Source organism: Gracilibacillus sp. JCM 18966, from assembly GCF_055392695.1.
Genome location: NZ_AP043883.1, coordinates 1,038,086 through 1,499,458 on the forward strand (window position 1 = coordinate 1,038,086; position 461,373 = coordinate 1,499,458).

Below are 461,373 nucleotides of genomic sequence, written 5' to 3' on the forward strand. Positions count from 1 at the left end.
TTAATTGAAGAAATCCAAAGCAAAATGAAGTAATGAAATATTAACCCGAACTGATACAGTTCGGGTTATTTTGTACTTCTGGATTTTTTATAAATGCTTATCTTGTTCTAATCTGTATGATAAGCCTGGTATACTTCACGCTTTGGAATCTTTCTCTCCTTTGCGACAACCTTAATCGCTTCTTTGCTTGAAATATCTTCAATAGCAGCTATTCTTTCTACATGTTCTTTGAGTGTGAGTGGATCCCACCAGTTCTCTTCCTCTGTCCAGATTTTACCTTCTAGGACAATACAGCATTCGCCTTTAAAGGTACGATCCTCCGCCCATTTGGCAACATCACTTAATGCACCACGAGTGAATTCTTCAAACTTTTTGGTTAATTCTCTTGCGATGCTAATTTGTCGATCTCCTAAGCTTTCTAATAAATCACTTAACGTATCTGATAGTCGATATGGCGATTCATATAAAATAATCGTCGAATCCTGCTTCTTTAACCGCTCTAAAGCATCATCTCGGTCCTTTTTTTTCCGTGGTAAAAAACCATAAAAATAAAATTGCTCTGTCGGCAGGCCTGAACCAACTAATGCACATAATGCTGCACTTGCCCCAGGTAATACAATCACCGGAACATCTTCTTCGATTACCGATTTCACGATATCATAGCCCGGATCAGATATTCCAGGCATTCCAGCATCGCTCACTAAGGCTAATTTCTCTCCATCTGCTAATTTAGCTAAGATCGCTTCTCGTCTTTCCAGCTTATTGTGCTCATGATAGCTTAAGAACGGCTTTTTTATTTCAAAATGATGCAGTAATTTCCCTGTATTCCGCGTATCCTCTGCCAAAATTAAATCTGCTTCTTTCAAAATTCTCAGTGCTCTTAGCGTGATATCCTCTAGATTGCCAATCGGGGTTGGCACAATATACAAGACACCGTTATCGTATGGCTTTGAAAAGCTTTTTTGAATCTTCATCCTCTTCACCTATCTTTTGATTTGCTTCATGAATCAAAGCTAATTTTCTTTGCTTAGGTAACTTCTTTATCTGTGCCTCAAGCTGCATGGCTTCTGATTTTGTTTGACATTTTTGCTTGTAAACGAGGGTAAAAGGCGCTCTTCCTCTTGTATATTTGGCTCCCTTACCTTCCATATGCTTTTTCAGGCGCTTAGCAACATTTGTTGTATAGCCTGTATATAGAGTTTGATCCTTACACCTCAATATGTATACATAATGCTGACTATTGCTTGCCATATAAGATCCCCTCTAACTCTTCTGAATATTGATCATTGTCGTAAAACGCAAACAAAGGTGGTAGCATTTTAAGATCTGGCTTGCCATCTCGAATGCCTTCGATGAGGACGATATTCGCCTCTTTATCCTTTTTCGGATAGACCAATCGCATTCGCTTTGGTTCTATCTTGTATTGTCTGAAAAGGGTTAGTATATCCATTAATCGTGCAGGACGATGCACCATCGCTACCTTACCTCCTGATTTCGCAAGACGACTACAGGCTTTTACTACATCCTCTAGCGTACAATAGATCTCGTGACGTGCTATCGTTAAATAATGATTTTCGTTCTGGTGTGCTTTATTTTTCGTTTGAAAATATGGTGGGTTGACGGTAACGACATCAAACTTGTTGTTACCGAAGCGGGTAGGCATGTCCTTAAGATCACCGTGGATCATACTAATTTGATCCTCCAGCTTATTTAATCGGACATTTCGTTCTGCCATGTCATAGAGTCTAGCTTGGATCTCTACACCCGTAATGGGAACGTTCGTTTTTCGCGATAACAATAGAGGAATAACAGCATTCCCACTACATAAATCGAGAATCTTCCCTTTTTTTAAAGGTATTTTTGCAAAATCTGCTAATAATACTGCATCTAATGAAAAGGCAAAAGCACTTTGGCTTTGAATGATCTTCATTGTTTCATCTGCCAATAAATTGTCGAGTCTTTCATCTTCTTTTAACTGCAACTTGTTCATCACCTTGTCTTTACATAATAAGTTATAAAAGTCCTCACTGTATAAAAAGACTGACATGTAAAACGCCAGTCTTTGTGAATAGAGTCAATTATTTCGTTTTATTTAAAAACAATAAACAGAACAAGCAATCCCCATCCTGTCTTGGGCTACCGAAATGGACATTACAGATATGAAAACCTTCCTCATATAATCGTGCTAGGTTATCATATCCTTCTCCAATGGCTAAGTCACCTTCTTCGTTCCCTTCACTCTCTTCTTTCTTCTCTTGTTTCTCCTCCATCCGATTACGTAGATGGTGATTTTCCATCTCTAATCGATGATTTTCTTCGAGGATATCTCGTAACTGCTGTTTTAAATCACCCAGCTGTTGATACAATTGTCCGATCTGTTCCTCCATATCTGAAACCTGTTCAAATAATTCTTTTTTTTTCAAGTGTTTTCACCCCATCATTCTGCAGCCTGGGTCTTTATAACGCCTTCTTCCATTAATTCATCTAGTGTGTACTCAACGACTCTTTCCTTTTCAGGGATTTCTATTTGGATCAATCTTTCTAGAATATTCAAACCAACGACTTTACCATTGCCATAAGAAGTTTTAATACTTTCCCCTAAATCTGGTAGCTCACGCTTTGCTGTTTCATAATCATCATTTTCATATTTTAAACAACACATCAAGCGACCACATAGACCAGATATTTTCGAAGGATTTAAGGAGAGGTTCTGATCCTTTGCCATTTTTATCGATACTGGCTCAAAGTCTCCTAAAAAGGTTGAGCAACAAAGCATACGACCACATGGGCCAATTCCTCCAAGTAATTTAGCTTCATCTCTTACCCCTATTTGGCGTAATTCAATCCTTGTTTTAAAGACAGAAGCTAAATCCTTTACTAGATTACGAAAATCTACCCTACCATCTGCAGTAAAGTAAAAAATAACTTTATTCCGATCAAAAGTATATTCCACATCGACCAAGTTCATTTCTAAATCATGTTCTTTAATTTTTACCTGGCATGTCTCATATGCTTCTTGAGCGACTTCCTTATTTTCTAGAACGAGTACTTTATCTTTCTCATTCGCCATACGAATCACTTTTTTCAGTGGTAGTACGACATCTTCCTCGTCTACCTCTTTATTCGCTACGACTACCTTACCAAACTCTATGCCACGAACGGTTTCTACTATCACATAGTCCTCGTTCGTAAACTTAACCTCATCAGGGTCAAAATAATATATTTTACCCGCTTTCTTAAAGCGGACACCAATAACTTCTATCACTAAAGTTCACCTCTGTATTTGAAGTGTTAATTGCTCCATGACTAATTGTGGATGGACGTTTTGTTCAAGCTTTCTCTTCGCTTCCATAATAGCTTGGAGGTTCTCTGTTACATTTTTTATTGACCAGAACATGCTAGAAGCCTCGATTTTCTCCATTTGATGAACGAATACGATCTTTGAATGCTCCTCAAGATGATATTGAAGCAAATCTCTAAAAAATACTAGCAATAAATCTAGCCCTTCTTGTAACTGATTCCTCTCTTTAAAATGCGGCATCCATTGAGTGTGCAAAAATACTGGCACTTCGTCTTTGTTGTGCTGAAGCATTTCAATTAATTGTACCACTAACTTTCGCGCCTGTGCAAACCAAGTATCCTTACTTTTTTCGATAGCATCCTCCACATTTTGTGTAAAGATCGTCATTAGCTTAGCAGAGGCCGCCGATAACCCTTCTTTTAGTAATTGTTCTTCTAATTGCTTGGGGTTAAGAGGGTGTAGAGACATGATTTGGCACCGAGACCGAATAGTGGAGAGGACTGCTTGACTATTTTCTGTTAACAGGATAGCGGTTGTCTTTTGACTAGGCTCCTCTAAAAACTTCAATAATCGGTTAGCAGCATTGTCTGTCATTTTATCGGCATCAACAATTATATATACTTTTGTATTTGATTCTAATCCAGTATAAGTGAATTCCTTTTGTAGATGTAGAATTTGGTCTTTTTTAATACTCGCACCATCTGGTTTAACAATATGCAAGTCAGGATGATTGCCACTTTCAATACGTCGACAATCTCTACACGTTTGGCAAGGCTCTTCTCCGTTCTTATGCTGACAAAAAATACTTTTAGCAAACATATGAGCGAGTGCATATTTCCCTGCTCCTTTATCCCCTTGAAATAAATAGGCATGAGAGATTCGACCCTTTGCAATACTATTCATCATCATTTTACTAATAATTGGCTGTCGTTTTTTTATATCTAACCATGAACTTACCATATATTGGCCTACCTTCTATTTTTAACCTTTTATATTAAATCCATTGTGTAAAGAAAAAAGGATTGATTAGTATTTGAAGCTAATCTATCCTCCCCCTCTTGGTTATCATATTACGTATATAAGTTAATGAGTAATCCTTTGATCTCACCAATTACATCTAAGATTTCAATTGAGTTTTTTTCTTGATCCAATACCGCTTCCGATAATTCGACTAGTTTCTCATCGATCTCTTTGACGATCGTTAATCTTCTGTTATCGCCATCCATTAAGAAGCTGTGCGATTTCTTTAATCCAAGACCAAAGTTAACCGCCTCTTTGACAAAGCGTTTTACCATCCTTTTATAGGCAGCTAAATCCTTAAATGAACGAAATCGAGCAATCCTTTCTCCTTGCGCTGTCAATTCGGACATTAATTTTTGCAATTCTGCTTGCTTTAATTGGGTAGATTCAGCCTTCACTAAAGAATCAAATCGCTGGTTATTCACCCTTTTTTGTTGCTCATTTTTGTTCATTGATTCCAGCTGTGTTCTCATTTCTTGGCTAATTTTCATCCTAATCCTACCTTTAGTTTAAAATTGATGAAACTCATCAACAGGTACAACAAAAACTGTTGCTCCTCCCACCTCTACGTTAATAGGGCGTGGAATATAAGAGTCGGCACTACCTCCCATTGGAGATACAGGAGAAACCATTTGCTCTCTTTGGCTACAATTATCCTTGATAATAGCTAAACCTTCTTCAACATACTTATCCTCACAGCCCACCATTAAAGTTGTGTTACCTTCCTTTAAGAATCCGCCTGTGGAAGAAAGCTTCGTTGTCTTAAAATGCTTTTCATTCAACGCATCTATTAATCGGTTACTATCCTTATCTTGAACTACAGCCAAAATTAATTTCATCCTTACCGCCTCCTTTATGATATTTTATTAAGGGAGAAAGCCTTCTAACACTTTATATGCTGCATTTTCTACATTTATTATATCAGAATTTGCATCGATCTTCTTGATCCGTTGTGGAAATTTTTCAATTAATTGTTGATAGGCATCATAGACCTGTTGGTGAAAGGATAAGGCCTCTACATCTAATCGATTTTTTTCTCTATCTTTATTATGATCAATTCTCGCTAAACCATCCCTAGGAGAAATATCAAAAAACAAGGTCAGATCTGGCATCCTACCATCAATCGCAAATTGATTGATTTGATACACTTCTTCCATACCAAGACCTCGCCCTACACCTTGATAGGCTAAACTACTATCAATAAAACGATCGCATAAGACAATTTGATTTTTTTCTAATGCAGGAATAACCACTTCTACTAAATGCTGTCTTCTCGCTGCAGCATATAACAATGCTTCTGTTCTTGCATCCATCATCGTATGGGACCGATCTAGAATAATCCCTCGGATTTTTTCGGCAATGGGAATGCCACCTGGCTCTCTTGTGGTGACCACTTGATAATTCTCTTTTTCTAAGCGTTGGGCCAGTCTATTTAGCACGGTCGTTTTACCAGCACCTTCGCCTCCTTCAAAAGTTATAAATAATCCTGACAACATTCATTCTCCTTCAGATTGGTCTTTCTTTTCCTTCTCGAAAACATACAATCCATCTAATACGTTAGATGGTTGGAATAAGATATGGTTTGCCTGGAGTGTATGGATTTGCTGCACATGTTCGTCTGTAATATATTCCCCTTTCACCAATAATGGAATTCCAGGGGGATACGGGACAATAGCTTCAGCAGCTATGTAACCAATTGTATTCTCAAGCTTTACCCACTTACTATCTCTTTCTTTCATCTCTTGATAGGAAAGTGCCAATTCGTTCGTTCTATATGGAATAAAACGATTGTTTGTTTCTATTCTATCATGATTTGTTAACAATTTTAATCGATCTTTTATTTTTTTGATCGTATTCTTTAGCGATCTTACCGGTATAGTTGGTTCTAGCCCAAAGATAAATAAGATATCTTGTTCTGTTACGAGCTCTGGGATGAGCCCTTCCGATTGACATATTTCTGCCACCATCGCTGGTGTTAGGGATGGATTTATTTTCCACACACATTTTAATGGATCATCCATTTCCTCTTGTTCTTCTAGTCGCCAGAAATCATTTGTTGCAAAAATTTCACGGGCTTCGTCCATATAACGCATTAATTGGTAAAATTGCTCCCTTTTATAATTTGCTAAGTAATGTCTCGCTAAATCTAAGCTAATCATAATTAAATAAGATGGACTGCTAGATTGCAACATTTGTAAATAATATTGAAGTCGGTGAACATCTACTCGCTCTGTTTTATTTACATGTAAAAAAGCCCCCATCGTTAAAGCGGGGGTCATTTTATGGGCAGATTGGACAACTATATCAGCACCTAACGATACTGCTGATGGGGAAGATAGATATGGGATAGAAAAATGGCAGCCATGTGCTTCATCAATTAAAACGACCATATTTCTTTGATGTGCTTTTTCTATCATTTGTTTTAGTTCAAAGGTTTTTCCAAAATAATCTGGATAAGTTAATATGAGTGCTTTTGCCTCTGGATAAAGCTCGCTAGCGTTTTCTAATGTTTTAATAGATGGATGATCATAACGTTCTGTATCATGATCAAATTCAGGAGCAAGAAATACTGGTCGGACACCAGCAAGCTCTAATCCATGTAAAATAGATTTATGACAATTTCGCTGTACAAGTACCATATCGCCCGATTGACAAGTAGCCATTATCATCGCTAGATTTCCAACTGTACTACCATTTACAAGGAAAAATGTTTCCATAGCACCAAACCAATTCGCTGCTAATTGTTGTGCATCCTTTATCATTCCTTCAGGTGCATGGAGATCATCCAAGCCTGGTAATTCTGTTAGGTCAAATCTTAAAACTTCTTTAAAATGTTCGTATCCGATTTCATTAAAAATTCTTCCATTTTTATGACCTGGTACGTGTAAAGAATATGGTTGTTTTTTTGCAAGCTCAAGTACTTGATCATATATTGGAGTTTTTCTTTGGTTGATTTCCATTGCTTTTATCCTCACTATTGAATCATTGAAGTAGTTTGATTGATTGCCTTCAACTTTTTGACAAAATAGTCGTAATGACTATCCGAAGGGTTTGTAGCGACAATCTCTTTCTCACATTCGTGACAAATAAACATATGATATAAATAGATTCCATCTTTCTTTGATTGATCACATACTCCGCAGTGTGTGCTGAATGTTTTTTCCTTCATTTTTTACACCTCCACTACTATTGTGACCAATCTATGAAAATATATTCCTACTTTATAGAAAAAATTTTTTCACGTGAAACAATTATAAAGGTGCTTTAAATACATAACTTACCTTATCATAATTCATCTTTTCTTCATAGAATCGATGGGCGTCCTCTCGTTGCAATCCTGAGGAAAGTGCGATACTTTCATAATCATTATCTTTTGCCCATTGATGAAGATAAGAAAGTAATTGCTTTCCATAACCTAGTGATCGATGATTATAATCTGTAACTAGATCACAAACCCAAATAAATTTACCATAATAGAGAGTGATCATCGGTTGAAACCCAATCACAGCTATTATTTCGTTCTCTACTATTAATGCAACCATTTTATAATTTTCTTTTTCTTGCGCCTCTTTTACTAATGCTAGATACTCTTGCTCTTTCAAATGTGATCTTAATTGCTTGATCACCTTATAGGCAGTTTTTATTTCATCTTCTGTATGTAACTCGTTTATCATAACTCCTTGCACGATTCAACTTCCCCCTTTTTAAGGATACTATAACATGGACAAAATTCAATGCCTCCTCCATATACAAAAAACCTCTTAGTTTTAATGTTAAAACTAAGAGGCTTTTCCGTTGCCTGGCAGCGTCCTACTCTTGCAGGGGCGTGAGCCCCAACTACCATGGGCGCTGGAGAGCTTAACTACTGTGTTCGGTATGGGAACAGGTGTGACCTCTCCGCTATCGCCACCAGACTTGGTGGATATAAGCTAATCCTTATTAAGATGGGAGAAACTATACCATCAAAACTAGATAAGAAGTAGACAAACCATTGGTTTTTCATCCAAAGAACGTATAGATAAGTCCTCGATCGATTAGTATTCGTCAGCTCCACATGTCACCATGCTTCCACCTCGAACCTATCTACCTCATCGTCTCTGAGGGATCTTACTCACTTAAAGTGTGGGGAAGTCTCATCTTGAGGGGGGCTTCATGCTTAGATGCTTTCAGCACTTATCCCTTCCACACGTAGCTACCCAGCGATGCTCCTGGCGGAACAACTGGTGCACCAGCGGTGTGTCCATCCCGGTCCTCTCGTACTAAGGACAGCTCCTCTCAAACTTCCAGGCGCCCACGACGGATAGGGACCGAACTGTCTCACGACGTTCTGAACCCAGCTCGCGTACCGCTTTAATGGGCGAACAGCCCAACCCTTGGGACCGACTACAGCCCCAGGATGCGATGAGCCGACATCGAGGTGCCAAACCTCCCCGTCGATGTGGACTCTTGGGGGAGATAAGCCTGTTATCCCCGGGGTAGCTTTTATCCGTTGAGCGACGGCCCTTCCATTCGGTACCGCCGGATCACTAAGCCCGACTTTCGTCCCTGCTCGACTTGTAGGTCTCGCAGTCAAGCTCCCTTCTGCCTTTACACTCTTCGAATGATTTCCAACCATTCTGAGGGAACCTTTGGGCGCCTCCGTTACTCTTTAGGAGGCGACCGCCCCAGTCAAACTGCCCACCTGACACTGTCTCCGAACCGGATCACGGTTCTGGGTTAGAAGGTTCATACAGCCAGGGTGGTATCCCACCGGCGCCTCCACGTAAGCTAGCGCTCACGTTTCCAAGGCTCCCACCTATCCTGTACAAGCTGTACAAACATTCCATATCAGGCTACAGTAAAGCTCCACGGGGTCTTTCCGTCCTGTCGCGGGTAATGCGCATCTTCACGCATAGTATAATTTCACCGGGTCTCTCGTTGAGACAGTGCCCAAGTCGTTGCACCTTTCGTGCGGGTCGGAACTTACCCGACAAGGAATTTCGCTACCTTAGGACCGTTATAGTTACGGCCGCCGTTTACTGGGGCTTCAGTTCAACGCTTCGCTTACGCTAACGCATCCCCTTAACCTTCCAGCACCGGGCAGGTGTCAGCCCCTATACTTCGCCTTTCGGCTTCGCAGAGACCTGTGTTTTTGCTAAACAGTCGCTTGGGCCTTTTCACTGCGGCTTACTCGTAAGTAAGCACCCCTTCTCCCGAAGTTACGGGGTCATTTTGCCGAGTTCCTTAACGAGAGTTCTCCCGATCACCTTAGGATTCTCTCCTCGCCTACCTGTGTCGGTTTGCGGTACGGGCACCCTTTTCCTTGCTAGAGGCTTTTCTTGGCAGTGTGAAATCCGGAACTTCGGTACTCATTTTCCCTCCCGATCACAGCTTGTGATTGCCAGACGGATTTGCCTATCTGACTCACTCACTGCTTCGACGCACACGTCCAGTCGTGCGCTTTCCTTATCCTACTGCGTCCCCCCATCACTCAAACGGAATTGGGTGGTACAGGAATATCCACCTGTTGTCCATCGCCTACGCCTTTCGGCCTCGGCTTAGGCCCCGACTAACCCTGAGCGGACGAGCCTTCCTCAGGAAACCTTAGGCATTCGGTGTAGAAGATTCTCACTTCTATTTCGCTACTCATACCGGCATTCTCACTTCTAAGCGCTCCACCAGTCCTCACGGTCTGACTTCCCTGCACTTAGAACGCTCTCCTACCATTGTTCGTAGAACAATCCGTAGCTTCGGTGATACGTTTAGCCCCGGTACATTTTCGGCGCAGCGTCACTCGACCAGTGAGCTATTACGCACTCTTTAAATGATGGCTGCTTCTAAGCCAACATCCTGGTTGTCTAAGCAACGCCACATCCTTTTCCACTTAACGTATACTTGGGGACCTTAGCTGACGGTCTGGGCTGTTTCCCTTTCGACTATGAACCTTATCACCCATAGTCTGACTCCCAAGGTAATATGATTGGCATTCGGAGTTTGACTGAATTCGGTAACCCGGTGAGGGCCCCTAGTCCAATCAGTGCTCTACCTCCAACATACATCCCTTGAGGCTAGCCCTAAAGCTATTTCGGAGAGAACCAGCTATCTCCGTGTTCGATTGGCATTTCACCCCTACCCACACCTCATCCCCGCACTTTTCAACGTACGTGGGTTCGGGCCTCCAGTCAGTGTTACCTGACCTTCACCCTGGACATGGGTAGATCACACGGTTTCGGGTCTACGACCCCCTACTATCTCGCCCTATTCAGACTCGCTTTCGCTGCGGCTCCGTGTCTTCCACTTAACCTTGCAGGAGATCGTAACTCGCCGGTCCATTCTACAAAAGGTACGCCGTCACCCATAAAAGGGCTTCGACTACTTGTAGGCACACAGTTTCAGGTTCTCTTTCACTCCCCTCCCGGGGTGCTTTTCACCTTTCCCTCACGGTACTGGTTCACTATCGGTCACTAGGGAGTATTTAGCCTTGGGAGATGGTCCTCCCGGATTCCGACGGAATTTCACGTGTTCCGCCGTACTCAGGATCCACTCTGGAGGAAACACGCTTTCGACTACAGGGCTGTTACCCGCTGTGGCTGACCTTTCCAGATCGATTCGTCTAACGTATTTCTTGGTAACTCCGTATAGAGTGTCCTACAACCCCAAAAAGCAAGCTTTTTGGTTTGGGCTAATTCCGTTTCGCTCGCCGCTACTCGGGAAATCGCGTTTGCTTTCTCTTCCTCCGGGTAATGAGATGTTTCAGTTCCCCGGGTCTGCCTCCTCTATCCTATGGATTCAGATAGAGGTTCTACTCCATGACGAGTAGAGGGTTTCCCCATTCGGAAATTCTCGGATCAATGCTTACGTACAGCTCCCCGAGACATATCGGTGTTTGTCCCGTCCTTCTTCGGCTCCTAGTGCCAAGGCATCCACCGTGCGCCCTTTTTCACTTAACTATACTCATGCTTCAGATGAAAAAGTCGTTGGTTTTTATTTGATGTCTTGTCATCAGTTTCGTGTTGGCTTCTTTTGGTGCCTTCACGTCCTGATTTCTTCTTATCTAGTTTTCAAGGTACAGCTTCCACACGAGGTGGTAACTTCTGTATTCGTCACAAGACGTGACGGGTTTTGACAGAAGATCCTCTGAGCATCAATCGCTCAAAACTGAACCAAACAACCAAGTACAATCTATGATGATCTACGCTAATAGATCATTTCCTATTGTGTCTAGCTCCAGCACCCAGCGACTAGCACAACTTCCCTCACCTCCGTACGATAAGTCAACATCAAGTCGCTAAGCTCCTTGTGTTTCCTTTATCTCCTTCGGTAAGATTGATCGATTAAAACCACCACTTTGCGTGGTAACATCGATCCACCCATGTTGCATGGGCGCAGTTTGTACGTCGCTAACCGGGTGCTTCCGCCTTTCACTTTATCCTTAGAAAGGAGGTGATCCAGCCGCACCTTCCGATACGGCTACCTTGTTACGACTTCACCCCAATCATTGGCCCCACCTTCGGCGGCTGGCTCCAAAGGTTACCCCACCGACTTCGGGTGTTGCCAACTCTCGTGGTGTGACGGGCGGTGTGTACAAGGCCCGGGAACGTATTCACCGCGGCATGCTGATCCGCGATTACTAGCGATTCCGGCTTCATGTAGGCGAGTTGCAGCCTACAATCCGAACTGAGAATGGTTTTATGGGATTGGCTTCACCTCACGGCTTCGCTGCCCTTTGTACCATCCATTGTAGCACGTGTGTAGCCCAGGTCATAAGGGGCATGATGATTTGACGTCATCCCCACCTTCCTCCGGTTTGTCACCGGCAGTCACCTTAGAGTGCCCAACTCAATGCTGGCAACTAAGATCAAGGGTTGCGCTCGTTGCGGGACTTAACCCAACATCTCACGACACGAGCTGACGACAACCATGCACCACCTGTCATTCGGTCCCCGAAGGGAACTCCCTATCTCTAGGGACATCCGAAGATGTCAAGACCTGGTAAGGTTCTTCGCGTTGCTTCGAATTAAACCACATGCTCCACCGCTTGTGCGGGCCCCCGTCAATTCTTTTGAGTTTCAGCCTTGCGGCCGTACTCCCCAGGCGGAGTGCTTAATGCGTTAACTGCAGCACTAAGGGGCGGAAACCCCCTAACACCTAGCACTCATCGTTTACGGCGTGGACTACCAGGGTATCTAATCCTGTTCGCTCCCCACGCTTTCGCACCTCAGCGTCAGTTACAGACCAGAGAGCCGCCTTCGCCACTGGTGTTCCTCCACATCTCTACGCATTTCACCGCTACACGTGGAATTCCGCTCTCCTCTTCTGTACTCAAGTTCCCCAGTTTCCAATGACCGCTTGCGGTTGAGCCGCAAGATTTCACATCAGACTTAAGAAACCGCCTACGCGCGCTTTACGCCCAATAATTCCGGACAACGCTTGCCCCCTACGTATTACCGCGGCTGCTGGCACGTAGTTAGCCGGGGCTTCCTCGATAGGTACCGTCAAGGTACCGCCCTATTCGAACGGTACTTGTTCTTCCCTAACAACAGAACTTTACGATCCGAAAACCTTCTTCGTTCACGCGGCGTTGCTCCGTCAGACTTTCGTCCATTGCGGAAGATTCCCTACTGCTGCCTCCCGTAGGAGTCTGGGCCGTGTCTCAGTCCCAGTGTGGCCGATCACCCTCTCAGGTCGGCTATGCATCGTTGCCTTGGTGAGCCGTTACCTCACCAACTAGCTAATGCACCGCGGGCCCATCTGTAAGTGGTAGCTTGCGCCACCTTTCCACTTCGGTTCCTATGAACCAAAGTACTATCCGGTATTAGCCCCGGTTTCCCGGAGTTATCCCAGTCTTACAGGCAGGTTGCCCACGTGTTACTCACCCGTCCGCCGCTCGTTCCACTCACGTCCTCCCGAAGGATTCCGTCAGCTTCCCGCGCTCGACTTGCATGTATTAGGCACGCCGCCAGCGTTCGTCCTGAGCCAAGATCAAACTCTCCATAAAATAGATGCACCGAAGTGCTTGTGTTGATCAAGCTCGCTTAAAGCTAGCATGTTCTTACTTTTTTGTACTGGTTGTTTTGTTCAGTTTTCAATGATCAATTTCAATATCGCTTTTTTAGGCGACCAAATTAGTATATCATCCTCCAAAACTAAAGTCAATAGTTTTTTTAAAAAATATTTTAGAGGCTGCCTCTCAAAAGCTGCTTGATTATAGTAACACATAGATAACTTAAAAAGCAATAGTTTTTGCTATCCAATTTTTACCTAAGTTTGATTGAGCTTCATTAAGTGTTTTTTAAGATTCACTTACTTCATCATTTTCCCCTAAGAGCATAAATAGAAAAAATGGCTCCATCACCTGAAGGAATGATAGGAACCATTTCTTGCTTAACACTTTATTTAATACTAAGGAAGAATAAAAATGTGGATTGCTGTTAATGAAGCGATACCTGGCACACCCAATAAACCTGCTACAACTGCTGTAAAGATATTAATAGGTATATGAAGACCAAGGGAAGCACCGAATAGATTAAAGAAGAACAAGAACAACACACCGATGGTCACTTTTACGACACCTTGTCCTAAAACGCGCGAAAATTTCAGTGGAATCCCTTTGGTCAACAACAAAACAATTAAAATTAGCAGACCTGCAATAACCCAAATATTCATACAACCTGTCCCCTTTTGTCCATATGATTATGTTTCTATCTATATGAAACAAAAGCGTAAAATAGAATAGAGAATGTAATTATTTCTCTTCTAGTCTAATCACCTGCAGAAACCTTTCGATATTTAGCTTCTTTAAGCAGATAGAAGTATTTTGCCTTTGCTAACGCCAAATCAAATCTTCCCTGCTCTGTCGGCTCTATACTTCGTTCCATAATACTCTCGAGGTTTTTCCAATCCTTTTTCAATTGATAAATATTGGTTAATAATTGTTGGTTCATCGCTGCTTTTTTTATTTTTTTATGTGCCGCCATCTTCTTCACCTCTATTATACTTCTCGTCTTCCTTCTAGGGCTTTTGATAAGGTTACTTCATCTGCATATTCCAAATCGCCACCCATTGGCAATCCATGAGCAATTCTAGTCGTCTTTATTCCAGAAGGTTTAACAAGTCTGGAGATATACATCGCTGTTGCTTCTCCTTCGATATTTGGGTTTGTAGCCAAGATTAATTCCTCTACCTCTTCGTCCTTCAAACGATTAATTAAAGAAGGAACATTGATATCTTCCGGGCCGATACCATCCATCGGAGAAATTGCACCATGTAGTACATGGTATTTGCCATTAAATTCACGCATCTTCTCCATCGCAATCACATCCTTTGGATCTTGTACAACACAGATTAAAGATTTATCTCTTGATTCATCTTGACAGATTGCGCAAGGATCTTGGTCCGTTATATGCCCGCAAATACTACAATGTGTTAACTCTCTTTTGGCGTTCGCTAACGCCTTGGCGAAATCTAACACATCATCTTCTTTCATATTTAATACGAAGAAAGCCAGGCGGACGGCCGTCTTTGGACCGATTCCTGGCAATTTTGTAAAACTATCAATTAACTTAGAAATTGGTTCTGGATAATACATGACAGTCCCTCCTAGAACATGCCTCCAGGTAAATTTAATCCTTTTGTAAATTTGCCCATCGTGTCATTCGTTTTGTCATCAACTTCTTTTAGCACTTCATTTGTTGCAGCTAAGATTAAATCTTGAAGCATTTCGATATCATCCGGATCTACTACCTCTTCTTTTATTTCAATGTCAGTCAGCTCTTTTTTTCCATTTGCCACAACCTTAACCATTCCACCACCAGCTGTTGCTTCAAAGGTCATTTCTTGTAGCTCTTCTTGTGCCTTCATCATATCCTTTTGCATTTTTTGCATTTGTTTCATCATTTTGTTCATGTTTCCTCCACCACGCATGGAAATCCCTCCTAATTATTGTCTATTATCTTTTTCATCACTAACCATTAGCAGAAATGAAGTTACTACTACTAATGGAAGTCTTTCTTATTCACGAATTTCTAACAAATCCTCACCAACTAGCTTCCGTGCCTTTTCGATCATAGGATCTTCCGGTTCTGGTTGACTCTCATCATCATGAGTAGAACCACCTTGATCCTTTTGTTTCCTAACATATTCCTCTCGTAATGTTAGCCAGTTTTCTTCAGGTATTGGTACAAATGTCATATCAGTACCGATTACTTCCGATAGTACTAATTCTATCGTTTGTTTATGCTCTAGCGCAAGTGAACAGTGTATTTCATAACGAAATGCTAAAATAACGGCATTATCAGAAGCTGCGCTTGGCTTACTATTTTGAATGGTAGCATGGGCTGGTGCACTTTTTTGTTTTAGAGAGTCCATAAAGCTTGGCCAGCCAGCCTTTGTTTTCTTTAGCATATCTTTAGACGCTTCAGCTAGGATGTTTCGAATTCGATCATACGGTATACTATATGATTTGCGACCTGCTGGAGCGCTTTTCTTCGTTGGTTGAGTTGTTTCTTGTTGTTGATGTACTTGTTTAGGTAATTCTTTTAATTTATTTTCTAGTTCATTTATTTTCTGTACCAGTTTATCATATTCTAAGGCTTCTTGCTTTCCTTCTTGTACTGGTTGCTCACAAATTTTTAAAATGGATATTTCAATAAATACCTTCGGGCTATTGGTCCACTTGATTTCCTGCTGGCATTGGTTCAATTCTTTAATGGCAAGTTGAATCCAGTCCGCACTGATCTTTTCCGATAAGGCGTTAAATGCTTCATCAACAATTGCACGTTCCAAAACATTTTCCAAGGAAGGAGATGTCTGATATAACAAAAGGTCTCGCAAATAATAAATGAGGTCAAAGACGAATCTACCCGGGTCCTTTCCTTCCTGTATCAGTTGATCTATTTCAAGCAAAGCTTTTTGCACATTCTTTTCATACATTGTCGTAACTATGGAGGTTAGCTTCTGCTGGGAGACAGAGCCTGTAACAGCTAGAACATCCTCCATCACCACTTGACCATCACTATAGGAAATAGCTTGATCTAATAAACTTAGCGCATCTCGCATCCCACCTTCCGCGGAAAGTGCGACAGCTTCTAGAGCCTCTTGCGCTACATCGATCTTTTCCCTTTCCATGATGTCCTGCATCCGTTTAACCATTGCAGACTGAGAGATTCGTTTAAAGTCAAAACGCTGACATCGTGAAATGATGGTTAATGGAATCTTGTGTGGTTCAGTGGTAGCTAGTATGAAAATAACATGCTTCGGTGGCTCTTCTAATGTTTTTAATAATGCATTAAAAGCCCCAATAGATAGCATATGTACTTCATCAATAATATACACTTTATAAGAAACAGCACTCGGGGCATATTTGACCTTATCACGGATATCTCGAATTTGCTCCACACCGTTATTAGATGCTGCATCAATCTCCACAACATCAGCAATAGAGCCATCCTGAATACCTTGACAAGAGGCACATTCGTTACAAGGTTCTAGAGCTGGTCCGTTCTCACAATTCACTGCTTTAGCAAAAATTTTGGCAGCACTTGTTTTACCAGTACCTCGAGGACCAGAAAACAAATATGCATGGGTAAACTTATCCTGCATGATCGCATTTTGCAACGTACGTGTAATATGAACTTGTCCCACTACATCTTCAAAATTCTTTGGGCGCCATACGCGATACAGTGCTTGATATCCCATTATCCATGATCCCCTTCTATGTTTAATAACTCTTTATATTGTAGCAAAAACTGCGGATAAAAACGAGTATGTATGATTAAATAGACTCAAGTCCTTTTTGCAATTCTGCTCTCCATAAGGTAAATAGAAAGCCTCTTGTCGAGTAAACAAGAGGCTGCATATATACATTCATTAACGCCGTGCACCAAGCTTCGATGGCATTACCCTAAGCGTTACTTAAGTTGATAGCTCGACCCAGGCTTCCCTGCGGCACACAGGAAGGTTCGCTTAATGCTGCTTCCTTCCGGACCTGACATGGTTCACGAGTTCCTGTTGCGCAGGACCCGAGCGTCAGCACTACTCCCTTAAGGCAGACCTTAAAATAATGACACCTCAGCAAGGTATTCAGTCTCGCTATAGCGGATTGCGAGTACAGGGCACCGCTACCTCCCCACCTAGCACGGCAAATTTGCTAATATTTTTAATTGCGCTAGTAAAGCGCATTTATTAGTATAACTTGTTCTATAAAAAAATGCAATGGTTATCCATTGTTAGTATTTTCCTCGCTAGCCAGTTTTGTCTGTTTCTTTTCCTTTTTCTTCTGTCTAAGCTGTTTAAAAAAGGTGGTTAAAAGTTCGCTTGATTCAGCCTCCAGCACACCTGCTGCCACTTCAACTTGATGGTTAAAGCGATCATCCTGCAATAAATTCACTATTGAACCAGCACATCCTGCCTTTGAATCTCTTGCACCATATACTACTCGCGGAATACGAGCTTGCAATATTGCGCCTGCACACATCGGGCAAGGCTCTAATGTCACATATAAGGTGCATTTCTCTAGTCTCCAGCTGCCAACTATCTCATTGGCTTTATCTATTACAAGCATCTCTGCATGGGAGCTTGTGGTTTGTAATTTTTCTCTTAAGTTAAATGCAGCTGCGATTACTTCATCCTCGTATACGAGAACAGCACCAATCGGAACCTCTCCTAGAACCGCTGCCTTTTGAGCCTCCTCTAATGCCCGTTCCATAAAAAATTGATCCTTCATCCAACCCCACACTTTAATAAATGATTACTATTACTATGCAGGAAAATGAGACAAACTGCAAGTATGCATCATTTTTAACAAAAAAGGGTATGTTTGATTATAGAATGCTTAGAGATGAGGTGAATAAATGAAGGATTCAGCTGTATTAATAATCGATTTAATTAATGATTTTCATTTTTCAGAGGGCGACCTCCTTTTAAATGAAACAAAGAGAATCCTGCCTAACATTAAGAGGCTAAAGCAATATGCTAAAAAACATAGCCTTCCTATTATATATGTCAATGACCATTATGATACGTGGGAAACAGATTATAAAAAAATTGCCGATAAATGTAAAAGCGAAACAAACCAGGACATTATTGCAGAGGGGCTCCCATCAAAGGAAGATTATTTCCTAATTAAACCAAAATTATCTGGATTTTTCCGTACCACCTTACCATCCTTACTCGAGCAACTAGGGATTAAACACTTAATCATTGCTGGAATTGCCGGAAATATATGTGTCCTTTTCACCGCAAATGATGCTCATATGCGTGGATACACTTTGCATGTTCCGGAAAACTGCATTGCGTCCAATACACGAATTCATAATGAAGAAGCCATCAGACTTATGGTCAAAGTAATGAAAGCCAAAACAGATCCAATCTAGTGTTCTATTTCTCCTTTCCTATCATATCGTAAAATGAGAAACCATTCGCGAAGAAACAACGATATTTCTTGAGGAGAGGAGAGCTTTCTGTGCAAATATATGTTGTAAAACAGGGTGACACCTTGAATTCCATAGCCAACCAATTTGGTATAACCTATCAATTAATCGCTTCCGCCAATGAGCTAGATCCACAGCAATCACTAGTCGTTGGTCAGGCACTCGTTATTCCGATATTTGGTCGATTTTATACCGTTCAATCTGGTGATAGCCTATATACTATTGGTCAACGATTCGGTATTTCTGCTGCTGAATTGGCTCGGTTAAATCAATTGAATCTATATCAACCTCTTACACCTGGAACTACCATCTATATACCAGAATCCCCAAAAACAGAAATTGAAGTAAATGCATATATCGAACCAACTGGCGAAACCGTTTCGGAAACACTAGAAGCAGCAGCAAGAAAGCATAGTCGAAATTTAACCTATCTCGCGCCATTTTCTTACCGTGTGACACGGGAGGGAAATCTCATCCCACCACCATTAAACCAGTTTGCTGCTATTGCTAATGAGAACCAAGCTTTACTCATGCTTGCCATCACAAATTTAGAAGAGGGAGCCTTTAGTGCAGAGCTTGGGAGAATTATTGTGACAGATCAACAGGTACAAAATCAATTGCTCGATCAAATTATTCAAACAGCACAACAGGTAGGGTATGGAGATATTCATTTTGATTTTGAATTTTTACCACCAGAAAATCGTGAGGATTACAATAACTTCTTAAGAAAGGCTACGGAGCGATTACATGCTGAAGGTTTACTTGTTTCCACAGCACTTGCGCCAAAAACAAGCGCAACGCAAGAAGGAGCCTGGTATGAGGCTCATGACTATAGGGCACACGGCGAAATTGTCGATTTTGTTGTTCTAATGACCTATGAATGGGGTTACAGTGGTGGACCTCCGATGGCAGTATCACCGATCGGACCCGTTACAGATGTAGTAAACTATGCCCTCACCGAAATGCCAGCATCCAAAATTTTATTAGGACAAAATTTATATGGTTATGATTGGACATTGCCATTCGAGCCTGGGGGAGAATTAGCCAAGGCAGTTAGTCCTCAAGAAGCCATTGCATTAGCCCGAGATAATAATCAAGCCATTTTATACGATCAAGAAGCACAGGCACCTTATTTTTTCTATCAGGATCCACAAGGGAATCGCCATGAGGTATGGTTTGAGGATGCTAGATCGATACAAGCAAAATTCGACTTAATAAAAGAAAAGAATCTGAGAGGAATCAGCTATTGGAAGCTAGGCTTAGCTTTCCCACAAAATTGGTTATTACTAGAAGATCAATTTCAAATAAAAAAGAATATGTGATATCCATCCGTGGGGAGTTTTTAATTCTCCACGGATATTTTTTTAAAAGAACAGCCCAAAAACAACTAATCCATATCCATTAACAAACGTAATTCATCGCTATTCTCCACTAAATCCTCTAGAGTATATTTATCTAACACAAGGAAAAATGCCGCCATTGCTTCTGATACGACATGTCGGAGCTGACATACTGGTGTGATGACACAATGATCCGTACCACTATCAAAGCAATCTAATAAATAAAAATCATTCTCCATCAAGCGAATGACCGCTCCAATATTAATCTCTTTTGGATCCATTGCTAGTATAATTCCTCCATTACGTCCTCTAGTTGTTTCAATATACCCATTCACACTTAATTGATGGACGACCTTGCGAATATGCTCGGTAGAGATGAAGAAAGTATCGGCTATCTCATTGATACTCGCCTTTTCTCCTCTTTTAGAAGCTGTATATATGAGCACACGTAGTGCATAATCGGTATATTTTTTAAGCCGCATAATAAGCCCTCTTTTTCATTTTAATCACCATTAAGTCTACACACAATCTGCTAGCAATGACAAGAAATTGCTACAATGCTGTAACAGAATTGTCATACTTCGGGCCTAATAGTGGTTGGAATACCTCTTAAAACATTATACAATTAAACATGTATAGAAAATACATGTTTTAAGAGGAGTGTTTCGATGGGCACGTCAGTGAGTGAAAAATTAGACCAAAAAACAATCGAAATCGTAAAATCTACGGTTCCTGTATTAGAGGAGCATGGGCAAGCGATCACTTCAGAGTTTTACAAATTATTATTTACTAATCATCCGGAATTAAAAAACATATTTAACCAAACCAATCAAAAAAGAGGAAGACAACCACAAGCTCTAGCCAATGCTGTCTATGCTGCTGCAGCAAATATTGATCAACTAGAAAATATACTACCAGTAGTTATTCAAGTCGGTCACAAACATCGAAGCCTAAATATTCAACCAGAGCATTATCCGATTGTTGGGGAAAATTTATTAAAAGCGATGAAGGCTATTTTAGGAGATGCTGCTACAGATGAAATTCTAGAAGCTTGGGCAAAAGCTTATCAAGTAATCGCTGATGTCTTTATTGATGTGGAAAAAGGGATGTATCAAGAAACAGCAGAGCAAAAAGGTGGCTGGACTGGTTATCGCGATTTCACTGTCTATAAAAAAGAAAAAGAAAGTGATGTTATTACTTCTTTTTACTTAAAACCAATGGATGGTGGGGCATTGCCAAGCTTTGAAGCTGGTCAATATTTAACCGTAAAAGTAAAGGTGCCTGGTATTCCTTATACTTGCCAACGCCAATATAGCCTTTCTTGTAAACCAAATGAAGAATATTTTCGAATTAGTGTGAAAAAGGAACCTGCTATTTCGGAAAATCCAGCTGGTGTAGTATCCAACTTTCTACATGATCATATAGAGGAAGGCCATACAATAGCAGTTAGTGCACCAGCAGGCGATTTTGTTTTAGATAATGAGAGGAAGCCACTTGTCCTCATTAGTGGTGGTGTAGGATTGACTCCATTAACTAGTATGCTAGAGACCGTTGTGGAAACACAGCCAGAAAGAGAGGTTTACTTTATCCATGCTGCGCAAAATGAAAAAGTACATGGCCTAAAATCAGCAGTTCAAAGTATTGCAGATCAACACGATAATGTGAATACTTTCACAGTTTATGAGAATCCATTTGATCCTGCATTATGTGATAAAACGGGGTATATTGATCTCGATTGGCTTCGATCTATTATCCCGACTAAAGATGCTTCCTTCTATTTCTGTGGACCTGAGCCTTTTATGAAAGCAATTTATCAGGCATTACAAAAATGGGGAGTAAACGAGGGTCATCTTAACTTTGAATTCTTTGGACCAAAAGGGGACTTAGCAAGCTAAGGATGACAAAAATCCGGAGCTTATCTTCATTTAGATAAGCTCCGGATATTTTTTATTCTTCTAATGTAGACGTATCTCCTGTCGGAAGTCCAAGCTCCCATGACTTAAGAAGTCGGCGCATAATCTTTCCACTTCTTGTTTTCGGTATACTATCTTTTATTTCAATTTCACGAGGAGCAGCATGTGCACTTAACCCTGTTTTGACAAATAGACGAATATCCTCTAACAATTCATCACTTGCTTCATAGCCAGGATTTAGTGTAATAAAAGCTTTTATGATTTCTCCACGCTCAGGGTCTGGCTTTCCAATAACCCCTGCTTCTGAAACCGCTTGGTGCTCAATTAATTTACTCTCCACCTCAAATGGTCCTACACGTTCTCCAGATGTATTAATCACATCATCTAAACGACCCTGGAACCAGAAATAACCATCCTCATCCATATACGCACTATCTCCCGATACATACCAGTCATTAATAAAATAGCTTTCATATTTCCCAGGATTGTTCCAAATAGCACGCATCATAGATGGCCAGCCTTTTTTAATTGCAAGGTTCCCCATTTGATTTGGAGGTAGCTCATTTCCCTCATTATCAACAATTGCTGCATCTACACCTGGAATTGGTTTCCCCATAGAGCCTGGGCGAATTTCCATACAAGGTAAATTAACGATTAACATAGCACCTGTCTCTGTCATCCACCAAGTGTCATGAATTCGTAAACCAAGTACGCGCTCACCCCATGTTATGACCTCTGGATTAAGCGGCTCCCCTACACTCATAATATGGCGTAAATGAGAGAAATCATATTGCTTCACCAACTCATCACCAGCACTGACAAATTTTCGTAAGGCAGTTGGAGCGGTATACCATATCGTAACCTTGTATTTTTCTAGCGTCTCATACCACGATTCTGGTGTGAAGCGGCCACCACGAATAACATTGGTAACCCCATTTAACCATGGAGCAAAAATTCCGTAGCTTGTTCCCGTTACCCAGCCTGGGTCAGCAGTACACCAATATATGTCATCCTCTTTTAGATCAATAACCCATTTACCTGTTGCATAGTGTTGAATCATCGCATGGTGAACATGGTAAACGCCTTTCGGCTTTCCTGTCGAGCCTGATGTATAATGAATCAGCATCCCATCTTCTAAATCAACCCATTCAATATCGAAGGAATCAGAGGCATTATCGATCTCTTTTTCAAAATCAATGAATTTATCCCCATCGACATCTTGATCTGCATGGAACAATAGAACCTTTTCCAACTGCGGCAGCTCCTCTACAGGAACACGATCTAATAGCTCAGGAGTTGTTATGAGCATTCTCGCTTCACTATCCTCTAAACGATCTCGAACCGCTTGCTCCATAAATGCCTCAAACAATGGCCCTGCAATCGCTGCGACCTTAAGAATACCGAAAAAGCTTGCATAAAATTCAGGGCTTCTCGGCATAAAGAGAAATACACGATCGCCTTTTTCTATTTGATGTTTCTTTAAAACATTTGCTACTTGATTACTTTTTTTGCTTAGTTGTTCAAAGGTGATAGATTCTTCTCGACCCGGAGCAGAATATTGTAAGGCAATTTTATCTTTTTTCGTTGGATCTTCCGCATGCTTATCAATAGCTTCATAAGCTGCATTGACTTTCCCTGTTTTATACCAGCTGAATTCTTTCTTGATTTCCTCCCAATCGAAATCTTTTCTACTTGTTTCATAATTCTTCAAATTGTAGTTTCCTTGTCTTGCTGGAATCTTCGTCATATCCATCCCTATCACTCCTTAACATTGTAAACGTTTGCAAAAATATTTCAAGTAAAGAACCTATAATCTATTGTATCGAAATCTTCTCAGAAAGCAAGGGGGGTAAATCCCATTTATTTCAATTTAATAGGATCCCCCCATGAAGCAAAACGTTATATAAGTGATGTTAGAAAAACTTGACTTATCTCGAAGTAGTAGCGAAAGCCTTAGTTTTACTTATACTTTGTACATTTCAAAATTTTCACTACGTCGAGTTTCTTCATGCAAAAATTTTATAATCTCTTAATGTATAAAAAAACTGTTAATTTTTAATATTGATAAAGCATTGCCACGATTTGAAATCCAGATCCGATCGTCCAGAATAGTACATTGTCTCCTCTTTTGATTCGGCCAGACTTTATTCCTTCATATAAAGCAATAAAAGGACTACTCGTTCCTGTATAGGCATAAGTATCGCCTACATAGATTATTTTTTCTTGATCGATTTGATAATGATCTTGAATTTTAAGAATATTAGATAAGGCAAATTGTGAAAAACAGCATGCATCAATATCCTTTATCGATAACCCATTTCTCGCTAATAATTGATCAATCATTTTATAGGTCGGTGGTAAAGCAACATTTCCATCAAAAGGAAGCCAATTAATTGCTTGTACATCACTTTTACCTTTAACGGCTTTGGTTAATCCATGTGCTGGGTAATTAATCTTGTCCTTAAAGACAGAGTCTGTATGATAGCTAGCATCAATAAATCCTGTATTCTCATCGGTCTTCTCCAAAATGACGGCACATGCTGCATCACCGTAATTAGCATAAGTAATTTCTTGTTCGGGATTAGCAATTAAAGAATTATAATCAGAGCCTACGATGAGTGCTGTATGTATATGTGGATTTGCGAGCATATATCTTGAAGCCTGCTCCACAGCCACTGTCATCCCTGCACAGTTTGCATTAGAATCCTTTATGATGGTATCATGATCTGCTTGAATCTCTGCATGGACATACATTGCATTTATCGGAAAGGTCGTTTCAGGAACCTGTGTAGAGAATTCAATATAATCTAGATCCTTCCCTGTCATTCCTGCTCTTTCTAAGACACGCTTTGTTGCTTCTAGAGCCATCGTAAGACCATTTTCCTCCACCTTGTCGATAACATATCTTTTCTCTCTTCCCATAACTTCAAGAAAATGCTGTATATCTCTACCCTTTTTCTGGAAATGGTTTATATAAAAGTCATTTTCAATGACATGATTCGGATGATAAATATCAATTGCCTTGATTTTAATGTTTGGCACCATTAACTCCCCCCTTCTGATATAAGAAAAGTGCATACTACAAATACAGGGACCTTAACGATCCCTGTTTTTAAGCCTCTTCTATCTCAGCATTTCTTAGTCCAGCACTTTTAGCAACTCGAAGAAGTTGTAATTTTAAAGTTGGTTTTTTTTCTGTCACAAACACTACTTTGTGGAACCCTGAATTTTTATAAAGCTGAAAAGAGTGTTCGAGTAATGGCACCATTTCCTGTGTAATAACATTCATGTTCGTACAATCTACCTTCAGTGTGTAATCACTCGCTTCTACAGAACCTACTTTTGATTCATAATCTCTATGGAAATTTTTCGTTTGTTCTTCCGTAAACGTTCCTTCCACTTTCATGTTGATTGTTTTTGATTCCTTTTTTACCTCAATGATGTAGCTTCCTGTCAATGTTGACAATTTGTCCTCTTCCTTTCTATGATAATAGACTTATAAAAGTGTCCATTTTTTATATTAATAGGATAATAATCCTATAACATTTTAAATGATAAGGAAGAGAAGTAGGACTGTCAACTTATTCGCGACAAAGTTAACAAAAATTTAAAGATTATAACTTTAGCTTCATGCCTTCGTGTGTTGCGGAGAAACCTAGTCTTTGATAGAATTGTAGCGCTTCTGGCCGTTGTTTATCTGTTGTCAATTGTACTAAATGACACCCCCGTACTTTTGCCCTATCTATAGCATATTGAATTAACTTTGTGCCTATCCCTAACCCACGCACAGATGCTGATACTCTTACACCTTCAATCGTTGCTCGCCATCCTCCTTGATGCGTCAAATATGGAGTAAAGGTGATTTGTTCGACCCCTATCACCTCATTGTCTCTGCAAGCTACAATTAGCTCATTATTCTGATCGGCAGAAATAGCCATAAAAGCATGCAGATAACACTCGGGTAATGGTAGTTCATAACGTTCTCTTTTGGAGCCTAATCGATCATCTGCCAGCATTGCAACAATTTTATCGAGATCCTGTTTTGTTGCCTCTCTTAACCTTACTTCCGTCATTAAAAGCACCTCCTCCTTTTATAATAATGGAAAACACAAAAAGCTTTTACTATATTGCTTTTCTATTCCAAAATACATTCATTTTGACGATTACCATTTATAATAGATGGTAAGAGGTGATATCAAAATGAGTAGAAAAATTACGGATGAACAATGGAAGGCAATTATTGAGAATAATAAAGAATATGATGATCAATTCTTTTATGCTGTCAAAACAACGAAAGTATTTTGCAGACCTTCCTGTAAATCTCGTGTTCCGAACTACATTAATGTCACGATTTTTGATCGAGCGGAAGATGCATTACAAGCTGGCTACAGACCTTGCAAACGATGTAAACCAGGTGGATATCACCTACCTGATGAAGAATGGGTATGGCAGATAGAGACTTTTATAAAAGAAAATTATACTATTCATTTAACTTTAAGGGTAATTGCAGAAGGTTGCCACGGAAGCCCGTTTCACCTACATCGAGTTTTTAAAAATAGAAAAGGGATGACTCCAATCGAATATTTACAACGAAAGAGAATCGAGAAAGCGATGAAATATTTGTTAGAAACAAACTGGTCTATTCGTAGAATTGGGGAATTAATCGGACTTCCTAATCCTTCTCATTTCGCAACATTATTTAAAAAATATACGAAGCAAACACCAAGAGAATTTCGAAAAAGAAAGAGGAGCGAGGTGTTGATCGATGAACATTTATTATGGAATGATAAGGCATGAAGGTTGGTATTTTTATATTGGTGCAACGAACAAGGGGTTATGTTTTGTTGGTTCACAGGATAAAGGATTCACTGAGCTAGAAAATTGGTATAAGAAAAATAGACCGAATACAAAACTTATCAAAAACGAGCCCTTCGTTCAATCCTATGGTCGTCAATTAGTAGAATATTTAAATGGAAGTCGCCAAAAAATGGATTTTCCATTAGACTTAAAAGGGACGGATTTTCAAACTACTGTCTGGACGGAGCTTGGGACCATCCCGTTTGGAGAAACCAAATCCTATACAGATATTGCAATTCGTATTGGAAAACCGAAGTCTGTTCGTGCTGTAGGTAGAGCGGTTGGATTAAACCCCCTTCTAATCGTCATTCCTTGTCACCGTGTCCTTGCAAAAAATGGACAACTTACTGGGTACCGTGGTGGTCTAATGATGAAAAAAAGATTGCTCGAATTGGAAAAATGAAAAAAGTTTACGCTAGGGGAGAATCTATATGGAACAAGACTATCTACTACTTTATAAAACATTATTTGATCATTATGGTCCACAAAACTGGTGGCCAGCAGACACCTCTCTTGAAATGATGATTGGTGCGATACTTGTTCAAAATACAAACTGGCGAAATGTCGAAAAAGCACTCATAAAGCTAAGGCCATATTTGGGTGCTGAAGCTCTCGATCGATTACAAGAGGAAGAGCTTGCACAGCTGATCAAACCAAGCGGATTTTTCAATATAAAGGCGAAACGAATAAAGTCATTCATTCAATGGTGGAAGCAATACAATTTTTCCTTAAATAGAGTTAAAAAGCTGGAAAAGGAAACCTTAAGAAAAGAACTACTAAATGTTCACGGTATAGGTAGGGAAACTGCGGATGTGATGCTACTTTATGCCCTAGATAAGGCTGTATTTGTTGTGGATGCATATGCTAGAAGGATCTTTTACCGAATCGGATACGATATGCCTAACTCCTATGACCATTTTAGGCTGGAGGTAGAACAGACTTTTCCTGAGAAACTAGATGTCTTTAATGAATTTCACGCACTACTAGTCGAGCATGCTAAGCAATACTGTCGAACAAGACCACTATGTAATAAATGTCCTTTATCTTCTATTTGTAAGAAACGAGTGGAGTGAGATTAAACGACTAGTACGAAGAAGTCCGCAATTAGGAAGAAATCTATCAATCATAACTATAGTAGAATGAAGGCAAATACGTTGAAGGGAGAATTTGCATGAATTCAAATAAAGTAATAATAGCTGGGTGGTATACAGTAGAAGCAAAGAAGCGAGATGAAGTGGTGGAATCTTTTGAAGATTTAATAAAAAGAGCTCGACAAGCTCCAGGCTGTCTCGACTTGGCGATTACTGCTGATCCAATTGATCCTACACGGATCAACAACTTTGAATTTTGGGAATCTGAGGGAGACTTAGAAGCATGGCGATCTGTTGCAAATCCACCAAAAAAGATATCGCCTATTATTGAAATAGAAATGCAAAAGCATGAAATTAAACAATCCGGACCACCGTTTAATTAATAAACAAATGACGGCCCTAGCAGGATTCGAACCTGCGACGCATCGTTTAGGAAACGAACGCTCTATCCCCTGAGCTATAGGGCCATTATCTATCATTCAAAAAAACTAACATTGTTATTATATCTAGAAATAGAAGGAGAAAGCAAGGCATAAACAAGCCTTGCTTGTTCCTTTATTTCTCAAATAAGCTACGCAATTCCTTTGATTTATCTGTAGCTTGTTCAAGGCAATACATTACTGCTTTTTGGAAGTCATGGGAGGCTAATGCCTTGAGACCAGCTTCTGTTGTTCCACCTGGACTCGTTATTTTTTCACGAAGAGTCTTCGGTGAGTCACTTGAGGTAGCTAGCATCTGTGCAACACCCTTTAACGTTTGTGTCATAAGCTGTTTGGCCACCTCTTTATCAAGCCCTTTTTCTATAACAAATTGCTCCATTGCTTCTACCATATAATAATAGAAGGCTGGTCCACTTCCTGCAAGGGCAGTAAAGGCATCCATCTCTTCTTCGTTTATTACAGTAGTTGTTCCAATCGCATGAATCAAGGTTCTAACAAGCTCTATTTGTTCCTCGTTCACATTGTTACCACTCGCTATAGTCGTAGCAGATTGCCCGATCATAGCAGAAGTATTTGGCATTACACGAATCACAGGATTATTGGTCCCGATCTGCTTTTCCATATAGCCCGTAGAAATACCAGCTAATAAGGAGACAATTATCTTATCTTCTGTTAAAAATTCACGTATTTCTGCAGTGGCTACTTTCACATCCTTTGGCTTCATTGCAAGGACAATAATCGTCCCTTGCTCTATCGCTGCTTGTTTATTTTGGGTTGTCTGAATCTTATATTTGTGCTCTAGTTCTTGTAATCGGTCCTTATTAGAATGATTAGTTGCGATTATTTGCCTAGAAGGGACAATTTCTTTGGCAGTCATTCCTGCAATTATCGCTTCTGCCATTGATCCCGCTCCTAGAAAGGTAATGGTTTCCTTCATCATGGTTCACCCTTTTTCCTATGTATATGACACTCATTATAAGCGAAAATAGTGATCGACAACAATCATTTAACTTAGAGAAAATCTCTATAAACGTATAAAAGAATCGTTACAATAACGATTCTTTTACTATATAATCTCCAATTTTGTGTTCAATTAATGGCGGAGGAGGAGGGATTCGAACCCCCGCGGGCCGTGAAGCCCCTGTCGGTTTTCAAGACCGATCCCTTCAGCCAGACTTGGGTACTCCTCCATATTTTGCTGACGACAAGTTATAATATAACATAATCAAAATAATGAGTCAATAGTGAAATTCGTCTACCTCCATTTTTGATGGAGGTAGACGAACATGCTTACTTGATTACTGTTTTCCCACCCATATATGAAACTAAAACCTCTGGAATAAGAACACTGCCGTCCTCTTGCTGATAATTCTCTATGATCGCAGCAACTGTACGTCCAAGTGCTAATCCAGAGCCATTTAATGTATGGACAAATTCTGGCTTGCTTTTTTCATCACGACGGAAGCGAATACCAGCACGTCGAGCTTGAAATGCCTCAAAATTAGAACAAGAAGAGATCTCGCGATAGGTATCATTACTAGGCATCCAAACCTCGATGTCATACTTTTTCGCTGCTGTAAAGCCTAAATCAGCGGTACACATGCTCATTACTCGATATGGGAGCTTGAGCAATTGTAATACCTTCTCCGCATGGCCAGTTAGCTCCTCTAACACCTGATAAGAATCTTCTGGCTTGACGAATTGTACAAGCTCTACCTTGTTAAATTGATGCTGACGAATAAGTCCTCTTGTATCTCTCCCAGCAGATCCAGCCTCAGAACGGAAGCTTCCACTGAAGGCTGTAAATTTTTGTGGTAAATCCTCTTCACTCAAAATATCATCACGGTAATAGTTCGTTACAGGCACCTCGGCAGTTGGAACGAGAAAATAGTCCCAGCCCTCAATTTTAAAGGCATCCTCTTCAAACTTAGGTAGCTGACCTGTACCTGTCATACTTGTACGATTCACCATGTATGGTGGGAGCATTTCTTGATAGCCATGCTCATCTGCATGTAGATCCATCATAAAGTTCATTAAGGCCCTTTCGAGTCTTGCGCCTAAGCCTTTATAAAAAACAAATCTACTTCCAGTTACCTTGGCTGCTTTTTCAAAATCTAAAATGCCTAAATCAGTCGCAATGTCCCAATGGGCTTTTTCATCAAATTCGAAGCTTGGAGCCTCTCCCCATGTGCGAACCTCCACATTATTATCTTCTGTTTCACCGATTGGCGTAGATTCATGTGGAATATTCGGAATGGATAGCATTATTCCCTCGAGCTCTTCCTCCACTTGCTTTAATTCTTGATCAATGGATTTAATTCTATCGCCAACCTCACGCATTTCTACAATTTTATCATCTGCATCCTTTTTTTCTTTTTTCAATAAAGAAATCTGTTTAGATACTTCATTTCGCTTTGCTTTCAGCTGTTCCGTTTCGGCAATTAGATCTCTTCTTTTTTGGTCCAAATCACCAAAGCGGTCAAGATCAGTTAAATCTTCACCACGATGGGCTAGCTTTTGTTTTACTTCCTCATAATGATTACGTAACATTTTTCTATCTAACATAGTTATTACCTCCTAAAATTAGTGTAGAGTCTCTTAACAGTAGGGAAAAAAAAACCTACTGAAAACCACTCTTTATCTATACAAAAAACTCCCATCCCTATAGTAAAAAAATAGGGACGAGAGTTTACCCGCGATACCACCCTGATTGGAGAAAAATAGCTTCTCCCAGCTTGATTAAGAAAATAACGGCTTCCTAACCGGATATATCTACTATAGCTTCAATATATCGCTCCAGGATGGATTCTCCCTTTTCTATTACTAGTTCACACCAGCCACTAGCTCTCTTTTAAATAGAAATAAGGATACTATTTCCTATCAACACTTTTTATTAATTGGCAATAGCTGTTTTTGCCTCTTTTACCATCTCGATAAAATAGCCTGTAAGACGATGATCATCCGTCAATTCTGGATGAAAAGCACTACATAGTAGATGACCTTGCTGTGCTGCTACCACCTTACCATCATAGGTTGCTAAGACGTTCACATTTGGTCCAACCTCTACAACATAAGGTGCTCGAATAAATACTGCTTCAAAGTCTTCAGCTACACCTTTGATTTCTAATTCTGCTTCAAACGATTCCTTTTGTCGACCAAAGGCATTTCTTTCTACCTTCATATCCATTAAGCATAGATGGGCATTTTCCTGGCCTACGATTTCCTTCGACAATAGAATTAACCCTGCACATGTTCCAAAAATTGGCTTACCTTGTTGTGCAAAATTCATTAATGGTTCAAGGAAATCATATTTATCGATTAAACGTCTCATCGTCGTACTTTCTCCACCAGGTAAAATTAAGCCATCTATCTCAGCTAATTGTTCCTTTTGTTTAATGACCATACCTTCAGCACCAGATGCTTCAATCGAACGAATATGCTCTCTAATCGCCCCTTGTAGGCCTAAAACACCTATTTTTAGCATTTTTCTATCTCCTCACTTATTACCAACCACGATCTTGCATACGTTGTTCAGGAGCAATTGTACTAATTTCCAAACCTTTCATTGCTGTACCAATACCTTTGGATACTTTTGCAATTAATTCATAATCTTCATAATGAGTGGTTGCTTCCACAATTGCTCTAGCAAAGTTAGCAGGATTGTCTGATTTAAAAATACCTGAACCAACGAAGACACCATCTGCGCCTAATTGCATCATTAATGCAGCATCAGCCGGTGTTGCAATGCCACCTGCTGCAAAGTTTACAACAGGAAGACGACCATTTTCTTTAATATCTAATAGTACTTCATATGGTGCACCTAGTTCCTTCGCATATGTCATGACTTCGTCATTGGACATATGCACTAATTGACGAACCTGTGCATTTACTTCACGCATATGACGTACAGCTTCAACGATATTACCAGTTCCTGGCTCACCCTTTGTACGAAGCATGGCAGTACCTTCTCCAATACGACGAGCAGCCTCGCCTAAATTACGACAACCACATACAAATGGAACGGTATATTCCTTTTTATTTAAGTGGAAAACTTCGTCAGCCGGTGTTAATACTTCACTTTCATCAATATAGTCAACACTCATCGATTCTAACACACGAGCCTCTACGATATGGCCAATACGCGCCTTTGCCATAACAGGTATAGTAACAGCATTCATTACCTCTTCTACAATTGTTGGGTCTGCCATACGTGCTACTCCGCCAGCAGCTCGAATATCAGACGGTACTCGCTCTAATGCCATTACCGCAACAGCACCAGCTTCTTCTGCGATCTTCGCTTGCTCTGCATTGACAACGTCCATAATAACGCCGCCTTTTTGCATTTCTGCCATACCTCTTTTTACTCTATCTGTTCCTACTTTAGACATGATTGTTTCCCCCTAATAAGATTTGCCTATCCTTAAATTTCATCCATACGAATCAGTTTATACTTCTTTTATTATATAACAAAAATTTAACAAATGCCAAGTGCTTAAGTTGGGATACTTTAACTAAAGAGACCTTTTACAAAATCGACAATAGTTGAAAAGATATTTCCAAAGAAGTCACCGATCGCCTCTAATGTGAGCATGAACCAATTAGACTTCTCTACTGCTTTTGAAGCGACCAAATCTACTGTTTGTTCATTATCTCCTTGTAGATAAGCATTTTCCCCTTCTCCCTTATATTGGAGAACTACTTCACCAAGCTTTTCTCCTTTTTTGATAGGGGCAGTCAACGAACCATCTTTATTTAATTTCTTTTCATCTAATTGATAAGTAACCTCATATAGGTCTTCTTCGCCTTTTTTAATCATAGAGGTAATACTATCTTTTGCCTCTACCTCTACTTGATCTTCCTTCCCTTTTTCAACAGGAATAACCGATTCTCCCTCGATTTGATAGCCTTTAGGGAATAGCTCTACTTGATCGAATTGAGAGAAACCATATTCCATTAATTTTTTCGTTTCAGCGAATCGTTCCCCTTTACTGCTTGTCTTCATCACAACCGTAATGACGCGACGGTCACCTTGCTGAGCTGTTCCTGTAAAGCAATATCCTGCCTCTGTGGTATACCCCGTTTTAAGACCGTCTACCCCTTCATAACCATATTGCGTAAAGTTATTATCCTCCCATGGTAACATCCAATTGAGGTTTTGCAATGGTCTTCCATCTAATTCAGAGCGCATTTTACTAGAGAATCCCAATGCTTCTGGATAGTCATTGATGAGATGATAAGCTAGCTTTGCTGCCGAACGAGCTGACAATAAATTATCGGCATCAGGCTTTGTTCCTTCTGGATAATTTTCTCCTAAGTCGGCATTGGATAGTCCAGTGGAATTAACAAATTGATATTCCGGAAGTCCCATTTCCTCCGCTTTTGCGTTCATCATTTTTACAAATTCCGATTCTGACCCTGCAATTAATTCTGCTAGGGCGATCGTTGTAGCATTATCGGATATAATTGACATTCCTTCATACAGTTGGCGAACGGTATATTGCTTATCTTGAATGAGTCCGATTCCAGAAAAAGTTGGGTTTGCTGATATACTATATGGATAATCACTAATCTGTGTAGTTGTCTCCCAAGTAATCTCTCCATTATTAATCGCTTCTAATACTAAGTATTCTGTCATCATTTTCGTCATACTTGCAGGAGGTAACATTTGATCTGCATTTTTTTCATACAGTATTTTTCCTGTATTGGCATCAACGACGATGGCAGACTCTGCATTTACTTCCACGGTTCCAGCTGCTTGCGTTTCAAAAGGTTTTATAGCAAATGTAGCCATTGCTATGGTTACAATCATTAATAGTATACTAATTTTTTTTGACAAATTTCTCACTATTTCTACCTCCAACAATTTTTTGCACGAAAACATTTTACCACAACTCGTACAAATAGAAAATAACGCTATATAATCATTCTTGAAATAGACACAATCAAAAACAAAAAAAACCTGTTTCCTTAGCAATATGAAACAGGTGTTAATCGTCGGTAAGACCCCTCTAATGGAAGTCTCACTTAAGATTAGTTTTTTTATAGCAATGAGGAACTAGGATATGGAATAATTTGGTGATTCCTTTGTTATTTGTACATCATGTGGATGACTTTCACGAAGTCCTGCACCTGTCATACGAATAAACCTTGCATCTTTCCGCAATGCTTCTAAATTCTCCGCACCACAATATCCCATTCCAGAGCGTAAACCACCTAATAATTGATGCACTGTATCCGCTAAAGGACCTTTATAAGCTACCCGTCCCTCAATTCCTTCAGGCACTAGTTTTTTAGTATCATCAGATTCTTGGAAATAGCGATCTTTCGAGCCTGATTTCATGGAGGTAATAGAACCCATTCCACGGTATACTTTGTACCTACGTCCTTGATAAATTTCCGTTTCTCCAGGACTTTCAGATACACCAGCAAATAGACTACCTAGCATAACGGCATGTGCACCTGCGGCAATAGCCTTTGCTATATCTCCAGAATACTTAATTCCACCGTCTGCAATGACTGGGACATTATATTTAGCCGCTTCTGTTGCACAATCATTAACAGCTGTAATTTGAGGTACTCCTACACCTGCCACTACGCGAGTCGTACAAATAGAACCAGGACCAATTCCAACTTTAATAATGTTCGCACCTGCTTCGATTAATGCTCTTGTTGCTTCAGCTGTAGCAACATTACCTGCAATGATATCTAACTCTGGATATTTCTCACGAATCACCTTTACCTGATCAATAACCCCTTTGGAATGCCCGTGCGCTGTATCTACGACGATCACATCCACACCAGCTTCCACAAGCTTTTCGATTCGTAACATGGAGTCACCCGTTACCCCAACAGCTGCACCAGCCAATAATCTACCTTGCTTATCCTTTGCAGAGTGTGGGAATTCAATCACTTTCTCAATATCTTTAATCGTAATAAGCCCTTTTAAGACTTTATTTTCGTCTACTAATGGTAATTTTTCGATTTTATGCTTTTGTAGAATTTTACTTGCTTCCTCTAAGGTTGTCCCAACTGGAGCTGTCACTAAGTTCTGACTTGTCATTACATCTGCAATTTTAATTGAATAGTCCTCTATAAATCGGAGATCACGATTCGTTAAAATACCAACCAATACTTGATCTTTTTCATTATTTACAATAGGCACACCAGAAATCCGGAATTTAGCCATTAAATGCTCTGCATCAAATACTTGATGCTCTGGTAGTAAGAAAAATGGATTGGTAATCACACCACTTTCAGAGCGCTTAACTCGATCTACCTTTTCGGCTTGCTCCTCAATCGACATGTTTTTATGAATAATACCTATTCCGCCTTGTCTTGCCATCGAAATTGCCATTTTTGCTTCTGTTACAGTATCCATCCCTGCACTGATAAATGGAATATTCAATGTAATGTTATCCGATAGCTTTGTTTGAACAGATACCTCTCTTGGTAGAACATTAGACTCTGCTGGCATTAGCAATACGTCATCAAACGTTAGACCTTCTTTAACAAATTTGTCTTCTCTCACAGATAGACCTCCTTCTTTTAATTGGGAATTCTATTAGAAAAACTCGCATTCGCTCGTCTTTTAGCGAATGCCTAGTTTTTCTTATACTTAGTACCTTAAAATCTCTGCTACATCGAATTTCTACTGCGTAGAGATTTTTATACTTTCTTAACGTATAAAACGAGGAAAAATCAGTTTTCCCTTTGATAGAAACTAGTGAAAACTAACGGTAATTGAGGGTTTTCTTCCTAAACTATTGTTATTTACAATACGACATGTTCATACGTTTTTCAAGCCTTTTTTCGGGTGAATAATCACCATAAAATTTAAAACACAACAAAATCAATGATGTAAGAGTTTACATGTTTGAATAAAAAAATAGAGCTGATCATAAAATCAACTCCTAACTCTTCCTTGTCTCTATTTTAATATCTTTTCAATAAATAACGTTGGTTTGTCTTTTAATGAAATGATTTTTGCATCCTCTACAAGTTGAACCACTGGTCTAACAGGTGTGTCTCTTTTGATCGATACAATGAGAGCTTCCTTCCCATTGGATAATAAGACCCTTGTTCCAATGGAATAGTAAAAAAAAGAATCTACGAATACTTGTAAAATAGTCGCATCCAATTTATGCTGCGAAAGCTTTAGCATTTCCTCCACCACTTTGAATGGTGACTGCTTCCTTCGGTATAACCGTTCCGATGTCATCGCATGATACGTATCAGTTATCGCAATTATTTTAGCATATAGATGAATTTCATCACCCTTGACACCTAATGGATAACCACTTCCATCCCCCCGCTCATGATGCTGTATGATTCCAAGCTTCACATCCTCACTTAATGAAGTTATATGCTCCACTAAACGATAGGAGAGTGTCGGATGATGCTTCACCTCATCGTATTCTTCTACAGTTAGCTTATCTTCTCGATGAAGAAAAGCTGGATTCAATTTGGCCATTCCACAATCTGCTAGTAAACCGGCAAGTCCGACTTTGTCCCATTCTTCTTTATATCCTAATTTTTTGGCTAAATAGGCTGAAATTAGTGCGATAGATATACCATGATGATAGAAATAATCTTTCTTTGAAGCATATTCATACAATAAAAAGAGATCCAAGGTTATTTTATCTACAAGCTCAAACAATGGTGTCATAAGTGTAGTTAATTCCTGTATATTAATCGACACACCAGTTTGCCAATTCGTAAAAAATTGCTTATAATGCTTCACTGCTTTCAGGTACAGTCTTTCAAAAGCCATTTCTTCTCTCTTTTTTTCTAATTGCTTTTCCCCTATCTTCTCTGGTTGAAAATCTAATCCTGTCACTAACTTGCTTGAGACTTCCACAGTAGAGATTCCAAAGTTTTTTAGTAACTTTATGTGATGTTCCTCAATGACTGTGTTACTTTCAATAATCGGATGATCGGATTTACCAATTACCGGCTCTAATACTATACATCCTGGGACTAACTGCTTTGGATGCACCTGCAATCGGATCACAACCCTTATCTTAATTTTCTTCTTGCACTTCTCCTTCTTCTTCGGAATCTTCCTCAGGGTCAATCTTTGCAACAGTTGCTACTTTTTCTTCTTCCTGTAAACGAATTAATCGAACCCCTTGTGTATTTCTTCCAGTTGTAGAGATACCCTCGACCTGCATTCTGATTAAAACACCAGAAACCGTCATAATCATAATATCTTCTTCGCCTGTGACTGTTTTAACGGCAATTACCTCTCCTGTTTTATCTGTAACATTACAGGTAAAAATTCCTTTACCGCCTCGGTTTGTTCTACGATAATCCTCTACAGGTGTACGTTTTCCATAACCATTTTCGGTTACATTTAGGACATAGTAGCCATCCTCAATAATTTCCATGGATACTACCTCATCATCATTTCGTAGAGAAATACCTTTCACACCTGCTGCGGTTCGCCCCATAGATCTTATTTGTTCTTCCTCAAAGCGAATAACATAACCATTTCTCGTACCGATTAAAATATCCTTCGTTCCATCTGTTAATCGAACCGAAATTAATTCATCATCATCCCTTAAATTTAAGGCAATTAAGCCACCTCTTCTAATATTAGAAAATTGTGTTAAAGAGGTTCTTTTGGATATACCGTGTTTTGTCGTAAAGAAGAGATACCAATCTTCATGGTATTCTGATACCGTAATCACTGCATTAATCCATTCACCTTGTTCAATTTCTAATAAATTAATAATCGGAATTCCTTTTGCTGTTCGATTAAATTCTGGGATTTCGTAGCCTTTTGCTCGATAGACCTTCCCTTTATTAGAGAAAAATAGCACAGTGTCATGAGTAGAGCATGATACTAGATGCTCGACAAAGTCATCTTCATTTGTGCCCATCCCTTGGATACCTCGTCCACCTCTTCGTTGTGCTCGATAGGTTGATGCTGGGAGACGTTTAATATAGCCACGATGGGTCAAGGTAATGACAATATTCTCTTCAGGAATTAAATCTTCATCCTCAATTAAATCAATGCCACCACTGACAATTTCGGTTTTTCTCTCATCATTATAGCGTTCTTTAATTTCGATTAATTCCTCACGAATGATTTCTAAAATCTTTTCTTCATTGGCCAAAATAGCCTTCAATTCTTCAATTAATGCTTTAATCTCTTGATATTCTTCTTCGATCTTTTCTCGTTCTAAACCAGTTAGACGTTGCAAACGCATATCTAAAATAGCCTGAGCTTGTTTTTCAGAAAGCTTAAATTCATTCATTAAGCCTTCTCGAGCTATTTCTGTCGTTTGAGATTGGCGAATTAACGCAATGATCGCATCAATATGATCAAGTGCAATACGTAACCCTTCTAAAATGTGGGCTCTTGCTTCCGCTTTGTTTAATTCATATTGTGTTCTTCTTGTGATGACTTCTTTTTGGTGTTCTAAATAATATTGTAAGCATTGCTTTAAGTTCAACACCTTTGGTTGTCCATCCACAAGTGCTAGCATATTAATACCAAAGGATGTTTGTAATGATGTTTGTTTAAAGAGATTGTTTAATACCACATTCGGATTGGCATCACGTCTTAATTCAATCACAATTCGCATCCCTGTTCGATCCGATTCATCGCGTAAATCAGTTATTCCCTCAATGCGCTTATCTCTTGCTAAGTCGGCAATCTTCTCAATTAGTTTCGCTTTATTCACCTGATAAGGAATTTCTGTCACAAGGATTCTAGCTTTCCCATTCGCTTGTTCCTCTATTTCCGTTTTGGCTCGAAGCGTGATCGCACCTTTTCCTGTTTCATAAGCTCTTCTAATTCCGCTTCTCCCTAGAATTTGCCCTGCTGTTGGAAAATCTGGCCCATGAATATATTCTTCCATTAATTCAGAAATAGTGATTTCAGGATTCTTACTGATGGCAAGAATAGCATCAATCGTTTCTCCTAGTTGATGTGGTGGGATATTCGTTGCCATCCCAACTGCAATACCTGATGCACCATTCACTAATAAATTCGGAAATTTAGCAGGTAACACCTTTGGTTCTTTTTCTGAGCCATCATAGTTATCCATATAATCAATCGTATTTTTATTAATATCTCGAAGCATTTCCATCGATATCTTGGACATACGTGCTTCTGTATAACGCATCGCCGCTGGAGGGTCACCATCTACCGATCCAAAGTTCCCGTGACCATCCACTAACATATAGCGAAAGCTAAAATCCTGTGCCATTCTAACCATCGCATCATATACAGCAGAGTCCCCATGTGGGTGATATTTACCTATAACATCTCCAACAATACGAGCAGATTTTTTATAAGCTTTATCTGCATGCATACCTTGGTCATTTAGTGCATATAATATTCTACGATGGACTGGCTTTAACCCATCTCTTACATCAGGAAGTGCACGGGACACAATAACACTCATCGCATAATCTAAAAAAGATGTCCGCATTTCTTGTCCAATATTTATTTCTTGTACTTGTGGACGTATATTATCCACCATAAATCATTACCTCCTATTCATTGCAGGAACAAAAGCATAGAAGCGCTAGGCTAACTCTTCTTCTCATTCCTTAGCGCTCAGAGTTGGATATGATCACCACCATCCAACATCTCGTTATTGCTAAACCTTAAATATCTAGATTTTTGACATATACGGCATTATCTTGAATAAAATTACGCCGCGGCTCTACCTTATCACCCATTAACATATCAAAAATTTGATCGGCATCCATTGCATCCACTAGATTGACTTGAAGTAATGTCCTTGTGTCTGGATCCATCGTTGTATCCCAAAGCTGTTCTGCATTCATTTCTCCAAGACCTTTATAGCGCTGGATTCCTGGCTTCGGTTGTCCTGGTAATTCCTGCAATAATTGATCCAACTCCCTGTCACTATATGTGTAATGAACCGCCTTTCCTTGTTTTACCTGATAGAGTGGTGGCTGTGCAATATAAACATAGCCATGCTCAATTAATGGTCGCATAAAACGAAAGAAAAAGGTTAACAATAGTGTACGAATGTGAGCACCATCAACGTCAGCATCTGTCATAATGATAATTTTATGGTAACGAGCCTTCGTGATATCAAATTCCTCACCAATACCTGTCCCTAATGCAGTAATAATGGTACGAATTTCATTATTGGATAATATTTTATCTAGTCTAGCTTTTTCCACATTGAGTACTTTCCCTCGTAATGGGAGAATTGCTTGGAAGTGTCTATCTCTTCCTTGTTTAGCTGAACCACCTGCCGAATCCCCCTCTACGATATAAAGCTCACTGATCGAAGCATCTCTAGAAGAACAATCCGCTAATTTACCTGGAAGATTAGAAACCTCTAATGCCCCTTTTCTTCTAGTCAATTCTCTTGCTTTCTTCGCAGCAATTCTAGCTCGTGAGGCCATCAGACCTTTATCTACTATTATTCTCGCGGTATTCGGATTTTCAAATAGAAACTTACTAAACAGTTCACTAAATGAAGCATCTGTAATGGTCCTTGCTTCACTATTACCTAATTTAGTCTTTGTTTGACCTTCAAACTGTGGATCAGGATGCTTAATCGATATAATGGCCGTTAAACCTTCTCTCACATCGTCTCCAGACAAGTTCGGGTCATTTTCCTTAAACAAATTATTCTTTCTTGCATAGTCATTAATCACACGTGTTAAACCTGTTTTAAACCCAGATTCATGGGTACCACCCTCATGTGTGTTAATATTATTCGCGAAAGAATAGATGTTACTAGCAAATCCTTCATTGTATTGTAAAGCAACTTCTACTTGAATGTTGTCTTCTTCTTTTTCTGCATAGAATGGTTCATGTAATACTTCTTTTGAACGATTCAAATGCTCGACATATGATTTAATTCCACCTTCATAATGGAATGTTTCCGTTTCTTTATCTTCTTCTCGATTATCTTTAATCGAAATAGTTAACCCTTTATTTAAGAAGGCTAATTCTCTTAAACGAGTGGCTAGTATATCATACTGATAAACCGTTGTTTCCGTAAAAATCTCTGGATCTGGCTTAAACCTAGTGCGTGTCCCTGTTATATCTGTATCGCCAATAACGTGAAGATCTTCTTTTGGTTTCCCTTGGCTAAAGCTTATATAATGGATTTTTCCATCCCGATGCACATATACCTCTAGCTCCGTCGAAAGTGCGTTCACAACAGAAGCACCTACCCCGTGCAAACCACCAGAGACCTTGTAGCCTCCACCACCGAATTTACCACCTGCGTGTAGTACGGTCATAATGGTTTCTACCGCTGGACGACCTGTCTTCTCATGCAAGCTTACAGGAATCCCACGACCATTATCGACAACCGTAATACTATTATCTTTCTCAATAAAAACCTCGATATGATCACAGTAGCCTGCAAGTGCTTCGTCTATACTATTATCTACAATTTCCCATACTAGATGGTGAAGACCTCTTTCATTCGTAGAACCAATATACATACCAGGTCTTTTTCTAACTGCCTCTAGCCCTTCTAATACTTGGATCTGATCGGCATCATATACTTGTTGTCCTGTACTTTTTTCTTCCATTGTCATATCCATCACCCACATTCCTCTAATTAATAATGGAAAAATATTTCTTATCCTCACGATCAGTGGGAATGAAGAACACCCACTGATGAAAATCTCACTTTATGATTCTTCGTAGTTTTCTGAATAATCTTCTAGTTTGCTAATGGTAGAGATCATACTCGCTCTCTTTTTTAGTGTTAAAACAGAGAGTGGACTGTAATAAACTTTATTTGTTGTAATAACAATCGCTTTCGTTAGATCTTCCTCTGTTGCAATAATTTCTTTTTCCCTTCTCAACTCTTGTAGCATTTCCTCATTGATGGTAGATGAAGTGACTAAGCTATAATCTATAATGGCAATAACATCTTTAGATTGAATAACATGGTCGTCTCCAATATGAATAAACATTTTATCCCCACTTTTATCTCGTTATATTTCCATCATGAACCTTGAATATTTCCGCTTTTTTCAATGTTTGGTGATCAATGCCATCCACACTCGTCGTGGAGACAAACGTCTGAACCTTCCCTTCAATCGTATCTAATAAATGGGACTGGCGGTAATCATCTAATTCACTTAACACATCATCTAATAATAATATGGGATAATCACCAATTTCTTGATGGATCAATTCAATTTCTGCAAGTTTTAACGAAAGGGCTGTTGTTCTTTGCTGACCTTGTGAACCAAAGGTTTGTACATTTTTACCATTGACGAAAAACGCTAAATCATCGCGGTGCGGCCCTATTAAGGTTGTCCCACGTTCGATTTCTTTGGATTCCATTTTTTCGAACGTGCTCCGGTAATGCTGTAAAATTTCTTCCTTTTGGTCGGAATTCGCTAAATCAATGGTGGCCTGGTATCGAATATCTAAATGTTCAAGGTTACGACTGATTCCACTATGTATATCAGCAGCCCAATTTCTTAAACGTTCAAGGAAATGGATTCGTTTTTCGATAATTATTCCTGCATGTTCGATCAGTTGGTCTGTCAATACATGTAGCATCGTAATGTCTACCTTTTGCTTTTTTTGCAATTGTTTTAATAAATGATTTCTTTGTTTTAAAATTTTGATATATTGCCCAAGATGATATATATAAACAGGCTGAATTTGCCCGATTTCCATATCAATAAAACGCCTTCGTATTTGTGGACTTCCTTTTACTAAATTCAAGTCTTCCGGTGCAAACATGACAATATTTAAAGCCCCAATATAATCACTAAGACGTTTCTGTTCCAGATGATTTAATTTTGCTTTTTTCCCTTTGTTCGTAATCGAAATCTCTAACGGAAATTGGCGGTTTCGTTTATAAACACTACCCTCTATTTTAGCATAATTTTGCTCCCATTGGATTAATTCTTTATCTTTTGTTGTACGATGAGATTTCGAAAATCCTAACACATAGATAGCTTCCATCAAATTAGTTTTACCTTGAGCATTTTCTCCTATAAAAACATTAACTTTATCATCAAATTCTATCGTTAATTTGGGATAATTACGATAATTTAATAATTGAAGTGATTGAATATACATACGAGTTTCCTTTCTAAAGAAACATGCTAGAAAAGCGGACGCCGTCCTTTCAAACAATAGCAAATGGACTGAAAAACGGAGATTATATACTTTATTTACACAGCGAAAATGATGGCACTAGTTTTCCTCTGCTGCAACAATAAAGGTTCCAATATCCTCAACATAAACCGTATCTCCAGGATATAATTTCCTACCTCGTCTGTTTTCTAATTCGTCATTCACATAGACTCCAGTTTCTTGAAGGAACACCTTCACCATTCCACCAGAATCTAAAATATTGGCAAGCTTTAAAAATTGCCCTAGCTGAATGTATTCTGTAGAGATTCCGATTTTTTCTTCCATCTTTCATTCACCTTCTTTTCCTACAATAGATAGCTCGAAACGATTCTACTATCGTTTTGTTAACTTGAATTGAATCTACCGTTAACTATTATAGCCCTTCTATCTATATTACTAAACATTTGGCTGTAAGAAAAGGAAACACTAATAAGTGGGGCATTTCATAGACATTTTTCCACAGGGTTATCGTTAAGGTTATCTATTTACTAAAGAAAGGTAATTATTTTTTTATCGTGTACAGCTGTCCAAAAAAGAAAAAGGAACAATTTAAACATTGTTCCCTTAAATCTCTTTAAAAGGTTCTTACAGGTAAAATAAGCTGGAGGATATGGTCATTATCCACAGGCTTTAGGATAAATGGCCTCATCGCACCAGTAAATTCAATTTTTATTTGATCTGTTTCCATGATCTTCAGGGCATCAATCATATATTTCGAACTAAATGAAATTTTTAAGTCTTCCCCTTCGATCGTATTTACCGTTAGATCTTCTTCTACATTTCCTATTTCCGGTGAATTACTAGATATTTCTATCGTGTTATTTTCTTTTGTTTGAAGACGAATCACATTATTTTGATTTTCTCTTGCTAACAAGGATGCACGATCGACAGTTTGTAAGAGTTGCTTTGTATTAGTATGAATTATTGTTTTACTTTCTTCTGGAATTAATCTAGACGTTTCTGGATATTTTCCATCAAGTAATCTTGATAAAAAGTATAGATTTTCCGTTTGGAAAGCTATTTGGTTATCAGAAATACTAATCGTGATTTTTTCCTCTGTATCCTCTAGTATTTTGCTTAGTTCATTTAAGCTTTTCCCTGGAATCACCACCTGATTAGAAGGAAAAGTATCGATGGGAGATTCCAACGGGATATTACTTGCAGCTAAACGATGAGAATCCGTAGCAATAAACTTTAACAAATCCTCTTCTGCACGTAAGTTCACTCCAGTTAAAATCGGTCTAGTCTCAGAAGTGGAGACAGCAAACACGGTTTGTTTAATCATATTCTTCAATAGGTTGATCGGTAATTCAAAGCTAGAATCTGTCTGTAATTGAGAAATTTGTGGATATTCCTCAGCGTCTTGTCCATTCAAATGAAATTCTGCACTACCTGAATGGATGGTTACTTGTAAATGATCATCCGTCTCAATTTGAACGGTATCCTGTGGTAATTTCCGAATAATCTCTGGAAAATACTTAGCATGAACGACGATTTCTCCTTGTTCAATTTCGTCAATAAATTGAATTCCTTCTTCTTCCATTGGTATGTAAGATTCTATCGTTATATCAGAATCACTACCTGTTAATTTTAATCCATTTTGTGTTGCTTGAATTTTCAAGCCAGACAAAATAGGAATAGCTGTCTTGGAAGAAATGGCTTTGGTTACATGTTGTATGCTTTCCAATAATTTGGCTTGATTAATAATTACTTTCATTCTTAATCCTCCTTGAGGAAGTGTATTATATATTATTAATAATAAAATATAGTAATAATAGTAATAGGGGCTGTGAATATGTGGATAACTACCGTTTTCCGAAATGAAATGAGTTATCCAGATGTGAATAAGTTGTTTATAGTTGTGCATCACTTATCCACAGAGTTCACAATGATAGATTTTAAATAGATTTAAGCTGTTCTTTAATCTCGTCTATTTCTTTACTCAATAAGGAGTCTGTTGCAATCATTTTTGATATTTTTTCATGTGCGTGAATCACGGTAGTATGATCTCTACCACCGAATTCTTCCCCTATTTTAGGTAAAGAAAAGTCAGTTAGCTCTCTTGATAGATACATAGCTATTTGTCTTGGAAAAGCTATGGATTTTGTTCTTTTCTTGGCAGCAAATTCTTCTAATTTCACTTGATATCTCTTACCTACAGCTTCTTGAATATGATGGATCGTAATCACTTTCGGTTTCGATGCAGGAATGATATCCTTCAGTGCCTCTGCTGCTAAGGATGCATCTATATCTTGATTGATCAAGGACGAATATGCGACAACACGAATAAGTGCACCTTCTAGTTCGCGAATATTCGTATCAATTTGATTGGCAATATAAAGCATAACTTCGTTTGGAATATCAAGTCCATCTGCTTTGGCTTTTTTTCTTAGTATAGCAATTCTTGTTTCAAGATCGGGTGGGGTAATATCTGTAATAAGTCCCCATTCAAAGCGTGATCTTAAACGGTCTTCCAGTGTCGGAATTTCCTTTGGCGGACGGTCACTTGAAATAATAATCTGTTTGTTTTCTTCATGTAGAGTATTAAAAGTATGGAAAAATTCTTCCTGTGTTTGTTCTTTTCCAGCTAGAAACTGAATATCATCTATTAGAAGCACGTCGACGTTTCGATATTTATTACGAAAATTGACGGCCTTATTATCTCGAATAGAATTAATAAATTCATTCGTAAATTTCTCGGATGATAGATAGACCACCTTTGCAGATGGATTATGATCGAGAACATAATGTCCAATTGCATGCATGAGGTGTGTTTTTCCTAAACCAACGCCTCCATAGATGAAGAGTGGATTATATGCTTTTGCTGGCGCCTCAGCAACGGCTAAAGATGCAGCATGAGCGAACCGATTACCAGAGCCAATAACAAATGTTTCAAAGGTATATTTATCATTGAGCATTGATTTTGGCGAAGTATGATTTCCCTGGGAAGAGATGATCGCCTTCTTTTTCGTTTGAGTTTCTTCTGCATTTAATATTTCTGCAGATTCTGGAATGATAAATTTAACAGATAGATCAGCACCTGTAAGCTCATAAAGCACTTCTTTTACAATTTTCGTATATTTAGATTCCAACCAATCACGAGTGAACTCATTTGGTGCCGATATAATAACAGTATCTTCTTGGATTTGGTCAATTAATGTGTTTTTAAGCCAGGTGTCATAGCTAGGCTTACTCACTTTTTCCTTAATCATTTCTAGCGTATTCTGCCAAAGATCCTCTATATTCTCCATTTGGAACCTCCTTTCCTTCATTTAAGAATAAGTTGTGGATAATATTATGCCGATAAAAAAGCGGAAAACTTTGAAATTCAGTTTTCCACATGTATGTGTATAATGTAATATACAATATGTGAATTATTGTCCACATTTTATCCACAGTTTGTGGATAAGGAAGGAATCTTATTTAGATATTAACAGTATAAAACAAATATATATTATCAAAAAAGGGCAATAATTGCAATGTTTTATTGTAGGTTATCCACAAGTTAGACAATTTGTGAGTATTTTCTTTCCCCAGGGTATAAACTTGTGAATATTTTGTCGACAAAAGTGGGAAGAAGTAGAAAAACGTAAAAATGTTATCCACAACCGGGTGTTATAGTACAAGAATAACAGAAGTTTGTTGTATAACAGATTGCGAGGAGAAAAAGGAAACAAAATATTGACTAGGTTTCTATTTATCAGTATAATGATTAGGACTGTCTATTCGGTTATGATTTTTAGTTTCCTCAGGGAGGTGCATATAGAATGAAACGTACATTTCAACCAAATAATCGTAAACGCAAAAAGGTCCATGGATTCCGTGCACGTATGAGCACGAAAAATGGACGTAGAGTACTTGCTCGTCGTCGCAAGAAAGGTAGAAAAGTATTATCTGCATAGGCCACTGACATTTCAGTGGTCTTTTCTACTATAAGGAAGTAATGTTATGCTAAGAATAATAAAAATGTGATGAGCAAGTGGAATCTGATCTGTTTGTTAGATATGATGGAGGCGCAAGTTGTTATGAGGAAAGCTTTTCGAATAAAAAAAAATATCGAATTTCAAGATGTTTTTAAAAAAGGCGCTTCTTTTGCGAATCGACAATTAGTGATATATTTTTTACATAAAAACGATCAAAGGCATTACCGAATAGGATTATCGGTAAGTAAGAAGATAGGTAATGCAGTAGTTCGTAACAAGGTGAAAAGATATTTAAGACAAGCTTTTTTAGAATTAGATGAGGAGATTAAATCGTCCTATGATATTATTATCATTGCGAGGAAGCCTGTGAAGGATCTGGACTATCATCAGGTAAAAAAGAGTGTCCAGCATCTTCTTTATAAAACGAAGCTTTTAAAAAATGCTCGAGCTAATTAATAAGTTTTTATGAAACCTTGCTAAAATTTTAGCAGTATATAATAATAACATGATAAAATACTTTTTAGGATATGTTATGAGTTTAAGGAGGAGAAAGATGCGTAAAAAGCTCCTAGTATTAGTAGGCCTAATAGGCTTAGTACTATTCTTATCAGGTTGTGCAGAGATCGATCAAGAGATTACAGCGGAAAGTGATGGAATTTGGAACAAGTATTTTGTTTATCCATTATCATGGGTAATTGTGAAGGTTGCCGAGTTTTTCCATGCAGACTATGGATACGGTTTATCAATTGTCATTGTTACACTCATTATTCGTTTAATTTTATTACCTTTAAATATTAAACAATTGAAAAGCTCAAAGGCAATGCAACAAATTCAACCAGAATTACAAAAAATTCGTGAAAAATATAGTTCTAAAGATCAGCAAACACAGCAAAAATTGCAACAAGAAACGATGGAATTATTCCAGAAGAACGGAGTAAATCCACTAGCAGGTTGTTTACCAATTATTGTTCAAATGCCGATATTAATCGCCTTTTATCATGCAATTGTGCGAACAGGTGCATTAGATGGTCACCATTTCTTATGGTTCCAGCTCGACCAACCAGATCCATATTACATCTTGCCAGTATTAACGGCTGGATTTACCTTTTTACAGCAAAAGCTAATGATGGCTGGAACGACAACACAACAAAATTCAATGATGCCACAAATGACAATGATGCTTTATATCATGCCATTTATGATCGGGATATTTGCTATCTTTTTTGCATCTGCATTGGCACTTTATTGGGTAGTAGGTAATATCTTTATGGTATTACAAACATTACTAATTAAAAATCCAATGATGAGAAATAATGATGATGCATCCACAGGAGGAACGAAAAAGTGAGACAAGTAACTGCTACTGGACAAACGGTTGATGAAGCGATCCAATCAGCATTAAAGCAGTTAAACATCACAGAGGATCAAGCGAGCATCGAAATAATTGATGAGGGTAAAAAAGGATTACTCGGTTTATTCGGATCAAAGCCTGCGATTGTTAAGGTTGTGATACAGAAGGATCCAGTTGAGAAATTGGAGCAATATATTCAAAATATTTTGGCAGAGTTTGACGAAGGATTAGACGTAGAAATAACGGTTGCTGATAATGTCATTAACTGTGAATTAAGTGGGGAGAAAATTGCCGTATTGATTGGAAAAAGGGGACAAACCTTAAATGCCATTCAATATTTGTCGCAATTAGCGATTCATCAGTATGCGGATAAATACTATACTGTCATTGTGGATGCAGAAGGTTATCGTAGCCGCAGAAAAGAAACGTTAATCCAACTTGCTAATCGCTTAGCAGATCGCGCCATCGAAACAAGCAAACATGTGAAGATTGAACCAATGCCGTCTTTTGAAAGAAAAATTATCCATACAGCCTTACAAAACAACGCTAAAATTACAACAGATTCAGACGGAGTCGAACCCAATCGTTACGTAGTAATCAAACCGGTAAAGTGAGACTTCCATCCGTGAGGGGACTTTCTCACGGATGGTTAGCGAAACTTATCAGGATGCTTATCGTCCGTTGGCCTGCATGTAGCTTCAATGATCTTCTTAAATCTCCAAGTGGAGGTCTTACGGACGGTTGGCGCTGTGGTAAAGTGAGACTTCCATCCGTGATGGGCTTTCTCACGGATGATCAGGATGTAAAAATAAATAAGTGATGAAAACCCCGATGTGAGAAAACATCGGGGTTTTGTCATGAAGGAAGTCATAATCTTTATTGGAATATTTTTTAAAGATTGTCAAAACGTAAAGTTATACACATGTGGATAATTTGATTGATAAGATTTTTAGGATAAATAATGTGGATATCTTTTCAAGAGGGAATGGTTTGTGGTATTCTAATAAGTTAGTGGAGTGGAAATAATATTCGTTTGATATAGATGAAAAACAGAAACTAGGAGGTGAAATAATGGAGCAAGATACGATAACCGCCATATCGACACCTTTAGGAGAAGGAGCCATTGCCATAGTTCGATTAAGTGGAGATCATGCAATTACCATAGCTAATAAGATTTTTCAAGGTCAGGATTTAGTAGAAGTGAGCTCCCATACCATTCATTATGGAAAAATAATAGATCCGATAAAAGAAGAGATAATAGAAGAAGTAATGATTAGTGTGATGCGAGCACCAAAAACTTTTACGAAAGAAGATGTAGTGGAAATTAACTGCCATGGTGGAATTGCATCGGTTAACCGTCTGCTCGAGCTTGTTCTCGCAAATGGTGCACGGTTAGCGGAGCCAGGAGAATTTACGAAACGAGCTTTCCTAAATGGCCGTATTGATCTATCACAAGCTGAGGCTGTGATGGATTTAATTCGAGCTAAAACGGACAAGGCAATGAATGTAGCATTGAAGCAATTAGATGGGAAGCTGTCTACCTTAGTGAATCAATTGAGACAAAAATTAATTGAGACAGTTGCCCATGTAGAAGTAAATATTGATTACCCAGAGTACGATGATGTCGAAGAAATGTCGAATCATATGCTACGAGAAAAAACAGAGGAAGTATACCGAGAAGTCGAGCAGCTACTAAGCATGGCAAAGCAAGGAAAAATATTAAGAGAAGGAATTGCAACAGCAATTATTGGACGTCCAAATGTGGGGAAGTCCTCTTTACTCAATGCTTTAGTACAAGAAACAAAGGCGATTGTAACGGATATTCCTGGAACGACAAGAGATGTTATTGAGGAATATGTCAATATTAGAGGAATTCCGCTCCGATTAGTAGATACGGCAGGAATCCGAGAAACCGAGGATATTGTCGAAAAAATTGGAGTAGAACGCTCTCGACAAGCATTAAAGCAAGCAGACCTTATTCTGTTGGTTCTGAATAATGGAGAAGAATTAACCGAAGAGGACAGAAAGCTATTTGAAGCAATTAAGGATCTGGAATATATCGTGATCGTTAATAAAACGGATTTACCTACAAAGCTTGACAGACAAGAGGTGGAGCAATTAGCAGGTAAACAAAAGGTGATTACGACTGCCTTAATAGAAGATAAAGGTATTGATGCATTAGAGGCAGCAATTTCTGATACCTTCTTTGAAGGGGAATTAGATTCTGGAGATTTATCTTATGTTTCAAATGTCCGTCATATCCAACTTTTACAACAAACATTAAAGGCGCTAGATGATGCAAAAGACGCGATTGATGCCAATATGCCAATCGATCTAGTCCAAATAGATGTTACTCGAGCTTGGGAATTGCTTGGGGAAATAGTAGGAGATACGGTGCAGGATAGCCTAATAGATCAACTGTTCTCACAGTTTTGTTTAGGGAAATAATAAATAGAAGGGGGATCAGCGATGGCAACATATGAAGCTGGTCAATATGATGTAATTGTAATAGGGGCTGGACATGCTGGAGTAGAAGCAGCACATGCAGCAGCCAAACGCGGTGCTAGTACGTTAATGCTAACAATGAATTTAGATATGATTGCTTTTATGCCTTGTAATCCATCTATTGGAGGACCGGCAAAAGGAATTGTAGTAAGAGAAATCGATGCATTAGGTGGATTAATGGGAAAGGTAATTGACAAAACCTATATTCAAATGCGTATGCTGAATACAGGGAAAGGTCCTGCAGTTCGTGCCTTACGTGCTCAAGCAGACAAACCCTTATACATTCAAGAAATGAAAAAAACATTAGAACAAGAGCCAAATCTTACCTTAAGGCAAGGTATGGTTGAGAAGCTAATTGTAGAGGATGGCAAATGTCAGGGTGTCATTACAGAAACGAAGGCCATTTATCGCGCGAATTCCGTGATTATTACGACAGGAACCTTTATGCGTGGCCGTGTCATTATCGGGGATATCTCTTATGAGAGTGGACCAAATAATCAGCGGGCAAGTGTCAAACTAGCCGAAAACCTAGAGGAATTGGGCTTTGAGCTTGTTCGTTTTAAGACAGGGACACCACCAAGAGTTGTCAACCATTCGATTGATTATAGTAAAACAGAAATTCAACCAGGTGATGAACATCCGGAGCATTTCTCCTATGAAACAACGAAAGCAATCGTCGATCAAATTCCTTGTTGGTTAACCTATACAAATCAAAAAACACATGAAATCATCAACGATAATTTAGGTTTATCCGCCATGTATTCCGGAATGATTAAAGGTACAGGACCACGCTATTGTCCATCAATCGAGGATAAAATTGTGCGTTTCCATGATAAACCAAGACACCAAATTTTCTTAGAACCAGAAGGAAGGAATACAGAAGAGGTATATGTACAAGGACTTTCCACCTCACTACCAGAATATGTTCAAAAAGAAATATTACAAAGCATACCTGGTCTCGAAGAAGCGGAAATTATGCGTGCAGGTTACGCGATTGAATATGATGCAGTTGTACCAACCCAATTATGGCCAACCTTAGAAGTGAAAAATATTGTTGGTTTATTTACAGCAGGCCAAATCAATGGGACGTCAGGATATGAGGAAGCGGCTGGTCAAGGAATTATGGCAGGAATTAATGCTGCAGCTAAGGCGTTAGACAAGGATACGTTAATTCTGGATCGCTCCCAGGCTTATATTGGTGTGTTAATCGATGACCTTGTAACAAAGGGAACAAATGAGCCATATCGACTATTAACATCACGCGCGGAATACCGATTACTACTAAGACATGATAATGCAGATTTGCGTTTAACTGAAATAGGGTATAAGCTAGGATTAATTACGGAGGAACGTTATCAAAAATTCGAAGAGAAAAAACAGCTAATTCAAGAAGAAAAAGAACGATTACAAAGCATTCGACTAAAACCAACGGAGGAACTTCAAACCATTATGGAAGAAATAGGTGGTACAAGGCTAAAGGATGGTATATTAGCTTATGACCTATTAAAAAGACCAGAAGTTACCTATGAGGTTATCGAAAAAGTCTGTCCATCTGAGAAGGATATGGCAGGAGATGTGAAAGAACAGGTCGAAATTCAAATTAAATATCATGGATATATTGCTAAATCCAATCAACAAGTAGATCGTATGAAGAAAATGGAGAATAAGCTTATACCTGAAAATATTAATTATGATGCTATAAGTGGTATTGCTACGGAAGCAAGAGAAAAACTTAAAAAGGTTCAACCATTATCGGTTGCTCAAGCCTCTCGTATTTCAGGTGTTAACCCAGCAGATATATCCATCCTGCTCGTCTATATTGAACAAGGGAATGTCGCCAAGGTATCTAATGAATAAAATTAGTAAAAGGAGTCTAGGTCAATGGATATGAGTCAATTTTATGAACAGCTTAAAAGTAATGGAGTAGAGCTATCTGACCATCAGATAGCTCAATTCAACCAATACTACCAAATATTAGTTGAGTGGAATAAAAAAATGAATTTAACCGCGATTACAGAAAAGGAAGAAGTATTTGTCAAACATTTCTATGATTCCATTACGGCAGCCTTTTATTTTGATTTTAATCAGGAGGTTCATATTTGTGATGTAGGGGCAGGTGCTGGTTTTCCGAGCATTCCATTGAAAATCTGTTTTCCAGAAATGAAAGTGACCATTGTAGACTCCTTGCAAAAGAGAATAGGATTTTTAAATCATTTGGCAGCAAATTTAGGATTATCGGGTGTTTCCTTTTATCATGATCGTGCGGAATTATTCGGTAGAAACGAACAATTCCGACATCATTTTGATATAGTTATTGCAAGGGCTGTAGCGAGGATGTCAGTATTGAGTGAGCTGTGCTTACCGTTAGCACGTACAAACGGCATTTTTATAGCAATGAAAGGCTCAAATGCAGGGCAAGAATTAAAGGATGCGGATTCAGCTATTGAGCTTTTAGGTGGTAAAGTAGAAAGAATGGAGACGTTTGATTTACCAGATGACAATGGGGAACGAAACCTTATTTTTATCCAGAAAAAAAGAAAAACACCAAAAAAATACCCACGCAAACCTGGTGTACCGAATAAATCACCAATAGAATAAAAATAAATAAAATTGATTTTACTACCTTCTTTTAATTTTTTTATGATAAAATATAAGGGGAGATTATGTACGAATTGTTTCACGTGAAACATAAAGGAAGAAATAGCTACGTAGACTTGCTTGTATAAGAAGAAAGCAAGTTTTTCTCCTTTTCTATCATTATCCAATATGGAATTATTATATATTATATTTTTATATCATTCGCTTTAGTAAATAAAGGTGGTGTTTGTCTATGTTACACCCATTTGGCAAATTGTTTGGTTTAGGTGATAAAGTAGAAGATGAAGAGGAAGAATTAGAGCTAGACCCAGTAGAAACTACTAAACTACAAGACGAAGTAGTATTTATGGAAACTTCAAAGATTATAGCTAACCAGTACCAGCCTAGGTCTATTTTTAATGAAGAAAAAATACAAGAATTAGCTCAAACCTTACAAACACATGGGATGATTCAGCCTATAGTTGTCCGCCCATCAGATGAAGAGGGAATTCATGAAATAATTGCTGGTGAAAGAAGATGGCGAGCAGCTAAAAGTCTTGATTGGGAAAAGGTACCTGTCATCATTCGAGAAATGACAGATAAAGAAACAGCTTCTGTCGCTTTAATTGAAAATCTCCAAAGAGAAGAATTAACGGTGATTGAAGAAGCAAGGGCCTACGAGAAATTAATAGAGATGCATCAGCTTACGCAAGAGGCGCTAGCTCAAAGATTAGGTAAAAGTCAATCAACGATAGCCAATAAGATGAGACTTTTAAAATTGCCGGAAGAAGTACATCAAGCAATATTAAATAAGCAAATAACCGAAAGACATGCTAGGGCACTTATAGCTATAAAAGATGAAGAGATTCAACTAAAGGTTTTACAACAAATTGTGGAAAAGGAATGGAATGTAAAGCAAGCTGAATCTTACATACAGCGACTCATGCAGGATAAAGAGCCTCCAAAAAAACCAAGACTGAAAGGTATTAATAAAGACATGAGGATTGCGATGAATACGATTAGACAATCCTTGAATATGGTAAGTGATACAGGAATCGACCTTGAAACAGATGAACAGGATCTCGATGACTATTACCAAATAACGATAAAGATTCCAAAAAAGAAATAATAAACATTCCCATCTTTTCTAGGAAAGATGGGTTATTTTTTTGTTTATACTTAACAGAATTTCGTGAAAATACGAGCCTATTCTAATTCTCAAGAAGTATTTTGACGAATTTTTTGTTTTTTGATCAAAAAAAAGAGAGTAGTAGTGTTATAATAGAGTAGCATGAAAAATTTTTTGAAGGAAAGGCGTAATAGGTAGGTGACGTCATGGGAAAAGTAATCGCGGTTGCAAACCAAAAGGGTGGAGTAGGAAAAACTACTTCCTCTGTTAATTTGAGTGCTTGTTTGGCTCATTTAGACCATAAAATACTTATTGTTGATATCGATCCACAAGGGAATTCTACTAGTGGTCTAGGAATAAATAAAGCTGATGTGGACACATGTGTGTATAATGTATTGGTAGAGGACATGGAGGTTTCTGATGTTCTTGTTAGCACAAATGTTCCAAACTTAGATATAATTCCTGCTACTATTCAACTGGCTGGTGCAGAAATTGAACTAGTTTCCACGATATCCCGCGAGATTCGATTAAAAAAAGCGATTGATAGTGTGAAAGAGGAATACGATTATGTCATCATCGACTGCCCTCCATCATTAGGATTATTAACGATAAATGCATTAACAGCAGCAGATTCTGTTCTAATCCCTGTTCAATGTGAGTATTATGCACTAGAAGGATTAAGTCAGTTGTTGAATACAATCCGTTTAGTACAAAAACACCTAAATAATCAACTAATGATTGAAGGGGTATTATTAACGATGCTAGATGCTAGAACGAACCTAGGTATTCAGGTAATAGAAGAAGTTAAAAAATATTTTCAAAGTAAAGTATATCAGGCTGTTGTCCCTCGGAATGTGCGGTTAGGAGAGGCTCCAAGTCATGGGCAACCAATCATTTCTTATGACCCTAAATCCAAAGGGGCAGAGGTTTATCTTGAGTTAGCAAAGGAAGTGATTGCAAATGGCTAAAGGCCTAGGTAAAGGAATCAATGCATTTTTTCCAGACTTAGAGATAAATGAGCAGGACGAAAAGATTGAAGAAATTTTGCTTTCAAAATGCCGACCGAACCCATATCAGCCAAGAAAAGTATTTGAAGCAGATGCTATTGAGGAATTAAAGGAATCGATCCTTTTACACGGGATCCTCCAACCATTAATCGTTCGTAAAAGCATTAAGGGTTATGAAATTGTAGTTGGAGAAAGGCGTTATCGAGCAGCAAAAGAAGCAAATTTAGAGACAATTCCTGCTATCGTCAAGGATCTTTCTGATGAACAAATGATGGAATTGGCACTACTTGAAAATATACAGCGGGAAGATCTAACTCCTATTGAAGAAGCTAATGCTTATGACCGACTAATTAATGAGCTTGGAATCACTCAAGAAACACTAGCACAACGATTAGGCAAAAGTAGATCCCATATTGCGAATCTCATTCGCTTACTTAGTTTACCAGATGAGATTATTGCCAAGATTAATAATGGTGCCATTTCAATGGGACATGGTAGGGCATTGTTAGGACTTAAGGACAAAGAAAAGCTTATTCCATTAGTGAATAAGATAACGACAGAAAAGCTAAATGTAAGACAAGTAGAATCGTTGATTCAAAGCATTAATGAAAAGAAAAAAGAGAAGAATGAAAAAAAGGTAAAAAAAGATATTTTCTTACAGGAAAGAGAAAATCATCTAAAAGATTATTTTGGCACCAATGTCAAAATAAATAAAGGAAAGAAAAAAGGAAAAATCGAAATTGAGTTTTATTCAGAGGATGACTTAAATCGTATCCTTGAGAAAATGGAAAAATAGCATAAGAAAAAAACAAGAAGTCTGATCATCACCGATTAGACTTCTTCTTCATTTAAAATATAAAACAAGCCTCATAGCTGACCCATTATCTGCATACTTTTAATATAGTATGTCAGTATTATGGAGGAAAGCTATGTGGAGATCAGGCCTTAAGTGGATGTTTTTAATTATTGGCACGATGGTAGGGGCAGGTTATGCTTCAGGGAGAGAATTATGGCAATTTTTTGGGCATGAAAGTGGACTTGCTATTCTCTTGTTTGTTGTATTTTTTACATTTTCTGTTTTTATTACGATGAAGATCAGCTACATCCATCAAACCACAGACTACTTATCCGTGTTGGAATTATTATTAGGTAGAAAAGTAGCAAAATATTATGATATACTCATTTTCTTTTATTTGATGTCCACGACCGTTGTGATGATAGCAGGGAGTGGGGCAACCTTTGAGGCGGTCAAGATTTATTCATGGGTAGGCATCGTATTTATATCCATCATTATTGTTTTAGTATTTATGAAAGGAATCAATGGAGCTGTTGTCCTCAATTCTTTTATTCTTCCATTATTAATTGTCGGATTGTTATCTATTCTGATCAAATATAATATAGATGAAGGCTTAAGCTATCTAATAGATTGGAAACATCAAAAAAATTGGTATACGGCGTTTACTTTTACAGCCTTAAATATCTTATCGATTATTGCGGTAATAAGTGCAGTCGGTGAGAAAATAAAGTCAACCGGTGAGATAATCATTGCAAGTGTAGGTAGTGGGCTTGTGCTTGGAATTATTTCTTATATTTATAACAATAGTTTAATTCAAATCTCAGAGGTTATCATTTTGTATGAGATTCCCTTGTTTGCGATTTTGAAAAACTACCCAACATATACTTATGTGATCATGTCGATACTATTATGGTTTGCCATTTTTACAACTGCAATTTCAAGTGTTTTAGGAATTGTCACGAGGATTAGGAAGGTCATTCCTATTGCTTTATGGAAGCTAGCTATCATTACGCTTATCATTTTAATCCCTCTAACAAAGGTTGGTTTTTCTAATTTAATTGCATGGCTTTATCCGCTATATGGTTTACTAAATTTATACTTACTTTTAGCCATTTTTCTTTATCCATTTACGAAGAAAAGTTAATATATAGTATAATAAAGAAAGATATTGCAAAAAAGTAGGTGAAAAGAAATGGAACGGAAGGAATTTCATTTGAATGACATCGTAGAGATGAAAAAACCACATCCATGTGGAGAAAATCGCTGGAAGGTGATTCGAATGGGGATGGATATTCGAATTAAGTGTGAGGGATGTGGACATAGTGTCATGATTCCTAGAAGAAGGTTTGAACAAAAATTAAAAAAAATATTAGAGCACGCATCAGAATAAAATTGTTCCACGTGAAACAATTTATTATTTTCATATTAGTTGTATACTGAAGAACAATTTTTTTACTGAAAAGAAAGTAAGGATTTTCATGCTTAAACAATTGCAATTTGGCTTTTTAATAACTTGTCAAGTATAAAAAGTATTACTATAATTGGTATGACTGAAACGTTCAATTGGACGATATCCTTAAGGAGTGGAATGAATGGCTTTAACAGCAGGAATTGTTGGTTTGCCTAATGTAGGTAAATCAACCTTGTTTAATGCAATAACACAAGCTGGCGCAGAGTCGGCAAATTACCCGTTTTGTACGATAGATCCAAATGTAGGGATCGTAGAGGTTCCAGATACTAGGCTTCAAAAACTTACAGAATTAGTGAAACCGAAAAAGACCGTACCAACGGCATTTGAATTTACTGATATCGCAGGAATTGTGAAAGGGGCGAGTAAAGGAGAAGGCTTAGGAAATCAATTCCTCTCCCATATTCGCCAAGTGGATGCGATTTGCCATGTGGTACGTTGCTTTCAGGATGAAAATATTACACATGTATCTGGGAAAGTCGACCCTATTTCGGATATAGAAACAATCAATTTAGAACTCATTTTAGCAGATTTAGAAACTGTAACAAAACGCATCTCTCGAGTAGAAAAAATGGCGAAACAGAAAGATAAGGAAGCAATGGCTGAATTTGAGGTTTTAGCTAAATTAAGGGATGCATTTGAAGAAGAAAAACCAGCTCGAGCGGTTTCTTTTACAGAAGAGCAGGAGAAGCTTGTGAAAGGCCTACATTTACTAACAAGTAAATCTGTTTTATATGTAGCCAATGTAGGGGAGGACGAGCTACTCGATGCGGATAGCAATGAAAATGTACAAACAGTAAAAGAATTTGCCAAATCAGATCAAGCAGAAGTAATCGTTGTAAGTGCAAAGGTGGAATCCGAAATAGCGGAACTCGACGGTGAGGAAAAGGCAGAGTTTTTAGAAGAGCTCGGTATTCCTGAGTCTGGATTAGATCAGCTGATTAAAGCAACTTACCAATTACTTGGTTTAGCGACCTATTTTACTGCTGGTGAGCAAGAAGTGCGTGCTTGGACATTTAAAAAGGGAATCAAAGCACCACAGGCAGCAGGAATTATCCATACCGATTTTGAAAAAGGCTTTATCCGTGCAGAGACCGTATCCTATGATGATTTAATGGAAGCTGGATCGATGCAAGTAGCTAAAGAAAAAGGGAAAGTGCGATTAGAAGGAAAGGAATACTTGGTGAAAGACGGAGATGTTATGCATTTCCGCTTTAACGTATAGTCTGTATCACCTGTTTGACATCTTTATTCATACGCTCAAAATCCAAAATGGACAAGCCTTTTGAAATAAATTTGCAATGAGAAGGCTAATTTGGTATAATATCGTATTGTGAGTAATGAGAGTTGTTACTCCTTGCTCTATGATAATCATAGAGCCGCTAAGACCAAAAGGAGGTGTAAACGGATGAATAAATATGAAATTATGTACATCATCCGCCCAGATGTAGAGGAGGAAGCAAAAACTGCTTTAATTGAGCGTTTCAATGGATTCCTTACAAGTAATGGTGCGGAGATCGAGAAAGTTGAAGAAGTAGGTAAGAAACGTCTTGCTTACGAAATCAATGACTACCGTGATGGATACTATGTAATTATTAACCTTAAAGGTGATGAAACAGCAATTAACGAATTCAATCGTCAAGCGAATTTCTCTGATGACATTCTTCGTTATATGGCAATTCGTGAAGACGATCAATAATAAGGAGTGGTTCTGATGTTAAATCGTGTCGTTCTTGTCGGCAGGTTAACGAAAGATCCAGACTTGCGTTATACACCAAGTGGAGTTGCAGTAGCTAACTTTACGATAGCAGTAAACCGTCCATTCTCTAATCAACAAGGTCAAAGAGAAGCAGACTTTATTAATTGTGTTGTTTGGAGAAGACCAGCAGAGAACCTTGCGAACTTCATGAGCAAAGGTAGTCTTATCGGAGTAGATGGACGATTACAAACCCGTAGCTATGATGACCCAGATGGAAAACGTGTTTTCATTACAGAGGTCGTAGCAGACTCTGTTCAGTTTTTAGAGTCTAAGGGTGGTTCCTCAGGTGGACAATCTGGAGGATCACAAAGCTATAATAATCAAAATCAGAACCAAGCAAGTCAAGCCAATCAATTTAACCAAAACAATTCAAATAATCAAGGAAATAAAAATGATAATCCATTTGAAAATAGTGGAGAACCAATTGATATTTCCGACGATGATTTACCTTTCTAATTCATAGCAAGAAGGAGGTTATGTATAATGGCAGCTCGTCGTGGACGCGCTAAGCGTCGTAAAGTGTGTTATTTCACAGCGAACGGTATTACACACATTGACTATAAAGATGTTGAGTTATTAAGACGTTTCGTTTCTGAACGTGGAAAAATTCTTCCTCGTCGTGTAACAGGAACTTCTGCAAAATATCAACGTAAATTGACTAGAGCAATTAAGCGTGCTCGTCAAATGGCTTTATTGCCATATGTAAGTGAATAAATAGGTTGAAGGCACTATAGGATAATTCCTATGGTGCTTTTTTCATACTGCATTAACCGTATGTAAGATCTTACCGAGCAAAGTCTTACTTTACATACTAATGACACATGCTATTATTAGCTCCTTTTAAACGATTGTAAACTTATTTCAGATCATATAATGTTCGGTTTTGGAGGCCTAATTAATAGAAAAATACAGTTTTATTATCTAGTTGAGAGCAAAAACACGAATTATATCAAGGAAATCAGTTGGAAACACCTTGACAATTAGCCTATTTCTGCTATGATAAAGAAAAGTTTTTTATAGAAGATGAGAACTTGCAATCTAGTATTTATATCGCGACAGAAGTGATATAATATTTATAGAATAAGATAAAAGTGAAAAGCTTCACGTTCATTTGGCTAACATGGAGTAATTCTATTATTTGGAGGGACAATCATGGCATTTAAAGTTTTAATTAGTGATCCATTAAGTGAAGATGGTATTCAACCATTAAGAGAAGCAGACAATATCGAGGTAGATGTACAAACAAGCCTTTCAGCAGATGAGTTGGCTGACAAAATTGGTGAATATGATGCTTTACTTGTTAGAAGTCAAACAAAGGTTACGAGAGATATTATTAGCCAAGCAACAAACTTAAAAATTATTGGTCGCGCAGGTGTTGGTGTAGACAACATTGACCTAAGTGCTGCAACAGAATACGGGATTATTGTCGTGAATGCACCAGATGGAAATACAAATTCTGCAGCAGAGCACACAGTGGCAATGCTTATGTCATTAGCAAGAAAAATTCCTCAAGCATTTTTAGCATTGAAAAATGGGAAATGGGATCGAAAAACACATGTCGGCGTGGAACTAAAAGGGAAGACTCTTGGCGTTATTGGAATGGGACGTATCGGAGCTGAGGTGGCAGCACGTGCTAAAGGTCAGCGCATGAATGTTATTGCATATGATCCTTTTTTAACAAAGGAAAGAGCGGATAAATTAGGCGTAGATTTCGGATCGGTAGAGGATGTTATTAAAGTAGCAGATTTTGTTACCGTACATACACCATTGATTAAAGATACAAAGCATTTGCTGAACAAAGCGGCATTTGCCAAAATGAAAGACGGTGTTCGAATCATTAACTGTGCTCGTGGTGGAATTATAGATGAAGAAGCACTATATGATGCCATTAAGTCTGGTAAAGTTGCAGGAGCAGCCTTAGACGTTTTCGAAGAAGAACCGGCAACGGATCATCGTTTATTGGAATTGCCAGAGGTTATTGCAACACCACATTTAGGTGCCAGTACAGTAGAGGCACAAGAAAATGTTGCCATTGATGTTAGCCATGATGTTGTACGTTATTTAACAGAGGGCGTTGCACGCAATCCTGTAAACCTACCATCTGTCCCTAAAGAAGTGATGAATAAGATCGAACCATATTTCCACTTATCAGAGAAATTAGGAACCTTCTTAACTTATTTTACAACTGGAGTTATTGAAGAAATTAATATTTCCTATTCTGGAGATTTGACAGAAATCGAAGTAGCACCATTAACACGTAATACGATAAAAGGTTTATTAAAGCGTCACATGGGGGACCACGTCAATGATGTGAATGCTTCTTATTTAGCAGAGAAGCGAGGCATTCAAGTGAATGAAAACAAATCCTCTACTCCGAAAGGCTTTACTAACTTACTACGTGTGGAAGTGAAAACAAAAGAAGTGACACGATCTATTGCAGGTACTTTATTAAACGGTCTAGGACCAAGAATTGTACAGGTAGATGCATATAGTGTGGACGTTGTTCCTGAGGGGAATTTAGTTGTCATTAAGCATAATGATAAGCCTGGTGTTATCGGAAAAGTGGGAAGTATGTTTGCAGAGAAAAATATTAATATCGCAGCAATGCAAGTAGGCCGTTCGGACATTGGCGGAGAAGCTATTATGATTCTAACTGTAGACAAATATTTAGAGGAAGAAGAGATAGAAGCATTAAAGCAAATCGATGAAATCGAAAAATTAACTGCAATGGAACTGTAATTCAAGTGATGTGAAGATATCGAGTGAATAATCAAGCTATTAAGCAGGATAACCAAGATAAACCTTGATATCATCAAAATGATAGAGATTTTCCCAATATAATCGCATAAAACAATCAAAGCTCTCCTGCATTAGGAGAGCTTTTTTCCATTATTGCAGTAATTCCAATAATTCTTCTAAGTGCTTGATCTCGTAGGTTGGCTTTACTTCATTGTATTGTTTGTTTTCGCGGTTGATCCAAACACTTTTGATACCTGTACGGTTGGCACCTAATATATCTGTCATCAAATTATCTCCAACCATGATGGCATGCTCCTTCTCTACATTTGCTACTTCTAGCACATGTTCAAATATGGAAGGATCTGGTTTTCCTTTACCGAAATCTCCAGAGATAATGATATGGTCAAAATAGTTCTTTAATTCTGGGGTGATCGTTAATTTGGTATTTTGTAAATCGGGAGAGCCGTTCGTTAACATAATTAATTGATAGTGCCCTTTTAGCTTGTTCAATACCGTAAAGGTTTCTTCGTAAACAAATGGGTTCTTTTTTCGGTTAATTGGGAATTGCTCGGCCAAATGTTCACCAAATTCTTCATCCTCTATGCCTACTTGCTTCAGTCCATTAATCCAAGCATCTCTTCGGTAGTTAGGTACGATTTCGGCCATTTTTTTAAAATATGTATGATCATCAAGGAAATTACCCCAGAGTCCTTCAAAAGGATTAATTCCAATCATTTGAGTGAATTCATAGGTTTCATAGCTTTGATATAGCTTACGGGCCTCTTCGCGAACTGCATCCTCTACTTTGAGAGCATCTACTCCATATTTTTCAGTTGCTAATAGGCAAGTATCTTCAAACGCTTGTTTCACACTTTTTTTATCCCATAGCAACGTATCATCCAGATCAAATATTATCGTTTTTATCATTTTATTCCTCCTCCTCACTTTTAATTAATCATACCATAATCATAATCATTAGGTGATAGGTGAATCTAGATGGTAAAATAGAAGCTAACAATCACTTCTCGTTTAGTGTAAAATGTATAATAGTTTAGCTTCCATAAGGGGGATGAAGATTGAAAAACAACAAAATAGACAAAAAATACTTCCTTTATATAAGTATTTACTTGTTGCTATATATGGTAACGATATTCTTACCATTTACAGAGATATTTACAATCATGCTAATGCCCATACCGATTATCTTACTCATGCTTCATGGTGAGCGTGTGTTATTTTATGTGACCGTGATGGTGCTGTTCTTTCTGTCTTTTATCATTTATCCGGCAGTTTCGATTCCGATTACCTTTCTTGCATTAATAAGCGGAATAATGATCGGTTTTTCGATTCAAAAAAAGCAGCATCCATATGAAACCTGGTTAAAAGGGACGGCTGGATATTTGTTCGGACTTGTTGGAGCCTATGCGTTTATCGAAATAGTGCTACAATATTCTATAGCAGATTCCTATAAGGAAATGATGAATGAGTCTTTAAATAGAACGAGAGAATTGTTTGAAACGGTTGGAATGATTCAGCTTTCTATCGAGGATTTTGAATTAATTCGTGAACAAATGCTAGGAGTTCTTCAGCTCATTCCTTTTATATTAGTCGTTATTTCTATGGTTTTGGCCCTTATTACACAATGGCTCACCTATAAATGGCTAAATCGCACAGCAGAAAAAAAATATGCTTTCCCAGCATTTCGAAATTTTCAGTTACCGAAGCTGATTTTGTGGATATATTTTATTACCTTAATGCTGTCATTAATGGGAGGGAATAATGATGCCACACTATTTTATGATATCATTATGAATGTATCTAATTTGGCAGGAACCCTCTTGATCTTACAAGGATTATCCTTTATCTTTTACTATAGCTATGTCAAAGTAAAGTCAACAGCTTTACCGATCGTTAGCATACTCGTCCTTGTATTTTTTCCTTTTATAGGTTTTTATTTCGTTCGAATCTTAGGTATAATTGATTTAGGATTTGATTTAAAAAAGAGGATTACGAAGTAGGATTTGTCACTTGGTTAGGAGCTGACAGCTATGCCAAAATTATGGAAGAAGCCGACGATGGGAAGACATATTATTGGAATATACCTTCTCTCGTTTATATTATTAGTATTTATTTTTTATTTTCAGTGGGTCATTGGCTTAATAATGACTGTTTTTTTTAGTCTCTCTCTTTATTATAGTATCCGAAGAGAAGAAAAATTACTCGATCAAACGGAGGCTTATATATCGACTTTGTCCTATCGTGTCAAAAAGGTCGGGGAAGAAGCGTTATTGGAAATGCCTATTGGGATTGTTCTGTACGATGAGGAATATCAAATCGACTGGGCGAACCCTTTTATGAATCAATTTACAGAAGAGGAAACAATGGTAGGAGAACCTCTCTCCTTGTTATCTGATAGTATTGTTTCCCAATTGCGAGAGGGAAAGGAATCCTTCTGGCTAAAATTTGATCAATTTGAGTATCAGGTGTATAACAAAAAAGAAGAACGTCTCCTCTACTTCTTTGATCGAACACGAGAAATAGAAATTCAAGCATTATACGAGCAGGAAAAGACGGTTCTTGGCATTATCTTTTTGGATAATTATGAGGAAATAACGCAGAACATGGATGACACGGCGAAGAGTCAAATTAATTCACAGGTAACCTCTCTTTTGAATAATTGGTCAAAGGAAAGAGGGATTTATTTAAAGCGAACCTCACAGGAACGATTTTTAGCTGTTTTTAATCAAGATATTCTCACACAGCTAGAAAAAGAAAAATTTGAAATATTAGATGAAGTTCGTGAATTAATTACTGACAAAAATGTTCCATTAACGTTAAGTATCGGTATTGGTCTCGGAAGTGAATTGCTGCCAGACTTAGGAAAGCTGACACAATCCAGTCTTGATCTAGCATTAGGACGTGGAGGAGACCAAGTAGTTATTAAAGATGATGAGTCTGGGAAGGTTCGTTTTTATGGTGGAAAGACAAATCCAATGGAAAAACGAACGAGAGTAAGGGCAAGGGTTATATCTCATGCATTAAAGGAACTGGTAAAGGGCAGCGACCAAGTGCTCATTATGGGGCACAAGGCACCAGATATGGACTCTATTGGGGCAGCCATCGGTGTACTGAAAATTGCACAGGCCAATGATGTTGAGGGCTTTATTGTGTTAGATGAAAATGATATCGATACAGGTGTCCAGCGTTTAGTGGATGAAATTAGAGAAAGCGATGAACTTTGGTCCCATTTTATTGATCCAGATGGGGCATTAGATATTGTGACAAAGGATACGTTAGTCGTTGTAGTGGATACACATAAGCCATCCTTGATGCTAGAGGAAAAGCTTGTCCATAAAACCGAGCATGTGGTCTTAATCGATCATCACCGACGTGGAGAGGAATTTGTGGAAGATCCAACACTTGTTTATATGGAGCCATATGCTTCCTCAACTGCTGAGCTCGTCACAGAATTGTTAGAGTATCAACCGAGCAAATTAACGCTAAATATGTTAGAATCAACTGCATTACTAGCAGGAATTATTGTCGATACGAAGAGCTTCACACTTCGAACGGGATCGAGAACCTTTGATGCTGCCTCGTATTTGCGCTCAAGAGGTGCAGATACCGTGTTAGTGCAGAAGTTTTTAAAGGAAGATCTCGATATATATGTGAAGCGGAGTCGTTTAATTGAAAACACCAAGGTATATCGCCATAATATTGCGATTTCAGTAGGTAATTCGAGAGAAACCTATGGACCTGTTGTGATTGCTCAAGCGGCGGATACGTTATTAACAATGACAGGGATTGAGGCCTCGTTTGTGATATCAGAGCGTAAGGATGGACGCATTGGAATTAGTGCAAGGTCGCTCGGTGAGGTCAATGTTCAAGTTATCATGGAAAGAATGAATGGTGGGGGCCATTTAACGAATGCTGCCACCCAATTGGATGATATCTCTGTCATTGATGCCTATGAATGGCTAAAGGATATAATCGATGAGTATTATGATGAGGAAGGTGAAGAGGAATGAAAGTAATTTTTACAAAAGACGTGAAAGGTAAAGGGAAAAAAGGCGATGTAAAAAATGTCTCTGATGGCTATGCCCGCAATTTCCTTTTTAAAAATAACTATGCTGTAGAGGCAACTCAGGCGAATATGAGTGCATTAAAGGCACAAAAAAATAAAGCAAAAAAGCAGGAGCAAGAAGAGATAGAACAAGCAAAGCAGCTTAAAGAAACACTAGAAAATCTGGAAGTAAAGCTAACAGCCAAGTCTGGTGATGGTGGTCGTTTATTTGGCTCCATTACAAGTAAGCAAATAGCGGAGGAACTGAAAAAATCCCATAATATTAAAATGGACAAGCGTAAGATTGAGTTAGATCAACCAATCCGTTCATTAGGATATACCGAAGTTCCAGTAAAACTACATCAAGAGGTTTCTGGTACCATTCGAGTACACGTTGTGGAAGCATAAACAAATGCTTCCACATTCTTGCTAAAGGGGGGGCAATTTATGAGTGAAGCATTACAGGGCAGAACGCCACCACATAATATAGAAGCAGAGCAAGCGGTGCTTGGTGCAATTTTCTTAGAGCCTGATGCGATCTCCAGTGCCTCTGAAATATTAATACCAGAGGACTTCTATCGCTCTAGTCATCAACAAATTTACCGAGTAATGATGAGCTTAGCAGATAAAGGAGAACCAATTGATCTTGTTACGGTTACAACGAGCCTATCGAATAGTAAGCTGTTGGATGATATTGGCGGGGTCTCTTATTTAAGTGATCTGGCGAATGCGGTGCCGACTGCTGCTAATATTTCACACTATTGTCGTATTGTTGAGGAAAAATCAATTCTAAGGAGATTAATCCGCACAGCGACAGATATTGTGACAGATAGCTTTTCTAAGGAAGATGAAGTGGAGGAAGTGTTAAACGAATCGGAAAAGAGAATATTAGAAGTCTCGAACCGAAAGAATGCCTCTGCTTTTAAAAATATTAAAGATGTCCTCATAGAGGTTTATGATAGTATAGACGAACTACACAAATCAACGGGAGAGGTTACTGGAATTGCTTCAGGGTTCCGTGACCTAGATCGAATCACTTCAGGCTTTCAACGCAATGATTTAATTATTGTTGCAGCCCGTCCATCAGTGGGGAAAACAGCCTTTGCCTTGAACATTGCACAAAATGTCGCGATTAAAACCAATGAAAATGTAGCCATTTTTAGTTTAGAGATGGGGGCAGAACAGTTAGTTTCTCGTATGCTGTGTGCCGAGGGGAATATCGATGCCCAAAGACTAAGAACCGGCGCATTACAGGAAGAGGATTGGCGCAAGCTCTCTCTTGCAATGGGTAGTCTATCAAATGCGGGTGTTTTCATAGACGATACACCAGGGATTAGAGTGAGTGAAATCAGATCAAAGTGTCGTAGATTAAAGCAAGAGCATGGACTCGGTATGATCTTGATCGATTATTTGCAATTGATTCAAGGGAGTGCGAATTCTAAGGAAAATAGACAGCAAGAGGTATCGGAAATATCGCGTTCCTTAAAGGGCTTGGCTAGGGAGTTAAATGTTCCCCTTATCGCCTTGTCACAGCTATCACGTGGTGTGGAGCAGAGACAGGATAAACGCCCGATGATGTCCGACTTACGAGAGTCGGGAAGTATTGAGCAGGATGCCGATATTGTTGGTTTCTTATATCGTGATGATTACTATGATCAGGAATCGGAGAAGCAGAATATTATTGAAATTATTATTGCAAAGCAGCGTAACGGTCCTGTTGGTACGGTCGAACTAGCCTTTGTTAAAGAATATAATAAGTTTGTAGATTTAGATCACCGCTATGGGGATGATGATATCCCACCAGGATAAGGAGGAGAAAAACAGTTCCATTTCGTAACTAGAATGGAGCTGTTTTTTTATAATGCCAATTAACGAACATTCTATAAAACTATTATTAAAATGTTCGTGAATCAGATTGACATCCACTTTTTCGCTTGGTAAAATGGGTAACGTGTTAATAAAACGTTAAGGCGGGGGTGCCGTATATGTCTTCAGTAGTCGTAGTGGGAACACAATGGGGAGACGAAGGTAAAGGAAAGATCACAGATTTTCTTTCACAAAACGCAGAGGTTGTTGCACGTTATCAAGGTGGAAATAATGCAGGTCATACGATAAAATTCGATGGTATTACGTATAAACTACACTTAATTCCGTCTGGGATTTTTTTTCATGATAAAATTTGTGTATTAGGAAATGGTATGGTTATTGACCCGAAGGCATTAGTAGAAGAGTTGGCTTATCTCCATGATAAAGGGGTGAGCACGGATAATTTACGTATTAGTAATCGTGCCCATGTTATTCTTCCTTATCATTTAAAGCTGGATGGCCTTCAAGAAGACGAAAAGGGTGCAAATAAAATAGGAACCACTCGTAAGGGTATTGGGCCTGCTTATATGGATAAAGCAGCACGTGTTGGAATCCGTATTGCTGATTTATTAGACAAAGACGCCTTCCGAGAAAAGCTTGAGATAAATTTAAAAGAAAAAAATCGTTTGTTTGAAAAAGTATATGAAACCGACTTAATGAAAATAGAAGATATATTAGAGGAATATTATGAATATGGACAACAGTTCAAAAAATATGTTGCCGATACATCTGTTGTGTTAAATGATGCATTAGATGATGGCCGTCGTGTACTATTTGAAGGTGCACAAGGTGTTATGCTCGATATTGACCAAGGTACTTATCCATTTGTTACCTCCTCTAATCCAATTGCGGGTGGAGTGACGATAGGTTCAGGGGTTGGCCCTTCAAAGATCGACCATGTGGTAGGTGTATCCAAAGCTTATACGACTCGTGTTGGAGATGGTCCATTCCCTACGGAGCTTGAGGACGAGATTGGGGATCAAATTCGCGAGGTGGGAAATGAATATGGTACGACAACTGGAAGAGCCCGTCGTGTTGGTTGGTTTGATAGTGTTGTAGTAAGGCATGCAAGACGTGTTAGTGGGATTACAGACCTTTCCCTTAATTCGATTGATGTTTTAACAGGAATCGAAACATTAAAGATTTGTACTGCATATAAATATAAAGGGGAAATCATGGAGGAATTCCCTGCTAGCCTGAAAATGCTAGCAGACTGTGAACCTGTTTATGAAGAGCTACCAGGCTGGACAGAGGATATTACGGGTGTCAAAAGCTTGCATGAGCTACCAGAGAATGCTCGTCATTATTTAGAGAGAGTATCTCAGCTTACAGGAATTCCGTTATCTGTGTTTTCTGTAGGACCAGATCGTTCACAAACTAATGTTGTCCGAAGTGTCTATAGCTAGAAGTGAAAATGACCAATTGGCTGACAGAACCCGAATGTTATCGGAAATGATAATATTCGGGTTTTATTATTAATGGCTATGAAAACCCCTGGCTATGCCAGGGGTTCCAGAAAGCTTTAAGCGAGGGATAAAAAATGCCTCACTTCATGGTAAGATTGAATTGGTTTCCCGACCACAAAATCTCACCAAAGAAGGAGGCGTGTCCAATGAAGGACAAGAATAGTTTAGCACATACCACATGGAATTGTAAGTACCATATTGTATTCGCTCCAAAGTATAGAAGACAAATCATTTATGGAAAATATAAAAGGAGCATCGGTCAAATCATCCGAGACTTATGTGAACGGAAAGGGGTTACCATACACGAAGCCAATGCATGCCGAGACCACATACACATGTTAGTAAGTATCCCGCCAAAGCTAAGTGTTTCCCAATTTATGGGCTATTTAAAAGGAAAAAGTAGTCTCATGATATTTGATCGTCATGCCAATTTAAAATATAAATATGGAAATCGGAAATTTTGGTGCAGAGGTTTCTATGTAGATACAGTGGGCAGAAACAGGAAGCAAATACAAGAATACATTAGAAATCAGCTCAAAGAAGACTATATGGCGGATCAATTAACTTTATTCGAAGAGTTTGATCCATTTACAGGCCAAAAAAATAAAAAGAAATAAGAGATTCTTAAAGAATCAGTGAGTAAATGTGGTGCAAGAGGGAGACCCATTCGGTAGGCCTTTAAGGCCGAGGCCGGTAACAAAGGCTTTTAGCCGCAGAGCAAACCACCAGTTCACACTGGTGGTTTTGATTTTTTTTCTCCCTTCTAATAGAAAAGAACTAAATTTGGCGAATTTTGTTAGTTAATTCTTCCTATTTTGCAGAAAAAATGAAGGTTTATGTAAATAAATGGATTTTATTATACAGTTATGTTACATCTCGATGTAAGCCCTTTTCACAATCTGATGATCTATGTTAGATTATTAGAGGTGGTTCCTTCGAATTAAAGATAAAGAAAAGAACCATGATAGGGAAATAGGAGGACTATTATCATGCGAGAAAGCAAGATTAGTAAGTATAAAAAGGTTGTGAAGCTTGCAACTATTGCGGGTGTAATAGCCATGTGTTTATCTGCTCAAACGGTTTTTGCCGACGAGAAGGAGCTTTCTACGATCTATCACGTATATGTAGACGGCGAGCACATAGGGGTAGTAGATAACCAAGAAGATGTGCAGCAATATATAGAGAAAAAAATAGAAAAGGTAAAAAAGGAAAGCAAGCAGCCTGATTATACATACACGATCGAAGGAGATATTACTTATATCCCTGAAACAGTGTTTGAAACCCAAACAAGTGAAGCGGAAGTTTTTGATTATATAGAGAAAGAATTAGCTGTACAAGTAGAGGCACAGTCCTTAACGATTGATGATAAGCTTGTTGGCTATTTTGCAGGCGAAGAAGCGGTGAAGGATGTCCTTCAGGCCTACAAAGAAAAATTTGTCAGTAAAGATGTTTTAGAACAGTTAGAATCGAAAAAGGAAGCATCGAAAGATCTAGCAGTTGGAGATAATCGTATTGTCGATGTGGAATTATCAGAGGATATTACCACCTCTGAGGAGGAAGTACAGGCAAGTGAGGTTCTAACAGTGGAGGAAGGTGTCACCTTACTTGAAAAAGGGACACTAGAAAATAAAAAATATGAGGTTCAAGAAGGGGATGTGCTTGGATCGATAGCAGCGAAGCATGACCTGGAGTTAGATACATTATTAGCTTTAAATGAAGGTTTAACCGAGGATTCTACGATCAAGGTTGGCGATGTTCTTCAAGTTACAGAACAGAAGCCTTTTGTGAAAGTGATTGTTACAGAAGAGAAGAAAGTCGAAGAAACGATTGAGTATGAAACAGTAACTGAAGAATCAGAGAAGATGTATAAAGGCGACGAAGAAGTGAAGCAAGAAGGAAAAGATGGATCCAAGGAAGTTCACTATAAGGTGCAAAAAGTGAACGGACAAACAGTCAGCACAGACGTCGTTGAAGAAAATATTACAGAAGAAGCAACCGATAAAATTATTGTTAAGGGTACGAAGGTGGTACCATCTAGAGGATCTGGAGACCTTGCTTGGCCAGCTGTTGGAGGATATATCTCAAGCTATGTCGGTCAAAGGTGGGGTGCATTCCATAAAGGGATAGACATTGCGGGTCCAAGCAATCGGACGATTAAAGCTGCCGATAACGGTACTGTCGTATCAGCTGGCTGGGATGACGGAGGCTATGGTAATAAAATCGTCATCAACCATAACAATGGGTATCGTACAGTTTATGCACATTTAGCTTCTATCAGCGTAAAAGCAGGACAAACAGTAGAAAAAGGAAGCAAAATTGGTGTAATGGGAACAACAGGTGATTCCACGGGGATCCATTTACACTTTGAAGTATACAAAAACGGATCTTTAGTCAAGAGCCCTGAAGATTTATTATAATAACTAACCCTTGTTCGCGTAACTCTACGGAACAAGGGTTTTTCAATAGCTTGCCGATTAAAAACAGTGAAGAAAAGACATTTTTGCTTTTTTACGTTAAAATAGGTAACTAGGAGAAGTTTAATCCTTATGATTTTTGATGATGGGAAATTAACGACCATCCCTATGTAAAAGGATAACATGAGACACTCAGCAATAGAGATTTTCCGCTGTGATAAAATATATAAAGAAAAAGGACGTGCTTTTATGAGTCAGAAAATTTTAGTAGTAGATGATGAAAAGCCGATTGCCGATATACTGAAGTTCAACTTAGAAAAAGAAGGATATGACGTCATTTGTGCCTATGATGGTGATCAAGCGATTGAGTATGCGTTGAAGGAAGATCCTGATTTGATCTTGCTCGATATTATGCTACCCAAAAAAGACGGAAACGAGGTCTGCCGTGAGGTAAGAAAAACGCATAGTATGCCGATTATTATGTTAACAGCAAAGGATGCAGAAATTGATAAGGTGCTTGGATTAGAGCTAGGGGCCGATGATTATGTCACAAAGCCATTTAGCAATCGTGAATTGATCGCAAGGGTAAAAGCGAATTTACGAAGAATCAACCAAGAACCTGCGAATCAAAAACGCGATACCAATGATATTGAAATTGGATCCCTTGTCATTCACCCAGATGCATATACCGTAACAAGAGATGGGGAGTACATTGAATTAACCCATCGTGAATTTGAATTGCTACATTATTTAGCTCGTCATATCGGACAGGTCATGACGAGAGAGCATCTTTTAGAGACGGTTTGGGGATATGATTATTACGGTGATGTCCGTACGGTAGACGTAACGGTACGCCGATTAAGGGAAAAAATCGAGGACAACCCGAGTAACCCATTATGGATTGTGACACGTAGGGGTGTGGGCTATTATTTACGAAATCCTGAACAGGAGTAATGTTCTATGAAAAGAGTGGGCTTTTTCCAATCGATTCGTTTAAAAATAATTATCATTTTAAGCTTGTTTCTATTGCTTGCTGTTCAACTGATTGGAGCATATTTTCTTGATAAATTGGAAACGAATTTAAACACCAACTTTGAAGCGAACTTAGATGATCGCCTTACGGTTTTGAAAACAAATTTAGAGGAGGCATTTCAGGAAAAAAGGCCAGAAAATGGGGAAGAGCCGACCCTTCAAGAGGACGTTAGTGATATTATTGATCGCTATTCAAGGGATATTTTTACCGATCTCCAAGTAATAGATTCCCAATATCGTGTCATTGGGGCGAACTCAGACTTAGAGAGAATCGGAAAAAGAGTGACTGGTAATATTGCGATAAATGGTGCATTAAAGTTTGCGGAAGAGGAGAAGGAGAAATTCCGATACAGTAATGATCGTATGATTGCAAAAACGGTACCGATTATGGATAATGCCACTAATACACCAGTTGGGGCGGTAAGAGTCGAGGCCTCTATTGAAGATGTTTATGATCAGCTAGAGGAAATTAGCAAAATCTTTTTGAGTGGAACCATTCTTACGGTTGTTGTTTCGATTATTTTAGGGATTCTTGTAGCACGAACAATAACAAAGCCTATAACTGAAATGCGTAAGCAAGCAATGGTCATTGCCAAAGGCGACTTTTCCAAAAAGGTAAATGTTTATGGGGTTGATGAGATTGGCCAGCTTGCAACGACCTTCAATGATATGACTGATAGGTTGAAGCTTGCGAATCAGACGACAGAAGAAGAACGGAGAAAATTGAGTTCTGTTTTATCCAATATGTCAGAAGGTGTGATCGCAACAGATGAAAAAGGAAGAATTGTCTTAATGAACGACCCTGCTATTAACCTGATTGATACATCCTTTAGTGAGGCAAAGGGAAAACCTATTGCCGATGTCCTTCAAATCGAAGAAAAGGTATTGGATATTAAAGAACTAGAGGAAACGAACTCGCTAACGATTGACTTCAGTGATGATGACCAATTATTTTTGATTCGAGCTAGTTTTTCTGTGGTGCAGGATGAAGAGGAGAACTTTAATGGCTTAATCACGGTGATAAGTGATGTAACCGAACAGGAAAAGGTAGAACGGGAAAGAAGGGAATTCGTATCGAATGTTTCCCATGAATTAAGAACACCATTAACGACAATGCGTAGTTATATAGAAGCTTTAACAGATGGGGCATGGAAAGACAAAGAAATCGCACCACAATTTTTGGAAGTGACCCAAAATGAGACAGATCGGATGATTCGTCTCGTGAATGATTTGCTCCAATTATCGAAGATGGATCATAAAGAAGGGGCGATGAATAAGCAAAAGGTCGAACTTGTCTCATTTGTCGAAAATATTTTAGATCGCTTTGATATGAATAAGACAGATGTAATCGGGATTGAAAGAAAGCTTCCAAAAGAACAGATCAAAACAAGAATTGATCAGGACAAGATCACTCAAGTAATTGATAATATTATGTCGAATGCGATTAAATACTCACCTGAGGGTGGTAAAATCACCTTTCAGCTCGCAAAAGAGCAAAATAGAGTGAAATTCAGTATTAAAGACCAAGGCTTGGGAATTGCCCGGGAAAAGGTAGACAAAATATTTGATCGTTTTTACCGTGTAGATAAAGCAAGGTCCCGTGAATTAGGAGGGACTGGATTAGGTTTGGCGATTTCCAAGGAAATAATTGAAGCACATCATGGTCATATTTGGGCGACAAGTAAGGAAGGACAAGGTACGACAATATACTTCACGCTACCGCTAAAGAATCGAAAGCGGGGTAATCAAAAATGAAATTCGAAGCGATTAAATCAATCCTACTAACTTTTCTCATTGCTTTAAGCTTATTGCTTACTTTTGCGATATGGAATTATGAAGGGGAATATGAAGAATCAGCGAATGACCGATCAACAGATGCACAGCTAGAAGGCTCGGAAGCAACAAAACAATCGTTGATTAAGCCTTCTCAAATAGTGTTCCATTGGGATCAAGAACATTTAGGCTTCCATCAGAAAACGGATGAGTTAGAAATCTTCCAAGCACTATCTGATTGGTTTTTATATGATTTTACTATGCTAGAAGAAGGAATTGGGGTAGACACAGAAAAAGAAAGGATAGAGATTGTTTTTCCGACGCCACTGCCATCCCAATATATTCCTGATTTATTTACAACAAATGAAACTATTCGCATTGATAATCAATTTAAACGGATTATTCTATACTTAGATGAAAATAGGACGACAAATCAGATTATTTTTGATAATAGTGATCCTAATGGAATTGATATTACAGCTCAGGTTCAAAACATTTCGCAGGTCATCCAATACGTTACCGATTTGCAAGCAGAGAAGGAATTCGACACTCTTGTCCCAGTAGAATTAAGTGAACAAACCGTATATCTTCCAACAGAACAAACGATTAAAGGTCGAAAATTCAGATATACCGAGATTCAAGCAGATACGAATTCTTTTAAAAGTATTTTCTTCCCGAACCCTTTCAGTGTACGGAGCTCTAGGAATGCAGAAGGTGGGACCGTTTATTCAGATGGAACGAGAGAAATGATCGTCAAAGGCTATCATGTAGAGTTTACCAACTTCTCGGTAACAGACGATCAAGCTCAGAATAACCAAAATGAATTAAATACAGTACAGGATCCAGCCGATTTACTGATCACAAGGTCGATCGATCATATTAATGCACATAAAGGCTGGCTAGTGGATGAGAGCATTCAATACCATTTATACGATGTAAATGCAGCCTATCAATTTGTGGAATATCGAATGATGTATGAAAATTTCCCAGTCTTTTCTAACAATGGACTTTCCAGTATGTCAGTAGTTTTGCAGAACAATACGATTTATCAGTATAATCGACCATTGATGAAGCTCACCTATCCTTATGATCGGGCAGAAACCGATTTAATGAGTGCGAAGGATTTAATCCAGTACTTAAAGGATAGTAATGATTTTTCACTGGAAGAAGTTTATGATATACAGCTTGGCTATCGAATAGAACAGCAAGCAGGTACGCAATTTTTTGACCTAATTCCATCATGGTGTATCGAAACAAGTACAGGCATGCAGTTTATTTCTAATAATGTTCAAAAGAATCAAGGAGGGAATTCGAATGCAATGGGGTCAAATTAAAACACTGTTTATCCTATGCTTTCTCATACTTGATATCTTTTTACTTCGACAATATATCGATAATCAACAGGAAGAGCTTTCTTACAACACAGAGGAAACTACACAGGAAGATTACCTTGCGACGAATTTAAAGGGACTAGATAATATTCCAGAAGAGCCGACTAAAGCGGCAACATTAAATGCAAAGAGTAAAGAATTCACCGAGGAAGAGATCAGTGAAATCGATAAGCTGCCAAATCAGAAATCCGTGATTATTGACGATACGATGATCGTTTCTCATTTTGATTCACCTGAGGCATTTGATTTAGATACTACAAAAGAGAGTATCAAAGAAAACATTTGGAATGATGAGCAATATAACTTAGAGGATTATGTTGTAGATGAGCAGACGAATACGTATATCTTTTTTCAAGAGTTGGACGATCCGATTTACTATAATCTAAGCGGAGTGTTGATGATCAAAGTTAATGAAAATGGCGAAATGACCCATTATGTCCAAACCATTCTAGAAAAAACGGAGGAGCAGCCGGTAGAGGAATTAATCATGCCACTTACAGTAATCACAAAATTATTTAATAATGGCAATATTAGCCCTGGCTCGGAAATTACAGAAGTGGATTTAGGTTATCATAACTTACTTCCATTACCTAATGGCGAACAAGTACTACTGCCTACATGGGAAATTGAGGTAGATGATAACACCTATTTTTATATTAATGCAGTAGAAGGTCACAACTCGAATAGGGAAGCACATGACTTTGTGATGGAAATGAAGAATTTGATTGGGGAATCTGTCGGAACCTCAGCTATTCAACCATTGGAGGAAGATTGGGGACAAACAGAAATCAACCATTTCATCAATCAAGTATTAGCAGAATTAATGTCAACAAGAGAAGTGGAGGAAGAGGACGATGCACTTTAGTGTATTAGCATCCGGTAGTACGGGGAATGCTTTTTATATCGGAACAGAAAAGGAAAAAATCCTAGTAGATGCTGGATTAAGTGGGAAAGAGCTAACAAGGCTATTTCATCAAATCCAAGTTGATCCAGCAGAGCTCTCGAGAATTCTTGTCACCCATGAACATAGTGATCATATAAAAGGCCTCGGAATTTTTGCTCGTAAGCATCGCCTTCCGATATATGCGAACGAAAAAACATGGAAGGCAATGGATCAAGCCATTGGAAAAATTGATCTAGATCAAAAATTTATTTTTAAAATGGAAGAAACGAAGAGCTTTGGTGACATAGATGTTGAATCATTTGCTGTGTCACATGATGCGGCTGAGCCAATGTTTTATACCTTTCATCATAACGGAAAGAAGGTTGCCCTTGTCACGGATCTGGGTTATGTGTCGGAAAGAATAAAGAAAACAGTAGAAGGAGCAGATGCCTTAATCTTTGAAGCTAACCATGATGTGGAGATGCTTCGGATGGGGCGCTATCCATGGAGTGTTAAGCGAAGAATTCTTGGAGATACTGGCCATGTTTCCAATGAAGATTGTGCCTTAGCATTAAGAGATATCATAGATGATCAAACAAAACGTATTTATTTAGCCCATTTAAGTAAAGATAATAATATGAAAGACTTAGCTCGTATGTCTGTGGAACATGGTTTATCCGAATACGGTTTCTCTGTAGGTGAAAGAATCACGCTTCATGATACAGATCCGAAAGAACCAACAGCATTATACGAGGTGGTTTAATTAACGAGTAGAGGATGATCCTAAATGGGTTATTATGATGGTCATGATATTTCGCGGAGAAAAAGTAGCAAGAGAAGTAGCTTTTGGATGCCATTTATCGTGGGATTAGTACTTGGAGCTTTTTTGTTTGCCTTAGTTTTACCAATGCTAGTAGAAAGAAATTGGTTACCGTATGAAATCGTGATAGGTGGAAAGCTAGATCAATCGAATGGTCAAACAGATGGAACGGTAGAACAAACGCCTCAGACATTGAAAAATGTGAAGGTAGATATCTCCACACGTGTAACTGAGATTGTCGCAGAGGTTTCTCCTGCTGTTGTTGGGGTGGTAAATATCCAACAACAAGCGAACTTTTGGGATCAGGATCAGTCAAATGGAGAACAAGGCACAGGCTCTGGTGTTATTTACAAGATTGATGGAGATACTGCCTATATTATTACCAATCATCACGTCATTCAAGGTGCTGATCAAGTAGAGATAATTTTGTCAGACGAACAGAAGGTAAATGCAACACTAGTCGGTAGTGACTTATTCACAGATTTAGCTGTGATCAAAATGGATGCAAGCAAGGTAGAAAAGACGATCCCTATTGGACAATCCCAGGATGTACATGTTGGAGAACCAGCGATTGCAATTGGCAATCCGTTAGGTCTTTACTTATCTGGTTCCGTCACCCAAGGGGTCATAAGTGGAAAACAGCGAGCGATTCCACAGGATTTTGACGGAGATGGAAGAGCAGATTGGCAGGCAGAGGTTATCCAAACAGATGCTGCCATCAATCCAGGTAATAGCGGTGGTGCCCTGATTAATTCCGAAGGACAGTTAATTGGTATTAACTCGATGAAGATAGCAGAATCGGCGGTAGAAGGCATCGGCTTTGCCTTACCGATCGATGATGTGTTGCCAATCGTCAAGGAACTCGAAGAAAATGGAAAAATTACGAGAGCCTTCTTAGGCGTAGAAGCCTATTCGCTAAATGATATTGCCCAAGTAGAGTGGGAGAGAAGTCTCAACCTACCAGAAGAGGTAACAGGTGGCTTATATATCCGCAGTGTAGAACCAATGTCACCAGCTGATAAAGGCGGATTAAAGCCTTATGATGTGATTACCGCAATGGATGGAGAGCCAATGGCAGATATCGTCGATTTGCGCAAGCATCTATATTCGGAAAAATCTGTAGGAGATACCGTTAAGATCACCTTTTACCGAGATGGAGAGAAACAAAATACAGAGGTAGAATTAACCACATTATCCTATTAACAATCAAATATATCCACAGTTATACAAGAATTATCCACAATTTGTGGATGAAACAAAAAGATATGTGTATATATCGTATAGGAATTTATGTTCTATACGATATATACCTTTTTTTATTAATGTTGTTGAAAACCCCTTGCTATGCGAGGGGTTCCGGAAAGCTTTCAGCGTGGGCCAAAAAAGCCTCACTTCATGGTAAGATAAAGTTGGTTTCCCGACCACTAAATCTCACCAAAGAAGGAGGCGAGTCCTATGAAGGACAAGAATAGTTTAGCACACACAACATGGAATTGTAAGTATCATATAGTGTTTGCACCAAAGTACAGAAGGCAAATAATATACGGAAAATACAAAAAAAGCATAGGTCAAATCATACGCGATTTATGTGAACGAAAAGGTGTGATCATACATGAAGCAAATGCTTGTCCGGATCACATCCATATGTTAGTAAGTATCCCACCGAAATTAAGTGTATCTCAATTTATGGGGTATTTAAAAGGGAAGAGCAGCTTGATGATATTTGATCGACATGCCAATTTAAAATATAAATATGGAAATAGAAAATCTTTATGCCGAGGATTCTATGTCGATACAGTGGGACGAAATAGAAAGCAAATACAAGAATACATTAGAAATCAGCTAAAAGAAGATTACATGTCGGATCAATTAACTATATTCGAAGAATTTGATCCGTTTATAGGACAAAAAAATAAGAAGAAGTAGGAGATTCTTTAGAATCAGTGAGTGAATGTGGTGCAAAAGGAGAAACCGTTCGGTGGGCCTTTTAGGCCGAGGCCGGTAATAGAGGCTTCCAGCCGCAGAGCAAACCACCAGTTCACACTGGTGGTTTTGATTATTGTGAGTATGTGGATAAATCTGTGCATAACTTGTTAGAATTCTTATTAACATGTGGATAACTGCGTTTTGCTCGGTGAAATTGTGGAAAATTAGAGCTGAAAGCTGGTGTTAACGACATAATTGTTGAGCTTTGCCAGTGCGTGTTGGGATTTTGGTAAGGATGTTGATTGAAATGTTTGACATGAAGAAGGTAAAGGTCGTTTTGTTAGATGGATGAAGGAAAGAGTGGTGTTTATAGAAGTGGTAAAGTTTATTTTGCAAGGGGAATGAATGAAAGTGATGTTTATAAAAGTGATAAAGGTCGTTTTACAAGAGGAATAGAAGGAAAGTGGTGTTTATAAAGAAGATAAAGGCCGTTTTACAAGAGGAATAGAAGGAAAGTGGTGTTTATAAAGAAGATAAAGGCCGTTTTGCAAGAGGAATGGAAGGAAAGTGGTGTTTATAAAGAAGATAAAGGCCGTTTTGCAAGAGGAATGGAAGAAAAGTGGTGTTTATAAAGAAGATAAAGGCCGTTTTGCAAGAGGAATGGAAGAAAAGTGGTGTTTATAAAGGAGATAAAGGTCATTTTGCTAGTGACGTGAATTTAAAGTGATGTTTATAACAGCAATAAAGTTTATTTTTACAGTGGGGTGGATTCAAAATGATTGTGAATATTAACGATTTCTCCATTTCTATTCCAAAATTCATGGAATTGTTGTAAACTATACTAAATCAAAAAGCGATGAAGAGAAGAGTATATGTGCTTAAGCATGTCAGAGAACTCCTTTTGCTGAGATGGAGGATGTAGAGGCACATGGAACCAAGCCTTGGAGCTGCATTTAGGATTATCTTGATGAGAAATGATGATGTGCCGGGTTCTCCCGTTATAGAGATAGAGTATATTCTACACAATTTTTAGCAGACGTACTCGAAAAGGTTATTGTGGCAACACAATAACAAACTGGGGTGGCACCGCGAACTTCTAAAATCAGAGAGTCTCGTCCTCAAGTCTAATAACTTGGGGGTGGGATTCTTTTTTTATCAATGCAAATAACGGATTTTAGGAGTGAAGCTGATGAAGTGGAAAAATCCTTTATTACTTCTGTTTGGAATTGGCGTATCCAATTTAGGTGCTTGGATTTATTTAATTGCGCTTAACCTGATTATTTTGGATAGGACAGGATCACCATTTGCCGTATCTGTTCATTATATCCTTATACCGATCGCCACTTTGTGTACTAATTTTTGGTCGGGAAGCTTTATCGATAGGTTAAATAAAAGGAATTTAATGATTTTCTTAGATTTTATTAGAGCATTCTTGATATATTTACTTCCATATATGGATTCACTCGTTCTCATTTATTTATGGGTTTTTATAATCAATTTGGCGAGTTCAATTTTTGAGCCGACATCGACGGTTTATATGACGAAGCTTATACCTAAGACAGATCGCCAAAGATTTAATGCGCTTAGAAATTTCATTCATTCAACGGGCTTTATACTAGGACCTTCCATTGCAGGTGTTTTGTTTATTCTAGGATCTCCTTATCTTGCTATTCAGTTGAATTCTCTAGCATTAGGTATATCAGCTGTCATCATTTTTTTACTCCCCAAATTGGAATTAAGAGGGAAAACGGTTGAAAAAGTAAGCTTGAGAGTCATTAGAAATGATTGGAGAGAACTCGTTATTTTTAGCAAATCAAACAGACATACGACATTCGTTTATGTTCTCTTTAGTGGATTTATCGTATTTATGACCGTATTAGACTCTCTAGAAGCTGCATTTGCAACAAAAGTACTTTCTTTATCCGAGAGTGCTTATGGGTTTCTTGTAAGTGTTGCAGGAATAGGAGTTATAGTAGGCTCATTAACTAATGCTTTATTCACTAGTCGGCTAAAAATTAATATCCTTATTGGATTTGGAGCCATCTTCACACCAGTTGGATATTTGATCTTTGCATTCTCCCAAAATTTTATTTGGGCATCTATAGGGTTTTTTACATTAACATTTGCTTTATCATTCGCAAATACGGGTTTCATAACTTTTTATCAAAATAATGTACCAACAGAAATTATGGGCAGACTTTCAAGTGCACTTAGCGTATTAGAGGCATTGCTCATCATTATATTTACAGGAATAGTTGGTATTTTTTCCGAATTACATGGAATTCGCTTCATCTATATCATAGGTTCCTTTGCTTTTATGGCCTTAGGACTTTTTATGAATTTGGTCGTTTTGGGTAAATCGAAAAAAGCTTTTTATCAAGAATATAGTGAAAGGGAGCATCGATAAAGCCAAATTCCAAGTTTTCATGCAGTAAGGGATACACTAATTTGCAATTGTTGGCATTAGATAGTATCTTTTTTATAGATGTGGAAAGGAGAATCGAAGAAATGTATCAAGAACCAATATTTTTACAGCCTATATTTCAAGAACGAATTTGGGGTGGCCAAAAGCTAAACACAGAGTTTTCCTATACAATTCCTTATGAAAAAACAGGAGAGGCATGGGTGATATCTGCCCATCCAAACGGACCAAGTAAAATAACAAATGGTCCACTAAAAAATCAAACATTATTAGAAGCATGGAAAAATCATGGTGAATTATTTCGTAAACCAGCTGACAGTGAGGAAGAGTATCCTTTACTCATCAAAATATTGGATGCAAATGACAATCTTTCTGTTCAAGTACACCCAGATGATCAATATGCTCGTGAGGTGGCGAATGAAGCGTATGGTAAAACAGAATGCTGGTATGTGCTAAGTGCAGAACCAGATGCCGAGTTAATTATTGGCCATCATGCGCAAACACGTGAGGAATTAGAAAAGCTGATTGATGAGGGTCAATGGGACAAGCTATTACGCAAGGTAAAGGTAAAAGCAGGAGATTTTGTCTATGTTCCAAGTGGTACGATTCATGCAATCGGAAAAGGAATTGTTATTTTAGAAACACAGCAAAGTTCTGATATTACTTATCGTGTGTATGATTATGACCGTACAGATGCACAAGGAAATACACGAGAACTACATCTAAAAGAAGCTAAGGATGTGACGACTGTTCCACATGAAACACCACGACTTAACCAGAGTGATGAAATAGACCAAGGCCTAACTAGCAAAAAATTGGTCGAAGAAAAATATTTTACCGTTTATCACTGGGGCTTAGATGGTAAGGTGGCCAAAACGATGGACCAAGATTTCCTCCAGGTAAGTGTCATCGAAGGAGAAGCGAAGCTAACCGTTCATCAACAACAATTTGATGTAAAAAAAGGAGATCATTTTATTATTCCGGCAACTATTTCTGCTTATCAGCTAGATGGTGCTGCTGAAATGATCGTTTCCCATACGTAAGATTATCCTCAAGGACTATGCTCCTTGAGGATTTTTATTATAATGCCTAGCTTGACTAACAGCTATCACTGTCCTAAACTGTCATGTAAATAATATAGAAAGGAAGTGGAACATGATCATAAAGGAGCGGAAAGAACCTGATGGGTTACGCGTATATTCATATTTGGATAGGCGGGCACCTTTGTCAGAAAAAGAAAAGCAATATTATAGAAGCATGCAAAAAGGCTTTGAGGGGGAAAAACATTTTGATTCCTTAATGAAACAGCTAACCTCTGAGCATTATATGTTGAATGATTTACTGTTAAAGCACCCAAATAATCATTTTCAAATCGATTCCCTCATGATTCAGGCAAACGAAATTTGCATCTATGAAATAAAAAATTACCAAGGTGATTTTTATTATGACAATAACCATACATTAATGTACCGCAGTCCCCAAACAGAAGTTAGTAATCCCCTTATTCCACTACAAAAAAGCGAGTCCTACTGAGACAATTTCTCCAAGCGCATCATTATCATATCCCCATTCATGGCTTCGTTGTTTTTGTCCACCCAGAATTCACCTTATATCAAGCCCCACTAGATAAGCTGCTTATTTTTCCTACTCAAATTAATCGGTACATTAAACGGATAAATCAAAACTCTGCTAAATTATCAAAACAACATGATCAAATCTCTGAACTTCTCCAATCCAAGCATATCAAAACATCCCCGATAACAAACATACCAAATTATGATTTTGCACAGTTCAACAAAGGAATCCCATGCATTACATGTGATTTACTTTCCCTTCGTGTCCAAGGATATAAATGTATATGTCAAAAATGTGGCACAATGGAATCTATAGAAAATGCTGTGATGCGCAGTGTAGCAGAATTCAGGCTGCTTTTTCCCTCAGGAAAGATTACAACGAAAACCATTCATGAATGGTGTGGAATGATACCATCTAAAAAAAGAATTCAAAGATTGCTAGCAAAACACTTTATCAAAGAAGGTAATAACAAGGGAGCTTATTTTAAATGATGTGTGGGAAAGGTGATTTATTTTTTGTATATTGGACAGTGTGACAGAGATTTGCACTCAAGATGGTCGATATCAGGATATATTAGACAGTGTGACAGAGATTTGCACTCAAGATGATCGATTAGACAGTGTGATAGAGATTTTCGTTCAAGATGGTCGATATCTGGCCAATCTGGATCAAATAATCTTTTTCAAACCAAATGCTAGCTAGCATCGTCTAAAATAGAGAAAGGGGGTTAGCTAGATGAATGAGCTTGAGCAAATAACGATCATAGATGACGTGATGGAGGATAAAGAACAACTCATCACGCAATTAATGGATGAATATAGTGATGGGATCCTGTATCTCGTTTATACATATGTAAAAAACCGTACGATTGCGGAAGATTTAACACAGGAGATTTTTTTGAAATGCTATGAAAAATTGGATCAATTTCATCACCAAGCTTCACTTAAAACCTGGTTATATCGGATAGCTAGTAATCACTGTAAAGATTACCTTAGAAGCTGGCATTACCGAAAAGTCAGTCTCACGGAAAAAATTTGGGACTATATTCCTTCTAAATCAAAAGAGGTGGAGGAGGAAGTGATTGCTAAACATCAAGGAGATAATCTATCTCAGGCAGTTATGTCTTTGCCGATTAAATATCGAGAAATCGTGTTTCTCCATTTTTATGAAGAGCTTTCATTCACAGAGATCAGCAAGGTTACTACTGTCAATATTAATACGATAAAAACAAGAATGAAGCGAGCAAAGGAAATACTAAAGGAAAAGATGAAAGAGGAGGTTTAACTGATGACTGGCCCACTATTTAATTTAAAGAAAGCAATGAAAAAAAACGTTTTTCAAGACTTTTCTTTTTCGGAAGAGCGGAAAAATGCGGTAAAAGAAACGATAAGACGAAAACATTCTCAGCAGCAGCTTCATGTATGGCAGGAAAAGACTATCATTGCCGTATTAGAATTGCTGCAACTTCAGTCCAAGCACGGTTATGATATTTCCACACAACTTTTTCAGAAGCAGGAATTTAGTTTTCAAGGAGAAGAAGGACAGTTGTATACACTATTACATCTTCTCGAAAGTAAGAAAATGATCACTTCTGAATGGATAAATGAAAGAAAATACTATACCCTAGCATCAAAAGGGAAAAAGTGCGTAACAGGCTATTACAAAAAGAGCTCGAAGTCCTTCTTAGAGCTAAAACAGTTGATGGAGGAATGTGCTTATGAGTTCAAGTCTTATTAAAGAATTTTTAAGTAAAGTGACCTCCAAAGTGAAAGCAAAGGAAGCTCATAATTTGATTGAGAAAGAGCTAGTGGATCACCTTCAAGAGTTGAGTCTATCCTATCAACAAAAGCAATTGTCTAAAGAGGATGCTGAGAAGAAGGCGATTCAAGAAATGGGAAATCCGTATACCTTAGGAGAGAGTTTAAATAAAGTTCATCAACCTAAAATGGATTGGTTCCTGATTGTTCTATTTTTAGCTATTGCAGCAATCGGTTTTGTCCCTTTAATCTATGGAGAACCGAGAATAATAAACGCTACTTCGTCTTTTGTGATAAAGCAATTAATAGGGTATCTTATATCCATAACGGTAATAATTGGAATTATCAAGCTTGATTATCGAAAACTAAAAAATGGGTGGACGTTTTTCTATGGAATTGGCTTGATGCTTCAGTTGTGCACGGTTTTGTTTGGGGTTACAGTTAACGGTTCTAAGAGCTGGCTTGCCATTTTTGGGGTAGGTGTTGATATGACACTTGTCACTTTATTTTTCTATTTTCTCGCTTGGGCAGGAATATTCAGCAAAATGCATGTATTTAATAGTTGGTTAAAACAAGGGGTTTTAGTTATATTATTTTGGCTCCCGATCTCCATCTATTTAATTTTTCCAAGTTATATGGTGATGTTACTTTATTTTCTTTGTCTAGCCGTAATGTTTGCATTTTCTAATGTTCATAGAAAACTTGCAATCAAATTAGTGGCAGTGAATCTAATAGCAAGTCTCTGTTTTATTAGTATCATGCTTGTGAGCTCTCAGGGATATTTTATGGATAGATTGTTGGGTTTTCTACATCCGAATAGTGATCCCTATGGAGAGGGATACATGTATCTTTTATTGAAGGATGCCTTTTTACAAGCTGGTTGGTTTGGTCATGGATTGGAACAAGAATTAACCCTCCATACCATCGTGAACACACATACAGACTTTGCCTTCCCATACCTTGTCTCTACCCTTGGCTGGGCATTTGGTATAGCACTTTGTACGGTACTCTTAGCATTTATATCAAGACTCTCTATAAATGCCTTTAAAACAAAAGATCGATATGGAAGATTGCTAGTGATAGGAGGTGCAACGCTATTTACCGTACCAACCATTTACAATATCCTAATGGGAGTAGGAATAGTACCAATTATCGGTATATCGATCCCATTCATAAGTTATGGTGTAAGCATCATTGTGGTGTACACGGTGATCCTTGGACTTATTTTGAGTGTTTATCGTAGAAAGGATATGGTAGTGGAAACATGGTGAATGAAGAAAACCTGTATCTTGAGCTATAAGGTACAGGTTCTTCTATTATACCACTTTCTGAGCTGATTTATATGAGCTTGATGATAGCGGTTGTGATCAGCCATATGCCAAAGCCCCCAGCGGATGGTTGCTTGTTTTTCGTTTTTATGACCAAAGAAGACGATTTTTTCTAGATCATGATCGGTCAATTCTGTACAAGTATCTTCTAGCATGTTTAAAACCGTTTCATATCTAGACATAAGCGTATGGATAGATTTCCCCTCAATCATCGGAAGCTTATTATTCGCATCGATCATTGGTCCGTATTCCTCTTTTAAGGATAGCGGAAGTGGTTGATCCTTTATCCGATAAACCCAATTTAAATCAACATATGTGAGGTGCTTGATTAACTGAGCCGTACTATTATCTTTGTTATTCGGTCCTTTATAATCTACTTCTTCTTGACTCATGCCTTCTGTAATAGATTGAAGGCGTTCGATATTTTCCTTCACTGCAGAAAATAATATTCCTACAATAGGAGACATGCTTGCTTCCCCTTTTAAATCATAGATCATCTCATTTCCCCTCCTAAAAATTACCGAAAATCATAGCTTTCATCCTGAACCTTTAGCTTTACTTGTTCTGTCTCTTTCGTTAAATTACTTAAAAGAATCGTATCGCAATCAAGCCAATCAATCTCGAAATCATTTCCGCTTGGACCAATCCAGAATACTTTTATAGAATAATCATTCAAAAGAGACTTAGATTCACTGACTACTTGTTTATCCGTTACATCGATGTTCTCCAAATGGAATGGTCCCCAATGAAAGACCGAATAAAAAAGATAATCACTAAGATTAAGATCTTAACAGAAAAAATTAGTAGTCGCTTATTTAGAGTTAACATATAATCAACTCCCCTATCTCTTCTTCTAAAATAATAATACCATATTTATACAAATAAAGAGATAAGCGTTAATACCTATTCATATTGTAAATTGTTTGTAAAGAAATGATGGTCTTTATTCCTATTACCCATGACCTTAGGTAAAATACTATTGTACAGGAAGAAGGGGGAAGGACAATGGGCTTCGAACAGTTATCCATGAGAGCAAGAATCTTTATTAGTTTCGGTCTATTTTTACTATTATTTGTTGGTTTTGGAGTATGGAATTATACCCAATTCCACACGATTGCGACGAATACAGAGGAAATAGATGAGAGACATTTCCCCGCAATGCTTACCTCCACAGACACCTTCAAAAAAATGTATCAAATACATAATCAATTGCAGGAAATATCCCAACCAGCGATGAGTGTGACAACAAAGAATTTACAGAAAGAAATAGAAGCAATGGTAGCAGATTTAAACAACAGCATTCAAAGTATGGAAGATTATGTAGGTAAGGTCAATCATCAAGAAATGACAAGCCTGTTTGAGGAATACAAAAAGGTTTTAGCACAATATCAAGAGGCAGGAAATCACGTTATGACAGCAGCCTTAGACAAAAACTGGGACGTATCACAGGATGAAATGTATAAAAGTATTGCCTTTTTTGATCAGGCTAGTAATCGTATAGAGGCAATGCAGGAATGGATGGAACAGCATATAGCAAAGCAAACAAATGCGACGGTAGCACAAAGTGAGAATGCGATGAAGTCCAGTGTGGTGGTGGGTATTATCGCAGTTGCTTTTGCTTGCTTATTAAGTATTTTAGTACAGCGTTATATTCGTAAGCCAACCCAGCTGATTTCTAACTATGTTGATCAAATAGCAGCAGGCGACTTATCCTTACCACCATTACGGACAAAAGTGCATGATGAGGTGGGAAGGCTTACTTCTGGTATTAATCAGATGAAAAATACGATTCAATCCATTTTTCTAGAGATTAAACACCATAATGAACAAACGACAGAATCAGCGAGTCAGCTAACCTCTCAAATGAATCGAGCCATAGAGGACATGGAGAATGTCTCTAATGCAATTCATGACATGGCCCATCAATCTCAAGAACAGCAAGAGGAAATATATCATTCTTCCAATTATCTAGAAACCGTGAAGCGGGAAGTTCATACCGTAAGTGAGTATGCGATGAATTTAAAGCTCTTAGGTCAGGATGCGAAGGAACGAACAGGTACTGGATTAGAAGATATGAAGAGTTTGGCAGAAAAAACAGATCTGATGGAGGAAAGTGTTTATTCATCTGCTTCGCAAATAGAAAAGCTTGATCATCAAATGGACCAAATCGATCAAGTGGTGCAAACGATCCAAATGATTGCTAGTCAAACGAATCTATTAGCATTAAATGCACAGGTAGAAGCGGCGCGGGCTGGAGAGTATGGCAAGGGTTTTGGTGTGGTAGCAGACGAGGTTAGACAGTTAGCAGATCAATCGAAATTAGCAACCGATCAAATTCATGCGATTATTGTAGAGATTACACAGCAAAAGGATGTCGTCATGGAAGAGATGAATGCAACAAAGCGCCATACGGAGGAAAACAGATCCAATATCGAGCGATCACAGGCACATTTTCATTTCATTGATGAAATGACAGGGAAGGTGGCAGAACAAAATGTTACTATTGTCGATCTTATGGAAACCGTTAATCATCGAGTAAGTGAGGTCATGCAATTTTTTACAAAAGTAACCTCCACTGCAAACCTTCAAGCAACGCATGCGCAAACCGTTGCAGCTATTTCAGAGGAAATGCATGCAGTAGTCGAAGAGGTGAATGATGGATTACGAATGGTTGCAAATTCGAGTAAAGCCTTGCATGAGCAAATCAGTCAATATCGGTTAACAGAATGATTCAGAGCAGGTGTCTGCTCTGAATCTTCTTCATTTCTATCTGTCCTTTACCTTGATGTTTGCTTTTTTATAAACGTCATAAATAGCAATAACCGTATAGACTATCGAAATAGTAACTAATCCCCAAGTCATACTGGCTTCGATTTTGCTTGAGGTCGTATCAAATAATTCACCCGTTTTTTGTAGGAACTCGGTTGTAAAGAGATTCGATCGTGTGATTATCACAACGAAAACAACGGTGGTTGCCAATTCATATAGTGACTGCAAGGAGGCAAGTCTGTAGGTCCATTGTTTTTTCATATATTTATAGACAGTTAACGCTACTTCTCCGATGATTAATAATACTACCCATGGCCAAAAGGAAAGAAGTATGTCTTGGTCAAACGCTGGTGAAACAAGCCTGAGCCCATTATCGCCATTCTCATATACGCCAATTAATCGATCGGCATAAAAATAAATGGCTGCCCAAATAACTGTCCATATTAAACCAAAATGGAACTCATAATTTTTAATCCGCTTCTCTTTAGGTAGATATGTGACCATTTTTAAATCATCAGGCGTCCATGGCTTGAAGTTCATAGAAATAGGTGACCTATTGTTTTCCTTATCTGCCCGTTCCACAATGGCAAAGGTGACCGTTATCCAAAAAAATGTATGAATGGCAACAGTAAGCATATGCCAAATACCCTCCCCAATAATTTCTAGGATGGTCTCGAGAACCGCTCCACCTTCCACAGGATTCAATACCTTTACTGCTACTACTGTGATAAGGGAAAGAATAATGGAAATAGGCAATATCAGCTTTAGAAAGCTAGTATACACATCAAAATATTTTGGCCCAATTAAATGCATCGGCTTTTCACTATATTTACTTGCTAAAATAGCGGGATTCCCTAGTGATAGAAGGGCTTCTTTCACATCTTCCTCGTCATAATCCTCTGGTAACATATCATAGATCGTGGATTCAAGCTCTAAACCAATATCCTCTCGACTTTTCTCTGGCAAACGTCTTGTCACTTCTTGAATGTACAGGTTAATCATCTTCATTATTCCTCTTCCCCTTCATTTAAGACATCATAAAGCTTCTTCGTACTAGTTATCCATTCGGCCTTTAATCGATGGAAAACTTCTACCCCATATTCGCTTAATTCATAATACTTCCGCGGTCTTGTATCTGTGGTATCCCAGCTACTGGTAACGAGCTTTTGCTTTTCTAGTCTTCTGAGCAAAGGGTACAAGGTATTTTGCTCGATCGTTACACCAAGCTCTTCTAGCAATTGCACGAGTGAATAGCCATATTGGGGCGTTCTGAGCTGACTTAAAACCGCGAGTGTTAGGTTTCCTCTTCTCAATTCTGTCAATAAGGAACGAATTAATGGATCCATGTTTTTGCCTCTTTTCCATACTGTATGACACACATTATTTTTTATACTGTTTATCATACACTATTGTGTGATGACAAGTCAATAAGAAAAGTCACTAATTTTTAAGCAAAAAAAATAGACAAATAGAAGAAATCTCGCTAATCTTAAATTATTTAATATATAAGATGGAAAGGAAGATGGTTATGATTTATGTCGCACTTCTTCGCGGAATTAATGTCGGTGGTAAAAACAAAATCGACATGAAGCTATTGAAACAAACATTTGAACGGGTTGGAATGAACGATGTGGTGACATATATTAATACAGGCAATATTATTTTTTCGTACAAGGAAATAGCAAAAGCCGATCTATCACAGATCTTAGAAGAAGCTATTCAGCAGGATTTCGGGTTGGAGATTAAAGTAGTCATTCAAAGTTTTAATGAAGTCAAAAAAATCGTCGATGCGATTCCTAGCACATGGAAAAATGACAAAGAAATGAAAAGTGATGTCTTATTTTTATGGGAGGAAGTCGATGAGGAAGCAGTGCTGGAGAAATTAATCATGAAGCCAGATGTAGACACCGTGAAATATGTCCCTGGTGCGATTCTATGGTCGGTTGCTAAGAAAAATGTTACCAGAAGTGGTATGGGAAGAATGATTGGAACCAAGTTATACAAACAAGTTACAGTAAGAAATGTCAACACTACTCGTAAGATATATGAAATCATGCAAGCCCAGATACAAGCCTCCTAATTGAATTACCTTCCTTTATCCTTTAGAATTTTACCTAAGGAAACTTTTTGGGAAGAATAAAAACACCTTACATGTCAGAAGGAGATAGAACATGCTTGATTTTTTCCTGGATCTTCACCCGGTAGTACAAGCGTTAATCGCCACATCATTTACATGGGGAATGACAGCACTTGGAGCTGCCCTCGTCTTTGCTACGAAAACATTAAATCAAAAGCTGTTGGATAGCATGTTAGGCTTCGCTGGTGGTGTGATGATCGCTGCGAGCTTTTGGTCTTTACTCTCTCCAGCGTTAGATATGGCTGAAGGGGATGGATTGCCTGCTTGGATACCGGCAGCAGTAGGTTTTTTACTTGGAGGATTATTTCTATGGGGAGTCGATAAGATTCTCCCACACCTTCATCCTAATTCCTCGATTGAAGAAGCAGAGGGGATCCAACCAAGTAAAAAAAGACGAAGCACGCTATTAGTCCTTGCTATTACGCTACACAACATACCTGAAGGGCTTGCTGTTGGTGTCGCGTTTGGAGCCGTTGCTGCAGAGTTCCCCTCATCCTCGTTGGCAGGAGCGATCGCTTTAGGAATTGGTATAGGTATTCAAAATTTCCCAGAAGGAGTCGCAGTCTCCATGCCACTTCGACGAGATGGAATGTCGCGAATGAAAAGCTTTATGTACGGACAGTTCTCAGGGATGGTGGAGCCTATTTCTGCTGTTATAGGGGTATTAGCTGTTACCTTAATCGAACCACTTTTACCATATGCCCTAAGCTTTGCTGCAGGGGCGATGATTTTTGTTGTAGCAGAAGAAGTTATTCCAGGCTCACAGGAGGAAGGCAATAAGGATTTAGCATCGATGACCTTAATGATAGGTTTTACTGTCATGATGATATTAGATGTCGCGCTTGGGTGAGGTTAAATAAAAAAGTTCAATGATGGTTCGACCATCATTGAACTTTTTTCTACTGTTTTTCTAGTGGCTTCGCACGGTAAACAAAGAGCGCCAAAATGAATGAAACTAGTGCAATACCGAAAGCGATAAAATAGACAAGCTCGACACCACTAACCAATGCTTGATTGATTGTCGTAGGGTCATTTGGTGTAGTCGCATTATCTAAGATGGCATTTTGACGAGCACTCATTATGCTGACAAATACCGATACACCAATCGCTCCCGCAACAGGCTGTAAGGTTGTCATGATCGCTGTTCCGTGAGGATATAGCTTTTTAGGCAATTGATTTAATCCATTTGTTTCTGCAGGCATCATAATCGCAGATACCGATAGCATTAATAATAGATAACTGACAACGACTAGCCAAACTGGTGTCTCCATATCTAATCTGCTCATGATAAACATGGTGCTACTTAACACGATGGTCGCAGGAATCATCATCACCTTTGGACCAAACTTATCAAACAAGGAGCCCATCACGGGTGACATAAGACCACTTAATATACTCCCAGGTAATAAAACTAACCCAGCCGTAGATGGGGATAATGCCAAAGGTCCTTGCATAAATAGTGGTAAAATAATTTCCGAAGCAAACATTGCCATGATAATAATTAAGAACATAATGACAGCATGTGTATACATCGGATATTTAAAGACCTTCAAGTCCATGATTGGTTCATCTAGCTTGAACTGTCTTATCGCAAAGATGATTATTGCGACAATTCCCACAATTATAGGAATATAGGCATTCGGTGTAAGAAATCCTAATTCCCCGTGACCTGCTGAACTAAACCCATACACAATCCCACCAAAACCAATGGTAGAGAAAATTAAGGATACCATATCTACCTTAGGCTTCGTCACTTCTGACACATTGACTAAATATCTGTAGGCAAAGAAAAAGGAAAACACAGCAAAAGGAATCACTGTAATGAATAAATACCGCCATCCTAAATGCTCCACGATAACACCTGAAAGGGTTGGCCCGATAGCTGGTGCAAACATAAAGACAAGTCCAACAAGCCCCATCACCTTTCCTCGACGTTCAGGTGGAAATACTAATAAAAACACATTAAAGATGATCGGAATTAATAGTCCTGTTCCAATCGCTTGAATTAATCGTCCAACAAGTAAAATCGAGAAGCTAGGTGCAATCGCACAAATACTCGTACCGATTGTAAAGATTGTCATCGTTCCTAAAAACAATTGCCTCGTAGAGAACCATTGTAATAGGACAGCAGAGACTGGTGTAACAATCCCCATCACGAGCATAAAACCTGTAGCCATCCATTGTACGGTTGTATACGTAATACTAAACTGATCCATTAATGTCGTCAGGGCTATATTTAACAATGTTTCATTTAATATCGCAAAGAATGCTCCAATAATGAGAGAAATCATGATTGGCATCACTTTCACATTTGGATCATCTGCTAAAAACTCATATTTTTTAGATTGATTTTCTGTCATAACTAAACTCCTTTTTAAAGAAAATAAAAAACAAGCTATGGCTCATAGCTTGCGTCCGTAACGAATCTGCGCCATATCTGTAACGAATATGATGCATTATCCCCAATTGTTCGTAAAAAAACAAAAAGAGGAAGATCTAGCTCCCCCTCTTCTATGTGGTATATAGTTTTTATGAAAACAGGCAGACCGATCCCGAATACCCCGCAAGCTAGCGGAGCCTTTACATTATTCAGTTAATAATGCAACATAAATTTCGGAATCTAATAAGATCATTTTCATAAAAACCTCCGTTCCCTAATATAAGGAATATAATAACATAATTTAGCTTTTATAGTAAAGAAAAATTTTTATTATATTTTCAAAGTGATGAATGTAGGACGAGGTTAGAATTTTATTAAATGACAAAGTAGAACAATGCTGCTAGCTTGTCATTCGGTAAAGATAGCAAGATTCTCCAGTGTGGATCTTAAACCTATGTCGTGATCCTCCTTTCTTATCCCTTCCGGTACGTTCTCACAAATGATAGTAACCTTTGTACCTTCAGAAATATCTTCAAAAAGCCATTTCTGAATCATTTCACCAGAGAATGCAGGGTCATCAGAATTAAATTCTACGGATTGCACAATTCGCTTATTTGGAACCAGTTCCAGAAACTTCCCTTGGGCTACATCTGTGTTTTCCGTAGTCTTACCAGGTGCCGATGGATCCATTTCATATGTAAGGGTCAATTGATAGGTTCCACCTTCGCGTGGGTTAAACGTATCAATATGCCCTGACATTCCTTTTGGTGGAAGCCATGAAATGAATGCTTCTGGATTCACGAATGCCTGAAAGATCGTTTGCGGTGATGCTTTAATCACTCTTGAGGCAGAATCTGTTCTCCTAATACTTGAATCATTTGCCATGATAATATCCTCCCTGTTGACGTTCTTTTCATTTAAAGCTTATCATATAGGATTGCTAGAAATTTCTTTTCGATTGCTTTCATAAGCACTAATATTTAGACTAACAGTTATAAAGATTCAAAGTATAATATTTCTAACAAATATACTCTCCAAATTTCAAACCTGTTATACTTATGATCATCAACAAGAATAATAGAAAAAGAAGGTGTCCAGATGAATCGAATCATGGTTATTGGAATTTCCCCAGGTGTAGGGAAGTCAACCTTTGCACGAAGGTTAGGAAATATACTGAATCTAAAAGTCTATCATCTAGACGCTTACTATTGGAAACCAAATTGGATCGAAGCCCCATATGAAGAATTTGCTAATGCCCAAAAGGAAATAGTGAAGAAAAGCCAATGGATTATCGAAGGAAATTATAATAAGACCTTTGATATACGCGCCGAGCATGCTGAGGCGATCATCTATTTAGAACTTCCTCTACGCGTTTGCCTGTATCGAGTCGTCAAGCGATGGCTAACGAACATCGGAAAAAACCGACCAGATATGGGAGATGGCTGTACGGAGAAATTGGATTGGCCATTCATCAAGTTTATCTGCACCACGTACTATCCTCGTAAGAAAAAAATGCATCAACGATTTCAAGATTTCCAAAGAATTGCCCCTGAAAAAGAAATAATTATCCTGAATACAAAAAAAGACATGAAACAGTATTTGGAAGAGATAAACTAACAAAAATAATAAAGTATATACAAGAACAATTATTGGAAGTGGTAAACAGTTAACCTTTATTGCGTTAACGGGGATTTTAGTGTAAGAAGGAGTCGAATTATCAATTTGGAAATCGGCTTTATTTATGTCTTGAAAACTTTAACAGACTATAACAGTTCTACTTGGTGTCATATCTCTAACAAGGGATTAGAACTTATTGTGTTAAAGGGCAGTTATATGTAGTATCTTTCTAAAAACAATCTTAATTTGTTGGGAGGGAAGGAAAGTGAATGCAAGATTGAATGAATTAAAAATAAGTGACGATAAATCACTTTTAAACATTGATACGATTTACGTTTTTATGCAACGTAGTTATTGGGCAAATAGGAGACCCAAAGATAAAATCAAAAAATCTATTGAAAACTCCTTATGTTATGGGGTTTATGATGGTGATAAACAAGTGGGTTTTGCTCGTATTGTTACCGATTGGGCGACAATGCTCTATTTATGTGATGTATATATAGATGAAGATTACAGAGGACAAGGGATAGGAAAGAAATTGATTGAAGAAATAGTAAGTTCTAAAGGCTTAAGGAATTTATTTGGTTATTTGGGTACCAAAGATGCACATTCACTTTACGAACAATATGATTTTATTCGGGAACAGGAAAAAGTAATGACTCGGATGCCTGACTTTTTAAGAAATAAATAAGGGCATTGTTGTTCAACAAACGGGTAGGTGTGACAAGTTCTGTAATAAGCGATCTTAGCGTGAAATACAGGGGATTCACTAGATGAATTCTAACTTTACAAGGGAGAATAGGAATGACGGAACCATGTTTCCAGAAACTATTCCATCAATACTCCTGCGTGCGTTATAAATAACAGGTTATAGGGTTCGAAGCACAGGTAGATTCGGTTGAATGAAAGCTAAAGCCATCTTTACAGAAGGGTATGCTGACAGATAGACCGCATGGCTGAAAAACTAGATATGGTGAGAATAGTTCTAATAGCGAAAAGAACTGACGAACTCCCGAAGGTACGGGTCTAAAGTTAGAACATAGAGGAAACCTATGGCTCTTCATACTAAGAGGTGAGTGATGTAGAGTAAAAATCTACCCTATGAAATACATTATACTGAACAACGGCAGTATCAAGCTCAGAGGCTCAGAGGAAGCACCTACCTCTAGAATGGATAGCTACTTTGTAAGGTACTTGGGAAGTAAGAAACATCGATACATGGACTGTTATCCTAGATGGTTACTATAAGGCAAAAGCTGAAATGTATTTATTCTTGCGAAGGTAGGGGCATGACCGAAGAAACTTCTGTAATGGAAGTGGAGGAATAGCCCCAAGTCTAGTAATATAGAATGATTATTTTCCTAACGTGAATTGCACCGGTCGGGTAAGAATGTGGGGACATTATCTAAGAGAGGATGGTGCCACAGTGCAAACGCTAAGATATTGGGATTACTACGATACGATATGACAGATGCTAAACAAGTTGAACACATATCGTAAAAAATGCGGTTTAAATACAATCATGTGATTTCAATTCTAGTTAAGTAACAAGGAACTTATAATCTAGTACATATTATTAGATGGCACGCGGAATGATGGGAAACTATCACGTTCCGTGTTGGGGAGGGGAAAAGCTGGAGATAATTTCAAACGCTTACCTATTGCTACCTTTGTGAAAGAAGGATTCGTTTTCCAAATTAAAAAATCGACTAAATCTCCCGTTACTTTAAGTACACTTATTCACAATTGTGGTTTTTAAAGTTTTAGAGCATCAATAATCAGAGAAGGAAAAATGAGGTTTTCACCTTGATTTCTTGGGTCATATTTCTTAGAACGAAAAATTACACCGTCAGCTCCATCCCATTGATTTTGATAGAATTTTCCTTCTTCATCACAATACTCTAGTAATTTAACTTCATATCCAGCAGTTTTAAACATTTTCGTCAACGTCTTATAATTAAGAACAATTTTGTGAGTAGCTGCTGCGTGTTCTTTTGGACCAGGCCCTCCTACTTGTATTATACTTTGATAAGTTTCATCTGGAAAATACCCATCAGGTACTGCACAGCGAATATATCCAGAATGTTTTAAGTACTTATAACACATTCTGGCAGCCTTAACACCTTCTTCGTATGTGAGGTGCTCCCAGACGTGTTCAGCCAAAATTGCTTTAATAGAATTTTCATTGAACTTGCTTTGCCACATATTTTCATCTAATAAGTTTAATTCATTTTCCTGTGTATGTATCCATCCAGGATTGTTGACGTATTCCCCTGCTCCGATGACCACTCTAAAGTCTGATCCAATTTTATTCAATTTTTGCTCATCCTTTCAGTAACAGTCCTATTTAAAACAGTTATCTTTAATTTTCTTGTTGTATTCCCATGCCCCGTTATATAATAATTTCTACAAAAATAGCGTTAATCCTTCCTGAATTAACGCACTCGTTAACACAATAATAAAACTACTTATTTTAAGACCTTCCAATCTTCATAAGTTTAAGGTTATGACACTTCGACAAAAAGCCTATATATTAAATTTTAATCTTAAAAACCCTATCTAAACTTCTAAACAGTTGGGAGTAAAAGGGACGTTTTCCATCTATATAACAATATGTGGAATAGAAACCTTCAACTTGATTATTTTATTGATGGTGTCGAATACAATCAAACTATTGGTTCAACCGATGGTCACGTAAAGATGGTTCGAGTGGAATATTGAATAGAAAAATTCTAACTCAGCAGCAATCGTGAGCTTTAAGGAATAACGAAAAAGCTTAAACTTTCTGTAAATTTACGGAGAAGTTTGGCTTTTTAGTATTGTAAATTCGCATTTTCTTGACGGTACCCCATTATCACATGAATTAGTGGCTGCGCTTATACTAAAATCCAAGTTGTATAGACGCAACCAATACTAGTAAAAAATTTTTACTTCATTTTTCAACTCCCTAAATATTATAAAATCCAAAATAATATACCATATATTAAATTTTGTACAAACTATTAACTTTTTATAATTTCTATCAATATGTTGGTGCTTTATGTTCCGAATAGCCTTCAGGAGTGGAAGTAGAGAATTTCGTATTATCAATCTCTTGATTTATTTGAATATCATCTGTTACAAGATATTCAACCACGTCCTCCTCTTGATTGTAAATTTCATACTTTAGCAATATACCAGTTTGTCGATCTACCCAGAATCTGAATGTTGATCCTTTCTTTTTTAAGGAGCTATATTCATTTAATTTTCCTTTTATGATAACGACTTGACGATTCAGAAAATTTGTAGCTTGTTCTTCAATATCCCATTTTTCAGGGTCTTCTAAAAAATTAGTTGCTATCTCATATGGATAAATAGATCCTGATGCGCTTCCTGCATACGGATGATTCCTATACATATAAGTTGGTTCTCCATTCTCCGTTTGACCATAAACCTGATCTAAAGTAATCGGACCATTATCTTTAACAGAAGACGCATTGGTTAATAGATACTCTTTTGAGTTGTGCATTAGTTCTAAGATTTCTTTACCATTAAAAATGGTTGTTTTTCTATCATGTATTTCATTTGCAGAAGCTGAAACGGAAGAATCCGTTGTAACATATGAACCAATTTGTCCCTCTAGGAGACTAATCATATATTCTACTTTTTCTTCTCCAAACGATCCTTTTGTTCTATACGAACCTTTCACTGTATTAAACTTATCTACTGTGTTTAACAAAAGGAGATGAACCTCTTCTTTCGTTAGATTTTCTATTTTTTGATCATCTTTAGTTTCATTGATTATTTCAGTATCTTGGTCTAACGTTGGACTCGGGTTCGAATCAGCATTGAATGAGCGATCATTTAACAGGTAATTATTCGTAATCGTTCCGGATACAATAAATAAAACTGCTACTACTAATACACTCAACATTTTGGGTACAATACTTGGGAGACGTTTACTTTTGTCTTTCTTTTTTATCTGATGCATAACATTTTGCTTCTGTTGATTTTCAAACTTGATTCCTCTCAATTCTTTTGAAATCATTTCTTTTCTTAGATTCTTTAAATGCTTATCCATCTACTCATGTTCACCTCTTTCTAACCTTTCTCTGAGAATGTCTCTTGCTTTCCTCATTCTTGTTTTGATGGTGTTCTCTTTCAAATTAAGTATTTCTTTCATCTCTTTTATTTTTAGTTCTTCAAAATAATATAATATAATGACTTCTCGATATTTAGTTGGTAGAGAATAGACACAATCAATAAGAGGACTAGATACATTTTTTTCGAAATATAGTGACTCTGTTGAGGAGACTTTTTCTCGATTTAGTATTTGCTGCATACTAGTTGGAAGTATGCGCCTAAAATAAGAACTTTTTAAATAATCTTTACAACAATTGATGGTTATTCTATAAAGCCAGCTTTTTATGGAAGAATCATTTTTAAATGTATCTATTTTTTGATAACATTTTAAAAATGCGTTTTGGGCTAGATCTTCTGCAGTGGATTTATCTCTTACATAACTATAAGCCAACCAGATAATCTCCTGCCCATATTCATTCATTAAGTCATTCAGCCAAATTTCCGCATTTGTTCGAGTCATATTTTTATGATTCAATTCAATAAGAGATGTTTGATTAGAATAGTCGTTGGGCATAGCTTAACTCCTTTCTTCAAACATTAGACGTTATAAAAAATTATTTGGTTTTATTTTTTAATGCTTCGTTCTCTTTTTAATGCATTATTGAATTATGGTAAAGAGATTTATAATAGGTTAAGTAGTAAAATACTATACCCTATAGTCCTTAATATCAATAGATATGATAATACAAGAGATGAAACCTTTCCCCTTCCAAAACGTAAACCATATAAAGAAAAAGAAGGGAGCTTTCTCATGAAACGTTTAGGAAAAATATCTCTAGCATTATTAGCAGTTATAGTTATCGTTGCCTGTTCCAATAAGAAAGGCTCTAATGGAGAAGAAGATAGCCCTTCCCAATCTTTTCCACCAGAAGACCTACCCGAAAAGTTTCTAGCAGGTGAATTTGAAGCGATTTACCATCAAACGAGTAAGGCCTTTCAAGAATCGGTGTCATTGAAAGAGTTCAAAAAGCTCGGTAAAGATTTTACTAAAGGAGTCAATAACTTTGAGTCTGTTTCTACCATGCCTGTTCAAGCCTTTACAGAATATCAATGGATAAGTGATGCAGGAGACAAGGGGATTCGCAGTTATTTTGCCGAGGACTACACGATCGAAGGCTTGCAGGTATTACCGATTCATTCCTATGAGAGTGATGAGGTGTATACGAAAAATACGTATCAGATGCCAATGGCCGGTGAGTGGTTTACCTTCTGGGGTGGTACGAATGAGCTTGTCAACTATCATTATGCAGTGGAAAGCCAAAGATATGCCTATGATTTAGTGATAGTGGAGAATAATTCTACTTTTGAAGGGGATCCAACAAAAAATGAAAGCTACTATGCTTTTGGAGAAGACGTCCTTGCCCCTTATGATGGAATAGTAGTATCTGCAGAAAATGAGATAGAGGACAACACCCCAACCGTTGATACCAATGAAAAAGAACCACTTGGGAATCATGTCATCTTGAAGCATGAGCATCAGGAATATAGTGTGATCGCCCATATTCAGAAAGGATCCTTAAAGGTAAAAGAAGGGGATCAGGTTAAAGCAGGTGACTTGTTAGGTTCTGTTGGCAATTCAGGTAATTCTAGTGAGCCACATATTCATTTTCATGTAGCGGACGGAGAAAATTGGCTTGAAGCAACTTCTATCCGAATCAAGTTAAAGGATGGGATAGAGCCTGTTCGTGGAGAAAAAGTGACAGGGTTTTGATGGAATGTTATACGAGAAGACGATCCATCGGTAACAATGGGTCGTTTTTTTCCTTTCTTCAAAAGTGCTCAAAATCTGGGATATTATGTTATTATAGATGAAATAAAATGAAGAGCATCTAGTATTCTTTCGTTCTAGCAGGAGGAATGGAAATGTTGTACACAATAGGCAGATTTATCATGAAATTATTTATTAATATATTGGGTGGAGGGATACGGGTTATTAATAGAGATAGAATACCTGAGGATCTCGATAGTTATGTAGTGGTTTGTACACATCGAACGTGGATGGATGTGATTGCATTAGGGGTCGCAATGAAGCCCACTCCTCTACACTATATGGCGAAAAAGGAGCTTTTCGGTACGAAGCTTACTCATTGGCTTTTCCAATCACTACATGCCTTTCCAGTAGATCGAGCAAACCCTGGACCGAGCTCACTAAAAATTCCCCAAAGGTTATTAAAGGAAGGAAAAGTTGTGGGGATTTTTCCAGGTGGCACTAGGTCTAGTGAAAACAGTGGGTTGAAACGAGGGGCGTATGTGATTGCAAAACGAGCAGGAGTCCCCATTGTTCCAGCCGTTTATCAAGGGCCGATCACATTAAAAAACCTATTCAAAAGGCAAAAAATTTATGTCAATTTTGGAGAACCAATTGATTTAGGTGAATATAGCTCAAAAGACAGTGAAAGAGTTTTGCAGAATATTCAGGAAGCGTTTTTTGCATTAGATAAAGAATTAGATTAGTAAGGTATAAGAAAGGAGAGGAAGATTTGAATCAATTACTGCTAATTATCGACGCACAGCAGGAATTAATGGATGGGAATGAGACAGAAAGTGGGGTATTTCATAAAAGTCAACTAATTAAAGCAATCAACCTAGTTATCGAAAAAGCGAGGAAAGCTGATGTTCCAATTGTTTTTGTAAGGGATTTAGACGTGGCGGAAGGAAAAGACCTGCGGTAATATGTCAAGATACAAAATAAAAAAGATTTAGATATCAAGGTGCAATTTTGTTAAAAAAGGCAATAGGAAACTAGACCATTAATCAAATGTAAATTAATGGTAATTACACAAGGGTTGTAGAAGCTACTTTCTAAGCTTCATGTTTCACGCTCCCTTGTGGCGTGTAGATTTGATGGTTGCGTAGTAGCGCATCCACCAAACGCACTAATTTTCTAGCGGTTAAGACGAGTGCTCTTTTATGTTGGTGTTTCGGTACTTCACGGTATTTCTTCTCGTAATAAGCTTGGTATTCAGGTACATGCCTTCTCACCGAGTTGGCGGCTTCAACAAGGTAATAACGCAAATACTGATTCCCGTTACGAGATAAGGAAGTATCATCTGCCGTAAACCTGCCTGATTGGTGTTTTCGCCAGTATAGTCCTGCATATTTGGCTATTTTGGCCTCTGCTTCAAATCGTTCAATCTGACCGATTTCTGCGATGATACCAGCAGCGAATACAGGTCCAATTCCGGGTGTGGATTGCAGGGTATTGGGTAAGCCAGCCATGATTTTAGTGATCGCTTTATCGATTTGCTTGATTTGTGCCTTCATGGTGCGAATCAGCTCAATAATAGTGCCCAAGATGAGATCAATCGAGTCTTCCACTACCTTATCCAAACGATAGGAAGAACGTACTGCTTTTTGAATGGACTTGGCCACTTTTTCAGGGTCGTGAAAACCATTTTTACCTTTGGTTTGGAGGTAATCAGCTAGGTCTTCGATCGACATCTGAGCGAGTTCTTCCAGGCTATATTTTTCAAAGAATAAGTCCATCATAGCTTGTCCAAACACGGAAGATTCGACGTTTTCTTGAAACGTATTACACTTATAACTCAAGTGTTGAAGAAAATGTTGCTTTTCTTTGGTCATCTGATGTACGAGTTGGTAGCGAGAGCGTGTCAACTGTTGTAGGGCAACGTATTGACTCTCTTTGACCACCGACATCGATAAACGACCAAATCGTAAATAATCGGCAATCACAAATGCATCAATCTCGTCGGTCTTGTCCATGTCTGGATAACTCTTTTTGAAGTTGGCAATCTGTTTTGGATTCATCACAAATACTTGTGCACCAAGCTTACGGAGCTCTTCATCCTGATGAAAAAACATCGCTGGATGAAAACTGTACACGGAAGTGGATTCTAAGCCAATCTTTAATACTTCCACAGATTGTCCATCCATGGTACGAAAAATAGCTTCACGTAAAGCAGTAGCACCAGGTAAATCATTCGACACGGTGAAGGAAGATAACTTTACACCTTCACTATCTAACAAACAAACCTTGATATCAAAAGAACTAACATCTAATCCGACAAATAATCGCATGGGGAATTCCCCTCCTTTCTAAATTAGAATCATTGGAACCTATCTTGGACGCCTCGGGATATCCCTAGTGTGAACGCCGATCAACAACCTCGTGTATCAGTACTATCTCTGTATCGAAAGCCGCCTTGGAGCTACTACCATCCAAGTTCGAGGGACAGAGTGCACAGCCTGCGAGTAGGAAGGTCTGCACGTACACTGGGAAACAGTCTTTAAATGTGGTTAGCCACAGGAGATGACAGAATTGTCCCAAATGATCCTTAAGACCATTATCTAGGAACATCACAAGACGTCCAAGTGTTTTTTGAAATTTATTGCAGGTCAAATGAGGAAAATAGTGAGTCCAACAGATGGGCTTAAATATAATATACGAGGAGATGGCTTCGAGATTCATAAAGAAATAAAGGTACCAGATCATGCGGAATTATTTGATAAAGAAGCTACTAATTCCTTTCACGGAACAGGATTGTTGGAGCATTTAAGATCCCAAGAAACCAAACACATTGTCATCATGGGCTGTGAAACACAACATTGTATCGATAGCGCAGTTCGGACGGCAACGATTAGTGGCTTAGATGTCACCTTAGTCGCGGATGGCCATTCGACAAGAGATACGGAAACCTTAACTTCCGAACAAATTATTCGTCACCATAATGAAACATTGCATGGTCATTATAATGTCGAACACTTTTCCGTTGTCCGCAATTCAAGGGAAGATCTATTTCAGCCGACACATGACAACTATAGATAATCCAAGGAGATAAAAATGAAAACAGCAATAAAAGTAGTGATCGGTCTCAGTTTTTTACTATATGCATTTGTAATGATCATGCTATTATTTTTTGACTATAGGGGGACGATGGGAAATGGTCTTTCCTTTTTCGAATATGTTAAGAGTTCCTCTAATTTTGTCCCATTTGACACTATTAGGACCTATTTGCAGGTAATGCTGAATGGAAGTATGAATCGAGATATCCCGATAAAAAATCTTGCTGGGAATATTATTCTTTTTATTCCAATTGGTATTTATCTACCATTTTTTATGGGGAGGGCGAGAAAATTAGGTGCAGCATTACTTTTCATGATGTTGATCTTGCTCCTGATTGAATCTATCCAACTAGTTACAAGAAGAGGCGTCTTTGATATAGATGATTTTATTTTAAATATGTCTGGTGCTCTCATTGGATTCGCTATTTGGAGAATTAAGATTGTGCAAAAGTGGCTTACATAATGAACCGACGATATGAAAGAGAGAATATCGGATACTTTTTGTTGTTTTGGGAAGCCTTGTTGCTATCCGCATTTTTGGATTTCGTTATGACTCTTGGACGGTTTTCGGTTTAATCCTAATTGGTATGTTGTTTCTTTCATGGATACGCCCTTTAGCTTATATTGTTAGTATAGCTTTTTCTACAGGGTGGTCTATTATAGGTGTTGTCATTGGAATGGGATTTTTACAATCATCCTTATTTGCTGTGATATTTGCTACTATTGCTATTCTAATTGCTATAAGACTACATTTTGAAGTATATCGAATCGCTTAACAAATAGTGTTAAAATCCTTTCGAAAATATCTATTAAACGCTTATGGATGTTATAATAGAGATAAGTGCATAAGGCTTTTATGGGTGGTGGCTCATTCCCTTTTAAAGAGAAAGGGGGTGAGTGTATGACGGTATTCGAAACCATTTTCTTGATGATTTCTTTCGCATCACTAATCGTAGCTATACTGTCATTTCATCAAAAAAAATAACCACCCTATCGCCTAGCAAACGTTTAGGGTGATTATTTTTCATCTAACAATGTGAGTTGCCCCCTTAAAGGGCTATTGCACTAAACAACCGTCTGGTGTACCACCACCAGATGGTTTTATTATTATATGACCTTCTATTTATATTATACCCGATTTTCAGTATCTAAACAATAACTGCTATGATCTTTAATGACAGAATGGGAAGAAGAGATCGAGAATAGTGAGGAGGAGAGGTTAATACGATCCTGCGAAAGTCTTACCTATATCAACTTACACAATGCATATCATATTGGACAAATCGTACATATTCGTAAGGATGGGCAGTTTTGGGATAAGGGGCAAGGCGTAGATTATACTATATGATTTTTAGCGTTGGACAAAAATTGAAAAACTTGACAATCGAATAAGAAACATTGAATAATGAGTACGGTTACATCAATAAGAAAAAGGAGGTGGCAACGTGCGTGTAACAGCAAAAATGATTGCTGAAGAGCTAGGTTTATCGATTGCTACGGTAGACCGTGTGCTCAATAATCGAAAAGGGGTAAGTATTAAAACAGTAGAAAAAGTAAAATCGAAAGCACAGGAATTGGGCTATAAGCCGAATAGAGCAGCGAAGTTTTTAGCTACACAAAAAGTAACGAATATTGCCTTTATTTTACCTGTATTTCCGAATTATTTCTGGGATCTTCTAGATCATGAAATTAAAGAAGGGGCAGCCCTTTATTCAGAGTTTGGCTTAAGGGTAGAAGTGCTCCGCGTACATACTGTCCCAGAGAATCAACAAGTAGAATATGTCCAAAAGATTGTTAATATAGGAGAGTATGACGCTATAGTCATCGCTGCTCATGACTCGAAACCTTTAGAAACTATTATTGAACAAGCGATGAAGAAGAATATCGCTGTTTTCACTATTAACACAGACGTTCCAAATAGCAAAAGAATTGCCTATGTAGGTAGTGATTATTATGATGCCGGTTTTTTGGCAGGGGAATTAATTCACCTGTTTGAAAAACAATCACAAGAAATTATTATCATAAGGGAACAAGAAGACACCTTCCAGATGGTGAATAAGGAAAAAGGCTTTAAGGATTATTTCTGCAAAACAAATAAGGATGTCCAAATAAGGGAGATCAAATACGATACCATTGCCTATATAAAAGAAGGGATGGTCGAGCAGCTCATAAAAGACCATAGTGAACTCCTACAAAAGGCAGATGCCGTCTATATTGCTGGAGGTCTATTGGATAAATTCACCCATTATATGGAAAAATGGGACAACCGACCGATTTTAATTGGACATGATATGAACGAATCAATTTACCATGCATTCGAGCAAGATTTGATCACGGCTTCTATTTGTCAGGATCCAGTCGCACAATCTGCCTTTACGTTAAAAAAATTGACGCAATACTTTCTAGATGAAGACAATAACCCAATCGAATCCTATATTGTCAAGCCTGAAATCGTCACAAAAGCGAATGCGAAGTATTATATGAATAGAGCAAAATAAATACTTCTTACAAAAAAATGAGGTACGTATCTCAAAAAATGATTGACGTACCTCAAAAAATGGTTTATGATACAAAATAGTTAGAGAATAAAGTCTTTATATTTTTTTCAAGTAAAATGAGGTACGCACCTCAGGTTGTTATTTGAAAATGGGCATGTCATTCAAAAGTTAAACGAGGAGGATAAGGAATGAAAATTAAATTAAGCTTGCTCTCAATTATTTTATTAGGATTACTTGTTGCTTGTGGTTCAAATGAAAGCGGTGACAAATCCGGGTCAGGAGATAAAACAGTCATAGATGTGTTTAATATCAAGGTAGAAACGACAGACCAATTAAACAACTTAGTGGAATTATATGAAGAGGAAAATGAAAACGTAGACATTAATGTGACAACAGTAGGTGGTGGACAAGATGCCGCTTCCGCACTCCAGGCAAAATTCTCATCAGGCGAAGAACCGGCCATCTTTTTACTAGGTGGGTTATCTGATGTCGAAAAATATCAAGATTATCTATTAGATGTATCAGACATGGAAAGTGCAAAAACAGCCATTGAAGGGACATTAGACGGTGGGTCTATGGACGGGACACCTTATGGTATTCCTTTAAATATTGAAGGATATGGCTGGATGTACAATAAAGACATTTTTGAACGAGCTGGGGTAGATCCTGCTTCGATTGATAGCTATGAAGCGTTTAAAGAAGCGGTAGAAAAAATAGATGAACAAAAAGAGGATCTAGGTATAGAAGCTGTGTTTGGATTTAGTGCAAAAGAAGACTGGGTAGTAAGTCAATATTCTAGTCATTTTACCGCACCAGAATTTAATAATAACGTCAAAGAGGCATTCGAGGCAGATCAGCTAAACTTTGAGTATGGTGACCGAATGAAGGAGTATACCGATTTATTTAACAAATACAACTATCAACCAATCTTATCACTAGATTACAGTACTTCTGTAGAAGAATTATTTGCGAATGATCAGGTAGCAATTATTCACCAAGGTAACTGGATTGTTCCTTCATTAAACAGTTTAGATGAAAGCTTTGTCCAAGAGAAATTAGGTATTCTTCCTCTATTTGTTGGACCAGAAAACGAAGGAAAAATCGTTGCAGGCCCTTCCTGGTATTGGGGGATTAATAAAAAGAAAGACGATGCTGTTGTAGAAGAATCGAAGAAATTTTTAGATTGGATGTATACCTCTGAAAAAGGTAAAGAGCTAATTGTAGAAAATTTTAAATATATTCCTTCCCACGAAGGATATGATCCTGAATCGATATCTGATCCTGTGTCAAAGGAAGTATATGAGTACTTGTTAAATGATAAGTCAAGAATCTGGACAAATAATCAGTACCCAGATGGCTTCTTCTCAGAGGCTTTATTCCCAGAATTCCAGAAATATTTAGACGGTCAAAACAGCTGGGAAGAGTTTGAAGAGAAAGTCGGAGAATCTTTTACGAAGATGCGATAACATTCCCAAGGTTGGTGGAGCAATGACATTCTTTGCTCCACCATACATCTAGAATAAAGGAGTGGGAAAATGAATTTTAAAAGCCGCACATATTGGCTGTTTTTGCTACCGACATTACTAGCTCTATTAATCGTTTTAATCATTCCTTTCTTTCAAGGCGTCTACTACTCATTTACCGAATATAATGGGTTCCAGGTATCTGCTTTTGTTGGATTGGACAATTATATTAAATTATTCACAGACGATCAATTTCTCTATAGCTTAAAATTTACTGCAGGTTTTTCGATTGCCTCTGTTATTGGGATCAATGTGATTGGCTTAGCCTTTGCTTTGTTAGTGACACAAAAATTAGGGAAGGTCAGCACATTGTTCCGTACCGTTTTCTTTATGCCAAACCTCATTGGCGGCATTATTCTCGGTTTTATTTGGCAGTTTGTCTTTTTAAAAGCCTTTTCAGGAATTGCAGACGTTACAGGTATTGAGTTTTTTAAAGGCTGGCTATCTAATACAGAAACGGGTTTTTGGGGATTAGTCATCCTGTTTGTATGGCAGATGAGTGGTTATATTATGGTCATTTATATTTCCTTTTTGAACAATGTACCAAAGGAACTGTTAGAAGCGGCTACCATTGATGGCGCGAACAAATGGCAAAGCTTCTGGAAGGTTAAATTTCCACTTATTATACCAGCGTTTACCGTCAGTTTATTTCTAACATTATCCAATGCCTTTAAAGTGTATGATCAGAATATGGCATTAACAGGTGGAGGGCCATTCGGATCAACGGAAATGGCGACAATGAATATTTACGACACTGCCTTTAAAGTGCAAGATATGGGATATGCGCAATCAAAGGCGATTATTTTTCTCATTATTATTACATTGATTTCTGTTATTCAACTCTATTTAACTCGTAAAAAGGAGACAGAGCTATGAGAACTAAAGAACGCACACATAAGTATACGATGATGTTTATCGGTGCCATTGTCTCTTTGTTGTGGATCTATCCCTTTTATTTAGTATTTGTCAATTCAATTAAAACAAAGTCGGGTATTTTTAAAGGAACATTAGGTCTTCCAACCGAACCAACATTAGAAAATTATCCCGTCGCATTGGGTGAGCTAGATTTTCTATTAACGTTTTTCAATTCAGTGGTAGTGACAGGTGTTAGTATTCTGATTATTGTGCTTTTTACTTCTATGGCTGCATATGCCTTATCTCGTAAGCCTGGTAAATCTAGTACAGCTATCTACTTTTTGTTTGCTATCTGTATGCTTATCCCATTCCAGTCGATTATGATTCCATTAGTTTCCTTATTCGGGGCTGTGGAGATGTTGAATCGAACGGGTCTAGCGATTATGTATTTAGGGTTAGGCTCAAGCATGGCGGTATTTCTTTATGTAGGTGCAATGAAAAGTATCCCGAAAGCCTTAGATGAAGCGGCAATCATCGATGGATGTAATAGATTTCAAGTGTACTGGCATATCATCTTCCCTATGCTGAAATCGACAACGGTTACGGTTATTGTGCTGAATGCGATCTGGTTTTGGAATGACTATTTACTTCCTTCCCTTGTGATTAATAAAGAGGGAATGTACACGATTCCATTGAAGACCTTTTACTTCTTTGGGGAGTACTCTACTCAATGGCACTTAGCCTTAGCGGCATTAGTTATTGCCATGATTCCAATCATTATTTTATATATGTTTCTACAACGCTATATCATTGATGGTATTTCAGATGGGGCAGTTAAATAAAAAATATAGGAGGCAATCAGATGAAATTTACAAATGGTAATTGGTTAGTTAGAGAAGGATATCAAATACATTTTCCTCGAATCGTGCATGAAGTAGAGGAGCGCGATGGGGCCGTCACCTTATATGCACCGTGTAAATATTTAAATCACCGTGGGGATACACTAGATGGTCCATTACTGACGATTAAAATCTCTGCCCCAGTAGATGACGTGATTCGCGTGCAGACATGGCATTTTAAAGGAGGAAAAGCAAGATATCCTCAATTCGGAGTGCTAGACCAAATGAAGGAGATTGAACTAGAGGAAAAAGAGGATGCCGTTCATTTTACGAGTGGAGGCTTACAGCTTTCTATTACGAAAAAGGACTTTTCCTTGTCATTTAAAAATGCAGCAGGTAATCTAACAGATGCCGATGGAAAAGGGCTTGCATGGATCGAAGGACCAGAGGATAAGACTTATATGAGAGGACAGCTTCGCTTAGGAGTTGGTGAGCATCTTTATGGTTTAGGCGAACGCTTTACTCCGTTTGTGAAAAATGGGCAAAGTGTCGATATTTGGAACAAAGACGGTGGTACTAGCTCGGAGCAATCGTATAAAAATATTCCGTTTTACTTAAGCAGCAAGGGATATGGGATTTTTGTCAATCACCCGGAGGAGGTTAACTTTGAATTAGGGTCAGAAACTGTTTCTCGCTCTCAGTTTAGTGTGGAGGGAGAATACTTAGACTATTATTTTATTAATGGGCCAACACCAAAGGAAGTAGTTAGTCGCTACACAGAGCTCACTGGTAAGCCAGCATTACCTCCAGCATGGAGCTTTGGTTTATGGTTGTCGACTTCTTTCACAACAGACTATAATGAAGAAACGGTGAATCACTTTGTTGATGGGATGGCAGAGCGAGGTATTCCGCTAAGTGTGTTCCATTTTGACTGCTTCTGGATGAAGGAATTTGAATGGAGTAACTTTATTTGGGATCGTCGTAATTTCCCAGATCCAGAAGGGATGCTGAAGCGTTTAAAAGACAAAGGGTTAAAAATTTGTGTATGGATTAACCCATATATTGCGCAAAAATCACCACTGTTTGATGAAGGTGCAGAGAAAGGCTATTTATTGAAAAAACCGAATGGAGATGTGTGGCAATGGGATCTATGGCAGGCTGGAATGGGAATTGTCGATTTTACCAACCCTGACGCGTGTGCCTGGTTCCAAGAAAAACTAAAAGCATTGCTGGATATGGGAGTGGACTCCTTCAAGACGGACTTTGGCGAGCGTATTCCAACGGATGTTGTCTATTATGATGGTTCCGATCCACAAAAAATGCATAACTATTATGCGTATCAATACAATGATGTCGTCTTTGATTTATTAAAACGAGAAAAAGGGGAAGAAGAGGCGATTGTTTTCGCACGTTCGGCGACAACAGGTGGTCAAAAATTCCCTGTTCACTGGGGTGGAGACTGTGATTCCACGTATGACGCAATGGCTGAAAGCTTACGTGGTGGTCTATCGTTAACCACTTCTGGCTTTGGTTATTGGAGTCACGATATTGGTGGCTTTGAAAATACGGCAACACCAGATGTATTTAAACGTTGGACTGCCTTTGGATTGCTATCCAGCCATAGCCGATTCCATGGAAGCTCCTCCTATCGTGTGCCGTGGAATTTTGATGAAGAGGCAGTTGACGTAGCGCGTCATTTTACCAAGCTAAAGAACAGCTTAATGCCATACTTATATGAACAAGCCGTACAAAACAGCAAGACAGGAATACCTGTGATGCGTTCGATGGTGCTGGAATTCCCAGATGATCCGCTTTGTGAAACATTAGATCGACAATATATGTTAGGTGAGTCTGTTTTAGTAGCACCGATTTTTAATGAAGAAGGCATAGGTTCCTTCTACTTACCAAAAGGAAAATGGACACACCTATTAACAGGGGAAGTAGTGGAAGGTGGCACATGGATTAAAGAAAAATATGACTACTTCAGCCTACCATTATTCGTAAAGCCGAATACGATTTTACCAGTTGGTAATAGTGAGGAAAAACCTGTTTACGATTATATGGATGGGGTGACCTTTAAGATTTATAGCTTAGAGGAAGACCAGAAGGTGACACAAAACTTAGTCAATGCACAAGGGGAATATATCGGTACGGTTTCAGCCATTCGTCAAGGACAAAAGGTTACTGTCACCACTTCGGGATTAAATAAGTCATATCATGTAGAAGTGCCTGGCTATAAGAAAGTCTCTGCAAATGCAGGGGAAGAAACGATCGAAATCAATTTGTAAAAGGAAACGGTGATGGAGCTTGGAGGCTTGGTCACCGTTTTTTTACGTAGAATTAGCTAGTGAAAGATTTGAGATATTTTCACAGATAACCATCACAGTTCATTCCGTTATTATTCAGTCAACAACAAGCAACACGCTGCTAGTAACATGAGTTTTAAGTGCATTTTCGCCGTAGCTCCGGATCAAAATGGCACTTATAATCGGTATAAGAACCATTTTTGTCGAGGCATCGGTTCAAAATAGTACTTAAAATCGGTATAAGTGCCATTTCCCCAAGAATTCAGCCAGAGATGGTACTTAAAACCGATTTAAGTGCGATTTTTATCAAACATTTAGTCCAAAATGGTACTTATATTCAGTGCAACTAGAGCTAGCTCTACCGCAATTTAAGTACAAACTTATCTAGTGCCCAAGTAATAGATTCCCCACAGAACTATGATGAAGTAGAATACTCATAGTTTTTTAGTAGGGCTTTTCTTTAGCGAAGCTTAACTAGATTTTAATAGTTTATTAACATTCATCTAGTATTTTGTAACTGTAAGCAAAAATAATCTATTTAGGGAGTTGGTAAAGAATGTTCAAGAAGATTGGTGCGATTGCACTTAGTACAGGCCTTGTTTTATCTGCAGTAAGCATTCCTGTTTTAGCGGACAAGCCCGATTCACCAGGCAAAGGAAAAGGGTGGGGAAAAGGTGGAAAGAAGATAGAGAATGTTATTTACATGATTCCAGACGGGTTCAGTCCAGACTATGCATCCAATTACCGTGCTTACAAGGGAGAAGAAGCGGTTTGGGATAACCATTTAAAAGGATTATATACCACCCATTCTGCAAACTCTGATATTACAGATTCAGCAGCTGCTGGTACTGCCATGGCTACTGGAGAAAAAACGAATAATGGTGTTATTGGTCTCGACGCAGAAGGTAATGAACTAACATCGATTTTAGATGCAATGGAGAAAAAAGGGAAGTCTTCCGGGTTAGTAGCTACGTCTACGATAACTCATGCGACGCCAGCTTCTTTTGTTGCCAATGTAGATGACCGTAATAACCAAACAGAAATTGCTAGACAATATATTGCAAGTGAAGTAGACGTGCTTCTTGGTGGAGGAAAAAATATGTTCCTACCAGAAGCAGAAGGTGGTAATCAAGAAGAATTAAATCTATTAGAAGAAGCGGAGGATGCTAATTTTACATATGTGGAGACACGCGACCAATTAGAGGATGGCACAGATATTGATGTAGAGGATGGAGAAAAATTACTCGGTCTTTTTGCTGACGATGCGCTAGCTCCTGAATTACATCGTGACAAAACAGTAGAGCCTAGCATTGCAGAAATGACGGAAGCATCCATTGATGTATTAAACGAAGATAAGGATGGATTTTTCCTTATGGTAGAAGGTAGCCAGATTGACTGGGCAGGGCATGATAATGATGCTGCATGGGCTATGTCTGATGTCGAAGCATTTGAAGAAGCAGTAAAAGTAGCGCTAGACTTTGCGAAAAAAGATCGCAAGACATTAGTCGTAGTCGGTGGTGACCATGATACTGGTGGGATGACAACAGGCTCTAATGGTTCGATGGAAGTAAATGCCGATATTTTGCAAGAGGTAACTGCAACAGGGGATCATATGGCTGCCCAATTAAATGAAGATCGTTCCAATATAAAGGAAGTCGTGGAGGAATATACTAATCTAACCCTTACAGAAGAGGAAGTACAAACGATTAAAAATGCTAACGAGCCTTCTATTGCTATTAACCAAGTAGTAAGTGATTATGCGAATGTTGGTTGGACTAGCTTAAACCATACTGGTGCGGATATTCAGTTATACGCCTATGGTCCGAAGTCTGATGAATTTAGCGGATTCTATGACAATACCGACATCCCGAAAAAAATCGCTGATATTTTAAAATTAAAGCTAGATAAATAAACTTAATTTAAGATTCTCCCCCCAATAAGATAAAGAAGAGCTTACCATGATGGTAGGCTCTTCCTGTTTAACGGATTTAGACATAGGAAACCAACTAACATTGACAAATCATCAAATGATTACCGTCTAAATCTTTAAAATTAAACCAATGATTATTTTCAATTTCTGTCGTAATCTCTACATTTTTACTTTTCATGTATTGAAAAGCTTCTTCTATATTATTTGTGTTTAAATGAAAAGGTGGCGTTTTATAAATATTCTCCTCTGAAAATATTTTTCTGTCTAATACAATACCTGTTCCGTTCATCGGTAATATGTACAGATGACCAAATAAAATTTCACCATCTGCTGGTAATGCTAATATGTCACAATACCAGTCGCGTGCTTTTTCAATGTCACTCACAGGAATAAATGTAGTTCCAATTTGATTTAATATTGGTTTTGACTTCATAATTTCCCCCTTGATTGTTTATTTTTTCCGTTGCTGAAAGTGTGCTCATAGCTACACTCATCAAGACATTAAAATTTAGTAGCTATCGACTTGCAAATTTTATCTATAAAACCACTCAATGAACAAAATAAATAGGGCAGCGATCGCTACCCTTTTATTTGATTATTCTTCCTCACTATAATTAACGTCAATAATAATTTCAGTATTTTCTACTGAAAAATTTACATTCCATCTAGGATGTATTTTAATTTTATTTCTTTCATCAAGTTCTAACATTCCATGTATCTCATCATTATTTTTAGAAATAAAGATAACTTGTTTCATTTCATCATTAACATAAACATTAATTGACTTATGATATTTAAGTGTAAAACCATTAAAGTTCATTTTCTTCATAGACTAAACTCACTCCTATTTATCATTTAGATAGAACTTTCCCATTTTTATCTAAGGATGCTTTTCTTTTTCCGCTTTTCTTTAGTTTCCATGCACGTCCGCCATGTCCGGCTGTATCCTTTTCTACTGACCATTTTCCATTTTTAAAAGTACCAGATTTTTTATTAAGGGAGTCTTACCATGCTTATCCTTAAAAGAACCTAATTTTACTTTTCCCTTTGAATCTAATAAAGATTTCGGTATACCATAATTAGAGGAAATCACCCTTTTTGGGTCGTTAAAAAAATTAGAAATGGTTTTATGTAACCAACTTCCAGCTTTAATAGTAACACCACCAACCACTATTGCACCAGTTGCAACTAATGCAACTTGTCCTATACCAGGAACAAAATAAATGGCAGGAGCCAATGCAAAGAAAGGTTGAACAGATGAACCATTGCTATTATAACCATCATCTAATAAAACAATTTCAGCTGACTTCAAATAATCTTCAAAGTCTTCTGGACTATAAAACTTACCATCTATTAAAATACCATCTACTAAAATCACAAAATTAGAATCATCACCTTGATTGGCACTTTCTTTATCACTTTTCAACTGAGAAGCTTTTACATTAGATAAATCAGATGTCCCCAATGTTGAAAAAACTAAAATAAAAGCTAGAGAAAACATAAATATCTTTTTTATCCATTTCATGTTAAACCCCCTTTTAAATTTTGGTAAATATCTTTTATATCTTACCACGCTAATTACAAATAAACAATATTTTCCAACGGGGTTATTTTATAAAATAGTGATAATGCTAATATGTCACAATACCAGTCGCGTGCCTTTTCAATGTCACTAACAGGAATAAATGTAGTTCCAATTTGATTTAATATTGGTTTTGACTTCATAATTTCCCCCTATTTATAGTGTTTTAACTAATTTGATTTTATCATAACCGCTACTTTTTGTTGATTTAATTTCCCAACAATGGATAAAGGACCGTCAATTATTGACGATCCTTTTAGTGAAAGAGGTGAAATAATATTTATATCTTTTAACTTTTATACTCATCAATGATTATTTTTATGATTCTACATGACTCTTCTGCTATTGTTTGGTTAGAATCCTTCTTATCATCATAAGTAATTAATGCCTTCCATAAAGCCCAACCTCTTGCTCTATTCCAAGTTTCTTCATCCATTTTCAATGCTCTCTTGAATCTCTCTCTACTACTGTCATCAAAAAATGTCCATGCCATTGCAGCATCACATGAAGGATCTCCAACACCTAACACGCCAAAATCAATAACGGCACATAACTTTCCATCTTTGACTAGGATATTCCCTGGTGCTACGTCACCATGAAGCCATACTGGTTCTTTAGTCCATTTAGAATCTAAGGACAACTGCCATATTTGGTTCAGTAAATGTTCATTAAAAATCTCTTTGTTATTTTCTATTGCCTTTCTTGACTCTTCATCATATACTGCTAAATCGCCACCCCTATAAAAATTATGACCACCTGCAATAGGACCCTCTTTTGCATCAATAGATTGTAATTCTACCAAAAATCTCCCTAAATCTTTGGCAAATTGCTTCAGATCAACGATATTTTCGCGGGTCACTGTCTCGCCTTCTAGCCATTTGTAAATAGACCAAGCGTAAGGATAATCTTTATTAGGTTTCCCTTTAGCAAGTGGTATAGAAATTGGTAGGGATAGATGCTTAGATAAATACGGTAGCCATTTATGTTCTTTCTCAACTTGAGGAGCATACCCTTTAGCACTCGGCATTCTTACACTCATATTTTCACCTAAATGAAAAGTTCTGTTGTCGTGGCCGCTCTTTTTAACTGGTTTTATTTTTAAATGGGACCATTCTGGAAATTGCTCTTTTATTAAATGTTGGACCAATTCTACGTTAATATTCATTTTATAAATACCCCTAATTTTTAAATTTTAGGGGAAATACGTTGTCGTCTGGGCTAATTACGCGTTATCCCCTAATATCGATGCCCAAAAAATTTATTTTCCTTTTCATAAATACCGCCTCCTCTTATTATTTAATATTCTATGTTCATCCTATGTATTCCTCTTGAAAGTAGCTAAAAATGTTATATTGTCTTAAAATAAAAGAAAAAGATAATCGGAGGTGCTTTGATGACAGTCGAAGATCAACAGGATATCGAGGGACTTAAAAAAATCGGTAAAATCGTGGCAACGACAATAAGAGAGATGAAGCGTCAGGTCAGGGCTGGCATGACAACCAAAGAGCTAGATGAAATAGGTGGAGAGATTTTAATGAGCTATGGAGCCGTATCAGCACCTAAAATTACCTATAACTTCCCTGGTTACACTTGTATCAGTATCAATCGTGAAATGGCTCATGGGATCCCAGGGAATCGAAGAATCAAGGAAGGAGATCTTATAAATATTGATGTCTCTGCAGAATTAGGAGGGTATTTTGCTGATGCAGGACAATCTTTTGTGTTTGCTCCCAACAACCCTTCTTTAACGAAACTTTGCGACTATACCCACCATACAATGATGAAGGTGATCCAATCGCTTAAACATAATGTTAAGCTGAATGAAATAGGGCGAATGATTCAACAAGAGGCTAAAAAAGGTGGCTATCATGTTATTATGAACCTGTGCAGTCATGGTATCGGAAAATCACTACATGAAGCACCAACGGAAGTTTTACCTTATTACGACAAGCATGATCAACGTTTATTAAAAGAGGGTATGGTTATTACCATCGAGCCTTTTTTAACAACGGGAGCAAATTATGTCGACCAAGGAACAGATGGATGGACATTATATATACCTGACGATAGCTATGGTGCACAGCATGAGCACACCATTATTATTACGAAGGATCAGCCGATTATTACAACGGTAGCATAGGTGTAAACATGATTAAAGAAATAGAAATAGACAAAAAAAGAGAAGCAGAGACTGTGCTAAACCTTCAAATACCAGCCTACAAGGTAGAAGCAGATATAATTGGTTCAGATGAGATCCCCCCATTAAAGGATACGGTAGAAACCATCCAGAGCTGTGAAGAAACTTTTTATGGATATTATTTGCACGAAGAGCTATGTGGGGCGATATCTGTGAAAGTTACCGATGAGGAAGTGGATATCCACCGGCTAATCGTCCACCCTGATCATTTTAGAAAAGGAATTGCACAGAAATTATTAGACTTTGTGGAGAATCAATTCCAAAATCGGGTCCTAAAAGTAGCAACAGGCGCTAAAAATACACCAGCTGTCCAATTTTACGAAAAGAATGGATTTGAAAAAAGGAAGGAAGTGGACGTAAGCAAGGAGATCACTTTAACTTTTTTTGAGCGAAGGAATGAATAAAGATATATACGAAAAAATAGCCACTTCTGTGCAGGAAGGAGGCTTTTTTTATGTCAGATGGATGGGGCAAATCAGCGGGAGAAAGTTCCAAACGATATATAGGACAGTTCGTCGCAGGAAAGCCCTCAAAATGATTGTTATGGCTGATATATTGGACAACTCTCCGAGAGAATCTCCTCAAACTGTCTGATATCCAGAATTTTTTGCTTGCTAGCCTAATTTATCACGGTACTGCTCTACTAACAGCAACCCCTGATGAAAAATCTCCATAAATTTTCAAAAATTACTTTGACAGATAGAGCAATTTACAGTATGATTACTCTATCACGTAGAATAGTGAAGGGAGCAGGAAACAGACCTTATGATAAGAAGTGATATTATTCGCGGCCACTTAGATTCGATCATTTTGCGATTGATTTCAGAAAAAGATCGCTATGGTTATGAAATATCAAAGGAAATTAGTACACGCACCAATAATCGATTTCATATTAAAGAGGCTACCCTATATGCCGTTTTTCAACGATTAGAGAAGAAGGAACTAATTGAGTCCTATTATGGAGATATTTCCAAAGGGGGAAAAAGAAAATATTATCAAATCACGACATTAGGTAAGGCGTATTTAAAGGAAATTGCTGAGGAATGGAAGGAAACAAAGGAAATCATCGATTTATTTATGGAGGGTATTTAAATTGAAGAAAATAAAAGTATATGTCAATGAGTTATTTAAGGATATTCCAGAAAGTGAACAAAAGAATGCAGTCATGCAGGAAGTTACACAAAACCTGGAGGAAAAAGTGCTGGATTTAATGGAACAAGGAAAGGAAGAAGAGGATGCGATCAATAAGGCGATCGTAGATTTTGGTGATATTGGCGATTTAAAAAAAGAACTAGGAGTCAAATCAGCCTTACCAAAACCAAAAAAGAACATGACCAAATTAAATCTTGGCTATTCGATCTGGGGCAGTGCGTTAATCATCGGATTATTCGTCTTTATTAATTTCTATTATTCCCCTGATATTATCTGGTTTGTTTACCCAACATTTGCCGTATTATGGTGGCCATTAACGATGTACTTTAGATGGCTACGTACAAAGGAGAATGCGAAATGAGTCGTTATGCAACAGGCTTTTCTATTGCAGGAAGTGTCCTAACTATTGCCTTTTTAATTGTCGTTAATCTAATAACTAATGGCTCTCATCCATGGTTTATTTATCCTTCTTTTGTGTTATTGCTTTGGCCAATTAGCCATTATTTTATGGTAAAAGGAGAACAGAAAAAATTTTCAATGGTATGCAGCCTACTGATTATTGGCTTCCTTTTCGTGGTCAATTATATCCAAACACCAGAATACCCATGGTTTCTTTACCCGATACTACCGATCTTGTGGTGGCCGATTCTTATCTATTTAGGAAAACGTGCGAAATCATTGGCAGTTGCTATGGTAGGGAGCACAAGTATTATGCTTTATTACATTATTCTCAATATCTTTCTTGCACCAGGTCATCCTTGGGCGATTTATCCGATATTTGCGGTGCTGTGGTGGCCACTTGCAATCTATCATGCACAGAAGAGGAGCTATGTTGCCTTCTCTGTTCATGCAAGCCTACTAATTGGCATCTTTTTCATTACGGTTAATATGATTACCTCACCAGACACGATCTGGGCAGTATACCCAATATTCGCTGTAATTTGGTGGCCACTTAGTATGTATTACTTTGTGCATAAAAGAAAATCGGAAGTGTAACAGGGAGGAAGTAAAGGCGTGGAAGATAGAAAAATTTATATTTTATTTACGGATACTGGGACGCTTTTTACAAGGTTAATTAAAATTTATACGAGAGAATCCTACAACCATGTTTCAATTGCCTTTGATGATCAATTAGAGGAAATCTATAGCTTTGGCCGCAAAAAGCCAGCCAACCCTTTTATTGGGGGATTTATTCGAGAAAAGTTGAGGGAGGGGCTATTTAAACGAGCGAAATGTGTAATCTATAGCTGTCGTGTTTCTGAGCAGGAATATAAGCAGATGCGCGCCAAAGTGAAAAAGATCGAACGTGAGAAAGAAAAGTATCGATACAATTTGATCGGTCTACTTGCGATCATTCTCCACTTTGATCTAAATCGAAAAAATGCTTTCTTTTGCTCCCAATTTGTCGCAACGATTTTGAATGAGAAGAAAGGGCTACTAATGAAACCACCAAGCTTAACAACACCGAGGGATTTAATGAACATAGACGAATTCAATTTTGTTTATCAAGGGATGCTTCACACATATCCAGTCCCGGAGGAATTAGTGACCATGCATTTAGAGAGAATTTCGGAGAGATTGGTGGGATAGCGATCAAAATGCTTGGATCATCCAAGCATTTTGATTATGAATCCTTATTTAGCATTTGGAATGATATGTTTATTAAAAAATATAGCTAATCCCAGCATAAAGCTAATAAGTCCAAAACCAAAAGTGAAATTTGTGATACTCCAAATATACGGTGGTGTTAAATCTTTAACCGCTTCTATTTGGTGTACATTACCATCAATTGATAAAAAAATAAGAACCTTTTCAAGTCCACTTAACCCCATAAGTAAAATCCCTGAAAAAATAAAAACTATTCCAAGGTTCTTCATTGTTTCCCCCCTATTTAATTTGTAATAACCCCATCCTAACAATAGGACAGGGTATACTTAAAGCGCTTATCTTAAGTTACTTCTGTATTAGTTGAATAAGATTGCCACAGGTATCATCCAATACAGCTATGATCATCTCACCCATTTTGGTTGGTTCCATAGTAAACTTAACGTTTATTTCCTTTAAACGCTCATACTCTTTGTAAATATCTGCAACACCAAACATGGTTGCAGGGATGCCGTCCTCAAATATCCTCTTTTGATACTCTTTTGCTGCAGGGTGATCATTAGGCTCGAGTAAAACCTCTGGACCGTTTTGATCATCTGGAGACACTACCGTCATCCACCTATATTCTCCGGCAGGCTCGTCTTCTTTTTTTACAAATCCTAATTTTTCCGTATAAAACGCCAATGCCTTGTACTGATCATTTACGAATAAACTTGTTACAATGATTTTCATCCTATTGTTACCTCCCTCAATAAATTAATATATTCTTAGAATTTCATCGTTTTCCTTCCAATATCTCTTGATTACTTGAAGTCCATGATAGGCCACTTTACTATTATTTATAAATCATGATAAATATGGAATTCAATCGTCATACTTCTAACAAGGTATCGGATTTATTTTCCATTAAATGGTTATTGGTGTATGATCGCACAATGGATCTCCACTTGCACATGGCGGTGGACCCTCCCACGTCTCTCGGCGTCAATGCGCGTAAATTCCTTCGTTCGACCTGACCATGGTGGAGGCCGGAAATGCTCCTATAGTGGGTCGTTGCCCTGATGGATGTAATAACGACCGGCTTCTCCGTGCTTCAATTGTCAAAAGTTTGGTTGTAAACGTTGGTTCTATTGTTACTTATGCAACTTCCTGTATATTCGAAATCATGGGAATATCCCGAATCATTCGTTCTTCACTGAATGCGCAGTTACGTGTCCCTAATAGGAAAAATATCTTCACGACTTTTCTGCTTAATGCGACAAAGGATTGCTTGCCTGACAGTGGATTATGGGACCGATAGCGATAGTAATGATGCAATTGTTTGAATCCTTCATTGTGTAACGATAAGGGTCTTGCCACTTGATACAATAAGTTTCGCAGTCTTCTACGCCCTCGTTTGGTGATAGTCGTCTGACCCTTGAAATAACCTGATTGATTCAATTTTAAATTTAATCCCGCTAATTTAATGATTTGGCGTGGATCTTGATAATTTGTTAAATCACCAACTTCAGCAAAAAAACCAGCCACGGTAATGGCGCTCACACCTTTGATTGTCATCATCTGATCAGCACCAGGAATATGGAGAACGAGTTCTTTCAGTTGTGCTTCAAGAGCGATTCGTCGTTCTTCCAACGCCTTATACTGATCCAGGAGATAACGGATCTCTTGGCGTCCCATGCGCAAGCCTACTTGTAAGCCCACGCTATGCTTAGCTGCTTCTTTTAAGGCCTGAATTCGTTTGATTCCCACTGCTCGAGTTGCGGCCTGTTTGACTTCCAGAAGTAAGCTTTCTTCGGATGCTGCTCGTATATCTTCTGGCAGATAACCCTTATCTAATAAATGAAGGGCAGCCTTTCCCGTCCAATCTTTAAAGACCGTCAGAAACTCTGGAAAATAGCGATCCAGTGCATTATGCATTTGTGCCTTTATCGACGCGATATCCTCCTGGATCATGTCATAAAGCTTCATGCCTTCCCGCAATTCCGCATACACATCCTCGGGTAACGTTGGTTCGTGGTAACGACCGTCACGCATGACCTGTGCGATGACTTTCGCATCTTTGGTGTCATTTTTCGTTGGAGAATCGTCGTCCATTTCCTTGAACCGTTTTACCTTCATCGGATTAACAACCACCACGGGAATGTCTCGCGCCTTTAAATAATAAGCGAGATTCAGCCAATAGTGGCCAGTCGGTTCCATTCCAATTAACAGATTAGGTCGGTTGTGTTTCTCGGACAGGTTTTGAGCCCATTCTATCAACTCCAGAAAACCTTGATAGGAATTAGTGAACACTAGTCGTTTCACTAAATCTCGCCCACGATCATCTATCGCTCGGGCTACATGTTTGCGTTTGGCCACATCCACCCCAATAATTAAGGTTTGTTCATTGACTTGCGCTATTCGTTTATTTTGTGTAAAATCCATACTAGAAGTCCTCCTTCGGTACTTAATTCGAGGTCATGCATGACACTCTCTATCGTACCAAGGGGGCTTTTTTTATGCATTTCTCAGATTCGGCTATTTTTCCTCAAATTTTCTTATTACAGGAATGCTCCTATAAAATTAGATCGTTGGGATTAATCTATCCATCCTTTAAGCAAATATTTAAGTGGTTCGTTGTTGAATAGAAGTACTCGATATTTCCCCTTTCTTTTTGATTTTATGAGTCCAGCACCTTCCAATACAGATAGGTGTTTAGCTATCGCCTGTCGTGAAATGGAAAGGTCGTGCTTCATAATGAGACGTGCGGTAAGTTCATACAACGTAAGTTCGTTTCGTTCAGATAGTTCGTCTAATATAAGACGTCGGGTCGAATCACCAAGTGCTTTGAATATAGCGTCCTTATTCCCTTTCATAAAACGATTATATGCAACCATGTAGTTGCTTGTAAAGTAACAAAACTGAAAAGTTGCCTATAATCCGAATCTAAAGACGAAGAGTAAGCAATGATGATATTAAGCGTGAAACGCAAGGTCAAGAGGAATTGTCAGGTGTTTACAAGAGGTTTCGGAAAGGTTGGTGGGATAACGAATAACGTAACAAAATAACCCTTCTTATGCGTAACAGCAATGAAGGGTTATTTCGTTTATATAGCCTTAACATCTTACAGTTATATTTTCATTTTTCTCTTATCGAAGCCAAGCCTCTAGTAGCTCCTGCTCCTTTTCTAGAGATATTCCCGCTTTCTGTACAGTATACTTACTTTCCTTTATCCATTGATACACATCATGAATGGTTTCTTCAAGAGGGCGGAAGGAAAGACCTGCATTAACCGCTTTTTCTATATTGATCAGAAAAGTACCTTTCCACGGTTCTTTCTCTCCCTCTAACGGAAAGTGTTCAGGAGCCCATAAAGGCATTTCCGTCCATGGTTGAACTTGATAGTCTGATAAAAACGATTCATCTGCCCAGATAAATTCGGTCTCGTTGTTTGTAACCATTTTACAGGTATTCAATAGCTCTTTTATAGTCAACTCATTCCTCGGGCCAGTGACATTAAACGTACCTGCTTTTCTGTTTTCCGCCATATCGAACACCCATGTGGCTAAATCTTTTACGTCTATCAATTGCACCGGTCGATCTGATCGCCCTGGCACTAATACTCGACCCCCACGCGCTACACGCTGAATCCAGTAGGGAAGACGATCTGTATAGTCATACGGCCCAACTAGTAAGCCTGCTCTTATTTGCAAAACACGTCCTGGCCATTGCTTCTCTGCTTCTTTTTCACAAAGTACCTTCAGCGCACCGTAGTACTCGTAAGGAGAGATTTTGCCATTCTCAATTTCTTTCATTTTATCAGTGGTCGGCATTTTGGATGTTAAAGGGTACGCTTCTGTAATGTGGGGTGGGATCCAGTCTTTATAAGCTGAGATGCTCGAAATATAGGTATAGTGCTCGATGGAATCTCCAAGTACAGAAGCGATGTTTTTAATTTGATGAGGGGCAAATCCGCATGTGTCCATGACAACATCCCATTTCCGCTCCTTAAGAACGGATACATCACTGTCTCTATTACCGATTAGCTGCTCGACCTCAGGAAATGCTTCTATATGGTTTCCACGATTAAATAAGGTAATTTCATGCCCTCTTTTCAATGCTTCCTCGACTAATGCTTTACCTAAAAAACGAGTACCTCCCTCAATAAATTAATATATTCTTAGAATTTCATCGTTTTCCTTCCAATATCTCTTGATTACTTGAAGTCCATGATAGGCCACTTTACTATTATTTATAAATCATGATAAATATGGAATTCAATCGTCATACTTCTAACAAGGTATCGGATTTATTTTCCATTAAATGGTTATTGGTGTATGATCGCACAATGGATCTCCACTTGCACATGGCGGTGAACCCTCCCACGTCTCTCGGCGTCTTTGCGCGTAAATTCCTTCGTTCGACCTGACCATGGTGGAGGCCGGAAATGCTCCTATAGTGGGTCTATGCCCTAATGGATAAAATAACGACCGGCTACTCCGTGCTTCAATTGTCAAGAATGTTTTTTGTAAACGATGTTCTACTTTCTATTAAGCGACTTTCTGTTTGTTCGAAATCATTGGGATATCCCGAAGCATTCGTTCTTCACTGAATGCGCATTGGCGTGTTCCTATCGTGAAAAATATCTTAATTAGTTTCCTGCTTAATGCGATAAACGATTGTTTACCTGACAACGGATTATTCGATCGATAGCGATAGTATTGGTGCAGCTGTTTAAAACCTTCATTGTGTAACGATAAGGGTCTTGCCACTTGATACAATAAATTCCGCAATCTTTTGCGTCCACGTTTGGTGATGGTTGTCTGTCCTTTGAATAAACCTGATTGATTCATCTTTAAGTTCAATCCCGCTAATTTTATGATTTGGCGTGGATCTTGATAATTAGATAAATCACCAACTTCTGCGTAAAATCCAGCGACAGTGATGACACTTACCCCTTTAATTGCTAACATTTGATCAGCACCAGGAAGATGGAGAACGAGTTCTTCCAGTTGTGCTTCCAGAGCGATTAATCGTTCTTCCAACATCCTATACTGATCAAGAAGATACCGAATTTCTTGGCGTGCCATGCTTAAACCTACCTTCAGGCCAATACTATTCTCAGCTGCTTCTTTTAAAGCTTGGACACGTTTGATGCCAACTGCTCGTGTCGCAGCCTGTTTCACCTCGGAAAGCAATGCTTCTTCGGATGTTTTTCGAATATCTTCTGGCAAATAGCCCTTATCTAATAAATGGAGGGCAGCTTTTCCCGTCCAGTCTTTAAAGACGGTCAGAAATTCTGGGAAATATCGATCGAGTGCATTTTGCATTTGCGCTTTAATGGACGCTACATCCTCTTGAATGATGTCATACAACTTCATGCCTTCCCGCAATTCTGCGTACACGTCCTCGGGTAAAGTAGGCTCATGATAACGACCGTCACGCATGATTTGTGCAATTACTTTCGCATCCTTTGTGTCATTCTTTGTTGGGGAGTCGTCGTCCATTTCCTTGAATCGCTTTACCTTCATCGGATTCACAACCACCACGGATACTGCTTGTGCTTTCAAATAATAGGCTAAATTAAGCCAATAGTGACCAGTTGGTTCCATCCCAATCATGAGGTTTGGTCGACCATGTTCTTCTGACAAGTTTTTGGCCCAATCTATCAGCTCGGAGAAACCTTGATAGGAATTCGTGAAGACAAGCCGTTTCACCAGATCTCGTCCACGATCATCTATCGCCCGAGCGACATGTTTGCGTTTCGCTACATCTACTCCAATAATTAATGTTTGTTCATTGATTTGCGCAATTCGCTTATTTTGTGTAAAATCCATACTAGAAGTCCTCCTTCGGTACTTAATTCGAGGTCATGCATGACACTCTCTATCGTACCAGGGGGGCTTTTTTTATGCATTTCTCAAATTCAGTGATTATCCCTCAAATTTTCTTATAACAGGAATGCTCCTAATATAAGAATCTTCATCGCTCTCCTCCATCCCCTTTCAATACTATTCATCTTATAAAACGTTTTTCCTTATTGAATAGATACGGGGAGTAGGCAAAAAACTTTAAGGATTATCCTTTTTCGAATGGCAACAAGCATCCGTCTCAACAGAATGCGCATATTCATCATGTCGTCGCAGCCATGTACTCCCATTGCCGTCACTACGTCCTGGTGGTAGCTCCCAGTCCTCCTGTCTACCTAACGCTGTCAGGTCAAGGTAGTTGAACATGCCAATCAGTATATCTGTCCCACGGGCGTAGGTCGTATAGGTGTGGAAAATTCTATCGCCATCGCGTAGAAAGGCACTAACTCCCGGCACTTCCATTGACTGCCCTGAATCCACAGGTACCCCTTTCTGAACAAGCTCGTTCTTGTCCAGATAGTTATATTCTATTGGAGCGACGGATTCATCCAGTGTCACGTGAAAATCATAGTTAAAGTTGCTATCATAGGATGAGTACCAAGGGATGTTCCAGCCCATGCGTTCCTTGTAGTGTTGCAGCTTGGGAAGTGGGGCACGGGAGATGAGTGCTAATGATGTGTTACGTGCATAAAGGTGGGCGAGATGACCGATGTTGTCGGCAGCCAACGAGCAAGCCGGACAGCCCGCTTCCCACTCAGGATCGAACATGAAGTGATGCACGATAAGCTGAGGGCGTCCTTCAAATAGATCAAGCAAACGGGCCTTACCATTTGGCCCATCCAAGACATAGTCCTTATCCAACTCTACCATTGGGAGGCGACGACGTTCAGCACTTAGTGCATCACGCGCCTTCGTGAATTCCTTCTCTTTAGCGAGCAATTCCTTACGCGCCTCCAGCCATTCGTCACGTGATACGATATTTGGTAGCTGCAGATGATTTTGCGTTTTCATCTTATCTACTCCCTTCTTGTTTTATTCACCATACCACAAATGACGGTTTTAGACTTCTTTTCGATTGCTTATTTTTCTCACTTTTGTGTAGATAGTCGGTGACAACGTTGATAACAATTAAAGTTATATGGTTGTATATCTTCTTCGATTTTTCTAGCCTGAAATCCATGTTCTGATAGATAGGTTAATAGAATAGACAAATGGTCGGCTGTATTTTGTTTATCATGCATCAGAATTATAGGTGTTACTCCCGCTTTATCTAACTTTTCTATTTGTCCAATCACCGTATCTACATATTCTTCATCAGATAAAGACCAATCACTACTGTCTACATTCCAATCCCACACTTTAAATTCATTGCTGTCTAAAACCTTCCGAAATGATTCCGTTAAATACGGAACACTACCATATGGTGTTCGAATCAGATTGGACTGGACCCCAGTTATATGTTGAAGTGTCTTCTGAGCGGTGGTCATTTCTTCCAGGGCAGCTTGTTCTGATTGATAAAAATGGTAGATGTCATGGGTCACACCATGTAACCCGACAGCATGACCTTCCTCTACGATTTGTTCAACGACTTCTGGTGATTCCTTCATGGAAGGTTCTAGCATGAAAAAGGTCGCCGTAGCATGAAATTGGTGTAAAGCAGCTAAAATCTCAGATGTTGCAGCAGTAGGGCCGTCATCAAAGGTTAAGTAGACAGTCCTTTTAGTATTTTCTTGTGAATGGTTAGATTTTAAGGATGTTTGGTTATCAGTTTCTGATTTTTTGTTAGGAGTTGTAATCGCAGAATTATTTGTCCTTGATTCCCTTTGATCACCATCAAAATCACTTTGACAGGCATAAAGAATAACCAAACAGGCAAGGAAAATAAATAGTATAGGCTTTTTCATGGTAAGACCTCGATTCTCTTTGTTTTTGTGCTTGTTGAAAGATTAATATAATGAACGAAAGAAGCGATAAATCTGAAATGGAATTAAACTAAAAATGAAAAAGTAAAAGCCATCCTTTTTAATTGGGATGGCCTATCAGAAAACTTTAGATATTGCTAAGAAATCCATTCCAAAATGCCTTGTTCTTCTGATTTTTCTCTATATTCTTTAATCCCTTTAACTATGGAAGTGGCAACACGTGATTGAAATTCGTCAGTCCACATTTTGGATTCTTCCTGAGGATTCGTCATATAGCCTACTTCTATTAAAGCAGCTGGCATATTCGTATCTTTTACAACAAATAGTTCTTCCTTTTTAATTCCTCTATCTCTAAATTCAGTGGCTTCCACTACATGCTTCTGTATGATCTGAGCCAATTGGCGGGAATGCTTATGATAATAAAACGTTTCTGTCCCCGAGACAGTGGAATCGGAAAAAGTGTTACCATGAATAGATAGAAATACATCCGCATTTTGCTTGTTGGCATATTTCGGTCTGTATCGACTTTCTTGTGAAAGAAAACTATCATCGGTTCTTGTCATTAAAACTTCTATTTGTGGCTCGTCCTCCAACAGCTTTTGCACCTTTTTGGACAAGCTTAAAGTGAAATTCTTTTCATACTGGCCACTAGCACCTGTTGCCCCGTTATCCTTGCCACCATGTCCAGGATCAATGACAACCTTAAAAGCGGTATCACTACTTTTAGTGTTTTCCATGTCCTTGTTAGGAGTAGCACTATCCTTGTGTTGATTGTCAGGATTACTCGCGCAGGCTGATACGATTAGCAGTGGAAAAAGAACCAATAGGATAAGCCATATTTTTGTTTTTCTATTAATTTGTCGTAACATCATCGTAAATCTTTCCTCTCTTTTTTGTTCTATTTAAAAATTAATAGAGAGAGGTGAAGATTAGGTGCAGATCATAACAATATCAAATAAAAATTTAGAAATAGGCAAGATCTGTGAGCGCTTGTCCGTTCTCAGGATATATGTTCTTTAGGGAATTTGCGGAATAGCAATTATAAGAGTTTTGCTAATAGTAATATGGGATACGGATAAACGTGGTGGAAATACAAAGAAACATCGGGATTGTTCCCGATGCTTCTTTGTAAATTTATAATATGGAGAAAAGAAATTAAAGAATAATGAATTGGTTAGATACAAGGGAAAAAAACTAGAAAGATACTTTTTAGATGAGGTTATCACTTCTCGTCTTTTTAGGGTGGTACTTCTGTAATAGAATGAAATTGTCCGCAACTCGCTCCCTATGTCCTTAGTAGACATGACAATCTCTCCTCGGTGCCTGACCCATGTACTGGAACGTAGAAACACCAGTGCAGGTTTGGGTCGTTATCGACAACAGAAGCAGAGTGAACGACAAACTCCATCTCCTGCCCGTCCGGAAGACGAAATAAAGCAGTTGCGACCCGTTTTTGCTTGATTTCATAAAATTCAAAGAAATGAACAAACTCCTTACTTTTTTGCCTCAACCGTTCAATTCGTTCCATATATAATGGTTTATCTTTAAAATGGTGTAAGTTTGCCCGCAACATCGCAGTGCTGTATCTGGCGTATTCTTCCCAATTGACCAATCTTTGGCGGTATTCCGAATTACAAAACATAATGTTCATCATATACCGTTCGCTTTCTGGCAGGCTACCGAAATCAGCTATAATCAGTTCAGCCGCCTTATTCCAAGCGATTATATCCGTACCCTCGCCTGTCACGAAAGAAGGATAATGTAATTGATCGACGGTTGTTTGCAAAAAATCGGTGTCGGGTTTTCTACTATCTACTTCAACACCTGCACTTGCTGGATCTACATTGGCTAGATCAAACAGATGCTTCTGTTCGTCATCATCTAACATCAACGCGTTGCTAATATTCAGCAACACTTCTGGTGAAGGATTTACCCCCCTGCCTTGCTCTAGCCAAGAATAATAAGTCACACTTAAATTAGCGAGATATGAGACCTCTTCTCTTCGAAGCCCTGGGGTGCGTCTTCGACCTTGAAGTGGTTTTATCCCTACATCAGCAGGCTGTAAACGTTCTCTACGTGATTTAATGAATTCACCCAAGGTGGATGAGGAACGATTGGTTGTCATACATGTCACCTCCAATTTATGAGAAGTATAGACATCGCAATGAAACATATGAATCTAAAACACTTTGTTAAAAATTATTATAATCTCTTTTGAAGTTTATTACCACAAAAGCGAGGATACTGGGAGGAAGCTATTAGTCTTATTAATAGTATAAACATGATGTGGCTGTCAACCTCTAATGTTGATACGATAAAGATAATCCGTGACTTAGAAGGTAGTAGGAGGTTTTTATCTTGAAAAAGTATGAATATAGAAATAAGTTAGCTGTAATCACTGGCGCTTCATCCGGAATTGGGAAGGTATATGCACAACAACTAGCGTCACGAGGTTGTCATGTAGTACTAGTAGCACGATCCAAGGATAAACTGGAAGCAATCGCTAGAGAAATCAACCGCCAATACGGCGTGCAAGCTTATGCGTTGACCTACGATTTGTCTGAAGCGGACGCCCCGCGTTTACTGGCTGATCAAATTTCCGAACTTGGATTGTCGGTTGATATTCTCATCAATAATGCAGGATTTGGAACTTACGGGCGTTTCGAGGAAATAAACCCAGAGCGCGAGCAGGAAGAAATTATGCTGAATACGGCTGCCCTAGTAGACCTTGTACATCGTTTTCTGCCCAATATGTTGGAGCGTAAGGATGGAGTAATCGTTAACGTGGCTTCGATGGCGGCATTTATGCCTGTTGCTTATTCGGCTGTTTATGGAGCTACCAAAGCCTTTGTATTATCCTTCTCTGAGGCTCTTTGGGCGGAAGTACGTGAACGAGGAATACGAGTACTCGCACTGTGCCCTGGTGCAACAGATACGGGTTTTTTCGATGTAGTTGGAAGCAAAGACTTGGCTGCTGGGTCAAAGCTCTCGACCCCGGAAAAGGTTGTACAGGTTGGATTTCGCGGAATTGATCAAGGACGCAATTATAGTGTCGATGGACGAATGAATTACTTTATGGCTCAAATGCTCCGATTGTTTAGTAGGCGTAGGGTAGCCCTGATTATGGAAAGAATGGTAACACCGAAAAACATTAATAATGGGTAAGTGTATGGATATTCCTTAAAAGTTTCTAATTTGTATTTTTACGATACTTTGCCATTCAATAACAATCAAAAATAATTTCAACGGACGCTTAAAATTTAATCAAGCATTAATTGGCTGGTTTATATTCATTCAATGCCGAACTCGAACCAGCCAATTAGCTGCATAATAAAAACGCTCACTTTGTGGGGACATCACTCGGACAAGCTCTTTTCATTCTTTTTTATCTAAATAGAAGTAAAACATCACACCATCTTCTGTATTGGATACACCGTACTCTGCACCATGTAGCTCTAAAATGTTCTTTGAAATAGCAAGCCCTAATCCTGTTCCACCCTGCGCACGATTGCGAGACGTATCTCCACGATAAAAACGATCCCATATTTTATCTAACTGCTCCTGTGCAATAGGAGCCCCGTTATTTTCTACACATACTTTTACGCGCCCATTGTCTTTGATCGTCGAAATAATAATATGTTGATTATCTGGGGTGTGACGAATGGCATTGGTAATAAAGTTCGTTAAAACTTGCTCTATTCGATTTTGATTGGCAAATACCTTATTATTGGAACGGTGTTGATGGACATGTAATTGTTTGTTCTCCATCTCTAAAGCTAATTGCTCACAAATATATGCAATGCTCTCGTCAATAGGAAAGACATCCATTTCCATTTTATACGTACCAGATTCGAATTTTGCTAATTCAAGCATATCTACGATGAGCAAATCCATTTTATCGACTTCTTTTTTCAATGCATGAAAATAATAATCTTTTTTATCACTGGCGACACCGTCTTCGATTATGGAGATACAGCTCTTCATAATGCTTAAAGGTGTCTTTAATTCATGGGAGACTCCGGAAATAAATTCTTTTCGTATGCTTTCGAGTTGTTTTTCTTTCTCTATATCCTGTTGCAATTGATCAATGTAAGAATGCAGCTTAGTAGAAAGTGTATTAATATTATTGGATAGTGTCCCAATTTCATCCTTAGATCGAATCGGTATGCTCTCTGAAAAATCTAAGCTTGCTATCTTGTTTGTCGTATCATTTATTTGTAACAATGGTTTGGCTATTTTTTTGGAATAATAAAAGGATGCTAGGACAATAAGAAGTAGCACAAATAGAACGAGGTAAAGATAATAATCCTCCAGCATTTGAACAGCTTCATCCACTGGCTGTAATGACGTCATCGCAAAAATATAACTCGTGTCGCCAGTCGTATCGGTGATAGGTCTGATAAAGAGCTTGTATGGAATATTATTTTCCTCATAATCCATTGTTTGAGCATGGCTAATGTCAATTTTATCTAATAGTAATTTAACTTGAAATTGTTTTATTTTTTCTATAAACAGACGATTGGTATAAATAGTGGAGCCAACTGGTAATTGTAAATCCGTAATTCGTCCTTTTAAAAATATCTGTGAGCTTTCTACTGGAGAAGGTTCTGTTTCCGGTTTTTGGTCCAATAACTCTTCTGCTGGTAATTGTGATTTTTTAATGTTTCTCGTTGAACTCTCTTCTGGAACAAGTTCTATTTCCGTTCTTTGACCATATAACTCCTCGGATAAAAGCCTATTCTCCAATACAACATTTCTGCTCTTTCCTGTTAAGATCGCAGGAACGACGGTATTATCTATGATTATTCCATCAATGAAAATATCCTCTACTTGTTCTAAATTGAATTTTAACCTATCTAGCTCTTCTAAATCAATAAAGCTATACAATGGGACGTGGATGGTACGATTAGAGAAATTCTCATATTCGGAGGAATCTAAATCTATTTCTACAGAGAAGTCGTTGGCGTATTTAATATTCCCCACACTATCTAATGTGGTAATCCATGTCGTATGCTCTTGTTGAAAACCCTGCTCTAGCTGTTTGATTGCTTGGACGTCTCCTTCAGCCTTTAAGTACTCTTTCTCAAAAGATTCCATACTCGTATTTATTTCCTCTACCTTTTGGCTAGCATAGTATTGCTTAAAGAATATCGTTTGTCCAATATACATAATGACCAAAATCAGCATACATAATAATGTTGTCAGCATAAATAGTTTTAATACAATTCCTATCCTCATGCTGTGCCCTCAAATTTGTAACCAGCTCGAATAACCGTTACAATACTATTTGCTTTATGACCTAATTTATGACGTAAATTACGAATATGACTGTTGATGGTGCGATCATCCCCCGCAAATTCGTATCCCCAAATCTTCATGATTAGTTGCTCTCTCGTTATAATAACTCCCTGGTTGTGCATTAAATAGGCTAATATTTCAAACTCTGTGTATGTCAAGCTTATCTGTTCCTCGTTTACTGTCACGGTACGTGTAGGGAAATGAACATGAATACCATTAATCATTAAATGGTCTTCACTTGGTAACTTACCATCCTGAGCATATCGACTTTGGATTAATCGCTTTACTCTTGCTAATAAAATGGGCGGACTGTATGGCTTTGTCACATAATCATCTGCTCCTAACTCAAATCCAAGTAACGTATCATCTTCATCCGAACGAGCTGTCAACATAATAATAGGCACATTAGATGTTTTGCGAACTCGCTTACAAACAGACCATCCATCCAACTCTGGCAGCATAATGTCCAGGATGATTAAATGTATTTCCTTTTCTTCAAATATTGCTAAAGCCTCGTTTCCGTCTACTGCTTCTACTACGTTATATCCTTCATCCAATAAGTAATCTTTCATGATTTCCCGTAAAATGTCTTCATCTTCTACAATTAATATGTTTTTTGGCATTTTCCACCCTCACAATGAAAATTGGTTAGAGTTAATGATAGCTTATCATAACGATGTAAAGATGAGGTGAAGATTTTCGTGATAAACCCTCTATTATATGTTGACAATATATTTTATCCAAAAACAAAAGAAATATAGATTATTGGCAGGGCTCCTAAATTTAACGGAATAAAATCTCCATGAGTTGCAGTGGGTGTGCATTCATGAATCCATGGACAATAATCAATACCCACACTCTGCGGAAACGAGCCCACAGGTAACCAAGGAATAGACCTATGACACCATGGTTCACCATGACCGTAGCTATATCCACATCCCAATGACCAGAGGTATGTACTGCAATATGCCAGCTCGCCCATAAGAGCGATGTAGCAAGAATCGCCGGCCAAGTACCTAGTAATAATTCTAAGCGTGTTTGCAACCATACTCTATAAAAAAGCTCTTCCAGTACACTATTAATCAGAAACCCTATGAGTAAAGCGGAGATTAAAATTGTTGGATCCACTTCTGTTGAATCAAATGGGGTGGAGAATATAGAAAAGAAGTGGAAGTAACCCCATATTAGGATGACTATAAGCGGTGTAAGCCAATACCATCTACTTTTTATGGGTTTTACAGTATTAAGGTGCTCTTGCCTGTGGTTGCCTCGATCAAACAAAAAAAGGATGAATGGAATGAACAATAAAAGGAATATTTTAGATATCATATATAACCATTGGAATGCCATTCCTTCCAAGCTTGTGATGAGAAGACTAATCGTGAAGAGGGATCCACTCAAGAATAAGACAACACCTTGAAGCTTGAGATGCCTTTGTTCAGACGATTGAAGAGGGAGATAATTTTTATGGTGAAACGGTAAGAAATGAATAAGGAGTATACCAATAATAGCAGGTATCCACCTGTTCCAAAAAGGCATCGTTCCTTCATGATCCCCACTGTAACGAATGTTAGTCTCTCCAATTCCTATAAGCCAAAGTGAGGAGAGCAAAATGACTAAAATGCTTATTCCGCCAATTAGCTTCCCCGCTTTTGGATAATAACTTCTCATAATTAACCAACCTCTCCTCCATTGATTGCAATTCATTTTGGCTCCTGTTGCTACGTTTATAGAGTTACGTCTCACTTTACCTAAAGTTTCACGAAATTATATTACTTCACGAATTGGTCTGTTTTTTCCAGAGAAAGCAACATTTCCTTTATGGTTATAACTCAGCTAGTGAAAGATTATTAAATAATAGCTCCCGTTATGTAGTGAATGTAATTAGCCATAAGTCTAACAAAAATATTAATGAAGGGTGCTGATAAAGATGGTATACACAGCAACTTATTTTTTCGTAGATGCTATTTAAATTGATGGTTGGAACACAGGTAGAGGTATTATATTAAAAGATAATGCAACTGTTCGAGATTACCTTAACAGCGATTTGGATTATGGTCCTGACTTCTTCAAGTAAAGATCATAGCAATTATCGTTTAGATACTGAAAATCGGGCATTCGTTTACAAATAGAAAAACACTTTCTAGCTTGTCAGGTATATCATACCAAGCTAGAAAGTGTTCTCCTTACGTATTTTATAAAAGGAAACAAATGATTTTCTCTTTACTTTCTTACAAAGTTCTTACGAAAGGGTTGGAAGATAAATGATAAATACAACTTTGTCATCTGAGCTCGAAACAGAAATGGTTCCCTGATGGAGTTCCACAATTTCCTTTGCAATAGCAAGTCCTAGGCCAGCACCGCCTGTATTGGTGCCCCGTGAGGAATCTAAGCGGTAAAATTGCTCAAAAATACGGTTTACTTTTTCTTCAGGGATAGTATATCCTTCATTTTCGAACCGAATGCTAATGCCCTTGCTTTCCTCTTTAATTTCAATTGTGATAGTACTATCAGGGAAACTATAGCTGACTGCATTTCGGATAATATTATCAAACACACGCTCCATTTTACCTACATCACATTTTATATTAAGCTTGTCAGGAGAGATGAGCTGAAATGCTAGTTTTTTTTCATTAAGCAGTGGTTGAAACTCAAAGGTTAATTGCTCAAACATTCTAATGACATTCACTTGACTTAGCTCAAGCGTTAATTTGCTTAAGTTAAAACGAGTGATTTCAAAAAATTCATTAATTAAATCTTCTAAACGAATTGCTTTATCTAATGAAATGGACGTGTATTTTTGGCGTAGCTCGTTTGAGATCTCCTGTTCATCATTAAGCAGGGTTAAATAGCCAATAACTGAGGTGAGGGGTGTTTTTAAATCATGGGCAAGATAGACGATTAAGTCATTTTTCCTTTGCTCTGCTTCCTTTGCTAACCTATCATTCTTAATCGAGCTTTGTTTAATTTGATTCATTTTCTCTTCCACCTGTTTAAGTTCTCGCGGTAATCTAATGAGATCCTCATTCGAGGAAGCCAATTCATTACTTGCTTCTATAATGGTATCAAAATAATAAATAATTCTTTTCCAACTGATTAACACAATGATGATAAACCCGACAATCCAACAAAAAGAAAGAAACAAAATACGATTCTCATTAATCGGACGAAGCAGAACTACATATAGAAAATTGTCAGCATACCAGGTGAACATGGATAGCACAAATTCTACAAATAAAAAAGTTAACACTAAGCCGACTGTGAACAAAACCACCATTAAAAAGAATTTATAAATGATGGCACTTTTTAAGTCTTTTCCTGAATAGCTTGAATTTTGATTATTCAATGGTGTAGCCAACTCCCCACACTGTTTTAATAAATTTTGGATTTCTAGCCTTCTCGTTCATTTTTTCTCGTAAACGGCCAATATGGGCCATCACCGTGTTATTGTTATCTAAGTAATTTTCTCCCCAAACGGCTTCGAATAGCTCTTCAGATGAAACGACCTTTCCTTTGTTTTCACATAAGTACCATAAGATAGAAAATTCAAGAGGTGTGAGGGGCAGTTCTTTGCCGTATAGGAAACATTTATGATTGACTTTGTTGATGTACAATCCTGCAAAATCATACATTTCTGGATTGGCCGACTCTATGTTTTCGTTTGCTTCTGTATGGTTATATCGCTTATACCTTCTTAATTGAGCTTTTACCCGGGCGACCATTTCCAATGGGTTAAAAGGCTTCGTAATGTAATCATCTGCCCCAAGAGTTAGGCCGGTAATTTTATCGATATCCTCTATTTTTGCGGTAAGCATGATAACAGGATAATGATAGTTTTCTCTAATACGCTGACAGAGCGTAAAACCATCTATTTCTGGCAACATAATATCTAGTAAAGCTAAATCAAAAGCAGTAGTTTGGATACATTTTAATGCATCCCTTCCGTTAGAGTATCTATGTACGCTAAATCCTTCATTAGTAAGGTATACTTCAATTAAATTTGCAATTTCCGTTTCATCCTCTACAACCAAAACATTTGTTGGCATTCTCTCACCCTTCATTGTTCATTTTAAATAAATTTTCATTGGTATATCCGAGACTGGACATGGAGTTCTGGCAGGTAGTATTACTGCCCATTTCCACTAACATGAGCAGGAGGGAAATTCCCCTCAACAGCCTCGTACTATTAGCGAGTTCATCAGTTATTGAGTATTGCCAATTTCCTATAAAAACTTAACTATGCAAGGTTCATGAGATTATACTAGCATTACCAATTAATTATAGTCAACAACCTGATAAACTAATAATTTCCTTTGACTAAATGCGTGATTAACTGCCCTTTTCCTGTGGCATTGCCAAGTACTTCGTAAGAATTTCGTAAGAATTTATTAATAAAATCTTATAGGTTCCTTGAAGAAAAACAAAAGAACAAAACTCTTTGTTTTAGTACGATTGAAGTATACAAGCAATGATTTTTAATTGAAAATAGTAGGAAAATAAATTATTTGTTATAAATAATTAAGTGAATTAAGTTAGTGAAAGGAAGAGCCGATATGAGAAGGTTTTTAGCGGTTGTAAAAATATTATTGATCATTACTGTTGTAGTGTTCGTAATATTTAGAGTGGGAGATAAAGCGAACTTAGATGTAAAAAAGGACTTCCCCTTTTTTAGTACAGAAGAATACGCCAGTCAATATATTTATGTGTTTGATAGAGAAACAGGAGATGTGATTTATGAAAAGAATCCTCAATCTAAGACATATCCTGCATCGCTCACAAAGATCATGACAACGATTGTAGCACTTGAGCATATTGACGACTTATCTACAATTGCTCCTATAGATACAGAAACGCAAAGTGAAATGTTTGCAAACAATGCTTCGATGGCTGGTTTTAATGCTGGGGAATCAGTAACATATCGAGACCTGTTATATGGAACGATGTTACCCTCTGGTGCCGAAGCAGCTAACTCTCTAGCTATTCATGTGGCTGGAAGTGAGGAAGGTTTTGTTCAAATGATGAATGACAAAGCTGTTGAACTAGGATTGAATAGCACACATTTTACTAATCCAGAAGGTCTCCATAATAAAGATCAGTATACGACAGCATCTGACATGGGCAAGCTTTTAGATTATGCATTAAATAATGAACATTTTAAAGCGATTTTTACGAAAGAGACATTTCTAACAACGTCAACTACACACCATCCTGATGGAATTCTGTTAAAATCCACTGTTCTTACGTCCCTTAATAAAGATGAGCAAAATGGCTTTGAAATTATTGGTGGAAAGTCAGGTACAATGGATGAAGCTGGACAATCCTGGGCGACACTTGGGTTGGTAGATGGCCGGGAATATATAAGTATCGTCATGGGGGCTCCTTTAGAAGACATTAGTCATCCAGATAATAAGCAAATAGCGGATACGCTGAAGCTGTATACAAAAATTAAGTCTAGTGAGTTGTGAATATATTTACGTGCAAGTTTAATAAAAACGCTCGGAGTTAAAAAGAAAATCTTGTAATGTTGTGACCTATGTTCCAGAAATCGATTCATTAAACCCGAACATTCTATCAAAATAATTAATTGGACTTTTTACTTCTATACCTATTAGATGTGATTTATTTATTAAAATAGTTGAATGGTATCATTTGTACTTGTGCTAGTATTTGTAACGCTTACACTTGAAATGCCAAAACCACCAACAAATAATGCAAACACAACCAAAATTGACACTAATTTTTCCATTTTTCCCTCTCCCCTTTGGTGTTTTTTGTTAAAATAGTATGCAGTTACATACTAACCTAATAATAGGAGGATATTAGGATGAAATTGGAGTTTATCCAATTTATGTTAAAATGGTCATCCGGGGTAATGATAGGCGCTTCTATAATTATAATCTTAAGAGGATTTCTATTATTTGATTCTGATTTTGAATTATTCTCAATTAATGGGTTTGCCATATTACTATCAAGTATTTTATTTATAGTAAGCCTAATAGTAAATATTGTTTTTAAAAAGAAAAGAAGGAGGAAACAGGAAAATAATGGATCCAGAAATGAAATGAACCTTTAGAAACGAAGCATCATTTATTACTTAATCTGCACGTGTATATTGGTTATTGATATTAATCTGAATTTTTAATGACTACGGTCTTTATAGCAATTCGAGAAAAAAATTAAAGGTTTTTTAATCTATATTGTGAAAATAAAAGTTTAGATCTCGCCTAAAAAGCGAGATCTATTTTATTTTTCACCAAAAGGAATTTTTCTTGTTCCTTGGTGATAGCTATGATTAGCTCGTTCACATAAGTTTTGAACAAGTTTATATGGCACATCACTCTCCATTTTCAGAGAAAAATACTTCAAGATTGTTTTGACTTGACATTTTATAGACTACAATTGTAATATTGTACTACAGTTGTAATCCATAGAGTAATAAGGTATAAAATGCTTATGGTTGGTGACTGAAGAAACAAATAAGAGAGATTCAATCTAATAGAGAGAAGGTATCCATATGAGAAAAACTAGCCCACACAAAATCGGCATGCTTCTTTTTATCATGTCCATCACATTGCTGTTACTAGCAATACTAACCGCATGCGTAAATGCAGACAATAAGACCGATGTATCATCCGACAAAGAAAATGCATCAAAAGAAACGATCAGTAAGGATGAAAAGTTTGCACAGCTCGAAAATGAATTTAATGTCCAACTAGGTGTCTATGCAATGGATACAGGGACGAATCAAACAGTCGAATACCGACCAGAAGAACGTTTTGCTTATTCATCCACCTTCAAACCTTTGGCTGCAGCAATCTTGCTTGAGCAAAATAACATAGAAGATCTGGAAAAAATCGTTACGTATACCAAAGATGATTTGGTTACTTATTCTCCGGTTACTGAAAAACATGTAGATACCGGAATGACGCTATTGGAAATCAGTGAAGCAGCCATTCGAAAAAGTGACAACACTGCGGGGAATCTCCTACTTGAGGCTCTTGGGGGTCCTGATAAATTTGAGCAAGCCTTACGTGACATTGGTGATGACATTACCCAGCCCGAACGATACGAAACAGAATTGAATGAATTCATACCGGGGAATAGTCGTGATACAAGCACACCGAGAGCTATGGCCACCAATCTGAAGAAGGTCACCCTTGATGACTTTCTTTCAGATGATAAGCGTGAATTACTTATTGACTGGTTGAAAGGAAATGCAACAGGAGATGCACTAATACGTGCAGGCGCACCAGAAGGATGGATAGTTGGTGACAAAAGTGGTGCAGGAAGCTACGGAACAAGAAATGACGTTGCCATTGTATGGCCACCGAACAGAGAACCAATCGTCATGGCAATTATGTCTCGGCATGATACAGAGAATGCGGAATATGATGATGCGCTGATTGCAAAGGCTGCCGAAATCACACTGAACGCTTTAAAATAAGAAAATTCGGGATAACACATGTCCGTCAGGGAGAGCGTGTGTTATCCTTCTTTGTTATAGCATTTCTTTCCATGGCGATAAAATGGACTCAAATGGTAAAATGGAAGAGCTTTGAGTAAATAACTTCGTGGTTAAGACCTGCGGTAATATGTCAAGATACAAAATAAAAAAGATTTAGATATCAAGGTGCAATTTTGTTAAAAAAGGCAATAGGAAACTAGACCATTAATCAAATGTAAATTAATGGTAATTACACAAGGGTTGTAGAAGCTACTTTCTAAGCTTCATGTTTCACGCTCCCTTGTGGCGTGTAGATTTGATGGTTGCGTAGTAGCGCATCCACCAAACGCACTAATTTTCTAGCGGTTAAGACGAGTGCTCTTTTATGTTGGTGTTTCGGTACTTCACGGTATTTCTTCTCGTAATAAGCTTGGTATTCAGGTACATGCCTTCTCACCGAGTTGGCGGCTTCAACAAGGTAATAACGCAAATACTGATTCCCGTTACGAGATAAGGAAGTATCATCTGCCGTAAACCTGCCTGATTGGTGTTTTCGCCAGTATAGTCCTGCATATTTGGCTATTTTGGCCTCTGCTTCAAATCGTTCAATCTGACCGATTTCTGCGATGATACCAGCAGCGAATACAGGTCCAATTCCGGGTGTGGATTGCAGGGTATTGGGTAAGCCAGCCATGATTTTAGTGATCGCTTTATCGATTTGCTTGATTTGTGCCTTCATGGTGCGAATCAGCTCAATAATAGTGCCCAAGATGAGATCAATCGAGTCTTCCACTACCTTATCCAAACGATAGGAAGAACGTACTGCTTTTTGAATGGACTTGGCCACTTTTTCAGGGTCGTGAAAACCATTTTTACCTTTGGTTTGGAGGTAATCAGCTAGGTCTTCGATCGACATCTGAGCGAGTTCTTCCAGGCTATATTTTTCAAAGAATAAGTCCATCATAGCTTGTCCAAACACGGAAGATTCGACGTTTTCTTGAAACGTATTACACTTATAACTCAAGTGTTGAAGAAAATGTTGCTTTTCTTTGGTCATCTGATGTACGAGTTGGTAGCGAGAGCGTGTCAACTGTTGTAGGGCAACGTATTGACTCTCTTTGACCACCGACATCGATAAACGACCAAATCGTAAATAATCGGCAATCACAAATGCATCAATCTCGTCGGTCTTGTCCATGTCTGGATAACTCTTTTTGAAGTTGGCAATCTGTTTTGGATTCATCACAAATACTTGTGCACCAAGCTTACGGAGCTCTTCATCCTGATGAAAAAACATCGCTGGATGAAAACTGTACACGGAAGTGGATTCTAAGCCAATCTTTAATACTTCCACAGATTGTCCATCCATGGTACGAAAAATAGCTTCACGTAAAGCAGTAGCACCAGGTAAATCATTCGACACGGTGAAGGAAGATAACTTTACACCTTCACTATCTAACAAACAAACCTTGATATCAAAAGAACTAACATCTAATCCGACAAATAATCGCATGGGGAATTCCCCTCCTTTCTAAATTAGAATCATTGGAACCTATCTTGGACGCCTCGGGATATCCCTAGTGTGAACGCCGATCAACAACCTCGTGTATCAGTACTATCTCTGTATCGAAAGCCGCCTTGGAGCTACTACCATCCAAGTTCGAGGGACAGAGTGCACAGCCTGCGAGTAGGAAGGTCTGCACGTACACTGGGAAACAGTCTTTAAATGTGGTTAGCCACAGGAGATGACAGAATTGTCCCAAATGATCCTTAAGACCATTATCTAGGAACATCACAAGACGTCCAAGTGTTTTTTGAAATTTATTGCAGGTCAAATGAGGAAAATAGTGAGTCCAACAGATGGGCTTAAATATAATATACGAGGAGATGAAGAAATGTCTGTCCTCCATCTGGCTGTTAGCTTGTCCATATCTTCTATCATGGTCATTGTTATCATGCTGATCCGAAAGATTTTTAAGCATCAATTGTCATCCAAATGGAAATACAATCTCTGGTTCTTGTTACTGATTGCTTTACTATTACCTTATCTTCCTACAAAATTATTAAAATTCGGGGATAATTTCACGTGGAATGGGAACCGAAACAGTAATCCGTTACCATCCGTTACTAAAGCCGAAAACGTTAGGTCATGGGAAAATAGTAACTGGATGCACGATTTTTCAATATCTGTTCACCGGGTTGATTTGACATGGATGAATAATGTTTTAACCATCATATGGATTCTAGGCATGCTTGTGCTTATTGCTTTTTCATTTCACGCATGGATAAAACTGCGACAAATAAAAAGGTCCACAAGCCCAATAAACAATAACGAAGTGATTTTATTATTCGAAGAGTGCAAACAACGGATGAATGTATCTCGGCAACTGGTGTTGGGGGAATCACCACTAGTTAAATCCCCAATGACGTTCGGGATATTTAAAACCTATATAATACTGCCGAGTCATGCTAAAGCGTGGCTGTCCACGGATGAAATTAAATACATCTTGCTACATGAATTATATCACTATAAAAATAAAGACATCGCCACAAATTTCCTGATCGTCCTATTCCAAATTTTATACTGGTATAATCCATTGATTTGGATGGCGTTCAGGGAAATGCGATTGGATCGGGAAATCGCATGTGATCGTGCTGTCCTAAATACATTGGATCAAAATCAGCATGCAGCATACGGAAACACGATTATTATGTTTGCGGATAAATCCTCTCTTTCAAGGCAATTCGCAATGGTTAACCAGCTCACTAGTTCAAAAAAGCAATTAAAAAAACGGATCGAACGTATTGCTGCTTTTACAATGGAAACAAAACTCTTACAACTGAAAAGTATTCTGATTTTTATACTTCTTGCAGGAGTTGTCGTGAGTCAGATACCGATTGTCTCTGCAATGACTTATGATGATGACCGGAGTGATTTTGACAATAATAATACAGTATATGAGGATTTAAGCGGATTTTTCAATGGGTATGAAGGAAGCTTTATACTGTACGATTTGCAAGAGAAGCAATACAATATCTATAATAAAGATAAAAGCACATTACGGGTTTCCCCCAATTCTACGTACAAAATTTACAGTGCATTATTTGCTTTAGAGTCTGAGGTCATCACACGAAACGACAACACCTTAAAGTGGAATGGGAAATCTTATCCTTATCAAGTCTGGAACCAGAGTCAAAATTTATTTACTGCACTTGAAAATTCCGTAAGCTGGTACTTCCAGCAGCTGGATGAAAAAGTGCAAATAAAAAACATGGAAACTTACCTTGATAAAATACAGTATGGTAATCAAAATCTGTCGGGTGGAATCGAAGACTATTGGCTCGAATCTTCTTTAAAAATTTCACCGATTGAACAGGTGCAGACACTTAGAGACTTTTATACAAACAAATTTGGGTTTGATGGTAAGAACATTCAGTTCATAAAAGATGCCATCAAACTGGAGACGAAAGCCAATGCAACCCTCTATGGCAAAACTGGCACAGGCACGGTTAACGGAAAAAATGTGAATGGCTGGTTCATAGGATATGTAGAAATGGAAAACAATACGTACATTTTTGCAACTAATATCGAAAGCGGCCATCATGCCAGTGGCAGTAAAGCTGCTGAAATTACGAAAACCATTTTGCGCGATAAGGGCATCTATTAAAAGGTAAAGGTAGGGAATAACGTGACGAATAAAATACCCACTATTTCAGAGTCGGAATGGGAAGTCTTAAAAGTGCTCTGGGAACAAGCGCCGCTAACAGCAAATGATATTATTTCATCCTTGCAGGCACAAACGAACTGGAAGCCGAAAACCGTACGTACACTGTTGGATCGGCTCACTAAAAAAGAAGTCGTCGGCGTCCATAAGAATCAGAGAGTTTATACATTCTATCCGCTTTATTCCCAAGACGAATGCCAGCGTTCCAAAACAGAATCCTTTGTAAAACGATTCTATGACGGTGCCTTAAAATCGATGCTCGTTCAATTCATTCAGGATGAAGACCTGTCTGAAGAAGATATTAAAGAACTAAGGTCCATCCTGGATAAAAAGCAGAATGAAAAATAAAACTAACACAGCTTCAGTGGAGTTCAAAAAGATCAAACTTATGATTACCGAATCCTTAATGAATACAAGAACGTTATTAAATGGGAGAAAAGCTATTTAGAATAAAAGCAATGATTTTAGGAGTATCTAAGAGGCTTTACGAGTATATTGTTAATAATAAGAAAGAAGTTTTGCTTAGAAAACAAAACCTCTTTCTTATTTATGAAGATTCATTTCTGCTATTCGTGACAATCATTTGGCGAACCTTTTGAAATGTTTCTCTCTATCTTCTAAAGTAATCTCTCTAAACAACCTCATCTAATAAACTTTTTTTAATTATCTCCATTAATCAAAAGTACAGCTTTATCTGAAAACTTTCGATCGATTAATTGTTGGGCGATTGTTCCGATAGTCTCCCATGGTGCTTCTACTGCTACAAGTGGTTTCAACTGGCCGTTCGCAATCAAGTCTCCTAAAATCTTCAAATCTTCCTTTGGTGAAAAACGATTTACCTCTTCTCCTAGATAAAAACAATGCAAGTTTACCCCACCTACATATGCGAGTTTAGAAAGATCAAAAGTAGCGATTGGTGATGCAGTATAGCCAACAGATACAAGTACCCCACCAGGCATCAGTTGAGATAGCAGAGATGGTAATGTTTCACCACCTAGAGAATCGATAATGAGATGATATGGACCATATTTTTCTACCGATTCCGTAATAGATTCACCTATAATGACCTTATTGGCTATCATGTTAGCTTTCTCTTCAGTTCGTGCTATACCTACATTGAATGCCCCACTTAGGGATGCAAGCTGATGCGCAAAAAGCCCAACCCCACCGGTCGAACCAGTAATAAGTATTCGTTTACCTAGAAGCATTCCACCTTTTCTAAGTGTATAAAGGGCAGACAAGCCAGCTACTGGCAATGTTGCAGCTTGAGCATATGACACTGTATCAGGAATTTCAGCTATGAAGTTTACGGAAACCGCAACCTTTTCTGCCCATGAGCCCGATGGTAAAAGTCCAACAACTCGACTTCCTTTTCGTGGACCTTCTCCACTTTTTGCTTGCTCGATAACACTACCAGAAAAATCCCATCCAGGTCTCATTTGTTTCTCTTGAGTCTTCGCATTGGTAACTTCTCCCCGATTAAGAGAAAATGCTCTAACTTCAACCATCGCTTCAATGCCTAATCGTCAAACCCTAATAAATATTGCTGACTATCTAGAATGTACTCATGTTGAGCGTAATGATCTCCTGATCACTGCAGGTTACCTACCTGTTCAAAATCACTTAGCAGAACAAACGAGCAATATTGCATTAGATCAAGCTCGTGATACCCTGAATACCATTCCTTTTCCGGGGATAATCGTAAATTACAACTTGGAAGTTAAAGCAATAAATAGGCCGTTTCACTATTTATTTGATATCCCTCTAGACATCAATAACAAATTAAATATGGTAGATTTGCATTTCAATCATGAGCTGCCTATACGCTCTCGTTCTACTTTTGATACAAATTCCTATCAACAATGGGAGTTACATGCCATATCTGGTATACAAGCATTCAAACTAAATAATATGCTATTTCACAATGATGACTGGTATCAGTCCTTAACTCAAGATTTTCGGCAAAATTATGATGTGAATAAGTATTGGAAAATGTCTACAAAAGATTCGGACAACGAAGCTATGAAATCAAGACAAATTTTAGCAAAAACCGGAAATTCAAAGGCGCTAGTTCCTATTCATTATCGGGAAATTCATATTGCTGTAAGTAATCGTAAGTACCCTGAAATCGTAGTTTACTTACCTGTTGACAGACCAGGGCGCAAGGCATTCGAATTTATAGGCTGTCCAACAGACTGTCTTTTCCCAAGTAATAACTAACCCTAAGCTATGATTTCTTGTCCAGAATTAGACAAGTGAAAAGCGGAGTCGGTGGAGTTTATCCGAGGATTGGGATGTAGCTATAAAATAAAGTTTAATCAAAAATGGCCTCGTAAATTAAGTTTTATGGTAAATAAAAACAATCCATTTTGAAAATAAGATTAATCAAAATGGATTGTTATCCAGCAGATTTAAGTTTAGTTTTTATAAAAAAGTTTGATCATTTTCTACTTGTGTTGCTCCACAATCGCGCTGGAACAAAAAAGATTATCTTTAACACTGAATCTAGCTGTTATTTTAACGATAACCTGTAGCATTTGCAGGCTTACCTGCATCTTGAACTTCCACAACATAACGCCAACAATCTGGCTGTGAACCATCAATATCAGTGAAACCATAAACTTGTGCAAGCTTTCCGCTCGACAGAGATTGACCATTCCAACGTGAGACTTCGTGATCTCCGGCAAGGGCTGCAACGGCGCGCCCTACATAACGTGGTGTTTCTGAGATAACGAAATGAGGTTCCTTCTCAGTAGCGTCACGCCAATTTTCTTCCTTGACACCATAATGATCGAGCATGATTTCGGATCGCATCCAGCCTGGGGTTAAGGAGACAGCTGTGCAATGATGCTGTTTTAATTCGTGAGCGAGCCCTTCTGCTATACGGATGACTGAGCTTTTCGCTAGATCATAAAACATTGGAAAGCGATAGTTCTCACTATTATACTCTTTTGTACCATCGGTCATTTCAATGACAAGTCCGCCTTCGTTTTTGATGAGCAACGGTAATGCGTAGTGGTTCGTAATCAAATGAGTATCGATAGCTAAACGAAGCATTCTTAAGCCTTTTTTCAGCGAATGCTCCCATACTCTCGTATTCCCGTCAACGAGATACTCACCTCCCCAAATATCATTTACAAGTATATCTAACCTTCCATGTTCTTTCTCAATTCTTTCTATTAAGGTCTGTACTTCTTCATGTATAAGATGGTCAACTTGAACTGCTATACCTTGACCGCCTAACTGATTGACCAATTCAGCTGTTTCTTCAATCGTTTCAGGGCGCCCGTATTCAGAAATCTCGTGTCTTGTCGTACGGCCAGTGATATAGACAGTAGCTCCTGCAGCACCTAATTCCATAGCAATGCCACGTCCTGCTCCTCTTGTTCCACCAGCTACCAATGCTATTTGTCCCTTTAAAGATTTCATTTACATTCTCCTCACTTTACATAATTAAAATATTTTTCCATTGCTTCAATTCATAATATCTATAGTATAATCTATAATAATGACACCTTATGTCATATTAAACTTTTTAATATATATTTTTTTAGGTGGGTATCCATGCGAGCAGACAGACTTATTACCATAATATTGTTGCTACAAAATAATAAAAAATTAACAACCAAAGCATTGGCGAGAGAATTAGGAGTGACCGAACGTACAATTCATAGGGATATGGAATCTTTAAGTGCAGCAGGTATACTTGTTTTGGCAGAACGGGGAAAATTAGGCGGCTGGAGATTACTTGAGCACTATAGAAAGTAATTGTGGAGGAAAAACCATATCCGTCATAAAGAATTTGAAGTGATAGAACCAGTTAAGAGATGTATAAAGTACTTGGATAATAAGGGCAAAGCTCCAAATACCATTAAAAACATATTGTTATCATCTTTAGTTGTTTTATGAATTTATGAGCCAGAGAGGAATTGGATTAATGTATCAGAACTAGGGTAGAGACCTTAAGAGGGATGCAAATAAGTGAAGTAGCCCCTCTTAAATCAAAGTCCCCCGTTCAGAGGATGTATTAATAAAGACCTTTAAAAAGCCGTATAAAGGCACGAAGAGAACGAACAATTAAAGGATCCAGTTCAAAAATCACATGGTAAACTGTTTTAGCGTTATTGTATAACTCAGTACCAATATGGCGTTCGGATTAGTGTGAACTTTCGCTATGGGTATGTGTTAAAATAAACGTATGAAGTATAATTTACGAGATCGATTTTCAACAATCGGGCCAGATTGTGGAGGAGTTGATACTAAATCTAAATTAGATTAAGGGGCAAAAGACTTTAAAACGAGGAGAGGATATTATGGCGAAAAAGATACACGTATACAGCATTACAGTATCAACTGGAGAGCAGTTTAAAAATGTAAGAATCGAAGGGTCAATTAGCAGTAGATACTCAGGTATTACAACGGATTTTATTCCTGTAGAAAATGAAGATGGTCAAACGGTTGAATTAACGAAATATCAAATAGTTAAAGCGGAATTAATAAATATCGAAGAATAAGATAGCTTTTGCTCACAAATCGGGCAGTTTAGTTGAGGAAGAAAAATTAAATATTAAATCGAGTAGGTGACTAGCCATTAATTGGCTAGTCGACCTCTCACACCACCGTACGTACGGTTCCGTATACGGCGGTTCAATAGTTTAAGTGTGCTTTCTCGAAAAGTTTGGTTAAATCTTTATAACCAATTCTTTCGAGAATTTTGTTTGTAATGGACCTATGAAGTATATGGCTATTGGCAATTCTCCAGTATCCTTTGCGAGTGTTCGCCCATTCCCATGCCTTATCATAAGGTATTCCTAGTTTAACAAGGCTTTTATGCTTTGTACTAACTTTCTTCCATCGTTTCCATATAATCATCCTGATGCGTCTTTTCAACCAGTGGTTGATTCGTTGAATGTAACCTTTCATGAAGCTTATTCCGAAGAAGTTAATCCATCCGGTTGTTACTTCATTTATTTCCTGAATAATCTTGCGGATGTTATGTCCACGGTTTCTCCTGGTTAGTTTTCTAAGTTCCTTTTTGAAATTTCTTTTGGACTTGGCATGAGGACGAAAGCCTACTCCCTTTTTCGTTGTATGCAAACAAAATCCCAAAAACTTTCGTTTTGTTGGAGAACCTATTTCGCTTTTCTTCTTGTTGACTGTTACTTTCAGTTTGTCCTCAAGAAATCTGGTTGCACTTTTCATAACGCGGGAACCAGCTTTTCTACTTCTGACATAGATGTTACAGTCATCTGCATAACGGACGAATTTGTGTCCCCGTTGTTCAAGTTCTTTATCAAACTTATCCAGATAGATGTTGCTCAAAAAAGGAGACAGATTTCCACCTTGAGGGGTTCCTATCTCTGTCGGGAACACCTGCCCATTAATTGACACACCACTGCGAAGGAATTTACGTATGAGTCGCAAGATAATTTTATCTTGGATATGTTCTTCCACATAGTGCATCAGCCTATCGTGGTTCACTGTATCGAAATATTGTTTCAAGTCTATATCGACTACCGTACGGTAGTCCATTTCATAGTATTCTTTCGCTTGTTTAATGGCGTCATGAGCACTGCGTTTTGGTCGAAAGCCAAAGCTATTTTCAGAAAACGTTGGATCAATCCTCTTCTCGATTACCTGAAGAATAGCTTGTTGCACAAAACGTTCTTTGACTGTGGGAATACCTAGTTTCCTTTTGGAACCATCGGGTTTTGGTATTTCTGCACGTTTGACAGGTTGTGGCTCATAAGAGCCATCCGCAATTTGTCGTATAAACTCATCTTTATTGCTTGCAATATACCCCATCAATTCGTCAACAGTCATTCCATCTACTCCCGGTGCACCTTTATTGGCTTTTACCCGCTTATAGGCAAGATTCAAATTCTTTCGATCCATTACTTCGTAAATTAAATGTGTTACACCATCTTTTCCATCAGTTTCACCACGAAGATTACTGCACGCTTTTACATTGCCTTCTGTTTCCAACATATTCTCCTGTAAATAACCGCCGTCAGGCGTTGTCTGTGTTTGTTGCAATCTTCATACCTCCACTGTTTCCAAGATTACTATTGTTCAGCCCTTCATCCTGTTTGGATTACTATGGCATCTGCTGACTTCTTACAATTCACCCTGTCATTACTGACAGGATTGTTCCTGTAGGAAATTCCTTCCTTTTTGTCGGGAACCCTTGTAAGACCTCCCCGGGTAAGAGCTATAACCTTCCTCCCATGTAACTGCTGTATTTACTGTATGGAACTCGTGCAGTATCGGATTTTGCTTTGTTTCGCAAACTCGTCCATTCCAATTCAGCCTTATATACAGTTTCTATTCGTCAGTTCGGGACTTTGCGTCGGGCTTCCTTCAGATTCCACCCCACGGTGGACACCCTTGCCTTTCGCTAACAGTTCCTACTGCCAAGCCTGTAGTGGACTTTCACCACCAAGTTATAACCCATGCCGGGCACACGATAAAAACGCTCAGAATATTTTCCGAGCGGTTTAGTTTGCTGTTTATAATGCTTTTCTAAAGCCTGCTGAATAAAGAATGTACAATATAATGAATTTTTGTGATTGTATGTTCGATAATATATAAGAGTTATTCCGTAAAACAGTTGGTTTTGTTATGCTGTTCTTTTATAATTTTTCACTTTTACAATAGAACTTGATTCGAATCAATTTTTATTTCATAGAAACATCCTATACTAGAGTCATCAACAAGGAATACAAATGAAAATGAAATTGGAGGGAATCAACATGCAAAGATATATATTAAGTAAAAAGAATTCCATTACACTGATCAGTGCAATTTTGATTGCACTTGCATTCTTCGGACGATTTTCCTTAGACAACATGGCCATTTTCAATTGGTCGCTCATCATTGCATCTATTCTTGGTGTAGCACCAATTGCGATTCAAGCCTATCAGGCATTAAAAGTAAAAGTTGTCAGTATTGATGTTTTAGTTACCATTGCAGTTATTGGGGCAGTATTGATTCAAAATTATGAGGAATCAGCCATCGTTACTTTCTTATTCTTATTTGGTTCTTACTTGGAGCAACGTACCTTGAACAAAACACGTTCTGCCATTAAAGAATTAACAGAGCTGGCACCAGAAAGTGCTTTAAAGCAAATGGAAAACGGAGAATTTGAAGAAGTAGATGTCGATGATGTAGACGAAGGTGATATTTTATTAGTTAAAACGGGTGCAAAAGTTCCGGTAGATGGAACAGTGTTAATTGGTGAAGGTCACATTAATGAAGCAAGTATTACTGGAGAATCTCTACCTGTAAGTAAAAAGGTTGATTCTGAAGTATTTGCAGGATCTATCTTAGAAAATGGAACGATCCAAATTCGAGCTGATCGTGTTGGAGAAGATACAACATTTGGTAGAATTATCGAATTAGTGGAAGAGGCACAGGATTCCAAATCAGAAGCAGAACGTTTCATTGACCGATTCTCAAAATACTATACACCAGCTGTGTTAGTCCTTGGTTTTATTGTTTGGTTTTTCTCAAAAGATATTGAACTAGCTATCACGATTCTTGTTTTAGGATGTCCAGGTGCATTAGTTATCGGGGTACCTGTATCCAACGTTGCCGGTATCGGAAACGGTGCACGTAATGGTGTCCTCCTAAAAGGTAGTGAAGTTATCAATGACTTTAGCAGAGTAGATACTATCGTTTTTGATAAAACAGGAACATTGACAGTAGGAAACCCTGAAGTTGCCGAAAAAGAATTTTACGGAAAAAATACTGAAGAGGTTCTAGGATATTTAGCAAGTGTGGAGCGTGAATCGGACCACCCACTAGCGAAAGCTGTCCTACAGGATATTGGCGAGACAACTTTCTCTACTGTTGAAGAAACCGAAGTCGTTAAAGGTGGCGGAATTGTAGCAAAAATAGGTGTTCATCGTATAGCCGTTGGTAACGTAGCTTTAATGGAAAAGGAAAATGTGAAATTAAGCGAAAAAGCTAAAAAAGACGTCGAACGCTTTGAGAAAAATGGGAATTCTCTTGTGTTAACTGCGGTCGACGGAGAATTAAACGTTCTGATGGGTATTCGGGATCAAATCCGTCCAGGTGTTAAAAAAGATCTTCAAAAACTGAAAAAACTAGGGGTTAAAAACCTTGTCGTTCTTTCTGGGGACAACCAAGGAACCGTAGATTTAGTTGCTCGAGAACTTGGGTTAACAGAAGCACATGGTCATATGCTACCGGAAGGAAAATCTGCTTATATCGAAAAAATGCAAGCAGAAGGCGGGATCATTGCCTTTGTCGGTGACGGAGTGAATGATAGTCCTTCACTAGCCTTAGCAGATATCGGAATCGCCATGGGAAGTGGAACAGATGTTGCAATTGAAACATCAGATGTTGTTTTAATGAATTCTGACTTTAGTCGTTTACCACACGCATTAGGCTTAACAAAATCAACTTCAAGAAACATGAAACAGAACATTACCATAGCAGTTGGTGTGGTATTAGTCTTACTTGCCAGCCTACTATTTAGTGAATGGATGAATATGTCAATCGGGATGTTGGTTCATGAAGCAAGTATCTTAGTAGTCATCTTGAATGGTATGAGATTGCTTCGATACCGTTTGAGAGAATAATTTTAATAGAAACCAGTCTTGATGAATGATAAAGGGGAAGTACTCAGGTAGGAAGAACAAAATACTCCCCTACTTTTTGTTAAAACTTGATTTGCATCAATTTCATTTCGTTGAACCTGAACTATACTTAAATTGTAAAAAAGAAGAGGGAAAACAAAAAAATCAAAGATAAGATGAAAGGAGAAATAATTCATGCAAAAAGGAGTTATTCAATTAGAAACATTATCTTGTCCATCTTGTATGCAAAAGATTGAAAATGCGGTGAAAGGATTAAACGGGGTTAATCAAGATAGCTTAAAAGTATTATTTAATGCTAGTAAAGTAAAAGTAGATTTTGATTCAGAAACGATCACCATTAACGATATCGAAAAAGCCATTGAAGACTTAGGATATCCAGTCGTCAAATCAAAAGTAAAATCGGCCTAAGACCAAAAAATCACAAGAAAGAGGGAACGAATAATGTCTGAACAAACATTTAACGAAGTAATAACAAACCATTTTGAAAAACTGGATTTATACACCACTGCAATTACACGGGCCCATGGTAAGAATCACCCAGAAGCCTTTGAAGTACGTGAATTGTTTGAAACAATTAGTGGAAAAGTAAAAGACGCAGGTACGAACAAACCTGACTTAGATGCTGAATTTGCTCAATTACGAAAAATCACAGACAACTACACCATTCCTGGAGATGTATGTGAAACGTATGCAGGCACATTCGAGATGTTATCAGAAGTAGATAAAGCATATCAGGCTTAAAGTAACTCAAAAACAAAAGAATAGATTGGTTTACGGTCGTTAAAAAATGAAGGGGGAAATGATTTATGCAAAAAGCAACGATTCAATTAGAAACCTTATCTTGCCCATCTTGTCTCCAAAAGATTGAAAATGCGGTGAAAGGAATAAACGGTGTGAATCAAGATAGCTTGAAAGTAATGTTCAATGCAAGTAAAGTAAAAGTAGATTTTGATTCAGAAGCAGTCGCTATTAACGATATCGAAAAGGCAATTGAAGACTTAGGATATCCTGTTGTCAAATCAAAGGTAAAACCTGCTTAATCGAGTGAATAGAAAGGAAGCCTAGGATGCCCTCTTAGGCTTTTTATAAAAGGGAGAGGTTATTTTGGAACAAAACCAATGTTGTCATCACCAACATGGACATGCAGAATGTATTCGTATTGTTCCCATTTTCAACCATTTGGAAGACTCACAAATGGATTTGATTGCGGAATCTGCCAAGATACTTCATCTTAAAAAAGGGGAAATGTTATTCCGTGCAGATGAGGAAGATGATACCTTATATATTATCAATTCAGGTAAGGCTCGGATTTACCGCTTATCGGATTCTGGAAAAGAACAACTTGTTCGCATTTTAAATCCTGGTGATTTTACAGGTGAAGTCGCCATTTTCCAACCTGGAAGTATTCATGAGAATTATGCGGAAGCACTACAAAATACAACCATTTGTTTAATTAAACGAGGTGATTTACAGAAGTATTTGGTGGAATATCCGCAGATCTCATTAAAAATACTGTCAGAAGTAACGATGCGTTTAAAGGATTCTGAAAAACAAACCACACAAGTAGCGATTGAAAATGTAGAAACCCGCATTATATCCTTTTTAGCTGAGAATGTTGAAAAGGGAAGTGGCGATAGTCCAACGATTATCTTACCAATGTCCAAAAAGGATTTAGCCTCGTATCTTGGTACCACACCAGAAACAATCAGCCGTAAATTTACTACTCTAGAAGAACTTGGATTGATTAAACAGTTACCGAAAAAGAAAATTAAAATAATGGATTTAGATCAATTGTTACTTCATACTGAATAAATATAAGCAGAGTAGCGTGCCATCATCTAACGTGTTAAGTTTAATAGTACAAAACATAAAATAACAAACCTTTTAGCAATCCAATTAGCATATAAAATGGATTGCTAATTTTTGTTGATTTAACAATGTTTATCTACAAAAAGAAAGAGAAATGGCTACTTATTTGGCACTTATTTTACCAAGACGACATAAACTTGTGTCAACTGCATAATTCATTAGCAAAACACCCCCTAATAACTAAGCTAATTCCTCTGATAAATAACTAAGTAATTGGAAATTTATGTTAAAATTATAATTTGGATTGTGAATTAGTGTACTTAAAGTAACGGGGGCTTTAGTTAAATAACCATCTTCCACAATCGGGCGCGATTCTCAAACAAGCATTGGCGCCCAATGTTGAAGAAAAGGACCAGATTGTTAGATACGTTAAGGTGGTGAAATGATGAGTAAAGATGAAGGTATTTTTGACAAATTTATCAGAGATGAAATGATGGATATCGAAACATTTCATCTCATTTATGATTTTGTTGCATTGGATAACTTCCGTCAAGGTGAGTATGAAGGCAATATGTTTGTTGTTAGAAAGATAAATGCAAATCATATACAGTTAGAAGATGAAGTAGCAACAGAAAACACCTCCATTCCAGCGGTATATACATATGCTAAAAAGAAGTTTTTATCGCTTTTACAATCTCATAAGCCAAGTTTGTAAAGTATGCCAGAATAGGGCGCAGTTACCGAATAATAATATCCCTTCTGAATCAAGTTAGAATATTAAGGTAAGGTGAGTCATTATGAACATAAGAAATATTGATAGGGCTTTATTTACAGGTTTGTTTGTAGGCATAATCATTTTTATTAAAGAAATCCTTTTTTCGGGTATAAATGCTTTCATATCAATCCTTATTGGTGCAATAGCTGCATTAATCGGTTACTTGATTGGGGATAAGATACTCCCTAGAAAAAGTGATAATAATTAACGCCTCAACTTTCGCACACTGAAATAGACATGTAACCCTTGATATAGTTAGGTAAACCTGCCACCCATTGCTGTACTTGATTTTTGATTAATTTTTGTATTGCTTTATTGGTATGCTGGATGACATCATCAAGCATCTCGATTAATTGCTGTAAAGCAACAGCCCAATCCAGTTCATCAATTTCATCACATAATTCATAAAATAAGCCGCCTAGTGTTCGATCATCCGAGTTACAACGGTTTTGCCAAGAAAGCACGATATACCTTGTAAATACAATCGTGGTATGGCTGATAAGGGCATCATAAGACCGGCTTTGGAACTCTTTTTGTAGATTCAAAAGCGATTTGGTTGTCTTGAAAAAGACTTCAATATCCCAGCGCATCCCATAGATCCATGCCAACCACATCAAGTCCTTGTTCTTTGATGTCTTTGATCAGAGGCGGTTGGGTAAACCAGGAATCCATTAACACATAAGAAGCATCTATCCCGGCATTCATGGCACGCTGAAGCATACCCGGAATTTGTTCCGGTGCGGTTTGTAAGGCTTCCTGGCGACGTTTATATCCAGAACTGCGCTTATCGATGTCTTTAGAAATACCATTGATCTGATGCTTTTTCGAACTTAATAAAGAGAAGTCTACAGGCATAAAAGTTGCGCCATCGGACCATCCCAAAGTTAACATGCGGAACCCTTTATAAAACCTCATCTTTTGAGAAGCATGATCAAAACACCGGGCTAATAACTCTACTTTTTTGCTTCTATTCCGGTCATAAGAGGAATCATCGATGATAAATACTTTAGGACGACGATGACTCGTAAAGGCAGATACTTTTGAAATGACAGAAGAAGCCAAGGCAAGCAGAAAACGCCGCCAATTAAAAGTAGACTTGTTTAAAAAGCGATAAACCGTATCTTTCGCCGGAAGATCTGCGGACTTCTTACTATCCAGCATACGAAACCAATTTTTATGTTCAAAGATGAGACGAAAGATTAATTGAAAAATAATAGCACTAGAAATGCCAAAAGACTTGGTAATTCCAGCGTTACGCAAATGTTTTAGAACACCTAATTCTTTAAATACAGATTTTATTTCAGTTGGCAGTTGCTTATTCGGGTCATTATTCGCTATCATGGTAGGAGACACCTCTTCTGTTTTGGTAGTGATTCTAGACAAATCAACTATACCAAACGGAAAGGTGTTTTTTCATGTTTAAAATCTGTGTCAAGCAACCTACTACAGTAGCTACAAGTACTTGAGCTTATTGATTTTATTAAGTTTTTCTAGGTGCGAAAGTTGAGTTAACGCAAAATAAATATTATGGAATCGGGCGCTTATCTTGAATATAGATAGGCGTCTAATCTGTGTGTTTTTACCATTATTATAGGAATATATTTTATTATACATTTCGATTGTTGAATAAAGGATGTTTAAGCAGATCATACTGGAATCAAGTTAATTGATTCATAGTATGGGAGCGTGAAAAAAATGTTGTTGTCTGAAGCATGGGACAAGTACCACTCTGATAAAAGAATTGAAGGTTATTCTTCTCTTACTTTGAAGATGTATGGTTTCCAATGTAACCTTTTAAAACGTTATTTTGGAGATATTAGAATAGGCGATATTACAACAGAAAATTTGAAACAATACTTGGTTGAAGCTGGAGAACATTTAAAACCATCTAGTTTAGGACATCGTATACGATTTATTAGGTCGTTGTTTAAATGGACCCATGAGGAAGGTTATATTTTGAAAAATCCAGCTGCGAAATTAAAAGAACCTAAGTTAGGCAAGCGAATTCCAAAGTTTCTTACCAAACATGAGATTGAACACCTTCGTGAGGGATGTCATACACCGATGGAAAATGCTTTGTTTGAATTTTTTTATTCGACGGGCTGTCGGATTGGAGAAGTTGCTAAATTAAATAGAGATGATATTAATTTCACTGGAAACTCGGTGATTGTGCATGGGAAAGGCGATAAGGAAAGAGAAGTTTATTTTAATATACGTTGTGCCATTTGGTTAAAAAGGTATCTAGAGGAACGTGAAGATAATCAACCTTGTTTATTTGTCACTGAGCGTAAACCTATAAGACGTATGAGTATAGATACTTTGAGACACATAGTTAAACGTATTTCTAATCGTGCTGGAATCAAAAAAACGATTCACCCACATCAATTACGGCACAGTTTTGCCACACATATGGTAGACAATGGCGCCCCACTTGAAATAATTCAAAGCCTTCTTGGTCATGAAAAGAGTGAAACAACAAGAATTTACGCTCATCTCAGTGGTAAATTAAGACATGATTTCTATAGTAAGTATTTTTAAAGGTTGTGCTTTTTTATTCAATATATTCTAAATATTACCTTTTATGTTAAAATTAATGGGAGATTAGTGTGGGAAGCATGTAATTGAACTATAAATAAGCGCTATTCATGAATAGGGCCAGATTATGAAAGACTTGAATTCGAGATAATGAAATAAATATAATAGAGCAACAAGAGGGATTTATAAGTTCAAAGGGAAAAGGATTAAAGATAGTCTTCAGCCTTTTAGTATAAGACTTTAGGTGAACAAAATCCATCAAAGCATAGGATTGTTTAGTCAGCTTTGATGGATTTGATTTTTCTCTAATTGTTTTCATAAGAAGCTTTTTTATTAAATGCTAGTAATAGAGTCACACCAATGATACAAGCCATACCCAACCATTGAAAAAAGCCAAAGGGTTCTCCTAACCAGACGACCATGGTTAATACTGCTGAAAGGGGTTCTAAGTTACCAATTAGACTTGTCTCTTTAGGTGAAAGGTACTGTAGACTTTCAATGTAAAACCAAAATGCAAACATAGTGCCAAATATAATTACAAAAATTAGATACATATATATTTCAGCTGTAAAGTTTGAAAAGTCCGCTTGCCAGGGAGGGTGGATAAAACTTAATGTAACTCCTCCGATGGCCATGGCCCATCCAACAACAACAAGGGAATCAAATTCTTTAAGTAAAGGAATAGCATATAGCGTATAAAAAGCTAAAGCTACCCCAGATAATATGCCCCAAAAAATAGAGATTACAGGTACGGATAATCCGGAAATGGCTCCGTTTGTAAGTAATAAAAAGGTGCCAAGTAGAGCAAGAGTAACAGTCATTAGATCTTGTTTAGTGAAGATGGTCAGTTTACGTAAGAGTAGGTAAACGATGATCATAACAGGAGCAAGATATTGTAAAAGAGTAGCAACAGCAGCATTCCCATGATTAATGGAAGCCATATAGGTGTATTGAACCGCCAGCATGCCAAGTAATCCAAAAATGATCATCTGTACAGCAGTTTTTTTATTCCTCCAAATACTAATGATGTGGAAGTAACCTTTCCTAACGCATTGAACAGTCAAAAGTAAAATGCCAGCTATGAGCAACCGAACGGTTACTAGCCAATTTACATGAATAGAGTAATCTTGAAAGAGTTTTTGTGAAACTGTTCCCCCTACTCCCCAAAAAATGGCTCCTATTATAACGAGAATCAAGCCTTTATTTTTTGTATGTCCTTTTATCATTAATACCACCTCAATAATATAACGATAATGTTATAATAGTTAAAAAGTGACGATAATAATAGTTAAATTGGATGAAAAAGTATAATTATTTTGAGGTGGTAATTTGCAGATAAAAGATTTTAAATTAGACGAAAAGTTAAAAGAACTGACTAATCACCGTACCATTGAGTTACCAATAGCTTGTTATGAAACGACAATTTCCAAAAATGTAAATGGCTATATTCCACTTCATTGGCACGATGAATTACAATTTGTTCATGTTACGAAAGGAGAAGGAACTTTTCAAATTAATGAAGAAAAAATTGTAATTAGTGAGGGAGAGGGACTGTTTATAAATAGTGGTCGGCTGCACATGGCCGAAGATAACCAACAATCAGGCTGTGTCTATATTTGTTTAAATGTTGCACCATATTTTGTCCTGCCAAACGAACTATACATGACGTATGTATATCCTTATATCAAAGCGACAAACTTCCCTTATCTATTTATTGGAACAAAGCATTCCTGGCAAAAAAACATTTTGAATTCTATCCTTAACATTCAGCTTTTGATTCAAGAAGAGTCACCACACTTTGAACTTGATACGTTTATGTCGATTAATCAAATGTGGAAAGAACTTATTATAAATGGCCTGCCGTTAGAGTATGACGAAGGAGAAGTAGTAAAACAAAGTCGGATGAAGCAAATGTTGAACTATATACATCTGCACTATGGAGAAAAAATCATGTTAGACGATATTGCAAGATCTGGTCAATTAAGTCGATCTGAATGTTGCAGGTATTTCAAAAAAACACTTAGAAAAACACCATTAAATTACGTCACAGACTATCGGATCCAGAAGAGTTTAGTCCTTATTCAGCAACCTGACTCTAATGTGACAGAAGTTGCCTATGAAGTCGGATTTAATAGTACGAGTTATTTTATTAGTAAGTTCCGTAAGAGAATGAATATGACTCCACTTGCCTATAAAAAGGAGCTTCTTAAGGCTTAAGTAGTGAGGAAAAGGAGAAAGGTTATATTGATTTCAAGTCTTCCGTTAAAGGGCGCTATAATGGCAGAAACCATAACAGGTAAGGTAGGTGTCTATGATGTCAAAAAGTTATGTCGCGGTTACGTATGATGTTTGCGAACATAATGATTTATACGAAGATATGAATGAGTATATTTTAGATTCTTCTGTCGATACAGATCAGCAAGTAAAGGGTTTTGCTGAACGAGACGTTGCTCCCGTAGTCAAAGTTTACGAGTCAGCTACAAGTGATTTTAGGAAATTAATACTGTATAAGGAATATAAATTCAAGGAATATGAGTGTGATTGTGAACAGTAGCACCTTATTCCAGAATAGGGCGCGATTTTTGCAGATAAAAAGCCTAATTCCCCGATAAAATATAAAGAGGAGTTAGGTTTTTTATTTATGGTTCATTCTTATTGCCTGTAATCCATTGTCTTCTAACAATTACATTGTATTTTTCCGTTTGATTTAAAGTAAAAGTATTGATGTTAATGGATTTTTAGTAGTTTGCTCTTGATAAGACCCTTCTCCGTCACAAGAGGATATTCATGTAACGAAAAGCTAAATAAAATCAGGAAGGATCATGTCGTTGTAGGTGACATTGGCATGTCAGCCGAAAAGGAAAAAGTTATCTATAAGAAAAAAGGAATTATCCCCTCTAAAAAAGTATTTAGTAAAGGATTGTCTGAGAGTCTAATGAAAATCGGCAAAATAATTATCTTCCGGATAAAAGTTTAGGAAAAAACTATTTCGTGGAGCTGATTTCATAAAGATAGAAAACATAATCAGTAGGGTACACTTGAATAACCTTGTTGACGTATCATTGCCGTAAGACTTCCGCGATGATATGTGCCGTGGTTAACAACATGCTGAACCAATTCGGAAAGATGAGTATCTAAACGCCCAAATTGAGGATGTTCGGGGGAAATCTTCTTATCCAAGTCATTTCCTACATAATTTCCTTTTAGGGAAGCCCTTTCAATGACATCGAATACACCTATCTCCCTCACATATAAGAAAAGGCTAAGCCTCAAGCCCTAGCTTAAATACTTCTAAAGTTTATTATCATTAAGCCAAAAAGCAACTAAAATGAAAGTATTCAGGCTAGTACGAGTATAGGGATGGGGAGTGGGAGGATGAAAAGAACTATTCGTTTTTCTGAGAGATTACTAATCTTTGGTTATGCTATGATATTGCTGTTCATGATCGTACAGGATTTAGTTCCATTGGGGCCATTCAATGACATTCAAGCTATTGCTTCCGTACAGTCTTTGAACGAAACGTTAGCAGTAACAATGATTGGCGTTGTTCAAATATTGCTTTTAATAGGTGGGGTTTTTCTTTTTATAGGAAAAAGATATCCGATTTGGGTAAGGATTTGGTTGATCGTACATCCATCATGTATTTTATTCGGAGCAATTATGTCATGGTGGATTCCGTATTTATTTGGAATTGGTGCGGAGGAGAAAGTTGAAAGATACCAGATTATGTTTGGAGATACCCATGCTTTCTTCCCTGTTATGAACGGAATAGTGCCGAATACTCTCCACACTATTTTTCACTTGGCACTCCTTGCTTGTATCATTTTAACGATCTTTATCTTTTCAACAAAACCTCCCATCGTTTTACCAGAAAAAAGATAAAATTTTCATTAATAGGTCAGATGGTATGAAAAAAATCAAACAGATAATGTTCTATCTCTGCATGGTAAAGTGTGTTAGCTAAATTTGTCCCTTTACAATAAAATCATTTCATATAAAATAAAGATGTCTCATAATCGGGCCAGAATGCCTGAAAAGAGAGAAATGAAAGAGGGGTAACCAGAGGTTGCGCCTTGATGCGCGTATAACGATCTTTACTTTAATGACTCACTCCTATCATACTGGGATTGGAAGAGAAAGGGAGAGGATAACATGTTTTTTGGCGAAAAGTTGAAAAAAGAGAGGGAAAATAGAGGTTGGTCACAAGTAGATCTCGCTGAAAAAATACATGTTAGTCGCCAATCCGTTTCAAAATGGGAAACTGGTAGGAACTATCCCAGTATCGAAGTGATTATCGATTTAAGTGATTTATTCGGTATCACCATTGATGAATTATTAAGGAGTGATGAAGAATTGAAGGAAAAAGTAATTCAAGATAGTAAGCAATTGGCGCACCCAAAATGGAAGGCGTTTTTTGATGGTGTATTTTTACTAGGAGTGTTTTTATTAGTCCTCAAACTACTGATCTTAGGTTTACATCATTTTTTTGGTTCAACTATTATGATTCCAGATGGTCTGCCGAAAATCATATCTAACTTTTTGCCATTAGCTTTAATGGTCATCGGTGGCATTGGTTCAGATAGCCTGAAAAAGAAATATATCGATGAATGAAGCTAAAATATGCTTCTCCTATATAAAGGAATATAATTCACCTTAAAGAATATCTCCGGGTATTTCATCTACCCGGAGAAAAAGCTGGAGAGCGCAATGGAAACATTTTAAATGCTGTTAATTAATCTCTTTTAACAGATTAATGATTTCATCCATAGTCAACCCAAAGGATTTATAGTAGGAAACATCTTTCCTCATTTGCTTCCTAATCATGTCATTACGTTTTTGAAGCTTATCATCGGAGGATAGTTCGGATACAAAACACCCTTTACCAGTTATCGTATAAATCAAACCACATCGTTCGAGCTCTTCCCAAGCTTTTTTTATGGTAATAATACTAACACGTAGTTCCTTGGCTGCTTGTCGTATTGGTGGTAAGTTATAGCCTTGGTCTATCTCACCCATAAGAATTTGGGCGCTAATTTGTTCAAAAAGTTGCTGATAGATTGGTTTTTCAGATGTGTTTGAAATATCTATTTTCATTAAATATCCACTTTCTCAAATCGTTTAATGGCTATATTGTAGGATACAATAGTGAATACTGCAAATATTGCAATTCCTACAAGTAGAATCGTTAGTTGAAGCATCGTATGATCAGCACCAGTACCATTAAACGTATCAAATATGAAAGAATTCTGGATTGCCAACCATTGTACACCTATAGAAAAAAGTAAAGTAGCCACAACAGATGCAATCATCGCAGCACCATATTTATACGCCGTTTTGTAAAACATTGGTATAAAAATAATGTTGAAGATTCCAAGCATCACAAAACAGACTCCCCAAAAGCCCATATGTGGAGCGAAGAAAAGGTAGTCCACATTCGGGTATAAGTGAATCGTGAACAAACCAAAGATCATGGCAACCCCAATATGCAATAATTCCAAGATAACCATCACGATTACCCTTGCCTTCACCTTGTCTTTTTTGGATACAGGCAATGTCATGGTAAGCATCAGGTCATTCTGTGCTTTAAATTGACCAAAAATATTCGGTACCGATATCCAAAAAAAATACTGAGGAACTAATAAATAAATCCATCCGGGAATAAGCATTAAGGCACCTAATAAAAAAGGCATTGCCAGAAACCAAGGATTGATACCTAATTTAAAGTCCTTCATCACTAAATTATACATATATATCCTCCCTTTTCGCGAAGAAAATCATAATTTCCTCCAAGGTCGGTACGGTTGCTTTCATATCGGAGGACGGGTCGAAATCCTTGAGGTGGATCAATCCTGTAAAGCCGAATGAATTGATTTTGTAGGAAATCAGCTTTTCTTTTACTTGGCTTAGCTGGCTTTCGTTACCGTTCAACAGGCGATAGGACTCCTTAAATTCTTCTTTTTCCATGCTTTGAATGATTTGGCCATTTTCGATAAACGTAATAAAATCGGCGCATTTCTCCAAATCAGATGTGATATGGGTAGAGAAAAGAATACTGATCTCTCCATCTACTACGAGTTCTTGAAAAATATCCAACAGATTGTCTCTAGCAACCGGATCCAGTCCGCTTGTCGGTTCGTCAAGGATGAGAAGCTTCGCGCCATGGGACAGAGCAAGAGATAAGCTGTATTTTATTTTCATTCCCTCCGACAATTCGATAATTTTCTTGTTCTCGTCTAACTTGAATTTCCTCAAACAGTTGCGATAGGTCACCTCATCCCAATTCTTATAGAACTTCTTAATCCTATTGGTCAATGTCTTGATTTTGCTTCTCGTATAGAAATTCATGCCACCAACGGCGACCCCGATGTCCTGTTTCAATTCTAGCTCATGTTCGACCATATTCTTACCGAGAATATGTATTTCTCCACTATCGAGATGAATCATATTCAAGATCGATTTAATAGTGGTTGTTTTTCCTGCACCATTGGCACCAATAAAGCCCATAATATAACCCTTTTCCAGTTGAAAGGATACATCCTTTAAATGAAAATCTGGATACTTTTTGTTTAAGTCCTTCACTTCTAAAGCAATCATATGGCATCCCCTTTGTGTATATCGTATATGCACAATGTAACAAATGTGAGGATGGTTGTCAATAAATTTATAACCCTAAAATTGCGAAGTGGGCGCTATCCTTTATACGAATAAGCGCCCACTTCTTAAAAATATTAGGTTAACGTTAGGATCTATCATGCTGACTAAGGTTTATCTTCCTGCTAATCAGTTCATCCATAACCTTCTCCATAAACTTTTCCTCTTCTTTAGTAAAAGCACTAGGAAATAAATAAGGATGAAGCTCTTCGAAAGAACCATCATTATTCGCGAGCTGCTTCTTTGCTTCATCGTCTAGATGGGGCTCGACTAAAGGCTTCATCATCGACACCATGGCTTCTGTGTGTTCAAGCACCTCAGGATCACTCGGTTTTCTTCCTTCTCGAATGAATCGCTTCATTTGACTATTCCATGTGGCCATTTCCTTATCTGATTCAAGCTGGACAATGTACGAGTGTAGCTTATTATACACCGAGTCGCCCGCATGCTCATTTATCCAGCGGTTTCGTTCCTCTTCATTTTTTAAGGCGTGAATGAGTACGAGTAGGGAATCAGGATCGACGGATTCTGGCCCGGAAACAGTGCCTTGAACACGGGAAATGGTTTGTAAAACCGTTTCAATCTGTTTTCGTTTTTCTTCCAGCATCCTCGCCTGATGGTCCAGTATCTTCGAAAAATCCTGCTCAGGTTGCTTAAGATATTCGGAAATTTCCTCCAGTGACAAATCCAAAAATTTTAGCATTAATATTTTTTGAAGCTCTGCAATGGAATGGTTGTTATACTTCCGATGTCCATGTTCTGTGTACTCAGAAGGCTTCAACAGCCCAATCTGATCATAGTGACGCAGTGTACGTTCCGTGATTCCTGTTAGTTTTGCAAATTCTCCAATAGAGTATTTTTTCTCCATTGTCATTTGTCCTCACTTCCTTTCCTTTTGAACTATATCACTTGACGTTACGTCAATAGCAAGGACATTTTGAGATTTTATGTTATTGTCTAGAAATGAGCGCCTAATAACAAGGCAACTTATTAATCAAATAATCCTCTTCCAATTAAATTTGCAGTCACCGGCTCCTTCCCCAATTCACGCGACCATACCGATAATTGACCAATGTGATGGATTTCGTGAGCAATGACATGACGCATAATCTCTCCATACTTAAAGTTAATCGTCTCTCCACTAGAATTCGTTTCTGAAAGTGTCTGAGATTCTATTTCGCTTGTCCAAGATATAACAAAAGGTTTCACTTCCTTGTGGCAAAGTTTTGAAAATTCCCTCACTCTTGCTAGGCTGGCATAGGCTTCAAAAGGTGGCTCCTCGGGCTCTGGTTCACCTTTTAGACCTAAAATCCAACTGTACTCCACATCCACAATGTGAAACAAAGTGTAAAGGATACTGCCAACTCCTCCTGTTCGTTTCTTTAATAATTCTTCTTCAGGAACATCCTCACACCATGTAAACCAATCCTCACGAACTTGCCAGTTATATTGAAACAGTTTTAACATCACGACGTCCTCCTTATCATAATTTCGTATCTATACTTCTTCTTCAAAAAGCTTTAAATTCCTTTTTATTCAATATTAATTAGAGTGTTTTCCATGCCTCTCGAAAAGAAACTATTACAACGAGGTTGCCATTAATGTATAAATAAGGGATAATTTAGTAAATAGAATGGGGCGTTCTTTTGAAGAAGAGTCGTATAAAGCGGAAGGGGGATTAAATTGATTAAAAACAAATCCATGTTTTATATTTCACTCGTTTTTCTGTTCATTGCTATCCTATTAAATTTTCCTTTCCCACATTCCTATCCATTTGGGGAAGTAATTTTTATGACATGGAATATACCTGTTAGATTCGCTAATGGGCTTCATACTGTAGGAATTTTTTCTTTAGCTTTACTAATTATAGGTCTATTTTTGTTGGTGAACTCACTAAAGAAATATCGTGGCAGAATCGGATTCCTTGTTTTTTTGCTATTTATTTTTGTTCCGGGGTTTATGGTTAGTTTCTATCAAGAGAACTTTGCAACAGGGATATATGCCGTTTCCTACGCGGCTGAAGAAAGTGAGTGTAGCTTTGAAATGAAAAGCGGGGAAACTGTACATGGAGAATGTGAGCTATCCTTTATAAACTATAGCAATCATGAGGTTCCATTTACGGTTGAATTTAATGAAGACGATGATCCACCAATGTTCTCCCTTATGAATAACAATGCCCCTTATAAGATAAAGCTTGGCGTGAAAGAAACGAAACAAATAAGGATAGAAACTGATATGGATGTATCAGATATTCCATACTATATGGAAGGTGAGGTGAGTGGCGTAGATATTATTATAAGATCAAAAGGGAAGCAAAGAAATTTAGGCATTTAATCTCTGATATTATCTGGAGGTAAAGAGCAAGCCGAACGCCAAGCTTGCTCATCGGGAGTGGCTTGAAATGATGTAATGCACGACGCCCCTCCGTTTATCAGGAGAAGTCATTCGTTTAGTCTCCAATGAAAAAACTTTTTAAGCTCGGAGCAAGCACCTCCGGATCGACGTCATGTGTTTGTCCTTCCAGTGTGGACCGGCTACCTAATGGCAAAGCCTTTGTAAGTGTATCCGCTGCTTCGTGCATAAATGCGGGACTATTGCCACCATCTAGCACGAGGGTAGGAATTTTGACAGCCTCTGCATCAGCAATGGGGACCGAGCTATCACCCATAATGGCGTTATCGTATGCAAGCGTAGGTGCCAAAGCCTCCGACGTTGACCACATTGGTGACTGACGCATACCAGCGATCGCCTCGGACGGTACGCCAACCTTTTTCATGAAGAGTTCTACAGCGTCACCCCGTCGATCAGCCGAAAGTAATTCGTTAAGCGAGTTAGTGTAAGCTTCCGATTCCTTGCGGGCATCGTCTCCGAACGTAAAGGGTGGTTCATACAACGCCAGCTTTTGAATGTTATGTCCAAGGGCCACAGCTGTTTTTAGTGCCAATACCGCTCCAGACGAAATACCATACATAAACACGGAACTACCAGTCTTTTCAATAATTGCTTTTATATCCTCTATTTCTCGTTCAATCGCATATGGCTGTGTGTCACCGCTTTCACCTCGACCGCGACGGTCATACGTATAGACGGTAAACCACCTGGACAACTGTGATGCGAGCGGGCCCATTGGACCTGATGAGCTATAGCACATTGCCCCATCTACGAGAATTAGAGATGGCCCAGCTCCAATTTTGTTATAAGCAATGCGTGTTCCATCTTTTGAAATTACATTCTTCATAATTTTTCTCCTTTTGATTATTTTTTATAATTAGTCACAGGGGAAGGGCCTGATCCTAAATATTAAAGGACAATTTCGGGCAGTATCCTTTCGGTTTCGAGTAAGCTCTTCAAGTTACTCATTATAGCAGGCCATCCATTATTGATTCCTATAAATCCTTCGCCCTCATCTTTAAACGCACCTTCCGAAAGATATTCGTGTTTAAGTGTTAATTTCACAATCGATCCCATTTGCTTCAGTTCAAAAGTCGCCTTCGGCATGACTTGGTATTCTGTTGCATCTTGCACACATTTTAGCGTGTAAGAAAGGAGGTGATACTGATCGCTCTTTATTACGATGCCTTGGTCTGTGATTTGTTTATTTTTGTCCAGAAAGGTAACAGCTGAGCCTTCTTCCCAATCAGATTGCAGTTCTTTACCAAACCAATATTGTTTGGTGAATTCACTACTAGTTAAAGCTTTCCATAGTTTTTCGGGTGTTGTCCGGATATAAGTCGCATAGACAAATGTAGAATTATTCACGGTTCTCCTCCTCCAAGCAATTTTTTAATTCATTCAATGATACGATGCGATGATGTTCGAATTTTTTAACCCATCGTCCATAAATTTCGCCAATAGGAGCAGTATTCAAGTAATGAAGTTTACTTCTTCCTTGCCACTCAACAATGATAAGGTTCGCCTCCTCTAATATGGTTAAGTGCTTTGTAACTGATTGGCGGGTCATATCCAAATGCCCGCATAGCTCGTTTAGCGTCTGCCCATTTTTTTCGAAAAGCTGATCAAGCAGTTTTCTTCGATTGGTGTCAGCAAGCGCTTTAAATACCTTGTCCATCTCATCTATCTTTTCCATAATTTTATTATATGCAACCATATGACTGCATGTCAATACTAATCTGCAAAAGCCACATCTAACAGACAAATGCCGCATTCATCCATTGGGAAAATGCGGCTGATTAAAAAAGTTATTAAGTTTTTATCTTATTAGGTAATCTTGTTCTAAGGAATTTATAAAAAGGAAAGGTTCAATTCATATGCGAAATATACTCCAATGCTGTGGTCCCATAAACACTCTTAAAATGTTTATTTAAATGGGCTAAATCAACAAAGCCACATTCCGCAACAGCTGTATAAATATCACGATGTTCTTCAATTAATGCCTTGGCACGCTCCACCTTACAGTTAAGAAAGTATTGATAAGGGGAAATACCGGTATGGGATTTGAATAATCGAATAAACTGGAATTTCGATAGCCCAAGCTCTTTACATATTTCATCAAGCTTTAGCACATTTTCCATGTTGGCATGAAGCATTTCCTTCGCTTTTCGTATCAGCACATTATCTTTTTTCGTATCTGCAGCAAGGTTATTTCGCATCATAAGACTATCTGTCAAAGATAGGAACCATTCACTACATAACGCCTCATCTTTTTCATTTAAAATCGCATGAGATAGACGCAGTATTTTTTGTTGGATATTCACATCATAGACCACAGGGGTGGAAAAATGAATCAAATCCTTCTTTTCCGTTACTTCATAGAGCAGTGCAGGATCAATGTATAGCATAACGTAATCTAGTCCTGTTTCATCATGGGCCATTCCGTCATGTGCCTGTTCTGGATTAAATAGCATCACCCCATTTTGATAGGACAATTGCAAGCTACCGTCCATGTGAAAATGTTGAATACCACGTAAGGTAACCCCCATCGCATATTCCTTATGGGAATGTTTTTTATAGGAAAATTCAGAAATGCTTGCTGACAATGCGGTAATACCAGCATTTTTTTTATAAATAAATTTGTCCAAATCAATCACCTCTACATCCAGATCATCACAGCAGAATAAGCTAAAAATAATGCCATCACTACATTCACTATTTTACTATGCTTCTGTAAGAACGTCCTGAAGATGGACCCGAAAAGCAGCCATGTTATAAATGCCAAAAATCCAATAATCGTGATTACGATAACACCAATGGTTAGTGCAGATGGTGCTTGTGTGTACGGTAGAATAAAGCTAGGAATGACTGTCATACAAAACAGTAGTACCTTCGGATTTAAAAACTGCATCAGGAAGCCTGATAGAAAGGTGCCGGTATCATGTACCTTTCGGTTGGAGGCATCTGATTGATAGATTTGATAGGCAAGATAGAGCATATAAAGTGTTCCAATGACCTGCATGAAAATTAAAATCTTAGGAATGACCGTAACAAGTAATGTATTTAGCATCGCAGAGAGACCGAGTAGTAAACCAAAGGCAATCGTAGCCCCGTAAGTATATCTCAGTGCTTTTTTCGTCCCTGATTGATGAACGGTCGATAATATCACAATATTAGTTGGTCCAGGGGTAAAGGTCACAATAAAACAATATGTTAAAAAAGATAGGATATTCATAAGGATAACTCCCTTCCGTGTTTCTTCTGTTATTTTACAGTGAAAGAGGGAAGGGGTTATAGTATATTATTGCAGAATTAAATTTCAATAGTTAATTCGGCTTCTGAATATAACACTGCTCTTCCAGCAATTTTCACTCGAGTATCCTCGTATTTACAATATAGTGTTCCACCTCTATCTGATATTTGTCTCGCCGCCATTTCCTTTTTCCCTAGTCTGTTCGACCAAAGCGGAATTAAGCTACAATGTAAAGAACCTGTTACGGGGTCTTCCTTTACCTTTAGCTTAGGAAAAAAACCTCGAGAAACAAAGTCATATTCTCTCCCTTTCGCTGTTACACAAACCCCCAATCCATCTGGTAATGCTTCTAATTTGGCAAAGTCAGGACTTATGTTTCTCACTTCTTCCTCCGAATCTAATACGAAAATAAGATCTCTATTTAAGAATGCTTCTTTTGGCACGATTCCCAGAGCATGGATCATTTCTTCAGATACCTCCATCTCTTCGGAAGGAACAGCAGGAAAGTCCAATTCATATAAATCATCTTGTTGATTTACAATTAACTCCCCACTGATTGTGCGAAACTTGACTTGATTGGATTTCTTTTCATGATTATTTAATAAGATAAATGCTGTTGCTAATGTAGCATGACCACAAAGATTAATTTCTGCTCCAGGTGTAAACCATCTCAGTCCATAATGTGTTCCTTCCTTTACGGCAAATGCTGTTTCCGAGAGGTTATTCTCCATCGCTATTTTCTGCATGAGCTCATCCGAAATCCAATCCCTCATGATACAGATGCCTGCTGGATTTCCTTCAAATACCTTTTCTGCAAAAGCATCTACTACGAAATATTTCATTTCATTCCCTCCAGTGTTATACTATTTTTAATCATTTGCGGTTATTTTACATCTACAAAGGTATAACACTCAATGGCAGAGTATAACACTTAAAGGAGATAAACTCATGCACATAGAAATACAACGTAATGCTGTCATGTCTATTACGAACCAAATATATCATTCTGTTCTCGATCAAATACGTTCTGATTTCATAGAAGAAGGATCGCCTCTACCATCTGTTCGCAAGCTCTCAAAACAGCTTGGTGTAAGCTTAGTTACAGTAGTGAAAGCCTATCAAAAGCTAGAACAGGATGGATTTATCACATCTGTTCAAGGTAAGGGAACTTTTATAAAAAAGACAAAAAAGGAAGTGGTAGAAGGGAAGAAAGGGAGCAGTTCATACGATTGGCAACTGTCAGTAGAAGATTATTTACCAAGGTCTCAATTTGCTCGCTTTCATCAAGTACCAGAGAAAATCCATCTTTCCTCTTCTATGATCGATCCTGGACTTTTACCTAATCGATACTTAGAACAGGAAATTCATCGCATGCTTTCTAAAAATCCAAGGGTTCTATCGAAATATGGGGAGATCCAAGGTGATAAGGCACTTAGGCAGGCAATGGTGGAGTATTTACAGAAAATGAACTTGTCGACAGATCCGGAAAATATTTTAGTGACAAGTGGTTCACAGCAAGGAATTGACCTCATTGCTCGTACTTTTGTTGGCCCAGGTGATGTAGTAGTGATGGAAGCTCCAACTTATCCAGGAGCTATTGATGTGTTTCGCGGTAGAGGTGCTACCATTCTAACTGTTCCAGTTGATAGTGAAGGAATGAGGGTGGACTTACTGCACCATTTGTGTGATAAATATAAACCAAAAATCATTTATACTGTTCCTACATTTCATAACCCTACTGGGGCCGTAATGCCGACTAAGCGTCGTAGAGAGATTCTTGAAATTGCCGAAAGTACGCAGAGCTTAGTCATTGAGGATGATCCCTGCAGTGAAATCTATTTTGAAAAAAAGCCTCCAGCAGCCATGAAAAGCCTTGATAAAGAAGGACATGTCATTTACTTAAAAGGCTTAAGCAAAATATTAGCACCGGGTTGTAGAATAGGAATTTTAGCAGCCTCTGGTTCTATATTCAAACGTTTATTAGCTTCGAAAGCTAACACCGACTTAGGAAGTCCCTTATTAACGCAGAAAGCCATCATTCCATTTATTACTTCCAAAAGAATGATGGATCATTTAAAAAAATTAAGAATAGCTTTAAAAATTAGGCGGGATCTTGTTCTGGATATTTTGTCACAACACGCACCTGAAGAAGTTTCTTGGTTCCTACCAAAAGGAGGATTAAATATATGGCTCACTCTCCCTTCTTGGATGGACACCAATCACTTCTTAGTCGAAACAAAAAAAGAACAAATCACTTTTTTACCGGGAGCAGCTTGTTATCCAGCAGACCAAGAGAATCATCATTTGCGGTTGAGCTTTTCTTATATGAATGAACAACCATTAACACAAGGAGTAACCACCATTTGTCATCTCCTGCAATCAGCTGTTTATTTGAAGAACAAACAAGGTAGCTCTCCTCACTTTTGAAAAGAAAAGCCCTTTGGATAACGCTTATCCAAAGGGTTCCATTATTTAGTCTATTAACCCATATTTCAAAAAGCTATTCCAGATCCCAGCCTCATCATGTGTATCGGTCACATCATCTGCTGCTTGCTTCAAGGCTTCCTTGGCATTGCCCATCGCAATTCCGTGCTGTACGTATTCGATCATTTCTAAATCATTCATCCCATCTCCATAGGCAAAGGTATCTTTGTTATCTATGTTTAGATGCTCCAGCAATTTGGCGATGGCTGTAGCTTTATGAATTCCTGGAATCGAGAGCTCACCACTATTTTCTCCAAATAAAGGAACCGTACTACGAATGACGGTAAATGTTGAAGCAAATTCCTGCTCGATTCGCTCGAACGGTAGGTCAGATGCAAGGAAGGAAATCTTGTTAATATCCTCTCTGATCAAATCCTCGTCATCGATTAAAGTATCATGAAATGGTTGCAGTCCTTTTTCGATTTCTTCCTTTGCATCGGGATTTTCCTTGACATAATCCTCGATAATCGAACGAAGGTGCTGCTTACAGTTTTTGCTTGCAAACAGCCCACCATTGGACTCTAAATAAAAGTCGACGCCATGTTCATCAAAGAACGCTACAAGCTGCCGTACATCCTCAGCCTTGACATTCTCATGGAAAATAACCTCTTGATTCACTTCCATATATCCACCAGCTGCCCCAATAATACCATCAAAGCCCACCTCTAATATGTCGTCAAATAGCTCTGCCTTCGAGCGACCTGTACAGATAAATACGAGATGTCCATTTTCTCTTGCCTTCTTTACCGCAAGCCTTGCTGATTCTGGAATCACGCCATTATCATTCACGAGTGTTCTGTCTATGTCCATAAAAATAACCTTTGTCATATTCCCACCTGCTAACTTTTTGTCAATTCTTGATCGTTTAGAAAAAATGAAACAAACACCTCGATCCAGTGAGGTGTCTGATCTCTTTTATATTAACACATCATCAATTACTTTTAACTCTTCCTCTGTAAAGGTTAAGTTCTGTAATGCCTTCACATTTTCCTCAATTTGACTGACACGACTTGCACCGATTAATGCCGAGACAACCGTTTTCTCCTGCAATACCCAGGATAGTGCCATTTGAGCAAGTGATTGTCCACGCGATAGGGCCAAATCATTGAGGCGTTTAATTTTTTGTAGTACATCAGAGGATATATCCTTTGAATTAAGGAAAGGAATATATTCTTTTGCCGCTCGTGAATCCTTAGGAATGCCATTTAAATATTTATTGGTTAAAAGTCCTTGTGCTAATGGTACATAGGCAATACAGCCAACACCATGCTCCTCGAGTACATCTGTTAATCCTGATTCAATCGATCGATCTAGCATTGAATAAGCGGCTTGATGAATAATAAATGGTGTCTTTTGTTGTTCGAGAATTTCCACTGCTTGTTTGGTTTGTTCTGCATTATAGTTGGAGATTCCGACATATAAGGCTTTTCCTTGTCGGACAATGTGATCGAGCGCGGCCATTGTTTCTTCAAGGGGTGTTTCCGGATCTGGGCGGTGGTGATAAAAGATATCGACATAATCAAGACCCATTCTCTGTAAGCTTTGATCCAGGCTAGAGATTAAGTATTTACGTGATCCCCAGTCTCCATAAGGACCATCCCACATTCGATAGCCAGCCTTGGTCGAAATAATCATCTCATCCCGATAGGCAGAGAAGGTTTCCTTTAAAATTCGCCCAAAATTACGCTCCGCTATACCTGGTGGTGGACCATAATTGTTCGCAAGGTCAAAATGGGTAATTCCTAAATCAAATGCCTTCATCAGCATTCTCCGCTGATTAGCAATCGCATCCTCGCCACCGAAATTATTCCACAAGCCAAACGAAATAGCCGGTAGCTTAATCCCAGACCTCCCACAACGATTGTATGTCATTTCATGATAACGCCTTACCTTCGCGATATACTGCATCGACATTCCTCCCTGAAAAATTTTTCTAATAGCCTACTTCTACGGCGGCATTAACAATATACATCAGATCATTCTTGTCCTCTTTATCCTCTAAGACAATACCTGAAGTTGTCGCCATTCCTCCATCGATTACTTCGACCGTAACCGTACCATAAGGGATTTCTGCTTTGACTTTCTCAATGTCGACTTTTTCCTTGTCCATTGGTACAGCCAATCGGACATTGACCATCATATTATGTAGATCCTGTTCTGGTAAGTAATCCTTAATCCCTGGCATCGAATTATAATGAATGGCGTTTTCCACCGCCCGTAAGCAAGCTTTCGTCACATTTTGACCATGGACATCAATTCCTGTCCCTGTTTCAATAAAAATGATTTTCTCCATGTAATCGCCTCCAGTCCCAAATGGCATGCATCGTTTTCGTTATGAGTCCTACTTATAAGATTAAGGTAAAAGTGGGGGAAAAGCAATAAGCGTGATTCGTGTATGGGATGAGAATTTGCTACAATAGCAGTATGAAAGTTAACGGAAGGGAAGTTATAAGCAAGTGAAAATAACGATCATAGCGGTTGGGAAATTAAAGGAGAAATATTTAAAACAGGGTATACAAGAGTATATGAAGCGATTAAGCGCATATGCCAACATGGAAATAATTGAAGTCCCAGACGAAAAAGCCCCAGAAAACATGAGTGAAGCAGAACAAGAGGAAGTCAAACGCAAGGAAGGCGAAAAAATATTGTCGAAAATTCCCCGAGATGCGTATATTATTTCCCTGGAAATAAAGGGTCAAATGATCACCTCCGAGAAATTTGCCGAAAAATTGGAGCAGCTTATGATTCATGGGAAGAGTAAAATTGTGTTTGTTATTGGTGGATCCCTTGGGTTGAGTGAGGAAGTTAGGCAGCAAAGTTATTATGCATTGTCTTTTTCCAAGATGACGTTCCCGCATCAGTTGATGAGGTTGGTTTTGGTGGAGCAGGTTTATCGGGGGTTTCGGATTTTGAAGGGGGAACCGTATCATAAATAGAGGCAAAAAAAGTTGAAGATAAGGTGACATTTTGTTGTTAGAAGCGGATAATGGTTGTGAAAAACCATCTTCATTATCCGTTTCACGATACAACATGTGGATAAGTGTAAAGGTCTTTGATACATTGACCTCAGAAAAGTCAAAATCAAGTACAATGTTGTCAACATAACGAGAACGATCTTTTGATTGTTTGATGGATATTCTTTTTAGCAAAAGCTGAAATAATTGCTTTTGTCTGTCTCTCGTTGACTGCTGAAAAACTGCTACGAACTTTTCTAATAGAATCCTAACCAAATTAGGTGGAATTACCTTTGAATCGGATGAACTGAGATAAATGCTTAGTTCATTTTTCTTTTGTTCCAATTCAGTCTTATTTGATGAAACCTTTTGCAAACGTTCCTGTAAAATGGCAATAGGAAAGAGATTCTGCTCGAAGGCTTGCATGTATTTTTCTTGTAAGGCATTTACTTCAACCAATTGTTGCACGATCTGTTCCAATTCATCTTTGATTTGCATGGTTGAATGAACTGTTTGCTTGTTCAGTCCTTCAATGGTACTGATAAAGCTCTCAGAATCACTTAGAAACCCTAAAAGACGGTTGATAATTTCTTCTTCCGCTTGATAGGCCCTAATTGAGTTGGCTTTGCATGCTGATGATCCTTTATTATGAAAGTTAGAGCAAACATAATAGCGATGCTTCTTTTTTGTACCATCTTTTCGTGTAGCTGTCGTAATAGAAGGAACCATACCTTGACCGCAATCAGGGCAACGTAAGAGGCTACTGAGTAAAAATGGCTCGTTTGATTGCTTTTGCTTAAAAGACCTACTCTTTCTTCTTGCCTGCACAATTCCCCATAACTCTTCTGAAATGATGGATTTATGTTTACCGTCTACTAAAATAGGATTAGGGTTTTTCCCTTTTCTTCGCCTTGTGTCCCAATTTTCAACTTGCAACCACCTTATTTTGCCTATGTAAACATGGTTATCAAGGATGGTGGCTATACCATTAATGGAGAAATGCCTGTTGTGCTTTGTATGAAATCCTGCTTTGTTCAGATGATTGGCAATGGCTTTAAGACCTTTCCCGCTTGCGTACATCTCAAAAATCTGTCGCACTACTTCTGCCTCATCTTCATTAACAACAAGTTCTTTGTTCACTGAATCATAGCCAAACACTACTCCTCCATTCCAGGAACCTTCTCTTGCTCGTTGCGTCATTCCGAGTTTAACGTTTTCGGATAGCGTATTTCTCTCCATTTCCGCTATCGAAGCCATTAGTTGAACGACTAAACGACCAATTGGGCTTCCTGTATCGAAGTTTTCAGAGTAAGAGATGAACTTTACCCCGTAATCCTCAAATTTATCCAAAAGGGTGAGGGTGTCCAACATATTACGTGAAAGACGGGAGATTTTCCATACAAGAACAGCTTGGAATTTCTCCTTTTCAACATCCGCTACAAGTCTTGTCATAGCGGGGCGGCCTTTAATGTTTTTTCCGCTGATACCTTCATCTACGTATTCTTCTGCGATTTCCCAACCATACAATTGACTATATTGGCGTAAAGTTTGTAATTGGGCAGAAATGCTGTATCCCTCGGTTGCTTGTTCTTCGGTGCTAACACGACAGTAAATGGCAACACGTTTTATTTCATTCATAAAAATCCTCCCTTCTTTGTTAGTTTAATATGAAACACAAAAAAGAGAAAGGATGTTCTCCCTTCTCAAAAATTAAGCCGATATTAAGTTGTGTATTTCTTCAACTGTTACATGAAAGATAACCTCTTTAATTTTGCGTTCTTTCATCTTTTGCCCATTGTTTACTTTGATTTCTTCAATTAGGCTCTTTAGTAGACTGCTTTTATCAGTATCTTCTAATTGGAGGAAATCGGATCGGAAATTCGTGGTGAGGGAGTCGACAATCTGAATTGCATTTGAATTTTTCAAAGTTTGATATTGATAATCGGTCGTATCTTTTTTACTTACTAAAGCATCCAGTTGCTTATTCAATCTTTCTAATTGTTTTAGGTGTGAATCATTATTTGTTTTGTAATATAATTCATACGTCTTTTGGATTCGATTCTCTGTTTTTGTTATCTCTTTGTTCAATCTGCGTAACGTCTTCTTGTATTCATTCAATTCATTTGAAATTCTTCTGGAAGTCTTTTGGAGTAAAAGAGATTGGATATAAGGAGAATTAATAATTGAAGAAAGCATATCGAGGATATAGTTTTCGGCATAATCTTTCTTTATGGAATTAGCCTTGCAATTCTTTCCGTTCTTGTTGTTGAGACATTTATAGTAGCGGTACTTCCCACAACTACTTACATGATGAACCATTGAAGCATTACAATCAGGACATTTTAAAATACCAGTTAGAAAATAAGAACCATGATGAACCTTTTCAGGAATATAGCTTCGTAATTGTAGAAACTGTTGAGCTTTTTCCCAAAGCTCCAAACTAATGATCGGTTCATGTTTGCCTACAAACCACTCATTCTCAAATTTTACGTATCCAATATATGTTTGATTGGTCAAGATTGTCTTTACTGCATTTATATCAAATTCCCCGTTATTGATGGTAGTATATTCCTTTTCATTTAAAAATTGAGCAATCTTCCGATAACCCCATCCCTCGTTTACATACTTATCAAAGATTACCTCAACAATAGGAGAGGTTTCTTCATTAATCACGTAGCCATCTGGTGTATTTATATAACCAGTAATTCTTCCTCCATTTGGAAGCCCATTTTTCGCTCTTTGACGCATCCCATACATACAGTTAAACAGGATTGCATCTCGGTGACGTTCCGAATACATCGATTTGTTTCGGAAGTAATCGTAGTCATTTCTGTTTTCTGTGTTAATTCTATCAGCTACACAAATAAGATTGGTTCCACTTTTAATTAAACGGTCAACAAGATTAACCGCATCTGCGTGATTTCTTGCGAAACGATGGTCAGCCAGTACAATGACATAATCAATATCGTCATTTTGGAGACAGTCCGCTATCATGTTACAGAACACTCCACGTTCTTCGACATTTGTACCCGAACCGAACCCCTCATTATAGATATGCTTTAAGTCGTAATTGTGATCGTTACAGAATTTCCTAATATGTTCCTCTTGGTATTCCAAAGAAAAATTTAGTGTTTGTTCCTCTGTACTCACTCGAATATAGCCTACAGCTACTTTTCTTTTTGACATTTTATTGTTCCTCCTTAGTTGTGATTCGTGTTGCTGTTGATTTTATTGCCATATCAATCAGCTTATTGATGAAATCATTTGCGTGAATTTTTTTGGTGTCTGTTTCTTGGAAAATGATATTCTCGTAGTATTTCGTAGGGTCGATAATAGTGGAATTTGTTTTTCTCATGTTGAAGACTTCCTTTCATGTTGTGTGGTTTTTGTTTCGAGGAAGAGCTTTTTTGCTCTTGTAATTATTAGTATAAGAGAAAATTTTTCGATGTCTATAGGTTGAGTGTTCTATAGGAATATACGTTCGTCATCTGCGTAATTGACATGACCGAAGTAATGATTTTTTAAATTACGGTTGTAAATCTCTTGTAAAGCTACTAAAACAATATAGAACCAAAATCGAGTGGTAGAAAACGTAGCTTGACTTTACAATAGCAATATTCAACCGCTGAAACTGTGGTTGTAAGAGAAAATAAATATGGGTGGTTTGGGAAAAAGTCTTGTGCGAAGGTGAATCCTTTTCATACAAGAAACCTGATGAAATAAGGAGTTTACTAATATGTGAGGATAACTTCACCGCTTCCCGTAACCTATAAAACGAGAGAGAAAGGAATGAAAAGAACATGCTTCATACAGCACACTTTTATTTAAACTTAACGGGAGAAGAGTTGCATTCTCTTGAAAATCATTTAGGAGTTTCATACGAGAACATTGGCGGTAAAGCAGATGAATATGCAAATGGGTTTATAACATGGATAACAAAACAATATGGGATAAGGTTACACTTCATTGTTGATTTTATTAAGCTATTGGGCAAGGTAAATATTACAGAATCGAATTTTCCAGAAGTTGAGGAACGGCTCAAAGGCTATCTGTTTTATTTGTTTTTGGATCAGGCGTATTACGATAGAGTAGTTATGATACGGATGGATTACCGATTGGATGTGCGGATAGCAGAAAGCCATCGTAAAGCTATTTTGTACCTTTATAAAAAAACAGCAGAAAAGCATCGACATCAGAAGAAATTTGATCGACACGAAACAACTGTCTACTTTAACTCCAAGAGTATTCAAGGAACTTGTTATGACAAGGAAGAGGAGGTTCATGCAAAGGGGAGAGAGATGGAAGAGTATGAGAAGGACATTCTGCGGTTTGAAGTACGATTAGAAAATCGGCATTTGAAGTATATGAAGTATAGACAAGGAAAGGAAAAATGGTTAGAGGAGTATTTTAAACAAGAATTGTACGTCAAGTACATGAAACAGTACCTTGGAACAATGGTTTATAGTGGCGATTATTATAAGATTTCGGGTGCAAGAAAGATTATCAATGAAAGCAATCTGAGTAAAAAAGAGCAACAACAACTACTCGATTTCCTTCGTTATGTTTCACGTTATGGCATTGAAAAGGCAAAGGATAAGAACACTCGCTACTACTTCAACAAATTCCTCAATCAATTGGAAAACCTCAATATCAATCCAATTCTAATCCCAAGGGATAGAAAAGATTTCCCTTCATTTATGCAAAACCCCTTCATTATTTGACAACAAGCAAAATAAACCCCTTCTTTCCTGCTATTTAACACATTCATTCCCAATTATTCGCTAAAATAATGTAAGAAGAAAAGTCAGTCAGGAGAGGTGTCGATTGGTAAAGAAACTAATTTGAAGATGTATTAATTCCACTCCCTTCAAAAGAAGAAGAAATGTTCTGCTGAATGTAGCCAGGAACAGTTTTGTATAAATTAGCTAAAAAAGAGCCATTTTAGGCTCTTTTCTTTGTTTATCGCTTATATTTTTCCATGAAATCCAATAACGACTGTGCGATCATATCCTGCATTTTCAGGTGAGGAAAGTGATTATCACAGAATTTGCTATAGTCGCTGTAGATATCTTTGTTCATCTTAATGCTCTTATTCTCAAACGTTGCCTTTTTGCTGTACACCTTTTCGTCAAGTACAAGTAGATTGTTAGATTGATATATTTCAATCAAACGTTTAAGAGCTTGTTTATTTTCATTAATGAATACAATAGCTTCATTGTCTTCGTTTTTCACAACATCACCTAACGTAACGGCTCGCACATATTGCTTGTTTTTTTTTAGGAATCGGTACTCTCCGTTGTTTCTCATTTCTGTTGTAAAGGTTGAATACTTAAAACCTAACATATTAGCAATTTCCTTTAAGGTATGTCGTTTAAGCATATCATTAACTTCTTCCACTCTTTTTTCAGGTGGTAGTGTAATAAATTCTTCTCTGTTCAATTGCATTCTCCTTTCTTTTGGTAGCGTTATAGTAGTTATCTTATCTTATACAGAACCCTTTTAAATCATGCTGTTTTTCGACAAAATCGCTTATAAAATTGAATTTTTTTCAAGTCTATAAACTATCATATATAGATGTTTATTCATCAGGTGTTTAACGAAAAAACAAGATTAGAAGGTGAAGACATGAGTAATGTGCAGAATGATAGGAGTTTATTTGGAGAGTTTCTCCTCAAATGCCGAATGAAGAACGGTTGGAGTCTATGTGACGTAGAACAACAAGCGGGAATTACTCCAAGTTATTTACACAGATTGGAACAAGGAAAAAGGAGAAATCCAACAATGAGGCTGATACATTCACTGGCAGTGGTGTACTCTGTCCAGGTTACTACGTTATTCGATTTGTTATTACTGGATCAAGGGGGAGAACAGGATGAAGAATGATAATGAAGATATTATGTTATCGGTAGCCATAGCAAAGGAAAAAGCAATAATCATGCTGTCACTCATTGAGAGAGAAGACATTTACAATGAAGTAACACAAGGTATATTGGCAAACATGGAATTGGAACCTATTTCAAAACAGAAAAGACTTAACTTAGGACAAGACGCAAGACATTTCACTGATAATCGATTTATGAAAGAGTATCGTGACAATGAGGAAAAGGCAAGGTTTATAATGACTGATTCACAAAAGTTTTCTCTTGAATTCGGTCAATATAAATATGAAGGCTATTTTCCTGTTGGAACAAGAATGAAATTCCAAAGAGGGGTAAAGGAAGTTACATTTTACGTCTCCAATGCGATGAAGATGAAAGAGCGACCAACCAGTATGGCGATAAACAGGTTTGCTGTTTCAGGAATTATAAACATTAAGCTATAAATAAAATGGCTCACAAGAGAGGGAACGTTCTGTTTCCTTTTTTGTTTGCCCAAACAGATGCAAAATCATATAAGTTTGTAGAAGATCTTGCATAATAGGATTTGATTTCATAATAGATTATAAAAACGTTTCGGGAAATGTAAACATTTATGTAACATTAATTGTTTACATATTCAATTATAGCAACATAGTGGAACTCATGATTCCATACATGTCATACCCATACTTACCCTTACATGACATGCTATAATAAAGGGAGCGATGAAAGTAGATGAAATACAACATAGATAAAAGAAATATAGGGGAGGATCGTTAATGAATAATGAAACAAACATCTTGATTTATCAAACGGAGGAAGGCAATACAAAAATAGATGTTCGGTTAGAAAATGGGACAGTTTGGATGACACAGAAGGCAATTGCTGAGTTGTATCAAAAAGGTGTCAATACAATAAACGAACATATCAAGAACATCTATGCTGAGGGAGAACTACAGGAATCGGCAACTATTCGGAAAAACCGAATAGTTCAAACTGAGGGTAAACGTGAGGTTGAACGTGAGGTATCTTTTTATAATCTCGAAATGATTCTTGCAATCGGTTATCGTGTCCGTTCCCATCGAGGCACACAGTTCCGTCAATGGGCAACAGAGCGTTTAAATGAATACCTTGTTAAAGGTTTTACAATGGATGATGACCGCCTGAAAGAGATGCGAAACTTTGGACAAGATTACTTTGATGAACTACTTGAACGTATTCGTGATATACGGGCATCAGAGAGAAGGTTTTATCAAAAGATTACGGACATCTATGCTACTGCTGTTGATTATGATGGGAAAGCGGAAGTATCAAAAGAGTTCTTTGCAACGGTGCAAAACAAGTTGCATTTTGCCATCCATGGACATACTGCATCCGAATTAATTGCTGAGAGAGCGGATGCAATGAAAGAAAACATGGGCTTAACATCCTGGAAAGGCGATAAAGTACGAAAACAAGATGTCAAAGTTGCCAAAAACTATTTGACGGAGAAGGAAATGAAGTCGCTTAATCGAATTGTCACGATGTATCTTGATTACGCAGAAGATCAAGCAGAACGTAATCAACCAATGTACATGAAAGATTGGATTGAGAAGTTGAATGCTTTCCTTCAATTCAATGGGCGGGAAATCCTCGAAAATGCAGGAAAAATCTCAGCAAAAGTTGCAGAACAATTGGCAGTACAGGAATATGAAAAGTTTAATCAAAGTCGGTTAGAAAAGAATATTGAAAGTGATTTCGATGAATTCATAAAGAGAAATCGGCTAAAATAAGTAGAATTGTTTAAAAACATTCAAAATGAGAACTTTGATTATTCAAAGGTTGCAAAATAGAGAAGGAAATAATCCTTTTATAATTAGGTGTTGAAATTTTGAAGTAAATGGATATAATAGTCTAAAATACATTTTTAAAATCAATGACAAAGAGAGTAGTTATTTGTGAAAGCAAAGCGAATCAGGGATGGTGAGAGCCTGGTCAGGGATCAAATAATGAACCGCACTTTGTAGATGCTTTCCTGAACATGAGTAAGTAGGGGGAGTCGGGGTGAACCTCGTTATCAAATTGAGTGGTTTTTTAAAAAAACAAGTAGAGTGGTACCACGGGCTAATTAAAACTCCCGTCTCTTTTCAAACGAAAAGGGATGGGAGTTTTTTATTTTAGGAGGGAATAGGAATGGATAATAAGTATGCTTTTGTTGATGTCCTATATGACCAATTAAAAGATCATCTGGACAAAAGTAAGTTGAATAGCATGATTGAGAAACCGAAATATGGAAATATGGGTGATCTGGCATTTCCTTGTTTTGAATTAGCTAAAATTTACCGAAAGTCTCCTCAAAACATTGCACTTGAACTTACAAAAGAACTTACTTTGCCCAACATATTTCAGAATGTCGAAGCAGTAAATGGTTATGTTAATGTCTTTTTAAATAAAGAAGAAGTATCATCTTACATCATTAAGGAAGTCGTTTCGAAAAAAGAAAAATATGGGGATTTAAACATTGGAAATAAGGATGTAATCACGATTGACTTTTCATCTCCCAATATCGCTAAACCTTTTTCAATGGGACACTTACGCTCAACGGTTATTGGAAACGCATTAGCACTAATCTCGGAAAAATGTGGCTATAATTCAATCAGAATCAATCATTTAGGTGATTGGGGAACTCAGTTCGGGAAATTAATTGTTGCTTATGAAATGTGGGGAGATGAACAAAAGGTAAAAGAGAATCCGATAAAAGAGCTGTTAAAATTGTATGTTCGTTTTCATGAAGAGGCAGAACAGGATGAAAAATTGAATGATCAAGGGAGACAATGGTTTAAGAAATTAGAAGATGGGGATAAGGAAGCCTTAGAATTATGGGGATGGTTTAGGGATGAATCATTACAAGAGTTTACCAAAATATACGAGCTATTAGGTGTGAACTTTGATTCAACTCATGGGGAAGCATTTTATAATGATAAAATGGATAGAGTGGTTCAGTTATTGGAAGAAAAGAAACTGTTAAAAGAATCTGATGGAGCTAAAGTAGTAGAAATAGACGATGATTTACCTCCTTGTTTGATAAAGAAAAGGGATGGAACTACTCTTTATGCAACACGTGATTTAGCGGCCGCCATTTATCGCCAAGATACTTATAAATTTGTTAAGTCATTATATGTCGTAGGAAATGAACAAACTCTTCATTTTAAACAACTCTTTCTTGTTTTAGAAAAAATGGGGTACAAATGGCACGAGGGACTTAAACATGTTCCTTTTGGGATGATGTTAAAAGACGGGAAAAAAATGTCTACACGTAAAGGAAAGGTTGTATTATTAGAAGACGTATTAAATGATGCGATTAATCTTGCAAAGAATAACATTTTAGAGAAGAATCCAACTCTCGCTTCTAAAGAGAATGTTGCTCGTCAAGTTGGGACAGGTGCTGTTATTTTTCATGACTTAAAAAACTATCGTTTAAATGATATTGAATTTTCATTGGAGGATATGTTGAGATTTGAAGGTGAAACAGGCCCATATGTTCAATACACACATGCACGTGCCTCGTCTATTTTAAGAAAAGGTGATTATCATGAAAGTAATGATGAAGTAAACATATCAGATGTCGAAGCGTGGTCAATAATAAAAAATTTAATGGATTTTCCAGATGCGATTAAGCGTGCTTATGATGGAAGCGACCCTTCTCAAATTGCGAAATATGTACTTGAACTTGCAAAAGCATTTAATAAATACTATGGATCGGTTCGTATTTTAGATGATAAAGAGCAAAAACAGGCAAGATTGTCACTTGTACATTCGGTTCAAATTGTCCTTAATGAAGGATTACGACTGTTAGGTATTGAAGCACCTAACGAAATGTAGTATTAGAAAGAAAATAGACTTTATCTACGCTAATAAAACAAAAAATATCAACGAGCTTGTGGTTCCAAGCTCGTTAAATTTGTGTTTTTTTGCCTCTTAAATAACCACGGTGAACCGTATCACAAGTGATGGTAAACAAGAAGATAGCACTAACAGTATGTATAAAAAGATTAAGGTTATTTAAAGAAGAGCTTTAAACTAATGGTTATATGCTTAAGTGCTTTTTTGAAAAATTTTTCGGAGTAAGATTAAACACCATTCTATATAAAATTGAATGGTGTTTAATCTTTATGACATTTATAAGTGAGTTAGCTGAATACTAACTCATTGTTATACTTGTTTTAAATATATATTCCCAAAACCACTTATTATTAATGGATAATGGCCGTTCATGAGTATCTTCAAAATAAGTGAAGAATTCTGGACTGCACTTTTCTTCTAGAAACCATTTTAAGTCTTCCAATGCATAAATACATTTTTTTATTTTGGGATGAGACTCGTTAGGTACGATTTCCCCATCATCATAATCAATAATTAAATAGTCCTCAGCTTCCAATTCACGAGCTCTTGCGAAATCATCTTGACTGACCCAATAGCTCATTTCTCCTGAATAATACATATTGCAATAAATTGAACTTACAATTAATTTATCGAGAGGAGAAAGTAATTCTTTTACAGTTTCTGTTAAGTTTTCAAAAGTTTCTTTATCATTTGAACCTTTCAATAGGATTTCAGAAACTTCCTTAGAGTTTTTAGCAGACTTTAACTCTTCTATCTTTTTATTTAAATTACGAATCACTTTTTCTTGTTCTATATTATTATTTGTTATTTCATCAATCTCCTTTAAAACCTTTTGATAATCCTCTTTATCTATATGCTGATTTTCTTCAAATTTACATAATCCAGGCATATCCTGTATAAAGCTCATAGCCTTGGCGCGTAACAATCCTGTACCAATCTCCCCAATAAGCTTCATTTCTTTAAAGTCATCAGCAATGTCGAATATTGATTCTTCATCTTTTAATTTAATAAATTGAGTCACACCCTTTAATGGTGTAGCATCCAAGGAGTTGTAATCCAATGGTGGGATTAGGATGGGATAAATTCTTTTACCTAACGCCCAAGCAGCGCCTAGTTCACTCAAACAAAACGAGCTTTTTAAATAGTTTGGTGTTAGAAAAAATAGTACTACTTCTGTATCTTCTATATGCTCTTTAATATCAGCAATAAAATTATTGCCTGTACGTATATGTTTTGTCCCTTTCAGAGAGGTACAGTATATTTGAGTACGGTTAATATTAAAAGCAATATTGAGAAAATCAACAAATCGATCAACTAAATCTCTATCAGCTACTGCGTGGCTTAAAAAAATTGAATTTTTCATTTTTTACTTACTACTCCTTCTGTTTAGACTAAGAATATATTACCATAATGTACATTTGATTGGAGAGGAAATTGGCAAATAATAGAGTATAGAAGTTGTCTATAAAACACTTTTCAGATAGAATTTTATGTATAAGAAAAATATTACAATTAAATTAATGGGGGAAATTATGGAAAAAGAAAATTCTTTTGAAATCCTTCCTAGTGATTATTCGCCTGCAAAAATAGATAATTCTATTGCTGCCTTAAATCAGCCGCTAGCAAATATGCTAACTAGAATTGGACTACCAACTGAGAATGTCCTTTCGCCTATAGAAGAGAGAAGAAAGGTAATTTTTGCATTAGAAAGCACTTTAGAGATATTACCTTACGAAGAAAGGACTAAAGCATTATATTTATCTAAGTTTACCATAGCAGTGACTGTAGGGTTGTTTGATGGGGCGTTAACATTTTTATGGGATGAAACAATAAAGGCTGTAAGAAATTTAGTATCTAAATTTGATCTTCAACACTTTTTTAATATTGCTGAAACTTTATCTCCACGATATAAAAATTTACATCTTGTAGAAGATTTAGAAGCTATTTCTGAGCATGACTTATTAGAAATTTGTCGAAGAATCGGGTTAATAAATGATGTTAATTTTAAAAGGTTAGAACATGTCAACTATTTAAGAAACCATGCTAGTTCAGCTCATCCAAATGAAAATGAGATAACAGGTATTGAAATGCTCTCTCTTTTGGAGCACTGTCTAAAACACGCCATTACTGCTGTTCCAGACCACTCAGTAATTCAAATTAAAGTCTTACTTGAAAATGTAAGGATAGGCACAATCCCTTCTGATGACTGTGAAATAATAGGACAAGATTTAGCTAAACAGCCTCAGGAAAGAATAGATGACTTTGTATTTTCTATGTTTGGATTATTTTCTGACCCAAGGCAAAAGCAAAGTGTTAAAACAAATATAGAAAATTTAGCTCCCCATGTTTGGATATCAGCTACCGAAGAAACAAAGTATTCTATAGGGGCAAAGTTTGGGGTTTATAGGAAGAACGGGGATACAGATAGGAAAGAGGCCACACAAAAGTTTTTAGAATTAGTTAATGGTCTTGCTTATAAAGATGAAGATAGTCTTTCCGCAGAGTTAATAGAAAAACTGCAAAACTTAAGGACAGTTCACTTTGAGTGGAATAATTTTTACAATGAGTCCCCTCATGCGAAATCTATAGCAGAATCCTTACCTAAGGGTAAAATACCAAACGCTGCAAGGAAATTGTTCGTTAAAGTAATTACAATTTGTTTTGCAGGTAACGGAAAAGGATATAGGGAAGGCATTGATGAAAATGCGGTCAAATATTATAAAGAGTTTATTGAATCATTTACCGTGAGAGAGGTAATAGATTTCCTTTATCTGTTTGAGGATAATGAATTTGTTTTTGATTTAGATGTCTCAAAACCCGATGTAAGAATTCGTAAGTTAACAGAGTATTTAAAGACTAAAACAACAGATGTTCACATTAACAAAGCATTAGACTTTATCATTAATTTCCCAAAAAAATCCCTTAATAAGGTTTGGAATGATTCGAGATATCAAGAAGCGTTAAAGTATATTAAGGTTTCTTAAACTGTAAAGTTTTATAAAGAGGTGAGATGAACTGGTCTCTCACCTCTTTAGTTTACAAATAATTTAACTTTCTTGTTTTATTAGGAGGAAAAATGAAGCAACTTAAAGGAAAGTCAGAAGTTAGGTATGCTCTATGGCAAGCATATAATAAGAAGTGTGCAATTTGTGGAGAACCTATAGGTTACACACAGTTACAGATAGACCATATCATTGCAGAGAGTATTGAGAAAGATCATAATGAGCTTTACAGAGTATTAAAAAAATATGATTTACATAAGGATTTTCAGTTGAATAGTTTGTACAATTTGAGACCTGCATGTGGTTATTGTAATAGAGAAAAAAGTTACTATGAAGCACCTGAAGAAATAACTGCAAAACTATTAAGAAAAGCTAAGAATAAAATAAGTGATGTAAATAGAGAAATACAAAAATACTTAGAAGAATCAAATTATGCTCTTAAAATAGAGACTATGCGGAAGGCTGTTAAATCTGGAGAACTAAAATTAGAGGAATACATAGATCAAGTTAATAATTTTGTTTCTGACTATGGTGATGAATTTGTTGAGTATGAAAATGAATTCACAAACTTTCGTTCAATAAAATATAATTCAGTAAAGTTGGATGGCTATCTCCCAAGACTTAACGAACCTGAAGGAAGCTGCTTATTCACATTTAATAGTTTTTATATACGTGGTATGAGTATAACTTTAACGCATAATGAAATCCTTCAAACATTATTTAAGGGAACAAAAACTCCTACAGACCAATTAATGCGTCCTTACATAGTTGATAAGTTAAGCGAAGACAACTATATTATACAATTAGGAAGTAGTAGGTTCAATCTGAGTAAGGATGAAACTATGCACCTTTGTGAGGTAGTAGATAGATTTATTAGCGAGTATATAGTAGCTATAGAAAAAATTGAGAAAGTATTAACTTGCAAAGAGTTTCTTCCATTAAGTAATGATTTGACAAAGTATAAGCTTATCAAGATACATAAGAAATTATGGGGATTAATGCTAAAGTTTGCGGATGAACATGATAATTACCATGGAAATGGTAAATGGCATATTTTTGATTCATCCGGGAGAAATATAATTAAGGTTTATAATAATGAACCAACACCACAGTATAATTCGGGTTTTCATTGTGTTATTCATAGTTTAGTAGATTCTAATGATAGTTGGGAACCTACAGAGGAAGTTTGGTTGGTTTGGTGGGACGTTGAAAAGAATAAGAATTATGGAATAAGAGATTATTGGACAGTAGAACAAACATATCATTGGTTAACTAATGAATTTATTCCCTTAGTAATGTATTCATACGATTCCTCTCTTAGTAGGAATAAACTAGGGTTTAAGAAAGGCGTCTCATTTGATGAGTATAAAGAACTCAATACATTCAATAACTTATACTTTCGTAATAGTAATCGTTATATTGACATTTATAAAACTACAAGAGTTAACGAGTTAATTGAATTGGTGAACTCTTTGCAGTTATACTATTCAGTAACTACAGAAACCTACCTTGAAAAGAAAGCTATTGACAGCATTTATGATGCATTAATTTATATTCTAAGTATAAGTTCTGATACTGATTTTTATTATATTTGTTCAAAATTAAACATCAACCAGACTTCTGATATAAATGATTTAAGAACACAAGTATATAGGAAAAAGAAAAATGAAAAATATGGAAAAGTTAGTGGCGGGGTCTTAGATATGTTGCTAAGATCTATCTCTGCATCAATAGAATATTCCCAAGAAATAATCAACCCTGATGAAATTAAACTAATTACTCAATACTTGGAACCTATGATTACAGATTATAATTTGAATAAATTAGTTAGTGCGTATCTTACAAGTAAATGAATGTTCTTATAAAAATTCATACTTCATGATGGTTATACCTGCATGGAGTAACATTAATACCTTAAAAGGTTTTTATAAAAATACGAATAGAATCAAGAGCTCATGATGGTAGTACCGTCATGAGTTTTTTATTTACAGTTTACTTAAAAATCCTGCAGATTTTCAAATATATTCTATATGATCAAAAGGAGGAGGAAAAAACATGAAAAATAGTATTTCAAACAGGAAACCATACTTTGATCCAGTTATTTTTGAAAAAGTTTTAGAGGATGTATATCTATCCCCAATTGCAAAGGAAATATTAAATTCGAGAAGTGAGTACAAGCAAAACTTCTTGTTTCCTTATGTTAGAGAAAAATTTATCCCCCAAATAGAGGAGCGGGTTAAATTTATAGAACGTGCTGTTAAGGATGAAACTTTATACCAACTATTTTATGAGTACAATGAATATATCAAACATAAGGAAGAAGATAAGCAACGTTGGTACAATGAGTTAAGAGAGCAATATGGATTACCGAGTGATTATGAATTTGAAATATAAAAAATTTCTAAAAGTAGGAAACGCATAGAGCGTTCCTGCTTTTTTCGTATATATAAAGTAGCACCCCTATAAATAAGTAGCTATTTAAAATTCTTGTAAATAGTTATACATAAGAGTTTACAAAAGTAACGAGAGGTCCTATACTCGTTTTACAAATTTAGGAAGGTGGTGTATGTATGGAAAAAGTTTTTGGTTATGTTCGTGTTTCGACTGAAACCCAAGCTGAAAAGGGATATGGAAAAGATGTTCAAGAAACAGCTATTAAAGAGTACTGCAAAATAAATAAGTTAGAAATAGTTGGAATTTTTAGGGACTTAGGTGTGAGTGGTACTATATTTCCACGTGATGGGATAACGGACTTATTCGCTGCTTTATCCGAGGGAGTTATCAAAAGAGTGGTTGTAATGAATACTAGCCGTTTATGGAGAGCAGATAATGCCAAGGTAATGATTAAACGACAACTTATGAAGGACAATGCAATAGTAACTAGCATTGAACAACCTACCTATTCCATTTACGACAGAGATCCAAATGACTTTTTACTTAATGGAATGATGGAACTACTTGATCAATACGATCGATTAAGCATTAATATGAAGCTGGCAAATGGAAGACGTCAAAAAGCTAAAGGTGGAACTAAGGCGTGTGGGAATCCCCCTCTTGGCTACAAGTGGAAGCATGAAGGGGTTAAAAAGCCTATCGTGGTATTTGATGACGGGAAAGCGGAAATTGTTAGAGAAATATTTAGAAGTTATTTAGACTTAAAATCCATTAGGAAGGTTCAACATTCTTTGTTTGAGTTAGGTTATAAAACGCATCATGGAAAAGATTTTTCTACTATGGCGATACGAAATATCTTAACTAATCGCTTCTACTTGGGAGAAGTAAGACATTTAGATTTAATTGTAAAAGGACAACATCAACCACTTATTAATAAAATATCTTTTGGCAAAGTTCAATCCCAACTAAGAAAGAACCAAAGAAAGGGGGCATAGCTTTTGAAATATGATATTGAGAGATTGATAAATCTACCGAGAAAGTCTTCAAAGGACTACTTAGAACTTATGCACAAAGCGCTTGAGTTAGACGATAAACAATGGTTTGAAGAACTAGCAAAAGAAAAGGTACGTATAGAGAAAATCGAAGAAGAAATTAAGAAAGAGTTAGGTTGGAGAGGAGAAAAATAAATGGAAATAAACAACTGCCTTAGTTTATTTGACGATTATATTGTTACACCAGGATTCAATAGGACTGATATTTCAAAATGGTTCAGCAAAAATAAGAAAGATGGTTATAAAAGAGGTGTTTATGCAGTACTTAACTATCGACTTGAAGTACTCTATGTTGGTTCTTCAACTAATTTACGAAAGCGAGTTCCAGAACATTTGTACCAAGATAAATTGACCGGGCATTTCCAAGAAGTACTGCTAATTGGCATTAAGAATTTAAAAGGAGATGTTACGTCCCTAGAGAGGGAATATATCAGGTTATTAAATCCAAAGCTAAACAAGTATCGATATTAGGATGCTTTAAAAGTCCCATATACTGGTCAAGCTATGCAGCTTGATCTTTTTTTATAAAAAATTTCTTTTACTATTTAAAAAAGAGATGATTTTTCCAATAGGTTAAATATGTAACGAGATTGGTTGCTATGCAATTTTGAATGGTTACACCATGTTAACCCCTATTAAACACAAAAACAATTATATATAAAGGTTCTCGTGGCGTAAATAACCCTTCTGCTAAATTAACTATTGTAACAAGTAAGTTCTTGTAATTAAGTACTTAATCTATCAACCAATCACCACTTATAAACTTATAAAACTTATCACCTTAAATCAGATATTAAGGAGATGAGCTTATTGTTAGCCAGTGTAAAGCTAGACAAATTGGTAATAGAATATGTCAACATACCTCTAAACTTTTTTGATGCAATAAAGGATGACTGGAATATTAGCGACATAAAAAGTAATGAGGGTTTTCACTATCACCGTTGTTTGCAGATAACCAAAAATGATACCTATATTAAACTTTATTATCAATCGAAATACGAAATATGGAAGCCAGTTGGGAAACTTCGATTAGAAACACAACCTGAATACTTATGTGAATTTTCATTTTTACTAAAAAAACTGAAAGAGATAAGTCGAGATGTTTATTTTGTTTCTATGGATGTTGCATTTGACTTTCCAATACATCTAAGTAATTTGCTTGTTACTTCTAATACAGGAAGGGAGATGAATTTATTTCAAGGTACACGGTACTTTGGGGGTAAGGGTCAACGTGGTAAACATGGATATTGCCGTATTTATGATAAGAAGAAAGAGTTAGCGAGTAAAGGTGTGGTTATTGATGAAGAGCTAACAAGAGTAGAGATGGTCTATAAACCTAATAAAGTAAAAATGGTAGAGGAATTATTAACTGATCTGCCGTCTTTCAATAAATTATACACAGGTACAATAATTAACCTAGAAAAAACGATTAACCCCATATATAAAGCCATGTTAATTTGTTTGCTTAACGGTAAAATTGGCAATCAACGAATTTTCAAGGCATTACAGAAGAGTATTAAAAAAACAATTAGATAGTCAAGAAGAAATGAATTTTGACCAAATGCTAAAGAGTGTGTGGGATAGTCAGATATCATTAATCAAAGGTTACTTATTGTAGTTAGAGGTGTATAAAGTGAACGAAAAAAATAAATTAACCTACTCAAAATATAATGAATCAGAAATTAAAAAAGAAGAAGCAATTAAAGTAATTGCACAGTTGATAAAAAAATATGATGGACAATTGTTGAAGAACAATGAAGATAACATTCCATCTTCCTGCTAGGAGGTATTCTGCATTGGACACAGGAAACAGAGCAGCAATTTATATTAGAGTTTCAACGGAGGAACAAACTCTAGGACATTCCCTCGAAGCACAAGAAAGCACGTTGAAAGAATTCGCTGAAAAAAAGGGATATGAAGTATTTGATGTATATAGTGATGGGGGATATTCAGGTAAGAACTTTAATAGGCCTGAATTTCAAAGACTGTTTAACGATCTAACTAACAATAGAATAGATATTATCTTAGTTTGGAAAGTTGACCGCCTTTCGAGAAATAATACAGATGTAGTTTCACTGATAGATAATGAATTAACCCCAAGAAATAAAAAGTTAATAATAACATCTATTGATATGGATTCTTCCTCACCAACAGGGCATATGTTTATCTCATTACTTAGTACATTTGCACGCTATGAGAGAGCAACTATTATAGACCGAGTTAATGCAGGAATGCAAAAAAGAGCTGAAAAAGGTTACTGGAATGGCGGTTCAATACTAGGTTATGATTCAGTCGATAAGGAGTTAGTTATTAACGAACGAGAGAGCGGAATCGTTAGGGAAATTTTTAAGCTAAGGGCAGAGGGAAAAGGATATAAATTTATAGCCAATAGGTTAAACAGTCGGGGTACAAAGACCAAAAAGGGAAAGGAGTTTAGCATCCCAGGAATAAAACTAATTGTAAATAATCACATTTATATAGGTAAGATGGTATGGAGAAAGCATCAAGAATGGAATACAAAGAGAAGGGCAGGGAAAACTGAACCCTTGATTGTAGATGGTGTGCATGAGCCAATTATAGAGTTAGAATTATGGGAAAAGGTTCAGCAGATAAATGAGTTCCAAAAAAAATAGTTTACTTCGAATAGGAATTTCAATGGAAACTTCTTCTTAACAGGGTTATTAAAGTGTCCAAAGTGTGGTGCTGGCACAGTAATGAGCAAATCAAAGAAGAAAAATAGTGAGGACTACCACCTTTATTATATGTGCCAGGCATACCACAGCAAAGGGAAAGCGGTTTGCAAAGCAAATTTAATAAAAAAAGAAGTTGTAGAACAAAAAGTGCTGAGTGAAATATCATTCCTAATAGACAACAATGATATCTTAAGCGAACTGTTAAAAGAGCTTAACAGTGATAACGAGAAGGTTAATGAAACATATATAGCTGATAAGAAGATTTTCCGCAGACAGTTGAACAAAGCTTTAGAGAAACGTGCAAAGCTAGACAAAGATTATTTTGCAGGTGGATTAGAAAGTACCACTTACAACAGGTTAATGAACGATCTACAGAAAGAGATAGAAAGTTTAGAAAGAAATATAAGGAAATCAGATAGTAAAATTACTAGTAATGAACGTTCTATAAATAAGGATGAAATTATTTATGCCCTAAAAAATTTCAATAAATTATTTGAAATGGTTAGCGATGAGGAAAGAAAATTACTTGTTAGGTCTTTAATAAAAGAAATACAGGTGGAGGAGAACCGGAAGGAAATTAAAAAGATTACCTTCTGGTTTTCTTCGGGAGTGTAATATTAACTGTGTAAGTAAGAAATGCGTACGGTTTCTTACTCACACAGTTTTTTATTTGGTAGAATAATAACTATAAAGCTAAAGGAGTGTTTTAAATGGGCAAACCCAAAAGAGATCCTAACTCCGTAGAATTAGCTAACAAGATTATTGAACAGTATCAACCAAAGTCTGTAGAAGATATGCAACATGCATTAAAGGACATATTCGGACCGATGTTTGAATCGATGTTAAAAGGTGAAATGAATCATCATTTGGGCTATGAATCCAATGATAAAGGAGAAAAGGAAACAAACAATAGACGGAACGGGTACGGAAAAAAGACAGTCAAAACGACTGCTGGCGAAGTGGATATTGCTGTACCTCGTGATCGTGACGGTTCATTTGAACCACACCTCATTCCCAAGCGTAAAAGAGATGTTTCTGCCATCGAGGATAAAGTCATCTCCATGTATGCAAGAGGAATGTCTCAGCGAGATATTTCATCCACGATTGAAGATATCTATGGATTCTCCGTGTCTCATGAAATGATATCCGATATTACGGATACAGTGCTTCCTGATTTAGAAGAGTGGCAAAGTCGTCCTTTAAGCAACTGTTATCCTTTTGTGTTCGTAGATTGTCTTTATACGACCGTACGTAACGACTACGAAACCAAGAAATACGCTGTTTATACCATGTTAGGCTATACCATGGAAGGAAAGAAAGACATTCTTGGTTTATGGTTAAATGAAACGGAAAGTAAGCATAAATGGATGCAAATCTTTGATGAAATAAAAGCTCGTGGTGTAGAAGATATTTTCTTTATTTCTATGGATGGAGTAAGTGGATTAGAAGATGGAGCTCGTGCCATTTTCCCACAAGTTGTCGTACAACGCTGTATGGTTCATCTCATTAGAAATTCGATTAAGTATGTTCCAAGTAAAGACTATAAAGCTTTTACTGCTGCATTAAAAAAGGTTTACGCAGCACCAAGCCTTAAAGCATGTCATAGTGCATTTGAAACCTTTCAACAACAATGGGCTACCTATCCTGGAGCAGTTGACGTTTGGAAACGAAACTTCTCCCATGTGGAACAATTATTTGATTATGGAAGTGCGATACGCAAAATTATGTACACTACGAATGCCGTAGAAAGTATACATTCCAGCTTTAGAAAAGTGACAAAAAAAGGAGCATTCCCAAACGAGAACGCCCTTCTAAAAGTATTATATTTACGAACCAAAGAACTTGAAAATAAATGGGAAGGCGGCCATATTCAACAATGGGCAATGGTCATGAATCAGCTGTTAATTCATGATCACCTTAATGAACGTGTGCTGAAGTATTTAGAATAACTTACACACTTTTCTTGACAAGCCCTTTTCTTCTGATAATGTTTTACCATCTAATAAAGCTCGCAGAGCCGTATCATAAGTAAATGAGGTATTTCGATTAATTCTTGATTAAAAAATGACTATAGGGTTAAAAATAATCTTTGTCCTGTAATCATCCCATCCTTTATTGTATGTTGATTTTTTTGTTTCTGCTTATCCAAGATTCAGCTCTACTAAATTTCTCTCGCATTACCTCAATATTCCTATGATATAATTCATCAGTATACCTAGTTTTAATTTGGGTAATTTTGTTAAAGTGATTATCGAAATCTCTTATAAAAGTTTTTGGGGAAACAGAAATGTCATGGATCATTTCTATTATTACTTTAATTGTTTCTAGACGTAATTTAGATTTAAAGTAATGGTTTGTTCGTATCTCTTTTTGAGCAGCTGGATTAATTGCAGTTACTAAGTATTAAAAGCAAATTCCCATTGACCATGAGCAATCTTATTTCTTATTTTAACGACAGTATTTAAATCATTTTCGATAAATTCATGTAAATCTTCGAACCAATACTGTTGGGTTCTCGATAGCTTAGATTTAACATTATCTGAAGAAATTCCGAACTTTGTATAATCAATTCCAAATGCTTTTGAAAAGGATAGGTTTAAAGTGTTCTTCCATTTTTCTTCTAAACTCAAACTATTATTAGTTAAGATAAGTCTGCGATCAGTTTCGTTAAATTGCTGTTCATAAACCAATTTATATAGACTGACTTCTATCCATGCACCGGTTAGAAATGAATGAATATTTGTATAAGTAGTAATAGCTATTGAACTATTGGTCTTTATAGAATATTTAATAGAATTTTCCAGTTCCTTAATAGAGTAGTTTATTTGTCTCAGATTGGAGCAATGTTTTTTATACATATATTCCTCCCATATTGATTCCTGGTCGCCAAAAGTTACAAATTAACTATACCTTATACCTTTTGGCGACTGGGAATCGAACCCAGAAGCAGAAAACCCCATCCAAGGGTTTTACCGACAAGCTTACCTAAAGAGTGCTTATACGGATGAACTTTAGGTGCCAGTGTTAACCATTACACTATTCGCCTCATAATTAAGATAACATAGAATAAAAATAAAATACATAAGAAAGTTTATTTGGTATTATATCTAATTAATCCTAATAAAACTTAATATTAAGCTATATTATCTTTGGTAGTTATAATATAAGATAGGTTTTCTAAATAATACTAGTAAATTGTTGTTTGGTATCTCTCCTAAGAGAGGACTACTTGCTACTCTGGCCCAAATGATACATTTTTTTAATAAACAGTATATATTAGGGGGTGAAAAAAGACTGATTTATTGATAGATTACAACATTTCACGCTTATTTAGTAGATAATTCTATCTATTAATATCTAGTTTTTGTTAAAATATCAGTATAATTAAAATAGTAGAGGTGAAATGTATGATAGTAGGGCTTCTTTGTAGGCATTATAAAATTTATCAGGGATTAAACTTTATACCAATCTGTAATGATTATGAAAATCCTTTTACATTATTTATAGGGAATAATGCTGTTGGGAAAAGTTCAGTATTGGAAGGTTTAAACACTTTTTTTAATAATGGCTATTGGAATAGAACCAAAAGTACTAAATCTGATGAAGCGTTTATTGCACCTGTTTTCCTAATTAAAAAAGAAGAAATTAGAGAAAATATTAGTGAGAATCATTACCAGATCTTATTAAAATTAAGTGAATATTTTTGGGATATAACAGATGAAGCGAATGCAAATTTAAAAAATAATGAGGAATTTGAAAAGTTTTTTCAATTCCGGGATGAATTGAAATATAGATACGGGAAAGAGAGCTATTTATTTTTTATTTTAGGTATAAACTATACAGAAAAATCAAAAATTTACTATAGTACATTTACAACACATCTAGAAAGTAGTTTAAGAGAAATTGGTATTGACTATCGAGACACTATGTTAATTAATTCTCTAAGAGAATACTATTCTTACATATATATACCAGTTGAATCTATAACCAGCGAAGTTATAAAAATTGAAAATAAAGAAATGCAAGATTTAATGAGTACAGACATATTAGATGAAATTGATAATATATTGAATGAAAAAACCTTTACAAAAAAAAATGGAACTACAAAAAAAGTTAGTTTAATGGAATATTTAAACTCTAACTTAGATGAATATATGAATACGATAAATCAAACTATAGGATTAATAGATGAAAGCTATGCTTATAAAGTAGAGCATGGTTTTAAAAAGAACCTTACACCTTTAGATGTGAGAAATCGAATACTAGAAGCATATTTTTCTATTAGAACTCTAAAAAAAGGTAAAAAAGAGATTTCTGAATTAAGTTCAGGGGAACAAAGAATAGCATTGATAGATATTGCAACTGCATTTTTACAGAATAAACCTAGCACTAGTAAAAGAAAAGTGATATTAGCAATAGATGAACCAGAGAATTCTTTGCATATTTCTAAAGCATTTGGACAGTTTAGTAGACTACATAATTTGGTAGGTAAAAATCAAGTATTGTTAACAACCCATTGGTATGGCTCTCTACCTATCACAAGTGTAGGGAACATTCAACATTTGGAACACAAGGTTGAGGGAGAGAATAATGTTTTTATAAATACATTTGATTTAAATAATTATTTTGAAAAGAGAGGCTCTCTTCCTGAAGATATACAAATGAAGAGTTATTTTGATCTTACAGCATCTATTTTAAGTTCTATTAGGTCAGATAAATGTCATTGGATTATTTGTGAGGGTAGCGATGACAAACTTTATTTAACTCACTATTTGGATGAAGTGGAGAACCTTCGATTTTTAAGTGTTGGTGGATGTGGAAATGTAATAAAAGTGTATCGATATTTATTCACTCCTTTTTTGGAAAAAGATGAAAAAAAGGCAATAGAGAGTAGAGTGCTATGTTTAATAGATACCGATGATATAATGCATGATTTAGAAATAAGCAGTGATATAAAAGGTAAATTAAAATTAGCTAGAATTCAAAGTGAGAAAAATGGAAATATAAAGTTGCAAGCAGTATCGAAAGCTGGATATTATAGCCCAACTGAGATGGAAGATTGTTTGAATCCATTAAAATATTATAACTCTGTTAAGGAAGTAATTAGTACTTCAGTTGATGACGAATTAAAAACTATTTTTAATAAGTTTAAATATAAAGAAGGTTCTACTTCATCAAGAGTAAAAGGTGAGGAATATTCTATTTTAGAACCAATTGAATTAGTTCATTATTATGATAAAAAGCGGATATTTGAATTTCTTGATAACCATTATAATAAATACTTAATTGCTAAAAATTATACTGCTAAAGAGCGAGGCGATTTGCCAGAATTATTCAATATAATAAAAAAATATATTGAGGAATAAGGTGCTTACCATCCAAGATAAAATTAAATCGTAGTAGTGGTTGGATAACTTGTTTTATAGTGACTTTAGTAAAAAGTAATTGGAATAGAAGTAAAAAGGGAGTGCTAGAGATGTAAATTAGTGTAATGGGAGTATAATATGTAATATAAGCTAAGTCTAAAGGTATGTCATAGTGCATGTTAAGTTTTCAACAACAATAGCCTACCTTATCCAGAAGCTACTTGACGTTTTGAAGCGATCCTTCTCCCATGCGGAGCAATTATTTGAAGGGAGTGTAATATTAACTGTGTAAGTAAGAAGGTGTTTACCCCCAATAGTTAGAGTTTTTGTTATGCAGCTGATAGGCTGGATTGAGTTCGGTATTCAACTGGACTCAGTTCAGCCAATTTTTCTTTTAATCGTTCATGGTTGTACCAGTAAATATATTCTTCAATCCGTCTTTTTAATTCTTCATATCTTACTAATTCTTCCCTATAATACATTTCTTGTTTCAAGATTCCAAAGAAATTCTCCATTGAAGCATTATCTGCGCAGGTTGCTTTACGTGACATACTCTGGAATATCTTATTTTCCTTTAATGTCCTCACCCATTGATGGTGTTGGTAATGCCATCCTTAATCGGAATGGATGGGGGTGCGATAGGTTGCACGATTCTTTATTATCTCTATCGTTTCTTTTAAAGGTTCCATGACAAGATCTAACGTTGGGCGTTTTTTGATTTCATAAGCAATAATTTCACCGTTATAAAGGTCAAGAATCGGATTTAAATATAACTTCTCTTCGCCTAGACATTTTAATTCAGTAATGTCTGTTACTAATTTTTGAAGAGGGATAGGTGTGCTAAAACGGCGGGATAATCGATTTATTGCTACTTTTCCAACGTTCCCTTTATAAGAATTGTATTTACGAGATTTCCTCATAAATTTCACACATTTTAAATCTAAATTCTCGCATTATGCGATACACCTTTTTATGGTTGATAGCATGTCCTAATCTATTTAATTCTTTTGTGATACGTTTATATCCATAACGTTCATGAAACTTCGTAAATAGGTCAGTAATGATTTGTTTTAGTTCTGTGTCCGAATCTTCTTTCCCAAAGTTTTTTATATGATAGTGATAGGTTGCTTCTGGGATGCCCACGACAAGGAGAACATCTTTTAATCGGAACCCTTCTTCTTTGAGTTCGAATGCCAACTTTGTTTGTGCTTTTCGTGGAAGGCACTCGGATTTTCCCGAAAAGCTCTCAACTTTTTTAGATACGAATTTTCTAGTCTAAGTAGTTCATTCTCACGTTCTAATTCTTCTTCACGTGTTAATTTTGTCTCTTCTTTATTCTTTGATTTGTTGGGTTTCTAGACATAGAAGGTCTCCCCTTTGGTTTCAGACCTCCTAGCCCTTGTTCCTTAAATTCCTTCATCCAGCGTCTAATTAAGGAAGGGTTGTTCAAATTAAATTGAACAGCAGTTTCTAAGAAAGAAGCCCCTGTCTTTAACATAAATTGTATCGTATCTAATTTAAATTGAACAGGATACATATCCCTAGTTTGCCTTCTTTTTAACCCATCCATCCCCTGAGACTTATACACTTTCACCCATTCAACGATTGATGTTTCACTACCCATATTATATTTTCTGGCCAATGATTTATATCCTAGGTTGCCATATAGATACTCGTTGACAAGTTTTATTTTAAATTCCTCACTATATTTTTCCATAAAAATACCCCCAAAAGTTAGTTTTCTACTCTAACTTTCGGGGGTCGGTACCGAAATGCGTACGGTTTCTTACTCACACAGTTTGGTAAAATAAAAACATAAAGCTAAAGGAGTGGTAGAGATCATAGTGCATTTGAATCCTTTCAACAACAATGGTCTACTTATCCTGGAGCGATTGACGTTTAGAAACGAAACTTCTCTCGTGTGGAACAACTATTTGATTATGGAAGTGCCATACGCAAAATCATGTACACCACAAATGTCGTAGAAAGTATACATTCCAGCTTTAGAAAAGTGACGAAGAAAGGAGCATTCTCAGACGAGAACGCTCTTCTAAAAGTCTTGTATTTACGAACGAAAGAACTTGAAGTAAATGGGAACGTACTTTTATTTGCTTTTTATCTCTTGGAACGCTTTCAACGCAACATCGAAGCAGTTACATTTCATTATGTATCAACTTCTTTTGCTTGATAAATCACTTTACATTCATCTGTTAATTGTTTATTTACTGATAAATTCCATGCCCTCATTCTTTTATGCCATCTTTTATGCTTTAAAAATGTTTCCCAATCCATTTCTAAGATAGTCTTTAAAGTAAAATCTTTGTTAAAAAGAACTATAATAACATACTCAAAATTCTGTTTTTCTTTTTCAATATTGTCAGGGTCGTTTAATCCATAAAACACCCCTGTAACATTTCCTGAAGTTGCTTTTATACTATACCTATCTCCTTTAATACTAATGGCATCAATGTTTTGTGTTCCAATAGGAGCTTCTTGTAATTTTGGTAATCCAGGGGTATCTTGATAGTACTTTATTGCTAGATACTCTCCCAGTTCACCAACTACATTATTGGTTCTTATCATATTTCTGCCTTTTAATTCATGTAGCCATTCTCCATAAACTCCTACCAATTCATAATCATCCATTTTTTTAAATACTTCTCTAATACTATTTTCCATAAATATCCCCCATTTATTTATTTCTTAATTCTCTTAAAAAGGTTTCATAAACTTTTTCGTATAAGACTTCAAGTGTTGTGTCCCATGCAATCCATAAGGCTTATTCATTCTTTTCAATCTTTCTATAATAGTTACCAGTAACTGTAGACACATTTCTTCAAGTTGTTTGTTATATCTCCTTGTGATTTCCTTCCCATTGTATCTCATAATAAATCAGTATTTATATTATGTATTGCCATTACAGCACTTCCTATTTGCTAACTTTATCATTATATCAAAATGAGGAAACCACCATCTATAATTAGGAGATATGAAAATAGTCTTGCACAGATGATGCCATATAACTGTTCTTAATAAGGCACAGATAAAAAATTCAAGGGAATGGAAATTTATCTAACATTACAATTATTCATAAGGATCTGAGATAAATGAGTTTTTTAAAATGGGTGCCACAATGCCACAAGTATCAGTATCTAGTGCGAAAGCGTTACTAGATAGCCTGATAAAAGGAAAACAATTATCTTGCGAAAGAAATTGAAGGGAAATTTATAAAAATTCCCTGATCTGCAAGAAATATAACAACAAGAACTTTCAAAAATCAATAAGAGGACATAGAAAATAACTGACTAGCTTGTTAATAAAGATTTAGAATCTGACAAGCTATTCTAAATAGGGAACTAATAGCGCTTCAGTATATAAACGGCTCATCCGTAGTAGTGGAAATTGAAGATAGTTACTACTTGAATGTTTGGAATTAAGTTTATTATTGAAGACTAACTTTCTATCAAAACTTAATAGATATTTATTGACTATTGGAGGGGCGTTCTATAAAATAACCCATATAAAAGTTAAAGTATTTATTTAACTTAGGATGGGGGTTATATCATAAATGTACACAATAAGCAAGGAAAAAGTCCGTGAACATATGAAAAGTTCAGGGATAAAAACACAAAAAGAATTAGCAGAAAAAATGAATATAACTAAAAATCAATTATCAATGGTACTTAGTCCCAAATACAGCCCTATTAAATCTAATGCAAATCTTCTTTGTGAAACATTAGGAGTTCCATTTGATGAAATAGTGCAAACTGAACAAATGGAATTAGACCTAGATGATAATACAACAAATGATAGATTTGTAGAAGTTAGGGATATTAAACCAGTAAAAACCTTTAACGGAATTGAGTTGTTTGCAGGTGCAGGAGGGCTAGCACTAGGGCTAGAAATGGCTGGTTTTGAAACGGTAGGTGCTGTTGAAATTGACAAGTATGCGTGTAAAACTTTGAGAAAGAACAGACCGAACTGGAAAGTTATCGAAGAAGATATTGTTGAAGTTGCTGAAAGAGGAATAAAAAACTATATTAATACTTCAATGGAAATAGATTTTGTTTCAGGTGGCTATCCTTGCCAGGCTTTTAGTTATGCAGGACAAAAGAAAGGCTTAAAAGACACCAGGGGAACATTGTTCCACCCTTTTGCAAAAATCATTGAAGAACTACAACCAAAAATGTTCCTTGCTGAGAATGTAAGAGGGCTAGTGAATCATGATGGTGGAAAGACATTAGAAACAATGCTTAATGCATTTGTTGAAATTGGATATAAGGTTGATTGGGAAGTATTAAAAGCACTTGACTATGATGTATCCCAAAAAAGAGAAAGAATTGTTATTGTGGGTATAAGGGAAGACTTAGCTGAAAAATATAATATATTCTATCAATTCCCTAAACCCTATGGATATGAACTTACTTTGGGGGATATTTTAAAAGACGTTCCTGAATCAGAAGGAGCAAAATATCCCGAGTCTAAAAGGAAGGTATTAGAAAAAGTCCCTGCGGGTGGATATTGGAGAGATTTGCCTGATGATATAGCAAAGGAATATATGGGTAAAAGTTATTATTCAGGTGGTGGAAGAACAGGAATGGCAAGAAGGTTGTCATGGGATGAACCTTCATTAACACTAACTTGTTCCCCTGCACAAAAACAAACAGAACGTTGCCACCCTGAAGAAACTAGACCATTTACCGTTAGAGAATATGCAAGAATCCAAAGTTTCCCTGATGATTGGAAATTTGAAGGGTCTATGAACAATGTATATAAACAGATAGGAAATGCGGTTCCAGTAAATATGGCAAAAGCTTTGGGACTTTCAGTCATCCATACTTTGAATCAAATAGAAAAAGGGGATGCATAATTGCACCCCTTGCCTACTAATCTTGATCAATTGCTTCCTGTTCCTTTAGTTCTCTTTCAATTTCCTTTGAAAGTTCCTCAATAACTTCTTCAATCATTTGAGAACCGTCAATTTCTTTAGCAACTTCACCAATGCCGTCGGTAAGTCTTTTATAAAAGTCTTCTTCACCAGTCAGCCTATGCCAAAATTCTGCCCCAACAATAACTGGATGATCTTCATTAATTCTTTTGTAATGCCCACTCATTTCTTCAGGAGAACCATAAAAAACACCCACAATTAAATCATTAAACCCTATGTTCATATTGTTTGTTCTAGCGAGGTTTTTGATGTCCTTAAAGTGGTTTTTAACCGTTTCTACATCATCTGCATTGATAGTATTTGTTCCTGCTTTTGCCTGACACCATTTTCTTCTGCCGTCAATCTTATCAATAAATTCGAGGTCAATTCCTGAAGTGGTGGAAGAAAAGCCTTCAAGAACATCACTACAAAACTTTTGAATCTTAGTTCCAAAAGTAGTATTGATTGATGTTCCTAGTACCCGGGCATAAACAAGTGCCCTTGCAATACTCTCAGGGTCGTCATTGCCAGTTAGGAAATTGGCTTTGTACTTGTCCAAAAATGGGTTCAAAGAAAATTCTTTAAGACGTTTTAACTTTTTTGTGTTCCTTGCATGGCTCTTTGCAATCTCTTCCCTGAAAAACACTTTTGCTTTTTCAATGATTATTTCATTTTCTCTAGTCAATATGTACCCCCCTTTTTATACTAGTCTATATGAAAATTCCTTAATTTTCTATACCTATTAACAAGTGAGGTTAAAATAGACTTCCTCTATATTATGGCGATTAGCCCGTGTTTTCCTATTTAAATAGAATAACATGACTAGAGAAGCTACAGACTTTTTGGAAAGAGTACCATAGTATAAATATAACTAAAGTTATTTCGAGCTATACTGAATTCTCATCCTACATCAACTGCTCCATTAACACCTTAACCATCCCAGCTCGATTATATTGTTTTTGAATCGTGTAATACGACGTCTCGATATTCACTGTTTGACCATTAATAAAGGTGATAGTGGACAGTTGTTCTCTATTTTCTATATGTTTAATAGCATGAAAAAATAACCAAATACAATCAAACGATGTAGAGGATTGTGTAGGAAAAGTATAGATATTTTTGGTAGATTGTATGGGGATGGGGATTTTCTGCCTGAATTCTAAATGATGTTGTACAGCTACTTTCCGTCCATGATAGCTAGATCCGTAGTGTAAACAATTTTCTTTGATAATTTCGATTGGTTTTTCTTCACTTGAGATGGTTTGATCATATTCAAGTATAGAAGATTGATACTTTGCATCATACAAGGGGAAAATGGCCATGGTATCTGGCGTAATTCGATAATTATTCCTCATCTACTTCACCAGTTCTTCTCTTATATGCTAAAAGTTCTCTTTCGTAATTTTCAAAAAGGGTATCTAGAGAGCAATTTAGTGCTTTGAATCGGTTACACTTAGTTGGACAAGTTAGTTAAGGTCAGTTAGACTTGGTTCAAATACAAACCGAGGAGCGTTTAAAATGACCAAAAGAGCGAGAAGAACTTTTTCAAAAGAATTCAAAGAGCAAATGGTAAAGTTGCATGCCTCCGGTAAACCCCGCGCGGAGATTATTAGAGAATATAAATTGACACCTTCTTCTTTTGATAAGTGGGTTCGCCAGTATCATGATAATGGATCGTTTCAGGAAAAAGACAATCGCACACCGGAACAAGAAGAGTTAATCAAACTTCGGAAAGAAAATCAAAAACTGGCCATGGAAAATGACATTTTAAAGCAAGCCGCGCTGATCATGGGACGAAAGTAGATGTGATCCGCAATAACCGTCACAAATACTCAGTATCAGCAATGTGCGGCGTCCTGCAAATTGCCAGAAGTACGTACTATTATGAAGCTAAGACTCGTGATGACCAAGAGGATGAATTAATCGATCTGATTGTGGACATTTTTAAGAAAAGTCGCCAAAATTATGGTCAACGAAAGATAAAAGTGGAGTTGAAGAAGCTTGGCTGGACCGTGTCCCGACGTCGGATCGGACGAATCATGAAAGAACAGGGACTTGTTTCTAAATATACCGTCGCTCAATTTAAGCCGTCCCAATCATCCTGTAACGAGTCAGAAGCAGGAAATATGCTTAATCGAGAGTTTGACCAGGACCAGGAACTAAAGGTAGTCGTAAGTGACTTAACCTATGTAAGAGTTGGGCAGAAATGGCATTATATTTGCGTGTTAGTAGATTTATATAATCGTGAAATTATTGGACACAGTGCAGGTCCTCACAAAAGTGCTGCCTTAGTTCAACGTGCCTTTGCATCCGTCCCATACAATCTACATCAGCTTGAATTGTTTCACACCGATAGAGGAAGTGAGTTTAAGAACCAGTTGATCGATCAGGCATTAGAAACGTTTGGCATCGAGCGCTCACTAAGCGAAAAAGGAACACCCTATGACAATGCCGTGGCAGAAGCTACTTTCAAAACCATCAAAACAGAGTTTGTCAAAGGGGCTTATTTTACTGACCAATACGAACTGGACCTTGAACTTTTTGATTATGTTCACTGGTTCAACCACATTCGAATTCACGGATCATTAAATTATTTAACACCGACTGAATACAAGTTAATCAACCTTTAAAAATTTGTTCGATTTAGTGTTGACATACCACTTTCGTTATTTTAGCTATCGTAAGAAATGAGGTTTGAGGGTATTTACCACGTTCAATTTTGCCATAGTGCCTTTCATCAATCCCAGCAAGTCTGCCAACATATTCTTGCGTCCATTTTGGATCCTCTGCTTTTAAATTCTCTCGGAATTGTCTGATGCAATACCCAAGTATTTTTCCCTCAATATTATCGTGATACACCACAGTTTTACCCCTCATTATCCCTTTTCATCTATTATCATGGAAATGATTTTGGGTTAACACGTGGAGTATCACGTATTGGGGAGGTAGGAGCTTAACTCTTACTTGTTCTGCAATAGCTCGTTTTTCACAGGCTATGCTTCGAATAAAACAAGAGTGATGGATTAAAATTATTACTTAAATAGATGGGGAATGCCTTCATTCTCAAAGTGCAGTTAGCTGATAACAAATAGGAGAAAACACGTCAACTCTGAGCCTTTAAACTTAGCAAAGAAAGACCGCGAATCTGTTATAAAGGAAGTGGATTAAATTTTGTCACCAACTAATTGTGACAAAAATATGACAAGTCGCATGACAAAGGTAATAGGTAATTTGCTATGATTAAAAATGTAAGCGCGATCAAAAATAAGGAGGGAAATTGATGAAGAAATTTTGGGGTCTAATATTTGTCATGGTCATTATGCCAACATTGATTTTAGCAGGATGTAATACGAGTTCTCCTAATAATGCAACAGGACCATCAGGTAGTCCAAGTACCGGAACGGAAGATTCAAATGGGGGAACTGATTCCGAATCGGAAACTGGGTCAGATGGTGATACACTTACTGTTGCAACAGTAAATAACCCAGATATGAAAATTATGCAGAGAATGACAGAGGAGTTTTTTGAAAAGGAGACTGGAATTAACGTAGAATTTGTTGTTTTACCTGAAAATGACCTTCGTAAAAAGGTAACAGAAGATGTGGCACTTGGAGCAGGACTATTTGATATTGTCACAATAAGTACTTACGATACACCAATTTGGGCGGAAAATGGATGGATTGAACCATTAACTCCGATGTTCGAGGAATTAGATGCTGATGAATTAGAAGCATATGACATGGAAGATGTGTTCCAAGTACTAAGAGATGCACTTTCGTATGAGGATACGCAATACGCCTTACCATTCTATGGGGAAAGTAGTATGCTCTACTACAATAAAACAATCTTTGAAGAGCTTGGACTAGAAATGCCATTAGAGCCTACATGGGAAGAAATTGGAGAACTAGCTAGAACGATCAAGGAGGAAACTGGAAAGCCTGGTATAACGTTAAGAGGTTTACCTGGTTGGGGTGAAGTAATGGCACCTTTAACAACGGTTATCAATGCGTTCGGAGGTTCTTGGTATGACATGGATTGGAATGCACAATTAAACAGTGAAAAAACGGTAGAGGCAGTTCAATTCTATGCTGACTTAATTCAAGATGCAGGACAGCCTGGAGCAATTAATACAGGGTTTACAGAAGCGCTAACATTAATGTCTACAGGAGAAACTGCTATGTGGTACGATGCGACTGTTGCAGCAGGTTTCTTAAACAACCCTGATGACTCTCAGGTTGTAGGTGAAATCGGATATGCATTTGCACCTAAAATGGAAAAAGAACATACAGGATGGCTTTATGCATGGTCACTTGCAATAGAATCTGCAAGTAAAAACAAGGATGCTGCTTTTGAATTTATCAAGTGGGCAACAAGTAAAGAATATATTGAGTTAGTTGGTGAAAAGGAAGGCTGGGTTGTTGCTCCATCAGGAACACGGACATCAACTTATGAAAATCCAAACTATCAAGAAGCGGCACCATTTGCTGAAATGGTATTAGACGCAATTGAAAGAGTAGATTACGAACAGCCAACAGTGGATCCGGTTCCGTATGAAGGGGTGCAATATGTGGTTATTCCTGAATTCCAAGAGCTAGGGACAGAAGTAAGCCAGCATATCGCATCTGCCATTGCGGGGGATGTCACAGTAGAAGAAGCAATGAATAAAGCCCAGAAGCTAGCAGAAGCTGTGGCTGAGGAAGGCGGTTATAAAGAGTAGGGCAGTATAGTAGAAGGGGATTGCAGGATCCTCTTCTTACTATTCTAAATGTAAGCTGAGGAGAGTGAATCATGAATCAAAATGAGGCTGTTCAACAAAAATTAAAACCAAGAAGGGTATCTAAGCAGAAAAGAAAAGCCCTAAATAACCCTCCAGTGAAAAGGTTATTACTACCAACGGTCATCTATCTTATCATTGCAACCCAAATTCCGTTTATTGTTACCATTTATTATAGCTTTCAAGAATGGAATCTAATGAGGCCGGATAAAGGCGTATCCTTTACTTGGTTTGCAAATTTCATGAAAGCTTTACGTACACCTTCTTTTTATGAAGTGGCAATGAACACGTTAATTTTAACGATATCGGTACTAACGATTTGTTTTGTATGCGGCTTATTACTAGCGCTATTAATGAATCGAAACTTCATAGGCAAAGGAATTGTTAGAACCATGTTTATATCCCCGTTTTTCATTATGCCTACCGTTTCAGGTATTATTTGGAAAACAATGATCTACAACCCAAGTTTTGGATTCTCCTCTTATTTCGCTGAGTTATTTGGAGTAGAGCCATTTGATTGGTTTACGCAAAATCCACTGCTGGCAGTTATTTTTATTATTTCATGGATGTGGATTCCGTTTTTTATGCTGATACTGCTTGCAGGTTTGCAGTCATTACCGATCGAATTAATCGAAGCGGCACAATTAGATGGAGCAAATCGGTTGCAACAATTTTTTAATGTAACGATCCCACATCTTGTACGATATATCGAAGTAGTAGTTTTACTTGGATTAATGTTTATCCTACAAGTATTTGGTGAAATTTATGTAACCACTTCTGGTGGTCCAGGATTTGCGTCTACCAACCTATCCTTCTTAGTGTACCGTACAGGGTTCCAAAGTTGGGATGTGGGAGGAGCTTCAGCAATTGGGGTAATTACAGTTATTTTAACCATCATTATGATGATGTTAATGTTTAAAGTATTACGACGGATGTTTAAGGAGGAACAAGCATGAAAAAACTTACATCAGGTGGATTGACTTTTCTTACCTATCTCCTCGCGTTCTTGTTCTTCTTCCCTATTTTATGGGTGCTCATCACAGGGTTTAAAAGTGAAGGAGAAGCCGTCATTATACCACCAACGATTGCTTTTAAACCAACATTAGAAAACTATCAGATGATTTTGGATTTAGGTGTAGTTGGTTATTTCTTAAACTCGGTCACTGCTACTTTAGTATCCACATTGATTGCCTTATTAATTGGTGTACCAGCAGCATATGCCCTGACCATGTATCGTGTAAAAAAGAGAGACGATATTTTGTTCTGGATTATCTCTACTCGTTTTTTGCCTATAGCGGGTGTAATTATCCCACTATATCTCATTTTTAAAAATATGAATTTATTAGATTCCTTGACAGGTTTAATTATTCTATATGCTGGGATGAATATTCCTTTAATTATCTGGATGATGCGTTCTTTCTTTAATGATGTATCCTATGAAATTATCGAAGCAGCTCAAATTGATGGTGCTACAGGAATTCAAAGTTTCTTTCAGATTGTTTTACCATTAGTAAGACCAGGGCTTGTTTCTACTGCGCTATTATCCATGGTATTTGCGTGGAATGAGTTTTTCTTCGCAGTTACCTTGAGCTACCATAAAGCAGCTACATTGCCTGTATATATGGCATCTTTCATGACACAAGAAGGATTATTCTGGGCAAGTATGTCAGCAGCAGCTACTATTGCCATTCTACCTGTTTTAATTTTAGGTTGGTTGACACAGAAACAACTTGTTAGAGGGTTAACGATGGGTGCTGTGAAAGGATAAAAGTATTAACATAAAATTGGAGGTAATCGTTATGAAAGCATTAGTTATTGAAAAACCAAATCACGCCGTCATTAAGGAGGTTTCATATCCAAAACCAGGACCAAATGATGTGACCATCCGTGTGAAAAACGTAGGGATTTGTGGAACAGATATTCATATATTTTTAGGTGAGTTTATTTCACCATATCCTATTATTCCGGGGCATGAGTTCTCTGGTGTAGTGGAGGAAGTGGGGGCAAATGTAACAGAATATCAGGTAGGTGATCGGGTAACTGCAGATCCTTCCTTATTTTGTGGTCATTGTGAATTTTGTTTAACGAATAGGGGTAATCAGTGTGAGAATTGGGGAGCGCTTGGGAACACAGTTGACGGTAGTATGGCGGAATTTGTAAAGGTTCCAAGTAGCAATGTTGTCAAAATTCCTGATACTATGACATTTGCGGAAGCTGCCTTTATTGAACCAATGGCTTGTGTCGTCCATGGTATGAATCGATTACAGCTTCAAGTCGGTGATCGGGTGCTAATGTTTGGTGCAGGGGCAATGGGACAACAACTTATTCAATCCGTAAAAATGGCCGGAGCATCCGAGTTAGTAGTGGTTGATATTTCTCCAGATAAACTGGAAATGGCTCTAAAATGGGGAGCTACCAAGGTGGTTACAAGTGATAATGTAAATGACGAATTATCAGATGAGTATTATCCGAATGGATTTGATGTCGTCATTGATGCTACTGGTATTCCTAAAGTAATTGAACAAGCATTCGGATTCTTGGGCAAAACGGCTAAATACTTGCAATTCGGCGTGACACCAATAGGGTCAACTGTACCACTAGACCCTTTTCGGTTATATAATAAAGATTGGACATTAATTGGTTCCATGGCTATTAATCATACCTTTTATCCAGCTTTTCATTGGGTGAAGGAAGGCCGAATACAATTAAACCATTTAATCTCAAAGGAAATTTCGCTAGAAGAAACAGTAGATTATTTGAAGGGACCAAGAGATCCGAACAATCTTAAAGTTCAAATCAAAATATAATATTTAAAAAATACGCATTCGCTCATTCTTTCGCCAATGAGTTCATTTCTCTTATCCTTTAGACTATTGCATTGTAATTTTATATTCACTGTAAACGTACGAAAAGCCACAATATTTCTGTGGCTTTTCATCATATTATTCTCTAAAAAGGCGTTTAGGAGGGATTCAAGTGCAGCAATCGATGATGCTTAATTCTAGACAACGAGAGTTGTTGAGAGTGTTATTAAGTATGGATAAACCGATTTCCTATAAAGAATTATCCGAAATCTTTAAGCTAAGCATACGAACGATTCAAAGAGAAATGAAAGCGTTACATTCCTATTTCGATGCTTATAATTTGAAACTAGTCAAAAGAATGGGAAAAGGGATTGAACTAAATGGAGAGTTACAAGATAAACAAAGGTTAAATCAAGCAATAGAACAGGTGAAAATTTTAAACGCCTACTCACAAAGTGAACGTCAAGAAGGAATTATTTATGATTTATTGCTTGCGAAAGAACCTATTAAACAATATACGTTAAGTAAGAAATATGATGTAGCGGAATTAACGATTAGTAATGATCTGGAGAAAATAAGCAAATGGTTAGAAAAGGATACGGTAGAAATAGTAAAGACTCCAGGAATTGGAGTGTACATAGACGGAACGGAACAACAACGCAGAACGATCTTATCTCGTTTGCTTCATCGAGATATTACCTTTGAGGATTGGATAGAACTATTTCAAGGGAAAAAAGGGGAAGATAGATTGAATGGGAAGTTAGGGTTAGTCATTCGTAATCGCTTATTAAAATTTGTTCAGACTGACAAAATTCTAGATATTGACCGTGTTTTACAAAACGCACTTCTTGAACATCCTCATATCGTTCTAACAGATCGAAATTATGTTAACCTTATTGTCCATGTTATTCTTGCATTGGAGAGAATCCAAAGTGGTGAAGTGATAGAGGAGGACACTACCATAGCTAGTGATGACTGGCATGATCCGGAGATATATTCATTAGCAGTATTAATAGTAGAAGGCTTAGAAAAATTGACGTCTCTGAGAATTCCAAGAATAGAGATAAACTATATTGCGCTTCATTTAGCAGGAACGAGAATCGATTATCAGAAGAAGCCGTTTGAAGATGATAATCAAGAGTTTACATGGATTGAACTAACGAAAAGTTTTATACGTGCGATAGAACATCATCTAGATGAAAGTCTAATAGAAGATAAGATTCTCTTTGAGGGGTTACTCTCACATTTTGCACCTGCATTTAACCGGTTAAAGCATGGGCTTCAAATTCATAATCCAATGCAAGATAAAATAATGGAGATGTATCCCGAAATATATCAAGCTTGTCAGAAGGCATGTGAATTATTAGCTAAAAAAACAGGTTATCATATTCCAGAAGAAGAAGTAGGTTATTTAGCCATGCATATCGGAGCATCCCAACTGAGAAAACATGAGCAAATCAGGCAATCCTATCGATGTATTGTTGTTTGTACAAGTGGTGTAGGGTCCTCTACGTATTTAGCAACAAGAATTCGAACAGAAATGCCTAATCTTAGTGTAGAAGCGGTGTTATCATTAAAAGAACTTGAAGAGTGGTTAGAGAAGGATGAAAACTTTGATATTGTCATTTCGACTGTAAATGTTCCTTTTTTACAAGAGGAAAAAATCGTGATTGTTACCCCTTTTTTAAAGAAAGAGGATATTAAAGATATTGAACATGCACTGATAGAAATTGACAAGCATCAATTGGTTTTGAAAAGTGAAGAACAGACCTCACATCAACCTTCACCAATACTTCCATTAGCGAAGTATGGCGAAGCACTACTCCAAATCTTAAAGAACTTTGTTATGTTTCAAGAAGTGAGATTAATGGAACAAATGATCGATCAAATGGCTAGCTTATTAGTAAGTCATCAGGGTGTACGCGATATTAAAAAGATAGCAATTGATTTAGAAAAAAGAGAAGAACAAGGTGGCTTCGTGCTAGGGAACCTGGCCATGATGCACGCTAAAACGGAAGGGGTTAATGAAATAATTGTCGCGATTTATCGCACGGAAGAACCAATATTATGGGAAAACGATAACGAAGAATTGTGTAGGATAAACGTAATATTAATGTTAGCTTTACCTGTTGAGGCACCAAAGGAACATAAAGAGATGATAAGCGAAATTACGGCAATGTTAGTAGATGATCAGTTTGTTAATACCATTATGAATGGATCGCAAGAATCAGTGGGAAATTCACTGAAGGATATTTTATTAAATGCCTATGAATTAAAAATAACTGCATCTATAAAGGAGTTACAAAGACAATGAGGAAATTAGCACAAATATGGAGTGCTATGGTATACCAAAACATTGTTATTATTATAGTTGTTGGAGTAATTCGTGAGTTATTTGGAGATTATGGCTGGTGGTATAATCAAGAAATATTGAATATTGTCAATCCTGCTTACCATATTTTATTACCAATATTGATAAGTCACACTGGTGGGAGAATTATTGGTGGTCAAAGAGGAGCTGTGGTTGCCTCCATTGTCACGTTTGGTTTGACTCTTTCCAGCACAGTTCCAGCGATAATGGGGGCAATGATAATTGGTCCACTAACTGGTTGGATTATAAAAAAGTTAGATCAAATGATTAAGAAAAAGCTCCCTGGTGTTGGATATGAACTGCTTATCAGTAATGTCTTGGCATCAGTAGTTGCCATTGCCCTTACTTTAATTAGTTATCATTATATTGGCGAGATCTTATCTGTTGGAGTGGAACGAACAACTGACATATTAGCATCTATTATTAATTCTCATTGGCTTCCTTTAGCTGCAGTTATTATAGAGCCAGCTAAGGTAGTATTTTTAAATAATATTATAAATTTCGGTTTCCTATCACCTCTAGGCATACAACAAGCTAATGAGCTAGGTAAGTCTATTTTATTCTTGTTAGAGGCGAATCCTGGACCAGGGTTAGGGGTTCTCCTTGCTTATTGGATGAAAACAAAGGGGGAGCAAAGGAAGGGAGCGAAATTAGCTACATATATCCACTTTTTAGGTGGTATACATGAAGTTTATTTTCCTTATGTATTGAAGAATCCTCGACTTATTATTTCGCTAGCCTTAGGTGGAATGGCTGGAATCTACGTTTTTCAATGGTTTAAAGTAGGGCTTGTTGCTGTATCCTCTCCTGGAAGTATTTTTCTATTTGTCGGGTTAGCTCCTAGAAGTGATATGCTTTATGTCGTATTAGCAGTTTTAATTTCTGCACTTATTTCTTTTGGTTTAAGTTTAATTCTAATAAAAAGCGTATCTAACTCACCTACTGTTTCTGAAAATGAGAATACAATTATTGAATTCTACCAAATAGATAAAGAAGATGTATTAAGCGAGACTAAGCAAAATGAAGAAATTCATTCGATTAAATCAGTGGAGGAAAGGAACTCCTTTAATGACAAAAAGATAAAAACGATTTATTTCGTTTGTGAAGCGGGTATTGGGTCCAGTGCCATGGGGGCTTCCATGCTAAGAAAAAAACTAGAACAAACTAGTCATAACATTACTGTTGAGAATGCCTCGATTGACGAAATTCCTGTGTATGCAGATTTAGTTATTTGTCATCAAAAGCTGTTACAAACTGTTCAAAAGGAGTTTCCTAAAAAGTCGATCTATCCACTGCCTACTTTTACTGACATGAAGGAATATGATCATTTAGTTAATAAGTTGATAGGGACATAGGGATAGGTTCCTTGTCCCTTTTTCGTTGTGATATTTTCTCCATATAATTATAACTTAAGCTAAAATCATTTGTGAATAGAAGCAGAAGGCGGTTGTTAGCTGGGTAAGACATCAAAAGTAATCCTGTTTATAATACCCCCTTAATCAATCGAGCCAACCCAACCAATCCTTCCTCTAACTCCCCCAATGAAGCATAAGAATACGACAACCGAAGATGCTTATCATCACTCTTATCATACACAATCCCTGGATTTAATAAGATATGCTCTTTCAGTGCTAGTCCAAACAGCTTCTTCGATGAAATATCTATTTCTAGCTTGAGCCATATATAAAAGCCACCTTCTGGAATACTCCAAGTAGCGATCTCCGAAAAATACGCTTTTAAAAGTTGAATGGTAAAATCCCTTCTATACATTAATTCTGCTTTTATTTCTTTTAGGTAATCTGTGTATAATCCACTAGAAAGCCATTTTTCTACAGCATATTGGGATAAGGAGCTGGAGCCATAATCTGTTTGCATTTTGATATCGGCTAAGCGATCTATCACAGGTTCAGGTCCAACAATCCATCCTACTCGTAGTCCGGGGCTTAGTGTCTTCGATACGCTCCCAATATATAAAACATTTCCTTGTGTATCATCTGCCTTTAATGGCTTTGGTGGAGGGTTTTCAAACCATAAGTCACCATAAACATCATCCTCAATAATAGGTAACGATATATTTTGGCAGACCTTTAAGAGATTCGCGCGCCTTCCTCCCGTCATCAAGGTACCTGTTGGATTGTGGAAGTTAGGAATGGTGTACAGTAAAGCAGCGTGATGTTGTCGCTTTAATCGTTCGATTTCCTTTATTTTGATTCCTTCTTGATCCATTGGTACGCCAAGTAAATGCATTCCGGCAGATTGGAAAACAGGAACAGAGTTTAAATAGGACGGTGTTTCATGAAGGATGGTGGAGCCCCTTTCTAATAGTCCCATAGAAATTAATTGGAGTGCTTGGAGTCCTCCCGAAACAATTAAAATCGATTCTGGAGATGCTACCATTCCTTTTGTTTTCAAATATTCACTAACCGTCTTACGAAGAGATAATAGCCCTTTTGGTTCCACATATCCAAGCGATAGGTTCTCGTGACCTGTTCGTAATATCTTCCTCATTCTATCATTCGGTAGTAGGCTTGGAGACAGTTCGCCAGTTCCTAGTCTAATAAATGTTGGATCTGCCTCTGCTCGATTAATTTCTTGGATAATATCGATATTTGGCTTATAGATGCCGGAAGAAACATAGCTTTTCCAATCAGGAGGAGGTGTTGAAGTAAGTAAGCTCCACGTATTATTGATAACCCTCGTTCCATCACCTACTTTGGTTTCTAATAAACCGTCTGCAATCAAACCTTCTAGAGCATACACGACAGTGCTCCGATTTACCTGGAATTGTTTCGCCATTTCCCTTTGGGTGGGGATTTTCGTTCCTACGGTCCATTCCCCATGCATTATTTTCTGCTTTAAGTAATGATAAATTTGTAAATGTAGTGGCTCGGAAGAATCTTTTTGTGGCTTCCATTGCATTTCATTCATAAGGCAACCCTCTATCTTATTTGTACTTTCTTTCTATACTATCAAATTGGTTGGGTCAATTACCATCCAATTGGTTGAAGACATTATAGAACATAGGAAGTATGCTAGAAGAAAAGTTGGGGGATGAAAAAATGCAGGCACTTATTCATGGAATCATTTTGGCGTTTGGGCTCATCTTACCCTTGGGCGTCCAAAATGTATTTATTTTTAACCAAGGAGCCACGCATAAGAAACTCATAGATGCTTTTCCTGCTATCATTACTGCGGGGATTTGTGATACGATCCTTATCTTTATGGCTGTCAGAGGGATATCGGTCGTGGTATTTAATGTGGAGTGGCTATCGACGTTGTTATTTTTAGTTGGATGTCTCTTTTTAATCTATATGGGGTTTGTGATGTGGAGAAGTAGTCCAGAAGCAACGAACACGGAGGATCCACAACGTTTTTCTGCAAGACGACAGGTTACCTTTGCTACTTCGGTATCTATATTTAATCCACATGCTATTCTAGATACAGTTGGTGTGATTGGGGCTAGCTCTCTTGCTTACACTGGTCATGAAAAACTGCTCTTTACGATCGCATGTATAGTAGTTTCTTGGATTTGGTTTTTCTTTTTAGCGATTCTAGGTGGAAGGATTGGGAAGATTGGGAACAGTGGGATGCTGTTAAAGCGAGTGAATCGTATTTCAGCAATGATTATTTGGGGGATGGCTTTTTATTTAGGGTATAATTTTTCTTAGTTTATTAATTAATATGATGTATATTTAACTACATATGAATTATAGTTCTTCATCTTTGCTATTCCATTTTAAGAGAAAAATATATGAGTGACCAATACAGATTTTTTATATTTAATTAGTTAGTATTATAAAAGGCAAAGAACAGCACCAGGATTAACTCAAAAAAAAGTGGCAGTAATTATTGATGTGGAGACAAGAACACTACAAAGTTCAAGAATGAACAAACAAGTATGTTAATTGGCTCCTTTTACTATGCTTTCCAAACTATTAAACATTCCAGATTCCTTTCTTCATGATCAGTTCCAACAGTATTTGTATCAAGGTTATCAAGAATGTATGGAGATGATGAACTATAAAGATACAAGAAAGAAATGAAATGAATGTAGATTCATTTAGAATCACACAAGATACGCTTGCCATTTTACCAGCTCACCATTTTGAATGTGGTTCTAAGATTATCGAAAAGAAGGATGAATTTCTTCATTCTTCTTTTCCTCTAGAAATTATTAAAGAAATTGCCTTTATTATGGCTCTTCTTATGAAGAACGGAAAGCATCTGTTCGGCATCATTTGCGTTTCAGATAGAAAACACTCAACTAGAAATCAAAGATTGGCTGCTTTACATGCATTCTTTCGGTATATAAAAATTGAGGCTCCGAAATATATGGAACTGTGTAATTCTATATTATCAATCAATTCGAAAAAAACACCTGTGGTTGAAATGAACTACTTGTCTATAGCGGCAATTAAAGAACTGTTGTCTATTCCAGATAAATCCAGCAAGGAAGGACGTAGGGATTTAGCCATTCTTTCCTTACTTTACGATTCAGGAGCAAGGGTCCAAGAATTAGCAGATGTACTGGTAGTTGATCTCAGAATAAAAGAACCAGCAACAATACGATTAACTGGGAAAGGTGATAAAACGAGGATTATTCCAATAATGCCTTAAACTTTAAACATTTTAAAAGCTTATATAAATGATTACGGTCTGCTTAGTGAGTCAAAAATTTCTTCACCTTTATTCTTTAATAAAAGGCAAGAAAAACTAACAAGAGCTGGTTTCTCATATATTTTAAACAAACATATGGAGACAGTCAGAAAAAAACCTCCAGATTTGTTTCCCGGCAAAGTTTCACCACATATTTTTAGACATAGTAAAGCGATACACTTATTAGAAAGTGGTGTCAACTTGATTTATATAAGAGATTTCTTAGGGCATTCATTGGTTACTACTACTGAAATTTATGCCAAATCAAATCCAGAAGTGAAACGTAAGGCTATTGAACAAGCTAGCCAAAATATGGTTCCTAATGAAAAGCTTACAACAAAAGAAAAAAACGATTTATTGAGCTGGTTAAAAGATTTTATTTAGAATTTATTATGCAAAGTTGGATGTTAGAAATCTTAAAGTTTACAAGAGCTCTAGCATTCAACTTTTCATAATAAGTAACTTTCCATAAGATGAAATGGGTTACTTGCCGTTTAGTAAAGAAGGATCTGAATTACTATTTCAATTAATCGCGGAGTGGTATGAGCAGAAAAGTTTAATTATTACTTCTAACTTAGAGTTTAGTCAATGGAATCGTATTTTCACTGACTCAAGACTAACTGCAGCGTTGGTGGATAGGTTAATCCACCATGAACATATACTTTCATTTAATGGTCAAAGCTATAGGCTTACTAACGCATTATCAAAATCACGCTAAATCATATAAAACAGGGTGGCAAAACTCTATACTTTTAATTGCGCTATTCTGTACTTTTATATTGCAAAACACAAGAATTGTATTTACGAGATTTCCTCATAAATTTCACACATTTTAATCCTAATTCTCGCATTATGCGATACACCTTTTTATGGTTGATAGCATGTCCTAATCTATTTAATTCTTTTGTGATACGTTTATATCCATAACGTTCATGAAACTTGGTAAATAGGTCAGTAATGAGTTGTTTTAGTTCTGTGTCCGAATCTTCTTTCCCAAAGTTTTTTATATGATAGTGATAGGTTGCTTCTGGATGCCCACGACAAGGAGAACATCTTTTATCGTAACCCTTCTTCTTTGAGTTCGAATTCCAACTTTGTTTGTGCTTTTCGTGGAAGGCACTCGGATTTTCCCGAAAAGCTCTCAACTTTTTTTTTAATTCATAATCATCTTAATGAACGTGTGTTAAAGTATTTAGAATAACTTACACACTTTTCTTGACAAGCGCCTTACTTTCATTTCCTAAATTATAAAATTATACCTACAAATAAAGTGGAAAAAATCAAAATTAACCCAACTAAACATGTCAATATTACTTTCAACTTAGAAGAATTAGTGTTGTTTTCTTTGTTATATTTTATTATTGACTTGATTATTGTATAGAACATCATTATTTCTATTAGCAAGATAAAGAACATAAATAGTTTCATAAATAATTCCAATTTTTTAAACCTCCGATCACTGATTTTTCCCTATTTGAAATAATAAGGAATCAGTTAATATCTTAATGTCTCTAATTTTTGATTCTTCTGTAGCATCAAATCCATTTAAATTCTTAATCTTAATATTGGTCTTATAAACTTTATTTTGAAGATACTTATATATGAAATAATTATTGCCTTCTCTTATTACCGCATCTTTGGGAATTTTCATTTGATTTAAGTCTAATGATATTTGAACATTATATCCATAATGGATGTTATTATCTGTCCTAACATAAAAAGAGTAGGTGGATATTCCTGATTCTTCGTTATTGGTGTTAGGTAACTGATTAATTAAATATATTTTTCCGCTAGTTTTAATTGACTGATTTAAAGATTTGACAGTTACTTTTTGGTTTACTTTAATATTTTCATAATCATACTCTGTCACCTGCCCTTTGATAATTGTCTCTGGGCTAACTACCCTAGCGTAGGGAATACTACCATCCTCAATTCCCTCTTCATTGATATAAATAGTGCCATCTAAAGGTGAAATAATATGGGTTGAGATCTTCTTATTTTTTTTTCAATACTTTCATTTTCTACCGAAAAAGCAATGCTAGCTTCTTCATAAATCTGTTTAGCTTGGAGAATGATTTCTTCTTGTGCCTCTATATTATTTTGTGTTTGTTCTATTTTAGAGGTAAGTTCTAATTTTTGGGGGTTTTCCTGTTTAGACAAGTGTTCTAATTTTTTTATTTGGTTTTTGTAAAAAATTAATTCTGACTTTAGTTTTTCTTTTTTGTTCTCAGCATTTCTTAAATTTAATTTAGCGTTATTTAATGATACTTTTAGTTTCTCAAAATTATCCTTTTGACTTTCTACTTCTTCTTGTAAAAGTCTGTTCGTATATGTAGCTATAGCATCGGATTTCTTTATTGATTCACCATCTTTTATAGGTAAACTAATTATCTCTCCTAGACTACTATCTAAAAAAATTCTTTTTCTCTTTTTGCTTGAGCGACTCCATTAAAAAGTAAGGGTGGAGATTTTTCTACAGTATACAAATTATATTGGTTTTCGTCATTGTTGGATCTCTTCTGCCCTGCTCCAAAATAAGAAAAAAAACTAAACTAAATGAAACTGAAATTACTAAAAATAAAACAATAATATATTTCTTTTTAATAAAAATCTCTTTCACTATCCATATCCCACCTTATTTATATCATTTATTTTACATTTTTCCTTTTTATAGTAATAATATAGCAATATTTGTAATAAAAGTACAGATGAAATAATATTATAAGGCAAAAACAATAAATATGTTGTCGGTATTATAATTTAAAAATAGGTATTAAGAGTGGAATGATAACTTAGGGAGATTCAATTTTTCTTATTCGTGGAGGAGTAGGCTTTTGAGAAGCGAAAAATAAAGAAATATAATGTTTCTGTAGAATTAAGATTATATACTAACATGCAATCATAATGTCATTATAAGAAATTGGACGAGTTAGTTAAGGTCAGTTAGATTTGGTACAAAATACAAACCGAGGAGAGTTTACAATGACCAAAGGAGCGAGAAGAACTTTTTCAAAGGAATTCAACGAACAAATGGTACAGTTGCATGCGTCTGGCAAACCCCGCGTGGAAATTATTAGAGAATATGATTTGGCGCCTTCTTCTTTTGATAAGTGGGTTCGACAGTATTATGATAATCGGTCATTTCAAAAAAAAACAATCGCACACCGGAATAAGAAGAACTAATCAAACCTAGGAAACGGAAAGAAAATCAAAAACTGGCCATGGAAAACAATATTTTAAAGCAAGTCGCGCTGATCATAGGAAGAAGGTAGATGTGATCCGAAATAACCGACACAAATACTTGGTATCAGCAATGTGTGGCCTCCTGCAAATTGCCAGAAGTACTTATTATTATGAAGCAAAGATTCGTGATGACCAAGAGGACGAATTAACCTATCTGATTGTTGATATTTTTAAGCAAAGTCGAAATAATTATGGTCAAAGAAAGATCAAAGTAGAACTGAAAAAGAAAGGTTGGATTGTATCCAGACGTCGTATTGGACGAATTATGAATGAACAAGGACTTGTTTCTAAGTATACCGTCGCGCAATTTAAGCCGGTCCCAATCATCCTGTAACGAGTTAAAAAGCAGGAAATACCCTCAATCGAGAATTTGACCAGGCTCAAGAACTATAGGTAGTGGTAAGTGACTTAACCTATATAAGAGTCTTGCAGAAAACACCGTTTTTCTGCAAGACGACAGGTTACCTTTGCTGCTTCGGTATCTATATTTAATCCACATGCTATTCTAGATACAGTTGGTGTGATTGGGGCTAGCTCTCTTGCTTACACAGGCCATGAGATCTGTTGCATGTATAGTCGTTTCTTGGATTTGGTTTTTCTTTTTAGCGATTCTAGGTGGAAGGATTGGGAAGATTGGGAACAGTGGGATGCTGTTAAAGCGAGTGAATCAAATCTCAGCCATTATTATTTGGGGGATGGCTGTCTATTTAGCGTATAATTTTTATTTGTTTTTTGATTAATTTTTATTCGAAATATAGTTGTTCTCTATAGATTTAAAAACTTCTTCATTAAAATAAGAACTACCTCTAAATTTGATACCCAGAACTGCACCACAAGTAAAGGAGATTCGGAAAAAGTATCTGAAAATTTCGAAATAACATTGCTTTTTCCTCCTATACTATATTATTATAGTACTACTTTTCAAAAAAGGGAGGGTTCAGCGGTGGTTACTTTTATAGCATCTATTGTATTGTTAATTGTTGGCTACATTGTTTACGGGAAGGTGGTTGAACGAATTTTTGGCATTAATGACCAGAATGCAACACCTGCCTATACCAACAACGATGGTCTTGATTATATGCCAATGAGTTGGTGGAAAGCGAGTTTAATTCAGCTATTAAATATCGCTGGAACCGGCCCGATATTTGGTGCAATAATGGGTGCACTATATGGTCCAGTCGCATTTATATGGATTGTTATTGGTTGTATTTTTGCTGGGGCGGTACATGATTACTTTTCAGGAATGATATCGCTTAGACATAATGGAGCTCAATTTCCGACACTTGTCGGTAAATATTTGGGCGGTAAAATGAAATTCTTTACGACGATTGTTTCAATTATTTTAATGGTGTTGGTAGCAGCAGCTTTTACGGCAGCGCCTGCCCAGTTATTAACACAAATAACACCACTTAACACGACGACTTGGTTGGTGATCATTTTCGCGTATCTTATACTTGCGGCGATTCTACCAATTAATAAAATAATCGGAAGAGTCTATCCTATATTTGGAGCTATCTTAATTTTTATGGCTGTATCAATCGGTATTGGAATGTTCTTCTTTTTTGATCATCCCATTCCAAATTTAACATTAAGTAATTTACACCCTGGGGAAATGCCTATTTGGCCATTGTTAATGGTAACCATATCTTGTGGAGCGATTTCTGGATTTCATAGTACACAAAGTCCAATTTTAGCACGAACTTTAAGAAAAGAAAGTGAAGGTAGAAAAGTATTTTATGGAGCAATGATTGGTGAAGGCATTATTGCTATGGTTTGGGCAGCAGCAGGGATGACCTTTTTTGGTAGTACGGGTGCATTGCAATCGGCGCTTACAGCAGGAGGTCCAGCTGGAGTGGTTAATGAAATTAGTATCACAACGTTAGGTGCATTTGGCGGATTCATCGCCATTTTAGGTATTGTTGTTCTCCCAATTACCACGGGTGATACGGCATTACGTTCTTCCAGAATGATGTTGGCGGAAGTGTTAACCCAACTGACGAAGAAAGATTTTAATGGGAAAAAGAAATTAGCTTTACTTACCATACCTGTGACTGGTGCAACACTATATCTAATGACGATTGATTATAGCTTCCTCTGGCGTTATGTTGGGGGCTCGAATCAGATTGTTGCTGCGGTGATGTTGTGGACAGCAACCATGTATTTAGTAAAAAGTAATAAGTTTCATTGGATCTGTAGTATTCCAGCTTTGTTCATGACAGCGGTAGTAAGTACGTATTTCTTCTATGCACCAGAAGGCTTTAACCTAGACTATGGTATTTCTCAGGTTTTAGGAATGATTATTTGGTCGGCTGTACTTGCTTGGTTTGTATCGCAACTTATTAAACATAAAAGAGCTAGCAATCGTGAAGATTCGCAGCTAAGAATAGGATAGTGAGGAGGATTGCTAACCTCATTTAGAAAAACGCTATGTTGAAAAAGAGGGAATATTTGAGGATGGCCGTCAAATTAAAGTAACAACAGCTTCTACAGAGGAAGCTACGATGAAATCGACCGAGCAAAATTTAGATCGTCTTAACACAGGTCATTTAGATATGGTCTTCGTTCATCATGTTTCGCTTGATCCCCATAGAGATGAATGGATTACAAAATTTGATGAAGCTTGAAATGGCGCCTTTCGTATCTTAAGCCCCCTTCGTGAAGAGGGGGTGATCAAATCATGGGAGTTGGGGTCAATACAACCGAACCTATGGAACTAGTGATGGATCTGGAAGAAGCTCAGCTTAATGTCGGCTTATCTGCCACTCAATCCACGCTTTTACAGCATGAGCATGCCTTAGAGCGCATGCTGCCAAAAGCTGAGGAAAAAGGTGTAGCAAGTCCATTTTCTAGGCTGTCTTCTACTATTTTCGCTTCGGTTAATCATTCATTTGTTTTTGCAAAGCTATGGTCGCACGATTATTTTCTCTTGCAGTCGTTTTCCTTGTTAAAGAAAAAACAGCACACCCTAAAGATACGATGATAAGAACCCCACCAAACCAAGACGTATGAGCTACAGTACCAGTTTGACTTAACACAATACCCCCAAAACCTGATCCAATCGAAATACCTACTTGCAAGGCTGAATTATTAAAGCTTTGTTGAATATCCGATGTAGCAGGATCAGTTTGAATCAAATAGCTTTGTTGTGGAGGAGCTAAACTCCAGCTTAACGCAGCCCAAATCATCATAATTGGTATAAATACAATAAGCGAAAAAGTAGTGAATGGTAAGAGGAATAACACGACAGCAAAAGAAAAAATAACGACAATGATACTTTTTTGAGCTCCAATCGTATCGGAAAGAGCCCCGCCGAATGCTCCACCACTTACCGCTGCAATTCCAAATAATAGATAACAGATACTGATCCAACTTGAATTTAGCTGAAGTTCCGTTTCTAAAAATGGAGTGAAGTACGCATAAAGTGTGTAATGTCCTGCTAGCATAAACATCGTCGCAAGATGTGCACTACCTATTTTTAGACTACTAACTGCTATTAATTGCTGTGAAAGTGGAACGGTGTTTTCTCCAGTTAATCGCTCCAAAAAGATCGAAATCAGTACAAAGGAACCGATAGATAAAATAGCTATCCCGAGAAAAATAACACGCCAACCAAATTTATCAGAAATCAAAATTCCTAGTGGTACTCCCATAACAAGGGATGAACTAATTCCCATATAAATGAGACCCAGAGCCTTTGCTCGGTGTTCTGGTGCCACAACCTTGGCAGCTATCGTTAAGGACAGTACAACGATAAGTGCTGTACTCATTGCGGTTATAATTCTTGCAATCATCATAAAGGTAAAATTCGGACTGAAGTATGTCATGATATTACCAATGAAGAAAACAGATAGAGATACTAGATATAATTTCTTTCGCTCCATTTTGCTAGTTAAGACTAGCAGCACAGGGCCGGATACAGCATAAATAAGTGCAAAAATCGTGATGAGTTGTCCTGCTGAGCTTAAGGAGATATTTACATCATCTGCAATAGTTGGAAGGATGCCACCAATAATTAATTCAACTAGTCCAACTGCAACAGTGGATAATGCTAGTATGAAAACTTTCACATTCATATTTTGTTTTACGTCCTTTCTAGTAAAAATTTTTTAGGAAATATAAAAAAATCCTGATTACAGAAAACGAATCATTCATTTTCTGTAATCAGGATTTTACGGTTCCTGGTAGAGACCCTCACGCCATATTCTGAGGTTATACAGGTTGTATTATTTTATTAGTAAACACTTTGAATAGTTTACTAGCTATTTGGTTATTTTTCAAGTGGGAATTAAGGGAAATCCCAATTATTAGGTAGGCGCTCATGTGATGGGAACGTATGGCGCAAATTTTTTTAAAGTAACATTTTCAATACAGACGCAGCTATTTCTATTATTTTTTCATTAGGAGTCTCCTATGAGAATATGAATAGTCCATTTATTAAATAGAATGAAAGTTCGATTGAATTCTGATATATTTAAAATGGATAAAGTTCTTTAAAGTAAAATGTTTTCTTAGGAGAGTCGCATCACCACCTCCCAATGACATTAAAGTGACTACATACCACGATAAAATTATTTCCACTGTCTACTTGACAGGGGGAAGCTCGCTATTTGGTAACAAGTGTTTTTTGTTTTTTAAGGAGACGATGATGCTTTACTGAAATTCATAGATCATGAAGGTAGTACCTTCATGGAGTATGGAATTAATATTTTGATTTTGTGAGAATCACGAGAAATAGGCGAGATGAGAGGCAGGTTAATATGAGAGACTATTTCAGAATTTTTATTCACAAACATTCAAAATATTGGTATCTATATTTAGGAATGCTCGTGCTAATTCCAGTTGCCTTTTTCATTACACTCATTTCAGGAATTTATATTATAGCTGATGCTGAATCAAATGTAATGGCACATTTGCTGAGCACCTTGACCTTCACCATAATCTCCACCTGTTTACTACTGATACCAAATTATCAAGCAGCAAAAGAGGCTATGGAAAATAACAGTAATTTTATTATAATAATCGCAACCTTACTCAATCAACTGATCACAATGCTACCGATATTTACTGTGGTGTATATCATTCTAGGGAATTTCATCTCAGAATTTAATACATAAATTTTCAAATGAAAAGCAATTTGTGCAATATACTATAAATTAGTTATACTCGCTCTACTCATCAATAATGATGATAAGTAGCTTCTTATATGTAATAAATTGCTGGGAGATGCGGTTGATATTCCTAAAATATAACATATGATTGATTATCAAACTTGATTGGCTATCTCTCTATTCCACAAAGGTGCTCAACTTGTCTGCAATAATCGTTAAAGAGGTAGATCCTTCTTATAAAGGTCTACCTCTTTTCGTTAATTAGAAACACCTGATGAAATTTCTTGAACATTAGCTAACTCAAAGCCCTGATTATGATTAATGTAGTTATTAAAAAATTCCAAATCAATACCTGTTATTCTATGGAAAAATGGAACTTCTACCATCCAATCTCTTTCCATCATCTTCCGTATATCAATCAATCCCTTTTTAGCAACTAAATCAATAATTGATTTTATTTTTTGTGGTTTTTGAATCGATAAAGATTCATCAAGTGGTTCTCTTTTTAAATAACCTTTTCGATGAAGAGCTGCATAAAAGTTACGGTGTTTTTTGGAATCTAAGATCCCTAAATTAGCTGCTCTATAGCCTAAAACTTGAAGAGAAGTTTTCCATTTCTTTTTTAAATCTATATAAGAATCAGGATTTGTAACACGGGCAATGGTTCTTAAATCTTCTAAAAATGATTCTTCTGGTAATAAGAAAGCTCCAGCAAACAGGTTCGCTTCATTTTCTATAGCTTTGTGTTCTTTACGGTTAAGATTAGTGAATTCGACTTTATAATGAAGTAACAAATGTCCAAGTTCATGCGCTATGTCAAAGTTTCGGCGTACCGCTGAACGTTTTAAATTTCCTAAAATAATGAAAGGTCGATCTTGTTTAGTCCATAAACTATAAGCATCAATTTCTTCACCAATTGGTTTTTCAAAAATAAATACACCACTTTTTTCTATTAAGAACATTAGATCATCATTGGTGTCATTTCTAAAACCTAATTTATCTCGTGTAAGTTTAGCAATTTTGTTAATTTGTTTTTCTCTATCATCGGTGGATGTATTTAGGTAGTTGATTACTTCATCTCTTATTTGAATAATTTTTTGTGTTGGAAGAGTTAAGTATGCTGTTAAGTAGTTAACAAAACTATCTAAATATTCAACGTGCTTAGCTTCTGCTTGTGTTTTAGAAATAACATTCATTACTTTAGAACGATATGCAATATTCATAACAGGAATACTTTCTGGTTCAAGATAACGATCTAAGATATCCTTTTGATAAAAGAACTTACTTTTTACACTAAAAATGGATTTTAAATCATTAACTATTTGCATTTTAGGAGATGTGTAATTGTTCTCATATTGCCAGATGGCCTGTTCTGTTACATTTAACTTCTCAGAGAGCTGTTTGCGTGAATATCCATGCATGATACGAAGATTAGTTAAGTTTTCACCAATAAACATAACGCTCCCCCTTATCTAAATTAAAATCTAATTACTTTCTTCCTCCTCAAAGATGCCTATATCAAAAGCTGCAGGATCAATTATACCATTGTCTTGTTCTGGTGCAATAATGTCACGTTCTTCATTCGTTAACTCTGATCCAGAAATATATTCTGAAAGATCCTCAATTCTATATGCAATATTATTCTCAGGGTTAGGTAAATAATGCATTATCTCAGAAATTTGATAGGCATTATCAATTCTATAAGTTAGAATATGGAATTCATGATAAGTATGTTGAATTTGCTCAAGTTCATCTTTTATTTGCTCTTCCGAAACAAAAAAAGATAGCTGCTCACCTTGTTGACTTGAAGGTTGGGGTTGACTTTCTAATGAAAATTCAATGCCTTGGTTAATTTTAGCAAGTTCATGGAGATATGTTCTACGACGACCCTTACTTTTCTGTTGATTAGGTAATACAGCCTGTGAGAAGCTATTTTCATTAAAGTACTCTGCATTTTTAATAAGAAAAAGCTTCTTTGTATCACCGTGAATGAATTGTAAATAGTCCCAAGTTAGTCCTGCTTTTGCAAACTTGTAAGATAAATTAAGATCAGGGCTAATTTCTGCAATCCTACTTTCTATAAAATTCCCTTTCGTCCATGCGAAAGCAGAGCTGATAGTCATTTTTTCGTGACGGTCTTTGCGGTGTTCGATATAATCTCGATACCCTTCAACAATTGCATTAACAATTGTTTCACTAACTTTAGTGTCAAATTTGAATTGATCCAAATCTACCACTCCTTCAAACTATCCTTGGTATCATTTTACATCAAATGGAATGAAAAATATATGATTTTTTTTAATTTTTTTAAAGTTTTTATGATAAGTGATGACTTTTTTATAGTTATAACATCTCTTTACTCATAAGTATAGGGAATGCTAACAGACTCATCCTAGGTATACTTAGAGGGGATAGAAGAACTAGATTTAGAAGGTGGATTAGAATTTTCGTTCATTTATTATTATCTATAATAAGATATCCATAAAAATAACAAATTAACTGTTGACTACACCTCCATAAAATATTATGATGTTATTAGTTAAGCGCTTTCCCTAAAAAGAGCGAACAAAAAGCAATTCCATTTATTTTTTTCTTAAAAAGTTAAGCGTTTTCTTATTCTTAAAATGTTGGTCATCTTGATTAAAGGAGTATATGCTATGGCGGATATGACAGTAGGAATTATTGGTGCCGGACGAATTGGACTATTGCATGCTGAATTTATCATGAGTATGTCCTCCATTGAGTTGAAAGGTATTTGTGATATTGAAATGGATCATTTAAAAGGGTCCATGATGGAGAAGAATGTTCCGGTCTTAACAACAGACCCATCTATCCTTATAGAGGATGAAGAAATGGATGCAATATTTATCTGTTCCTCTACAGATACACATTGCTACTATATCGAAAAGTGTGCACAAGCAGGAAAGCATATTTTTTGTGAGAAGCCTATTAGCTTCAGTCTAGAAGAAACAAAGGCTGCTTTGCAAAAAGTGAAGGATGCAGGTGTTCATTTACAAATCGGCTTTAATAGGAGATTTGATACACATTTCAGCAAAGTATATGAAGCTATATCAGCAGGGAAGATTGGCAAGCCTCATATTATTAAAATTACCTCACGAGACCCTGAACCTCCGAGTGAGGGGTATATCCAATCATCTGGCGGTATGTTTATCGATATGACGATCCATGATTTTGATATGATCAGGTATTTATCTTCCAATGAAGTCGAGTCTGTATCTGTCGTTGCTGCTAATTTGGTTGATCCATGTTTTCAGAAGTATGATGATGTTGATACGGCGATTATTACCCTGACATTTAAGGATGGGTCGATCGGGGTTATCGATAATAGTCGGCGAGCGGTATATGGGTATGATCAACGGATCGAAGTATTTGGCGAAAAAGGTGTCGTAATGGCGGATAATGAGCGGGAATCAAATGTTCAGATTGCAACAAAGGAGTCGGTGACATTGGATCACCCTAAGTATTTCTTTTTAGATAGGTATAAACAGGCTTTTTATCGGGAGATTCAAGCTTTCGCTAGAGCGATTATCGATCAAACACCGGTAAGCTGTACAGGGGAGGATGGACTAGAAGCGCAAAGGCTAGCAATTGCGACAAGGCTGGCATGGAAGGAAAATCGTACAGTCCTACTGAGTGAAATTGAATAGAGGGAGGAATGCGTGATGGCTTCATTATTACAAAAGCCTCATCCGAAAGATCATGAAGGGAATATTATTCGAGTCAGTCCTGAATCTGCTGGATGGAAGTATGTAGGCTTTGAAGTGTATCAACTCTCATCAGGGGAGATTTTGAGAAAGGATACGAATGAAAATGAGGTGTGTATCGTACTTCTTAGTGGAAAGGCCGATGTGCAAACAAAGGATCAAACTTTTGAGAATATAGGGGAAAGAATGAGTATTTTTGAAAAAATTCCTCCCTATTCTGTGTATGTGCCGAATCAGGATCAATTTATGATTGAAGCAAAAACAAAGCTTGAGGTTGCTGTATGTTTAGCGCCAGGAAAGTCTCATTACAAAGCAAGGCTAATCGAACCGAAGGATGTTGATCAAGAGGAGCGCGGTTCAGGGAAAATGAGTAGGAGGATTCATCATATTTTACCTGAGCAAAAAGAAGCGGATAGCTTACTCGTAGTGGAGGTTTTTACACCTGATGGGAATACCTCGAGCTATCCCCCACATAAGCACGATCAGAACAATCTACCAGAAGAGTCTTATTTAGAGGAAACGTATTATCATCGCGTGAATCCATCACAAGGATTTGTGTTTCAACGAGTTTATAATGATGACAGAAGCTTGGATGAGACAATGAGTGTGGAAAATCGTGATGTCGTCCTCGTGCCAGAAGGTTATCACCCTGTATCATCTGTACCTGGCTATGAGTCGTATTATTTAAATGTGATGGCAGGACCAGTGCGAACATGGAAATTTCATAATGACAAGGATCATGAGTGGTTATTTTAGACTTAGGTTAAGCGCTTTACAAAAAAGGAGGATAAGGATGTATCACTTAGACTTTCGATCAGATCGCTCCATGGATTTAGTCGGGATTGGCAGGCTTTGTATTGATTTAAATGCCGATCAATTTAATCGACCAATGGAGGAAACGACGTCGTTTACGAAGTATGTCGGTGGCTCACCAGCGAATATAGCGATTGGAGCAGCTCGGCTTGGATTAAAGAGTGGATTTATTGGAAAAGTGTCTGATGATCAGATGGGCCGTTTTATTCAGCAATACTTGAAGGAAAACAATCTTGATGTAAGTGGTCTATCCGTTGATGATACGGGTGCTGTCACAGGGCTTGCTTTTACCGAAATAAAAAGTCCAGAAGAGTGTAGTATCTTAATGTATCGAGATAATGTCGCTGATCTTAAGCTAGACACTTCGAATGTATCAGAGGAGTATATTCGCCAAACGAAAGCGTTATTAATATCAGGGACAGCCTTGGCTGCAAGTCCTTCTCGGGAAGCGGTCTTTCTCGCATTAGATTATGCGAAAAAGCATGGAGTAGTCATCTTCTTCGATTTAGATTATCGCGCGTATACTTGGAATAATGAGCAGGAAACAGCGATTTATTATAATCTCGTAGCGGAAAAATGTGATGTGATCATTGGTACTCGAGAAGAGTTTGATATGATGGAGCAATTTGAGAGCTTTCGTCAAGATGATCATCAAACAGCACAAAAATGGTTCCACTATGCTGCCGAAATTGTGGTGATCAAGCATGGCGAAGCAGGATCGATCGCCTATACAAAGGAAGGGAAATCAGAGCGAAGTGGTATTTTCAAAACAAAGGTATTAAAAACCTTTGGAGCAGGAGATGCCTATGCGTCGTCTTTTATCTACGGATTAATGAATGGCTGGGAGTTAAATCGAGCCATGGAGTTCGGAAGTGCCTCTGCCTCGATTGTTATTTCTAAGCATAGCTGTTCAGAGGCGATGCCAACTGTCGAAGAAATTGAAACCTTTTTAAAAACAAGCAGAAAAGAATGAGAGTGGATGAACGATGCTAGTAACCTTAAATGAGCTATTAGATCAGGCTTTAGCAAAAAAATGTGCGATTCCTGCCTTTAATGTATTCGGCTATGAGGATGCGAAAGCAGTAATCGATGCGGCGGAGGAGCTTCGTGCACCTGTGATTTTGGCAACAAACAAAGTCGCGATACATCATATGCCGATTGACGTAATCGGAGCCATGCTTGGGAAAATGGCGAAAAAAGCAAGTGTGCCTGTAGTGGTGCACCTCGATCATGGGCAGGATTATGAGACAGTGGCAAAGGCAATAGCAGCAGGCTATAGCTCTGTCATGTATGATGGATCTGCCTTACCATTTGAAGAAAATGTCAAGAATACAAAGGATGTAGTAAAGCTAGGTCATGGATTTGGCGTTTCTGTAGAAGGAGAAATCGGATCGGTAGGATATAGTGATGTGGCACAGAACCACGGTCGGTTAACAGACCCTCAAGAGGCAAAGGAATTTGCGGAAAGAACAGGGGTAGACGCATTAGCTGTCGCGGTCGGAACGACACATCGAATGGAGACACAATCGGCTTCTGTGGATTATCCGTTGATTGAAACGATTCAAGGGCTTGTTCGTCAACCACTAGTCATGCATGGTTCGACTGGCTTACCCGATAAAGATTTACGACAAATTAGTCAAATGCATTTTTGCAAAGTAAACATTGGGACAGCGATTCGGATGCGTTTTGGACATAGTCTGCGCAAAGCTATGCAGAAAAAGCCTGATGTGTTTGATCGGCTTGAGCTAATGAAAGAACCGATGCGAGAAGTGAAAGAGGAAGCGATAAATAAGATGAAATTGTTACAGGCAAACCTTATGAATTAACAGGAAAGGGTGAAGGGTCCCATGACTAGATTACAAAATTTTATTGGTGGAGAATGGGTCGATATAGAGAGTCATCAAGAAGAGGTTGTCTATAATCCCGCAACAGGAGAAGAATTAGCACGTGTCCCATTATCGACAAAGGAAGATCTAGATAGGGCGGTGAATGCAGCCAAAGAAGCATTTGCCTCATGGAAGGAAGTAGCTGTACCGAAACGCGCGAGAATTCTGTTTAAGTACCAGCAATTATTAGTCGAGCATTGGGATGAGCTAGCGGAAATCATTACAAAAGAGAATGGAAAAAATTTAAAGGAAGCACATGGGGAAATGCTTCGTGCCATTGAATGTGTAGAATTTGCTTCCGGTGCACCTAGTTTAATGATGGGGTCACAGCTTCCATCAATTGCGACAGGACTAGAATCAGGCGTTTATCGCTATCCGATCGGCGTGGTTGGTGGAATTACGCCATTTAACTTCCCTGGAATGGTACCTTGCTGGATGTTTCCGTTGGCGATTGTAGCAGGAAATACGTTTATTTTAAAGCCATCAGAAAAAACACCACTCCTCGCCAATCGTTTGGCTGAACTGTTTACAGAAGCAGGACTGCCAAAAGGGGTGTTAAATATTGTGCATGGTGCGCATGATGTCGTAAATGGCTTATTGGATCATCAGGATGTGAAGGCGATTTCCTTTGTAGGATCACAGCCTGTAGCGGAATATGTCTATAAAAGAGGGACACAGAACCTGAAACGAGTGCAAGCACTAGCAGGAGCTAAAAATCATTCGATTGTTTTACAGGATGCCCATTTAGAAAATGCAGTAACCCAAATTCTAAATGCATCCTTTGGTTCAGCTGGAGAGAGATGCATGGCGTGTTCTGTAGTGGCCGTAGAAGAAGAGATTGCTGATGACTTTATCGACTTATTAGTGAAGAAGGCGAATGAAATTACGATTGGTAGTGGGCTTGACGAGAATGTCTTCTTAGGACCTGTGATTCGTGACGAGCATAAAAAGCGGACATTGCAATATATCGAAACAGGGATAGAGGAAGGGGCCCAATTGATCCGTGATGGTAGAACGGACCAAAAGAGTCAAGCGAAAGGGTATTTTGTTGGACCGACGATCTTTGACCAGGTTACGAGTAAAATGAAAATTTGGCAGGATGAAATCTTTGCACCAGTCCTGTCGATTGCACGAGTCAAGAATCTGGAGGAGGCGATCGAGCTTACGAATAAATCTAGATTTGCGAATGGTGCCTGTTTATTTACCAATCATGGTGGAAGGGTTCGAGAATTTCGCGAAAAAATCGATGCTGGTATGCTAGGGGTTAATATTGGGGTACCTGCACCGATGGCGTTCTTCCCTTTCTCTGGCTGGAAGGATTCCTTTTATGGGGATTTGCATGCAAATGGAAAAGATGGATTAGAATTTTACACACGAAAAAAAGTAGTCACCACACGCTGGGTATAGAAATAGTCTTCTGATTAAATCAAATGGGGTGATCGGATGAAATTAACCACTTCACAAGCGCTAATGAAGTTTCTTAATCAGCAATATATCGAAATAGATGGCCATGAGCAAAAATTATTTAAAGGGATATTCACTATTTTTGGGCATGGAAATGTATTGGGGATTGGTCAAGCGTTGGAAGAAGATAGTGGGGATTTAGAAGTATATCAGGGGAGAAGTGAGCAAGGGATGGCACATGCTGCGGCCGCCTTTGCTAAGCAAACGTGCCATCAGCAGCTAATGGCATGCACGACATCTGTTGGCCCAGGATCTGCGAATATGGTGACAGCAGCGGCCACCGCAACGGCAAACAATATTCCCATATTATTAATTCCTGGGGACACATTTGCCTCTAGACAGCCAGACCCTGTTCTACAGCAGATTGAACAACCACACGATTCGACGATCTCGACAAATGATGCCTTTAAGCCAGTGAGTAAATATTGGGATCGAATCACAAGGCCAGAACAGCTAATGACAGCACTAATTCAAGCGATGAGGGTACTAACAAGGCAAGCCGACACAGGTGCTGTAACGATCGCTATCCCACAGGATGTGCAAGCAGAAGCCTATGATTTTCCTGCGTATTTTTTCGATAAAAGGGTGCATCGTTTTGATAAGAGAAAACCGGATGATCGTGCATTAGATCGTGTGGTTGAATTAATCACTAACAAGAAAAAACCGCTGATCATATGTGGTGGCGGTGTTCGGTATAGTGATGCTGGCAAAGAGCTAGCCAAGTTCACCGAGAAATATCAGATCCCATTTGCGGAGACACAAGCAGGTAAAAGTGCGGTGATTAGCGATCATCCAATGAATTTAGGTGGTATCGGGGTAACGGGCAATTTTGCTGCCAATCAGATCGCGAAGGAAGCAGACGTCATCATCGGCATTGGTACAAGGTTTACAGATTTCACGACATCCTCCAAGCACTTGTTTCAGCATCAAGACGTCGAATTTGTGACGATCAATAATTCAGCCTATCATGCATCGAAATTAGATGCTCACCCATTAGTAGCGGATGCAAAAGTGGCTATTGAACAGCTTGATCAGCAACTAGCCCATCGTCAATACCAAACAGAATACAGTGACGAAATTAGCAAAATAAAACGAGCATGGCAGCAGGAAGTCGAGCGTTTATCATCGATTCAATATGTGAAGGGCTTGAAGCCAGAGGTGGAGGGACATCTGGACGAGGAATTAGCGGAATACGAAAAGGCTTTAAATACGTCACTTACCCAGACACAGGCGATTGGGGTTATTCAACAGCATATTGCCGATGATGCAATTATTGTTGGTTCATCAGGTAGTCTTCCAGGGGACCTTCAACGAATGTGGATCAACCGTAAGCCAAATACGTATCATCTAGAATATGGCTATTCCTGTATGGGCTATGAAATTTCCGGATCATTAGGAGTGAAATTGGCTTCCCCTGACCAGGAGGTATATGCAATGGTGGGGGATGGTAGCTATTTAATGCTCCATTCCGAATTAATTACAAGTGTTCAAGAAGGACAGAAAATCAATGTATTACTGTTTGATAATGCAGGATTTGGCTGTATTAATAATTTACAAATGGATCATGGAATGGGTAGCTTTGGCACAGAGTTTCGCAAACGAGATCATCAAACAAAGCAGCTGACAGGCGAAATCATGGCGATCTCTTATGCCCAAAGTGCGGCTGCATATGGGGTGAAAACCTATACGGCAACAAATGCCCAGGAGCTAGTCGAAGCATTAGAGGATGCGAAACATCAATCTATTTCCACCTTGATAGATATAAAGGTTTTACCAAAGACAATGACACATGGATATGATGCTTGGTGGAATGTAGGTGTGGCGGAAGTGGCTAAAAAACCAGTGATTGAGCAAGCAGCAAAAGAACGGCGAGTGAATCTAGCAGCTGCAAGAAAATATTAAGGGGGGAGAAGATGTTTCGTAAAGAGGATATCCAATTAGGGATTGCACCGATTGGCTGGACCAATGATGATATGCCAGAATTAGGCGGGGACATCCCATTTGAGCAATGTATTAGTGAAATGGCATTAGCAGGCTTTACTGGTACAGAGATAGGCAATAAATATCCGAGAAATATCGATGAGCTTATGCAGGCATTGCAGCTGAGGGGACTTCAGATCGCTAGTGCATGGTTTAGTGCCTATTTAACGACAAAGCCATATGAGGAGACGGAAGCGGCCTTTATTCAGCATCGGGATTTCCTCTATGCCATGGGAGCTGAGGTGATCGTGGTATCGGAGCAGGGTAAAAGCATTCAAGGGGAGATGGATACTCCGTTGTTTGAAAAGAAGCCAAAATTCAGCGATCAAGAATGGCAGACACTAGCACAAGGGTTAAATCGATTAGGAGAGCTAGCACAGCAAAAAGGATTGAATTTGGTCTATCATCATCATATGGGGACAGGTGTACAGACGGCAGACGAAATAGATCAGCTAATGCATCTCACAGATGAGAATCTAGTCTATCTATTATTTGATACTGGTCATCTCTATTTCTCTGGTGACGATCCGCTCTATATTCTAAAAAAGTATCTTGACCGTATTAAGCATGTCCATTTAAAGGACGTAAGAGCCGATATTGCCAAACAGGTTCGAAATGGACAGCAAAGCTTTTTACAAGCAGTGAAGCAAGGCGTATTTACCGTTCCAGGAGATGGTGCCTATGATTTTCTACCAGCATTTGAGATATTAGCAAAATCCAACTATAAAGGCTGGCTCTTAGTGGAGGCGGAACAAGATCCTATCAAGGCAAATCCACTTCAATATGCTCTCATCGCAAGAAATTATATACGAGATAAAGCAGGTATTTAAAACGATAAATAGTTTGAACTATAATTACAATATTATTTTGTCGATCAAATATGATAAGATAATATTGTAATTTTATTTAAGTCATAGGTTAATAGAAGTTGGTGAGATGATTGAAGGTTACCATTTATGATGTGGCCGAAAAAGCAGGCGTTTCTATCGCAACAGTATCGAAGGTAATTAATAATACGGGGAATATGCGAGAATCCACAAGGCAAAAGGTCATGAGGGTAATGGAGGAACTGAATTATTATCCGAGTGTGATGGCTTCTGCTTTAACGGGAAAGAAGACACAGACACTCGGTTTATTAGTACCAGATATATCAAACCCTTTCTTCTCGGAAATGGCGAGGACCATAGAAGACAGTGCACATGAACAAGGTATGAGTGTGATCATGTGCAGTACGGATGAGGATGAAGAAAAAGAAAAAAAATATTTAGAATTGCTACGAAGAAAACAAGTAGACGGATTTATCATCGCCTCCTCCTTTCGTGAAAAAAAGCTATTAGAGGGTATCAAGAGTGCAGGGATTCCAATGGTGATGTTAACGCAAAATTCAGGTACATTAGGAGTTACCTCGATATCTGTCGATGATTTCACTGGTGGCTATGAAGCTACCTCTCATTTACTGTCCTTAGGTCATGAGAATATTGTCATCATTACCGAACCAAGGCTAAGCAGTAAAATGAGGTTGTACGGGTTTAGAGAGGCCTATGAGACTTATGGCTTTTCCTATAAAGAAGAGCTCGTAATGGAAACAGTCGCCTCGATGGAAAATGGCAAGCAATGCTTCCAGGAAATTTTTCAGAAAAAAGGTCGTCCTACGGCTGTGTTTGCTTGTAATGATTTAATAGCTATTGGTGTCATTCAAGGGGCTAGAGAGCATGGCTTGAACATACCAGAGGATCTTTCCATTGTTGGTTTCGATAATACGATTCTTGCAACGACAACTGTTCCTTCCCTAACAACTGTTGCCCAGCCGATCAAGGAGATGGGAAAAAAGGTGGTGGATGTGATTGTCGATCATATTCAACATGGCGAAAAGAACGCAGAGCGGATTTTGTTTAAGCCAACATTAATTGCAAGAGATACCACAGGGAAACCGCATAAAAATGGATAAATTTAGATTAAACGCTTAACTTAATATGCTAGATAAGTTAGAAGAACAATGCGAATGGCATTGTTCTTTTTTCTGTTATAGCATAGATGATAGATTAGAAACCCCATATTAGCAAGCTTTTAAGGAAAAAAAAAACTCTTGTATTATTCTATCATAGTTGTTACAATACAAATTAAGAAAGCGCTTAACTAAAAACAAGGTTATTAGGGAAAAGTACTATTTTTTTACACGATAAGGAAAGCCCTTACAATTAAACACTTTTTAAAAAGGAGAGGTTATGTGTGAAGAGAGCATTTTTATTGGTCATCGTATTCCTAACGACTTTTTTGGCAGCCTGTTCAGAGTCAGGATCTAGTGGTGATGGTGGGTCAGAGTCAAGTGACAAAATGCAATTTTATGTTTCAGGCGATACGGTAGAAGGCTCTGCCTTAACAAAAATGTCCGAGAAGTATACAGAAGAAACAGGAGTAGAAATTGAAGTAGTAGATGTTCCTTATGATGATATGGTCACGAAGATTACGAATATGATGCGTGCAGAAGAACCTCCAGCACTTGCTCGTGTGACAGGATTTAACCCTGCCTGGCAAGGAAAGCTCATGGATTTAACAGAGATTGCAGAGAAAAATAATGTCATGGTCGATATGGGAATTTCGGTTGACGATCAATTAGTCGCACCACCATTAGATCTTACTGCTGTTGGGATGTTTATTAATAAGTCATTGTTTGAAGAAGCGGGAGTAGCTTATCCAACAACAGAAGAAGAGATTTGGACATGGGAAGAATTTATTGATGCAATTCATTCCGTCGTGGAAGCCACCGATGCCCAATATGGCATGGTAATGGATAATTCCGAGCATCGATTAAATGCCTTTTTATACCAGCATGGAAGTAAAGGGTTTTATCAAGAGGGTGATGAATATACCACAAATGATGAAACAAAGGATGCACTAAAAAGATTTATCGATTGGAATGATAATACGATCATGCCGAAAGCGGTTTGGACAGCAGGCGAAGATGCGTCGTCCATGTTCAAGAGTGGTCGAGTAGCCGCATATATGTCAGGCTCTTGGCAAATCACGGACTTTGCATCGAATATTAAAGATTTTGAATGGGAATCCGTTTATATGCCGTACGAAGATGTAAGGGCTACCAACCTAGGTGGTAACTATTTAGTTGGGTTTGAAGGATCTGGTCAAGAAGAGCAAGCAAAAGAATTTATTGATTGGTTATATCAAAAGGAAAACTATGAACAGTTAGCGACATATGGTGGTTACTTACCTGTAACAGAGGATGCAGAAGTGGATTATGAATTAGCTCCAGAAGCCTATGAAATCTATCAAAAAGAGATTGCGGCATCTGATCCGATTGCAAGTCAGCAACGGAATGAATTAGTGAAAAAACAATTGGTATCACAAAGAAGCCTAGGTAGTGTTCTAGCAGAAGAAATGATTACCACATTAAATGGTGAACAGAGCCTAGATGAGGCGATAGAAAATGTAAAAAAACAAATGACAGATGCTTATGTAGAGTGATCGAAGGAATAGCGACCATTGTAGATGGTCGTTATTCCTTCACAAGTACGAAAGGGGGGCGAACTCCATGAAGGATACGAATAAAAAATGGGCGTTTTTATTTATCGCTGCAAACCTCGTGTTGTTTTTAATCTTTTTTGCATGGCCAGCTATTTTAGGCGTCTATTATTCTTTAACCGAATACAACGGGAATGTAGCCACATTTATCGGGTTGGATAATTATATCAATCTATTTCAAGATTCTAGCTTTTATAAGGCTTTATCAAGAACATTTATCTACACGGCATTAGGTGTTCCGTTAGTCTATGTCACCTCCTTATTTGTATCGGTGATGCTTACAAGCAAGCATACGAAGGGTAAAAATGTCGCTAAGATTATTTTCTTCTTTCCATGGTTAGTTTCTCCGATTGTCGTAGGGGTGCTTTGGAGATGGATGTTTGGGGAGAGCTTTGGTTTTGTTAATTTTATCATTCAATTGATTGGCGGAGACCCGGTTCCGTGGTCATCCAATGGTAATTTTGCCTTCATCGTTGTTTTATTTGCAACGGCATGGGGAGGTACCGCTTTTAATATGCTGATATTTATAGGGGCGATTATTAGTATCCCTCAATCGTTATATGAAGCGGCAGATGTGGATGGGGGTTCAGGATGGCAAAAATTCTGGCATATTACGCTTCCTTCCATTCGATCAACCTCTTTCTTAATCATTTTATTAGCTGTCTTTAATTTAATGAAGGAGTTCCCGATGGTTCAATCCTTAACAAATGGTGGACCAGGAACGGACACGACGTTTATTGTGCAATATATCTATGAAACAGGCTTTGACCAAATGAGGGTAGGATATGCAAGTGCCGCATCGATGGTGTTATTTGTGATCCTGTTAGTTTTCTCATTAATCCAATTTAAATTTGCGAAAGGGGGAAGGGTAGATGAATAGTAAATTAACCGATAGATTTTCTACCGTCATGTTGACTACGGCACTGTTTATCGTTGCTTTAATGTACCTTTTCCCTATTCTTTGGCTACTATTAAGTTCCCTAAAACCAGGAAGTGAATTGTTTTCGTATCCTCTATCTATTATTCCGGAAAATCCAACCGTTGATGGTTTTGTATATTCATGGTCTACAATGGAGTTTATTAAATATTTTTGGAACACCTTAGTCGTAGCGATTATTACCACTGTATTAACGGTCATTGCAAGTGCAACGTGTGGATATGCCTTAGCGAAATACCATTATAAGTGGTTAAATGTCTTTTTGATCTGTATGCTCGCGACAACGATGCTACCAACAGAGGTTATCATGACTCCTACCTTCTCTGTCATCCTAGATCTCGGTCTATATGATAGCTTATCTGGGTTAATTATTCCTTCGATCAATACGGCGACAGGTATATTCATGTTTCGGCAGTACTTCATGACAGTACCAAATGATTTAATCGAATCAGCAAGGATTGATGGAGCGAATGAGGGTAGAATCTTTTTCGGATTAATGCTACCAATCGCAAAGCCTGTCGTGATCACATTAGCGATATTCTCGTTTCAATGGCGATGGAATGATTATATTTGGCCACTCATTGTACTAAGTGACCCTAATAAATATACGGTACAAATCGCATTACGTAGCTTAATTGGAGCAGATAATATTGATTGGGTGCTACTGCTTTCATCCTCTATCATCTCACTTGTTCCAATGATTCTCATTTTTATTGTATTCCAGCGTTATATCATGGATACAGGCGCTACATCCGGACTCAAAGGATAGAATAGGGATATCTTAGGGAGGTAAGGTAATGAAATGGTATCACCAAATAGTCGAGAAAAATGATGACATAACGGAAAGTCAATTAGAACATCAAGTGATGGATAAAAATAGTAAATACTTTGGCGGAATTACGAATCAAGCTACTGGGATTCCAAGTCCTAGTCATACGGGTACGTGTAGTGTAATAGGAAGTTGGGTATGCTCCTATGTGAATGCAGATGCTGAATACTATCATTCCCATGAACTAGCAGAGAGAATGGAATTGGCATTAGATTATATGTTAACCCAGCAGCACGAGGATGGGACGATATCACCAGGCTGGACAAATTACCATTCCCCACCAGATACGGCATTTATCATAACAGGTTTTGCCCAAATATATTGGTTACTACAAAAAGATGGTTCTAGATTGGCTGAAAAAGTAAACTTATTTCTTAAAAGAACGATCCCAGCAATGTTAACAGGTGGTTGTCATACGCCTAACCATCGATGGGTGTTAACCTCTGCGCTTTCCCATCTTTACACCATTTTCGAGGACCCCGCCTTAAAGGAAAGGGCGGAGCAATGGCTACAGGAAGGCATGGATATAACGAAAGACGGGGAATGGACAGAGCGCAGTAACGGAATCTACAATTCTGTCAGTAATATATGTCTATATCACACGGCATCATTGTTGGGCAAACCAGCATTATTCCAATATATTAGAGAAAACCTTGATATGATGAAGTTTCTTGTGCATCCAGATGGAGAGATTGTAACAGATTACTCTGGCAGACAGGATTTAGGGAACCGATATGATCTAACCCCATATCATTTAATCTATCATTTAATGGCATACAAGGATGATAACCCGCAATATATGGCGATGGCTGAATTAGCATTAGATCGATTGAGTGAAGTAGGACCTGTCAATAACCATCTAATGCTCGGCTATTTGTCGTTTCCATTTTTGCAAGAAGAAAAAGTGGAGAAGGCAGAGCTACCAAAGGAGTACGAGGTTTTCATTAACGAAAATTATCCGGTGAAGGAAAGCTTGGATAAAATGGATGAGGTGGGTCACCATTCGAAAATAGCCCATAGCAGTATGCACCGATCATTCGGTGCCCAAACCGTAAGATATCGAAAGCAAAATAGAAGTGCAACTATTATGGGAATGAATCCATCGATTTTTTCCTTGCACAATGGAAAGGCAAAATTATTAGGAACACAAATCTATACAAGCTTTTCACCAGGTGTCGTTGAATTTGATGCTATTCATAGGATAGAAGGTGGTTACCGGTTATCCACTACTTTAGAGAAGGGCTATACAGGACCACTGCCAAGCTCGTACACGAATCAGGAAGGGGAAAGAAGCACATGGTACTTACTTCCTCATCAATTAAGGCCACCGACCCATACACAATTCCTCCAAATAAGTGTAGATATCTTGAAGGAAGAAAATAATTGGACGATAGCTTTACAAACCGATCCGTTAGAGGATGTTTTTATACAGGTTGTCTTTATTTTTAATAAGGAGGCAATGATTCGTTCGGATGGTGTTAGTGAAATTGATAAGAATAACTACTTCTGGAAGGATGGTCAGCTAGGTATCCGTGAGGGCAATGATCGCATGGCGATTTCGCTGGGAGCATATGAGCATTGGCAAAAGTCTTTAGGTAGCATGAACAGTAGTGAGAATATTCAGGAGTATCGAGTGAATGTCCTTTCTCCTGTGAATAAACGGTTTTTGATAACTGTTTAAAAGATGAATGTCATACAGGGTAAGGAGCTTAGCTTTAATTGGTTACAGTTTTTAGTCACCATATTTTATCTTGGGGAGAATTTCGGTGACTTTAAATAAAAATCGTGGGAGGCATCTAAGCAATGATTCCCGCGATTTCTTTATAACCATATAGCTTTGTCAATCATTAAAACTGATAGTAATTTCGGATTTTAGGAAAATGAATCGTAAGTCTCGTGTATTCATGCATTTCTGATTCAACTGAAATTTTGTGGCCTAATTTATTCGCCAATTGTTTAGCAAGATATAAGCCCATTCCAGTGGATTTAGCATCATTTCTTCCAGTAACTCCGGTAAATCCTTTTTCAAATACACGATCGATATCTTCGGGCGCAATACCAATTCCGTTATCTTGAATAACAAGTCGTTTTTCCTTGCTGTCTTCTTCGAATAGAACAGTAATCGTGCCACCCTCATCGGTATACTTTAAAGCATTTGCCAACAGTTGATCAATAATGAACACAAACCACTTTTTATCACTTTGGACAAGCTGTTCTGTGTCATCCATTTCCAAATGAATCCCTTTATTAATAAATAGCTTGGCGTATTTTTTTACACTTTTTTTGATAAGTTGATTGGTATTCACCTCAGATATAAAATAGTCCTTAGAAAATGAATCAATCCGAGAGTAGTAAAGGGCTTGTTCAACGTAATCATCAATTTTATGGAGTTCATCCTCTAATTTATCGATTAGAAAATCTGTTGTCTTATTTTCACTGTTTTCCATTAATAGACGGCTTGCTGCTATCGGGATCTTCACTTCATGAATCCAAGACATAATAAACTCCTGTTGATCGCGTTTTTGATCATATAATGTTTCTAATTGGCTAGCATGCTGCTTATGTTTATTTTTTAACAAGTTTAAGATTAGCTTCTGCTCGTTATTCTGGGCTTCTGGCATCATGGCTATCGTCTCTTCCTGGCTACTTTCAATCAAGTCCTTGATTTCCTGGTAAAACTTCCTTCTATAGAAATATCCAATGGTAATGTACAGGCATGCAATAACTAAGCAGACAATGTTGGTATATACAATTTTGTTAAATGGATTTACTTGATGAAAACCGACAAACATGATCAGCGATATGAAGAACATGATGATCATGTAAAATAGTAGAAAATAACGTTTATCTTTTATATATTCTAAAAAACTCATTGGATGACATACCCCTCGCCTTTTTTGGTGGTAATATAATCCTCTTTACCAAATGCAGCTAATTTTTTGCGTAATCGATTAACGTTTACGGTTAAGGTATTGTCATCTACAAAGCTTTCATCCTTCCAAAGTGTCCGCATGATCTTTTTTCGATGGACGATGTTCCCTTTGTTTTGGATTAGGAGCTTTAAAATTATGAACTCTGTTTTCGTTAGTTCTGCCTTTTCATCTGCACAATACACATCCCAGCTCCTTAAATCCAAGACTATCCCATTATGCTCAAGTACGTGTGATTGTGTATCCGTATACGAATAGGATCTGCGTAGGAGAGCATTCACTTTGGCCATTAATACATCCATATCAAACGGTTTTTGAATAAAGTCATCGCCACCCATATTCATTGCCATAATCATGTCCATTGATGTGTTACGCGATGAAATAAAAATGATAGGTACCTTGGAAACCTCTCTAATTTGGTTACACCAGTAAAATCCATCAAATGAGGGAAGATTAATATCTAATAATAAAAGATTAGGCTTTTCCTTTAAAAATTCCTGCAATACCATATCAAATGCTTCTAATTTAACTACTTCCAATCCCCATTTTTCAATTGTTTCTCCTAGTAAATCTCTGATCATTGGTTCATCTTCTATGATCATAATTTTCATCGCACCCACCCCAGCCTTTCTTATATCTAATAGTAACGGAATTCAGCCCTTTTTGCATCGTAGTGACAAAATTGTAAGATTGACAGGAATAACTGTAAGATTAGATAACCAATCGTTATAGTAGAATAAATTTAAGATAAAAAAGGAAACTCTCAAAAGGAGGAGAAATAAATGAAAACAATAGTAGATGCAAAACGTGTGAAGAAGATATATGGAGCAAAGGGAAATGTATTTTCCGCATTGGATGAGATTGATTTAACAGTAAAACAAGGGGAATTTGTAGGAATTATGGGTCCTTCAGGTGCTGGAAAATCTACGCTCTTAAATATATTGGCAACCATTGATGAAGCAACATCTGGTGTTATTACCATTGACGGAACAAATATGATGAACATGGATGAGGAGCAGCTATCCTCCTTTAGGCGCGATAAACTAGGGTTTATTTTTCAGGATTATAACCTTTTAAATACTTTAACCATTAAAGAAAATATTGTCCTTCCACTCGCGTTAGCAAAAATGAACCCGATAGAATTAGAGAATAGAGTGATCACAGTCGCGAATAGATTCGGGATAAGCTCTATTTTAGATAAATACCCCTATCAGGTATCTGGCGGACAAAAACAGCGAACAGCAGCGGCTCGGGCAATTGTTACGAAGCCTAGTCTTATACTGGCAGATGAACCTACAGGTGCATTAGATTCCAAGTCGACAACAGAACTTTTAGAAAGTTTGAAAGAGCTCGTTGAAAATGATCAGGCTACGATTCTAATGGTCACACATGATGCGTACGCAGCGAGCTATTGTGGTCGTGTCCTATTTATTAAAGATGGGCAGCTTTTCACAGAACTAGTAAAAGGAAAGAAATCTCGCAAAGAATATTTCGACAAATTGCTGGATGTATTGTCTGCGCTCGGAGGTGGAGCAAATGACATTATTTAGTTTAGCCGGTAAAAATATGAAAGGGAATTATGGTAATTACCTCGTTTATTTTATTTCGCTTGTTTTCAGCATTGTGATTTATTATACGTTTGTTTCGTTACAGTATAGTGAGAAAATCCAAGACAGCATTGAGCTGTCTGATACGATGAGCTTTATGTTTATGGTATCATCTGTCGTACTCATTCTCTTTGTAGCTGTCTTTATTTTGTATTCGAATTCCTTTTTCACAAGACAAAGGAAAAAAGAAGTTGGCTTGTATTCCATGCTTGGACTACCTAAGAAGACGATTGGGAAAATGCTCTTCTATGAAAATTTAATAATGGGTTTCATCGCATTAGTAATTGGGATTTTGCTCGGAACATTATTATCTAACCTGTTTTCTATGATATTGGTTAATCTAATGGGGTCAGCTGCTGAAATAGACTTCGGTATATCCATTCAAGCAATTATGCAAACGGCTATTGTATTTATGGTAATCATCTTATTTACGTCCTTTCAAGGTTATCGTTTGATTTTTCGTTTTAAATTAATTGAACTATTCCATGCAGAGAAGCAAGGAGAACAGGAACCGAAGTCCTCTCTTGTTTCCACTATAATGGCGGTAATTTTGCTTGTAGGTAGCTACTTGCTCATATTAAGGCAATTCCCTGATGAGCTTACCATTGAATATTTAATGAAAAATTACGGAGTTGCACTAGTTGCGCTAATTATTGGAACCCATTTATTTTTCCGCTCTGTGACAGTATTTTTATTAAAATTATCTAAACGAAATAAGTCACATTTATACAAAGGAACAAGGTTAATTGAGACATCCCAGTTGCTACATCGTATTAGAGGAAATGCTCGTACATTTACGGTCATCGCATTATTGAGTGCGGCAACCATTAGCTTCTTCGGTGTCACTTATAGTGGTTACTACAGTAATGAAAAAAATGCGGAAGAAATGGTGCCGTTCAGCTATGTACACTTATCCAAAGGACAGGAGTTTGATGCGAAAGTAAAAAATATTATAGTAAATGATAACGAGCATCCGGTCAAAGCAGAGCTGGAAGTTCCTATTATAGAAGTAACGGGAGAGCTTTTGTTTCCATTAGATTATGAATGGAATCCGGTGAAAGTTCTCTCTGCCTCTACTTTTAATGAAGTTTCGAAAGCCTTGGATAGAGAGCAAATGGTCACCTTATCAGGAAATCAAGCAGCAGTAATCCGACCAAGATTAACTGAATATACGGAGGAAACCTTTCTGAATAAAGAAATAGCATTAAATTTGCGACAGGGTAAACGAACCTTGGAAATTACTAATATGATAGTAGGCAGTGTTTTACCATTTAATTATCCAGATTTCTATGTCGTGGTTAGCAACGACACATTTGCTGAAGTTGTTAAGCAAAAGGAAGCTTTAATCTACAACGCTTACGAAGTGGAAGATGAAAAAACGACAGAAGCTACATCTAAAAAATTTGAAGAAATAGTTGGGCAAGATTTTCAAGTATCATCATCCTTTTACATGGACTATAAAGAAGGAAAAGAAGGGAACGCATTAATGCTTTTCATCTTGGGATTCCTAGGTCTTGTGTTCTTAGCGGCTACGGGGAGTATCATTTATTTTAAACAACTGACTGAAGCCAATGAAGCCAAGGATAATTATGAGATTCTGCGCAAGCTTGGCGTCAGTAAAAAAGATATTCGAAATTCCATCCGCAAGCAGACATTTTTTGTGTTCGGGTTGCCTTTATTACTAGGAATCTTGCACGGTAGTATTATCTTAAATTTTACTACCAACTTTATCTCAGATCTGATAGGTGCTAGTATTATTGTTCCCATCCTCACAGCCATGATCGCCTTTGTTATGATCTACCTAGGTTATTATGTGTTGACAGTTAATACCTACAATAAAATGGTGAATAAGTAAAAAGAATCGTCCTCTAATATAGGGTACGTTAGCCGAGCAGGCACCTTAAATATTGTATATAAATGAGAGTGGGACAAAACTAAATAGAAAGAATGATAATCCGAACAATATTCTAACCTAGCGTAGTCAAAATACGGAGACTCCAGTGGGAACAGCACGAGCTGAAGATCCACTTTGCAAAGTGGTCTTCTTTGCAAAGTTAGCTGAGGCCGTGCCCACGGAAAGCGGAGTATTTTGACGGAGCGATTATGTGCAGAAATCTCAATGTTCGGATTTCCCCATGTTGATTACTCTTTTGTCCCAGGCTCATTCGATTATCTGTTTTGAGGTGACTGCCATATGAAATGCTTTTGTTTTATAAAAGTTACCCACGCAACGCACAGTCCTAGTAAAACAACGATGCTACTAATCCATGGATTGTAGACAGTTGCTCCTAAGGAGTTGACAGTAATTCCGCCTAATCCAGCTCCTATCGCTAATCCAAGCTGTGCAATGGAGGAGCTTGCACTAAGCGCCAGATCCGAAGAACGAGGAGCTTGTTGAATAAAATACGTTTGTAATGCTGGTATGGTTATGTTGGCAGCGCCAATCCAAATCGCAGCAACTATTAAAGTGCCATAGATAGTTCCCGTAAATAGTGGCAATAGGATTAAAGCAATGACATGAATGGCTATGCTGGAAATGATGGTTTTCACTGTTCCCCATTGATCTGCACCAATACCACCAACCTTTGTGCCAATCAATGCAAATGCCCCAAAAATGAGCATCGCCATACTAATAGCAGATGTATCCAACTGAACAGTTTCCTGTAAAAAGGGCGCTAGGTAAGTATAGGCAGCGCCGTATCCAGCGATTAAGAATAAGAAGATGAGTAATCCTCCTACAATTTTACGGTTCTTTAAAATAGAAAATTGTTCTTTAAGGGGGACAGGCGATTCCCCAGGTAGAGATGGAAGCAAACGGACAAGAGCGATCAAGATCAACAAACAGAGGATAGCTAATAAAGCAAAGACTAATTTCCAACCTAACCATTGACTGATCATAATGCCTAAAGGTACGCCTAAAACGAGTGAGGTGCCGAATCCAATGGAAACTGTGCTAACAGCATTCCCCATTTTTTCGGGTGGAACCAATTTTGCAGCAACACTAGTCGCTACGACGATAAATACACCAGCACTTATTCCAAGTAAAACCCTTGATAGTAGAAGGGTTGTAAAATTTGGGCTCCAAGTAGATATCAAATTTCCGAGCATAAACAAACTAAGTGTTCCTAACAGAACTTTTTTTCGATCAAATCGTGAAGTGAGAGTAACTATAATCGGTGTACCAATAGCAAATGCTAAGGAAAATGCACTTACAAGTTGGCCGGCAAGTGCAATGGTAATATGAAAGTGGTCAGCAATCATATGAACAATGCCAGCGACGATCATCTCAGTGGTTCCAATTAAAAATGTGCCTAATGTTAATAGGTATATACTTAACTTGTTCATTATTTAAGTCCCCTTCGAAATATATTTCCTAACATAAGTTATATTCTACGCTTGATAATCAATAAATTAAAATATATATTTATATATATAAATATTCCTTTAAGTATATGAAAGGGGGTTTAGTTCATGGAATTGTTGCAGTTAAAATATTTTCAAAAAGTGGCTAGGATGGAGCATTTAAGTAAAGCGGCCGAAGAACTCCATATCGCTCAGCCTGCATTAAGTAAAACGATTGCTCGGCTAGAAAAGGATTTAGGAGTTCCACTTTTTGACCGCCAAAAGCGCCAAATTAAACTCAATTCGTTTGGTTATACCTTTCTGAAGCAAGTAGATATTGCGCTTTCCGCATTAGAAGAGGGAAAACGTCAAATTGAGGATCAAGCGGGGTTAGAAAGTAGGAGGGCTGTTTTATCCTCAACGGATCATAAGTGTGATGCAATATTAGTGAGCTCATTTTTATCCATCTTTCCCGAGACCAACTTACGCATTAAACAATCTCCTTCAGACGAGGAAAATTTGAAGCTTCTTCAAGATGGAGAGATTGACTTTTTTATCACTTCTGGACCTATAAAGCAGAAGGGAATTGAAAAAATTCCTTTTCTTACTGAAGAAATATTTTTGGCTGTTCCACCCAATCACCAACTAGCTAAAAGAAGTGGTATACATTTGAGCGAAGTGGTGGATGAATCTTTCATAAATTTAAAAGCCACTGATCATTTTCGTGAGCTGACTAATCAATTTTGTATGGATGCTGGTTTTGAACCTAATATTACTTGTGAAGTAGATGAACTTAGGGCGATTGATAGCTTTGTTCAAGCTGGAATTGGCATCGCTTTTATGACGAAAGACGCTATGGAAAAAGATTCTTCCACCATTTTGTTACCAATTGAGCAACCCATTTGTGAGCGTACATTTCATTTAGTATGGATAGAAAATCGCCATTTGTCTGAAGCAGCACGCTCATTTCGTGATTTTCTTATTGCGTATTATGCGGAATAAAGTAGTATATGATAGATTCATTAGGAAGAAAATCAAGGCGACAGAAATCGTTATGGTGGGGGATTTAGCGGAGCAGGTTAGGCAAAATGTTTTTTAAGGAAACTGGGGGCTTTAATAGAGAAATGAAAAAATTCCTAATTTCATCGCAATTTTTTATAGAAGGAGAGGTTGTAGGTTGATTTATATGTATAAAATTAAATACTATCTACCATTTTTAAATAAACTGGATTTTTTGGGGTGTTATTGATTGCAAATAAAAAAGCTGTTGATTTTAATTAAATCAACAGCTGCTAAACCACATTATTTCTTAATTTTTTTGTAACTAACTTATATATGAGGAATATAATTAGAACTACTATCGAAGCTTTAATAGAATCTCGAAAAATGTTTAAAAAATAATCAGCATAGGGAGTTACCACGGGGGAATAAAATCCGTTAGTGTCTTGTACATTTTCTACTCTTTCTCTGATTAATAACAAAGCCAAAAAACAAACTATAAATGTATAAGTAAATACCTTAATGATGCTTTTTTCCAATTCGATCTCCCCCATTCTATCCATATATACTTCCGATTATTCGAATGAGTTAGTTTTAAGTATCAATTTCATTAGAAAGCACTTAACAAAGAACGTTTAAAAACAAGCAGAATTTATAAATAAATCTTATTTATATTTTCTCCCTATAATTACACATTGTCAAGTTATTCTCTGGCTGGGCCCCGTTTTAAAGTTTTTTATACTACGATTCTTTTTCTAATTTTTTACGTACACATAACAAGCAATTTTCGTAGATTAACTTACTTCTTGCTTTACAAAATTTTGGCGAGACCCCTTTAGGAAAAATTAAAATCTTGTGGAGTTATTTTATGCTTCCCTATTTATAAATAGAGTATAGGAAACATGTAAAATAAGGTGATTATATGAAAAAACGGAAAAAATACTTATTAGGTATTGTAGTTGTTTTGTTATTAGTATCAGGTTCTTATTATTTTATCAAACGGTACCCCTATATAGCAACAGAGATTCCTAAAACAATAAAGAATATCCCATATTCTCTCTTTCGTAATGACATTTTCCTGCAACATAATTGATGGCATTGTAACTCATGAATATTCCTCCCATCCTATTTGCTTAAGCAAACTGAAAAGCTTAAGCTTTCTTTCTATAGTTAAATAGAGATTAATTTCATAAGCTTTTTCTTCTTTTGGCACGTATTAGTGTACTATTGAGAGATCCCCGTTTTGTCTGTTACTTCCTTATATGAGTGATTTTCTAATAATTTTAAAGCGAGGTCTATTTGTGCTTTTTTATATTTCTTTGGTCTGCCTTCTCGAAAATCATCACGTTGCTTAGCTATAGCTTTTCCTTCTTGCGTGCGTTCCACAATCATGTCTCTTTCAAATTCAGCAAAAGCACTCATCACATTAAAAATAAGCCTACCAGTTGGTGTATCTTCCACTAAACCCATATTCAACACATGGACTTTTACTCCTCGTTCAAACAATTCTTTTATAGTATTAATACCATCAACGGTTGATCGAGCAAAGCGATCTAGCTTAGTGACGACTAAGGTGTCTCCTTTTTTTAGCTCCTGAAGTAATTCTTGAAAGGATGGTCTTTCTTTTTTTGTACCAGTAAACTTATCTTGATAAATTTTTTCACAGCCTTCTTTTTTTAGCTGTTGTATTTGATCTCTCCAAAAAACGAATGTCTTTTTCTTTATCGTTCGGTTTTCACTCTCTAATACCAGGAGAAAATGGAGCTGCAGCTGGCATTTTGAAAGGTAAAAGACGAACGATTTTAATCCTGTTATTCATGGCCAACTTTACAAAACCGAATAATGCAATTTTGAGTTATTCATTTCATTATTATTCTTTCACCTCTTGCAATCTTAATTTAATACTAAGTATCCTAATCTCCCTTTCCTATTGCTTCAATATCCAGTAAAATTCCGATTATGCTAAAATAAAGTTTATGGTGTATGTTTACTTGAGTTATCTTGATATTTGTCAATAACCCATGTTTTGCCGATTGTATGAATTTATGATTTATGTCTTTTTAAAAAAGCATGAAAATTGGAAGCCAAAGTTGAAAAATGAATTGAAATAACGTATGTAAAAAACTAGGCTTGTTCATTCAATACATAAAAAAATGATCCCTAAATATCTAGAGATCATCTTTCATTGTATATAAATGTTAGTTAGATTGAATACATATTATAAATTATTTGCTACTTTTCTTAAATAATCATTATCTAGCACCCATGTTGGCGGTACAGTATATTTTGTAAGTGAAATATCTCCCAAATTAATAGATGCACCATAATAATAAGATTGCCATACCAATTTTGTACAATACTGGTCATAAAAATTACCTGCTAGTGGTGTAAAAACAGTATAATCAGAATTTCCATATCTGTAAAATAGGGTACGAGAATATTGAGCAGCATTTTGTCCTTTTGATGAACTTCTAGCTCTCCACACGTCTATAGTATGAAACCTACTAAAAAACGAATTTACACTGATAGATTCCAAACCAGGATTTGCGGTACCAGGTGCGTGTACCACACGATTGTAGTCATTGACTATTGCTACGTGTCCAGTTAAATAATCTGTTGTTTTCTTTGATGTGTAGAGTACATCTCCAGGTTTGACTGTAATGCTTGTCCCTGGATATGTAGCAGCTTCTGCCACCTTAAAATCTACTCCTAAAAGTAGTGCTAGTGCGATCAATGATGTGAACATGAATTTTACAAGAATATTCTTCATACTATCCCTCCTTTGGTAAATACAATACAACTTTACCAAAACTTAACACATAATAATATTGTCATTGATGTCATATTATGATAGATTTTGTACTACGTTGGGGGGGGAAATTATGTATGAAGATATTCATATAAATCTTAGTACTATTATAAACAAAATAATAGTAAATAATAGTAATTATGAATATATTCTCCATAGAAAACTATTATTATTAACTGATTTCGACTTAGTACCAATTTATTACTATAATAAACTTGAGAAAAAGATTTATTGCTACGTTAAGGAAAATATATCTACAACTTCAAGTCAAAAAAATGCTTTTTATTTAGCTAAGCATAATCACAGTATCATGACGTATGATCATGAAATTTTAAATAAGTATAATATTAAATCCGTGGCTAGACCAATTATAATTAGTGACAGGATAGTTGGTTTTTTAGGCTTCTTTTCAAATAATACTATAAATCAAAACGATATCATTTCATTGGACCTTACAGCGAGATATATAGTCAATGAGTTCATGTATTCTAACAAATTGAGCAAACTAAAAAGTATAGTTAGTGATTCAAATGTTAATGTATTTAATGAAAATTTAAGTGAAAGAGAATGCCAAGTTCTTGAATGTATTATTAACGGATACACAGATTATGAGATACAGAAAACATTACATATCAGTAAATCGACAGTTAGAGCTCATTTACATAACACATTTGAGAAAATAGGAGTCAATTCAAAATTTGAGTTAATTAACCATTTCTATAAACAAAAATTAGATCTATTATTAAAAACATTAAATTAAAAGGTGGCTAAAATAAAATGAAGATAATTAAAATATTAAAAGTTATTATAATTATAATTATTGCTATTATAGGGGTTCAAATTTTTCGATATCAAACCGGGTATTTCCCTTCTCAGAGTTTGATCTCAAAGTTTGAAAATCAAGTAGAATCAGAGATGACTGAATATTTAACCAACAACGGGTATGATGAAGAAGAAATCCAGAATATAGATGCTGAAAAAATACCTAAGGCTAGAAAGCAATTTGATGTGGTAGTAACCTTTAAGAATGGAAATATAAAAAATTATATTGTTGATGATATAGGTGAAACTAATATTAAGGAGAAATAAGGAAATTCTTCAATGAAAAAAACTTTAAACTACAGGATAAGAGTCCATTTCAAAAATGGGTAGTCTTATCCTGTAATTAATTAAGATTGTAACTTTTGGGAGTGTAATATTAACTGTGTAAGTAAGAAATGCGTACGGTTTCTTACTCACACAGTTTTTTATTTGGTAGAATAATAACTATAAAGCTAAAGGAGTGTTTTAAATGGGCAAACCCAAAAGAGATCCTAACTCCGTAGAATTAGCTAACAAGATTATTGAACAGTATCAACCAAAGTCTGTAGAAGATATGCAACATGCATTAAAGGACATATTCGGACCGATGTTTGAATCGATGTTAAAAGGTGAAATGAATCATCATTTGGGCTATGAATCCAATGATAAAGGAGAAAAGGAAACAAACAATAGACGGAACGGGTACGGAAAAAAGACAGTCAAAACGACAGCTGGTGAAGTGGATATTGCCGTACCTCGTGATCGTGACGGTTCATTTGAACCACACCTTATTCCCAAGCGTAAAAGAGACATTTCTGCCATCGAGGATAAAGTCATCTCCATGTATGCAAGAGGAATGTCTCAGCGAGATATTTCATCTACTATCGAAGATATCTATGGTTTCTCCGTGTCTCATGAAATGATATCCGATATTACCGATACAGTGCTTCCTGATTTAGAAGAGTGGCAAAGTCGTCCTTTAAGCAACTGTTATCCTTTTGTGTTTGTAGATTGCCTTTATACGACGATACGTAATGAATACGAAACCAAGAAATATGCTGTGTATACCATGTTAGGCTACACCATGGAAGGAAAGAAAGACATTCTTGGTCTATGGTTAAATGAAACGGAAAGTAAGCATAAATGGATGCAGATCTTTGATGAAATAAAAGCTCGTGGTGTAGAAGATATTTTCTTTATTTCTATGGATGGAGTAAGTGGATTAGAAGATGGAGCTCGTGCCATTTTTCCACAAGTTGTCGTACAACGCTGTATGGTTCATCTCATTAGAAATTCGATTAAGTATGTTCCAAGTAAAGACTATAAAGCTTTTACTGCTGCATTAAAAAAGGTTTACGCAGCACCAAGCCTTAAAGCATGTCATAGTGCATTTGAAACCTTTCAACAACAATGGGCTACCTATCCTGGAGCAGTTGACGTTTGGAAACGAAACTTCTCCCATGTGGAACAATTATTTGATTATGGAAGTGCGATACGCAAAATTATGTACACTACGAATGCCGTAGAAAGTATACATTCCAGCTTTAGAAAAGTGACAAAAAAAGGAGCATTCCCAAACGAGAACGCCCTTCTAAAAGTATTATATTTACGAACCAAAGAACTTGAAAATAAATGGGAAGGAGGCCATATTCAACAATGGGCAATGGTCATGAATCAGCTGTTAATTCATGATCACCTTAATGAACGTGTGCTGAAGTATTTAGAATAACTTACACACTTTTCTTGACAAGCCCGTTCAATATCACCCTCATGCCCAACAGTCTGCCTAATGAATAACACGTCTACCCTTTTGGGGTCACATCAACACACATATGTGTTTTTGATATTCCCTATTTAATATAATATCAATTATTGTCCTTATATCCATCCCTCTTATATACATTTAAGGTGTGCTAGAAGTAAGTATCACTTTTTCTTCATGCAACCTATCTTCATTTTCCCCTTCCCAACGAATGACCACATACATTTCTTTAATATCTTCTAAAGCAACTGGTTCCCCACTTTCGTTATAGTAAGCTTGAGAGTCTGATGGGAATTCGCCAGTGGACTGTTCAGATATCTCTAAGTCTTCTTTATCAATGTTATTAAAATCACTAGAGTATTCCTGTTCATGAAGCAGGATATCTTCTCCCCATTGAAAAACCACATGAAATTCCGTATAAAAGTAATCAGTTTGATAATAATCTTGATTTCTCATGATAATCTTTCCTTCATATGAACGGAAAATAACAGGACTTACTTTTATTTCATACTTTTCTATTTTCCAGTGTTCACTTTCACCACTAAAAACTCTGTTTGTTCAGGAGGCAATTCCTTGTATAGTTGTTTTTCTGCTTCTTGAATCCAACTGGATATCTTTAATTTTTGATATAAATTTTCTTTGGTTTCTGGTACCGACTTTAAACGGTCATATAGTCGATCAATTTTCTCTTGTGTCACTGACTGTTTAATTTGCAAATTAGAGCTAGCGTCATTAAAATCTATAAAAAGCTCTTCTGTTTCTTTTTGTATAGGGTTGAGTGGATCTGTCCAATTTTCATATCTTGATGAGATAAATAATAGTAAATAAAGTATAAGTAAAATAATTCGAATTTTTGAAAAGTAACCTTTTTTATTGACCTGTGAGGACTGAATTTTAACGTGTGATTGTAATTGGGTATGTAGTTTCGATGAGCTTTTAGGTATAATAATTGCTTGTTTATCAGTAGAATACAGAAAATAATGTGAACCATCTTGATATACTCTAATGAAGTCTTTCCAATAATAAAAAGATACTTCATTATTGTAGGAAGATGTAATAGTCAGCCCCTTTTTATTTAAAGCAATATTACGATCACCAAAGAAATGGTTTTTTTCTAGAACCAGTCTAGCACTTCGGCTTTTTAAGTAATAGGTACTTTTAAAAACAATGGGGGCAACAATGACAGACCAGAAAAACCCTTGAAACAGGGCGTAAGCAATATTTAGCGAATTAACACTTTCTACATTCCACGCACTAATGGTAAATAGGATGAAGAAGACTATTGTGTAAAAAATATACATTAATCTATATATGCGACTTAGTTTAATAGAATATAATCTGACATGTTTTTGGTAACTCCAATAATCTTTAGATTGTAGCGTATAGTGAAACTCCAAAATAGTCTCGCCTCACTTTTAAAATTCACTGATGTCACAATTTGAAAAAAAATAAGGATAATCAGAATTTCCTAACCTTTATCTTCTGTTATTTACAGCATCTTAAAATTACCTTTAAATTTTTACTTCCCAAAGTAAATTAAAAGGGTGTTAATATTTATCTAAATTATAAGAAAGCTACTTAGTTGAATTTATTCAAATCATTAATTAACCATGGTGTAATACTAGGTGAGTCAAAGCTATCTACTTCAAACATGTATTTATCTTGTATTAAGGGAACTTTAAAAGTGATATTTAACGTTATTTTATCACCAGGTGCTAAATTAGTATCTGAAGGATTTTTGTCAGATAAAATCTCTCCTTGATAAGTATTATCTTCTTCATTTAGCCTATAAGACAGGGTAGTAACGTTCAACGGTGTTTCACTGCTTACATTTTCAACAGTAATAATAGCTGAAATGGAGAAATTGTTATCAGGATCATCCGAGCTACCTATCATCTCGGAGTAAGCTGTATGCATCGTCACTATTTTATCTTTATCTTTGTAAGCCTCACCTGGTAATAATACATTTGATTGAATAGCAGTTGAAATTTCTTCTGTTTCATCTTCCTTATTATTCTTTTCTGAAGATATATCTTCTTGTCTACAAGCTGATAATAAACAAATACTCATAATTATTAACGTAATAAGAATCTTTTTCATTATTAGCAAACTCCTATATTTTGGGATTTAATATCTTCAATTCCTTATTCTAACATGTCTGCAGTTACAGGTATATATATAAATACATTTATAGGATTTTTTCCTTACATCTAATTAATAATAGTTATATTTACTTAATACATTTTAATTAAAATTTTTATTTACAATGAATTTAACGATAAATACTTATCGTTGAAGGGAGGCCCATAAAATAAAAAGGAGGAGATACACGATGGCAGGTTTTAGACGTGATTATAGTCTGATCTATTCACCATATATTTGGGGAGAGACAGATGCTAACACCTATTATAAAGGTGCAACATCAATTGATTTTGATATATCACATAATTATATGCAAACATCATATTATGTAGAATGTATGTTGGTATTTATTAACCCATCTACTGGAGCCAAAGTAGTAGATACTAAGACAGGTTTTGTTTCTTATGGAAACCACTTTACTCCAAAATTTTATCTGTATAATAAATTGCCTGGTCAATACTATGTTAGGGCAAAATTTTATCGCGATCAACCACCTTATAAGCGAACATTGAAGTATGATATGAGAACAGGTGCATTTCGCGTGTATAGATAACAACATTATATTAATTAAACTCCCATTAAAGTAGGCCTCTCTTTCTAATCCACTCTTCTACCGCAAGAGTGGATTATTTTTACTGGTTATGGAAACCCCTGGCACAGCCTGTTTTTTTAACTGGCTGTGCCAGGGGTTCCGGAAAGCTTTTAGCGTGGGGTCAAAAAAAGCCTCTGTTCATCGTAAGATAAAGTTGGTTTCCCGACAACTAAATCTCAGCTAAGAAGGAGGCGTGTCCAATGAAGAACAAGAATAGTTTAGCACACACAGTGTGGAATTGTAAGTATCATATCGTCTTCGCACCAAAGTACAGAAGGCAAATCATTTATGGAAAGTATAAAAAGAGTATAGGTCAAATTATTCGAGATTTATGTAAAAGGAAAGGTATAACCATTCATGAAGCTAATGCCTGTCCTGATCACATACACATGTTGGTAAGTATTCCACCAAAGAAAAGTGTGTCACAATTTATGGGATATTTAAAAGGTAAAAGTAGTTTGATGATTTTTGATCGGTATGCCAATTTAAAATACAGATATGGCAATAGAAAGTTTTGGTGCCGAGGTTTCTATGCTGATACAGTGGGTAGAAATAGAAGGCAAATACAAGAATACATTAGAAATCAGCTTAAAGAAGACTTTATGGGTGATCAATTAACATTATTCGAAGAGTATGATCCGTTTACAGGCCAAAAAAATAAGAAGAAATAGAAGATTCTTTAGAATCAGTTAGTGAATGTGGTGCAAAAGGGAGACCCGTTCGGTGGGCCTTTAAGGCCGAGACCGGTAACAAAGGCTTTCAGCCGCAGAGCAAACCACCAGTTCATACTGGTGGTTTTGATTATTGCTTAGGAAATTATAAAATTTTAGGTTGTGGATAAACATATAGAACCATGAATAGCCACGTCCAGCTCCGAGCGCCAGAAACTAGGCGACTTCCCGAAAGCGCCCTATGATAAGTCATCATCGGTTCGTATACTCACCGTGATTCCTTTATCTCAGTTTCTTCGCTTCAGCCGCTACGTTTCTAAGCAGGCGCTCTGCGCTTTTGTTCTAAGTAAAGAAAGTATATAATCCGCGGTACCATAGGATTTTGAACTATGATAAGGTGGTTATATGGAGACAAATATACTAAAAGAAATGCTATTTGATGATTATCAACATTGGAAAACCTTCAAGCAAATGTATGGCGATAGAATCCGCCCTGTCGTGATCAAGGAGGTAGAAAAATTTAGAGATTGTGGAGATATGAAAAAAGGATTCAAGCTCTTTGTTTGTGAAGGTTGCCATGAGACAAAGCACGTTCCCTATCGATGTAAAGGACGCTTCTGTACGACTTGTGCTGTGGGGGAAAGTGAAGAGTGGAGTCGTTTATTAAGCGAAGATGTGTACCAAGTGAACCATCGCCATGTGATTCTCACGATCGATGAAGATTTACGAGATATATTCTTGTTGCACCGAGAGTTGTTAAAACCATTAATGGACGAAGGGGTACGATTGATTCGTGAATTCTTTGAAGAAAAAGTCAAGGTAACTCCCGGCATCATCGCTGGACTCCATACGTTTGGTTCCACATTGAATTTCAATCCCCATGTACATATGTTAGTAACCATGGGCGGGATAACGAAACGGGGAGCGTGGAAAGTGTATGACTATATTCCTTATACAAGGTTACGAAAGCAATGGCAAACGGTTGTGTTAAAAATGATACGTGCTTATTTGTCTCCAAAAGAAAAGAAGAAAGTCCAAGGACGATTACAGAAGGCGTATAGTGCTAATGGAGATGGTTTTTATGTGTACGCACCGAAAAGTCGAGGAAATGTAACCGAGCAGTTACGCTATATCGGTCGTTATATGCGACGACCTGCGATTGGTCTGAACCGGATTGTGGCATATGATGGTGATTTTGTGACGTTTACATATATGGATAAGAAAACAGGGGCAGAAGAAACCGAAACCATGATGGTAGAAGAGTTTATCAAGTGTCTCATTCGGCATATTCCGGATGAACAATTTAAAGTCATTCGTCATTATGGCATCTATTCACGCAGAAGTAAATCTATCTGTAGAAAGCTGATCGAAAAGTGGCAGGAGAGAGTGGATCGCATCCTCTTGAAAGTAAAAAAGACACTTCGTCGTCAAACATGGAGAGAGCGTGTAATCGCTAGTGGTGGGAAAGACCCTATGGTTTGTCGTCATTGTGATAATTATTATGAATATATGGGAGAAGTATGTCTCGATAACGGGCAGTTAGACATCAAAGTAGCCATCAATCAAGATGCCCAAGCCTATTTAGAAAGGATGATACGTTATCTCACGAGTACCGAAAAACCAAAAAAAGAAAAAACAGAAGAAACAAAAAGGAAGAGATCATTTACAGCCAGCCAAAAGCCAACAAGCCGTCAACTATCATTGTTTGGCTTGTCATGAAGAAGAAAAAATCCCGTACGACGTGGTACGAGATTTCGATATCATGGATGGAGGAGATCCAAGTGTTCCCCCACAGTTTAGTTGTGAAAAGTGCGGAGGAGAGATGTATCCGGAGTATTACAAAGGCTTTCGTGGTCAGGAATACAGACTTTCGGATGTCCTCTCATCTTGACAAAGGACCGGGCGGGCTTTCCCGGTTTTTCTTATCATATGACTTTCTATCTATATTATACCCTGTTATACAGTAATTTCTAACAATTTTTACTGATATTATGTCATCATTGGCTGTGGACTGGACCAAAAAAATAACAGCACCTCTAATCATAGAAAAGTGCTGTGTGTACAACCTATTATTTTTGTAGATGCCATGATGCAATTACCCCTTTTATCCTCCTCTAATATTCCCCTTTAATGACAAAGAACGACCCGCGTATCGTTCCAGCCAGCTTAGACTTTTGCCTCGCAAACTTGAATTTCCCTTCTAACTCCTCGGGAATCTCCATCCCTTCAGAGAGCTTAAACCCAACTGCTCGCTTCTTAGCGTTATCAACTGTGTACATAACGTTGACTGCAAGACCATCCTCATAAAAGACGTAAGCCATTTTGATATTCTCTACTTGGAAACGAGATGTTTCTAAAGGCTTAGCCACAAACTCGATATCTCGTTCCTCCTTCAAAATTCGATTGACATAATCCAGCGTATCCTGAGTCTCGCTGGCTTTCTCCACCGTAAATTCATGTTTATATTTGTTCATGAAGTAACGAGCTTCATTTGCACGTAAACCAGCAAGCGCTTCTGCTACAGGGGAGGATTCTAATCCAACTGTTGATACATTTTTAAAATCAACGATATAGCTCATTTTTTTATCCACCTTTGTCCTCTTATTTCCTCACAACAGGAATCCACATTTCGCCATAAACGATGCCATTTTTCTTCACCATCTCAACCGTGGCATTTGGGCCACCAACATAAGCAAAATCTGATGCTCCTGGCAACACTTCACCAAAGGCAATCCCAGTAAGCGTTTGGCTTAATTCTTCTGCCGTATTTCCTTCCCCTTTAATCACTACATATTCTCCCTCAGGAAATTGGATCATCCTTGTTGCTTCCGGCAATGTTTGTTCCGATAGGACACCAGCATAGTACATCATTTTATTATTTACTGCTTCATTCACGGCAAAAATGTAGTCATTGGTGGCAACAGCCTTTAATGTATCAAGTCTGCCGTCTAGTTTAACTGTCTCCCAAAAATCTTCCTTCTCCTTATTGATACCCGCATAATCTGTGTAGTCACTCTTAAGCTCTGTTCCGATACCTACAACCGTAAAACCGTTCTTTTCTTCCAACGTATAATTCGCCATATAAAAAACCTTCCTTCTTTAAATTTTATCAAATGTCTTGTCATTTCATTTGATGAGTTTATAATAACCTTAAATCATGTCAAAAAATGATACTGTTTAGGAGGCCGAGATGAAAAAAGTGGAGCGAATTAATGTCATCATGCGATATATCAACAATCGTGGACATTTTACCATTTCTGAAATCATGCAAGAATTTAATATTTCTCGTTCGACAGCGATTCGGGATATTAGGGAAATTGAGGCAATGGGTATGCCACTTGTAGCGGAGGTTGGAAGGGCTGGTGGATATTCTGTCATGAATAATTCTGTCCTACCAACTGTACGCTTTACCGATACGGAGATCAAAGCCCTTTTTATTGCCTTTATGGCGACAAGAAATCAACAGCTCCCTTACCTAAAAAGTCGCCAGTCCTTAGCCGAAAAACTACTTGGTCTCATCTCGGAAAATCAGCAGGATGACCTCGTTCTATTAAATCAAATTTTACTGTTTGAAGGGACCAACCCCCATAATCCAGATCTACTGGATTTGTCAGACTTACCCCATCCTATGTTAGAGCAACTCATCCAGAGCATTCTTTCAGATAGCTATTTATGGGTTACCGTTCAAGAGGAGAAGCTAATGAATTCTTACCCAATTTATCTCTTGCACCTTTACCGAGAAAAAAGCATTTGGCTGATAGAAGGCTTTGATTTAGAGGAAGAAAAGAGACAGATTTTTTCCGTGGACAATCTCATCGATGTTAAGCCATACACGGAGAAAAAAAGAGTACGGAAGAAAAAGATACAAGAGAAATTAAAAATGCAGGAAGAGGTAGCGAACCTTGTTGTGGAGCTTGGACCAAAAGCGATCGTTCAGTTTAAAAAATATCACCCTTTAAAGGCATCCATTTCTTATACGAACCCTTATCAGACGGAAGCTGTTTTGAGGATGTTTGTTGATGTGAAGAATAGCGAAGAACTGACGGAAATGATCAACTGGTTACTATTTCTTGGAAGAGATATGAAGGTTAGGGAAATACCTGTGGAGGTTTTGGAGGGTGTGCGAGAGAGGTTGGATTTGTTTTTGTAGAATATAGTTCTTAGAGTATGATCGGCTAACCCCCTCTATGAGTATGTATGAGGGCCTTCGGGATGAAGGTCATGCAAGTGTTGCCACAGGACGTGGCGAGATAAACCCTTTATACCTCTTAAATACTTTCGCTACGTTCTTGATTGCATTACTTGCATTGATCGTTTCTCCGATCAATAGAAAATAGACCTCCCTATTTACCCAACAAGTAGCTAGGAGAGGTCTATCCCAAATTACAATAGCCGATCCCTCTGGGGGAATCGCTTATCTGTAACCCGTAGTACCAGCTACGGGTTATTTATTAATGGCTATGAAAACACCTGGCTATGCCAGGGGTTCCAGAAAGCTTTAAGCGAGGGATAAAAAATGCCTCACTTCATGGTAAGATTGAATTGGTTTCCCGACCACAAAATCTCACCAAAGAAGGAGGCGTGTCCAATGAAGGACAAGAATAGTTTAGCACATACCACATGGAATTGTAAGTACCATATTGTATTCGCTCCAAAGTATAGAAGACAAATCATTTATGGAAAATATAAAAGGAGCATCGGTCAAATCATCCGAGACTTATGTGAACGGAAAGGGGTTACCATACACGAAGCCAATGCATGCCGAGACCACATACACATGTTAGTAAGTATCCCGCCAAAGCTAAGTGTTTCCCAATTTATGGGCTATTTAAAAGGAAAAAGTAGTCTCATGATATTTGATCGTCATGCCAATTTAAAATATAAATATGGAAATCGGAAATTTTGGTGCAGAGGTTTCTATGTAGATACAGTGGGCAGAAACAGGAAGCAAATACAAGAATACATTAGAAATCAGCTCAAAGAAGACTATATGGCGGATCAATTAACTTTATTCGAAGAGTTTGATCCATTTACAGGCCAAAAAAATAAGGGTCTTCGGAATATATAGTGGAAAAGGGCTTATAATTCACCCTTCTTCAATTTCTTTAGAAATATGGAAAAACGAATACCAAAGTTAACTAAATTCCATAAAGATGCTCTTTCGTTATAGATGAATTATGAAAAAAATATCCAATATACTTTAGAAGTTAAAAAACTATAAAAAAAGCATTTAATTTACTTTTCTATTCATCTACCCATATAGTTATAGTAAAGTTTTAGTTCAAAAGCCTTCTGTTGCAATACCTAATGCAATGTATAATTAGTGCGAATCTAAATATAAATTGAAAATTTGAATAAAAATTAAATAAAAAATAGTACATTATATCTATTAAATTAATGGGATTTTTTCCGATATTAAAAATAATATCTTTTTAAGGAGGGATATTACTTATAGCTTTATAATGACTATTATATTTGTTGTAGTTGTAAGTTAATCAATTCCCAAAATTTTTGAAAGGTGGTACTCAAAATGAAAAAGTTTATTTTAATATTTCTTGTAACTTTATTAATGTCCCCAATTGCTATTAGTGCGGATACGAGCACCCCGGATCAAGTAGAAGATGCCATAGAATTGCCTAGAAACGATAAGACCGATAGAACAATGCCGGAGAAGAATCACCTAACTGAAATCAACTCAGATACTGACAGTAGAGTTTATAAAATTGAGTTAGGAATGAACCCTACAGAGAAATTAACTATTGTATCACAAAAAACCTATGACATAGTGATAACTGATTCGAATGGTAATACTATTATACAAAGAAATGAAATTGGCGAGGAAGGTAGTAGACAAGTAGAATTCCCAACTGACAATTATGGTGACTATTACTTATTCATCACACCTTCAGATGATGGGAGAACCCAATATCCCTATAGTTTAAGAGTCATAGTTGGGGAACCTATTTATTTATATTATGGAAATGAGTACCAAATCAATCTTCTGAATTCGTCTTTAACACCTACTAACACTACCAGTAGGATACAATACTTTGATTTATCAGACATAGATTCTATACCTGAAGGCTCGATATTAACAGGCTTTACAGTGGGGGGTACTGAAGTTAACCGATCTTCTCTTAGCCTTTATAGTATAAAAAGAAGTTTGAGACCTAATTCTAGCTTAAATTGGATAGATGCAACCTATCCTTTATATAGCCCTAGTGATTTAGATGTTGCACCTAAGAGTGATCAAATCTTGGTAAAGCAGGGTTGGGCATTTAGGCATTCTGCCGACTTTTATCCAGGCGAAACTGCTACCTATACTTTAACTCCAAAGATTACTTTAGATTATAAAATAGAGATGAAGTGAGGTTTGAAAAGGTCAAATGGTCTCTAGTATTCAAAGATTACTAAATAATTATTTTGATAAAAGTAATGTCCAACAACAAAATTTCCGTAACACAGTTTCACAATCAATAGAGAGAACTGATGGTGTTCATTCTAATAAGAATGTAGAAATATATAATCCCAAAACTAATAAAGTGAAATACAATGATAAATCTATTTCACCACGGTTACAGGTTGACAGAAATTACAATTTAACTATTGAAGAAAACAAAGTATACAGTGTGGATACAGATTATGGATTGATAAACTATCAATTTAATAATGATTCAAATTCAAGTTACGTTCAAACACTGCATTACGATAATCAAATTAGTGATGAGAAACGTGTCCATCTAGAGAAAAACAGGCAATTTTTAACTCATTTACAGACGTTTGCAGAGACTGGAAGAATTAATATTATGTATACTGCAAGAGAAGCTAGTGAAGTACTAGAAGGATTTAATAGATTGGGAATCAATACCGAAGAGCCTTTCACTATAAATAATAAACCGACAAGATATAGGATCGATCCTTCTGGTGTTATTCATGAAGTTGATCTTGAGAGTAGAGGAATGAAAGAGAAGGACTGGAGAAAGTTTGGACATGATGAAAATACTATATTTATAATTCAAGGTAAAGAGTACAAAATGGACGAGAATGGTCAACTTCCTTTACCAGAAGATTATGTCCATAAACATGAGCAAGTACAAATTATTAATAAATAATGTTCAGTAACATAATATTTCTAGCACCCTGAAATTTATATAGGGTGCTTTTTTCTTGGATTTTCGGATTTATGGTGGAACGGAACTTATAGCTCTCCCTTTTCCAACTCCTTAATAAATGTGGTGAAGTCGATACCAAAGTTATCTGAAACGTTGTGATCTGTAACGTGGTCAAACATATTTGGTAAAGCATCGTAAAAAGCATTTTTATTAAAACGAGGTTTCCGCTTTTTATGAAGCTTTTCGTTGAATAAAATTTTTGCCCTTAAAGAATCAAAAGAATATCCTTTTCCCAGTCGTTCAACATGACGTATAATGCTATTTATAGACTCTGTATATGCGTTAGTAAGTCTTTTATCAAAGTGATTGAATATTTCTTCATTCCAATTGTCTACGGCTCTAACAAGGTCTTTATAAGCATCTTTAACATTACTGGATACACAACGCTAACGCCAATTTATATATCGTTTTTCACCTTCTTGTGAACTTGGCGTATCCCATATCTTATAGAATTCTTCTTTGAGTTCATAGGCTTCCTTCAAATCAGGAATATTTCCAAGCCAAGTTTCTAAAAGTAGCAATTCACGGTCGATTAGATCGTGCCTGCGTTTGAGAAGTATAAACCTACCACGCATAAGTGTTCTTCTTCCTTTTGGTGTCATATTAGTTCTTAAAGATTTCCTAACACTATCCAAGGCTTGATTTGCCATACGGACTACATGAAACTTATCTACCACCACTTTAGCGTGTGGAAGGACGATATTCACTGCATCTTTGTAAGGTTTCCACATATCCATTGTGACGTATTCGATATAAGACCTATCTTCAATCTCTAAAAGGCGTTTAATGACTGTATCCTTGTTACGATCCTTTTTGATGTCATAGATAGTTCTCCGTTCGACGTTGGTAAGTACCAGACGAGGTTTACGAATGATGTGTATTTCATCTATCCCAAGCCATTTAGGAGTCTCAAATTGGTATTCTCTTTCTTTAAATGCCGCATAGTCCTTAAAGACGTTCCTAACGGTCTTCTCGTCAACACCAACGCTTTCTGCGACTTCTACAAAGGTCTTAGACATTGATTGCTCTTCAATGGATTCTAACAGCCTTCTGGTCATACTACGCTTTTCGTCAATGGATATAAGACGTTCCCAAAAGGTCGAGTCACACTCACGACACTTATAACGTCTACGGTTCAATTGTAAGCCAACTCGCTTTAAACGAATGGGCAAATCCATAATCAATTGTTTTCGTGAGCTGTGCTTATATAACTTGTCAAAACCACATTCTGGACAACGTTCTGGAGGATAGATTGCTTCCACTTTAAACATCATATCGGTTTCATTCTCTTGTGGTGGTTCGATTGCTGTAAGATCTGGGAGGAATAATAAGTCGTTCATATTACACCTGAACCAACTCTGGATTTTGATAGATATTACCAATAATTTTTAAATTGCATTCAAGTGTCTTATCATCCACATATTGTACTTCATTTGTCATATGCCAATGTGAGTACAAATTTATCCAAGCACGAAACTTAAACTCTCTAAATTACCATCACTCCTATCATTTGATAGGTTAATTATACCAATAAAGGATAATGATATTCCACTAAATAATCCGATTTATGATTAAATTGTTGTTAAACTATTAAACTGGGTTTTCCACTATATATTCCGAAGACCCAAAAATAAAAAGAAATAAGAGATTCTTAAAGAATCAGTGAGTAAATGTGGTAGGGAGACCCATTCGGTAGGCCTTTAAGGCCGAGGCCGGTAACAAAGGCTTTTAGCCGCAGAGCAAACCACCAGTTCACACTGGTGGTTTTGATTGCTATTGAAGTACCCTTGATAAAAGATATAATTACTTTAGAAGTAGATAGTTTTGATTCACCAACAGTTCAACATGGTTAATAGGTGATTTGAATAAACGAGAATAAGTGTCTACAGAAAGAATGCTTGGTTTGGGGAAACTCAAGCATTACAGTCTCTATTTGCTAGTACACGATCGATCAACAGACCTAGTAGAAGTAGGTTGGTTATTCTGTTTTTTTATATATGACAAAAATACTCCCACCAACGTGATAAACCCACCAATTATTGCATAAGTAGTTGGAAGTTCTCCAAGCCAGAGCCATGCTATAAGAAAAGCAGTAACAGGAGTTAAATAAAGAGAACTTGTTGCTTCTGATGCACCTGTTTGTGAAGTAATATACGCTAGAGTAAAGTAAGGAATAACGGTTGGAAAAATTCCTAGATAAATAACTACTACTGTTATATCTATGGGAGCATCTATAATCGCATCTCCAAGGCCAGGAAAAAATATCATCATGAAAATAGTACCTGACCAAATCGTATACATGGTAAAGGTAACAAAGCCATATTTTTTTAGATAAGCATTTTGAAAAACAAAGTAAATACTTTCTGAAAGCGATGCAACTAAAATTAGGATAATTCCGATATTCAATGATAAATTTTCCGTTGCACCACCTAAAGAAATAAATGCCACGCCAGAAAACCCAATTAAGGAACCAATCCACCCTAAAATTCCTAACTTCTCACGAAAAAAGAGCAACGCCAACAAGGCTGTGAAAATAGGTGTTGTGGAAACTAATAAACTAGCAACCCCTGCATTAATTGTTTGTTCCCCATAATTTAACGCTGTCTGATAGACCGTAAATCCTAAAAAACCAAGTAATAAAATAATCGGTACATCTTTTAATTCTGGTAAACGAATTCCTTGAATAACCGCAACAAGAATTAAGGTTAATGATCCAATTAATAATCTCAAAAGGGACACATGTTCAGGTGAATAAGCGGTCAGTGCAGCTCTAATCCCAGGGAAGGCTGAGGCCCATAAAGTAATGGTAATCAAATGAGCAAAAGGAAGTTTTAAATTTAATGGATTTGTCATAATTACACCCCATTCCATATTTTTATCCAACCAGTCACATCTAATTGTTCTCATCTTAATACGGCTTTGGTAAAATGTCTTCAACAGGCTAAATAGAAAAAACCCAACCAATTAGAGAGTGGTTAGGAAGAAGGAGTTCATATGCAAAAGCCAAAATATCAATTGATTGTTGTTTTCATAAAAGACAAAATTTCTAAGGGCGAGTGGACAATAGGAAGTCGCATACCAAGTCAACGTCATCTAGCTAAAATGTTTGACGTCAATCGAAGTACCGTCATAACTGCACTAGAAGAACTAATGGCAGACGGACTGATAGAAGGGAAAGCAGGAATGGGGACTATTGTCACCAATAATACTTGGACTTTGATGGGGGAACAATCCTCAACCAATTGGAATGAAAAAGTCACTTTAGGCATTCATAAACCGAGTATTTCAACGGTACAGGAGATCAATGAAGCCGAATCTAATCATCATCTAATCCAATTAAGTAAAGGAGAATTATCACCAGAGATCTTCCCTTTAGAAGAAATGAGGTCGATATTACAAAAGGTTTCGAATCAAATGACCCCCTTTGGATACGAAGAACCAAAGGGGAATTTAAAGTTACGCCAAGCAGTAAGTGATTATCTGAAAAATAGAGGAATAGATGTATCGCCATCATCCATTCTTGTAGTTTCAGGTGCACTTCAGGCCTTACATCTCATTTCAATAGGACTTTTACAAAGAGGATCAAGTGTATTTTTAGAAGTGCCATCTTACCTTTATTCGTTAACTGTTTTTCAATCTATGGGTATGGAGTTGAAGGGAATACCAATGGATAAGAAGGGAATTAAGGTAGACTCCATTTATCAGACGAAGGGAAAAGGAAAGAGTATTCTATATACCATTCCTACCTTTCATAATCCTACAGGCACGTTAATGCAGAAGAATAGAAGGGAGGAACTCCTAGAATACTGTAAAAGGGAACAACTTCCCATTATTGAAGATGATGTGTATCGTGATTTATGGATAGATACCATACCACCAGAGCCATTGAAATCAATGGATTATTATGGGAGTGTTTTATATATTGGTAGTTTGTCAAAAACGTTAAGTCCTGGTTTGCGAATTGGATGGGTAGTTGGCGCCGAATCAGTGATAAACCGATTAGCTGATTTAAAAATGCAATCAGATTATGGATCAAGTACGTTTTCTCAGCTTGTTGCAATGGAGTGGTTATCTAGTGGATTATATGATCAACATCTTGAAACAGTAAGAGAGCAGCTTAAAGTTCGAAGAAGAACCGCTTTAGAAGCTTTGAACAAACATTTAAGCTCTTATGCTACGTGGGAAGTCCCAACAGGGGGGTTCTTCATTTGGATTAAAATAAAACCTGCGTTTAAAGTGAAAAGGTTATTTGATAAAGCATTATCCAAAGGTCTTCTCCTTAATCCTGGTAGTATTTATGCAGAACAATCCGGGCAGTTTATACGATTATCCTTTGGGTTTGCTTCTATAAATGAAATTAAAGTAGGTATATTTCAGTTAAGTCAAATCATTAAGGATGTGGATGATTAAATGCTTCTTTTAAACACCGGTCCAAAACTGCTCCATTACGGATGCTTTTCTACAAGATATGAATGTTCCGTTTGATATCTTTTTATTAATGAGTATTGTTGTTGCGACTTCTCAGCCATTGATTGAATTCGGCCGGTGTGCGCACATTATTATCTAATACAGCAGTATAGATATCGAAGCTTTTTACTTCCTTCCCATACTCTCTTTGTTGGGCCCAAACGGTTTTAATGCTTAATATAGAAATAATCGCTTCAGATGTAAGACGATCAGGCATTGTCCGGATATGGTATAAATCTGGCTGTTTTTCTGGCTCGTCTATGAACCAAATATCTAGTTCCCATTTGTTTCCGATTCTGGATTCGTAAGTTATACCTAGAAAATAACCGTCAGGGTATGTTGGATCAATGTTCCAATTGCCAGTATCGTTGATAAATTTCAAGTCCCGGACTTGAGGATTCGACATCAATTTCAAAGCAATTCTGGAAATTGGATCGATGCTCAACTTAGAACAAACAACCGTAATATCAAGGTCTCTCCATGCCATTAAACCTAGTGCTGCACTTCCCACTTTTACTGGTGTTCCGGCTGTTAGCAGCAATTGCTTAAGGTGCATCTCATCAGCAATCTCATCAGCTTCAGCTTGTAGCTGTAGTTGACGAGCAAGCAATTTATCCGGTTTTATCATTTTTTACTCTCCTTTTTCTACTAAGACGATTCTCTTCCAGCTACCCCATAGAAGAACAGCTCCATCAATTGATCCATATTCCAAGTTGTCCGTTCTGGAGTCGACCCTTCCCAATATCGACACAGTTCTTTCTGGAACATCGTGAAATATTGCAGCATCATCTCCTCAGTTTGGCCCTTGTGGATATAGCCCTCTTGCTTTCCGATTCTGACAAACTTCTTGAAAAATTGTACGATTTTCCGTTCACTATAACTATTCATCATTTGCATTAACCCCTTCCGCTCGGGGGAGGGGGCATTCGGAAACTCTTCCCCTAAAATTGTCAGATTTTTAGCCTCCAATAGCATAATTTCTTTCGTCTTTTCAGGAAAAGACAATGCGGAATCCAGAATGTCCTCATACTGTGCCAACTGCTTGTCCATCCAATTGATCAGAGAATCGGTATATAGCTGTTCTTTAGTACCAAAGTAATTATATATCGTTGCAGGAGATACCTTTGCTTTATGCGCAATCTCATTGATGCTGACCTTCTGAAAGCCATACTTAAAAAATAATTCAATCGATGCGCTGAATATTTGCTTTATTTTTTGCTGTTTCCGTCGTTCGTAGCCGTCCATCATCTTTCACCTCATATGTAGTGTAAACAAAGTTTTAGATATTTTCAATAAAAACACTCTAAAACATTGAAAATTCGAATTCGTTTAGTTATAATGTTTTAGAGTAAAACGCTATGTACAGTACATAACTATCATATCATGGGTTGTTCATTAATTCATAGGAGGTAAGGGAATGAGACAATTTCGAATTCCTTCTTATTTGCACGATGTATTTGGTGAAAAACAATCTGTTGGGTCCATTCTGACAATACTACTTTTTGGAGGAATCCTAACAGCTGCTTTATATTACAGATTTCCCGAAATGACGGACAATTTGCCGAAGTGGCGTATTGCCCTGGCATTGTTATTGATATTCGATGTTTTTGCCGGCTGTTTAGCAAATTTTACGATTTCAACTAGCAACTTTTATGCGGCTCGAAAGACAAATCGAATCGTATTTATAGCAATCCATTTCCATATCCTGCTAATAGCCTTTCTTCTCAATACCGATATTGGGTATTCACTGTGGATATGGGCTTACACAATTATCGGTGCATTTATCGTTACTACACTTAGCGGAAAGGATTCGCAATTATTCATAGCGGGCTTGCTTTTGTCGATTGCTCTTGGCTTCCTACCTATGCTTCCAGGCATAACGCCTTACATGCTAATCATTAGTATATTGTTTTTAGTAAAGGTTATGTTTAGCTTTGCCGTTGATCATTATGGTAAAGCTAAATATATGAGCAATGAAGAAGCATGAATATATTTTATTAGGTGATGTCCATGACTATTAAGAGAGTTTTTTATGGTGCTTTTTCTTGTATTGTCTTTCTTGCATGGATTAATTATCTGATTAATAGAAAACTCCCATCGGGTAACCTTATCTTATTTTTATAACTCAATACATTAAGCTGAGCGTATTTTTTGTATAATCACATTCAAAATGACAAATGCTATCTAGAGAAAAGCACGGATAAAATAGGGAGGATAAGAGTTAATGCCCGAAGAAACTAAAATGTCTGCCTCTGAACTTGGAGCTCTATGGATGACATATCATAAAAAAACCATGATTTTGCGTATATTGGAATATTTTATTGATAAATCTGATGATCAAAAAGCAACAGATCTCATGTCGGACTTATGGAATCAACTTCATTCCTTAACCTTAGAAATGGAAACCATGTTTAAAAATGAAGGCGCAGCAGTTCCAAATGGTTTCACTGAAAAGGATGTTCAATTAGAAGCGCCAAAATTGTGGGATAACGGTTTTGATATTATGTTATGCCGAATATTAAAGGAAATAAGCGCAGGAATGTACGTATTACATTTGACGATGTCTTACCGTCAAGACATTATAAAACTGTACAGGGATATGTCGGAAGTAACAGAAACCTTTTATGGTCATTTCACTCAATACCTTCTTGACAAAAAACTTTATACTCGCCCGAACTACGTTAATATGCCAAAGTCAACGGATTATATAACAGATAAGAATTACTTAAAAGGAACCAATATTTTTGGGAAGAAGCGAACATTAAATACGGTTGAATACGGCTACCTATATCATGCAATGGAAACGAATATTGTTGGTATGCAACTTTTACAAGGTTTCACTCAAACTACCAAAGACGAAGAGGTAAAGAAATATTTTATGGAAGGAATCGCACTTACAAAGGAAATTATAAGGGAGACTTCCGACATCCTGCTTGAAAATAACATCCAACCGCCTGCCACACCAGGAGGAACCGTTACAAACTCAACAATGCCACCTTTCTCCGAAAAGCTGATGATGTTCTGTAATTACCTTTTAGATGGCCTTTCTCTTGGCGGAGGTGGGTTTAGTGTGGGCTTTAGTTTACGCAATGATTTGCAATACAAAAATATGATTTTCGCTAAAGACTTATTTCAATATCAACGTAAAGGGGTTAACCTCATGATGGCTAAAGGTTGGTTGGAAGAACCACCAAAAATGAATTTATAAGAAAAAGAAAAAAGAAGCTGGGACATAACTAAATAGAAAGAAGGAAAATCCGAACAACCTTCTGACTGAGCGTAGTCAAAATACGGAGACTCCTGTGGGAACAGCACGAGCTGAAGATCCACTTTGCAAAGTGGTTTCCTTTGCAAAGTTAGCTGAGGCCGTGCCCACGGAAAGCGAAGTATTTTGACGGAGCGGTTACAGTGCACAAATATTAACGTTCGGATTATTCCTGCTTTACTACTCTTTTGTCCCAGCCCCTTTTTAGCAGGGGGAAATTTACAGATCGACTCTCAAAGTACCAAGCGACTTAGCGATTTCCGGATCGTGATAGTCTAAAAAAAGACTTTCACGCGTATCAAGGATAGAAATTAATTCGAGATCGTCCTCGTTCAACTCAAAATCGAAAATGTCCATGTTCTCGATGATCCGTTCTTTGTGCACCGATTTTGGAATCGCAACAACCTTATGCTGAATTAGCCAGCGCAACACTACCTGTGCGACAGATTTGTTGTGTTTTTTTGCAATAGAGCTTAGCACTTCGTTACGGAATAGGTTGTTGCGACCTTCTGCGAATGGCCCCCATGATTGATGCTGCACTCCATGCTCTTTCATAAAAGCTGCACTCTCCATCTGCTGGTAGAATGGATGTGTTTCTATCTGGTTGATGGCGGGTACGACTTCGTTATGCACGATGAGATCCATCAGACGGTCTGGCAGAAAGTTACTGACACCGATCGCCATGATCTTGCCTTCCTTGTAAAGCTCTTCCATTGCTCGCCAAGCGCCATAATAGTCTCCGAACGGCTGGTGAATGAGATATAAGTCGAGATAGTCAAGCTGTAGCTTTTTCAACGATTTGGAGAAGGCCAGTTTAGCACTCTCATAGTCAGCATCCTGAACCCAAAGCTTGGTCGTGATGAACAGCTCCTCACGTGGCACACCGCTACGCTTGATTGCACGTCCGACCGCTTCCTCATTCAGGTAACCAGCTGCAGTGTCAATCAGGCGGTAGCCAGCCATTAGCGCTTCATATACCGCGTTCTCGCACTCCTCTGCATCTGGAATTTGATAGACTCCGAAGCCAATGATCGGCATTTTGACTCCATTGTTTAAAGTGACAGTTTTCATTGTCATCCCTCCTATTGTTTGTGATACGGCAAACAGCAGAAAATCCCGGAAAATGAACACAACATAAGGGATTGCGCTTACAGCCGATTCACATTACAATAAGTTTACCGACTTCGTGTTACACGAAGTCAAGTCGTTTCAACCCATTTTTTTCTTGAGGAGGATGACACATGTATACGGTCAAAGAAGCCTCCCTAATAACGGGACTTACCGAGCACGCGGTGCGCTATTATACGGATAAAGGCTTGGTGCCAAGTGTGCAGCGCAATAAAAACAATATTCGGATGTTCGACGAAGAATCGATCAACTGGCTATATGGCGCCAAGTGCCTCAAACAGACAGGGATGCCAATTAAAGTGATTAAAATGTATGTCGACCTCTGCCTTGAAGGAGATTCTACAGTCCAAGAACGCTGTGCCCTAATGATGGAGTATAGAGAAGCCGCACTCACTCAGCTCGAAGATGCCAAACGTCGTGTGGATCATCTAGAACAGAAAGCTGCTCAATATCAGGCCATCTTGGAGCAACGCGCTCCAGACACGACTAATCCCGCTAACTGGCATAAAATTGAGAAACAAGTGTAGCAGTCAAAAAGCAACCATAGATCGCACGTTGAGACGTCGATGTATTGCTTATCTCTTTCTGTATGCCTCCACAAAAAATTGGCTAAATGGAGTCCTGTATTTTGTCTCCATTTAGCCAATTCGTTGCTTTAATAAAATTCGAACATTAAGGGTTGTTAGCACCCTTACCATTTAATCTTCGTTTAAATAATTATCATATGCTTCTTGATTAATTTCCACATATCTATCAATTCCGAGAGATTCTAGACCCTTCACATAGTCATCCCAATCATCCTCTAAGCTTAATTCACCTGTTATAAATTGGGTGGCACTTTGCTCGACATTATCTAAAATATTTGTTTCCAACGTGGAATATTCATCTTGAACTTCTTCAGGATACCATGCTGCCCAGAATGGAAAGGTTTCTTCTGGTTCCTTACCTTCATATAGATAGGTTGCTTCCTGAAGTCTTCGTTCATACCCCTCATCTGTATAGATATCCTCAGCTTGAACTTGTCCATCCCGGAACTCTCTCGGTTGGTAATACTGTGCCGCGGCGGACCAGTTATTATTGGTAGGTTCTTCAGGATGCAACAATTTCACATTTGGTTCCACATCTTCATTAATTGCCACATCACTCTCTTCAGGAGTCACCCAATCTTCTCCTTCTACTCCTAGGTGAGCACGGACCATTCCGTCTATAGTAAACATATAATCCAATAGTTTAATAGCTTTGACTTGAGTCTTTTCACTCGCCTTATTCGTAATGGCAAAAGTAGCACCATTAGTTACTGGATAATTGTACGTAGCATATTGATGATTTGGACCCTGCAAAGGAGCAATAGGATTATAGGCATACTGATTTTCATTATCTACGAATTCCCATGGATGCTGAGCAGCAGCAGCACCTAAAATAACATTGTCAGCATTATTTCCCAACTGAATAAAAGCATCACGATTTTGTGTGAACGCACCAGAGTCAATGAGTCCTTCTTCATACAAGGAATGAATATATTCTAAGCCTTCTCGCCACTCTGGTGTATTAGCTGCAAAACTAACTTCCCCATTTTTAACGAGTAATCTAGTTTGTGCATCGTCATATACAAAACCATTCATTAAAATAGGAATGATAGAATGATTAGGTGAAGCTGCAGAACCACTGAGCGGTAGTTCATCTTCTTTCCCGTTTCCATTAGGATCCTGTTCCTTAAAGGCAGTTAATACCTCTTTCAGCTCCTCGTGATTGGAAGGGATATCTAAATTTAATTTTTCTAACCAGTCAGTGTTTAACCACAACTTATTCGGCCAGGTACAATGAAAACATTCTTCTAATCCTGGGATGCCATAAATATTTCCGTCGGGAGCGGTAGCAATCTTACGAAAGGAGTCCCGTTCATCCAAAACCTTAGATAAATTGGGTGCGTGCTCCTCAATCAAATCATTTATAGGAATTAATGCTCCTTGTTCTCCATACTTTAATAATTCACTAGGCTCAAATTTATCTACCCAATCGACTAAAAAAAACACATCTGGATAATCTCCGCTAGCTAATGAAATTTGTCTTTTCTCCTTGGCGGACGAAGAATCATAAGATGTTTTTTGAAACTCAAAATGGATGTCAAATTCATCTTTGGCGAATTCAGTGAAAGAATTGGTCTCTAAATCCATTTCCCCATTTTCTGCAATAAATACGGACATATTTGTGGAACCATCCGAATTTTCCACTTCCTCACTTGCTTCTTCACCTGAGTCACAGGCACTTACGATGATCATTAGGAACATAAATAGTAACAAAGCGCGAAAATGCTTCTGTTTCATTCTAATTTCCTCCCTTTAATTAAAATAGTGACAAAAAACGAATTACGTATCACCCCCTTTCTTAGTCAGAATCCGAATTATCCTTTAACAGAGCCGAGTAGCATGCCTTGCACAAAATATTTCTGTGCAAATGGATAAATGATCAACACTGGAATACTAGATCCTGTTATTTGCCAAGCGTCAGACCAAACGAATATTGATCTAAACATATCGCTTTGTCCTCCTATAAGTTCTATCAAATTATTCACTATTCCGGTTCTTGGTGATAACATCAATATAATCATAGAGACAATCACAACAGTGGAGATAAAATAAGGTGCATATGTAAACATTTGAACGGATCGTTTAAAAATACCATCTTTTATTTCATTCAAGGCTAGTGCTAATAGTACGGGAAGTGGAAAAGTTATAGTTATCTGATAAATACTTAGAAGAAAGGTATTCTTAATCAAGTCCCAGGCTACTGGGTTATTAAAAAAATTCTCAAAATGCTTCCAACCAACCCAAGGACTTCCTAAAATACCTTGAACGACATTGTATTCTTTAAAAGCAATGACCGCACCAAGCATAGGTACATATTTGAAAATGATGAAATACAATACAGGCAGTATCATTAGAATATATAATTGTCAGTGCCTTTGGAAACTTTTTATGGCAGGATGACGTTTTACTACCTTAAGGTTTTTCGATTGATTGATAGACTGATCCATTTTTATGCCCTCTTTAAATAAGATTCTTTGATAGTTAACGCTTTCAAAATTAGCATGGATGTTTTACATAGCAAACAGACAATGGAGTTTATGAGGTACAATATCAGAAATTTATTTTTATAGAAAAACGTACATTATTAATGAGAGAGTGCATTTTAGGATTTAGTCCATCTACTTCTATTTAGCCTCTAGTTTTCTTCAACATTTTCTAAAGATTAAAGAAAGTAACGATATATTAATATTTATTTGTTAATATTTGTTTATTTAAATTACTGGAAATGCTGTTTATGTTATGGATTTTTAAGTTGTGTTAGAAAGTTAGAAGATTGCTATGGATGCTTTAGTTGATCATATGTCATTAAAGTAGGAAAACTAGAAGGAGGGTCGTTTTATCAAGCAGATTAGCCCAGAAATTCAAGAATTGACCATCGAATCCTTGGAGAACTTTCTAAAATCATAGCAATTTAAAAGAAATCTTTTGATCCAATACAATGTAAAATAAATATAACTTTTTTATCTGCTAGAGTTCGTACTGAAAATCAAAAATACTATATGGAAGGTGAGATGTATGGCAAAGTTGATCTACTCAATGCTCACTTCGCTGGATGGTTACACGGAGGACGAGCATGGCAAATTTGGCTGGGGTGTTCCCGAAGAAGAGGAGGTGCACTCTTACATTAATGAACTCACGTCGTCAGTCGGTATTTATCTCTACGGGCGAAAGATGTACGAGGTGATGGCTTATTGGGAGACGGCACACAGGATCCCTGACCAACCAGAGTTCGTACTAGACCGGGCACACCAATGGAAGGCTGCTGAGAAAATTGTCTACTCAAGTACCCTTACCGAGCCGCGTAGCGCAAGGACGTTGATCAAGCGGTACTTTGATCCTGAGGAGATCCAGAAGCTCAAGTCTGATGCGGAGTATGACATCACTGTTGATGGTCCTGAACTTGCTTCTCAGGCGATAAAGGCCGGTCTTGTTGACGAGTTCCAGATGATTATGTGCCCCGTGATTGTTGGGGGCGGTAAGCGATTTTTTCCAGCTGGTGTTAGGCAGGAACTGGAACTGATTGAGGATCGCCGGTTTGACAATGGCGTAGTCGTTCTACGGTATGCTGCTCGTAACTGATAAAGACGAAAAATTAAGAAGTTTGAACTTGTACTTAGTCTATTTCCTATCCTAATTTGTTTTTCATGATTTCAATTGTATTGCCTAAACCCACCGTCTGGTGTACTATTATCAGGTGGTTTTATTATTTTATTGTTTGGCATAGCTATTCTTATTTAATCCCGCTAAAAAACAGGAGAAAAGACCTGTTATGGAGATTAATACCTCTACATCAACTATCTTAGTCAACTTTCCTATTTTCTATATGTAAAAACTACAGAGGGTACCACTGAGAAGACGATCCATTAATAGTTTTTAATGGAACTGGTTTCCTACATAAGAGACCTCCCAATTATACTTAAAAAAATTCGAGTATCCGTTTTAAGTCTCTCTTGGGGGACAACCCGAACTTTCTACGGTATTCCCGGCTGAAATGAGACGGACTTTCATAACCTACTTGGAACGCAGCTTCGGCGGCTTCTAGATTTTCTGTTAAAAGTAGTCGACGTGCCTCTTGGAGCCGGATTTGTTTTTGATATTGGATCGGGCTCATGCCTGTAGCTTCCTTGAAATAATGATACAAGGATGAAGAACTCATTCTAGCTTCCTTCGCCAATTCCTCCACTTTCAATGGCTTTCTGTATTCATGGTTCAGCAGCTCAACCACCTTTGCAATTCGTTGATATTGACTGCCAACGAGTGCGAAATGCTTCAGGGTACCATTCTGATCATTCTGAAGAACTCGATATATGATCTCATGATGGATACTGGCCGCAAGTACTGGGATATCCTGTGGAGTCTCTAGCAATTTGATTAGTCGGATAACTGCTTCGAGGAGAGATTCGCTCTTTGGGTTGATTACCAGGCCTCGACCAGAGGAGTGTTTAGGAATTTCTTGATTCATGGATTGAATGACCTCGAACACTTGATTCATGTCAAGCTGTAGATTTACACATAAATAGGGCTTTTCTGGTGTTGCCTTTATGACCTGCCCTGTTATTGGCAAATGAACGGAAGCTGTCAAATAACTTGCTGAATCATATTTATAGCTCTCTTCCCCAAGTATGACTACCTTAGAGCCTTGTGCCACCACACATAATGATGGCTCGTAAACAGAATAAATCGGTTCAGAAACCTGGGATGCACGTACAAGGTGCAAACCTGGAATAGCCGTTTCATGCGTACCATCATTTATAACAAACCTCTCCATTAACTCAGCTAATTCTTTGTCTCGTCTCACGGTAACTCCTCCAACTTTTTCTGTACACGTATCAAGGTATCTTGCTATTTATATTATAGCCTTTTGGAGGATTAGGCAATGATTGTGTATTTCTCAGCTACCTCCCTCTATTCGTATTGAATTAAAATCATTTGTGTTCGCACTATTCAAATATGAAAGGAGATAGTGAAATGGCAAAAGAACATGTAAATTCGCATCCCTATGTCGGCATGTGGGTGACTTCAGATGGATACATTCGTCACGAGTTATTACCAAACGGAAGATACGATGAAGCTCGTGGGGACATCGAAAGTGCTTATCAGGGAAGCTATACTGTCAAAGGCAATCATATCGAGTATCAGGATGATACAGGCTTTACAGCCAATGGTGATTTTGTCAATGGAGTGCTGTACCATGCAGGTATGGTTCTATATCGGGAAGAACTTAGTGAAGGGAGAAAGGAGTGATGTCTGGACTAAATGGAAAAGTTGTTGTTATTACAGGGGCAAGTAGTGGAATTGGCGAAGCAACTGCACGACTACTTGCAAAGAGAGGTGTTCATATTGTAATCGGAGCAAGACGTTTAGAAAAGCTAGAAGCTATAGCATCTGCTATTCGTACAGAAGGTGGTTCTGTGATCGTTCAACAGCTCGACGTGACAGACCTTAAACAGATGCAGGCAATCATAGATGTAGCCGAAAGCCACTTTGGAGGAATCGATGCAATAGTGAACAATGCTGGTGTGATGCCACTCTCTCCGATGGATGCCTTAAAAACAGAGGAATGGAACCAGATGATTGATGTCAATATTCGCGGTGTTCTTAATGGAATTGCAGCAGGTATACCTATTATGAAAAAACAAGGCTTTGGGCATTTCCTTAACTTAGCATCTATTGGTGCTTACGAGGTATCCCCGACAGCGGCTGTTTACTGTGCTACCAAGTTTGCCGTTCGGGCAATTACAGATGGATTACGGCAAGAGATGGCGGGGCAAGGCGTTCGAGTGACTCTCGTAGCTCCAGGAGTAACAGAATCAGAATTAGCTGGGAGCATAACAGACAATGAGGCAAAAGAGCTCATGAAAGAATATCGGCGCATTGCTCTCCCAGCTTCGGCTATTGCCCATGCAATCGCCTATGCTATTGAGCAACCGACTAATGTCGATGTGAATGAAATGGTGATTAGACCAGTAGTTTAGATTGACTTAAAGAACAATTCAGTTATCTCCGGTACGGTGGCAAGGTCTATGAGACCTAATGGACCACCGAGCAAGGCAAATCGGTGGCACCGTCGCCTGCTGGGTTAGATTTTCTACGGTTGCCAGAAGTTCTGGGGGAATCGCCAGAGGGTTGACCGTAGACGCTCTGGCACCGCTCAAAGCTGATTAAACCTCTGTTTTCCTTAAACGTTCTCTAAAGATTTAAGAAAATGTAACAATAAATTAAAATTCATTTGTTAAAATTTGCTGAAAGGAGATCTGAAATGTAAAAACTATAGGGAGGATACTAATGAAAAGACGACCCATTATTCTATTATTATTTGTAGTAATGATAACTGCTTTATTGACAGATGATGTAAATGCAAAAGCAGAAAGTAGTAATAGAAAAGCAACTATTCTATACTTTAATGATGCCCATGAGGTGAGTCCAGTTGTCAACGATTATGGAGATCGGGGTGGAGTGGCGAGGCTTAAAACAGCTATTGACGAGGTCCGTAAAAAGAATAAGCATACACTCGTAGCATTTGGTGGTGACTTAGGTGGAGGAACCTTATTTGGCGGTGTATATCAAGGGTTTCCGATGGTAGAAGCTTTCAATCGAATAGATATTGATATAGCCAATTTTGGACAGCATGATTTTGATTTCGGTTCTGAAGTGACGAAAGATTTAGTTAAGACATCAGCATTTCCGTGGATTTCTTCTAATTTAGTAGATCCAGAAGGAAACCCATTTGCCGACGTAGCCACCTATAAAATCTTTAATAAGCGGGGAATTAAAATTGGCATCATTGGACTTACGGATGATATGAATACCACAACAGTGGATGATCAAGTAAAACAGCAGGATATGATTCAGTCCGCAAAAAATGCTATTGCCAAGATGAAGAAAGCGAAAAAAGTCGATGTTATCATTGCCTTAACACAGGAAAGCCTGGAAAAAGACAAACAATTATTAGCAGCAGTTCCTGAAATAGACGCGGTCTTCACCGAAGAAAAGGCGGAAAATCAATCTTTTATCCATGAATGGAATGATCGATATATTTTTGCCCCAGAAGGCAATATTGGCTCAATTATCCAGTTGGATATTAGTAAAAAAGGAAAAAATATTCGCTTAACACCTAAAATCATTAAAGTCGATCACACGGTGCCGGAGGACCCGGAATTAAAGGCTTTTGCAGCTTACTATCAGGAAAAATTGGAAAAGGATTTAGGCCAACCCATTGCCCAAGTAGGAATACCACTCATCTATGGGGAAAACCATGAGTCAAGGTATCAAGAAACGAATATTGGTAATTTCATTGCGGATAGCTATCGTTCCTATTTCAAAGCAGACATTGGGCTAATGAATGGTGGTGGAATTCGTGCGAGCGTACCGGCAGGAAAATTTACATTGCGTGATGCTTATTCCATCCTTCCATTTCGGAATAAGGTGATTTTGGCTTCTGTTACAGGAGAAACGATTCGAACAGCTCTAGAACACGGAGTATCCAATGTAGAAAATCTGGGTGGCGGTTTTTTACAGGTTTCTGGAATCACCTATTCTTATGATCGGAGTAACCCGAAAGGAATGAGGGTTGATCATATTTTAGTAAATAACCAACCACTTGAGCTACAAAAAAATTATACAGTCGCAATGCCTCATTATATTTTTAATGGTGGAGATGGATTTACGATGTTCGATCCGAATAAGCTAATGGTTGAAGAAACAAATGCTCGTACCGATGCGGAAGTGTTAATAGAGTACGCTAAAAATATAGGGGTCATCCATGAGACAATAGAAGGAAGGATTACGGTATTGGTAGACTAAGCTGTTTGCTTTCTATACAACATATATACTACCTGTGAGTAGTACCTTATTTAATGATTATGGAAACCCCAGGATATGCCAGGGGTTTCAGAAAGTTTTAGAGTGGTGACTTTTTTCCATTACACTCTTTAAATTATTATATATAGATTGGGATACCTTGACTTTCGAATAGTGCTACATCTAAATGTTCTTGCTATTTTCAAACCTTTTATATACAAGCGCCAGCAACATGGCAGGAATAGTACACAAAATCATCCCAATAAAGGATAGCTTCGGCTCGATCTCATACAAATATCCACCTAGAATCGTGAAAACAGCTGTGCTCCAGCTAAGGGCTAACGCGGAATAAACACCTTGTGCCTTTGGTATTTGTCGATGTGGAATGTTCTTAATTAAGTATTTCATAAAAGCATAATGTGCCATCGCGAACGATAATGCGTGCAATGTTTGGGCAATAGCGAATATGATTACATTCGGAAAGACAAAAACTAAAATCCACCGCGCAGATGAACCAATAGCTGAAATTGTCAGTAAGGCGCCAATCGAAAATTGATTAAATTTTTTATCGGCTATCGAGAAAAAGACAATTTCCGCAATTACGGCAATATTAATGATAAAACCAATCAAGTAGGTAGGTGCCTGAATCTCTTGTAAAAAAATATAGCCATAATTGTAATAAGTAGCATGTGATGCTTGTAATAAAATGACAATAACCAGAACTAGACGGAAATGCTTGATACGGAATAATTGAAATAGCCCTTCTTTTTTAGGTTGGTCCATTGGTGGCTTTTCGGATAAAATCATCGGCGTTTGTACAAAACCAAGGCTTACAAATCCGATGACACCACATAATAGTGACCAAAAAATGATTTCGTCTCCATATAAGCCTGTAAAAATGGTGATAATCATGCCGATGGAGACAAAGCCAATTGATCCCCATTGTCGACTTCTGCCATAATGTTTTAATTGTTTACTCTGCACCAGAACACCAGCAACACTATCTAAGGCAGGCATTAATGTTGGGTAAAACAGGTGTAGGGCGCTAGTAGCGATTAATAAACTGGTAAACGAATTTGCCGGTATGTAACAGACAATCGCCACAAGTGTTCCAATCCCCATTATACTCAGTAGTCTTTTACTACTAACCCTTGCAGATAGATAAGGAAAGGCAAATAAAGTAGAAACTCCCCTGACTACCAATCCTAAGCTCATGATCAAGCTAGCTTCTGAGACGGAAATCCCTTTTGTATCAATCATCCAACCTGACCAGTAGGGTAGAAAAATCCCCCATGTCAAAAAGAAGCTAAAAAAATGTATACTCATCCAGCGTTGTGTGCTCATTTCATGTCCCCCTCATAGATTGCATGATATCATGGAGATAGAATGAAGTAATAGGAGATATCTCATATTTTGAGGTGAAGGTATGGAAATTTATAAAAATAAAAAGAAAAAGATCTATTTGGAAAAGAACTCTATTGCCCATTTATTTTCCTTTCCCGTGGAGGATTTTATCGAAGTCCGTGAGTATCAACGGAATGATTGGATTATTCAAGAAGGTAGGAGACCAGATTATCTCTTTTACGTTATCGAGGGAAAAGCAAAAATATATATAACCCATCAAAATGGCAAGGTATCGTTAATTAATTTCATTAATGCAAAGGAATATATCGGAGAAATGGAATTATTACATGATGTGTATTATACAAAAGGGATTCAAGCATCAACGAAGACGATTTGTTTTGCTATTCCTATTCATTACTATCGCAAACAATTGCTAGAAGACGCGAAATTTCTACGGGAATTATCCAAGTTTTTGAGTGTAAAGGCTTCTATTATGGCAGCTAAATATACTCAAAGTCTAGCATTCCCGCTAGAAAACAGACTTGCGGATTTTATTTTACAAACGGCTGATGGAGGAATCTATAAGGAGAAGCATGTAACAGTTTGTGATTATTTAGGTGTTTCCTATAGGCACTTATTACATGTGCTTACCCAATTTTGTGAGAAGGGATACTTAGAAAAGGAAGGCAGAAACTATCAAATTAAGCAGCATCAATCCTTGCACGAACTTGCTGAGGTATTGAAAAATTAGAGAGGAAAATCGACAAGTATCCCATTTGTCGGTATTCTTCTTCGTCAAGTGTTCCTACCAGGCTAAAACGTCACAATCTCCCGCAGAGCTCTCCTAATAAAGCCCTAATTTCTTGATTCAATAGGTAAAATCCCTGCCGAAGAATATCAGATTTTCACGATAAAAAACCCTTTTACTAGCCTAGTTTTGACAAATTATTTACAAATCTAGTGATAGGATAATAGGTATTACCTATTGATAATAGAAAGGAGAACGACTATGGGAAAAACTAAAAAAGTATTATTCCTGCTATCTTTTCTTGCGCTAGTAGGAGGTCTATCATTCCCTACGATGGCAAGTGCAGAGGATGGGGATGGGGAGTATAACCCAGATCCAACTGCTAAAGAGATAGATGCAGAATTTCGCTCTGAGACAGTAGAAGAGGCTCTGAAGGAAGGAAAGGTAGATTTTAGTAGAGCATTCATACAAGGTAAACAAGCACAAACCCCTTCATCCGTCACACCTGATGATATTGGTGTTTCGAAGCCATGGGTGACGGTGAATAATGTAACAGGACAGTACGTCCTTACCTCTTTCACCCTAAAAGGTGTAGGCGAATATGGGGAGGTGTGGGTATCGAATGAACTGGCGTATCCGGAAGGAGATCCTAGAAATGAGGAAGAATTATCGGTTATTACCGATCAACAGGTTCAATATCTTTTAAATGAATTTGATGAAAAAATCTATGAACAAGAGGTGGAGTTCTTTGCCCCACCAGCTGAGCGAAAGGGAGATAACTCCATGTTCCCTGAATATCATCAGGACGATTCTGGGCGTGTGGTGATCTTAATCGATAATATTAAGGATGAGAATTATTATGACCCGAATTATCCGAGCTATATTGCAGGATATTTTTCTCCAGCTATCAGTGAATTTACCGATCGCAATGTCATGACGATTGATAGCTTTGATTGGGCAAGTCGGACAGGCCCTGATGCGGAACGCCCATTTTTATATGAAGGAACCTTTGCACATGAGTTCCAGCACCTATTACACCATGATAGTGATGGGGCCGAAGAAAACTTTATCAACGAAGGGCTAGCTGACTTTGCTCAATTTTTAGTAGGGTATGGTCATTCCGATTCACATGTCGACTTTTTCATGAATAATCTAAAAAACTCCTTAACCCAATGGGGGGATCAGTCCGATCTACAAATACTAGGTGACTACGGAGTTGCTTACCTTTTTCAGCTTTATCTGAATGAACAATTTGGATCAGAATTTCTTCAGAAGGAATTCAAGCATCCGGAACAAGGTATTGATAGTATTAATGCCGTTCTAGAAGAGATGGGAAGTAAGCGTGATTTTAAGGAAGTCTATCAAGATTTTATGATGGCATTAGTGATAGATGGAAAGTATCAAGGAGATAATAAGACCTACCAATTTCAATCCATAGACTTAGAACCTAATCTAGAAGCAGCAGCAGCGTTAGATAAGATCGCTCCAGCTTGGGGAACTGATATAAAATTTATTACACCGAATAAGAAGATTGATCATTTATATTTTAAAGGGATTGATTTCCTCAGTACTAACTGGGAGGCAGTCAGTGATCCAGATAAGGGTCAGGTCCTCTGGGGGAGTGAAGGGGACCAAGCCGATCATTTTCTTATAAAAGAGCTAGATCTCACTGGCGAAACCAATCCTGTTCTATCCTTTGAAACAAAATATGAAATCGAAGAAAATTGGGACTATGGCGTGGTTCAAGTCTCAACAGATAATGGACAATCATGGACTTCGTTGGCCAATGAACATACAAGTGGTGAGGTAGATGAAAATGGCTATCCAGCAATCAAAGAAAATGTTCCAGGTTTTACTGGAAGCTCAGGTGGCTGGACAACAGAAAGCTTCGACCTATCGGCATATGCTGGTCAAAAGGTTCATCTCGCATTCCGCTACATGACAGACTGGGCTCATAATGAAGAGGGCTGGTACTTAGCCAATTTAAAAATAAATGATAGATTAATAGATACAATGGAATCGACGGAGTCTTTCATGAGCCTAGAGCAAGTAACAGAGGAGTATGTGGATTATCAAGTGCAGTTTATCGGATTTAAGAAAGGGAAGGCAAAAGGAAAAGCGAATCATGTGAAAGTCATTCAATTCCCAAATTTACTCAATATGAAGGAAAAGGATAAGATCGATCTGAAGGATATGTTAAAAAGCGCCCAATATTCTAAGATTTTAATGATGGTTACGTATGCACCTAAACCAGGTAAGGGTGGAAGTGCGGAGTATGATTATGAAGTAGTGATGAAGGGGAAAAGGAGATAGTTAATTTTCTCTTCATTGTAACCAAATATAAAGGAAAAGCCGTCTGGTGCTCACAACACCTAACAGCTTAGTGCAATATTGAAAGAAAATAACCACCTATTTGCTTATCAGGCTTGGTGGTTATTTCTTTTGAAGAAATAATAGTAAGGTTTATTTTCATCCTTCTTGAAATCCAATCTTAGAGGATATGACAGCATACCCAACTCTCTATAAGGATTTCTACATAATTAACGATATAAGTAACGATAGCTGAAAAAACATAAACATATCCTCACAAACCAATATTAATCTAATTTGGAAATAAGAAATTGGATCGATACAATAGATAAGGTTGCTTTTATTACATTATTTTGGGTAGGAGGATATACATAATGAATAAACAAACGAAAAACACTTTTGTTCAAAAGGGTATATTGATCGTTTTAGTTGGTGTCATTGCCCTAGTCTTAGCAGGATGTGGAACAAGTGATACTACTAGTAACGCTTCAGGTGAAACAAAAGAAGAAATCACCGTCGCAGCGGTTCAAGACTATCCCCCATTTGAATATAAAGAAGATGGAGAATTAACAGGTTTTGATGTCGAATTAGTGGAAGCGGTTGCAGATAAGGCGAATCTATCGGTTAAATGGAAAACGATGAAATTTGATGGAATTATCCCGGCGCTTCAAGCTAATCAAGTAGACGCAGCTGTGTCTGCTATTGGAATAAGAGAGGATCGTTTAGAAGTGGTCTATTTCTCTGATCCCTATTTTGAATCTGGTTTATCCTTAATTACTTTAAAAGATAGTACGGTTGAAGAAGAAGCAGATTTAGAAGGAAAAACAATCGTAGCCAAACAAGGAACGTCTAGTTTGAAATTAGCGAATAAGCTAGCAGAAAAATATAATGCAAAAGTCACGAAGCTCCAGGATGATGCGACGATGTATATGGAATTAGAAAATGGTAATGCCGATGCGGTGATCAATGATTATCCTAGTGTTGCTTATAAAATCAATCAAGATGGAGAGGGTTCCAAGCTTCGATTAGTTGGGGATAAGTATCCGAGTGAAGACTACGGAATTGCCATTTCAAAGGGTAGTGAAGAGCTAGTAGACAAAATCAATACTGGTCTTCAGGAGCTAAAGGATAGCGGTGAGTTTGACGAGGTTTATAGCAAGTATTTTGCTGAATAAGAAGTCACCGGAAAAATTTGAACCAACCAAAAGGTGTGGCGGCTTGTCACACCTTTTCTAAGAGAAAGAGGGATACCACGTATGATGGAATCGATAAATATAATTCTTGAGGGATTACCCACCTTGTTAAAAGGGATGGGGATGACAGTAGAAGTAACGGTTATATCACTTATTCTTGCCATGATTATCGGACTGATACTGGGTGTATTTAGTATTACGAAAAGTAAAGTCTTAAGAGCGATTGCCACTGCTTTTGTGGATATCATTCGCGGGACACCATTACTTGTGCAAATCTTATTTATTTACTTCGGTATACCCAGTGTAGTCGATATCAGTCTTACCGCATTTTCTGCAGGTGTGATCGCGATAACAGTTAATGCTACGGCCTATTTAGTCGAAATATTCCGTGCGGGAATTAATTCGATTGATAAAGGGCAAATGGAGGCAGGAAGAACAATCGGGCTTTCTTACGCCCAAACAATGAGGCTGATTATCTTGCCACAAGCTACACGGCGTATGATTCCGGCATTTGTTAATCAATTTATTGTCAGCATTAAGGATACCTCACTCCTTTCCGTGATCGGGTTGGCCGAGCTAACTTTATCTGGACAGTCTATTTACGCGGTTAATTTTCGTGCATTCGAAATACTATTTGCGGTTGGTGTATTATATTTTGTTATTATTTATTCCTTAACCTTATTCTCTCGTTGGCTTGAAAGGAGATTAGATGTCGCATGAAAATGATTGAAATTCAAAATCTTAAAAAATCCTTTGGGGAGTTAGAGGTTCTAAAGGATATTAATATGAGTGTGGATGCACAAGAAGTAGTGTGTGTTATCGGCCCTTCTGGTTCAGGAAAGAGTACCTTATTACGTTGTATGAATCGATTAGAAGAACCTACAGCTGGGGATATTTTTATTGAGGGAGATAATCTGACTTCTTCTAAGACAAATATTAACGAGTTACGCCAGCGGATGGGAATGGTATTTCAACAATTTAATCTCTTCCCACACATGACCGTAATGGAAAACATTACGCTTGGACCGAAACGATTAAAGGGTAAATCTCCAGCAGAAGCAAAGGATTTAGGAATAAAGCTACTCACAAAAGTCGGATTAGTAGACAAGGCGGAGACCTATCCCGATAACTTGTCTGGCGGACAAAAGCAACGGGTAGCAATGGCTCGTGCCCTAGCGATGGAACCTCACATTATGTTATTTGACGAGCCTACCTCCGCTCTCGATCCTGAAATGGTCGGAGAGGTCCTTCAGGTTATGAAGGATTTAGCGGAAGAAGGAATGACGATGATCATCGTGACACATGAAATGGGCTTTGCCAAGGAAGTCGCCGATCGTGTAATTTTTATGGATGAAGGCTTCATTGTAGAACAAGGAACGCCAGATGAATTATTTAACCATCCACAAAACGAGAGAACCCAAGCATTTTTGTCAAAAGTATTATAGCAAAGGAGAAGTGCGCTACCTCAAGAGGTAACGCACTTGATCCACTCTTATAATTCTTCCCCATTCGTAGCAATTACTTGCTTATACCAATCAAAAGAATCCTTCTTGGAACGGTTTAATGTTCCATTTCCGTCATCGTCTTGGTCGACATAGATAAATCCATAACGCTTCGACATTTCTGATGTGGACATACTGATTAAGTCGATTGGCCCCCAAGCTGTATAACCCATTAGGTCCACGCCATCTTTGACAGCTTCCTTCATTTGCTCGATATGTTTTCTTAAATAGTCGATTCGGTAGTCATCATGGATTGATCCATCTTCGTCGACTTTATCAAAGGCACCAAGTCCATTTTCCACAATGAATAATGGCAGGTTATAGCGGTTGTGGAAATCACGAAGCGCTACACGAAGCCCTTTAGGATCGATTTGCCAGCCCCAATCTGAGGTTTCGAGGTATTCATTTTTGACCGCACCTTTAATCATGTTCCCTGCTACCTCGTCATGCTCCCCTTGAGTAGCTACCGTCATCGACATGTAATAGCTGAAGGAAATGAAATCTACGGGATATTGCTTCAAAATTTCATCATCGCCGATTTCTTTTTCAATCGTGATGTTATTTTCCGCAAAGTAGCGATTCATGTAGCTAGGGTATTCGCCTTTTGCATGAACATCGGTAAAGAATAGGTTGAGATCATTCTGATGCTGTGCTTCCAAGATATCATCTGGATTATTCGTATGGGGATATGTCTGCATACGTGCAAGCATACAACCAACTTGTACATCAGGAATAATCTCATGAGCCAATTTCGTAGCGAGTGAACTTGCCACGAATTGATGATGTGCTGCTTGATAGGCAATTTGTTCCTTCGTTTTCCCAGGGACTTTGTCAACTAGAACTCCGCCACCAGTGTAGGGGCTATGTGTGATTACATTGATCTCATTAAAGGTCAACCAGTATTTCACTTTATCTTTATAACGAGTGAAGACTGTTTCGGCATACTTTGTAAAGAAGCCAATCACTCGACGGTCATACCAGCCATTGTATTTACGGGACAACTCAAGTGGTGTTTCATAGTGTGATAAAGTCACCAATGGCTCGATATCATATTTTTTTAGTTCATCGAAGACATTATCGTAAAATTGTAGTCCTGCTTCATTCGGTTCTGCATCATCTCCATTTGGAAAAATACGTGCCCAGTTGATGGAGAGACGGAATACTTTGAAGCCGAGCTCTGCAAATAGCGCGATATCCTCTTTGTAACGGTGATAGAAGTCGATGCCGTCCCTTTTCGGGTAGCGGTCGTTTACTTTACCTGCTAAGACATCTTCCATATAGTCTGCGGTCACATCCATGGAGAAATTGTGGATGCCTCGCTCTTCTTTCGGAATATACTTTACCATATCGGCTGTGGAAAGGCCTTTTCCATCCTCATTATAGGCTCCCTCTACTTGATTGGCAGCTGTAGCACCACCCCATAAAAATTCAGGCTTGAAACCTTTGATTGCTTTTGTCATGAAATGTCACTCCTTTTATATAATTGGAGAGCACGCAAAACATGCCCCCCATTGTTCCTTATTTGACAAGGGATAATAAATGTTCTCCTTCGAAAATAGGACCATCTGCATTAATTGGTAAAACATCCAAGTACTCAGCTGTGTTGGTTACGACAATCATCGTCACGGTTTCGATCTCTTTTTGGCGGATTGCTTCACGGTCGAATTCTACTAATGGTTGTCCGACCTCGACGCGATCGCCTTCTTTAATCAATCCGTTAAAATGCGCTCCTTTTAAGGAAACTGTATCGATTCCTATGTGAATAAGAATTTCCTCGCCATGATCCCCTTTAAGCCCGATCGCATGCTGCGACTCTGGGAAAACCATGATTGTACCCGCAATTGGTGCAACTACTCGATCTTCTTCTGGCTCAATTGCAATTCCTTTTCCCATAATTTCTTGTGAAAAGGTCTGGTCAGATACTTCCGCTAGTGGCACAATGGTCCCTTTTAAAGGAGATTGAACCATGATTTCTTTTCCAGTTGCTTCTGTTGTAGTTTCTTTTGCTTTGGCTACCTCTTCCTTAGGCTGTGTACTTGCTGTAGTATCTTCTTCTATATCCTTAAAGCGGAAGATGAGTACTAGAATAAATGGTAGTACAATAGCAAGAGCAAATAGGACAATCGATACGATGAGACTTGCTGATTCTCCAGCTGGATCTGCGAAGACTGGTAGGGCAAAGATACCGATAATACCACTCATTGTATATGCCTTTAATCCGTACCATCCTGCGATAGCACCGAGAATACCTGCGGAGACTAAGGCTAAAACGAATGGTTTCTTCAGCTTCATGTTCACCCCGTACATCGCTGGTTCGGTAATACCGATAGCTGCAGAGATACCACTAGATAGACCAAGCTGCTTCATTTGTCTGTTTTTCGAAATGACAGCAACCCCTAATGCTGCACCAGCCTGGGCTGCGTTACTAATAAGCATCATCGGCATGACCATATTGTCATAGCCTAAGGTCGCTAAGCTTGTAATCGCAATTGGTGCAAAGGCATAGTGCATTCCTGTCATAATAATCAATGGCATAAATCCTGCTAGTAATAGACCTGCAAATAAGCCAGAGAATTCGAATAACCAGTTGAAAATGTCAGAGACAAAGTTACCAATGTTCGTTCCTAATGGTCCAATCAGCCATAGGGATAGTGGAAGAACAATTAAAAAGGCAATCATTGGTGCGAACATTAGCTGAATTGCAGACGGAATGACTTTTTTTACGAGATCATAGACGTATTTTAATAAAATGACACTTAAAATAACTGGAATAACACTTGTATCATAATTTAATAGAGGAATATTAATAATTCCTAGCCCTAAGAAATCTAGTGTATCAGGACCGCCACCTTCTATTGCATTAAATGCTTCGATTAAGCTTGGATACATTAGGGTACCTGCAACAATCAGTGCGAGGTATTCATTTGTACGCATTTTTCTTGCAGTGGAAACCGCAAGGAAGAACGGTAGAAAGTAAAATACACTATCTCCAATGGCGTTTAATACCATGTACGTATCGCTTTCCGTTGTCAGCCAACCGACCGTTGTAAATAATGCTAGAAACCCTTTTAATAGACCTGCTCCTGCAAGTGCTGGTAGGATCGGGGTGAAAATGCCAGATATAAAATCCATCACTAAGGAAACAACACTTTGTTTCTGCCCTGATTTTTTCCCGTCCCCACTTCCAGCGCCTCCGACTAATGGTTCTACCTCGGCAAATACATCGGATACATGATTTCCAATAATGACCTGGAACTGATCTCCGGAAAATTGTGCACCCATTACGCCGTTAATTTTTTTAATTTCCTCAATTTCTACTTTGTCTTTGTCATTTAGGTTAAAGCGAAGCCGTGTGACACAATGCCATGCTTGATTTACATTTTTCGCTCCGCCGATTTTTTCGACCACCTGTTGTGCGGTCTCTTTATGTGAAGCCATTGTTTTTCCTCCTTATGTTAGTTATTTTTTAGGTTTTGTTTGCTAGCAAAAAAAATACCCAAATAGGACAAGTGCTTGGTGCACTTAACCTAATTGGGTAATGCCTAATTGATCATTTCTGATCACAAGTAACAATCCACATTGTTGCTATTCACTTTTTTGGCGATTTGTGACGCGCCAGATATGCAAGGTTAAATATAGTTTTTCATTGGTTGAGACTGTCCAGCCATATTTTTGCTTTAATAGTGCTGCGAACTTTTCCACAGCCTGATATGCTTTTTCATATTTGGTTTTGACAACTTCTAAAAGTGTCTGGTCCATTTCCTCACTATCCACAGGATCTTGCTTGTACTGTCGGATGAAGAAATAACGCAGATGTGTAATAAAACGTGTATAGTTTAATGATTCTTCATCAAGCTTAAGTTGAAAATGGTACTGCACAATTTCTATGATGCGGTTAATCACTTCCGTCATTTTCAATGTTTCTTCGATTTGCGTTTTTTTAGACTGTTGTCCATTGACGAAGTGATAGGTTAAGAATGTTTCCTCGCTTTTAGGAAGAAGTACATCAAGACGGTCAAATACAAGACGTATGGCATCCTTTGCCGCTTTGTATTCTTTTGGATATAAATTTTTCACTTCCCAACGAGTCGTATCGGCATAGTCAATACTCTCATGTGCTCGTTTGACCGCAAAATTCAAATGGTCAGCAAGTGTTAAATAGATATTATGATTAAAGGTAACCCCTAATTGGGATTCCGTTTGCTTAATGATCTCAACGGATACATCTAAAACCTCAGAATCCATATCTTTTAATACCTGTAGTAAGGGTTTTCGCGTTGGTGATTGCTCTGCTACAAACTTTCGTCTGATGCTAGCATCATCAATTGGATCCCCTTTCTTTTTTTGAAAGCCGACCCCCGTACCCATTACAATCCACTCAAGCCCAGAGGAATCTTCTACTAAAGCCACATTGTTATTAAAGGCTTTAATATATTTCAAAGGTCATTCCCCCATCTTCTAAAACGCATTCTTATCATACGGAAGTGTATTTGGAACATGGTGATGCCTGATCGAATCAGTAACAATCCATCATAATGATATATTAATGGATAAAATGTACCATGCTTCAGGATAAATGTCAAATAAGGGTGGTAGTGAGAAAATGGTAGGAAGAGTGGATGAATAGACGAAGAAAGAAAGTTCACAAAATGTTCACTTATGAGAAAAGTTGGTTCTTGTTATACTGATGATCTGTTTGATTTAGAAAGGATGGGAACTATGCCAACAAATAAAAAAGAAAGTATCATCTTCGGTCTTATGATGTGCTTTGGGATGGTCGCTGTAATGTCTACCTACAATCTCCTCATAAGTGGGAATATCCAACATTTAACCTTACAAAATATAGTTATCGAAGTCGTTTTAGGATTTATCATCGCATTATTTTTAGATTTTTTTATTGTCGGACCATTTGCTAAGAAAATAACATTAAAGCTACCTTTTGCTCATTCCAGCAAACTATTATTTGTTCTTTGTATGTCTACATTGATGATTTTCGGTATGGTATTTTTTATGTCTATGTTTGGTTTCCTCATGTCCTATTTTGGCCAAGGTTTAGAGGGGAGAAGTATGATTAGTGCTTATGGAACTATTTTTATTCGAAATGTTGTCCTGGCACTTCCATTGCAGCTATTAGTAATGGGACCAGCTGTACGATTTATCTTTTCGAAGTATTTTCAAAAGAGAGGGGTAGAGTTGTCTAGCTAGGGGAAGTAGAAAGAGAGATAATCTGATTTTCCCTTTTTCAAGGAAAAATGTATTAGGTTGATGTTATAATGGAGCTAACTTTTGAACTTCCAGCTAAGCCTTTTTATTTCGATGAAATACGCCATGATGGTGTTTTCAAATAAATTCCTATATCAAACATTCTTAGGAAGGAGAGAGTGGAATGGCGACATTAGATACCCAAGAAACGATTCGTCAGTCGATTGATCATCTTTATCAAAAGAAGGATTATCTTCCGGAATTAACAGAGGAAGAGCGTGTGAAGAGGTTTGAGTCTGCTAAGGAGGTTTTGACAACTACGGATAAAGTTATCAAGGGTTACCTTCGTGTCAGAAGAGATAACAGTCAAATTGTACGGATCCCCGCATATCGTGTTCAGCATAATAATATTGCTGGTTTTTACAAAGGGGGCATCCGTTTCCACGAGGCCGTTCAAGAAGAGGAAGTAGAAAATTTAGCGGTATTGATGACATTAAAGAATGCACTTCATCGTCTGCCTTTTGGTGGTGCGAAAGGTGGGGTAGTCATTGATCCGAATTCATTTTCGGATCGTGAATTATTTAGAGTTTCTCAAAAATATGTGCAACGCTTTGCCAATGATTTAGGCCCGACACATGACATTCCGGCACCAGATATGGGAACGAATGAACGCGTCATGGATTGGATGGTAGGGGAATACAAAACGATTCATCCCGGTCAAAATTATCAAGGCTCCTTTACTGGGAAAAGTATTATCAATGGTGGTGCGAGAGGACGTAGAGAGGCGACGGGAAAAGGTACATATTTTAGCTATTGGTGGCTTGTGGAGAAATGTGCGCGTCAGTATGAAAATCGTGTGGAAGCTATCCAGAGTGATGTTGGTAGGGAGCAGATGCAATACCTTCAGTCCCTTTATGGAAAAAGTGATCGTGGGGAGTCGATTTCCTTTGCAGTACAGGGCTTTGGTAATGTTGGTGGAGTGGCGGCATTAGAAGCTTATAAATCAAGTGATCTTCATCATCGTGTGGTTTCTGTTAGTGATGAGGGCGTCATGCTCTATCATGAGAAAGGGTTGGATATTCCTCGATTAGTTGAATTTGCTCGGGTGCATAATCATTTACCGAAAACAGAACAGCAGCTACAGGATGCGGGAGTAGAAGCAGAATTACACAATCGTGATGATATTTTGACCATCGATGTAGATGTATTATTATTAGCTGCACTTGAGGACCAGATTACTTTAAACAATGTAACAGATGTTCAAGCAAGAATTCTCATTGAAGGTGCCAATGCACCTATATCTGGAGAAGCAGATCAAGTGTTGAAAAAGTCAGGCCGAATCGTTATTCCTGACATTCTAGCCAATGCTGGTGGTGTGATTGTTTCCTATCTAGAATGGAAACAGGGGCGGATTATTGAACGGTATTCAGAAAAAGCGGTTTTTGGTGAGATGTATCAGCATATGGAAGAAAGCATGCGCGAGGTTTTTGACACCTACTTTCAAGGAGAAGATTTGAAAAGCATCCGAGACATATGTTATATCAACTCTGTGCAGCGATTATTTACCCTGCTATATCGACATGGGAAATTATATTAGAGAAATAATAACAGAACAGCTCGGCAATTGCCGGGTTTTCTTTTCGTTATATAGAGAGCTCTTATTGTGGCGCGCGAGATGGTCAGGATAGAATAGCTGTATCTAGGCGAAGTCCTTTCCCGATCGCGAGATGACCAAGAAAGATAAACATCTAATAAAAAAATCCTCCTCTTCATACGACATTAGCCGATACTATACATTAAATTAAACATATACTTATAATGTATATGTTTATATTGAGCAAAAAGGCAACCGTATGAGTTAGAGAAATTGTTCGAAGAGGCAGGGGTAGAAGTATGCGAGATAATAAAAATTTATTGCGTGACTTATTTCGTCGTGGATACAATGCATTTAAAATAAAGGACTACGAAAAAGCATATGAATTGTTCGCAGAAGCAGTTGCATTTGATCCTCAAAGTGCACAAGCGCATGCATGGCTTGCGGCTGTTTATGGACGTCAAATTGATGAAGCGTGGAGTTTGGCGGATAAAATGGATCTTTTTCAAAAAATGGAACAGAAGATTACGATTGCTCTTGAAAAGGACCCGACATTGCCACTAGCTAGAAGGATGAATGGTTCTAAACTATTAAATGCACCAGATATGCTTGGAGGAGATCCAGCTGAAGCCGCTAAAGAATTCCGTTACTGTATCGAGCAAGGAATGAATGATGGAGAAATATGGGCATCCCTTGCTAAGTGTTATCTTAAAGTGGCTGACTACAGAAAAGCAGAGGAAGCTGTAAAGAAAGCCCTAGCGATCGAGCCAGATAATGAAGAGGCATTGCAAGTATGGCAAGATGTTCAAGAGAAAAAGTAAAGCCATGAAGAAATCACCACAGCCATTGTAGCTATGGTGTTTTTTTATTGTTATTGGTTGTGAGATTAGAAAAAAGAGGTGGTTTCACCTCCCTCTATAAATATTGATTTATCAACGGTTTGAGCCGTTGTAAGGGTGTCAAAAAAATATTTTTCGACACGCCGATTAACAGTATTTTATAAACATGTGAAACTCTTACAGTAGTTGGATACGCTACGCTGTCACCACTGGATAAACCTGGTTATTAGTGGTGGGGGATAGTATGTGATGCACCATGGATCTCTGCGTAGCTTATGATGACGTACCCTCCCATGTCTCTTGGCATCTGAGTGCCTACATTCCTTCGTTCGGTCTAGTCATAAGGCAGAGGCTAGCGAAGCTCCTTTAGGGACTCGAGGTCGGATGGTGAAAATAGTGCCAGCTTCTCCGTGTCATCCTGTTGTCTAGTGCTTAGTAAAAGGGATGAGGGCGTTAGGCTACCTCTCCGAGACAAGGAATATCCTTCATCATTCGCTCTGCATCAAACGCTGTTTGCTTCGTGCTTATCCCATGTAACACCTTGAGTAGCTTACCGCAAAGTACTACTATTGATTGTTTCTTACGTAACGGGTTTTGTGTTCTATTTGTGTAATACTCATGCATTTTACGAAATGCTTCATTATGTCGAATCATTGGCATCATAACCCGGAATAGGAGGGCTCGAAGCCTTCTTCTTCCACGTTTAGAAATTCGCTTTTGCCCTTTGTGTTGACCAGAGGAATTCTCACGCAAGGTTAATCCCGCGAGCTTCATTAATTGGCGTGGATCTTGGTAGTGTGAGAAACTTCCGATTTCAGCTAATAGGTCAACGATAGTCGTATCTCCTAGTCCAGGGACCGTAGAGAGCCATTCATATTCAACAGACGTTTGTACTAACTCAATTAGTTGGCTCGTGATCGTTTCAATTTCTTCTTCTAACTGGCGAAAACGGTGAACGAGTGTGGCGATTTCAAAACGGGCCATCTGACGTCCTTCTGTGACACCAATAGACTGATTAGCGAGCTTAATTAATCGAATCGCTTTTGGTCTTTGAGGAGACTTTATCCCCTCTACTTTACGGTACAGAGAAAGTACATCCTCTGGTTGCTTCTGAACGAGGTCACTTGGAAACGGTGTACACTCAAGTGCCGCCAATGCCATCTTGCCGAATGATGGAAATACTTGAGTGAATTCAGGAAAATAGCGATCTAACCAACGAATCATTTGGTTTTTTACTGAACCTAATTCTTCCGTCAACTTCCCTCGGAAGGTAGATCCTGCACGAAGTTCGGCCTCCATGTCTTTCAAAATGCGAGGATAGCTAAATCTTCCGTCTTTCAATAGGCGCGCAATCACAAGTGCATCCTTCCGATCGTTTTTCGTTGGCAGATTATCATCTAGCTCCTTTGAACGCTTGACGTGCATAGGATTCGCCATGACAAGTGGAATTCCCACATCATCAAGGAAATAGGCAAGATTTAACCAGTAGTGCCCCGTAGGTTCAATGCCGACTAACACTTCTGTTTTGCCGAAGTTTTTCATCGCTTTAAGAATACGTTGGTAGAATGTCTCAAATCCATCATGTGATTGTTGGACAGAGAATGATTTTTGAATTACACGCCCCCGATCATCAACAAAACATGCGTAATGTGTACGCTTCGCAATGTCAATTCCAACGACGAGAGTTTGTTCGGTGACTTGATTAATTTTCTGATTTTGTTTAAAATCCATTATGGAGTCCTCCTTGGTTACAAATTAGGGGTCAATTCGGCGAGTTTTGACACCCCGTATCATACCAAGAGGGCTCTTTTTTGTTCAAGTCCCCGAAAATCCTTCTAACAGGAATGCTCTTTTTTGGTATTTTCCAAATCAAAACTTATATCAAAATTAATATAGGATAAACGGATGTTTTTGATTTGTTATGTAATGTCCATTTTGAGAAGGGATTAAAGCATTTAAAATACTATTTATCTTCAATTCTAGTATTAGAATCAATTAATATTTAAAAAGCATTTGACTAATATTACTTTTGTTTAATAGTTGACCCTAGCCAGGTTGAATGAAAGGATTCTAATCCTGTTAAAAGCTCAGACCTCTGAGCCCTAATAAACCTGTCGTTGGATGATTGATACCTTCGAGAACTAGATAACAAAAATAAAGCCTTTATTGCACGAGTTACGCCTACGTAATGAAGGTTTAATGAGTCAGAGTAGCTTTCATAATCTTCATACCTTATCCAATCATATTCAGGTAAAATGTATTGATAAAGATCTAAATGAACAACAATTTCAAATTCTAGTCCTTTTGATTTATACAAATTCATTAGTTGTATTTCGTTATCTTTTGGAGGTAAAAAATCGTTTAATTTCACTTTATTCTCTAATAAATATTCTAAATTTGTTACCGCACTATTGTTGTTAATATTGGGATAGATCTGCGAGCATATTTGTTTGAATATTAAGCTCAATTCATCGGCATTAACATTAATATCATCGACATATTCTTTTAGCTTCTTTTTAAACTTTTTTACATATCTTGTTGTTTGTTGAATAACTAAACGTTGACTGGATAACTCTCTATCTAAGAATTTGTCAATAAATTGATAAACTGTTTTATTATTATCAAATGTTAATGATAATAATTCAGTCAGTAACCCGCTACATAAAGAACGGTCATCGTCTAAAATTGTTTGTTTAAACAGTTTATGAGGAATCTTTATCTTTTCCAAAAATTTTTCAAGGGTAATATTCTTTTTTGCAAGGATACCTATTTTTGAATTATTTTTAATGTCAAATTGTTCTTTAATAACATCTAAATTATTTTGGAACCAAATTCCAATGTCACATTCATTACCTTCAATAAACACATCAAATACTCTATTGTCTTCTTTTACGGGGGATTCAGTAAATCCTAATAACTTCCTACTGTATACATCGATTGATGTATGGCACCTATGGTTAATATTCATAGGAAATTTATTGAAGTCCTTGTTGCTTAAAAGTTCCTTCAAATATTTAGCATCCTTATTTGCAAATCTAAAAATCGATTGATTTATGTCGCCAATTGCCCAACATTTAACACCAATTTCTGAGATGCGTAAAAACAATTGATATTGATTTTTCCCCGAATCTTGAAATTCATCAATAAATAAATACTTGTACCTAGCTTTGAAGTAATTCCTACATGCCTTAGAACTTAAAAAGATTAAATTTGATACCCCACCAACTAGTCTCAGGTCAAATGTTCCTTCTTTGAACCTTTTAGTAATAAAATGGATAGTACCTGGTGATAGTTCATTAATTAAACTTATATTGTTCTCTTCCAATTGATGTATTGAGTATCCATTATATTTCATAAGGATGCCATCAACTTCATCAATCATTTTTTCTATTAAGTCATCATAATACTCGTCTAGCTTCTCAACACTTAGTTTCTTATCAGATGCTCCAAAAAATCTTTTGCCAAACGGAATAATTATATTTCCTATATAGAAAGAATCTATTGTACCAAAGAAGGAATTTTTTAAGTCTTGACATAAAGTTATTGTTTTAGCTTTAAGTTCCCCACTGGCCTTATTAGTATATGAAATAGCAGAAATACCTTCATACCACCGTAAACTTTTAACAACAGAACATATTTTATGGGATATGGTTGAGGTCTTTCCACTACCGGGACCGGCGATAACGACACAATTTTCGTAACAATCAAGAATATCCTGTTGTTGTGGAGTAGGATTATACATATCGCAGCGACTCAATTACTTTCTGACATTTAAATAGTGGCTCAGCAAGTGTAGTGTCTCTAAGATTCTTCAAGCACTCAAAGTGCTGTTCGACAAAGTGAAACATAAAAGTTGATTTCTTCTTTTTCATTAGTTCAATAATGTCCTCGTCTTCTTCATCTTCGTCTAGTTTGGTTTCAAAATAACTCTTTAAATTTTCTTTTAATTCATTACAAGAATGATATAAATCCTCTTCTAGTCCAACATTGGCAAGAAAGATATTATTGTTTTTTAATTCGGTGTAAAACTCTGTATATATTTGCTCTCGGTATTCTTCATCTCGGGTTGGTAAATTTGATAATTTTCCTTCGTTTTGTTTTATAAGCTTTTCCAGTTGTTCTATATTCAAACCAGACAGTTCTTTTTTTAAAGTGGCAAAAGATATAGCTCTTTGAACTCCAGCAAGTCTATAAACTTCCTTTGGTTCTTTTTTCTTTCTAGTAACTTTAAAGTAATCGTTATCAGTCCGAACCAACCAAGTTATATTTAACGCTTCAAGTAATTCAATGTATCTTTTAAAACCAACACCTTCAACTGAAAGTATACTAATGTTTAACTTGTCTAAATCAACATTTATTTGATTAGCTAACGCTTTATAAAATATGACTTCAGAAGAACCCTCTACCAACAATACACAATCTGAAAAATAAACTTCTGAGGATAATGCATTTGATCGAAATTCCAAACCCTTAATCTTTCCTGCTACCTCATGTGAAACCCCACCCCTTGCTGCAACAGTTGATTTATCTATGGATGAATACAATCTTACTATTGAATACGGGTCAAATTCAGTTGCAATATATGGAGAATGAGAGGTCAAAATTACTTGTGTATCCAAGTGCTGCACCAGGTATTCAGACAATTTTCTTTGTTGATGAGGATGTAAATGTGCTTCAGGTTCCTCAATACAGAAAATCGAAACCTCCTCAGCTTGGTCACCTGCTTTTTGCAGTTCGTTTAACGCAGCCCATAAAGCAATAAATGCCTGATTCTTCTTTCCATCTCCACCCACCTGAATAGATTGGTCATTTATGTATGAAAGCAGTTGTACCTTTTTAAATAGGTCCTTACTATTTGGAACATCAATACCTAACTTTATTTCCTGTGATACGTGGTGTTCAGCCAAATCGGCAAGGGTAGTATTTAATTTCTCGCCAGCTGATTTAACATAAGATAAACTATCAATTTGTTCTTGTACATCATTCATGAAAGTTCTAACTTGTTCCATGTAACCATTGTCAATCGAGGTTTGTTCCTCTGTTCTTATACTTTTTAATACTTCTAATAACTTGTTTTTTTGACTTCTCAGGAAGTTGTCGATATTTCGACTCGCCCCTACGTATTTTAAGTTTAGTACCTTCAAATAGAATCTGCTTTGAAGTTCTTCTAATAATTCAAGAGATGGCCCGGCTTTAATTTCAAACTTCTTAGTCCCTCCTGGTGTGTCTCTTGTTGCATAGTAACCCAAATAAAGCTCCCCTGTACTATCATTTATATATTGACCAAGTTTTGCCCAAATACATTCTTCTTCAATTTCATTAAAAATAAGTATAATTTCAAAGGAATTATACTCGGTAAATGCGCAGAAATCCTCATCAGCAGGTTCTATATCATTTTCTGACAAAGTTTTGTCTAGCAAAAGTCTTATAGCATCAATTAAATTTGATTTACCTACATCATTCGCACCAATAATGAGAGATTTTTTATTAAAATTAATCTCTGCACTTGAAAAATTACGATAGTTTCTTAACATAACCTTTGATAACTTCATAGAATCAACCCCTCATTTCTCCCCCAATTATATCCATATATTATCATTAAGTGTTAATTAACAAAAAATTTTTCTGTTTCTTTTAAACTAATTCCTTTTGCTGCTTTGAAAAAAAGCTTGATCAAATAAAAAAGAGTAGCTTAATGCTACCCCTATAAATCCCTACTCTTTCCTATACAAAGCTATTACTTTTCTATTTTTCTTTTCCCACTCTTCATCTCTTAACATAGGAATTTTAAATTCTTATTCCATATCTGTCATTAAGTCCGATAATTCCATATCCTTTTCCCTTTAATTTAAATCGTTAGAATGTAAAAATTCCTCATATCGTTGGTTATACTCGTTTAATGTCATTAGTTCGTTACCTCCCTCTTCTTCTTAGCGCGAATAAGCGTACTTTTAGAAATTCCGGTTGTTTCCTCTACCTCTTTGTAGGAATGTGTTTGTAGTAGCTTTAATGCATGTTCTACTTGTTTCTTAGTGAACTTGTTCGGTCGTCCTTCTCTAAAGTCCTCACGTTGTTTGGCAATCGCCTTTCCTTCTTGAGTACGTTCTACAATCATATCCCTTTCAAATTCTGCAAAGGCACTCATAACATTGAATACTAGCTTTCCTGTTGGAGTATTTTCCACTAGTCCCATATTTAGAATATGAACCTTAACTCCTTTATCAAATAACCCCTTCACTGTTTGGATAGCGTCTACAGTGGATCTTGCGAACCTATCCAACTTTGTTATTACTAAAGTATCCCCCTCTTCTAGTAAAGAAAGCAACTCTTTAAATTTTGGTCTGTCTGCTTTAGTTCCAGTAAATTTCTCCGAATAGATTTTATCGCAGCCTTCCTTTTCCAATGCTTGTAATTGTAATTCTAAATCTTGATGAACTGTTGAAACTCTAGCGTATCCGTATTTCATTATGTATTTTCCCCTTTTTATCGCTTGAATTATGACACTAAGATATGACACCGTTCAATGCCTTGATAATACAGTATTATGTCACTTTGAACGGTATTTTGCGCATATTTTAAATACTATTTTGCACGAGATGAAATATAAAAATCTATCTTCATGTAAAAGATAGATTTTAATAATTACTTGATTCCGATAACTAAACTGTCTCGTGCAGCTTCAACAACTTCTGTTGTAATGGTTTCAAGATTATTAATTTCAAGTATCCTTTCAATCTGGGTGAAGAGTCTTTGTATAAGCCTGAAGTTTCCTCCAGTAATCTTAATAATACTAGTTATTGCTTCGTAATCAGAAAAATCTTCAAGTTTTATAGAAAGTCCTAACTCTTCCCATTTATACTCCAAAATATGATGAGCTTCATCTTTACTGAGTTTATCAAACTCATGGGCAAATCCAATTCTGGAATAAAGTTGAGGATATCGAGCTAATCTTTTCTCAATTCCAGGCATTCCGATCAATATCATTGCTAAGTCATTTCGATCATATAAATCCCTTAGTTGTTCCAATTTCATGGAAAAAGTGGATGTCCCCTTGGAATGTTTTTTTCTTGTTATCCTGTTTCCTTTTCCACATATGAACCTCCACTATGTAATGAACTAGTAGTCTTAGTATGTGGAAAATATTCCAGAATATGTGAGAGAGGATTTTGGCATAAAAAAGCAACCCCATTTGTTATTGAGGGGCAGTCCAAGATAAGAGAGATTTTTTATATTGTTTCTCTATCTAAATGTTTAATTATGTTGTTTATAAAGGTGATTTTCTCCTTAATAATTCTTTAAAGTTCAGGATTTTCACATAGAAGCATTTCTTCCTTTAGTTTCTCAATATGACTACTAAACAATTGTAACTCGGAGTAATATTTCCCTTCATGGATATTATGAAGGAGAATAGATAAATTAAAACGGTTTTAACAAAAGTTTTGAATTAACCTCTCAGACATTTTTATTTTAATCTTTTTCATTGTTTAGTAATTTATTCTCCTTGTCTTACTGTTTTAAATATTTATAAATAAATTATTTGAATTAGCAACTAAGTTTATCTAACTCCAGTTTCAATCATATAAACCCCTGTTTTCTAAGAGGAAATTTACTGTAACATTTTTTATAGAATTAGTAGATAATGTATAATTTTTTAATTGTTGTGGTTTAACCCTATCATGGAAAAGTATATTTTTTAGATTATATACGTCAATTTCCTTATCAATTCCATTTTGATAAGTGAACCTTATTTCTTTTTCAATTTGTTTTGTTACTAATTCTTCTATTTTTTTTGAGGAAAGGTGTTCTTCTAAATCTGTTAATTCTCCTTTTGCATCAACATGTATGTTAAAATGGAACTTTTCACCATCCCTAACAACATTTATTTTTACAGATGGTGACGTTATTCTTACAACACCTTTTATTTCATTGTCCTCAATAATATCTACTGGTGTACGTTTAATCTTTGTTTGCGTCCATCTAAGACCAATAAGCTCTTCATAAGACATCCACTCTCTATAGTTTCCTTCACTCACAGGAAAAGCACCATTTATTTTTAGGGTGTTTTTAGTCTTTGGTTCTGTAGTTAATTCCTTCCAATCGTTTTCGTCAATTGAAATTGAAGGCAGTAAAGCAGTCCCCCCTGGCTCGCTATAAATCGAAGTAAATTTATGCAAACGCATCGGTTTAATATACGAATATTGATTATATGCATCTGTTGGCTCATATAAGATGGTATATATTGGAGGCAGTTGGAAAAAACCAGTAGAGCTAAGTATTTTTTCAATTGACTCTTTTGTTCCAAACATCCATGGTGTTGGACGAAATTCTCCATTTTTCTTTAAGGATTCCACCACTTTTTTTATACCTTTTTCCAAAATAGACTCTGTATAGATAATTGCTCCTATATGTGACCAGTTTACTGTTTTTTGGGATGTTCGATATAAATCGAAAATAGCATCATTAATTGTATGACCTGAACCATTGCCTATGTATAGTGGTATGGGTTGTCCCGATTTGCCATCTTCGGATTTAGCTACATTGGAAAAATCAAGTATTTGGGCATAAATTATATATTTTTCATCTTTATAGTCAATTGCAATTGCTGAGACGAAATTCACTTCTTCAATTTCGTATTCATCCCAGCACCCTGTTAAAATCAGTAATACGAATCCTATCAGTGGGATTACCATTAATTGTTTCATTTTTATTCATCTCCTTGTCGATCAGTATCATTTGTGTCAAGGATCTTTGCGCGTTCATCTTGTTGTGCAACTGGGTATTTCAGTAAAGATTTAGAAAAATCATTTTTTACATATGGTGAGACTGGACTTAAATAAGGAATACCAAATGATTCTAGCTTTGCAAGGTAGCCAAGTGTTAAATAGACACTGATAAAAAAGCCAAACATTCCTAGAACAGAAGAAAGAAAAATTGAAAAGAATCGTATAATTGTAACTGTCCCATAAAGAGCTTGATTACCTAGTGTAAAGGTTGAAACAGCAGTAATTGCAGAAACAACTAACATAGTTGGAGATGTTAAACCTGCTTGAATTGCTGCGTCACCTACGATTAGTCCACCTACAACTGCTATGGTTTGACCAACTGCCTTTGGCAATCGGACACCTGCTTCGCGAAATAACTCAAATAGGCTTAGCATTAATAATACTTCTACTGCTGAACTAAAAGGTATACCTAATCTAGAAGATGCTATTGTTGCTAGTAACGGAAATGGAATTTGGTCTCCATTAAATGCAGATAACGCAACCCAAAAAGCAGGTAAAAATAAGGACAACATTAACCCCAAAAGTCTAAGTAAAAGTTCCAAAGAAGCATAGTAATATGGAGTATGTTCATCCTCAGCAGTATGGAGAAACAATCCCAAATTACCTGGTGCAATTAATACGTTGGGAACATTATCAATAAAAATAGCAAATCTTCCTCTAACAAGACTACTGACAACACCATCTGGACGAGATACAGATTTCATTAATGGAAAAAGAGAATACTTAGAACCACCAAGAAGACCCAGTAATTGGTTGTCGCTGTTTATAATATCTATATCAATATTAGTTAAACGGTGAGTGACTTCTTTAATCATCTTTTTATTTTGTATATCTGTTATGTAAACTAATCGAACTTGTGTTTGACTTCTTTTACCAAGAGTAAAAGACTTTGTTACAAGAGAATTCGATTTAAGCCTTTTCCGTACTAAAGCGATGTTTGTACTCAAATCTTCAACAAAAGCGTCTCTTGGACCACGCAATGATACCTCAGTATGAGATTCTTCTGGTGATCTTTTTGGCGGACTGGATGTATTAAAGAAATATAAATTTTCAGCAATCAATATTGCTGTATAGCCATTAAAAATTTTCTCTTGGAGTGTATTGTCAACATTTATTTCATGATTGCGCAACGTAATACGTTCGGAACAATTTATATTTTCTACACCTTTTTGTCCATCACGGTAGTATTTGTCTTGAATGTCTGGGAGTATACTATTTATTAATAATTTATGTTCAATTAAACCATTGCAGTAGATAATAAGCATTTGTTCCTTTTTATTATTTGCATATAAGTGTTGTTTCTCAATGGATACGTCTGTTGAATGTTGGAAAAGATTCGTAATATACTGTTCCTTTTTTTTATAATTATCTCTTCTCATCTGTAGACACCCTGTTCGTTGAAATTTTAATTAAAAAGGCAATAAAGACTGTGATAAAAACACCAAAAAAGATACTTCCAATGTAATAAAAACGTGATAAAAAGATAAAGAATTCTTCATTTGAAATAGGCAATGTAATAACAATTAGATAGATAACACAAATAAAGGCTTGGATATAAAAGCGCTGTTTTTTCTTTTTAATTTTAAAGGGTTGCGTAATCATATATAAAATCATACTTATATGGATAAAAGTACCGGATAACCATTGATAAATGGAAAAAAAATCGAGATGATTGAAATAATTACCTATCCCTAAGATACGCCACTGAAAAAAGGCAGGATATCTCAATTTCCCTGCTTCCTCTACTCCAAAAGTTGAGATACTGCCAAGTAGTGGTCCGACAGTTAGAATGGATAAAAAAGTGATGAGAAGTAAAATGTGTAAAAACTTCAGTTTCCTATCGACGTGATGCTGTAAAAATATCAGTAAAATTATTTCAATGGCTGAACCAAATGCAAAAAGCGAACCATGAAACACTTCCTTCCACCCATTCTCCACTAATACAGGTGTAATAAGTGTATAGTTTTTATCAGGAGTGGTACCAATTGCGACAAACAAACCCAATATAATAACTAATGGAAGTACAACACCTGCGCAAATGGCAATTACATTTATCTTCCCGTATGAAATATAAATGGATGCAGTTAGAATGAATAAAGATACCACTACTACGGGTGTATTAAACAAAAAAGTTTCATTTATCCACAATACCGTTTCTTTTAAAGTAATAAAACCAGTAATAGACAAATAAATGAACAATAAAAAAGCAATTGTTCGACTAAGCAGTCTGGAATATGTAGATGATATCCATTCAAAAATAGATACTGATTGAAATTTCCTTGTAACATACAATAATAATAAGGAGAACAAAAGGGTAAATATATAACCAATAATTACACTTATCCATGCATCACGACCTGCAGCATTAATTAAAAATGGGATAACAATGACATGATTAGTTAACCCCATACTTAATAAAAAAATCGCAAAAAGCTGTATGATGTTGATTTTTGTCATCAAAAAACTCCCTATAAAATCTATTTATAATATTATATTGGCTAAATTACTTAAGACTATTCGCATTCTCCGATTTTAAACAAATATTATATAATGATATTTTTTGGAGAGACCTACATTTCAAAAACGAATGTTTTTGAGACGTTTTTACTATGAATATTAAATAGCTCAAAGCCATAAGAAATATTGTCTTTAAAGATTGCTCAAAATCTATGTTTCATATACCACCCTTTATGATATAATTATATTGAAAAGGTGGTATTTTTTTATGAGTCAGTACATTTATGGTTATGCTCGAGTAAGTACTCGTCAGCAAGATTTAGCACGGCAATTAGATTTATTAGAAAAATATAATTGTAATGAAATTCTTACAGAAAAAATGACAGGAACAAAATCAAACCGACCAGAGCTAAATCGTCTAAAAGACAAATTGAGACCTGGGGATATTGTTGTAGTAGAAAGTTTTTCAAGATTAGGTAGAAGCACAAAAGACTTAATCGATCTAGTTAATTACTTTGAAGAGAAAAATGTAAAATTAATCAGTGTGAAAGAAAATTTTGATGCTACCACCCCGCAAGGGAGGTTAATGATGACTGTTTTTCAAGCTTTTAGCCAGTTCGAACGAGATTTGATTGTTGAACGAACTAAAGAGGGGCTAAAAAGTGCTAGAGCAAGAGGAAGAAAAGGAGGACGACCAAAAGTAGGAACTAAAGATATTACAAAAGCCATTAATCTTTATAATACTAGAGAATACAGCGTTAAAGAAATTGTAGAAATGACTGGTATAAGTAGAGCCACTCTATATCGATATTTAAACAATGACAACAATTAGAGGAACTAATAGCATTAGCTTCATTAATTAAAAGGAGCTGTTTCTATATGGGAAAAGAACTTCCATCATTGACTTCGTATTCAGAAGAGCAGAGACAAATAGCTATGGAAAAATACAGGTTAATTGAGCCATATATTAACCGTGAGAAAAACTTGAAAGCTATTGCTGAGGAATCTGGTGTTTCAAAACGTACACTTCACTATTGGGTTAGTAAGTATCAGCAATTTGGATTAATTGGATTGATTCGAAAGAGTCGAACAGATTCTGGAATATTTAAAGTGGAAAATGAAGTACAAGAAGAGATTAAGAATTTAATACTTAGTCACAAAAGAAATTCAGTCACTTCTATTCATAGGAAGATTTGTGAGACATGCAAAAAGAATAATTGGAAGCAACCCAGTTACTATCAGGTTTATGCTATTTCAAAGTCTTTATCACAAGGACTAAAAAAACTAGCTTATGAAGGAAAAAAAGAATATCAAAACACTTATGATTTAATTCACCGACGAGAGGCTAGTTATCCTAATCAAATTTGGCAAGCTGATCATACCCCATTAGATATAATTGTTTTAAATGAAAAGGGAAAACCGGAAAGACCTTGGCTAACAATTATTTTAGATGACTATAGTCGAGCAGTTGCTGGATATTTTTTAACTTTTCAAGACCCGTCTGCTATACAAACATCTTTAGTTTTGCACCAAGCAATATGGAGAAAAAGAAACCCCGATTGGCAAATATGTGGTATCCCTGAAAAGTTTTATACAGATCATGGAAGTGACTTTACCTCCAATCATTTGGAACAAGTAGCAATTGATTTAAAAATTAATCTTGTTTTTTCTACAGTAGGAGTTCCAAGAGGGCGTGGGAAAATTGAAAGATTCTTTTTAACTATTAATCAGTTGTTTCTACAAGATTTACCTGGATATATTGGAAATCAGCACAGCCCTGCTCTTCTTACTCTTAAAGAACTTGATGATAAATTATCAAATTTCATTATATATAATTATCATCATAGGGTTCACGGTACAACAAAAAAAGAACCCATCAAAGCTTGGAATAATTCTGGATTCCTCCCCAATATGCCAGATAGTTTGGAAAGCCTAGATTTATTATTGTTAAATGTAGCAAAACCGAGGAAGGTTCATTCGGATGGTATTCACTTCCAAGGTTTAAGGTATATAGATACAAATCTAGCTGCATATATTGGTGAAACAGTCATTATTCGTTATGATCCAAGGGATATTGCAGAGATTCGAGTGTTCTATCAAGACAAATACTTATGTACTGCTATTTCCCCTGAGATATCTGATTACCAAGTAGATTTAAAAGATATTGTTTCCGCACGAAATAAGGTGCGTAAAAATCTCAATAAGCAAATTGATACCAGAAGAACTGTTGCAGAAGAAATTGCTTTATCACAGCAAAAAGATTTGGAGAACAAGTCGAATAAATCTGATTCTAAAAAGTCAAAACTCAAGAGGTATTTCAATGAATAAATCACAGAAGTTTATTGAAACAAAAGAGTATAAAAGATTTGCAGAGTTTTGTGATGCTTGTATCAAATATAAATATATAGGAATTTGTTACGGACTACCGGGAGTAGGAAAAACGTTATCCTCAAGATATTATTCAAACTGGGATTATATCGAAAAACAAATAGATTATAAATATAAGAAAAAAATTGGTTTAGATACAGATGAAAGGATTCTTAAAGCTAGAACAATTTTTTATACAGCGCCAGCAATACGTGCTACTAAAATGACTGACGAAATTAGTATTATTGGTGGTAAAATGGGTATGACTAAAGCTATTTATAAGGTAAATAACGGAGGGGAAGAAGAATATTCTACTGATACTTATGAAGATATTGATCTTATAATTGTTGACGAAATAGATCGATTAAAAGTGCAAAATTTGGAACAACTAAGGGATTTATATGATCGAAATGACTTAGCAATGATATTGATCGGAATGCCTGGAATTGAGAAAAGATTAGCTCGATATCCTCAACTTTATTCCAGAATTGGATTTGCCCATGAGTTTGATAAACTCAGTAAAGATGAAGCTCATCATATTTTGGAGTATAAATGGGAAGAGTTAGGACTTTCTATAAAACTTGAAGATTTTTCTGATTACGAAGCAATAACTAGTATTATTAAGATTACTGGAGGAAACTTCAGGCTTATACAAAGACTCTTCACCCAGATTGAAAGGATACTTGAAATTAATAATCTTGAAACCATTACAACAGAAGTTGTTGAAGCTGCACGAGACAGTTTAGTTATCGGAATCAAGTAATTATTAAAATCTATCTTTTACATGAAGATAGATTTTTATATTTCATCTCGTGCAAAATAGTATTTAAAATATGCGCAAAATACCGTTCAAAGTGACAGTATTAGATAAATAGTGTCAAAACTTTTAAGTTATAACACTTAAACAAAGCACCTTTCTTTCAAATTATAAAATGTTATAATCTTAGTACATTGTTAATCTTAGGATGTAGTGGATTATGTATGCCTTGTTCTACTGTATCCCAAATGTATTACCAATGCCGGTAGATTCGTCGGAGGTGGCACGTAGCGCATACATACTACGTAAACACGCCCTCCTCTAAAGGGTGGATCTGGCAATGAAGATAAGGATATCTCTTAATATCTGGATTTCATTTGAAACAATTACATTTAGAGATTTTTTTCTGTTTCTGAGCACCGTAATTAGCTATATAAATATATAGCTAAAAGAAGAGTCGCTTTTTTTAAAAGTGACTCTTCTTTATTTATGTATTGTAATTATTGAACAACAATCCTTAATGAACGATTGTTCGAAAAACCCACATTTACGAACGAATATAAGTAACTCTCCAAAAGGTATTAAATTAATAATGATCATAATCTTGTTGTGCTTCCCACGCCATTTCTGCTAGAGCTTCATTTTGTGAAGATAGCATACCATCGACAGCATCTAAAAATCCAAATAGTTCATTAAAGCATAAAGATACATTAATTACATCAAATTGCTTTTCTTTTTTGAAATGTAAATTTAAAGATTTATCAATCGGATATCTAAATTTGGTTGATGTGTATTTGGCAATTAAAAAATGCTATAAACGGCAGTATGTTTTATGAATGTAAATAGAGCCAAAAAAAGCAAGTAGTGCATAAAAACTTGCATATTTCAGGCTCTATATTTTTATTCCTTATGGTACTAAAGCACCCGTTAGTTTAAGTGAAATTATTCACATTGTCATAAATTTTAAACCTTAAAAATGGATACCCCTGTCCTAAAATTAAGACAGGGGTAACATAAAGTTGTTGTTAAATTGTTTATAAAAAAACTTTATTGCATAACTTTTTCTACCATAAATAAAGTTTACTCCTGCATTATCTGAATAAGGTTGCCGCATGTATCGTCGAAGACAGCTATTGTGACTTCGCCCATTTTTGTCGGCTCCATTGTAAACTTCACGCCGTTTTCCAATAATCGTTCGTACTCTTTACGAATATCTGCAAGGCCAAACATTGTTACTGGGATGCCTTCGGCAAACAGTTTCTTTGATACTCTTTAGCGGCTGGATGGTTATTAGGCTCGAGCAAAAGCTAGAGATAATCGGAAGAAGTAATATCAATGAATCACTTATTTGCTCCATCAGATAATCATAATTATTACAGGAAACAAATAATTTAAACACATAAAATCAGGAAATATTTTACAATTATTTTTATCAAGTATTTGAAAAATAATTAATGATAAGATGCCACTTTCAATGTGAGAAGTAAATGATTAATCTCCTTTCACTCTACTGTAATTAGGAATATAGGAATCATTAATTTTCTTTCATGTCCAGCGCGTTAGCGATGGTCGAACTAATTGTTATATGTTTAAAAGATAAGCCCATTTGTACAGCTGTAGATGCTATTTCTCATTTATAAAAATTAATATGCATTCGTTATATGGCTTCCCCATTCACGGTTAGGTTGCAACCAGCTAACGCTTCTTTCCACAATTAAATCATCCAGTTTTACTTCGTAATCCTTGCGGTATGGTTTAATAAATTCTTCATCAAGCCAGCTATCTCTCGTGCCTTTCCATGTTTCATAAATGAGCAGTTCATCCGGTTGGTCCAGATTATCCGAAACAATAGCGCTAATAAATGACTTTTCGGATGACATCTCCTCAATTAGGGAAAATAGCTCCTTGCGGAATTCTTCTTTCTTCCCTGGTTTAGCCTTAAAACGAATATTGAGTTGAACTTGTTGATTGGTCATATTGACTCCTCCTATAAATTTTATATTTTGCGGCGATTCCGTTACACCATTCCCCATTAACCTTTTTTCGGGACTATTTGTAATCTCTGCGCAGTGAAATTAAACCTGTGCTAGCCCGCCATCTACGAATAATTCAGCACCCGTCAAGTAACTGCTTTCGTCTGAAGCAAGGAAAGATACAACGTTTGCTACTTCTTCAGGTGTCCCAACTTTTCCAGCTGGAACAGTATTTCTGCTATTTTCCAGTATCTCTTCAAGTGCATCACCAAAAAGCTCATCGTATGCAGGTGTAAGAATACCTCCTGGACTAACCACATTTACACGGATTTCAGTACCTTTTAGGTCAAGAATCCAGCTGCGAACTAGTGCTCTTAATGCTGCTTTAGATGCTCCATATACACTAAACGCTGGGTTGCCAATTGAACCAGCAGTAGAGCCTGTTACAATAATAGAACCTACTTTGTTCGGGAATAGTGATAACGCTTTTTGAACAGTAAAGATGGTTCCTTTAACGTTAATGTCGAACGTTCTATCAACCTGCTCTTCAGTAATTCCACCTAATGGAAGGAAGTTTCCAATTCCTGCATTAGCAAAAAGAATGTCCAACTTACCTTTTTCCTGCTTTATAAGGTCATATAGTTTGTCTAAGTCTTCAAGCTTAGAAATATCCCCTTGTACACCGGTTACGTTCTTACCAATTTGGTTAACAGCTTTATCAAGTTCGTTTTGTCTGCGTCCCGTGATATAAACATATGCACCTTCGTTTACAAACTTTTGTGCTGTAGCAAGACCAATCCCACTTGTTCCACCCGTTACAAGCGCTATTTTACCTTCAAATTTACCCATACTTAACACTCCTCGTATATTATATTTAAGCCCATCTGTTGGACTCACTATTTTCCTCATTTGACCTGCAATAAATTTCAAAAAACACTTGGACGTCTTGTGATGTTCCTAGATAATGGTCTTAAGGATCATTTGGGACAATTCTGTCATCTCCTGTGGCTAACCACATTTAAAGACTGTTTCCCAGTGTACGTGCAGACCTTCCTACTCGCAGGCTGTGCACTCTGTCCCTCGAACTTGGATGGTAGTAGCTCCAAGGCGGCTTTCGATACAGAGATAGTACTGATACACGAGGTTGTTGATCGGCGTTCACACTAGGGATATCCCGAGGCGTCCAAGATAGGTTCCAATGATTCTAATTTAGAAAGGAGGGGAATTCCCCATGCGATTATTTGTCGGATTAGATGTTAGTTCTTTTGATATCAAGGTTTGTTTGTTAGATAGTGAAGGTGTAAAGTTATCTTCCTTCACCGTGTCGAATGATTTACCTGGTGCTACTGCTTTACGTGAAGCTATTTTTCGTACCATGGATGGACAATCTGTGGAAGTATTAAAGATTGGCTTAGAATCCACTTCCGTGTACAGTTTTCATCCAGCGATGTTTTTTCATCAGGATGAAGAGCTCCGTAAGCTTGGTGCACAAGTATTTGTGATGAATCCAAAACAGATTGCCAACTTCAAAAAGAGTTATCCAGACATGGACAAGACCGACGAGATTGATGCATTTGTGATTGCCGATTATTTACGATTTGGTCGTTTATCGATGTCGGTGGTCAAAGAGAGTCAATACGTTGCCCTACAACAGTTGACACGCTCTCGCTACCAACTCGTACATCAGATGACCAAAGAAAAGCAACATTTTCTTCAACACTTGAGTTATAAGTGTAATACGTTTCAAGAAAACGTCGAATCTTCCGTGTTTGGACAAGCTATGATGGACTTATTCTTTGAAAAATATAGCCTGGAAGAACTCGCTCAGATGTCGATCGAAGACCTAGCTGATTACCTCCAAACCAAAGGTAAAAATGGTTTTCACGACCCTGAAAAAGTGGCCAAGTCCATTCAAAAAGCAGTACGTTCTTCCTATCGTTTGGATAAGGTAGTGGAAGACTCGATTGATCTCATCTTGGGCACTATTATTGAGCTGATTCGCACCATGAAGGCACAAATCAAGCAAATCGATAAAGCGATCACTAAAATCATGGCTGGCTTACCCAATACCCTGCAATCCACACCCGGAATTGGACCTGTATTCGCTGCTGGTATCATCGCAGAAATCGGTCAGATTGAACGATTTGAAGCAGAGGCCAAAATAGCCAAATATGCAGGACTATACTGGCGAAAACACCAATCAGGCAGGTTTACGGCAGATGATACTTCCTTATCTCGTAACGGGAATCAGTATTTGCGTTATTACCTTGTTGAAGCCGCCAACTCGGTGAGAAGGCATGTACCTGAATACCAAGCTTATTACGAGAAGAAATACCGTGAAGTACCGAAACACCAACATAAAAGAGCACTCGTCTTAACCGCTAGAAAATTAGTGCGTTTGGTGGATGCGCTACTACGCAACCATCAAATCTACACGCCACAAGGGAGCGTGAAACATGAAGCTTAGAAAGTAGCTTCTACAACCCTTGTGTAATTACCATTAATTTACATTTGATTAATGGTCTAGTTTCCTATTGCCTTTTTTAACAAAATTGCACCTTGATATCTAAATCTTTTTTATTTTGTATCTTGACATATTACCGCAGGTCTTTAGAATTAATTTTATTTTATGTCTAATACCTTTAAGTACTTGAAGAACAACTTACAAGATATAGTATCCCTCAGTAAGCACATTAACGGAAGTACCCACTTTTTTGTGATATAGTAACTAAAAAGTAATAAATGTGGAATGGAGAGGTTTAGACTTGAAAAAATTTAGTTGTGGTTTTGAAGTGACAAAGGAAGTTATTGGCGGAAAATGGAAAGGTCTTGTATTATACTTTTTAATGAATGGACCAAAGAGAACGAGTGAATTAAAGCGCATTGTCCCAAATATAACTCAGAAAATGCTGATTCAAACACTTAGAGAGCTTGAAGACAGTGGACTTGTGAGCAGAAAGATGTATAATCAAGTACCACCGAAGGTTGAATATTCATCCACTGAACTTGGAGAATCTCTTAAACCTATCTTGCAGGAGCTCTGTCAATGGGGAAGCCATTATGCGGAGCAAGAGTATGCAGAAGGTGAATTTGAAATCGCACAACCAGAAGAGGCTTCTTAATGAGGAAACCAACTTATAACACCTTATATGTAAGGTATTTTATTGTTGTACTAAGATTTGGCCATTTTAATTCGAAGTAGATGGCCTCGACTGATTCTTTAAGACCATTAAAGCTTCCTTAATGTAGTTAAAAACGGGGGTAGCGTCCTTGGAATCTACTTACGTTGAAATCCGAATTTTCCTGACGCTAACCCATTTATTATAGGGATTCTGCCCTGTTGTAACATAAGTAGAACTTCTTTACTTTTTACTACAGGATTACTGGCACGACTATTAGAACAGAAAACAGTTACCAATTAGGTAACTGTTTTCTGTTCTCTATATAAAATACTGAATTAATCTCACTCTGTTTCCAAATGGGTTCTCATTATCTATACAAAAGAAGTTAATTATTACGGTTTTTTTCTCCCCGTTCACATAACTGTTCTAAAACAGGTAATAGCGTTTCTCCTTTATTTGTAAGGCTGTATTCTACTTTAGGAGGTATTTTTCTCATCTATTCTCCTCTGATTTATTATCGATAGTAGTCAAGGTATATAATACCAAATAATAGTCCTTTTCGCTTTCGAATAAACTACTTTCTATTTATTTCAACTAGTTCAATATTCAAAGTAAAATACTCCTAATCATGACTAACCTTATTCAACTATCCTGCCATTTAGTGCAATAAAAATAAGCCGACGAAATGGCAACTGGATCTTAATCTCTTGCACCCGTTGAAGAAACTACTTTTTATTTTTAGGTGAATAATCAATAGAATTAGCTATTTCAACTAAAGTTTGAGGAGTCACTTTATCAGAGACTCTTTTATCAACATTAAGCATATATTGCCAATTATCTCTTTCAAAAACCAGTACATTAAATCCCGATATCGTTGTATAAATGGCTTTATTTCCATTTTTTAGCTTATAGCTATTTAGGAATTAATACGAATAAAATAATGATTTTCAGCAGTTTTATCATTTAAGAATTTAACCTCAAAAGAATGATTTAAATTACTAAACCTTCCAAGATAATGTGTAAAAGTTAAAGGGGGAACTTTTACGGGTAACTTCAAGCTTTGTTTGGATTGATGTTCAAAAGCCTTTAAAGCTTCTTCAACCGATTGATAACCTATTTCAAAAAGGGTTTCCTCATAAGTCGGCGATTTATCGTTTGAAGCTGCAAAGACTGACCCACCAATCTTTGGAGAAAATAAAATACAAGAAATAATTAACATAATGCAAATGTTACTTTTCATAAACACACCCTAACATTTCGAGTTTTTAGGTTAGTTTCCCCAAACACAAAATATCTATGTATCTGATTGTTATTATATTGCGTTAATCTGCCCCGTTACTACAATAAGCAATGTTTAACCATTGTGTATAAATATAAGCATATATACAATTTATTGTTGAGTAATGATTCAAAATGATTAATAAACATACTGCCAAAACCTACATCATTTTAATGCCAGAAACAGGTTGATGTAAAATCTAAATTGTGCAATTGTTTAATATAAAGCTCAACATCAATAAGAGTTGTATCGTCATCCGTAGCATTTGCACGTAATCTAATATGATCCTTTATTACATTCCACAGTCCTTCTATGCTATGTTTTTTATTCTTTAATTTTTTGAAAACGGTTTTTGAATCAAATTGACAGTCTTCAACTAAAATTCTTTTTAATGCTAATTCAATTCCATTTCTATACATATAACACATTGGAAGAAAAAGATAATCTTTTTTATTTCCAACTATTTTTTCACGTAAATAATTAGCACTTTCCATATAACCCTCAATATACGGATAAAAGTCATTATTAAAGCCCTTCCAAATTACACCTTGATCATAATAACTCCCTCCGTCTATAAGGAATTGGTATGTCAACACTAAATCGAACAAATTTTTAAAGGTTGATTAACTTGTATTCAGTCGGTGTTAAATAATTTAATGATCCGTGAATTCGAATGTGGTTGAACCAGTGAACATAATCAAAAAGTTCAAGGTCCAGTTCGTATTGGTCAGTAAAATAAGCCCCTTTGACAAACTCTGTTTTGATGGTTTTGAAAGTAGCTTCTGCCACGGCATTGTCATAGGGTGTTCCTTTTTCGCTTAGTGAGCGCTCGATGCCAAACGTTTCTAATGCCTGATCGATCAACTGGTTCTTAAACTCACTTCCTCTATCGGTGTGAAACAATTCAAGCTGATGTAGATTGTATGGGACGGATGCAAAGGCACGTTGAACTAAGGCAGCACTTTTGTGAGGACCTGCACTGTGTCCAATAATTTCACGATTATATAAATCTACTAACACGCAAATATAATGCCATTTCTGCCCAACTCTTACATAGGTTAAGTCACTTACGACTACCTTTAGTTCCTGGTCCTGGTCAAACTCTCGATTAAGCATATTTCCTGCTTCTGACTCGTTACAGGATGATTGGGACGGCTTAAATTGAGCGACGGTATATTTAGAAACAAGTCCCTGTTCTTTCATGATTCGTCCGATCCGACGTCGGGACACGGTCCAGCCAAGCTTCTTCAACTCCACTTTTATCTTTCGTTGACCATAATTTTGGCGACTTTTCTTAAAAATGTCCACAATCAGATCGATTAATTCATCCTCTTGGTCATCACGAGTCTTAGCTTCATAATAGTACGTACTTCTGGCAATTTGCAGGACGCCGCACATTGCTGATACTGAGTATTTGTGACGGTTATTGCGGATCACATCTACTTTCGTCCCATGATCAGCGCGGCTTGCTTTAAAATGTCATTTTCCATGGCCAGTTTTTGATTTTCTTTCCGAAGTTTGATTAACTCTTCTTGTTCCGGTGTGCGATTGTCTTTTTCCTGAAACGATCCATTATCATGATACTGGCGAACCCACTTATCAAAAGAAGAAGGTGTCAATTTATATTCTCTAATAATCTCCGCGCGGGGTTTACCGGAGGCATGCAACTTTACCATTTGCTCTTTGAATTCTTTTGAAAAAGTTCTTCTCGCTCTTTTGGTCATTTTAAACGCTCCTCGGTTTGTATTTGAACCAAGTCTAACTGACCTTAACTAACTTGTCCAACTAAGTGTAACCGATTCAGAATATAGGTTTATATTCTATTGAACTATCTTGTTTAAATCCCTCCTTGTCTGTAGATAACATACCGGAAATCATCTTATAAGCTGTATTCATATTTATACCCAAACCACGTAAATTGATATGGGTTTGCTCTTTAAAAAACCTTGTCATCTTAAAATTAAATGGATACCTAAACATATCAGACTGTTCATCGAGCTTTGAAATATCTGTTAAATATTTATCTAACCATTTATTTTCTCTTTCAATTAAAGAAATACCATCTTTTTTTACCATTATACTTATTTCATCATAGGCATCCTTTAAATGGTGTCTGACCTTACCGATAAATTCTTTTCTATCATCTAAATCGGTTAAGTATTTAAAGGATATTGACTTTAATAAAAGTTCTAAACTTTGTCTGTATAAATAAACTATCCCAAAGAGCCAAAAGTCTTTTTTTCTGTTTTCATTTGTATTTAATGCATGATTTATCAATAAGTTTGCAGCTGACAAAAAATTTTCAGAATATAAATAAAACTCCTCTTGGATATTAAAAGAATTTTTTACTTTTAAAACATAACCACTATTTTTTTCTACAAATTCAAAATTTGCTTTTTCTCTTGGCCAGATCATTATATCCCCCTTAAGTTATGATAGAAATATGGATTTTTAAATATAGCGAAATCATAAAAAGACGTTCTCCTTTAAGATAAACGTCTTTCGATTTTAATTAGATTTTATGTATTATTATCCTTTAAAGTTCCCCTGCACACGATCAATCGTTCCTATTTTCATTTAATAACTTTGTATTATCTGACTTTTTTAATGCCATTGCTTCCTCGACTTTGCTTATAAACTTACTTCTAGTTGATCCTCAAATTCCTTTATTAGCATTTCAATACCTTTAGGACTTAAAACAACTTTCCCATCTCCATAAACCTTGTTGCTAGATGATACTTCTCCTGTGATGGCACAAGCCATATGAGGGCTGTACTTTTTTAAAATAATCCGGTCTCCGTCGATAAAAATTTCTATTGGATCCTTTACCTCAACACCTAAACCTCTTCGTAACTCGATTGGAATAACTATTCTCCCTAATTCATCAACTTTCCTTACTATTCCTGTACTTTTCATGATTTTCCCTTCTTTCTTATAAAGGTTTCAATTCATCGATATCTACCAATTCTATTTTAAGAGCTTCTCCTACTTTTTCAATTTCACAAAAACCCGATTCATACACAAACAAAATCTTATAAATAGCATTCTTATAAAGAACTTCTATTCCAGGAGTCATCATGTGTAATCCCACCTATAGGGCAAAGGTATTTGTTTCAAGTATAGTACAAAAAAGGTCAAAGGATATGGTTTTTTGGTAATTTTGGAAATATTTTTTGGTGGATGTTACCTTATAATAAATCCAGGGTAAATTTCTCTCGTCCGTTTTTTCAGGTTTATATCGCCTTTATTAGATATCTCTGAAAATAACTACTTAAAGGAATAGGTTAATTACTTTAAACCTTAAGACCTTCGTATCCACTAATATGTAAACCTAACGAACTGACAAAGGCAATAACAGCAAAAAGAATTGCAACAATAAAGGACTCTAAGAAAGCCATTCCGATTACAACACCAATCATAGCCCAAAACAAACTAAAAACAATACTGACAATAAGTGCTAATGGTCGAATGATAGAAGCAGCAAAGAAAAAGAGTAAAGATAACCCAAAATACGCCCATGATTCAAAATACACTCTGATCATTACTGAACAAATGAAAGTTTCAACTAAGAGGAAAAATGAGCTACTTTCTTCTAGTTCATATCGTCGTATACCTTTTGCAATGGTTTTAGAATCCATTCTTTTCCCTCCTCTTTGTTATACGACTCTCTGACGTAATTAGATGACCAACTCTTTATGGAACAAAAGATAATTGCGTCAGAGAGCGTTTCTCAGCAACCTCTATAAAGGTTCCGCATTGATTTGTTGAAATTTATTAACTATCCAGTTTTCTCCTTCTTTCTGAAGAAATACCTCAATCGTCATTCGGTGTTCATTCTCTTCATTATTGGCTAAATTCTCAATCGTTTGATTGAATACGACATATGCATTTGCGCTTTTACTGTCAACCCTTGTGTAAATCCTAACGTCCCCAAGATCATACTCATACAAAAGTTTTTCTGGCTGTTCATCAGTCGGAAAAATCCTTTCAAACATATCTTGCGTTAAAATACTTTTCGCATTAGAACGTCTTTCTTCAAAGTTATCTTTTTGAACGTGGAAAACTGCTTGAAGAAAAACATTAACAGATTCATTAATTCTCCTACTTTCGGACTCCTGAAATTCCTGTGTTTTCTCCTGATTGGTGTTTTCTAAAAAGCTAATCTGATCTTTTTGACGTTCTATGCTTTCTTCTAATTTATCAATTTTACTTGCTTGCTGATCGATTGTATTAAAACCGAACCATGTACCAATAATGACTGCTATGGCAACTATTAATATGACCGTTTTTAATAGGAAGTCCTGTTTATTCATTTACTCCTCCTTTACACCAAATAAAGATATAGGGTTTTGATGACCACCCCACAATGCCGATTTCAATTCAAAATGTAAATGAGGTCCAGTTGAACTACCAGTATTTCCGCATACACCAACTTGTTGACCTTTTTCTATCGTTTCACCTTTTTCTACAGAGATATCAGACATATGAGCGTAAGCTGTTATGAAACTTTCCCCATGTTGGACCATGACTAGATTGCCGTATCCTGGTGTTCCGTCTCTATTGGTATGAAACTGTGAATATATAACTCTTCCATCATTTGCGGAATAAATAGGGGTAACATGACTAATACAACCGAAATCTATCCCTTTATGCATTTCATTAGAACCATCAAATGGGTCCGAACGGTAGCCAAACCCCGATGTAATATCCATTGCTCCTGCAATTGGAGAAGACCATTCTCCATCTCCCGAAACAGTTACGGAATAATTATAATACTGCATAACAGCGTCAACATAATAGATGTCGCCATAGCAAGCTTCATATTGAACAGCTTTAGGTCTAACGCAGCTATAAATGCCTGTATGAGCTAATTCATCGTACATCATAGATGAAAAATTAATTGCTAATTCTTGTGTGTATTTTCCCCCATGTTCGTTAACGTAATCAATAAATCCTAATCCAAAATTGTACGATTGTAAGGTAAGTTTCACATCACCATTTGCCTTTTTTAGCACCTCTGAAAAATATTTGACACCTTGCTCTATGGAAACGTCAGGATCGGTTATACAACCGACCCGACCACAGTAGCTTTCTGATGCCTGCATAGGATCATTTCCACTTCCACCGGATTCCTGCATCATCAATGCAAGAATAACCCCAACATATTCCTCAACACCGTACTCCTCTGCATACTTTTCAACGGTTGGCTTATATTGTAGAACCTGTTCCGAAACATTAGCGACACCATCCCCAATGAAAGAATCAGGTTCATTCTTGACTAAATTTTCTGCCAGCAGTAATAACATAAACACGATACCGATTTTTATCCAGCACGAAATAACCACATGATGTGGTGGTGACTGCTTGACCAATTTTTAGTAGGTCAACTACCTACTGGGAGGAGTCTTTCTTTAATCCATTCGACAGCATTTCCTTTCCTGATGTCACCGCACCATTGCGTAAGGTAATCGCCATCTTTCTTAAGAACATTTTCAACGACTGATCTTCATCAGTTGCGACATCATCCATTTCCGTTCTTATCCGAGTGACGCCTTTCATTAATGCATCGGTAACAATCGGCTCTGAATACTCTCTCGCTTCCTGTATGACTTTTTTTACTTTATCATTTGCCATTTATCGCCTCACCTCCCTTCTAGTACGCCCTTTTGCCTAAGTTGTTTGCTGGGAATTGTCTGGGATTTGGTTCTGGGCTTCATTAACAATCCTTCTGAGTAAACTAGCAAACGGTCCTTCAGGCTCTGTTCTAGTCTCAACAGCAGGCTTCCCTTCCACTAGCTTTAATTTTGACAAAAGAAGGCGTTGAAAGGCTGGGTCTTGTGTTTCATTTTTCAGCTTTCGCCAGCATATACCAGCATCCTGATTACGGCCCATTCGATAGTAAACCTCACCTAATTCATAAATGAGCTGCCAATATGCTTTCGAATTAAGAAATCCTTCGCCACGCCCATGACTTTTGATCAAAAATGTATAATCATCAATAGCTGTTTGTCCTCTGTTGAAATGCTTTTCCGGTAATTTATGGGCAGCTTTCCCTCGTAATAAGCGGATCATGAAGTTATGCGGGGAAAAAATTACCGCATCATCTAACAGCTTCAGTCCTGCCTTCGACCACCTTAATTTCTCTAGTGGATTGGTTTTGTCTCTAGCAATTAAAATCATGATGCTACCATGATAGGCATTTAATAGAGGGATGTTAGCATGGTTAGAACGCACCTGTTCGAGCGTTTGATGCAGAGCTTGCACAGCCTTTTCATCCCCATTTACGGCATCCTTGTATAGAGAATTAATTTGAGCATAAGCCGTCTTTATCTCGTCTTCACTTCTCATTGCCAATCGCTTCTCCTCCTTTCTTTAATATTCGATCGTTACTTGGAGTAGCGCTCTAGAACACGATCTGCTTCGTCAGGCTTCCCCATATTCTCGTAAGCTGTTCTTAAATCCCTTTTTAAATCTTTTACCTGGTTTTTTGTAAGATAGCTAGAGTCCTTCTGATAGTGATTTAGTAGAAAGGTGATATCCTCCACCGCTGTTTTCGAGCATTGGAAAAAAGATTCCGGTAGACGTAAGCAAACATTGGAGCGTAACATACGAATTTCCTTGTCTTTAGGATCCATTGAAATAGCTTGATTTAAGGCGTCTAATCCTTCTTGTGCCTTATCTGCCTTCTCAAGAGGCTGAGAGGCGTCTCTTGCCAAAAGTGCGAGAGTGCTACCATAATAGGCTTCCACTTGCGCGTTATGAGAAGCAGCGTTACGTAGCTTTAAGAAAATTTGATAGGCGAGCTTAACGGCCTTTTTATCTCCATCCACACCTTTCATAAAAAGCTTCTTTCCTTCTTCAAATTGCTTCATTCCCATTACTCCTTTTTGAAAATATTTGAGCCAATGACCATGATTTGATAGACCTGTAGCGCTGGTAGTGGTATAAAGCGTGAAATTCTAAATTGAGGATCATAGACATAGATTCCTCCATCCAATGTACAATTCGAGAATTCGTGAGGAATGCGTAAGATATGTCTCATCCTGCTTTGACCAATAAAGACTGCCTTCTCTGTTATGCAAAGGCCACGTGTAAAACCAGGGAGCTGAATCGGGGTACCACTCCCTACTACGGCACGAAAGGACATCGAGTCACAATAGGCTAATTCATTTTGATGCATCATTACCGAGTGTGGCATATACAGGTCCTTCGCGACGACATGATGCTCCGGAGTGAAACGAAGCTTACTGGTAGGATCAAAATCTGTTAAATCAATAGATATAATGGCACCGTTTTTCTTCATTGGCTGCATAAACCATTTGCCAAAGGGGGAAAACATCGAAACATACAATGTATGGCCATCTAACCAGAATAACATTAATAGCCTCATTTCTTTTCTGGTTAGTTGATGAAATTTTGAGAAAGACATTTAAGGAGAATAAATAATACTTGTTCAACAAACTGGTGCTTTAATTGAACAAGTATTTATTTTTGTTTGATTTAGGCAAGAAAAGGGTCCTAATCATTTTTGATGATCTTTTATAATTTTAATTGGGACAATATGTTAGAATTTAAGAGTTAACCCTTAGTTAACGGAGCAATTTTAATGTAAAAACTTTTACACAGAAATGAAAGCGTTATTATATGAGTTTTCTTGTTTAAAAGATTATTTATTAGGGGGAGGAGAATGATGGGTTCAAGAATAATGCATTCCATTATTGGAGATAAAATCGCAGAAGCTTTATCCATGAGAAGGAATTCATAATAATGAAGTAGAATTAATACAAGTAGAAATGGAAAATAAAAGGAGATAGTCGTTTTTATGAAATCAATAGATAAATTCACAGACAAAGCGGAAGTATATGCAAAATATCGCCCCAGCTATCCCTCTGAATATATTGAATATTTAGTTTCTGAAGCTGATTTAAATGAGAATTGTATGATAGCAGATATTGGCTCGGGGACTGGAATATTAAGTAGGCAGCTTCTTGATAAAGGATTTACTGTTATCGGGGTAGAACCAAATGATGATATGAGAACACTAGCGGAACAAACTTTAAAGCCTGATTCCCATTTTATTTCGGTTGATGCCGTGGCTGAAAAAACGACCTTAAATGATAGTAGTTTAGATTTAATAACAGTAGCACAGGCATTTCACTGGTTCGATATCGAGCAGTTTAGATTAGAATGTCAACGGATTTTGAAACAGGATGCGAACGTGAATCTTGTATGGAATAGTCGGGATGGTGCAAGTGATATAAACAAGGAAAGTGCTGATATTTGCCAAAAGTACTGCCCAAATTTTAAAGGTTTTAGTGGAGGTATAGAGGAAACTCCTATTCCATTTCAGGATTTCTTTAGAGATGGAAAGTATGATTTCAAAAATTTTCGAAATGACTTGCAACTAAATTTAATTGGATTTTTAGGCAGGTATTTATCAGCCTCCTATTCCCCAAAAAAGACTGATAAGGAGTATAATCCCTTTATTTTCGCATTATCTAATTTATTTGAAAAGTATAGCAACAATGGGAACATAGTCATTCCTAATATTACAAGAAGCTATTTGGGTCAAGTGTAATTGAGCCTTATTAAAAGTTACTAGTGGATAGAGGTGTTTATTTGTTATTGTTTATTCCTATCATTATTGGGGTTGCAATGGGTATTCTAATGTTGTTTCTAACGAAAATACTAAAAAATAAAAGTGCCTACATCGCAAAGGTTCCTGCATTTATTGGCTTATTCATTTTTGTTATTGCGATGTTATTAAGTGTTTATATTAGAGGTTTTGAAGGAGCTTCCTATGCTGTTTTAGGTATTATAATATTGATTTTTACCATTATTTCATACAGTAATGCAAGAAGGATTAACCAACATAGATAAATAGGAGGAATAATATGTGGAAAGAATTCGTTCGTTCCATTTCGAATGAACATCACTTTAAAGAACCTGCATCCAAGAGTGACATCTCTCAAATTCAAAAAGAATTAAATGTTGAATTGCCAGAAGAATTAGCTGCTTTATTGAATGAAACAAATGGTGTGTTTGATGAATGGAATGGTCCTTTAGTTTGGTCAACTTCCCAAATTATTGAGGACAATCTTTTTTATAGAAACTTTGAAGATTATAACACTATTTATATGCCATTTGATCATCTTTTCTTTTTTTCAGACGCGGGTAATGGCGATTTATTTTGTTATACAATAGTAAAAAAGGGAACCATTGAAAGAAACGATATTTTTGTTTGGAATCACGAGGATGATAGTCGAACATGGGTTGCAGCTTCATTAAAACATTTTATTGAAGGTTGGATAACTGGAGAAATTAGTATTTAGGATTGGGTTATTCACATATGATTGTTAGTAAATATTTAAGTTACACGTGAACATTGGAGGAAAAGGTAATAAGAAAAAAGAGTAGCCTCACTACTCTAGTATCCATTAATATTTTTAACTAAAGGCCGCAATCAGTGGGAATAGCTTTTGGGCAATGTTGGATTCTGTGTAGGAAATAACCTACTCTTCCAGTCTTTTATCATGCATAGAGCTAAAATGAATGGACGGAATTAATTGGACAGCCCCTAGTAAGTTGTCATTATAGCTTCCTTAAATTAAAAGGAATTTGTGAGTCAAGGCCACAGCAAACGATGTCCCCAATGTTCATCATTACGCTGATATTGTACCCTAACGTGTTTTCGCTCTGAATCCGCTTGCCAGAATTCAACTTCGTCTGCAGCGACTGAGTACAACTTCCAATTAGCGCTTACTGTATCAGGAGCTCCTTTTACAAGTTTCTTTATTTTTGATAAAGCATCATCTAAAGTCTGGCGTTTTATTAATTCGTTACTCTGGTATCCGATTAAAGCGACTGCCCTAGCCTCATCCGATCTTTCCAAAAAATCCTTTGCACTCGCATCTGCTGACATTTCAGAAGTTACACCACGTATCCGAACCTGTCTGCCAATTTCCGACCAATAAAAAGTTAAGGCAACATTTGGGTTTCGTTTCAGTTGCTCCCCTTTTCTACTTGTGGTCGATGTTGCAAAATACCATCTATTACGGCTCACATCCTTTAGGATCAATACTCTGGCGTCAGGAGCACCCTTCTCGTTAACAGTGGATAATGTCATCGCATGAGGTTCATGAACCCCTTCCTCAATGGCGATGTTCAACCATTCTATGAATAAGTCTGACGGGTATTCGGGCAAATTTTTTGGATAAAATTTTGGAAAAGGGCCGACTAATGATTTTAAGTCTTTTAATAAATCCTTTGTTATCTTCTTCATCCTACTCCCACCTTTACGAATAGTAGCTTCTTATTCTAAAATAAAGGAAATCATTCAATAAATCTAATATATATTTTTTGTTTAATCATCAATATTATTTATGAATGGAGTGGGTCAAGATGAATCTCCATGCGTTGCGTATATTCACGCAAGTAGCTAAATTCGGTAGTGTTACACGTGCAGCAGAGAGTCTCTTAATTAGTCAGCCTGCTGTGACAGCTCAGCTCCGCAAATTAGAACAGGAATTGGGAATGAAGCTGATTACCTCGAGTGGACGATCCATTCAATTAACGGAGGCAGGTGAATTACTTGCTAATCATTCAAAACGCCTCTTCGCTCTGGAGGTAGAAATCGAAACAAAGATGGCTGATTATTCCACTGGAAAACGAGGAAGTTTGCGTATATGTTCAACCCAATTACCTGCAAGCACAGTCCTACCACGTTGGATTGTGAAATTTAAGCAAAAATACCCTTTAGTAGATGTTCAAGTGTATAAAGGAAACACGGATTGGACTTTTGAACGACTACTGGACTATTCTGTAGATGTGGCCTTTGTTTATAGTGAAAAGAAGGGAGAAGGGGTTAAATCGCACACTTTACTTGACGATGAGCTTATTTTTATTGTGCCGAGTGAACATCGATTAGCAGGAAAAGAAGTTACACTTGAGGAGCTTATGAACGAACCTTTTATTTTACGTGAAAAAGGAAGTGCTACAAGAAGAAGTGTCATAAATTTGTGTGAAGCAGCTAACCTCGAAATGCCGAAATCCTTTATCCAAATGGAGGGACTGAGAGAATCTGTTGAAGCTGTCAAAGCTGGCTACGGAGCTGCATTAGTTTCTGCACTTGCAGTGGATAATGACCTGTACAACGGTAAGCTTGGAAGAGTTTTTGTTAAAAATCTTTTTATTAAGCATCCGATAAGACTTTGTACGAGAAGTGATGAAGAATATTTAACAACCACCACTAACTTTATTTCACTGATAAAAGATGAACTAGCAAATACCTGATCAATAATTATAGCTGAATCAATTTCTTGTTAGATCATTATATAGGAAAAAGCCTCTATACTAAAAAAAGCCCCTAATACAAGAAATCAAATTAATATTAATAATATTTTATGATAAATAGACTGTGAATGAGGAGACAATTAACCATGAATATACACGCTGCTTTTTACGATAGGGAGGTACTATCGGAAGTGACGTTAGGATGACATATTCAGAAGAATTTGAACCTATTACAAAACCAATTAAGTGATCATTAAGTGAAATAAAATTGAAGGGGTTGGGAACAGAAAATGGAGATAAGAATGGAGAAAAAAGGCCTTTTTACGATTGCTGGAATGTCCGTTTCGACCACATTAGAAGATACCAAAACAAATTCGACTATTCCAAAATTAATGAATGATTTTTTTGAAAACAGGGTAAGTGAATTGGCGGGGATAATGTGTGGAAAAGGTGGTTTTGGAATGTTTATTGATCCACCTAATTACAATCCCACAACTGATGAATTTCAATGGATCGCTGGGGTAGAAGTAAATAGTCACGGGGAACTTCCCGAAGATTTTGTACGAAAGACAATACCTGCACATACTTATGCTGTAATTACCTACACGGGTCATGTGGCTGGACTCGGAGAAGCGTACAACCATTTTTATCAAACATGGCTACCAAACTCAAGCTATGAACTAGCAGATTCGTTTGGTTTTGAATATACCGATGAAAGTTTCAAAGGTCCTAATGCCACCGACAATGTTGTTGAACTTTATTTCCCTGTAAAGAAAAAATAAACAAGGGGTTAGGGTTCATTGTATGTGAAGAAGCAATTAGATATAGATCCGTAATGCCATCATATATAAACTTGTACGTGATATTGATTTTTACAATTACTTCTTACACTAAAGCAATAAATTTTAACTGACATAATAGAATGGAGTCACGAGGATGATAGTCGAACTTGGGCTACAGCTTCATTAAAACATTTTATTGAAGGTTGGATAACCGATAAGATTAGTATTTAGTTGAATTGAAAAAATAGAGTTTGAAAAAAACTATACTTAAGCAAACGAAGTCGAATATTATGTGTCGAATAATATGTTAACGTTATAAGATAATTAGAAAATTATTCAACATTACTGGTTGAAAAAGGAGGGATTTTTGTTGGATAAAAGAGAACCAATTATTACACCACCAAAACACATTGTTTCAGCTGCAACAATTGTACACAATGATGATAAGGAAATTCTATTAATCAAAGGACCCAAGAGGGGATGGGAAATGCCAGGTGGACAAGTGGAGGAAGGCTGCAATAAGGGAAACTAAAGAGGAGTCAGGTATTGATATTGCAGATTTAAGGTTTTGTGGAATTTTTCAGAATGTAAAAAAATCGATTTGTAATACATTATTTTTAGCTAAGCCAGTAGGAGGGAAATTAACAACCTCATCAGAAAGTTTGGAAGTTGGATTTTACCCGATTGAACAAGCATTAGAAATGGTGACTGCAGGAAATTTTAGGCAAAGAATTGAATACTGTCTGGATGAAAATAGTCACCCATTCTATAAGGAGTTTTAACATTTCTAGATCCTGATATACAACCAGCCAAAGAACATAGATGATAAGAGGAGCAAGTTCTCCTCTACTTTTTTAGAATGCAAGGAGGCATTTATGGAGATTAAATTAAGATATTTTAAACGATCAGATTTTCAACAATTAATTAATTGGGTGGAGAACCCGCAATTCTTGCTCCAATGGGGAGGTCCTAATTTTAACTTCCCCTTAACGGAACAACAATTGGAGAATTACCTCAAAGATGCAAACAAGGAAAGTTCGCATGCTTTAATTTGTAGTGTGATAAATACGGAAACAGGGTCTGTTATAGGCCATATCTCATTGGGGAACATTGACAGAAACAACAAGTCGGCAAGGGTAGGAAAAGTGTTAGTTGGTGACAAAAATGGAAGAGGTAGAGGAATCGGTGTACGAATGATGAAAGAAATTCTTAGAGTTGCATTTGATGAACTTCATTTACATAGAGTTAGCCTCGGTGTTTTTGATTTTAATACTTCAGCAATCGCTTGCTATGAAAAGGCTGGATTTAAAAAAGAAGGGTTATTAAGAGAAATCAGAAAAATAGGTGACGAGTACTGGAGTTTGTGGGAAATGAGCATTTTAGAAGATGAATGGCAGGTAATGAACAAGGGTTAACACATTTCAAGAAAAATACGAAATGTAATCATGTTGAAAGTCATCAATGCTACTAAAAACTATGTCGAAATTCTCTATTTAGATTTCTAACATGTTATAATAGATTTATCGATAGATCGACTTCATATGAGGGGTGGCGCATCTGTAATACCTTCTTTGAACTATGTTCAAGAAGGGAGGTGACGCCTGTGACAGTTTTCGAAAGCCTAGTGCTTTGCATATCTTTTGCATCACTTGTTGTGGCTATACTGTCGTTTTCACATAAAAAATAACCCCTCATATGCCTGGTAGCTATTAGGGGTTATTTCCACTCTTAATGCGCCGCCCCTCTTATCGGGGTTCGGTCTATTGTAACCGTAGACGTTGGAGCGTCTGCGGTTTTTCATAGTATATGATTTTCTAAATATATTATACCCGATTATAGGGTTTTTAACAAATGTCTTATATACTATGAATAGTGTTCAACGTTTTGTTACTTCATTGACTATCCCTTTAACTTAAACAGTTATATACTTTCTATGGAGGTAATATTAAACACTTATACTAAGCTCACATGTAATGAATCTTTACATACAAGGAACAGAGGTGAAGGAATGCCAGCTACAGCAATAGTATTACTTTTACTACTATACCATTCCTTAAAACACACTACTCAATAAATGATTCACTTCTAACAGCACCTTCTTTATCTCCGCCAATTCCTCTTGAGGAAATTTCAAGAATAGCTCGTGAACCTTTGCTTCACCATCTTCTGTTAGCATCATCTTGACAACGCGTCTATCTTCGCTTTCTCTGACTCGTTGGATGAGCTGAAGCTTTTCTAATTTATCGCAAATAGAAGTAACTGCTCCGGGGGTAACTCCTAAAAACTCTGCAATTTCGAAGGCCTTCATCCCATTATTAATTTTCATTTGGATCAGGAGAATGAGTTGAGTTTGGGCTAGTGATTCACCTTCACAAAGCATGTCAGCAAAACGTCGAGCTTTCTGTTGGATTGCGAGCATTTCTCTCATGATAACTTCTATATTATTTTCGGGCATTTTATCACAACCTACGTTTTTTCAAGATATGTTAAGTATATAACGAAAACAGCCTACTGCCAATATTGTTACTCCTTTGAATGCTTGAAGGAGACGAGATGATAGGCAGTGATCGCTGCAGCAATAGGAATCACTAATGCTACTCCGATGCCTGCTGTAAGAATCGTGATCATCTCCTCACTAAACACTTTGGAATTGACGATTTCTCCCATGGAGTAGGACAAGTCCTTGAACCAAATAATTAGCCCCATATATCCACCGAAAAAGGCAAAGAACAAGGTGTTACTACTTGTCCCAAGAATATCTCTGCCAATCCGGATTCCCGACATAAAAAGGTCTTTTCTTGTAATATCAGGGTTTTGCTGGTGGATTTCTCGCATTGGCGAAGTGATGGAAATGGCCGTATCGACAATCGCTCCAATGGTACTCATAATAATAACGGAAGTAGCAACCTTAACAAAATCAATTCCGATACGTGATGAAAAAATCGTCAAGGAATCCGATTCCTCTTCGCTAAACCCATAAATCATCGATTTTTCTGTTATGAAAAAAATAAAGGTTAGTAATAACAAGCTTGTTATAATCGTCGCCAGAAAAGCCATTTTTGTTTTACTATTGATCTCATTGATATAGAATAAGCTGATTGCACTAATGATTCCACAGGCAACTAATGTAAGTAAAATAGGGTTCGCATTAGGATCATTCATCATTAGGACAGTTGCAATGACGACGGCAAAGTTTAATAACAATGCGATAAAGGATTTGATCCCTTTTTTCCCACCAACAACCGCCATCAGAATAAATAAAATTGTTGCTAATAGAATTAATACATTCATAGCTTCGCCTGCTTTCTTTTAATAAAGAAAATCGAAATATAAAGCGTAATCGGAATCGTTAATACGATCCCAATCCCTCCAGCTAGCGCGCGAGCTAGTTCCACAGATAGGTTCATGGATAAGGTGAACCCGAGTGGAGATGCATTCTTGAAATACAACAGTAATGCTGGGATGGTTCCACTGACATAGGCAAAGAACAAAATGTTCGTCATCGTGCCCATGATATCTTTTCCAATCTCAAGACCGGATTTTTTTAATATACTTAGCCTAATCTCGTTATTCTTTTCGAATAATTCAAAGATAGAGGAAGACATGGTGATTGCCACATCCATAACTGCCCCTAATGAACCAATTAACAATCCACCCATAAAGATGATTTGCGGGTTTCTTGTGAGAAAAGCCATCTCTTCATAGCGAATACCTTGCTCCTTCGTTACTAATAATGCGACATAGGCAATTAATAGAGAGGCAAAAGTACTGAGCAATGTCGCTATAATCGCGGTATAGGTTTTTTCGTTCAGTCCACTAGCCATGATTAAGGACAGGACAGTGAAGAGAATAATACTTATTCCACAAATGATCAGTAGGCTATTATCAGAATTGCGGATATAAATATCTAGTGCTACCGATAAAATAACGGCATTCACTGCAAGGCTGACAACAGATAATGCACCTTGCTTTTTACCGACAAGGAGCAGGATGATAATGAATAGCCATGCAACTAATACGAGATATTTATCCCTTTTTATGTCACCGACAGAGCTACCATCCTTTGCTAGAAAAAACTCCGTTCCATTTTTTAGTTGGAAATGGGTGGCCTGTGATCCCGAATATTGATTTTCTAGCTCTATCGTCTTCCCTTTATCTTCCCCGTTTTGGATAACCGCCGTAATTTTTTGGGTAACGAGATAGTCTTTATTTTCATAGTTGTCGGTTATTTCTATACGGTCTGTCTGGATTGTTTCGGTTACTTTAAGTATCGTCCGTTCATAGAAATCATGGTTATGATAGACGAATACCATGGAACCAATAAAGCCAAAGAAGACAAGTAAATAGAGAAGGTATTTCTTCTGGAAGCCTTTATTCATAACATTCAACTCCAACACTTAGATTCTATTATGATATCATGATTCGCTTCTTGGCTAAAACGAAAAGAGATCCCTCTTCTTACGAGGCATCTCTTTTTACTAGCATTTATTTTGTATAATTATCAAAATATCCTTGAATATAAACGATTGGCGTTCCTTTGTCCCCACTACCTGAGGTCAAATCGGATAACGAACCAATCAAATCTGTTAATTTCCTAGGAGTAGTGCCCTGTGCTTCCATCGCGCCTACGAGATCTTCATTCTTGTTCTCGATATATTCTGAGATAGCTTGCTTTAACGCATCTCCCTTAAGGTCTGCGAAGTTGTTGTCCGCAAGGTATTTTAGCTTGACTTCATTTGGTGTCCCGTCTAATCCTTTAGTGTATGCTGGTGATACAACCGGATCAGCAAGCTCCCAAATTTTACCGACAGGATCCTTGAATGCCCCATCGCCGTATACCATGACCTCGATCGTTTTCCCTGTTTCATTTTTGATTTTGGCTTGAATGCCATCTACTATAGGCTGACAGTTATTCGGAAATAGTTTCACACTTTCCTCTGTTGCTTTATTGGAGCCTAAGAGGCCATACTCTGTATTAAAGCCACTGCCATTAATCGATTTTGCAAGGATATCATCAAGACCATATACGTTCTGTGCACCATTATCTGTTAGAATGCGTTTTGTTCGAGAGCGTGAGTGGATATCACAGGTTAATACGTTCTTCGTATAGTCTAGGATTGTTTTCGGATTGTTGGAGAAAATTACTTTACATGTTGCTTTTTCGGCTTCGATTAGGCTTTTGTAATAGTCAATATAATCAACACCAGTAAATGGATGCTTCTTATGACCAAAGTGTTTGCGAAATTCTTCTTCTGTTAAGACGTCAGTCCATGGGTTAATTCCTTTTTCATCTAATTCATCGAGGTCTACAAGATGGTTACCTACTTCATCAGATGGGTAGCTCAGCATCAAGACAACATTTTTAGCTCCTCTTGCAATGCCTCTTAAGCAATTCGCAAATCGATTACGACTAAGAATAGGAAAAATAACCCCAACGGTTTCCTCTTGGAATTTTTCTCTGACATCTGTTGCGATATCGTCAATTGTCGCATAGTTCCCTTGCGCACGAGCTACGATAGACTCTGTGATCGTTACAATGTCTCGATTTTCTATCGAGATCCCTTCAGCTTCTGCGGAATGTAATACGGTATTCACGACAATATCCTCGATGTTATCTCCTTTATGAATAATGGGTCCACGAAGACCACGTACAACTGTTCCAAGTGTTCTTTCCAATCTAATCTCTCCTCTAAGTGTTCAAATATTTTCTATTTGTTCATCCCTATGCTACTATACCTTGTGAAGCGATATTAGTAAAATTAAGATTAATAATAGATGATATAAGGAGAAGTTATATGATTGGCAAATTGGATTTATATCGTATTTTTCATGTGGTAAGTCGTAACAAAAGCTTTTCTAAAGCAGCAGAGGAACTATATATGACACAGTCTGCCGTTAGTCAGTCGATTTCAAAGCTCGAAAAGGAATTAGATATAAAGCTGTTTAACAGAACGTCTAAGGGTGTAGTCTTAACGAGTGAAGGAGAGCTGTTACATGACCATGTGGACTCAGCGTTATCAATGATTCATGTCGCTGAGGATAAGATGCTAGAATTTAAAACATTGAAAACAGGGGAGCTACGGATTGGAGTGGGAGATACGATTTCTCGTTATTTTTTACTGCCCTATTTGGAGGATTTCCATGCAAGGTATCCAGGCATTAAATTAAATATCATTAATGGTACGACAACAGAGATTTGTAGCTTTATTAAATCAGGTAAGGCAGATGTTGGCATTTGTAATTTGCCAATCCAGGATGAGCAGCTTCAAGTGATGCCATGTAAGGAAATTCAGGATATCTTCGTTTGTGGAGAGAAATACAAAAAAATTACGGAAAAACCAATTAGTTTAGATTTTTTAATGAGATTGCCTTTAATCTTTTTAGAAAAGAAGTCCAATTCGCGTATGTATATCGAGCATTTTTTTGAAAAAAGGGGTTATCAGGTATCGCCAGTATTTGAACTAGGGTCCTATGATCTCGTCTTGGAATTCACTAAAATTAATCTCGGGATTTCCTGTATCATTAAGGAATTTTCCAATGATTATTTAGAAAGAGGCGATCTGTATGAGGTGATGCTGGAGGAGCAAATCCCGAAAAGGAGTATTGGTATTTGCTATTTAAAGAATGTCCCCTTATCACGTGCGGCGAGGAAGTTTGTGGAGAGTGTTAATCGTTAGAGGAAGTGGCTGGGACAAAAGAGTAATAAATTAGGGAAAATTCGAACATTGAGATTTCTGCACTATAACCACCACCGTCAAAATACTCCGCTTTCCGTGCGCACGGCGATCTGCTAACTTTGCAAAGAAAACCACTTTACAAAGTGGATCTTCAGCTCGTGCTGTTCCTACTGGAGTCTCCGTATTATGACTACGCTAGGTCAGAATATTGTTCGGATTGTCATTCTATCTATTTAGTTTTGTCCCACTCTCTTTTCGTTTACTCCCCCAACGCCGCCTTCAAATGCTGATTAACCTGATAACTATTTAATAATCCAATATGAGAGACGCCATAAACCGCAATATTCTCTGCTCCTGATAGAATAGAAAGATATGGTCGAACAATTAAATCATTGGTGGAATAGATCGATGTAGTGTCAATCCCGCTCGGGGCAAAGCTTGTTGTGAGTCGATTTGCACCACCTAATGTGACTAGCTTGTCTACCTTGGAGTCGCCACCTTTATGTAAGATGTAATATAAACTGTTGGCTCCTCCCATGCTATGACCGACTAAGTTAACCTTATCACTACCTGTTTCATTTCGAACATTATCAACAAAATTTCTAATGGCAGCGGAATTAAGTTCTTGATTTCCTTGCTTGCTTGGAAGGTCAATGCCATAAAGGTTATCTATCCCAGCCTTGTGTTCTTAAATAGCGTTTGATAAGGGCAAAATTCGTATCGGAACCACCTAAGCCATGAACGAATACAACCGGGGTATCTGTTGCGGCTTCGACTTTAGAAGCTTGTCCAAATGTCGAAATGGTAAGGATAAATGCAATACTAACGAATAATACAGATAAAAATTTTTTCATCATTTTCTCCTCCTATAAAATGAAATTTCGATCCATTTTTGCTCATTCAAACTGATTGTTTTCTTATTACAATTACCCCCTTCATTACCAAAAATAACCTATAAATCTATCATAATAAGTAGTGGAACAAAATGTCAAAGAATAGTAGAAAAATGATGAATGAAGCCTAGCTAATTAGTAAAATAGCCCTTTTAAAAACAGAAGTAATATGTCAACCTTTTATAACAAAAGGTTGACATATTTAACTTGATTGCTTAAGATAAAACCGAAAAGAATACATCAGAATAGTTAGGAGATTAACAAGTGAAAATTAAAGAAATTACCTTAGTAGCAGTGTTTGCTGCCGTAATGGGAGCTATGGGACTAGTTCCGCCGATTACACTCTCTTTCACACCCGTTCCGATTACCTTACAAACACTAGGTGTCCTACTTTCAGGAGGAATATTAGGTGCTAGATTAGGAGCGATGAGCCAGCTGGTCTTTTTATGCATGGTAGCTGTAGGGATGCCACTACTATCTGGAGGACGAGGGGGACTAAGTGTATTTGCCGGGCCAAGTGTTGGTTATATCCTTTCATGGCCAATTACAGCTTGGTGTATTGGATATCTATTATCACACTTTCGAACGATGAAATTACAATATGTGCTATGGATCAATCTCACAGTGGGGATTCTTCTCATCTACTTAGTAGGAACTCCGATTCAAGCATACATGATGGACATACCTGTATTAAAGGCAGTAAATCTAAGCTTAGTATTTATACCGGGAGATGTGATAAAAGCCATTTTTGCTTCCGTTTTGGTATACAGACTAAGAAAACATCCAGCACTATCTCACTTTGCTCAAAAAGCTAACACAGGTTTCCAATCGAAGAAGGCACTCTGATGTTAAAGTATGTTAGGCTAGTTTTAGAATAAAGAAAGACATAGTAGTAAAATAAAATATGTGAATTCGATTTTTTTTAGTAGGTGATCCGTTATGGGAAATATTACAGCAACTTATCCAACTTTCGCCACATTAACTCCAGAAAAAGTTGCGATACATACGAAAAATCAACAGATCCGTTATCAAAAATGGAATGTAATGGTCAATCAAACAGCAAACTGGCTAAACTCCTTACCAACAGTTAATAAAACGCTAGGAATTCTCCTTCCAAACGGAATTCCATTTCTACAATTATTCGCAGGAGCAGCTAGAGCAGGATGGGTTGTCGTTCCTTATGATAGGAAATGGAATCTGAGGGAATTAGAGAATAAAGTGAAGCTTTCTAGACCTTCTGTTATAGTGACAACGAAAGAGGAATACGCGCAGTCAAATCATATGAAAGCTAATGTAAGAATAGTGGATGAAATTTTACAGGAAATTTCTCTATTTAGCTCGGAATTTCACGAAGTAGAAGGAAATCCTCTTTTTTATATTGGTTTTACTTCTGGTACAACTGGGAATCCAAAAGCATTTGTTCGTGCCCATAATTCATGGGTGGCAAGCTTTGATTGTTCTCGCTTTGATTTCGAGTTAGAAGATACAGACAACGTGCTTATTCCTGGTTCTTTTATCCATTCTCATTTTTTATATGGAGCAATCAGTACATTGTATTTAGGTGGAACCGTTTATTTGTTAGAAAAATTTACACCGACTGAGGGAATGTTATGGCTAGAAACACACCCGATTACAGCCTTGTATGTGGTTCCGACAATGGTTGATGCCTTCTTAAAAGTAGGAATTCCCATAGATAAACCTCTAAAAGTCATTTCATCTGGTGCGAAGTGGTCGGAAAAATCGAAGAAGGCTATTCGTCAGCTTCTAATGGATGTGAAGATATATGAGTTCTATGGAGCTGGAGAGATGAGCTTTGTTACGGTTCTTGCTGATAGAGATGGGAGACGGAAGGTAGGAACTGTTGGCAGACCTTGCCGTGGTGTGGAGGTACAAATAAGACGTTCCAATCAAGAATTAGCACAACCAAATGAGACTGGAAAAATATATGTCAAAAGTAAACTGCTAATCGACGGATATTTTGAACAACCAGAAGGACCTATTCACACCATTCAAGATGAACAAGGATGGGCAACTGTTGATGATATCGGGTATTTTGACGAGGATGGCTTTCTATATATTGCTGGGCGGGAGCATAATATGATTTTATATGGAGGTATCAATATTTTCCCGGAAGAAATAGAAAAAGTGCTATCCTTGCATTCAGATGTAGAGGAGGTTGCGGTGATGGGAATAGCTAATGATTACTGGGGTCAGATGGTAGCTGCTGTAGTGAAAGGAAAGAGTAGCTCGCTTGAATTAAAAAGATTTTGTAAGAAGCATTTATCCTCTTACAAAATCCCGCGTAAGTGGTTTTTTCGATCCGAAATGCCGTATACCACCAGTGGTAAAATCGCTCGTGCGAAATTGAGGAAACAAATAGAAAGCGAGTTGACCTGTAATGAATCGAGCGGTAATCGTTAATGCGAAACGAACTCCTATCGGAAAAAAGGGAGGGCTTTTGCAAAGTATGGAGCCTCATGAACTTGTTGCTCCTATTCTCCAACATTTATCAAGTGGCATAGAAGGAAAGATCGATGATGTTATTTTAGGAAATGTGGTTGGACCAGGAGGAAATGTAGCTAGGCTTGCAGCACTGGAAGCAGAACTTCCGCTCACTATACCTGGTGTCACCATTGATCGCCAATGTAGTGCAGGACTAGAAGCGATTCGTATGGCAAGTTATTTTGTTCAGGGTGGTGCTGGCCAATGTTATATCGCTGGGGGTGTGGAAAGTACGAGTACTTCTCCATTTCCATCTAGGGCAAGATTTTCACCTGACAAAATAGGTGATCCCGAAATGGGGATTGCGGCAGAATATGTCGCAGAGAAATATTCTGTTTCTAAAAAGCTTCAGGATGAGTATGCCTTATTAAGCTATAACCGTAGCTGGGAGGCCTTTGAACAAGGGTATTTAAAAGACGAGTTACTTCCAATTGAAGGAAAAAGTCAAGATGAGGATCTTTTGAAGAAAAGAAAAATGAAGGTTCTTCTCCAAAGGGCACAACCGATATTCAAAAAGAATGGAACAGTGACAGCAGCCAATAGCTGTGGAATCCATGATGGGGCTTCCGCTGTACTGGTCATGGAGGAGACCATGGCATTAAACCATGGCTTCCAACCTATTTTGCGATTTGTAGATAGTGAGGTAACTAGCATTGATCCTCATTATCCGGGTGCAGCTCCAATCCCAGCCATTCAAACCTTATTAGCTCGGAATGGGTTAACGATTGCGGAGATAGATTTGATCGAGATTAATGAAGCTTTTTCTTCTAAGATAGTTGCTTGTGCTAAAGAGCTTTCCATTCCTTATGAAAAGCTAAATGTGCTCGGTGGTGCGTTAACATTAGGACATCCTTATGGTGCCTCGGGAAGTATGATGATTACAAGACTTTTTTACGAGGTGCAGAGAAGAGCGGATATTCAATATGTGTTAGCAGCCATGGGAAGTGGTGGTGGTATCGGTAGTGCTATTTTATTCAAAGTAGTAGCTTGAATTTTCACGAAAGAATTTCTAGCAATAGATGTTTAAACTTGTCACGCTCCTCCCAGAAGCCACCATGTCCACTATAATAGAACGGAATAAGCTGGGAATGTTTTATTTTCTCGTGAAGCTCCTGTGCTTGTGTAAAAGGAATCACTTGATCATGTACACCATGAATAATGATAGTAGGGGTATTTATGGCCGAAAGATCAGCGGCAACGTTTTCGTCTCTCAATAAAATAATGACAGATGCAGTAGACCAGCTCGCTGCCTGTAATCCTAATTGTTTAAACCATTCAGCAAAAGAATGGGTGATATATTGAAAGAAGAATTCATTCGTTATCCCTTGTAGCATGTTTGGACGATCATTGTATGTCTCCTTGAGAAGTTTGTCTGCAGTTTCAGCGGTAAAGCCTGTTGGAGCTGCTGCATCTACAAGGATGAGGTTAGATACACCCTTGCCATTATACCTAGACATATATCTAATTGCTATGGCTCCACCAGTAGAATGCCCAACAAGTACGAAATCATCGAGTTGAAGAGCATCTATTACCATGCGAATATCATCAGCAAGACGATTATAAGTATAGCCACTAATAGGCTTATCTGATTTTCCAAATCCCCTCCAATCAATTCCGATACAGCGATAACCCATGGCAGGCAGCACATTATATTGATATTCAAACTGTTTATGATTTAATGGCCAACCATGGATAAATACAATGGTTTTCCTGCCATTTGGATTTATATCCTCGACATATAAATTTACCCCTTGTTCGACAGGAATATAGTAACCCATGAAAATTCCCCCTCTTAGTTAATCACCTTAGAATATTCAATAAGGTAGACATAGGTGAATATCTCTGATTAAGAGCCAGAAATTGCAGCCTTTTCGAAAGCTTTGAAGCATTTTTTCCAATGGTTCATTATCTATTAAATTAGTAAAATGAATGGAATAGAGTTAAGTGGATCGAATAAAGGCATTATCTTTATTCTTTGTAGTTCTTAATAAGGCTCTTTTTTAACAAATAGAAAATCAATAAAAAGATTACTGTAGAACTTCCAATGTCAATTTAAAAAAATAGCAAATTAAAATCACCTTTAAACAAATTATATTCAAAATTAAATGTTCTATCAGATAATTCGCAATTAGACTCCCATGTTACAAGCATCAAAGAAAATTTGATAAGATCATAGTGATCATTATTTTAAGCATAAGTAGAAGAAGGTGTAATAAACATGTCAGAACATCAAGAATTTAGAGTAGTAGAAGGTTTGCAGAAATATGAACGAGATATTTCCTATCATGAATTAAAATATCACCATAAGCGAGTTCTTGTCAGTAAAGAATTCACATTTGATGCCTCTCATCATCTCCATGCATATGAAGGGAAATGTAAGAACCTTCATGGGCACACCTATAAAGTGATCTTTGGTATTAGCGGATTTGTGAATGATATCGGAATTGTCATCGATTTTGGAGATATCAAGAAAATCTGGAAGAACGAGATAGAGATCCATTTAGATCACAGATACCTTAACGAAACCTTGCCAAAAATGAATACGACAGCAGAAAATATGGTCGTATGGTTATATGAAAAAATGGAGGAATCTATCAAATGTAAGGAATACGCTCTGTCCGAAGTTAGAGTGGAATTTGTCCGACTCTATGAAACTCCAACAAGTTATGCCGAAGTGAAAAGGGAGTGGATGGAGCATGAGTAAGATCCCTGTTTTAGAGATATTTGGCCCAACGATTCAAGGAGAGGGGATGGTCGTCGGAAGAAAGACGATGTTTGTTAGGACAGCTGGTTGTGACTACCAATGTTCCTGGTGTGACTCTGCCTTCACATGGGATGGCTCGGCTAAAGAGGAAATCCGCCAAATGACGGCTGATGAGATAATGGATGAGCTCCATCAGATTGGCAAGGATTGCTTTGATCATGTAACGATTTCAGGGGGGAACCCTGCACTTCTTGCTTCCATTGGTGAATTAGTAGCATTATTGAATCAGAAAGGGATAGAAATAGCTTTAGAAACCCAAGGGTCTAGATGGCAGGATTGGATGAAGGATATTGATGATTTAACGATTTCCCCTAAGCCGCCAAGCTCTGGTATGAAGACAAATTTTGAAATACTAGACCAAATCATTGAAAAACTAACCAATTCACAAAAATCCACTGGCTTATTAAGCTTAAAAATCGTAATCTTTGAGGAGGACGATTTTGAATATGCCATAGGTATTCATGAAAGATATAGAAATATACCCTTATTCCTTCAAGTAGGAAATGATGATACGATGTGTCAAAGTGATCAACAATTGGCTTTGATGCTATTAGAAAAATATGAGTGGTTAATAAATAAAACGACGTCTTCGTCCAAATTGAATAATGTACGTGTATTGCCTCAACTACATACTTTGGTTTGGGGAAACAAGAGAGGTTACTAGAGTGATAGGCTCTGCATTAGATTGCAGGGCCACTCCTAATCGGTTTAACTCCGCACATTTTAAGGATATAAACCATCGCTAAAGGAATAACACTCATATTTTTTAAAAAGAATAAATAGGCATCATGTGCGTGGCTATACTCATAAGCTTGTAAGCCGATCATTCCCATTAAAGGATCTAAGGTTTGGCTAACTATTAGGCTGATTAGAAAATTACCTAATCCAAATAATAAAACAACAAAAACAATGATTTGAGCGATAAATCTATAGGGCCAATTTCTTTTCACTTGAATAGTGCAGATTTCTACAAGGTTATCCCAGAAGCTTCTTTGCCTTAATCGTCGGAAGCTACTTTTTGACATAAGTCTAATCATCAATAGGATAAGGACAACTCGTGTTAATTCCACAATGATTTCTAACCAAATAGGTGTTTGATCATTCCACATTTGATAAGTGCGGAATAATGCCGGTATGAGGGAGAGCGATAGTAGGGATAAATGACTGTAGAAGAATTGGAGAGATAATAAAAATGTTTTCAGCCCAGTTTTTCCATAGCGCCAAATCGTCGAAAGCTCCATCGAACCACTCCTTTTTATTTGTTAAGACTTTGCATAATTGATATCTTTCTATTTAATCGTATATAATCTTATTTAGACTAGATTGCCAAATATCTCTAAAATAAAGCATCTCTAATTTAGAGATAATTAAATCATAATGGGGAGTAGGTAAAATGTCAACAGTAAATCATCATTCGGAACAACAGGATTCTATGCATTTAGGAAAAGAGTTCAGTTTGGCTTTAATTATGTTTCACCAAACTGCAGCAGAAAAAGTCGGCTTAAATTTAACAGACTATAAAGTTTTAGGTTTAATACCATCAGAAGGAATGACTGCCGGTGAGATAGCTTCGAAAACTGGCTTATCAACAGGAATGGTAACAACCGTTGTCGACCGACTTGCAAGGAAAGGTTTTGTGTTTAGAGAAAGGCCTACAGAGGATCGAAGAAAAGTTATCATTAAAGCAAATGTCAAAAAAGTAGGTTCAGAATTAGGAGCGGTTTTTCAATCATTTGGACAGGAAATGGGGAAAGTGGTTGCTAATTACAGCCCGGAAGAGATAAAAGTGATTAATGATTATATCGAGAAAAGTATGGCAGTTTTTAAACAAGAGATAGAGAAGATGAAGTAAAAATTAGTGTGGTTGTTTATGCAATGGTAAGATAAACAAATTGTTTGCCTTTTATTTGATGGTTCTTTATAATCTATTACAGACATTAAAGGTCTATAATAGATTTTTGTAGGAGAATGCGTGATGAAATATTCAAGAGCAACAAATTATGCGTTACACACCATGGTATATTTGACGTTAACCGAGAAGAGGGAGTCCGTTGGAGTAGAGCAATTGGCTAAAATCCAAAACCTTTCCCCAACCTACCTCTCTAAGATATTAACGAAGCTTGTCAAAGCAGGTCTGATTGAATCAACCCCAGGTGTTAAGGGAGGATACCGTATTGTAAGAAACTATCAGGAAATTTCCTTCCTTGATGTGATCTATGCGATAGAAGGGAAAACCACCTTATTTAGCTGTTCATTGGATCATGAGGAGCAAAGAAATGAAGATTGCCTCATTGAACGGGAAATGATTAATGCAGAGAAAAAGATGAAAGATCAATTAGACAAGACGTATATTATCGATATTGCGAAAAAAATGGAAGAGACAAGCAAATAAAAAAAGTGATGCATCATCACTATCCCCTTATCAATACGCTAACCATTAGTGGGGAGAATGCAACACTCCACTGATGGCAATCTCCCTTTAATCCAATTATAGATATTAAGAGTCTTTAATGTATTTTATTTAAGGAGGTAATAGAAATGCTGTATGATTGTATCATTATTGGTGGTGGCCCAGCTGGTTTAAATGCTGCGTTAGTTTTAGGAAGAGCAAGAAAGAAGGTTATCTTATTTGATGAGGACAAGCCTAGAAATGCTGTCACAAATGAATCTCATGGTTTTATAACAAGAGATGGAATCAAGCCTTCAGAATTTAAACAATTGGCAGTACAGGATTTAAAGAAATACCCCAACATATCTATTCATAAAGAGCGAGTGAAGGATATGAAGAAGGAGGGTCTGTCTTTTCAAATTCAAACAGATAACGGGCAATACTTTTACGCAAGAAAGGTAATTTTGTCGACAGGACTTAGAGATGGCATGCCAAATATAGAAGGTATTCACCATTTTTATGGAAAGAGCGTCTTCACCTGTCCATTTTGTGATGGTTGGGAATTAAGAGATCGCCCATTAGTAGTCATTTCAGAAGACGAACGAATCTTTCATTATACGAAAATGATCTTCAATTGGAGTAAGGATTTGGTTGTTTGTACAAACGGGAAAAATCACTTTACTGATGAACAAAGACAATTATTAGCAAAAAATGAGATAAAAGTGATAGAGGATGGAATTAAGAGTTTACAAGGAAAAAATGGACAGCTGCAAAGGGTTATCTTTCAAAATGGGCAGGAAATCGAAAGAGAAGGGGGCTTTGTTGCAACAAGGCTCGAGCAAGCATCAACATTAGGACAGACGATAGGTTGTGAGATCAATGAGATGGGTGGCATCCAAACAGATAAGGTCGGGCGCACGAACATAGAAGGAGTCTATGCATGTGGTGACCTATCTTTACAAGCGCCTCCTCAACTAATTACTGCTGCTGCTCAGGGCAGTATAGCGGCAAGTACGATAGTGGGAGACCTTGTAAATGAGGACTTTTAAAGAAAAGGGAGGAAGACAGGATGGAAGGAAAAAAGCATTTTATGAAAAAGGTTGAATTTCTCGAAAATCCGGAAAAAAGAGGAGATATATTGCCAGAAGAGCTTTTAGATATGCTTCCTATTCAACAAACTGATACTTTTTTAGACCTCGGTGCAGGGACAGGATATTTGACAATTCCAGCAGCCAAGAGGGTAAAAGGGTCTGTGTTTGCACTGGATATAGATGACCAAATGCTAGCATTGATCCATTCCAAAGCAAAAAAAGAGCATCTCACCAACATTCAAACAATTAATAGCCGAATCGAAGATATTTCATTACCAAGCCATTCTATTGATTTCTCGATAGCTTCTTTAGTTCTTCATGAAATTGAGCCATTATCTGAATCACTTCAGCAAATTAAGCGAGTGCTTAAATCAGGTGGATATTTTGTCTGTGTAGAATTCGAAAAAAAGGATAGCCCTGCTCCTCATCATCCGAGAATTTCCTCCATCATGATGGAAGAAAAAATACGAAATACTGGACTCGAAGTGATAGAAAGATATCCGAAAGAAGAAATCTACATTATCGTTGCGCAAAAGCCTTAACATGAAAGAGAGGGTAGAGCTATCCTCTCTTTATTATTTATTGTGAATATAATCACAATAAATAATAATTATATTCCTGCTATTACATCACTTAAAACACGATAAATGTAAGTGTTTACTAATAAAATGCTTATAATCAAAAAACAAAGTTCACAAATTTCTCACAATTATTGTGAAATGTTTCACAAATAACATGTTATACTAATGTTGTAGAAAATAATTCGTTTTTGGCCATTATGATCATGATAGAAGATTTGACTGAAGGGAGAAATTCATTATGTTTAACGAAAAAATCAATCGTGTCGTCTTAATTGGTGCTGGAGCAGTAGGCTGTAGCTATGCTTATTCAATGATTAATCAAGGGGTAGCGGAGGAGTTAGTTCTTATTGATGTTAATGAAGCAAAAGCAGAAGGGGAAGTAAGAGATCTCAATCATGGCATGGCCTTCTCTCCTTCTCCATTAAAGGTTTGGAATGGGAGCTATAAGGATTGCAAGGATGCCGATCTCGTTGTGATCACGGCAGGCTTAGCCCAAAAGCCAGGGGAAACTCGCCTGCAACTAGTCGAAAAAAACACGAGGATTTTTAAGGAAATCGTCCAAAATGTCATGGGAAATGGATTTGATGGGATCTTTCTAGTCGCCACAAATCCTGTGGATATTTTAACTTACGTCACGTGGAAGGAATCTGGACTTCCTAAAAAGCGGGTCATCGGATCTGGAACCGTACTAGATTCTGCTCGTCTTCGCTTCAGTCTTGGAGAGTATTTCAATGTTGATACGAGAAATGTTCATGCCTATATTATTGGTGAACATGGAGATACAGAATTACCAGTATGGAGCAGTGCCATGATAGGTGCTGAAAGATTAGAAACAATGATTGCAAAGAGAGAGGAAAATCAAGCTTGCTTAGACGAAATCTTTACGAATGTACGTGATGCGGCATATCACATTATTGAACGAAAAGGAGCCACGAACTACGGGATCGGGATGTCCCTTATGCGCATCACCAAAGCGATTTTGCACAATGAGAATTCTATCTTAACTGTATCTGCTTATCTAGACGGAGAATACGGTCAAAAGGATGTATATATAGGTGTCCCTGCTGTTATTAATCGAAGTGGGATTCGAGAAGTGATGGAGATTGAGCTAAGCGATAAGGAAAGAGAACAATTGGAGCACTCTACAGCTGTATTAAAGGAGACCATCGCACCACTAGAATAGTAAAAAGTTAGAAGGGTGAAGAAATGAAAATGAAGAAAAATGCCCGAAATGGTTATTTTATGATGGCTGTATTATGGCTAGCCTATGTGACATTTGCAATGAATTGGGTAGCGGGGTCTTCTTTAACCCCGCAAATTACCCAAACTTTTTTTAATGGCCCAGTTGATCCGCTGATAGCTGAGTTAGTCAATTATTCCATCACAACCGCTCGTGTTTTTGCCAATATATTAGCAGCTGTCGTCTTAATGAAATTAGGTCCAAAAAAAGCTGCAGGCATAGCGATTGCTTTGTTGACGATGGGGCTTGTTGCTATTTATTTGCCAAACTATTGGGCTTATACCATTGCTAGAATGATAATGGCTGTAGGTGGATCCATGGTTATCATTTATATGAATCCAGTAGTAGCACACTATATTACTAACCCAAAAACAAAGCTCCGTATCAATGCAGCAAATACGGTTGCTTATAATGCGGGTGCCTTTATCGTGGCGATGTTATTTACCCTATTTTCCAATCAAATGATTGCGAATTGGCGCCTTACACTTACCTTTTTTGCCTCACTAACACTCGTATTTTTTATTGGTTGGCTAATCAAGGCAGAAAACTTTGAAACAAAAGAGGCATTCCAAGGCGACAGCTATGGATATAAAGATGCACTGAAGGATAGTTTTATTTGGCGTTATGGCTTAGCCTTTGCTGCGTTTTTAACCTTATATGTTTCCTCTCTTGTAAGCTTTAAAACGATTTTTGATCAATATACATTATTAAATGGCTCTCTTACGAACCTATTAATCTCTGGTTTTGGAATAATGGGGACATTTGCTGGAATCCGAATTGGAAATAAAGATATCGAGAGAAAACCGGTGCTTGCTATTTGTGGAGTTGTCATGGTTGGTGCATTCGGCTTGGCATTAATGCTAGCGAATAGTGTACCAATACTAGCCTATATCTTAATTGCTGGATCCGGGTTTGCGATGTATATTCAGTATCCAATTTTTTTAAACCTTCCCCATGAATTAGCGGGAATGACGCCACAAAAATTAACGATTATGTTCGGTCTGTTTTGGGCATTGGCCTATGCAGGACAGACAATTGCTACGATTATTTGGAGCTTTCTTTTAGGCAATGCGGGCTACGCACCTGCTATGATTTTCTTTATCGCGGTAGCTAGTCTTTATATTGTGTTAGTGGCTACCTTCCCAGAAACGAAGAAAAAGGTAGAGGTACTAGCCGTGGAAAAAGCAGTGTAGTGCCAAGGATGATGGGTGCCCACCCTATTTCGCGCTGAGCACCCAATTTACCGTCTTGAACTCACATTTCATTTTGTGAGCTTACATAATATTGGGCTGAGCTCACCATTTAATAACAGGACCGCACAATATAAGAATAGGATATCACAATAATGTTACCACCACATATCCCTCTCACCTGTCTAATAAAAATGTAATCGTTATCACTGTAATAGCCTAAAAAATGTAATGTTCCCCTTGTTAAAATGAGGATTAGGAGGTGGCATATTAACCTAAAGCCCCCCTAGAAATGGAGGAATATAGATGAAAAAAATTTGGTTATGTCTTTTGGTTTTTGTATTAGTACTATCCTCTATACCATTTACAGCATGGGCAACCCCATCACAAGACCCACCTTTTATCGATGATCACTTTGAAGACCTAGATTTGAATAAAGTACCAGAGGATTATCAGATTGGACCAGACCCACAAAATGATATAAATAAAGTGATGGTTGCGGAGGTGCCGCCAACATCAATCGGCAATGATTCCGAGAAGGCAATGAAGCTACATGATGAAGGTGGGACAAATGTGACAGCACAGAAAGTTTTTCAGCAACAAAATGGTACGATAATTACAGAATTTGATTTTATGCAGCCAAGGATGGCAGGGACCTCCAAGTTTTTTCAACTAAAAAATGCTGAAGGGAATAAAACAGCTCTATCCTTAGAATTACGAAAGCCGGCTGGTGAAGAGGAGTATACCTTTGTTTATTCCGATAATGGTGCCTATGTAAAATTAACCGATCCCCCTATAGATCATCAGTGGTATCATTTCAAAATTATCGCTAATACCGTTACGTCAACAGTAGATATATACTTAGATGGGGAGCTTGTAGCAGAGGAGGTTGCTTTTTTAGATGACTTTTCAGAAGACGGGATTGCGCGGATTGCTTCTGCAACTCCTGGCAGTGGGGGAGGCCATCTTTATTTTGACAATATAAAAGTGTACCCTGCTCCAACCACTGCACCCGAAGGATTGAGAGCTATTAGTGGTAATGAGAAAGTACAGCTGTTTTGGGAGGTAAGTGATGGTGCGCTTTCCTATAATGTAAAACGGCGGGAAGTAAGTGAAGAGGCCTTTGTGACCATTGCATCCGATATTAACGATACAACGTACGTTGATACCGAACTTGTCAATGGGACAACCTATTATTATGTGGTTACGAGTAATGGGGAAAAGGGAGAGAGTGAATTTTCAGAAGAAATCGAGGTTACACCTACAGATACACCAGAGTTACCTGGGACTCCAGAAAATATAACAAGTGTGGCTAGAGACACCCAAGTCAATCTTCAGTGGGAGCCTGTCGAAAATGCCAATTCGTATGTTCTAAGGCGGGCAACTAAGCCTAGTGGTCCTTATCAAGTGATTAATGAGAAAATTACGAAAACAAGTTATACAGACACAGGCTTAGTCAATGGTAGGACGTATTATTATGTTCTATCTGCCAAGCACATTGGTGGGGAAAGTCTCCCTTCCGAAGAATTAGCCGTTACTCCAATCAATTCCCTATCAATGCCTGTAGATGTAACAGCAAAAGTAAAGGATCGTAGCGTGGCATTGAGCTGGGAAGCAGTAGAAGGTGCTACAGTATATGAGGTGAAACGGAAAGATAGTGATCAGGGTACTTTTCAATTGCTGAAAACGGTGAAGGGTACCACCTATGAAGATAAGGAATTAGTTAATGGTAAACCTTATTATTATGTCATCACTGTGAAAAATAAAGCAACACAAAGCTTAGAGAGTCAAGTGATTGCAGTAAAACCAAAAGCAGATGATGGGAAACCTAACATGCCAAAGCAAGTAAATATCCATAATATCGGAGATCGGGAGCTTCAATTGAATTGGCAGGCAGTAGAAAATGCGGATTATTATATCGTAAAGCGTCGTGACGCCTCTGATCAACCATATACCATTGTGGGTGAGGAACTGACAAAGCCAGTTTTCACAGACAAATCTTTACAAAATGGCAAGGAGTATGATTATGTCATTCATGCGGTGAATGAATCTGGGATTGGTTATTCCTCGATTCAAGTGAAGGGAACAGCGGCCGAAGTTATCAAGGTAGCAAAGGATGGCTCTGGTGACTATCAGACCGTTCAGGCAGCGATTGATGCCGTACCTGATCACAATCGATCACGTATCGTCATCCAAATTGGAGCAGGTGTTTATCGCGAAAAGATTAAGATTCCTAACAAAAAGACGAATATTAGCTTAATTGGTCAAGGTAATGGACCAGAGGATACCAAATTAATTTATGATGACAATGCGAAAACAATCGGACCAGATGGCGAGGAAATTGGTACCTCAGATAGTTATAGTGTATTAGTACAAGCCGATGACTTTATCGCAGAAAATCTAACAATAGAAAATGATTCAGGAAATGATACGGCCCAAGCAGTCGCCCTGTCAGCAAGGGGGGACCGTCAGATTTATCGAAATGTCCGATTAGTAGGATGGCAGGACACCTTATTGGCAACAGACGATGTCAGACAATATTACGTCGATAATTATATATCAGGCGATGTCGATTTTATTTTTGGTGACGCCACTGCCGTGTTTGATCATTCTATTATCCATAGTCGCGATGCTGGTTATGTCACAGCAGCTTCTACGAAGAAGACGAACATTGGCTATGTTTTCTATAACAGTAAATTAACCGCAGAGGAAGGCATGATTGATAGTGTCGAATTAGGTAGACCTTGGCGTCCTTATTCAAATGTTGTTTATATCCAGACATGGATGGGTGAGCATATTAAACCACACGGGTGGAATAACTGGGGTAATAGCGAGAATGAATCAACAGCAAGATATGGTGAGTTCGCTAACAGTGGTCCTAGTGGAGAGGCGATGGAGCGTTATTCATGGACGAAACAGCTGACATTAGAAGAAGCTATGGCATATATGCCTGAAAAGGTGCTAGCAGGGGATGATAACTGGAACCCAGTGGAAAAAGAGATTCTTCTCGATAGTAATGCGATACTCTCTAGCCTAACATTAGACGGAAAATCCCTAGAAAACTTTGATCCAAACCAAAAAGAGTATGTCGTGACATTACCTGCAAATGAAGATCTACCAGCTATTGCCGCAGAAGCCATGAGTGAAAAGAGTATCGTCACTATTTCGCAAGAAGGAACAGAAGCAAAGATAGAAGTTACCGCAGAGGACGGACTGAAACAAATCTATCACATTCAGTTTGTTACCACTGATGACTTTGGCATAGTCTTGGAAGAATTAATTTCATCAGGAGAGATAAGACACCCATTAGCCAAGCAGCTAACCAATGCCTACAAGCTATATCAGTATCATGATGAAAAAGGAGCAGAGCAACAGGCGATAAAATTTCTTCAAAAATTCAAAGCACAAATGGAGAAAAAGCCAGCTCTAATCTCTGATCAAGCCTATCAAACGTTAAAGCAAATCATTCTCAAGTTAATCCAAAAATAAAGAAACATTCACGGAGCCAGTTTAATCTAGCTCCGTGTTCTTATAGGAACTAACCCCACAATCTAATCACCTGAATCCGCAATACCTCTAAATGATGACACCTCATCCTCTATATAACTCACCTTCCTTCACTCGACTACACCATTACTAATAGAATACATAAAATAGAATTAAACACACATTAAATAGACGAATAACCTACAATTACATTAAATATGATGCACTTTTTAAAAATAAATCTAGATATATGTTGCATTTATTGTTACAATATAACATAAATTGTACAAGATAAGTGCTGAAGGGAGTTCGAATCACATTGCATGCAAAATATTTAGATCTATTAGCGGAAAAATACGACTGTGAGGAAAAAGTCGTTACGGAAATTATAAATTTAGAAGCAATTCTTGATTTGCCGAAGGGAACAGAACATTTTGTTAGTGACCTCCATGGAGAGTTTCATGCCTTTCAACATGTGCTCAGAAACGGTTCAGGTAAAGTCAAAGAGAAGATTCATGATATTTTCAAAGGCACGATGACAGAACAACAAATTAACGATTTTGCCACATTAGTTTATTACCCAGAAGCAAAACTAAAACAAATCCGAAATACCTTTTCAAATGAGGTGGAGCTAAATGCGTGGTATCAACAAACGATTTATGACATGATCACACTTCTTCCATATGCTTCATCCAAATATACGAGATCAAAGCTGCGAAAAGCATTGCCAGAGCAATTTGTTTATGTGATCGAGGAATTATTATATAAATCTGATAAATATTCTAATAAAAAAACATACTATGAAAAAATTATGCAACAGATTATTACCCTTAGACAGTCAGAAAAATTGATTATCGGCTTAGCGTATACCATTCAGCGACTCATTGTGGATCACCTACATGTTGTAGGAGATATTTATGATCGTGGCCCAGACCCTGATAAAATCATGGATACATTGATTAACTACCACTCCTTAGATATCCAATGGGGAAACCATGACGTACTTTGGCTAGGCGCATATGCTGGATCGAAGGTATGTCTGGCAAATATTATTCGTATTTGTGCTCGCTATGATAATCTCGACATTATTGAAGATGCTTATGGCATTAATCTTCGCCCACTCCTTAATTTAGCGGAGAAATATTACGAGGACAATCCAGCATTTCGTCCAAAGGAGCATAAAGATAAGCCATTGTCTGAGCATGAAGCTTTACAGATCACAAAAATTCACCAAGCGATGGCGATGATTCAATTTAAACTAGAGAGCCCGATTATCAAACGTCGACCCTTTTTTAATATGGAGGATCGTTTAGTACTGGAGAAAATTGATTATAAAAAAAAGGAAATCACGATCTATGGGAAGACATATCCACTAGAAAATACATGCTTTCGGACGATTAATCCAGCTAATCCGGCACAATTGCTACCGGAAGAAGAAGAGGTGATCGATAAGTTATTAGTCTCTGTTCAACATTCTGAGAAATTAGCCCGCCATATGAAGTTTTTAATGAAAAAAGGTAGTCTTTATCTGAGATATAATGGAAACCTACTAATCCATGGCTGTATTCCAGTTAATGAGGACGGGGAAATGGAACAGATGGAGATCGAAGGAGAGGTATATAAAGGTCGGGCCTTATTAGATCAATTTGAAGAATATTTGCGTTATGCCTTTACTCATCGTGGCCTATCCGATGATTTAGCGACAGATATGGTTTGGTATTTATGGACAGGGGAGTATTCGTCTTTATTTGGGAAGCGGGCAATGACGACCTTCGAGCGTTATTTTATAAAGGATAAAGCTTCCCATAAGGAGGATAAAAACCCCTATTATTATTTGCGAGAAAGTGAAGAGATTTGCCGTAAAATGCTAGAAGAGTTTGAACTCGATCCTGATCAAGGGCATATCATCAATGGACATACACCAGTAAAAGAAATTGAAGGGGAGAACCCGATCAAGGCAAATGGCAAAATGATCGTAATTGATGGCGGCTTTTCGAAGGCCTATCAATCGACAACGGGCATTGCAGGATACACGCTTTTATACAATTCATTTGGCATGCAGCTCGTAGCACACCAGCAGTTTAATTCAAAGGAAGAAGTAATCCAAAATGGAGCCGACGTCCTTTCGGTGAAGCGTGTAGTGGATAAGGAGCTAGAGCGAAAAAAGGTCCGTGAAACAAATGTAGGCAAGGAATTACAAGAAGAGATCGGTCGCTTAAAACAATTAATGGAATATCGCTATATGCAATAAAAATGGGGAGCGCTAATCGCTCTCCTTTTTAAATGGTGAAGAAAACGGGTATAGGGGGATAGAAAGGAGTCTCACCAATGGATATTTATACGATTGGTCATTCCACACACACAAGGGAGCATTTTCTCGAAATGCTTGGTGAAGCGAATATTGAATTTGTGGCAGATGTCCGCGCCATTCCTGCTAGTCGTAAGCACCCTCAGTACACAAAGGATAACATGAGAAAATGGCTACAGAATGCCGGAATAGACTATCATCATTTTCCGTTGCTTGGTGGAAGATGGTCTCGATCAGGAATAATAGGAGAAAGCCTCAATGCAGGTTGGCGAAATCAATCTCTTCATCATTATGCTGATTATACATTAGGTGATGAATTCAAACGAGGTTTAACGCAACTTCTACGAACGGCAAAAAAGTGTCAGCTTGCTTATCTATGCTCGGAAAGACATCCAGCCCGATGTCACCGATTAATAATTAGTAACTGTTTGCAGGCAAATGGCTGGAATGTGTATCATCTGATGGATAATTCAAATGGTCGAACAGAAATCATAGCACATGAACTTGGCAGATGGGGAGCAAATCCAATCATAGAAGAGGATGGAACAGTCGTCTATCCAAAATAGAACCAGATACCCTCTATCAAGGTACCTGGTGAATGAAAATCTATACTAGATCACAGGCCTCTCTTGGCATCCAATGAGCATCTTTTCCATCCCATTTCACATTACAGCCTAAAGGATTGGTTAACGGGGTTGTAATACGTTTACCAGCTAAGTGCTCACTAAGCACATTTTCTAAATCATTCACGGTCGCCTTTTCTGACTGTCGCGGGTTGTCGAGACCTCTTCCTGTGTAGATCAATTCTCGGTTTTGATTAAACACGAAAAAGTGTGGAGTTCTTAATGCTCCATATGCTTTTGCGATTTCTTGTGTGGAATCATGTAAGTAGATCCAAGGGAATTGATTTTCCTCCATGCGCTTCACCATGTCTTCAAAGGAATCATCAGGATTGGTGTTTGCACTATTGGAGTTAATGGCAACAAAGGATACACCATTTTTTGCGAATTTCTCCGCTGTTGCCCTTGTCACTTCATCTGATCCGATTACAAATGGACAATGATTACATGTGAAGAAGACAACTAAAACCTGAGCATCATGAAAATCTGACAAGCTGTATGATCTCCCGTTTGTGGCAGGAAGCTTGAAATCTGGTGCCTTTTGCCCTAATTCTAACGTAAATGCCATTAAAAATCCCCTCCCATTGTACTGTATATGAAAAATATACCAGATTATCAGAAAAGGAACAATAGCTTATGTTGGGGCTCATGAATCCAATTACATTGGCCATACTAACATTAATAAGCCGATTATTTGTTTTTCATAACGACAGGTTTGATAATAGTATTTGCAAGACTTGAATGTAATGAGAAGGAGTGGATGGGGTTGAAAACAAAAGCGGTGATCATAAAACAATATGGTAGTAAAGAGGTGCTAGAGGAAGGTTCCGTAGACTTACCTGAGCTAGGAAATCATCAAGTGCTAGTTCGAGAAAAGGCCACTTCCATTAACCCGATAGACTGGAAGCTTCGAGAAGGTTATCTGAAGCAAATGTTTGATTGGGAATTCCCGATTATTCTTGGTTGGGATGTCGCTGGAATCATCGAAGCGGTTGGATCTGAGGTAACAGAATGGAAGGTGGGGGATGAGGTATTTGCTCGTCCTGACACGACGCGTTTTGGAACCTATGCCGAGCATACCATTGTCGATGAACATTTGTTAGCTAAAAAGCCTGCTAATGTTTCCTTTGAGGATGCTGCAGCAGTTCCATTAGCTGGTTTAACTGCTTACCAAGGTTTATTTGATCATGGTTCCTTACAAAAAGGAGAAAAAGTGTTAATCCATGCTGGGGCTGGTGGTGTCGGTACCTATGCGATTCAATTAGCAAAGGATGCTGGTGCTTATGTTTACACAACGGCGAGTGAAAAAAATCATGAGCTGCTAAAATCTTTAGGAGCGGATGAAGTAATTGATTACCGAAAAACAGATTTTCAAACCATGTTAAAAGATATAGATTTAGTTCTAGATACGATGGGTGGAGATGTACAAAAAGATAGCTTTGAGGTTCTTAAAGAGGATAAGGGACGGCTAATTTCCATTCTTAATGAACCAGATCAAGACAAGGCAAAGCAAAAGAATGTTACGGCAAAAAGTATTTGGCTTCAGCCTGACGGTCAACAGCTTAGTATCCTAGCTAAATTATTAGAGGAAAACCGGATGAAAAGTGTTGTTGGCAGTACATTCCCACTCTCCCAAAAAGGGCTATATGATGCACACGCCTTGAGTGAAACCCATCATGCCGTTGGTAAAATCGTAATTACGATTGATTAACAGTCTTATAAGAAATAAGCTCTATCATTCAAGGTAGAGCTTATTTCATGATTAGCTATTTTTACAAAGGAAAACTAGGAGCTAAACACTTTCTTTCTAATGATTATTTCAGCGATAGCTAGGTTGAGCACCCAGCATAGCCAGACCGCAATTGTATATGAAAGGCTATAAGGAAGGTTAAGTGCGTTATGCGAAATTGCTACCAAAATATAGATGGTTATATTGGCAAATGAAAGAAAGAAACTTCGAAGTATCCATTGCCTATGTAAATTGATTTTCTTCCTTCTAATCGCCACATATCCAAGGATAGTTATTCCGAGCCATAATGTATTTAAAATAAGAAAGCCTAGCGTACTTGGCCACCCCCCTGTTGCAAAAAAACTAACATAGACACCTGGTAGGAAATTGAAAAGAATAGATAAAACATAGATTCGACCATTCCAGCGATGGAAACGGATTGATTGTATCCGAATTTTTTTGATCACTCCTAGTGGCCCAGTCAAAAGCGAAATAATCGCAAGAATAATATGGATACGAATCATGATTATCCATAAGGATTCATTCGATAGTATTTGATCCTTCCTGGCAATAAACTTTACAAATTGAGGGTCTACAATAAAATTCTTTGATAATGTATGAAATATCCACATGAGTGGAATAAGGAGAATCAGTATTCGAATAGATTTGTTCATAAGCAAGCTTCCTCCATAAAAGTTAGAAAAATAGGTGACGATTTGTCATCAAAAATAATGCAGCAACAATGGTTAAAAAGGTGAACCAACTATAGCAGATTAGTGGAGTTCGATATGTCAATAAAAGCTTCTCAGGCTGTTTAGTAAGAATAACCTTTTTTAGCTTAGCATGTATTATTCCTATCATGGCACCAATAAGGACAAGTAGTAGGATGGATGTCACAACCCATATGACAGACGGGTAGGGTGGATACCCTATAACCATCCAGCCACCAGTTAGGAGCAAAAAGGCTAAAGCATAATGTCCAACTCGAGTGAAGGCGAGAGTGGTTTTTAATCCGATTCTTAATTCATTGCCTGTAAGAGTATATAGCCACCTCAATATTATTGGAAGGCAAAGAAAGCTACCGAGGAGTAAGGCGCTAAGTACATGAGCAAATATTAAAAGTAAATACATGACGACCGCCCTCTCACAAACGATGTCCTGCTAATTTAGATGAGGGAAGCATACCGGCCTTTGCTTCCCCATGCATCTCATGACCATTGACTGAAACAGTACATTTTAGTGTGAGACGCATTGGCTTCGTTACTTTCATAGACCATCTTAATTGACTTCCATCCAACACAAGATTATCTAAGATGATTGAATCCCCTCCTTGTGTTGCTTTACCTGCTAGTTGTCCTTCTTTCATATATAGATTAAATAATACAGATTGGTTACCTACTGGGGTTGCAATCGTGGTATCCCATTTTCCAATAAAACGCTCTATTTCATTAAGCTGGATAGTCGTATCGATTACTTTTTCAGATTCTACTTGCTTACTTTCTTTAAGTTTTTCTCCTTCTTTTTTCCAAATTGTGCCTCTACGTTCATATTCAAACAATTGTTCTACAGCGAGTGCAATTTGTGGCCCTAGCTCTCGTTCCACAAGGTACAAAGCCACATCTAATCCTGATGTAACTCCACCTCCAGTTACTAAGTCGCCATCGTCTACGACACGAGCTTTTACGGCAATCGTGTTTGTTGCAGTTAAAAGATCCATTCCCATATGATGTGTAACGGCATGGCGACCCTCTAATAAACCATTCATGGATAAAATAAGTGAACCACCACAAACGGTAGTAATCAAAATATCTGGTGTCATCAACGCTTTTTTCAGAAGGCTGCTTAAATCTGTGTCAGCTGCTTTCTTTAATCTAGCAGGAATTTCATCCATTGTTCCGGAAGCTCCAGGAATAAGGATAAGTCCTTTGCGCGTTAAATCAAGCTTACTACTCGCTTGAAGGGTGATCTGATTTGAACCACTTAATACTGTACGCTCTCCTTCAGCAGATACAAGCTGTAGGTCAATGTCCTTTTTGGAGAACATGGCAGCAGCTTCAAACACTTCGAATGGTGCAATTACATCGAGTAAATCAAACCCATCAAATAATACAATTTGAATATTCATCGTTTTCCCTCCCGAATATTACTTTTTAATGAGATTTATCAGTCTTTGATACTCTGCTTCTTCCAATTCCCCTTTAGCTAACCGCTTTTTAAGTTCTAAGGTAGTATTTTGGTCAGTACGATAACGTTTTTGAATTTCAAAAACTCGAATAGCTACAAAACAGAAAAGCGTAAGACAGAATAAAAGACCATATGGAAAGAAATCCATTGAATAACCTCCTTTAGTTAATGATCATCTGAACCACATGGAAAGAATAACAATAAAATGTCTCAAATGAGGGTACAAAAATATCACAAAATCATCACAATACAACCTACTGAATTTGTTGCTTAATGCAAAAATGATAAACTTAAGATAAATGAAGTGGAGAGGGTAGGAACGATGATGGAGAAATTAGATACCGTTCTGGTCGTAGATGATGATGAAAGTATTGTGGCGCTATTAAGAGACTTTTTGGAGAATGCGTCCTTTTATGTGAAAACTGCTTTTAACACCGACGAGGCATTAGCTGTGTTTCATCAGAGTGTTGTTGATTGTATGATCCTTGATATCATGATGCCAGGTCAGAGTGGTTTTGATTTATGTAGGGAGATCCGGGAACAGAGTAATATCCCTATTCTTTTCCTAAGTGCTCGAAGTGACGATGTGGACAAAATTCGCGGCTTGGCACTTGGTGGGGATGATTATATAGTCAAAACGGCTTCGCCAGGGGAGATTGTTGCAAGGGTGAAGGCGGTTTTACGGCGATCTGGCTATAGAAAGGAACAGAAAAAGAAGGTTTTATCATATGGGTCGCTTCATTTGGATATGGCCTCGAGAGAAGTATTACTGGATGGTGAGAATATCATGCTCACACCTAAGGAATATGAGTTACTAAAATTATTTGCCGAACATCCCAATTACGTTTTTACTTATGATCAATTACTTGAAAAATTTTGGGACGGGGTCGGTGATAAACATACAGTTCGTGTTCATCTAAGCCGTCTTCGTGAGAAGATAGAGCTTGATCCAAATGATCCAAAATTCATTGTCAATGTATGGGGTGTTGGCTATCGATTTAAAGGAGAATAAAATGAAAACTATTCGTATTCGAAAGTTTACCATGCTAAGCTTATTCCTCATTCTTTTATTGCCATGGATATTTTATGTAGCTGCCAACTTTTTGGAAACAAAGTCGTTCAATATTAGTGGGGATGAAGCTAATCAAAAAGATATAGAGACAGTCGTTCAACAGATTGAGAAAAACTCAGGAAATTGGACAGATTTCGCTTGGCAAAACCAAATAAGCCAACAATTAGAAAAGATAAATATGGATGTGGTGATTCTATCTCCGTCCGATCAAGAAATTTTCCAAACAGATGATGAGGAGGTTTCAAAATTTAGGGTGAAAGAACATTTTTCAATTCTACAGGACGGAAAACTGCTCGGAAGGGTAGTGATATATCAATCAAATTCGAGAGTGATTCCTTTGATCGCAGCATTTGTAGGATTAATGCTTTCTTTTTTTATAGTTGGATTTGAAATGCGAAGATTTATTCTCAAACCGCTTGAGGAAATGAGCGGTAGTGCTCGAGAAATTGCGAATGGAGATTTGGATGTCAAGTTGCCATCGTCCCATATCACGGAAATAGCTGAGGTGAATGAAGGGTTTAAAGTGATGGTAGGCGGTCTTAAGGAAGCTTTCCAGAAGCAAGTGGAACTGGAAGAAGAGCGTCGTTTTGTAGTTGCTGCTGTTGCACATGATTTACGAACACCGTTATTCGCTTTAAGAGGTTATTTGGATGGATTGGAGCAAGGGATTGCGGATTCCCCAGAGAAAATGGCGGAATACCTGTCGGTTTGTAAAGAAAAATCAGCACAATTGGGTCGACTGGTAGAGGAACTTTTCACCTATACAAAGGCGGAATATTTAAACATTGAGCTTGAAAAAATAAAGGTTGACCTAGCCAGTATAGTACAGAGGTCGATTGGTAGTTTGGAAACACAAGCTGAAAGAAAGTTCATTTCTATAAGAGCTGGGGGTTTTGATGAGAATTGTCTGGTTATGGCAGATATACACTCATTAGAGCGTGTGCTAAATAACTTATTAGATAATGCGGTCAGATATACTCCTGAACACGGTAAGATAATGATCGATTGTTATAAGTGTAAAAATAAAGCTTTCTTTACTATCCGGGATACAGGAGCGGGCTTTACTTCTGAGGAGCTACAACGTGTGTTTGAACCTCTTTATCGTGGGGAAGCATCGAGAAATCGTTCAACAGGTGGAATAGGATTAGGATTATCGATATGTAAGAGATTGATGAAAAGACACGGAGGTGATCTGCTTGCAGATAATCATCCAGACGGAGGAGCAATCTTAAAAGGGTGGCTACCTTTAGTTAACTAATGTACATCTTTTCATTGCACTAAACTCCCAAAAGCCTCACATTTCTTCAAATTTCGAGATGATCAATCCCTTATTGTTGGATGTCATGCTTTTGGTAAAAAAAATAATTCTAGTTTTATGGAAATACATATTTTTTTAGGTAAAGAAACATTGCGTAAACATTACAGTACACAAGATTACAAAAATGTTTACGTGTACACATTTAACGTATACATGTTTACAAAAGTGTGTACATGTTGTAATATAAGGAAGTGTACACAAGTGTAAACAACATAAACATTTTCGTATACAAGTGAAGTCTTTCGTGAAAAGATTACAATTATCTTTCTTTTTTACGAAAACCATTGAAGGAATACAGATAATAAAATATTCTTTTTTTAAGGCTTTATTTTTAGAAAGAAGTCTAAAAGCAAATGATGAGAGGATGGATACATATGAGTCAATCAAGAATAGCAGCAATTGATGTAGGAAATGATTCGGTTAAAGCAATATTTGGAGAAATGGAAAGGGAAATTAACATTCCAAATATTGTTGCCATCGATACAGAAGACCGTCCAGTAATCGGAATTGAAGAGTTAGATCAGAAAGATCCTCTAGAAGGGTTGCACATTCGTATACACTCACCGGCATTAAAAGAGAATAACACTATTTATCGTGTTGGTCATTTGGCAACAAAGGCAGGAAATTCAACGGAGCTAGATCCTGGTAGCAGCAAATCACAGGAAGACCAAACATTAGTCATGTTATTTACTACCATTGCTTTAGATGCAGTAGAGGCGTTTAAGTCGAATACCAATCAAGTTGTTGATGCAAATTATACATTAGGAACAGGATTACCACTTCGAGAAGTGAAGGAAGGAAAAGATGCAGGCTATCGTTCCAAGCTGATAGGTTCCGTTCACCAGATCGAATTTCTAGTGACACCACAGCATCAAGGTAAGAAAGTAAACATAAAGTTTGATGAAGCAAAAGTATATCCGGAAGGGTTCGCTGCGTTTATTAATCTAGTGATGGATGAGGACTTGAAGATTATTAATAAGAAATTAATAGATAAGCAAATTCTTATTCAAGATATTGGCGGTTTATCTACCGATATTGCGGTGATTAGAAACAGAACTGTAGATGACGATAAAGCGCAAGGCTTTAACTTAGGAGTATCTGAATCACTGGAAACCATTCGTGAGGAAATTTTTACAAAGCATGGGGTCGAATTAGACAGTCGACGAGATGTCGTGGATATTATTACGAGAAAAAATGACCGAAATCACATCATGGTAAAAGGAAGTCGGACAAGCGTCCATGATATTACAGATAGAATTCTCTTAGAATTGGCAAAGAAACAATACCGTCTTTTACGAAATGTATGGCAAAAAAATTCACAAACCGAAATCTGTTATTTTGTCGGTGGTGGATCAAATGTCATTAAGGAATACTTAAAAACCTTAAACAACAATCTAGACGGCTACAATATCGAATTTTTTGAGGATGAAAAAGAAAGTATTTGGATGATGGCGAATGCTTACTATAAGCTGATTGCCGAATTTTTAAAGAAATCTAATAAAAAGGAACAGAAAAAAGCCTCTGCTCAATCATAAGGTGATAACATGAATAAAAATAATGAAATCAAAAGGGGTCAGACGATATCCTTTCGTATCCCTTCTGAAACTCCTGATTATATTTTAAAAGAATTACAGCATTTAAAGGAAAAAGAAAGACGGAATTTTTCGAGTAAAATAGCTGAGTTTGTCCTGAAGGGTGTAAATGAAGGGACATCGAAGGAACAAGAAACGATCACCATTCCACTTCCGAAACGCCTAACGAAGGCGCAACGTAATTGGATTAAGCATGAGCATTCCGAGGCATTGCTAGGAAGTATCATGTATCATCTGTTAAATGACCCAGTTCGCTCTACATCCCTACTCGCCTCCATGAATAGTAATGCTACAAATATTGATGAGGCATTATACTTACAGGAAGAGATGCTAGAAGAGTCTGAGCAACAAGAGCCAGAGCTTGAGAACGAGACAACTCGAACAAAAGTGAATCACAAAGAGCTTGACGATGATCTAGATGCGATTGATTGGAATGAAGCATTAAGCCAAACGCGTGATTCAGAAGAAGCAGAGGAGCCGGAAGAGGAAGACCTTGATGATCTCTTAGGAGACTTTTTAAGTAAGATGAATAAATGATTTATGCTAGAAAGCTTTTGAACGTCCGCTAATATGATTAGCGGACTTTTTTATGCGTTTGGAAAGTATAGAATTTTTGTAAGAAGTAATGCAACATAGCGAAAATCTTGAACAATTCTCATCTAAAACTAATGAACTTTTCATAATACTCTCATTCTTCTCTCATTTTTCAAAACTATAATCAATTTGAAATAAAAAAGATAAAGTGGGAGGCTATCAAGTATGAAGATTGTTATTATACCGTCAGGGTTCAAGGAGTGCTTGAGTTCAGAGGGGGTTGCTAAAGCCATGAATAACGGGATACAAAGGTTTGATCCGAATGTAGAAACAATGGTGATTCCCATGATTGATGGTGGGGAAGGATTTGCTCATACGATTATAAAGCTAAAAAAGGGGGAACTGATTTACCGAGAAGTAATTGGTCCGATTGGTGAAAAGGTTCGGAGCCATTTCGGAATATTTCAGGAAAATGGTAAAAAGACAGCAGTAATAGAAATGGCTGCTGTGGCTGGTCTAACGCTTATTCCTAGAAATAAGAGAAACCCTTTAAAAACAACTACGTTTGGTGTGGGACAATTAATAAAGTCTGCTTTAGATTTGGGTGTAGACGATATTTTGATCGGTTGTGGTGATTCAGGGACATCGGATGGAGGAGCGGGTATGGCAGAAGCCCTTGGAGTTCGTTTCCTTGATAAATATCATCAAGCATTAAATATTGGTGGTGGGGGAGACTTACATTCCATTGAAAATATCAATATCTCAGGCATAGATCCACGGCTTTCTAAAGTAAAAATCGATGTGGCATGTAACTGGTATAACATTCTTTGTGGGCCAAGAGGCGTAGCGCGTGTGTTTGCTCCCCAAAAAGGAGCGAACCCTGAAGAGGCTCAGCAATTGGCGCATAATTTAGAGTATTATGCTCAATTAATTTTACAACAAATGGAGGTGGATGTAAGAACAACGCCAGGAGGAGGGGCATCGGGAGGCTTAGGAGCAGGTCTAATGGCATTTACTGGTGCTACATTACATCCCCGTTTTGACATTATCATGCAATATATACAATTAGAAGAACATATCAAAAATGCAGATCTAGTATTAACCGCTGAGGGCTGTTTGGATTATCAAACACCGAATGGGAAAATACCAGCAGAAGTGGCACGGATTGCAGGAAATTTAGGAGTTCCTGTTATTGCCATTACGGGAACGATTGGGGAAGGAGCAAGCATTAATTATACGAATGGTATTCATGCATATACGAGTATTATTCAAAGTCCAACTTCTCTAGAAATAGCAATGAAAGATGCTTCAAGGTTAATCGCTGATAGTGCCGAGGCTGCTGTGAGGCAAATTCGCATCGGCTATCAAATGGCAAAACGTAAATATAAGCGAGAGATAATATGAATGCTACTACCAGAATTGAAAGAAGAAAATCTACTTCTTATCAGGTATTAAAAAAAACTCTTTTAGCGATGCCTAACTATTCCTATATTCTCTTAAGCTTATTTATAGTAGTATGCTTTGCGATCTTCTTTGCTAGTTCTTTAGATTACAAAGGCAAGGTAGCGCTGATTGTTTTTGTGATAGCGATGATCTTATGGATTACGACAAAGCTTCCTGCGGGTTATGTAGCGCTTGGAGCCATACTATCGATTATTCTTTTAAAAGGAGCAGACGCAAGCCTCTTATATGATTCTTTTTCATTAGAGATTGTTTGGCTGATGATAGGGGCTTTCATCATCGGGGAGGTGATAAAGGTTTCTGGTTTAGCAAATAGAATAATCACTAATATTATGAAGAACTCTGCTACTTCCAATAGTGTTTTATTTCATGTGCTGATAGCTTTACTTCCACTATCTATTTTCATTCCTTCTACATCGGGGAGGGCGGCGATAACATTGCCTGTTGTAAAGGAATTAGCTCCTTTCATTCAAGACGATAAACATAAACAAGTCCTTGCGATGTTTGTGCCGACTATCATTCTTATGACAACTTCAGCAACCCTTATCGGAGCTGGTTCCCATCTAATTGGTGTGGAGATATTAGAGAAAACAACTGGTGAAACGATTACTTATTTAAATTGGCTCATTTGGGGAGTGCCATTTGCTATATTTATTAGTTTTGTCAGTTATTTAGCTGTGAGACTTTTATGGATGAGAGGAAAGTCTACCCCTCTACTTTCCGTATCAAAGAAGCATTCTATTATTACAAAAAATGAAAAAATAACAGAAAAAGAAAAGAAGGCTTTAATTTTTATCGGGACACTGTTCCTTCTATGGGTGACAGAGGGCATTCACGGACATGATATCGGTTTTATTACAATCATGGGAGCATTAGTGTTTATGTCACCTAAATTTGGTCTTCTATCATGGAAACAAGGGGTAAAATCGGTATCATGGAATTTGATCTTATTTGTATCGGCAGCAACAGCATTAGGAATAAATCTTGTGGAAACAGGAGTTGTAGACTGGATTGAATCCTCTATTTTTCAGTTCGTGACAAGTTTTTCTAACTTTTCTGTTTGGGGAATGCTTTGTTTTATCTTACTTGTTTCCATTACAAGTCATTTGTATATTACTTCCCATACCACAAGAGCGATTGTTTTAGTTCCTGGGCTATTGATGCTTGGTACCTCGTTTGGTTTCAATGGAATCGCTGTTTTATTCTTGAGTTTAGTAGGGATGAATTATTGTTTAACCTTTCCGGTAAGTTCGAAAGCTTTGCTTGTTTATTTTGAAGAGGAAAAAATCAGTTATAAAGCAAAAGACTTAATGGGGTTAAGTTTTCTATTAATGCCGATATATTTTATTAGTATGCTACTATTTTATTACACCTATTGGAATTGGACAGGTTTGACCTTATAATAATGAAAACGGAACTGCCATATAGACAGCTCCGTTTTCATCAAGATTTCTTCATTTTGTCTCTAAGCAGCAGCTGCGCTTTTATTTTTTGTATAATATCTTTCACTTCTCATAATTAACGCCCCTACTACAACAAATGCCATAATAATGATTGCCATCACCACATATCCATTCTGGAATCCGATCGATCCATAAAGAGTACCCATTACGTAGGAGAAGATGGTAATTCCAACTTGTTTTGCGAAATTAAATCCAAGCATGTAGACGGTTGCTGATAGGCGAACATCAAATACGCCAGTGATATATTTCATAATCGAAACTAGCATTAAAGGCATTTCGATTGCTGCTAGTAATCTCCAGAATGCTAACATCCATACCTCTGTCAAATAAGCAGAACCAAGAACGCGGACAAATAACACGATTCCTGCTAGAATTAGTCCATTTTTAGCCCCGATTTTATTAATAAACCATGGAGCGAGGATCATAAAGCCTGCTTCCAAGAATACTTGTACAGAAGCAATACGACTAAAGACAAGCTCTCCTCGAGATGCATCATCAAAGAAGCTAGCAAAATAGTTCGGGAATTGCTGATCAAAAACATCAAACATTGTTGCAATCCCGATCATCATGATACAGAATCCCCAGAAGCTTCTATTCTTAAATACATTCAAAATATTTTCCTTCGTAACCGGTGATTCCTCTTCTTCTACCTCTGGTGCATGAACCTTCTCTTTTTCATCTTTTTTCACACGAAGTGCCCATAATAGCACACCAAGAATGACTGCAGATACGGTACACGCCCAAAAAATACTATATGGATTTCGAACAAACATGATACCACCGATGAATGCAGCAGTACCACCTGCTAGTGAACCGAATAAACGAACATGTCCATATTCGTAGTTACTGGCACGGGTTGACCGTTCGATGTAGGCTTCGACAACACCGACACCGCCATTTAAACATAAACTTAAGTATGCCCCACCAACAATGGCGCCAAAGATTGCGTTCATTTCTAGTAGTGGAAGAAAAGCAAATTGAACAAATGGTCCGATAAATAAAAGGCATAAAACAACAAAACCGAATAAATATTTTTTAAGACCTAATTTATCTTGGATAAGACCATAGATAGGTTCCAAAATAAGTGCAGTCACGGCCATAGCAGAGAACACTAGACCTGCGACGCTAGTGCTGAGGTTCGCTGTTTTGTCTAACCAAAATGGTAAAAAGGCAAATATTAATGCCCAGATCATGAAATAAAAGTAATACATCCCGCCAAAGTTCCAGAACTTTAACTGTTTTATGTTTTTCATTGCTGACTACTCCTTCTTATTTTAAGACTTCTGGTGTTTGTGGTGTCCATCTATCATCAGGAACAGGCTCTCCGAAGATAGGATTCCCTTGTTCATCCCATTCTATCTTTTGAGCTCTTGCTTGACGATTCGGTTCATAAAGTGGATCACCAACTAAATCGGTATAATTTCTTGCATGGTAAACTAAGATGGTTTCGGCGTCATCTTCAGATTCTGTAAAAGAATTGTGTCCAGGTCCGTATTGACTATTCTTTGGACAGCTTTGGAAGACTGGTTCCTGGCTTTTCGTCCATGAATTCGGATTCAATAAATCGTCATCTGCATTGGCAGTAAGTAATCCCATGCAATAATCAACACCAGTTGCACTTCCGGAATATGTGATAAAAACCTTTCCATTCTTGATTAAAACAGCTGGTCCTTCATTCACCCAAAAGCCTTTGATTTCCCAAGAAAGTTCCGGTTTTGTAAGCATGATAGGTTCTGTTTTTAATGTCCAAGGATTTTCCATCTTTGCAATATACAAATTGGAATGCCCTTTAATCTCTAAATCCTGCTGGGCCCATACATAATAGAGCTCGTCCTTGTGGTGGAAAATAGTTGCATCTAATGCAAAGGTAGACATGCCTGTCTCGACTTCCCCTTTTTCGACCCAGTTTCCTTCCATTGGGTTATCTGATGCGTTTTCAAGAACGTACATTCTATGGTTGAATGTATCATCATCAATGTTCGTGTCTGGAGCAGCAGCGAAATAAATATACCATTTGCCGTTTGCTCGATGAATTTCAGGTGCCCAAATTAATTCACTTAATGGACCGCTTTCATGCTTCCACCAAACAGCCACTTCCTTCGCGTCATGTAGTTCATTAAGCGTTTTCGCTCTTCTTAATACAATTCGGTCATAAAGTGGATGAGATCCTGTGAAATAATAATAGCCATCTGAGTGCTTATAAACGAAAGGATCAGCACGCTGTAAAACAATTGGATTCAATATTTTCTCACACATATTTAAACACCCCTAAGTAATGAAATTAGAAAGATTTGAAATAGTAAAACCTTTTCATAATGAACAATATCTTTCTATATAAGTAATTTTGTAAGTAATAGTTTGTGCAATGAAAAGGATAACACTTATACGTATAAGTGTCAATTAAATTTTTCAATAAGTTATTTGTATCTTATATCTAGTTAAATAAAGAATTAGTTATTGTTAATGTGGTGTGGCTTATCAGCTCTGGAATGGATGATTCGTACAACTATTTGAAAGCGTTTTACAATATGTTCGTATAAGAAGGGAAGAAATCATTAGTCTTTTATATTTAGATGTAAAATAATTTGATATTAAAATATTTAATGTTAAAATAAATAAAGAATTACTCAACTATAAGATGTTGCAATGATAAGAAAGGGAGTGCTTATATTGAGACTGGAAGGCAAAGTTGGAATCATAACAGGTGGTGCTTCTGGGATTGGCCGAGGAATCGCTCTTGCCATGGCAAAAGAAGGTGCACATATTGCGATAGTTGATATTAATGAAGAAAAAGGCAATCAAACCCTGAAGGACGAAGGACATATCGCAATATAAAGAGGGTATGCTATTTATTAGAGATATTTCGAAGAAAGCAAACATCCATCCAATCATTAATGAGGTTATCGATAAATTCGGAAAGCTAGATATTCTTGTGAATAATGCACACGCTTCTAAGCAGGCTTCTTTTGTCGAAACAACGATGGAAATGATGGAGCTGTCCTTTGGTACAGGCTTTTATCCAACCTTCCATTTTATGAAGGCTGCATACCCGGAGTTGAAGAAATCGAAGGGGAAAGTGATTAACTTTGCATCAGGTGCAGGAATCTCTGGTCAGCCAACCCAAACATCCTATGCTGCGGCAAAGGAGGCAATCCGTGCGATCACTAGAGTGGCTGCAAACGAATGGGGGCCAGAAGGAATTAATGTCAATCTTATTTCACCGATTGCTTTAACGGAAGGGGTAGAGGCTTGGAGTGAGAATCATCCAAAGCTATATGAACAAATGGTCAACAATATCCCGCTTCGTCGCTTAGGCCAACCAGAAGAGGATATCGGACGAACTGCTGTGTTTTTAGCAAGTGATGATTCCCATTATATTACCGGCCAAACCATTATGGTCGACGGAGGCTCTTTCAAAATTTATTAATCGAGGAGGAAAAGAAATGGGACGTTTAGACAATAAAATTGCAATAGTAACAGGTGGTGCATCAGGTATTGGTGAACAAATCGTGGATCTTTTTAGTCAGGAAGGAGCAACTGTTATTGCAGCAGATATCAATAAAGCTGCATTAGAGAAGGCGAACAACAAGGACAATGTAGTTGGAATGAAATTGAATGTTGCATCAGATGAGGAATGGGCGCAAGTTGCTAAAGAAATTAAGGAACGCTACGGCATTATTGATATTTTAGTAAATAATGCCGGGATCTCTTCGGAGAAAGCATTCAAGGATATCGATTTAGAGGATTGGCAAAAAATGCTCGCAATCAATGGATTTGGCCCATTTGCTGGGATTAAACATATCGCACCATACATGTCGGAACAAAAGCAAGGCTCCATTGTAAATATTTCTTCGTATACTGCTCAAATCGGCCAAGGCTTTAACCATTACTCTGCTTCTAAGGGTGCTGTACGGGCACTATCCAGAGCAGCTGCTACCCAGTTTGGCAGAAGTGGAGTTCGTGTAAACGCCCTTTTTCCAGGGATTATCGATACACCAATGACTCAAGGCTTATCTGAATCAAGAGAATTATTAAACCAATTAATACAAGCCACCCCACTACAACGATTAGGAAAGCCAGACGATATCGCAAAAGCCGCCTTATTCCTAGCTTCAGATGATTCATCTTATATTACAGGTGCAGAAATTGTAATTGATGGAGGCTTTTCTGCTCAATAGAATAAGCTAAAACCAGTCACGAGAGAGGTGGCTGGCTTTAGATGTTGGTTTAGTTAATTCTAGCTTACCACATTGACAACCCTCGTCATCTCCTATATTATAGTTAGGAAAAGAATACTCGAACGGAAGAGGTTCATAGCTGAAACCCTCTATAAAAAACTATGGATGTTACGAGAATGCCATGTCCATATTAGGATGTGGCTTTTTTGTATGTTAGGAAAAAATAAAATTTTTGCAAGAAGTAATGCCATGAAGCGGAAATTTTGAAGTCCAAAGTAGTAAAAAAGCTAACGCATCTGCTAAAAGGGAGCGAATGCGAGGTTTTCTAGTACGTTAGGGCGAGCGGCCTAATATCCGAAGTGAAAATAGTTTAGCTATGAACTTTCTTGTCATGTTTGGGAGCAGGTACAAGGAGGTTTTTTTATGTCTGGAAGAAGTCATGAACAAGGATTGCAAGACCTAAAGCAATTAGGGAATCAAGATACACAATATAAGGATGATTATGCCCCTGAGGTGTTAGAAGTAGTGGATAATCTACATTCTGATCGCGATTATTTTGTGAAATTTAATTGTCCAGAATTCACGAGCCTATGTCCGATTACAGGTCAGCCTGATTTTGCGACAATGTATATTTCTTATATACCAAATCAGAAGATAGTTGAGAGTAAATCGCTGAAGTTATATTTGTTTAGCTTTCGAAATCATGGGGATTTTCACGAGGACTGTGTCAATATTATCATGAATGATTTAATTCAATTACTAGATCCTCGTTATATAGAGGTTTGGGGTAAATTTACTCCGCGTGGTGGTATATCGATTGATCCATGGTGTAATTATGGAAAGCCAGGGACGAAATATGAGGAAATGGCAACACATCGCCTAATCAATCATGATTTAAATCCTGAAAAAATTGATAATCGTTAAAGGGGATTGCATATGAAGCAGGATAAAGCAATTGTTGTTTTTAGTGGTGGTCAGGATAGTACGACTTGTTTGTTTTGGGCCAAGGACCGTTTCAAAGAGGTAGAAGCGGTAACCTTTGATTATGGTCAGAGACACGCTCTGGAAATTGAGTGTGCAAAGGAAATTGCAGAAGAGCTTGGAATCAAGCATCATATTTTAGACATGTCCCTTCTTAATCAGCTAGCACCAAATGCATTGACTCGTGAGAGCATGGAAGTAGCAGAAGGGGAGGAGGGGGAGCTCCCATCCACCTTTGTGCCAGGAAGAAATTTGCTTTTTTTATCCTTTGCGGGTGTGTTGGCGAGTCAAGTAGGAGCAAAGCATCTCGTGACAGGTGTCTGTGAAACGGATTTTAGTGGTTATCCAGATTGCCGTAATGTTTTTATCAAATCATTAAACGTTACGTTAAACCTTTCCATGGACGATAATTTTGTTATTCATACGCCATTGATGTGGCTCGATAAGGCGGAAACGTGGGAGCTTGCAGATCAACATGGTGCACTGTCGTTCGTTCGGGAGAAAACATTGACATGCTACAACGGAATAAAAGCAGACGGATGTGGGGAATGTCCAGCATGTAAGCTTCGTAACAAAGGGTTGGAGCAATACTTAGAAGCGAAGAAAACGGAGGAATTATAGTATGTTAAGAGTGTTTCTATATTTACTTTCTATTGTAACGGCAAATGTCGTCACAGCGGCATTGATGCCATTGCAATTTGGTATTTTTATTATTCCAATGGGAACCTTGTTCATCGGAGCAACTTTTATTTTTCGTGACCTGGTTCAAAACAAGTATGGAAGAGGGAAGACTTATTTATTTATTCTGACCGCATTAATATTATCTGCTATCGTTTCAGCATTGCTAGGTGATTCATTAATGATTGTCGCGGCATCTGCACTTTCATTTATTATCTCAGAAACAGCAGATACTGAGATTTATACGCGATTGAAGTTACCGATCGCCTGGCGCGTGTTTTACAGTGGAATAGTCGGTGGCTTTTTCGATTCTGTTGTATTTGTCCTAGTTGGACTAAGCCCACTTGGAGCTGGAATGCTTCCTTGGGAGGCTGTGCCAGCAGCGATCCTTGGACAAATCATCGCCAAAACAATCATTCAGATGATTGGTGCGATCATATTGAATCAAGTATATATAGTGAAACAAAAAGATATGGTAGCAGAGTAAAGTAGGAGAGTTGTCCGATAAGGATGACTCTTTTTTCATGAAATTGGGGTAAACTAAATATACTGTTATAATAAGATGAGGTGATGGAATGGAAAAATCTTTTGTACGAGAATCATTAGCAATTAAGGTATGTCATGTATTCATTTCCGATACGAATAATCATGGAACGCTTTTTGGTGGCAAACTAATGAGTTATATTGATGACATTGCATCCGTTTCCGCGATGAGGCATTCAAGAAAACCTGTTGTTACAGCGTCTACTGACTCAGTTGATTTTCTAGCACCTATAAGCACTGAAGAGTCAGTCTGTTTAGAGTCCTTCGTCACATGGGCAGGAACTAGCTCGATGGAGGTTTTTGTCAAAGTGATAGCCGAAAACCTTTTAACAGCCGAGCGAACCATTGCGGCAACAGCTTTTTTAACTTTTGTAGCCGTTGGGGAAGATGGGAAACCAGTTCCAGTCCCAGGCGTTATACCAGAAACAGAAGAAGAAAAATACTTACACCGAACAGCAGAACAACGTGTCGAAGCAAGGAAACAAAGAAAAGCATCAAGTAAGGAATTAGCACAGTATATGGATAAAAGTAAGCTGTGGGAGTAGTTGCAAAAAAGTAGGAGCAACTTGCAAAAAATTCGCTCAGCTGCAAAAAAGTGGGAGCAAGTTGCAAAAATATTCACACAGACGCAAAAAAGCGGAAGCAACTTGCAAAAAAAATCCACGCAGCTGCAAAAAAGCAAGACCCACTTGCAAAAATCAAAAGCACAGCCTCCCTCGTTACGACGGAGGCTGTGAATAATTAAATCTCTCTCTTCCTCTTTCTCTTAAACAAGAAAGTACTTGCTCCTATCAGTATTAAAATCAATCCACCTAATAAAAAGTTGAACGTACTAGTCGAGGTATCTGGTAATTCCTTCTCATCCTTAGCGTCAACCATCGTTTCCATATCTTCTTCAAATACGGTAAATGTGCTAAAGTGATCGATTTTTGCTGTCACGTTGCCATTCTTATATTCTCCGCCTACTACTTCCCATTTCTCTAATTGTGGATTTAAATAGAAGATTTTTAGAGAATTTGAGTGTTCGGCCACGGCTTTGTTGACAACAAAGGAAACTATGATATTAGAATCAAATTCACTTATTTCCTTGTCGCCTTGAATGATGTTGAAATCATAGACGGCACTTAAGGCATCTTCTATTTGTTCTAATTTTTGGAGAATAATGTCCACAGCTTGATTGCCGTTTGTAAAAATGGATGCAGGTATTTGAAGGGTGACGTCCTTCTTTTTTATCATGATTAACGCATGAAGTTGCTTTAACAGCTTCACTTGCTCCTCTGTAAAAGAAATGGCTATCGAAGAGCTATGTTCGCTTAAATCAATAATTAATTCAACATTATATGCTAATTGGTCGAAAATGGCATCATTCACCGTGGCCTGATTATCCTCTACCTTTGGTTTGGTTATAACATTGGGTTCAAGCTCCGGTTTTTCCTGAGATGGATTTTTCGGAGTTGGTTCATCATCCGGCTTTTCGATGTCTGGTTCCTCAGGGGTTTCCACACCTTTCAGAGTTAATTCACCAAAAACTGATGTATCCTGATAGCTTGTGCCTGTGGTATCATTCCAAGTTGCGATACTTTGGCGCGCACCTTCATTTCCATCATTAATTTGGACATCGAATCCAATTTTTGTTTCATTTACTGGTGTGATTGTTTTAAAAGGAATCTTAACCTCAACGATATAACCATCATGCGTTTGGTTTGTTGCAGACTTAAACCCTTCGGCAATACTTCCAGGATTAAAAGATGCTTCGTTGTCAAAATTAACTCGGTATTGCCCGTCATCCACTTCGTAATAAGATGTCTTCCCATTGTTCTCATCGACAAAGACTTCAATGGAATCCTGCTCCCAGGCATTTTCACTTGTTTTATCAAGTGCAGAATCCTTTACTTCTACTAGTACATATAAATTTTCCTTATCCCAGAGTGCTTTTGCAGTACCATTTGCCCCTTGCCATGCCATTTGATACCGATTCACTGGAAGCTCGGCTGCATTGCTCCATGAATCATCAACTGTACCATCGATCTTCGGAGCCCCGAATGCTGCGGTGCCTTGATTTGCTTCTTTTTCCTCTGGCTCATGCTCAGCGAGGAATTTTTCTGGATCGATGACGGCATAATAGGCTGGTTTTGCTTGTAAATTTTTATCAAACAATAATGGGCTTTGTTCTGCTCTCCAGCTTGTAGTATCATTCAATCCCCAGAAGGTAACACGAGAAATATGCTTCTTGTGTTCCTTATAGAGCTTAAACAGCTGGGCATATAAATAGCCCTGCGCATTTGCCTGTCCCTCCGTAAGTTCATTATTAGTACCAGCTGTAATGTCTAGCTCAGTCACCCCGACTTCTACACCGAGAGAAATAAACTTTTCTAAAGAACGTCGGACATTTTCAGGGTTTGTATTCAAATTATAGTGTGCCTGCATGCCAATGCCATCAATCAATAGCTCTCCGTTATTTTCTGCTCCATAGTTTTCGTTAATCTCTTTGACCATTTGGTAGATTGCTTCTGCTTTATTTTGATTATCATCATTATAATCATTGTAGTATAGTGGAATATTCCAGTCGTTTTCTTCTATTACTTCTTTTGCTGCACGAAAAGCCTGTTCAATATAATCAGGTCCAATAGCCTTATACCAGCCAGATTGGCGTAAGGATGCCTTCCAATCAGATGGATTCGGAGGATTATCGTTCATCGCCTCATTCACGACATCCCATGAGATTACATTTGGACCAAAGTGCTCCACTGTTGTTTGGACATGCTTTCTTAGATTGTTTAGTGCCTCTTCTCTGCTCAATGGTTGACCATTTTCGTCAGAATGGAGCCATTCCTCTGACTGCTGGTGCCAAACAAGCACATGTCCATGGATTTGAAAGCCTTCCTCTAGTGCTTTGTCTACAAGCTCATCTTCTGCTGTAAAATCAAATTTTCGCTGCTCATTATAAGCATAGGCTGGCTTCATCGCATTCTCGGCTGTTACTAACTGATGGTGCTTTTTTAAAAGCTCGAGTCGAGAGCCTTCCAATTCTGCGGTGGAAATAGCATTACCGATGAGAAAATCATCCTTGTAGACATCCTTTATAGAAGGTAAATCCTTCTCAATATCCGTACCACCAGAATTAGCTGGTTCAAATGTAATATCATCCATATAGAAGGAAGCTGTACTGCTTGTGCTCTCGACATAAATGGTTAAGTAACCATCTCCTGTACTACTATATCGATAACTCCCTTGTAGCTGTACCCAGCCATCTTCTGTAGTGATCGTTTTTCCATCCAAATTATGATAGCTTGCATTGTCACCTTGCCCAACCTGTGTGGAAAGCTGTAACTCAGTGCTTTCTTCTGAGAGCAGCTTCACCCACACAGAAATGTTGTATTCCTCTCCCGTATCTATATATGGATCGACTCGCAATGCGGGACCGTGCCATGTCTCTGTTCTTTCTTCTACTTTTAGTGCAAAGGAACCGCCTTCTGTGTGATTAGCTTCATCGGTTACAGCCAGAACTTCTGTACCAGATCTACCCTCGATTCCTTCCATTGATTGGTCCTCATAATCGATGGTCGAAAATTGTTGGACAGGAGGCTCTTGCTCTTCTGGAGCTGGACCACCAATCCATTGCGCGATTTCCTCGAGCGTTGTATCCATTAAGACATAATGTCGACCCATTGAATAAGGACTGCCATCTGGATAACCTACTTTAAAGGCATATTTTATACCATTTTCTTTATTAGCTGCTTCTGCTTCCCCGTTGTAAGTACCATATGGATATGCCATAAGTACAGGATCTTTGTTAGTGATAGATTTCAAATATTGATTAGCTGCAGCAATTTCAGCTGATGCTTGCTCTATGGCAATCTCTTCATGCCAAACGTTCTCTTGATCATGTGTTTTCGAATGGTTTTCTAGACTGATGCTTTCTTCATTTACAAGACTTTCTAACTGATCCTTTGTCATGCTATAATCTCCATCAATCCAATCACTAACAACAAATAGCACGGCCTGCATGTTATATTGCTTCAAAATAGGTAGTGCGTTTGTTATGAAATCAGGAGTAGCATCATCAAAGGTTAACAAGATTGGTTTTTCTGGAGCTTTTTCCTCCCCATTCATGATACGAACATATTGCTCTGACGATAACGTATTGTAGCCATTCTGATGCAAATATGCCATGGTTTCTTTAAATTTTTCCAAACTAGTATCTGTCCATTCAATTGTCGGATTCTCCGCGATCCGATGATAAAGAAGGACAGGGATATCTTCCTTTTCCTGAGCATGGATAGTAGAGGGCATCCATCCAGCTGGTAAGACTAATAAAGATATAAGCAGTAATGATGTCATTTTCTTAAAATTCTTACTCATTAAGCAATCTCCCTTCTTTTTAAACGCTTACATAAAAGCCACCACTCTTATTATATCGTTTTGATTTTTAACAGATAACCAGAAAAATTAAAGAAGCTTCTTTAAAAATTTTAGAAATTTCCATAGAATAGATATTACCTTACATAATTCTGTCAGAGGAGAGATGAAATGAACCCACCAATTATTCGAAAATTATTAACAGGCAAAGTGAAAAAATTAGGAAGTCCAGAAGCTAAAGACAAAATGGATCGTGAATGGGAGAGTGCTATTTTTAAGCAAAGTGTAGAAGGGAGGAAGTGGCTTAGCAAAACGGGACTAGCAGGTGATGAGGTAGCAGATACGAAAAATCATGGTGGTCTGGAAAAAGCAATTTTTGCCTATTCAACCCATCATTATGACTATTGGCGCAAAGAACAAGGGATAGAAAAGATTGGAATAGGTGCAATGGGGGAAAATTTAGCGGTAGAATCTTTAGATGAACAGCGTGTTTGTATAGGAGACACCTACCGATTTGGTGAGGCAGTTATCCAAGTGGCTCAACCGAGAAGGCCGTGCTGGAAGCCTGCAAGACGATATCGCATCATGGATTTTGCTCTGCAGATACAGGAGACAGGTAGAACAGGGTGGTATTTTCGCGTATTGGAAGAAGGCTATGTTCAAGCAGAACAGGAATTAATTTTGCTAGAGCGACCTTACCCTAAATGGACGATTGCTCAATGTAATGAAGTGATGTATCGTAAAAAAGATGATTTAGCTCTCGTAGAGGAACTAGCTTCCTGTCCATTCTTAGCGGAAAGCTGGAAAGAGACCCTGTCGAAAAGGTTGAAAGGAAAGAAGACATCCTCTAGTGATAAACGTGTATTTGGTCCAAATAAAAATTAGAAGTGAACCTTTCTATCTACTTACTTGTATAAGTAAGTAAAAGAAGGAAAGGAAGGACAATATGACATTAGGTTGGTTAATCAGTACAGTTGTTGTGGTGATCTTAGGAAATGTTTTCGCAATATTTATCGCTACGTTAAACAAAAAGGTGGTCAAGGATTCACAAGGCAAAATTGATTTTAAGAAAACAGATATTTATTTTCAATGGACGAGATGGGATAATATTAATATTGTAGTTGCAGGATATACGTATCTCTGCCTGATTGGTTTATGTATTGTTTTACTTCGCGGAGATAATATTGAAAGCCCTTGGGTGCAATTTTTTCTTCATCAGACCGCTATATTTTCTTTACTCACCATTATTTGGCTTATCTCTAGAATTGTTTATGTACTTAAGGGAATAAAAAAACGGTGGCCAGATGAATTTGAATAAGGCGGAGCAAGAAGAACAATACAGCCTTGAGGAATTGTTCGTTTCTTACAAAACCCCTATCTATCTTTTTATCTACCGTTACTGTCAGGAGGAGCAGCTAAGTATTGATATCGTCCAGGATACCTTTTTGCGTTTTCATAAATATCAACATCAATTTGATGCGAGAAAATCCTCGATCAAGACCTATTTATTTCGCATGGCCTATCAATTGATGATTAATCGGTTGAATAAGAGGCAACGCTGGAAGAAGCTTTTGCCATTTTTATACCAGCAAGAAGCCCAACATGAAAGCATGTCGTCTATTGATAAACTTACGATCCAAGAAGCTATCAAGCAATTACCTGAGCATCAGCGTGCAATCATTTTATTAACCTATTATCATGATTTAAGTCAAAAAGAAATTGCGAAAATACTAGAAATACCTATTGGGACCGTCAAATCAAGATTACATGCTTCGTTGAAAAGATTAAAAGAGCTATTGGAGGGAACGGCATGAATAAAAAAGAAATACCAGAAGAGCTCAAAGAAAGGTTAGAGGAGTTTCATGTAGAAATCCCTCAGATACCACTGAAAAAAAACAAGCTAGATCAGCTAGCAGACTGGATCTGTAAGCCTGTGAAGAGTCCTTTGGAGTTCCTTTCCATACATGAGAAGTCTACGATCAAGCTTGGTTTATATCCATTGTTTGCGATATTCATCCTACTTCTACCTACGATGTTTTTAATCTAATCAAGGAACAATCCTACACTTCCCTTAAGACCATATAAAGTTTATAATAGTCTTTATATGAAAAGGAGTGTTTGCGATGCGTGAACAATGGTCATCCAAAATTGGGTTTATTATGGCTTCCGCTGGTGCTGCGATTGGACTAGGTGCCATTTGGAAGTTTCCATATCAGGCAGGACTAAATGGAGGAGCAGCATTTTTCCTATTATTCATTGTCTTCACCCTTGTGATTGGATTATCGATGCTAATATCAGAATTTGTAATTGGGCGTGGCGCGAAAAAAGAAGCGATCACGGCTTATAGAACCTTAGCGCCAAATAGCCATTGGAAAATGATCGGTCAGCTAGGTGTATTAGGCTGCTTTCTATTGCTTTCCTTTTATAGTGTGGTAGGTGGTTGGGTCTTGATTTATAGTGCTCAGTCTATTGTTGGTCAAGTAATTAAGGATGGAGCGAATTATGAGCAATTATTTGGCGCTGTCACCTCCTCGCCCGTCATTACGTTAACAGGGTTAGCGCTGTTTTTACTCATTAATGTTGCTGTCATTTCTTTTGGAATAAAGAATGGGATTGAAAAAGCGAATAAATATATGATGCCATTATTGTTTTTATTTTTTATTATCCTTGTCGTTCGTTCCCTCACTCTACAAGGGGCTGCGGAAGGGATCTCTTTTATTCTAAATCCAGATTTTTCTAGCCTAACAGGAGAGGGAATTCTCTATGCGCTTGGTCAATCCTTTTTTGCTCTAGCAGTGGGTTTTTCTTGTATGGTTACCTATAGCTCTTATTTAGGAAAAGAAGTGAGTATCCCGGCATCTGCTTCCTCTGTTGTCGTGATGAATATTTTCGTCTCCTTATTAGCGGGATTAGCTATTTTCCCGGCAGTGTTTGCCTTTGGAATTGAGCCTACAGAAGGGCCGGGCTTATTGTTTATTATTTTGCCGACAGTATTTGCTCAAATTCCTTTCGGGGAAGTATTCTTCTGTCTATTCTTATTATTATTTTTATTTGCGACTTTAACGTCCTCCTTTAGTTTATTAGAAATTATCGTATCTGCCTTCACGGAAAATGGAAAAAGATCGAGAAAGAAAGTGACCTGGATTTCAGGACTTGTTATGTTCATTGCGGGTATTCCAGCAGCCCTGTCCTCCAGTATTCTAAAGGATTTCATGGTCTTTAATAAAACAGTATTTGATGCAACAGATTATTTAGTGAGTAATATTTTGCTACCACTCGGAAGCTTACTTATTGCGATGTTTATCATTCATCGAATGGATAAAGCGCTGGTGGAAGAGCAGTTTAAGATGTCTAACAACCTATCCAATGGCTGGTATCAAATCTGGAGAGTTGTCATGACTTGGATTGTACCGGTCACGATTCTCATAGTGTATGTGAATTTGATCGGGATATGGAAGTTATAACCATCTCAAGGAGAGATGGTTATTTTTTTATGACAGTGGTAGAGGAAAGATTAACAAGGTTTTGAATCGTATCACCTACTGGACAATGCTCCTCTAAAAATGTGACAAATTCCTCCACTTTTTCTTTTGGAGCATCAGTATCAATGTAAAAGGTTGAGCTTATTTCCGAATATCCTGGGCGCACATCCCCCTTATCGAAAAATCCGTCCAGATCAATATCCCCTTCTAATTCAACACGGAAATTCTTTAGATCAATATCAAATTTTTCAGCATACGTACGTGCCACAATCGATTGGCAGGATCCTAATGCAGAAAGTAATAATTCTACTGGGTTCATTGCAGTATCAGTGCCACCAAGGGATGCAGGTTCGTCAACCATCACCTTATGTCCTCGGGATTCCGTTTCTACTAAAACCTTTTCCTTTAATGTTGCTGTTGCTTTAAATGTGTGAATAGCCATGCTTGTTTCCTCCTAAAGTAAGATGTGAAAAAGCCCTTCTCTAAAAAGGGGAGAAGGGCTGATTACCGATAGTATAATTGCTTTCCTTCTCATCTTTCGTATTAAAATACGTCTGAAGTTGGCACCATACTTTGAATAAAAGTTGGTTGCCGAGAGATCATAGGGTCAGTCCCTCCCCCTCTCTGGATGAGAAATATCCATATAGTTTCATAGACTATATCATGAAAAAAGAAAAACATCAACTTAGTGAAGAACAGGTTGTCGAAAAAATATATTTTGCTCATCTCGCTATGGAGAGGAGAGATAGTCAAGATAAAAAGATATATCTTGGCAATCTAGCTAGGAAGAGGAGCGTTCACCAAGATATATTGCAAACAGCCCCTCATATGCTAATCAAAATAGATTTATAGAAAAAAGAAATATTAGGAACATTAATGCAATCGATTGCGCTATAAAATAATTTCAGATATAATATGAATTGCTCGATTAAAAAAGTAATAGTATTTATATATCGTAACAAAAAACCATTTAGAACAAATGAAAGCTTATGTGCAATCGATTGCATTTTGAAAGCGGATAAATGAGAGGTTTAGGTTTAAGGAGGATATTATGTTAGCAGAAGAAATTAAGACAGAAGAAGAAAGCAATGTAAAACAACAATTACCGAATCTACCAATCAGTACGATATGGTTGATTAGTTTTGGTTTTTTAGGAGTACAAATGGCATTCTCCTTGCAAAGTGCCAACATGGGGCGAATTTTTCAAACGATTGGAGCAGATCCTACTAAATTAGGATTTTTCTTTATATTACCGCCACTTGCAGGGTTAGTCGTTCAACCGATTGTTGGTTATTTATCCGATCGAACGTGGATGCCGAGGCTCGGCCGGAGAATCCCTTATTTACTAGTTGGTTCCATTGTCTCTGTAATAGTTATGTGTTTATTGCCGAATGCGGGAAGCTTTGGTTTTGGGTTTGGTTCCATGCTTGCTTTAATGTTTGGGGCGGTAACGATTTTATTTATGGATCTCTCATCTAATGTTGCAATGCAGCCATTTAAGATGATGGTAGGAGATATGGTCAATGAAAAGCAAAAAGGATTCGCTTATTCGATTCAAAGCTTCCTATCGAATAGCGGGGCTGTTTTAGCTTGTATTTTCCCATTTTTACTAACTGCAGTAGGTATTTCCAACACTGCGCCTAAGGGAGTTGTCCCACCATCAGTGGTTATTTCCTTTTATGTCGGTGCGGTAGTTCTAATCATTTGTAGTTTATTTACGGTATTTAAGGTGAAGGAATATTCCCCTTCGGAATATGCTCTTTACCACGGAATAAGAGAAGATGCGCATAAGAAAAAAACGAGTATGTTTGGCTTACTCCGCAGTGCTCCAAAAGTATTTTGGACAGTTACACTTGTTCAATTGTTTTGTTGGATGGGCTTTCAATATCTTTGGACATATGGTACAGGTGCTGTTGCGGCGAATGTGTGGAATACGACAGATCCTTCCAGCTCTGCTTATCAAGCTGCAGGTAACTGGTTCGGCATCTTGTCCGCAGTACAATCCGTAGCTGCAGTACTATGGTCACTTGTACTATCACGTATTTCTAACCAAAGAAGAAAGCTGGGTTATGCGATTAGTTTAGTGCTTGGAGGAATCGGATTTAGTTCCGTATTCTTTATCCAACATCAATGGCTTTTAGTTATCTCCTTTACCCTAATAGGAATCGCTTGGGCAGCCATGATGACCTTTCCATTTACGATTCTTACAAATGCATTAACAGGGGAAAATATGGGGACATATCTCGGTTTGTTCAATGGTAGTATTTGTTTACCACAAATTATTGCCTCTTGTGTAAGCTTTGCCATTTTTCCATTACTTGGGTCGTCGATGCCTGCCATGATCTTATTATCAGGAATTTTCCTCATAATTGGGGCATTGTCGGTTGGAACAATCAGAGAAACCTTAGCAAAATCGTAAGGGAACAGATAAGCATGGACGAACATATAAAAAATGGATACATCCATTTTTTCAAATAGATTAAAAGATAAAGGAGAATAGAGATGCGGACTGTCAGTAGAAAGTGGTGGAAGGAAAGTGTTGTCTATCAAATCTATCCGAGAAGCTTCATGGATAGTAATGAGGATGGAATTGGAGATCTAAAAGGAGTAACATCAAAGCTCGACTATTTGAAAGACCTAGGAATCGATGTCATCTGGATATGTCCAATGTATAAATCTCCAAATGATGATAATGGCTACGATATTTCTGATTACCAAGATATTATGGACGAATTTGGGACAATGGCCGATTTCGATGAACTTCTAGAAGAAGTGCATAAGCGGGAAATGAAGCTGATTTTAGATTTAGTCATTAATCATACGAGTGATGAGCATCCATGGTTTATCGAATCACGCTCTTCAAAGGATAGTCCAAAACGTGATTGGTATATATGGCGTGATGGCAAAAATGGTAAGGAGCCAAATAATTGGGAATCGATCTTTAACGGATCTGCATGGAAATATGATGAAAAAACCGATCAATATTTTATGCACATCTTCTCTGAACGTCAACCAGATTTAAATTGGGAAAATCCTAATGTAAGAGAAGCATTATATGAGATGGTGAACTGGTGGTTGGATAAAGGAGTCGATGGCTTTCGCGTTGATGCTATTTCCCATATCAAAAAGGAACCTGGCTTAAAGGATATGCCAAATCCCAAAAATTTAGACTATGTACCATCCTTTTCAAAAATGATGAATGTCGAGGGGATTGATCCATTTCTATCAGAATTCGCACAAAAAACGATCCATAATTACGATATTATGACAGTTGGAGAGGCGAATGGCGTTAAGCTGGAGGATGCGGACAAATGGGTTAGTGAAGAGCATGGCTACTTTGACATGATTTTTCAATTTGAATTTTTAGGTCTATGGCAAAAGGATGGAGACGGCACTGTAAATGTGCAGGCATTAAAAGAAAATCTATCGAAGTGGCAGGCAGGTCTTGAAGGGAAAGGCTGGAATGCTTTATTTATCGAAAATCACGATCAACCTCGCCGAGTGTCCACATGGGGAAATGACCGAGAGCTTTGGAAGGAAAGTGCTAAAATGCTAGCTGCCTTGTACTTCCTCATGAAAGGAACCCCATTTATCTATCAGGGTCAGGAAATCGGTATGACGAATGTTCAGTTTCCATCGATAGAGGATTATAATGATGTCGGCATGATCAATTACTATAAGTTAGAAACAGAAAAAGGACGTCCACATGAGGATATTATGCAAGTCATCTGGAAGCAAGGACGCGATAACTCCCGTACTCCAATGCAATGGCATGCTGGGGCAATGGCAGGCTTCACTACATCGAATAAAACGTGGATGAAGCTGAACCCGAATTATGTGGATATTAATGTCTCGGATCAAATGAATGATCCTGACTCCATTTTGAATTTTTATAAGGCTTTAATCAAGTTAAGAAAAGAAAATGAGGTTTTCGTTTATGGAAGCTACAAGTTGCTGTTAGCCGATCACCCTAGTCTCTTTGTTTATACTCGTACATTTGGTGAGAATAAGGCATTAGTGATCAATAATTTCTCTGAAAAACATACGGAATGTAAGCTTCCGGCTGAAGTTTCTATTATTTCCTCACAGCCTGTTCTCCACAATTATGAAGTAGAAGAGGAGAAATTAGTAGAAAAAATGACATTAAAGCCTTACGAAACAAGGGTATATTTATTTAACTAAAAGAGTAGGAACCCGGATATTTTTCCGGGTTTTTTATTTTAACATTCACGCGATTATTTAAACACTTCTGGAATCATCGTAAATCCATCCACAATGGTGTCCTCTTCAACCTCAATCATTAAATACCGTCTTCCATCAATTTGTATTTGTTTAACAAATCGCAAATCCTGTGGACTTACTGCTACATTAGCTATCTTTGTATTAATCTTAATAGATTTTGAGGTGAATTTTGGCACAATGTTTCTCGCTTTTAGCTCATAACCCTTATCATCCACTACATTTTTAAAGGCTGTTTCGACCTTTTCTGTGTCCACATTCTCTAAGCCACTCGTCTTCAATACCTGCTCCACATCCCTATAATCTAGCTTCGGTGGCTCCTCCTCTTCATTTTCCTCCACCACACGATTGATTTCCTCATACATACTAGCAAGGGTCGATGTATTAATTTGATGGCCAACAGCGTCGCGAACAATTTCCTCGAATACAATTTTATCATCCTTGGCAGTCAAGGTTTCCTCGGCATTTAAAACCTCCTCAATGAAGTGAGGATCTGGTTCATTCGCCTTCCCTGTAGCGTAGAGAATACGGTTCACATCAGCAGCATTTTCCGTAAAACAAGGGAATAGAAAACCGCCAACTGGTGCCTTAAGATTAATCACAGGGTCAACGACTACATTATATTTAAATTCCTTCTCTACATAATCAAATACGAGCTCTTTTTTTGGATCCTGTGTTTTATTTAAACTACATAGAATAAAGGAATGGGAATAGACAGAATCTCGTTTACTTTCCTCGGCATCATCATTCCCACGCTTCATTGGCTTTAAGTATTCTCCGCGAATGAAGGTGACGACAATATCCATTTCATACTGCTTTTCATCAAGCATTTTCTCCACTATTTGTAGCATTTGTTCCTTCCAGGCATCTGTTTCAGTGCTTAATAAACCTTGATGTAGAATAAGCTGACTACTATTTTCGATACCGGATAGAAATTTCAGCTCAAATAACTTTTCATCGATTGTGCCTGTCAGCACTTTTTTGAAATTGTTCATAAATAATTCCTGCTGATCTTGATCTAACATTTCAAAGGGCTGACTTTCCTGATGATAAATTTCACTGGACTCCTTCATGATATACACATTAAAAATATCATGTATTTTCAATAAGTCATTGTCTAGCTTGAATTGCTTTCGTATATTGGCTATATCTTTTTTGTTCATTTTATTTCACTCCTAGACTGTTATTATAACTGAAAAAAGAATCGAAAACTATTAATCTAGCAATATATTTCAGAAGGATGATACAGTATAATGAAAAGGATAAATGTTATTTTTTGCTAAGGAAGAGGGATGGAAATGCAGGAAACGATATTACTAGTCGAGGATGATCAACAAATCCGAGAAATGGTGGCCAATCATTTGCAAAAAGAGAGCTATGAGGTTATTTCCGTCGATGATGGTCAGAAGGCCATCACGCTATTTTCGCAAAATAAATTTGATTTAGTCATATTAGATCTCATGCTTCCTACCTCTAACGGAATAGATGTATTACAGCAAATAAGAAAGGAGAGCCTCTTGCCTATTCTGATCATGTCCGCAAAGGATAGTGATGTTGATAAAGCGTTAGGGCTTGGCTTTGGGGCAGATGACTATATCGCAAAGCCTTTTTCGTTAATCGAAATGACAGCAAGGGTGAAGGCTGCATTAAGAAGATCGAAGCAATATAGTCAAAACCATCCACCAGAAATCGTCAAGGTATTCGATTTAGAGATAGATCTAAATAACTTTACTGTACGAAAAAAAGGTGACGAAATATCTTTAACTGCAAAGGAGTTTCAAATATTACGTCTTTTAGCAACCAATCCGAACCAAGTCTTTACAAAAGGTCAGCTCTATGAAAAGGTTTGGCAGGAAGCGTATTATGGGGACGAAAATGTCATCAATGTTCATATTCGAAGATTAAGAGGTAAGATAGAAGACAATCCCTCTTCCCCAAAGTATGTGAAAACAATTTGGGGAATTGGATATAAACTGGAGATGAGACAATGATCTATCTACTAATTGTGGTGATAGTCGTCCTGCTGCTGCTTGTTTTTAAGCTATATCATGAAAAAAAGAAGATAAGATATCAGCTTAGTTATATGACAGAAAAAATGAATCAGATTATTTCGAATCCATCTGCTGAGCGCTTACTTTTAATGACAGAAGAAAAGGAGCTTAGAAATCTATTAAACGAAATCAATCGCTTGCTGGATTTTCACCATCAATACATTGCAGATAATGCAAAGGTGAGGATGTCGATGAATCGGATGTTATCGAATGTCTCACACGATCTGAGAACTCCTTTAACCGTCATTTTAGGCTATTTAGAAACAATGGAGTATGACAAAAAATTGACAGATCAAAAGCGAGGTTCACTTCTAACTAAAGTACGTCGGAAGGCTTTGGAAGTGTCAGATTTGATCAATAAATTTTTTGATCTAGCAAAATTAGAGTCTGGTGATTGGCAGTTGGATATCCGTAAAGTTCATCTGAATGAGGTTTGTGCAAAAGCAATCGTTGGCTACTATGATACTTTAAGCTCCAAAGGCTTTGCAGTTGAAACTGATATTCCTCAGGAACCCATTTTCCTTTACGCAGATCCAGAGGCGATTACGCGGATACTAGATAATTTATTAACAAACGCGATTCGCTATGGGAAGGACGGAAAAATGGTAGGGATTGCTTTGGAGCAGGATGAAGACCATGTCTATCTAAAGGTATCAGACCGCGGAAAAGGAATAAAAGAGCAAGAGAAGCAACGAATCTTTGAGCGTTTATACACACTAAATGATTCCAGAAGTCGACAAGCAGAGGGTAGTGGAATCGGGCTAACGATAGCTAAACATTTAACCGAACAAATGAACGGACAAATTACATATGCCAGTACGCCTTATACGAAAACCGTTTTTACGGTTCAATTTCCTAAAGCCTTAAATGCTTCTTTTCTAACTTAAGAAAATCGTAAGAATTGCGTAATAGAAATGACGGTTTCCTCTGATATAGTGAAGCTAATCAAAGTAAGGGGGATGTTACATGACTTATATGCTTAGGACCAGACAGCTTACGAAGCTCTATGGAGGAGTAGAGGTAGTCTCGAAGGTGAATATGAATGTTCGGCGTGGAGAGATTTATGGATTTTTAGGACCGAATGGTGCTGGGAAAACGACCTTAATGAAAATGATCACAGGCTTAGTTCGCCCAACCGAGGGAGAAATAGAAATAATGGGGGAAAAGCTTCAGACTCAATCGTATGAAATGTTAAAAAAGATTGGAAGCATCATCGAATACCCTCGTTTTTATGAAAGGCTCTCGGCAGAACAAAATCTCGAGCTTCATTGTGAATACATGGGCTACTATAAAAAAGAAGCCATTGCTGAATCTCTACAGCTCGTAAACCTAGTTAATGTGGAGAAAAAGCCAGTTAAGGAGTTTTCCTTAGGCATGAAGCAAAGGCTCGGTATCGCAAGAGCGATTATTACAAAGCCTGAATTTCTCATCCTTGATGAGCCGGTAAATGGATTAGATCCAATCGGCATGCATGAAATCCGTGATTTGTTTTTCAAGCTTAGTAGACAATATGGTATGACACTTATCATCTCTAGCCATATACTTGCAGAAATGGAACAAATCGCAGATACGATTGGTGTGATTCGTGAAGGTAGATTAGTGGTAGAAGCTCCTTTAGAGGATATACGAAATAAACAAACGAACCATCTAGAGTTGATGGTTTCTAATCATACAGGAGCTGCTTTTGTACTTGAAAATGAATTGAATCTGACTAATTTTAGATGGCGTGAGGATAAAGGAGTGTTTCAGATTTATGATCATAAGGTTAATCAGAGTGACATTGTCGAGGCGATGGTTAGGAGAAGGATAAGGATTGATTCGATTTATCAAAGAAACCAGTCTCTGGAGGATTATTTCCTACAATTGATGGAAGGGGTTGAAGTAAATGGTTAATCTTATGAAGCTGGAAATGAGACGAGTTAACATAAGAAATGTATGGATTAGCTTTCTATCGATCAATGCGGGGATCATCGGTATACTACTTTTGTTTGAAATTGATCCTGAAATAACGAAGGAATTTTATACGAGCTATGATGATGTATTTTTCTTTTTGGAGTTGATGGTTGCCGCAGCATTTGTTATTTACGCCTCTGTACTACTCTCTCAGCTAATTGTCGAGGAGTTTAGAGATAAGACGGTCTCTGTTCTGTTCATGTATCCAGTCAACCGCAAAAAGTTACTATTTGCTAAACTTATGGTTGTTAGTATGCTAACCTTTCTATTTATCGTTAGCTCTGGCATCATTGTTTTTACTGGATTTTACTGGATAAATGAGATAAATAGCTACATATTGGAGCCCTTATCCAGCCAATTTTTACGTGAAAAAATCATTCATCTTATCGTGATGGCCATAGCCTGTGCAGGAATGTCTCTGATTCCTCTAGCATTCGGCATGATCAAATATTCTGTTCAAGCAACGATTACCTCATCCATTCTGATCATCGCCATCTTATCCTCCTCTGTAGGAAATGGAACGAATTTATTTTCCTTTATTGGTGTACCTATTTTCTTAGGAATGATTGGTTTTATGATTGCAGCTATGGTAATCAGTAAATCGGTGAGGAAGGATTTTTAATAACAGGAGGGTGATGCTAAATGATTATCTTAATCGGCGGAACAAGCTGTACGGGAAAGACCTTTCTAGCACAGAAGCTTTTAGAAAAATACCGAATCCCATATTTTTCAATCGATCACCTAAAGATGGGGATCTATCGAAGTGATCGTGATTGCGGCTTTACTCCACTTGACGAGGATGAGATCATCACGGAAAAATTATGGCCGATAATTCGTGAAATGATCAAAACAATGATAGAAAACAACCAAAGTGGGATTATAGAGGGATGTTATCTTTTACCAGAACAAGTAGAGGCACTAAGAAACAAATACCCTGAGGATATTATCTCCTTTTACCTGATTTTCTCTACTCCTTATATTCGAGAACATTTTGATTCAGGCATTATCAAATACCGAAATGTGATAGAAAATAGAGGAGCTAAAGAAGATAGGCCCATCACTCAATTTATCGAAGAACACGATAAGCTGAAACGTAAATGTATACAAAATGATGCGAAATATTTTGAGATAGAACAAAATTACGAAGAAGAGATGATGTTTGTTTATCAATTTATAGAAGAAAAAGGCCATTAAAAAAGGTTAAAACTGATACAACTCTAACAGTTTCTCACCGATTTTTTTAATATCTTTTTCTAATGCTAGCTTGTATCCATTTTCCGTCAAATCTGCTAATTCTCCTGCGAGCATTCCATTAATCATGCTTTTGAATTGATCAAAATGCTTTGCCTTGTAGACCGTTTTCTCGTTGGTTAACCATTTATTATAAATCGGAATATCTCGGACTAACACAGGAGTTTTCGCAGCCAATGCTTCAAGTAAGACAATCCCTTCTGTCTCTTCATGAGTCAAAAATAAAAATAGATCACTTCCACAGTAAGCATCCCTAATCTCCTGTCTATTAATATAGCCCGGGAAATACAGATTAGGGATATTTTGATTCATCGCATGCTTCACCTTTGCAGGAACCAATTTCAAAGGGGTGTAACCAAACCAATAAAACCGGTACTCTGGCATTTGCCTCGCGAGCTCAATAAAATCTAAGATTCCTTTTCGTTCCATAAAATGCCCAACAGAAAGGATGACCTTGTCCTGTTCAGATATTTGATATTTTTTTCTGAAGCGATTTCGTGCAGCAGTGGTTGGGCGAAAGAAGCTTGTATCAATCCCATTAGACAAGCTGAAAATAGGAGGATTTAACCTATAGCTAGATAGTATTTGTCGCGCATAATCTGTAGGAGTGATTATAATATCTGCTCGATTATAACAAAAGGTAATCCATTTCTTAAAAAGCGGTGCTAACCAATTGGAACCAATAAAGGAATTGCGAAAATCCTCCATTGTGGAATGGGCATAGTATACGACCTTCTTCCCCTTTTGCTTCGCCCACCAGCTCATCATTAGCGAGTTAGGAAAGATCGTATTGATATGGACGATATCGAAGTCCTCATGATGATTTGCTGTATGTGGAATATTCAAAAGCTCCAGTGCTTTCTTCTGATGGCGCATAGCTTGTCCGATTCCACTTTTGCTGATTAGCTTTTCAGAGCCAGCATATAATAACACTTTCATAATACATGTCCCCCTATGTAACAAAAGATGAAATGTAGCGAAATAATAGTTCCAATCCAAAGCTATAAATAGCAATGGGGAGAGGTTTTCCAATCAGAATAATAGCTGTAAACTTTTTAAAAGACATTTTCGTTGTTCCAGCAAGGTAACAAAGAAAATCGTCTGGTGCAATCGGCATAAAAATCGCCACACCAAAAAGTAGCGGAAATTGTTTATGCTCTACCCAGCTTCTATATTTGTTTCGAAGCTTTTCTTTAAAGAAAAGGGTCAGTACGGTATGGCCATATTTTTTGGCTATGCAAAAAGCGGCTAGAGAACCTAAGCAGATTCCGATATAGTTATAAACCAAGCCGAAGATTGGTCCGAAGATTAGAATTCCACCAAGACAACCAATCCCACCTGGTACTATAGGGAAGACCACCTGTACAAATTGAAAAAGGATAAAGAAGATGGGCGCCCAAATACCAAATGGATCTAGAAAGGCCTCTAGAGCCTGTTCTGAATAAAAAAGCTTTGTTTGTATGCCATAGATAAAAAAGGCAAGACAAACCACTAAGCTTAGAATGGTAAGGATATGATAAATCGTTTTAATGGTTTTTGGATTTAGTTTCATGAATTCAAGCTACTTTGATTAAAATTTGGCAGACTATCGTGATTTTTTGGGTGTTCCTTGATCGCCTGAAAATAAATGCTTTCGATGTTTTGAGCAAAGGCAGTCGAGGAAAAATTCCGCACAGCGCTTTCTACCGCGTTTTTAGAAAACTGTTGCCATACTTCCTTATCGGAAATAAGCCATTGTAATTTTTCTTTAAAATCCTCATAGGAGGAATACTGCCACCCATTTCGTTCATTCACAATAACATTGTCCAAGCAAGGATCCTCGCGACAAATAGCCGGTAGTCCACTTGCTAATGCCTCAATATAGGTTAGTCCCTGTGTTTCACTATTAGATGCACTAACAAAGGCATCGCCTATCTGGTAGTATGTCGCTATTCGCTCCGGTGATACCATTCCAGTAAAAATAACGCGGTCAGAGATATTCTTTTTATTAGCATAATTTTCAAGTGAATGTCTGTGAGGACCGTCCCCAACAATCAATAAAACGAGATTCTGTCGATTTAAGCGTGCAAAATAACGAATGATTTCTTCTAAATTTTTTTCTTTTGCTAATCTGCCGACAAACAATAAGAGCCGTTGGTTTGGAGATAAGCCGAGCTGCTGCCTAAGCTGTTGTTTCGTTCTATTTTGTATTTTTTTCGTGAATTGGTGTAAATAAATACCTGTTGGAATGACACTAATCTCTTGCGTAACCCCATAACCTTTTAATAACGATTGAACCTTATCGGTTGGCGCAATCACATATGTAGCATGCTTCAGTACTTTTTTGGTAAAGACGGCAACCATCGCTTTTCCCCATTTGCGATTAGGAGAAAAATAATGGGTGTAATCCTCATAAACGGTATGATAAGTATGGATAATGGGTGCACCACAATGTTTGGCTATATACTTGGCTAAACGGAAGGTGCTAAATTCGCATTGTGTATGGATGACATCCGGCTGCCATGCTATTAATTCATCAAGATATTTATCATTGGTGGATAAGGTGATTCTAGCACCTGGATATATTTTACCAATGCCTAATGAGCTTATATATGTCACTTCATTTTGCCGAAATGATTTCTTTTGGTTAGATAGGGTGAGTATACGAACATCATGACCTAAGTGCTGTAATTCCTTTTTTAAGTTGATGATAGATGTCACTACTCCATTAATAACAGGAGAATACCATTCGGATGTGATTAAGATTTTCATTGTAATCCCCCAATTTCTTCCCATCAAAAATAATCAGCTGGTGATGGATGAGTTAAGTACCTATGGAAACAATATGCATCCCCATCTCTAAATAGTATAGAAGAGTTTTTTTAAGGAGATATTAACCAAAAGTTAAATATTTGATAAATTTACTAAGCTAGGAACTGTAAAGCTTTCGTAAAAGATTTCATATTTTCTTTCTGTTTGGACAAAAATAGCTATAATAGTGATTGAAATACTTACTTATAGAAGGTGTTTGTTTGAGAAAATCGTTAAGTTGGATCATAATCTTACTCATGTTTTTGTTGATAAATACAATATGGGATGGGAAAAAGGAGGAAGCTGTAACTGTAATGAATAGGACAGAGGACTCTTTGTTGTCCCCTAATCGAATGCTGAACATTGCCCACCGTGGGGCTTCTGGTCATGCACCGGAGCATACGATGAAGGCCTATCAGCTTGCAATGGAAATCGGAGTCGACTATTTGGAAATTGATTTGCAAATGACGAAGGATGGCAGACTTGTTTCCATGCATGATCCCGATGTTTCGCGAACTACGGACGGAAGTGGTTTAGTAAGTGAGTATACATTAGCAGAACTTCAGAAGCTTGATGCGGGTGCTTGGTATAATCAGAACAATCCAGATAAAGCGAATAAAGATTTTGTTGGATTAAAAGTCCCTACATTAGATGAAATATTCGAGCATTTTGGGAAGAAAGCGAATTATTATATAGAGATTAAACAACCATCTCAGTCTCCAGGTATGATCTCTTCATTACTAAAAACATTGAAAAAGTATGATCTGTTAGACCCGAATAATCGGGAAGGATCTGTTATTATTCAATCCTTTAGTGAAGAGAGCCTACAGCAAATTCATCAAAGAGCCCCTTCGATACCTCTGATTCAGTTGAAGGGGGAAGCTATTACCAAAAAACAGTTGGAAAAAATAAAGGAATATGCCTCAGGAGTTGGGGTAAATGCGAAGTTAGTTGATAGAAAATTTGCCTCGATGGTGCGAGATGCAGAGCTCCTCTTACATGTCTATACGGTGAATGAAAAAAAACAAATGGTGCAGCTACTGGAATGGGGGGCAACAGGCCTTTTTACGAATTACCCTGATCGGTTGAAAGCGATTTTAAAGGAAATTCATTAAAGGTGTGTTCACAGCGCACCATTTTTCCTATGAACCGAACTCGAGGCCATAAAAACTAGTCGAACTCACAATAACGCAACCAGAAGCCACAATAAAACTAGATAAACTCACAATAATTCATCCAAATACACAATCTAATTAAATGAACTCAACATGTTACAAACAAAATCCAAAAAACTCAGTTCCAGCACCTTAATGATAAGCCCGAAGGAGTATTTACCCTGTAAGAAATTCCCTCCCCTTCTTATCCCAAAGCATTCAATTTCTGAAAGTTATGACGAATAATTTGATATATCAAACAAAATGAAACCGCTTTATAATAAATAGATAAAGAAGAAGGGGGAATATCGGAATGAAGAAAGTTTTTGCAATTATTCTTGCACTTACTCTCTTGTTTGGATCATCTCATTTACAACATATAGAGGTAGCAGCAGAAATAGAGAATAATTTATTAACCAATGGGGGATTTGAAACAGATTTCTATCAGGATGCATCCTGGCAGGTGAGTGAAGTCAACTGGGACAATATAACGATCAATGCAACTGGCGAAGACTCTGTCGAAGGACATGCTGTTAATTACTGGGTCAGGGATACGGCAACAGAAGAAGAATCCTTCACCATTAGCCAAGTAGTTTCTTCCTTACCAGCCGGTAGCTACCAATTATCCGTTCGTTCGATGGGTGGCTCAAAAAACGAAGCTGGGGAGGTTGCGCTTTTTGCTGGCTCCAATAAGGCTGATCCAGTAGCAACAACTGGCTGGGGCAACTGGGAAACGAATAGTCTTACATTTGAAGTGACAGAGAATACAAAAGAAGTGAAAATCGGGGCTACTATTTCGGGAAAGCCGAACGCATGGGGGAACCTAGACAATTTCCAATTAGTCAGCATAGATGAACAAACCCCACAACCTGTTCCAGCTGATATTTTTGTGGAACGTGTAGAAGGTATAGCTAAGGATTTTATTAAAGGGGTGGATGTTTCTAGTATCCTTTCCTTAGAGCAAAGTGGTGTTACGTTTTATAATGAGAAAGGCCAAAAGCAGGATATCTTTACAACATTAGCCGAATCTGGCGTCAATTATGTTCGCGTTAGGGTGTGGAATAATCCATATGATGCAGAGGGAAATGGTTATGGTGGTGGAAATAATGATTTAGACAAGGCCATAGAAATTGGAAAAAGGGCGACTGCAAATGGAATGAAGCTTTTAGTTGACTTCCACTATTCCGACTTTTGGGCAGATCCTGCGAAACAACAAGCACCAAAAGCATGGCAGGGACTAAGCTTTGAAGACAAGAAGCAAGCTCTCTATCAATATACGAAGGATAGTCTACAAGCAATATTAAATCAAGGCATTGATATAGGAATGGTGCAAGTAGGAAATGAAACAAATGGCGGCATTGCAGGTGAAGATGATTGGACACATATGTCTGCACTTTTTAATGAAGGCAGTCGAGCAATTAGGGAAATAGATCCCAATATTTTAATCGCTTTACATTTCACCAACCCAGAAACAACTGGCCGCTATGCCAACATTGCCCAGACATTAGCAGAAAATGAAGTGGATTATGATGTTTTTGCAAGCTCCTATTATCCATTCTGGCACGGCAGCTTAGAAAATTTAACCAATGTGCTTAAACATGTGGCAGATACTTATGATAAACAGGTAATGGTTGCTGAAACCTCTTATACTTATACAGAAGAAGATGGAGATGGTCATGGAAACACAGCGCCAAAGGACAGTGGCCAAACCTTAAATTACCCTATTAGTGTTCAAGGACAAGCCAATGCATTAAGAGACGTATTCGAAGCAGTGGTGAACGTAGGGGAAGCAGGGATTGGTGTTTTTTATTGGGAACCAGCCTGGCTTCCAGTTGGTGATCCAGATCATATAGACATAGAGTCCAATCAAGCATTGTGGGAAAAATACGGATCAGGATGGGCGACAAGCTATGCAGCTGAATACGACCCAGAAGATGCAGGGGAGTGGTATGGTGGTAGTGCTGTAGATAATCAAGCATTATTTGATTTCTACGGAAGGCCTTTACCTTCCTTGAATGTTTTTAAGTATCTAGATACTGGTGCTATTAGTGAAAGGCAAATAGATCAGATTGATGATATTGCCCTTAGCTATCATCTTGGAGAAGAAATTACCTTACCCAGCACAGTTACCGTCCCCTATAATGATGGCAGTGAAGAAGCAATAGAGGTGAGTTGGGATCAAGAAGCCTTGGAAAAAGCTAAGGCTGGCGGTGAAGGTAGCTACACCATTACGGGAACGATTGATGGTGGTCTAACCGTACAAGCCTATCTAACGATTCAATCGAAAAATTATGTCCAGAATCCTAGCTTTGAAGATGCGGATACAAGTATGTGGAATCTCACCTTTGCTAATGGATTACCACCACATGCATCGATAAAGGAAAATAAGTCTAATTCCAAAACAGGTAATTATTCGTTAGATTTCTGGTCAGATTCAAACATCGATTTCAAAATAGAACAAACAGTTACTGGGCTAGAACGAGGATATTATCGTCTATCGATGTCGCTTCAAGGTGGAGATGCTGAAGATGCAGAGATGTTTCTTTTTGCCTCTACCAGTGAAAGGAATTATCGAGTAAATACAGCAGTAGATGGCTGGGTGAACTGGAAAACTCCGATAATGGAAGAAATTCTCGTAACAGACGGAAGCTTAATGATGGGTGCTAGTATCACCGCAGAACCTGGGGCATGGGGGACAATAGACGACTTTCAATTACAGAAGATAGCCGATTATCAACAAACCATTGACACAACAGCATTAAATGAATTGATTGAAAAAGCCAAAAAAGTGAAGAAACGAGATGTGACTGTAGCATCGTTCCAAGCATTACAAAAAGCAATCCAACAAGCAGAAGTATCTATCGCAACAATCACCACAGATAAAGAATTAAAACAGGCATTAGCAGAGCTTAAAAAAGCGATTCATGCATTAGAGGAAGAGCCAGCTTCCACTGAACCTGTTTCAGAAGAAGAAAAGATCACAGATAGCGAAAGCGAATCTGGGATAGAGGATAAGGAAATGAATCGAGATCAAGGAGACGTCGTTAACCCTAGCGAAGAACGTGAAAAAGCCTTACCGAACACAGCAACGAATCAATATAATCTAATGGCCTTTGGTCTTCTCTTACTATTGCTAGGCTTTGCTAGTTATTTCTATAACCAAAGGAAAAACAAAATGAAGGAATAACCGAAACAGTAGCTCCCCACCGATAATGTAAATCGGAGGGGAGTTTTTCAATAGAGATTAAAGCGGTGGATTCTCCACACCAAATTTACCCCAATCCTCTTTTGGTGGGCCATAAACCCCGAATGGCTTTAAACCAGCCTGGCGCATTAATACCGTGATTTGTCCGCGGTGGTGGACAATGTGTTTCATTAACCCCATTAAAATCGTGGCATTGGATTCCTCTCTACCAAACGCATCTTGTACCTGTGATAGCGAATCATCTGTCCACTGCTCCTTTAACTCAATCGATACACGAGTACTTGTCTCCTTAAAAACTTCTGCGATTTTTCTTGCTGATGCTGGCACAGTATCTACATCTTCAACTGAATCGATTACGAGACCAAAATCTGATAAATATTCCGGTATGCTTGTCGTTAAATGCCAAGCAATTCTGCCGATGCTGCGACCCTCCGGATAAACTTGTTGATACAAGGATTCCTCTGTTAGGCCCTCCAAAACCTCTTGTGTGAGCATTGCTTCCCTTTCCCATTCTTTCCTAAAGTCCTCAATAGATAAATACATTTAAATTCTCCTTTACAGAACATTTGTTCCTATAAAATTATCACTTCCTAATTGTTATGTCAAGGGAGAAAACGTAAACAATTTGTAATAAATGAGTAAAATATCCTTCCGCCTAACTAAAAAATTGCTTGAAGCCAACCCTTTCCTCATTCCTCTAGTAGTAATATTTGAAGAAGATATTTCCATTTAAATGGCGAAGGAAAGGAATTCCTGTTTTAGACAGCTTATTATCGTGGTATGGATAGGTAAGCTGATAATTTATAGATCTCGCGTTTGTTCCTACAACAAATGCGAAGGAGGTCCCCCATGAGTATCCAAAAACAACTGATAGCTCAAGCTTAGCGGAGGTGATCGACAGATTACTGAATAAAGGAATTGTGATTGATGCCTATGCAAGAGTTTCATTAGTGAGAATTGAGATTTTAAACGTAGAAGCAAGAGTAGTTATGGGATTATTTCAAGATGGAGCCAGTGAAAAATCGGAGAATGAAAGCCATTCAAAAAGGAGATTGTTATGATAGCACAAAAGCAAGAAAATAGTAACCAAAACTCACTAGGATACATTTTTATTGGTGGACTTGTTGGGGCATCCCTTGGTTTGTTATCTAACCCTGAAACAGCTCAAACCATCTGCAAAAAGATACAAGATTCAGAAGCAACACAAAGGCTAGCACAAGAGGTCGGAAGGAATGTACAGGGAATCCTTACCCAACAGGCTATGCTGGCACTAAAGCAAGCAGCACCTGCCTATTTAGGAAAAAATCGCTTTGCAGGAAAGCCAGAGGATCCATCCTATCAACAATTAAAACAAGAAAACGAGCAAATGAATGAAAGACTAGAACAAATAGAGGAAAAAATAGATCAGCTTTTAGCAGACAACCAATAATACGCCGTTTATAAAGGAGGATCTTATGGAGAATCCAGTAAAGAAGACGGCAAAAAAAATAACGAAACAAGCAGTTGAGAAAGCCCCTGATGCTTTAAAGGAGAAAGCGAAAGAGAAGCTCAAAGAAAAAGCAGGGGAAAAAATTCAAGAAAAGGCGCAGGATAAAGCGGAGAAGGCATCAGAAAAGCTAGCAGAAACCGTTGAGCAAAACGCGACAAAGGCCCATGAAACGGCAGCAGACGCAAAGGATAAAGTCCAGGATATTTTATTATCTGTGAGAGATAAGCTGAGTATGGTGAAGGAAGCCGGAGAAAGCTTTCAAGAAAGTATTTCCGAGGACGAATCGAAGCTAAAGAGCTACCGCGAGGTCAAGGGAATCAGTAATGTAAAGAACGCAAGCAATCTAAAGGGAGCAAGTGATATAAAGAGCTCGACAAAGGTAAAATCCTTAATGGATATTAATTAGTAAAGACTACTAGATTCTTAAAATACGACAAGTAAAGGAGAATAATCATGGCTGTTCAAAAAACAACTGATAGTTCAAGCTTGGCAGAGGTAATTGACAGAATTCTAGATAAAGGGATCGTGATTGATGCCTATGCAAGAGTATCAGTAGTAGGTATTGAAATTCTAACAGTAGAAGCACGTGTCGTTATCGCAAGTGTGGATACATGGTTGCGCTATGCGGAAGCCGTTGGGTTATTAAGAGATGAAGTAGAAGAGAATGGACTACCATCCCAACGTAATGAGCGCAGCAATACAGCGTTTGGTATTTAATCAAAGGGTGGCTACTAGCCACCCCCTGTTCTCAAAATGGAGGTAACCATGAAGATAAAAGAAATTATGAATAATGTCACAGATTTTTTTCAAGAGCATATTGCACCGCCTCATAAAATTACATCTGTAGAAAAGCTAGAAGAGGGTGGATGGAGGGTAACAATCGAAGCAGTCGAAGAAAAGGAATATATGAAAAAATATGCGAAGGATGAAATGCTCGGGACATATGAGGTTTTAGTAGACAAGGACAAGGAAATTACGTCATTTAAAAGACTGGATATACGGTACAGGAGTGCTATTGGCGTAGAAAGCTAGAAGGGAGTTATGTAAATGTCAAACCAAGATAATGCTGGAATCTATATCTTTTGTGGGATACAGACAAACGAAAAAGAGGAATTTGGCCCTGTCTCGTTTGATGGAAAGGAATATGACACGTTTACGATACATTATCAGGATGCTGCCATGGTGGCGGCAAAGGTACCTATGAAAATCTACCCTCCAAATAAGGAGAATCTTTTCATGCATCAACAACTAGTATCTAAAGTGATGCAGAGCAAGGATGTAGTCATTCCGATTAGCTTTGGAAATGTATTTCATTCAACAGAGGATGTGGAGGTACTACTAGAAAACCTTTATCCACAATTTGCACGATTATTTCCAGAAATTAAAGGAAAAATGGAGCTTGGCTTAAAGGTAATTGGGAAAAAAGACTGGTTAAAATCTCAAATGAATGAAAGTCAAAAAGTAGAGCGACTTACCAGACAAGTAAATGGGAAGTCGGCGGAAGCGAGCTATTATGAACGAATTCAATTAGGTGGAGCAACCCAAGAAGTCGTCTCCTCTCTTATTCGAGACATAGAAGCCGACATTTATGCCCCATTAAAAACAAAGGCAGAGGCAGCGAAGCTCAATGACCCGATTGGTGATAGGATGCTATTAAATGCTTCCTTCTTAGTAGATCGGGATAAGGAAGAGACCTTCGATCAGTTAGTGAATGAAGCCCATGAAAAATGGCAGGATAAAGTTGAATTTAAGTACAGTGGTCCGTGGCCTGCTTATAATTTTGTCCAAATTCACCTAGCAGTTGAGGAAAGTTGAGATCATGCTACACAAATTAGTAACAGCCCCTATGCGTCTTGTCAAAACAATCGGTGAAAAGGTACAGGAAGAGGTAGATCAAGAATTATATGACCTTCCAACCATTCAACAAAAACTCATTCATTTACAAGCCATATATGAGCAAGGAGATCTTCCAGAAGTAGAATTTAAGGTAAGAGAGGCTGACTTGCTAACAAAATATGAGAATGCGAAGCAAAGAGAGTTAGAGCAATGGGAAGAGATGACAAAGAGAAGAGATTAAGGAGAAATACGATGGAACCATTCATTTATTTATATGCTTTTATTCCAGAGGAGGAAGTTGAGAGCAAACCATTAGCTAACATGGAAGGTTTTGATAGGCAGAACAACATTTATACGGTCACTATTGATGGGATTAAGGCAGTAGTATGTCGCCTCCATAGTGAGGAATATTCTGAAGAAGTCATCCAAGAAAAAATAGAAAATGATATGGAATGGCTTCAACAAAAGGCCTATCATCATCACCAAACTTTGATGAAGCTATACGAGGAGTACACGTTAATTCCATTAAAATTTTGTACGATTTACCAAAATGAGGAGAGCTTGCGTCAGAAAGTAGAAGAGAAATTAGACGATATGAGAGAAATCCTCACCCAATTGAAGGAAAAGGAAGAATGGAATCTAAAAATCTACTGTAATGAGGAGAGCTTAAAGAAGATAGTAAGCCAGGATAATCCCACGATTGCGGCAAAAAAGGAAGAAATAAATCAATTGCCGCCAGGAAGGCAGTTTTTTGAAAGGAAAAAAATCGACCAACTAATCATGGACGAACTAGATTTGGAAAAGGATCGGATATGTGAGGTGGCTCATGAGCAGTTAAATCAATACGCCGAGGATGCCGTCATTAAAAAGAATTGGAGCAAAGAAATGACAGGGCGAAAGGAAAATATGGCTTGGAATAGTGTTTTTTTATTAAAAAAGGATCAAGTGGAGCCATGCTTAGAAGAGTTAGAGCAAGCCGAAAAGGAATTAGAAACAAAAGGCTTCACTCTGGAGATAACTGGTCCATGGCCAGCCTACCACTTTGCAAGCTTTTAAGAGAGGGATGCCAACATGCCAAGAAAAGAATCCATAGAGAACAAGGAGATTGCCCTAATTGATATTTTGGATGTGATCTTAGACAAGGGGATAGCGATTAAAGGGGATTTAATCATTTCGATCGCAGGCGTCGATCTTGTTTATCTAGATTTACGTGTCTTGATTTCGTCCGTAGAGAAGCTTGTACAGTCCTATGAGGGAAATGGCGCAGTCGTTTCCTCACAGCAATTGGATAAGCAAAGGAGGGAACTAACCGATGCAACCGAGTAATCAAGCAAATGGCCGTATTAATTTAGACCCAGACAATGCAGAAGAAGGTCTTGCACAGCTTGTGATGACGGTCATTGAATTGCTTAGGCAAATAGTTGAGCGACATGCCATTAGAAGAGTTGAGGGTGGTCACTTAACAGAGGAACAGATCGAAAATCTAGGTGTTGCGCTCATGAATCTAGAGGAAAAAATGAAAGAATTAAAAGATATTTTCGGATTAGATGCAGAGGATTTAAATATTGATCTTGGGCCATTAGGAAGATTGATGTGATAAGGAGGTGCTAATCTATGCCAGTAGAGAACCCAGTACAATCGAACACGATCGTCGATGTATTAGACAAAATCTTAGATAAAGGTGTCGTTATTGCTGGGGATATATCTGTTGGAATTGCAGATGTAGAGCTATTAACGATCAAGATTCGGTTAATTGTTGCCTCAGTAGATAAAGCCAAGGAAATAGGAATGGATTGGTGGGAGACAGATTCTTATCTCACTTCACAAGCGAATGATTCCAGTAAAGTATTGAGGGAAGAAAATAAAAGGCTTCAAGAGAGATTAGATCAGCTCGAGGAAAAGATAAAGTAAGTCTTAACAACCATCAAGGAGGGAAAATGAATGACTAAACTATCGACAAAAAAGCTACCAATTAAACGTACGATCACAGGTGGTGTAGTGGGAGCGACGATAGGCTATCTTGCGACACCAGAGAATGGCAAGAAGCTGTTAACACGGATAAAGGATACAGAATGGAAGGACAAAGGCAGACAAATAGGAAAAGCAACAAAAGGAAAGGTAGTCGATTTAAAGGAAGTAGGGATGCAGAAATCCAAAGAAACAATCCAAAAGGTGAAGGACGCCAATGTTTTTACAAATAGCCATGAGAATCAAGAAGAAGAAACAGAATTAGTGAATGAGGATAGCTTTATCGAACTAAAGGAAGAGAATAAAAGACTTCAAGAACGATTAAAGGGACTGGAAGAAAAAATAAATAATCTCACAGTGACAGAAGAGGACGAGACCGACACAAAGGAGCAAGCGAATAAAAATAATAAAATAACCAAAAAAACAACCTCCACAAAAAGAAAATCCACAAGCAATAAAAAGGCGAATACTTCCGTTACCAATAATGATGATACTAAATCCGAGTCAGGGGAGTGAAAGAAATGAGTGCAAAAGAAATAGATAGTATTCTAGTCTTTTTGGTTGAGGCTACGAATAAGCATCGCTTTTCTTTAGACATTACCTTAAATGTGAATGGATCTATCGTATCTGGAACGACAGTATCTGCAAAAGGATATTTTGAGGGTTTAAGTGATGCCTTTGAGGATGGAAATGATATTTCTAAAAAAATTAGTGAACAGCTCTCGCAAGCAAGTGAAGCAGTAGATGATGGTGGGAGTGAGATGGCTCAATTTATCCATTTGAAAAATGCCAAGGTCTATTGTGGAGATAGTAAACCAACCCCGTCAAGCGGTAAAATTCTTTGGCGAGGAAAATTACAGGAAATTGATGGTTTTTTTCTAGGTAAAATATCAGAGGCTAGGTCAAGCACTTCTTCTAAAACAAAATCATGACCAAAAGGAGATGGTTCCTTAAAGGAGGCATCTCCTTTAGATTATGGTTTCAAACGTTCCACCACATGTTGATTATATTTTTGAAGAAGCTTCCCAAATGCTAGTTGTTCTTCTTCCGACCAATCCTCTAATATCTTACCTAATCTTTCAAAACGTCTTTGTTTATTTTTATCAAGCTCCTCTTCTCCTAATGTGGTGATTTGATAAAAATAGGCTCTTTTATCCTGTGGATTAGGTATTCGTTGAACATAGCTTTTCGATTCAAGTGCTGCTGCTTGTCTACTAATGGTAGAGATATCTAATTGCAAGGCTTCTGCCAAGCTCTTCACCCCTGATGGTCCATTGGATGATAAGATTCGTAAGATAATATAAGCAGAGCGCTCAAGCTGATCATTTCTTTTCTCAGAAATAACGATCCTTCGAATAAAATCGGTAATTTCCTTTTCAATTAATTCAAGTGATGGTTGACTCACAGACCGATGCCTCCTTTCATTTATTAGGAGCTTATTTCTATTATATCAAACTTGACAAAAAATGATATTTAGTTGTATTATACAATAATATTGGTTGTAATGCGCAACTAAAATGGAAAGTTTAGATGAGGAGTTTTTTGATGTCCATTCATACCGCAACAGAGTCTTCCTTGGAAACAAAACCTAGTATTCTTACTCAGCCTAAAGCAGTGTGGGCTGTTTTTTTCGCTTGTATTATTGCTTTCATGGGCTTAGGACTTGTTGACCCCATTTTACCAGCCATTGCGAGTCAACTCCACGCATCACCAAGTGAGGTAACCTTATTATTTACGAGCTATAATGCGATTATGGCGATTGCTATGCTCGTTACAGGTACGATTACTTCGCGAATCGGGATGAAAGGTAGCTTGCTTGCCGGGATTATTATTATTGCTTTATTTTCTGCCTTGGGTGGCTTATCTAATGGAATTTGGGAACTAGTTCTACTACGAGGGGGATGGGGCTTAGGAAATGCGCTCTTTGTCGCAACGGCATTAAGTGCTATCGTCACACTTTCTCCAAGTGGGAATGCGAAAGCAATTATTTTATACGAAGCAGCGATTGGTCTTGGGATTTCCGTCGGGCCACTGATTGGCGGAGCATTAGGGGCGATTTCTTGGCGTGGCCCATTTTTAGGTGTAGCGTCCTTAATGATTATCGCCTTTTTAGCGTTGAGTCTGCTGATGCCAAGCACAAAACCTCGACAATCTTTAGCACGAAAAAAAGTCTCTCTATTGGATCCCTTTCGTGCATTGAAGCACCGCTCACTCTTTGTACTTGGCATGACGGCCGCATTATATAATTTTGGCTTTTTTACATTACTGGCTTATGCTCCATTTGTTTTACATTTAGATGAGCATGGCTTAGGTTATGTATTTTTAGGTTGGGGGCTATTACTAGCGATTACCTCCGTATTTATGGCACCTAAACTACAAAAATGGTTTGGCACGATAAGGTCTATGTGTATGATGTTAATTTTATTCGCTATGGTGCTTTTATCGATGGGTATATGGAACTCTACCCAGTCACTACTTATTGTGGCAGTGATACTTGCAGGCGGTCTACTAGGAAATAACAATACATTGATTACAACAGCGGTCATGAATGCAAGTCCTGTAGAACGTCCAACTGCATCGGCCGCGTATAGCTTCTTGCGTTTTCTAGGTGGCGCGATTGCTCCATTTACGGCTGGGAAATTAGCAGAGATCTACAATTCAAGTGTTCCTTTTTATGTAGGTGCAGGCTTTGTATTTTTATCGGTCCTATTTATATGGATGAATCGAAGCCATGTCCATCATGTAGATGAGGTAGAAAGTTCTCATTAAGAAGCAGGCTGTCCTTCAGAGGACAGCCTTTTATGTTTACAGATTAACTCTGCCTATCCTTGCCCATTCCACAACGGAAAAAGGTTTGTAGCTGCATATAGCGATAAAGTAGGTGGGCGTGTCTCCCCTTTTCTGTACGATGGTTCACCATGGAACGAATTTGATGTAGAAAAGCTTTGTCACAAGCACATCGATTGGGATTTCGCTGATAGCATTCATCATGCCGCTTACAAGCTGCATCTACCTCATTAATAGGTGCACCAGGACCACTACAGCCGGGCCCACACCAATTGTACCCTTTTGGTATACATAGACGAGGCTTACTTTTTCTTTCGGAAAACAAAGGAATCACTTCCTTTCTGTTCTTAATGTAGTTTATTACATTGGATAATTGCTTGTATATGCTCCTATCTCCATCAAAATTATATTGGTCATGTTTGCTCCTGCTATCGTCAGGGAATAGGATTTATGGCAATATTTTAAGGAGGAGGAAGAAACAACATGAGTAATGAACGAAATGTGAATGGGGCAGACAATAAGAAGGAACAATTAGAACAGTTTACAACCGATGATCGTCATAAGAAAATGACAACAAATCAAGGGTTGAAGGTTTCTGAAGATGAGTTTTCCTTAAAAGTAGGGGAACGTGGTCCAACGATCATGGAGGATTTTCATTTCCGCGAAAAAATGACACACTTTGACCATGAAAGAATTCCTGAAAGAATCGTACATGCTCGTGGTTATTCTGCTCACGGTGAATTTCAAGTATATCATTCAATGAAGGAATATACGAAAGCAGGTTTCCTCCAAGATCCAGATAAGACAACACCAGTTTTTGTACGTTTTTCTACCGTTGCGGGTAGTAAAGGTTCTGGTGAACTAGCTAGAGACGCAAGAGGTTTTGCAACAAAATTTTATACTGAGGAAGGCAATTACGATTTAGTCGGTAATAATATACCAGTATTTTTTATTCAGGATGCAATCAAATTTCCAGACTTAGTGCATGCGTTAAAGCCTGAGCCACATAATGAAATGCCACAAGCTGCAACGGCCCATGATACATTTTGGGATTTCGTTGGTAATAATCAGGAATCGGCGCATATGGTGATGTGGGCAATGTCTGATCGAGCTATTCCTAGAAGCTTTCGAATGATGGAAGGCTTCGGAGTTCATACCTTTCGTTTTGTGAATGAAGAAGGAAAGTCCCATTTTGTTAAATTCCATTGGAAGCCCGTTCTAGGTACGCATTCGGTTGTATGGGACGAGGCTCAAAAGCTCAATGGTAAGGATCCGGACTTTCATCGAAGAGATTTATGGGAAGCGATTGAAGCAGGAGATTATCCTGAATATGAATTAGGGGTACAGATGATTCCAGAGAAAGATGAATTTACATTTGATTTCGATATTTTAGATCCAACCAAGCTCTGGCCAGAGGAGGATGTTCCTGTTCAACTGATTGGGAAAATGACATTGAATCGCAATGTGGATAATGTCTTTGCAGAAACAGAACAGGTTGCCTTTCATCCTGGACATGTCGTCCCTGGGATTGACTTTACCAACGATCCATTGTTACAAGGTCGATTATTTTCTTATACAGATACACAGCTGATCCGTTTAGGAGGACCGAATTTCCATGAGCTTCCGATAAATCGTCCGGTATGCCCATTTCATAATAATCAGCGGGATGGTTATGGCAGACAGACGATTAATCGTGGACCAGTAAGCTATCATAACAATTCACTGGCACAGAACACGCCAGAAACATCGACAGAAGAAGAAGGTGGCTATAAGCATTATGATGAGAAAGTCGATGGTCATAAGATCAGGGCAAGAAGTGGAAGTTTTAAAGATCATTTTTCTCAAGCTACCCTATTCTGGAATAGTATGAGCAAGGCGGAGAAGGAGCATATGATCAATGCCTTCAGTTTTGAGCTTGGGAAGGTAGAGAATACCTCTGTAAGGGAGCAGGTTGTGGAGATGTTTTCCCATGTAAGTACTGAGCTCACACATGGATTTGCGAAGGCAATAGGGGTAGAACCACCTAAGGAAAAAGAGATCACCGTGACAAAGTCCTCCCCAGCACTAAGCCAGGAGAATACAGCAAAAAGACCAGAAACACGGAAAGTTGCTGTAATAGTCGGAAAAGGCTTTAATGGTGCAGAGCTTCAAACGGTTGTTAACACATTAAAGCGAGAGGGGGTTCATACTGAAATTCTAAGTAATACTTTAGGTACAGTCAAAGGTTCAGATGGCGTGGAATTAGCAGTAGATCAAACCTTTTTAACTGCAGATTCTGTCCTGTTTGACGCAGCCTATGCAGTGACTGGAAGTGAGGAGGATAAAAGCTTTTATAAGAAGGCTGCCTTATTTGTTTATGAAGCATTCTCGCACTTTAAACCAATTGGGGCAACACAAGAAGGCCAAAAGCTTTTAGAGGTAGAAGAAATGAAGCATAGTCCTGGTGTGATCATTGGAGATGAGCCACAGGAATTTGCGAATCAATTTATCGATGCAATAGCATCACATAGGTTTTGGAATCGAAAGGTTATGTAATAAATGAGGAGCCAGGGGTTTAAAGCCTCTGGTTTTTTTACATGGATTTCTCATATTTTTTCCGCTAATGGGAAAAGCTATTCCTTGACGTATTTCATTTGGGGGGTAGTGTAATGAGCAATAATCATCATAATACGAATAGATTAACTTCAGCAGAAATGGGGAAGCTTTGGGTGGCTTATACAGGGAATACGATGGCGACATGTGTGCTTAGTTACTATCTTCAGCATGTCGAAGATCGAGATATTAAAAAGGTTGTGGCAAAAGCATTAAAGCTAAGCGAAAAGCTGGTAAATAATATTAGAGATATATTCATGCAAGAAAAATTCCCTATACCAATTGGTTTTACCGAGGAAGATGTAAACTTAGGCGCACCTCGGTTATTTGCGGATGAGTTTTATCTCCATTACTTGAAGTATACAAGTAAGGCTGGTATGAGTATTTATGCTATTGCTATCCCCATTATGACGAGAAAAGATACGAGAAACTTGTTTATTGAAACGTTTCATGAAACAGAAAAATTGATCAATGAGGTAAATGATACATTAATGAAGAAAGGCTTCTATACACCGCCGCCTCAAATCCCAATACCAGAAAAGGTGGACTTTATCAGCAAGCAAAATTATTTAAATGGGTTTTTTGGAGATATTCGATCCCTTCATGCACTAGAAATTGCCCATCTGTATGATGATAATGAAAATAACACAGCTAGTAAGGCTTTATTAATTGGTTTCAGCCAAGTAGCAAAAAATGAAAAAGTGAAAAAATTTATGTTAAAAGGAAAGGAAATAACGGCTAACCATATTGAGGCGTGTTCACAAATGCTGAATAAGGAACATTTGCCAACCCAACCTTTACTAGATGACTTAGTAACGACTTCTAATTTTGCTCCTTTTTCCGATAAGCTAATGCTTTGGCATAAAATAGACATGTTCTCCATGAAGATTCGATCCTACGCTAATGCTGCATCACTCAATGGAAGGCGTGACCTGGGTGTGATGCACGGTCGGTTTATGGTGGATATAGGGAAATATGTGCAGTCTGGTGCCAATATTATGATTGACCATGGTTGGATGGAACAGCCACCAAAAGCAACGAATCGTAAAGAACTAACAGATAATAAGGAATAGTTTTGGTGTTCCATCAAAATGCGGACATCTAAAGACAAAGGAACACATTCGCGAGAGAAGCGAATGTGTTCCTTTGGAAAACAATGTTTAGACTTTTGATTTAATCTTATCCAATAATCGTACTTTCCCAGTGCCTTCACATGTAGAGCAAGCAAGCTCCCCTTCGCCTCCACAATTCTCACATTTGTGAATGCCATAATCAATACCTTCTCCTGAGCATTTGCGGCAGCGGACTAACCCTTCACCATTACAACTGTTACATCTCATTGTTAATTCCTCCTTTTGAATTTTAAAACAAATGAGACAACGACTTGTTGTATAACAGGTATTGCTAGTTAATAAATACCCCGTTTATCACTTGTTAATCCTAAAAATTGGATTTGTTTATAAAATGTAACATTGTTGTAATAATAACGAAAAAGCTAAAATGAAAATTCCATTCTGGCTTCCTTCTTTCGCTTAAGAGGAAGTCCATGATCCGCCATTAATATGAATAGCCTGTCCTGTCATATAAGAGGACTCGTCGGAAGCTAGCATCACATACGGCCATGCATGCTCTGATGGTTGACCAGGTCGTCCCATTAAACCATCCTGACCAAATTCCTCTACCGCATCTTCATCAAACGATGCAGGGATAAGTGGTGTCCATACAGGTCCTGGTGCAACGGAATTTGCTCGGATCCCTTTTTTGGCTAAGCTCTGAGCAATACTACGGGTAAATGCTGTGATGGCTCCTTTTGTTGCGGAATAATCCATGAGTATTCCATTCCCTTTATAGGCATTTATTGACGAAGTACTAATGATGGAATCACCAGCTCTCATATGTTTTACTGCAGCTTTCGTTAAATAGAACTGTGAGAAGAAATTTGTACGGAATACCTCTTCCATTTGTTCATTCGAAATGTCTAATACATCTTCTTTGATATATTGAATGGCGGCATTATTCACAAGAATATTTAGTTGTCCAAATTCGTCTACCGTCTTCTCGACAAGATGTACACAGTGTTCGGGATCTTTAATATCCCCAGGCAAGAGTAAGCACTTCACACCCTCTCTTTCGACTAACTTTTTGGTCTCTTCGGCATCATTATCTTCATCAAAATAAGAGATGGCAAGATTGGCTCCTTCCTTTGCATAAACAATCGCAACTGCACGACCAATTCCACTGTCTCCACCAGTAATAAGAGCCGTTTTGCCCTTCAATCTACCGACACCTTTATAGTCCAATGGCTTATGTGGCAATGGATTCATTTGTGATTCGATTCCTGGCTGTCTCTCTTGCTTCTGTCTCGGTGTAGATCCGTTTTGCATATCCCTTGGATTCATTGTTTACCTCCTATTCTTCTTCGTATAGCTCTGTCACGTCTACTTCAAATACTTCATCCGATTGTTTCGTATATCTTACTAAGACATTTTGGGTATCGTCATCTACATCGATAATATAAACATATTGCCCATTATGAAGAACATCCTTCATCACTGGATCGTCCTTAATCTCTTTTGCGCGCATTACATTCATGTTCATTACCTCCTTTGATCGGTTTGTTCTTCCTGTTCATCTCATTACCGCGATGGAAAGACTTTAAACATTTCCTGGGTAATTGCAATATAAATGTAAAAAAGCTCGTCAAAGAGACGAGCGGAATGCTAGCAATAGTAGGTGAATTTCATTTCTATATTTGCTTCTATTTCTATTTGTCCAGGCTCGATTGGGGTAGTAGCATTGCTTGCTTTCAAACTATAGGCTTGGAAGGGCTGTGGTCTACTAGGCATGAGCTCGGTAATGTGGAAGGGGACAGGAAAGAGTTGCACACGAATAGTTTGGGTCATAGTTTGTGCTTTTTGATAAGCGTTTTGTATAGCGAGTTGGAGTGCTTGTCGATAGTAGCGATGATCATCACTTAATGTAAAAACGATATTAGAAATATGATTTGCCCCATTTTGAACGGCTGTGTCGATTATTAGTCCGGTCTGAGCTAAATCTGTCACTCTTATCGATAGCCTATTAGTTACCTGATAACCTTTAAGGACAGGATTCCCATCCTGATAGTCGTATTGGGGATAAATTGAATACTCGATTGTTTGGATATTTTCTTGAGTAATAGGAATAGACAGCAGTGCCTGATAGAGCCGATTCATGATAATAGCATTCTCTTCCTGTGCAGTTAACGCATCTGCTGCCTCTGTTACCACTCCTGATTCCAATTCGGCTACATCTGGTCGTACTTGTAACATGCCCGTACCAAAAACCTTTAGAGAAGGTTGATTCCATTCTTTATGAAAATGATTGGACATTCTCTCCCTCCATTCTTTTTCGATAATTTAGTCTATTCGTGGAACTGTAAAAAATTCTATGAAAACTAAATGGGATAGAAATAAAGTTCCAGATAATAAGGTGAAGTTGTAGATTATAATTTAAAATGGTTGGGAATTCAAGAAGAAAAAAATTAGCACCAGAGAGTGGAGATAAACGAGGCCGTGTCAAATAAACCAGTGCTTTTACTACACTGGCTACTGTGACCTGCTCTGCTGTCGGCCGCCACCCTTGACTTTGTTTGCGGTCGAGGTAGTGGTTCCGTTGGCGGATGGCAAAAATAAAGCCTATACGGCTCCCATCCGCACATCTAGCGTACCACGGCCGATCCCTTCTAAGCTCCCAATAGCTGGGGCCCCGTCCCCAACCATTGGAGCTAAGAAGGGGCACGACAGTCAAGGGCAAGCAGTTTCGCTGTGGCTAAGTGGTTAGCCATTAGGTTGTAGGTTAAGCAGATGTCTTTTCTGCCAAGAACTTCTCAGCTAACGCCAGTAGTTGTACCCATTTACCAGGCATGAACTGGATATTAGCTAATTCAGGAAGCGTCACAGGTACCTTTTGCTCCAATGAGGCATGAGGACGTAAAAAGTTAAAATAAGCCACAAATAAGGTGACAAAAGATACGGATCCAGCTTCTGAACCAAACCCAGTCGTAGGACGATAGTTGCCTTTGAACGTACGGTTTAAGCGCTCAATGATTTGTTTTAACGGTCGATACTCTTTTGACACCGGATCTTCATTGGTTAAGCCAATCACACGAGTGATATCAAAGTGGATGTCATGTTGCGCAAAGTAATGCTGTGCCAAGATGTAAATAGGATTACCATCTACTACAAAGTTCAAGTTGTCAGGGAGTTTATCTTTCTCACCAAACTTTTGTAAGACATCATCTATCGCGCGAACAGCGACTTCTGTATCACGATGCGGCGATACAGGATAAGCTAGGATGAGCTTTTTCACCGCATCAAAGAAAAAGACAAGATAATGCCAGCGCCCTTTGACACGGATGTAGGTTTCATCGCCACAAAAGCTGTTTGATAGCTGATAAGGATAATGGTCGACAAAGGGTTTCATCCGAAGTGCCACACTGTTTATGTAGTTAAGAATCGTTTGGTGGGAGACCTTCACCCCATGGATATCGTACATCATGGCAGCTGTTTTGCGGGCACCGATCCCGTAATTGACATAATACGTTAAGATCAATCCTAAAACGTGTGGAGAAGCGTGAATACGAGACAAATCCACTTTAGGTTGAACGGGAGATGTAGCTGCCATCGGCTGGAAATCAAAACGAAAAGCACGAAAGAGATACCGCACCTTAAATGCTTGCGGATCTTCTTTAAAACGTTGCTTCTCTTCTTTGGTCATATGGCGTAAGTTACGTTGATAAAAAGAACAACCGTTGTTCTTACATTTGTAAATATCAAAATCTTTACGTTCTTTAATGCGTTCTAGCACGTGAGAACAATGGGGACATTTAAGGATAGCTTCTTTCGCAAAACGATTCTTTTGATTAAATAAACAATCACACACCTTACACAAATACTGTCCTTTGTCTCCATTATTGGCATAAAGGTAATCAGAAGGAGCTGTACATTTTGGGCAGGTGAGCGTCGCTGGAACTTTCACCACACTATTTTTCCGGCGGGCGACAGGCTTTAATACCTTGCCATATTGAAGGTGGTACGCCTTCAATAATTGTTGAAAATCTAGTTTTTCCAGCTTTTCGATGATGGGCATCTCATCGACTTGTAATTTTCGATAAGGTTGATTGAGAGGTTCATCATAAGCTGGTCGAGCAATAGATTTACCTAACACCATGCCTAGTAAAGCATAAATAATTCGTTCTTGATACTTGATATATTGAAGTAAATAGTATATAAATTGAGGTAACAACTTGTCACAACCTTTCTTAGGGATTTTGAGTGTGTGGTTACCTCATAAATACCCTATTTTGAAGGGGGTGGCAAGTTTTTTTGTGTAAAAAGTTATTAAATCAAGCTTAAAAGCTATTTGGGTAAGAAATATTTTGACAATACGCTATTCGTAGAGGGGGGAGAAATATGTGAATCTGAGAAAAAGTAGCTTAGGAAATTAGCTCTAATAAGTAGTAAACATCGTAAATTTTTGCAAGGTATAGCCTATTTTTCGTACGATGTTTATCGAATCGGCATATTCCTTATACGCTAAAGTATAGACAGCATCCTCATTATTCCAAATTCTGCGGAAATATTGATCGACCTCCTGTACTACTTTCTGGTGATTAGCCGAAGAGATCGAGAGGTTACTCTCTAAATTATAATTATTGAGATTTCTCGCAGTGAAATTGCTAGAGCCGATTACTATCTCACTCGTGTCCTGACCATGAACATAAAAAATCTTAGAATGATACTGCTCTTTGTTGATGTTATACCACCTAATCGTAATATTTTCTGAATGATCATTCTGTAATTCACTAGCAACAGGGATATTCGGTAATCCTACCTTTTCATTGCCAAAAGCATTTTGATTCGGATCAAGAATGATTCTAATCGATGCTCCACGGTCAGCAGCGTCTTTTAGTGAGTCAATAATCGTTCGGTCTGCTAAATAAAACATGCCAATCCAAATTTCATCTTCGGCTGTTGTGTCCTTTATCACTTGAATCACCCTTTTCTCTGTTTGTTTCTCTGTAACAATTTGTGCTTGAATAGCATCTTTTTTTGATGAGGTAGTTGTTTCAAGCAATGTGTCTAATTCCTTTTCGGTTGGAAATAAGGAGGTGTTCCCTCCAGAAAATGCGGCAACAGCTTGTTCAGATTCAATGAGGTCTTTTAGGATAGCACCCTTTACTTTAAAGCCAACATTAGAGTGAAAGCCACTCGCATCATGAGGATTACCTGATAATATCAATCCATTGTCCTCCGAAATAACGACTTTACGATGGTTTGCTTTAATATTTAATAGCTTTAAGTAAGAACGTGCGGTAACATTTGGAGACTTATTACCAAATGGATTGGTGATCCAGCCAGTACCTTCTTGACCAAACCACTTGACAAACATTCGCCAAAAACCAGAATAAAGCGGGTTGGGATCTCTTAATCTATTTAAATCCGTATAGATGACTTCTGCACCTATTTGACTTAATGGCTCTATATGCTGAGCCTTATGAGATCCGTAGGTTGTATTAATTGGATCTGTAATAAAGATAATTTCTAGATCAGGGTATTTTTCCTTCTGTTTCATTATTTTTTGCCGAATGGTGCGACTAATAGGAGGGAAGTCTCTTCCTATAGCCGACGTTTCATTCATCATGAAAAAATCAAGGATTAAAAATTCCTCCGCATTTTCGATCGTTTGATAAACTTCTTCAAATATTTCTTGTTCGTGTATTTCCTTTCCATTCTTTTGATAGGTTAAATCATATAAAAATTCTATCTCACTATCGGTCAAATGGTGAATATTGCCTTTGTAGTTGATTCCCTTAGGTAGAGGCTTCTGTTGATGGTAGAAAATAGTACTAATATAGATAATCGATAACACAAAGAGGACCCAAAGTGATCTTTTTTGATGCCATTTATGACGTTTCTTCATCGCTGCTTGCTCCTTCAAAAAAATTAAAGTCTATTATCTATACCCTCTTTTTATACTTCTATCCCCTTGATTTTTCATCATGAAAAATGAATCTATTTTAATAATCATCTATAATATAAGATGGGAAGAATATTCAAATGATTAACTAAAAATAGGAGGATTTATGACGACTCGGACGATTGCAGTAAACCTCGATTTGAAGGAGAAGGAGCTAGAATGGATACAGAATCATGCCCAAGATTGGAATGTTATAGCTGGTGCTGATTTGTCAGCTGAAGAGTTATTACAAGCAGAGATTATATTGAATTGGGAAAAAGGAGTAAGAGATATTTTATCAGAGAGTAATAGGTTAAGGTGGGTGCAAACATGGAGTGCAGGTGTCAACCGTCTTCCGTTAGAACAATTAAAAGCAAAGGGAATCCATCTAACGAGTGCGAATGGTGTCCATGCCTATCCTATTTCTGAGACGATTTTTGCCATGTTATTAGGCTTTACTCGAAGAATAGATACCTATGTCCGTCAACAGCAGCTGAAGAAATGGGAGCATGCGAATTTAAGAAAAGAGATTCATGAAAAAACAATAGGAATTCTTGGTATTGGTGCGATTGGATTAGAGACGGCAAGAATAGCGAAGGCATTCGGAATGAAGGTGCTAGGAATGCGTTATTCTGGAAGGTCAGCAGAATATGTTGATCAAATGTATAAACCAAAGGAGTTGGATAAATTATTACCACAGTGTGACTATGTGGTGATCACCCTTCCCTTAACAGAACAAACGAAGGATATGTTTACCACTAAGGAATTCAAACTAATGAAAGAGAACGCATTCCTTGTTAATATTGGTCGAGGGCCGATTATAAAAGAAGCTGATTTAATACAAGCATTAGAAAAAAACGAAATAGCAGGAGCAGGCCTGGATGTTTTTGTCGAAGAACCATTAGCTGTCGATAGTCCACTTTGGGAAATGGAAAATGTGATTATTACACCACATACAGCAGGTTCAACAGAATATTATACGGAACGTGTGATCAGGGATATTTTTCTGCCTAATTTCAAGGCCTATCTCCAAACAGGTAAGCCGACGACCAACCTTGTAAATTACAGTAGAGGATATTAGATCCCTTCATCTTCCATCAATGGGGTGAAGGGACCCCCTTATTTAATTGGTGGTACAAATAAGGGGTTTTGATTGAATTTTGAAATATGTAAATCCTTCTGGCGGTTAATCGAAGCAAAGAATACATCCTCTAGCTGTTCAATATTAGACTCATGCAATTTCTTTATTAACCATTCCTTATCCACATGTAGTGCAGGAAGAACATCCTCCATGATTTTTCCTTCCAATACAACAGGAAAGGAAATAGGTAATGGGGAAGACTTTGCCTTTAAGACACTCAATTCACCGTTTGCTTCAATTATGGCTGTCTCCACTTCTCTTATGTCGAATATTTCATTATTTCGTAGCATTTCCAATATGTTAGAAACCGTGTACCCTATTTTCTTTAAGTTTTGATTTAAAAATATTCCATCCTGGATGACAATCGTTGCTTCAAATGTTACTGCCTGATCTACCTTTTGACTTGCTATTTTTAGATGGGCAACCGTTTTTTGCAATAGGGCGATTACGATAATTGCAAAAATAGTTGGTAGATGGTTAATATTGGGGTCGGCGATATCTGCTCCAACTACCGATGCTAAGGTTATAATAACTAAGAAATCGAAAACGGGTAATTCCCCTACTGCTCGTTTACCCATGAATAGTGTGATCACGAGTAATAAAGGCAAAATGGTTAGGACTCTCCATCCAACGAGTAATAGGTCTTTCAGTAAATCCTCCATCTGTTTTCACCTCAAATAATTGTGTATTGCTATTTTTTCCACCTCCTTAGGATCCATGCATAATTAGGAAACCTTTTTCAATTTCCTTCGTATAAGAAGTAAACAAAGAATGGAGCGATTGATTCATGAATGACTATGAAGAAAAAGTATATCAAGAAATGATGGAATGGGAGCTAAAATTACTTAGAAACAAAAGTATGGTCCAGAGGCTTTCTAAAAAGGCTCAGAACAAGATAAATAGTTATATACCAGAGAAAGCCCACACCGTCATAACAGAAGCTATCAAACATATGGTGAAGGCAACCCTTGTTGGATCTGACTTTACCACTTCAAAAAAGCCTAGTAGCTTATACTCATTGGAAGAAAAGGAAAAATTAGTCGAAGAAAAAATCACTTCTTATCGAAAAACAGCAGCAATAGAAGGAGCGGGTACTGGTGCAGGAGGTATCCTTTTAGGACTTGCTGATTTCCCCTTACTGCTATCGATTAAAATGAAGCTTTTGTTTGAATTAGCCTCTATCTATGGATATGATACCAAAAATTATGAAGAGCGATTATTTTTGCTACACATTTTTCAACTTGCCTTTGCAAACGATGATCGTAAAAGAGAGGTATACTATTTTATCAAACATTGGGAGGAAGAAAAGGAGAAGCTAGTCGATGTGGATTGGCGCGTTTTCCAACAGGAATATCGTGATTATATTGATTTAGTAAAATTATTTCAGATGATTCCAGGTATTGGGGCGGTCGTCGGCGCATATGCCAATTATAATCTTGTCGACCAGCTCGGAGAAACGGCAAAAAATTGCTATCGACTTCGGATTTTTGGTGAATAGCATAAATTAACCCTTCCGTCGATAGAAATTTTATTCAGAATAGACAGTTTTCTTTTGAAGCTTCACATAATAGTAGTAAATACCTAATGCTAATATCGATAGGATAATTCCAGAAACATAAGGCAAATAAATAGCTAGTCCGTATAGCATTCCGCCCAGGGAGGGCCCGATAATTCGACCTAATGAATCAAAGGAAGACAGCATACCTGTTACCTGGCCATAGCCTGATTTTGCCTTTTTCGTTAGTAAGGAAGAAACGGCAGGGCGAATCAAGCCATTTCCAATTCCGAAAATCGTTAAAAAGATAGCAGCCGTCAAGAAGCTGTTCACTAACAGAATTGTCGCAAAGCCAATGGTGGAAACGATAATACCAATTTGAATAACATTGCCTTCCCCGAATTTTTTCGTCATTTTACCGACAAGTCCGCCTTGTACAACGGCTCCCGCTAAGCCCATGATCATAAAAATATAGCCAAGCTCCGTTGTTCCTAATCCTGCTTTGTCATCGGCAAAATAGGCAAAAGTAGCCTCAAGACCAGCAAGAGAAATCGACACAAACCATTGTAGTACAAACAATGGAGCGGTTGGATCCTTGATTGCCTTTAAGAAGGAAGGTCGCTTTCTTTGTTGCTCGACTGCTTGATCTTTATCCAGTGACTCCTTCAACACAAGCATAACGAGTATTAAGGTAATAAGGGAAGAGCCTCCCGCTAACAAAAATGGGGTCGAAAGATTATTTTCTGAAAAAATACCACCAATCGCTGGTCCAAAAATAAACCCTAATCCAACAGAGGCCCCGATAATCCCCATCCCTTTACTGCGGTTCTCTTCTGTTGTGATATCTGCCACATATGCCATGACAGTAGGCATATTCGCAGCCGAAAGAAATCCACCGATAATTCTAGCAGCAAATAGCATCCATAAATGGGAAGCAAAGGCCATTAGAAAAAAGGATAAAGCAAGACCTGAGATCCCTAATAATAAAACAGGCTTTCTCCCTATGCGATCAGAGATTCTCCCCCACATTGGTGAGAATAGAAATTGCATTAAAGAATAAACAGACATCAATAAGCCTAATTCCAGCGGAGATGCCCCTAACTCCTCTGCATAAAAAGGTAGAACCGGAATAATAATCCCAAATCCGACCATAACTAGAAACATTACAGCAAATAATATCGCTAAAACTTTTTTAGATTTCACAGATGTTCACTCCAACTGAATAGAATATACCTCTCACTTAAGAAACCATGATACTAATTCTTTTGGATGATAAGCCGTGTAATTAGGCTGCCACTTAGGAAGATCGATCGTCCGCTTTCGGTGGTTCATCCAAATTGCCTGCCATCCCATTTGCTTCGCCCCGACAATATCATTTTCATAGGAATCCCCAATATACACTGTTTTTTCTTTATTGAGCTTTAATTGGTCTTCCAGATATCGAAAGACTTCCCTACTAGGCTTTGAATGACCAATTGCACCTGAGACAAAAATATGGGTTGCTGGAATCCAATGAGATAAGCCTAGCTGTTTTACCTTCATCATTTGATGGGCTTCTTCTCCATTTGTGAGAATCGCTAGCTGTTTTTTTTGTGAAAGAAGGTGATCTAATAATTGTTTTAATTCCTCAAATAAAGTAATTTGTTTTTGCTCTTGCAAGTATTTTTGTTGAAAACTGACAGCGTCTTGATAGCTTATAGCTAATCCAAACTCTTCACATGCCTTTGTTATACGATAGGTTTGTAGCTCTAAAGCAGTGATTTCCCCATTCATGTGTTTTTCAAAGACTTCATCACTATATTTTCTACTAGTGATATAAAGAGCCTCCAACTCTGCATCAATGAAATCCTGCTGGAATTGTTGTTTTACTGTATTCTTAAATGGTAGTAATTGATCATATAATGTATCATCTACATCGAAAATAATGGTATCCATTTGCGTCATCCTCATGATAAAAATGTCCTCATAAATTTTATCATAGTTTGATGGGTGGAAGGAATGTATTTACATGAAACGAGTCAATATTTCGTCAAAATATCTCGAAATTGTTAACAAACTTTGCGAATTTAGGATTGAAAAGTTATCAAAATATTGTTAAAATTATCACAAAGTATGAAGGCTATGTGTAACTGGCGAGATGCGGAAAACCGTAAGGGAGCACATAGTATCGATAGCCGCTCGCCTGGGCAAGGGTAAGGAGTTATTCCTTACCTCTTTCTATTTATAATCATTTCAAGGAGTGTGGTTAGATGAAAAGAGTATATAACTTCTCTGCTGGTCCATCAATGCTACCATTAGAAGTATTAGAAAAGGCACAAGCGGAATTACCAAGCTATAACGATTCAGGTATGTCTGTGATGGAGCTTAGCCATCGTTCTGGTTTGTTCACAGAAATCATAACAGAGGCAGAAGCACTACTACGTGAATTATTGAATATTCCAAGCGATTATAAAGTATTATTTATTCAAGGTGGTGCGTCACAGCAATTCGCCATGGTGCCACTTAACCTGATGAAAAATGGCAAAGCGGATTTCGTGCATACAGGATCCTGGTCCAAAAAGGCGATGAAGGAAGCAGAAAAATACGGTAAAGTGAATGTCATTGCTTCTTCTGAAGATGATAACTTTACCTATATTCCAAATATAGATCCAACAACATTAGACCCAGATGCGGATTATGTTCACATTACAACGAATAATACGATTGAAGGAACAGCCTTCCGAGAGATTCCTGATACAGGAAAAGTCCCACTCGTTGCGGATATGTCTTCAAATATATTATCAGAAGAAATCGATGTATCGCAATTTGGTATAATTTACGCTGGGGCACAAAAAAATATTGGTCCAGCGGGATTAACGGTGGTTATAATCCGAGAAGATCTAATAGGAAATGCGAAGGACATTTGCCCAACAATGCTAGACTATAAAACACATAGTGAAAGTGGTTCTTTATATAATACACCACCAACATTTGCTATTTATATGGCAAAGCTAGTTTTCGAATGGGTGAAGGAGCTTGGTGGACTGAAAGCAATGCAAGAGCGAAATGAGAAAAAGGCAGCTATACTCTATGACTATATTAGTCAATCCGATTTTTATCAATCTCCAGTAGCTGAGGATAGTCGTTCTATTATGAACATTCCTTTTGTTATTCCGAATCACGATTTAGATGCTAAGTTTATCAAAGAGGCACAAGCAGAAGGACTAGAAACATTAAAGGGTCACCGCTCTGTTGGTGGAATGCGTGCAAGTATCTATAACGCAATGCCAGTGGAAGGTGTAGAAGCATTCGTTGCATTTATGAAAAAATTCGAAGCAGAAAATAAATGATGAACCAGTAATCCCAGAGGTAACTATCTACTTCTGGGATTCTTAATTATGGAGGGAAAAGGCCAAGATAAAAGGATAAGCCAACCACCACGTTAAGATTCATCCACGAAACAAAAATTCAGAGGGCTAGCCCGCACTTTTTCTATATTGAAAAGAACCATGTTCCGTGCTAAAGTAACAATAGCTTTTTTTATCACAGTTACTAGTGGGGAAGAAGAAACCCCACAGCTTGGTGTCTTCTTTAATGAAAACGCTTTCCTAAGAGGTGGAATAAATGAAGAGATTAAACAAATTACGCAATGATTTACAATCCTTAAGCTTGAAAAGTAGAATTGCCATTCTATTTGCCATTAGTACATTTATACCCTTAATGTTTACAGTGCTATTTTCTTATCACACGATGTCAACCATTTTAACGAATAAACTTCATACAAACTTCAACAGTAACTTACACCAAATTAGTCTTACTATCGAAAATACGATCAATGATATGAACTATGTATCGCAACAGATTGATTTCTCTGAAAATATCCAATTTCGATTAAAAACCTACCTCAAAATGGAGGATTCTCTTGAGAAAACAAGACTCTATGAAGATATTAAAAATGAATTGAATTTGATCACCTTTAGTAATCCAAATATTGGACTTTCCCTTATTTATGTAGAGAAAGAGAACAAGTACTTATTTAATAGTCATGGGGTCAAGGATGAATTTCATATGCGCAATCAACCTTTATTTATTAAAGGATATAAAATTGATAATTTCGGTCCACATGTAAGCATGGAAAGATACAATGACAAGTATGTATTATCGACAGTAAGGCAGTTAGATATGGATTATGAAAATCATGTTTATTTATATATGGAGTCAAATTTAGATTTAACGAGAAATATAGTAGAAAAAGACAATGTCCTCAATCATACAAGCTATTTACTTCTCAACAAGCAAAATGAAGTCATTTACAGTGAGGAGCAAGAGGAATTTCCACTACAAACACCATTTTTCCGTGAAGAGCATTTGGACGAGGATGGGACACGAAACGGCTATTATTGGTTCAAACAAACAACCGATCGTGGCTGGAGTGTGGTATCCCTTATTTCTATTGCTCAGTATAAACAGGAGATTAACGAGTGGATGATCCTAATGCTCTATATGGCTATTCTATTCGTATTGGTTAGCTTAATTGTTGGGTTGTTGCTATGGAAGACTTTTTACCGACCACTTCATCAACTAAACAGTGAGATCAAGCTGATGAGTAACCATAATTTTGCCTCAGAAGTAGTTAGCACGAAAATCCCCGAATTTGTCGATTTGCTCAGTCATTTTCGTAAAATGAAAAAACAAATAACGAATTTGATCCAAGCGATTGAACAAAAGGAAAGAAACCGTGCTGATTTAGAAGTCGAGAAGCTATTGCATCAAATAAATCCACATTTTCTCATGAACACATTAGACACAGCAAGATGGTTGGCTGTAGCCGGTAACAAAGAAGAGGTGACCCATTTATTAACAGCATTAAATAAATTACTTTATTATAACATGGGGAAGCTAGGGAACTCCTCCACCTTAAATCAAGAGATTGATTCAGTGAAGCAATACCTAGAGCTCCAACAAATTAGATATGATTTTGATTATAAAATAGAGCTATTCATAGCTGATAGCTTGCTAGAATCATCCGTTCCTAGATTTATTCTACAGCCAATTGTCGAAAATTCTATCTATCATGGGTTAGAGGATGATGGTTCTATTCGAATTGCCATAACGAATGACCCTCATAATATGATGATAAAGGTGAGTGATAATGGTCGAGGAATGAGTGAGGAGGATATTCAAAGGGTTTGGCAGAAGGATCAGCAGAAAGAAAAGGGAATGGGCATTGGACTACATTATGTTAAACAAATATTGGACCGAACGTATGAAGGGCGTGCAAGTATCGATATTTTCAGTAGTACTAACGATGGGACAGATGTTGTGTTGACTATACCAATAGGGGAGGAATTTTCATGATCAAGGTGCTTTTAGTAGAAGATGATAAATTGGTTAGAAAAAGTCTAATCACAGCGTTTGACTGGGCTAAGTTTGATATGGAGATTGTTGGAGATAGCAAAAATGGGGAGAAGGCATTGGAATTTTTACGCGAACAAAAGGTAGATCTAATCATCACTGATTTAGCGATGCCGATAATGTCAGGTATTGAACTAATTCGTAAGGTAAAGCAATGGTATCCCTCTGTTTTTATTGTCGTATTGTCCCTCCATCAGGATTTTGAATATATTCAAGAAGCGATGCGATTAGGTGCGATTGACTATATTGCGAAGGTGGAGCTCGATACGAATAGTATGGATGAAACATTGGAAAGAATTCATAATCGTATACAGAGTGAGCAATCGAATAAAACGATACCCCCAGAATCATCAATAGGAAATGGCTGGATACTGATCAGCGAAAGTGATCTAGAAGGCTATGTCAATATGATCAAGAATACATGCAAGCAAAAGGAATTCTTCTATCTTGAAACAGATGCCTTATTTGTTCCGTCTAAGGATGAACGGTTTCTAGATAGACTGTATTCAATGAATAGGAAGGATTATTTATTAATCATTGAACTGGATGAACAAAAAAAGTATAAGTTAGATGATTTAAGGCAATGGCTACAACGACATAAGGATCGTTTGCTTTTCTATGAAACTACATCAGACCAGTCAATTACATGTATACCGTTGGAAAAAGTGAGGATGCACGAGTACAACAAAGAAGAAAAGCAACGACAAATAGAGCAACTAATTCATGATACTAAAGCAATGCAATGGGTGTTTCACGAGGAAGTGCTAGCTAGCATTCTATCAAGACTTCAACATTTACGACTTACAAGTCACAAGTTGAATGAATTGCTCATGATCGGATTAGGGGAATGCCGAAAAATATATTCTCTTCTGACGATGAAGCCATTAGAATTACCAGAGTACTTCTCTTACTGGGTAGAGGTGGAAGAATGGTTTAATGAAGCACAGGATAGTATGTTTCGTGCAATGTATAGGCCATCCGTCTCAAAGGAAACAACCGCAAGTATATTAGAGGCTGTTTCGATCATTCATGAGCAACTTTCTACTAATCTAACGGCAGCAGATGTCGCAGAAAAGGTTCATATGAGCAGAAGTTATTTTAGTGTCTGTTTTAAGCAAGTGATGGGGGAAACTTTTCATGAATATGTAAGATTAGCACGGACGAAGCAGGCAATGGATTATTTCATGCATACTAATGAGAAGGTTGCCACAGTCGCTGAAAAAGTAGGCTATACCGATGTCAAATATTTTAGCAAAGTATTCAAAAAATCAACCGGTTTCCTACCAAGTGCTTATCGAAAAAAATACGCAGGAGGAAATTTGTTTGATAAACAGGAGACGATTGTTTCGGAATTAAACACAAAAAAGGACATCGATGAAGAATAGAACAATTACCCCCTATAATCTCGGAACATTTCACTGATTGAATACGCTTACAAAAATGCTACGATATAGATGTGAAAATAAAAAGGTTAGAAAGGGGATGGCAAGATGAGGAGAAAGTTCTTAGGTGTTTTCATTATTTTTCTTTCATTATTCTTAGTAGCATGCACCGGTGACTCCAAGGAAAGTAGCAGTGAAGAAGGGTCTGGAGAGCAGCCAGGAACAACTGGAGATATGGATCCATTTGGTAAATATGAAGAGCCGATTACCATAGCGATTGGACAGGAGGTAGATCCAACAGACACCAGCTTACAGGATGGGGACACACCATTAGATAATCAGTATACACGTCATGTAAAGGAGCATTTAAATATTGATGTGGAACATGCCTTTACAGCATCTCCTGCCAATTACGATCAAAAGGTAAGCTTGGCCATTGCAAGTAATGATTTGCCTGATGCGATGGTAGTTGGGCCAGTAGAGCTTAGGCAAATGGTAGAGGCTGATCAGATAGCAGATTTAACAAAGGTTTATGAAAATTATGCTTCACCTGCAATTAAGGAAATCATTGATAGCTCGGAAGGGGTAGCATTGGAGAATGCCACTTTTGATGGGAAAATCATGGCAATACCAAATTCACAGGCTGGTGCAGATGGTGTTCATAACCTGTGGATAAGAAAGGATTGGTTGGATAAGCTCGGATTAGAACCGCCAAAGACCGTCGAGGATCTTAAGGCAGTGGCCAAAGCTTTTGTCGAACAAGATCCAGATGGGAATGGAAGTGATGACACGATTGGGTTAGCGGGACCGGATACGAGCAATAAGCTCTATGCCAATTTTCTAGAATCAACGAACAATTTATACGGTTTTGACGGCATCTTCTCTGCATTACACGCCTATCCAGGTTACTGGATAGAAGGAGATGATGGGCAACCTGTTTATGGTTCGATATTACCGGAAACAAAGGAAGCTCTTGCTGTTCTACGGGATATGTATAGTGAAGGATTGATTGACCCGGAAATGGGCGTGCGTGAGGATTCAGGTGAATCGATTATTAGTGGGAATACTGGAATGTTTTTCGGTCCGTTTTGGATGCCATATGGTCCACTTACGGATGCTATTACCAATAATCCAGACGCTAATTGGCAGTCCTATGCCCTACCATTGGATGCAAATGGGGAATATACTCCTCACTTAAGCACAACAACAACACAATATGTCGTCGTGCGAAAAGGATATGAGCATCCAGAAGCAGCGATGAAAATATTAAATAATTTGTTGGCACATGAATCAGAATTTGACCCAAGTATTGGAGGGCCAGGCTATTATCCACTACGGCTAGTTTATGCACCAGCAGATGAAATGGAGGTTACTACCATTGCGCTAAGAGAAGTGTTGGCCGGAACGAAGGAACCTGAGGATTATTACAATATGCCGGCATATAAACTATTAAAATCAGATGTGGATCAGATCCATGAGGTGAAGCTAGAGCCGTACGATAATACGGATATTCAATATTGGGATCCTGATGCGAATTTGGGGTATTGGACTAGAGCCTATTCGGCTTTAGTAGGGACAGCACCACTAGTGGACACAGAAATAAAAGGAGTAAAGAGCTTAATTTATTCCCAAACAAAAACAATGGAAGATCGTTGGGTGAACCTGAAAAAGCTCGAAGAAGAAACCTTTATGAAAATTATTATTGGTACAGAACCGCTAGATGCGTTTGATCAGTTTGTGGAAAATTGGAAGAGTCAAGGCGGTGAGCAAATTACCGACGAAGTAGCCGAAATTGCGCAGTAAATAATAGAGAAGGCGTCGAAGCTAATCGACGCCTTAACTGATATCTATATCTAAAAGTTTTTAGGAGTGTGGGTGATGAAGACAAAAGGATTTGCGAAGCATTACTATATGATGATGGCTCCTGGGCTCTTATGGTTAGTGTTATTTAGTATTGTTCCGATGTTTGGAATTGTGATTGCCTTCCAGGATTTTAACCCGGGCAAGGGGATTCTTGGATCAGAATTTATTGGACTCGAAACCTTTAAATACATGTTCACACTTAGTGATACACTAAATGTTTTTTATAATACGATAATCATTGCCATCATGAAAATTATTGGAAACTTAATTGTGCCATTAGTGTTTGCGTTAATGCTTAATGAGATACGCTATATCGGCTTAAAGCGGTCGATTCAGACAATTGTCTATCTACCGCATTTTCTCTCCTGGGTTATTTTAGGTGGTGTGCTGCTAGATATATTTGCCTATCAGGGGCCGATTAACCAGCTCCTTGGTATATTTGGTGTCGAACCAATTCTGTTTTTTGCCCAAGCAGATCTCTTTCCTTTTCTAGTAGTAGGAAGTGATGTGTGGAAGGAATTCGGCTTTAATACAATAATTTATCTAGCTGCACTAACTGGAATTAATCCTGCCCTGTATGAGGCAGCAGGAATTGATGGGGCTTCTAGATTTAGAATGCTCTGGCATGTCACCTTACCTGGCATACGAACCACTGCTGTTTTACTAGCTGTATTAAGTCTAGGAAATGTGCTAAATGCAGGATTTGATCAGATATTTAACCTTTATAATCCACTCGTCTATTCGACGGGAGATATTATTGATACATGGGTGTATCGTGCTGGATTATTAAATTTACAATATGAATTAGCGACAGCTGTAGGGCTACTAAAATCTGTGGCAGGCTTTATTTTAATCAGTCTTTCCTATTTCTTAGCCTATAAGTTTACCAATTATCGAATCTTTTAAAGGAGGGATAAGCATATGTTGCGGAGTAAATCATTATCTTCCAAAATGACAGATGCTATTTTAATAGCGATCCTAGTGATCGTTGCGATCACATGTATTTTGCCACTTTGGTATACATTATCCCTGTCACTTAGCTCAAAGACAGCTGCTGCTGCAGGAGCCGTGGCCCTGTGGCCGGTGGATTTTAATTTTGATTCCTATAAACAATTATTGCAGGATAGTCAATTTTTTAAGTCTTTTTGGATCTCGGTACAACGGGTAGTGCTTGGCGCAGGATTGAATTTCATTATTGTACCATTAATGGCTTATCCTTTATCGAAAACAGTAAAGGATTTTAGAGGTAGAAATGTGTTGATGTGGACCGTTATTTTTACGATGCTGTTTAATGGAGGGCTCATTCCACTATATATTACGATTCAGGAATATAATTTAATGAATAGTATTTGGGCATTGGTGTTAGTAGGGGGAGCACAAACGATTGTTTTTAATATTATTTTAACCATTAACTTCTTCAGAAATTTACCTAAATCATTAGAAGAAGCGGCATTAGTGGATGGGGCAGGTCCTTGGTATATTTTGTTTAAACTGTTTATCCCTTTGTCGATTCCGGTTTTGGCAACAGTTTCGCTATTTAGTATTGTGTATCACTGGAATGAATTTCTGTATGGGTTAATTTTTATGACAAGAGAGGAGTTCTACCCATTACAAACTTATATTCAACAATTAGTTGTTTCGGTTGATCCTTCTACGATGACAGAGGATCAATATAAGCGAATGAGTGAGTTATCGAATCGAACATTAGATGCTGCAAAAATATTTATTGCGATGATACCAGTACTAGTCGTCTATCCATTCTTGCAGCGTTATTTTATACATGGAATTACGTTAGGATCGGTGAAAGAGTAGGAGGGAATCTTATTGGAATCAAGTGGCATGGAAAGAATATATCGTTTAGCGGATTTTATTATGAAGCTCGCTTATTTGAATCTACTAGCCATTTTTTATACTGTCATAGGGCTATTTATCTTTGGCTTTTTTCCAGCATTAACCGCTTTATTTTATATTGTTCGAAAATGGCTAACAGGCTATAGTGACATACCCATTACAAAAAATTTCTGGTTTGCCTATAAGAAAGAGTTTGTCAGAAGTAATGTGATTGGAGCTATTCTGTTTTTATCTGGTTTGCTTCTTTTTATTAATCTTTCGATCGCAGAAGTAGTAAATGAGCCAATCATTCGTTTTAGCTATTATATCCTATTGCTTGTTACGATCTTATTTGCTTGTATGTGTCTTTACGTTTTTCCGGTATATGTACATTTTAATGGGAGTATGGTTCAAATGTTTAAAAATGCATTTTTATTCCTATTTGTTCAGCCGATCCATACGGTGTGTATGGTGGCAGGGGTTATTATTCTATATTTTATGCTTAGGTTTGTTCCAGGGTTGATTCCTTTCTTCAGTATGAGCATCTTTGCATTTATTGTGATGTTTTTTAGTTTGAGAAAGTTTGAAAGGATAGTACGAGTAGCAGATTCCGAGGTTACACAAGCTTAAGCTCACCTTATGAAAGCGCAGAATAATGGGCTCATTGTGTGAAACGTTCTTAGCACACAATGAGCCAAAAGAGAAACCTCCTATTTTAATCTTCTCTCAATATGCAAATTGTTTTCGAATAAAGTCAATAAACTCATTGTGCATCGTTATAAATAAAGACGTCTACAGTAACGATAAGTTCTGTAGGTCGTCTAAATCTGTTCTACTTCAGCTTGCTATTTAAGCCCACCACAATTCCTTCGCACCTTCCTCAATCAGCATATCCTTAAGAAATACAACTGCCTTAGAGAAGCCCTCATCGATGCTCATCAGCCCATCCTCATGTTCGATACTAATGGCACCATCATATCCAATAACCTGTAGGGCACTAATAATATCACGCCATACTTGCTCATCATGGCCATAACCTACGGTGCGGAAGACCCATGAACGATTGGCAATATCCTTATAGCTTTTCGTATCAAGCACTCCATTTAGTTCTGTGTTCCGAGGCTCGATCTGGGTATCCTTTGCATGAAAGTGGTAAAGCGCGTCTCCTATTTGTTTAATGCTTTGAGCAGGATTCATTCCTTGCCAGAAGTAATGACTAGGATCAAAATTCACTCCAATTTGGTTCCCACACTCCTTTCGCAACCTAATCGCTGTTTCATTATTATAGACAACAAAACCTGGATGTGGTTCAATCGCCACTCGCACATGATGTTGCTTCAATAATTCATTTTGCTCCTTCCAGTAAGGAATCACCTTTTCTCTCCATTGCCATTCCACTACATTTGAAAAATCTGTCGGCCAAGGACAGGTGATCCATACGGGATTCTTAGAATGCTCGGATTCACCAGGGCAGCCGGAAAACGTAACAACCGTATCGATATTTAATTTATTCGCCAGCTTGACTGTCGCGACAAATTTATCATGGAAGTCTTTCGCCACCTCCTTGTTAGGGTGTAAAGGATTCCCATGACAGCTTAATGCACTAATCTTTATATTCCGTTTCTCAAAAGCTTGCTTGAATGCTTCGAGCTTTTTATTATCTGCTAATAATTCGATTGGTTTGCAGTGTGCATCCCCAACAAATCCACCAGAACCAATCTCTACTGTATCAATCCCTTTTGCTTTTACATGGTCTAGCATTTCTTCTAAATTCATCTCTGAAAATAGTACGGTAAAAACACCTAGTTTCATCGTATAACCCCCATTGTGCTATTTTTCTGACCCTGCAGTGATCCCACTGACAATGTGCTTTTGGAATAATAGAAAGATAATGATAATGGGTGCTGCTGCAATAGTAGAAACAGCCATTAAGTTATCCCACTGTGTTCCGTATTGACCGATGAATTTCTGTATCCCCATTGTAAGTGGTCGTACCGCTTCATCTGTCGCAAGTGTTAAGGCAAAAATTAAATCTCCCCAAGCGAATAAAAAACTAAATGTACAAATTGTTAGAATAATAGGCTTTGTTAGTGGTAGGATAATTCTGACAAAGGCAGTAAATGTATTACAACCATCAATGACTGCCGCTTCCTCTAACCCCTTTGGAATCGCTAGAAAAAATGGCCGCATGATCACAATGGCGAATGGCAATGCTGTTGTCGTATTTCCGACAATTAATGCTAAATAACTGTTCACTAAATCAAATTTGCTAAACATAATGTAAAGCGGCATTGCCATCATAATACCTGGTATCATTTGTGTCACGAGTAAGATTAAGAGAAAGCCATTCGCCCAAGCTAGTCTAAATCGAGCTAATGCGTACGCACATGGTAATGCTAATATAAGGGTAAAGATTGCTGTTCCGGCAGCAATGATAAAAGAATTTCGAATATATGGTAATAGACTTTGATCTTTAATTAGATTATCGATGTAGGCATCGAATTTGATTGTTTCAGGAATAATCATCGGTGGTGATGCGAATACATCTTGGATCGGTTTTATTGAAGTGGTGATCATCCAATAAATAGGGAAAAGGAAAGCTGCTGTAATAACAATTGCACAAACAAGTAACAAATATTGCTTTACACTGTACTTATTTTTCATTGTGCTTCCTCCTTTTTAATCAAGTAAAGATAAATGGAAGCAATCAATAATAAAATGATCAGAATGACTGTTGCTATAACGCCACTTTCACCAAAGCTAAAGTTTACAAATGCTAGTTCATAGCCATAGAATGGTAAAACAGTAGTAGCGTTAACCGGCCCACCACCAGTCATAATTAAAATCAGATCAAACACTTTAAATGTATAAATAATCCCCAAAACTAAAATGACTAATAATTGTGGTCTTAGCAATGGTAGTGTGATATGCCAAAATGTTTGGATTCGTTTCGCTCCATCAACCTTTGCCGCTTCATACACATCCTTTGGTAAGGATTGCATGGCAGCTAAGATTAGAATCATATTAAAAGGAATTCCTATCCAAATATTGGTAATAATGACGGCAACTAAGGCTGTATTTTTTTGCCCTAGCCAGTTAATCGGGTTATCAACAATATTTAAAGAAGTAAGGATATAGTTAAATACCCCGTAGTCTACGTCGAATAGCCATGTAAAAAGAGAGCCTGTAATTACTAATGGGGTCATCCATGCCAACAGCATAATCGAACGGAAAAAGTTCCGAAAAGGAAAATCTTGATTAAGAAAAACAGCAAGTAAATAACCGATCACTACTTGGAACACAATACAGGTGAAGGTATAAATCAACGTGTTTTTTAATGCGATTCCAAATTTGTCTGTTTGCAGGATGTTGACATAATTGTCCAGTCCAACAAACTCTGCTCCTGTTTGTAAATTCATCAGTGTTAGATTTTGGAAGCTGACAAAAATGTTATATATAATAGGATAGATCATAAAGGTTAACACAAAGACTAGGGCTGGTAGTAGGAACAGGTATTTAGGTGCCTTATTACGTAAGTGCCCGTACATGTCTAAAACCTCCTATATTCAAAAGAGGGAGCTTCACCCCTCTCTTATTACAAGTTAGAAATGAATAATGTTATCATTCTGGAAGTAATGCCTTGATCTCCTCTGCTGTACTTTCCATGATGGTATCCACCTCTTCACCAGTCATTGCACGTTGGATAGCTTCTTGTATATGGGTAGAAATCTCAGGATAATTGGTACCATAGGCTCTTGGCTTTGCCGTTTCTAATTGCTCCATAAACACTTTGACATGCTCATCCTTTGCCCACACATATTGCTCGTTTTTGGCAACATCTGCTCGACTAGGAAGTCTTCCCCCTAATTCATGCATCGGACCTAGTATCTCAGGCTTTTGTGTCCATTTAATAAACTCCCAAGCTTCATCCTGTACTTCAGAATTAGCGGTAATCGCCCAATTTTCTCCTCCAAGGATAGATGCAGTCCCAGCTTCTCCAGCAGGCATGAGGAAAACCCCCCATTCTAAGTCTGGTGAATCCTCCTCGAGCATTGGAATTTGCCAGGGTCCATTTTCCATCATGGCAGCTTTTTCTGTTTGGAATTGAACGAGTACATCGGATTGATCCCAGTTGATCATATTAGAGGAGATGATGCCATCCTCAACCATCCCTTGTATATAACTCAGCGCACTTTTAGCCTCTTCACTTCCAAAACTGTCTAAATCCGCACCAGATTGCCATAAATAAGGTAAAAATTGAAAGGTTCCTTCTTCACTTTTTACACCAGACATCGCAAATCCTTTTATATCTCCATTTGTTAGTTTGTCGGCTGTAGCTCGAAATTCTTCCCAGGTTGTCGGAACCTCTTCAATCCCGGCCTCTTCAAACATGGTTTTGTTATAATAAATTGCCAGTGCGTTACTATTGTTTGGAATGCCATAATATTTATCATCTAACATGGCAGAAGCCATTGGACCTTCAAAGTATTGATCTGCTTCACCCCATTCTTCTACTTTACTCGTTATATCTGCGAAGACACCTGCTTGAGCAAATGATTGGTGATCAGGGTTGTCAATCACAACGATATCTGGTAAATCTCCAGCTCCTAATCCTTGTAGTAATTTTGTTTTTAAATCGGCAAATGGCATGTACGTTCTTTCGAAGGTGATATTTGGATTTTCTTCTTCATATTTCTCGATCAATGCTTCTTGTTCTCTTGCACTAGATGAACCAGGCTCTAAGTAATCCCAGATTTTTATCGTTACTTGTTCCCCATTTCCTGTTCCTTCCTCATTTCCGGTTTCATTTGAATCACCGGAGCAAGCTACTAAGACAAACATCATCAGACCGACAAGTGAAAAGAATACCCAATTTTTCATCATACTTCCTCCTTAAGATTTACTTCTCTCCCGTTTTTAATGGATTCAAGTGAAGCACTTACCATTTGAAAGCTATGAATATTATCGGTTATGTCTGTAAGTGGTTTTCTGTTTTCGTCTAATGCATTGACCATTTCCGTAATGGAATAAGCCCTGTCGACAACGGGCATGTTTGGAATTGGCAATTCTTTCATGTTATCTTTTTGTATTCGTACTGGTTTGTCATCGATAAGGGCAATAATTCCTTTCTCTCCGTACAGCTTAAAATCCCCATTCCAAGACGTTTCTGGTCCACTTGTTACCCAACTAGCAAAATAATTAATAAGCACATCTTCAAACGTCATAGTGATACTAACGGTTGGTTTCCCATGGAACCAACTCCATGTTGGACGAATGCTTTTGGCATAAACCGTTGTGGCATTTTTTTCTAATAGGTAACGCATTAAGTCAAAATGATGAATGCTCATATCCTCTACGATGATTTCTTCGTAATGATCACGCCAACCACCGAATTTTGTAGCCCTTTGGAAGTTCCATTCCACGTATTCAATTTTTCCTACAAGATCCTCGGTTACTGCCTTCTTGATTGCTTGTATTTCTGGTCGGTAACGATAGTTTTGGCTGATCATGACAGAGGTGTCATACTTTACTGCCATCTTTGTCAGCGCGATAGCATCTTCCTTTGTATGTGCGATTGGTTTTTCCATAAATACATGAAGGCCGTTTTCTAAAGCGGAGATCGCAATCTTTTTGTGTGTCTGTGGAGGTGTTATAATGACAGCTATGTCTGCATCTACTTCTTTAAAAGCTTGCTCATAATCGGAAAAAAGTTGAATAGAAGAATCCTTTAATAGCTCTTTTGCTTTTTGTTGATTGGTCTCATCGACATCTACTACTGCGACAACCTGAACTTGCTTGTGTTGATCTAAGATTTCTAACCAAGATAATCCAAACCCTCCTGTCCCAATTTGAATGATTTTCTTTTGTCCCATACGAACCACCTACTTTTGTCGGAATTTTCACATAATTGATGAACGTCAATCATTATGTCGATAAATAGAAAGAAGTGTTAGTCACTTCTTTGTCTAAAACGCAATTTGTAAGCGTTTTATTTTGTTAGTTCATATCATAAGACATAAAGTGATGAACGTCAATCATTTTTTTGCTCATAAAAATAAATTGCCAGCTTTGAAGTGGATCGAGTAGCGTAGAAAGAGGGTTGAAAAGACCCCCCTCCATTGCGTATTCCTCTTTCCTTCTTTTGTCCACTTTATACCTAATTAACTCTATATGTCTTTTATTATGGTTCTACACTCAATAAAAGGCATCTGCAATTATTCTAGTTCCTTGATCTTTAGTATGGAAATTTGAAAGCATTTAAGTAAATAAGAAGGGCTTGAATTTTTAGTTATCTTATTCTATAATAATAAAATGAACGGTCAGTTTAAAAAATATCATTATTAGATAAAGGAGAAAAATTTATGGCTCGACCAAGAGGGCAAGGGGAAAAAACTAAGGAACTGATTGCTGAAAAGGCAAAAATTATATTTGAACAAAAAGGTTATGCTGGAACTTCAATGGAAGATATTCGGGAGTTTAGTGAGATAAGCAAAGGCAGTATCTACTATCACTTTAAAAGCAAAGAAGAGTTGTTCCTATATACAGTAGAAAAAACTTCAGAGGTTTGGAGAACAAAATGGGAAGATCATGCGAATAAGGTGGAAACGGCAACAGAAAAACTTTACCTTCTTGCAAAATACTATGCTTCGGATATGCAAAATCCTTTATCACATGCAGTTCCAGAATACATGGCCACTGAAAATATAGACAAAGTGCTCAAAAATAAGTTATTTGATTTGATAAAACCGGAATATGAAGTTTTTTATCAAATTATTGACGAGGGAATGTGCCGTAAAGAATTTAAAAGTAACCAATCCCCTGATGGTTTAGCTTATATTTTATACAGTACACTTACAGGTTTAAGTATTACACAATTCGTTGGTTATAGTGACAAACAATTTCTCATGCTTTATCAGAGTGCAATAGATGTCTTCCTAAAAGGAATATTAAAAGATAGTGAGGCTGGGACGAAAGAGTAAGTAAAGAAAGGAAAATCCGAACGTTAATATTTCTGCACGGATACCGCTCCGTCAAAATACTCCGCTTTCCGTGGGCACGGCTTCAGCTCGTGCTGTTCCCACAGGAGTCTCCGTATTTTGACTACGCTAAAGCAGAATAATGTTCGGATTATAGCGTTTGCTGTTTAGTTATGTCCCAGCCCCTTTAAAATAAACATTAATAAACCGAATGGTCAGTTAATTGTTGGGGAGGAAATTAAATGAAAAATTATGATATTAAAGTAATACCAATGAGAGAGGCTAAAAGAGACGTATCCAGGGAGGTAGCAGCTGTTTTTGTTGATGGATATGAGAAAGACTTAACGTTTCTTTCAAACAATCGAGAGAAGTTAATAGAAGCGTTTCAGAAAATGATCTGTCAGGATGTTTTTTACTTTGCTACTCTAGAAGGAGAAATCGTTGGAATTCTTGCTTGTTCCAATAACCAGAAACGAGCAGTGACAATTGATAAAGCACTATTGAGAAAATCATTTGGCCTTATTACAGGTAGTATTGCCTATCATTTTATGAAAGATGAATTTAATAAAAAATTGCCTTATCAAGATGATACAGGTTATATTGAATGTGTTGCTACCTCAATTAAAGCTAGAGGTAAAGGTGTTTCAACTGCTTTAATGAGTTACGTATTAGAGAATGAGGATTATCATCGTTATATTCTAGAAGTGGTGGATACAAATAAGGTTGCTTATCGATTATATAAAAAATTGGGTTTTACAGAGTTTAAGCGAAAAAAGGAAAGTTTTTCAAAGATGAAAGGGTTTAAGCATAGAATTTATATGGAATTGTGTGTCACTTAAGAAAACAGAAAGAATTAAAATATCGCTTTTAACAAAATTAATTGGCGCAATTATGAAAGAGAGCAACAAGGCATTTATTGTTACACTCTTGATATACTGTACTCTGATTTATACCAATCAAAGGTGGAAAGTGTTTTTAATTGAGATAAATGATTAAGTTTATAAGGCTGTCCGTTAAAAAAGACAGCCTTTTTTATACGTTAGGAAAGTATAAAATTTCTACACAGTAGCTTTTCGACGTAGCTGGAATTTTAAGGTGCCAAGTATAAGCAAAACTAGGCATTCGCCAAAGGACGAGCGAATGCGAGTTTTTCTAAAAAGCTAACCAGCTAATAGTAGCTCGTTATCTTGTTCCACTTTTGGGGCGAATGTTTAACAAGGGTATTCGTCTTTCCTTAATATTATTTGTTAGCTGTATCGAGATAATATTTTGCATTTGCTTTTGTTGCGATTTCAAGCTTCACAATATGATCGTCTACTTGACCACTTTGCTCTTCCAGCATATAATCTGTAACCTTCTGTAAGGTAATAGTAGCTTGTGCCATTGGATCCTGACAAATCGTTGCTGTCACCACACCTTTTTTCATCGAATCATAAATGGCTTGATTAATATCATGGCCGATTATGATATGCTTTGTAGACCATGACCAATAGTTCTTGATTTCACCTAGAATACCACTCGCAACATAAATGGCATCCGTCCTTTTTAACGTATCCGCTTCCTTTTCCATTACCTCTTTTATATGCTGACTATTCGTGTACGCACTTTGGCTAAAATATAGTGTTTGGATCTCAACATCTAGATCATGATCCTGAAAAAAGGCGAGAAAGCCCCTTTCCTTATGTTTCATTTGAAACGTATCTTCTAGATCTCTAATTAGAATGACACTTGTTAGATTTTCCTTGAAAAGATAAATAAGCTCCGCTGCTAAATAGCCTGCATCGAAATAATTACTCCCAACATAGGCAATTCGTTTACTGTTAGGAACGTCTGTATTGACAGTAAAGACTGGTATATTTGCTTCAATAGCTTGGTTTATTAGCTCTTCAAATGGACCAGCATCATGAGGAGCAATTGCAAATGCATCATACTTTCCCTTTTCGATCAGCTTTTCTAAATATTGAACTTGTTCATTGTTAGGAATTGTATGAATACGATGCACTTCAATATTAAAGCCAAAATCCTCATACATATAAGCGGCTTTTTTGATTTCTTTGTCTAATTCTCCCCAGAAATAATCTGGAACGACTGGTAATATAAAAGCAATATGAATCAATCGCTGTGTTGACAAAAACTTCGCTGCTCGGTTTGGTCGATAGCCTAATTCTTTTGCTTTTGCACGGACTTTGCGAACCGTTTTTTCACTAACACCTTTTCGGTTATTCAAAACACGGTCCACAGTTGCTGTTGACATACCTAATTGTTCTGCAATCATTTTTGCTGTGACTTTCATTTGAGTTCACCTGCTTTTTACTGTTTGTCTTAGCACATATTATACTCCATACAAGAATGACTATTGCAAGTAAAATCAGTATCGTTAACCTAAAACGAAGTAAGCAACTAAAATCCCAACAGTACCAAAAATCAAGGAATAGATTAAGTTATAGTAGGTGATCAAGTAAGGACTTTGCCTTAGACTCATAGATGTAATCGTAACAACAAGTCCATAAGTTCCAATTGGTACGGTAGAAACCCCTGCTGTCACCAAAATAATCGCAAGACTGAGCGGATTTAGAATATCAATAAGCATTGTGCTAATACCACCTATAACCCCCATTGTAGCGACAGGATGTACACCGAACATGCTCATCAACATAAATAATACTTGAATCATGATTAATAGAACAATTGGATAGTCAGCTACTAGAATAATAGGTCTTTGAATCAAGTTTAATGCAGGTGAATCATTTAAACTACCAGTAAAAAAAGCGAGAGTAACGAATAGGACAATGAAATTATGCATGTTGTTCATACTATATTTCCACTTATTCCACCCAATTGTCCAAAAGCTTTTGCTCCTTCTGATAGCAAATGCCCAGCATGCTGCAAACGGTAAAACCAGTATCGTAACAATAAAAATAAATTCTAAATGAAACCAGTTGCCTAATAGAATAACAAGTGCTAAGAAGCTTCCCAATGCAATGATTAATTGGATTATTTTTGGTCGAATTTCACTGTTTTGCTTTTCTTTTATTGTTTGATTATCTTTAGGGTAGTCTATTTTACCAAAATATAACCTTCCCCAAACATTATCAAGAATGAACATAAAAACCGTGATCATAATCATCCACGGTAGAAGCTCCGCATATTTAACCCCTGTAATAAAAATAGATAAAGCTAGTAAGACTTCCAATGGACTCCACGGCAATGCAAGGGAATAACCACGCATTGTTGTCATCATAATAAATTTATCTGCTACTTTTTTATGGATTGGCTTCAAGTTTTCTACTAAAACATCTTGTGCAATCGTAGCAGATGAGACGTTTAAAAAGGCTGTTAGAGACATCATTGCTGTAGTGCTCCGCTGATAGAGAGCACCAAGATTCTGAACGTTTCCCCGTAATAAATTTTGTATCAGTTTATCAAATCTACCAGCTGTTACAACACTATTCATCCATGGAAGAACCGCTAATAGTGTTAGGATCGAGAGGTTTGCTTCTAGCATTGGTGGTATATCTAATAAGGCTAGGTCAGTTGTCGCAAAAAAGATTGCCCCTACGATTACAAAGGAAATACCAAGGATTTTAAAGAGTCTGGAAGCAGATCCAAAGCTTAACATAAGCATAGTAAAAGCAAGAATTCCTAGCATATAAGAAAATGTTTCACTCGGAAAAAAGACAGAAATAATATGTAAAATAAATACGAATGAAAAATAGATATAGCTATATCTCAAGTTAGATACCTTCCTTCTAGTCTGCTTCCTCTTATCATAGCAGAATAACAAGGAAGATAGCATTTAACTTGATTATCGATTCTAGTTTTATATGAAAAACATCCTAATAGATTCCGTTAACTGCCCCCTGAAGGTTTATGGTATATTGTAAATGAGAATCATTTTCAATAAAGGGAGGGTTTAGTGTGTATGAAATAAAACAGCTTGATCTGTTACCGGTGTTCGTAACACTAAAACGAGTGGAATCTATGAACTCTAACAAGCACTATCAGCTTACGCATACATGGAATCGGGATTATCTACTACTTTATTTTCCAAAGGGGAGTGGCTGGATTTCGATAAATGGGGAAAAAACAAAGATAAGCAAAAGGGAAGCATATCTTTGTAAGCCTGAAGAGACATATGCACTAACGCTAAAACCGGATATACATGCCTTTTTGTTTCATTTCAACATGAATGGGGAATTACCGCTAGAAGCCGAGAGGAAAATGGTTGTCCAGCCTGAGCAAGTCCAGAGATATTGCTATCAGTTGAACAGTATGGACCCAAACGATAATCCAATATTAGCATTACAATTACAAATACAATTTCAAAAAATGATCTATTCTATTTTAACGATGAAAAGAAAGCTATCTATTTCTTTAGAGGATAGATTGATAGAAGCAAAAAAATATATTGACGAACATTTTTCAAAAAATATTCAGATTGAACATTTAGCTAGAATGGCTCAGGTGAGTGAGCATTATTTTGTTGATCGTTTCAAAAGGCAGTTTGGCCTGAGTCCTATCAAATACTTACATCATCAGAGACTAAAAAAGGCAAAAGAACTACTGATAACATTAGATTTTAAGCTGCGAGACATTGCCTCACATGTAGGGATTCAGGACGAATATTATTTCAGTAGATGGTTTAAGAAGAAGACAGGCTACGCCCCTAGTGAGTATAGACTTCGATATAAAAGAAAAATAGCAGTGAGTCAGCGGAATTATATCGGACAATTACTAGCCTTAGATATTATTCCTTATGCGGCACCATTACATCCAAAGTGGACACCTTACTATTACGAAAATTATCGAGTCGATATCCCTGTCCATTTAAGTGCTTATAAAATCAATGAAAGAAAGGATTCGAATCTCGATACACTGATTGATCTCTCTCCAGACATCATTATTTCAGATCGAAGGGATCAATTAGAAATTAGTGAAAAGCTTTCTGATCAAACGAAGGTGTTAAGCATGTATTATGGAAAGCAAACTTGGCGGGAACAACTAATGTTCATCGCAAAATATTTAGACGAGGAAAAGAAGGCAGTTGATTGGCTCAATCAATTTAATAGAAAAGTGGCCAATGTAAGAGAACAACTGCAAACTAAATACAAATCGACAACTTTTTTGTTCATTAGAAAGTTTAAACAGTCTCTTTATGTGAATTGCAATCGAACGATGTCAGAATTATTCTATGGCGAATTAGGTTTACTATCAGCGCTCGGGACAACGATCTGTGATCATGAGATATCATTAGAGGAAATTGATCAAGCAAATCCTGATCATATTCTGTTCATGATTTGCCATGAGCAAGAAACCCTACAGGACTGGCAGGAGGTAAGGATATCAGCTGAGTGGAATAGATTGAAAGCAGTCAAACATCAACATGTACACCTGATACCAACAGACCCTTGGTTTGAATATTCAGCGATTGCACATGACCGTATTCTCGATCAGTTAACAGAATGGTTATCATCGTACTAAGCGTCCTTTTACCTTAGAGGAATTTTGTCCAAATAGGAACAGGTAGATTGTCCATGGATTGGATTTCTTTTTTGTATTACCATTGAGAATGATTATTAATATCGTCATTCGAAGGGGGAAATAGATAGATGTTAAAAAAATGGATCAGTCTCATGCTACTAATACTACTTTTCACAATATTAGTGGCCTGTGGACAAGAAGAGACGCAAGAAGCAAATTCTAGTAGCGGAAAAGAAGAAGCAGAGGATACTAGTCAATCAACTGAAATAAATTATTTAGGAGAGACCTATGAAGTGCCAAAAGACCCTTCTATTGTTATTACAGGAAGTTTAGAAGCAATGGAGGATGCCTTAATGTTAGGGGTAGAGCCAATCGGTGCCATTTCCGTTGGTGGTGAGTTTTCAGAATTATATCAAGAGATTGTTGGTTCAGCTGAATCGATCGGAGAAAAGCAACAGCCAAACCTAGAGAAGATTTTGGAGTTAAACCCTGACGTTATACTAAGCACAACCAAATTCCCTGAGGATGTAAGTTCAAAGCTTAATGAAATAGCAACCGTCATACCAGTATCCCACCTATCTACTGATTGGAAGGACAACCTCTTGTTAATGGGCGAGCTATCTGGAGACAAGGAAAAAGCAGAGCAAATTCTAGCTGACTATGACGAACAATTAGAAGAGATTCAAGCAAAAGCATCCGAGCAGCTACAGGATAAGACAGCGGTCGTTGTTCGAATTAGGAGTGGGAATATTATGATTTATTCTCAGAATACATTCTTTAATCCTTCCTTGTATGAGGATTTTGGTCTGGCGGTTCCATCTGTAGTCGAAGCAGCGGAAGCACAAGAAGCTATTTCGCTAGAAAAGTTTAGTGAAGTAAACCCAGACTATATTTTTGTTCAATATGCCGAGTCAGAAAATGCAGATAATCCAGAAGCACTGTCTGACTTAGAGGTCAATCCAATTTGGCAAAGCCTACAAGCAGTACAGAACGATCAAGTCTATGTGAATGTGGTAGATCCGCTTGCACAGGGCGGCACAGCTTGGAGTAAAATCGAATTTTTAAAAGCATTCAAAGAGAATGTGTTAGTAGAGTAAAAAGGGGTAGGAGCTATGCGAAAAATCAAAACCTTCATACCATTCGTCATTTTCATCATAGCTCCAGTCGTCATCATAAGCACGATGTTTTGCTCCATATTACTTGGTGCAAAAGCCATTCCAGTGGATGTGATTTGGGAGGCGATTTTCCAATTTGATGAAAAAAATGTCGATCATCAAATAATCCGTTTCTCTCGCATTCCACGAGCATTAGGTGCACTTCTTATTGGTTGTTTTTTGGCGATATCTGGTTCGATCATGCAGGGGATGACAAGAAATTATCTTGCGTCTCCTTCTATTATGGGGGTGTCTGATGGCTCCATTCTTATGATCACCTGTTGTATGATCTTTTTTCCGAATCAATCCAATATAACAATGGTGCTGTTTTCTTTCCTTGGTTCGGCAATAGCAGCAGGGGTGGTTTTTTTACTTGCATCCTCTTTGCCTGATGGCCTTAAGCCAGTGAAAATGGCCATCATCGGTACGATTATTGGAACATTTTTAAGTAGTGTAGCTACCGCGTTGGCCACCTATTTTCAAACCTCGCAAAATATTAGCTTTTGGTATAATGCAAGACTCCACCAATTGGAGCCTACTTTATTAAAGGTCGTCTTGCCTTTTGCTTGTATTGGACTTTTCCTTGCGATTGCCATTTCAAAGCAAATGACGGTGTTATCCTTAGGGACAGATGTGGCCAAAGGTTTAGGACAAAGAGATCGACTGATCAAACTATTGGCAGGTTTAGCTGTAGTAATTTTGACAGGGTGTTCAGTATCACTTGCAGGAAATATCGGATTTGTCGGTTTGATCATTCCACATATTAGCCGGTTTCTTGTTGGCGTAGATTTCAAATGGACTATTCCGTTTGCCGGGTTGTTAGGCAGCGTTTTTCTTGCTTTTGCGGATATAGGAAGTCGGTTCTTAAATTATCCATTTGAGACACCAATAAGTGTAGTTACTGCCACAATAGGTGTTCCATTCTTTCTCTATCTAATTAAAAGTAGAGGAGGGGGCTCATATGCAGCAAAATCAAGCTAAAGGCCGGAAGTTTATTCGAATAAGCACCATTTTGATTCTTGGCTTTTTACTTGTTTTTTATTTTAGCTTAACCTACGGAGAGTTTTCGATGACCTTAACAGATGTAGTTCGCACTTTATTAAGGATGGATGAAAGTGATGACAATCAACTAGTCATTTTCACCTTTCGCTTGCCTCGTATTGTCATCGGTATATTAGTTGGTTTGGGACTAGGGATAGCTGGTGCCATCCTTCAAGCATTAACCCGTAATGAATTAGCAGATCCAGGAATACTAGGGATCAATGCTGGTGCGGGTGCTTCGATTGTTCTGTATATGTATACGATAAGCAAGCTCGGTATGGAAGCAGGATTCATGGCAACTTTTGCGATGCCTATATTTGGCCTGATTGGTGGGATTTTCACCGCAATATTTATTTATAGTTTTTCATGGACAAACGGGAGATTAGATTCAAATCGATTATTATTAGTTGGAATTGCAGCAGGTTCGGGATTAGGTGCCTTAACCTTATACCTTTCCTTAAAAATGGATCCACAAGATTTTGAAGCTGCAACAATGTGGATGACAGGGACAATTTGGAATGCAGACTGGCAAAAAATAATAGCCATATTGCCATGGTTTTGTCTTCTTTTACCTATTATTTTTATTCGATCAGCTAACCTAGACTTATTCTATTTAGGGGAGGATTCTGCCAAGAACGTAGGACTTGCTACAGAATGGGAGAAAAGTATTTGGCTATTCTGTAGTATTGGTTTGATCAGTGCATGTGTGGCTGTTTCTGGTAGTATCGGCTTTATCGGTCTTCTCGCACCACATATGGCAAGACGTTTGATCGGGTTACATCATAACTATGTATTAGTCATCTCTGGCTTAATTGGTATTGTCTTAGTTACCTTGGCCGATTTCATCGCAAAGACGATTTTTTCACCAGTTGAATTACCTGTAGGGGTTGTCATTGCTATTATAGGAATCCCTTATTTCATCTATTTATTAAAAAGAAGAACAGTGAGGTGAGCAAAATGAAGCAAGTCATGCTACAGGATACAGAACAATTTTGCTTAATTGCAACCAATCGTGACCAACAGACATATCAAATCTCGGTCTATGTGCCGAAGCAAATTGCGCCAGATGAAGGTTTTCCTGTTCTCTATTTATTGGATGGGAACGCTGTTTTTGGGACAGCTGTTGAAGCGGTAAGAATTCAATCACAGCGAACAGAAAAAACAAATGTGCAACCAGCAATCGTTGTCGGAATCGGTTATGAAATAGCGGATGCCTTCTCTTCGCGTCGATTTTATGATTATACAATGGACCCACCAGAGATAGATATAAGCTCACGCTGGAAAAAACACCCCCCGCCTCAGCATGGTGGTGCAGACCATTTCCTAGCTTTTATCGAAGAAGATTTAAAGCCATTTTTGTTCCGTCGTTACAATATCAATCAACAAAGGCAAACCATCTTTGGTCATTCCTTAGGAGGATTATTTGTATTACATACGTTGTTTACGAAGAATCATGCCTTTCAAAACTATATTGCTGGTAGTCCGTCCATTCACTGGAATAAAACACGTCTCAGTAAGGAGAAGAAGGCATTTTTAAAAAATGACCAACAACGATCGCTTTCCTTATTGATAGCTGTTGGTGAGCTTGAGGCGAATCATTCCACCAATATGTCAGAAAATGCACGGCAATTAGCCGAGGAATTATCGAAGGTGTCTCTTCTAGAGGTACAGTTTGAGGAGCTAGAAGAGGAGAATCATATATCTGTATTGCCTGTTTTATTGAATAAAGCGATAAAGCTAGGATTAAAAGCAAAATAGAGTAGAAAACGAGCTGTCTTATGACAGCTTCTTTTTTGTGCGTTAGGAAAGCATAAAAATTTTTACACAATAGGGTTTCAATATACTGAAAAATTTTAAAGTACCAAGGTGCCTAGTTTTCCTAAACGAATAGAGTGTCTATGATGAATAGCAGATGATTTATTTGAAATAATATCCTTGATTGTCGCAATTTGTAGCAGTAACCAAATCATAGTGCAAAAGAATCAGAACGATTTTGGTTGTTTGTGATCGTTATTGATTGACTATGATTGAAAATGATTGTATAATCTCTGTAAGCGATTAATTCATGAATTGAGGGATACCTATAATGTTAACGATCGAGCGTCAGGAGTTCATCATAGGACTATTGAAAGAGAAGGAAATCGTTTCTGTTCGTCAAATATGCGAATCAACAGGAGCATCTGAATCAACTATACGTCGCGACTTAACCGAATTAGAAAATAGACAATTAATCAAAAGGGTGCACGGCGGTGCTTCTTTATTAAAGAAAAAACGAGCAGAACCCACACTTCTAGAAAAAACCGCACAATATCAAGCGGAAAAAGAGGCGATTGCGAAAAAGGCAGTTACTTTTGTAGAGGATGGGGATTCGATTTATTTAGATGCAGGTACCTCTACCATGCAAATGATCCCGCTACTAAAAGAAAAATCCGTTGTCGTAGTTACAAATGGCATTCCACATGTTCAGATCCTTATGGAGTATGGGATTGAGACATATGTCATTGCAGGAAAAGCAAAAAAGGGGACTGCTGCTCTGATTGGAACGAAGGCAGTTGATGCTATTAAGGAATTTCGTTTCGACAAATGCTTTCTAGGCATAAATGGCATTCATGCAAGTCAAGGGTTCACCACACCAGATCCTGAAGAGGCCAATGTTAAACAAGCTGCAATCGAGCAATCACAAGCAAGTTATATATTAGCAGATCCAACAAAATTCGGAGAAGTATCCTTTGCAAGTGTAGCAAATATTGAAATGGCCACGATCATCACAACAGATGAGATATCGACAGAGCAACAAGAAAAGATAGCAAAATTAACAACTTTAGAGGTGGTGTCACTATGATTTATACTATAACCTTAAATCCTGCCATTGACTATGTCGTCAAGCTTGATGTATTAGAGCAAGGAACGATTAACAGAAGTCAAGGCGATTATAAAGAAGCAGGTGGAAAAGGTATTAACGTATCCCGCGTATTAGATCGCTTAGGCACAACAAGCACGGCTTTAGGTTTTATTGGCGGTTTTACTGGAAAATTTATCACAAATTATTTAGAAAAGGTGGGCATTGCACATGACTTTGTCTCCTTACAAGAGGACACCAGAATTAATGTAAAGCTCAAAGCTGGAAATGAAGAAACAGAAGTGAATGGAAAATCACCAGCCATTACAGAAGAAAACTATGAATCTTTTGTTAATAAGCTCAGAGGATTAACGAGTGAAGACATAGTTGTACTAGCAGGAAGTTTACCGGCCTCTCTTCCTGAGGATACTTACCATTCCATTGTAACTATGTTGAATGCCCAAGGTGTTTCCGTCATTTTAGATACAAGTGGATCGGCATTAGAGCAAGCAATCAAAGCAAGTCCGGCCTTTATAAAACCGAACAATCATGAACTAGCCGACCTATTTTCAGAAAAAATAAAAACTGATTTGGACATTGTAAGGCTTGCTAAGAGATTACATGTGGAGAATCGAATAGATCATGTCTTAGTATCCATGGCAAAAGAAGGAGCTATTTACGTAGGAGAAGCAGGAACCTTTAAGCTAAGTGCCCCAACAGGACGAGCTGTACACTCCGTAGGTGCAGGAGACTCGTCTGTCGCAGGCTTCCTTTATAAATGGCAGGAATCTAACCATGCTGAAGAAGCTGCAAAATATGCGGTAGCTTCAGGAAGTGCCACAGCATTTTCTAAAACATTGTGTACAAAAGATGAGGTCGAGAAGTTATTAGAAGAAGTGCAAGTAACAAAGCTTTAGTTTTTAAACAGACATCTTAAGAAAGGATGAGGGGCTATGAATATCACAGAATTATTAAAAAAAGATATTATGATTTTGGATGTAGACGCAAGCTCAAAAGAAGATGTTATTCAAGCAATGGCTAATCGCTTAGACCAAGCTGGGAGATTGAATGACAAAAAATCGTTTATCCAAGCAATTTGGGAGAGAGAAAGTGGGAGTAGTACAGGGATTGGGGAAGGTGTTGCCATTCCTCATGCCAAAACAAGTGCAGTAAAAACACCTGCCATTGCCTTCGCTCGTTCGAAGGCTGGAGTAGATTTTGATTCATTAGATGCGCAGCCTGCCCATTTATTTTTTATGATTGCGGCAAGCGAAGGGGCAAATAATGATCATCTTCAAACATTGTCGAGATTATCCACTTTATTAATGGATGAAGATTTCCGCCAAAGATTGATGGAGGTAGAAACAGAGGAGCAAATCATCGAGATCATTGATGAGAAGGAAAAAGAGAAGCTAGGAAAAGAAGAAGTGTCTACTTCCACAAGTGGTGGTCCTGAAATACTAGCTGTCACTGGTTGTCCAACAGGAATTGCTCATACGTATATGGCAGCAGATGCCTTAAAGGATAAAGCGAAAGAGCTTGGTGTAACGATCAAGGTAGAAACAAATGGCTCGGATGGAGTGAAAAATCGTTTAACAGAAGAGGATATAGCGAATGCGAAGGCGATTATCGTTGCCGCCGATACTAAGGTAGAGCTGGAACGTTTTAGTGGGAAGCAAGTGTTACAACGAGGAGTAACGGACGGTATTCGCAAGCCCGAGGAATTAATTAACACAGCAATAAACGGCGAGGCTCCTGTTTACCAAGGAGATGGAGACAGCTCCCAAGCTAGCTCAAGTGGAGCAGGAAAAGGCTTCTACAAGCACTTAATGAATGGTGTATCAAATATGCTACCATTCGTTGTCGGAGGTGGGGTATTAATCGCGATTTCCTTCTTCTTTGGTATCCACTCCGCTGAACCAGACCATGCTTCGTATAATGAATTTGCTGCTGCATTAAAAGCAATCGGTGGCGATTATGCCTTTGGTTTAATGGTAGCAGTACTAGCAGGTTTTATTGGAATGAGTATCGCAGACAGACCAGGCTTTGCTCCAGCGATGATTGGTGGTTTTATGGCCTCCATGGGTGGTGCCGGCTTTCTTGGTGGTTTAATTGCCGGTTTCTTAGGTGGTTATGTCGTGGTTCTCGTGAAAAAGCTACTAGCAGGCTTACCGAAATCATTTGATGGAATAAAGACGATTCTCTTCTATCCTGTAATCAGTGTTTTTGTTACAGGCTTACTCATGTATTTCGTTATTATTGAGCCAATTGCTTGGATTATGTCTGGGTTAGAAGGCTGGCTAGGTAGTATGACTGGTGTGAATGCCATGCTATTAGGTCTTATTCTCGGTGGGATGATGGCTGTTGATATGGGAGGCCCAATAAACAAAACAGCCTTCACATTTGGTATAGCTATGATTGAAGCAGGAAACTTTGGCCCACATGCAGCCGTAATGGCTGGTGGTATGGTGCCGCCTCTAGCATTAGCGCTAGCGACAACCTTTTTCCGCAATAAATTTACGCGAGAGGAAAGAGATGCAGGGAAAACAAACTATGCGCTAGGTGCTTTCTTTATTACAGAAGGTGCGATCCCATTCGCGGCAGCCGATCCTGGAAGAGTGATTCCTTCTCTAGTAGTCGGTTCCTCAATTGCAGGTGGCTTGGCTCTATTGTTTGGAGTTGGTCTTCCAGCACCACATGGTGGTATATTCGTTATCCCTACAGTAGAAGGTAGCTGGTTATTGTATCTTGTAGCCATTGCCATTGGGGCAATCGTATCAGCTCTAATGATCGGGTTTTGGAAAAAACCATTGAATAAAAAGTAAAGGGAACTTAGTTGGTTGCAAACAATATAGAGAAACATGTTTGTGGTCAAGTGAATGTCCGAGTGAAGCTGTCCAATAAAGTCAGATATTGTACTACGGAAGACTCCCCATTTTTGAAAAGGATTCTTATCCTGTAGTTTAAAGTCTTTTTCGCTAAAAAATTTGCTTATTGCTCCTTAATATTAGTTTTACCTATAAGTTAAAAAAATAAATTGTACTCACTTTTGAGCACTAAAAAAATCACAGAAGCGCTTGTTAGCATTTCTGTGATTTTTACTGTCAAACATGAGATTTACGCGAATACACCGGAACCTCAATTACTAAAATGCTAAGTCATGATAATTAACTTTTAAACCGCCTCCTGCACGGTTTAACAAGTTTCGGATCGTAATGTGGTAGTTCAGGATTATTCATAAATAGCTGCTTGAATTTCTTCCTCCTCTAAATTGCTTTGGTCATACCAGAAGAAGCCAGTATCAATGCTTTCGGGCACTTCTTTTCCTTCCAATGCTTCCACTGCGGCTTTTACGGTTTCATAGCCAATTCCCTCTGGGTTTTGTGTAATAGCACCTGCCATGACACCATCTTTAATGGCATCGATTTGTTGTTTGCCAGAGTCAAATCCGATAATGGTCACTTCTCCTTCTTTTCCTAATTCCTTTACCGCATTAACCACCCCAATTGCAGACCCTTCATTGGAGCCATAGATGCCTGCAATATCAGGATTAGCCTGCAAGATAGCTTTAGCAAGATTAGTAGATTCTAAATGATCTCCGCCACCATATTGAATATCAACTATTTCCATGTTCGGATAATTTTCTTCGATCGTTTCTACAAAACCATCGCGACGCTGTGTTCCAGTTAGAGAGACTTGATCATGCACAACTAAAGCAACCTTTCCTTCTTCATCCATTAATTCAGCCATTTTTTCTGCAGCGAGTGAAGCAGCGGCATAATTATCGGTTGAGGCTGTAGTAATAGGGATGTCACTATCCACACCAGAATCAAAGGCAATAATCGGAATATCTTGCTCACTTGCTTCTTCTAGTAATGGGGTAGCAGCTTGTGAATCTAGTGCTGCAAAACCAATTGCATCAGGTTTTTTGTCCAGAGCCGTGCGTAACATTTCCATTTGCTTATCCACCTGTGATTCACTTTCTGGTCCTTCGAAGGTAATCTCGACCTGGAATTCCTCTGCTGCTTTCTCTGCTCCACTTTGAACCGCTTGCCAGAATTGATGCTGGAAACCTTTAGAGATGATGGCGATATATGGCTGTTCCTCTGATGAACCTGAATTAGGCTCTTCTTTTTGCTCCGTTGTGTTATTCGCACAAGCAGCTAATATCAGTACCAAAGAAATAATGGCTAATACGCTTTTCATTTTCATCGTTAACTCCCCTTTTTATACATTCTTTTTTCTTAACATATCAATATAAACAGCGAGTAAAATAACAAACCCAATGACAACTGTCTGCCATTCCTGTGGGATCGACATGATCCGTAGACCATTTGTAAGTACGCTCATAATGAGTGCTCCAATCATCGTCCCGACTAAAGAGCCCTTACCACCACTTAATGATGTACCACCAATCACGACAGCAGCAATTGCTTCTAGCTCATATCCCATCCCAAGTGCTGGTTGTGCAGAATCTAGCCTTGATGCCATAATCACACCAGCAACACCGGTGAAGCATCCAGCAATGGTATAAATAATGATTTTCCATTTCGTAACATTGATCCCCGATAAACGAGTGGCTTCCTCATTACTACCAATCGAGAAGGTATAGCGCCCGACGATGGTTTTGGATAATAATATCCAGCCGATCAGCACCATAAGAAAAAATATTAATATAGCATTTGGAAGGTTGACTCCAGGAATAATAGATCCGAGTGCAATTTGATGAAAGCCCTCTATATCACTAAAATAAATAGGTGAAGCCCCAGAGATTATGAGAGACAATCCCTCTGCGATCATCATCATTGCAAGCGTAGCAATAAATGGCGGTATTTTTAATATCGAAACAGAGAATCCCGAGATTAGTCCAATAAGTGCTCCCATTACAATTCCACCAAGGATACCTATTAGGATAGGTAAGCCTAAATAAACAATAAATACTCCCGTCATGACAGAGGTGAGCGTCATCCCAGTACCTATCGATAAGTCGATACCACCTGTAATGATGACAAAGGTAGTGCCTAATGCCAGTATCCCAATGACTGTCGTTGATAGTAAGATACCTTCAATATTTGACCATTGCATGAAATTATCAGAGGCTAGAGAAAAGAAAATAATTAAAAGAACCAAACTAGCAAATGCCAAAATTTGCTGAAGGGCTGCAGAACCTCTCATTTTTTGCTTTATCACTGCGGTAGACATGAACATCACTCCTTATTTCAAGCTTGTTTCGTCGCTAGCTCCATTATTGATTCCTGGTTCGCATCATGCTGGGGCAATTCCCCAGTTGTTCGTCCTTCATTCATGACTATAATCCGGTCACTAAGCCGTAATACTTCCGGTAATTCAGAGGAAATCATGATAATGGATTTTCCTTCCTTTGCGAGACTTTCTAATAGATCATAAATTTCTTGTTTTGCTCCGACATCTATTCCTCTTGTTGGTTCATCAAAAATTAATATGTCACAATTCTTTAATAGCCATTTTGCTATAACGACTTTTTGTTGATTACCACCAGATAAGTATTTCACCAATTGGTTCATGCTTGGTGTCTTCACCTTTAGTTGATTGGAATAGCTTTGTGTCTCTTTTTTTATCTTCTTCGTATGCATAAAGGTAAATTTCGTATAATGAGCTAATGAGGGAGCGGCAATGTTTTCTTGGACTGTTTGTTCTAATAGAAGCCCAAAACGTTTGCGATCCTCTGATAAATAGCCTATTCCATGCCTCACCGCATCATATGGCTGTTTAATGGACACAGTTTTCCCATGTATTTTGATTATCCCTGTGGAAGGATCTGCACCAAAAATAGCTCGAGCTACCTCTGTCCTGCCAGCCCCTACTAAACCAGCAAAGCCTAAAATTTCTCCCTTTTTGAGCTGAAAAGAAACATCTTTTAAATAACGATTGTTTAGCTGGTTCACTTCAAGGGCAATTTCCTTCCATCTACTTGGATTAGTAGCTTTTTGTTCGATATGGAGTTTTCTTCCTACCATTAAGGAAACAACTTGTTTGATGTTCGCACTAGCTGTTTCGAGTGTATCGATATACTCCCCATCTCTCATCACCACAATCCGATCCGAAATTTGTTTTAATTCTTCCATCCGATGTGAGATATAGATGATTCCTACACCTTCCCTTTTCAGCCAATGGATAATTTTAAATAATGTACTTATTTCCGTGTCAGTTAAAGCTGCAGTAGGCTCATCCATAATAAGGATTTTGGCATGAAAGGACAGGGCCTTCGCTATTTCGACCATCTGCTGTTTAGCAACGGTTAGTTCCGCTATTTTTGTTTTTGGATCTAAATGAATGTTTAGCTGCTGAAACAATTCCTCTGCTTTTTTGTTCAATTCTTTATCCTTTAAAAAGAATTGCAGCTTATCCCGTGGCTCTCTTCCGATAAATATATTTTCTGCAACAGTAAGGTCTTGCATTAAGTTTAGTTCTTGGTGAATGATACTAATACCCAACTCCTGTGCTTCCTTCGTGTTTTTTGGTGCCACCTCTTTCCCCTTATAAACAATCGAACCACGATCCTTTTGATAAATACCTGTAAGGATTTTCATTAAGGTGGACTTACCAGCCCCGTTCTCGCCGATAAGTGCTAACACTTCACCTCTATACAAATCAAGCTGAACATCCGTTAATGCCTTGACTCCAGGGAATGATTTATGGATATTTTTCATTTCTAAGATTTTGTCTGTCATTCTATGTCTCCTTCCTTTGTTGACAGCGTTGTCAAAGTTAGTAGCGATTTTCATAGTTTTACTATCATATGCCTCTAGCACCCCCCTATCACTGTTATCGTTAACATTTAATTAGAAAGTCTGCTTTTGTAAAAAAGTATATGCATGGTAAGATAAATTTAGGTTGATTTTTTTAGAATCAGTGGGGTGAAATCTTATTCCAAGTTTTTTTATTAGGAATCACCCGCATTTTAATGCGTGTTTGTCTAATGAGAAAAAGAATATAGTGAAAAAAATTACACAAACTTCTATTATCCTCTTCGTTCCATATATTCCAGTTACCGGTAACATATAAAAGTTTAGTAGATATAGTAGTTAGTGCTTTTTAATTGATAAAAAATTTGCAGGAGGAATATCATGAAAAATAAACTTGTATTAGCATCGTCATCACCTAGAAGACAAGAACTTTTAAAACAGGTGGAAATTCCGTATACACTAAGAGCACCAAATGTTGATGAATCTCAAATAGCTAGCAAGGATCCAGCTGAAAAGGTGCGGAAGCTTGCTTTGCTAAAAGGGCGACATGTGACCTTGCAGGAGGATGGAGAAGTGATCTTAGCTGCTGATACGGTAGTGTCCTACAATAATCAAATTCTCGAAAAACCAAAAAATAAAGAGGAAGCTTATCGTATGATTGCGACCTTGAGTGGAAATGTACATGAAGTATTTACAGGGGTTATGATTCGTTCCTTCGATAATGAAGTCGCATTTGTAGAAAGAACAGAGGTTGAATTCTGGACTTTATCGGAGGAAGAGATAAATTGGTACCTCTCAACCAATGATCCTTATGATAAAGCAGGGGCTTATGGGATCCAAAGCATTGGTGCGATATTTGTGAAACAGATTATAGGTGACTACTATACAGTTGTTGGATTGCCGCTTTCTCGAGTGGTGAAGGAGCTGAGCAGCTTTTCGATAAAGCCTTGTGAATGCTGAGACAGTAACGTAATCTGTAAGGCAACGAAATTACTAAACATAGACACTTTAGACTAGTGAAAAATGATTGTACTTTCATAAAAGAGAAGATATATTAGTGTGTGGAAACGTTTACACCTAATGGGTAAATAGACAAGAAGGGAGGGAATCTGTGCCCTTCCTTCTCTATTGTTTTCTTCATTAGTTACGTGTGGAGGTGCAATTAGGTATTAGGAGAATAAGGGGTTTCCTATCGCTGTTTATTCTCCTCCCCAATAGCGATAACCTCTCTTACTACTTCTAGGAAAGATGACATCATCGGTGAAAGCCACTTGTCTTTATGCCACAGCATTTGTGTGTAGACGTGCAAGTCGGGAATTTGCCATGGAAGAGCAACAAGTTCGCCCCGTTCGATTTCGGCTTGTGCTGTTATTTCAGGAAGAAAGGCAATACCGATTCCCGTAATGGCACATTGTTTAATCGCTTCGGCATTGTGAAACTCTAAATAAGTAATATTATCAATGCCCTTTTTCTCAAATGACCGGTCAAACATGGTTCGATAGGTACAACCCTTTTCATTAACCAGAAACACCTCTTCATGGAAATCTTCTAGTTTTAGTGCGGATCGTTTTGCAAGGGGATGGTCTGGATTGACGAGAAGGCGGAAAGTTTCTTCCAGTAACGGTTCTACTGCAAGTCCGCTCGAACGAATTGGTTCGTCCAGCATAAAGACGGCATCCGCGGTTCCTTCAAAAAGTGTTTCCTTAAGTCGCTGATTTGGAACAGAGCGAAAAATGAGACGAACACCAGGATGACGCGAACGATATAGCTGAAAGACAACTGGAAGACGGTAGGCACAAAGAACCTCGTTGGCACTTATCGTTAGAGTACCGCTTAACTCTTCATTGTCATGAACGACACTGCGGGCTTCGTCCAATTTGTTTAGAACCTCTTCGATATGTGTTAAAAAACGTTTACCAGCTGTTGTAAGAACGAGCTTCTTGCCCAATCGGTCAAAGAGTCGCACACCAAGTTCTTCTTCCAATGCTTTTATTTGCATGGTGATGTTAGAAGGGACATAATTGAGCACTTCCGCAGCACGACTAAAATTTAGAGTGGATGCAACCGTACGAAACGTATTTAGTTGACGCAATTCCATCCTATTTTCCTCCTAGCACTTTCAATTTTATTGAATACTATTTTTAATTTTATTCACTTTTATTGAGAGTAACACAGGTTTATACTTACAACAAAGAAATAGATTCTAAAAAGTTTTGTTTTAAAAATAGAAGGGAGCAACAATAGAATGGATTATGAAATTTTTGATTTAGGTGACGTAACCTTGCAATCAGGAGTGACGTTACCGAAAGCTTTTCTTGCTTATAAGACTTACGGGAAATTAAATGAAGAGAAAGATAATGTGATCATCTATCCAACTGCTTTTGGTGACCAACATGTTCAGAATGAGTGGTTGATTGGAAATGGAATGGCACTGGATCCACAAAAATATTTTATTATTGTTCCTAATTTGCTAGGTAACGGATTATCCTCATCTCCTAGTAACACGCCACCTCCATTCGATCGAGCTAAATTTCCTCAAGTTACGATCTATGACAATGTGAAATTACAGCATCGACTAGTGACCGAAAAATTTGGGATTCACAAGATCGCTCTCGTCCTTGGATGGTCAATGGGAGGTGTTCAAGCATTCCAATGGGGGGCAAGTTATCCAGACATGGTAGAACGTATTGCACCCTTCTGTGGGGGTGCAAAGACTTGGCCACAAACATATATAGTCCTAGATGGAATGAAGGCTTCACTCATGGCTTCAGTAGGTTTTGATTCCAATAAAATAAGTCAGTTGACTTCTACAGACATGCGTGCCGTTGCCCGTGTTTATGCGGGGTGGGGCTTATCTCAGACATTTTACAGAGAGGAACTTTATCGTGTGCTAGGATATGATTCATTAGAGAGTTTTGTAGCTGGTGTCTGGGAAAAGAGTTTTATGAAGATGGATCCCCACAATGTTCTGGCAATGCTATGGACTGGACAAAACGCAGATCTAAGTGCAAATTCCACCTATAACGGTGATTTCGATGCGGCACTCAGAGGCATTCAAGCACTTACCTGCATCATGCCAGGGAGCACAGATCTTTTCTGCACAGCAGATGATAATGAATACGAGGCTAATCTTATACCGAACGCTGATTTTCAACCTATCGAGTCAATTTGGGGCCATTTCGCGGGGCGCGGGATCAACAGTGCCGATAATCAATTTATTGATGACAACCTAAGACGCTTGTTGGCACTCCACATAGACAGATAGATTACCATTTATTGAAGTTGTTCTTTAGCTTACATCTATAGGAGTTATTTCGAGAACTAAAAAAGTGTTGTTTCGGTCACTGGCGCTACGCATCCTAATAAGTTTCGTTAACCATCCCTACTGATGGAAGTCTTACTTTATTAAATCCTGACAACATCCTCTTTGCCAAAATAATGATTAGATTAGTTTGAATATGAGATGTTATCGCTATATTCTTAAGATAAGCAATTATTCTTATCTAAAAAAAAGAGGGAAAGGGGTAAAGTCAATGGAAAATAAAGGATTTCGAGCGAAAGTTCAACGTTTTGGTAGTTATTTAAGTGGTATGATTATGCCAAACATTGCTGCGTTTATCGCATGGGGTCTTATTACCGCACTATTTATACCAGATGGTTGGATGCCAAACGAAGATTTTGCGGCACTAGTAGATCCAATGATTAACTATTTATTGCCATTATTAATTGGTTTTACTGGTGGGAAAATCGTATATGACATTCGTGGTGGTGTAGTGGGTGCGACGGCGACAATGGGGGTTATTGTTGGTGCCGATATACCGATGTTTTTAGGAGCGATGCTAGTAGGGCCGCTCAGTGGGTATTTAATCAAAAAAATAGATGGATTATTCCAACATCGAATTCGTTCTGGATTTGAAATGCTCTATAATAACTTCTCAGCAGGTATACTTGCTGCAATTCTAGCAGGAATTGCCTTGAAGGTTATTGGACCAATTGTGACAGTGTTAAGTGAAGTTTTAGCA

The 461,373-nt window shown here is 37.6% G+C and carries 448 protein-coding genes, 2 tRNA genes, 3 rRNA genes, 1 other RNA gene, 19 pseudogenes, 4 riboswitches and 2 other annotated features (2 of these 479 only partly in view); of the genes and pseudogenes, 266 read left to right on the forward strand and 207 right to left on the reverse strand.

The genetic code is table 11. The features are described 5' to 3' along the window. Positions 1-33, forward strand: partial view of an AbrB/MazE/SpoVT family DNA-binding domain-containing protein gene (locus tag ACZ5N5_RS04900; protein WP_054789157.1) — the final stretch only. It extends 243 nt beyond the left edge of the window; the window shows 33 of its 276 coding nt (coding positions 244-276); its start codon lies beyond the left edge, outside the window; its stop codon occupies positions 31-33. A gap of 74 nt (positions 34-107) precedes the next feature. Here ACZ5N5_RS04900 and rsmI read toward each other — a convergent pair whose 3' ends face one another. From rsmI to tadA, 22 genes are all read right to left on the reverse strand, one after another. Then, complete coding sequence (rsmI, locus tag ACZ5N5_RS04905; protein WP_464373354.1) at positions 108-974, reverse strand: 16S rRNA (cytidine(1402)-2'-O)-methyltransferase; 867 nt, start codon at positions 972-974, stop codon at positions 108-110. Beyond that, a complete protein-coding gene (locus ACZ5N5_RS04910; protein WP_464373355.1) occupies positions 937-1,251 on the reverse strand; it encodes a GIY-YIG nuclease family protein in 315 nt (104 codons plus the stop codon). Before ACZ5N5_RS04910 ends, rsmI begins: the two co-directional genes overlap by 38 nt. After that, the gene (locus ACZ5N5_RS04915; RefSeq protein WP_277678500.1) at positions 1,238-1,990 is read right to left on the reverse strand and encodes a tRNA1(Val) (adenine(37)-N6)-methyltransferase; all 753 of its coding nucleotides are present in this window, start codon (positions 1,988-1,990) and stop codon (positions 1,238-1,240) included. The genes ACZ5N5_RS04910 and ACZ5N5_RS04915 overlap by 14 nt, the downstream gene beginning before the upstream one ends. Positions 1,991-2,078: 88 nt before the next feature. Next, complete coding sequence (yabA, locus tag ACZ5N5_RS04920) at positions 2,079-2,423, reverse strand: DNA replication initiation control protein YabA (protein WP_054789156.1); 345 nt, start codon at positions 2,421-2,423, stop codon at positions 2,079-2,081. Positions 2,424-2,437: 14 nt separating this feature from the next. Further along, the gene (locus ACZ5N5_RS04925) at positions 2,438-3,265 is read right to left on the reverse strand and encodes a PSP1 domain-containing protein (RefSeq protein WP_109984888.1); all 828 of its coding nucleotides are present in this window, start codon (positions 3,263-3,265) and stop codon (positions 2,438-2,440) included. 6 nt (positions 3,266-3,271) lie between these two features. After that, positions 3,272-4,261, reverse strand: coding sequence for a DNA polymerase III subunit delta' (gene holB, locus ACZ5N5_RS04930; RefSeq protein WP_464373356.1), 990 nt, complete (start codon positions 4,259-4,261; stop codon positions 3,272-3,274). Between the two features lie 110 nt (positions 4,262-4,371). Beyond that, positions 4,372-4,812: a YaaR family protein gene (locus ACZ5N5_RS04935; RefSeq protein ID WP_054861692.1), complete on the reverse strand. Its 441-nt coding sequence runs from the start codon at positions 4,810-4,812 to the stop codon at positions 4,372-4,374. An 18-nt stretch (positions 4,813-4,830) separates the two neighbouring features. Beyond that, positions 4,831-5,160 (reverse strand): cyclic-di-AMP receptor, encoded by a 330-nt coding sequence (locus ACZ5N5_RS04940; protein WP_054789155.1) that lies wholly within the window; start codon positions 5,158-5,160, stop codon positions 4,831-4,833. A 27-nt stretch (positions 5,161-5,187) separates the two neighbouring features. Beyond that, positions 5,188-5,814, reverse strand: coding sequence for a dTMP kinase (gene tmk, locus ACZ5N5_RS04945; protein ID WP_054861697.1), 627 nt, complete (start codon positions 5,812-5,814; stop codon positions 5,188-5,190). Positions 5,815-5,817: 3 nt separating this feature from the next. Beyond that, positions 5,818-7,281 carry an aminotransferase class I/II-fold pyridoxal phosphate-dependent enzyme gene (locus ACZ5N5_RS04950; protein ID WP_464373357.1) on the reverse strand — a complete coding sequence of 488 codons (1,464 nt, stop codon included), beginning with the start codon at positions 7,279-7,281 and terminating at the stop codon, positions 5,818-5,820. A gap of 14 nt (positions 7,282-7,295) precedes the next feature. Next, the gene (locus ACZ5N5_RS04955) at positions 7,296-7,490 is read right to left on the reverse strand and encodes a sigma factor G inhibitor Gin (protein ID WP_054789151.1); all 195 of its coding nucleotides are present in this window, start codon (positions 7,488-7,490) and stop codon (positions 7,296-7,298) included. 82 nt (positions 7,491-7,572) lie between these two features. Further along, complete coding sequence (locus ACZ5N5_RS04960; protein WP_054861696.1) at positions 7,573-7,995, reverse strand: GNAT family N-acetyltransferase; 423 nt, start codon at positions 7,993-7,995, stop codon at positions 7,573-7,575. Between the two features lie 123 nt (positions 7,996-8,118). After that, positions 8,119-8,235, reverse strand: a 5S ribosomal RNA gene (gene rrf, locus ACZ5N5_RS04965). 100 nt (positions 8,236-8,335) lie between these two features. After that, a 23S ribosomal RNA gene (locus tag ACZ5N5_RS04970) occupies positions 8,336-11,250 on the reverse strand. A 486-nt stretch (positions 11,251-11,736) separates the two neighbouring features. Then, positions 11,737-13,298: ribosomal RNA gene (locus ACZ5N5_RS04975) — 16S ribosomal RNA — on the reverse strand. Together the 16S, 23S and 5S rRNA genes form the textbook arrangement of a ribosomal RNA operon. A gap of 404 nt (positions 13,299-13,702) precedes the next feature. Then, positions 13,703-13,966, reverse strand: coding sequence for a pro-sigmaK processing inhibitor BofA family protein (locus ACZ5N5_RS04980; RefSeq protein ID WP_054788591.1), 264 nt, complete (start codon positions 13,964-13,966; stop codon positions 13,703-13,705). Positions 13,967-14,061: 95 nt separating this feature from the next. Continuing rightward, entirely contained in the window at positions 14,062-14,277 is a 216-nt protein-coding gene (locus ACZ5N5_RS04985) for a YaaL family protein (RefSeq protein WP_054860854.1), read from the reverse strand. A gap of 14 nt (positions 14,278-14,291) precedes the next feature. Beyond that, positions 14,292-14,888, reverse strand: a complete 597-nt coding sequence (recR, locus tag ACZ5N5_RS04990; RefSeq protein ID WP_054788589.1) for a recombination mediator RecR — start codon at positions 14,886-14,888, stop codon at positions 14,292-14,294. Positions 14,889-14,899: 11 nt separating this feature from the next. Beyond that, positions 14,900-15,223: a YbaB/EbfC family nucleoid-associated protein gene (locus ACZ5N5_RS04995; protein ID WP_464373358.1), complete on the reverse strand. Its 324-nt coding sequence runs from the start codon at positions 15,221-15,223 to the stop codon at positions 14,900-14,902. A gap of 87 nt (positions 15,224-15,310) precedes the next feature. Beyond that, a complete protein-coding gene (gene dnaX / locus ACZ5N5_RS05000) occupies positions 15,311-16,996 on the reverse strand; it encodes a DNA polymerase III subunit gamma/tau (RefSeq protein ID WP_464373359.1) in 1,686 nt (561 codons plus the stop codon). A gap of 177 nt (positions 16,997-17,173) precedes the next feature. Next, positions 17,174-17,439: signal recognition particle sRNA large type (gene ffs, locus ACZ5N5_RS05005), an RNA gene on the reverse strand. 77 nt (positions 17,440-17,516) lie between these two features. Then, positions 17,517-18,023 (reverse strand): tRNA adenosine(34) deaminase TadA, encoded by a 507-nt coding sequence (gene tadA / locus ACZ5N5_RS05010; RefSeq protein ID WP_464373360.1) that lies wholly within the window; start codon positions 18,021-18,023, stop codon positions 17,517-17,519. A 127-nt stretch (positions 18,024-18,150) separates the two neighbouring features. Here tadA and ACZ5N5_RS05015 point away from each other — a divergent pair, with 127 nt between their 5' ends. Continuing rightward, on the forward strand, positions 18,151-18,672 hold the full coding sequence (locus ACZ5N5_RS05015) for a cysteine hydrolase family protein (protein WP_109983457.1): 522 nt from the start codon (positions 18,151-18,153) through the stop codon (positions 18,670-18,672). An 89-nt stretch (positions 18,673-18,761) separates the two neighbouring features. After that, positions 18,762-20,051 carry a LysM peptidoglycan-binding domain-containing protein gene (locus tag ACZ5N5_RS05020; protein WP_464373361.1) on the forward strand — a complete coding sequence of 430 codons (1,290 nt, stop codon included), beginning with the start codon at positions 18,762-18,764 and terminating at the stop codon, positions 20,049-20,051. Positions 20,052-20,116: 65 nt separating this feature from the next. Here the strand turns inward: ACZ5N5_RS05020 and ACZ5N5_RS05025 are convergent, their stop codons facing one another. Further along, positions 20,117-20,551, reverse strand: a complete 435-nt coding sequence (locus ACZ5N5_RS05025; protein WP_464373362.1) for an RrF2 family transcriptional regulator — start codon at positions 20,549-20,551, stop codon at positions 20,117-20,119. Between the two features lie 186 nt (positions 20,552-20,737). On the opposite strand from ACZ5N5_RS05025, the gene hmpA reads away from it, so the two are divergent. Continuing rightward, positions 20,738-21,964 carry an NO-inducible flavohemoprotein gene (gene hmpA / locus ACZ5N5_RS05030; RefSeq protein ID WP_109983455.1) on the forward strand — a complete coding sequence of 409 codons (1,227 nt, stop codon included), beginning with the start codon at positions 20,738-20,740 and terminating at the stop codon, positions 21,962-21,964. Between the two features lie 52 nt (positions 21,965-22,016). Here the strand turns inward: hmpA and acsA are convergent, their stop codons facing one another. The 4 genes from acsA to ACZ5N5_RS05050 all read right to left on the reverse strand — a co-directional run bounded on the left by acsA (position 22,017) and on the right by ACZ5N5_RS05050 (position 26,055). Beyond that, positions 22,017-23,735, reverse strand: coding sequence for an acetate--CoA ligase (acsA, locus tag ACZ5N5_RS05035; RefSeq protein WP_109983454.1), 1,719 nt, complete (start codon positions 23,733-23,735; stop codon positions 22,017-22,019). A 302-nt stretch (positions 23,736-24,037) separates the two neighbouring features. Continuing rightward, entirely contained in the window at positions 24,038-25,024 is a 987-nt protein-coding gene (locus tag ACZ5N5_RS05040) for a 3-oxoacyl-[acyl-carrier-protein] synthase III C-terminal domain-containing protein (protein ID WP_054788592.1), read from the reverse strand. Between the two features lie 70 nt (positions 25,025-25,094). Beyond that, the gene (locus ACZ5N5_RS05045; protein ID WP_054860849.1) at positions 25,095-25,448 is read right to left on the reverse strand and encodes a hypothetical protein; all 354 of its coding nucleotides are present in this window, start codon (positions 25,446-25,448) and stop codon (positions 25,095-25,097) included. A 148-nt stretch (positions 25,449-25,596) separates the two neighbouring features. Next, the gene (locus ACZ5N5_RS05050; RefSeq protein WP_054788584.1) at positions 25,597-26,055 is read right to left on the reverse strand and encodes a GNAT family N-acetyltransferase; all 459 of its coding nucleotides are present in this window, start codon (positions 26,053-26,055) and stop codon (positions 25,597-25,599) included. A gap of 127 nt (positions 26,056-26,182) precedes the next feature. Here ACZ5N5_RS05050 and ACZ5N5_RS05055 point away from each other — a divergent pair, with 127 nt between their 5' ends. From ACZ5N5_RS05055 to ACZ5N5_RS05070, 4 genes are all read left to right on the forward strand, one after another. Beyond that, a complete protein-coding gene (locus ACZ5N5_RS05055; RefSeq protein ID WP_464373363.1) occupies positions 26,183-26,779 on the forward strand; it encodes a bifunctional transcriptional activator/DNA repair enzyme AdaA in 597 nt (198 codons plus the stop codon). Beyond that, on the forward strand, positions 26,748-27,242 hold the full coding sequence (locus tag ACZ5N5_RS05060; protein ID WP_464373364.1) for a methylated-DNA--[protein]-cysteine S-methyltransferase: 495 nt from the start codon (positions 26,748-26,750) through the stop codon (positions 27,240-27,242). The genes ACZ5N5_RS05055 and ACZ5N5_RS05060 overlap by 32 nt, the downstream gene beginning before the upstream one ends. 28 nt (positions 27,243-27,270) lie before the next feature. Beyond that, on the forward strand, positions 27,271-27,912 hold the full coding sequence (locus ACZ5N5_RS05065) for an endonuclease III domain-containing protein (protein ID WP_054788582.1): 642 nt from the start codon (positions 27,271-27,273) through the stop codon (positions 27,910-27,912). A gap of 98 nt (positions 27,913-28,010) precedes the next feature. Beyond that, positions 28,011-28,313 carry an antibiotic biosynthesis monooxygenase gene (locus ACZ5N5_RS05070; RefSeq protein WP_054860844.1) on the forward strand — a complete coding sequence of 101 codons (303 nt, stop codon included), beginning with the start codon at positions 28,011-28,013 and terminating at the stop codon, positions 28,311-28,313. 11 nt (positions 28,314-28,324) lie between these two features. Here ACZ5N5_RS05070 and ACZ5N5_RS05075 read toward each other — a convergent pair. The 16 genes from ACZ5N5_RS05075 to dnaA form a co-directional block, all read right to left on the reverse strand. Then, positions 28,325-28,397, reverse strand: a tRNA-Arg gene (locus tag ACZ5N5_RS05075). A gap of 88 nt (positions 28,398-28,485) precedes the next feature. After that, entirely contained in the window at positions 28,486-29,307 is an 822-nt protein-coding gene (gene proC / locus ACZ5N5_RS05080) for a pyrroline-5-carboxylate reductase (RefSeq protein WP_464373365.1), read from the reverse strand. Positions 29,308-29,467: 160 nt separating this feature from the next. Then, a tRNA-Ser gene (locus tag ACZ5N5_RS05085) sits at positions 29,468-29,560 on the reverse strand. 100 nt (positions 29,561-29,660) lie between these two features. Continuing rightward, positions 29,661-30,935 carry a serine--tRNA ligase gene (gene serS / locus ACZ5N5_RS05090; RefSeq protein ID WP_464373366.1) on the reverse strand — a complete coding sequence of 425 codons (1,275 nt, stop codon included), beginning with the start codon at positions 30,933-30,935 and terminating at the stop codon, positions 29,661-29,663. Positions 30,936-31,044: 109 nt separating this feature from the next. Continuing rightward, positions 31,045-31,263: a binding site (T-box leader), on the reverse strand. Continuing rightward, positions 31,264-31,854, reverse strand: a complete 591-nt coding sequence (gene pdxT, locus ACZ5N5_RS05095; RefSeq protein ID WP_054788580.1) for a pyridoxal 5'-phosphate synthase glutaminase subunit PdxT — start codon at positions 31,852-31,854, stop codon at positions 31,264-31,266. Positions 31,855-31,873: 19 nt separating this feature from the next. Further along, entirely contained in the window at positions 31,874-32,758 is an 885-nt protein-coding gene (pdxS, locus tag ACZ5N5_RS05100; protein ID WP_464373367.1) for a pyridoxal 5'-phosphate synthase lyase subunit PdxS, read from the reverse strand. A gap of 119 nt (positions 32,759-32,877) precedes the next feature. Continuing rightward, positions 32,878-34,215, reverse strand: a complete 1,338-nt coding sequence (locus ACZ5N5_RS05105) for a serine hydrolase (RefSeq protein ID WP_464373368.1) — start codon at positions 34,213-34,215, stop codon at positions 32,878-32,880. Positions 34,216-34,425: 210 nt separating this feature from the next. After that, positions 34,426-35,898 carry an IMP dehydrogenase gene (gene guaB, locus ACZ5N5_RS05110; protein WP_054788578.1) on the reverse strand — a complete coding sequence of 491 codons (1,473 nt, stop codon included), beginning with the start codon at positions 35,896-35,898 and terminating at the stop codon, positions 34,426-34,428. Positions 35,899-36,297: 399 nt separating this feature from the next. After that, positions 36,298-37,365 carry an HD-GYP domain-containing protein gene (locus ACZ5N5_RS05115; protein WP_464373747.1) on the reverse strand — a complete coding sequence of 356 codons (1,068 nt, stop codon included), beginning with the start codon at positions 37,363-37,365 and terminating at the stop codon, positions 36,298-36,300. Positions 37,366-37,390: 25 nt separating this feature from the next. Continuing rightward, the gene (gene gyrA / locus ACZ5N5_RS05120) at positions 37,391-39,862 is read right to left on the reverse strand and encodes a DNA gyrase subunit A (RefSeq protein WP_109983448.1); all 2,472 of its coding nucleotides are present in this window, start codon (positions 39,860-39,862) and stop codon (positions 37,391-37,393) included. Positions 39,863-39,989: 127 nt separating this feature from the next. Further along, the gene (gyrB, locus tag ACZ5N5_RS05125) at positions 39,990-41,912 is read right to left on the reverse strand and encodes a DNA topoisomerase (ATP-hydrolyzing) subunit B (RefSeq protein WP_219987216.1); all 1,923 of its coding nucleotides are present in this window, start codon (positions 41,910-41,912) and stop codon (positions 39,990-39,992) included. Between the two features lie 102 nt (positions 41,913-42,014). Further along, positions 42,015-42,302 carry an extracellular matrix regulator RemB gene (gene remB / locus ACZ5N5_RS05130; RefSeq protein WP_109983447.1) on the reverse strand — a complete coding sequence of 96 codons (288 nt, stop codon included), beginning with the start codon at positions 42,300-42,302 and terminating at the stop codon, positions 42,015-42,017. Between the two features lie 13 nt (positions 42,303-42,315). Next, a complete protein-coding gene (gene recF, locus ACZ5N5_RS05135) occupies positions 42,316-43,428 on the reverse strand; it encodes a DNA replication/repair protein RecF (protein ID WP_464373369.1) in 1,113 nt (370 codons plus the stop codon). A gap of 117 nt (positions 43,429-43,545) precedes the next feature. Further along, on the reverse strand, positions 43,546-43,770 hold the full coding sequence (gene yaaA, locus ACZ5N5_RS05140) for a S4 domain-containing protein YaaA (protein WP_054860838.1): 225 nt from the start codon (positions 43,768-43,770) through the stop codon (positions 43,546-43,548). Between the two features lie 289 nt (positions 43,771-44,059). Then, the gene (dnaN, locus tag ACZ5N5_RS05145) at positions 44,060-45,202 is read right to left on the reverse strand and encodes a DNA polymerase III subunit beta (RefSeq protein ID WP_054860837.1); all 1,143 of its coding nucleotides are present in this window, start codon (positions 45,200-45,202) and stop codon (positions 44,060-44,062) included. A 181-nt stretch (positions 45,203-45,383) separates the two neighbouring features. Beyond that, positions 45,384-46,736, reverse strand: coding sequence for a chromosomal replication initiator protein DnaA (dnaA, locus tag ACZ5N5_RS05150; RefSeq protein ID WP_109983445.1), 1,353 nt, complete (start codon positions 46,734-46,736; stop codon positions 45,384-45,386). A 516-nt stretch (positions 46,737-47,252) separates the two neighbouring features. On the opposite strand from dnaA, the gene rpmH reads away from it, so the two are divergent. The 17 genes from rpmH (at position 47,253) to serA (ending at position 62,739) form a co-directional block, all read left to right on the forward strand. After that, positions 47,253-47,387, forward strand: coding sequence for a 50S ribosomal protein L34 (gene rpmH, locus ACZ5N5_RS05155; protein WP_054788573.1), 135 nt, complete (start codon positions 47,253-47,255; stop codon positions 47,385-47,387). Positions 47,388-47,510: 123 nt separating this feature from the next. Then, positions 47,511-47,864 (forward strand): ribonuclease P protein component, encoded by a 354-nt coding sequence (gene rnpA, locus ACZ5N5_RS05160; RefSeq protein ID WP_054860836.1) that lies wholly within the window; start codon positions 47,511-47,513, stop codon positions 47,862-47,864. 97 nt (positions 47,865-47,961) lie between these two features. Then, positions 47,962-48,756 (forward strand): YidC family membrane integrase SpoIIIJ, encoded by a 795-nt coding sequence (gene spoIIIJ / locus ACZ5N5_RS05165; RefSeq protein WP_464373370.1) that lies wholly within the window; start codon positions 47,962-47,964, stop codon positions 48,754-48,756. Beyond that, positions 48,753-49,373, forward strand: coding sequence for an RNA-binding cell elongation regulator Jag/EloR (gene jag / locus ACZ5N5_RS05170; protein WP_464373371.1), 621 nt, complete (start codon positions 48,753-48,755; stop codon positions 49,371-49,373). The genes spoIIIJ and jag overlap by 4 nt, the downstream gene beginning before the upstream one ends. Before the next feature lie 457 nt (positions 49,374-49,830). Beyond that, positions 49,831-51,207: a tRNA uridine-5-carboxymethylaminomethyl(34) synthesis GTPase MnmE gene (mnmE, locus tag ACZ5N5_RS05175; protein WP_109983444.1), complete on the forward strand. Its 1,377-nt coding sequence runs from the start codon at positions 49,831-49,833 to the stop codon at positions 51,205-51,207. Positions 51,208-51,228: 21 nt separating this feature from the next. Next, entirely contained in the window at positions 51,229-53,121 is a 1,893-nt protein-coding gene (gene mnmG / locus ACZ5N5_RS05180; protein WP_464373372.1) for a tRNA uridine-5-carboxymethylaminomethyl(34) synthesis enzyme MnmG, read from the forward strand. A gap of 24 nt (positions 53,122-53,145) precedes the next feature. Next, positions 53,146-53,862, forward strand: a complete 717-nt coding sequence (rsmG, locus tag ACZ5N5_RS05185) for a 16S rRNA (guanine(527)-N(7))-methyltransferase RsmG (RefSeq protein ID WP_464373373.1) — start codon at positions 53,146-53,148, stop codon at positions 53,860-53,862. Between the two features lie 232 nt (positions 53,863-54,094). Then, the gene (gene noc, locus ACZ5N5_RS05190; protein WP_277679495.1) at positions 54,095-54,970 is read left to right on the forward strand and encodes a nucleoid occlusion protein; all 876 of its coding nucleotides are present in this window, start codon (positions 54,095-54,097) and stop codon (positions 54,968-54,970) included. Between the two features lie 206 nt (positions 54,971-55,176). Continuing rightward, entirely contained in the window at positions 55,177-55,938 is a 762-nt protein-coding gene (locus ACZ5N5_RS05195; protein ID WP_109983440.1) for a ParA family protein, read from the forward strand. Further along, complete coding sequence (locus ACZ5N5_RS05200) at positions 55,931-56,773, forward strand: ParB/RepB/Spo0J family partition protein (protein ID WP_109983439.1); 843 nt, start codon at positions 55,931-55,933, stop codon at positions 56,771-56,773. Before ACZ5N5_RS05195 ends, ACZ5N5_RS05200 begins: the two co-directional genes overlap by 8 nt. A gap of 133 nt (positions 56,774-56,906) precedes the next feature. Further along, the gene (locus tag ACZ5N5_RS05205) at positions 56,907-57,917 is read left to right on the forward strand and encodes a hypothetical protein (protein ID WP_109983438.1); all 1,011 of its coding nucleotides are present in this window, start codon (positions 56,907-56,909) and stop codon (positions 57,915-57,917) included. A 48-nt stretch (positions 57,918-57,965) separates the two neighbouring features. After that, positions 57,966-58,163, forward strand: a complete 198-nt coding sequence (locus ACZ5N5_RS05210; protein WP_054788572.1) for a DUF951 domain-containing protein — start codon at positions 57,966-57,968, stop codon at positions 58,161-58,163. A 202-nt stretch (positions 58,164-58,365) separates the two neighbouring features. Further along, entirely contained in the window at positions 58,366-59,466 is a 1,101-nt protein-coding gene (ychF, locus tag ACZ5N5_RS05215; protein ID WP_109983437.1) for a redox-regulated ATPase YchF, read from the forward strand. Positions 59,467-59,649: 183 nt separating this feature from the next. After that, positions 59,650-59,940, forward strand: coding sequence for a 30S ribosomal protein S6 (gene rpsF, locus ACZ5N5_RS05220; RefSeq protein ID WP_054788571.1), 291 nt, complete (start codon positions 59,650-59,652; stop codon positions 59,938-59,940). A 15-nt stretch (positions 59,941-59,955) separates the two neighbouring features. Further along, complete coding sequence (gene ssb, locus ACZ5N5_RS05225; protein WP_054788570.1) at positions 59,956-60,456, forward strand: single-stranded DNA-binding protein; 501 nt, start codon at positions 59,956-59,958, stop codon at positions 60,454-60,456. 27 nt (positions 60,457-60,483) lie between these two features. Further along, positions 60,484-60,714, forward strand: a complete 231-nt coding sequence (gene rpsR, locus ACZ5N5_RS05230) for a 30S ribosomal protein S18 (RefSeq protein WP_054788569.1) — start codon at positions 60,484-60,486, stop codon at positions 60,712-60,714. 438 nt (positions 60,715-61,152) lie between these two features. After that, complete coding sequence (gene serA, locus ACZ5N5_RS05235; RefSeq protein WP_054788568.1) at positions 61,153-62,739, forward strand: phosphoglycerate dehydrogenase; 1,587 nt, start codon at positions 61,153-61,155, stop codon at positions 62,737-62,739. A gap of 150 nt (positions 62,740-62,889) precedes the next feature. Here serA and ACZ5N5_RS05240 read toward each other — a convergent pair whose 3' ends face one another. Continuing rightward, complete coding sequence (locus ACZ5N5_RS05240) at positions 62,890-63,666, reverse strand: HAD family hydrolase (protein ID WP_109983436.1); 777 nt, start codon at positions 63,664-63,666, stop codon at positions 62,890-62,892. A gap of 149 nt (positions 63,667-63,815) precedes the next feature. Between ACZ5N5_RS05240 and ACZ5N5_RS05245 the strand changes: the two genes are divergently transcribed. The 22 genes from ACZ5N5_RS05245 (at position 63,816) to ACZ5N5_RS05350 (ending at position 87,398) form a co-directional block, all read left to right on the forward strand. Continuing rightward, positions 63,816-64,757 (forward strand): YybS family protein, encoded by a 942-nt coding sequence (locus ACZ5N5_RS05245; RefSeq protein WP_464373374.1) that lies wholly within the window; start codon positions 63,816-63,818, stop codon positions 64,755-64,757. A gap of 30 nt (positions 64,758-64,787) precedes the next feature. Further along, entirely contained in the window at positions 64,788-66,767 is a 1,980-nt protein-coding gene (locus ACZ5N5_RS05250) for a DHH family phosphoesterase (RefSeq protein WP_277679491.1), read from the forward strand. Then, positions 66,764-67,210, forward strand: a complete 447-nt coding sequence (rplI, locus tag ACZ5N5_RS05255; RefSeq protein ID WP_277679490.1) for a 50S ribosomal protein L9 — start codon at positions 66,764-66,766, stop codon at positions 67,208-67,210. The genes ACZ5N5_RS05250 and rplI overlap by 4 nt, the downstream gene beginning before the upstream one ends. A 39-nt stretch (positions 67,211-67,249) precedes the next feature. Beyond that, a complete protein-coding gene (gene dnaB, locus ACZ5N5_RS05260; RefSeq protein WP_054788566.1) occupies positions 67,250-68,611 on the forward strand; it encodes a replicative DNA helicase in 1,362 nt (453 codons plus the stop codon). A 176-nt stretch (positions 68,612-68,787) separates the two neighbouring features. Further along, positions 68,788-70,074, forward strand: coding sequence for an adenylosuccinate synthase (locus ACZ5N5_RS05265; protein ID WP_109983433.1), 1,287 nt, complete (start codon positions 68,788-68,790; stop codon positions 70,072-70,074). A 206-nt stretch (positions 70,075-70,280) separates the two neighbouring features. After that, positions 70,281-70,751, forward strand: coding sequence for an IS200/IS605 family transposase (gene tnpA, locus ACZ5N5_RS05270; RefSeq protein ID WP_464372739.1), 471 nt, complete (start codon positions 70,281-70,283; stop codon positions 70,749-70,751). 372 nt (positions 70,752-71,123) lie between these two features. Next, the gene (locus tag ACZ5N5_RS05275) at positions 71,124-72,551 is read left to right on the forward strand and encodes a peptidoglycan DD-metalloendopeptidase family protein (RefSeq protein WP_464367493.1); all 1,428 of its coding nucleotides are present in this window, start codon (positions 71,124-71,126) and stop codon (positions 72,549-72,551) included. A gap of 246 nt (positions 72,552-72,797) precedes the next feature. After that, positions 72,798-73,502 carry a response regulator YycF gene (yycF, locus tag ACZ5N5_RS05280; protein WP_109983431.1) on the forward strand — a complete coding sequence of 235 codons (705 nt, stop codon included), beginning with the start codon at positions 72,798-72,800 and terminating at the stop codon, positions 73,500-73,502. 6 nt (positions 73,503-73,508) lie between these two features. Further along, on the forward strand, positions 73,509-75,335 hold the full coding sequence (gene walK, locus ACZ5N5_RS05285; protein ID WP_464367492.1) for a cell wall metabolism sensor histidine kinase WalK: 1,827 nt from the start codon (positions 73,509-73,511) through the stop codon (positions 75,333-75,335). Continuing rightward, positions 75,332-76,687 (forward strand): YycH family regulatory protein, encoded by a 1,356-nt coding sequence (locus ACZ5N5_RS05290; RefSeq protein ID WP_464373375.1) that lies wholly within the window; start codon positions 75,332-75,334, stop codon positions 76,685-76,687. The genes walK and ACZ5N5_RS05290 overlap by 4 nt, the downstream gene beginning before the upstream one ends. Beyond that, positions 76,668-77,609 carry a two-component system regulatory protein YycI gene (locus tag ACZ5N5_RS05295; protein WP_181397424.1) on the forward strand — a complete coding sequence of 314 codons (942 nt, stop codon included), beginning with the start codon at positions 76,668-76,670 and terminating at the stop codon, positions 77,607-77,609. The genes ACZ5N5_RS05290 and ACZ5N5_RS05295 overlap by 20 nt, the downstream gene beginning before the upstream one ends. Beyond that, positions 77,599-78,390: an MBL fold metallo-hydrolase gene (locus tag ACZ5N5_RS05300; RefSeq protein ID WP_109983427.1), complete on the forward strand. Its 792-nt coding sequence runs from the start codon at positions 77,599-77,601 to the stop codon at positions 78,388-78,390. Before ACZ5N5_RS05295 ends, ACZ5N5_RS05300 begins: the two co-directional genes overlap by 11 nt. Before the next feature lie 24 nt (positions 78,391-78,414). Beyond that, complete coding sequence (locus ACZ5N5_RS05305) at positions 78,415-79,650, forward strand: S1C family serine protease (RefSeq protein WP_109983426.1); 1,236 nt, start codon at positions 78,415-78,417, stop codon at positions 79,648-79,650. 252 nt (positions 79,651-79,902) lie between these two features. Further along, positions 79,903-80,373 carry an IS200/IS605 family transposase gene (tnpA, locus tag ACZ5N5_RS05310; RefSeq protein WP_464372713.1) on the forward strand — a complete coding sequence of 157 codons (471 nt, stop codon included), beginning with the start codon at positions 79,903-79,905 and terminating at the stop codon, positions 80,371-80,373. A gap of 344 nt (positions 80,374-80,717) precedes the next feature. Then, positions 80,718-80,849, forward strand: a complete 132-nt coding sequence (locus tag ACZ5N5_RS05315) for a hypothetical protein (protein ID WP_464373376.1) — start codon at positions 80,718-80,720, stop codon at positions 80,847-80,849. 713 nt (positions 80,850-81,562) lie between these two features. Continuing rightward, complete coding sequence (locus tag ACZ5N5_RS05320) at positions 81,563-82,780, forward strand: MFS transporter (RefSeq protein WP_464373377.1); 1,218 nt, start codon at positions 81,563-81,565, stop codon at positions 82,778-82,780. A gap of 101 nt (positions 82,781-82,881) precedes the next feature. Continuing rightward, positions 82,882-83,838 carry a mannose-6-phosphate isomerase, class I gene (gene manA / locus ACZ5N5_RS05325; RefSeq protein WP_464373378.1) on the forward strand — a complete coding sequence of 319 codons (957 nt, stop codon included), beginning with the start codon at positions 82,882-82,884 and terminating at the stop codon, positions 83,836-83,838. Positions 83,839-84,019: 181 nt separating this feature from the next. Then, complete coding sequence (locus tag ACZ5N5_RS05330; protein ID WP_464367490.1) at positions 84,020-84,328, forward strand: nuclease-related domain-containing protein; 309 nt, start codon at positions 84,020-84,022, stop codon at positions 84,326-84,328. 564 nt (positions 84,329-84,892) lie between these two features. After that, the gene (locus ACZ5N5_RS05335; protein ID WP_464373379.1) at positions 84,893-85,072 is read left to right on the forward strand and encodes a hypothetical protein; all 180 of its coding nucleotides are present in this window, start codon (positions 84,893-84,895) and stop codon (positions 85,070-85,072) included. A gap of 33 nt (positions 85,073-85,105) precedes the next feature. Beyond that, positions 85,106-85,654: a sigma-70 family RNA polymerase sigma factor gene (locus tag ACZ5N5_RS05340; protein WP_464373380.1), complete on the forward strand. Its 549-nt coding sequence runs from the start codon at positions 85,106-85,108 to the stop codon at positions 85,652-85,654. 3 nt (positions 85,655-85,657) lie between these two features. After that, positions 85,658-86,107, forward strand: coding sequence for a PadR family transcriptional regulator (locus tag ACZ5N5_RS05345; RefSeq protein ID WP_464373381.1), 450 nt, complete (start codon positions 85,658-85,660; stop codon positions 86,105-86,107). After that, positions 86,088-87,398, forward strand: coding sequence for an FtsW/RodA/SpoVE family cell cycle protein (locus ACZ5N5_RS05350; RefSeq protein WP_464373382.1), 1,311 nt, complete (start codon positions 86,088-86,090; stop codon positions 87,396-87,398). The genes ACZ5N5_RS05345 and ACZ5N5_RS05350 overlap by 20 nt, the downstream gene beginning before the upstream one ends. Before the next feature lie 23 nt (positions 87,399-87,421). Here ACZ5N5_RS05350 and ACZ5N5_RS05355 read toward each other — a convergent pair whose 3' ends face one another. Together ACZ5N5_RS05355 and ACZ5N5_RS05360 are read right to left on the reverse strand one after the other, a co-directional pair. Beyond that, the gene (locus ACZ5N5_RS05355; RefSeq protein WP_054789182.1) at positions 87,422-87,952 is read right to left on the reverse strand and encodes a DinB family protein; all 531 of its coding nucleotides are present in this window, start codon (positions 87,950-87,952) and stop codon (positions 87,422-87,424) included. Between the two features lie 20 nt (positions 87,953-87,972). Continuing rightward, positions 87,973-88,185 (reverse strand): hypothetical protein, encoded by a 213-nt coding sequence (locus ACZ5N5_RS05360; protein ID WP_464373383.1) that lies wholly within the window; start codon positions 88,183-88,185, stop codon positions 87,973-87,975. Between the two features lie 275 nt (positions 88,186-88,460). On the opposite strand from ACZ5N5_RS05360, the gene ACZ5N5_RS05365 reads away from it, so the two are divergent. Then, a complete protein-coding gene (locus ACZ5N5_RS05365) occupies positions 88,461-90,185 on the forward strand; it encodes a methyl-accepting chemotaxis protein (protein WP_054860814.1) in 1,725 nt (574 codons plus the stop codon). Positions 90,186-90,221: 36 nt separating this feature from the next. On the opposite strand, the gene ACZ5N5_RS05370 is transcribed toward ACZ5N5_RS05365, so the two are convergent. Both ACZ5N5_RS05370 and ACZ5N5_RS05375 read right to left on the reverse strand, forming a co-directional pair. Next, positions 90,222-91,232: a hypothetical protein gene (locus ACZ5N5_RS05370; RefSeq protein WP_464373384.1), complete on the reverse strand. Its 1,011-nt coding sequence runs from the start codon at positions 91,230-91,232 to the stop codon at positions 90,222-90,224. Beyond that, positions 91,232-91,570: a PadR family transcriptional regulator gene (locus ACZ5N5_RS05375; RefSeq protein ID WP_054789174.1), complete on the reverse strand. Its 339-nt coding sequence runs from the start codon at positions 91,568-91,570 to the stop codon at positions 91,232-91,234. The genes ACZ5N5_RS05370 and ACZ5N5_RS05375 overlap by 1 nt, the downstream gene beginning before the upstream one ends. Positions 91,571-91,752: 182 nt before the next feature. Between ACZ5N5_RS05375 and ACZ5N5_RS05380 the strand changes: the two genes are divergently transcribed. Continuing rightward, positions 91,753-92,304, forward strand: a complete 552-nt coding sequence (locus tag ACZ5N5_RS05380; protein ID WP_464373748.1) for a DUF1697 domain-containing protein — start codon at positions 91,753-91,755, stop codon at positions 92,302-92,304. A 91-nt stretch (positions 92,305-92,395) separates the two neighbouring features. After that, complete coding sequence (locus tag ACZ5N5_RS05385) at positions 92,396-93,211, forward strand: ZIP family metal transporter (protein WP_109983413.1); 816 nt, start codon at positions 92,396-92,398, stop codon at positions 93,209-93,211. 49 nt (positions 93,212-93,260) lie between these two features. Here ACZ5N5_RS05385 and ACZ5N5_RS05390 read toward each other — a convergent pair whose 3' ends face one another. Both ACZ5N5_RS05390 and ACZ5N5_RS05395 read right to left on the reverse strand, forming a co-directional pair. Further along, the gene (locus ACZ5N5_RS05390; protein ID WP_464373385.1) at positions 93,261-94,721 is read right to left on the reverse strand and encodes an MDR family MFS transporter; all 1,461 of its coding nucleotides are present in this window, start codon (positions 94,719-94,721) and stop codon (positions 93,261-93,263) included. Positions 94,722-95,149: 428 nt separating this feature from the next. Further along, the gene (locus ACZ5N5_RS05395) at positions 95,150-95,626 is read right to left on the reverse strand and encodes an SRPBCC domain-containing protein (protein ID WP_054789173.1); all 477 of its coding nucleotides are present in this window, start codon (positions 95,624-95,626) and stop codon (positions 95,150-95,152) included. A 213-nt stretch (positions 95,627-95,839) separates the two neighbouring features. Here ACZ5N5_RS05395 and ACZ5N5_RS05400 point away from each other — a divergent pair, with 213 nt between their 5' ends. Together ACZ5N5_RS05400 and ACZ5N5_RS05405 are read left to right on the forward strand one after the other, a co-directional pair. Continuing rightward, positions 95,840-96,358, forward strand: coding sequence for a P-loop NTPase family protein (locus ACZ5N5_RS05400; protein ID WP_464373386.1), 519 nt, complete (start codon positions 95,840-95,842; stop codon positions 96,356-96,358). A gap of 265 nt (positions 96,359-96,623) precedes the next feature. Further along, complete coding sequence (locus ACZ5N5_RS05405) at positions 96,624-97,049, forward strand: GNAT family N-acetyltransferase (protein WP_464373387.1); 426 nt, start codon at positions 96,624-96,626, stop codon at positions 97,047-97,049. A gap of 1,064 nt (positions 97,050-98,113) precedes the next feature. Here ACZ5N5_RS05405 and ACZ5N5_RS05410 read toward each other — a convergent pair. Further along, entirely contained in the window at positions 98,114-98,674 is a 561-nt protein-coding gene (locus ACZ5N5_RS05410; protein ID WP_054789172.1) for a class I SAM-dependent methyltransferase, read from the reverse strand. Between the two features lie 258 nt (positions 98,675-98,932). On the opposite strand from ACZ5N5_RS05410, the pseudogene ACZ5N5_RS05415 reads away from it, so the two are divergent. Then, positions 98,933-99,083 (forward strand): annotated as a pseudogene (locus ACZ5N5_RS05415) (DUF2332 domain-containing protein); the annotation flags it as partial. A gap of 297 nt (positions 99,084-99,380) precedes the next feature. On the opposite strand, the gene ACZ5N5_RS05420 reads toward ACZ5N5_RS05415, so the two are convergent. Further along, a complete protein-coding gene (locus ACZ5N5_RS05420) occupies positions 99,381-100,418 on the reverse strand; it encodes a sigma-E factor regulatory protein RseB domain-containing protein (protein WP_464373388.1) in 1,038 nt (345 codons plus the stop codon). Beyond that, a complete protein-coding gene (locus tag ACZ5N5_RS05425) occupies positions 100,419-100,994 on the reverse strand; it encodes a sigma-70 family RNA polymerase sigma factor (protein WP_464373389.1) in 576 nt (191 codons plus the stop codon). Between the two features lie 237 nt (positions 100,995-101,231). Between ACZ5N5_RS05425 and ACZ5N5_RS05430 the strand changes: the two genes are divergently transcribed. The 3 genes from ACZ5N5_RS05430 (at position 101,232) to ACZ5N5_RS05440 (ending at position 103,152) form a co-directional block, all read left to right on the forward strand. After that, positions 101,232-102,191 carry a M23 family metallopeptidase gene (locus ACZ5N5_RS05430; protein ID WP_464373390.1) on the forward strand — a complete coding sequence of 320 codons (960 nt, stop codon included), beginning with the start codon at positions 101,232-101,234 and terminating at the stop codon, positions 102,189-102,191. Positions 102,192-102,343: 152 nt separating this feature from the next. Further along, complete coding sequence (locus ACZ5N5_RS05435) at positions 102,344-102,934, forward strand: lysophospholipid acyltransferase family protein (RefSeq protein ID WP_277679264.1); 591 nt, start codon at positions 102,344-102,346, stop codon at positions 102,932-102,934. 26 nt (positions 102,935-102,960) lie between these two features. Continuing rightward, positions 102,961-103,152 (forward strand): isochorismatase family protein, encoded by a 192-nt coding sequence (locus ACZ5N5_RS05440; RefSeq protein ID WP_464373391.1) that lies wholly within the window; start codon positions 102,961-102,963, stop codon positions 103,150-103,152. Between the two features lie 130 nt (positions 103,153-103,282). Here ACZ5N5_RS05440 and ACZ5N5_RS05445 read toward each other — a convergent pair whose 3' ends face one another. Further along, positions 103,283-104,518, reverse strand: a complete 1,236-nt coding sequence (locus ACZ5N5_RS05445; protein WP_054789366.1) for an IS110 family RNA-guided transposase — start codon at positions 104,516-104,518, stop codon at positions 103,283-103,285. Between the two features lie 322 nt (positions 104,519-104,840). Here ACZ5N5_RS05445 and ACZ5N5_RS05450 point away from each other — a divergent pair, with 322 nt between their 5' ends. The 10 genes from ACZ5N5_RS05450 to ACZ5N5_RS05495 all read left to right on the forward strand — a co-directional run bounded on the left by ACZ5N5_RS05450 (position 104,841) and on the right by ACZ5N5_RS05495 (position 115,216). After that, entirely contained in the window at positions 104,841-105,266 is a 426-nt protein-coding gene (locus ACZ5N5_RS05450; RefSeq protein WP_464373749.1) for an isochorismatase family protein, read from the forward strand. A 15-nt stretch (positions 105,267-105,281) separates the two neighbouring features. Continuing rightward, a complete protein-coding gene (locus ACZ5N5_RS05455; protein ID WP_464367481.1) occupies positions 105,282-105,746 on the forward strand; it encodes a VanZ family protein in 465 nt (154 codons plus the stop codon). A 46-nt stretch (positions 105,747-105,792) separates the two neighbouring features. Then, positions 105,793-106,059 (forward strand): hypothetical protein, encoded by a 267-nt coding sequence (locus ACZ5N5_RS05460; RefSeq protein ID WP_054789224.1) that lies wholly within the window; start codon positions 105,793-105,795, stop codon positions 106,057-106,059. 152 nt (positions 106,060-106,211) lie between these two features. After that, positions 106,212-106,268, forward strand: coding sequence for a putative holin-like toxin (locus ACZ5N5_RS05465; protein ID WP_464373750.1), 57 nt, complete (start codon positions 106,212-106,214; stop codon positions 106,266-106,268). A 460-nt stretch (positions 106,269-106,728) separates the two neighbouring features. Further along, positions 106,729-107,781, forward strand: a complete 1,053-nt coding sequence (locus ACZ5N5_RS05470) for a LacI family DNA-binding transcriptional regulator (protein WP_464373392.1) — start codon at positions 106,729-106,731, stop codon at positions 107,779-107,781. A 188-nt stretch (positions 107,782-107,969) separates the two neighbouring features. Next, positions 107,970-109,247 carry an ABC transporter substrate-binding protein gene (locus tag ACZ5N5_RS05475; protein ID WP_054789221.1) on the forward strand — a complete coding sequence of 426 codons (1,278 nt, stop codon included), beginning with the start codon at positions 107,970-107,972 and terminating at the stop codon, positions 109,245-109,247. Positions 109,248-109,316: 69 nt separating this feature from the next. After that, entirely contained in the window at positions 109,317-110,180 is an 864-nt protein-coding gene (locus tag ACZ5N5_RS05480) for a carbohydrate ABC transporter permease (protein ID WP_109983402.1), read from the forward strand. Continuing rightward, entirely contained in the window at positions 110,177-111,001 is an 825-nt protein-coding gene (locus ACZ5N5_RS05485; RefSeq protein WP_109983401.1) for a carbohydrate ABC transporter permease, read from the forward strand. Before ACZ5N5_RS05480 ends, ACZ5N5_RS05485 begins: the two co-directional genes overlap by 4 nt. 20 nt (positions 111,002-111,021) lie before the next feature. Next, positions 111,022-113,286, forward strand: a complete 2,265-nt coding sequence (gene yicI / locus ACZ5N5_RS05490) for an alpha-xylosidase (RefSeq protein WP_464373393.1) — start codon at positions 111,022-111,024, stop codon at positions 113,284-113,286. A 574-nt stretch (positions 113,287-113,860) separates the two neighbouring features. Then, on the forward strand, positions 113,861-115,216 hold the full coding sequence (locus tag ACZ5N5_RS05495; RefSeq protein WP_464373394.1) for an alkaline phosphatase: 1,356 nt from the start codon (positions 113,861-113,863) through the stop codon (positions 115,214-115,216). 94 nt (positions 115,217-115,310) lie between these two features. On the opposite strand, the gene ACZ5N5_RS05500 is transcribed toward ACZ5N5_RS05495, so the two are convergent. From ACZ5N5_RS05500 to ACZ5N5_RS05520, 5 genes and pseudogenes are all read right to left on the reverse strand, one after another. Continuing rightward, positions 115,311-115,667 (reverse strand): VOC family protein, encoded by a 357-nt coding sequence (locus ACZ5N5_RS05500; protein ID WP_054789220.1) that lies wholly within the window; start codon positions 115,665-115,667, stop codon positions 115,311-115,313. Between the two features lie 162 nt (positions 115,668-115,829). Further along, complete coding sequence (locus ACZ5N5_RS05505; RefSeq protein WP_054789219.1) at positions 115,830-116,063, reverse strand: hypothetical protein; 234 nt, start codon at positions 116,061-116,063, stop codon at positions 115,830-115,832. A 123-nt stretch (positions 116,064-116,186) separates the two neighbouring features. Beyond that, the gene (locus ACZ5N5_RS05510) at positions 116,187-116,759 is read right to left on the reverse strand and encodes a hypothetical protein (protein ID WP_464373395.1); all 573 of its coding nucleotides are present in this window, start codon (positions 116,757-116,759) and stop codon (positions 116,187-116,189) included. Between the two features lie 101 nt (positions 116,760-116,860). After that, a pseudogene (locus ACZ5N5_RS05515) lies at positions 116,861-116,959 on the reverse strand (VOC family protein); the annotation flags it as partial. Between the two features lie 146 nt (positions 116,960-117,105). After that, on the reverse strand, positions 117,106-117,981 hold the full coding sequence (locus ACZ5N5_RS05520; protein WP_054789216.1) for an aminoglycoside phosphotransferase family protein: 876 nt from the start codon (positions 117,979-117,981) through the stop codon (positions 117,106-117,108). A gap of 228 nt (positions 117,982-118,209) precedes the next feature. On the opposite strand from ACZ5N5_RS05520, the gene map reads away from it, so the two are divergent. The 6 genes from map (at position 118,210) to ACZ5N5_RS05550 (ending at position 121,755) form a co-directional block, all read left to right on the forward strand. Further along, positions 118,210-118,956 carry a type I methionyl aminopeptidase gene (map, locus tag ACZ5N5_RS05525; protein WP_464373396.1) on the forward strand — a complete coding sequence of 249 codons (747 nt, stop codon included), beginning with the start codon at positions 118,210-118,212 and terminating at the stop codon, positions 118,954-118,956. Between the two features lie 8 nt (positions 118,957-118,964). Further along, positions 118,965-119,417 (forward strand): GNAT family N-acetyltransferase, encoded by a 453-nt coding sequence (locus ACZ5N5_RS05530; RefSeq protein ID WP_464373397.1) that lies wholly within the window; start codon positions 118,965-118,967, stop codon positions 119,415-119,417. Between the two features lie 361 nt (positions 119,418-119,778). After that, positions 119,779-120,105: a PadR family transcriptional regulator gene (locus tag ACZ5N5_RS05535; protein ID WP_054789214.1), complete on the forward strand. Its 327-nt coding sequence runs from the start codon at positions 119,779-119,781 to the stop codon at positions 120,103-120,105. Position 120,106: 1 nt separating this feature from the next. Further along, positions 120,107-120,526: a permease prefix domain 1-containing protein gene (locus tag ACZ5N5_RS05540; protein ID WP_464373398.1), complete on the forward strand. Its 420-nt coding sequence runs from the start codon at positions 120,107-120,109 to the stop codon at positions 120,524-120,526. Continuing rightward, positions 120,523-121,161, forward strand: a complete 639-nt coding sequence (locus tag ACZ5N5_RS05545) for a hypothetical protein (protein ID WP_109983382.1) — start codon at positions 120,523-120,525, stop codon at positions 121,159-121,161. Before ACZ5N5_RS05540 ends, ACZ5N5_RS05545 begins: the two co-directional genes overlap by 4 nt. An 18-nt stretch (positions 121,162-121,179) precedes the next feature. Further along, complete coding sequence (locus ACZ5N5_RS05550; RefSeq protein WP_054789213.1) at positions 121,180-121,755, forward strand: hypothetical protein; 576 nt, start codon at positions 121,180-121,182, stop codon at positions 121,753-121,755. A gap of 44 nt (positions 121,756-121,799) precedes the next feature. Here ACZ5N5_RS05550 and ACZ5N5_RS05555 read toward each other — a convergent pair whose 3' ends face one another. The 10 genes from ACZ5N5_RS05555 to ACZ5N5_RS05600 all read right to left on the reverse strand — a co-directional run bounded on the left by ACZ5N5_RS05555 (position 121,800) and on the right by ACZ5N5_RS05600 (position 131,666). Beyond that, positions 121,800-122,042, reverse strand: coding sequence for a hypothetical protein (locus ACZ5N5_RS05555; RefSeq protein WP_464373399.1), 243 nt, complete (start codon positions 122,040-122,042; stop codon positions 121,800-121,802). A 76-nt stretch (positions 122,043-122,118) separates the two neighbouring features. Then, the gene (locus tag ACZ5N5_RS05560) at positions 122,119-122,502 is read right to left on the reverse strand and encodes a VOC family protein (protein WP_054860788.1); all 384 of its coding nucleotides are present in this window, start codon (positions 122,500-122,502) and stop codon (positions 122,119-122,121) included. A gap of 405 nt (positions 122,503-122,907) precedes the next feature. Continuing rightward, positions 122,908-124,194, reverse strand: a complete 1,287-nt coding sequence (locus ACZ5N5_RS05565; protein WP_464372419.1) for an IS110 family RNA-guided transposase — start codon at positions 124,192-124,194, stop codon at positions 122,908-122,910. A gap of 152 nt (positions 124,195-124,346) precedes the next feature. Then, entirely contained in the window at positions 124,347-124,625 is a 279-nt protein-coding gene (locus tag ACZ5N5_RS05570; protein ID WP_054789369.1) for an ArsR/SmtB family transcription factor, read from the reverse strand. A 273-nt stretch (positions 124,626-124,898) separates the two neighbouring features. Then, positions 124,899-125,915, reverse strand: a complete 1,017-nt coding sequence (locus tag ACZ5N5_RS05575; protein WP_464373751.1) for an NAD-dependent epimerase/dehydratase family protein — start codon at positions 125,913-125,915, stop codon at positions 124,899-124,901. A gap of 384 nt (positions 125,916-126,299) precedes the next feature. Continuing rightward, positions 126,300-127,586: an IS110 family RNA-guided transposase gene (locus ACZ5N5_RS05580; RefSeq protein ID WP_277679423.1), complete on the reverse strand. Its 1,287-nt coding sequence runs from the start codon at positions 127,584-127,586 to the stop codon at positions 126,300-126,302. 234 nt (positions 127,587-127,820) lie between these two features. Next, positions 127,821-128,630 (reverse strand): DUF899 domain-containing protein, encoded by an 810-nt coding sequence (locus ACZ5N5_RS05585; protein ID WP_054789234.1) that lies wholly within the window; start codon positions 128,628-128,630, stop codon positions 127,821-127,823. A gap of 77 nt (positions 128,631-128,707) precedes the next feature. Next, positions 128,708-129,523, reverse strand: a complete 816-nt coding sequence (locus ACZ5N5_RS05590; protein WP_054789235.1) for a polysaccharide deacetylase family protein — start codon at positions 129,521-129,523, stop codon at positions 128,708-128,710. 155 nt (positions 129,524-129,678) lie between these two features. After that, positions 129,679-130,413, reverse strand: a complete 735-nt coding sequence (locus tag ACZ5N5_RS05595) for an N-acetylmuramoyl-L-alanine amidase family protein (protein WP_054789236.1) — start codon at positions 130,411-130,413, stop codon at positions 129,679-129,681. 413 nt (positions 130,414-130,826) lie between these two features. Continuing rightward, positions 130,827-131,666 (reverse strand): helix-turn-helix transcriptional regulator, encoded by an 840-nt coding sequence (locus ACZ5N5_RS05600; protein ID WP_464373400.1) that lies wholly within the window; start codon positions 131,664-131,666, stop codon positions 130,827-130,829. A 233-nt stretch (positions 131,667-131,899) separates the two neighbouring features. On the opposite strand from ACZ5N5_RS05600, the gene ACZ5N5_RS05605 reads away from it, so the two are divergent. Next, a complete protein-coding gene (locus ACZ5N5_RS05605; protein ID WP_109983374.1) occupies positions 131,900-132,706 on the forward strand; it encodes an SDR family NAD(P)-dependent oxidoreductase in 807 nt (268 codons plus the stop codon). A gap of 210 nt (positions 132,707-132,916) precedes the next feature. Here ACZ5N5_RS05605 and ACZ5N5_RS05610 read toward each other — a convergent pair whose 3' ends face one another. From ACZ5N5_RS05610 to vanR, 5 genes are all read right to left on the reverse strand, one after another. Then, positions 132,917-134,779: a sensor histidine kinase gene (locus ACZ5N5_RS05610; protein ID WP_464373401.1), complete on the reverse strand. Its 1,863-nt coding sequence runs from the start codon at positions 134,777-134,779 to the stop codon at positions 132,917-132,919. Then, positions 134,776-135,462: a response regulator transcription factor gene (locus ACZ5N5_RS05615; protein ID WP_054789237.1), complete on the reverse strand. Its 687-nt coding sequence runs from the start codon at positions 135,460-135,462 to the stop codon at positions 134,776-134,778. The genes ACZ5N5_RS05610 and ACZ5N5_RS05615 overlap by 4 nt, the downstream gene beginning before the upstream one ends. A 160-nt stretch (positions 135,463-135,622) precedes the next feature. Beyond that, positions 135,623-136,510, reverse strand: coding sequence for a lysostaphin resistance A-like protein (locus ACZ5N5_RS05620; protein WP_464373402.1), 888 nt, complete (start codon positions 136,508-136,510; stop codon positions 135,623-135,625). Positions 136,511-137,081: 571 nt separating this feature from the next. After that, positions 137,082-138,185: a sensor histidine kinase gene (locus ACZ5N5_RS05625; protein WP_464373403.1), complete on the reverse strand. Its 1,104-nt coding sequence runs from the start codon at positions 138,183-138,185 to the stop codon at positions 137,082-137,084. Next, positions 138,178-138,885 carry a VanR-ABDEGLN family response regulator transcription factor gene (vanR, locus tag ACZ5N5_RS05630; RefSeq protein WP_464373404.1) on the reverse strand — a complete coding sequence of 236 codons (708 nt, stop codon included), beginning with the start codon at positions 138,883-138,885 and terminating at the stop codon, positions 138,178-138,180. The genes ACZ5N5_RS05625 and vanR overlap by 8 nt, the downstream gene beginning before the upstream one ends. A 507-nt stretch (positions 138,886-139,392) precedes the next feature. On the opposite strand from vanR, the gene ACZ5N5_RS05635 reads away from it, so the two are divergent. The 3 genes from ACZ5N5_RS05635 to bla all read left to right on the forward strand — a co-directional run bounded on the left by ACZ5N5_RS05635 (position 139,393) and on the right by bla (position 142,283). Beyond that, positions 139,393-140,304, forward strand: a complete 912-nt coding sequence (locus ACZ5N5_RS05635; protein WP_464373405.1) for a D-alanyl-D-alanine carboxypeptidase family protein — start codon at positions 139,393-139,395, stop codon at positions 140,302-140,304. Positions 140,305-140,663: 359 nt separating this feature from the next. Continuing rightward, positions 140,664-140,912: a hypothetical protein gene (locus ACZ5N5_RS05640; RefSeq protein WP_054789240.1), complete on the forward strand. Its 249-nt coding sequence runs from the start codon at positions 140,664-140,666 to the stop codon at positions 140,910-140,912. Between the two features lie 441 nt (positions 140,913-141,353). Further along, positions 141,354-142,283 (forward strand): class A beta-lactamase, encoded by a 930-nt coding sequence (gene bla, locus ACZ5N5_RS05645; RefSeq protein ID WP_464373406.1) that lies wholly within the window; start codon positions 141,354-141,356, stop codon positions 142,281-142,283. 277 nt (positions 142,284-142,560) lie between these two features. Here bla and ACZ5N5_RS05650 read toward each other — a convergent pair whose 3' ends face one another. Continuing rightward, complete coding sequence (locus tag ACZ5N5_RS05650; protein WP_054789366.1) at positions 142,561-143,796, reverse strand: IS110 family RNA-guided transposase; 1,236 nt, start codon at positions 143,794-143,796, stop codon at positions 142,561-142,563. Between the two features lie 301 nt (positions 143,797-144,097). On the opposite strand from ACZ5N5_RS05650, the gene ACZ5N5_RS05655 reads away from it, so the two are divergent. After that, positions 144,098-145,951, forward strand: coding sequence for a BlaR1 family beta-lactam sensor/signal transducer (locus tag ACZ5N5_RS05655; RefSeq protein ID WP_464373407.1), 1,854 nt, complete (start codon positions 144,098-144,100; stop codon positions 145,949-145,951). 21 nt (positions 145,952-145,972) lie between these two features. After that, positions 145,973-146,356, forward strand: a complete 384-nt coding sequence (gene blaI, locus ACZ5N5_RS05660) for a penicillinase repressor BlaI (RefSeq protein ID WP_109983362.1) — start codon at positions 145,973-145,975, stop codon at positions 146,354-146,356. A 311-nt stretch (positions 146,357-146,667) separates the two neighbouring features. On the opposite strand, the gene ACZ5N5_RS05665 is transcribed toward blaI, so the two are convergent. Then, positions 146,668-147,516, reverse strand: coding sequence for a zinc-binding dehydrogenase (locus ACZ5N5_RS05665; RefSeq protein WP_054788690.1), 849 nt, complete (start codon positions 147,514-147,516; stop codon positions 146,668-146,670). Positions 147,517-147,523: 7 nt separating this feature from the next. Here ACZ5N5_RS05665 and ACZ5N5_RS05670 point away from each other — a divergent pair, with 7 nt between their 5' ends. Beyond that, complete coding sequence (locus tag ACZ5N5_RS05670) at positions 147,524-148,228, forward strand: hypothetical protein (protein ID WP_054788691.1); 705 nt, start codon at positions 147,524-147,526, stop codon at positions 148,226-148,228. 297 nt (positions 148,229-148,525) lie between these two features. Here the strand turns inward: ACZ5N5_RS05670 and ACZ5N5_RS05675 are convergent, their stop codons facing one another. Continuing rightward, entirely contained in the window at positions 148,526-149,437 is a 912-nt protein-coding gene (locus ACZ5N5_RS05675; protein WP_464373408.1) for an SDR family oxidoreductase, read from the reverse strand. Positions 149,438-149,572: 135 nt separating this feature from the next. Between ACZ5N5_RS05675 and ACZ5N5_RS05680 the strand changes: the two are divergent. Beyond that, positions 149,573-149,770: pseudogene (locus ACZ5N5_RS05680) on the forward strand (helix-turn-helix transcriptional regulator); the annotation flags it as partial. Positions 149,771-150,321: 551 nt separating this feature from the next. Further along, on the forward strand, positions 150,322-150,522 hold the full coding sequence (locus tag ACZ5N5_RS05685) for a hypothetical protein (protein WP_054788692.1): 201 nt from the start codon (positions 150,322-150,324) through the stop codon (positions 150,520-150,522). Positions 150,523-150,655: 133 nt separating this feature from the next. Here ACZ5N5_RS05685 and ltrA read toward each other — a convergent pair whose 3' ends face one another. Next, positions 150,656-152,044, reverse strand: coding sequence for a group II intron reverse transcriptase/maturase (ltrA, locus tag ACZ5N5_RS05690; RefSeq protein ID WP_464373409.1), 1,389 nt, complete (start codon positions 152,042-152,044; stop codon positions 150,656-150,658). A gap of 716 nt (positions 152,045-152,760) precedes the next feature. Here ltrA and ACZ5N5_RS05695 point away from each other — a divergent pair. From ACZ5N5_RS05695 to ACZ5N5_RS05725, 7 genes are all read left to right on the forward strand, one after another. Further along, entirely contained in the window at positions 152,761-154,614 is a 1,854-nt protein-coding gene (locus ACZ5N5_RS05695) for a heavy metal translocating P-type ATPase (protein ID WP_078147400.1), read from the forward strand. A 192-nt stretch (positions 154,615-154,806) separates the two neighbouring features. After that, the gene (locus ACZ5N5_RS05700; protein WP_054788693.1) at positions 154,807-155,040 is read left to right on the forward strand and encodes a heavy-metal-associated domain-containing protein; all 234 of its coding nucleotides are present in this window, start codon (positions 154,807-154,809) and stop codon (positions 155,038-155,040) included. 33 nt (positions 155,041-155,073) lie between these two features. After that, positions 155,074-155,373 carry a hypothetical protein gene (locus ACZ5N5_RS05705; protein ID WP_026907429.1) on the forward strand — a complete coding sequence of 100 codons (300 nt, stop codon included), beginning with the start codon at positions 155,074-155,076 and terminating at the stop codon, positions 155,371-155,373. Between the two features lie 65 nt (positions 155,374-155,438). Beyond that, the gene (locus ACZ5N5_RS05710; protein WP_026907428.1) at positions 155,439-155,672 is read left to right on the forward strand and encodes a heavy-metal-associated domain-containing protein; all 234 of its coding nucleotides are present in this window, start codon (positions 155,439-155,441) and stop codon (positions 155,670-155,672) included. A 64-nt stretch (positions 155,673-155,736) separates the two neighbouring features. Further along, a complete protein-coding gene (locus ACZ5N5_RS05715) occupies positions 155,737-156,444 on the forward strand; it encodes a Crp/Fnr family transcriptional regulator (RefSeq protein WP_464373410.1) in 708 nt (235 codons plus the stop codon). Between the two features lie 442 nt (positions 156,445-156,886). Then, the gene (locus tag ACZ5N5_RS05720) at positions 156,887-157,156 is read left to right on the forward strand and encodes a hypothetical protein (RefSeq protein ID WP_019375754.1); all 270 of its coding nucleotides are present in this window, start codon (positions 156,887-156,889) and stop codon (positions 157,154-157,156) included. Positions 157,157-157,238: 82 nt separating this feature from the next. Further along, positions 157,239-157,424, forward strand: a complete 186-nt coding sequence (locus ACZ5N5_RS05725; RefSeq protein WP_019375753.1) for a hypothetical protein — start codon at positions 157,239-157,241, stop codon at positions 157,422-157,424. Between the two features lie 4 nt (positions 157,425-157,428). Here ACZ5N5_RS05725 and ACZ5N5_RS05730 read toward each other — a convergent pair. After that, positions 157,429-158,557 (reverse strand): annotated as a pseudogene (locus ACZ5N5_RS05730) (IS4 family transposase). Between the two features lie 354 nt (positions 158,558-158,911). Here ACZ5N5_RS05730 and xerA point away from each other — a divergent pair. Next, positions 158,912-159,754, forward strand: coding sequence for a site-specific tyrosine recombinase/integron integrase (gene xerA / locus ACZ5N5_RS05735; RefSeq protein WP_464373411.1), 843 nt, complete (start codon positions 158,912-158,914; stop codon positions 159,752-159,754). A 302-nt stretch (positions 159,755-160,056) separates the two neighbouring features. Here xerA and ACZ5N5_RS05740 read toward each other — a convergent pair whose 3' ends face one another. Then, positions 160,057-160,977, reverse strand: coding sequence for an EamA family transporter (locus ACZ5N5_RS05740; RefSeq protein ID WP_464373412.1), 921 nt, complete (start codon positions 160,975-160,977; stop codon positions 160,057-160,059). Between the two features lie 109 nt (positions 160,978-161,086). Between ACZ5N5_RS05740 and ACZ5N5_RS05745 the strand changes: the two genes are divergently transcribed. After that, a complete protein-coding gene (locus tag ACZ5N5_RS05745) occupies positions 161,087-161,968 on the forward strand; it encodes an AraC family transcriptional regulator (RefSeq protein ID WP_464373752.1) in 882 nt (293 codons plus the stop codon). 97 nt (positions 161,969-162,065) lie between these two features. Further along, positions 162,066-162,305 carry a hypothetical protein gene (locus ACZ5N5_RS05750; RefSeq protein WP_054788721.1) on the forward strand — a complete coding sequence of 80 codons (240 nt, stop codon included), beginning with the start codon at positions 162,066-162,068 and terminating at the stop codon, positions 162,303-162,305. A gap of 430 nt (positions 162,306-162,735) precedes the next feature. Here the strand turns inward: ACZ5N5_RS05750 and ACZ5N5_RS05755 are convergent. Then, positions 162,736-162,937 (reverse strand): annotated as a pseudogene (locus ACZ5N5_RS05755) (DinB family protein); the annotation flags it as partial. 189 nt (positions 162,938-163,126) lie between these two features. Between ACZ5N5_RS05755 and ACZ5N5_RS05760 the strand changes: the two are divergent. Then, entirely contained in the window at positions 163,127-163,633 is a 507-nt protein-coding gene (locus ACZ5N5_RS05760) for a hypothetical protein (protein WP_054788695.1), read from the forward strand. A gap of 270 nt (positions 163,634-163,903) precedes the next feature. Next, positions 163,904-164,362 carry a helix-turn-helix domain-containing protein gene (locus ACZ5N5_RS05765; protein ID WP_464373413.1) on the forward strand — a complete coding sequence of 153 codons (459 nt, stop codon included), beginning with the start codon at positions 163,904-163,906 and terminating at the stop codon, positions 164,360-164,362. Positions 164,363-164,479: 117 nt separating this feature from the next. Here the strand turns inward: ACZ5N5_RS05765 and ACZ5N5_RS05770 are convergent, their stop codons facing one another. From ACZ5N5_RS05770 to ACZ5N5_RS05790, 5 genes are all read right to left on the reverse strand, one after another. Next, positions 164,480-164,845 carry a GntR family transcriptional regulator gene (locus ACZ5N5_RS05770; RefSeq protein ID WP_464373414.1) on the reverse strand — a complete coding sequence of 122 codons (366 nt, stop codon included), beginning with the start codon at positions 164,843-164,845 and terminating at the stop codon, positions 164,480-164,482. Beyond that, a complete protein-coding gene (locus ACZ5N5_RS05775; protein WP_464373415.1) occupies positions 164,845-165,498 on the reverse strand; it encodes an ABC-2 transporter permease in 654 nt (217 codons plus the stop codon). The genes ACZ5N5_RS05770 and ACZ5N5_RS05775 overlap by 1 nt, the downstream gene beginning before the upstream one ends. Next, positions 165,491-166,345, reverse strand: coding sequence for an ABC transporter ATP-binding protein (locus ACZ5N5_RS05780; RefSeq protein ID WP_054788696.1), 855 nt, complete (start codon positions 166,343-166,345; stop codon positions 165,491-165,493). The genes ACZ5N5_RS05775 and ACZ5N5_RS05780 overlap by 8 nt, the downstream gene beginning before the upstream one ends. 145 nt (positions 166,346-166,490) lie before the next feature. Next, positions 166,491-167,276, reverse strand: coding sequence for a MerR family transcriptional regulator (locus ACZ5N5_RS05785; RefSeq protein WP_464367441.1), 786 nt, complete (start codon positions 167,274-167,276; stop codon positions 166,491-166,493). Positions 167,277-167,392: 116 nt separating this feature from the next. Further along, on the reverse strand, positions 167,393-167,869 hold the full coding sequence (locus ACZ5N5_RS05790) for a DinB family protein (protein ID WP_054788699.1): 477 nt from the start codon (positions 167,867-167,869) through the stop codon (positions 167,393-167,395). A gap of 216 nt (positions 167,870-168,085) precedes the next feature. On the opposite strand from ACZ5N5_RS05790, the gene ACZ5N5_RS05795 reads away from it, so the two are divergent. Beyond that, positions 168,086-168,736: a hypothetical protein gene (locus tag ACZ5N5_RS05795; RefSeq protein ID WP_464373416.1), complete on the forward strand. Its 651-nt coding sequence runs from the start codon at positions 168,086-168,088 to the stop codon at positions 168,734-168,736. A 115-nt stretch (positions 168,737-168,851) separates the two neighbouring features. Here ACZ5N5_RS05795 and ACZ5N5_RS05800 read toward each other — a convergent pair whose 3' ends face one another. From ACZ5N5_RS05800 to ACZ5N5_RS05825, 6 genes are all read right to left on the reverse strand, one after another. Further along, positions 168,852-169,640, reverse strand: a complete 789-nt coding sequence (locus ACZ5N5_RS05800; protein ID WP_464373417.1) for an alpha/beta fold hydrolase — start codon at positions 169,638-169,640, stop codon at positions 168,852-168,854. Between the two features lie 62 nt (positions 169,641-169,702). Then, on the reverse strand, positions 169,703-170,161 hold the full coding sequence (locus ACZ5N5_RS05805) for an SRPBCC family protein (RefSeq protein WP_054788701.1): 459 nt from the start codon (positions 170,159-170,161) through the stop codon (positions 169,703-169,705). Continuing rightward, positions 170,154-170,471 (reverse strand): ArsR/SmtB family transcription factor, encoded by a 318-nt coding sequence (locus ACZ5N5_RS05810; RefSeq protein WP_464373418.1) that lies wholly within the window; start codon positions 170,469-170,471, stop codon positions 170,154-170,156. Before ACZ5N5_RS05810 ends, ACZ5N5_RS05805 begins: the two co-directional genes overlap by 8 nt. Before the next feature lie 190 nt (positions 170,472-170,661). Further along, positions 170,662-171,441 (reverse strand): helix-turn-helix domain-containing protein, encoded by a 780-nt coding sequence (locus ACZ5N5_RS05815; RefSeq protein ID WP_464373419.1) that lies wholly within the window; start codon positions 171,439-171,441, stop codon positions 170,662-170,664. 11 nt (positions 171,442-171,452) lie between these two features. Continuing rightward, positions 171,453-172,028: a LysE family translocator gene (locus ACZ5N5_RS05820; protein ID WP_277680094.1), complete on the reverse strand. Its 576-nt coding sequence runs from the start codon at positions 172,026-172,028 to the stop codon at positions 171,453-171,455. Between the two features lie 77 nt (positions 172,029-172,105). Next, positions 172,106-172,888, reverse strand: coding sequence for a PhzF family phenazine biosynthesis protein (locus tag ACZ5N5_RS05825; protein ID WP_464373420.1), 783 nt, complete (start codon positions 172,886-172,888; stop codon positions 172,106-172,108). Positions 172,889-172,994: 106 nt separating this feature from the next. Between ACZ5N5_RS05825 and pdxR the strand changes: the two genes are divergently transcribed. Continuing rightward, positions 172,995-174,473, forward strand: coding sequence for a MocR-like pyridoxine biosynthesis transcription factor PdxR (gene pdxR, locus ACZ5N5_RS05830; RefSeq protein ID WP_464373421.1), 1,479 nt, complete (start codon positions 172,995-172,997; stop codon positions 174,471-174,473). Between the two features lie 45 nt (positions 174,474-174,518). Here pdxR and ACZ5N5_RS05835 read toward each other — a convergent pair whose 3' ends face one another. From ACZ5N5_RS05835 to ACZ5N5_RS05845, 3 genes are all read right to left on the reverse strand, one after another. Further along, positions 174,519-175,358, reverse strand: coding sequence for a Cof-type HAD-IIB family hydrolase (locus ACZ5N5_RS05835; RefSeq protein WP_054788703.1), 840 nt, complete (start codon positions 175,356-175,358; stop codon positions 174,519-174,521). Between the two features lie 87 nt (positions 175,359-175,445). Continuing rightward, positions 175,446-176,438 carry an L-glyceraldehyde 3-phosphate reductase gene (mgrA, locus tag ACZ5N5_RS05840; protein ID WP_464373422.1) on the reverse strand — a complete coding sequence of 331 codons (993 nt, stop codon included), beginning with the start codon at positions 176,436-176,438 and terminating at the stop codon, positions 175,446-175,448. 25 nt (positions 176,439-176,463) lie between these two features. After that, positions 176,464-176,823, reverse strand: coding sequence for a Lin0512 family protein (locus tag ACZ5N5_RS05845; protein ID WP_054788704.1), 360 nt, complete (start codon positions 176,821-176,823; stop codon positions 176,464-176,466). Positions 176,824-176,986: 163 nt separating this feature from the next. Between ACZ5N5_RS05845 and rlmH the strand changes: the two genes are divergently transcribed. After that, positions 176,987-177,466, forward strand: a complete 480-nt coding sequence (rlmH, locus tag ACZ5N5_RS05850) for a 23S rRNA (pseudouridine(1915)-N(3))-methyltransferase RlmH (protein WP_464373753.1) — start codon at positions 176,987-176,989, stop codon at positions 177,464-177,466. Positions 177,467-178,117: 651 nt separating this feature from the next. On the opposite strand, the pseudogene ACZ5N5_RS05855 reads toward rlmH, so the two are convergent. The 3 genes and pseudogenes from ACZ5N5_RS05855 to ACZ5N5_RS05865 form a co-directional block, all read right to left on the reverse strand. Beyond that, positions 178,118-179,122: pseudogene (locus ACZ5N5_RS05855) on the reverse strand (recombinase family protein); the annotation flags it as partial. 72 nt (positions 179,123-179,194) lie between these two features. Continuing rightward, positions 179,195-180,670 (reverse strand): recombinase family protein, encoded by a 1,476-nt coding sequence (locus ACZ5N5_RS05860; RefSeq protein WP_464373423.1) that lies wholly within the window; start codon positions 180,668-180,670, stop codon positions 179,195-179,197. 1 nt (position 180,671) lies between these two features. Beyond that, positions 180,672-180,839 (reverse strand): hypothetical protein, encoded by a 168-nt coding sequence (locus ACZ5N5_RS05865; protein ID WP_464373424.1) that lies wholly within the window; start codon positions 180,837-180,839, stop codon positions 180,672-180,674. A gap of 445 nt (positions 180,840-181,284) precedes the next feature. On the opposite strand from ACZ5N5_RS05865, the gene ACZ5N5_RS05870 reads away from it, so the two are divergent. Continuing rightward, the gene (locus ACZ5N5_RS05870; RefSeq protein ID WP_464373425.1) at positions 181,285-182,205 is read left to right on the forward strand and encodes a phage/plasmid replication domain-containing protein; all 921 of its coding nucleotides are present in this window, start codon (positions 181,285-181,287) and stop codon (positions 182,203-182,205) included. Between the two features lie 238 nt (positions 182,206-182,443). Here the strand turns inward: ACZ5N5_RS05870 and ACZ5N5_RS05875 are convergent, their stop codons facing one another. Further along, positions 182,444-182,923 carry a hypothetical protein gene (locus ACZ5N5_RS05875; protein WP_464373426.1) on the reverse strand — a complete coding sequence of 160 codons (480 nt, stop codon included), beginning with the start codon at positions 182,921-182,923 and terminating at the stop codon, positions 182,444-182,446. 186 nt (positions 182,924-183,109) lie between these two features. Here ACZ5N5_RS05875 and ACZ5N5_RS05880 point away from each other — a divergent pair, with 186 nt between their 5' ends. From ACZ5N5_RS05880 to argS, 4 genes are all read left to right on the forward strand, one after another. Continuing rightward, positions 183,110-183,367, forward strand: coding sequence for a helix-turn-helix domain-containing protein (locus ACZ5N5_RS05880; protein WP_054788709.1), 258 nt, complete (start codon positions 183,110-183,112; stop codon positions 183,365-183,367). Then, entirely contained in the window at positions 183,357-183,806 is a 450-nt protein-coding gene (locus ACZ5N5_RS05885) for a hypothetical protein (RefSeq protein WP_054788710.1), read from the forward strand. Before ACZ5N5_RS05880 ends, ACZ5N5_RS05885 begins: the two co-directional genes overlap by 11 nt. A 315-nt stretch (positions 183,807-184,121) precedes the next feature. After that, complete coding sequence (locus ACZ5N5_RS05890; protein ID WP_464373427.1) at positions 184,122-185,114, forward strand: virulence RhuM family protein; 993 nt, start codon at positions 184,122-184,124, stop codon at positions 185,112-185,114. Positions 185,115-185,248: 134 nt separating this feature from the next. Then, positions 185,249-185,469: a binding site (T-box leader), on the forward strand. Between the two features lie 45 nt (positions 185,470-185,514). Then, positions 185,515-187,203 carry an arginine--tRNA ligase gene (argS, locus tag ACZ5N5_RS05895; RefSeq protein ID WP_464373428.1) on the forward strand — a complete coding sequence of 563 codons (1,689 nt, stop codon included), beginning with the start codon at positions 185,515-185,517 and terminating at the stop codon, positions 187,201-187,203. A gap of 319 nt (positions 187,204-187,522) precedes the next feature. On the opposite strand, the gene ACZ5N5_RS05900 is transcribed toward argS, so the two are convergent. Next, positions 187,523-188,587: a toll/interleukin-1 receptor domain-containing protein gene (locus tag ACZ5N5_RS05900; RefSeq protein ID WP_464373429.1), complete on the reverse strand. Its 1,065-nt coding sequence runs from the start codon at positions 188,585-188,587 to the stop codon at positions 187,523-187,525. Positions 188,588-188,714: 127 nt separating this feature from the next. Between ACZ5N5_RS05900 and ACZ5N5_RS05905 the strand changes: the two genes are divergently transcribed. The 11 genes from ACZ5N5_RS05905 to ACZ5N5_RS05955 all read left to right on the forward strand — a co-directional run bounded on the left by ACZ5N5_RS05905 (position 188,715) and on the right by ACZ5N5_RS05955 (position 198,314). Then, the gene (locus ACZ5N5_RS05905) at positions 188,715-190,208 is read left to right on the forward strand and encodes a hypothetical protein (protein ID WP_464373430.1); all 1,494 of its coding nucleotides are present in this window, start codon (positions 188,715-188,717) and stop codon (positions 190,206-190,208) included. Between the two features lie 92 nt (positions 190,209-190,300). Further along, the gene (locus ACZ5N5_RS05910; protein WP_464373431.1) at positions 190,301-192,079 is read left to right on the forward strand and encodes an HNH endonuclease; all 1,779 of its coding nucleotides are present in this window, start codon (positions 190,301-190,303) and stop codon (positions 192,077-192,079) included. 202 nt (positions 192,080-192,281) lie between these two features. After that, positions 192,282-192,620 (forward strand): hypothetical protein, encoded by a 339-nt coding sequence (locus ACZ5N5_RS05915; protein ID WP_054788714.1) that lies wholly within the window; start codon positions 192,282-192,284, stop codon positions 192,618-192,620. Positions 192,621-192,796: 176 nt separating this feature from the next. Beyond that, the gene (locus ACZ5N5_RS05920) at positions 192,797-193,615 is read left to right on the forward strand and encodes a recombinase family protein (RefSeq protein WP_464373432.1); all 819 of its coding nucleotides are present in this window, start codon (positions 192,797-192,799) and stop codon (positions 193,613-193,615) included. Positions 193,616-193,618: 3 nt separating this feature from the next. Next, positions 193,619-193,807, forward strand: coding sequence for a hypothetical protein (locus tag ACZ5N5_RS05925; RefSeq protein ID WP_054788717.1), 189 nt, complete (start codon positions 193,619-193,621; stop codon positions 193,805-193,807). Then, a complete protein-coding gene (locus ACZ5N5_RS05930) occupies positions 193,808-194,143 on the forward strand; it encodes a GIY-YIG nuclease family protein (RefSeq protein WP_054788718.1) in 336 nt (111 codons plus the stop codon). A 339-nt stretch (positions 194,144-194,482) separates the two neighbouring features. After that, a complete protein-coding gene (locus ACZ5N5_RS05935) occupies positions 194,483-195,208 on the forward strand; it encodes a hypothetical protein (RefSeq protein ID WP_464373433.1) in 726 nt (241 codons plus the stop codon). An 88-nt stretch (positions 195,209-195,296) separates the two neighbouring features. Further along, the gene (locus tag ACZ5N5_RS05940; protein WP_464373434.1) at positions 195,297-195,455 is read left to right on the forward strand and encodes a hypothetical protein; all 159 of its coding nucleotides are present in this window, start codon (positions 195,297-195,299) and stop codon (positions 195,453-195,455) included. 13 nt (positions 195,456-195,468) lie between these two features. Beyond that, positions 195,469-196,305: a recombinase family protein gene (locus tag ACZ5N5_RS05945; RefSeq protein ID WP_464373435.1), complete on the forward strand. Its 837-nt coding sequence runs from the start codon at positions 195,469-195,471 to the stop codon at positions 196,303-196,305. 81 nt (positions 196,306-196,386) lie between these two features. Continuing rightward, complete coding sequence (locus tag ACZ5N5_RS05950; RefSeq protein ID WP_464373436.1) at positions 196,387-196,980, forward strand: hypothetical protein; 594 nt, start codon at positions 196,387-196,389, stop codon at positions 196,978-196,980. 95 nt (positions 196,981-197,075) lie between these two features. After that, on the forward strand, positions 197,076-198,314 hold the full coding sequence (locus ACZ5N5_RS05955; RefSeq protein ID WP_464372494.1) for an IS256 family transposase: 1,239 nt from the start codon (positions 197,076-197,078) through the stop codon (positions 198,312-198,314). A gap of 447 nt (positions 198,315-198,761) precedes the next feature. On the opposite strand, the gene ACZ5N5_RS05960 is transcribed toward ACZ5N5_RS05955, so the two are convergent. Continuing rightward, the gene (locus ACZ5N5_RS05960; protein WP_464373437.1) at positions 198,762-199,223 is read right to left on the reverse strand and encodes a hypothetical protein; all 462 of its coding nucleotides are present in this window, start codon (positions 199,221-199,223) and stop codon (positions 198,762-198,764) included. A gap of 549 nt (positions 199,224-199,772) precedes the next feature. Here ACZ5N5_RS05960 and ACZ5N5_RS05965 point away from each other — a divergent pair. After that, entirely contained in the window at positions 199,773-201,731 is a 1,959-nt protein-coding gene (locus ACZ5N5_RS05965) for an AAA family ATPase (RefSeq protein ID WP_464373438.1), read from the forward strand. Positions 201,732-202,060: 329 nt separating this feature from the next. Here the strand turns inward: ACZ5N5_RS05965 and ACZ5N5_RS05970 are convergent, their stop codons facing one another. The 4 genes from ACZ5N5_RS05970 to ACZ5N5_RS05985 all read right to left on the reverse strand — a co-directional run bounded on the left by ACZ5N5_RS05970 (position 202,061) and on the right by ACZ5N5_RS05985 (position 203,448). Further along, positions 202,061-202,282 (reverse strand): IS3 family transposase, encoded by a 222-nt coding sequence (locus tag ACZ5N5_RS05970; protein WP_054789281.1) that lies wholly within the window; start codon positions 202,280-202,282, stop codon positions 202,061-202,063. Between the two features lie 63 nt (positions 202,283-202,345). Continuing rightward, entirely contained in the window at positions 202,346-202,651 is a 306-nt protein-coding gene (locus ACZ5N5_RS05975; RefSeq protein ID WP_464373439.1) for a DDE-type integrase/transposase/recombinase, read from the reverse strand. Next, on the reverse strand, positions 202,635-202,928 hold the full coding sequence (locus ACZ5N5_RS05980) for an IS3 family transposase (protein ID WP_464373440.1): 294 nt from the start codon (positions 202,926-202,928) through the stop codon (positions 202,635-202,637). Before ACZ5N5_RS05980 ends, ACZ5N5_RS05975 begins: the two co-directional genes overlap by 17 nt. A gap of 118 nt (positions 202,929-203,046) precedes the next feature. Then, complete coding sequence (locus ACZ5N5_RS05985; RefSeq protein ID WP_464373441.1) at positions 203,047-203,448, reverse strand: transposase; 402 nt, start codon at positions 203,446-203,448, stop codon at positions 203,047-203,049. Between the two features lie 123 nt (positions 203,449-203,571). Here ACZ5N5_RS05985 and ACZ5N5_RS05990 point away from each other — a divergent pair. Continuing rightward, positions 203,572-203,817, forward strand: a pseudogene (locus ACZ5N5_RS05990) (transposase); the annotation flags it as partial. Between the two features lie 77 nt (positions 203,818-203,894). On the opposite strand, the gene ACZ5N5_RS05995 reads toward ACZ5N5_RS05990, so the two are convergent. Further along, positions 203,895-204,410: a hypothetical protein gene (locus tag ACZ5N5_RS05995; RefSeq protein WP_464373442.1), complete on the reverse strand. Its 516-nt coding sequence runs from the start codon at positions 204,408-204,410 to the stop codon at positions 203,895-203,897. An 889-nt stretch (positions 204,411-205,299) separates the two neighbouring features. On the opposite strand from ACZ5N5_RS05995, the gene dcm reads away from it, so the two are divergent. Beyond that, entirely contained in the window at positions 205,300-206,601 is a 1,302-nt protein-coding gene (dcm, locus tag ACZ5N5_RS06000) for a DNA (cytosine-5-)-methyltransferase (protein ID WP_464373443.1), read from the forward strand. Between the two features lie 16 nt (positions 206,602-206,617). On the opposite strand, the gene ACZ5N5_RS06005 is transcribed toward dcm, so the two are convergent. Continuing rightward, positions 206,618-207,343 carry a PmeII family type II restriction endonuclease gene (locus ACZ5N5_RS06005; protein ID WP_464373444.1) on the reverse strand — a complete coding sequence of 242 codons (726 nt, stop codon included), beginning with the start codon at positions 207,341-207,343 and terminating at the stop codon, positions 206,618-206,620. A 220-nt stretch (positions 207,344-207,563) separates the two neighbouring features. Further along, positions 207,564-208,013, reverse strand: coding sequence for a competence protein ComK (locus tag ACZ5N5_RS06010; protein WP_464373445.1), 450 nt, complete (start codon positions 208,011-208,013; stop codon positions 207,564-207,566). A gap of 163 nt (positions 208,014-208,176) precedes the next feature. Here ACZ5N5_RS06010 and ACZ5N5_RS06015 point away from each other — a divergent pair. Next, positions 208,177-209,288, forward strand: a protein-coding gene (locus ACZ5N5_RS06015; RefSeq protein ID WP_464373041.1) for an IS3 family transposase whose coding sequence is annotated in 2 segments (ribosomal slippage) — positions 208,177-208,426 and positions 208,426-209,288 — 1,113 coding nt in all. Because the reading frame shifts where the segments join, the coding sequence is not laid out codon by codon here. Between the two features lie 13 nt (positions 209,289-209,301). On the opposite strand, the gene ACZ5N5_RS06020 is transcribed toward ACZ5N5_RS06015, so the two are convergent. Continuing rightward, on the reverse strand, positions 209,302-209,517 hold the full coding sequence (locus ACZ5N5_RS06020; RefSeq protein ID WP_464373446.1) for a helix-turn-helix transcriptional regulator: 216 nt from the start codon (positions 209,515-209,517) through the stop codon (positions 209,302-209,304). Between the two features lie 421 nt (positions 209,518-209,938). On the opposite strand from ACZ5N5_RS06020, the gene ACZ5N5_RS06025 reads away from it, so the two are divergent. The 6 genes from ACZ5N5_RS06025 to ACZ5N5_RS06050 all read left to right on the forward strand — a co-directional run bounded on the left by ACZ5N5_RS06025 (position 209,939) and on the right by ACZ5N5_RS06050 (position 217,962). Next, positions 209,939-211,375, forward strand: a complete 1,437-nt coding sequence (locus ACZ5N5_RS06025; protein WP_464373447.1) for an ABC transporter substrate-binding protein — start codon at positions 209,939-209,941, stop codon at positions 211,373-211,375. A 71-nt stretch (positions 211,376-211,446) separates the two neighbouring features. Continuing rightward, a complete protein-coding gene (locus ACZ5N5_RS06030; protein ID WP_464373448.1) occupies positions 211,447-212,388 on the forward strand; it encodes a carbohydrate ABC transporter permease in 942 nt (313 codons plus the stop codon). Next, positions 212,385-213,200, forward strand: a complete 816-nt coding sequence (locus ACZ5N5_RS06035) for a carbohydrate ABC transporter permease (RefSeq protein WP_277680192.1) — start codon at positions 212,385-212,387, stop codon at positions 213,198-213,200. The genes ACZ5N5_RS06030 and ACZ5N5_RS06035 overlap by 4 nt, the downstream gene beginning before the upstream one ends. A 31-nt stretch (positions 213,201-213,231) precedes the next feature. After that, positions 213,232-214,239 carry a zinc-dependent alcohol dehydrogenase family protein gene (locus ACZ5N5_RS06040; RefSeq protein WP_054788759.1) on the forward strand — a complete coding sequence of 336 codons (1,008 nt, stop codon included), beginning with the start codon at positions 213,232-213,234 and terminating at the stop codon, positions 214,237-214,239. A gap of 169 nt (positions 214,240-214,408) precedes the next feature. Beyond that, positions 214,409-216,550: a BglG family transcription antiterminator gene (locus ACZ5N5_RS06045; protein ID WP_464373449.1), complete on the forward strand. Its 2,142-nt coding sequence runs from the start codon at positions 214,409-214,411 to the stop codon at positions 216,548-216,550. Next, on the forward strand, positions 216,547-217,962 hold the full coding sequence (locus tag ACZ5N5_RS06050; RefSeq protein ID WP_464373450.1) for a PTS transporter subunit EIIC: 1,416 nt from the start codon (positions 216,547-216,549) through the stop codon (positions 217,960-217,962). Before ACZ5N5_RS06045 ends, ACZ5N5_RS06050 begins: the two co-directional genes overlap by 4 nt. A gap of 127 nt (positions 217,963-218,089) precedes the next feature. On the opposite strand, the gene ACZ5N5_RS06055 is transcribed toward ACZ5N5_RS06050, so the two are convergent. Next, positions 218,090-219,535, reverse strand: a complete 1,446-nt coding sequence (locus ACZ5N5_RS06055; RefSeq protein ID WP_054788764.1) for an aminotransferase-like domain-containing protein — start codon at positions 219,533-219,535, stop codon at positions 218,090-218,092. A gap of 131 nt (positions 219,536-219,666) precedes the next feature. On the opposite strand from ACZ5N5_RS06055, the gene ACZ5N5_RS06060 reads away from it, so the two are divergent. The 4 genes and pseudogenes from ACZ5N5_RS06060 to ACZ5N5_RS06075 form a co-directional block, all read left to right on the forward strand. Beyond that, positions 219,667-220,275, forward strand: coding sequence for a LysE/ArgO family amino acid transporter (locus tag ACZ5N5_RS06060; protein ID WP_054788786.1), 609 nt, complete (start codon positions 219,667-219,669; stop codon positions 220,273-220,275). Between the two features lie 376 nt (positions 220,276-220,651). Then, a complete protein-coding gene (locus ACZ5N5_RS06065; protein WP_464373451.1) occupies positions 220,652-221,224 on the forward strand; it encodes a site-specific integrase in 573 nt (190 codons plus the stop codon). 57 nt (positions 221,225-221,281) lie between these two features. Then, positions 221,282-221,647, forward strand: coding sequence for a tyrosine-type recombinase/integrase (locus tag ACZ5N5_RS06070; RefSeq protein WP_464373754.1), 366 nt, complete (start codon positions 221,282-221,284; stop codon positions 221,645-221,647). Between the two features lie 88 nt (positions 221,648-221,735). Next, positions 221,736-221,981: pseudogene (locus ACZ5N5_RS06075) on the forward strand (ATP-binding protein); the annotation flags it as partial. Positions 221,982-222,024: 43 nt separating this feature from the next. On the opposite strand, the gene ACZ5N5_RS06080 reads toward ACZ5N5_RS06075, so the two are convergent. From ACZ5N5_RS06080 to ACZ5N5_RS06090, 3 genes are all read right to left on the reverse strand, one after another. Beyond that, a complete protein-coding gene (locus ACZ5N5_RS06080) occupies positions 222,025-222,408 on the reverse strand; it encodes an IS3 family transposase (RefSeq protein ID WP_464373452.1) in 384 nt (127 codons plus the stop codon). 311 nt (positions 222,409-222,719) lie between these two features. Beyond that, positions 222,720-223,133: an efflux RND transporter periplasmic adaptor subunit gene (locus ACZ5N5_RS06085; RefSeq protein WP_054788768.1), complete on the reverse strand. Its 414-nt coding sequence runs from the start codon at positions 223,131-223,133 to the stop codon at positions 222,720-222,722. A gap of 92 nt (positions 223,134-223,225) precedes the next feature. Next, entirely contained in the window at positions 223,226-223,423 is a 198-nt protein-coding gene (locus ACZ5N5_RS06090; protein WP_054788769.1) for a hypothetical protein, read from the reverse strand. An 822-nt stretch (positions 223,424-224,245) separates the two neighbouring features. On the opposite strand from ACZ5N5_RS06090, the pseudogene ACZ5N5_RS06095 reads away from it, so the two are divergent. The 4 genes and pseudogenes from ACZ5N5_RS06095 to ACZ5N5_RS06110 all read left to right on the forward strand — a co-directional run. After that, a pseudogene (locus ACZ5N5_RS06095) lies at positions 224,246-224,896 on the forward strand (IS3 family transposase); the annotation flags it as partial. 49 nt (positions 224,897-224,945) lie between these two features. Further along, positions 224,946-225,246 (forward strand): annotated as a pseudogene (locus ACZ5N5_RS06100) (LysE/ArgO family amino acid transporter); the annotation flags it as partial. 203 nt (positions 225,247-225,449) lie between these two features. Then, positions 225,450-226,898: a carbon starvation CstA family protein gene (locus ACZ5N5_RS06105; protein ID WP_054788773.1), complete on the forward strand. Its 1,449-nt coding sequence runs from the start codon at positions 225,450-225,452 to the stop codon at positions 226,896-226,898. Positions 226,899-227,007: 109 nt separating this feature from the next. Beyond that, on the forward strand, positions 227,008-227,130 hold the full coding sequence (locus tag ACZ5N5_RS06110; RefSeq protein WP_464373453.1) for a hypothetical protein: 123 nt from the start codon (positions 227,008-227,010) through the stop codon (positions 227,128-227,130). Positions 227,131-227,382: 252 nt separating this feature from the next. On the opposite strand, the gene ACZ5N5_RS06115 is transcribed toward ACZ5N5_RS06110, so the two are convergent. Further along, positions 227,383-228,579: an MFS transporter gene (locus ACZ5N5_RS06115; protein WP_464373454.1), complete on the reverse strand. Its 1,197-nt coding sequence runs from the start codon at positions 228,577-228,579 to the stop codon at positions 227,383-227,385. A 65-nt stretch (positions 228,580-228,644) separates the two neighbouring features. After that, positions 228,645-228,743: riboswitch (purine riboswitch) on the reverse strand. Between the two features lie 520 nt (positions 228,744-229,263). Here ACZ5N5_RS06115 and ACZ5N5_RS06120 point away from each other — a divergent pair. Then, a complete protein-coding gene (locus ACZ5N5_RS06120) occupies positions 229,264-229,620 on the forward strand; it encodes a hypothetical protein (protein ID WP_054788774.1) in 357 nt (118 codons plus the stop codon). A 251-nt stretch (positions 229,621-229,871) separates the two neighbouring features. On the opposite strand, the gene ACZ5N5_RS06125 is transcribed toward ACZ5N5_RS06120, so the two are convergent. Together ACZ5N5_RS06125 and ACZ5N5_RS06130 are read right to left on the reverse strand one after the other, a co-directional pair. Then, the gene (locus ACZ5N5_RS06125) at positions 229,872-231,071 is read right to left on the reverse strand and encodes a spr1629 family repressor/antitoxin (RefSeq protein ID WP_464373455.1); all 1,200 of its coding nucleotides are present in this window, start codon (positions 231,069-231,071) and stop codon (positions 229,872-229,874) included. Between the two features lie 27 nt (positions 231,072-231,098). Then, positions 231,099-231,842: a spr1630 family ClpXP-sensitive toxin gene (locus tag ACZ5N5_RS06130; RefSeq protein ID WP_054788775.1), complete on the reverse strand. Its 744-nt coding sequence runs from the start codon at positions 231,840-231,842 to the stop codon at positions 231,099-231,101. Between the two features lie 429 nt (positions 231,843-232,271). Between ACZ5N5_RS06130 and iolG the strand changes: the two genes are divergently transcribed. The 12 genes from iolG (at position 232,272) to ACZ5N5_RS06190 (ending at position 246,466) form a co-directional block, all read left to right on the forward strand. Next, complete coding sequence (gene iolG / locus ACZ5N5_RS06135; RefSeq protein WP_464373456.1) at positions 232,272-233,282, forward strand: inositol 2-dehydrogenase; 1,011 nt, start codon at positions 232,272-232,274, stop codon at positions 233,280-233,282. Positions 233,283-233,297: 15 nt separating this feature from the next. After that, positions 233,298-234,095 carry a 5-deoxy-glucuronate isomerase gene (iolB, locus tag ACZ5N5_RS06140; RefSeq protein ID WP_464367410.1) on the forward strand — a complete coding sequence of 266 codons (798 nt, stop codon included), beginning with the start codon at positions 233,298-233,300 and terminating at the stop codon, positions 234,093-234,095. A gap of 37 nt (positions 234,096-234,132) precedes the next feature. Beyond that, the gene (gene iolC / locus ACZ5N5_RS06145) at positions 234,133-235,125 is read left to right on the forward strand and encodes a 5-dehydro-2-deoxygluconokinase (protein WP_054788776.1); all 993 of its coding nucleotides are present in this window, start codon (positions 234,133-234,135) and stop codon (positions 235,123-235,125) included. Positions 235,126-235,138: 13 nt separating this feature from the next. Beyond that, positions 235,139-235,978 (forward strand): class II fructose-bisphosphate aldolase, encoded by an 840-nt coding sequence (locus ACZ5N5_RS06150; RefSeq protein ID WP_464373457.1) that lies wholly within the window; start codon positions 235,139-235,141, stop codon positions 235,976-235,978. A gap of 21 nt (positions 235,979-235,999) precedes the next feature. Beyond that, positions 236,000-237,445 (forward strand): CoA-acylating methylmalonate-semialdehyde dehydrogenase, encoded by a 1,446-nt coding sequence (locus ACZ5N5_RS06155; RefSeq protein WP_464373458.1) that lies wholly within the window; start codon positions 236,000-236,002, stop codon positions 237,443-237,445. A 36-nt stretch (positions 237,446-237,481) separates the two neighbouring features. Beyond that, complete coding sequence (gene iolD, locus ACZ5N5_RS06160; RefSeq protein WP_464373459.1) at positions 237,482-239,404, forward strand: 3D-(3,5/4)-trihydroxycyclohexane-1,2-dione acylhydrolase (decyclizing); 1,923 nt, start codon at positions 237,482-237,484, stop codon at positions 239,402-239,404. A gap of 11 nt (positions 239,405-239,415) precedes the next feature. Then, the gene (iolE, locus tag ACZ5N5_RS06165) at positions 239,416-240,312 is read left to right on the forward strand and encodes a myo-inosose-2 dehydratase (protein ID WP_464373460.1); all 897 of its coding nucleotides are present in this window, start codon (positions 239,416-239,418) and stop codon (positions 240,310-240,312) included. 110 nt (positions 240,313-240,422) lie between these two features. Next, on the forward strand, positions 240,423-241,430 hold the full coding sequence (locus tag ACZ5N5_RS06170) for a LacI family DNA-binding transcriptional regulator (protein WP_464373461.1): 1,008 nt from the start codon (positions 240,423-240,425) through the stop codon (positions 241,428-241,430). A 281-nt stretch (positions 241,431-241,711) separates the two neighbouring features. Next, a complete protein-coding gene (locus ACZ5N5_RS06175) occupies positions 241,712-242,962 on the forward strand; it encodes an ABC transporter substrate-binding protein (RefSeq protein ID WP_277679040.1) in 1,251 nt (416 codons plus the stop codon). 67 nt (positions 242,963-243,029) lie between these two features. After that, positions 243,030-243,899, forward strand: coding sequence for a carbohydrate ABC transporter permease (locus ACZ5N5_RS06180; RefSeq protein WP_464373462.1), 870 nt, complete (start codon positions 243,030-243,032; stop codon positions 243,897-243,899). Continuing rightward, positions 243,892-244,725 carry a carbohydrate ABC transporter permease gene (locus ACZ5N5_RS06185; RefSeq protein ID WP_054788779.1) on the forward strand — a complete coding sequence of 278 codons (834 nt, stop codon included), beginning with the start codon at positions 243,892-243,894 and terminating at the stop codon, positions 244,723-244,725. Before ACZ5N5_RS06180 ends, ACZ5N5_RS06185 begins: the two co-directional genes overlap by 8 nt. A gap of 28 nt (positions 244,726-244,753) precedes the next feature. Then, positions 244,754-246,466 (forward strand): hypothetical protein, encoded by a 1,713-nt coding sequence (locus tag ACZ5N5_RS06190; protein WP_464373463.1) that lies wholly within the window; start codon positions 244,754-244,756, stop codon positions 246,464-246,466. Positions 246,467-246,632: 166 nt separating this feature from the next. Here the strand turns inward: ACZ5N5_RS06190 and ACZ5N5_RS06195 are convergent, their stop codons facing one another. Next, positions 246,633-247,658 (reverse strand): sensor histidine kinase, encoded by a 1,026-nt coding sequence (locus ACZ5N5_RS06195; RefSeq protein WP_464373464.1) that lies wholly within the window; start codon positions 247,656-247,658, stop codon positions 246,633-246,635. Continuing rightward, complete coding sequence (locus tag ACZ5N5_RS06200; RefSeq protein ID WP_277679045.1) at positions 247,655-248,326, reverse strand: response regulator transcription factor; 672 nt, start codon at positions 248,324-248,326, stop codon at positions 247,655-247,657. Before ACZ5N5_RS06200 ends, ACZ5N5_RS06195 begins: the two co-directional genes overlap by 4 nt. 171 nt (positions 248,327-248,497) lie before the next feature. Between ACZ5N5_RS06200 and ACZ5N5_RS06205 the strand changes: the two genes are divergently transcribed. Further along, on the forward strand, positions 248,498-249,265 hold the full coding sequence (locus ACZ5N5_RS06205) for an ATP-binding cassette domain-containing protein (protein WP_054788780.1): 768 nt from the start codon (positions 248,498-248,500) through the stop codon (positions 249,263-249,265). Next, positions 249,252-251,177, forward strand: a complete 1,926-nt coding sequence (locus tag ACZ5N5_RS06210; protein WP_464373465.1) for an ABC transporter permease — start codon at positions 249,252-249,254, stop codon at positions 251,175-251,177. The genes ACZ5N5_RS06205 and ACZ5N5_RS06210 overlap by 14 nt, the downstream gene beginning before the upstream one ends. Positions 251,178-251,491: 314 nt before the next feature. On the opposite strand, the gene ACZ5N5_RS06215 is transcribed toward ACZ5N5_RS06210, so the two are convergent. Further along, positions 251,492-252,667 (reverse strand): MFS transporter, encoded by a 1,176-nt coding sequence (locus tag ACZ5N5_RS06215; protein WP_464373466.1) that lies wholly within the window; start codon positions 252,665-252,667, stop codon positions 251,492-251,494. 126 nt (positions 252,668-252,793) lie between these two features. Here ACZ5N5_RS06215 and ACZ5N5_RS06220 point away from each other — a divergent pair, with 126 nt between their 5' ends. Next, positions 252,794-253,666, forward strand: coding sequence for a LysR family transcriptional regulator (locus ACZ5N5_RS06220; RefSeq protein ID WP_464373467.1), 873 nt, complete (start codon positions 252,794-252,796; stop codon positions 253,664-253,666). Positions 253,667-254,850: 1,184 nt separating this feature from the next. On the opposite strand, the pseudogene ACZ5N5_RS06225 reads toward ACZ5N5_RS06220, so the two are convergent. Together ACZ5N5_RS06225 and ACZ5N5_RS06230 are read right to left on the reverse strand one after the other, a co-directional pair. After that, positions 254,851-255,388, reverse strand: a pseudogene (locus ACZ5N5_RS06225) (recombinase family protein). 493 nt (positions 255,389-255,881) lie between these two features. Next, positions 255,882-256,433 (reverse strand): YiiX/YebB-like N1pC/P60 family cysteine hydrolase, encoded by a 552-nt coding sequence (locus ACZ5N5_RS06230; protein ID WP_054788783.1) that lies wholly within the window; start codon positions 256,431-256,433, stop codon positions 255,882-255,884. A gap of 112 nt (positions 256,434-256,545) precedes the next feature. On the opposite strand from ACZ5N5_RS06230, the gene ACZ5N5_RS06235 reads away from it, so the two are divergent. The 3 genes from ACZ5N5_RS06235 to ACZ5N5_RS06245 all read left to right on the forward strand — a co-directional run bounded on the left by ACZ5N5_RS06235 (position 256,546) and on the right by ACZ5N5_RS06245 (position 259,002). Beyond that, positions 256,546-257,232, forward strand: a complete 687-nt coding sequence (locus ACZ5N5_RS06235) for a helix-turn-helix transcriptional regulator (RefSeq protein ID WP_464373468.1) — start codon at positions 256,546-256,548, stop codon at positions 257,230-257,232. Positions 257,233-257,249: 17 nt separating this feature from the next. After that, positions 257,250-257,561, forward strand: a complete 312-nt coding sequence (locus ACZ5N5_RS06240; RefSeq protein WP_464373469.1) for a DUF3139 domain-containing protein — start codon at positions 257,250-257,252, stop codon at positions 257,559-257,561. A gap of 202 nt (positions 257,562-257,763) precedes the next feature. Next, the gene (locus tag ACZ5N5_RS06245) at positions 257,764-259,002 is read left to right on the forward strand and encodes an IS256 family transposase (protein ID WP_464373470.1); all 1,239 of its coding nucleotides are present in this window, start codon (positions 257,764-257,766) and stop codon (positions 259,000-259,002) included. A gap of 174 nt (positions 259,003-259,176) precedes the next feature. Here ACZ5N5_RS06245 and ACZ5N5_RS06250 read toward each other — a convergent pair whose 3' ends face one another. From ACZ5N5_RS06250 to ACZ5N5_RS06260, 3 genes are all read right to left on the reverse strand, one after another. Then, positions 259,177-259,491 carry a hypothetical protein gene (locus tag ACZ5N5_RS06250; protein ID WP_054789353.1) on the reverse strand — a complete coding sequence of 105 codons (315 nt, stop codon included), beginning with the start codon at positions 259,489-259,491 and terminating at the stop codon, positions 259,177-259,179. 59 nt (positions 259,492-259,550) lie between these two features. After that, a complete protein-coding gene (locus ACZ5N5_RS06255; protein WP_464373471.1) occupies positions 259,551-260,336 on the reverse strand; it encodes a YcxB family protein in 786 nt (261 codons plus the stop codon). 277 nt (positions 260,337-260,613) lie between these two features. Continuing rightward, complete coding sequence (locus ACZ5N5_RS06260; RefSeq protein WP_054789355.1) at positions 260,614-261,135, reverse strand: DUF4352 domain-containing protein; 522 nt, start codon at positions 261,133-261,135, stop codon at positions 260,614-260,616. A gap of 232 nt (positions 261,136-261,367) precedes the next feature. Between ACZ5N5_RS06260 and ACZ5N5_RS06265 the strand changes: the two genes are divergently transcribed. The 3 genes from ACZ5N5_RS06265 to ACZ5N5_RS06275 all read left to right on the forward strand — a co-directional run bounded on the left by ACZ5N5_RS06265 (position 261,368) and on the right by ACZ5N5_RS06275 (position 264,159). Then, entirely contained in the window at positions 261,368-261,730 is a 363-nt protein-coding gene (locus ACZ5N5_RS06265; protein WP_054789356.1) for a hypothetical protein, read from the forward strand. 239 nt (positions 261,731-261,969) lie between these two features. After that, positions 261,970-262,440, forward strand: a complete 471-nt coding sequence (gene tnpA / locus ACZ5N5_RS06270; protein WP_464373472.1) for an IS200/IS605 family transposase — start codon at positions 261,970-261,972, stop codon at positions 262,438-262,440. A 405-nt stretch (positions 262,441-262,845) separates the two neighbouring features. Further along, a complete protein-coding gene (locus ACZ5N5_RS06275) occupies positions 262,846-264,159 on the forward strand; it encodes an IS91 family transposase (protein WP_464373311.1) in 1,314 nt (437 codons plus the stop codon). A gap of 395 nt (positions 264,160-264,554) precedes the next feature. Here the strand turns inward: ACZ5N5_RS06275 and ACZ5N5_RS06280 are convergent, their stop codons facing one another. After that, entirely contained in the window at positions 264,555-265,019 is a 465-nt protein-coding gene (locus tag ACZ5N5_RS06280) for a hypothetical protein (RefSeq protein WP_054789360.1), read from the reverse strand. Positions 265,020-265,041: 22 nt separating this feature from the next. Beyond that, positions 265,042-265,521, reverse strand: coding sequence for a GyrI-like domain-containing protein (locus tag ACZ5N5_RS06285; protein ID WP_054789361.1), 480 nt, complete (start codon positions 265,519-265,521; stop codon positions 265,042-265,044). A 109-nt stretch (positions 265,522-265,630) separates the two neighbouring features. Here ACZ5N5_RS06285 and ACZ5N5_RS06290 point away from each other — a divergent pair, with 109 nt between their 5' ends. The 4 genes from ACZ5N5_RS06290 (at position 265,631) to ACZ5N5_RS06305 (ending at position 269,552) form a co-directional block, all read left to right on the forward strand. Then, entirely contained in the window at positions 265,631-266,590 is a 960-nt protein-coding gene (locus ACZ5N5_RS06290) for a helix-turn-helix transcriptional regulator (RefSeq protein ID WP_054789362.1), read from the forward strand. A 438-nt stretch (positions 266,591-267,028) separates the two neighbouring features. Continuing rightward, on the forward strand, positions 267,029-267,508 hold the full coding sequence (gene tnpA, locus ACZ5N5_RS06295; RefSeq protein WP_109983297.1) for an IS200/IS605 family transposase: 480 nt from the start codon (positions 267,029-267,031) through the stop codon (positions 267,506-267,508). Between the two features lie 462 nt (positions 267,509-267,970). Continuing rightward, a complete protein-coding gene (locus ACZ5N5_RS06300; RefSeq protein WP_109983296.1) occupies positions 267,971-268,810 on the forward strand; it encodes a hypothetical protein in 840 nt (279 codons plus the stop codon). Positions 268,811-268,826: 16 nt separating this feature from the next. Further along, positions 268,827-269,552 (forward strand): hypothetical protein, encoded by a 726-nt coding sequence (locus tag ACZ5N5_RS06305; protein WP_054789290.1) that lies wholly within the window; start codon positions 268,827-268,829, stop codon positions 269,550-269,552. 86 nt (positions 269,553-269,638) lie between these two features. Here ACZ5N5_RS06305 and ACZ5N5_RS06310 read toward each other — a convergent pair. Continuing rightward, positions 269,639-270,952: pseudogene (locus ACZ5N5_RS06310) on the reverse strand (ISL3 family transposase). 589 nt (positions 270,953-271,541) lie between these two features. Further along, on the reverse strand, positions 271,542-272,465 hold the full coding sequence (locus ACZ5N5_RS06315; RefSeq protein WP_464373755.1) for a DMT family transporter: 924 nt from the start codon (positions 272,463-272,465) through the stop codon (positions 271,542-271,544). A 141-nt stretch (positions 272,466-272,606) separates the two neighbouring features. Here ACZ5N5_RS06315 and ACZ5N5_RS06320 point away from each other — a divergent pair, with 141 nt between their 5' ends. Next, positions 272,607-274,022 (forward strand): aminotransferase-like domain-containing protein, encoded by a 1,416-nt coding sequence (locus ACZ5N5_RS06320; RefSeq protein ID WP_054789291.1) that lies wholly within the window; start codon positions 272,607-272,609, stop codon positions 274,020-274,022. Between the two features lie 85 nt (positions 274,023-274,107). Here the strand turns inward: ACZ5N5_RS06320 and ACZ5N5_RS06325 are convergent, their stop codons facing one another. Further along, entirely contained in the window at positions 274,108-274,707 is a 600-nt protein-coding gene (locus ACZ5N5_RS06325; RefSeq protein ID WP_054789292.1) for a hypothetical protein, read from the reverse strand. Positions 274,708-274,727: 20 nt separating this feature from the next. After that, entirely contained in the window at positions 274,728-275,324 is a 597-nt protein-coding gene (locus ACZ5N5_RS06330; protein WP_109983293.1) for a TetR/AcrR family transcriptional regulator, read from the reverse strand. Between the two features lie 172 nt (positions 275,325-275,496). Between ACZ5N5_RS06330 and ACZ5N5_RS06335 the strand changes: the two genes are divergently transcribed. Beyond that, positions 275,497-276,066: a hypothetical protein gene (locus ACZ5N5_RS06335; protein ID WP_464373473.1), complete on the forward strand. Its 570-nt coding sequence runs from the start codon at positions 275,497-275,499 to the stop codon at positions 276,064-276,066. A gap of 237 nt (positions 276,067-276,303) precedes the next feature. Then, complete coding sequence (locus ACZ5N5_RS06340; protein ID WP_109983292.1) at positions 276,304-277,287, forward strand: DUF3231 family protein; 984 nt, start codon at positions 276,304-276,306, stop codon at positions 277,285-277,287. A gap of 276 nt (positions 277,288-277,563) precedes the next feature. Here ACZ5N5_RS06340 and ACZ5N5_RS06345 read toward each other — a convergent pair whose 3' ends face one another. After that, a complete protein-coding gene (locus tag ACZ5N5_RS06345; RefSeq protein WP_464373474.1) occupies positions 277,564-278,415 on the reverse strand; it encodes an aldo/keto reductase in 852 nt (283 codons plus the stop codon). 170 nt (positions 278,416-278,585) lie between these two features. On the opposite strand from ACZ5N5_RS06345, the gene ACZ5N5_RS06350 reads away from it, so the two are divergent. Beyond that, positions 278,586-278,999: a MerR family transcriptional regulator gene (locus tag ACZ5N5_RS06350; protein WP_054789033.1), complete on the forward strand. Its 414-nt coding sequence runs from the start codon at positions 278,586-278,588 to the stop codon at positions 278,997-278,999. 171 nt (positions 279,000-279,170) lie between these two features. Here the strand turns inward: ACZ5N5_RS06350 and ACZ5N5_RS06355 are convergent, their stop codons facing one another. Together ACZ5N5_RS06355 and ACZ5N5_RS06360 are read right to left on the reverse strand one after the other, a co-directional pair. Next, complete coding sequence (locus ACZ5N5_RS06355) at positions 279,171-280,796, reverse strand: type 2 periplasmic-binding domain-containing protein (protein WP_464373475.1); 1,626 nt, start codon at positions 280,794-280,796, stop codon at positions 279,171-279,173. A gap of 77 nt (positions 280,797-280,873) precedes the next feature. Next, positions 280,874-281,410, reverse strand: a complete 537-nt coding sequence (locus ACZ5N5_RS06360) for a hypothetical protein (protein WP_464373476.1) — start codon at positions 281,408-281,410, stop codon at positions 280,874-280,876. Positions 281,411-282,074: 664 nt separating this feature from the next. On the opposite strand from ACZ5N5_RS06360, the gene ACZ5N5_RS06365 reads away from it, so the two are divergent. Then, on the forward strand, positions 282,075-282,638 hold the full coding sequence (locus tag ACZ5N5_RS06365; protein ID WP_464373477.1) for a dihydrofolate reductase family protein: 564 nt from the start codon (positions 282,075-282,077) through the stop codon (positions 282,636-282,638). A gap of 337 nt (positions 282,639-282,975) precedes the next feature. Here the strand turns inward: ACZ5N5_RS06365 and ACZ5N5_RS06370 are convergent, their stop codons facing one another. Further along, the gene (locus tag ACZ5N5_RS06370) at positions 282,976-283,857 is read right to left on the reverse strand and encodes an AraC family transcriptional regulator (protein ID WP_245902248.1); all 882 of its coding nucleotides are present in this window, start codon (positions 283,855-283,857) and stop codon (positions 282,976-282,978) included. A gap of 170 nt (positions 283,858-284,027) precedes the next feature. Here ACZ5N5_RS06370 and ACZ5N5_RS06375 point away from each other — a divergent pair, with 170 nt between their 5' ends. From ACZ5N5_RS06375 to ACZ5N5_RS06385, 3 genes are all read left to right on the forward strand, one after another. Continuing rightward, positions 284,028-284,303, forward strand: coding sequence for an Atu4866 domain-containing protein (locus ACZ5N5_RS06375; protein WP_464373478.1), 276 nt, complete (start codon positions 284,028-284,030; stop codon positions 284,301-284,303). Then, positions 284,303-285,034, forward strand: coding sequence for an SDR family oxidoreductase (locus ACZ5N5_RS06380; protein ID WP_054789031.1), 732 nt, complete (start codon positions 284,303-284,305; stop codon positions 285,032-285,034). The genes ACZ5N5_RS06375 and ACZ5N5_RS06380 overlap by 1 nt, the downstream gene beginning before the upstream one ends. 310 nt (positions 285,035-285,344) lie before the next feature. After that, on the forward strand, positions 285,345-286,862 hold the full coding sequence (locus ACZ5N5_RS06385; RefSeq protein WP_464373479.1) for a bifunctional metallophosphatase/5'-nucleotidase: 1,518 nt from the start codon (positions 285,345-285,347) through the stop codon (positions 286,860-286,862). A gap of 180 nt (positions 286,863-287,042) precedes the next feature. Here the strand turns inward: ACZ5N5_RS06385 and ACZ5N5_RS06390 are convergent, their stop codons facing one another. Beyond that, entirely contained in the window at positions 287,043-288,203 is a 1,161-nt protein-coding gene (locus ACZ5N5_RS06390) for an MFS transporter (RefSeq protein WP_109983286.1), read from the reverse strand. An 82-nt stretch (positions 288,204-288,285) separates the two neighbouring features. On the opposite strand from ACZ5N5_RS06390, the gene yeiL reads away from it, so the two are divergent. From yeiL to ACZ5N5_RS06415, 5 genes are all read left to right on the forward strand, one after another. Further along, the gene (gene yeiL, locus ACZ5N5_RS06395; RefSeq protein ID WP_054789027.1) at positions 288,286-288,954 is read left to right on the forward strand and encodes a transcriptional regulator YeiL; all 669 of its coding nucleotides are present in this window, start codon (positions 288,286-288,288) and stop codon (positions 288,952-288,954) included. 258 nt (positions 288,955-289,212) lie between these two features. Continuing rightward, positions 289,213-291,264, forward strand: a complete 2,052-nt coding sequence (locus ACZ5N5_RS06400; protein WP_464373480.1) for a choice-of-anchor J domain-containing protein — start codon at positions 289,213-289,215, stop codon at positions 291,262-291,264. Between the two features lie 371 nt (positions 291,265-291,635). After that, a complete protein-coding gene (locus ACZ5N5_RS06405) occupies positions 291,636-292,436 on the forward strand; it encodes a basic amino acid ABC transporter substrate-binding protein (protein ID WP_054789023.1) in 801 nt (266 codons plus the stop codon). 81 nt (positions 292,437-292,517) lie between these two features. Further along, on the forward strand, positions 292,518-293,174 hold the full coding sequence (locus ACZ5N5_RS06410; protein WP_054789022.1) for an amino acid ABC transporter permease: 657 nt from the start codon (positions 292,518-292,520) through the stop codon (positions 293,172-293,174). 2 nt (positions 293,175-293,176) lie between these two features. Beyond that, on the forward strand, positions 293,177-293,899 hold the full coding sequence (locus ACZ5N5_RS06415; RefSeq protein ID WP_464373756.1) for an amino acid ABC transporter ATP-binding protein: 723 nt from the start codon (positions 293,177-293,179) through the stop codon (positions 293,897-293,899). A gap of 47 nt (positions 293,900-293,946) precedes the next feature. On the opposite strand, the gene ACZ5N5_RS06420 is transcribed toward ACZ5N5_RS06415, so the two are convergent. The 3 genes from ACZ5N5_RS06420 to ACZ5N5_RS06430 form a co-directional block, all read right to left on the reverse strand. Beyond that, on the reverse strand, positions 293,947-295,416 hold the full coding sequence (locus ACZ5N5_RS06420) for a glycoside hydrolase family 1 protein (RefSeq protein WP_464373481.1): 1,470 nt from the start codon (positions 295,414-295,416) through the stop codon (positions 293,947-293,949). Positions 295,417-295,474: 58 nt separating this feature from the next. Continuing rightward, a complete protein-coding gene (locus ACZ5N5_RS06425) occupies positions 295,475-297,394 on the reverse strand; it encodes a beta-glucoside-specific PTS transporter subunit IIABC (protein ID WP_464373482.1) in 1,920 nt (639 codons plus the stop codon). A 147-nt stretch (positions 297,395-297,541) separates the two neighbouring features. After that, complete coding sequence (locus tag ACZ5N5_RS06430; protein WP_464373483.1) at positions 297,542-298,396, reverse strand: PRD domain-containing protein; 855 nt, start codon at positions 298,394-298,396, stop codon at positions 297,542-297,544. 279 nt (positions 298,397-298,675) lie between these two features. Between ACZ5N5_RS06430 and ACZ5N5_RS06435 the strand changes: the two genes are divergently transcribed. The 3 genes from ACZ5N5_RS06435 (at position 298,676) to ACZ5N5_RS06445 (ending at position 301,573) form a co-directional block, all read left to right on the forward strand. Next, positions 298,676-299,161, forward strand: a complete 486-nt coding sequence (locus ACZ5N5_RS06435; RefSeq protein ID WP_277678856.1) for a DUF2798 domain-containing protein — start codon at positions 298,676-298,678, stop codon at positions 299,159-299,161. Positions 299,162-299,342: 181 nt separating this feature from the next. After that, positions 299,343-300,755 (forward strand): Glu/Leu/Phe/Val family dehydrogenase, encoded by a 1,413-nt coding sequence (locus tag ACZ5N5_RS06440; RefSeq protein WP_464373484.1) that lies wholly within the window; start codon positions 299,343-299,345, stop codon positions 300,753-300,755. 296 nt (positions 300,756-301,051) lie between these two features. Then, positions 301,052-301,573, forward strand: coding sequence for a tetratricopeptide repeat protein (locus ACZ5N5_RS06445; RefSeq protein ID WP_464373485.1), 522 nt, complete (start codon positions 301,052-301,054; stop codon positions 301,571-301,573). 471 nt (positions 301,574-302,044) lie between these two features. On the opposite strand, the gene ACZ5N5_RS06450 is transcribed toward ACZ5N5_RS06445, so the two are convergent. The 8 genes and pseudogenes from ACZ5N5_RS06450 to ACZ5N5_RS06485 all read right to left on the reverse strand — a co-directional run bounded on the left by ACZ5N5_RS06450 (position 302,045) and on the right by ACZ5N5_RS06485 (position 312,831). Next, positions 302,045-303,322: an IS110 family RNA-guided transposase gene (locus ACZ5N5_RS06450; protein ID WP_464373486.1), complete on the reverse strand. Its 1,278-nt coding sequence runs from the start codon at positions 303,320-303,322 to the stop codon at positions 302,045-302,047. 292 nt (positions 303,323-303,614) lie between these two features. Further along, positions 303,615-305,333 (reverse strand): UvrD-helicase domain-containing protein, encoded by a 1,719-nt coding sequence (locus ACZ5N5_RS06455; protein WP_464373487.1) that lies wholly within the window; start codon positions 305,331-305,333, stop codon positions 303,615-303,617. After that, a complete protein-coding gene (locus ACZ5N5_RS06460) occupies positions 305,326-307,143 on the reverse strand; it encodes an ATP-dependent nuclease (RefSeq protein ID WP_464373488.1) in 1,818 nt (605 codons plus the stop codon). The genes ACZ5N5_RS06455 and ACZ5N5_RS06460 overlap by 8 nt, the downstream gene beginning before the upstream one ends. Positions 307,144-307,496: 353 nt before the next feature. Further along, positions 307,497-308,057, reverse strand: a complete 561-nt coding sequence (locus ACZ5N5_RS06465) for a recombinase family protein (protein ID WP_054789007.1) — start codon at positions 308,055-308,057, stop codon at positions 307,497-307,499. Positions 308,058-308,233: 176 nt separating this feature from the next. Then, positions 308,234-308,617 (reverse strand): annotated as a pseudogene (locus ACZ5N5_RS06470) (TniB family NTP-binding protein); the annotation flags it as partial. Positions 308,618-309,162: 545 nt separating this feature from the next. Further along, positions 309,163-310,293 carry a Ger(x)C family spore germination protein gene (locus tag ACZ5N5_RS06475; protein ID WP_464373489.1) on the reverse strand — a complete coding sequence of 377 codons (1,131 nt, stop codon included), beginning with the start codon at positions 310,291-310,293 and terminating at the stop codon, positions 309,163-309,165. 2 nt (positions 310,294-310,295) lie between these two features. Further along, a complete protein-coding gene (locus tag ACZ5N5_RS06480; RefSeq protein WP_464373490.1) occupies positions 310,296-311,753 on the reverse strand; it encodes a spore germination protein in 1,458 nt (485 codons plus the stop codon). Then, on the reverse strand, positions 311,740-312,831 hold the full coding sequence (locus ACZ5N5_RS06485; protein ID WP_464373491.1) for a GerAB/ArcD/ProY family transporter: 1,092 nt from the start codon (positions 312,829-312,831) through the stop codon (positions 311,740-311,742). The genes ACZ5N5_RS06480 and ACZ5N5_RS06485 overlap by 14 nt, the downstream gene beginning before the upstream one ends. A 268-nt stretch (positions 312,832-313,099) precedes the next feature. Here ACZ5N5_RS06485 and ACZ5N5_RS06490 point away from each other — a divergent pair. The 3 genes and pseudogenes from ACZ5N5_RS06490 to ACZ5N5_RS06500 all read left to right on the forward strand — a co-directional run. Then, positions 313,100-313,645: pseudogene (locus ACZ5N5_RS06490) on the forward strand (recombinase family protein); the annotation flags it as partial. A gap of 65 nt (positions 313,646-313,710) precedes the next feature. Further along, positions 313,711-315,159, forward strand: coding sequence for a Mu transposase C-terminal domain-containing protein (locus ACZ5N5_RS06495; protein ID WP_035197639.1), 1,449 nt, complete (start codon positions 313,711-313,713; stop codon positions 315,157-315,159). Then, positions 315,152-315,961, forward strand: coding sequence for an AAA family ATPase (locus tag ACZ5N5_RS06500; RefSeq protein ID WP_035197641.1), 810 nt, complete (start codon positions 315,152-315,154; stop codon positions 315,959-315,961). Before ACZ5N5_RS06495 ends, ACZ5N5_RS06500 begins: the two co-directional genes overlap by 8 nt. 1,074 nt (positions 315,962-317,035) lie before the next feature. Here the strand turns inward: ACZ5N5_RS06500 and ACZ5N5_RS06505 are convergent. The 3 genes and pseudogenes from ACZ5N5_RS06505 to ACZ5N5_RS06515 form a co-directional block, all read right to left on the reverse strand. After that, positions 317,036-317,262 (reverse strand): annotated as a pseudogene (locus tag ACZ5N5_RS06505) (VOC family protein); the annotation flags it as partial. A gap of 336 nt (positions 317,263-317,598) precedes the next feature. Continuing rightward, positions 317,599-317,931 (reverse strand): antibiotic biosynthesis monooxygenase family protein, encoded by a 333-nt coding sequence (locus ACZ5N5_RS06510; protein ID WP_464373492.1) that lies wholly within the window; start codon positions 317,929-317,931, stop codon positions 317,599-317,601. Between the two features lie 99 nt (positions 317,932-318,030). After that, entirely contained in the window at positions 318,031-318,777 is a 747-nt protein-coding gene (locus ACZ5N5_RS06515) for an SDR family NAD(P)-dependent oxidoreductase (protein WP_054789359.1), read from the reverse strand. A gap of 382 nt (positions 318,778-319,159) precedes the next feature. Between ACZ5N5_RS06515 and ACZ5N5_RS06520 the strand changes: the two genes are divergently transcribed. After that, complete coding sequence (locus tag ACZ5N5_RS06520) at positions 319,160-320,395, forward strand: IS110 family RNA-guided transposase (protein ID WP_054789366.1); 1,236 nt, start codon at positions 319,160-319,162, stop codon at positions 320,393-320,395. A gap of 298 nt (positions 320,396-320,693) precedes the next feature. Beyond that, positions 320,694-321,050, forward strand: coding sequence for a winged helix-turn-helix transcriptional regulator (locus ACZ5N5_RS06525; RefSeq protein WP_007085798.1), 357 nt, complete (start codon positions 320,694-320,696; stop codon positions 321,048-321,050). Positions 321,051-321,435: 385 nt separating this feature from the next. Here the strand turns inward: ACZ5N5_RS06525 and ACZ5N5_RS06530 are convergent. The 14 genes and pseudogenes from ACZ5N5_RS06530 to ACZ5N5_RS06595 all read right to left on the reverse strand — a co-directional run. After that, positions 321,436-321,540, reverse strand: a pseudogene (locus ACZ5N5_RS06530) (winged helix-turn-helix transcriptional regulator); the annotation flags it as partial. A 426-nt stretch (positions 321,541-321,966) separates the two neighbouring features. Beyond that, positions 321,967-322,290, reverse strand: a complete 324-nt coding sequence (locus ACZ5N5_RS06535) for a hypothetical protein (protein ID WP_464373493.1) — start codon at positions 322,288-322,290, stop codon at positions 321,967-321,969. A gap of 209 nt (positions 322,291-322,499) precedes the next feature. Further along, entirely contained in the window at positions 322,500-322,823 is a 324-nt protein-coding gene (locus ACZ5N5_RS06540; protein WP_464373494.1) for a hypothetical protein, read from the reverse strand. Between the two features lie 118 nt (positions 322,824-322,941). Beyond that, positions 322,942-324,053 (reverse strand): IS3 family transposase gene (locus ACZ5N5_RS06545; protein ID WP_464373041.1). Its coding sequence is split into 2 segments (ribosomal slippage): positions 322,942-323,804 and positions 323,804-324,053, totalling 1,113 coding nucleotides; the frame shifts between segments, so codons are not numbered across the junction. A gap of 76 nt (positions 324,054-324,129) precedes the next feature. Beyond that, on the reverse strand, positions 324,130-324,744 hold the full coding sequence (locus tag ACZ5N5_RS06550; protein WP_464373495.1) for a hypothetical protein: 615 nt from the start codon (positions 324,742-324,744) through the stop codon (positions 324,130-324,132). Between the two features lie 216 nt (positions 324,745-324,960). Beyond that, complete coding sequence (locus ACZ5N5_RS06555) at positions 324,961-325,245, reverse strand: AbrB/MazE/SpoVT family DNA-binding domain-containing protein (RefSeq protein WP_464373496.1); 285 nt, start codon at positions 325,243-325,245, stop codon at positions 324,961-324,963. 16 nt (positions 325,246-325,261) lie between these two features. Beyond that, positions 325,262-325,408, reverse strand: a complete 147-nt coding sequence (locus tag ACZ5N5_RS06560) for a hypothetical protein (RefSeq protein ID WP_464373497.1) — start codon at positions 325,406-325,408, stop codon at positions 325,262-325,264. A gap of 214 nt (positions 325,409-325,622) precedes the next feature. Next, positions 325,623-325,967, reverse strand: a complete 345-nt coding sequence (locus tag ACZ5N5_RS06565) for a hypothetical protein (RefSeq protein WP_054788160.1) — start codon at positions 325,965-325,967, stop codon at positions 325,623-325,625. Positions 325,968-326,069: 102 nt separating this feature from the next. Then, positions 326,070-326,642 (reverse strand): MerR type regulator, encoded by a 573-nt coding sequence (locus ACZ5N5_RS06570; protein WP_464373498.1) that lies wholly within the window; start codon positions 326,640-326,642, stop codon positions 326,070-326,072. Then, a complete protein-coding gene (locus tag ACZ5N5_RS06575; RefSeq protein WP_464373499.1) occupies positions 326,643-327,701 on the reverse strand; it encodes a lysozyme family protein in 1,059 nt (352 codons plus the stop codon). A 19-nt stretch (positions 327,702-327,720) separates the two neighbouring features. Continuing rightward, on the reverse strand, positions 327,721-327,963 hold the full coding sequence (locus ACZ5N5_RS06580; protein ID WP_054788158.1) for a hypothetical protein: 243 nt from the start codon (positions 327,961-327,963) through the stop codon (positions 327,721-327,723). Between the two features lie 36 nt (positions 327,964-327,999). Then, the gene (locus ACZ5N5_RS06585) at positions 328,000-328,683 is read right to left on the reverse strand and encodes a hypothetical protein (protein WP_277678855.1); all 684 of its coding nucleotides are present in this window, start codon (positions 328,681-328,683) and stop codon (positions 328,000-328,002) included. Between the two features lie 32 nt (positions 328,684-328,715). Continuing rightward, positions 328,716-329,201 (reverse strand): hypothetical protein, encoded by a 486-nt coding sequence (locus tag ACZ5N5_RS06590; protein ID WP_464373500.1) that lies wholly within the window; start codon positions 329,199-329,201, stop codon positions 328,716-328,718. A 5-nt stretch (positions 329,202-329,206) separates the two neighbouring features. After that, the gene (locus ACZ5N5_RS06595) at positions 329,207-329,707 is read right to left on the reverse strand and encodes a DUF4915 domain-containing protein (RefSeq protein ID WP_054788155.1); all 501 of its coding nucleotides are present in this window, start codon (positions 329,705-329,707) and stop codon (positions 329,207-329,209) included. Between the two features lie 444 nt (positions 329,708-330,151). Between ACZ5N5_RS06595 and ACZ5N5_RS06600 the strand changes: the two genes are divergently transcribed. From ACZ5N5_RS06600 to ACZ5N5_RS06610, 3 genes are read left to right on the forward strand one after another with little or no spacing between them, the layout of a single operon-like run. Then, a complete protein-coding gene (locus ACZ5N5_RS06600) occupies positions 330,152-330,907 on the forward strand; it encodes a class I SAM-dependent methyltransferase (RefSeq protein WP_464373501.1) in 756 nt (251 codons plus the stop codon). Positions 330,908-330,930: 23 nt separating this feature from the next. Continuing rightward, on the forward strand, positions 330,931-331,209 hold the full coding sequence (locus tag ACZ5N5_RS06605) for a YesK family protein (RefSeq protein WP_464373502.1): 279 nt from the start codon (positions 330,931-330,933) through the stop codon (positions 331,207-331,209). Positions 331,210-331,223: 14 nt separating this feature from the next. Continuing rightward, positions 331,224-331,661, forward strand: a complete 438-nt coding sequence (locus tag ACZ5N5_RS06610) for an SMI1/KNR4 family protein (RefSeq protein WP_464373503.1) — start codon at positions 331,224-331,226, stop codon at positions 331,659-331,661. 293 nt (positions 331,662-331,954) lie between these two features. Here the strand turns inward: ACZ5N5_RS06610 and ACZ5N5_RS06615 are convergent, their stop codons facing one another. Further along, positions 331,955-332,611: a pyridoxine/pyridoxamine 5'-phosphate oxidase gene (locus ACZ5N5_RS06615; protein ID WP_464373504.1), complete on the reverse strand. Its 657-nt coding sequence runs from the start codon at positions 332,609-332,611 to the stop codon at positions 331,955-331,957. 119 nt (positions 332,612-332,730) lie between these two features. Here ACZ5N5_RS06615 and ACZ5N5_RS06620 point away from each other — a divergent pair, with 119 nt between their 5' ends. From ACZ5N5_RS06620 to ACZ5N5_RS06635, 4 genes and pseudogenes are all read left to right on the forward strand, one after another. After that, the gene (locus tag ACZ5N5_RS06620) at positions 332,731-333,621 is read left to right on the forward strand and encodes a LysR family transcriptional regulator (RefSeq protein ID WP_054788153.1); all 891 of its coding nucleotides are present in this window, start codon (positions 332,731-332,733) and stop codon (positions 333,619-333,621) included. 302 nt (positions 333,622-333,923) lie between these two features. Further along, on the forward strand, positions 333,924-334,403 hold the full coding sequence (locus tag ACZ5N5_RS06625; RefSeq protein ID WP_464373505.1) for a GyrI-like domain-containing protein: 480 nt from the start codon (positions 333,924-333,926) through the stop codon (positions 334,401-334,403). A gap of 391 nt (positions 334,404-334,794) precedes the next feature. Beyond that, a pseudogene (locus ACZ5N5_RS06630) lies at positions 334,795-335,185 on the forward strand (NUDIX hydrolase). Between the two features lie 93 nt (positions 335,186-335,278). Beyond that, the gene (locus ACZ5N5_RS06635; protein ID WP_109983249.1) at positions 335,279-335,818 is read left to right on the forward strand and encodes a GNAT family N-acetyltransferase; all 540 of its coding nucleotides are present in this window, start codon (positions 335,279-335,281) and stop codon (positions 335,816-335,818) included. A gap of 638 nt (positions 335,819-336,456) precedes the next feature. Here the strand turns inward: ACZ5N5_RS06635 and ACZ5N5_RS06640 are convergent. From ACZ5N5_RS06640 to ACZ5N5_RS06655, 4 genes are all read right to left on the reverse strand, one after another. Further along, positions 336,457-336,858, reverse strand: a complete 402-nt coding sequence (locus ACZ5N5_RS06640; protein WP_054788151.1) for a MarR family winged helix-turn-helix transcriptional regulator — start codon at positions 336,856-336,858, stop codon at positions 336,457-336,459. Between the two features lie 68 nt (positions 336,859-336,926). Next, a complete protein-coding gene (locus ACZ5N5_RS06645) occupies positions 336,927-337,694 on the reverse strand; it encodes a YibE/F family protein (protein WP_464367362.1) in 768 nt (255 codons plus the stop codon). Then, positions 337,691-338,782 carry a YibE/F family protein gene (locus ACZ5N5_RS06650; RefSeq protein WP_464373506.1) on the reverse strand — a complete coding sequence of 364 codons (1,092 nt, stop codon included), beginning with the start codon at positions 338,780-338,782 and terminating at the stop codon, positions 337,691-337,693. Before ACZ5N5_RS06650 ends, ACZ5N5_RS06645 begins: the two co-directional genes overlap by 4 nt. Positions 338,783-338,888: 106 nt before the next feature. Next, on the reverse strand, positions 338,889-340,079 hold the full coding sequence (locus ACZ5N5_RS06655) for a coenzyme F420-0:L-glutamate ligase (RefSeq protein WP_054788150.1): 1,191 nt from the start codon (positions 340,077-340,079) through the stop codon (positions 338,889-338,891). A 119-nt stretch (positions 340,080-340,198) separates the two neighbouring features. Between ACZ5N5_RS06655 and ACZ5N5_RS06660 the strand changes: the two genes are divergently transcribed. Next, complete coding sequence (locus tag ACZ5N5_RS06660; protein WP_464373507.1) at positions 340,199-341,080, forward strand: LysR family transcriptional regulator; 882 nt, start codon at positions 340,199-340,201, stop codon at positions 341,078-341,080. 259 nt (positions 341,081-341,339) lie between these two features. On the opposite strand, the pseudogene ACZ5N5_RS06665 reads toward ACZ5N5_RS06660, so the two are convergent. Next, positions 341,340-341,937 (reverse strand): annotated as a pseudogene (locus tag ACZ5N5_RS06665) (esterase/lipase family protein). 300 nt (positions 341,938-342,237) lie between these two features. On the opposite strand from ACZ5N5_RS06665, the gene ACZ5N5_RS06670 reads away from it, so the two are divergent. The 3 genes from ACZ5N5_RS06670 to ACZ5N5_RS06680 all read left to right on the forward strand — a co-directional run bounded on the left by ACZ5N5_RS06670 (position 342,238) and on the right by ACZ5N5_RS06680 (position 345,466). Next, positions 342,238-342,819, forward strand: coding sequence for a biotin transporter BioY (locus ACZ5N5_RS06670; protein WP_054788149.1), 582 nt, complete (start codon positions 342,238-342,240; stop codon positions 342,817-342,819). Between the two features lie 93 nt (positions 342,820-342,912). Further along, a complete protein-coding gene (locus tag ACZ5N5_RS06675) occupies positions 342,913-344,394 on the forward strand; it encodes an AMP-binding protein (protein WP_464373508.1) in 1,482 nt (493 codons plus the stop codon). Then, positions 344,372-345,466 (forward strand): acetyl-CoA C-acyltransferase, encoded by a 1,095-nt coding sequence (locus ACZ5N5_RS06680; protein ID WP_464373509.1) that lies wholly within the window; start codon positions 344,372-344,374, stop codon positions 345,464-345,466. The genes ACZ5N5_RS06675 and ACZ5N5_RS06680 overlap by 23 nt, the downstream gene beginning before the upstream one ends. A 4-nt stretch (positions 345,467-345,470) precedes the next feature. Here ACZ5N5_RS06680 and ACZ5N5_RS06685 read toward each other — a convergent pair whose 3' ends face one another. Further along, entirely contained in the window at positions 345,471-346,253 is a 783-nt protein-coding gene (locus tag ACZ5N5_RS06685; RefSeq protein WP_054788148.1) for an alpha/beta fold hydrolase, read from the reverse strand. A gap of 440 nt (positions 346,254-346,693) precedes the next feature. On the opposite strand from ACZ5N5_RS06685, the gene queD reads away from it, so the two are divergent. Continuing rightward, on the forward strand, positions 346,694-347,179 hold the full coding sequence (queD, locus tag ACZ5N5_RS06690; RefSeq protein WP_054860038.1) for a 6-carboxytetrahydropterin synthase QueD: 486 nt from the start codon (positions 346,694-346,696) through the stop codon (positions 347,177-347,179). Beyond that, on the forward strand, positions 347,172-347,903 hold the full coding sequence (gene queE, locus ACZ5N5_RS06695) for a 7-carboxy-7-deazaguanine synthase QueE (RefSeq protein WP_054788147.1): 732 nt from the start codon (positions 347,172-347,174) through the stop codon (positions 347,901-347,903). Before queD ends, queE begins: the two co-directional genes overlap by 8 nt. Before the next feature lie 16 nt (positions 347,904-347,919). Here queE and ACZ5N5_RS06700 read toward each other — a convergent pair whose 3' ends face one another. Next, positions 347,920-348,480: a hypothetical protein gene (locus ACZ5N5_RS06700; RefSeq protein WP_464373510.1), complete on the reverse strand. Its 561-nt coding sequence runs from the start codon at positions 348,478-348,480 to the stop codon at positions 347,920-347,922. 152 nt (positions 348,481-348,632) lie between these two features. On the opposite strand from ACZ5N5_RS06700, the gene ACZ5N5_RS06705 reads away from it, so the two are divergent. The 9 genes from ACZ5N5_RS06705 to ACZ5N5_RS06745 all read left to right on the forward strand — a co-directional run bounded on the left by ACZ5N5_RS06705 (position 348,633) and on the right by ACZ5N5_RS06745 (position 360,090). Then, positions 348,633-349,091 (forward strand): MarR family winged helix-turn-helix transcriptional regulator, encoded by a 459-nt coding sequence (locus ACZ5N5_RS06705; protein WP_277679407.1) that lies wholly within the window; start codon positions 348,633-348,635, stop codon positions 349,089-349,091. A 123-nt stretch (positions 349,092-349,214) separates the two neighbouring features. After that, the gene (locus ACZ5N5_RS06710) at positions 349,215-349,631 is read left to right on the forward strand and encodes an Rrf2 family transcriptional regulator (protein ID WP_464373511.1); all 417 of its coding nucleotides are present in this window, start codon (positions 349,215-349,217) and stop codon (positions 349,629-349,631) included. A 146-nt stretch (positions 349,632-349,777) separates the two neighbouring features. Next, complete coding sequence (locus ACZ5N5_RS06715; RefSeq protein WP_464373512.1) at positions 349,778-350,677, forward strand: NAD(P)/FAD-dependent oxidoreductase; 900 nt, start codon at positions 349,778-349,780, stop codon at positions 350,675-350,677. A 20-nt stretch (positions 350,678-350,697) separates the two neighbouring features. Then, positions 350,698-351,261, forward strand: coding sequence for a class I SAM-dependent methyltransferase (locus ACZ5N5_RS06720; protein ID WP_464373513.1), 564 nt, complete (start codon positions 350,698-350,700; stop codon positions 351,259-351,261). 277 nt (positions 351,262-351,538) lie between these two features. Next, positions 351,539-352,483, forward strand: coding sequence for an L-lactate dehydrogenase (locus ACZ5N5_RS06725; RefSeq protein WP_464373514.1), 945 nt, complete (start codon positions 351,539-351,541; stop codon positions 352,481-352,483). A gap of 23 nt (positions 352,484-352,506) precedes the next feature. Next, entirely contained in the window at positions 352,507-353,733 is a 1,227-nt protein-coding gene (locus ACZ5N5_RS06730; protein WP_464373515.1) for an MFS transporter, read from the forward strand. Positions 353,734-354,036: 303 nt separating this feature from the next. Further along, positions 354,037-357,219, forward strand: coding sequence for a pectinesterase family protein (locus ACZ5N5_RS06735; protein ID WP_464373516.1), 3,183 nt, complete (start codon positions 354,037-354,039; stop codon positions 357,217-357,219). Positions 357,220-357,535: 316 nt separating this feature from the next. Next, positions 357,536-359,467, forward strand: a complete 1,932-nt coding sequence (locus ACZ5N5_RS06740; protein ID WP_109983231.1) for a fructose-1,6-bisphosphatase — start codon at positions 357,536-357,538, stop codon at positions 359,465-359,467. 77 nt (positions 359,468-359,544) lie between these two features. Further along, the gene (locus tag ACZ5N5_RS06745) at positions 359,545-360,090 is read left to right on the forward strand and encodes a DUF488 domain-containing protein (protein ID WP_464373517.1); all 546 of its coding nucleotides are present in this window, start codon (positions 359,545-359,547) and stop codon (positions 360,088-360,090) included. A gap of 40 nt (positions 360,091-360,130) precedes the next feature. Here ACZ5N5_RS06745 and ACZ5N5_RS06750 read toward each other — a convergent pair whose 3' ends face one another. Then, entirely contained in the window at positions 360,131-360,712 is a 582-nt protein-coding gene (locus ACZ5N5_RS06750; protein ID WP_464367352.1) for a thioredoxin family protein, read from the reverse strand. A 192-nt stretch (positions 360,713-360,904) separates the two neighbouring features. Between ACZ5N5_RS06750 and ACZ5N5_RS06755 the strand changes: the two genes are divergently transcribed. Continuing rightward, positions 360,905-361,855 (forward strand): NADP-dependent oxidoreductase, encoded by a 951-nt coding sequence (locus tag ACZ5N5_RS06755; RefSeq protein WP_464373518.1) that lies wholly within the window; start codon positions 360,905-360,907, stop codon positions 361,853-361,855. 74 nt (positions 361,856-361,929) lie between these two features. Here the strand turns inward: ACZ5N5_RS06755 and ACZ5N5_RS06760 are convergent, their stop codons facing one another. From ACZ5N5_RS06760 to ACZ5N5_RS06775, 4 genes are read right to left on the reverse strand one after another with little or no spacing between them, the layout of a single operon-like run. Continuing rightward, positions 361,930-362,547, reverse strand: coding sequence for a DUF2306 domain-containing protein (locus ACZ5N5_RS06760; protein WP_277679332.1), 618 nt, complete (start codon positions 362,545-362,547; stop codon positions 361,930-361,932). A gap of 22 nt (positions 362,548-362,569) precedes the next feature. After that, positions 362,570-363,004 (reverse strand): hypothetical protein, encoded by a 435-nt coding sequence (locus tag ACZ5N5_RS06765; RefSeq protein WP_464373519.1) that lies wholly within the window; start codon positions 363,002-363,004, stop codon positions 362,570-362,572. Between the two features lie 13 nt (positions 363,005-363,017). Further along, positions 363,018-363,998: a DJ-1/PfpI family protein gene (locus tag ACZ5N5_RS06770; RefSeq protein ID WP_277679330.1), complete on the reverse strand. Its 981-nt coding sequence runs from the start codon at positions 363,996-363,998 to the stop codon at positions 363,018-363,020. A gap of 18 nt (positions 363,999-364,016) precedes the next feature. Beyond that, positions 364,017-364,205: an SHOCT domain-containing protein gene (locus ACZ5N5_RS06775; protein ID WP_464373520.1), complete on the reverse strand. Its 189-nt coding sequence runs from the start codon at positions 364,203-364,205 to the stop codon at positions 364,017-364,019. Between the two features lie 177 nt (positions 364,206-364,382). Here ACZ5N5_RS06775 and ACZ5N5_RS06780 point away from each other — a divergent pair, with 177 nt between their 5' ends. The 6 genes from ACZ5N5_RS06780 to ACZ5N5_RS06805 all read left to right on the forward strand — a co-directional run bounded on the left by ACZ5N5_RS06780 (position 364,383) and on the right by ACZ5N5_RS06805 (position 371,437). Further along, on the forward strand, positions 364,383-365,069 hold the full coding sequence (locus ACZ5N5_RS06780; protein ID WP_109983461.1) for a response regulator transcription factor: 687 nt from the start codon (positions 364,383-364,385) through the stop codon (positions 365,067-365,069). A 1-nt stretch (position 365,070) separates the two neighbouring features. Beyond that, positions 365,071-366,387, forward strand: a complete 1,317-nt coding sequence (locus tag ACZ5N5_RS06785; protein WP_464373521.1) for a sensor histidine kinase — start codon at positions 365,071-365,073, stop codon at positions 366,385-366,387. A gap of 434 nt (positions 366,388-366,821) precedes the next feature. Further along, on the forward strand, positions 366,822-367,982 hold the full coding sequence (locus tag ACZ5N5_RS06790) for a ParM/StbA family protein (RefSeq protein WP_109983225.1): 1,161 nt from the start codon (positions 366,822-366,824) through the stop codon (positions 367,980-367,982). A 9-nt stretch (positions 367,983-367,991) separates the two neighbouring features. After that, the gene (locus ACZ5N5_RS06795; protein ID WP_054788137.1) at positions 367,992-368,576 is read left to right on the forward strand and encodes a hypothetical protein; all 585 of its coding nucleotides are present in this window, start codon (positions 367,992-367,994) and stop codon (positions 368,574-368,576) included. A gap of 222 nt (positions 368,577-368,798) precedes the next feature. Next, complete coding sequence (locus ACZ5N5_RS06800; RefSeq protein WP_464373522.1) at positions 368,799-369,977, forward strand: glycerate kinase family protein; 1,179 nt, start codon at positions 368,799-368,801, stop codon at positions 369,975-369,977. Then, complete coding sequence (locus tag ACZ5N5_RS06805; protein WP_464373523.1) at positions 369,974-371,437, forward strand: SLC13 family permease; 1,464 nt, start codon at positions 369,974-369,976, stop codon at positions 371,435-371,437. The genes ACZ5N5_RS06800 and ACZ5N5_RS06805 overlap by 4 nt, the downstream gene beginning before the upstream one ends. Before the next feature lie 62 nt (positions 371,438-371,499). Here the strand turns inward: ACZ5N5_RS06805 and ACZ5N5_RS06810 are convergent, their stop codons facing one another. Both ACZ5N5_RS06810 and ACZ5N5_RS06815 read right to left on the reverse strand, forming a co-directional pair. Further along, positions 371,500-372,750 (reverse strand): oligosaccharide MFS transporter, encoded by a 1,251-nt coding sequence (locus ACZ5N5_RS06810; RefSeq protein ID WP_464373524.1) that lies wholly within the window; start codon positions 372,748-372,750, stop codon positions 371,500-371,502. Positions 372,751-372,766: 16 nt separating this feature from the next. After that, entirely contained in the window at positions 372,767-373,753 is a 987-nt protein-coding gene (locus tag ACZ5N5_RS06815; protein WP_054788134.1) for a glycoside hydrolase family 43 protein, read from the reverse strand. A 414-nt stretch (positions 373,754-374,167) separates the two neighbouring features. Between ACZ5N5_RS06815 and ACZ5N5_RS06820 the strand changes: the two are divergent. The 6 genes and pseudogenes from ACZ5N5_RS06820 to ACZ5N5_RS06845 all read left to right on the forward strand — a co-directional run bounded on the left by ACZ5N5_RS06820 (position 374,168) and on the right by ACZ5N5_RS06845 (position 378,422). Further along, positions 374,168-374,924: pseudogene (locus tag ACZ5N5_RS06820) on the forward strand (SDR family NAD(P)-dependent oxidoreductase). A gap of 16 nt (positions 374,925-374,940) precedes the next feature. Then, entirely contained in the window at positions 374,941-375,675 is a 735-nt protein-coding gene (locus ACZ5N5_RS06825) for an SDR family NAD(P)-dependent oxidoreductase (RefSeq protein ID WP_464367344.1), read from the forward strand. A 122-nt stretch (positions 375,676-375,797) separates the two neighbouring features. Next, positions 375,798-375,844: riboswitch (PreQ1 riboswitch) on the forward strand. 254 nt (positions 375,845-376,098) lie between these two features. After that, positions 376,099-376,599 carry a preQ(1) synthase gene (queF, locus tag ACZ5N5_RS06830; RefSeq protein WP_054788133.1) on the forward strand — a complete coding sequence of 167 codons (501 nt, stop codon included), beginning with the start codon at positions 376,099-376,101 and terminating at the stop codon, positions 376,597-376,599. 12 nt (positions 376,600-376,611) lie between these two features. Continuing rightward, positions 376,612-377,277 (forward strand): 7-cyano-7-deazaguanine synthase QueC, encoded by a 666-nt coding sequence (gene queC, locus ACZ5N5_RS06835; protein ID WP_464373525.1) that lies wholly within the window; start codon positions 376,612-376,614, stop codon positions 377,275-377,277. A 1-nt stretch (position 377,278) separates the two neighbouring features. Continuing rightward, a complete protein-coding gene (locus ACZ5N5_RS06840) occupies positions 377,279-377,821 on the forward strand; it encodes a VUT family protein (protein WP_054788132.1) in 543 nt (180 codons plus the stop codon). A gap of 88 nt (positions 377,822-377,909) precedes the next feature. After that, positions 377,910-378,422: an acyl-CoA thioesterase gene (locus tag ACZ5N5_RS06845; RefSeq protein ID WP_109983215.1), complete on the forward strand. Its 513-nt coding sequence runs from the start codon at positions 377,910-377,912 to the stop codon at positions 378,420-378,422. A 196-nt stretch (positions 378,423-378,618) separates the two neighbouring features. Here ACZ5N5_RS06845 and ACZ5N5_RS06850 read toward each other — a convergent pair whose 3' ends face one another. After that, the gene (locus tag ACZ5N5_RS06850; RefSeq protein WP_464373526.1) at positions 378,619-382,239 is read right to left on the reverse strand and encodes an endo-1,4-beta-xylanase; all 3,621 of its coding nucleotides are present in this window, start codon (positions 382,237-382,239) and stop codon (positions 378,619-378,621) included. A gap of 168 nt (positions 382,240-382,407) precedes the next feature. Here ACZ5N5_RS06850 and ACZ5N5_RS06855 point away from each other — a divergent pair, with 168 nt between their 5' ends. The 5 genes from ACZ5N5_RS06855 to ACZ5N5_RS06875 all read left to right on the forward strand — a co-directional run bounded on the left by ACZ5N5_RS06855 (position 382,408) and on the right by ACZ5N5_RS06875 (position 385,700). Further along, entirely contained in the window at positions 382,408-383,121 is a 714-nt protein-coding gene (locus ACZ5N5_RS06855; RefSeq protein ID WP_109983212.1) for an MOSC domain-containing protein, read from the forward strand. Between the two features lie 61 nt (positions 383,122-383,182). Continuing rightward, a complete protein-coding gene (locus ACZ5N5_RS06860) occupies positions 383,183-383,554 on the forward strand; it encodes a hypothetical protein (protein WP_109983211.1) in 372 nt (123 codons plus the stop codon). Continuing rightward, the gene (locus ACZ5N5_RS06865; protein ID WP_054788126.1) at positions 383,541-384,050 is read left to right on the forward strand and encodes a sigma-70 family RNA polymerase sigma factor; all 510 of its coding nucleotides are present in this window, start codon (positions 383,541-383,543) and stop codon (positions 384,048-384,050) included. Before ACZ5N5_RS06860 ends, ACZ5N5_RS06865 begins: the two co-directional genes overlap by 14 nt. Continuing rightward, on the forward strand, positions 384,047-384,283 hold the full coding sequence (locus ACZ5N5_RS06870) for a hypothetical protein (protein WP_054860066.1): 237 nt from the start codon (positions 384,047-384,049) through the stop codon (positions 384,281-384,283). Before ACZ5N5_RS06865 ends, ACZ5N5_RS06870 begins: the two co-directional genes overlap by 4 nt. A gap of 76 nt (positions 384,284-384,359) precedes the next feature. Further along, positions 384,360-385,700, forward strand: a complete 1,341-nt coding sequence (locus ACZ5N5_RS06875) for a sodium-dependent transporter (RefSeq protein WP_464373527.1) — start codon at positions 384,360-384,362, stop codon at positions 385,698-385,700. Between the two features lie 19 nt (positions 385,701-385,719). On the opposite strand, the gene ACZ5N5_RS06880 is transcribed toward ACZ5N5_RS06875, so the two are convergent. Continuing rightward, entirely contained in the window at positions 385,720-386,160 is a 441-nt protein-coding gene (locus ACZ5N5_RS06880; protein ID WP_109983208.1) for an OsmC family protein, read from the reverse strand. An 86-nt stretch (positions 386,161-386,246) separates the two neighbouring features. Then, positions 386,247-386,353: riboswitch (SAM riboswitch) on the reverse strand. 28 nt (positions 386,354-386,381) lie between these two features. Between ACZ5N5_RS06880 and ACZ5N5_RS06885 the strand changes: the two genes are divergently transcribed. The 3 genes from ACZ5N5_RS06885 to ACZ5N5_RS06895 all read left to right on the forward strand — a co-directional run bounded on the left by ACZ5N5_RS06885 (position 386,382) and on the right by ACZ5N5_RS06895 (position 389,900). Further along, on the forward strand, positions 386,382-386,570 hold the full coding sequence (locus ACZ5N5_RS06885) for a hypothetical protein (protein WP_277679122.1): 189 nt from the start codon (positions 386,382-386,384) through the stop codon (positions 386,568-386,570). 199 nt (positions 386,571-386,769) lie between these two features. Beyond that, complete coding sequence (locus tag ACZ5N5_RS06890) at positions 386,770-388,137, forward strand: SLC45 family MFS transporter (protein ID WP_464373528.1); 1,368 nt, start codon at positions 386,770-386,772, stop codon at positions 388,135-388,137. 83 nt (positions 388,138-388,220) lie between these two features. Then, a complete protein-coding gene (locus tag ACZ5N5_RS06895) occupies positions 388,221-389,900 on the forward strand; it encodes a glycoside hydrolase family 13 protein (protein ID WP_464373529.1) in 1,680 nt (559 codons plus the stop codon). 53 nt (positions 389,901-389,953) lie between these two features. Here ACZ5N5_RS06895 and ACZ5N5_RS06900 read toward each other — a convergent pair whose 3' ends face one another. Beyond that, positions 389,954-391,120, reverse strand: coding sequence for a DUF4317 domain-containing protein (locus ACZ5N5_RS06900; RefSeq protein ID WP_464373530.1), 1,167 nt, complete (start codon positions 391,118-391,120; stop codon positions 389,954-389,956). A gap of 135 nt (positions 391,121-391,255) precedes the next feature. Between ACZ5N5_RS06900 and ACZ5N5_RS06905 the strand changes: the two genes are divergently transcribed. The 5 genes from ACZ5N5_RS06905 (at position 391,256) to ACZ5N5_RS06925 (ending at position 395,155) form a co-directional block, all read left to right on the forward strand. Next, positions 391,256-391,948, forward strand: a complete 693-nt coding sequence (locus tag ACZ5N5_RS06905) for a winged helix-turn-helix domain-containing protein (RefSeq protein WP_277679121.1) — start codon at positions 391,256-391,258, stop codon at positions 391,946-391,948. Continuing rightward, positions 391,945-392,895, forward strand: coding sequence for a sensor histidine kinase (locus tag ACZ5N5_RS06910; RefSeq protein WP_109983203.1), 951 nt, complete (start codon positions 391,945-391,947; stop codon positions 392,893-392,895). Before ACZ5N5_RS06905 ends, ACZ5N5_RS06910 begins: the two co-directional genes overlap by 4 nt. Positions 392,896-392,974: 79 nt before the next feature. Further along, entirely contained in the window at positions 392,975-393,901 is a 927-nt protein-coding gene (locus tag ACZ5N5_RS06915; RefSeq protein ID WP_464373531.1) for an ABC transporter ATP-binding protein, read from the forward strand. Then, positions 393,894-394,583, forward strand: a complete 690-nt coding sequence (locus ACZ5N5_RS06920) for an ABC transporter permease (protein ID WP_054860069.1) — start codon at positions 393,894-393,896, stop codon at positions 394,581-394,583. Before ACZ5N5_RS06915 ends, ACZ5N5_RS06920 begins: the two co-directional genes overlap by 8 nt. Positions 394,584-394,603: 20 nt before the next feature. Beyond that, on the forward strand, positions 394,604-395,155 hold the full coding sequence (locus ACZ5N5_RS06925) for a 2-phosphoglycerate kinase (protein ID WP_054788121.1): 552 nt from the start codon (positions 394,604-394,606) through the stop codon (positions 395,153-395,155). 6 nt (positions 395,156-395,161) lie between these two features. Here the strand turns inward: ACZ5N5_RS06925 and ACZ5N5_RS06930 are convergent, their stop codons facing one another. The 3 genes from ACZ5N5_RS06930 to ACZ5N5_RS06940 are packed head-to-tail and all read right to left on the reverse strand — an operon-like array spanning position 395,162 to position 397,963. Continuing rightward, positions 395,162-396,151 carry an LTA glycolipid anchor biosynthesis glycosyltransferase, IagA/BgsA family gene (locus tag ACZ5N5_RS06930; RefSeq protein WP_277679117.1) on the reverse strand — a complete coding sequence of 330 codons (990 nt, stop codon included), beginning with the start codon at positions 396,149-396,151 and terminating at the stop codon, positions 395,162-395,164. 13 nt (positions 396,152-396,164) lie between these two features. Further along, positions 396,165-396,764 carry a TVP38/TMEM64 family protein gene (locus tag ACZ5N5_RS06935; RefSeq protein ID WP_464373532.1) on the reverse strand — a complete coding sequence of 200 codons (600 nt, stop codon included), beginning with the start codon at positions 396,762-396,764 and terminating at the stop codon, positions 396,165-396,167. Next, entirely contained in the window at positions 396,761-397,963 is a 1,203-nt protein-coding gene (locus ACZ5N5_RS06940; protein ID WP_277679115.1) for a glycosyltransferase family 4 protein, read from the reverse strand. The genes ACZ5N5_RS06935 and ACZ5N5_RS06940 overlap by 4 nt, the downstream gene beginning before the upstream one ends. A gap of 353 nt (positions 397,964-398,316) precedes the next feature. Here ACZ5N5_RS06940 and ACZ5N5_RS06945 point away from each other — a divergent pair, with 353 nt between their 5' ends. Then, the gene (locus ACZ5N5_RS06945) at positions 398,317-399,117 is read left to right on the forward strand and encodes a glycerophosphodiester phosphodiesterase (RefSeq protein ID WP_464373533.1); all 801 of its coding nucleotides are present in this window, start codon (positions 398,317-398,319) and stop codon (positions 399,115-399,117) included. A gap of 352 nt (positions 399,118-399,469) precedes the next feature. Further along, a complete protein-coding gene (locus tag ACZ5N5_RS06950; RefSeq protein ID WP_464373534.1) occupies positions 399,470-402,343 on the forward strand; it encodes a glycosyl hydrolase 53 family protein in 2,874 nt (957 codons plus the stop codon). 57 nt (positions 402,344-402,400) lie between these two features. Here ACZ5N5_RS06950 and ACZ5N5_RS06955 read toward each other — a convergent pair whose 3' ends face one another. Further along, positions 402,401-402,904: a DinB family protein gene (locus tag ACZ5N5_RS06955; protein ID WP_054788117.1), complete on the reverse strand. Its 504-nt coding sequence runs from the start codon at positions 402,902-402,904 to the stop codon at positions 402,401-402,403. 260 nt (positions 402,905-403,164) lie between these two features. Between ACZ5N5_RS06955 and gvpJ the strand changes: the two genes are divergently transcribed. From gvpJ to gvpU, 13 genes are read left to right on the forward strand one after another with little or no spacing between them, the layout of a single operon-like run. After that, positions 403,165-403,422, forward strand: a complete 258-nt coding sequence (gene gvpJ, locus ACZ5N5_RS06960) for a gas vesicle protein GvpJ (protein WP_464373757.1) — start codon at positions 403,165-403,167, stop codon at positions 403,420-403,422. Beyond that, entirely contained in the window at positions 403,419-403,790 is a 372-nt protein-coding gene (locus ACZ5N5_RS06965) for a coiled-coil domain-containing protein (RefSeq protein ID WP_109983196.1), read from the forward strand. The genes gvpJ and ACZ5N5_RS06965 overlap by 4 nt, the downstream gene beginning before the upstream one ends. Before the next feature lie 25 nt (positions 403,791-403,815). Continuing rightward, on the forward strand, positions 403,816-404,256 hold the full coding sequence (gene gvpQ, locus ACZ5N5_RS06970) for a gas vesicle protein GvpQ (protein WP_464373535.1): 441 nt from the start codon (positions 403,816-403,818) through the stop codon (positions 404,254-404,256). Between the two features lie 47 nt (positions 404,257-404,303). After that, positions 404,304-404,567 carry a gas vesicle structural protein GvpA gene (gvpA, locus tag ACZ5N5_RS06975; protein ID WP_054860102.1) on the forward strand — a complete coding sequence of 88 codons (264 nt, stop codon included), beginning with the start codon at positions 404,304-404,306 and terminating at the stop codon, positions 404,565-404,567. A 48-nt stretch (positions 404,568-404,615) separates the two neighbouring features. Then, positions 404,616-404,882: a gas vesicle protein GvpO gene (gene gvpO / locus ACZ5N5_RS06980; RefSeq protein WP_054860103.1), complete on the forward strand. Its 267-nt coding sequence runs from the start codon at positions 404,616-404,618 to the stop codon at positions 404,880-404,882. A gap of 15 nt (positions 404,883-404,897) precedes the next feature. Beyond that, complete coding sequence (locus tag ACZ5N5_RS06985; RefSeq protein WP_054788114.1) at positions 404,898-405,665, forward strand: GvpL/GvpF family gas vesicle protein; 768 nt, start codon at positions 404,898-404,900, stop codon at positions 405,663-405,665. A 4-nt stretch (positions 405,666-405,669) separates the two neighbouring features. Then, positions 405,670-405,927, forward strand: a complete 258-nt coding sequence (locus ACZ5N5_RS06990; RefSeq protein WP_054788113.1) for a gas vesicle protein GvpG — start codon at positions 405,670-405,672, stop codon at positions 405,925-405,927. A gap of 11 nt (positions 405,928-405,938) precedes the next feature. After that, entirely contained in the window at positions 405,939-406,742 is an 804-nt protein-coding gene (locus tag ACZ5N5_RS06995; protein ID WP_277678397.1) for a GvpL/GvpF family gas vesicle protein, read from the forward strand. A gap of 15 nt (positions 406,743-406,757) precedes the next feature. Further along, positions 406,758-407,012 (forward strand): gas vesicle protein, encoded by a 255-nt coding sequence (locus ACZ5N5_RS07000; protein WP_054788112.1) that lies wholly within the window; start codon positions 406,758-406,760, stop codon positions 407,010-407,012. Beyond that, on the forward strand, positions 406,999-407,283 hold the full coding sequence (locus ACZ5N5_RS07005; RefSeq protein ID WP_054860106.1) for a gas vesicle protein GvpK: 285 nt from the start codon (positions 406,999-407,001) through the stop codon (positions 407,281-407,283). The genes ACZ5N5_RS07000 and ACZ5N5_RS07005 overlap by 14 nt, the downstream gene beginning before the upstream one ends. Before the next feature lie 17 nt (positions 407,284-407,300). Next, positions 407,301-407,597, forward strand: a complete 297-nt coding sequence (locus tag ACZ5N5_RS07010; RefSeq protein WP_054788111.1) for a gas vesicle protein — start codon at positions 407,301-407,303, stop codon at positions 407,595-407,597. A 30-nt stretch (positions 407,598-407,627) separates the two neighbouring features. Then, on the forward strand, positions 407,628-408,170 hold the full coding sequence (gvpT, locus tag ACZ5N5_RS07015; protein ID WP_464373536.1) for a GvpT/GvpP family gas vesicle accessory protein: 543 nt from the start codon (positions 407,628-407,630) through the stop codon (positions 408,168-408,170). A gap of 5 nt (positions 408,171-408,175) precedes the next feature. Then, entirely contained in the window at positions 408,176-408,586 is a 411-nt protein-coding gene (gene gvpU, locus ACZ5N5_RS07020; protein ID WP_464373537.1) for a gas vesicle accessory protein GvpU, read from the forward strand. A 41-nt stretch (positions 408,587-408,627) separates the two neighbouring features. Here gvpU and ACZ5N5_RS07025 read toward each other — a convergent pair whose 3' ends face one another. Continuing rightward, positions 408,628-409,059, reverse strand: coding sequence for a MarR family winged helix-turn-helix transcriptional regulator (locus ACZ5N5_RS07025; RefSeq protein WP_109983188.1), 432 nt, complete (start codon positions 409,057-409,059; stop codon positions 408,628-408,630). Positions 409,060-409,199: 140 nt separating this feature from the next. Between ACZ5N5_RS07025 and ACZ5N5_RS07030 the strand changes: the two genes are divergently transcribed. Beyond that, positions 409,200-410,423, forward strand: coding sequence for an MFS transporter (locus ACZ5N5_RS07030; protein ID WP_464373538.1), 1,224 nt, complete (start codon positions 409,200-409,202; stop codon positions 410,421-410,423). A gap of 43 nt (positions 410,424-410,466) precedes the next feature. Here ACZ5N5_RS07030 and ACZ5N5_RS07035 read toward each other — a convergent pair whose 3' ends face one another. Further along, positions 410,467-410,766 (reverse strand): phospholipase, encoded by a 300-nt coding sequence (locus tag ACZ5N5_RS07035; RefSeq protein ID WP_054788109.1) that lies wholly within the window; start codon positions 410,764-410,766, stop codon positions 410,467-410,469. A 158-nt stretch (positions 410,767-410,924) separates the two neighbouring features. On the opposite strand from ACZ5N5_RS07035, the gene ACZ5N5_RS07040 reads away from it, so the two are divergent. Together ACZ5N5_RS07040 and ACZ5N5_RS07045 are read left to right on the forward strand one after the other, a co-directional pair. Next, a complete protein-coding gene (locus ACZ5N5_RS07040; RefSeq protein ID WP_464373539.1) occupies positions 410,925-412,976 on the forward strand; it encodes a catalase in 2,052 nt (683 codons plus the stop codon). A 113-nt stretch (positions 412,977-413,089) separates the two neighbouring features. After that, positions 413,090-414,106: a DUF3231 family protein gene (locus tag ACZ5N5_RS07045; RefSeq protein WP_464373540.1), complete on the forward strand. Its 1,017-nt coding sequence runs from the start codon at positions 413,090-413,092 to the stop codon at positions 414,104-414,106. A gap of 87 nt (positions 414,107-414,193) precedes the next feature. Here ACZ5N5_RS07045 and ACZ5N5_RS07050 read toward each other — a convergent pair whose 3' ends face one another. The 6 genes from ACZ5N5_RS07050 to ACZ5N5_RS07075 all read right to left on the reverse strand — a co-directional run bounded on the left by ACZ5N5_RS07050 (position 414,194) and on the right by ACZ5N5_RS07075 (position 419,993). After that, complete coding sequence (locus tag ACZ5N5_RS07050) at positions 414,194-414,373, reverse strand: hypothetical protein (protein ID WP_109983184.1); 180 nt, start codon at positions 414,371-414,373, stop codon at positions 414,194-414,196. Positions 414,374-414,565: 192 nt separating this feature from the next. Continuing rightward, entirely contained in the window at positions 414,566-415,432 is an 867-nt protein-coding gene (locus ACZ5N5_RS07055) for an SDR family oxidoreductase (protein WP_109983183.1), read from the reverse strand. A 10-nt stretch (positions 415,433-415,442) separates the two neighbouring features. After that, entirely contained in the window at positions 415,443-415,625 is a 183-nt protein-coding gene (locus tag ACZ5N5_RS07060) for a small, acid-soluble spore protein, H family (RefSeq protein ID WP_054788108.1), read from the reverse strand. Positions 415,626-415,753: 128 nt separating this feature from the next. Next, the gene (locus ACZ5N5_RS07065) at positions 415,754-416,401 is read right to left on the reverse strand and encodes an SIMPL domain-containing protein (RefSeq protein ID WP_054788107.1); all 648 of its coding nucleotides are present in this window, start codon (positions 416,399-416,401) and stop codon (positions 415,754-415,756) included. Positions 416,402-416,867: 466 nt separating this feature from the next. Next, positions 416,868-418,316 (reverse strand): IS6 family transposase, encoded by a 1,449-nt coding sequence (locus ACZ5N5_RS07070; RefSeq protein ID WP_464373541.1) that lies wholly within the window; start codon positions 418,314-418,316, stop codon positions 416,868-416,870. 204 nt (positions 418,317-418,520) lie between these two features. Continuing rightward, the gene (locus tag ACZ5N5_RS07075; RefSeq protein WP_277678403.1) at positions 418,521-419,993 is read right to left on the reverse strand and encodes a phospholipase D family protein; all 1,473 of its coding nucleotides are present in this window, start codon (positions 419,991-419,993) and stop codon (positions 418,521-418,523) included. Positions 419,994-420,156: 163 nt separating this feature from the next. On the opposite strand from ACZ5N5_RS07075, the gene ACZ5N5_RS07080 reads away from it, so the two are divergent. Beyond that, a complete protein-coding gene (locus tag ACZ5N5_RS07080) occupies positions 420,157-421,110 on the forward strand; it encodes a D-2-hydroxyacid dehydrogenase (RefSeq protein WP_464373542.1) in 954 nt (317 codons plus the stop codon). Positions 421,111-421,148: 38 nt separating this feature from the next. On the opposite strand, the gene ACZ5N5_RS07085 is transcribed toward ACZ5N5_RS07080, so the two are convergent. Next, entirely contained in the window at positions 421,149-421,832 is a 684-nt protein-coding gene (locus tag ACZ5N5_RS07085) for a DUF421 domain-containing protein (RefSeq protein WP_464373543.1), read from the reverse strand. A 125-nt stretch (positions 421,833-421,957) separates the two neighbouring features. On the opposite strand from ACZ5N5_RS07085, the gene ACZ5N5_RS07090 reads away from it, so the two are divergent. Then, a complete protein-coding gene (locus tag ACZ5N5_RS07090; RefSeq protein ID WP_109983179.1) occupies positions 421,958-422,668 on the forward strand; it encodes an EcsC family protein in 711 nt (236 codons plus the stop codon). 30 nt (positions 422,669-422,698) lie between these two features. On the opposite strand, the gene ACZ5N5_RS07095 is transcribed toward ACZ5N5_RS07090, so the two are convergent. Together ACZ5N5_RS07095 and ACZ5N5_RS07100 are read right to left on the reverse strand one after the other, a co-directional pair. After that, entirely contained in the window at positions 422,699-423,868 is a 1,170-nt protein-coding gene (locus tag ACZ5N5_RS07095) for an MFS transporter (protein WP_277678405.1), read from the reverse strand. 33 nt (positions 423,869-423,901) lie between these two features. After that, the gene (locus ACZ5N5_RS07100; protein ID WP_464373544.1) at positions 423,902-424,600 is read right to left on the reverse strand and encodes an HAD family hydrolase; all 699 of its coding nucleotides are present in this window, start codon (positions 424,598-424,600) and stop codon (positions 423,902-423,904) included. 180 nt (positions 424,601-424,780) lie between these two features. After that, positions 424,781-424,860, forward strand: a riboswitch (ZMP/ZTP riboswitch). 54 nt (positions 424,861-424,914) lie between these two features. On the opposite strand from ACZ5N5_RS07100, the gene serC reads away from it, so the two are divergent. The 8 genes from serC to ACZ5N5_RS07140 all read left to right on the forward strand — a co-directional run bounded on the left by serC (position 424,915) and on the right by ACZ5N5_RS07140 (position 433,764). Then, positions 424,915-425,994, forward strand: a complete 1,080-nt coding sequence (gene serC, locus ACZ5N5_RS07105; protein ID WP_464373545.1) for a 3-phosphoserine/phosphohydroxythreonine transaminase — start codon at positions 424,915-424,917, stop codon at positions 425,992-425,994. Positions 425,995-426,141: 147 nt separating this feature from the next. Next, entirely contained in the window at positions 426,142-426,297 is a 156-nt protein-coding gene (locus tag ACZ5N5_RS07110; RefSeq protein ID WP_277678406.1) for a hypothetical protein, read from the forward strand. Continuing rightward, entirely contained in the window at positions 426,269-428,002 is a 1,734-nt protein-coding gene (locus ACZ5N5_RS07115) for a sensor histidine kinase (protein WP_054788316.1), read from the forward strand. The genes ACZ5N5_RS07110 and ACZ5N5_RS07115 overlap by 29 nt, the downstream gene beginning before the upstream one ends. Further along, positions 427,999-429,444, forward strand: coding sequence for a response regulator (locus tag ACZ5N5_RS07120; RefSeq protein WP_464373546.1), 1,446 nt, complete (start codon positions 427,999-428,001; stop codon positions 429,442-429,444). The genes ACZ5N5_RS07115 and ACZ5N5_RS07120 overlap by 4 nt, the downstream gene beginning before the upstream one ends. Before the next feature lie 105 nt (positions 429,445-429,549). Then, a complete protein-coding gene (locus ACZ5N5_RS07125) occupies positions 429,550-431,244 on the forward strand; it encodes an extracellular solute-binding protein (protein WP_054788313.1) in 1,695 nt (564 codons plus the stop codon). 75 nt (positions 431,245-431,319) lie between these two features. Further along, on the forward strand, positions 431,320-432,210 hold the full coding sequence (locus ACZ5N5_RS07130) for an ABC transporter permease (protein WP_109983173.1): 891 nt from the start codon (positions 431,320-431,322) through the stop codon (positions 432,208-432,210). Positions 432,211-432,225: 15 nt separating this feature from the next. Next, positions 432,226-433,116, forward strand: a complete 891-nt coding sequence (locus ACZ5N5_RS07135) for a carbohydrate ABC transporter permease (protein ID WP_109983172.1) — start codon at positions 432,226-432,228, stop codon at positions 433,114-433,116. A gap of 12 nt (positions 433,117-433,128) precedes the next feature. Further along, positions 433,129-433,764 carry a YesL family protein gene (locus tag ACZ5N5_RS07140; protein WP_109983171.1) on the forward strand — a complete coding sequence of 212 codons (636 nt, stop codon included), beginning with the start codon at positions 433,129-433,131 and terminating at the stop codon, positions 433,762-433,764. A 219-nt stretch (positions 433,765-433,983) separates the two neighbouring features. On the opposite strand, the gene ACZ5N5_RS07145 is transcribed toward ACZ5N5_RS07140, so the two are convergent. The 5 genes from ACZ5N5_RS07145 to ACZ5N5_RS07165 form a co-directional block, all read right to left on the reverse strand. Then, entirely contained in the window at positions 433,984-434,946 is a 963-nt protein-coding gene (locus tag ACZ5N5_RS07145; RefSeq protein WP_464373547.1) for a sugar phosphate isomerase/epimerase family protein, read from the reverse strand. A gap of 18 nt (positions 434,947-434,964) precedes the next feature. Beyond that, positions 434,965-435,798 carry a carbohydrate ABC transporter permease gene (locus tag ACZ5N5_RS07150; RefSeq protein WP_464373548.1) on the reverse strand — a complete coding sequence of 278 codons (834 nt, stop codon included), beginning with the start codon at positions 435,796-435,798 and terminating at the stop codon, positions 434,965-434,967. Next, positions 435,795-436,682: a carbohydrate ABC transporter permease gene (locus ACZ5N5_RS07155; RefSeq protein WP_109983166.1), complete on the reverse strand. Its 888-nt coding sequence runs from the start codon at positions 436,680-436,682 to the stop codon at positions 435,795-435,797. The genes ACZ5N5_RS07150 and ACZ5N5_RS07155 overlap by 4 nt, the downstream gene beginning before the upstream one ends. A 73-nt stretch (positions 436,683-436,755) precedes the next feature. Beyond that, entirely contained in the window at positions 436,756-438,015 is a 1,260-nt protein-coding gene (locus ACZ5N5_RS07160; protein ID WP_054788310.1) for an ABC transporter substrate-binding protein, read from the reverse strand. Next, entirely contained in the window at positions 438,015-439,007 is a 993-nt protein-coding gene (locus ACZ5N5_RS07165) for a Gfo/Idh/MocA family protein (protein ID WP_109983164.1), read from the reverse strand. The genes ACZ5N5_RS07160 and ACZ5N5_RS07165 overlap by 1 nt, the downstream gene beginning before the upstream one ends. 489 nt (positions 439,008-439,496) lie before the next feature. Between ACZ5N5_RS07165 and ACZ5N5_RS07170 the strand changes: the two genes are divergently transcribed. Both ACZ5N5_RS07170 and ACZ5N5_RS07175 read left to right on the forward strand, forming a co-directional pair. Next, positions 439,497-440,114 carry a TetR/AcrR family transcriptional regulator gene (locus ACZ5N5_RS07170; protein WP_464373549.1) on the forward strand — a complete coding sequence of 206 codons (618 nt, stop codon included), beginning with the start codon at positions 439,497-439,499 and terminating at the stop codon, positions 440,112-440,114. Between the two features lie 239 nt (positions 440,115-440,353). Further along, entirely contained in the window at positions 440,354-440,950 is a 597-nt protein-coding gene (locus tag ACZ5N5_RS07175) for a GNAT family N-acetyltransferase (RefSeq protein ID WP_054860130.1), read from the forward strand. Positions 440,951-441,351: 401 nt separating this feature from the next. Here the strand turns inward: ACZ5N5_RS07175 and ACZ5N5_RS07180 are convergent, their stop codons facing one another. Both ACZ5N5_RS07180 and ACZ5N5_RS07185 read right to left on the reverse strand, forming a co-directional pair. After that, entirely contained in the window at positions 441,352-442,404 is a 1,053-nt protein-coding gene (locus ACZ5N5_RS07180; protein WP_109983162.1) for a LacI family DNA-binding transcriptional regulator, read from the reverse strand. A gap of 84 nt (positions 442,405-442,488) precedes the next feature. After that, positions 442,489-443,844 carry a hypothetical protein gene (locus tag ACZ5N5_RS07185; protein WP_109983161.1) on the reverse strand — a complete coding sequence of 452 codons (1,356 nt, stop codon included), beginning with the start codon at positions 443,842-443,844 and terminating at the stop codon, positions 442,489-442,491. Positions 443,845-444,029: 185 nt separating this feature from the next. On the opposite strand from ACZ5N5_RS07185, the gene ACZ5N5_RS07190 reads away from it, so the two are divergent. The 8 genes from ACZ5N5_RS07190 (at position 444,030) to ACZ5N5_RS07225 (ending at position 453,451) form a co-directional block, all read left to right on the forward strand. After that, a complete protein-coding gene (locus ACZ5N5_RS07190; protein ID WP_464373550.1) occupies positions 444,030-445,592 on the forward strand; it encodes an AraC family transcriptional regulator in 1,563 nt (520 codons plus the stop codon). Positions 445,593-445,720: 128 nt separating this feature from the next. Further along, positions 445,721-446,689, forward strand: coding sequence for an ABC transporter substrate-binding protein (locus ACZ5N5_RS07195; RefSeq protein ID WP_464373551.1), 969 nt, complete (start codon positions 445,721-445,723; stop codon positions 446,687-446,689). A 15-nt stretch (positions 446,690-446,704) separates the two neighbouring features. After that, entirely contained in the window at positions 446,705-447,727 is a 1,023-nt protein-coding gene (locus ACZ5N5_RS07200; RefSeq protein WP_464373552.1) for a FecCD family ABC transporter permease, read from the forward strand. Next, positions 447,708-448,739 carry a FecCD family ABC transporter permease gene (locus tag ACZ5N5_RS07205; RefSeq protein ID WP_109983157.1) on the forward strand — a complete coding sequence of 344 codons (1,032 nt, stop codon included), beginning with the start codon at positions 447,708-447,710 and terminating at the stop codon, positions 448,737-448,739. Before ACZ5N5_RS07200 ends, ACZ5N5_RS07205 begins: the two co-directional genes overlap by 20 nt. A gap of 5 nt (positions 448,740-448,744) precedes the next feature. Further along, positions 448,745-449,545: an alpha/beta hydrolase gene (locus tag ACZ5N5_RS07210; protein WP_054788321.1), complete on the forward strand. Its 801-nt coding sequence runs from the start codon at positions 448,745-448,747 to the stop codon at positions 449,543-449,545. Between the two features lie 328 nt (positions 449,546-449,873). Next, on the forward strand, positions 449,874-450,629 hold the full coding sequence (locus ACZ5N5_RS07215; protein ID WP_464373553.1) for a DeoR/GlpR family DNA-binding transcription regulator: 756 nt from the start codon (positions 449,874-449,876) through the stop codon (positions 450,627-450,629). Beyond that, positions 450,626-451,543: a 1-phosphofructokinase gene (gene pfkB, locus ACZ5N5_RS07220; protein ID WP_054788295.1), complete on the forward strand. Its 918-nt coding sequence runs from the start codon at positions 450,626-450,628 to the stop codon at positions 451,541-451,543. Before ACZ5N5_RS07215 ends, pfkB begins: the two co-directional genes overlap by 4 nt. A gap of 36 nt (positions 451,544-451,579) precedes the next feature. Continuing rightward, positions 451,580-453,451 (forward strand): PTS fructose transporter subunit IIABC, encoded by a 1,872-nt coding sequence (locus ACZ5N5_RS07225; RefSeq protein WP_277678053.1) that lies wholly within the window; start codon positions 451,580-451,582, stop codon positions 453,449-453,451. 406 nt (positions 453,452-453,857) lie between these two features. Here ACZ5N5_RS07225 and ACZ5N5_RS07230 read toward each other — a convergent pair whose 3' ends face one another. From ACZ5N5_RS07230 to ACZ5N5_RS07240, 3 genes are read right to left on the reverse strand one after another with little or no spacing between them, the layout of a single operon-like run. After that, positions 453,858-454,838, reverse strand: coding sequence for a substrate-binding domain-containing protein (locus ACZ5N5_RS07230; RefSeq protein WP_464373554.1), 981 nt, complete (start codon positions 454,836-454,838; stop codon positions 453,858-453,860). A gap of 15 nt (positions 454,839-454,853) precedes the next feature. Beyond that, a complete protein-coding gene (locus ACZ5N5_RS07235; protein ID WP_181397411.1) occupies positions 454,854-455,834 on the reverse strand; it encodes an ABC transporter permease in 981 nt (326 codons plus the stop codon). An 11-nt stretch (positions 455,835-455,845) separates the two neighbouring features. Beyond that, positions 455,846-457,336, reverse strand: coding sequence for a sugar ABC transporter ATP-binding protein (locus tag ACZ5N5_RS07240; protein WP_464373555.1), 1,491 nt, complete (start codon positions 457,334-457,336; stop codon positions 455,846-455,848). Positions 457,337-457,732: 396 nt separating this feature from the next. On the opposite strand from ACZ5N5_RS07240, the gene ACZ5N5_RS07245 reads away from it, so the two are divergent. After that, positions 457,733-458,311: a Maf family protein gene (locus tag ACZ5N5_RS07245; protein WP_109983148.1), complete on the forward strand. Its 579-nt coding sequence runs from the start codon at positions 457,733-457,735 to the stop codon at positions 458,309-458,311. A 229-nt stretch (positions 458,312-458,540) separates the two neighbouring features. Here the strand turns inward: ACZ5N5_RS07245 and ACZ5N5_RS07250 are convergent, their stop codons facing one another. After that, a complete protein-coding gene (locus tag ACZ5N5_RS07250) occupies positions 458,541-459,449 on the reverse strand; it encodes a LysR family transcriptional regulator (RefSeq protein ID WP_054860139.1) in 909 nt (302 codons plus the stop codon). Positions 459,450-459,596: 147 nt separating this feature from the next. Here ACZ5N5_RS07250 and ACZ5N5_RS07255 point away from each other — a divergent pair, with 147 nt between their 5' ends. Both ACZ5N5_RS07255 and ACZ5N5_RS07260 read left to right on the forward strand, forming a co-directional pair. Further along, entirely contained in the window at positions 459,597-460,616 is a 1,020-nt protein-coding gene (locus ACZ5N5_RS07255) for an alpha/beta fold hydrolase (protein WP_464373556.1), read from the forward strand. Positions 460,617-460,884: 268 nt separating this feature from the next. Beyond that, on the forward strand, positions 460,885-461,373 hold the beginning of the coding sequence (locus ACZ5N5_RS07260; RefSeq protein ID WP_109983146.1) for a PTS mannitol transporter subunit IICB. 912 nt of this gene lie beyond the right edge of the window; the window shows 489 of its 1,401 coding nt (coding positions 1-489); the start codon lies at positions 460,885-460,887; the stop codon falls past the right edge of the window.

Excerpts from the sequence above, each read along its gene's own strand:
- ACZ5N5_RS06400 (WP_464373480.1), top strand. The coding sequence starts at position 289,213 with ATGGGAAAAACTAAAAAAGTATTATTCCTGCTATCTTTTCTTGCGCTA.
- ACZ5N5_RS06760 (WP_277679332.1), bottom strand. The coding sequence starts at position 362,547 with ATGAACAAATCTATTCGAATACTGATTCTCCTTATTCCACTCATGTGG.
- ACZ5N5_RS06590 (WP_464373500.1), bottom strand. The coding sequence starts at position 329,201 with ATGAAGCAATTTGAAGAAGGAAAGAAGCTTTTTATGAAAGGTGTGGAT.
- ACZ5N5_RS06550 (WP_464373495.1), bottom strand. The coding sequence starts at position 324,744 with ATGATCTGGCCAAGAGAAAAAGCAAATTTTGAATTTGTAGAAAAAAAT.
- ACZ5N5_RS07210 (WP_054788321.1), top strand. The coding sequence starts at position 448,745 with ATGAAGCAAGTCATGCTACAGGATACAGAACAATTTTGCTTAATTGCA.
- ACZ5N5_RS06815 (WP_054788134.1), bottom strand. The coding sequence starts at position 373,753 with ATGTGTGAGAAAATATTGAATCCAATTGTTTTACAGCGTGCTGATCCT.
- ACZ5N5_RS06735 (WP_464373516.1), top strand. The coding sequence starts at position 354,037 with ATGAAAAAAATTTGGTTATGTCTTTTGGTTTTTGTATTAGTACTATCC.
- ACZ5N5_RS05640 (WP_054789240.1), top strand. The coding sequence starts at position 140,664 with ATGAAATTGGAGTTTATCCAATTTATGTTAAAATGGTCATCCGGGGTA.
- yicI (WP_464373393.1), top strand. The coding sequence starts at position 111,022 with ATGAAATTTACAAATGGTAATTGGTTAGTTAGAGAAGGATATCAAATA.
- ACZ5N5_RS07055 (WP_109983183.1), bottom strand. The coding sequence starts at position 415,432 with ATGAATCCAAGGGATATGCAAAACGGATCTACACCGAGACAGAAGCAA.
- ACZ5N5_RS06220 (WP_464373467.1), top strand. The coding sequence starts at position 252,794 with ATGGAATTGTTGCAGTTAAAATATTTTCAAAAAGTGGCTAGGATGGAG.
- ACZ5N5_RS05860 (WP_464373423.1), bottom strand. The coding sequence starts at position 180,670 with ATGTCAAAAAGAAAAGTAGCTGTAGGCTATATTCGAGTGAGTACAGAG.
- ACZ5N5_RS06875 (WP_464373527.1), top strand. The coding sequence starts at position 384,360 with ATGCGTGAACAATGGTCATCCAAAATTGGGTTTATTATGGCTTCCGCT.
- ACZ5N5_RS06405 (WP_054789023.1), top strand. The coding sequence starts at position 291,636 with ATGAATAAACAAACGAAAAACACTTTTGTTCAAAAGGGTATATTGATC.
- ACZ5N5_RS05670 (WP_054788691.1), top strand. The coding sequence starts at position 147,524 with ATGCCTAATCGTCAAACCCTAATAAATATTGCTGACTATCTAGAATGT.
- ACZ5N5_RS05985 (WP_464373441.1), bottom strand. The coding sequence starts at position 203,448 with ATGGAAAAATATAGTGAGGAATTTAAAATAAAACTTGTCAACGAGTAT.
- ACZ5N5_RS05265 (WP_109983433.1), top strand. The coding sequence starts at position 68,788 with ATGTCTTCAGTAGTCGTAGTGGGAACACAATGGGGAGACGAAGGTAAA.
- queC (WP_464373525.1), top strand. The coding sequence starts at position 376,612 with ATGAAGCAGGATAAAGCAATTGTTGTTTTTAGTGGTGGTCAGGATAGT.
- ACZ5N5_RS05950 (WP_464373436.1), top strand. The coding sequence starts at position 196,387 with ATGAGCAAATCAAAGAAGAAAAATAGTGAGGACTACCACCTTTATTAT.
- ACZ5N5_RS06570 (WP_464373498.1), bottom strand. The coding sequence starts at position 326,642 with ATGAATAAACAGGACTTCCTATTAAAAACGGTCATATTAATAGTTGCC.
- ACZ5N5_RS05865 (WP_464373424.1), bottom strand. The coding sequence starts at position 180,839 with ATGAGAAAAACAAATTCCACTATTATCGACCCTACGAAATACTACGAG.
- ACZ5N5_RS06025 (WP_464373447.1), top strand. The coding sequence starts at position 209,939 with ATGAAGAAATTTTGGGGTCTAATATTTGTCATGGTCATTATGCCAACA.
- ACZ5N5_RS06345 (WP_464373474.1), bottom strand. The coding sequence starts at position 278,415 with ATGAAAACTGTCACTTTAAACAATGGAGTCAAAATGCCGATCATTGGC.
- ACZ5N5_RS05495 (WP_464373394.1), top strand. The coding sequence starts at position 113,861 with ATGTTCAAGAAGATTGGTGCGATTGCACTTAGTACAGGCCTTGTTTTA.
- ACZ5N5_RS06510 (WP_464373492.1), bottom strand. The coding sequence starts at position 317,931 with ATGACCAATCAACAAGTTCAACTCAATATTCGTTTTAAGGCTAAACCA.
- ACZ5N5_RS06260 (WP_054789355.1), bottom strand. The coding sequence starts at position 261,135 with ATGAAAAAGATTCTTATTACGTTAATAATTATGAGTATTTGTTTATTA.
- ACZ5N5_RS05530 (WP_464373397.1), top strand. The coding sequence starts at position 118,965 with ATGATTAAAGAAATAGAAATAGACAAAAAAAGAGAAGCAGAGACTGTG.
- ACZ5N5_RS05905 (WP_464373430.1), top strand. The coding sequence starts at position 188,715 with ATGTATAAGAAAAATATTACAATTAAATTAATGGGGGAAATTATGGAA.
- ACZ5N5_RS06040 (WP_054788759.1), top strand. The coding sequence starts at position 213,232 with ATGAAAGCATTAGTTATTGAAAAACCAAATCACGCCGTCATTAAGGAG.
- iolC (WP_054788776.1), top strand. The coding sequence starts at position 234,133 with ATGTATCACTTAGACTTTCGATCAGATCGCTCCATGGATTTAGTCGGG.
- ACZ5N5_RS07150 (WP_464373548.1), bottom strand. The coding sequence starts at position 435,798 with ATGAAAAATAAGTACAGTGTAAAGCAATATTTGTTACTTGTTTGTGCA.
- ACZ5N5_RS07040 (WP_464373539.1), top strand. The coding sequence starts at position 410,925 with ATGAGTAATGAACGAAATGTGAATGGGGCAGACAATAAGAAGGAACAA.
- ACZ5N5_RS05685 (WP_054788692.1), top strand. The coding sequence starts at position 150,322 with ATGGCGAAAAAGATACACGTATACAGCATTACAGTATCAACTGGAGAG.
- ACZ5N5_RS07165 (WP_109983164.1), bottom strand. The coding sequence starts at position 439,007 with ATGGGACAAAAGAAAATCATTCAAATTGGGACAGGAGGGTTTGGATTA.
- ACZ5N5_RS07075 (WP_277678403.1), bottom strand. The coding sequence starts at position 419,993 with ATGAAGAAACGTCATAAATGGCATCAAAAAAGATCACTTTGGGTCCTC.
- ACZ5N5_RS07255 (WP_464373556.1), top strand. The coding sequence starts at position 459,597 with ATGGATTATGAAATTTTTGATTTAGGTGACGTAACCTTGCAATCAGGA.
- queD (WP_054860038.1), top strand. The coding sequence starts at position 346,694 with ATGTCAGAACATCAAGAATTTAGAGTAGTAGAAGGTTTGCAGAAATAT.
- map (WP_464373396.1), top strand. The coding sequence starts at position 118,210 with ATGACAGTCGAAGATCAACAGGATATCGAGGGACTTAAAAAAATCGGT.
- ACZ5N5_RS07085 (WP_464373543.1), bottom strand. The coding sequence starts at position 421,832 with ATGGAGGATTTACTGAAAGACCTATTACTCGTTGGATGGAGAGTCCTA.
- ACZ5N5_RS06150 (WP_464373457.1), top strand. The coding sequence starts at position 235,139 with ATGCTAGTAACCTTAAATGAGCTATTAGATCAGGCTTTAGCAAAAAAA.
- ACZ5N5_RS05580 (WP_277679423.1), bottom strand. The coding sequence starts at position 127,586 with ATGGATTTTACACAAAATAAGCGAATTGCGCAAATCAATGAACAAACA.
- ACZ5N5_RS06380 (WP_054789031.1), top strand. The coding sequence starts at position 284,303 with ATGTCTGGACTAAATGGAAAAGTTGTTGTTATTACAGGGGCAAGTAGT.
- dnaX (WP_464373359.1), bottom strand. The coding sequence starts at position 16,996 with ATGGGATATCAAGCACTGTATCGCGTATGGCGCCCAAAGAATTTTGAA.
- ACZ5N5_RS06200 (WP_277679045.1), bottom strand. The coding sequence starts at position 248,326 with ATGAAAATTATGATCATAGAAGATGAACCAATGATCAGAGATTTACTA.
- gvpQ (WP_464373535.1), top strand. The coding sequence starts at position 403,816 with ATGGAGAATCCAGTAAAGAAGACGGCAAAAAAAATAACGAAACAAGCA.
- ACZ5N5_RS06050 (WP_464373450.1), top strand. The coding sequence starts at position 216,547 with ATGAGGAAATTAGCACAAATATGGAGTGCTATGGTATACCAAAACATT.
- ACZ5N5_RS05435 (WP_277679264.1), top strand. The coding sequence starts at position 102,344 with ATGTTGTACACAATAGGCAGATTTATCATGAAATTATTTATTAATATA.
- ACZ5N5_RS05425 (WP_464373389.1), bottom strand. The coding sequence starts at position 100,994 with ATGCCCAACGACTATTCTAATCAAACATCTCTTATTGAATTGAATCAT.
- ACZ5N5_RS07235 (WP_181397411.1), bottom strand. The coding sequence starts at position 455,834 with ATGTTCATGTCTACCGCAGTGATAAAGCAAAAAATGAGAGGTTCTGCA.
- ACZ5N5_RS05275 (WP_464367493.1), top strand. The coding sequence starts at position 71,124 with ATGCGAGAAAGCAAGATTAGTAAGTATAAAAAGGTTGTGAAGCTTGCA.
- ACZ5N5_RS05695 (WP_078147400.1), top strand. The coding sequence starts at position 152,761 with ATGCAAAGATATATATTAAGTAAAAAGAATTCCATTACACTGATCAGT.
- spoIIIJ (WP_464373370.1), top strand. The coding sequence starts at position 47,962 with ATGCGTAAAAAGCTCCTAGTATTAGTAGGCCTAATAGGCTTAGTACTA.
- ACZ5N5_RS07245 (WP_109983148.1), top strand. The coding sequence starts at position 457,733 with ATGAAAAATAAACTTGTATTAGCATCGTCATCACCTAGAAGACAAGAA.
- ACZ5N5_RS06750 (WP_464367352.1), bottom strand. The coding sequence starts at position 360,712 with ATGGCATTTACGTTAGAATTAGGGCAAAAGGCACCAGATTTCAAGCTT.
- ACZ5N5_RS05475 (WP_054789221.1), top strand. The coding sequence starts at position 107,970 with ATGAAAATTAAATTAAGCTTGCTCTCAATTATTTTATTAGGATTACTT.
- ACZ5N5_RS05210 (WP_054788572.1), top strand. The coding sequence starts at position 57,966 with ATGGAACGGAAGGAATTTCATTTGAATGACATCGTAGAGATGAAAAAA.
- ACZ5N5_RS05835 (WP_054788703.1), bottom strand. The coding sequence starts at position 175,358 with ATGACAAAGGTTATTTTTATGGACATAGACAGAACACTCGTGAATGAT.
- ACZ5N5_RS06825 (WP_464367344.1), top strand. The coding sequence starts at position 374,941 with ATGGGACGTTTAGACAATAAAATTGCAATAGTAACAGGTGGTGCATCA.
- pdxR (WP_464373421.1), top strand. The coding sequence starts at position 172,995 with ATGCACATAGAAATACAACGTAATGCTGTCATGTCTATTACGAACCAA.
- ACZ5N5_RS07250 (WP_054860139.1), bottom strand. The coding sequence starts at position 459,449 with ATGGAATTGCGTCAACTAAATACGTTTCGTACGGTTGCATCCACTCTA.
- ACZ5N5_RS06125 (WP_464373455.1), bottom strand. The coding sequence starts at position 231,071 with ATGTTTATTGGTGAAAACTTAACTAATCTTCGTATCATGCATGGATAT.
- ACZ5N5_RS06795 (WP_054788137.1), top strand. The coding sequence starts at position 367,992 with ATGAATAAAAATAATGAAATCAAAAGGGGTCAGACGATATCCTTTCGT.
- ACZ5N5_RS05370 (WP_464373384.1), bottom strand. The coding sequence starts at position 91,232 with ATGAAGATGATTAACCTGTACATTCAAGAAGTGACAAGACGTTTGCCA.
- ACZ5N5_RS04980 (WP_054788591.1), bottom strand. The coding sequence starts at position 13,966 with ATGAATATTTGGGTTATTGCAGGTCTGCTAATTTTAATTGTTTTGTTG.
- ACZ5N5_RS06915 (WP_464373531.1), top strand. The coding sequence starts at position 392,975 with ATGACTTATATGCTTAGGACCAGACAGCTTACGAAGCTCTATGGAGGA.
- ACZ5N5_RS06155 (WP_464373458.1), top strand. The coding sequence starts at position 236,000 with ATGACTAGATTACAAAATTTTATTGGTGGAGAATGGGTCGATATAGAG.
- serS (WP_464373366.1), bottom strand. The coding sequence starts at position 30,935 with ATGTTAGATAGAAAAATGTTACGTAATCATTATGAGGAAGTAAAACAA.
- ACZ5N5_RS06355 (WP_464373475.1), bottom strand. The coding sequence starts at position 280,796 with ATGAAACAGAAGCATTTTCGCGCTTTGTTACTATTTATGTTCCTAATG.
- ACZ5N5_RS06600 (WP_464373501.1), top strand. The coding sequence starts at position 330,152 with ATGAAATCAATAGATAAATTCACAGACAAAGCGGAAGTATATGCAAAA.
- ACZ5N5_RS06055 (WP_054788764.1), bottom strand. The coding sequence starts at position 219,535 with ATGAATGAAATGCAATGGAAGCCACAAAAAGATTCTTCCGAGCCACTA.
- ACZ5N5_RS06480 (WP_464373490.1), bottom strand. The coding sequence starts at position 311,753 with ATGAGAAGAGATAATTATAAAAAAAAGGAACAGTATATTACGAATCTT.
- ACZ5N5_RS07060 (WP_054788108.1), bottom strand. The coding sequence starts at position 415,625 with ATGAATGTAATGCGCGCAAAAGAGATTAAGGACGATCCAGTGATGAAG.
- ACZ5N5_RS05705 (WP_026907429.1), top strand. The coding sequence starts at position 155,074 with ATGTCTGAACAAACATTTAACGAAGTAATAACAAACCATTTTGAAAAA.
- ACZ5N5_RS07000 (WP_054788112.1), top strand. The coding sequence starts at position 406,758 with ATGCCAAGAAAAGAATCCATAGAGAACAAGGAGATTGCCCTAATTGAT.
- ACZ5N5_RS06745 (WP_464373517.1), top strand. The coding sequence starts at position 359,545 with ATGGATATTTATACGATTGGTCATTCCACACACACAAGGGAGCATTTT.
- ACZ5N5_RS06560 (WP_464373497.1), bottom strand. The coding sequence starts at position 325,408 with ATGATGACTCCTGGAATAGAAGTTCTTTATAAGAATGCTATTTATAAG.
- ACZ5N5_RS06725 (WP_464373514.1), top strand. The coding sequence starts at position 351,539 with ATGTTTAACGAAAAAATCAATCGTGTCGTCTTAATTGGTGCTGGAGCA.
- ACZ5N5_RS06325 (WP_054789292.1), bottom strand. The coding sequence starts at position 274,707 with ATGATAAAACCGGATAAATTGCTTGCTCGTCAACTACAGCTACAAGCT.
- ACZ5N5_RS05565 (WP_464372419.1), bottom strand. The coding sequence starts at position 124,194 with ATGGATTTTACACAAAATAAACGAATAGCGCAAGTCAATGAACAAACC.
- ACZ5N5_RS06705 (WP_277679407.1), top strand. The coding sequence starts at position 348,633 with ATGTCAACAGTAAATCATCATTCGGAACAACAGGATTCTATGCATTTA.
- ACZ5N5_RS06240 (WP_464373469.1), top strand. The coding sequence starts at position 257,250 with ATGAAGATAATTAAAATATTAAAAGTTATTATAATTATAATTATTGCT.
- yaaA (WP_054860838.1), bottom strand. The coding sequence starts at position 43,770 with ATGGAAGAAAAAATCGGAATCTCTACAGAATACATTCAGCTAGGGCAA.
- ACZ5N5_RS06945 (WP_464373533.1), top strand. The coding sequence starts at position 398,317 with ATGAATAGGACAGAGGACTCTTTGTTGTCCCCTAATCGAATGCTGAAC.
- ACZ5N5_RS05455 (WP_464367481.1), top strand. The coding sequence starts at position 105,282 with ATGAAAACAGCAATAAAAGTAGTGATCGGTCTCAGTTTTTTACTATAT.
- ACZ5N5_RS06780 (WP_109983461.1), top strand. The coding sequence starts at position 364,383 with ATGGAGAAATTAGATACCGTTCTGGTCGTAGATGATGATGAAAGTATT.
- ACZ5N5_RS05785 (WP_464367441.1), bottom strand. The coding sequence starts at position 167,276 with ATGACAATGGAGAAAAAATACTCTATTGGAGAATTTGCAAAACTAACA.
- ACZ5N5_RS06990 (WP_054788113.1), top strand. The coding sequence starts at position 405,670 with ATGCTACACAAATTAGTAACAGCCCCTATGCGTCTTGTCAAAACAATC.
- ACZ5N5_RS05595 (WP_054789236.1), bottom strand. The coding sequence starts at position 130,413 with ATGATGTTACGACAAATTAATAGAAAAACAAAAATATGGCTTATCCTA.
- ACZ5N5_RS06320 (WP_054789291.1), top strand. The coding sequence starts at position 272,607 with ATGCAAAAGCCAAAATATCAATTGATTGTTGTTTTCATAAAAGACAAA.
- queF (WP_054788133.1), top strand. The coding sequence starts at position 376,099 with ATGTCTGGAAGAAGTCATGAACAAGGATTGCAAGACCTAAAGCAATTA.
- ACZ5N5_RS05240 (WP_109983436.1), bottom strand. The coding sequence starts at position 63,666 with ATGATAAAAACGATAATATTTGATCTGGATGATACGTTGCTATGGGAT.
- ACZ5N5_RS06800 (WP_464373522.1), top strand. The coding sequence starts at position 368,799 with ATGAAGATTGTTATTATACCGTCAGGGTTCAAGGAGTGCTTGAGTTCA.
- ACZ5N5_RS06935 (WP_464373532.1), bottom strand. The coding sequence starts at position 396,764 with ATGAAACTAAATCCAAAAACCATTAAAACGATTTATCATATCCTTACC.
- ACZ5N5_RS06350 (WP_054789033.1), top strand. The coding sequence starts at position 278,586 with ATGTATACGGTCAAAGAAGCCTCCCTAATAACGGGACTTACCGAGCAC.
- ACZ5N5_RS05725 (WP_019375753.1), top strand. The coding sequence starts at position 157,239 with ATGAACATAAGAAATATTGATAGGGCTTTATTTACAGGTTTGTTTGTA.
- ACZ5N5_RS05195 (WP_109983440.1), top strand. The coding sequence starts at position 55,177 with ATGGGAAAAGTAATCGCGGTTGCAAACCAAAAGGGTGGAGTAGGAAAA.
- tnpA (WP_464372713.1), top strand. The coding sequence starts at position 79,903 with ATGAAGGACAAGAATAGTTTAGCACACACAACATGGAATTGTAAGTAT.
- ACZ5N5_RS05885 (WP_054788710.1), top strand. The coding sequence starts at position 183,357 with ATGAAGAATGATAATGAAGATATTATGTTATCGGTAGCCATAGCAAAG.
- ACZ5N5_RS05800 (WP_464373417.1), bottom strand. The coding sequence starts at position 169,640 with ATGAAGAATGTAATTTCAAAAGATGGAACACGCATTGCTTATAACAAA.
- ACZ5N5_RS05920 (WP_464373432.1), top strand. The coding sequence starts at position 192,797 with ATGGAAAAAGTTTTTGGTTATGTTCGTGTTTCGACTGAAACCCAAGCT.
- ACZ5N5_RS06580 (WP_054788158.1), bottom strand. The coding sequence starts at position 327,963 with ATGGCAAATGATAAAGTAAAAAAAGTCATACAGGAAGCGAGAGAGTAT.
- iolG (WP_464373456.1), top strand. The coding sequence starts at position 232,272 with ATGGCGGATATGACAGTAGGAATTATTGGTGCCGGACGAATTGGACTA.
- ACZ5N5_RS06330 (WP_109983293.1), bottom strand. The coding sequence starts at position 275,324 with ATGGACGGCTACGAACGACGGAAACAGCAAAAAATAAAGCAAATATTC.
- ACZ5N5_RS05380 (WP_464373748.1), top strand. The coding sequence starts at position 91,753 with ATGATTTATGTCGCACTTCTTCGCGGAATTAATGTCGGTGGTAAAAAC.
- ACZ5N5_RS06465 (WP_054789007.1), bottom strand. The coding sequence starts at position 308,057 with ATGAAATACGGATACGCTAGAGTTTCAACAGTTCATCAAGATTTAGAA.
- ACZ5N5_RS06305 (WP_054789290.1), top strand. The coding sequence starts at position 268,827 with ATGGTCTCTAGTATTCAAAGATTACTAAATAATTATTTTGATAAAAGT.
- ACZ5N5_RS06645 (WP_464367362.1), bottom strand. The coding sequence starts at position 337,694 with ATGAATGTATTAATTCTATTAGCAACAATTTTATTTATTCTGATGGCG.
- mnmE (WP_109983444.1), top strand. The coding sequence starts at position 49,831 with ATGGAGCAAGATACGATAACCGCCATATCGACACCTTTAGGAGAAGGA.
- ACZ5N5_RS05290 (WP_464373375.1), top strand. The coding sequence starts at position 75,332 with ATGAAATTCGAAGCGATTAAATCAATCCTACTAACTTTTCTCATTGCT.
- ACZ5N5_RS07130 (WP_109983173.1), top strand. The coding sequence starts at position 431,320 with ATGAAGACAAAAGGATTTGCGAAGCATTACTATATGATGATGGCTCCT.
- rsmG (WP_464373373.1), top strand. The coding sequence starts at position 53,146 with ATGGATATGAGTCAATTTTATGAACAGCTTAAAAGTAATGGAGTAGAG.
- ACZ5N5_RS06995 (WP_277678397.1), top strand. The coding sequence starts at position 405,939 with ATGGAACCATTCATTTATTTATATGCTTTTATTCCAGAGGAGGAAGTT.
- ACZ5N5_RS06615 (WP_464373504.1), bottom strand. The coding sequence starts at position 332,611 with ATGAAGAAGATAACAAAGGATTTATTAAAAGACTTAAAATCATTAGTC.
- holB (WP_464373356.1), bottom strand. The coding sequence starts at position 4,261 with ATGGTAAGTTCATGGTTAGATATAAAAAAACGACAGCCAATTATTAGT.
- bla (WP_464373406.1), top strand. The coding sequence starts at position 141,354 with ATGAGAAAAACTAGCCCACACAAAATCGGCATGCTTCTTTTTATCATG.
- ACZ5N5_RS05870 (WP_464373425.1), top strand. The coding sequence starts at position 181,285 with ATGCTTCATACAGCACACTTTTATTTAAACTTAACGGGAGAAGAGTTG.
- ACZ5N5_RS06215 (WP_464373466.1), bottom strand. The coding sequence starts at position 252,667 with ATGAACAAGTTAAGTATATACCTATTAACATTAGGCACATTTTTAATT.
- ACZ5N5_RS06855 (WP_109983212.1), top strand. The coding sequence starts at position 382,408 with ATGAACCCACCAATTATTCGAAAATTATTAACAGGCAAAGTGAAAAAA.
- ACZ5N5_RS05505 (WP_054789219.1), bottom strand. The coding sequence starts at position 116,063 with ATGAAGAAAATGAACTTTAATGGTTTTACACTTAAATATCATAAGTCA.
- ACZ5N5_RS05700 (WP_054788693.1), top strand. The coding sequence starts at position 154,807 with ATGCAAAAAGGAGTTATTCAATTAGAAACATTATCTTGTCCATCTTGT.
- dnaN (WP_054860837.1), bottom strand. The coding sequence starts at position 45,202 with ATGAAAGTAATTATTAATCAAGCCAAATTATTGGAAAGCATACAACAT.
- recF (WP_464373369.1), bottom strand. The coding sequence starts at position 43,428 with ATGTATATTCAATCACTTCAATTATTAAATTATCGTAATTATCCCAAA.
- yycF (WP_109983431.1), top strand. The coding sequence starts at position 72,798 with ATGAGTCAGAAAATTTTAGTAGTAGATGATGAAAAGCCGATTGCCGAT.
- ACZ5N5_RS07195 (WP_464373551.1), top strand. The coding sequence starts at position 445,721 with ATGTTAAAAAAATGGATCAGTCTCATGCTACTAATACTACTTTTCACA.
- ACZ5N5_RS05600 (WP_464373400.1), bottom strand. The coding sequence starts at position 131,666 with ATGACAACCAATCGTTCCTCATCCACCTTGGGTGAATTCATTAAATCA.
- ACZ5N5_RS06965 (WP_109983196.1), top strand. The coding sequence starts at position 403,419 with ATGATAGCACAAAAGCAAGAAAATAGTAACCAAAACTCACTAGGATAC.
- ACZ5N5_RS04955 (WP_054789151.1), bottom strand. The coding sequence starts at position 7,490 with ATGAAGGAAAAAACATTCAGCACACACTGCGGAGTATGTGATCAATCA.
- ACZ5N5_RS07100 (WP_464373544.1), bottom strand. The coding sequence starts at position 424,600 with ATGGATACCATTATTTTCGATGTAGATGATACATTATATGATCAATTA.
- ACZ5N5_RS07090 (WP_109983179.1), top strand. The coding sequence starts at position 421,958 with ATGAATGACTATGAAGAAAAAGTATATCAAGAAATGATGGAATGGGAG.
- ACZ5N5_RS05975 (WP_464373439.1), bottom strand. The coding sequence starts at position 202,651 with ATGAGGAAATCTCGTAAATACAATTCTTATAAAGGGAACGTTGGAAAA.
- ACZ5N5_RS05995 (WP_464373442.1), bottom strand. The coding sequence starts at position 204,410 with ATGGAAAATAGTATTAGAGAAGTATTTAAAAAAATGGATGATTATGAA.
- ACZ5N5_RS06660 (WP_464373507.1), top strand. The coding sequence starts at position 340,199 with ATGATTGGCAAATTGGATTTATATCGTATTTTTCATGTGGTAAGTCGT.
- ACZ5N5_RS07155 (WP_109983166.1), bottom strand. The coding sequence starts at position 436,682 with ATGTACGGGCACTTACGTAATAAGGCACCTAAATACCTGTTCCTACTA.
- ACZ5N5_RS05910 (WP_464373431.1), top strand. The coding sequence starts at position 190,301 with ATGAAGCAACTTAAAGGAAAGTCAGAAGTTAGGTATGCTCTATGGCAA.
- ACZ5N5_RS04935 (WP_054861692.1), bottom strand. The coding sequence starts at position 4,812 with ATGAAAATTAGCCAAGAAATGAGAACACAGCTGGAATCAATGAACAAA.
- ACZ5N5_RS06895 (WP_464373529.1), top strand. The coding sequence starts at position 388,221 with ATGCGGACTGTCAGTAGAAAGTGGTGGAAGGAAAGTGTTGTCTATCAA.
- ACZ5N5_RS06190 (WP_464373463.1), top strand. The coding sequence starts at position 244,754 with ATGAAATGGTATCACCAAATAGTCGAGAAAAATGATGACATAACGGAA.
- ACZ5N5_RS05740 (WP_464373412.1), bottom strand. The coding sequence starts at position 160,977 with ATGATAAAAGGACATACAAAAAATAAAGGCTTGATTCTCGTTATAATA.
- ACZ5N5_RS06710 (WP_464373511.1), top strand. The coding sequence starts at position 349,215 with ATGAAATATTCAAGAGCAACAAATTATGCGTTACACACCATGGTATAT.
- ACZ5N5_RS07145 (WP_464373547.1), bottom strand. The coding sequence starts at position 434,946 with ATGAAACTAGGTGTTTTTACCGTACTATTTTCAGAGATGAATTTAGAA.
- ACZ5N5_RS06920 (WP_054860069.1), top strand. The coding sequence starts at position 393,894 with ATGGTTAATCTTATGAAGCTGGAAATGAGACGAGTTAACATAAGAAAT.
- ACZ5N5_RS05065 (WP_054788582.1), top strand. The coding sequence starts at position 27,271 with ATGGAACAAGACTATCTACTACTTTATAAAACATTATTTGATCATTAT.
- ACZ5N5_RS06715 (WP_464373512.1), top strand. The coding sequence starts at position 349,778 with ATGCTGTATGATTGTATCATTATTGGTGGTGGCCCAGCTGGTTTAAAT.
- ACZ5N5_RS06485 (WP_464373491.1), bottom strand. The coding sequence starts at position 312,831 with ATGACAAAAATCAACATCATACAGCTTTTTGCGATTTTTTTATTAAGT.
- ACZ5N5_RS07200 (WP_464373552.1), top strand. The coding sequence starts at position 446,705 with ATGCGAAAAATCAAAACCTTCATACCATTCGTCATTTTCATCATAGCT.
- ACZ5N5_RS05610 (WP_464373401.1), bottom strand. The coding sequence starts at position 134,779 with ATGAGGATAGGAATTGTATTAAAACTATTTATGCTGACAACATTATTA.
- ACZ5N5_RS05915 (WP_054788714.1), top strand. The coding sequence starts at position 192,282 with ATGAAAAATAGTATTTCAAACAGGAAACCATACTTTGATCCAGTTATT.
- ACZ5N5_RS07180 (WP_109983162.1), bottom strand. The coding sequence starts at position 442,404 with ATGAAAGTCACAGCAAAAATGATTGCAGAACAATTAGGTATGTCAACA.
- ACZ5N5_RS06065 (WP_464373451.1), top strand. The coding sequence starts at position 220,652 with ATGAATGTAGATTCATTTAGAATCACACAAGATACGCTTGCCATTTTA.
- ACZ5N5_RS05820 (WP_277680094.1), bottom strand. The coding sequence starts at position 172,028 with ATGAATATCCTATCTTTTTTAACATATTGTTTTATTGTGACCTTTACC.
- ACZ5N5_RS06115 (WP_464373454.1), bottom strand. The coding sequence starts at position 228,579 with ATGAATGTGAAAGTTTTCATACTAGCATTATCCACTGTTGCAGTTGGA.
- ACZ5N5_RS05560 (WP_054860788.1), bottom strand. The coding sequence starts at position 122,502 with ATGAAAATCATTGTAACAAGTTTATTCGTAAATGATCAGTACAAGGCA.
- xerA (WP_464373411.1), top strand. The coding sequence starts at position 158,912 with ATGTTGTTGTCTGAAGCATGGGACAAGTACCACTCTGATAAAAGAATT.
- ACZ5N5_RS06950 (WP_464373534.1), top strand. The coding sequence starts at position 399,470 with ATGAAGAAAGTTTTTGCAATTATTCTTGCACTTACTCTCTTGTTTGGA.
- ACZ5N5_RS06360 (WP_464373476.1), bottom strand. The coding sequence starts at position 281,410 with ATGATACTGCCTGTATTGTATTTCATCATTTTCAAATATGTACCTATG.
- dcm (WP_464373443.1), top strand. The coding sequence starts at position 205,300 with ATGTACACAATAAGCAAGGAAAAAGTCCGTGAACATATGAAAAGTTCA.
- ACZ5N5_RS06010 (WP_464373445.1), bottom strand. The coding sequence starts at position 208,013 with ATGAGGAATAATTATCGAATTACGCCAGATACCATGGCCATTTTCCCC.
- ychF (WP_109983437.1), top strand. The coding sequence starts at position 58,366 with ATGGCTTTAACAGCAGGAATTGTTGGTTTGCCTAATGTAGGTAAATCA.
- ACZ5N5_RS06905 (WP_277679121.1), top strand. The coding sequence starts at position 391,256 with ATGCAGGAAACGATATTACTAGTCGAGGATGATCAACAAATCCGAGAA.
- ACZ5N5_RS06185 (WP_054788779.1), top strand. The coding sequence starts at position 243,892 with ATGAATAGTAAATTAACCGATAGATTTTCTACCGTCATGTTGACTACG.
- rsmI (WP_464373354.1), bottom strand. The coding sequence starts at position 974 with ATGAAGATTCAAAAAAGCTTTTCAAAGCCATACGATAACGGTGTCTTG.
- ACZ5N5_RS06515 (WP_054789359.1), bottom strand. The coding sequence starts at position 318,777 with ATGGGTAAATTTGAAGGTAAAATAGCGCTTGTAACGGGTGGAACAAGT.
- ACZ5N5_RS05650 (WP_054789366.1), bottom strand. The coding sequence starts at position 143,796 with ATGCGATTATTTGTCGGATTAGATGTTAGTTCTTTTGATATCAAGGTT.
- ACZ5N5_RS06880 (WP_109983208.1), bottom strand. The coding sequence starts at position 386,160 with ATGGCTATTCACACATTTAAAGCAACAGCAACATTAAAGGAAAAGGTT.
- ACZ5N5_RS06250 (WP_054789353.1), bottom strand. The coding sequence starts at position 259,491 with ATGAGAAATCAAGATTATTATCAAACTGATTACTTTTATACGGAATTT.
- ACZ5N5_RS06230 (WP_054788783.1), bottom strand. The coding sequence starts at position 256,433 with ATGAAGAATATTCTTGTAAAATTCATGTTCACATCATTGATCGCACTA.
- ACZ5N5_RS05760 (WP_054788695.1), top strand. The coding sequence starts at position 163,127 with ATGAAAAGAACTATTCGTTTTTCTGAGAGATTACTAATCTTTGGTTAT.
- ACZ5N5_RS06685 (WP_054788148.1), bottom strand. The coding sequence starts at position 346,253 with ATGGGTTACTATATTCCTGTCGAACAAGGGGTAAATTTATATGTCGAG.
- ACZ5N5_RS05400 (WP_464373386.1), top strand. The coding sequence starts at position 95,840 with ATGAATCGAATCATGGTTATTGGAATTTCCCCAGGTGTAGGGAAGTCA.
- ACZ5N5_RS07135 (WP_109983172.1), top strand. The coding sequence starts at position 432,226 with ATGTTGCGGAGTAAATCATTATCTTCCAAAATGACAGATGCTATTTTA.
- acsA (WP_109983454.1), bottom strand. The coding sequence starts at position 23,735 with ATGGATATGACGAAGATTCCAGCAAGACAAGGAAACTACAATTTGAAG.
- ACZ5N5_RS05970 (WP_054789281.1), bottom strand. The coding sequence starts at position 202,282 with ATGTCACGTAAAGCAACCTGCGCAGATAATGCTTCAATGGAGAATTTC.
- mnmG (WP_464373372.1), top strand. The coding sequence starts at position 51,229 with ATGGCAACATATGAAGCTGGTCAATATGATGTAATTGTAATAGGGGCT.
- ACZ5N5_RS05420 (WP_464373388.1), bottom strand. The coding sequence starts at position 100,418 with ATGGATAAGCATTTAAAGAATCTAAGAAAAGAAATGATTTCAAAAGAA.
- recR (WP_054788589.1), bottom strand. The coding sequence starts at position 14,888 with ATGTATTATCCAGAACCAATTTCTAAGTTAATTGATAGTTTTACAAAA.
- ACZ5N5_RS04940 (WP_054789155.1), bottom strand. The coding sequence starts at position 5,160 with ATGAAATTAATTTTGGCTGTAGTTCAAGATAAGGATAGTAACCGATTA.
- rplI (WP_277679490.1), top strand. The coding sequence starts at position 66,764 with ATGAAAGTAATTTTTACAAAAGACGTGAAAGGTAAAGGGAAAAAAGGC.
- ACZ5N5_RS05060 (WP_464373364.1), top strand. The coding sequence starts at position 26,748 with ATGAACATTTATTATGGAATGATAAGGCATGAAGGTTGGTATTTTTAT.
- ACZ5N5_RS04960 (WP_054861696.1), bottom strand. The coding sequence starts at position 7,995 with ATGATAAACGAGTTACATACAGAAGATGAAATAAAAACTGCCTATAAG.
- ACZ5N5_RS07065 (WP_054788107.1), bottom strand. The coding sequence starts at position 416,401 with ATGTCCAATCATTTTCATAAAGAATGGAATCAACCTTCTCTAAAGGTT.
- ACZ5N5_RS06265 (WP_054789356.1), top strand. The coding sequence starts at position 261,368 with ATGGCAGGTTTTAGACGTGATTATAGTCTGATCTATTCACCATATATT.
- ACZ5N5_RS05825 (WP_464373420.1), bottom strand. The coding sequence starts at position 172,888 with ATGAAATATTTCGTAGTAGATGCTTTTGCAGAAAAGGTATTTGAAGGA.
- ACZ5N5_RS06120 (WP_054788774.1), top strand. The coding sequence starts at position 229,264 with ATGAGAGACTATTTCAGAATTTTTATTCACAAACATTCAAAATATTGG.
- ACZ5N5_RS04995 (WP_464373358.1), bottom strand. The coding sequence starts at position 15,223 with ATGCGTGGTGGAGGAAACATGAACAAAATGATGAAACAAATGCAAAAA.
- ACZ5N5_RS05450 (WP_464373749.1), top strand. The coding sequence starts at position 104,841 with ATGAGGAAAATAGTGAGTCCAACAGATGGGCTTAAATATAATATACGA.
- ACZ5N5_RS06790 (WP_109983225.1), top strand. The coding sequence starts at position 366,822 with ATGAGTCAATCAAGAATAGCAGCAATTGATGTAGGAAATGATTCGGTT.
- ACZ5N5_RS06460 (WP_464373488.1), bottom strand. The coding sequence starts at position 307,143 with ATGAAGTTATCAAAGGTTATGTTAAGAAACTATCGTAATTTTTCAAGT.
- ACZ5N5_RS06385 (WP_464373479.1), top strand. The coding sequence starts at position 285,345 with ATGAAAAGACGACCCATTATTCTATTATTATTTGTAGTAATGATAACT.
- ACZ5N5_RS06340 (WP_109983292.1), top strand. The coding sequence starts at position 276,304 with ATGCCCGAAGAAACTAAAATGTCTGCCTCTGAACTTGGAGCTCTATGG.
- iolD (WP_464373459.1), top strand. The coding sequence starts at position 237,482 with ATGAAATTAACCACTTCACAAGCGCTAATGAAGTTTCTTAATCAGCAA.
- ACZ5N5_RS04910 (WP_464373355.1), bottom strand. The coding sequence starts at position 1,251 with ATGGCAAGCAATAGTCAGCATTATGTATACATATTGAGGTGTAAGGAT.
- ACZ5N5_RS06765 (WP_464373519.1), bottom strand. The coding sequence starts at position 363,004 with ATGTATTTACTTTTAATATTTGCTCATGTACTTAGCGCCTTACTCCTC.
- ACZ5N5_RS05050 (WP_054788584.1), bottom strand. The coding sequence starts at position 26,055 with ATGACGGAAGTAAGGTTAAGAGAGGCAACAAAACAGGATCTCGATAAA.
- ACZ5N5_RS06195 (WP_464373464.1), bottom strand. The coding sequence starts at position 247,658 with ATGAGTTTTTTAGAATATATAAAAGATAAACGTTATTTTCTACTATTT.
- ACZ5N5_RS06435 (WP_277678856.1), top strand. The coding sequence starts at position 298,676 with ATGCCAACAAATAAAAAAGAAAGTATCATCTTCGGTCTTATGATGTGC.
- ACZ5N5_RS05390 (WP_464373385.1), bottom strand. The coding sequence starts at position 94,721 with ATGACAGAAAATCAATCTAAAAAATATGAGTTTTTAGCAGATGATCCA.
- ACZ5N5_RS05015 (WP_109983457.1), top strand. The coding sequence starts at position 18,151 with ATGAAGGATTCAGCTGTATTAATAATCGATTTAATTAATGATTTTCAT.
- ACZ5N5_RS06440 (WP_464373484.1), top strand. The coding sequence starts at position 299,343 with ATGGCGACATTAGATACCCAAGAAACGATTCGTCAGTCGATTGATCAT.
- ACZ5N5_RS05555 (WP_464373399.1), bottom strand. The coding sequence starts at position 122,042 with ATGAAGAACCTTGGAATAGTTTTTATTTTTTCAGGGATTTTACTTATG.
- ACZ5N5_RS05585 (WP_054789234.1), bottom strand. The coding sequence starts at position 128,630 with ATGAAAACGCAAAATCATCTGCAGCTACCAAATATCGTATCACGTGAC.
- rpsF (WP_054788571.1), top strand. The coding sequence starts at position 59,650 with ATGAATAAATATGAAATTATGTACATCATCCGCCCAGATGTAGAGGAG.
- argS (WP_464373428.1), top strand. The coding sequence starts at position 185,515 with ATGGATAATAAGTATGCTTTTGTTGATGTCCTATATGACCAATTAAAA.
- ACZ5N5_RS05315 (WP_464373376.1), top strand. The coding sequence starts at position 80,718 with ATGGATGAAGGAAAGAGTGGTGTTTATAGAAGTGGTAAAGTTTATTTT.
- vanR (WP_464373404.1), bottom strand. The coding sequence starts at position 138,885 with ATGCCAACAAATGTTTTGGTTGTAGAGGATGAAACGGAAATTGCAAAT.
- pfkB (WP_054788295.1), top strand. The coding sequence starts at position 450,626 with ATGATTTATACTATAACCTTAAATCCTGCCATTGACTATGTCGTCAAG.
- ACZ5N5_RS06850 (WP_464373526.1), bottom strand. The coding sequence starts at position 382,239 with ATGAGTAAGAATTTTAAGAAAATGACATCATTACTGCTTATATCTTTA.
- ACZ5N5_RS05510 (WP_464373395.1), bottom strand. The coding sequence starts at position 116,759 with ATGAAATGGATAAAAAAGATATTTATGTTTTCTCTAGCTTTTATTTTA.
- ACZ5N5_RS07045 (WP_464373540.1), top strand. The coding sequence starts at position 413,090 with ATGAGCAATAATCATCATAATACGAATAGATTAACTTCAGCAGAAATG.
- ACZ5N5_RS06445 (WP_464373485.1), top strand. The coding sequence starts at position 301,052 with ATGCGAGATAATAAAAATTTATTGCGTGACTTATTTCGTCGTGGATAC.
- ACZ5N5_RS04985 (WP_054860854.1), bottom strand. The coding sequence starts at position 14,277 with ATGGCGGCACATAAAAAAATAAAAAAAGCAGCGATGAACCAACAATTA.
- ACZ5N5_RS05535 (WP_054789214.1), top strand. The coding sequence starts at position 119,779 with ATGATAAGAAGTGATATTATTCGCGGCCACTTAGATTCGATCATTTTG.
- ACZ5N5_RS05430 (WP_464373390.1), top strand. The coding sequence starts at position 101,232 with ATGAAACGTTTAGGAAAAATATCTCTAGCATTATTAGCAGTTATAGTT.
- ACZ5N5_RS05720 (WP_019375754.1), top strand. The coding sequence starts at position 156,887 with ATGAGTAAAGATGAAGGTATTTTTGACAAATTTATCAGAGATGAAATG.
- ACZ5N5_RS05570 (WP_054789369.1), bottom strand. The coding sequence starts at position 124,625 with ATGAAAGGGAATAAGGACGCTATATTCAAAGCACTTGGTGATTCGACC.
- iolB (WP_464367410.1), top strand. The coding sequence starts at position 233,298 with ATGGCTTCATTATTACAAAAGCCTCATCCGAAAGATCATGAAGGGAAT.
- dnaA (WP_109983445.1), bottom strand. The coding sequence starts at position 46,736 with ATGGAGAATATAGAGGATCTTTGGCAGAATACGCTAGAAATGATTAAG.
- ACZ5N5_RS07120 (WP_464373546.1), top strand. The coding sequence starts at position 427,999 with ATGATCAAGGTGCTTTTAGTAGAAGATGATAAATTGGTTAGAAAAAGT.
- ACZ5N5_RS05665 (WP_054788690.1), bottom strand. The coding sequence starts at position 147,516 with ATGGTTGAAGTTAGAGCATTTTCTCTTAATCGGGGAGAAGTTACCAAT.
- ACZ5N5_RS05955 (WP_464372494.1), top strand. The coding sequence starts at position 197,076 with ATGGGCAAACCCAAAAGAGATCCTAACTCCGTAGAATTAGCTAACAAG.
- ACZ5N5_RS06315 (WP_464373755.1), bottom strand. The coding sequence starts at position 272,465 with ATGACAAATCCATTAAATTTAAAACTTCCTTTTGCTCATTTGATTACC.
- ACZ5N5_RS07215 (WP_464373553.1), top strand. The coding sequence starts at position 449,874 with ATGTTAACGATCGAGCGTCAGGAGTTCATCATAGGACTATTGAAAGAG.
- ACZ5N5_RS06640 (WP_054788151.1), bottom strand. The coding sequence starts at position 336,858 with ATGCCCGAAAATAATATAGAAGTTATCATGAGAGAAATGCTCGCAATC.
- ACZ5N5_RS06035 (WP_277680192.1), top strand. The coding sequence starts at position 212,385 with ATGAAAAAACTTACATCAGGTGGATTGACTTTTCTTACCTATCTCCTC.
- gvpT (WP_464373536.1), top strand. The coding sequence starts at position 407,628 with ATGACTAAACTATCGACAAAAAAGCTACCAATTAAACGTACGATCACA.
- ACZ5N5_RS06255 (WP_464373471.1), bottom strand. The coding sequence starts at position 260,336 with ATGTATATTTTTTACACAATAGTCTTCTTCATCCTATTTACCATTAGT.
- ACZ5N5_RS06885 (WP_277679122.1), top strand. The coding sequence starts at position 386,382 with ATGAAAAAAGAAAAACATCAACTTAGTGAAGAACAGGTTGTCGAAAAA.
- ACZ5N5_RS06110 (WP_464373453.1), top strand. The coding sequence starts at position 227,008 with ATGAAATCGACCGAGCAAAATTTAGATCGTCTTAACACAGGTCATTTA.
- ACZ5N5_RS05890 (WP_464373427.1), top strand. The coding sequence starts at position 184,122 with ATGAATAATGAAACAAACATCTTGATTTATCAAACGGAGGAAGGCAAT.
- ACZ5N5_RS06755 (WP_464373518.1), top strand. The coding sequence starts at position 360,905 with ATGGGGTTGAAAACAAAAGCGGTGATCATAAAACAATATGGTAGTAAA.
- gvpO (WP_054860103.1), top strand. The coding sequence starts at position 404,616 with ATGAAGATAAAAGAAATTATGAATAATGTCACAGATTTTTTTCAAGAG.
- dnaB (WP_054788566.1), top strand. The coding sequence starts at position 67,250 with ATGAGTGAAGCATTACAGGGCAGAACGCCACCACATAATATAGAAGCA.
- ACZ5N5_RS07230 (WP_464373554.1), bottom strand. The coding sequence starts at position 454,838 with ATGAAAATGAAAAGCGTATTAGCCATTATTTCTTTGGTACTGATATTA.
- ACZ5N5_RS06650 (WP_464373506.1), bottom strand. The coding sequence starts at position 338,782 with ATGAATAAAGGCTTCCAGAAGAAATACCTTCTCTATTTACTTGTCTTC.
- ACZ5N5_RS06730 (WP_464373515.1), top strand. The coding sequence starts at position 352,507 with ATGAAAATGAAGAAAAATGCCCGAAATGGTTATTTTATGATGGCTGTA.
- ACZ5N5_RS06840 (WP_054788132.1), top strand. The coding sequence starts at position 377,279 with ATGTTAAGAGTGTTTCTATATTTACTTTCTATTGTAACGGCAAATGTC.
- pdxT (WP_054788580.1), bottom strand. The coding sequence starts at position 31,854 with ATGCTAAAAATAGGTGTTTTAGGCCTACAAGGGGCGATTAGAGAGCAT.
- ACZ5N5_RS06285 (WP_054789361.1), bottom strand. The coding sequence starts at position 265,521 with ATGGCGAATTATACGTTGGAAGAAAAGAACGGTTTTACGGTTGTAGGT.
- serA (WP_054788568.1), top strand. The coding sequence starts at position 61,153 with ATGGCATTTAAAGTTTTAATTAGTGATCCATTAAGTGAAGATGGTATT.
- ACZ5N5_RS07225 (WP_277678053.1), top strand. The coding sequence starts at position 451,580 with ATGAATATCACAGAATTATTAAAAAAAGATATTATGATTTTGGATGTA.
- ACZ5N5_RS06625 (WP_464373505.1), top strand. The coding sequence starts at position 333,924 with ATGGAGAAAAAAGGCCTTTTTACGATTGCTGGAATGTCCGTTTCGACC.
- ACZ5N5_RS06235 (WP_464373468.1), top strand. The coding sequence starts at position 256,546 with ATGTATGAAGATATTCATATAAATCTTAGTACTATTATAAACAAAATA.
- ACZ5N5_RS06775 (WP_464373520.1), bottom strand. The coding sequence starts at position 364,205 with ATGGATTTCTTTCCATATGGTCTTTTATTCTGTCTTACGCTTTTCTGT.
- queE (WP_054788147.1), top strand. The coding sequence starts at position 347,172 with ATGAGTAAGATCCCTGTTTTAGAGATATTTGGCCCAACGATTCAAGGA.
- ACZ5N5_RS05200 (WP_109983439.1), top strand. The coding sequence starts at position 55,931 with ATGGCTAAAGGCCTAGGTAAAGGAATCAATGCATTTTTTCCAGACTTA.
- tnpA (WP_464373472.1), top strand. The coding sequence starts at position 261,970 with ATGAAGAACAAGAATAGTTTAGCACACACAGTGTGGAATTGTAAGTAT.
- ACZ5N5_RS06595 (WP_054788155.1), bottom strand. The coding sequence starts at position 329,707 with ATGTTATTCTGGTTAGATGGCCATACATTGTATGTTTCGATGTTTTCC.
- ACZ5N5_RS05960 (WP_464373437.1), bottom strand. The coding sequence starts at position 199,223 with ATGTATAAAAAACATTGCTCCAATCTGAGACAAATAAACTACTCTATT.
- ACZ5N5_RS05350 (WP_464373382.1), top strand. The coding sequence starts at position 86,088 with ATGAGTTCAAGTCTTATTAAAGAATTTTTAAGTAAAGTGACCTCCAAA.
- tnpA (WP_464372739.1), top strand. The coding sequence starts at position 70,281 with ATGAAGGACAAGAATAGTTTAGCACATACCACATGGAATTGTAAGTAC.
- ACZ5N5_RS06635 (WP_109983249.1), top strand. The coding sequence starts at position 335,279 with ATGGAGATTAAATTAAGATATTTTAAACGATCAGATTTTCAACAATTA.
- ACZ5N5_RS05320 (WP_464373377.1), top strand. The coding sequence starts at position 81,563 with ATGAAGTGGAAAAATCCTTTATTACTTCTGTTTGGAATTGGCGTATCC.
- ACZ5N5_RS06610 (WP_464373503.1), top strand. The coding sequence starts at position 331,224 with ATGTGGAAAGAATTCGTTCGTTCCATTTCGAATGAACATCACTTTAAA.
- ACZ5N5_RS06450 (WP_464373486.1), bottom strand. The coding sequence starts at position 303,322 with ATGGATTTTAAACAAAATCAGAAAATTAATCAAGTCACCGAACAAACT.
- ACZ5N5_RS06720 (WP_464373513.1), top strand. The coding sequence starts at position 350,698 with ATGGAAGGAAAAAAGCATTTTATGAAAAAGGTTGAATTTCTCGAAAAT.
- ACZ5N5_RS06030 (WP_464373448.1), top strand. The coding sequence starts at position 211,447 with ATGAATCAAAATGAGGCTGTTCAACAAAAATTAAAACCAAGAAGGGTA.
- ACZ5N5_RS06700 (WP_464373510.1), bottom strand. The coding sequence starts at position 348,480 with ATGGAGCTTTCGACGATTTGGCGCTATGGAAAAACTGGGCTGAAAACA.
- ACZ5N5_RS05590 (WP_054789235.1), bottom strand. The coding sequence starts at position 129,523 with ATGAAAAAGCCTATACTATTTATTTTCCTTGCCTGTTTGGTTATTCTT.
- ACZ5N5_RS05070 (WP_054860844.1), top strand. The coding sequence starts at position 28,011 with ATGAATTCAAATAAAGTAATAATAGCTGGGTGGTATACAGTAGAAGCA.
- ACZ5N5_RS05750 (WP_054788721.1), top strand. The coding sequence starts at position 162,066 with ATGTCAAAAAGTTATGTCGCGGTTACGTATGATGTTTGCGAACATAAT.
- ACZ5N5_RS05305 (WP_109983426.1), top strand. The coding sequence starts at position 78,415 with ATGGGTTATTATGATGGTCATGATATTTCGCGGAGAAAAAGTAGCAAG.
- ACZ5N5_RS06475 (WP_464373489.1), bottom strand. The coding sequence starts at position 310,293 with ATGAAACAATTAATGGTAATCCCACTGATAGGATTCGTATTACTGATT.
- ACZ5N5_RS07080 (WP_464373542.1), top strand. The coding sequence starts at position 420,157 with ATGACGACTCGGACGATTGCAGTAAACCTCGATTTGAAGGAGAAGGAG.
- ACZ5N5_RS06925 (WP_054788121.1), top strand. The coding sequence starts at position 394,604 with ATGATTATCTTAATCGGCGGAACAAGCTGTACGGGAAAGACCTTTCTA.
- ACZ5N5_RS06865 (WP_054788126.1), top strand. The coding sequence starts at position 383,541 with ATGAATTTGAATAAGGCGGAGCAAGAAGAACAATACAGCCTTGAGGAA.
- ACZ5N5_RS06495 (WP_035197639.1), top strand. The coding sequence starts at position 313,711 with ATGGGAAAAGAACTTCCATCATTGACTTCGTATTCAGAAGAGCAGAGA.
- ACZ5N5_RS07175 (WP_054860130.1), top strand. The coding sequence starts at position 440,354 with ATGAAAAATTATGATATTAAAGTAATACCAATGAGAGAGGCTAAAAGA.
- ACZ5N5_RS06675 (WP_464373508.1), top strand. The coding sequence starts at position 342,913 with ATGGGAAATATTACAGCAACTTATCCAACTTTCGCCACATTAACTCCA.
- ACZ5N5_RS06500 (WP_035197641.1), top strand. The coding sequence starts at position 315,152 with ATGAATAAATCACAGAAGTTTATTGAAACAAAAGAGTATAAAAGATTT.
- ACZ5N5_RS06680 (WP_464373509.1), top strand. The coding sequence starts at position 344,372 with ATGAATCGAGCGGTAATCGTTAATGCGAAACGAACTCCTATCGGAAAA.
- ACZ5N5_RS06425 (WP_464373482.1), bottom strand. The coding sequence starts at position 297,394 with ATGGCTTCACATAAAGAGACCGCACAACAGGTGGTCGAAAAAATCGGC.
- ACZ5N5_RS07240 (WP_464373555.1), bottom strand. The coding sequence starts at position 457,336 with ATGACAGACAAAATCTTAGAAATGAAAAATATCCATAAATCATTCCCT.
- ACZ5N5_RS06275 (WP_464373311.1), top strand. The coding sequence starts at position 262,846 with ATGGAGACAAATATACTAAAAGAAATGCTATTTGATGATTATCAACAT.
- ACZ5N5_RS05055 (WP_464373363.1), top strand. The coding sequence starts at position 26,183 with ATGAGTAGAAAAATTACGGATGAACAATGGAAGGCAATTATTGAGAAT.
- iolE (WP_464373460.1), top strand. The coding sequence starts at position 239,416 with ATGTTTCGTAAAGAGGATATCCAATTAGGGATTGCACCGATTGGCTGG.
- ACZ5N5_RS05345 (WP_464373381.1), top strand. The coding sequence starts at position 85,658 with ATGACTGGCCCACTATTTAATTTAAAGAAAGCAATGAAAAAAAACGTT.
- ACZ5N5_RS06300 (WP_109983296.1), top strand. The coding sequence starts at position 267,971 with ATGAAAAAGTTTATTTTAATATTTCTTGTAACTTTATTAATGTCCCCA.
- ACZ5N5_RS06415 (WP_464373756.1), top strand. The coding sequence starts at position 293,177 with ATGATTGAAATTCAAAATCTTAAAAAATCCTTTGGGGAGTTAGAGGTT.
- ACZ5N5_RS05295 (WP_181397424.1), top strand. The coding sequence starts at position 76,668 with ATGCAATGGGGTCAAATTAAAACACTGTTTATCCTATGCTTTCTCATA.
- ACZ5N5_RS05365 (WP_054860814.1), top strand. The coding sequence starts at position 88,461 with ATGGGCTTCGAACAGTTATCCATGAGAGCAAGAATCTTTATTAGTTTC.
- ACZ5N5_RS06565 (WP_054788160.1), bottom strand. The coding sequence starts at position 325,967 with ATGGATTCTAAAACCATTGCAAAAGGTATACGACGATATGAACTAGAA.
- ACZ5N5_RS06205 (WP_054788780.1), top strand. The coding sequence starts at position 248,498 with ATGAAAACAATAGTAGATGCAAAACGTGTGAAGAAGATATATGGAGCA.
- ACZ5N5_RS05780 (WP_054788696.1), bottom strand. The coding sequence starts at position 166,345 with ATGATTGCTTTAGAAGTGAAGGACTTAAACAAAAAGTATCCAGATTTT.
- ACZ5N5_RS05770 (WP_464373414.1), bottom strand. The coding sequence starts at position 164,845 with ATGAAAATAGATATTTCAAACACATCTGAAAAACCAATCTATCAGCAA.
- ACZ5N5_RS05880 (WP_054788709.1), top strand. The coding sequence starts at position 183,110 with ATGAGTAATGTGCAGAATGATAGGAGTTTATTTGGAGAGTTTCTCCTC.
- ACZ5N5_RS06555 (WP_464373496.1), bottom strand. The coding sequence starts at position 325,245 with ATGAAAAGTACAGGAATAGTAAGGAAAGTTGATGAATTAGGGAGAATA.
- ACZ5N5_RS04915 (WP_277678500.1), bottom strand. The coding sequence starts at position 1,990 with ATGAACAAGTTGCAGTTAAAAGAAGATGAAAGACTCGACAATTTATTG.
- tnpA (WP_109983297.1), top strand. The coding sequence starts at position 267,029 with ATGAAGGACAAGAATAGTTTAGCACATACCACATGGAATTGTAAGTAC.
- ACZ5N5_RS06955 (WP_054788117.1), bottom strand. The coding sequence starts at position 402,904 with ATGTATTTATCTATTGAGGACTTTAGGAAAGAATGGGAAAGGGAAGCA.
- ACZ5N5_RS07205 (WP_109983157.1), top strand. The coding sequence starts at position 447,708 with ATGCAGCAAAATCAAGCTAAAGGCCGGAAGTTTATTCGAATAAGCACC.
- ACZ5N5_RS06410 (WP_054789022.1), top strand. The coding sequence starts at position 292,518 with ATGATGGAATCGATAAATATAATTCTTGAGGGATTACCCACCTTGTTA.
- ACZ5N5_RS06785 (WP_464373521.1), top strand. The coding sequence starts at position 365,071 with ATGAAAACTATTCGTATTCGAAAGTTTACCATGCTAAGCTTATTCCTC.
- proC (WP_464373365.1), bottom strand. The coding sequence starts at position 29,307 with ATGAAGGAAACCATTACCTTTCTAGGAGCGGGATCAATGGCAGAAGCG.
- ACZ5N5_RS05395 (WP_054789173.1), bottom strand. The coding sequence starts at position 95,626 with ATGGCAAATGATTCAAGTATTAGGAGAACAGATTCTGCCTCAAGAGTG.
- ACZ5N5_RS07115 (WP_054788316.1), top strand. The coding sequence starts at position 426,269 with ATGAAGAGATTAAACAAATTACGCAATGATTTACAATCCTTAAGCTTG.
- ACZ5N5_RS06810 (WP_464373524.1), bottom strand. The coding sequence starts at position 372,750 with ATGAAAAACATAAAACAGTTAAAGTTCTGGAACTTTGGCGGGATGTAT.
- ACZ5N5_RS06860 (WP_109983211.1), top strand. The coding sequence starts at position 383,183 with ATGACATTAGGTTGGTTAATCAGTACAGTTGTTGTGGTGATCTTAGGA.
- ACZ5N5_RS06845 (WP_109983215.1), top strand. The coding sequence starts at position 377,910 with ATGGAAAAATCTTTTGTACGAGAATCATTAGCAATTAAGGTATGTCAT.
- ACZ5N5_RS06540 (WP_464373494.1), bottom strand. The coding sequence starts at position 322,823 with ATGGAAAGTGCTAATTATTTACGTGAAAAAATAGTTGGAAATAAAAAA.
- hmpA (WP_109983455.1), top strand. The coding sequence starts at position 20,738 with ATGGGCACGTCAGTGAGTGAAAAATTAGACCAAAAAACAATCGAAATC.
- ACZ5N5_RS05615 (WP_054789237.1), bottom strand. The coding sequence starts at position 135,462 with ATGCCAAAAAACATATTAATTGTAGAAGATGAAGACATTTTACGGGAA.
- ACZ5N5_RS05675 (WP_464373408.1), bottom strand. The coding sequence starts at position 149,437 with ATGAAATCTTTAAAGGGACAAATAGCATTGGTAGCTGGTGGAACAAGA.
- ACZ5N5_RS05545 (WP_109983382.1), top strand. The coding sequence starts at position 120,523 with ATGAGTCGTTATGCAACAGGCTTTTCTATTGCAGGAAGTGTCCTAACT.
- serC (WP_464373545.1), top strand. The coding sequence starts at position 424,915 with ATGAAAAGAGTATATAACTTCTCTGCTGGTCCATCAATGCTACCATTA.
- ACZ5N5_RS07050 (WP_109983184.1), bottom strand. The coding sequence starts at position 414,373 with ATGAGATGTAACAGTTGTAATGGTGAAGGGTTAGTCCGCTGCCGCAAA.
- remB (WP_109983447.1), bottom strand. The coding sequence starts at position 42,302 with ATGTTTATTCATATTGGAGACGACCATGTTATTCAATCTAAAGATGTT.
- ACZ5N5_RS05710 (WP_026907428.1), top strand. The coding sequence starts at position 155,439 with ATGCAAAAAGCAACGATTCAATTAGAAACCTTATCTTGCCCATCTTGT.
- ACZ5N5_RS05635 (WP_464373405.1), top strand. The coding sequence starts at position 139,393 with ATGAGAAGGTTTTTAGCGGTTGTAAAAATATTATTGATCATTACTGTT.
- ACZ5N5_RS05620 (WP_464373402.1), bottom strand. The coding sequence starts at position 136,510 with ATGAGAAGTTATTATCCAAAAGCGGGGAAGCTAATTGGCGGAATAAGC.
- ACZ5N5_RS06910 (WP_109983203.1), top strand. The coding sequence starts at position 391,945 with ATGATCTATCTACTAATTGTGGTGATAGTCGTCCTGCTGCTGCTTGTT.
- ACZ5N5_RS06985 (WP_054788114.1), top strand. The coding sequence starts at position 404,898 with ATGTCAAACCAAGATAATGCTGGAATCTATATCTTTTGTGGGATACAG.
- ACZ5N5_RS05480 (WP_109983402.1), top strand. The coding sequence starts at position 109,317 with ATGAATTTTAAAAGCCGCACATATTGGCTGTTTTTGCTACCGACATTA.
- ACZ5N5_RS05500 (WP_054789220.1), bottom strand. The coding sequence starts at position 115,667 with ATGAAGTCAAAACCAATATTAAATCAAATTGGAACTACATTTATTCCT.
- ACZ5N5_RS05790 (WP_054788699.1), bottom strand. The coding sequence starts at position 167,869 with ATGTTAAAACTGTTTCAATATAACTGGCAAGTTCGTGAGGATTGGTTT.
- ACZ5N5_RS05845 (WP_054788704.1), bottom strand. The coding sequence starts at position 176,823 with ATGGAGAAAATCATTTTTATTGAAACAGGGACAGGAATTGATGTCCAT.
- ACZ5N5_RS06420 (WP_464373481.1), bottom strand. The coding sequence starts at position 295,416 with ATGACAAAAGCAATCAAAGGTTTCAAGCCTGAATTTTTATGGGGTGGT.
- ACZ5N5_RS05355 (WP_054789182.1), bottom strand. The coding sequence starts at position 87,952 with ATGATCTATGATTTAAAAGGGGAAGCAAGCATGTCTCCTATTGTAGGA.
- ACZ5N5_RS06245 (WP_464373470.1), top strand. The coding sequence starts at position 257,764 with ATGGGCAAACCCAAAAGAGATCCTAACTCCGTAGAATTAGCTAACAAG.
- ACZ5N5_RS07030 (WP_464373538.1), top strand. The coding sequence starts at position 409,200 with ATGTCCATTCATACCGCAACAGAGTCTTCCTTGGAAACAAAACCTAGT.
- ACZ5N5_RS07170 (WP_464373549.1), top strand. The coding sequence starts at position 439,497 with ATGGCTCGACCAAGAGGGCAAGGGGAAAAAACTAAGGAACTGATTGCT.
- gvpA (WP_054860102.1), top strand. The coding sequence starts at position 404,304 with ATGGCTGTTCAAAAAACAACTGATAGTTCAAGCTTGGCAGAGGTAATT.
- ACZ5N5_RS07160 (WP_054788310.1), bottom strand. The coding sequence starts at position 438,015 with ATGAAAAATTGGGTATTCTTTTCACTTGTCGGTCTGATGATGTTTGTC.
- ACZ5N5_RS05025 (WP_464373362.1), bottom strand. The coding sequence starts at position 20,551 with ATGCGGCTTAAAAAATATACCGATTATGCACTACGTGTGCTCATATAT.
- gyrB (WP_219987216.1), bottom strand. The coding sequence starts at position 41,912 with ATGGAAGAAAAAAGTACAGGACAACAAGTATATGATGCCGATCAGATC.
- ACZ5N5_RS06930 (WP_277679117.1), bottom strand. The coding sequence starts at position 396,151 with ATGAAAGTGTTATTATATGCTGGCTCTGAAAAGCTAATCAGCAAAAGT.
- ACZ5N5_RS07005 (WP_054860106.1), top strand. The coding sequence starts at position 406,999 with ATGCAACCGAGTAATCAAGCAAATGGCCGTATTAATTTAGACCCAGAC.
- rpsR (WP_054788569.1), top strand. The coding sequence starts at position 60,484 with ATGGCAGCTCGTCGTGGACGCGCTAAGCGTCGTAAAGTGTGTTATTTC.
- ACZ5N5_RS05930 (WP_054788718.1), top strand. The coding sequence starts at position 193,808 with ATGGAAATAAACAACTGCCTTAGTTTATTTGACGATTATATTGTTACA.
- ACZ5N5_RS05205 (WP_109983438.1), top strand. The coding sequence starts at position 56,907 with ATGTGGAGATCAGGCCTTAAGTGGATGTTTTTAATTATTGGCACGATG.
- ACZ5N5_RS05445 (WP_054789366.1), bottom strand. The coding sequence starts at position 104,518 with ATGCGATTATTTGTCGGATTAGATGTTAGTTCTTTTGATATCAAGGTT.
- ACZ5N5_RS06060 (WP_054788786.1), top strand. The coding sequence starts at position 219,667 with ATGCAGGCACTTATTCATGGAATCATTTTGGCGTTTGGGCTCATCTTA.
- ACZ5N5_RS06870 (WP_054860066.1), top strand. The coding sequence starts at position 384,047 with ATGAATAAAAAAGAAATACCAGAAGAGCTCAAAGAAAGGTTAGAGGAG.
- pdxS (WP_464373367.1), bottom strand. The coding sequence starts at position 32,758 with ATGTCTAAAGTAGGAACAGATAGAGTAAAAAGAGGTATGGCAGAAATG.
- manA (WP_464373378.1), top strand. The coding sequence starts at position 82,882 with ATGTATCAAGAACCAATATTTTTACAGCCTATATTTCAAGAACGAATT.
- ACZ5N5_RS06280 (WP_054789360.1), bottom strand. The coding sequence starts at position 265,019 with ATGAGCTATATCGTTGATTTTAAAAATGTATCAACAGTTGGATTAGAA.
- ACZ5N5_RS06210 (WP_464373465.1), top strand. The coding sequence starts at position 249,252 with ATGACATTATTTAGTTTAGCCGGTAAAAATATGAAAGGGAATTATGGT.
- ACZ5N5_RS05965 (WP_464373438.1), top strand. The coding sequence starts at position 199,773 with ATGATAGTAGGGCTTCTTTGTAGGCATTATAAAATTTATCAGGGATTA.
- ACZ5N5_RS06180 (WP_464373462.1), top strand. The coding sequence starts at position 243,030 with ATGAAGGATACGAATAAAAAATGGGCGTTTTTATTTATCGCTGCAAAC.
- ACZ5N5_RS07010 (WP_054788111.1), top strand. The coding sequence starts at position 407,301 with ATGCCAGTAGAGAACCCAGTACAATCGAACACGATCGTCGATGTATTA.
- mgrA (WP_464373422.1), bottom strand. The coding sequence starts at position 176,438 with ATGCAGTATATCGCGAAGGTAAGGCGTTATCATGAAATGACATACAAT.
- ACZ5N5_RS06290 (WP_054789362.1), top strand. The coding sequence starts at position 265,631 with ATGAAAAAAGTGGAGCGAATTAATGTCATCATGCGATATATCAACAAT.
- ACZ5N5_RS06455 (WP_464373487.1), bottom strand. The coding sequence starts at position 305,333 with ATGTATAATCCTACTCCACAACAACAGGATATTCTTGATTGTTACGAA.
- ssb (WP_054788570.1), top strand. The coding sequence starts at position 59,956 with ATGTTAAATCGTGTCGTTCTTGTCGGCAGGTTAACGAAAGATCCAGAC.
- ACZ5N5_RS05340 (WP_464373380.1), top strand. The coding sequence starts at position 85,106 with ATGAATGAGCTTGAGCAAATAACGATCATAGATGACGTGATGGAGGAT.
- ACZ5N5_RS06770 (WP_277679330.1), bottom strand. The coding sequence starts at position 363,998 with ATGAATATTCAAATTGTATTATTTGATGGGTTTGATTTACTCGATGTA.
- rnpA (WP_054860836.1), top strand. The coding sequence starts at position 47,511 with ATGAGGAAAGCTTTTCGAATAAAAAAAAATATCGAATTTCAAGATGTT.
- ACZ5N5_RS05375 (WP_054789174.1), bottom strand. The coding sequence starts at position 91,570 with ATGGATCCATTAATTCGTTCCTTATTGACAGAATTGAGAAGAGGAAAC.
- ACZ5N5_RS06375 (WP_464373478.1), top strand. The coding sequence starts at position 284,028 with ATGGCAAAAGAACATGTAAATTCGCATCCCTATGTCGGCATGTGGGTG.
- ACZ5N5_RS06520 (WP_054789366.1), top strand. The coding sequence starts at position 319,160 with ATGCGATTATTTGTCGGATTAGATGTTAGTTCTTTTGATATCAAGGTT.
- ACZ5N5_RS06365 (WP_464373477.1), top strand. The coding sequence starts at position 282,075 with ATGGCAAAGTTGATCTACTCAATGCTCACTTCGCTGGATGGTTACACG.
- ACZ5N5_RS05765 (WP_464373413.1), top strand. The coding sequence starts at position 163,904 with ATGTTTTTTGGCGAAAAGTTGAAAAAAGAGAGGGAAAATAGAGGTTGG.
- rpmH (WP_054788573.1), top strand. The coding sequence starts at position 47,253 with ATGAAACGTACATTTCAACCAAATAATCGTAAACGCAAAAAGGTCCAT.
- ACZ5N5_RS05385 (WP_109983413.1), top strand. The coding sequence starts at position 92,396 with ATGCTTGATTTTTTCCTGGATCTTCACCCGGTAGTACAAGCGTTAATC.
- ACZ5N5_RS06335 (WP_464373473.1), top strand. The coding sequence starts at position 275,497 with ATGAGACAATTTCGAATTCCTTCTTATTTGCACGATGTATTTGGTGAA.
- gvpU (WP_464373537.1), top strand. The coding sequence starts at position 408,176 with ATGAGTGCAAAAGAAATAGATAGTATTCTAGTCTTTTTGGTTGAGGCT.
- ACZ5N5_RS05250 (WP_277679491.1), top strand. The coding sequence starts at position 64,788 with ATGCCAAAATTATGGAAGAAGCCGACGATGGGAAGACATATTATTGGA.
- ACZ5N5_RS06390 (WP_109983286.1), bottom strand. The coding sequence starts at position 288,203 with ATGAGCACACAACGCTGGATGAGTATACATTTTTTTAGCTTCTTTTTG.
- ACZ5N5_RS06890 (WP_464373528.1), top strand. The coding sequence starts at position 386,770 with ATGTTAGCAGAAGAAATTAAGACAGAAGAAGAAAGCAATGTAAAACAA.
- gyrA (WP_109983448.1), bottom strand. The coding sequence starts at position 39,862 with ATGGTGGATAATATACGTCCACAAGTACAAGAAATAAATATTGGACAA.
- ACZ5N5_RS05485 (WP_109983401.1), top strand. The coding sequence starts at position 110,177 with ATGAGAACTAAAGAACGCACACATAAGTATACGATGATGTTTATCGGT.
- ACZ5N5_RS06805 (WP_464373523.1), top strand. The coding sequence starts at position 369,974 with ATGAATGCTACTACCAGAATTGAAAGAAGAAAATCTACTTCTTATCAG.
- ACZ5N5_RS06535 (WP_464373493.1), bottom strand. The coding sequence starts at position 322,290 with ATGAAAAGTAACATTTGCATTATGTTAATTATTTCTTGTATTTTATTT.
- walK (WP_464367492.1), top strand. The coding sequence starts at position 73,509 with ATGAAAAGAGTGGGCTTTTTCCAATCGATTCGTTTAAAAATAATTATC.
- tadA (WP_464373360.1), bottom strand. The coding sequence starts at position 18,023 with ATGAAGGATCAATTTTTTATGGAACGGGCATTAGAGGAGGCTCAAAAG.
- ACZ5N5_RS05300 (WP_109983427.1), top strand. The coding sequence starts at position 77,599 with ATGCACTTTAGTGTATTAGCATCCGGTAGTACGGGGAATGCTTTTTAT.
- noc (WP_277679495.1), top strand. The coding sequence starts at position 54,095 with ATGTTACACCCATTTGGCAAATTGTTTGGTTTAGGTGATAAAGTAGAA.
- ACZ5N5_RS05520 (WP_054789216.1), bottom strand. The coding sequence starts at position 117,981 with ATGAATATTAACGTAGAATTGGTCCAACATTTAATAAAAGAGCAATTT.
- yeiL (WP_054789027.1), top strand. The coding sequence starts at position 288,286 with ATGGAAATTTATAAAAATAAAAAGAAAAAGATCTATTTGGAAAAGAAC.
- ACZ5N5_RS06940 (WP_277679115.1), bottom strand. The coding sequence starts at position 397,963 with ATGAAAATCTTAATCACATCCGAATGGTATTCTCCTGTTATTAATGGA.
- ACZ5N5_RS05775 (WP_464373415.1), bottom strand. The coding sequence starts at position 165,498 with ATGTATAATTTAGTGATGAAGGACTTTAAATTAGGTATCAATCCTTGG.
- ACZ5N5_RS05900 (WP_464373429.1), bottom strand. The coding sequence starts at position 188,587 with ATGAAAAATTCAATTTTTTTAAGCCACGCAGTAGCTGATAGAGATTTA.
- ACZ5N5_RS05810 (WP_464373418.1), bottom strand. The coding sequence starts at position 170,471 with ATGGACAAGGTATTTAAAGCGCTTGCTGACACCAATCGAAGAAAACTG.
- ACZ5N5_RS04950 (WP_464373357.1), bottom strand. The coding sequence starts at position 7,281 with ATGGAAATCAACCAAAGAAAAACTCCAATATATGATCAAGTACTTGAG.
- ACZ5N5_RS07125 (WP_054788313.1), top strand. The coding sequence starts at position 429,550 with ATGAGGAGAAAGTTCTTAGGTGTTTTCATTATTTTTCTTTCATTATTC.
- ACZ5N5_RS06900 (WP_464373530.1), bottom strand. The coding sequence starts at position 391,120 with ATGAACAAAAAAGATATAGCCAATATACGAAAGCAATTCAAGCTAGAC.
- ACZ5N5_RS06620 (WP_054788153.1), top strand. The coding sequence starts at position 332,731 with ATGAATCTCCATGCGTTGCGTATATTCACGCAAGTAGCTAAATTCGGT.